322 protein-coding genes, 2 tRNA genes, 1 other RNA gene, 3 pseudogenes and 1 riboswitch are annotated in these 363,160 nt (G+C 61.4%); of the genes and pseudogenes, 156 read left to right on the forward strand and 172 right to left on the reverse strand.

The window, feature by feature from the left end; translation table 11 throughout:
• Nucleotides 1–537 (forward strand): TOBE domain-containing protein (locus tag CO660_RS01945; RefSeq protein ID WP_141504775.1); only part of this gene is annotated, 537 nt, incomplete at its 5' end.
• Nucleotides 538–602: 65 nt separating this feature from the next.
• Here the strand turns inward: CO660_RS01945 and CO660_RS01950 are convergent.
• The 3 genes from CO660_RS01950 to CO660_RS01960 form a co-directional block, all read right to left on the reverse strand.
• On the reverse strand, nt 603–2,849 hold the full coding sequence (locus CO660_RS01950; protein WP_097597141.1) for a glycoside hydrolase family 2 TIM barrel-domain containing protein: 2,247 nt from the start codon (nt 2,847–2,849) through the stop codon (nt 603–605).
• A 199-nt stretch (nt 2,850–3,048) separates the two neighbouring features.
• On the reverse strand, nt 3,049–4,047 hold the full coding sequence (locus CO660_RS01955; RefSeq protein ID WP_097597142.1) for a LacI family DNA-binding transcriptional regulator: 999 nt from the start codon (nt 4,045–4,047) through the stop codon (nt 3,049–3,051).
• Nucleotides 4,048–4,056: 9 nt separating this feature from the next.
• The gene (locus tag CO660_RS01960) at nt 4,057–5,064 is read right to left on the reverse strand and encodes a Gfo/Idh/MocA family oxidoreductase (RefSeq protein ID WP_097597143.1); all 1,008 of its coding nucleotides are present in this window, start codon (nt 5,062–5,064) and stop codon (nt 4,057–4,059) included.
• A gap of 202 nt (nt 5,065–5,266) precedes the next feature.
• Between CO660_RS01960 and CO660_RS01965 the strand changes: the two genes are divergently transcribed.
• From CO660_RS01965 to CO660_RS01985, 5 genes are all read left to right on the forward strand, one after another.
• A complete protein-coding gene (locus CO660_RS01965) occupies nt 5,267–6,559 on the forward strand; it encodes an extracellular solute-binding protein (protein ID WP_097597144.1) in 1,293 nt (430 codons plus the stop codon).
• An 80-nt stretch (nt 6,560–6,639) separates the two neighbouring features.
• Nucleotides 6,640–7,527 carry a sugar ABC transporter permease gene (locus CO660_RS01970; RefSeq protein WP_097597145.1) on the forward strand — a complete coding sequence of 296 codons (888 nt, stop codon included), beginning with the start codon at nt 6,640–6,642 and terminating at the stop codon, nt 7,525–7,527.
• 1 nt (nt 7,528) lies between these two features.
• A complete protein-coding gene (locus tag CO660_RS01975) occupies nt 7,529–8,440 on the forward strand; it encodes a carbohydrate ABC transporter permease (RefSeq protein WP_097597146.1) in 912 nt (303 codons plus the stop codon).
• 18 nt (nt 8,441–8,458) lie between these two features.
• Nucleotides 8,459–9,541, forward strand: a complete 1,083-nt coding sequence (ugpC, locus tag CO660_RS01980) for a sn-glycerol-3-phosphate ABC transporter ATP-binding protein UgpC (protein ID WP_097597147.1) — start codon at nt 8,459–8,461, stop codon at nt 9,539–9,541.
• A 16-nt stretch (nt 9,542–9,557) separates the two neighbouring features.
• Nucleotides 9,558–10,295, forward strand: coding sequence for a ThuA domain-containing protein (locus tag CO660_RS01985; protein ID WP_097597148.1), 738 nt, complete (start codon nt 9,558–9,560; stop codon nt 10,293–10,295).
• Nucleotides 10,296–10,335: 40 nt separating this feature from the next.
• On the opposite strand, the gene CO660_RS01990 is transcribed toward CO660_RS01985, so the two are convergent.
• The 3 genes from CO660_RS01990 to CO660_RS02000 form a co-directional block, all read right to left on the reverse strand.
• A complete protein-coding gene (locus tag CO660_RS01990) occupies nt 10,336–11,247 on the reverse strand; it encodes an SMP-30/gluconolactonase/LRE family protein (RefSeq protein ID WP_097597149.1) in 912 nt (303 codons plus the stop codon).
• A 96-nt stretch (nt 11,248–11,343) separates the two neighbouring features.
• Entirely contained in the window at nt 11,344–12,165 is an 822-nt protein-coding gene (locus CO660_RS01995; RefSeq protein ID WP_097597150.1) for an SDR family oxidoreductase, read from the reverse strand.
• A gap of 109 nt (nt 12,166–12,274) precedes the next feature.
• Nucleotides 12,275–13,459 (reverse strand): phytanoyl-CoA dioxygenase family protein, encoded by a 1,185-nt coding sequence (locus CO660_RS02000; protein ID WP_097597151.1) that lies wholly within the window; start codon nt 13,457–13,459, stop codon nt 12,275–12,277.
• Nucleotides 13,460–13,551: 92 nt separating this feature from the next.
• Between CO660_RS02000 and CO660_RS02005 the strand changes: the two genes are divergently transcribed.
• Both CO660_RS02005 and CO660_RS02010 read left to right on the forward strand, forming a co-directional pair.
• Nucleotides 13,552–14,577 carry a LacI family DNA-binding transcriptional regulator gene (locus CO660_RS02005; RefSeq protein ID WP_097597152.1) on the forward strand — a complete coding sequence of 342 codons (1,026 nt, stop codon included), beginning with the start codon at nt 13,552–13,554 and terminating at the stop codon, nt 14,575–14,577.
• Nucleotides 14,578–14,641: 64 nt separating this feature from the next.
• Nucleotides 14,642–15,859 (forward strand): adenylate/guanylate cyclase domain-containing protein, encoded by a 1,218-nt coding sequence (locus tag CO660_RS02010; RefSeq protein WP_097597153.1) that lies wholly within the window; start codon nt 14,642–14,644, stop codon nt 15,857–15,859.
• 20 nt (nt 15,860–15,879) lie between these two features.
• On the opposite strand, the gene CO660_RS02015 is transcribed toward CO660_RS02010, so the two are convergent.
• The 4 genes from CO660_RS02015 to CO660_RS02030 all read right to left on the reverse strand — a co-directional run bounded on the left by CO660_RS02015 (nt 15,880) and on the right by CO660_RS02030 (nt 19,203).
• The gene (locus CO660_RS02015) at nt 15,880–16,659 is read right to left on the reverse strand and encodes an SDR family NAD(P)-dependent oxidoreductase (RefSeq protein WP_097597154.1); all 780 of its coding nucleotides are present in this window, start codon (nt 16,657–16,659) and stop codon (nt 15,880–15,882) included.
• Between the two features lie 76 nt (nt 16,660–16,735).
• Nucleotides 16,736–17,131, reverse strand: coding sequence for a DoxX family protein (locus CO660_RS02020; protein WP_097597155.1), 396 nt, complete (start codon nt 17,129–17,131; stop codon nt 16,736–16,738).
• 97 nt (nt 17,132–17,228) lie between these two features.
• Nucleotides 17,229–18,377: a galactonate dehydratase gene (gene dgoD, locus CO660_RS02025; RefSeq protein WP_085779567.1), complete on the reverse strand. Its 1,149-nt coding sequence runs from the start codon at nt 18,375–18,377 to the stop codon at nt 17,229–17,231.
• A 64-nt stretch (nt 18,378–18,441) separates the two neighbouring features.
• Nucleotides 18,442–19,203 carry a FadR/GntR family transcriptional regulator gene (locus CO660_RS02030; RefSeq protein WP_176536212.1) on the reverse strand — a complete coding sequence of 254 codons (762 nt, stop codon included), beginning with the start codon at nt 19,201–19,203 and terminating at the stop codon, nt 18,442–18,444.
• A gap of 202 nt (nt 19,204–19,405) precedes the next feature.
• Here CO660_RS02030 and CO660_RS02035 point away from each other — a divergent pair, with 202 nt between their 5' ends.
• The 10 genes and pseudogenes from CO660_RS02035 (at nt 19,406) to CO660_RS02080 (ending at nt 32,435) form a co-directional block, all read left to right on the forward strand.
• Entirely contained in the window at nt 19,406–20,389 is a 984-nt protein-coding gene (locus tag CO660_RS02035) for an arabinose ABC transporter substrate-binding protein (protein ID WP_097597157.1), read from the forward strand.
• A gap of 69 nt (nt 20,390–20,458) precedes the next feature.
• Nucleotides 20,459–21,964, forward strand: a complete 1,506-nt coding sequence (araG, locus tag CO660_RS02040) for an L-arabinose ABC transporter ATP-binding protein AraG (RefSeq protein ID WP_097597428.1) — start codon at nt 20,459–20,461, stop codon at nt 21,962–21,964.
• Between the two features lie 17 nt (nt 21,965–21,981).
• Entirely contained in the window at nt 21,982–22,932 is a 951-nt protein-coding gene (gene araH / locus CO660_RS02045; RefSeq protein ID WP_097597158.1) for an L-arabinose ABC transporter permease AraH, read from the forward strand.
• Complete coding sequence (locus tag CO660_RS02050) at nt 22,929–23,819, forward strand: aldose 1-epimerase (RefSeq protein WP_097597159.1); 891 nt, start codon at nt 22,929–22,931, stop codon at nt 23,817–23,819. Before araH ends, CO660_RS02050 begins: the two co-directional genes overlap by 4 nt.
• Nucleotides 23,820–24,599 (forward strand): SDR family oxidoreductase, encoded by a 780-nt coding sequence (locus CO660_RS02055; protein WP_097597160.1) that lies wholly within the window; start codon nt 23,820–23,822, stop codon nt 24,597–24,599.
• A 147-nt stretch (nt 24,600–24,746) separates the two neighbouring features.
• Nucleotides 24,747–25,178: an OsmC family protein gene (locus tag CO660_RS02060; RefSeq protein WP_085779561.1), complete on the forward strand. Its 432-nt coding sequence runs from the start codon at nt 24,747–24,749 to the stop codon at nt 25,176–25,178.
• A gap of 199 nt (nt 25,179–25,377) precedes the next feature.
• Nucleotides 25,378–25,986, forward strand: coding sequence for a TetR family transcriptional regulator (locus CO660_RS02065; RefSeq protein WP_097597161.1), 609 nt, complete (start codon nt 25,378–25,380; stop codon nt 25,984–25,986).
• Nucleotides 25,987–26,035: 49 nt separating this feature from the next.
• The gene (locus CO660_RS02070; RefSeq protein WP_097597162.1) at nt 26,036–27,175 is read left to right on the forward strand and encodes an efflux RND transporter periplasmic adaptor subunit; all 1,140 of its coding nucleotides are present in this window, start codon (nt 26,036–26,038) and stop codon (nt 27,173–27,175) included.
• Between the two features lie 26 nt (nt 27,176–27,201).
• Nucleotides 27,202–30,345, forward strand: a complete 3,144-nt coding sequence (locus tag CO660_RS02075) for an efflux RND transporter permease subunit (protein ID WP_097597163.1) — start codon at nt 27,202–27,204, stop codon at nt 30,343–30,345.
• A 180-nt stretch (nt 30,346–30,525) separates the two neighbouring features.
• Nucleotides 30,526–32,435 (forward strand): annotated as a pseudogene (locus CO660_RS02080) (family 20 glycosylhydrolase).
• Here the strand turns inward: CO660_RS02080 and CO660_RS02085 are convergent.
• Complete coding sequence (locus tag CO660_RS02085; protein ID WP_097597164.1) at nt 32,432–33,349, reverse strand: ROK family protein; 918 nt, start codon at nt 33,347–33,349, stop codon at nt 32,432–32,434. The pseudogene CO660_RS02080 and the gene CO660_RS02085 sit on opposite strands and share 4 nt — an antisense overlap.
• A gap of 307 nt (nt 33,350–33,656) precedes the next feature.
• Here CO660_RS02085 and CO660_RS02090 point away from each other — a divergent pair, with 307 nt between their 5' ends.
• From CO660_RS02090 to CO660_RS02130, 9 genes are all read left to right on the forward strand, one after another.
• Nucleotides 33,657–34,235, forward strand: a complete 579-nt coding sequence (locus CO660_RS02090) for an exopolysaccharide biosynthesis protein (protein ID WP_176536217.1) — start codon at nt 33,657–33,659, stop codon at nt 34,233–34,235.
• A 115-nt stretch (nt 34,236–34,350) separates the two neighbouring features.
• Nucleotides 34,351–35,304: a sugar-binding transcriptional regulator gene (locus CO660_RS02095; protein ID WP_085779554.1), complete on the forward strand. Its 954-nt coding sequence runs from the start codon at nt 34,351–34,353 to the stop codon at nt 35,302–35,304.
• Nucleotides 35,305–35,449: 145 nt separating this feature from the next.
• Entirely contained in the window at nt 35,450–36,760 is a 1,311-nt protein-coding gene (locus CO660_RS02100; RefSeq protein ID WP_097597166.1) for a sugar ABC transporter substrate-binding protein, read from the forward strand.
• Between the two features lie 134 nt (nt 36,761–36,894).
• Nucleotides 36,895–37,767 carry a sugar ABC transporter permease gene (locus CO660_RS02105; RefSeq protein ID WP_097597430.1) on the forward strand — a complete coding sequence of 291 codons (873 nt, stop codon included), beginning with the start codon at nt 36,895–36,897 and terminating at the stop codon, nt 37,765–37,767.
• Between the two features lies 1 nt (nt 37,768).
• Nucleotides 37,769–38,599, forward strand: a complete 831-nt coding sequence (locus CO660_RS02110; protein WP_097597167.1) for a carbohydrate ABC transporter permease — start codon at nt 37,769–37,771, stop codon at nt 38,597–38,599.
• A 16-nt stretch (nt 38,600–38,615) separates the two neighbouring features.
• Nucleotides 38,616–39,614 (forward strand): ABC transporter ATP-binding protein, encoded by a 999-nt coding sequence (locus tag CO660_RS02115; protein ID WP_097597168.1) that lies wholly within the window; start codon nt 38,616–38,618, stop codon nt 39,612–39,614.
• 81 nt (nt 39,615–39,695) lie between these two features.
• The gene (locus tag CO660_RS02120) at nt 39,696–41,177 is read left to right on the forward strand and encodes a mannitol dehydrogenase family protein (protein ID WP_097597169.1); all 1,482 of its coding nucleotides are present in this window, start codon (nt 39,696–39,698) and stop codon (nt 41,175–41,177) included.
• Between the two features lie 100 nt (nt 41,178–41,277).
• The gene (locus CO660_RS02125) at nt 41,278–41,967 is read left to right on the forward strand and encodes an HAD family hydrolase (protein ID WP_097597432.1); all 690 of its coding nucleotides are present in this window, start codon (nt 41,278–41,280) and stop codon (nt 41,965–41,967) included.
• The gene (locus CO660_RS02130; protein ID WP_097597170.1) at nt 41,967–43,550 is read left to right on the forward strand and encodes an FGGY-family carbohydrate kinase; all 1,584 of its coding nucleotides are present in this window, start codon (nt 41,967–41,969) and stop codon (nt 43,548–43,550) included. Before CO660_RS02125 ends, CO660_RS02130 begins: the two co-directional genes overlap by 1 nt.
• Before the next feature lie 10 nt (nt 43,551–43,560).
• Here CO660_RS02130 and CO660_RS02135 read toward each other — a convergent pair whose 3' ends face one another.
• On the reverse strand, nt 43,561–44,415 hold the full coding sequence (locus CO660_RS02135) for a MurR/RpiR family transcriptional regulator (protein WP_085779547.1): 855 nt from the start codon (nt 44,413–44,415) through the stop codon (nt 43,561–43,563).
• A 234-nt stretch (nt 44,416–44,649) separates the two neighbouring features.
• Between CO660_RS02135 and CO660_RS02140 the strand changes: the two genes are divergently transcribed.
• Nucleotides 44,650–45,363 (forward strand): sulfate transporter family protein, encoded by a 714-nt coding sequence (locus CO660_RS02140; protein ID WP_097597171.1) that lies wholly within the window; start codon nt 44,650–44,652, stop codon nt 45,361–45,363.
• A gap of 3 nt (nt 45,364–45,366) precedes the next feature.
• Here CO660_RS02140 and CO660_RS02145 read toward each other — a convergent pair whose 3' ends face one another.
• Complete coding sequence (locus CO660_RS02145) at nt 45,367–45,792, reverse strand: VOC family protein (protein WP_097597172.1); 426 nt, start codon at nt 45,790–45,792, stop codon at nt 45,367–45,369.
• A 76-nt stretch (nt 45,793–45,868) separates the two neighbouring features.
• Between CO660_RS02145 and CO660_RS02150 the strand changes: the two genes are divergently transcribed.
• Nucleotides 45,869–46,447, forward strand: coding sequence for a TetR/AcrR family transcriptional regulator (locus tag CO660_RS02150; protein ID WP_097597173.1), 579 nt, complete (start codon nt 45,869–45,871; stop codon nt 46,445–46,447).
• On the opposite strand, the gene nth is transcribed toward CO660_RS02150, so the two are convergent.
• Complete coding sequence (nth, locus tag CO660_RS02155; RefSeq protein ID WP_176536213.1) at nt 46,412–47,209, reverse strand: endonuclease III; 798 nt, start codon at nt 47,207–47,209, stop codon at nt 46,412–46,414. The genes CO660_RS02150 and nth overlap by 36 nt on opposite strands.
• Between nth and CO660_RS02160 the strand changes: the two genes are divergently transcribed.
• Both CO660_RS02160 and CO660_RS02165 read left to right on the forward strand, forming a co-directional pair.
• Nucleotides 47,208–47,705: a DUF2244 domain-containing protein gene (locus CO660_RS02160; protein ID WP_097597175.1), complete on the forward strand. Its 498-nt coding sequence runs from the start codon at nt 47,208–47,210 to the stop codon at nt 47,703–47,705. The two genes, nth and CO660_RS02160, sit on opposite strands and share 2 nt — an antisense overlap.
• A gap of 79 nt (nt 47,706–47,784) precedes the next feature.
• On the forward strand, nt 47,785–48,657 hold the full coding sequence (locus CO660_RS02165; RefSeq protein ID WP_097597176.1) for a bifunctional helix-turn-helix domain-containing protein/methylated-DNA--[protein]-cysteine S-methyltransferase: 873 nt from the start codon (nt 47,785–47,787) through the stop codon (nt 48,655–48,657).
• 52 nt (nt 48,658–48,709) lie between these two features.
• Here the strand turns inward: CO660_RS02165 and CO660_RS02170 are convergent, their stop codons facing one another.
• Nucleotides 48,710–49,693 carry a sugar-binding transcriptional regulator gene (locus CO660_RS02170; RefSeq protein ID WP_097597177.1) on the reverse strand — a complete coding sequence of 328 codons (984 nt, stop codon included), beginning with the start codon at nt 49,691–49,693 and terminating at the stop codon, nt 48,710–48,712.
• 426 nt (nt 49,694–50,119) lie between these two features.
• Between CO660_RS02170 and tal the strand changes: the two genes are divergently transcribed.
• The 3 genes from tal (at nt 50,120) to CO660_RS02185 (ending at nt 52,402) form a co-directional block, all read left to right on the forward strand.
• Entirely contained in the window at nt 50,120–51,085 is a 966-nt protein-coding gene (gene tal, locus CO660_RS02175) for a transaldolase (RefSeq protein WP_097597178.1), read from the forward strand.
• 92 nt (nt 51,086–51,177) lie between these two features.
• Nucleotides 51,178–51,846: a DUF1345 domain-containing protein gene (locus CO660_RS02180; protein WP_097597179.1), complete on the forward strand. Its 669-nt coding sequence runs from the start codon at nt 51,178–51,180 to the stop codon at nt 51,844–51,846.
• A gap of 109 nt (nt 51,847–51,955) precedes the next feature.
• Nucleotides 51,956–52,402, forward strand: a complete 447-nt coding sequence (locus CO660_RS02185; RefSeq protein ID WP_176536214.1) for a DoxX family protein — start codon at nt 51,956–51,958, stop codon at nt 52,400–52,402.
• Nucleotides 52,403–52,486: 84 nt separating this feature from the next.
• Here CO660_RS02185 and CO660_RS02190 read toward each other — a convergent pair whose 3' ends face one another.
• The 7 genes from CO660_RS02190 to CO660_RS02220 form a co-directional block, all read right to left on the reverse strand.
• Nucleotides 52,487–52,660: a DUF1328 domain-containing protein gene (locus tag CO660_RS02190; RefSeq protein ID WP_004678026.1), complete on the reverse strand. Its 174-nt coding sequence runs from the start codon at nt 52,658–52,660 to the stop codon at nt 52,487–52,489.
• Between the two features lie 121 nt (nt 52,661–52,781).
• On the reverse strand, nt 52,782–54,209 hold the full coding sequence (locus CO660_RS02195; protein WP_097597181.1) for a gamma-aminobutyraldehyde dehydrogenase: 1,428 nt from the start codon (nt 54,207–54,209) through the stop codon (nt 52,782–52,784).
• A gap of 13 nt (nt 54,210–54,222) precedes the next feature.
• Nucleotides 54,223–55,035, reverse strand: a complete 813-nt coding sequence (locus CO660_RS02200) for an ABC transporter permease (protein WP_097597182.1) — start codon at nt 55,033–55,035, stop codon at nt 54,223–54,225.
• Nucleotides 55,025–55,987, reverse strand: coding sequence for an ABC transporter permease (locus tag CO660_RS02205; RefSeq protein WP_097597183.1), 963 nt, complete (start codon nt 55,985–55,987; stop codon nt 55,025–55,027). Before CO660_RS02205 ends, CO660_RS02200 begins: the two co-directional genes overlap by 11 nt.
• A complete protein-coding gene (locus CO660_RS02210) occupies nt 55,984–56,970 on the reverse strand; it encodes an ABC transporter ATP-binding protein (protein ID WP_097597184.1) in 987 nt (328 codons plus the stop codon). Before CO660_RS02210 ends, CO660_RS02205 begins: the two co-directional genes overlap by 4 nt.
• 208 nt (nt 56,971–57,178) lie before the next feature.
• Entirely contained in the window at nt 57,179–58,339 is a 1,161-nt protein-coding gene (locus CO660_RS02215) for an ABC transporter substrate-binding protein (protein ID WP_097597434.1), read from the reverse strand.
• 118 nt (nt 58,340–58,457) lie between these two features.
• Nucleotides 58,458–59,366 carry a LysR family transcriptional regulator gene (locus CO660_RS02220; RefSeq protein ID WP_097597185.1) on the reverse strand — a complete coding sequence of 303 codons (909 nt, stop codon included), beginning with the start codon at nt 59,364–59,366 and terminating at the stop codon, nt 58,458–58,460.
• 179 nt (nt 59,367–59,545) lie between these two features.
• Here CO660_RS02220 and CO660_RS02225 point away from each other — a divergent pair, with 179 nt between their 5' ends.
• Nucleotides 59,546–60,304 carry a hypothetical protein gene (locus tag CO660_RS02225; RefSeq protein ID WP_097597186.1) on the forward strand — a complete coding sequence of 253 codons (759 nt, stop codon included), beginning with the start codon at nt 59,546–59,548 and terminating at the stop codon, nt 60,302–60,304.
• 64 nt (nt 60,305–60,368) lie between these two features.
• On the opposite strand, the gene lysS is transcribed toward CO660_RS02225, so the two are convergent.
• From lysS to CO660_RS02250, 5 genes are all read right to left on the reverse strand, one after another.
• Nucleotides 60,369–61,865 (reverse strand): lysine--tRNA ligase, encoded by a 1,497-nt coding sequence (gene lysS, locus CO660_RS02230; RefSeq protein WP_097597187.1) that lies wholly within the window; start codon nt 61,863–61,865, stop codon nt 60,369–60,371.
• A gap of 22 nt (nt 61,866–61,887) precedes the next feature.
• The gene (gene gltX, locus CO660_RS02235) at nt 61,888–63,354 is read right to left on the reverse strand and encodes a glutamate--tRNA ligase (RefSeq protein ID WP_097597188.1); all 1,467 of its coding nucleotides are present in this window, start codon (nt 63,352–63,354) and stop codon (nt 61,888–61,890) included.
• 242 nt (nt 63,355–63,596) lie between these two features.
• Nucleotides 63,597–64,346, reverse strand: a complete 750-nt coding sequence (locus CO660_RS02240; RefSeq protein WP_097597189.1) for a TerC family protein — start codon at nt 64,344–64,346, stop codon at nt 63,597–63,599.
• Nucleotides 64,347–64,452: 106 nt separating this feature from the next.
• Complete coding sequence (locus CO660_RS02245) at nt 64,453–65,289, reverse strand: AraC family transcriptional regulator (RefSeq protein ID WP_097597437.1); 837 nt, start codon at nt 65,287–65,289, stop codon at nt 64,453–64,455.
• A 107-nt stretch (nt 65,290–65,396) separates the two neighbouring features.
• Nucleotides 65,397–66,077, reverse strand: coding sequence for a TetR/AcrR family transcriptional regulator (locus CO660_RS02250; protein WP_097597190.1), 681 nt, complete (start codon nt 66,075–66,077; stop codon nt 65,397–65,399).
• A 151-nt stretch (nt 66,078–66,228) separates the two neighbouring features.
• Between CO660_RS02250 and CO660_RS02255 the strand changes: the two genes are divergently transcribed.
• From CO660_RS02255 to xylA, 5 genes are all read left to right on the forward strand, one after another.
• Complete coding sequence (locus tag CO660_RS02255; protein ID WP_097597191.1) at nt 66,229–67,449, forward strand: HlyD family secretion protein; 1,221 nt, start codon at nt 66,229–66,231, stop codon at nt 67,447–67,449.
• A gap of 39 nt (nt 67,450–67,488) precedes the next feature.
• Nucleotides 67,489–69,090 carry a DHA2 family efflux MFS transporter permease subunit gene (locus CO660_RS02260; protein WP_097597192.1) on the forward strand — a complete coding sequence of 534 codons (1,602 nt, stop codon included), beginning with the start codon at nt 67,489–67,491 and terminating at the stop codon, nt 69,088–69,090.
• A gap of 203 nt (nt 69,091–69,293) precedes the next feature.
• Complete coding sequence (locus tag CO660_RS02265) at nt 69,294–70,316, forward strand: LacI family DNA-binding transcriptional regulator (protein WP_097597193.1); 1,023 nt, start codon at nt 69,294–69,296, stop codon at nt 70,314–70,316.
• A gap of 20 nt (nt 70,317–70,336) precedes the next feature.
• Nucleotides 70,337–71,791 carry a xylulokinase gene (gene xylB / locus CO660_RS02270; RefSeq protein WP_097597194.1) on the forward strand — a complete coding sequence of 485 codons (1,455 nt, stop codon included), beginning with the start codon at nt 70,337–70,339 and terminating at the stop codon, nt 71,789–71,791.
• 198 nt (nt 71,792–71,989) lie between these two features.
• Complete coding sequence (gene xylA, locus CO660_RS02275) at nt 71,990–73,300, forward strand: xylose isomerase (protein ID WP_085779520.1); 1,311 nt, start codon at nt 71,990–71,992, stop codon at nt 73,298–73,300.
• A 61-nt stretch (nt 73,301–73,361) separates the two neighbouring features.
• Here the strand turns inward: xylA and CO660_RS02280 are convergent, their stop codons facing one another.
• Nucleotides 73,362–74,393 carry a LacI family DNA-binding transcriptional regulator gene (locus CO660_RS02280; protein ID WP_097597195.1) on the reverse strand — a complete coding sequence of 344 codons (1,032 nt, stop codon included), beginning with the start codon at nt 74,391–74,393 and terminating at the stop codon, nt 73,362–73,364.
• Nucleotides 74,394–74,649: 256 nt separating this feature from the next.
• Here CO660_RS02280 and CO660_RS02285 point away from each other — a divergent pair, with 256 nt between their 5' ends.
• The 5 genes from CO660_RS02285 (at nt 74,650) to CO660_RS02305 (ending at nt 80,976) form a co-directional block, all read left to right on the forward strand.
• Nucleotides 74,650–76,176: a sugar ABC transporter ATP-binding protein gene (locus CO660_RS02285; RefSeq protein WP_097597196.1), complete on the forward strand. Its 1,527-nt coding sequence runs from the start codon at nt 74,650–74,652 to the stop codon at nt 76,174–76,176.
• A gap of 77 nt (nt 76,177–76,253) precedes the next feature.
• Complete coding sequence (locus CO660_RS02290) at nt 76,254–77,258, forward strand: ABC transporter permease (protein ID WP_085860497.1); 1,005 nt, start codon at nt 76,254–76,256, stop codon at nt 77,256–77,258.
• A gap of 86 nt (nt 77,259–77,344) precedes the next feature.
• Nucleotides 77,345–78,292 (forward strand): substrate-binding domain-containing protein, encoded by a 948-nt coding sequence (locus CO660_RS02295; RefSeq protein WP_011426857.1) that lies wholly within the window; start codon nt 77,345–77,347, stop codon nt 78,290–78,292.
• 248 nt (nt 78,293–78,540) lie between these two features.
• Nucleotides 78,541–79,593, forward strand: coding sequence for a sugar phosphate isomerase/epimerase (locus CO660_RS02300; protein ID WP_097597197.1), 1,053 nt, complete (start codon nt 78,541–78,543; stop codon nt 79,591–79,593).
• A gap of 195 nt (nt 79,594–79,788) precedes the next feature.
• Nucleotides 79,789–80,976 carry a Gfo/Idh/MocA family oxidoreductase gene (locus tag CO660_RS02305; protein WP_097597198.1) on the forward strand — a complete coding sequence of 396 codons (1,188 nt, stop codon included), beginning with the start codon at nt 79,789–79,791 and terminating at the stop codon, nt 80,974–80,976.
• Nucleotides 80,977–81,049: 73 nt separating this feature from the next.
• On the opposite strand, the gene CO660_RS02310 is transcribed toward CO660_RS02305, so the two are convergent.
• Complete coding sequence (locus CO660_RS02310) at nt 81,050–81,451, reverse strand: DoxX family protein (RefSeq protein WP_097597199.1); 402 nt, start codon at nt 81,449–81,451, stop codon at nt 81,050–81,052.
• Nucleotides 81,452–81,718: 267 nt separating this feature from the next.
• Here CO660_RS02310 and CO660_RS02315 point away from each other — a divergent pair, with 267 nt between their 5' ends.
• Both CO660_RS02315 and CO660_RS02320 read left to right on the forward strand, forming a co-directional pair.
• The gene (locus tag CO660_RS02315; RefSeq protein ID WP_097597200.1) at nt 81,719–83,113 is read left to right on the forward strand and encodes a GH1 family beta-glucosidase; all 1,395 of its coding nucleotides are present in this window, start codon (nt 81,719–81,721) and stop codon (nt 83,111–83,113) included.
• 81 nt (nt 83,114–83,194) lie between these two features.
• Nucleotides 83,195–85,408, forward strand: coding sequence for an EAL domain-containing protein (locus CO660_RS02320; protein WP_097597201.1), 2,214 nt, complete (start codon nt 83,195–83,197; stop codon nt 85,406–85,408).
• A 27-nt stretch (nt 85,409–85,435) separates the two neighbouring features.
• Here the strand turns inward: CO660_RS02320 and CO660_RS02325 are convergent, their stop codons facing one another.
• From CO660_RS02325 to CO660_RS02335, 3 genes are all read right to left on the reverse strand, one after another.
• On the reverse strand, nt 85,436–86,365 hold the full coding sequence (locus CO660_RS02325; RefSeq protein ID WP_097597440.1) for a rhodanese-related sulfurtransferase: 930 nt from the start codon (nt 86,363–86,365) through the stop codon (nt 85,436–85,438).
• 87 nt (nt 86,366–86,452) lie between these two features.
• Entirely contained in the window at nt 86,453–87,361 is a 909-nt protein-coding gene (locus CO660_RS02330) for a CHAD domain-containing protein (RefSeq protein ID WP_097597202.1), read from the reverse strand.
• Complete coding sequence (locus tag CO660_RS02335; protein ID WP_097597443.1) at nt 87,339–87,827, reverse strand: CYTH domain-containing protein; 489 nt, start codon at nt 87,825–87,827, stop codon at nt 87,339–87,341. The genes CO660_RS02330 and CO660_RS02335 overlap by 23 nt, the downstream gene beginning before the upstream one ends.
• Before the next feature lie 155 nt (nt 87,828–87,982).
• On the opposite strand from CO660_RS02335, the gene CO660_RS02340 reads away from it, so the two are divergent.
• The 4 genes from CO660_RS02340 (at nt 87,983) to CO660_RS02355 (ending at nt 90,467) form a co-directional block, all read left to right on the forward strand.
• A complete protein-coding gene (locus CO660_RS02340; RefSeq protein WP_097597203.1) occupies nt 87,983–88,621 on the forward strand; it encodes a 2-dehydro-3-deoxy-phosphogluconate aldolase in 639 nt (212 codons plus the stop codon).
• A 110-nt stretch (nt 88,622–88,731) separates the two neighbouring features.
• Nucleotides 88,732–89,451, forward strand: a complete 720-nt coding sequence (locus tag CO660_RS02345; RefSeq protein ID WP_097597204.1) for a tellurite resistance TerB family protein — start codon at nt 88,732–88,734, stop codon at nt 89,449–89,451.
• 117 nt (nt 89,452–89,568) lie between these two features.
• The gene (locus CO660_RS02350; RefSeq protein WP_097597205.1) at nt 89,569–90,264 is read left to right on the forward strand and encodes a GNAT family protein; all 696 of its coding nucleotides are present in this window, start codon (nt 89,569–89,571) and stop codon (nt 90,262–90,264) included.
• Nucleotides 90,261–90,467, forward strand: coding sequence for a hypothetical protein (locus tag CO660_RS02355; RefSeq protein ID WP_097597206.1), 207 nt, complete (start codon nt 90,261–90,263; stop codon nt 90,465–90,467). The genes CO660_RS02350 and CO660_RS02355 overlap by 4 nt, the downstream gene beginning before the upstream one ends.
• Before the next feature lies 1 nt (nt 90,468).
• Here the strand turns inward: CO660_RS02355 and CO660_RS02360 are convergent, their stop codons facing one another.
• The 3 genes from CO660_RS02360 to CO660_RS02370 all read right to left on the reverse strand — a co-directional run bounded on the left by CO660_RS02360 (nt 90,469) and on the right by CO660_RS02370 (nt 93,204).
• Nucleotides 90,469–91,545: a nickel/cobalt transporter gene (locus tag CO660_RS02360; protein WP_097597207.1), complete on the reverse strand. Its 1,077-nt coding sequence runs from the start codon at nt 91,543–91,545 to the stop codon at nt 90,469–90,471.
• Nucleotides 91,539–92,180: a DUF1007 family protein gene (locus tag CO660_RS02365; RefSeq protein WP_097597208.1), complete on the reverse strand. Its 642-nt coding sequence runs from the start codon at nt 92,178–92,180 to the stop codon at nt 91,539–91,541. The genes CO660_RS02360 and CO660_RS02365 overlap by 7 nt, the downstream gene beginning before the upstream one ends.
• 130 nt (nt 92,181–92,310) lie before the next feature.
• A complete protein-coding gene (locus CO660_RS02370; protein WP_064805022.1) occupies nt 92,311–93,204 on the reverse strand; it encodes a LysR family transcriptional regulator in 894 nt (297 codons plus the stop codon).
• Nucleotides 93,205–93,735: 531 nt separating this feature from the next.
• Here CO660_RS02370 and odc2 point away from each other — a divergent pair.
• From odc2 to CO660_RS02385, 3 genes are all read left to right on the forward strand, one after another.
• On the forward strand, nt 93,736–94,869 hold the full coding sequence (gene odc2, locus CO660_RS02375) for an ornithine/lysine decarboxylase (protein WP_085779503.1): 1,134 nt from the start codon (nt 93,736–93,738) through the stop codon (nt 94,867–94,869).
• A gap of 96 nt (nt 94,870–94,965) precedes the next feature.
• Nucleotides 94,966–95,556 carry an N-acetyltransferase gene (locus tag CO660_RS02380; RefSeq protein WP_097597209.1) on the forward strand — a complete coding sequence of 197 codons (591 nt, stop codon included), beginning with the start codon at nt 94,966–94,968 and terminating at the stop codon, nt 95,554–95,556.
• Between the two features lie 256 nt (nt 95,557–95,812).
• The gene (locus CO660_RS02385; protein WP_245421282.1) at nt 95,813–96,328 is read left to right on the forward strand and encodes a beta-lactamase family protein; all 516 of its coding nucleotides are present in this window, start codon (nt 95,813–95,815) and stop codon (nt 96,326–96,328) included.
• Here the strand turns inward: CO660_RS02385 and cysE are convergent.
• From cysE to CO660_RS02410, 5 genes are all read right to left on the reverse strand, one after another.
• On the reverse strand, nt 96,325–97,143 hold the full coding sequence (gene cysE / locus CO660_RS02390) for a serine O-acetyltransferase (protein WP_097597210.1): 819 nt from the start codon (nt 97,141–97,143) through the stop codon (nt 96,325–96,327). The genes CO660_RS02385 and cysE overlap by 4 nt on opposite strands.
• An 87-nt stretch (nt 97,144–97,230) precedes the next feature.
• Nucleotides 97,231–97,725 (reverse strand): GNAT family N-acetyltransferase, encoded by a 495-nt coding sequence (locus CO660_RS02395; RefSeq protein WP_097597211.1) that lies wholly within the window; start codon nt 97,723–97,725, stop codon nt 97,231–97,233.
• Between the two features lie 15 nt (nt 97,726–97,740).
• Nucleotides 97,741–98,730 (reverse strand): WD40 repeat domain-containing protein, encoded by a 990-nt coding sequence (locus CO660_RS02400; protein WP_097597212.1) that lies wholly within the window; start codon nt 98,728–98,730, stop codon nt 97,741–97,743.
• Nucleotides 98,730–99,824 carry a GTP-binding protein gene (locus CO660_RS02405; protein ID WP_097597213.1) on the reverse strand — a complete coding sequence of 365 codons (1,095 nt, stop codon included), beginning with the start codon at nt 99,822–99,824 and terminating at the stop codon, nt 98,730–98,732. The genes CO660_RS02400 and CO660_RS02405 overlap by 1 nt, the downstream gene beginning before the upstream one ends.
• A gap of 145 nt (nt 99,825–99,969) precedes the next feature.
• Entirely contained in the window at nt 99,970–100,758 is a 789-nt protein-coding gene (locus CO660_RS02410) for a creatininase family protein (RefSeq protein WP_097597214.1), read from the reverse strand.
• A gap of 85 nt (nt 100,759–100,843) precedes the next feature.
• Between CO660_RS02410 and CO660_RS02415 the strand changes: the two genes are divergently transcribed.
• The 3 genes from CO660_RS02415 (at nt 100,844) to CO660_RS02425 (ending at nt 103,490) form a co-directional block, all read left to right on the forward strand.
• Nucleotides 100,844–101,356: a MarR family winged helix-turn-helix transcriptional regulator gene (locus CO660_RS02415; protein WP_097597215.1), complete on the forward strand. Its 513-nt coding sequence runs from the start codon at nt 100,844–100,846 to the stop codon at nt 101,354–101,356.
• 119 nt (nt 101,357–101,475) lie between these two features.
• Nucleotides 101,476–102,498 carry a LacI family DNA-binding transcriptional regulator gene (locus CO660_RS02420; protein ID WP_020922290.1) on the forward strand — a complete coding sequence of 341 codons (1,023 nt, stop codon included), beginning with the start codon at nt 101,476–101,478 and terminating at the stop codon, nt 102,496–102,498.
• Between the two features lie 26 nt (nt 102,499–102,524).
• Nucleotides 102,525–103,490: a 2-hydroxyacid dehydrogenase gene (locus CO660_RS02425; RefSeq protein WP_097597216.1), complete on the forward strand. Its 966-nt coding sequence runs from the start codon at nt 102,525–102,527 to the stop codon at nt 103,488–103,490.
• Between the two features lie 13 nt (nt 103,491–103,503).
• On the opposite strand, the gene CO660_RS02430 is transcribed toward CO660_RS02425, so the two are convergent.
• Nucleotides 103,504–104,283 (reverse strand): gamma-glutamyl-gamma-aminobutyrate hydrolase family protein, encoded by a 780-nt coding sequence (locus CO660_RS02430; RefSeq protein ID WP_097597217.1) that lies wholly within the window; start codon nt 104,281–104,283, stop codon nt 103,504–103,506.
• Nucleotides 104,284–104,572: 289 nt separating this feature from the next.
• Here CO660_RS02430 and CO660_RS02435 point away from each other — a divergent pair, with 289 nt between their 5' ends.
• Nucleotides 104,573–105,679, forward strand: a complete 1,107-nt coding sequence (locus CO660_RS02435) for a TRAP transporter substrate-binding protein (RefSeq protein WP_064804998.1) — start codon at nt 104,573–104,575, stop codon at nt 105,677–105,679.
• Nucleotides 105,680–105,760: 81 nt separating this feature from the next.
• Here the strand turns inward: CO660_RS02435 and CO660_RS02440 are convergent, their stop codons facing one another.
• Both CO660_RS02440 and CO660_RS02445 read right to left on the reverse strand, forming a co-directional pair.
• Complete coding sequence (locus CO660_RS02440) at nt 105,761–107,254, reverse strand: TRAP transporter large permease subunit (RefSeq protein ID WP_097597218.1); 1,494 nt, start codon at nt 107,252–107,254, stop codon at nt 105,761–105,763.
• A gap of 20 nt (nt 107,255–107,274) precedes the next feature.
• Nucleotides 107,275–107,814, reverse strand: coding sequence for a TRAP transporter small permease subunit (locus CO660_RS02445; protein ID WP_085779491.1), 540 nt, complete (start codon nt 107,812–107,814; stop codon nt 107,275–107,277).
• Nucleotides 107,815–108,131: 317 nt separating this feature from the next.
• Here CO660_RS02445 and CO660_RS02450 point away from each other — a divergent pair, with 317 nt between their 5' ends.
• The 6 genes from CO660_RS02450 to CO660_RS02475 all read left to right on the forward strand — a co-directional run bounded on the left by CO660_RS02450 (nt 108,132) and on the right by CO660_RS02475 (nt 114,930).
• Nucleotides 108,132–110,435 (forward strand): EAL domain-containing protein, encoded by a 2,304-nt coding sequence (locus CO660_RS02450; RefSeq protein WP_097597219.1) that lies wholly within the window; start codon nt 108,132–108,134, stop codon nt 110,433–110,435.
• A 138-nt stretch (nt 110,436–110,573) separates the two neighbouring features.
• Nucleotides 110,574–111,326, forward strand: coding sequence for a hypothetical protein (locus tag CO660_RS02455; RefSeq protein WP_085779489.1), 753 nt, complete (start codon nt 110,574–110,576; stop codon nt 111,324–111,326).
• Nucleotides 111,327–111,550: 224 nt separating this feature from the next.
• The gene (locus tag CO660_RS02460) at nt 111,551–111,775 is read left to right on the forward strand and encodes an aa3-type cytochrome c oxidase subunit IV (protein ID WP_011426827.1); all 225 of its coding nucleotides are present in this window, start codon (nt 111,551–111,553) and stop codon (nt 111,773–111,775) included.
• A 206-nt stretch (nt 111,776–111,981) separates the two neighbouring features.
• Nucleotides 111,982–113,130, forward strand: coding sequence for a Re/Si-specific NAD(P)(+) transhydrogenase subunit alpha (locus CO660_RS02465; RefSeq protein ID WP_097597220.1), 1,149 nt, complete (start codon nt 111,982–111,984; stop codon nt 113,128–113,130).
• Nucleotides 113,130–113,528 (forward strand): proton-translocating transhydrogenase family protein, encoded by a 399-nt coding sequence (locus CO660_RS02470; protein ID WP_085779487.1) that lies wholly within the window; start codon nt 113,130–113,132, stop codon nt 113,526–113,528. Before CO660_RS02465 ends, CO660_RS02470 begins: the two co-directional genes overlap by 1 nt.
• 7 nt (nt 113,529–113,535) lie before the next feature.
• Nucleotides 113,536–114,930, forward strand: coding sequence for an NAD(P)(+) transhydrogenase (Re/Si-specific) subunit beta (locus tag CO660_RS02475; RefSeq protein ID WP_097597221.1), 1,395 nt, complete (start codon nt 113,536–113,538; stop codon nt 114,928–114,930).
• Nucleotides 114,931–114,960: 30 nt separating this feature from the next.
• On the opposite strand, the gene CO660_RS02480 is transcribed toward CO660_RS02475, so the two are convergent.
• The 5 genes from CO660_RS02480 to CO660_RS02500 all read right to left on the reverse strand — a co-directional run bounded on the left by CO660_RS02480 (nt 114,961) and on the right by CO660_RS02500 (nt 120,498).
• Nucleotides 114,961–115,443: a DUF992 domain-containing protein gene (locus CO660_RS02480; protein ID WP_097597222.1), complete on the reverse strand. Its 483-nt coding sequence runs from the start codon at nt 115,441–115,443 to the stop codon at nt 114,961–114,963.
• 59 nt (nt 115,444–115,502) lie between these two features.
• Nucleotides 115,503–117,155 (reverse strand): sensor histidine kinase, encoded by a 1,653-nt coding sequence (locus CO660_RS02485; RefSeq protein WP_097597223.1) that lies wholly within the window; start codon nt 117,153–117,155, stop codon nt 115,503–115,505.
• 422 nt (nt 117,156–117,577) lie between these two features.
• Nucleotides 117,578–118,444 carry a tetratricopeptide repeat protein gene (locus CO660_RS02490; protein WP_085779483.1) on the reverse strand — a complete coding sequence of 289 codons (867 nt, stop codon included), beginning with the start codon at nt 118,442–118,444 and terminating at the stop codon, nt 117,578–117,580.
• Nucleotides 118,445–118,578: 134 nt separating this feature from the next.
• Nucleotides 118,579–118,791, reverse strand: a complete 213-nt coding sequence (gene rpsU / locus CO660_RS02495) for a 30S ribosomal protein S21 (protein ID WP_003585885.1) — start codon at nt 118,789–118,791, stop codon at nt 118,579–118,581.
• Between the two features lie 156 nt (nt 118,792–118,947).
• Entirely contained in the window at nt 118,948–120,498 is a 1,551-nt protein-coding gene (locus CO660_RS02500) for an adenylate/guanylate cyclase domain-containing protein (protein ID WP_245421288.1), read from the reverse strand.
• A 330-nt stretch (nt 120,499–120,828) separates the two neighbouring features.
• Here CO660_RS02500 and CO660_RS02505 point away from each other — a divergent pair, with 330 nt between their 5' ends.
• Entirely contained in the window at nt 120,829–123,000 is a 2,172-nt protein-coding gene (locus tag CO660_RS02505; protein WP_097597445.1) for an adenylate/guanylate cyclase domain-containing protein, read from the forward strand.
• Nucleotides 123,001–123,006: 6 nt separating this feature from the next.
• Here the strand turns inward: CO660_RS02505 and CO660_RS02510 are convergent, their stop codons facing one another.
• Nucleotides 123,007–124,050, reverse strand: a complete 1,044-nt coding sequence (locus CO660_RS02510) for a FecR domain-containing protein (protein WP_097597225.1) — start codon at nt 124,048–124,050, stop codon at nt 123,007–123,009.
• Between the two features lie 307 nt (nt 124,051–124,357).
• On the opposite strand from CO660_RS02510, the gene CO660_RS02515 reads away from it, so the two are divergent.
• The 4 genes from CO660_RS02515 (at nt 124,358) to CO660_RS02530 (ending at nt 129,593) form a co-directional block, all read left to right on the forward strand.
• Nucleotides 124,358–125,611, forward strand: a complete 1,254-nt coding sequence (locus CO660_RS02515; RefSeq protein WP_097597226.1) for a sarcosine oxidase subunit beta family protein — start codon at nt 124,358–124,360, stop codon at nt 125,609–125,611.
• Nucleotides 125,612–125,720: 109 nt separating this feature from the next.
• On the forward strand, nt 125,721–126,062 hold the full coding sequence (locus CO660_RS02520) for a sarcosine oxidase subunit delta (RefSeq protein ID WP_097597227.1): 342 nt from the start codon (nt 125,721–125,723) through the stop codon (nt 126,060–126,062).
• Nucleotides 126,059–129,052, forward strand: coding sequence for a sarcosine oxidase subunit alpha (locus CO660_RS02525; protein ID WP_097597228.1), 2,994 nt, complete (start codon nt 126,059–126,061; stop codon nt 129,050–129,052). Before CO660_RS02520 ends, CO660_RS02525 begins: the two co-directional genes overlap by 4 nt.
• Entirely contained in the window at nt 129,045–129,593 is a 549-nt protein-coding gene (locus tag CO660_RS02530) for a sarcosine oxidase subunit gamma (protein WP_097597229.1), read from the forward strand. The genes CO660_RS02525 and CO660_RS02530 overlap by 8 nt, the downstream gene beginning before the upstream one ends.
• A gap of 144 nt (nt 129,594–129,737) precedes the next feature.
• Here the strand turns inward: CO660_RS02530 and CO660_RS02535 are convergent, their stop codons facing one another.
• From CO660_RS02535 to CO660_RS02600, 14 genes are all read right to left on the reverse strand, one after another.
• Complete coding sequence (locus tag CO660_RS02535) at nt 129,738–130,226, reverse strand: MaoC family dehydratase (RefSeq protein WP_097597230.1); 489 nt, start codon at nt 130,224–130,226, stop codon at nt 129,738–129,740.
• 89 nt (nt 130,227–130,315) lie between these two features.
• Nucleotides 130,316–132,292: a glycogen debranching protein GlgX gene (gene glgX / locus CO660_RS02540; protein ID WP_097597231.1), complete on the reverse strand. Its 1,977-nt coding sequence runs from the start codon at nt 132,290–132,292 to the stop codon at nt 130,316–130,318.
• 13 nt (nt 132,293–132,305) lie between these two features.
• The gene (locus tag CO660_RS02545) at nt 132,306–133,937 is read right to left on the reverse strand and encodes an alpha-D-glucose phosphate-specific phosphoglucomutase (protein WP_085779474.1); all 1,632 of its coding nucleotides are present in this window, start codon (nt 133,935–133,937) and stop codon (nt 132,306–132,308) included.
• A 6-nt stretch (nt 133,938–133,943) separates the two neighbouring features.
• Complete coding sequence (gene glgA / locus CO660_RS02550) at nt 133,944–135,386, reverse strand: glycogen synthase GlgA (protein WP_097597232.1); 1,443 nt, start codon at nt 135,384–135,386, stop codon at nt 133,944–133,946.
• Nucleotides 135,387–135,389: 3 nt separating this feature from the next.
• A complete protein-coding gene (gene glgC / locus CO660_RS02555) occupies nt 135,390–136,652 on the reverse strand; it encodes a glucose-1-phosphate adenylyltransferase (protein ID WP_085779472.1) in 1,263 nt (420 codons plus the stop codon).
• A gap of 18 nt (nt 136,653–136,670) precedes the next feature.
• Complete coding sequence (glgB, locus tag CO660_RS02560) at nt 136,671–138,878, reverse strand: 1,4-alpha-glucan branching protein GlgB (protein WP_097597233.1); 2,208 nt, start codon at nt 138,876–138,878, stop codon at nt 136,671–136,673.
• Nucleotides 138,875–141,337 carry a glycogen/starch/alpha-glucan phosphorylase gene (locus CO660_RS02565; protein ID WP_097597234.1) on the reverse strand — a complete coding sequence of 821 codons (2,463 nt, stop codon included), beginning with the start codon at nt 141,335–141,337 and terminating at the stop codon, nt 138,875–138,877. Before CO660_RS02565 ends, glgB begins: the two co-directional genes overlap by 4 nt.
• A 272-nt stretch (nt 141,338–141,609) precedes the next feature.
• Nucleotides 141,610–142,830 carry a TadE/TadG family type IV pilus assembly protein gene (locus CO660_RS02570; RefSeq protein WP_097597235.1) on the reverse strand — a complete coding sequence of 407 codons (1,221 nt, stop codon included), beginning with the start codon at nt 142,828–142,830 and terminating at the stop codon, nt 141,610–141,612.
• Nucleotides 142,831–142,944: 114 nt separating this feature from the next.
• Nucleotides 142,945–143,832 carry a transglutaminase family protein gene (locus CO660_RS02575; protein WP_097597236.1) on the reverse strand — a complete coding sequence of 296 codons (888 nt, stop codon included), beginning with the start codon at nt 143,830–143,832 and terminating at the stop codon, nt 142,945–142,947.
• Complete coding sequence (locus CO660_RS02580) at nt 143,829–146,246, reverse strand: circularly permuted type 2 ATP-grasp protein (RefSeq protein WP_097597237.1); 2,418 nt, start codon at nt 146,244–146,246, stop codon at nt 143,829–143,831. Before CO660_RS02580 ends, CO660_RS02575 begins: the two co-directional genes overlap by 4 nt.
• 37 nt (nt 146,247–146,283) lie before the next feature.
• Nucleotides 146,284–149,607 (reverse strand): transglutaminase family protein, encoded by a 3,324-nt coding sequence (locus tag CO660_RS02585; RefSeq protein ID WP_097597238.1) that lies wholly within the window; start codon nt 149,605–149,607, stop codon nt 146,284–146,286.
• Between the two features lie 110 nt (nt 149,608–149,717).
• Nucleotides 149,718–151,100, reverse strand: a complete 1,383-nt coding sequence (locus CO660_RS02590; RefSeq protein WP_097597239.1) for a sensor histidine kinase — start codon at nt 151,098–151,100, stop codon at nt 149,718–149,720.
• Nucleotides 151,097–151,774 (reverse strand): response regulator transcription factor, encoded by a 678-nt coding sequence (locus CO660_RS02595; RefSeq protein ID WP_085779464.1) that lies wholly within the window; start codon nt 151,772–151,774, stop codon nt 151,097–151,099. Before CO660_RS02595 ends, CO660_RS02590 begins: the two co-directional genes overlap by 4 nt.
• 93 nt (nt 151,775–151,867) lie before the next feature.
• A complete protein-coding gene (locus tag CO660_RS02600) occupies nt 151,868–153,736 on the reverse strand; it encodes a tetratricopeptide repeat protein (RefSeq protein WP_097597240.1) in 1,869 nt (622 codons plus the stop codon).
• A gap of 322 nt (nt 153,737–154,058) precedes the next feature.
• Between CO660_RS02600 and CO660_RS02605 the strand changes: the two genes are divergently transcribed.
• The 5 genes from CO660_RS02605 to CO660_RS33145 all read left to right on the forward strand — a co-directional run bounded on the left by CO660_RS02605 (nt 154,059) and on the right by CO660_RS33145 (nt 158,763).
• A complete protein-coding gene (locus tag CO660_RS02605; RefSeq protein ID WP_097597241.1) occupies nt 154,059–155,105 on the forward strand; it encodes an ABC transporter substrate-binding protein in 1,047 nt (348 codons plus the stop codon).
• 292 nt (nt 155,106–155,397) lie between these two features.
• Complete coding sequence (locus CO660_RS02610) at nt 155,398–156,342, forward strand: tripartite tricarboxylate transporter substrate binding protein (protein WP_020922265.1); 945 nt, start codon at nt 155,398–155,400, stop codon at nt 156,340–156,342.
• Complete coding sequence (locus tag CO660_RS02615; RefSeq protein ID WP_097597242.1) at nt 156,339–156,830, forward strand: tripartite tricarboxylate transporter TctB family protein; 492 nt, start codon at nt 156,339–156,341, stop codon at nt 156,828–156,830. The genes CO660_RS02610 and CO660_RS02615 overlap by 4 nt, the downstream gene beginning before the upstream one ends.
• A gap of 87 nt (nt 156,831–156,917) precedes the next feature.
• The gene (locus CO660_RS02620; RefSeq protein ID WP_097597243.1) at nt 156,918–158,435 is read left to right on the forward strand and encodes a tripartite tricarboxylate transporter permease; all 1,518 of its coding nucleotides are present in this window, start codon (nt 156,918–156,920) and stop codon (nt 158,433–158,435) included.
• A 157-nt stretch (nt 158,436–158,592) separates the two neighbouring features.
• Nucleotides 158,593–158,763 (forward strand): hypothetical protein, encoded by a 171-nt coding sequence (locus tag CO660_RS33145; protein ID WP_097597244.1) that lies wholly within the window; start codon nt 158,593–158,595, stop codon nt 158,761–158,763.
• Nucleotides 158,764–158,877: 114 nt separating this feature from the next.
• Here the strand turns inward: CO660_RS33145 and CO660_RS02630 are convergent, their stop codons facing one another.
• Nucleotides 158,878–159,969 (reverse strand): DUF475 domain-containing protein, encoded by a 1,092-nt coding sequence (locus CO660_RS02630; RefSeq protein WP_097597245.1) that lies wholly within the window; start codon nt 159,967–159,969, stop codon nt 158,878–158,880.
• Nucleotides 159,970–160,318: 349 nt separating this feature from the next.
• Here CO660_RS02630 and CO660_RS02635 point away from each other — a divergent pair, with 349 nt between their 5' ends.
• From CO660_RS02635 to CO660_RS02645, 3 genes are all read left to right on the forward strand, one after another.
• A complete protein-coding gene (locus CO660_RS02635; protein ID WP_176536215.1) occupies nt 160,319–160,549 on the forward strand; it encodes a hypothetical protein in 231 nt (76 codons plus the stop codon).
• Nucleotides 160,550–160,608: 59 nt separating this feature from the next.
• Nucleotides 160,609–160,788 carry a hypothetical protein gene (locus CO660_RS02640; protein WP_085779457.1) on the forward strand — a complete coding sequence of 60 codons (180 nt, stop codon included), beginning with the start codon at nt 160,609–160,611 and terminating at the stop codon, nt 160,786–160,788.
• Nucleotides 160,789–160,933: 145 nt separating this feature from the next.
• Nucleotides 160,934–161,659, forward strand: coding sequence for a hypothetical protein (locus CO660_RS02645; RefSeq protein WP_097597448.1), 726 nt, complete (start codon nt 160,934–160,936; stop codon nt 161,657–161,659).
• Between the two features lie 6 nt (nt 161,660–161,665).
• Here CO660_RS02645 and CO660_RS02650 read toward each other — a convergent pair whose 3' ends face one another.
• The 5 genes from CO660_RS02650 to cpdR1 all read right to left on the reverse strand — a co-directional run bounded on the left by CO660_RS02650 (nt 161,666) and on the right by cpdR1 (nt 165,266).
• On the reverse strand, nt 161,666–162,160 hold the full coding sequence (locus CO660_RS02650) for a hypothetical protein (RefSeq protein WP_097597450.1): 495 nt from the start codon (nt 162,158–162,160) through the stop codon (nt 161,666–161,668).
• A gap of 445 nt (nt 162,161–162,605) precedes the next feature.
• On the reverse strand, nt 162,606–163,649 hold the full coding sequence (locus tag CO660_RS02655; RefSeq protein ID WP_097597246.1) for a porin: 1,044 nt from the start codon (nt 163,647–163,649) through the stop codon (nt 162,606–162,608).
• Nucleotides 163,650–164,362: 713 nt separating this feature from the next.
• Nucleotides 164,363–164,644: a hypothetical protein gene (locus CO660_RS02660; RefSeq protein WP_097597247.1), complete on the reverse strand. Its 282-nt coding sequence runs from the start codon at nt 164,642–164,644 to the stop codon at nt 164,363–164,365.
• Between the two features lie 100 nt (nt 164,645–164,744).
• Nucleotides 164,745–164,819, reverse strand: a tRNA-Val gene (locus CO660_RS02665).
• Nucleotides 164,820–164,903: 84 nt separating this feature from the next.
• A complete protein-coding gene (cpdR1, locus tag CO660_RS02670; protein WP_003542883.1) occupies nt 164,904–165,266 on the reverse strand; it encodes a response regulator CpdR1 in 363 nt (120 codons plus the stop codon).
• A 188-nt stretch (nt 165,267–165,454) separates the two neighbouring features.
• Here cpdR1 and CO660_RS02675 point away from each other — a divergent pair, with 188 nt between their 5' ends.
• Nucleotides 165,455–166,336 (forward strand): N-formylglutamate amidohydrolase, encoded by an 882-nt coding sequence (locus CO660_RS02675; protein ID WP_085779417.1) that lies wholly within the window; start codon nt 165,455–165,457, stop codon nt 166,334–166,336.
• Nucleotides 166,337–166,603: 267 nt separating this feature from the next.
• Nucleotides 166,604–167,377 (forward strand): histidinol-phosphatase, encoded by a 774-nt coding sequence (gene hisN, locus CO660_RS02680; protein WP_085780191.1) that lies wholly within the window; start codon nt 166,604–166,606, stop codon nt 167,375–167,377.
• A gap of 68 nt (nt 167,378–167,445) precedes the next feature.
• Here the strand turns inward: hisN and CO660_RS02685 are convergent, their stop codons facing one another.
• Complete coding sequence (locus tag CO660_RS02685; protein ID WP_097597248.1) at nt 167,446–168,420, reverse strand: alpha/beta hydrolase; 975 nt, start codon at nt 168,418–168,420, stop codon at nt 167,446–167,448.
• 398 nt (nt 168,421–168,818) lie between these two features.
• On the opposite strand from CO660_RS02685, the gene CO660_RS02690 reads away from it, so the two are divergent.
• On the forward strand, nt 168,819–169,289 hold the full coding sequence (locus CO660_RS02690) for an Hsp20 family protein (RefSeq protein WP_097597249.1): 471 nt from the start codon (nt 168,819–168,821) through the stop codon (nt 169,287–169,289).
• Between the two features lie 73 nt (nt 169,290–169,362).
• Here the strand turns inward: CO660_RS02690 and CO660_RS02695 are convergent, their stop codons facing one another.
• Nucleotides 169,363–170,367: a bile acid:sodium symporter family protein gene (locus tag CO660_RS02695; RefSeq protein ID WP_097597250.1), complete on the reverse strand. Its 1,005-nt coding sequence runs from the start codon at nt 170,365–170,367 to the stop codon at nt 169,363–169,365.
• A gap of 92 nt (nt 170,368–170,459) precedes the next feature.
• Between CO660_RS02695 and CO660_RS02700 the strand changes: the two genes are divergently transcribed.
• Nucleotides 170,460–171,314, forward strand: coding sequence for a LysR substrate-binding domain-containing protein (locus tag CO660_RS02700; protein ID WP_097597251.1), 855 nt, complete (start codon nt 170,460–170,462; stop codon nt 171,312–171,314).
• Between the two features lie 41 nt (nt 171,315–171,355).
• Here CO660_RS02700 and CO660_RS02705 read toward each other — a convergent pair whose 3' ends face one another.
• The gene (locus CO660_RS02705; protein ID WP_097597252.1) at nt 171,356–172,408 is read right to left on the reverse strand and encodes a low specificity L-threonine aldolase; all 1,053 of its coding nucleotides are present in this window, start codon (nt 172,406–172,408) and stop codon (nt 171,356–171,358) included.
• Between the two features lie 540 nt (nt 172,409–172,948).
• On the opposite strand from CO660_RS02705, the gene gltB reads away from it, so the two are divergent.
• From gltB to CO660_RS02720, 3 genes are all read left to right on the forward strand, one after another.
• Nucleotides 172,949–177,670, forward strand: coding sequence for a glutamate synthase large subunit (gltB, locus tag CO660_RS02710; RefSeq protein ID WP_097597452.1), 4,722 nt, complete (start codon nt 172,949–172,951; stop codon nt 177,668–177,670).
• A 220-nt stretch (nt 177,671–177,890) separates the two neighbouring features.
• Entirely contained in the window at nt 177,891–179,345 is a 1,455-nt protein-coding gene (locus CO660_RS02715; RefSeq protein WP_085779410.1) for a glutamate synthase subunit beta, read from the forward strand.
• A 214-nt stretch (nt 179,346–179,559) separates the two neighbouring features.
• Complete coding sequence (locus CO660_RS02720) at nt 179,560–180,186, forward strand: hypothetical protein (protein WP_097597253.1); 627 nt, start codon at nt 179,560–179,562, stop codon at nt 180,184–180,186.
• A gap of 21 nt (nt 180,187–180,207) precedes the next feature.
• Here CO660_RS02720 and CO660_RS02725 read toward each other — a convergent pair whose 3' ends face one another.
• Together CO660_RS02725 and CO660_RS02730 are read right to left on the reverse strand one after the other, a co-directional pair.
• Complete coding sequence (locus CO660_RS02725) at nt 180,208–181,425, reverse strand: DUF459 domain-containing protein (protein WP_097597254.1); 1,218 nt, start codon at nt 181,423–181,425, stop codon at nt 180,208–180,210.
• Between the two features lie 64 nt (nt 181,426–181,489).
• Nucleotides 181,490–182,713 carry a lytic murein transglycosylase gene (locus CO660_RS02730; protein WP_097597255.1) on the reverse strand — a complete coding sequence of 408 codons (1,224 nt, stop codon included), beginning with the start codon at nt 182,711–182,713 and terminating at the stop codon, nt 181,490–181,492.
• Nucleotides 182,714–182,917: 204 nt separating this feature from the next.
• Here CO660_RS02730 and galU point away from each other — a divergent pair, with 204 nt between their 5' ends.
• Entirely contained in the window at nt 182,918–183,805 is an 888-nt protein-coding gene (gene galU, locus CO660_RS02735; protein ID WP_085779406.1) for a UTP--glucose-1-phosphate uridylyltransferase GalU, read from the forward strand.
• A gap of 56 nt (nt 183,806–183,861) precedes the next feature.
• Here the strand turns inward: galU and CO660_RS02740 are convergent, their stop codons facing one another.
• Nucleotides 183,862–185,394, reverse strand: a complete 1,533-nt coding sequence (locus tag CO660_RS02740; RefSeq protein WP_097597256.1) for an outer membrane beta-barrel protein — start codon at nt 185,392–185,394, stop codon at nt 183,862–183,864.
• Between the two features lie 140 nt (nt 185,395–185,534).
• On the opposite strand from CO660_RS02740, the gene CO660_RS02745 reads away from it, so the two are divergent.
• The gene (locus CO660_RS02745; RefSeq protein ID WP_097597257.1) at nt 185,535–186,530 is read left to right on the forward strand and encodes a KpsF/GutQ family sugar-phosphate isomerase; all 996 of its coding nucleotides are present in this window, start codon (nt 185,535–185,537) and stop codon (nt 186,528–186,530) included.
• On the opposite strand, the gene CO660_RS02750 is transcribed toward CO660_RS02745, so the two are convergent.
• From CO660_RS02750 to CO660_RS02795, 10 genes are all read right to left on the reverse strand, one after another.
• Nucleotides 186,531–186,986, reverse strand: coding sequence for an NfeD family protein (locus CO660_RS02750; RefSeq protein WP_097597258.1), 456 nt, complete (start codon nt 186,984–186,986; stop codon nt 186,531–186,533).
• A gap of 3 nt (nt 186,987–186,989) precedes the next feature.
• A complete protein-coding gene (locus tag CO660_RS02755) occupies nt 186,990–188,021 on the reverse strand; it encodes an SPFH domain-containing protein (RefSeq protein WP_085779402.1) in 1,032 nt (343 codons plus the stop codon).
• 185 nt (nt 188,022–188,206) lie between these two features.
• Nucleotides 188,207–189,241 (reverse strand): ferrochelatase, encoded by a 1,035-nt coding sequence (hemH, locus tag CO660_RS02760; protein WP_097597259.1) that lies wholly within the window; start codon nt 189,239–189,241, stop codon nt 188,207–188,209.
• 123 nt (nt 189,242–189,364) lie between these two features.
• On the reverse strand, nt 189,365–191,362 hold the full coding sequence (locus tag CO660_RS02765) for a 5'-nucleotidase C-terminal domain-containing protein (RefSeq protein WP_097597260.1): 1,998 nt from the start codon (nt 191,360–191,362) through the stop codon (nt 189,365–189,367).
• 281 nt (nt 191,363–191,643) lie between these two features.
• A complete protein-coding gene (omp10, locus tag CO660_RS02770) occupies nt 191,644–192,012 on the reverse strand; it encodes an outer membrane lipoprotein Omp10 (RefSeq protein ID WP_085779399.1) in 369 nt (122 codons plus the stop codon).
• 170 nt (nt 192,013–192,182) lie between these two features.
• A complete protein-coding gene (locus CO660_RS02775; RefSeq protein WP_097597261.1) occupies nt 192,183–193,634 on the reverse strand; it encodes a homospermidine synthase in 1,452 nt (483 codons plus the stop codon).
• A 166-nt stretch (nt 193,635–193,800) separates the two neighbouring features.
• Nucleotides 193,801–194,085 (reverse strand): YciI family protein, encoded by a 285-nt coding sequence (locus tag CO660_RS02780; protein ID WP_097597262.1) that lies wholly within the window; start codon nt 194,083–194,085, stop codon nt 193,801–193,803.
• Nucleotides 194,086–194,087: 2 nt separating this feature from the next.
• Entirely contained in the window at nt 194,088–194,717 is a 630-nt protein-coding gene (locus CO660_RS02785) for an aminotransferase class IV family protein (RefSeq protein ID WP_097597263.1), read from the reverse strand.
• Complete coding sequence (locus tag CO660_RS02790) at nt 194,714–195,820, reverse strand: aminodeoxychorismate synthase component I (protein WP_245421289.1); 1,107 nt, start codon at nt 195,818–195,820, stop codon at nt 194,714–194,716. Before CO660_RS02790 ends, CO660_RS02785 begins: the two co-directional genes overlap by 4 nt.
• A gap of 292 nt (nt 195,821–196,112) precedes the next feature.
• Entirely contained in the window at nt 196,113–197,969 is a 1,857-nt protein-coding gene (locus CO660_RS02795) for a M3 family oligoendopeptidase (protein ID WP_097597265.1), read from the reverse strand.
• A gap of 207 nt (nt 197,970–198,176) precedes the next feature.
• Here CO660_RS02795 and CO660_RS02800 point away from each other — a divergent pair, with 207 nt between their 5' ends.
• Nucleotides 198,177–199,721 (forward strand): sigma-54 dependent transcriptional regulator, encoded by a 1,545-nt coding sequence (locus tag CO660_RS02800; RefSeq protein WP_097597266.1) that lies wholly within the window; start codon nt 198,177–198,179, stop codon nt 199,719–199,721.
• Between the two features lie 178 nt (nt 199,722–199,899).
• Entirely contained in the window at nt 199,900–201,741 is a 1,842-nt protein-coding gene (locus tag CO660_RS02805; protein ID WP_097597267.1) for a DUF882 domain-containing protein, read from the forward strand.
• 159 nt (nt 201,742–201,900) lie between these two features.
• Here the strand turns inward: CO660_RS02805 and CO660_RS02810 are convergent, their stop codons facing one another.
• The 3 genes from CO660_RS02810 to CO660_RS02820 form a co-directional block, all read right to left on the reverse strand.
• Nucleotides 201,901–202,164, reverse strand: a complete 264-nt coding sequence (locus CO660_RS02810; protein WP_008533181.1) for a DUF2312 domain-containing protein — start codon at nt 202,162–202,164, stop codon at nt 201,901–201,903.
• A gap of 91 nt (nt 202,165–202,255) precedes the next feature.
• A complete protein-coding gene (locus tag CO660_RS02815) occupies nt 202,256–202,561 on the reverse strand; it encodes a DUF1244 domain-containing protein (protein ID WP_097597268.1) in 306 nt (101 codons plus the stop codon).
• Nucleotides 202,562–202,587: 26 nt separating this feature from the next.
• Nucleotides 202,588–203,376 carry an N-formylglutamate amidohydrolase gene (locus CO660_RS02820; RefSeq protein WP_097597454.1) on the reverse strand — a complete coding sequence of 263 codons (789 nt, stop codon included), beginning with the start codon at nt 203,374–203,376 and terminating at the stop codon, nt 202,588–202,590.
• Nucleotides 203,377–203,575: 199 nt separating this feature from the next.
• Here CO660_RS02820 and CO660_RS02825 point away from each other — a divergent pair, with 199 nt between their 5' ends.
• From CO660_RS02825 to CO660_RS02835, 3 genes are all read left to right on the forward strand, one after another.
• Nucleotides 203,576–204,061: a DUF1036 domain-containing protein gene (locus CO660_RS02825; protein ID WP_011426762.1), complete on the forward strand. Its 486-nt coding sequence runs from the start codon at nt 203,576–203,578 to the stop codon at nt 204,059–204,061.
• Nucleotides 204,061–205,500, forward strand: a complete 1,440-nt coding sequence (gene pyk / locus CO660_RS02830; RefSeq protein ID WP_097597269.1) for a pyruvate kinase — start codon at nt 204,061–204,063, stop codon at nt 205,498–205,500. The genes CO660_RS02825 and pyk overlap by 1 nt, the downstream gene beginning before the upstream one ends.
• Before the next feature lie 125 nt (nt 205,501–205,625).
• Nucleotides 205,626–206,258 carry a LysE family translocator gene (locus CO660_RS02835; RefSeq protein WP_097597270.1) on the forward strand — a complete coding sequence of 211 codons (633 nt, stop codon included), beginning with the start codon at nt 205,626–205,628 and terminating at the stop codon, nt 206,256–206,258.
• 2 nt (nt 206,259–206,260) lie between these two features.
• Here CO660_RS02835 and CO660_RS02840 read toward each other — a convergent pair whose 3' ends face one another.
• From CO660_RS02840 to CO660_RS02850, 3 genes are read right to left on the reverse strand one after another with little or no spacing between them, the layout of a single operon-like run.
• On the reverse strand, nt 206,261–206,812 hold the full coding sequence (locus tag CO660_RS02840) for a DUF4865 family protein (RefSeq protein WP_097597271.1): 552 nt from the start codon (nt 206,810–206,812) through the stop codon (nt 206,261–206,263).
• Nucleotides 206,809–207,210 carry a cupin domain-containing protein gene (locus CO660_RS02845; RefSeq protein WP_097597272.1) on the reverse strand — a complete coding sequence of 134 codons (402 nt, stop codon included), beginning with the start codon at nt 207,208–207,210 and terminating at the stop codon, nt 206,809–206,811. The genes CO660_RS02840 and CO660_RS02845 overlap by 4 nt, the downstream gene beginning before the upstream one ends.
• Nucleotides 207,207–207,626 carry a tautomerase family protein gene (locus CO660_RS02850; RefSeq protein ID WP_097597273.1) on the reverse strand — a complete coding sequence of 140 codons (420 nt, stop codon included), beginning with the start codon at nt 207,624–207,626 and terminating at the stop codon, nt 207,207–207,209. The genes CO660_RS02845 and CO660_RS02850 overlap by 4 nt, the downstream gene beginning before the upstream one ends.
• A 117-nt stretch (nt 207,627–207,743) precedes the next feature.
• On the opposite strand from CO660_RS02850, the gene CO660_RS02855 reads away from it, so the two are divergent.
• On the forward strand, nt 207,744–208,652 hold the full coding sequence (locus tag CO660_RS02855; protein ID WP_097597456.1) for a LysR substrate-binding domain-containing protein: 909 nt from the start codon (nt 207,744–207,746) through the stop codon (nt 208,650–208,652).
• An 8-nt stretch (nt 208,653–208,660) separates the two neighbouring features.
• A pseudogene (locus tag CO660_RS33695) lies at nt 208,661–208,780 on the forward strand (phytanoyl-CoA dioxygenase); the annotation flags it as partial.
• Nucleotides 208,781–208,814: 34 nt separating this feature from the next.
• Here the strand turns inward: CO660_RS33695 and CO660_RS02865 are convergent.
• Nucleotides 208,815–209,759 carry a GlxA family transcriptional regulator gene (locus tag CO660_RS02865; RefSeq protein ID WP_097597274.1) on the reverse strand — a complete coding sequence of 315 codons (945 nt, stop codon included), beginning with the start codon at nt 209,757–209,759 and terminating at the stop codon, nt 208,815–208,817.
• A gap of 116 nt (nt 209,760–209,875) precedes the next feature.
• On the opposite strand from CO660_RS02865, the gene CO660_RS02870 reads away from it, so the two are divergent.
• A complete protein-coding gene (locus CO660_RS02870; protein ID WP_097597275.1) occupies nt 209,876–210,673 on the forward strand; it encodes an SDR family oxidoreductase in 798 nt (265 codons plus the stop codon).
• A gap of 18 nt (nt 210,674–210,691) precedes the next feature.
• On the opposite strand, the gene CO660_RS02875 is transcribed toward CO660_RS02870, so the two are convergent.
• From CO660_RS02875 to CO660_RS02885, 3 genes are all read right to left on the reverse strand, one after another.
• On the reverse strand, nt 210,692–211,666 hold the full coding sequence (locus CO660_RS02875) for a threonine/serine dehydratase (protein ID WP_097597276.1): 975 nt from the start codon (nt 211,664–211,666) through the stop codon (nt 210,692–210,694).
• A gap of 120 nt (nt 211,667–211,786) precedes the next feature.
• Complete coding sequence (ggt, locus tag CO660_RS02880; protein WP_097597277.1) at nt 211,787–213,523, reverse strand: gamma-glutamyltransferase; 1,737 nt, start codon at nt 213,521–213,523, stop codon at nt 211,787–211,789.
• A 75-nt stretch (nt 213,524–213,598) separates the two neighbouring features.
• Nucleotides 213,599–214,465: a helix-turn-helix transcriptional regulator gene (locus CO660_RS02885; RefSeq protein WP_097597278.1), complete on the reverse strand. Its 867-nt coding sequence runs from the start codon at nt 214,463–214,465 to the stop codon at nt 213,599–213,601.
• Between the two features lie 114 nt (nt 214,466–214,579).
• On the opposite strand from CO660_RS02885, the gene CO660_RS02890 reads away from it, so the two are divergent.
• Nucleotides 214,580–215,296 (forward strand): SDR family oxidoreductase, encoded by a 717-nt coding sequence (locus tag CO660_RS02890; protein WP_097597279.1) that lies wholly within the window; start codon nt 214,580–214,582, stop codon nt 215,294–215,296.
• Nucleotides 215,297–215,386: 90 nt separating this feature from the next.
• On the opposite strand, the gene CO660_RS02895 is transcribed toward CO660_RS02890, so the two are convergent.
• The 6 genes from CO660_RS02895 to CO660_RS02920 form a co-directional block, all read right to left on the reverse strand.
• Nucleotides 215,387–216,409 carry an alpha/beta hydrolase gene (locus tag CO660_RS02895; protein ID WP_097597280.1) on the reverse strand — a complete coding sequence of 341 codons (1,023 nt, stop codon included), beginning with the start codon at nt 216,407–216,409 and terminating at the stop codon, nt 215,387–215,389.
• 113 nt (nt 216,410–216,522) lie between these two features.
• Entirely contained in the window at nt 216,523–217,137 is a 615-nt protein-coding gene (locus CO660_RS02900) for a hypothetical protein (RefSeq protein WP_097597281.1), read from the reverse strand.
• Nucleotides 217,138–217,244: 107 nt separating this feature from the next.
• Nucleotides 217,245–217,370: a type B 50S ribosomal protein L36 gene (gene ykgO, locus CO660_RS02905; RefSeq protein ID WP_003582204.1), complete on the reverse strand. Its 126-nt coding sequence runs from the start codon at nt 217,368–217,370 to the stop codon at nt 217,245–217,247.
• 165 nt (nt 217,371–217,535) lie between these two features.
• Nucleotides 217,536–218,612 carry a 5-(carboxyamino)imidazole ribonucleotide synthase gene (locus tag CO660_RS02910; protein WP_097597282.1) on the reverse strand — a complete coding sequence of 359 codons (1,077 nt, stop codon included), beginning with the start codon at nt 218,610–218,612 and terminating at the stop codon, nt 217,536–217,538.
• Entirely contained in the window at nt 218,609–219,103 is a 495-nt protein-coding gene (gene purE, locus CO660_RS02915; protein WP_064811306.1) for a 5-(carboxyamino)imidazole ribonucleotide mutase, read from the reverse strand. Before purE ends, CO660_RS02910 begins: the two co-directional genes overlap by 4 nt.
• A 16-nt stretch (nt 219,104–219,119) precedes the next feature.
• A complete protein-coding gene (locus CO660_RS02920; RefSeq protein ID WP_010028538.1) occupies nt 219,120–219,323 on the reverse strand; it encodes a DUF465 domain-containing protein in 204 nt (67 codons plus the stop codon).
• A gap of 228 nt (nt 219,324–219,551) precedes the next feature.
• Here CO660_RS02920 and CO660_RS02925 point away from each other — a divergent pair, with 228 nt between their 5' ends.
• Entirely contained in the window at nt 219,552–219,725 is a 174-nt protein-coding gene (locus CO660_RS02925; RefSeq protein WP_008533139.1) for a DUF465 domain-containing protein, read from the forward strand.
• Between the two features lie 199 nt (nt 219,726–219,924).
• Here the strand turns inward: CO660_RS02925 and CO660_RS02930 are convergent, their stop codons facing one another.
• Together CO660_RS02930 and CO660_RS02935 are read right to left on the reverse strand one after the other, a co-directional pair.
• Nucleotides 219,925–220,185 (reverse strand): metalloregulator ArsR/SmtB family transcription factor, encoded by a 261-nt coding sequence (locus tag CO660_RS02930; protein WP_003542830.1) that lies wholly within the window; start codon nt 220,183–220,185, stop codon nt 219,925–219,927.
• A 70-nt stretch (nt 220,186–220,255) separates the two neighbouring features.
• The gene (locus CO660_RS02935) at nt 220,256–221,020 is read right to left on the reverse strand and encodes a sulfite exporter TauE/SafE family protein (RefSeq protein ID WP_097597283.1); all 765 of its coding nucleotides are present in this window, start codon (nt 221,018–221,020) and stop codon (nt 220,256–220,258) included.
• 108 nt (nt 221,021–221,128) lie between these two features.
• Between CO660_RS02935 and CO660_RS02940 the strand changes: the two genes are divergently transcribed.
• Both CO660_RS02940 and CO660_RS02945 read left to right on the forward strand, forming a co-directional pair.
• The gene (locus CO660_RS02940; RefSeq protein ID WP_097597284.1) at nt 221,129–221,782 is read left to right on the forward strand and encodes a thiamine phosphate synthase; all 654 of its coding nucleotides are present in this window, start codon (nt 221,129–221,131) and stop codon (nt 221,780–221,782) included.
• A gap of 10 nt (nt 221,783–221,792) precedes the next feature.
• Complete coding sequence (locus CO660_RS02945) at nt 221,793–222,875, forward strand: tetratricopeptide repeat protein (protein WP_097597285.1); 1,083 nt, start codon at nt 221,793–221,795, stop codon at nt 222,873–222,875.
• 18 nt (nt 222,876–222,893) lie between these two features.
• Here CO660_RS02945 and CO660_RS02950 read toward each other — a convergent pair whose 3' ends face one another.
• A complete protein-coding gene (locus CO660_RS02950; protein WP_097597286.1) occupies nt 222,894–224,636 on the reverse strand; it encodes a chemotaxis protein in 1,743 nt (580 codons plus the stop codon).
• A gap of 339 nt (nt 224,637–224,975) precedes the next feature.
• Here CO660_RS02950 and CO660_RS02955 point away from each other — a divergent pair, with 339 nt between their 5' ends.
• The 13 genes from CO660_RS02955 to CO660_RS03015 all read left to right on the forward strand — a co-directional run bounded on the left by CO660_RS02955 (nt 224,976) and on the right by CO660_RS03015 (nt 239,857).
• A complete protein-coding gene (locus tag CO660_RS02955; protein ID WP_097597287.1) occupies nt 224,976–225,305 on the forward strand; it encodes an STAS domain-containing protein in 330 nt (109 codons plus the stop codon).
• Nucleotides 225,302–225,670: a response regulator gene (locus CO660_RS02960; protein ID WP_097597288.1), complete on the forward strand. Its 369-nt coding sequence runs from the start codon at nt 225,302–225,304 to the stop codon at nt 225,668–225,670. The genes CO660_RS02955 and CO660_RS02960 overlap by 4 nt, the downstream gene beginning before the upstream one ends.
• Complete coding sequence (locus tag CO660_RS02965) at nt 225,667–227,706, forward strand: chemotaxis protein CheA (protein WP_097597289.1); 2,040 nt, start codon at nt 225,667–225,669, stop codon at nt 227,704–227,706. The genes CO660_RS02960 and CO660_RS02965 overlap by 4 nt, the downstream gene beginning before the upstream one ends.
• Nucleotides 227,703–228,212: a chemotaxis protein CheW gene (locus CO660_RS02970; protein ID WP_097597290.1), complete on the forward strand. Its 510-nt coding sequence runs from the start codon at nt 227,703–227,705 to the stop codon at nt 228,210–228,212. Before CO660_RS02965 ends, CO660_RS02970 begins: the two co-directional genes overlap by 4 nt.
• A gap of 29 nt (nt 228,213–228,241) precedes the next feature.
• Nucleotides 228,242–229,945, forward strand: a complete 1,704-nt coding sequence (locus tag CO660_RS02975; RefSeq protein WP_097597291.1) for a methyl-accepting chemotaxis protein — start codon at nt 228,242–228,244, stop codon at nt 229,943–229,945.
• Nucleotides 229,946–230,209: 264 nt separating this feature from the next.
• Nucleotides 230,210–232,132: a methyl-accepting chemotaxis protein gene (locus CO660_RS02980; protein WP_097597458.1), complete on the forward strand. Its 1,923-nt coding sequence runs from the start codon at nt 230,210–230,212 to the stop codon at nt 232,130–232,132.
• A 199-nt stretch (nt 232,133–232,331) separates the two neighbouring features.
• Complete coding sequence (locus CO660_RS02985) at nt 232,332–234,137, forward strand: methyl-accepting chemotaxis protein (RefSeq protein ID WP_097597292.1); 1,806 nt, start codon at nt 232,332–232,334, stop codon at nt 234,135–234,137.
• Nucleotides 234,134–234,616 carry a chemotaxis protein CheW gene (locus CO660_RS02990; RefSeq protein WP_008533121.1) on the forward strand — a complete coding sequence of 161 codons (483 nt, stop codon included), beginning with the start codon at nt 234,134–234,136 and terminating at the stop codon, nt 234,614–234,616. Before CO660_RS02985 ends, CO660_RS02990 begins: the two co-directional genes overlap by 4 nt.
• Before the next feature lie 29 nt (nt 234,617–234,645).
• The gene (locus CO660_RS02995) at nt 234,646–235,500 is read left to right on the forward strand and encodes a CheR family methyltransferase (protein WP_097597293.1); all 855 of its coding nucleotides are present in this window, start codon (nt 234,646–234,648) and stop codon (nt 235,498–235,500) included.
• An 8-nt stretch (nt 235,501–235,508) separates the two neighbouring features.
• Nucleotides 235,509–236,606 (forward strand): chemotaxis response regulator protein-glutamate methylesterase, encoded by a 1,098-nt coding sequence (locus CO660_RS03000; RefSeq protein WP_097597294.1) that lies wholly within the window; start codon nt 235,509–235,511, stop codon nt 236,604–236,606.
• A gap of 199 nt (nt 236,607–236,805) precedes the next feature.
• The gene (locus tag CO660_RS03005; RefSeq protein WP_097597295.1) at nt 236,806–237,606 is read left to right on the forward strand and encodes an inositol monophosphatase family protein; all 801 of its coding nucleotides are present in this window, start codon (nt 236,806–236,808) and stop codon (nt 237,604–237,606) included.
• 112 nt (nt 237,607–237,718) lie between these two features.
• Nucleotides 237,719–238,822: a MotA/TolQ/ExbB proton channel family protein gene (locus CO660_RS03010; RefSeq protein ID WP_097597296.1), complete on the forward strand. Its 1,104-nt coding sequence runs from the start codon at nt 237,719–237,721 to the stop codon at nt 238,820–238,822.
• A gap of 3 nt (nt 238,823–238,825) precedes the next feature.
• The gene (locus CO660_RS03015; RefSeq protein WP_085779362.1) at nt 238,826–239,857 is read left to right on the forward strand and encodes a peptidoglycan -binding protein; all 1,032 of its coding nucleotides are present in this window, start codon (nt 238,826–238,828) and stop codon (nt 239,855–239,857) included.
• Here CO660_RS03015 and CO660_RS03020 read toward each other — a convergent pair whose 3' ends face one another.
• The 5 genes from CO660_RS03020 to CO660_RS03040 all read right to left on the reverse strand — a co-directional run bounded on the left by CO660_RS03020 (nt 239,858) and on the right by CO660_RS03040 (nt 244,973).
• Nucleotides 239,858–241,108 (reverse strand): DUF6596 domain-containing protein, encoded by a 1,251-nt coding sequence (locus tag CO660_RS03020; RefSeq protein ID WP_097597297.1) that lies wholly within the window; start codon nt 241,106–241,108, stop codon nt 239,858–239,860.
• Between the two features lie 6 nt (nt 241,109–241,114).
• Nucleotides 241,115–241,453, reverse strand: coding sequence for a YciI family protein (locus CO660_RS03025; RefSeq protein ID WP_085779360.1), 339 nt, complete (start codon nt 241,451–241,453; stop codon nt 241,115–241,117).
• 250 nt (nt 241,454–241,703) lie between these two features.
• Nucleotides 241,704–241,892 (reverse strand): YegP family protein, encoded by a 189-nt coding sequence (locus tag CO660_RS03030; RefSeq protein WP_097597298.1) that lies wholly within the window; start codon nt 241,890–241,892, stop codon nt 241,704–241,706.
• Nucleotides 241,893–242,037: 145 nt separating this feature from the next.
• Nucleotides 242,038–243,030, reverse strand: coding sequence for a tripartite tricarboxylate transporter substrate binding protein (locus tag CO660_RS03035; protein ID WP_097597299.1), 993 nt, complete (start codon nt 243,028–243,030; stop codon nt 242,038–242,040).
• A gap of 140 nt (nt 243,031–243,170) precedes the next feature.
• A complete protein-coding gene (locus tag CO660_RS03040; RefSeq protein WP_097597300.1) occupies nt 243,171–244,973 on the reverse strand; it encodes an ABC transporter transmembrane domain-containing protein in 1,803 nt (600 codons plus the stop codon).
• Between the two features lie 192 nt (nt 244,974–245,165).
• Here CO660_RS03040 and rpmE point away from each other — a divergent pair, with 192 nt between their 5' ends.
• Nucleotides 245,166–245,387, forward strand: coding sequence for a 50S ribosomal protein L31 (rpmE, locus tag CO660_RS03045; RefSeq protein ID WP_003566413.1), 222 nt, complete (start codon nt 245,166–245,168; stop codon nt 245,385–245,387).
• A gap of 133 nt (nt 245,388–245,520) precedes the next feature.
• Here rpmE and CO660_RS03050 read toward each other — a convergent pair whose 3' ends face one another.
• The 3 genes from CO660_RS03050 to CO660_RS03060 form a co-directional block, all read right to left on the reverse strand.
• A complete protein-coding gene (locus CO660_RS03050) occupies nt 245,521–246,036 on the reverse strand; it encodes a DUF1465 family protein (protein ID WP_085779357.1) in 516 nt (171 codons plus the stop codon).
• Between the two features lie 390 nt (nt 246,037–246,426).
• Nucleotides 246,427–246,618: a DUF1192 domain-containing protein gene (locus CO660_RS03055; protein WP_097597301.1), complete on the reverse strand. Its 192-nt coding sequence runs from the start codon at nt 246,616–246,618 to the stop codon at nt 246,427–246,429.
• 161 nt (nt 246,619–246,779) lie between these two features.
• Nucleotides 246,780–248,060, reverse strand: coding sequence for an MFS transporter (locus CO660_RS03060; RefSeq protein ID WP_097597302.1), 1,281 nt, complete (start codon nt 248,058–248,060; stop codon nt 246,780–246,782).
• Between the two features lie 173 nt (nt 248,061–248,233).
• Here CO660_RS03060 and CO660_RS33150 point away from each other — a divergent pair, with 173 nt between their 5' ends.
• The gene (locus CO660_RS33150) at nt 248,234–248,398 is read left to right on the forward strand and encodes a hypothetical protein (protein ID WP_097597303.1); all 165 of its coding nucleotides are present in this window, start codon (nt 248,234–248,236) and stop codon (nt 248,396–248,398) included.
• A gap of 28 nt (nt 248,399–248,426) precedes the next feature.
• Here CO660_RS33150 and CO660_RS03070 read toward each other — a convergent pair whose 3' ends face one another.
• The 8 genes from CO660_RS03070 to tkt all read right to left on the reverse strand — a co-directional run bounded on the left by CO660_RS03070 (nt 248,427) and on the right by tkt (nt 258,075).
• Nucleotides 248,427–249,350, reverse strand: coding sequence for a PhzF family phenazine biosynthesis protein (locus CO660_RS03070; protein ID WP_097597304.1), 924 nt, complete (start codon nt 249,348–249,350; stop codon nt 248,427–248,429).
• 142 nt (nt 249,351–249,492) lie between these two features.
• A complete protein-coding gene (locus CO660_RS03075; protein ID WP_085779354.1) occupies nt 249,493–250,518 on the reverse strand; it encodes a class I fructose-bisphosphate aldolase in 1,026 nt (341 codons plus the stop codon).
• Between the two features lie 222 nt (nt 250,519–250,740).
• A complete protein-coding gene (locus tag CO660_RS03080) occupies nt 250,741–251,943 on the reverse strand; it encodes a phosphoglycerate kinase (RefSeq protein WP_097597305.1) in 1,203 nt (400 codons plus the stop codon).
• Between the two features lie 68 nt (nt 251,944–252,011).
• Entirely contained in the window at nt 252,012–253,886 is a 1,875-nt protein-coding gene (locus CO660_RS03085; protein ID WP_097597306.1) for a potassium/proton antiporter, read from the reverse strand.
• A 327-nt stretch (nt 253,887–254,213) separates the two neighbouring features.
• Complete coding sequence (locus CO660_RS03090; RefSeq protein WP_097597307.1) at nt 254,214–254,393, reverse strand: hypothetical protein; 180 nt, start codon at nt 254,391–254,393, stop codon at nt 254,214–254,216.
• 166 nt (nt 254,394–254,559) lie between these two features.
• A complete protein-coding gene (locus CO660_RS03095) occupies nt 254,560–254,874 on the reverse strand; it encodes a hypothetical protein (protein ID WP_097597308.1) in 315 nt (104 codons plus the stop codon).
• Nucleotides 254,875–255,006: 132 nt separating this feature from the next.
• The gene (gap, locus tag CO660_RS03100) at nt 255,007–256,017 is read right to left on the reverse strand and encodes a type I glyceraldehyde-3-phosphate dehydrogenase (RefSeq protein ID WP_097597459.1); all 1,011 of its coding nucleotides are present in this window, start codon (nt 256,015–256,017) and stop codon (nt 255,007–255,009) included.
• Between the two features lie 84 nt (nt 256,018–256,101).
• Nucleotides 256,102–258,075, reverse strand: coding sequence for a transketolase (gene tkt, locus CO660_RS03105; protein WP_097597309.1), 1,974 nt, complete (start codon nt 258,073–258,075; stop codon nt 256,102–256,104).
• Nucleotides 258,076–258,407: 332 nt separating this feature from the next.
• Here tkt and CO660_RS03110 point away from each other — a divergent pair, with 332 nt between their 5' ends.
• From CO660_RS03110 to ssrS, 3 genes are all read left to right on the forward strand, one after another.
• Nucleotides 258,408–258,683 carry a DUF4164 domain-containing protein gene (locus CO660_RS03110; RefSeq protein WP_011426717.1) on the forward strand — a complete coding sequence of 92 codons (276 nt, stop codon included), beginning with the start codon at nt 258,408–258,410 and terminating at the stop codon, nt 258,681–258,683.
• A 16-nt stretch (nt 258,684–258,699) separates the two neighbouring features.
• Nucleotides 258,700–259,077, forward strand: a complete 378-nt coding sequence (locus CO660_RS03115) for a cell division protein ZapA (RefSeq protein WP_085779349.1) — start codon at nt 258,700–258,702, stop codon at nt 259,075–259,077.
• A gap of 69 nt (nt 259,078–259,146) precedes the next feature.
• A non-coding RNA gene (gene ssrS, locus CO660_RS03120) (6S RNA) lies at nt 259,147–259,305 on the forward strand.
• Between the two features lie 229 nt (nt 259,306–259,534).
• On the opposite strand, the gene CO660_RS03125 is transcribed toward ssrS, so the two are convergent.
• The 3 genes from CO660_RS03125 to CO660_RS03135 all read right to left on the reverse strand — a co-directional run bounded on the left by CO660_RS03125 (nt 259,535) and on the right by CO660_RS03135 (nt 261,565).
• The gene (locus tag CO660_RS03125; RefSeq protein ID WP_097597310.1) at nt 259,535–260,518 is read right to left on the reverse strand and encodes an NAD(P)-dependent oxidoreductase; all 984 of its coding nucleotides are present in this window, start codon (nt 260,516–260,518) and stop codon (nt 259,535–259,537) included.
• Nucleotides 260,519–260,616: 98 nt separating this feature from the next.
• Nucleotides 260,617–261,153 carry a helix-turn-helix transcriptional regulator gene (locus CO660_RS03130; protein ID WP_097597311.1) on the reverse strand — a complete coding sequence of 179 codons (537 nt, stop codon included), beginning with the start codon at nt 261,151–261,153 and terminating at the stop codon, nt 260,617–260,619.
• A gap of 76 nt (nt 261,154–261,229) precedes the next feature.
• Nucleotides 261,230–261,565 carry a helix-turn-helix domain-containing protein gene (locus CO660_RS03135; protein WP_097597312.1) on the reverse strand — a complete coding sequence of 112 codons (336 nt, stop codon included), beginning with the start codon at nt 261,563–261,565 and terminating at the stop codon, nt 261,230–261,232.
• 55 nt (nt 261,566–261,620) lie between these two features.
• On the opposite strand from CO660_RS03135, the gene CO660_RS03140 reads away from it, so the two are divergent.
• From CO660_RS03140 to CO660_RS03160, 5 genes are all read left to right on the forward strand, one after another.
• A complete protein-coding gene (locus CO660_RS03140) occupies nt 261,621–262,103 on the forward strand; it encodes an SRPBCC domain-containing protein (RefSeq protein ID WP_085779345.1) in 483 nt (160 codons plus the stop codon).
• Between the two features lie 113 nt (nt 262,104–262,216).
• Nucleotides 262,217–263,248: a phosphogluconate dehydrogenase (NAD(+)-dependent, decarboxylating) gene (gene gnd / locus CO660_RS03145; RefSeq protein ID WP_097597313.1), complete on the forward strand. Its 1,032-nt coding sequence runs from the start codon at nt 262,217–262,219 to the stop codon at nt 263,246–263,248.
• A gap of 201 nt (nt 263,249–263,449) precedes the next feature.
• Nucleotides 263,450–265,564 (forward strand): mechanosensitive ion channel family protein, encoded by a 2,115-nt coding sequence (locus CO660_RS03150; RefSeq protein ID WP_097597314.1) that lies wholly within the window; start codon nt 263,450–263,452, stop codon nt 265,562–265,564.
• A 221-nt stretch (nt 265,565–265,785) separates the two neighbouring features.
• Nucleotides 265,786–268,389, forward strand: a complete 2,604-nt coding sequence (gene mprF, locus CO660_RS03155) for a bifunctional lysylphosphatidylglycerol flippase/synthetase MprF (protein ID WP_097597315.1) — start codon at nt 265,786–265,788, stop codon at nt 268,387–268,389.
• Complete coding sequence (locus CO660_RS03160; RefSeq protein WP_097597316.1) at nt 268,386–269,768, forward strand: AcvB/VirJ family lysyl-phosphatidylglycerol hydrolase; 1,383 nt, start codon at nt 268,386–268,388, stop codon at nt 269,766–269,768. The genes mprF and CO660_RS03160 overlap by 4 nt, the downstream gene beginning before the upstream one ends.
• Here the strand turns inward: CO660_RS03160 and CO660_RS03165 are convergent.
• From CO660_RS03165 to ruvC, 8 genes and pseudogenes are all read right to left on the reverse strand, one after another.
• On the reverse strand, nt 269,765–270,328 hold the full coding sequence (locus CO660_RS03165) for a DinB family protein (protein ID WP_097597317.1): 564 nt from the start codon (nt 270,326–270,328) through the stop codon (nt 269,765–269,767). The two genes, CO660_RS03160 and CO660_RS03165, sit on opposite strands and share 4 nt — an antisense overlap.
• Before the next feature lie 38 nt (nt 270,329–270,366).
• Nucleotides 270,367–270,872, reverse strand: a pseudogene (locus tag CO660_RS03170) (NUDIX hydrolase).
• 7 nt (nt 270,873–270,879) lie between these two features.
• Nucleotides 270,880–271,782, reverse strand: coding sequence for a metallophosphoesterase (locus tag CO660_RS03175; RefSeq protein WP_097597318.1), 903 nt, complete (start codon nt 271,780–271,782; stop codon nt 270,880–270,882).
• A complete protein-coding gene (gene ruvB, locus CO660_RS03180; RefSeq protein ID WP_097597319.1) occupies nt 271,783–272,823 on the reverse strand; it encodes a Holliday junction branch migration DNA helicase RuvB in 1,041 nt (346 codons plus the stop codon).
• 83 nt (nt 272,824–272,906) lie between these two features.
• Nucleotides 272,907–273,521 (reverse strand): Holliday junction branch migration protein RuvA, encoded by a 615-nt coding sequence (gene ruvA, locus CO660_RS03185; RefSeq protein WP_097597320.1) that lies wholly within the window; start codon nt 273,519–273,521, stop codon nt 272,907–272,909.
• A 13-nt stretch (nt 273,522–273,534) separates the two neighbouring features.
• On the reverse strand, nt 273,535–273,951 hold the full coding sequence (locus CO660_RS03190; RefSeq protein WP_097597321.1) for a type II toxin-antitoxin system VapC family toxin: 417 nt from the start codon (nt 273,949–273,951) through the stop codon (nt 273,535–273,537).
• A complete protein-coding gene (locus CO660_RS03195) occupies nt 273,932–274,195 on the reverse strand; it encodes an AbrB/MazE/SpoVT family DNA-binding domain-containing protein (protein ID WP_097597322.1) in 264 nt (87 codons plus the stop codon). The genes CO660_RS03190 and CO660_RS03195 overlap by 20 nt, the downstream gene beginning before the upstream one ends.
• A 54-nt stretch (nt 274,196–274,249) precedes the next feature.
• Nucleotides 274,250–274,759: a crossover junction endodeoxyribonuclease RuvC gene (gene ruvC, locus CO660_RS03200; RefSeq protein ID WP_097597323.1), complete on the reverse strand. Its 510-nt coding sequence runs from the start codon at nt 274,757–274,759 to the stop codon at nt 274,250–274,252.
• Nucleotides 274,760–274,987: 228 nt separating this feature from the next.
• Between ruvC and CO660_RS03205 the strand changes: the two genes are divergently transcribed.
• Together CO660_RS03205 and CO660_RS03210 are read left to right on the forward strand one after the other, a co-directional pair.
• Entirely contained in the window at nt 274,988–277,303 is a 2,316-nt protein-coding gene (locus tag CO660_RS03205; RefSeq protein WP_097597324.1) for a methyl-accepting chemotaxis protein, read from the forward strand.
• Nucleotides 277,304–277,426: 123 nt separating this feature from the next.
• Nucleotides 277,427–278,428, forward strand: coding sequence for an LLM class flavin-dependent oxidoreductase (locus CO660_RS03210; RefSeq protein ID WP_097597325.1), 1,002 nt, complete (start codon nt 277,427–277,429; stop codon nt 278,426–278,428).
• A gap of 74 nt (nt 278,429–278,502) precedes the next feature.
• Here CO660_RS03210 and CO660_RS03215 read toward each other — a convergent pair whose 3' ends face one another.
• Nucleotides 278,503–279,249, reverse strand: a complete 747-nt coding sequence (locus CO660_RS03215) for a YebC/PmpR family DNA-binding transcriptional regulator (protein ID WP_085779331.1) — start codon at nt 279,247–279,249, stop codon at nt 278,503–278,505.
• A 116-nt stretch (nt 279,250–279,365) separates the two neighbouring features.
• The gene (locus tag CO660_RS03220) at nt 279,366–279,800 is read right to left on the reverse strand and encodes a DUF6636 domain-containing protein (RefSeq protein ID WP_097597326.1); all 435 of its coding nucleotides are present in this window, start codon (nt 279,798–279,800) and stop codon (nt 279,366–279,368) included.
• A gap of 138 nt (nt 279,801–279,938) precedes the next feature.
• Here CO660_RS03220 and CO660_RS03225 point away from each other — a divergent pair, with 138 nt between their 5' ends.
• Complete coding sequence (locus tag CO660_RS03225; protein WP_097597327.1) at nt 279,939–280,442, forward strand: pyridoxamine 5'-phosphate oxidase family protein; 504 nt, start codon at nt 279,939–279,941, stop codon at nt 280,440–280,442.
• A 31-nt stretch (nt 280,443–280,473) separates the two neighbouring features.
• Here CO660_RS03225 and CO660_RS03230 read toward each other — a convergent pair whose 3' ends face one another.
• From CO660_RS03230 to CO660_RS03255, 6 genes are all read right to left on the reverse strand, one after another.
• A complete protein-coding gene (locus tag CO660_RS03230) occupies nt 280,474–281,319 on the reverse strand; it encodes an MBL fold metallo-hydrolase (protein WP_097597328.1) in 846 nt (281 codons plus the stop codon).
• 101 nt (nt 281,320–281,420) lie between these two features.
• Nucleotides 281,421–282,245, reverse strand: coding sequence for a YmdB family metallophosphoesterase (locus CO660_RS03235; RefSeq protein WP_085779327.1), 825 nt, complete (start codon nt 282,243–282,245; stop codon nt 281,421–281,423).
• 3 nt (nt 282,246–282,248) lie between these two features.
• Nucleotides 282,249–282,836: a 5-formyltetrahydrofolate cyclo-ligase gene (locus CO660_RS03240; RefSeq protein WP_097597329.1), complete on the reverse strand. Its 588-nt coding sequence runs from the start codon at nt 282,834–282,836 to the stop codon at nt 282,249–282,251.
• A gap of 131 nt (nt 282,837–282,967) precedes the next feature.
• The gene (locus CO660_RS03245) at nt 282,968–283,888 is read right to left on the reverse strand and encodes an NAD(P)-dependent oxidoreductase (RefSeq protein WP_097597331.1); all 921 of its coding nucleotides are present in this window, start codon (nt 283,886–283,888) and stop codon (nt 282,968–282,970) included.
• Complete coding sequence (locus CO660_RS03250; protein WP_097597332.1) at nt 283,885–284,709, reverse strand: glycosyltransferase; 825 nt, start codon at nt 284,707–284,709, stop codon at nt 283,885–283,887. The genes CO660_RS03245 and CO660_RS03250 overlap by 4 nt, the downstream gene beginning before the upstream one ends.
• 385 nt (nt 284,710–285,094) lie before the next feature.
• Nucleotides 285,095–286,315: an NAD-dependent epimerase/dehydratase family protein gene (locus CO660_RS03255; protein WP_085779324.1), complete on the reverse strand. Its 1,221-nt coding sequence runs from the start codon at nt 286,313–286,315 to the stop codon at nt 285,095–285,097.
• A gap of 162 nt (nt 286,316–286,477) precedes the next feature.
• On the opposite strand from CO660_RS03255, the gene ybgC reads away from it, so the two are divergent.
• The 13 genes from ybgC (at nt 286,478) to serA (ending at nt 302,030) form a co-directional block, all read left to right on the forward strand.
• Nucleotides 286,478–286,933 carry a tol-pal system-associated acyl-CoA thioesterase gene (ybgC, locus tag CO660_RS03260; RefSeq protein ID WP_097597334.1) on the forward strand — a complete coding sequence of 152 codons (456 nt, stop codon included), beginning with the start codon at nt 286,478–286,480 and terminating at the stop codon, nt 286,931–286,933.
• 364 nt (nt 286,934–287,297) lie between these two features.
• On the forward strand, nt 287,298–288,017 hold the full coding sequence (tolQ, locus tag CO660_RS03265) for a protein TolQ (RefSeq protein ID WP_004671617.1): 720 nt from the start codon (nt 287,298–287,300) through the stop codon (nt 288,015–288,017).
• Nucleotides 288,018–288,035: 18 nt separating this feature from the next.
• Nucleotides 288,036–288,491 carry a protein TolR gene (gene tolR / locus CO660_RS03270; protein ID WP_008536277.1) on the forward strand — a complete coding sequence of 152 codons (456 nt, stop codon included), beginning with the start codon at nt 288,036–288,038 and terminating at the stop codon, nt 288,489–288,491.
• Nucleotides 288,492–288,499: 8 nt separating this feature from the next.
• Entirely contained in the window at nt 288,500–289,636 is a 1,137-nt protein-coding gene (locus CO660_RS03275) for a hypothetical protein (RefSeq protein WP_097597336.1), read from the forward strand.
• Nucleotides 289,637–289,657: 21 nt separating this feature from the next.
• Nucleotides 289,658–290,968, forward strand: coding sequence for a Tol-Pal system beta propeller repeat protein TolB (gene tolB, locus CO660_RS03280; RefSeq protein WP_097597461.1), 1,311 nt, complete (start codon nt 289,658–289,660; stop codon nt 290,966–290,968).
• 152 nt (nt 290,969–291,120) lie between these two features.
• Nucleotides 291,121–291,657, forward strand: a complete 537-nt coding sequence (gene pal / locus CO660_RS03285; protein ID WP_064804779.1) for a peptidoglycan-associated lipoprotein Pal — start codon at nt 291,121–291,123, stop codon at nt 291,655–291,657.
• 159 nt (nt 291,658–291,816) lie between these two features.
• Nucleotides 291,817–292,797 carry a tol-pal system protein YbgF gene (gene ybgF, locus CO660_RS03290; protein ID WP_097597463.1) on the forward strand — a complete coding sequence of 327 codons (981 nt, stop codon included), beginning with the start codon at nt 291,817–291,819 and terminating at the stop codon, nt 292,795–292,797.
• Nucleotides 292,798–292,807: 10 nt separating this feature from the next.
• Entirely contained in the window at nt 292,808–294,271 is a 1,464-nt protein-coding gene (tilS, locus tag CO660_RS03295; protein WP_097597338.1) for a tRNA lysidine(34) synthetase TilS, read from the forward strand.
• Nucleotides 294,272–294,368: 97 nt separating this feature from the next.
• A complete protein-coding gene (gene ftsH / locus CO660_RS03300) occupies nt 294,369–296,300 on the forward strand; it encodes an ATP-dependent zinc metalloprotease FtsH (RefSeq protein ID WP_085779317.1) in 1,932 nt (643 codons plus the stop codon).
• Between the two features lie 240 nt (nt 296,301–296,540).
• Complete coding sequence (glmM, locus tag CO660_RS03305) at nt 296,541–297,893, forward strand: phosphoglucosamine mutase (RefSeq protein WP_011426682.1); 1,353 nt, start codon at nt 296,541–296,543, stop codon at nt 297,891–297,893.
• 258 nt (nt 297,894–298,151) lie between these two features.
• Complete coding sequence (locus tag CO660_RS03310) at nt 298,152–298,988, forward strand: outer membrane protein (protein WP_085779315.1); 837 nt, start codon at nt 298,152–298,154, stop codon at nt 298,986–298,988.
• Nucleotides 298,989–299,178: 190 nt separating this feature from the next.
• A complete protein-coding gene (locus CO660_RS03315; RefSeq protein WP_097597341.1) occupies nt 299,179–300,357 on the forward strand; it encodes a phosphoserine transaminase in 1,179 nt (392 codons plus the stop codon).
• A gap of 77 nt (nt 300,358–300,434) precedes the next feature.
• Nucleotides 300,435–302,030 (forward strand): phosphoglycerate dehydrogenase, encoded by a 1,596-nt coding sequence (serA, locus tag CO660_RS03320; RefSeq protein WP_097597343.1) that lies wholly within the window; start codon nt 300,435–300,437, stop codon nt 302,028–302,030.
• 106 nt (nt 302,031–302,136) lie between these two features.
• On the opposite strand, the gene CO660_RS03325 is transcribed toward serA, so the two are convergent.
• Entirely contained in the window at nt 302,137–302,403 is a 267-nt protein-coding gene (locus CO660_RS03325) for a hypothetical protein (protein ID WP_097597345.1), read from the reverse strand.
• Nucleotides 302,404–302,878: 475 nt separating this feature from the next.
• Here CO660_RS03325 and mnmA point away from each other — a divergent pair, with 475 nt between their 5' ends.
• Together mnmA and CO660_RS03335 are read left to right on the forward strand one after the other, a co-directional pair.
• On the forward strand, nt 302,879–304,078 hold the full coding sequence (gene mnmA, locus CO660_RS03330) for a tRNA 2-thiouridine(34) synthase MnmA (protein ID WP_097597346.1): 1,200 nt from the start codon (nt 302,879–302,881) through the stop codon (nt 304,076–304,078).
• Nucleotides 304,079–304,214: 136 nt separating this feature from the next.
• A tRNA-Met gene (locus CO660_RS03335) sits at nt 304,215–304,291 on the forward strand.
• A gap of 417 nt (nt 304,292–304,708) precedes the next feature.
• Here CO660_RS03335 and CO660_RS03340 read toward each other — a convergent pair.
• From CO660_RS03340 to pobA, 7 genes are all read right to left on the reverse strand, one after another.
• A complete protein-coding gene (locus CO660_RS03340; protein ID WP_097597348.1) occupies nt 304,709–305,539 on the reverse strand; it encodes a VCBS domain-containing protein in 831 nt (276 codons plus the stop codon).
• 204 nt (nt 305,540–305,743) lie between these two features.
• On the reverse strand, nt 305,744–306,460 hold the full coding sequence (locus tag CO660_RS03345; protein WP_097597350.1) for an ABC transporter ATP-binding protein: 717 nt from the start codon (nt 306,458–306,460) through the stop codon (nt 305,744–305,746).
• Entirely contained in the window at nt 306,441–307,205 is a 765-nt protein-coding gene (locus tag CO660_RS03350) for an ABC transporter ATP-binding protein (protein WP_097597353.1), read from the reverse strand. Before CO660_RS03350 ends, CO660_RS03345 begins: the two co-directional genes overlap by 20 nt.
• Nucleotides 307,202–308,203, reverse strand: a complete 1,002-nt coding sequence (locus CO660_RS03355; RefSeq protein WP_097597355.1) for a branched-chain amino acid ABC transporter permease — start codon at nt 308,201–308,203, stop codon at nt 307,202–307,204. The genes CO660_RS03350 and CO660_RS03355 overlap by 4 nt, the downstream gene beginning before the upstream one ends.
• Before the next feature lies 1 nt (nt 308,204).
• Nucleotides 308,205–309,068, reverse strand: coding sequence for a branched-chain amino acid ABC transporter permease (locus CO660_RS03360; protein WP_097597358.1), 864 nt, complete (start codon nt 309,066–309,068; stop codon nt 308,205–308,207).
• A 67-nt stretch (nt 309,069–309,135) separates the two neighbouring features.
• Nucleotides 309,136–310,308 carry an ABC transporter substrate-binding protein gene (locus CO660_RS03365; RefSeq protein WP_097597359.1) on the reverse strand — a complete coding sequence of 391 codons (1,173 nt, stop codon included), beginning with the start codon at nt 310,306–310,308 and terminating at the stop codon, nt 309,136–309,138.
• A gap of 185 nt (nt 310,309–310,493) precedes the next feature.
• Nucleotides 310,494–311,666, reverse strand: a complete 1,173-nt coding sequence (pobA, locus tag CO660_RS03370) for a 4-hydroxybenzoate 3-monooxygenase (protein WP_097597361.1) — start codon at nt 311,664–311,666, stop codon at nt 310,494–310,496.
• A gap of 118 nt (nt 311,667–311,784) precedes the next feature.
• On the opposite strand from pobA, the gene CO660_RS03375 reads away from it, so the two are divergent.
• On the forward strand, nt 311,785–312,675 hold the full coding sequence (locus CO660_RS03375) for a helix-turn-helix domain-containing protein (RefSeq protein WP_097597363.1): 891 nt from the start codon (nt 311,785–311,787) through the stop codon (nt 312,673–312,675).
• Nucleotides 312,676–312,723: 48 nt separating this feature from the next.
• Here CO660_RS03375 and CO660_RS03380 read toward each other — a convergent pair whose 3' ends face one another.
• From CO660_RS03380 to CO660_RS03395, 4 genes are all read right to left on the reverse strand, one after another.
• Nucleotides 312,724–315,111: a phosphoketolase family protein gene (locus CO660_RS03380; protein WP_097597365.1), complete on the reverse strand. Its 2,388-nt coding sequence runs from the start codon at nt 315,109–315,111 to the stop codon at nt 312,724–312,726.
• Nucleotides 315,112–315,182: 71 nt separating this feature from the next.
• On the reverse strand, nt 315,183–316,361 hold the full coding sequence (locus CO660_RS03385) for an acetate/propionate family kinase (RefSeq protein WP_097597367.1): 1,179 nt from the start codon (nt 316,359–316,361) through the stop codon (nt 315,183–315,185).
• 138 nt (nt 316,362–316,499) lie between these two features.
• Nucleotides 316,500–318,071, reverse strand: coding sequence for a bifunctional diguanylate cyclase/phosphodiesterase (locus CO660_RS03390; RefSeq protein WP_097597369.1), 1,572 nt, complete (start codon nt 318,069–318,071; stop codon nt 316,500–316,502).
• A 474-nt stretch (nt 318,072–318,545) separates the two neighbouring features.
• Complete coding sequence (locus CO660_RS03395; RefSeq protein ID WP_097597371.1) at nt 318,546–319,094, reverse strand: histidine phosphatase family protein; 549 nt, start codon at nt 319,092–319,094, stop codon at nt 318,546–318,548.
• Nucleotides 319,095–319,150: 56 nt separating this feature from the next.
• Nucleotides 319,151–319,300, forward strand: a riboswitch (cobalamin riboswitch).
• A gap of 25 nt (nt 319,301–319,325) precedes the next feature.
• Here CO660_RS03395 and CO660_RS03400 point away from each other — a divergent pair.
• The 3 genes from CO660_RS03400 to CO660_RS03415 all read left to right on the forward strand — a co-directional run bounded on the left by CO660_RS03400 (nt 319,326) and on the right by CO660_RS03415 (nt 321,007).
• Nucleotides 319,326–319,535 (forward strand): CbtB domain-containing protein, encoded by a 210-nt coding sequence (locus CO660_RS03400; RefSeq protein WP_085779300.1) that lies wholly within the window; start codon nt 319,326–319,328, stop codon nt 319,533–319,535.
• Between the two features lie 114 nt (nt 319,536–319,649).
• The gene (locus CO660_RS03410; protein ID WP_097597373.1) at nt 319,650–320,384 is read left to right on the forward strand and encodes a CbtA family protein; all 735 of its coding nucleotides are present in this window, start codon (nt 319,650–319,652) and stop codon (nt 320,382–320,384) included.
• Nucleotides 320,385–320,437: 53 nt separating this feature from the next.
• Nucleotides 320,438–321,007, forward strand: coding sequence for a hypothetical protein (locus CO660_RS03415; protein ID WP_245421284.1), 570 nt, complete (start codon nt 320,438–320,440; stop codon nt 321,005–321,007).
• On the opposite strand, the gene CO660_RS03420 is transcribed toward CO660_RS03415, so the two are convergent.
• The gene (locus CO660_RS03420; RefSeq protein WP_097597378.1) at nt 320,992–321,654 is read right to left on the reverse strand and encodes a sulfite oxidase-like oxidoreductase; all 663 of its coding nucleotides are present in this window, start codon (nt 321,652–321,654) and stop codon (nt 320,992–320,994) included. The two genes, CO660_RS03415 and CO660_RS03420, sit on opposite strands and share 16 nt — an antisense overlap.
• A 109-nt stretch (nt 321,655–321,763) precedes the next feature.
• Here CO660_RS03420 and CO660_RS03425 point away from each other — a divergent pair, with 109 nt between their 5' ends.
• The 6 genes from CO660_RS03425 to CO660_RS03450 all read left to right on the forward strand — a co-directional run bounded on the left by CO660_RS03425 (nt 321,764) and on the right by CO660_RS03450 (nt 329,646).
• Nucleotides 321,764–323,638, forward strand: a complete 1,875-nt coding sequence (locus tag CO660_RS03425) for a sensor histidine kinase (RefSeq protein WP_259668404.1) — start codon at nt 321,764–321,766, stop codon at nt 323,636–323,638.
• The gene (locus CO660_RS03430; protein ID WP_097597379.1) at nt 323,635–324,969 is read left to right on the forward strand and encodes a sigma-54 dependent transcriptional regulator; all 1,335 of its coding nucleotides are present in this window, start codon (nt 323,635–323,637) and stop codon (nt 324,967–324,969) included. The genes CO660_RS03425 and CO660_RS03430 overlap by 4 nt, the downstream gene beginning before the upstream one ends.
• Before the next feature lie 247 nt (nt 324,970–325,216).
• Nucleotides 325,217–326,200 (forward strand): tripartite tricarboxylate transporter substrate-binding protein, encoded by a 984-nt coding sequence (locus CO660_RS03435; RefSeq protein ID WP_097597381.1) that lies wholly within the window; start codon nt 325,217–325,219, stop codon nt 326,198–326,200.
• 208 nt (nt 326,201–326,408) lie between these two features.
• The gene (locus CO660_RS03440) at nt 326,409–326,870 is read left to right on the forward strand and encodes a tripartite tricarboxylate transporter TctB family protein (protein ID WP_097597384.1); all 462 of its coding nucleotides are present in this window, start codon (nt 326,409–326,411) and stop codon (nt 326,868–326,870) included.
• A 9-nt stretch (nt 326,871–326,879) separates the two neighbouring features.
• A complete protein-coding gene (locus tag CO660_RS03445) occupies nt 326,880–328,385 on the forward strand; it encodes a tripartite tricarboxylate transporter permease (RefSeq protein ID WP_086083013.1) in 1,506 nt (501 codons plus the stop codon).
• Between the two features lie 91 nt (nt 328,386–328,476).
• On the forward strand, nt 328,477–329,646 hold the full coding sequence (locus CO660_RS03450) for a M20 aminoacylase family protein (RefSeq protein WP_097597386.1): 1,170 nt from the start codon (nt 328,477–328,479) through the stop codon (nt 329,644–329,646).
• 84 nt (nt 329,647–329,730) lie between these two features.
• On the opposite strand, the gene CO660_RS03455 is transcribed toward CO660_RS03450, so the two are convergent.
• Nucleotides 329,731–331,503 (reverse strand): SLC13 family permease, encoded by a 1,773-nt coding sequence (locus tag CO660_RS03455; RefSeq protein ID WP_097597388.1) that lies wholly within the window; start codon nt 331,501–331,503, stop codon nt 329,731–329,733.
• A gap of 264 nt (nt 331,504–331,767) precedes the next feature.
• On the opposite strand from CO660_RS03455, the gene CO660_RS03460 reads away from it, so the two are divergent.
• The 6 genes from CO660_RS03460 to CO660_RS03485 are packed head-to-tail and all read left to right on the forward strand — an operon-like array spanning nt 331,768 to nt 339,109.
• A complete protein-coding gene (locus CO660_RS03460; RefSeq protein WP_097597390.1) occupies nt 331,768–333,309 on the forward strand; it encodes a UbiA family prenyltransferase in 1,542 nt (513 codons plus the stop codon).
• A gap of 9 nt (nt 333,310–333,318) precedes the next feature.
• The gene (locus tag CO660_RS03465) at nt 333,319–333,750 is read left to right on the forward strand and encodes a GtrA family protein (RefSeq protein ID WP_097597391.1); all 432 of its coding nucleotides are present in this window, start codon (nt 333,319–333,321) and stop codon (nt 333,748–333,750) included.
• A 7-nt stretch (nt 333,751–333,757) separates the two neighbouring features.
• Entirely contained in the window at nt 333,758–335,080 is a 1,323-nt protein-coding gene (locus CO660_RS03470) for an FAD-binding oxidoreductase (RefSeq protein ID WP_097597393.1), read from the forward strand.
• The gene (locus tag CO660_RS03475) at nt 335,077–335,826 is read left to right on the forward strand and encodes an SDR family oxidoreductase (RefSeq protein ID WP_097597394.1); all 750 of its coding nucleotides are present in this window, start codon (nt 335,077–335,079) and stop codon (nt 335,824–335,826) included. The genes CO660_RS03470 and CO660_RS03475 overlap by 4 nt, the downstream gene beginning before the upstream one ends.
• Nucleotides 335,760–337,457 (forward strand): hypothetical protein, encoded by a 1,698-nt coding sequence (locus tag CO660_RS03480; RefSeq protein WP_245421286.1) that lies wholly within the window; start codon nt 335,760–335,762, stop codon nt 337,455–337,457. Before CO660_RS03475 ends, CO660_RS03480 begins: the two co-directional genes overlap by 67 nt.
• A gap of 17 nt (nt 337,458–337,474) precedes the next feature.
• Nucleotides 337,475–339,109 (forward strand): hypothetical protein, encoded by a 1,635-nt coding sequence (locus CO660_RS03485; RefSeq protein ID WP_245421287.1) that lies wholly within the window; start codon nt 337,475–337,477, stop codon nt 339,107–339,109.
• 423 nt (nt 339,110–339,532) lie between these two features.
• On the opposite strand, the gene CO660_RS03490 is transcribed toward CO660_RS03485, so the two are convergent.
• Nucleotides 339,533–340,576, reverse strand: a complete 1,044-nt coding sequence (locus CO660_RS03490) for a class I SAM-dependent methyltransferase (RefSeq protein ID WP_097597398.1) — start codon at nt 340,574–340,576, stop codon at nt 339,533–339,535.
• Between the two features lie 254 nt (nt 340,577–340,830).
• Between CO660_RS03490 and CO660_RS03495 the strand changes: the two genes are divergently transcribed.
• On the forward strand, nt 340,831–342,807 hold the full coding sequence (locus CO660_RS03495) for a GGDEF domain-containing phosphodiesterase (protein WP_176536216.1): 1,977 nt from the start codon (nt 340,831–340,833) through the stop codon (nt 342,805–342,807).
• A gap of 110 nt (nt 342,808–342,917) precedes the next feature.
• Here the strand turns inward: CO660_RS03495 and CO660_RS03500 are convergent, their stop codons facing one another.
• The 18 genes from CO660_RS03500 to CO660_RS33585 form a co-directional block, all read right to left on the reverse strand.
• Nucleotides 342,918–344,705, reverse strand: a complete 1,788-nt coding sequence (locus CO660_RS03500; RefSeq protein ID WP_097597400.1) for an adenine deaminase C-terminal domain-containing protein — start codon at nt 344,703–344,705, stop codon at nt 342,918–342,920.
• A complete protein-coding gene (locus tag CO660_RS03505; RefSeq protein ID WP_097597401.1) occupies nt 344,702–345,622 on the reverse strand; it encodes a nucleoside hydrolase in 921 nt (306 codons plus the stop codon). The genes CO660_RS03500 and CO660_RS03505 overlap by 4 nt, the downstream gene beginning before the upstream one ends.
• A gap of 4 nt (nt 345,623–345,626) precedes the next feature.
• On the reverse strand, nt 345,627–346,652 hold the full coding sequence (locus tag CO660_RS03510; RefSeq protein WP_097597403.1) for an ABC transporter ATP-binding protein: 1,026 nt from the start codon (nt 346,650–346,652) through the stop codon (nt 345,627–345,629).
• Nucleotides 346,645–347,424, reverse strand: a complete 780-nt coding sequence (locus CO660_RS03515; RefSeq protein WP_097597405.1) for an ABC transporter permease — start codon at nt 347,422–347,424, stop codon at nt 346,645–346,647. Before CO660_RS03515 ends, CO660_RS03510 begins: the two co-directional genes overlap by 8 nt.
• Nucleotides 347,421–348,248 (reverse strand): ABC transporter permease, encoded by an 828-nt coding sequence (locus tag CO660_RS03520; protein ID WP_097597408.1) that lies wholly within the window; start codon nt 348,246–348,248, stop codon nt 347,421–347,423. Before CO660_RS03520 ends, CO660_RS03515 begins: the two co-directional genes overlap by 4 nt.
• Before the next feature lie 61 nt (nt 348,249–348,309).
• A complete protein-coding gene (locus tag CO660_RS03525) occupies nt 348,310–349,332 on the reverse strand; it encodes an ABC transporter substrate-binding protein (RefSeq protein ID WP_097597411.1) in 1,023 nt (340 codons plus the stop codon).
• 1 nt (nt 349,333) lies between these two features.
• Nucleotides 349,334–350,377 carry a LacI family DNA-binding transcriptional regulator gene (locus tag CO660_RS03530; protein WP_097597468.1) on the reverse strand — a complete coding sequence of 348 codons (1,044 nt, stop codon included), beginning with the start codon at nt 350,375–350,377 and terminating at the stop codon, nt 349,334–349,336.
• Nucleotides 350,378–350,543: 166 nt separating this feature from the next.
• Entirely contained in the window at nt 350,544–351,980 is a 1,437-nt protein-coding gene (locus CO660_RS03535) for an efflux transporter outer membrane subunit (protein ID WP_085779280.1), read from the reverse strand.
• Between the two features lie 150 nt (nt 351,981–352,130).
• On the reverse strand, nt 352,131–355,241 hold the full coding sequence (locus tag CO660_RS03540) for an efflux RND transporter permease subunit (RefSeq protein WP_097597414.1): 3,111 nt from the start codon (nt 355,239–355,241) through the stop codon (nt 352,131–352,133).
• A 48-nt stretch (nt 355,242–355,289) separates the two neighbouring features.
• On the reverse strand, nt 355,290–356,498 hold the full coding sequence (locus tag CO660_RS03545) for an efflux RND transporter periplasmic adaptor subunit (RefSeq protein WP_097597417.1): 1,209 nt from the start codon (nt 356,496–356,498) through the stop codon (nt 355,290–355,292).
• Nucleotides 356,499–356,653: 155 nt separating this feature from the next.
• Nucleotides 356,654–357,256 carry a TetR family transcriptional regulator gene (locus CO660_RS03550; RefSeq protein WP_097597418.1) on the reverse strand — a complete coding sequence of 201 codons (603 nt, stop codon included), beginning with the start codon at nt 357,254–357,256 and terminating at the stop codon, nt 356,654–356,656.
• Nucleotides 357,257–357,365: 109 nt separating this feature from the next.
• Nucleotides 357,366–358,310 carry a phosphoribosylaminoimidazolesuccinocarboxamide synthase gene (locus CO660_RS03555; RefSeq protein WP_097597421.1) on the reverse strand — a complete coding sequence of 315 codons (945 nt, stop codon included), beginning with the start codon at nt 358,308–358,310 and terminating at the stop codon, nt 357,366–357,368.
• Between the two features lie 85 nt (nt 358,311–358,395).
• Complete coding sequence (locus CO660_RS03560; protein WP_097597423.1) at nt 358,396–360,138, reverse strand: SLC13 family permease; 1,743 nt, start codon at nt 360,136–360,138, stop codon at nt 358,396–358,398.
• Between the two features lie 139 nt (nt 360,139–360,277).
• Nucleotides 360,278–360,973, reverse strand: coding sequence for a phosphoribosyltransferase (locus tag CO660_RS03565; protein ID WP_097597470.1), 696 nt, complete (start codon nt 360,971–360,973; stop codon nt 360,278–360,280).
• Between the two features lie 14 nt (nt 360,974–360,987).
• Nucleotides 360,988–361,791, reverse strand: a complete 804-nt coding sequence (locus tag CO660_RS03570; protein ID WP_097597426.1) for a pseudouridine synthase — start codon at nt 361,789–361,791, stop codon at nt 360,988–360,990.
• A gap of 155 nt (nt 361,792–361,946) precedes the next feature.
• Complete coding sequence (locus CO660_RS03575; protein ID WP_085779273.1) at nt 361,947–362,153, reverse strand: hypothetical protein; 207 nt, start codon at nt 362,151–362,153, stop codon at nt 361,947–361,949.
• A 140-nt stretch (nt 362,154–362,293) separates the two neighbouring features.
• The gene (locus tag CO660_RS03580; RefSeq protein WP_085779272.1) at nt 362,294–362,632 is read right to left on the reverse strand and encodes a hypothetical protein; all 339 of its coding nucleotides are present in this window, start codon (nt 362,630–362,632) and stop codon (nt 362,294–362,296) included.
• Nucleotides 362,633–362,930: 298 nt separating this feature from the next.
• A partial coding sequence (locus CO660_RS33585; RefSeq protein ID WP_210421944.1) for a hypothetical protein occupies nt 362,931–363,160 on the reverse strand: 230 nt, incomplete at its 5' end.

Raw genomic sequence — 363,160 nt, forward strand, 5'->3', positions numbered from 1 at the left:
CAGATCGAGGCGATGACGCTCGCCACCCGCATCGCCGTGATGAAGGACGGCATCGTCCAGCAGTTCGGCACGCCGGCAGAGATCTACAACAATCCCGCCAACATGTTCGTCGCCGACTTCATGGGCTCACCGGCGATGAACCTGGTGAAGGCCTCGGTCGAGAACGGCGCCGGCGGCCTTGCGGTCTCGCTCGAGCGGCCGAACGCCGGCCCACTCAGACTTCCCGTCACGACAACCGCCAACGGCCTTTCCTCCTATGCCGGCCGGCAGGTGATCTTCGGCATCCGCCCCGAGGCGCTGACCGATCCCGATGGCGCCGACCGCAATGCCCGCTCGCTCACCGAAGGCGACTGCCTGATCGAGGTTGTCGAACCGGCCGGCTCCGACACCTTCGCCGTCACCAAGCTCGGCGGCAAGGAAGTCGTCGCGCGCCTGCGCGCCGATGCCGGCATCGCGCCCGGCCAGCACACACGCCTCGCCTTCAACCTCGACAAGGCTGTCTTCTTCGATCCGGAAACACAGGCGCGGATCGCATAAGGTGGAGCGCCGTGCGTCCGATAAGACGCGCCAAGGGCGCTCCATCTCGATTTTCGGGTTGTGCGTTAGGCGACGGCCGTTAGGTTGAGGGTCACCGGCGCGAAACGTGAGGAGACCGCTTCGACGGTGATTTCTCCCACCAGCCCCGTCGCCTCCAGCCAGAAGCCTGATGTGCCGCCCTGCAGCGGCACATTGGTTGGGCCGACGATCTTTGCGGGGCCATGCACCTTCAGCGAAATGCTGTCGTTCATGAACGGCAGGCGATTACCGCACTGATCGAGGGCACGGATGATGACACGCGTGCTGTCACGTTCGCGGGCTTTCAGCGTGCCGGCGTCGGCCACGATTTCCAGCGTCGTCGGCAAGGGATCGGCCGCCAGCCTCAGGCTGGCCACGGGCGTGCCGTTGATATAGCCGGTGAGGGTGCCGTCGATCCATTCGAGTCCCCAGGTGCCGAGCTCATCTGATGTGAAGTGCCGGTGGTCGAGCACAACAGGCGGATGCGGCAGGTGCGGGTAATTCTCCCGATCCGGACCGATACGTTTGCTGAGCCCGCCATATTGCAGTTCCACCTCGTCGCAATTGGTCAGGATGATCAGCGGCAGCACGCCGCCGATATTGCGCTCGCCGCGCGCCCAGAAGGTAACGGGCTTCATGACGATCTCTTCGGAAGGATCGCATTGGCTGATATAGGCATAGGCCGCGAATTTCGGTTCGCGGAACATGTCCATGACGCCGTGATAGCAAATGCGATCGCCGGAGCCGAAATCCTTGTGGGTATTGTAATCGAACATGCACCAGCCGATGGCGCCGGAAATATCCGGATCGCCGTAGGCGGCATTCAGCACTTCGAGGTGACGGCGCACATGCTCGGCCTGGCGCTGTTCCTGATCGTAGATCTTGGTTGGGTGCATATGGCCGTTGAACTCGGTGATGAGGTACGGCACCTTATGTGACAGCCCGGTATTTTCCTCCTGGGTGCGGAGCGCGGTGCGCGGGCGGTTGGAGCCCGGCAGTTCCTCGTTGCCGAGGATGAAGTCGTTCATCGTGTAGACGTCTTCGAGCAGCTCGCTTTCGGTGATGTAACGCACGCCGCCGGTCTGGCGGGTGCTGTCGAGCTCACGGGCCAAGCGGTTGGTCTCAACGTAGAAGTCGTGGCTATCCTGCGACTCGTTGATGCGCACGCCCCAGATGATGATCGAGGGATGGTTCCAGTCGCGCTCAATCATGCGGCGGACGTTCTCGATCGATTCCTTCTGCCAGTCGGCATCGCCGATATGCTGCCAGCCGGGGATTTCCTCGAAGACCAGGAGGCCAATTGTATCGCAACGGTCGAGGAACCATTTTGACTGCGGGTAATGCGAGGTGCGGACGATATTGCACTTCAGCACGCTCTTCATGATGTCGGCGTCGCGTTCCTGGGCGGAACGGCCGGCGGCGTAACCGACATAGGGGAATGCCTGATGGCGGTTGAGGCCGCGCAATTTCAGCGGCTTGCCATTGAGGCGGAAACCTTCGGGGGTGAATTCGGCGGTACGGAAGCCGAAACGGGTAGATAGACGGTCGGAGCCGTGCTCGGTCCTGATTTCGACGGAGATTTCGTAGAGCGCTGGATTGCCAATGTCCCAGAGCGCGATGCCGGTGAGGCCGCCGAAGGAAAGTCGGGTTTGCTCGCCGATCGTTTCGGTTGCGGCGGTGGCGATCACGGCGCCGTCGGCCTGCTTCAGCGTGGCGGTGACCGTTGCAGAGAAATTGCGGCCTTCGGGATTGGCAATATCGACGCGGACGGTCGCGGATTTCTCAGGGGCGAGAACGTCTGATGTTTCGATCTTGAGATTGCGGATCGAGACCGGGTCGGTGACCTTCAGCCAGACGTCGCGGTAGATGCCGGCATAGGTCAGGTAATCGATGCGGCCGCCGAAGGGTGGAATGGCAGGATTTTCGCTGCCGTCGATTTTCACGGTCACGAGGTTTTCGCCCTTGACCAGCCTGCCGGTAAGGCGGGCCTCGAAGGGAGTATAGCCGTCCTTGTGGGCGATGATCTCCTCGCCGTTCAGATAGACGACGCTATCCGCCATCGCGGCGTCGAAGATCAGCGAAACCTCGCGGCCCTCGAATTCCGGCAGCCAGCGCAGCACCTTCTGATAGGTGAAGGCGCGCTGATAGCTCTTTTCATCGAAATAGTTAAAGGGCAGTTCGACGGCGGTGTGGGGCAGGCTGACCGACTTGGCGGCATCGAAGTTTTCGAGCAGGCGCTGGCCGAAGCCCTCGTGGAAACTCCAGCCTTCATTGAAGGAAACGACGGAACGCATATCAGGCTCTCCCGGTCGTGGCATCAGGAGCCGTGCGGCGCCCTTCCGCGCGTGAGAATCGGGTCATCGGATATTCCTCCTTGATGCAATAAGGCGCAACGTTCAGGCGCTTCACGTCGAATCTATTCATGCGATGCGCTTTAGCTTTTTTCGGCGATGCCGTCATCCGGAACCGCCTCATCCGTCCCGATGGCGAGCATCAGGCAGTCGAGCCCCAGCGGGGGGTGCAGGTGAGCGTGATACTGTGCGGGCCTTCGATCCCGGCGTCGTGGCGTTCGATCAGTTCGACCACCGCATCGATGAAAGCGGTGTGGTCGAGGCTCAGCGTCGTGAGGTCGTTGCAATCCCACGCGGCCATGGCGATGCCATCCTGGCCAACGATGGCGATATCATCAGGCGTGATTTTGCCAAGCACGCGGCGCGCGGCATCGCGCGCGCCGATCGCCATGACGTCGTTGCCGCAGATGATGGCGCCGACCTTGTCTCGGTGCATCAGGAGCACGGCTTCCTTGAAGCCGGAATCATAGGAATAATCGCCGACGGCCTGCGCTTCGAAGGCAAGGCCGCGTTTGGCGAGCGCCTCGGCGAACCATCCGCGCCTCAGCTTGTCGATCCAGCTCGAATTGGTGCCGGAGAGATAGGCGAAGCGCTTCTTACCGTCCCGGACGATCTTGTCGATGATTTCGTCGGCGGCGTTGGAGCCGTCGATGCGGATGCTGGAGACGTTTTCGTTTTCGAGCGGCTCGAAGGAGACGATGATCGGTTTCGTCGTGTGGAAAATATCGACGGCATCCTGCATCGACACCATGTCGGAAAAGATGACGACGTGATCGACCTGATAGGTAGAGGCAAGCCGCATCAGCTGCAGCCGGTCGGAATGGTCGGCGCAGCAGAGGATGATCGGCAGCAACTGCCGCGCCTGCAGGCGGTGGACAAGAAGCTGCTGCTCCTCGGCCTCGCAGGGGTTGCCGATGGCGTTGACGACAAGGGCGACGAGACGCGATCGCTGATTGTTCAGCGAACGGGCGATGGCGTTGGGCTGATAGCCATATTCACGGGCGACGGCGAGAATGCGGTCGCGCGTCGCGCGACCGATGCGCGAATCCGGCGAGAAGGCACGGGAGATGGTGGCGGAGGAGACGCCGGCGAGTTTCGCCAGCTCTTTCGAGGTAATCCGCCGTTTGTTCGTTCCGCTCATCTTCGCCTGTCAGGCGGCGATCCTGACGGACGCGCCGCCGGCCGCTGCTGATTCCTTGATTGCATCCCACAGCCTAGCGAATCTAAGGCCCATTTCAACGGAGCCGGAGTTTTCCATTGTCCCCTCGCGAATGGCGAGGAAATTCTTCATGGGATTGCCGAGAATTTCGGCCTCCTCGCGCGGCTCGGCGGTGCGGCCGGCGCTGATCTCGCGCCAGCCGCCCCAGGCATCAATGCGCACGATCGCCTTCGAGTAAAAGAAGGTGATGTGGGAGGCGCAGTTGGGCGGGCCTTCGCCGGCGGCCGTCAGCGTCGCCAGCGCGCCGTTCTTCAACCGGGCGGAGACGGCGGTGGCGATGTCGACCTCTTTGCCGTGATTGTTCATGTAAGCCGAAACTCTGTCGAAGTCGGAATTGGCGAGCAGGCACACGGTGTTCATCATATGGGCGCCGGTGTCGAACATGAAGCCGCCGCCTGATATCTCCGGCTGTTGTTTCCAGTGGCCGGCGTAATTGGACGCCCAGCTTTCCCAGATCATGCCCGATATGGCGATCAACTCCCCGAATTCGCCGGCAAGCGCCCGCCGGCGCGTGTCGAGCACCAGCGGCGACAGCCCGCCCTGGAAGGCGGTGACGATGGTAACGCCGCTTTTTTTCTGCGCGGCGATCAGCCGCTCGGCCTCGGCGACGGTCGTCACCATCGGCTTCTCCAGGAAGAGGTCGAGGCCCGCCTCGGCGACGGCGGTCGCCTGTTCGGCATGGAAGGCGTGGGGGGTGGAGACATAGACAATGTCAAGTTCCTCTCTCATCTCGGTCAGCATCGTCCGGTAGTCCTGAAAGCTTCTCGGCTCGGGCGCGCCAGCCGCGAGACAGACATCGATCAGGCGCTGGCGCGACGTTGCCGTGGTGTCTGCCAGTGCTGCGAACTCGATCTCCGGCATCCGTGCCCAACTCGCGGCATATTCCGCCGCCTTCAACCCGGCGCCGATGACGCCGAGGCGCAATTTTTTCCCAGACATGAAAATTCCTCCCTGAAGTGTCGTGCACACGATTACACAAACTGATCGACAGAGGCAAGCCATGCATATCTGCGTTAAATCAATGGTTTAATGTTTCGATTCGAATCTTTTCAAAATCCACCTTGTCAGTGATTGGAATGCGTGTACATTTCGTGCGGCCGGTGCTGGAGGGCGCCGTGTGCCTAAAAAGGGAGGACTTCCGTTGAAGAAAAGGGTTCTTGGTGGCCTGTGCGCCATTCTGCTGAGCGCGGTTTCTACGCTGGCGCAGGCTGAAACAATCCGCATTGCAAATCATGGTCAGGCCGGCATCGACGCGATGAAGTCGACGGTCGAGCGGATCGAGAAGGAATATGGGGTCACCGTCGAGGTGGTCGAGTATCCGGCCCCCGACAAGGACTACCTGACCAAGCTGCTGACGGAGCTAGGGGCCGGCAATGCGCCCGACCTGTTCTCCATTCCGACGACGGCAGCCGTCGCCGACATGGTGGAGGCCGGCTATCTCGCGCCTGTTACCAAGGAGTTCAAGGCCTGGGAAGGCTACGCCGGCCTCTATGACGTCGCCAAGGCGCTTGCCGTCAGCCCGGATGGCGAAACCTATGTGATGCCTTTCATGCTCGGCATCCAGGAAATCTATTACCGCAAGGATGTTCTCGAGAAGGCCGGCATCTCCACCGAACAGCCGAAAACCTGGCGGGAGCTTCTCGACCGCGCCGCCGAAATCAAGCAGAAGACTGGCGCCTACGGCCTGCTCTTCCCGGCGGGCGTTTCCTGGGGAAGCGGCGCCTTCGACGAGGGCTTCCAGCACCTGCTGGTCGGCTCCAAGACACCGCAGCTTGCCGGTGCCGATGGCAAACTCGATCTCAATGGCGAGGGCATCAAGGATGTCTTCGGCGTCTACAAGGAACTGATCGACAAGGATCTGATGCCGACGCAGCCGCTGCTCGGACCCGAGCCCTGGGTCGTGCCGAAATACCAGATGTTCCCGGAAGGCAAGCTCGCCGCGACCACCTGCGGCTCCTGGTGCTACATTTTTGACTGGGGCCGTGAAAGCAAGAACCCGATCCCCGAGGTGACGAAGGTGGTCGGCACCTGGACGGTTCCCGGCCAGAGCAGCGGCCAGTACGTGCTCGCCAATCTCGCTGCGCCGTGGGCCGTGAATGCCAAATCGGCCAACACCGAGCTTGCGATCAAGGCGCTGACGGAGATCGGCTCCATCGAAACGCAGGTGTCCTATGCCGCCCGCATCGGCAACATTCCGGCTAGCAAGGACGCTGCGAAGAATGCTGACTTCCAGAAGCTGACGGAACTGGTTCCGATCCATGCGGCGGCCGAGAACGGCGTGTTCCTGAAGCAAGCGTCCGGATTCGGCACCGTGGCGGAAGGTGTCGCGCGCGCCACCGAAGCGCTGCTGCGCAAGGAAACCGACGCCGCCGGCGCCCAGAAGATCCTTGTCGACTACGTCAAGGAAACGCTCGGCGACGACATGGTCAAGTAAGGCTCGTCTCTCTGCCTTCTCCCGGGGCGCGGCGTCCATCGCCGCGTTTCGCGGTTCGTTCGATCAGTTTGTGAGCTTCTATGGCCCGAAACTCTCATGAAAATCGCGCCGAGCGGCAATGGCTGCTGATCCTGCTGCCTTCGCTCGTGCTGCTTCTGGCCTTCGTCATCTATCCGGCCATCTATTCCGTCTATCTGAGTTTCACCAACGAGGCGCTGACCGGCGCGGCGGCACTTCGGCCGCGTTTCGTCGGCTTCAGGAACTATGCCAGGCTTTTCAACGACGCGAAGTTCTGGAACGCGCTGTTCGTCACTTTCGTCTTCGTCATCGGGTCGGCCGTCATCGGGCAATTCGTGCTCGGCCTGATCGCGGCAATGGCGCTGCGCCGGCCGATCCGCTTCCGCAGGCTCTTCTCGTCGATCATCCTGCTGCCGAACGCAGCTCCTGAGGTTGTCGCCGGCTTCATGTGGATCTCGATGCTGGCGGGCGGCGACAACGCCACCCTCAGCCGGATCGTCAGCTTCTTCGGCGTCACTCCAGCCGACTGGCTGCAGGTCTTTCCGCTGTCGATGATCATCATCGTCAATACCTGGCGCGGCATCGCCACGGCGATGATCCTGCTGACGGCTGGCCTCAGCACCATTCCGGCCGAGATCTACGAGGCAGCGCGCATGGACGGGGCGACACCCTCGCAGATGTTCCGCCGCATCACGCTGCCGCTGATGATGCCGACGATCCTGCTTTACATGCTGATTTCGGCCGTTTCCACCATCGCCGTCTTCGGCCTCGTCTATGCGCTGACGCGCGGCGGGCCGGGCGGGGCGACCGAGGTCGTCAGCATCTATATCTACAACCAGTCCTTCACGGCGTTCCAGCTGGGATATGGCGCCGCGGTCGCCGTCGTCGCGCTGGTGATCTCGCTGATCCTCGGCATTGCCTATGTCCGGGCCATGAAGGTGGAGGTCTGACATGGCCGTCGTTTCCGCGAGCGAGAGCGCAAACAAGGTCCGTTCCGATCTCATTGCCTACGCGACCTTGTCGCTGATCTCGATCTTCTGCGCCGTGCCGTTCTTCTGGGTGCTGATTGCCTCGTTCGACGGCAATGCGCAGCTTTTTCTCCATTGGCCAGAGCAATGGACCTTCGCCAACTATGTCAGGGTCTTCACCAAGGAGGACGGAGCGAAGTGGTTGTTCAACTCGCTCTTCGTGGTCGGCAGCGCCACTTTGCTCGTCATGGTGCTTTCAGGGCTTGGCGGCTATGCGCTGTCGCGCACCAGGGCCTGGTGGAAGCTGCCTTTCCTCTACGCGATCCTGCTCATTCGGGTGTTGCCGCCGACGGCGCTCGTCGTGCCACTCTACAAGTTCCTGCTGACGCTGAACAATGCCGAGGCGGCGGTGCTACGGCCGATCTTCGGCAGCTATGCCCGCGACATCATGCGCTGGACCGGCTTCATCGACGGTTATCTCGGGCTGATCCTGGTGCTCGCGACGATGCAATTGCCGCTGGCGCTCTGGATCATGAAGACCTTCTTCGACGGGCTGCCCAGGGATTACGAAGAGGCGGCGCTGATGGACGGGGCGACGCTCATTCAGCGCATCCGCCGGGTGCTGATCCCGCTGGCGCTGCCGGGATTGGCGGCCGCAGGGCTCTTCGCCTTCATGTCGGCCTGGGGCGATTTCCTGCTACCGCTGATCTTCCTGTCGTCGCCGGAGCTGCAGACGCTGCCGCTCGGTCTCTTCCGCGCCTTCCTGCGCATCAATGAGATCGACTACGGCCTGCTGACGGCGCTCGGCTTCATCTACCTGCTGCCTGCCGTCGTCGCCTTCGGCTTTGCGCGGCGCTTCCTCGTCCAGACGTTCTCGGGCGGCGTGAAGGGCTGAGATCAGAAAGAGAAACCGATGATCAATCTCAGAAACATTCGCAAATCCTACGGCGCGCTCGAGGTCATTAAAGGCGTCGACATCACGGTGGAAGACGGGCAATTCGCCGTTTTCGTCGGTCCGTCCGGATGTGGCAAGTCGACGCTGCTGCGCGTGATCGCCGGCCTTGAAGGCATCGACGATGGCGACCTCGTCCTCAACGGCAAGCGCATCAACGACGTGCCGCCGGACAAGCGCGGGATCGCCATGGTATTCCAGTCCTATGCGCTCTATCCGCATATGAGCGTCGCCGAAAACATCGGTTTCTCGCTCAGCCTCAAAAAGGTGCCGGAGGCCGAGATACGCCGGCAGGTTGAGGGGGTGGCTGAGATCCTACAGCTCACCGACTATCTCGACCGCCGCCCGGCTGCCCTTTCCGGCGGCCAGCGCCAGCGCGTGGCGATCGGCCGGGCCATCATCAAGAAGCCGGCGCTGATCCTGTTCGACGAGCCGCTGTCGAACCTCGATTCCGCACTCAGGGTGCAGATGCGCGCCGAGCTGCAGCGCTTGCATCGCGAGCTGAAGGCGACCGTCGTCTACGTCACCCACGATCAGGTGGAGGCGATGACGATGGCCGACCGTATCGTGGTGCTGAACAAGGGTGTCGTCGCCCAGCAGGGCGCGCCGATGGCGCTCTATCATCAGCCGGATAACGAGTTCGTGGCGACCTTCATCGGTTCGCCGAAGATGAATGTGCTGCCGATGACGGCGACGCGCCGGGATGCCGGCAAGGTACATCTGGAAAGCCCGCTCGGCCTCGCGATCGATCTCTCGGATGCGAACGGTTCTGTGCCGCAGGGCGAAGCCAAGCTCGGCATCCGGCCCGAACACCTGAAACTCGCGTCAAATGGGCAGGGCGATTTCTCTGCCGAGGTCGTCATCGTCGAGCGGCTTGGTGTGGAAACCTATCTGACTGTTGGTTCGCAGCAGCAGCCGATCGTCGTGCGGGCCGAGGGCGACATGACGATCCGCCCCGGCGACCGTGTCTCGCTCACAGTCGAGCGCGCGGCCTGCCATCTGTTTGATTCCACCGGTCGGGTCGTCCGTCCGGCCATAGCCTGAAACATCGAGGAATGACATGACGATCAAGGTCACGATCTGGAACGAAGGACGCCACGAGCAGCTTCACAAGGAGGTCCAGGATATCTATCCGGATCGCATCGACGGCGCGATCGCCGCCGGCATCGCCCATCCGGACTTCGCAATCCGCCGCGGCACGCTCGATGATCCTGAAGAAGGACTGTCGGACTCGGTGCTCAACGATACCGACGTGCTGCTCTGGTGGGGGCATATGGCGCATGAGGAGGTCAGCGACGGGCTGATCGAGCGTGTGCAGCAGCGCGTGCTAAAGGGCATGGGCCTGCTGGTGCTGCATTCCGGCCACCATTCGAAGCTCTTCCGCCGGCTGATGGGCACCAATGCCAACCTTTCCTGGCGCGAGACGCCGGACGGCGATCTGGAACGCGTCTGGGTGGTCAATCCCTCGCATCCGATCGCCGAGGGCCTGCCGCCCTATTTCGAGGTCAATGCCTCGGAAATGTACGGCGAACCCTTCGACATCCCTCAGCCGGACGAGCTGGTGTTCGTATCCTGGTATTCGGGCGGCGAGGTGTTCCGCAGCGGCTGCACCTTCCAGCGCGGGCGGGGCCGAATCTTCTTCTTCAGCCCCGGCCACGAGACCTACCCGATCTATCACGACAAGACCGTTCACAAGGTGATCTCGAACGGCATTCGCTGGGCGCAGCAGAAACACACCGACGGCCGGATCCTGGAGAACTGGCACCGGGCCGAGCCGCTGCATGACCGGCCGCGGTGAAGGCCTAACGCCGCCCGACAGTTCGGCGGCGCGCCGATCCTTACGGATATTGTGCGCCGGTTGTCTTGGTATAGATCGAATAGACCGAGCGCGTCGCGGTGATGAAGAGACGGTTCTTCTTCGGACCGCCGAAGGTGAGATTGGACACCGTCTGCGGCACCAGGATCTTGCCGAGCAAGGTGCCGTCAGGCGAAAAGCAGTGGACGCCGTCGGACGCACTCGTCCACAGATTGCCGCCGACATCGAAGCGAAAGCCGTCGGGATTGCCGGCATCGAGGCTGCAGAAATAGCGGCTGTTTTCGAGCCTTCTGCCATCGATGACGTCGAAAACTCTTATGTGGCGCGGCACTTCCTGTTTGGCCGAGCCGGAATCGGCAATGTAGAGCTTCGTCTCGTCGGGCGAAAAGGCAAGGCCGTTCGGCTGGATGAAATCCTCCACGACCGCCTCTATCGCGCCGCTTGCCGGGTCGATGCGGTAGACGTTGCGGGTCGGCTGCTCAGGTTTGGCCTTGTGACCCTCGTAGTCCGAGAGAATGCCGTAGGTCGGGTCGGTGAACCAGATCCCGCCGTCTGAGTGGACGACTACGTCGTTCGGCGAGTTCAATCTCTTGCCCTTGTAGCTGTCGGCGAGAACGGTGATGCTGCCGTCCATTTCCGTGCGGGTGACCCGGCGGCCGCCATGTTCGCAGGAGATGAGCCGGCCCTGCCGGTCGCGGGTATTGCCGTTGACGTAATTGGAAGGCGAGCGGAAGACGGAGACCGTGCCATCCGGTGTCCAGCGCATCATGCGTTCGTTCGGGATATCGCTCCAGAGCAGGCAGTTCAGGTCGGAGAACCAGACCGGGCCCTCGGTCCAGCGGCAGCCGGAATAAAGCTCGTCGAGCGCGGCGCTGCCGATGACCATGGCAGCGAAACGCTCATCGCGAATGTCGTAAAGCGGATTGTCGGTCACGCCACTTCCTCCCTGAATGCGGTTGTCCTTCTCCTAGCGACAAATCCTGCCAGGTGCCAGAGCCCGGCGACGGGAATCCCGGGCTCTGGCTCTGTCTCAGAGGGTCGCGACCGGATGCGGCGAGCCGTCATAGGCGCCCCAGACCGACTGGTCGAAGCAGATGACCGAGCCGGTCATCAGGCCGGATTCCGATGATGACAGGTAGGCACAGGCGCGCGCCACCTCGTGCGGATCGACGAGACGGCCGAAGGGCTGGTTTGCGGCCGCCTTCTCCAGCCAGTCAGCAGGTGCATGGTGATACTCCCGTTGGATGCGGTCTTCGCCTTCGGATGCCATCCAGCCGATATTGAGGCCATTGACGCGGATGCGGTTGCGCAGCAGCGCATAGGCGGTGTTCTTCGTTAACGTTTCCAGTGCGCCCTTGGAAGCGCAATATGCGGCGATGAAAGGCTGGCCTGCTTTGGCCGACATCGAGCCGATATTGACGATCGTTCCCTCGGTGCTTTCGCGGCGCATGATCTTCACTGTTTCCTGCATCAGGAAGAATGGCGCGCGGACGTTGACGGCGAACATGGCGTCGAAGAGCTCGGGGCTGGTGTCGAGGATAGTGCCGCGATCGGTGATGGCGGCGGCATTGACCAAGGCGTCGACGCGGCCGAAGGTCTCGTCGCATGCCCGGACGACACTCCTCGCGTCCTCGACCTGACCGAGGTCGGCTTTGACATAGACGACCTTGGTGCGGGTGGCGGCCGAAATCTCCGCGGCCTTCGCCTTGCCCTTGGCCTCGTTGCGGCCGCAGATGACGATGCCTTCCGCGCCGCGTTCGGCGAAGAGACGGGCAATGGTGGCACCCAAACCTTGCGTACCGCCGGTGACGATGGCGATCTTGCCGTCGAGACGGCCATGATCTGTGCTCATGTGATTCCTCCTTAGTGGTAATGTGGAATGCCTCCCGCAGTTGCGGGAGGCATTTGGATCGGTGCCGCCTCATTCTCCCCCACCGGATGAGGGGGCTCCAGCCTTCGGGTCAGCTCAGTTTCTTCCGCGCCTGCTCGGCAAGTGCGGCCTTAAAGGCTTCGTCGCTCCAGCCCTCCCGCAATGCCTCATGCATCAGCTGCGCCTGCGTCTTCGGCGCCAGCCCGCCGAGCGGCGGGTCGCGGTCGAGATTGGTGGGGAAGGAATAGCCTTCGGCGCAGGCGGCGACGGCATTGGCGATTTCGTCGGACGAGAGCCGGTCTTGCAATGCCTTCAGGGCGGGGAAGAGCGTGGCGCTCATCCTCTCGCGATTGACGGTCTCCATGGCCCGTCCAAAGGCGGAGGAGACCTGCAGGAGGTTGGCGACACGCTTTATGTCGGCCGAACGGTTGGTGCCAGCGGCGTGAAAGAGGGCGGGATTGAAGAAGACGACGTCGCCTTTTTCGAGCGGCAGCTGGACGTGGTTGGCCTCGAAGTAATCCCGGAACTCCTGGCGCTTCAGCGCCAGATAACCCGGTACATAGGTCTGGCTGTGCGGCAGGAAGAGCGTCGGACCGCTTTCGAGCGGCATGTCGCAGTGCGCGACCGCGCCCTGCAGCGTCAGAACAGGCGAGAGCCGGTGAACATGCGCCGGAAACTGCTCGATAATCTTCGATGACTGGAAGCCGAGATGATAGTCGCGATGGGCCGACTGCGCCGCACCGCCCGGATTGACGCGGTTGACCTGCGCCGTCATCTGATAGCTCGGCCCGAGCCAGGCTTCGCTTGCGAGCGCGATAACGGCGTTGCCGTAATATTCGGCGAAATTTTCCGGATCGGCGAGGCAGTGTTTTTCCAGCGAATTCCAGATGCGATCGTTGGCGCCGGGCTTGGCGAAATGATCGCCGCCGCCCGTCGAGGTGCGGTGCTGTTCCTCGATGATGGCGTCGAAAATCGCGCTGGCGCGGTCGATGATGCCGGTGTCTTGATAAGCATGTTTGAAAACGACGACGCCTGGGCCTTCGCCGAAGGCTTCGCAGATTTCGGCCAGCACGAGGCGTTTGCCTTCGCCGGTTGCCGCCGCCGTTACCTTGCGGCTGTCATAGATCAGCACGTTCTTCTCGACGGCTGAAGCTGTGGGGTAATCGGCAAGCGCGGTAGTCTTTTCCGCAAGGCGGCGAAAATCGTCGAGATCGCAGGCATCTTCGCTGAGCCAGACTCGGTCGGCGCGCAGTTTCTGCTGATTGTCGGTCTTCATGATGGCTCCTCCTCTTTCGATGAAGGCACTATACGCTGCGATACCGGGTGATGTAGATCAGAAATCCATCAAAAAACCATCAAGCGGATTCTATGGCCCATCCCTTTCTCGTCAAGGACATCGCCTTCCAGGCGGGACTGAGCACCGCCACCGTCGACCGGGTGCTGAACGGCCGGCCGGGTGTGCGTCAGCAGACGGCAATGCGGGTGAGGGCGGCGATCGCCGAGCTGGAAAAACAGCAGGCCGGCGCGATGGGCAGTGGGCGAACGCTGGCGATCGATATCGTCATGGAGACGCCGCAGCGGTTCAGCGATGCAGTGCGCGCCGCTTTCGAGGCCGAGATGGCGGCCTTCCTGCCCGGCGTTTTCCGATGCCGTTTCCATTTTGCCGAGGTGGTGAAGCCGGCCGAACTGGTGCAGATTCTCGATCGTATCCGGCTGCGCGGCACGCATGGCATCGTACTCAAGGCGCCTGACGTTGCCGAGGTGGCCGCGGCCGTCGCGCGGGCGGATGCGGCCGGCATTCCGGTGGTGACGCTGGTGACCGATCTGCCGAATTCGTCCCGCATCGCTTACGCCGGCGCCGACAACCGGGCTGCGGGAGAGACCGCCGCCTATCTGATCGGCGAATTCCTCGGAACTGCCGGCGGCAAGGTGCTGGTGACGCTGTCGAGCGGGCGGTTCCGCGGCGAGGAGGAGCGCGAAATCGGCTTTCGCCGCGTCATCCGCGCCCATTATCCCGCAATCGGCATTGCCGAAATCAGCGAAGGGCACGGCACCGATACCGCCACGGGAACGCTTGCGGCGGCAGCACTTGCGGCTGATCCAGCCATCAATGCCGTCTATTCGATCGGCGGCGGCAATCGCGCGGTGCTGGCGGCCTTCGATGCGGCAAAGCGTCCCGTCCGCGTCTTCGTCGCCCACGATCTCGATGCCGATAACCGCGCCCTGCTTGCCGCAGGCCGTATCGGCTTCGTGCTGCATCACGATCTCAGAACCGATGCCCGCTCGGCCTTCAGGGCAATCATGAGGCGGGCACAAGCACCGGGGCGGGCCGTTCCAGCGTCACTTTCTTCCGTCGAAATCGTCACGCCCTATAATATGCCCACGCCCGGTTGAGCCAATTGACTTCCTTCCACGGTGAGTTCGGGCTACAGCTTCGGAACGGACAAAGGTGAGCGGCATGGATTACAGCGACGTCAGCACGATTGCGGCCTGGGTTACGGAGCAGGGACTGAAGGGCGCTTCGGAAGCGGAGCTCATGACCGGCTTCTGCGCGGCCTGCCGCGATGCCGGCCTGCCGCTCGACCGCGGCATGGCGCTAATGGACACGCTGCACCCCGTGCATGAGGGCAGGGCCTTCCGCTGGGACAGCGTGGAAGAGATCGAAACCGAATTCGAGTATGGCCCGACGGGCTCGGGCGAAGCGGCTGCGACCTGGCAGCGCTCGGCCTTCTATTATCTTTGGTCGGGCAACGAGCGGGAGGTCCGCCGACGCATCGGCTTCGGCGATCCGATCGATTTCACCATGCTCGACAAGATCGCCGAAGCGGGCAACACCGACTTCGTAGCAATGATGCATCGTTTCAGCGAAGCCGGCACGATCGGTGAGATGGATTGCTTCTTTTCGCATTTCGCAACCAAGCATCCCGAGGGCTTCTCGGAGCACGATCTCGCCATTCTGCGCAAGCTCGTGCCGGTCCTCGGACTGGCGATCAAGTGCATTGCGCTCGGGCGCATCGCCCGCACCATCGCGGAAGTCTATCTCGGTGAGGATGCGGCGCGCCAGGTGATGGAAGGCAAGATCAGCCGCGGTAAATCGGAGCGGATCTCGGCGGCGTTGTGGTTTTCCGATCTGTTGAACTACACCAAGATTTCCGATCGCGTGCCGCCGGAGGAAATCATTCCGCTGCTCAACGATTACAGCGAGATAGCCATCTCGGCGATCCATGAGGCGGGCGGCAATGTGCTGAAGCTGATCGGCGATGGTGTGCTCGCCATCTTCAAGGGCGAAGTGCCGGCCGAGACCTGCCGTGCGGCGCTGAGGGCGGAATCGCTGCTGCGGGAAAAGCTCGCCACGCTGAATGCGGCGCGCGCTACCGACGGCCGGGCGACAACCGACGTCTATATCGGTCTGCATATCGGCGATGTGTTCTACGGCAACATCGGCAGCCAGGACCGGCTGGACTTCACTGTCATCGGCCCTGCCGTCAACGAAGTCAGCCGGATCGCCTCCATGTGCCGTTCGGTCGACCTCAACCTGCTGATTTCCTCCGATTTCGCCGCGGCCATACCGGCGGAAGAGCGCGCCGCGCTGGCATGCGTCGGACGTTATGCGTTGCGCGGGGTGCAGCGTGCCCAAGAACTCTATACGCTTGACAGCGCCCGGCTGAACGCCTGACGTTCGCGACTGTTCAAGGATTACCGCAACAGGCCCTGGCCGCCGTCGATCCAGATCGGTGTGCCGGTGATGTGCCGGGCACGATCGGAGGCGAGGAAGAGTATGGTTTCGGCAACATCCTCGCTTTTGCCCGCCTTTCCGCCGGCAATCGGGATATCGCCTTCCGGCCAGATGACCGGTACCTCGGTCTCTTCGCGACGGCGACTGTCGGTATTGGCGCTGATGTTGGTTTCGATCTCGCCGGGGCAGACGGCATTGACGCGGATGCCGTGCCGGCCGAGTTCCAGGGCGAGTTGCTGCACCATGGCGACCTGGCCGGCTTTGGTTGTGGTGTAGGCGGTGGCGCCCGGCGTCGTGAATGTGCGGGTGCCATTGATCGAGGAGACGACGACGATCGAACCGCCGCGCTGCTTCAGATGCGGAACCGTCAGATGCAAGGTCAGATAGGTGCCGCGTAGATTGACGGCGATCGTCTTATCCCATTCTTCCGGCTTCAGATCGTCGATCGGAGCCCAAACGCCGTTGATCCCTGCATTGGCGATGACGATGTCGAGGCCGCCGAAGCTGTCCGTCAGCTTCTTCACAGCGGTCCGCATTTGAGCTTCGTCGCTGGTATCGGCCGTCAAGGCGATAGACTGACCGCCGGCGGCTTTGATCTCGGCGCAGGTTTTTTCGACTTCGTCGGCGGTGCGGCTCAGTGCTGCAATTCTTGCTCCCTCGGCAGCAAGCCTTAACGCAGCCGCTTTGCCGATACCGGATCCGGCACCCGTCACCAGTGCGATCTTTCCCTCAAGCTCCATGGTTGGCCTCCTTGACCTTCTGCCGATAGGCAATGTTCGACACGACCGTTGGTTCCCGGCAGCAGCGGACGCAGGGCTATCTCAGGAGCGCTTGCCGCAAGGCCCATTTTTCCGGCCCATGGACGGCGGCGAAGAGCAGGCCGGCGAGGAAGGTGAAGTGATCGACGAAGAAGCCGAATTCGGCCTGGTTCTGCTGCCAATGGGACGGTCCGTGGAAGGCGAAGGCAAGGAAGATCACGTAGATGCCTGCCAGCAGGCTCGCCTCGGTGAAAAAGGCACCTGATATGAAGGCAAGGGCCAAGGCGATCTCGAAGAAGGCTGCGACCCAGGTGAGGAAGGTCGCTATCGGAAAGCCGGCGGCAGCGATATAGCCCGCCGTGGCGCCGATATCAGCGAACTTGAAGCCTGCTGCCATGAAGAAAATGAAACTGAAGATGATGCGGGCGACGATGACTGCAATTGCTCTGGCCATTCCGAAATCTCCTCTTTGAGTTTCCATTATGACGGATGAGGCGCCCAATCTCCGACAGGGCGATTAAAAAAGGGCCGCTTGCGTGACCCTTCCACTCTCACCACTCGGCAAAGCTCCCGTCGGCGTGCCGCCAGATCGGGTTGCGCCAGCGATGGCCCTCCTTGGCGCGCTCGATGACATAGGCCTCGTCGACTTCGATGCCGAGGCCCGGCCCCTGCGGGATGGAAACGAACCCATCGGCATATTGGAACACCTCCTTGTTGGAGATGTAGTCGAGGATATCGTTGCCGGTATTGTAATGAATGCCGAGGCTCTGTTCCTGGATGAAGGCATTGTAGCTGACCGCATCGACTTGAAGACAGGCAGCGAGCGCGATCGGGCCAAGCGGGCAATGCGGCGCCAGCGCGACGTCATACGCTTCGGCCATCGCCGCGATCTTGCGGCATTCGGTGATGCCGCCGGCGTGGGAAAGATCCGGCTGGATAATGTCGACATAGCCGTCGGAAAGGACTTGCTTGAAATCCCAGCGCGAATAGAGCCGCTCACCAAGCGCGATCGGTGTCGAGGTATGATTGACGATATCGCGCAGCGCTTCCTTGTTTTCGGACAGCACCGGTTCCTCGATGAACATCAGCTTGTAGGGCTCGAGCTCCTTGGCGAGAATCTTTGCCATCGGTTTGTGGACGCGGCCGTGGAAATCGACGCCGATGCCGATATGCGGGCCGATCGCCTCGCGGATGGCGGCGATGGTCTCGACCGCCCTTTCCACTTTCTCGTTGGTATCGACGATCTGCATTTCCTCGCAGCCGTTGAGCTTGATCGCCTTGAAGCCCCTGGCGACCACGTCTTTGGCGTTGTTGGCAACGTCGGAAGGACGGTCGCCGCCGATCCAGGAGTAAACCTTGATGCGGTCGCGCAGCTGGCCGCCGAGCAGAGAATGGATCGGCTGGCCCAGCGCCTTGCCCTTGATGTCCCAGAGCGCCTGGTCGATGCCCGAGATCGCGCTCATATGGGCCGCGCCGCCGCGATAGAAGCCGCCGCGATACATCACCGTCCAGTGGTCCTCGATCAGGAAGGGATCCTTGCCGATCAGGTAATCTTCCAGCTCATGGACGGCGGCCTCGACGGTCAGCGCGCGGCCCTCGACGACCGGTTCGCCCCAGCCGACGATGCCCTCATCGGTCTCGATCTTCAGAAACAGCCACCGCGGCGGAACGATATAGGTGGTGAGTTTGGTGATCTTCATCTTAGGTCTCAATCTTTTCTCGGATTTGCGATGGGACAGCGTGTCCACGGCCCCTCGTGATCGATCATTTCGTCCTGCCGATCGCCTTCTCGGCGGCAGCAAGGTCGCGGACCGCAAGGTCGAGCATGCGATTTGCGCATTCCCTCGCGCCTGTTTTGTCGCGCATACGCAACGCCTCAACTAGCTCGCCGTGAACGAGCACCGCATCCTCGCGATTCTCGACGCCGATGTTGGAAGCGTGCAGCGCGTATTTCAGGGCGGCGTGGATGGCGCTCGACAGACGGCGGAACACCTGGTTGTGGCTGGCGGTGAGCAGCACCGTATGAAACATCACGTCGGCGTCGGTGAAGCTTTCCGGATCGCCTGCGCTGTCGCGCATCTGCCGCCAGGCCCTGTCGAGATCGGCGATCTCCTGGGCGCTGGCACGTTCGGCGGCATATTCGGCGGCGGCCGGTTCGATGGTGCGGCGCGCTTCGAGAATGCAGCCGAGCAGGTCGAAGTCCCTGATGTAAGGTCCCATCCAGTCGAGCACTTCGGCGTCCAGGATGTTCCATTCATCCCGGTCGCAAACGGTCGTCCCGACCCGCGGCTTGCCGCGGACGAGCCCCTTGGATTCAAGGACTTTCAACGATTCGCGGATCACGGTGCGGCTGACTCCGTAGAGTTCGCAGAGGTCGTTCTCGCGGGGCAACGGCGAGCCCGAGGGATAGCGATCCGCGCAGATGTCCTGAGCGATCGCCGCCGTGACGTTGCGGCGTACGCGGGGCCGGCGTTCGCTACCGGAGCTTTCCGTTCGGCCCTGTTCCTCGGTCGATTCCAACTTCACCTCTCCGCAATCTCTCCCAGGCAGCAACCGAACCTGATTATCCGAATTCGGTCCGCTTTGCGACGGGTCCATCGGGCTCCCATGAGTGCCCTATTATTCCAATCATCATACATTGGCAATTGACTGGTATGATGATTTAACATAATTCGGTGGATGCTGCCTGGGAGGCAGCTGCTCGATTTCAGAGTTTAGGGAGAGAGACATGCGCTTGTTCAAAGCAGCCATCCTGGCTGGCACTTTCGCCATTCTGGCGGCCGGCTCGGCATTTTCCGCAGACGTCAAGATCGGTTTCATCGTCAAGCAGCCAGAAGAGCCGTGGTTTCAGGACGAATGGAAATTCGCCGACCAGGCGGCCAAGGAAAAGGGCTTCACCGTCGTCAAGATCGGCGCCGAAGACGGCGAGAAGGTTCAATCGGCGATCGATAACCTCGGCGCGCAGGGCGCTCAGGGCTTCATCATCTGCACGCCTGACGTGAAACTCGGTCCCGGCATCGTCGCCAAGGCCGAAGCCAACCAGCTGAAACTGATGACGGTCGACGACCGTCTCGTCAGCGCCGACGGCAAGCCGCTGGAAGAGGTGCCGCATATGGGTATCTCGGCCACCAAGATCGGCGAAACCGTTGGCCAGGCGATCGTGGATGAAATCAAGAAGCGCGGCTGGGACATGAAGAATGTCGGCGCGATCCGGGTCTCCTACGATCAACTTCCGACCGCCGTCGACCGCGTCGAGGGTGCGATCTCGGTACTGAAATCCGCCGGTTTCCCGGCTGAGAACATCTATGATGCGCCGCAGGCGAAGACGGATACCGAGGCAGCGCTCAACGCCGCGACCACCGTTCTCAACAAGCATGCCGACGTCAAATATTGGGTCGCTTTCGGCCTCAACGACGAAGCCGTTCTCGGCGCCGTTCGCGCTTCGGAATCGGTTGGCATTCCGGCGACAAACGTTATTGGCGTCGGCATCGGCGGTGCAGAATCGGCGATCAACGAGTTCAAGAAGCCGGCAGCGACGGGCTTCTTCGGAACAGTCATCATCTCGCCGAAACGTCACGGCTATGAGACGGCGCTGAACATGTACGACTGGATCGCCAACGGTAAAGAGCCGGAAAAGCTGACGCTGACGTCAGGTTCGCTGGCGCTACGCGGCGATTACGAGAAGGTCCGCAAGGAACTCGGCATCGATTGATCATCGCTCAAGATGAGACGTCTCCGGCGGCGGCGTAAGCGTGCCGCCGGAACCTTCGGTGGGGTGATGATGGCTTTTCTCGAATTCAAACATATCTCCAAGGGCTATCCTGGCGTGCAGGCACTGTCGGACGTCTCGTTTGCCGTCGCGAAGGGCGCCGTCCACGGCCTGATGGGCGAGAACGGCGCGGGCAAATCGACGCTGATCCGCGTGCTGTCGGGCGATCAGGCCGCCGACACCGGCAATATTCTCATCGACGGCGAGGAACAGAAATATGCCTCGGTTCGCGACGCCTTCCACGCCGGCGTCATCGTCATCCATCAGGAACTGCAGCTCGTTCCGGAGCTGACGGTGGCTGAAAATCTCTGGCTCGGGCGTTTTCCTGCTAAGGGCGGGGTGATCCAGGCCAAAACCCTGATCGAGACGGTGCGGTCGAAGCTCGATGAAATCGACATCGATGTCGATCCGGCGGCCAAGGTCGCTTCACTTTCGATCGGCGCGCGGCAGATGGTCGAGATCGCAAAGGCCGTCATGCTCGAGGCGCGGGTGATCGCGCTCGATGAGCCGACCTCCTCGCTCTCCTCGCGCGAAAGCGAAATCCTGTTTTCACTGATCGAAAGATTGAAAGCGAAGGGAGCGGTCATCCTCTATGTTTCGCACCGTCTCGACGAAATCTTCCGGCTTTGCGACAGCCTGACGGTGCTGCGCGACGGCAAGCTTGCTGCCCATCATCCTGAGATCGCCGCCACGACACGTGAGCAGATCATCTCGGAGATGGTCGGCCGCGAGATCAGTGATATCTGGGGTTGGCGCGAGCGTCCGCTCGGCGACATCCGACTGGAGGTCACGGGCCTCTCGGGGGCCAAGCTTCGCCATCCCATCAGCTTTTCAGTTCGCCGAGGGGAGATCCTCGGCTTTTTCGGCCTGATCGGCGCCGGCCGCAGCGAGATGGCGCGGCTGCTCTACGGCGCCGATGCGAGGCATCAGGGCCAGGTGACGATCGATAGCGTCGCCGTTTCGCCGAACGATCCGAAAGCGGCGATCGACGCCGGCATGGTGCTTTGCCCGGAGGATCGTAAATCCGACGGCATCGTTCAGGGGCGGTCGATCGAGGAGAATATTGCGATCTCGTCGCGCCGGCATTTCTCTCCCTTCGGGGTTCTGAACCCGAAGAAGGAGGCGGCGCTGGCCGATCAGTTCATCGCCCGGCTGCGGGTGCGCACGCCATCGCGCAAGCAGGACATCATCAATCTTTCGGGCGGCAACCAGCAGAAGGTCATTCTGGGCAGGTGGCTTTCCGAACAGGGCATCAAGGTTCTGGTGATCGATGAGCCAACGCGCGGCATCGATGTCGGGGCGAAGTCGGAAATCTATGAAATCCTTTATGAGCTGGCGGCCGACGGCATGGCGATCGTGGTGATCTCAAGCGAGCTGCCCGAGGTCATGGGAATCTCCGATCGCATCATGGTGATGTGTCAGGGCAGGGTGGCGGCCAATGTCGCCCGCCCGGATTTCGACGAGCGCGGCATCCTGACGGCGGCACTCCCCGACAAGAATGCCGCAGGCATCATGTAAGACTGGGAACACGGACGATGACTTCGTTGAAAAAAATCCTTCTGGGGGAGCAGGGGCTGGTGGTGATTTTCGCCGCCGCCTTCGTGATCGTCTCGCTCTTCGTTCCGAACTTCCTGACCGAGCGAAACATGCTTGGGCTGCTGCAATCGGTCGTCACGATCGGCATCGTCGCATGCACGATGATGTTCTGCCTGGCTTCCCGGGACTTCGACCTTTCCGTCGGATCGATCGTCGCTTTCTCCGGCATGGCTGCGGTGATGGTCTCGAACGCGACAGGCTCCATTCCCGTCGGGTTGCTGGCAGCCCTGCTCTGCGGCGCCGTCGTTGGCCTGGTCAACGGTATCGTCATCGCCCGGTTCCGCATCAATGCGCTGATCACGACGCTTGCGACTATGCAGATCGTGCGCGGGCTGGCGCTGATCGCGTCGGATGGCCGCGCCGTCGGCATCAACGATCCCGCCTTCTATCAGCTTGCCCTGTCGCGTTTCCTCACCGTGCCGACTCCGATCTGGATCATGCTCATCCTTTTCTTCTTCTTCGGCTTCGTGCTCAACCGCACCGTTTTCGGTAAGAACACGCTGGCGATCGGCGGCAATCCCGAAGCTTCGCGGCTTGCCGGCGTCAACGTCGTCAATATGCGCATCTGGATCTTTGCGCTGCAGGGTCTTGTCTGCGGCATTGCTGGCATCCTGCTCGCCTCGCGCATCACTTCCGGCCAGCCGAATGCGGCGACGGGGCTCGAGCTCTCGGTGATCTCGGCCTGCGTCCTCGGCGGCGTTTCGCTTGCCGGCGGCCGGGCGGCAATGAGCGGCGTCATCGTCGGCGTGCTAATCATGGGCATTGCCGAAAACGTTATGAATCTGCTGAATATCCAGGCATTCTATCAGTATGTCGTGCGCGGGCTGATCCTGCTGATCGCAGTGCTGCTCGACAATTTGAGATCTTCGGCTGCGGGACGACGCGGATGAGCAAAGGGCATGTCGGGGACGACATCGATCTGGGCCGCGGTGATCTCTCCGTCAGGATCAGCCGTCGGGGCGCGGCCGTCACCGCCGCAACATTCCGGGGCAAGCCTTTCCTCGTTTCGACAGGTGGCCAGGATGGGACCTTCGGGAGTTTTCCCATGGTTCCGTTCGGCAACCGCGTGGAAGGCAATGCGATGACCTTTGGCGGACGCAACTATGCCTTCCAGCGAAATTGCCACGATCCGCTCTACCTGCATGGCGATGGCTGGATCAGCCTATGGGAGCTGGAAGAATCCAGTTCCGAGCACGCGCAGCTCCGCTTTTGGCGCGATGCCGACAGGATCTCGCCCTATGCCTATCTCACCCGGCAAGAGATCCGCCTCAGCGGCAATCGGCTAGCGCTGACGCTCTCGGTGGAGAACAGGGGAGAGGCGGTCCTGCCCTTCGGGCTGGGGCAGCATCCCTTCTTCACACGGACGCCGGAAACACGATTGACGATCGCAGCCGACCGCTTCTGGAGCGAACGGCCGGACCATCTCCCTGATGCACCTGGTCCGGTACCCGCTAAATTCGATTTCACTTCCGGTGCGCTGTTGCCGTGGCAGTGGATGAACAACGCCTTCGAAGGATGGAACGGACGGGCAGCCATCGCTTGGCCGGAACTTGGAATCCAGGCGACGCTGGAAGCCGATGATGCGCTCAATCGCTTCATGCTGTACATGCGGCTCGACCGGACAGATTTCTTCTGCCTGGAACCGATGAGCCACCTGCCGAATGGGCATCATCTGCCGGATTTCGGAGGGCTCAAACCTCTTGAGCCGGGCGAGGCTCTTTCAGGCAGGGTCACGATCGATCTGTCGGCGCTGCCGGTTCAGCCGGAGGGAAGATAGATGGGTGATCGCCTGCAGGGCAAAAATATTCTGATCACCGGCGCTGCGCAGGGTATCGGCCTTGCGATCGCCAAGGCTTTCATCAGGGAGAATGCCGCGGTCTATCTCGTCGATCGCGATGGAGCGCTGCTGGCGCATGCAGCGGGAGAACTCGCCAGCACGGGCGGCCGGGTTGGTTATCTGCCGGCCGACATTACCGATGCCGGAACAATCACCAAGGCGGTTGCTCAGGCAAATGACGAGATCGGGCCATTGAATGCGCTCGTCAACAATGCCGGGGTCAATGTCTTTGCCGAACCGCTCCACACGACCGACGAGGAGTGGAGCCGCTGCTTCGATATCAATCTCAAGGGAGCATGGAATTGCTGCAAGGCGGTGCTGCCCGGCTTCATCGAGCGCGGCGACGGCGTCATCCTCAACATCGCCTCCACGCACGCCTTCACGATCATTCCGCATACGTTTCCCTATCCGCTGGCAAAACATGCTCTGCTCGGCATGACGAAATCCCTCGCCCTGGAGTACGCGGCCCGCAATATCCGGGTGAACGCGCTGGCGCCGGGCTATGTCTCGACACAGAAAGTCATCGACTACTGGAACAGCTTCCCCGATCCGGAGGCAGCGAAAGCCGAGACGATGAAGCTCCACCCCGGCGGGCGCATCGCAACGCCTGAGGAGATCGCCACGGCGGCGGTGTTCATGATCTCCGACGAATGCCCGTTCATGAACGCCACCTGCCTGACGATCGACGGCGGTCTCAGCGTGCAGCAGCATCCCGCCTGAAAGGCTTTCTATTTCGTCGATTTTTACGAGCCTGTCGTCTTCTCAGGACAGAGCGTTATATTGTCCCACCGGGAGGCTATCCAATCTCCCTCAGGCATGGAGCGGCGCCCTGCCGCTTCCTCAAAACCATCGAAACAGGAGGACGGCATGCAGATCAATCGCACGGCTTCGGCTCATTGGAGCGGCGGCCTCAAGGACGGCAAGGGCTTGATCTCGACCCAGAGTGGCGCCCTGACAGACTATCCCTACGGCTTTGCCAGCCGCTTCGAAGGCATTCCCGGCACCAACCCGGAAGAGCTGATCGGCGCTGCCCATGCCGGCTGCTTCACCATGGCGCTGTCGCTCATCCTCGGCGAAGCCGGCTTCACCGCCGAGCATATGGAAACCTCGGCCAAGGTGACGCTCGAAAGCGTCGAGGGTGGCTTCGCCGTCACTGCCATCCATCTCTCACTTTCCGGCCGCGTCCCCGGTGCAGATGAGGCGACCTTCACCGAACTGGCCAACAAGGCGAAAGCCGGCTGCCCGATTTCCAAGGCGCTCGCCGCCGTTCCGATCACGCTCGACGTCAAGCTCGCCTGATTTTTTTCTGCTATTGCCGCGAAGTGCCGCGCGTCTGATGTCGCGGCACTTTTCAATCGTGGCTCGCGCTCATCATCACCTCGTTTCGAAATTTATCACACCGCTCGCGTTACGCAGGCGGGATTGACAAGTGACGTTTGATATTTTACGACTGGCGAAATTCGAAAATCGTCAGTCGTTACTTGAGGTCTCGAAGTTCATGAACGACATTGCGGAAAATACGCTCGACGTCACGCGGCAGGAGAATATCATGCGGATACTCGACGCGGCCGAGCGGCTGTTCCGTCACTACGGCTACAGTAAAACGACGGTGGCAGACATCGCCCGCGATCTCGGCATGTCGCCGGCCAATATTTATCGATTCTTCGCTTCGAAGGTGGAGATCCATCAGGCGCTCTGCGGACGCATGCTCGCCACTTGCTATCAGCTCGCTTACGACATCCGCCACCAGCCGCTCAGCGCCAGCGAACGGCTGCGCCTTTATGTCGAGACCCAGTATCAATGGACGATGGATACGATGCTCGACGAGATGAAGGTGCACGAGATGATCGTGGTCGCGATCGAGCGCGACTGGCATGTCATCGAGAAACATATCGATCGCGTCCATGATCTGATTGCTGAAATCATCGCCGAAGGCATCGCCTCCGGCGAGTTCGCCGAGCACGATCCGGTGGTCGCCTCGCGCTGCTTCGGCGCGGCGACGGTCAATCTCTGTCATCCCCAGATGGTGGCGCAATGTCTCGCGAAGACCAACCGCGCTGCCGTCGACGAACTGATCGATTACGCCATCAGGGCGCTCAAGAAATAATCGACGGCAGCCGTCGTCGGTCCCCCGAAACATTCCAGGAGTGCGGAAGATGTTTTCGCTCAACACCCTCAGCAACCGCATGCCGTCCGTCGCGAACCTCGCGCTCATCGGCGTCATCGGGATCGGCCTGTCCGCCTGCTCGGAAGAAAAAGCTGAGGTCAAGGAAGTTATTCGGCCGGTGAAGGTCGTGGAGATCGCCAAAGCCGACGATACCCGCAAGCTCGATTATTCGGGGTCGGTCAAGGCGCGCACGGAGATGAACCTCGGGTTTCGGGTGGCCGGCAAGATCACCGAGCGTCTCGTCGATATCGGCGACCGGGTGACGCCGGGCGACGTTCTCGCCCGCATCGATGCCACGGACTATCAGCTCGCGGTCAAGACGGCGGAGGCCAATCTCGCCGCGGCCGAAAGGGGCGTCGAAACCGCCGATCTCGCCAACAAGCGCGCCGAGCAGTTGTTCGACAAGAGCGTCGCCCCGAAGTCGCAGCTCGAACAGGCAGCACTCAGCCATGACCAGGCGATCTCGCAGCGCGACGCAGCGCTCTCGGCGCTGGATCAGGCGAAGAACCAGGTGAGCTATACCGAGCTCAAGGCCGGCCAGAATGGGATAGTGACATCGATCAATGCCGATATCGGCCAGGTCGTTGGCTCCGGCAGCCCCGTTTTGACCGTTGCCGTCGATGGTGAAAAGGAAGTGCAGATCGCGGTTCCGGAAAACGACATTGCCGAATTCAAGCCCGGCAAAACGGTCAAGGCCAGTTTCTGGGCTGATGCCAGGCTGGTGCTCGACGGCAAGGTGCGCGAGGTTTCCGGCAGCGCCGACCAGCAGTCGCGCACCTTTGCGGTTCGCGTGAGCCTGCCGAACGATCCGCGGGTGTTGCTAGGCATGACCGCGACCATCGAAGCCGATGTCAACAACGGCAACAGCTATGTCTCGATCCCTCTCACTGCGCTGGCCGAAAAGGACGGCCAGCAGATGGTCTGGACGGTCGACCGTGACACGGCGACGGTGCATGGCCGCATCATCGAGGTCGCCGATTTCACCGGCGACGGCGTGCATGTGACCCAAGGCCTCGATAGCGGCGATCTCGTCGTTGCCGCCGGCACCCAATTCATGAGCGAGAACCTGAAGGTGAAGGTGCCGAACCAGCAGTCGGCCCAGGCCGATACCGACCAGGCCGTTCGCTAATCGCGCTTCAAGAGGGAACCAGGACCATGGACGCCACCGCGGAAAAACGGCCCTTCAATCTGTCGCGCTGGGCGATCGGACATCCGAGCATCGCCCGCTTCCTCTTCGGCCTGATCATCATCACCGGCGTGCTCGGCCTGATGCGCATGGGCCAGCGCGAGGATCCCGAATTTACTTTCCGCGTCATGGTCGTCCAGGCGATCTGGCCAGGCGCTTCCATTCAGGAAATGGAAGATCAGGTCGTCAACAAGATCGAGCGCAAGCTGCAGGAAACCCCGCATCTCGACTGGGTCAAGTCCTATACGCGGGCGGGCAGCGCCATCATCACGCTTCAGGTCAAGGGTGATACGAATTCGAAGGACGTGGCCGATGCCTTCTACCAGGTGCGCAAGAAGGTCGGTGATATCTCCAGCGAGCTGCCGCAAGGTCTGCTCGGCCCCTATTTCAACGATGAGTTCGGCGATACCTTCATCACCCTGCATTCGATCAGCGGCGAGGGTTATACCTATCCGGAACTGAAGAAGTTCGCGATCCAGGCGCGCGACATGCTGCTGACGACACCGGGCGTCGAGAAGGCGGTCATCATCGGCGACCAGCCTGAGAAGATTTATATCGACGTCTCTTCCAAGGCGCTCGCCGAGCGCGGCCTGACGATCCTCGACCTGCAGAACGCCATCAAGGGTCAGAACAATGTCGATCCGGCGGGCTCGGTCGATACCGGCCTGCGTTCGGTACGCATCTCTGTCGAAGGCGACGTGAAGAAGGCGGCCGATATCCGTGAGCTCAGCCTTCGCGCAGGCGCCCAGGTGACACGCCTCGGCGATATCGCCACCGTCAGTTCCGGGCTCGAAGATCCCTACCAGCGCAAGTACCGGTTCAACGGCCATGACAGCGTCCAGGTCGGCGTCGTCATGGCCAAGGGCTTCAACGTCACCGATGTCGGCAAGGATGTGGAGGCGACCTATCAGCGCTTCGAGGAATCGCTGCCTTACGGCGTCGCCGTCGATCAGATCGCCAACCAGCCCGACGTGGTAACGGATGCGATCGGCGAATTCATGCATGCACTCGGCGAAGCCCTCATCATCGTGCTCGTCGTCTCGTTCCTGTCGATTGGCTGGCGCTCGGGCCTCGTCATCGCCATCGCCATTCCGCTGGTGCTCGCCGCCACTTTCGCGCTGATGTACGAACTCGGCATCGACCTGCAGCGCATCTCGCTCGGCGCCCTGATCATCGCGCTCGGCCTGCTGGTCGACGATGCGATGATCGTCGTCGAGATGATGGAGCGGAAGCTGGAGGAGGGACTGGTCAAGATCGAGGCGGCAAGCTTTGCCTATTCCTCAACCGCCTTCCCGATGCTGACGGGGACGCTGATCACCACGGCCGGCTTCATTCCCGTTGGTTTCGCCGCATCGACGGCCGGCGAATATGTCCGCTCGCTGTTCTACGTCGTCGGCATCGCGCTTGTTACCTCGTGGTTCGTCGCGGTCTATTTTACGCCGTGGCTCGGTTACATGATCCTCAAGCAGCGCCATCACGCCGGCGAGCATCATGATGCCTTCGACACCCCCTTTTATCGCCGGCTGCGCGGCACCGTCGGCTGGGCGGTTCGCCATCGGGTGATCGTGCTGCTGTTGACGCTCGGAACCTTCGTCACCAGCCTCTGGGCCTTCCAGTTCATTCCGCAGAATTTCTTCCCGCAATCCTCGCGGCCGGAAATCCTGGTCGATCTCTGGCTGCCCGAAGGCACCAGCATTCGGGAAGTCGAAGTGCAGGCGAAGGCGCTCGAAGCGAAGATGATGGATGATCCCGACAAGCGGTTCATCGCCACCTATATCGGCGAAGGCGCACCGCGTTTCTTCCTGCCGCTCGACCAGCAGCTGCGCAACCCGAACTTCGCCCAGCTGCTGGTTATGGCGAAGGACGAACCGGCGCGCGAACGGCTGATCGTCAAGCTGCGCACCATTCTTGCCGAAGACTTCCCATCGATCCGCGGCAAGGTCGACCGCCTCTTCCTCGGCCCGCCCACAGGCTGGCCGGTGCAGATGCGCATCATGGGGCCTGACCGTCAGGAGGTGCGAGCGATCGCCGATCAGGTGAAGGCGCGCTTTACGGCCAACCCGATGCTCGGCGCCATCCATGACGACTGGCTGGAGCCGGTGCCGGCGATGAAGCTGGTGATCGACCAGGACCGCGCCCGGGCGCTTGGCGTGACCTCGCAGCGCGTGCGCCAGATGCTGCAGACCGCCATGTCCGGGGCTCCGCTCGACGATTTCCGCGACGGCGAGGAGACGGTCTCGATCGTCGCCCGCGAGCCGGATGCCAGCCGCTCGCTGCTGTCGGCGGTCAATTCCGTCTACGTGCCAACGGATTTCGGCGACTTCGTTCCGGTCTCGCAGGTCGCCAAGGTCGTGCCCGTCATGGAGCAGGGCATCGAATGGCGGCGCGACCGGCTGCCGACGATCACGGTGCGCGCGACGCTGCCGGACGGCGTGCAGCCGAATGACGTGGTCATGAAGATGTATGCCGACATGAAGGACCTGCGCGACAGCCTGCCGGCCGGCTACAACGTCGAGATCCAGGGCGGTGCCGAGGATGCGGCGGAAAGCCAGATGTCGATTGCCGCCAAGGCGCCGATCATGCTCGCCGTCATCATCGTGCTGCTGATGGTGCAGCTGCAGCATTTCGGCAAGGCGATGCTGGTGCTTGCCACCGGCCCGCTCGGCATCATCGGGGCGGCCGCCGCCTTGCTGATCAGCGGCGCGCCCTTCGGCTTTGTGGCGATCCTCGGTGTCATCGCGCTGCTCGGCATTATCATGCGCAATTCGATCATTCTGGTCGATCAGATCGATCAGGACATCAAGGCTGGTATGCACCGGCAGGAGGCGATCGTCGGTGCGGCCGTGCGGCGTTTCCGGCCGATCATGCTGACGGCGCTGACCGCCGTGCTGGCGTTGATCCCGATCTCGCGCGGCGTCTTCTGGGGTCCGCTCGCCTTCGCCATGATGGGCGGCATCTTGGTTGCGACAGTGCTCACCATTCTGGTTCTGCCCGCCGGTTACGCCCTTTTCTTCGGCCGGGAGCCGAAGGCAAAGGACGAGCCAGGCCGGGATGCCGACGCCATCCAGGAAGAGGCGGATGACAGACATCCGCCGGCGTTGGCAGCCGAGTGAGGACGGCGCGGCGAAAGCCGCGCCGTTTTCCTTGCAGGCCGCAATCTCACGATTCGCATCACTGCCCGCTTCGTCTCGACTCGCGCCGATTCCATTGCCACCTCGAAAAAGCTAAGCTTTTGAAAGCTGCCGGGGCACAAGCCGTCATCCCGGCCGTCCATTGACAGGGGAAGCGCGACCATGGCCGATTATCGTCTGGAAACAAGCTGGCATCCGGTCGAAGGCAGTTTCGGGCGCTTGATCTTCACGCTCTTCAATCTTTCAGCCGAGCCGCTTTCCAGTTTCTCGCTCGCCTATACGTCGGAGACACGGGTTGCCGAAAAACACGTATGCGATGGCGGCAGCCTGAAGCGACAAGTCGCGCATCTCCATGAATTCCGGCCGCCCGACGGGCTGAGTGTGCCGCCGGGCGGCCACTGGCGGTTCACTGTCGAGGGACTGACCCGAGAGCCGAAACATGTGACATCGGGGGTCAAATCGGCCTATCTGACACTTGGCGACGGGCGCCACATTGCTGTCGCCTTCGGCGATCTGATTCTCGAAGACCGCGATGGCGGAATTGCGCCGCCGCTTCTGCCGCCGGGCCGGGTAGAGGAGCCTTATTCGCTGCTGCCCTGGCCGCTGGCGCTCGCGTTGAAGGCGGGAGAACTGCCGCTCGTCCTTTATCCGGCCGAGAGGACACGGCCCGAGGCGGTCAAGGCGTTGTCTCTGGTTCTTTCGCTTTACCAGCGGCTTTATCCGGCCGAAAATGTGCCGTTCTCGCTCTGCGCCGTAAAGGGCGGGCGGGCTATTCGTTTCGTTACCGAATCATCGATCGCTGCGTTCGCCTATGAAATACGATTTACCGCGCATGAGGTCGTGCTCTCCAGCGCGGATGCGGCGGGTCGGCACTATGGCCTGATCAGTCTGGCGCAAATCATGCACGGCGCGCGTGCCAATCGGGAGAGCTTCAGATTTCCGAATTTCGGCACGATCGCCGACCAGCCTCGTTATGACTGGCGCGGCTGCCATCTCGATGTGGCCAGACAGTTCTATCCGGTGGCTGACGTCATGCGGCTGATCGATATCCTCGCCTGGAACAAGCTCAACATCTTTCATTGGCACCTGACAGACGACGAAACCTGGCGGCTGGAGATCAAGGCCTATCCCCAGCTTACGGAGATCGGCGCGCTGCGCGGGCCGGACGAGGTGCTTGTGCCGCAGCTTGGTGACGGGGCGGAACCGCGCTCTGGCCATTACACGCAGGAGGATGTCAGGCGGATCGTCGCGCATGCTGCGTCGCTTCATATAGAAGTAGTGCCGGAAATCGATGTTCCCGGCCATAGCACCGCGACGCTGTTGCACTGCCCGAACTCGTCGACGGGCAGGAGGCGCCGGACAGCTATCGCGCCGTGCAGGGTTATCCCAATAATGCCCTCAACCCGGCGGTCGAATTCACCTATGAGTTTCTCGGGAAGGTGTTCGACGAGATGGTCACGCTGTTCCCCGGTGAATATATCCATATCGGCGGCGACGAGGTCGCAAGCGGCGCCTGGCTTTCCTCGCCGCTTTGCAAGGCGCTGATGGAACGGGAGAAAATTGCCGGCACAGCGGAGCTGCAATCCTATTTGCTGAAACGGATCAAGGCCATGTTGTCGGAGCGCGGCAGGAAGCTCGCCGGCTGGAACGAAGTCTCGCATGGCGGCGGCGTCGATCGCGACGGCACTTTGCTGATGGCCTGGGAAAAGCCCGCTGTCGGCATCGAGCTGGCGCAGCAAGGTTACCATTTGGTGATGACGCCGGGCCAAGCCTATTATCTCGACATGGCGCAAGCGGAAGCCTGGTCTGAGCCCGGCGCGAGCTGGGCTGGCCATGCGCCGCCGGAGCACACCTATGCTTACGAGGCCGAGGGCGAGTTGCCGGATGCGCTGCGGGAGAAGCTGCGCGGCGTCCAGGCTTGCATCTGGACTGAAAACTTCCTCTCTCGCGCCTATTTCAACCGGCTGGTCTTCCCGCGCCTTCCGGCCGTCGCCGAAGCCGGGTGGACGCCATTGGAACGCAAAGACTGGGACCGGTTCGCAGCGATCGTGCGGATGTGGCCGGTGCTTTAAGACGTGATTGCTTCCGCCTTGAGCCCCAACAGCGCTGCGCCGATCAGGCCGGGTTCGATGCGGCATTCACTCGGTACCACCAGCGGACGGTCGAATTTGCGCAGGATGCGGGTACGCACGGCCTTGTCTAGCTCGGCAAGCAAGGGCTCGACATTGGAAAGTCCGCCGCCGACCGGAACGATGGTGGCGCCGGTGATGTTGATCGTCAGGGCGAGCGGTGATGCAACCAGATCGACATAGACGTCGATGGTGCGTGTCGCCTTCTCCTCCCCCTGCCGCCACTGATCGATGATCTCTTCGCTTGAGAGTTTGAGATCATGCAGCGTCTTATGCAGGCGCTCCAGCCCGCGGGCGCCGCCGACAGTGTCGACACAGCCCTTCTGGCCGCAGCCACAGGAATAGGCGGGAATGGCGACGGGCGGATTGCCGGCCGCCGAGGCGATGATCGGCCCATGACCCCATTCGCCGGCAAAGCCTCCGGCCTCATTGACGAGGCGCCCGTCGGCGACCAGACCGCCGCCGACGCCGGTGCCGAGGATGGCACCGAAGACGATGCGGTGGCCGCGGCCGGCGCCGAGACCGGCTTCAGCCATGGCGAAACAGTCGGCGTCATTGGCGATCAGCACCGGCAAGCCGAGTTCGGCTTCGAGATCGGCCGCGAGCGTGCGGCCGTGGATGCAGGGAATGTTGGCGCAGGTCAGCCGCTGGGTATCGGGATCGACGACGCCAGCGATCGAGAGGGCAATACGGCTCGGGCGTTCGCCGGTTTCGGCGATGATATGGCACAGGGTCTCGACGAAAGCGCCAAAATCATCCTTCGGCGTCGGACGGCGGCCAAGGGGAACGATGTCTGTCTCGGAGCGGGCGATGCCGCCCTTGATGGCGGAACCGCCGATGTCGAATGAAATGATCATTGCCTGCCTGCCGTTTCTCTAGCCTTCAGCGTCTGCTCGCACTGTTGGCAGGGAATTACAAGCCTTGATGCATCTGCCTGCCACGCGCTTGCGGCGCAAGAAAAGCAGCGGTCGAATGTAAATGGCCGCCGACAGGTCTTCTCATTGATTTCCTGTCCCTTAAGTCATTCAATTGGCATATTGCGCGGCCAAGATCGGGCTTGGCATTCCATCATCTAACGGTATCATGACCTGCGAAAACGCCGATCCCCACAGACGCCGAAGACCACGTCCGCCCCGCCCAAAAGGCCGCCGCCTCTCAGCTGTCCTGCGGCAGCTGGCAGGCGATCAAAGCCGGGAGTGGATTTCCATCGGCGATCTGTTCGAGACGATGGGTGACAGGGCGATCAGTGCTCTGATGTTGATCTTCGCGCTGCCGAACGCTTTTCCCACCCCGCCCGGCACATCGGCCGTGCTTGGCGCGCCGCTGGTTTTTCTGGCGGCCCAATTGACCTTCGGGCTAAAACCCTGGCTGCCGAAGGCGATCGCAAACCGCTCGATGCGGCGGGAGGATTTTGAGACTATCGTCGGCCGCATCCATCGCTGGCTCGCCTGGGCGGAGCGCATGCTGAAGCCGCGACTTGCCATCTTCGCCGAACCGCCGGCGGAATATTTCGCCGGCCTCGCCTGTCTGCTGCTTTCGATCGTGCTGGTTCTGCCGGTGCCGCTCGGCAACATCCTGCCGGCAATCACCATTTCGGTGTTCGCGTTCGGCATTATGGGCCGTGACGGGCTTTTCGCGCTCATTGGCTTTATCATGACGACCGTGTCGCTCGTCATTGCCGGCAGCGTGATTTACGGTCTCGCGAAGGCGTCGATTTATTTCGTCATGCAATGGTTCGCCTGAGCGGTTGCGTCAACAGGCTCGACATTTTCGGGAATTTTGTTTTGAACTGGCGTGGATAGAGACTCACATCATGCCGGCGGCGGCAAGCCGGCTCATTTTGCGCGGTAGGCAGTAGATGGCAAAAAGATCCGAGACCCCTGCACGGCTCGACGATGCAGCCCGTGCCGGCTGGCTTTATTATGTCGCCGGACGCACGCAGGATGAAATCGCCGCCACGATGGGCATTTCACGGCAATCGGCGCAGCGGCTGGTGTCGCTTGCTGTCGCCGAGCGTCTGATCAAAGTGCGGCTCGACCATCCGATCGCCGCCTGCCTCGAGCTTGCCAACCAGCTGCGGCGAAAATTCGGGCTGAAACATGTGGAAGTGGTGCCGAGCGATGCGGGTTCCTCGTCGACCACCATCGGCATCGCCGAGGCGGGTGCGGCCGAGATCGAGCGCTGGCTGAAGCGGCCGGAACCGATCGTGCTGGCGGTTGGCACCGGCCGCACGCTGAAGGCGGCGGTCGACCAGCTTCCGGCGATCGAATGTCCCAATCACCGGATCGTCTCCCTGACCGGCAATATCGCGCCGGACGGTTCGGCCGCCTATTACAACGTCATCTTCAGCATGGCGGATGCGGTCAAGGCGCGGCACTATCCGATGCCGCTGCCGGTGCTCGTCACCTCGGCTGAAGAACGGGAGCTGCTGCATGGGCAACAACTGGTGCGCTCGACGCTCGACATGAGCGCGCAGGCAGACGTCACCTTCGTCGGCATCGGCGAGCTCGGCATCGACGGGCCGCTCTGCGTCGATGGCTTTCTTGAAAAGGACGAGATGATGGAACTGATGCGTGGAGGCGCCGTCGGTGAAATCTGCGGCTGGATCTTCGATGTCGACGGCAAACTGCTCGACAACCCGATCAACGAGCGTGTCGCCTCGGCGCCGATCCCGTCCCGCGAGGCTTCGATGGTTATCGGGCTCGCCAAAGGCAAGCGAAAATACAAGGCTATCAGAGCCGCCGTAGTCGGCCATCAAATCAATGCTCTGATCACTGACGAAGAGACCGCTGAGTTTTTGCTCAAAAGCTGAGCAAAAAATATAGCAATTAAATCAAGGACACGACCACTGCCTTCGGCATCGCAGCAACGATTGTCGATTGACTTTTTTCACGCAGTGATGAGTAATTGCTCATGAGCAAAGCGAATGCTCACATCTCGTCTTCTGGGAGGAAGATATGACATTGAGAACTTTCCTGCTGGGCGCCTGCTCAGCATTGGCGTTTGCCGGCATGGCTTCGGCCGAGACGCTGACAATTGCGACCGTCAACAACGGCGACATGATCCGGATGCAGAAGCTGACGGACGACTTCAAGGCAAAGAATCCCGGCATAGACCTTGAATGGGTCACCCTCGAAGAAAACGTGCTGCGCCAGAAGGTCACGACCGACATCGCGACCAAGGGCGGCCAGTACGACGTTCTGACGATCGGCACCTATGAAGTTCCGATCTGGGCGAAGCAGGGCTGGCTGCTGCCGCTCGACAATCTCGGCGACGCCTATGACGTCAACGACCTGCTGCCGGCCATCCGCAGCGGCATCAGCATGGACGGCAAACTCTATGCCGCGCCGTTCTATGGCGAAAGCTCCATGGTCATGTACCGCAAAGACCTTTTCGACGCCGCTGGCCTGAAGATGCCCGACGCGCCGACCTGGGACTTCATCGCGGACGCTGCGAAGAAGGTCACCAACAAGGACAAGGAAGTCTACGGCATCTGCCTGCGCGGCAAAGCTGGCTGGGGCGAAAACATGGCCTTCCTGACGGCTATGTCGAACTCCTTCGGTGCGCGCTGGTTCGATGAGAAGTGGAAGCCGCAGTTCGATCAGCCCGAGTGGAAGGACACGCTGACCTTCTACGTCAACCTGATGAAGGAAGCTGGCCCTCCGGGCGCCTCCTCCAACGGCTTCAATGAAAACCTGGCGCTCTTCCAGACCGGCAAGTGCGGCATGTGGATCGACGCGACGGTTGCCGCTTCCTTCGTCTCCGATCCGAAGCAGTCGCAGGTCGCCGACAAGGTCGGCTTCGCGCTCGCTCCGGACAAGGGCCTCGGCAAGCGCGGCAACTGGCTCTGGGCCTGGAACCTCGCCATTCCGGCAGGCTCGCAGAAGGTCGAGGCCGCCGAGAAGTTTGTCGCCTGGGCAACGAGCAAGGAGTACACCAACCTGGTTGCCGAGAAGGAAGGCTGGCTGAACGCACCTCCCGGCACCCGCACCTCGCTTTATGCGAATGCGGAGTATCAGAAGGCTGCTCCCTTCGCCAAGATGACCCTCGATTCGATCAACTCGGCCGACCCGACCAAGCCGACCGTCAAGCCGGTCCCTTATGTCGGCGTCCAGTTCGTGGCGATCCCGGAATTCCAGGGCATCGGCACGGCGGTGGGCCAGCAGTTCTCGGCAGCCCTTGCCGGCCAGATTTCGGTCGATCAGGCTTTGAAGAGCGCACAGCAGCTGGCGACCCGCGAAATGACCAAAGCCGGCTACATCAAATAACCTCCTGAGAAGAGGCGGATCCTTGACAGTCCGCCCCTCTGGGCCGCCGATTGCCCAAACCGCATCGGCGGCCTCTTTTCCAGATCAAACTGCATTGCGGCCGCTCCCCGCTTCACTTCAGATCGGTGATTGTCATGGCAACAACACATACTCGCTCCGCGGCGCGGCTGATGATTGCGCCCTCCGTGCTGCTTCTTTTTGCGTGGATGATCGTCCCGCTCGCGATGACCATCTATTTCTCGCTGCTGAACTACAATCTGCTCAGCCCCGGCATGGAGAGTTTCGTTGGTCTACTGAATTACGACTATTTCCTTTCCGATCCGGCCTTCATCGCCGCGCTGATGAATACGCTGCTGCTCGTCGCCGGCGTTCTTGTCATCACCGTCATCGGCGGCATTGCCTTTGCGCTGCTGCTCGACCAGCCGATGTACGGACAGGGCATCGTGCGCATACTCGTCATTGCACCGTTCTTCGTCATGCCGACGGTGGCAGCGCTCGTCTGGAAGAACATGTTCATGAACCCGGTCAACGGCCTCTTCGCGCATCTCGCCAAAGCGCTCGGCCTGCAGCCGATCGACTGGCTTGCCAATGCGCCGCTGCTCTCCGTCATTCTCATCGTCGCCTGGCAGTGGCTGCCCTTCGCCACCCTGATCATGTTGACCGCACTACAGTCGCTCGACGAGGAGCAGAAGGAGGCGGCCGAAATGGACGGCGCCGGGGCGATCTCGAAATTCATCTACATCATCCTGCCGCACATGGCGCGGGCCATCACCGTGGTGATCCTGATCCAGACGATCTTCCTGCTTTCGGTCTTCGCCGAAATCCTCGTCACCACCAATGGCGGGCCGGGCACGGATAGCACCAATCTCACCTATCTCGTCTATGCGCAGGCGCTTCTGCAGTTCGATATCGGCGGCGCTTCGGCGGGCGGCATCGTCGCGGTCGTGCTTGCCAATATCGTCGCGATCTTCCTCGTCCGCCTCGTCGGCAAGAATCTGGAGGCTTGAGATGGCCAGAAAAGTCACAACTCAGCGCAAGGTCATCATGACCGCGATCGCCTGGACGCTCGGCATCCTGATCTTCTTCCCGATTCTCTGGACGTTTCTGACCAGCTTCAAGTCGGAAGCCGACGCCATCGCCTCACCGCCGCAGTTCCTGTTCTTTCACTGGACGACCGAGAATTATGCGGAAGTGCAGAGCCGGTCGAACTATCTCAGCCACTTCATGAACTCGGTGGTCATTGCCTTCGGTTCGACGCTGATCGGCCTCATCATCGCCATTCCGGCCGCCTGGGCGATGGCGTTCGCGCCAACCAAGCGGACCAAGGATGTGCTGATGTGGATGCTCTCGACCAAGATGATGCCGCCCGTGGGCGCACTGATCCCGATCTATCTGATGTTCCGCAATTCAGGCCTGCTTGACACGCGCACCGGGCTGGTGATCGTGCTGACGCTGATCAACCTGCCGATCATCGTCTGGATGCTCTACACCTATTTCAAGGAAATACCCGGCGAGATCCTCGAAGCGGCGCGCATGGACGGCGCGTCGCTGATGAAGGAGATCGTCTACGTGCTGACTCCGATGGCGGTGCCCGGCATTGCCTCGACGCTGCTTCTCAACATCATCCTTGCCTGGAACGAGGCCTTCTGGACGCTCAACCTCACCGCCTCGAAGGCGGCACCGCTGACGGCCTTCATTGCCTCCTATTCCAGCCCCGAAGGCCTGTTCTACGCCAAGCTCTCGGCGGCCTCGACCATGGCGATCGCGCCGATCCTGATCCTCGGCTGGTTCAGCCAGAAACAACTCGTCCGCGGCCTGACCTTCGGCGCAGTGAAATAAGAAAAGGGAGACAAACATGGGCAGCATTACCCTTCAGAAGGTTTCCAAGGTCTTCGGCGAAGCCAAGGTCATCCCTTCGATCGATCTCGATATCAACGACGGCGAATTCGTCGTCTTCGTCGGCCCATCCGGCTGCGGCAAGTCCACGTTGCTCAGGCTGATCGCCGGCCTCGAGGACGCGTCGGGCGGCAAGATCGTCATCGACGGCAAGGACGCCACCGAGAAGGCGCCCTCCGAGCGCGGCCTTGCCATGGTGTTCCAATCCTACGCGCTCTATCCGCATATGAGTGTGCGCAACAACATCGCCTTCCCGCTGAAGATGGCGGGGGTCGACAAAGCGGAAATCGATCGCAAGGTCGCGGATGCCGCGCGGGTGCTCAATCTTACCGACTATCTCGAGCGCAAGCCGCGCCAGCTTTCCGGCGGCCAGCGCCAGCGTGTCGCGATCGGCCGCGCCATAGTGCGCCAGCCTTCCGCCTTCCTCTTCGATGAACCGCTGTCGAATCTCGACGCCGCTCTGCGCGTCAATATGCGCCTCGAAATCAGCGAGTTGCACCAGCAGCTGAAGACGACGATGATCTATGTCACCCATGACCAAGTCGAGGCCATGACCATGGCCGACAAGATCGTCGTGCTGAACAAGGGCAATATCGAGCAGGTCGGCTCGCCGCTCGAACTCTACAGCCGCCCGCGCAACCTTTTCGTCGCCGGTTTCATCGGCTCGCCGAAGATGAATTTCATCAAGGGCCAGAACGCGGCCGAGCTTGGCGCACATACGCTCGGCATCCGTCCCGAGCACATACTGCTGTCGATGGAGAGCGGCGATTGGAAGGGGAGGGTCGTCGTGGCCGAGCATCTCGGTTCCGACACTTTCCTGCATATCGATGTCGAGGGGATCGGCATGGTGACGGCGCGCGGCAGCGGTGATTTTCCAGCAAAGGCCGGCGATGCGGTCTATCTGACGCCGGATCGATCGCGCCTTCACAAATTCAACGAGGATGGCCTCGCCATTTGAGGCAGGCTGCGGGGGGGCAGGCATGCGAGCCGGGCGGTTGGCGCCCGGCCGTCTCGGCAAGACCTTCTAGAGGACTGAAACATGACGTGCAAACTATCGCTGGCAACGCTTTCGGATGCGGCGCGCACTGCCGCCATCCCTTCGTATGACAGGGCGTCGCTGAAAGCCGGCATCGTGCACTTCGGCGTCGGCAATTTCCACCGCGCGCATCAGGCGATCTATCTCGACGATCTCTTCAACCAGGGCGCCGATCACGACTGGGCAATTGTCGGTGCCGGCGTTCTGCCATCGGATGCCGCCATGCGCGAGAAGCTTGCGGCGCAGGATTTCTTGACGACGGTGGTGGAGCAGGACAACAACAAGACGGCGGCGCGTGTCACCGCCCCGATGATCGACATTCTGCCGGTCGGCGATCCTGCCGCCATCATCGCCAGGCTTGCCGATCCCGAGATACGCATCGTCTCGCTGACGATCACCGAGGGCGGTTATTTCATCGATGCTTCAGGCACGTTCAATCCGGCCCATCCTGCTATCGCCGCCGATGGACAAAATCCCGGTGCGCCGAAGACGGTTTTCGGTCTGATCGTCGCTGGCCTCAAGGCGCGCAAGGACAAGGGCATCGGACCTTTCACCGTGATGTCCTGCGACAACATTCCCCATAATGGCGTCGTCACCGCCAATGCCGTGATCGGCACTGCAGCACTTTCGGATGCCGCCCTTGCCGACTGGATCAGGGCTAATGTTGCCTTTCCAAACGCGATGGTCGACCGAATTACGCCGGCGACCGGCCAGCGGGAGATCGATTTCCTCAGGGACAATTTCGGCATTGAGGATAATTGGCCGGTTTATTGCGAAGAATTCAAGCAGTGGGTGCTCGAAGACAAGTTCACGGCCGGCCGCCCGGCCTTGGAAAAGGTCGGCGTCACCTTCGTTCCTGATGTTACGCCTTACGAGCATATGAAGATCCGTATCCTGAACGGCGGGCATGCCGCGATCGCCTATCCGGCGGCGCTGATGGACATTCATTTCGTGCATGATGCCATGGAAGATCCGCTGATCCGGGCGTTCCTGGCCAAGCTGGAGACAGACGAAATCATTCCGATCGTGCCGCCGGTGCCAAACACCTCGCTGACGGATTATTTCGCCCTCATCGAACATCGGCTTCTCAATCCGAAGATCGCCGATACCATCCCGCGTCTGGCGCAGGATGGCTCGAATCGCCAACCGAAATTCATCCTGCCGTCGACGCTCGACAATCTGCGCCAGGGCAGAGATGTCATCGGCCTGGCGCTGGTCTCGGCGCTTTGGTGCCGTTATTTCGCCGGCAAGACCGACAGCGGCAAGGATATCGTCTTCAACGACGCCAGCGCCGAGCGCCTGCACACAGCGGCGCTGAAGGCAAAGGCCGATCCGTCCGCCTTCCTCGGCTTCGATGATATTTTCGGCGAGGTGGCGAAATCGGATCTTTTCCGCAAACGTTTTGCTCATGCTCTTAAAACCTTGTGGGAAAAGGGCACGCGGGAAACGCTGCAGCTCTATCTCGACGGCAAGCTCGCAGTGTAAGGGGAATGCGGATGGCGGCATCGGCTGGCGCCATCCATCTCGCCTTGCAAGCGGCGCGGGACGATCATGCGTCCGAATTGAAGTCAGGTTGGGTTTTTTCATGGCTGATGCTGAACCACGGCTGGTCATTTTCGATTGCGACGGCGTGCTCGTCGACAGCGAGCCCATCTCGATCAGCGTGCTCGTCAGGGCGATGAGTGATCTCGGCGTTTCGATTACCGAAGACCAGGCCTATGAGCGCTTCCTCGGACGCAGCCTGGCAACCCTCATCGATACGCTGGAAACCGAGTTCAATATTCACGCCGGCGAAGAATTCCTGGAGCGCATTCGCACTGATCTCTACGCGCGGTTTCGCACGGAGCTGAAGCCGATAGACGGCATCGCGGCGACGATCGACGGACTTGGCATTCCCTGTTGTGTCGCTTCATCAAGCCAGATGGAGCGAATCCGGTTGTCGCTGTCCGTCACCGGACTTCTCGACAGGCTGCCCGACATCTTCAGCGCGACGATGGTCAAGCGCGGGAAACCGGCGCCCGATCTCTTCCTCCACGCGGCACGGCAAATGCATGTCGAGCCGGGATCCTGCCTCGTCATCGAGGACAGTCCGGCCGGCATTGCCGCCGCCAAGGCGGCGGGCATGACCGTCTTTGCCTTCACCGGCGGATCGCATGCGAATTTCGCCGGATACCGCGCCGAACTTGACCGGCTTTCGCCTGATGTCGTGTTTGACGCCATGCCGGAATTGATACACCTTGTCCGCAACCATAAGCTGGACGGGACTGCAATTTGATGCGTGATCATGTGGTTGCGGTGGATGTCGGCACCGGCAGCGCGCGCGCCGGCGTCTTCGATGCCGGCGGCCATCTGCTGGCCAAGGCTGAACATCCGATTGTCATGAACCGGCCGCGTGAAAACCACGCCGAGCACGATTCCGAAGACATCTGGTCGGCCGCCTGCACCGCGGTGCGCCGGGCGATGGAGCAATCCGGTATTGCCGCCGCCTCGGTCGGAGCAATCGGCTTCGACGCTACCTGTTCGCTCGTGGTCCGCGACGTCGAAGGCCGGCCGATCAGCGTGTCCACAACCGGCGAGCGGCGTTTCGACACCATCGTGTGGCTCGATCATCGCGCGCTGAAGGAAGCCGACTTCTGCACGGCGACGGAGCACAGTGTGCTTGAACATTCCGGCCACGTCATGTCGCCGGAAATGGAAATGCCGAAGCTGATGTGGCTGAAGAAGAAGCTGCCGGCGACGTGGGAAAGGGCGGGCTATTTCTTCGACCTTGCTGATTTCATGACCTGGAAATCAACTGGGTCGACCGCCCGTTCTCGTTGCACGCTGACGGCAAAATGGAATTATCTCGCCCATCTCGAAAAGGGATGGCAGCAGGATTTCCTGCAGCGGATCGGGCTCGATGATCTTCAGACTCGCGGCCGGCTGCCGGATGAGACTGTGCCGGTCGGCGGCAGTATAGGCCGGCTGACGGCTGATGCGGCCGAGGCGCTCGGGCTGACTACGGAGTGCCATGTCTCCGCGGGAATGATCGACGCTTATGCCGGCGCGCTTGGGGCGCTCGGCGGTTATGCCGCCGATCCCGTAACACGTGAGCGCCAGCTGGCACTGATCGCCGGCACGTCGAGCTGCGTCGTCGCCTTCTCGCGGGAGTGCAAGCCAAGCCACGGCATGTGGGGGCCTTATTATGAGGTTGTCTTCCCGCAGTCCTGGCTGGTGGAAGCGGGGCAATCGGCGACCGGTGCGCTGCTCGACCATATCGTGCGCATGCATGCGGCCGGCGGTGAGCCGACAGCGGCATTGCACCAGAAGATCGTCGCGCGCATCGCCGAATTGCGGGCAGAGGAGGGCGACGCTTTCGGCGAGCGTATTTTTGTGCTGCCGGACTTTCACGGCAATCGCTCGCCGCTTGCCGATCCGCATGCCGTCGGCGTGATCAGCGGGCTGACGCTCGACACTTCCTTCGACGGGCTTTGCGCGCTCTATTGGCGGTCTGCCGTCGCGATCGCTCTCGGCATCCGCCATATCCTGGAGACGATGAAGGACTACGGCTACGTGCCCGATACGCTGCATATCGCCGGCGGACACGTGAAGAACCCGGTGCTGATGGAACTCTATAGCGACGCCACCGGCTGCAAGGTCGTGGTGCCGAAGATGAACGAGGCGGTGCTGCTCGGTACGGCGATTGCGGCATCCGTCGCCTGCGGCCTGCACGAGGATTTGGCGGCAGCCGGCGAGGCGATGTATCGGGGCGGCGTCGAACGGCTTCCCGACAAAGCGAAACAGGCGCTTTACGACCGCGATTATCGCCGTCTTCTGGCCATGCATCGGCACCGTGCCGAGCTGGAAGCGATGTTCTGAAAGCTCACATCTAGTGGTTCGCGGTTTCACCGAGGACGGTCGCAAATTCCAGCATGCGGCGGCGACGCAGCGCTGCCTCCTCTCCGACTTCGAGAATGACGGATTCCGAAAGGCAATCGAGCAGCGCGATCAGCGGCGGAAGGTTGTCGAGATCGGGAGCGCGTGCCGGCGGCAAGGACAGCATGACGTTTGACTGATCTGCCATCCAGTCTGCTTGCTGAGGCGAAATCAGCACGACCTTGTAGCCGTAGCGGCGCGCGGTTCTGGCAAGCAGCCGTGCCTTGGCGAAACGGCGGCAGTCGATGATGACGAGCAAAGCGTCGTCGACGGCCTGCCGGGCGAAGAGTTCGGCAAAACGGTTGTCGGTGGCATCGAGCGTGCGGACGCCATCGCGGGCCTGCGTCAGCCGCTGGGAGAAATGATTGGCAAGGCTTGCGAGCCGCGCATGCGTGGCGATCGATACTTCGCGGGCCGTGCTGATCAGGCGGACGGCTTCGGCCCAAAGCGGCTGCGCCGTCAGATGATAGATGTGATGCAGGGCCTGGATCTGCTCGGCAACCAGCACGGCAAGCGGCTTGCCCTCCGCGGCGTCCGCATGCAGTTCGCTCATGGCGCTCTGCAACTGCGCCGGCGATGTCGTCACGGTCTCGCGAATTTCCACCTTGACGCTGTCCAAACCCTGATAGCCGAGCGCGCGCAGGAAGCGCCCGACGGTCATCGGCGAGAGGTCCAGCCTGTCGGCGACAGATGCTGCCGTCTCAAACGGCAGGTCGTTCAGGTGCTCGGAGAAATATTTCGCAATTCGACGCTCGGCCGGTGTGCCGCTTTTTACGTATTGCCTGAGTTTGTGTACAAAGTCTTCCACATCAGCCTCCCCGTATTTCCTCAGAGGCGTTCCGTGGATGCGCTATCGCAATCCCTTGTCTTGGCAACTATTGTCGGAAGCTGCTTCTCAGGCCCATGCGTATTTCTGCGTCTCATAATATTATATTCGTTCTAATATTGCGACAAGTTTCTATTAAAGCCTGCAATTTTATTCTCTCTTGCCGGTGGCATTCGCCTTTCCTACATCTTCTGCGCAACCGGAGACGCTGAAGAAATGATTCTTGATGCCGCACGCCTTTCGCTCGCCAATCTGTTCGCGCCGGAGACGCGCTTGGTCTTCTGGAAGGTGCTCGGCCTGACGCTTCTCGTGCTCGTCGGCCTCTGGTTCGCGCTACGCGGGGCCTTCATGGCCTTCCTCTTTCCCTGGCTCACCAGTTTCTTTCCCGATATGCCGGATTGGGCGGGATGGTTTGCTCTGATCGTCGCAATCCTTGCCGGGGTCGGCCTTGCGCTCGTGCTGGCGTTGCTGCTTTCGCCCGTCACGGCGCTGATTGCGGGCCTTTTCCTCGACGATGTCGCCGACGTTATCGAAAAACGTGACTATCCCGGCGACGCGCCGGGCGCCGCCATGCCGCTCGGCCCGGCGATGGCGAGCTCGATCAAATTCCTGGGGGTGGTGATCCTCGGCAATATCGTGGCGTTGTTGTTGCTGTTCATTCCCGGCGTCAATCTGGTCGCTTTCTTTCTGGTGAACGGCTATTTGCTCGGACGGGAATTCTTTGAATTCGCCGCCATGCGCTTCCGTTCGCCGCATGAAGCGCGGCTCTTCCGTGCCAAACATGCGCCGACGGTCTTTCTCGGCGGGCTGGTGATCGCGCTCTTTCTGGCGATCCCCGCGGTCAACCTGCTGACGCCTCTCTTTGCCGCGGGCATGATGGTGCATCTGCACAAGCTGATATCGGCAAAGGACGCCGGTTTTCGCGCCTGAGGATCAACCCGGTAAGGCTGATGTCTCGTACATTGGCGCAAATTCGGCGCTCGGCGGGATCGGCGTGATGATGTCGATCAGCACGCCGTTCGGATCGGCGGTGATGAAATGCCGCTGGCCGAAATCCTCGTCGCGGATCTCCTGCAGGATCGGAAGGTTTGCGCTGTTGCAGGCCGCGTAGACCGCATCGACATCGGCAACCTCGAAATTGAGGAGCAGTCCGGACACTTTGCCGCGAGCCGCAGCCGGGATGGTTTCGTGGCTGCCGTCGAGGATTGCGAGCGCGACATGCTCCGCCTCGGTCGATTGCAGATGAACGTACCACTCGCTCTCGAACAATGCCCCGAAGCCGAAATGCGCGCAATAGAAGCGGGCGGAACCGACGACGTCGTCGGTCATAATGACAGGATAATAGCTCGTCGATTTCATCCTTTTCCTCCAAGATACAGACAGACTGTATGTTTTTATTCTTAACATACAGTCTGTTTGTATGTAAATGGGGGAGATGAGCCGCAGCAATCGCGAAAGAACGGAACAGACAAGAGGGGCGCTGATCGATGCCGGACGACGCCTCTTCGTCGATAGAGGGTATGCCGAAACGGCGACGCCGGAGATCGCAGCGGCGGCGGGTGTGACACGCGGAGCGCTCTATCATCATTTCGAAGACAAGAAGGCGCTCTTTCGCGCGGTTGTCGAAGTCGAGGCGCGCACAATCGCCGAAGCAATCGCGGCATCTTCGGTGTCCGATGATACGCCGCGCGACGCGCTGATTGCCGGCGTTTCGGCCTATTTCGACGCAATGATGGCGGAGGGCCGCACGCGGCTGCTATTGATCGACGCTCCTGCCGTTCTCGGTCTGCCGGCGAGCCAGGCGATCGATGCCGACAACGCGGAAAGGACTTTGCGGACAGGACTTGCAGCCATGCTTCCGAGAGCTGGCGCTACGCTTGAGCCTCTGACATTGCTGCTATCGGCGGGCTTCGACCGCGCGGCAATTGCGATCGAGGCGGGCGCCGAACGGCGGAGTTACGAGCGGGCGATCACTGTTCTACTCGACAGCCTCGCCGATCACCTGCGGCGGTAGCTCGATCAGCGGGGCCGGCACATCCGAACTCTTCTCCGGCGATTTGCAAATATCGGCGATGACGCAGCGCTCGCATTCGGGGCGGCGTGCCTTGCAGGTGTAGCGCCCGTGCAGGATCAGCCAGTGATGGGCGTGATAGAGATAGTGTTTCGGCACCACTTTCATCAATCGTGCTTCGACTTCATCAGGCGTCTTGCCGGGAGCAAGCCTGATGCGATTGGCGATCCGGAAGATGTGCGTATCGACGGCCATGGTGGCCTGGCCAAAGGCCATCGACAGCACGACATTGGCAGTCTTGCGGCCGACACCCGGCAGGCGCACCAGTTCCTCGCGCGTTTCCGGCACCTTGCCGGCGAAGTCGTCGACCAGCATTTGCGAGAGCGCGATGACGTTTTTTGCCTTGTTGCGGTAAAGGCCGATTGTCTTGATGTAATCGCGAAGCTTGTCCTCGCCGAGATCGAGCATTTTCTGCGGCGTATCGGCCACCTTGAAAAGCGCTCGCGTCGCCTTGTTGACACCGGCATCGGTGGCCTGGGCGGAGAGAGCCACCGCCACGACGAGGGTGAACGGGTTGGTATGCTCCAGCTCGCCCCGCGGCTCGGGTCGCTGCACCGAAAAGCGACGGAAGATTTCCTCGCGCTCGGCCTGCGAATAGGCGGTTTTGACCGCCGCCACCGGTTTGCGGCGGGTGATCACATTCGTGCCTTGCGGCGGGGATTTGATTTTCGGATTCGCCATGGAAACTCTATACTCAGCGGCCATGATGGAAAGCAACGCCAACAGCTCTAGCGAGCAGCCTGTTTTCGCCGCCGAGCTCTTCCCACACCGGTCGCTCGGCCGCCGGGGCTTCAAGGTGCTGCTCATTCTGTCCGGCGCCGTCTGCTTCCTCTATGGGATGTTCTTCATCGCCACCGGCGCCTGGCCGATCGGCTTGTTCTTCGGCTTGGATTTCGCGCTTCTCTACGGCGCCTTCTGGCTGAATTACCGGTCCGGGCGGGTGCGCGAACAGGTCACCGTCTCGCGCACGGACGTATCGGTGCGCAAGTTTGCCCCATCGGGGCGGATGGTGGAGCATCATTTCAACCCGTTCTGGGCGCGGTTCCTCGTTCGCAGGCATCAGGAGATCGGCATCCTCTCGATGCATATTTTCGGCGAAGGCCGGCGCACCGATATCGGCTCCTTCCTCAATCCTGACGATCGTGAAAGCTTCGCCAAGGCCTTCAAGGGCGCGCTCGCCACAGTCAAACAGCGTATCTGAGCGTATCAGGCGAGCGCGCAAGAATCGGGTGGTTTAGCCCCGGCCTATTGATTATCTCCTTGTGACAAGGAGAAAGACCATGGATATGATCGCGAACCCGCAGACCGACATCACGCCTGACGGCCCTGATTACGATATCGTTCGTCGGGTCATCGAACTCATCACCGAGGATTACCGCGACCAGCCGTCACTGGAGGCGATCGCCGCTAGGCTCAACCAGTCGCCGACACAACTGCAGAAGACCTTCACCCGCTGGGCTGGCCTCTCGCCGAAAGGTTTCCTGCAGGCGGTGACGCTCGACCACGCCAAGCGGCTGCTGCGTAAGGAAGACATGCCGTTGCTCGAGACATCGATCGAAGTCGGCCTCTCCGGGCCGAGCCGTCTGCACGACCTGTTCGTGACCCATGAGGCGATGTCGCCGGGCGAATGGAAGGCAAAAGGGGGCGGCCTCGCCATCCGCTACGGCTTCCACATCTGCCCCTTCGGCGTGGCGTTGATCATGGTGACCGATCGCGGTCTTGCCGGCCTTGCCTTCAGCGATTCCGGCGGTGAAAGGGCTTGCCTCGAGGACATGACCTGCCGCTGGCCGAATGCCGAATACATCGAAGACCTGCAGGCGACGATGCCCTATGCCGCCCGCATCTTCCAACCCGGAAAGTGGTCTTCCGAGCAGCCGCTCCGTGTCGTGCTGATCGGCACGGATTTCCAGGTGCGTGTCTGGCAGAGCCTCATGAAGATACCGTTCGGCAAGGCGGTCACCTATTCCGACATCGCCAACGATATCGGCCGGCCGACGGCGCAGCGCGCTGTCGGCGCGGCGGTGGGGGCGAACCCGATCTCCTTCGTGGTGCCCTGCCACCGCGCGCTCGGCAAGAACGGTGCGCTGACGGGTTATCACTGGGGCCTCACCCGCAAACGCGCCATGCTCGGTTGGGAATCGGCGCATGCGTAAAGCATGACCAGCAAAAAGCACGGCATGCCAATCTCCAAGATCGCGGCGCCTTTTAGGCCTGTTCGGCAAGTTCCAGCAATGCTTGCGCCGCACCTTCATCGGTGATCAGCGTGTTGCAGCCGATGCGTTTGATCGTGGCGCGGATGGCGGTGGCCCGGTGGGCGCCGCCGGAGGAAAGCACGATGTGCTTGGCCTCTTTCAGCATGTCGAGATCGACGGACATCACCCGCTGGTTGATCGAGTGATCGACCGAATTTCCGTTCCTGTCGAGGAAGTTGAACATGGTGTCGCAGACGCAGCCGGCATTGATCAGTTCCTGCAACTCGGCCTTCGATATCCAGCCTTCCGATAGCGAGGTCGAGTGCGGCCCGATATCACCGCAGCTGACGATCGCGAGATCGAGGTTCTCGGCGAGGCGGTAGATCGTGTCCAATCCGCATTTGTCTATCAGATTGCGTTTGGTTTCGATGGAATCGACGAGAAGCGGCGCCAGGAACATGTAGCATTCGGCGCCGAGCTGATTGGCCAGCCGCCAGGTGTAATCGATCGGGTTCGTCTGGTGCACGGCAACGATGCCGCCGAGCAGCGAAACGACCTTGCAATTGGCGCGGCGTGGCGGCCGGAAGCTCGCCAGCGAGGCGGTCATGGTGCGGCCCCAGCCGACACCGATCGTGTAGTCGTCGGGAATGGCTTCGGAGAGGAACTGGCCAAGCGCCAAGCCGACGTTCTTTGCCAGTGAATCGACATCGCCATGAACCGGCGCAGGCACGACGATCGCTTCGTCGAGGCCATAGGCACGCTCCAGCTTGACCGAAAGCTCGACGCAATCGCCGATCGAATCGTTGATCCAGATCTGGACTTCGCTGCGTTTCATCGACTCGTCGAGCAGGCGGATCACCGTCGTTCGGCTGATGCCGAGCTGTTCGGCGACGTCTTTCTGGGTCAGGCCCTCATTGTAATAGAGCCATGCAGCCCTCAGCCGCAGCGAGGATGCCTCGGAATAGGCGGTATGGGTGCCGCGTTTGAGCTTGACCACGTCTCCTCCCGCAGGATTTTCGCCTAAATCCCTGATGGGACGAAAGGCTGCGCCTATGCGTTTGCTGCCGGGATAATGACGGGTGTGACACTTATGTCAATCAGAATGCACAAATGTCCTTGACTTTTCCTTGCGCGAACGGCGATAGTCCTCGCGACACAAAGTCGTCCCTGTCAGTCCGAGGAGGACATAGTGCGGGCATGCCGAAAGTCACGACCGGCCTTTGCGCCGCAGGCGGTATCGCCTGCGTTCGAGCAGCCGTTTGCATGCGGCCGGAACACGTCGACTGTCCCTCACGTTTATGAATCATCCGTGACGGAAGCGCGTATATTCACCCGCAGCATGCAAAACATCTGTCCCTAGATCATCTCTTTGCCGGGCGGAAGTCGCGCCGGTCCGCTTTGAATTCAATAAGGATCACCAACCATGACATCCAAGCTTGACCAACTCCGCGAGATTACCACCGTCGTCGCCGATACAGGCGATATTCAGGCAGTCGCCCGCCTGAAGCCGGTCGACTGCACGACCAATCCATCCATCGTCCTAAAGGCGCTCGGTACCGAAATGTTCGCAGACGACATGAAGGAAGCGATCGCCTGGGGCAAGAAGCTCGGCGGCGATGCAAATGTTGCCGCTGCAGCCGTTGCCGACCGCCTTGCCATCTCGGTCGGCGCCGCCCTGGTGAAGCTCGTTCCCGGCCGCGTTTCGACGGAAGTCGATGCCGACCTGTCCTTTGATACCGAAGCATCGCTGAACAAGGCACGCAGCATCATTGCCGCCTACAAGGAACGCGGCATCGAGAAAGACCGTATCCTCATCAAGCTCGCGTCTACCTGGGAAGGCATTCGCGCAGCGGAAATCCTGCAGAAGGAAGGCATAGACTGCAATCTGACGTTGCTCTTCTCCAAGGCGCAGGCGATCGCCTGCGCCGATGCCAAGGTTTTCCTGATTTCGCCCTTCGTCGGCCGTATCCTCGACTGGTACAAGAAGTCGACGGGCAAGGATTTCACTGCCGAGGAGGATCCGGGCGTCATCTCCGTCCGTGACATCTACAACTACTACAAGGCCAACGACATCAAGACGGTCGTCATGGGCGCGTCCTTCCGCAATACCGGCGAGATCGAAGCGCTGGCCGGTTGCGATCGCCTGACCATCGCTCCGAACCTGCTCGACGACCTTTCAAACGACCAGGGCAAGCTCGAGCGCAAGCTGTCGCCTGAAACGGTCAGGCCGGCTGCCAAAATCGCCGTCGACGAAAAGACCTTCCGCTGGATGATGAACGAAGACGCGATGGCGACGGAAAAGCTCGCGGAAGGCATCCGCGCCTTCGCCAAGGACCTGTCGACGCTGCGCACCATGGTGCAGAAGGAACTGCAGCTCGCTGCCGCCTGATAGAGCACGCTAACGATCGAAGGCGCGGATGCCGGCTGGCAACCGCGCCTTTTTCATGCTCTTATCAATGACATATGCTGTCGGAGACCGATATGGCGGACGAGGAAGCGGCAAGGTCGCCTTTGGCACTTGCCCGCAAGCACGCAAGCTTCATCATTGCCGCTGTTGCCGGACTTGTGGTCTTCTTGGCTCTGACCTCGCGAGAGGTCAGCGCCGGCAATATCTTGTTCGGCTGGAATATCAGCGCCATTGTTTTTGTCGCGCTCAGCTGGCGCAAGATGCTGCGGGCGACGGTCGAATCGATCCGGAAACGCGCCGCCGATCTCGATTTTTCGGATACCGTTTTGCTGGCCCTTTCGATCGGTGCTGCGCTTGCGAGCATCGTCGGCATCGGCACCGAGCTTCATTCGATCAAGGAGGCGCCACCTGACGTTGCGCTGACGCGAGCGGGTGCCGCGGTGCTGACGATTCTGATCTCGTGGATTTTTCTGCATACGCTTTTCACCATCCACTATGCCCATCATTTTTATGGCGGGGCGGACGAAGAGAGCGGCCTCAAATTCCCCGACGGCATCGAAGAGCCCGGCTATTGGGACTTCCTCTATTTCTCCTTCACCGTCGGCGTTGCCGCGCAGACCGCGGATGTCGCGGTCAGTTCGACCAGCATGCGCAAGCTAACACTGCTGCATGCCGTGCTGTCGTTCCTGTTCAACACGACGATCCTGGCGCTGGCGATCAATGTCGGTGCAAGCCTGTTATAATGCGCCGTAGCCGGCGACCGGGAGGATCCAGCCCATAACACCCGGGAGACGGGACGGAATTAACGCAGGGGCCACACGACCAGTCCACCTGCTCTGCAAAGCGGAGGGTATGATGAAGAGCATCGCAAGCCGGTTCCGATCAGCCGACCTCGTTCTGCTTCTGGGCAGGCTTCTGCTGGCGCTGATTTTTCTGCACGAAGGCTCGTCTCTTGCGGCAGATCTCGCGTCGACCATCGACACCTTCGCGAACTTAGGGATATCGGCGCCGGTAGCCTTGGCCACCATCGCTCTTCAAATCGGCGCCGGCATTTCCGTTGCGGCGGGTTTCCTCGGTCGGCTGGGTGCCACGGCGCTGGCGCTCTTCTGCCTGGCGACCGCCTTTCTCTTTCATACGAACTTTGCCAGCCAAAACGAATTCTTGCATTTCGAGAAGGACCTGGCGATTGCCGGCGGCATGTTCGTCCTCGCCGCTTCCGGAGCGGGTTCGATATCGGTCGACAATCTGCTGAAAAGGCGGGCTAACAGCCTGCATCCCTGGCTGAGGGCGATGCTGTAGCCAAATGCTGCCGGCTTTTGCGCGCCATGAACATGCCGCGGCTCTTCCGAGCCGCGGAATTGCTCCGGATTGGGCGGCGCCCGCTTACAAGACCGCCTGGCCGGCCATCAGCGCCAGAACCAGGAAGATCAGGAAGATCACCAGCGCAATACCGAAGAGCACGCGGGCGATGGTCGCGGTGGCGGCGGAGACGCCGGAGAAGCCAAAGAAGCCGGCGATGATCGAAATAACGAAGAATATCAGAGCCCATTTCAGCATGACATCATCCTTTGCGTTTGTCTGAAAAGACGCGGCAACCGGGAAATTGTTCCACGTCGCGCGAAATTGGACGATGTTCCTGCTGTCGGCGTGGCTTCCATATCCTTGACGTTTTCGCCGGTCAGCCGTGATTGATCATCACATGGCGAACGGCGGTATAATCCTCCAGCGCATAGACGGACATGTCCTTGCCGTAACCCGACTGCTTGAGGCCGCCATGCGGCATCTCGTTGACCAGCATGAAATGCGTGTTGATCCAGGTGCAGCCATATTGCAGGCGGCCGGCGGTCTTCATGCCGCGGCCGATATCCCTGGTCCAGACCGAGGAGGCGAGGCCGTAATCGCTGTCGTTCGCCCAAGCGATGGCATCGTCAGCGTCGGAGAAGCGGGTGACGGAGACGACCGGGCCGAAGACCTCGCGGCGGACGATCTCGTCGTCCTGCAAGGCGCCCGCAATGACGGTCGGCGTGAAGAAGAAGCCTTTGTCGCCGGAGACCTTGCCGCCGGTGGTGATTTCCATGTGCTTGTGCTCGGAAGCGCGGGCGACGAAACTTTCGACGCGGTCACGCTGGCGCCTGGAGATCAGCGGACCGATCTCGTTTTCGGTATCGTCGGCTTGGTTGAAGCGGATGCTTGAGACGGCCGAAGAGAGATCGGCAACGAAATTGTCGTAGACCTTGGCGTCGGCATAGATGCGGCAGGCCGCGGTGCAGTCCTGACCGGCATTGTAATAACCGAAGGTGCGGATGCCTGACACGACGGCATCGATATCGGCGTCGTCGAAGACGATGACCGGGGCCTTGCCGCCAAGTTCCAGATGAGTGCGCTTGACGGTCTTGGCGGCGGCCTGCAGCACCTTCTTGCCGGTGGCGACATCGCCCGTGATCGAGATCATGTTGACTTTGGCGTGGTTGATCAGCGCATTGCCGACGCTTTCGCCGCGGCCGAGGATGACGTTGACCACGCCTTCGGGAAGGATGTCGGAAAGCAGCTTCGCCATCTTCAGCGCTGTCAGCGGCGTCTGTTCCGAGGGTTTGAAGACGACGGTGTTGCCGCCCGCGATTGCCGGCGCCAGCTTCCAGGCCATCATCATCAACGGATAGTTCCACGGCGCGATCGAGCCGACGATGCCGATCGGATCACGGCGGATCATCGAGGTGTGGCCGGGCAAGTATTCGCCGGCGGCCGGTCCGTGCAGGTTGCGCACTGCCCCCGCGAAGAAGCGGTAACAATCGACGATTGCCGGGATTTCATCGTTCAGCACTGAATTGATCGGCTTGCCGCAGTTCAGCGCTTCCAGCGCGGCGAAACCGGCGGCGTCCTTCTCGATAGCGTCGGCGATCTTCAGCAGGTAACTCGAGCGTTCGGAAGGCGTCGTCTGCGACCACCTCTTGAAGGCTTGTTCGGCGGCATCGACGGCGGCATCGACCTGGGAAAGCGAGGCCTCGGGGAGGTCGATCACCGTCTCTCCGGTCCTCGGGTTCAGGATGTGCTCTTCTGTCTCCGTGCCTTTTTCGAAGCGGGAACCGATCAACATTTGCGTATCCATGATGTTCTCCCTGTTATTTGCCGGCACCGGCGATCTGCTCGCCGTCGCGGGTGAGGTAATAGGCTGCCAGGATCGGCAGGAAGGTGACGAGCACCACGACCATGGCGACCACATTGGTGACGGGGCGCTGGCGCGGGCGGATGAGTTCTTCGAGCATCCAGATCGGCAGCGTCGATTGCTGGCCGCCGGTGAAGGTGGTGACGATGACCTCATCGAAGGACAGGGCAAAAGCGAGCATGCCGCCGGCAAGCAGGGCAGTGCCGATATTCGGCAGGATGACATGGCGGAAGGTCTGGAAGCCGTCGGCGCCGAGATCCATCGAAGCTTCGATCAGCGAGCCGGAGGTGCGGCGGAAGCGGGCGACGGCGTTGTTGTAGACGACCACCACGCAGAAAGTGGCGTGGCCGAGCACGATGGTCCAGACCGAGAACGGGATGTCGAAGAGGCTGAAGGCGGAGCGCAGCGCAATGCCGGTGATGATGCCGGGAAGCGCGATCGGCAGGATGACCAGCAGCGAGATCGCCTCGCGGCCGAAGAACTTCGTTTGGCTGACGGCCGCGGCACAGAGCGTGCCGAGGATCAGCGCGATCGCGGTGGCGATGACGGCGACCTGCACGGAAAGGCCGAGCGCCGACCAGACGTCGGGCCGGTTCCAAGCAACGGCGAACCATTGCAGCGTCAGCCCGGGTGGCGGCCACTGATAGCTCTTCTCCTCCGTCGTGAAGGCATAGACGAAGATCAGCAGGATCGGCAGGTGCAGGAAAAGCAGCCCGCCGGCGGCGGCGATCTTCAAGGGCAGCGGCGATGTCTTGAGATCAGAGCGCATCGAAGGCCCCCAGTCTTTTGGCGAGCGACAGATAAAGCGCCATGATGACGATCGGCACGACCGAGAAGGCAGCCGCCAGCGGCACGTTGCCAGCCGTCCCCTGCTGCGCATAGACGGCTTGGCCGATGAACAGCCTGGAAGAGCCGATGATCTGCGGGATGATGTAATCGCCGAGGGTCAGCGAAAAGGTGAAAATCGAACCGGCGACGATGCCGGGGAGTGCCAGGGGCAGCAGCACGGTGCGGAATGTCTGGCGCGGGGTGGCGCCGAGATCCGCCGAGGCCTCGATCAGGTTGCCGGGCACACGCTCGAGGGCCGCCTGAGTCGGCAGGATCATGTAGGGCAGCCAGATATAGACGAAGACGATGAAGGTGCCGAGGTAGCTGACCGAAAGCGAATTGCCGCCGACGACGGGCAGGTTCAGGACGCCGTCGAGAAGCCAGGAGAGATGGAGCTGTTCGAAGATCCAGGTCAGGATGCCTTCTTTAGCGAGGATCAGCTTCCAGGCGTAGATCTTGACGAGATAACTCGACCAGAGCGGCAGCATGACGCCGAGATAAAACAGCACCTTCCATTTGCCCTGCGCATAACGGGCGGCGTAGTAGGCGATCGGGAAGGCGATGAGTGCGGAAGCGACGGTGACCAGCGCCGCCATCACGACGGTGCGGACAATGATGTCGAAATTCGTCGGGCTCAGAAGCTGGGCGTAGGTCGACAGCGTGAATTCGTAGTTCACCAGTCCGGAAAAATCGTCGATCGAGAAGAAACTCTGCAGAAGCAGGGCGATGAGCGAGCCGATATAGATGATGCCGAGCCAGAGCAGGGGCGGTGTCAGCATCAGGAACAGCAAAAGCTTCGGGTGCCGCCAGAAGGCATCCGACAGCCGGCCGAAGACGCCGCTGCGTCCCGGAAGGATCGATGTCTTGCCGTCGGAGATGATGAGTGCCGTCATGCCGCATCGTCCATGTAGTGGATATCGGCGGGCTGCCAGGCAAGCCGGATGCCGGCGCCGATATCCGGCACAGGCATGTCTGCCGGCAGCGTGACATGCAGCCGGCTGCCCTGCAGGTCGACGCTGAGACGGGTGGCGGCGCCGAGGAAGCTCGCATGCTCGACCTTCGCCTCGATGCCGTCGCTTGCCAGCCGGATCGCCTCGGGGCGCAGGCTCGCCCAGCGTTTCTCGCCGCCGATCGCTGCCATCAGATCAGGCGCGATTACATTAGACGAGCCGACGAAATCGGCGACGAAACGGGTCTTCGGGCAGCGATAGATATCCTGCGGCGTGCCGTGCTGGACGATATTGCCATTGTTGAAGACCGCGACGCGATCGGCCATAGACAGCGCCTCGCCCTGATCATGGGTGACGAAGACAAAGGTGATGCCGAGCGCGCGCTGCAGGCTCTTCAATTCCTCCTGCATCTGCTCCCGCAGCTTCAGGTCCAGCGCACCGAGCGGCTCATCGAGCAGCAGCACCTTCGGCTTGTTGACGAGGGCGCGGGCGAGCGCCACGCGCTGCCGCTGGCCGCCGGAGAGCTGGCCGGGGCGGCGGCCGCCATAACCCGGCAGTTTGACGAGCTCGAGGGCTTCTCCCGCCGCCTTCATCCGCTCCGCCTTGCCGACGCCCTTGACCATCAGCCCGTAGGCGACGTTGTCGAGGATGTTGAGATGCGGGAAGAGCGCGTAATCCTGGAATACGGTGTTGACGTTGCGCCGATAGGGCGGAACGCCGTCGGCCGTCTCGCCGAAGATCTGAATGTGGCCTGCTGTCGGCTGTTCGAAGCCGGCGATCAATCTGAGGCACGTCGTCTTGCCGGAGCCGGAGGGCCCGAGCATGGCAAAGAATTCGCCCGGCGCTATTTCGAGATCGACGCCGTCGACGGCGCGAACCTGGCCGAAATGGCGCGATACCTGTTGGAAGCGGACGGCTGACGTCATGGAAGGCTCCGGTCTTTCAATAGAGGGCGTCGGTCGCGGCTTAAAAGACCCCGCCCCAAACCCCTCCCCACAAGGGGAGGGCTTAATCTGCCGCACCCTCGCAACGAACTCGGTGTTCAAGAGGAGCGAGGCGGTGCCACTTGTAGCCCCTCCCCCTTGTGGGGAGGGGTTGGGAAGGGTTCTTCAACCATACAAGCCGACTTGGCTATTACCGCCCGCCAATCACGCCGATGTAATCCGACACCCAGCGGTGATAGGGCACGCATTCGCTCTGCGTTGCGCATTTGGCGACCGGTGTTTTCCAGAACTTGATCTTGTCGAAGTGATCGAAGCCGTTGGTGGCGCAGCCGGTTTCTCCCATCAGCTCGTTGCCCTTGCAGGCAGCGGGAACGGAGGGCACGGCGCCGAACCAGGCGGCGGCGTCGCCCTGGACCTTGGCCTGCAGCGAATGTTCCATCCACATATAGGCGCAGTTCGGATGTTCGCTGTCGGCGTGCAGCATGGTCGTGTCGGCCCAGCCGGTGACGCCTTCATCCGGAAAGGTGGAGGCGATCTTCTGCTTGTCGGCCTGGAGCAGGTTGACCTGGAAGGGCCAGGAGCCGGAGGCGACGACGCCTTCGTTCTTGAAGTCGTCGATCTGGATCATCGCGTCGTGCCAGTAGCGTGAGACGAGCTTGCGCTGGCCGCGCAACAGGTCGAGGGCGGCCTTGTACTGGTCCTCGGTCAGTTCGTACGGGTCCTTGATGCCGAGATCGGGCTTATGGGCCATCAGATACATGGCCGCATCGGCGATATAGATCGCGCCGTCATAGGCCTGGACGCGGCCCTTGTTTGACTTGCCGTCCGGCAGGGTCTGCTCCTCGAAGACGACACCCCAGCTGGTCGGCGCCTTGTCCTTGAAGGCGTCGGTATTGTACATCAGGACGTTCGGCCCCCAGAGATAGGGCACGCCGTAATGCACGCCGCCGACCGTGTACCATGGGCCGTCCTGCAGGCGCTTGTCGACATTCTTGAAGCTCGGGATCAGATCGGTATTGATCGGCTGGACACGCTTGCCGGCGATGAGGCGAAGCGACGCGTCGCCGGATGCGGTGACGAGATCGAAGCCACCTTCGTTCATCAGCGACACCATCTCATCGGATGTGGCGGCAGTCTTGACTGAGACCTTGCAGCCGGTTTCCTTTTCGAAGCCGGTGACCCAGTCGTAATTCTTGTCGGTTTCGCCGCGTTCGATGTAGCCGGCCCAGGCGACGATGCTGACCGCGCCTTCGCCCTTACCCAAGGCCTTCAGCGGTTCGACGGCGACCACCTGTGTCGCGAAGCTCAGGCAGGCGAGTGCTGCCGTGCAGGATTTCAAGAGATTCGTCATCTGCGTCTCCCGGTTTGGTGCCACTTCTGTGGCGATTTGTTCCCGGTTGAAAAGGTGACGCCAAAAGCCCGGTTTCGCAAATTCATTTATCAGAAAGGCGATATCGGAAATTCCGATATCAGCGAAGCCGGCCGGACCGCATGGTTTCGGCGATGCCGACGAAATCACGCGCCGCCTGCGGCAGGCTCGAGCCCTTGCGCCAGACCATGCCCACCTGGACGACCGGCAGCGAGCCGGAGACGTCGCGGCTCTCGATGCGGTCGCCTTCGAGCGACCAGGGTCGGTAGACAAGATCGGGCAGCAGCGCCACGCCGGCGCCTGTGGCGACCAGGCTGCGCACCGCTTCCACCGAGCGGGTGCGGAAGGCGACATGCGGGCGGGCGCCGAGTGCGGAGAGCAGTTTGCCGGTATTCTCCTCGATCTCGTCGACCGTCAGCATGATCAGCGGTTCGCGGGCGATATCGGCGACAGAGATGATATCGGCCGACACCAGCGGATGGCCCATCGGCAGCCAGAGGCGATAGGGCGAGGTTTCGAGGATTTCCGCCTGGAGCGCCATGCGGTCGCGCAGATTGGATATCACCATCACCGCCACGTCGAGTTCGCCGCCGACCAGCAGATGTTCGAGATAGCCGCCATTGTCCTCGATGGCGCTGACTTCGATGCCCGGGCAGGCGCGCCGGTATCGCGCCAGCAGATCGGAGAGAACGTAGCCGGCGACAAGCGAGGTGACGCCGATATTCAACGTGCCGGAGAGGGTACTCTGCTGGCCGGAGAAGCTGGTCCGCGCATCGGAGACGGAGGCGAGAATCTTGGTCGCGTGACGGAGGAACTGATGTCCGTTGTGGGTAATCGTCAGGCCGCGCGGATGGCGCTCGAAGAGTTCGACGCCGAGATCGGTTTCGAGCTCCTTCAGCGCTTCCGTCACCGAGGATTGCGAGATCGAAAGGTTCTGCGCGGCTCGTGTCACCGAACCCTGTTCGGCGACGGCCACGAAATATTGGATCTGGCGAAGCGTGAAGGCCATGGGTGTTTAGAGCATGGCGGAATGTGCCGTGGCAAGCAGCCGAAAAATTCGGACCTTTTTTGGGATTTTCCTGAAATGGAGCGAGCACGGGGCGCCCACTTAAACTTTCCGAAACGTCATTTCCCTAGCATTCTCAGCACCTGTCCTGCGTTGGAGTTTGAGATGGCGGAGCAGTTGGCGTGAAGGCCTTACTGCGCATATTCCGGCCTTCCCGGAAATTGGCAATCATCATCGGCGGAGTCGCGCTTCTGGCGGGCGTTTCCGGCGGCGCGGCGCTGTATGTCGGCAAGGACAGGCTGATCGGCGTCTCCGATGGCGGCGCGCTCGAATGCAGCGACGTCAACCTTGTGACGATCAGAAAGCAGGATCATGTCTGGGTGCGGAAATACATAAAGACCGAACCGACCGACGGGATGACGCGGGTCAGGACCGCGCTCCGTGTCGCCCAGGCCGTCTATGCCGCGCAGAAACCGGACCTGGTACAGGTGGTGGTGCTTGATGAGAACGGCCCAACGCTGCGCGCCGATATTCGCGGCCGGGCGATAGGCGCCGATGTCGTCTTCATCCCGCATCCCGACAAGAACGTTCCCGGCCTCGACGACAAGCGCTATACGGCGCGCTACTACGACGGCAAGGCCAGCGAAAACGGATTGTTCTTCGGCGAGCGTATCGAACTGCCGGCCGATGAGATCGCCATGATCAGCGCTGGCTTCAAGGATCCGGAGGATTGCGTCGATCCGGTCGCCGTCGCCTCGACCAAGGGCGAGGCGACGGGCAAGAAGATTGGGGAGAAGGACAAGAAGGCCGAGGGCGGGGGACATGGCGCGGCACCGGCTGCCGAAAGCGAACCGGCGCCAGCTGCCGAGGGCGACGGCGCCGATGTAGTGGCCGAGGCGCCGGCCGAAGAGCCGCCGGCGGAAGCCGCCAAGAGCCACTGAACAGGCATATGAAAAAGCGGAGCGCCGGCCGGCACTTCGCTTTGTTCAACCTGCATCTTTCCTGTCAGTCGGCCTTGCTGCGGCGGGCCGGGAAGAGGATGACGTCGCGGATCGACGGCGCGTTGGTCAGAAGCATGATCAGACGGTCGACGCCGATGCCGAGGCCACCAGCCGGCGGCATGCCCTGGTCGATCGCGTCCAGGAATTCGTCGTCCAGCTGCTTTTCCTTTTCGCCGCGGGCATGCGCCTGCTCGAGCTGCTCGACCATGCGGCGGCGCTGCTCCTCGGGATCATTGAGTTCCGAGAAGGCATTGCCGAGTTCCCAGGCGTTGCAATAGGTCTCGAAGCGTTCGACAAGCCGCGGCTCGCCCGGCACTTCCTTGGCGAAGGGCGAGATGTCCTTCGGGAAATGCGTGACGTGGGCCGGCTGGATCAGCGTCGCTTCCACCTTTTCCTCGAAGATGAAGGCGAGGCATTCGCCCCAGGTCCAGTCCTTCTCGACCGCAAAGCCGGCAGCCTTGGCGGCGGCGCGGGCTTCCTCGTCGGTCTTGATGGCGAGGAAATCGATGCCGGTCGCTTCCTTGACGGCATCCGGCATCGGCACACGCTTGAACGGCCCCTTGAAGGAGAGGCGCTTGTCGACGAAGTCGAATTCCGTCGTGCCATGAATGGAGAGCGCCAGGGTCTCGAACAGCCGCTCGACGAGGTCCATCATGTCGTCGTAATCGGCATAGGCCCAGTAGCACTCCATCATGGTGAATTCGGGATTGTGGCGGGTGGAGACGCCTTCGTTGCGGAAGTTCCGGTTGATCTCGAAGACCTTATCGGTGAGGCCAGAGACCAGCGTACGCTTCAGGAACAGTTCCGGCGCGATGCGCAGATACATGTCGAGCTTCAGCGTGTTGTGATGCGTCTTGAACGGCTCGGCGGTGGCGCCGCCATAGACGGAATGCAGCATCGGTGTCTCGACTTCCATGAAGCCGTCATTCTCCATGAAACGGCGGATTCCGGAGACGATCTTCGAGCGCTGCTGGAAGCGCAGCTTCGAATCCTCGTTGGTCATGATGTCGAGATGGCGCTTGCGATAACGCAGCTCGATATCGGAGAGACCGTGCCACTTCTCGGGCATCGGCAGCAGCGACTTCGTCAGCATTTCGATTTTCTGCGCGTTGATCGTCAGCTCGCCGCGCTTGGTGCGGCGCACGATGCCGGTGACACCGATGATGTCGCCGATATCGATCATCGGCAGCAGCGCGCGGGCCTCTTCCGGCGTCGTGTCCTTGTGGCTGAAGATCTGGATCTTGCCGGAGGCGTCATGGATATCCATGAACATGCCGGAATTGCGCGAGGAATAGACGCGGCCGGCGACGGTGACGACATCCTGCGTCTCGACGTCGGGTTCCAGAGATTCATACTTGGCGCCAAGCTCGGCATTGGTCAGCGTCCGGTGAAAATGCGCCGGATAGACATCGCCGATCTGCGCGCGCAGCAGCTTGAGCTTCTGGGCGCGCACCTCGGTCGCGTCGGAGGAAAGGGTGTTTTCGGTCTTGTTGTCAGCCACTGTCGAAATCCTCTGACTTTTCTTATTTCGAGCCGACGAGGGCGGCGACCGCCTGTGCTGCGAGCTTCAGGCGCTGGCGCACGACGGAGCGGCCGAGCAGCGCCATGGAATCGAAGAGCGGCAGCGAACGCGACGAGCCGGAGAGGGCGACGAAGAGCGGTGCCACCACGACCTTCAGCTTTTTGCCCATGCGGTCGGCGACGGCGCGCAGCTCCGCCTCGATCGTCTCGACATTCCATTCCAGGATCTTTTCGAGATCGGGCTGGACGGTGTTGAGGATCTCTAGGATCTCTTCCGGCGGCGATTTGATCTTGGCGAAATCGGACGGCTGCAGGCTAAGATCGGATTTCAGCAGGAAGCCTGCTAGATCGGGCAGTTCACCGAGCTTGGAAATGCGCGTCTGCGACAGGCGCAGGCCGGCCTTCAGGCGATCGTTCTCCATCGCCCAGGTCAGTACACGCGCCTGGAATTCCTCCTCGGAGAGCTTCTCGCGGATCCAGCGGCCGTTCAGCCAGTCGAGCTTCTGAATGTCGAAGATCGCGCCTGCTTTGGAGAGATTGTCCGGATCGAACTTTTCGGACAGTTCTTCCATCGTCAGAAGCTCTTCGCCTTCGGCGATCTGGATGAAGAACAAGCCGAGGAAGTTCATCAGCGCCTCGGGGATATAACCGAGCGCGGAATAATAGGAGATCGAGGTTGGGTTCTTGCGCTTCGACAGCTTCGACTTGTCGGCGTTGCGCATCAACGACAGATGCATGAAGACCGGCTGCTCCCAGCCGAAATAGCGATAGAGCAGGATGTGCTTCGGCACCGACGCCAGCCATTCCTCGCCGCGCGCCACATGGGTGATCTTCATCAGATGATCGTCGATAACATTGGCCATGTGATAGGTCGGCATGCCGTCGGCCTTGATGAGGACCTGCATGTCGACGGAATCCCACGGAATGGAGACGTCGCCGTAGACGCCGTCGGTAAAGTCGCACGAGCCTTCGGCCGGGATCTTCATGCGGATGACGGTGCTTTCGCCGGCCGCCATGCGCGAGGTGACTTCTTCGGCCGTGAGGTTCAGGCAGAGACCGTCGTATTTCGGCGGCTTGCCGTCGGCGCGCTGCGCCTCGCGCATCTGCTCCAGCCGCGCAGGCGTGCAGAAACAGCGGAAGGCATGGCCATTGTCCAGCAGCTCCTGTGCATAGGGCTGGTACATCGGCTTGCGGTCGGACTGGCGATAAGGGCCGTAGGGACCGCCGATATCGGGGCCTTCCTTCCATTCCAGCCCGCACCATTTCAGCGCGTCCAGCACCTTGGTCTCGAATTCCGGGGTCGAGCGCGTCGCATCGGTATCTTCGATGCGCAGGATGAACTCGCCACCGTGCTTCTTGGCAAAGAGGTAGTTGAAGAGAGCGATATAAGCGGTACCGACATGCGGCTCGCCGGTCGGCGAGGGAGCGATGCGGACGCGGACGCCGGAAGCTGTCCCGGAATTTGTCATTGTATGTGCCCGTCAATGAATGCCGGACTGCTTTCACGGGAAAGCGACGTTCGGCCGGAAGGATGCAGATATCTTCTCGGCAAACCGGCCGAAAAAGGGCATTCGCCCGCACCATTCGCCGATCGTCCGTTCGGCTGGCCTTAGGCCATATTCAACCGGGCGCGTCAAGAAAAACCGCGTCCGCAACGGCTTGCGGACGCTGAGAAGGTGCGCCGGTTGCGGCCCACGCTCCCGTATCTGCCTCAGTGCGCGCCTTCGCGTTTCCGCTTGCGGGCGTTGCGTGCGAACATGTTCAGCACCTCGACCAGCGCCGAGAAGGCCATGGCGGCGTAGACGTAGCCCTTCGGCACGTGGAAGCCCATGCCTTCGGCGATCAGCGTCGTGCCGATCATCAGCAAGAAGGCGAGCGCCAGCATGACGATCGTCGGATTTCTTTCGATGAAGTTGGCGAGCGGGGTCGCGGCAACCAGCATGACGGTCACAGCGGCGATGACGGCGATCACCATAATCGGCAGATGCGGCGTCATGCCGACGGCGGTGATGATGCTGTCGACGGAGAAGACCAGGTCGAGCAGCAGGATCTGACCGATCGCCGATGCAAAGCCTGTCGTTGCCGACGTGGCGATGAAATCTTCCTGATGGTCTACGGGGTCGACGCTGTGGTGAATTTCCTTGGTGGCTTTCCAGACGAGGAACAGGCCGCCGGCGATCAGGATCAGGTCCTTCCATGAGAAGCCGTGGCCGAAGGCTTCAAACAGCGGTTCGGTCAGTTGCACGATCCAGGCAACGGTGCCGAGCAACGCCAGACGCATGACGAGGGCAAGGCCGATGCCGATCCGGCGAGCTCTCTCGCGGTGCTCAGGAGGCAGTTTGTTGGTCAGAATGGAAATGAAGATCAGGTTGTCGATCCCGAGAACGACTTCCATCACCACCAGTGTGATGAGCGCCACCCAGGCGGCCGGGTCCTGAATGAGCGTCATGATATCCTGCATCAGCGTATATCCTCTTTGGCGTCACATGATGGAACGAGCGCGCAATGTAATGGCGCCTGCCGTCCGGACAAGCGCCACAAGCGGGTATACGAAACTGATATGATCTTTATTCCCTTACAGGCAGCCAGATTTCGGTGACGCCCATGCCGGTATAGGGATCGAAGCGCTCGTCGTAACGTTCGAACATGTCAGGTGTTTCGCCATGTTCCAGGCCTGAGCTTGGCCACCATGTGCCGAAAATCCGGTTCATGGTCAGGGAAATGCCGGAGACATGGCCGCGATGGGTGAAGACGGCGTAGCGCTGTCCCGGAAGCTTGAGCGTCGTAAACTCCGCGGGCAAGTCGCCGGCGTCGGAAATCTCGGCTGCGGCCATGTAGCGGAATTTCTCCTCCTCGCCGATATGTCTGCAGATGCCATAGGCGACATTGCCTTTCTGGCCTGGAATATGCCCGAAATGGGTATTGAACTTTTGCCAAAGCGACGGGATGGCGGCATTGTCGCCATAAGGGTAGGTCTCCTGCAGGCCGGCAAAGAGCATTGGTTGAAGAGTCTCGAAACGGGGTGGTTCGAGGTCGTTGAGGTGGTCGGTATCCATTCGGATCGGCTCCAATAAAACAAGGTTACGGGCGTGTCCCTGTCTGCGCACAGCATCCGGCGTCATGCCGAACTGCTCGCGGAAGGCACGGGTGAAAGCTTCGTGCGAGCCGTAGCCCGCGCAAAGCGCAACCTCGAGAATGGTGGATGAGCCGGTGACCAATGCGGGCACGGCGCGGCTGAGGCGCCGTCCTCTCATGTAGCTGCTGATCGAGTGGCCGGTGACGAGCCCGAAGACGCGCGACAGATGGTAGCGCGACAATCCGGCTGCGTCCGATATCTCTTCCAGCGATATATCGCTTTCGAAATGGCTCTCTATGAACCAGATCGCCCGTGCGATGGCATTCATCTTCATTCCCCTGGTTGCGGCTCCTTCATTAGAGAAAAGCCGGCAGCCGGGTTTGATCGTCCTTGCGGAGTTTTGGCCGAAGGGGAGCGGCAGTCAAGAATGCGGGATTAAGCAGTCTCGTGCCGGCGCGCGCCGTAGGCTGCCATGAAGACCTTGATCGCACCGCGGATGACGCGGTCGATTTCCTCACGAGTCGGCGGTTCTTCCATGCTGCCGAACAGGCGGAGCTTGAAGAAGCTGCCGCTGGCAAGATCGAGAAACTGGCCGGCGGCAAGATCGATATCGTCGATCTCGAGCTGGCCTTCGGCGACATGCTGTTCCAAAAAATCGCGCATGATCGTGCGCAGGTTTACCGGGCCCTTGAAAAAGCGTTGACAGAGCACCGGCATGCGGTCGCGAACGCCGAGAACGGTCCGCATCGCGCTGATGACCTTCTCATCGGTCATGTGGGTGACGAAGCTTATCCCGAATTCGTACAGGCCGGATTCGGGGTCATCATGCTCGGCAAGGGCTGTGCGCACGGCCGCCACGAAGGCGGCGCGCTCGGTCTCGATCATCGCCGAAAACAGCTCTTCCTTGTTGGTGAAATAGACGTAGAGCGTCCCCTTGGACACGCCAGCTTCGCGCGTTACGTCGTTCATGCTGGCGGCGTCGAAGCCCATTTTCATGAAGACTCGCTTGGCGCCGGCAAGAATTTGCTGGCGCTTGGTCGGGTCTTCGCCCGCGGCAAATCGGCCCCCGGCAGCGGGAGGACTGAATACGGCGGTGTCGTCGGGTTTAAGCGTCATATCTCCTTAACCGTGTTCACGGTTTCGCATTTTCCTTAAAGAAATCGAACCGATTGGTTCTATACATCTTGATATGACGATAAAACAGGTTTATGTCAACTGAACCGAACCGTTCAGTTCGATTATTCACTCCAAGATCGGTAAAGTGGCCATGTCGAGCAACCAGAAGAGCAACGTCGCGCGTATTGTCAGCGAAAACGCCGAGGCCGAAGAGGCAAAGGCCGATGTCGCGGTCGTCGCAGACGCTCCAAAGGCGGAAGCCCGCGATACGCCGCCAGCGCCAGCCCAGTCGGCGCCGGCCCAGGCTCCGGTTGCTCCTCCCGCTGCCGCGAAAAAGCGCCGTAGCCCGGTGCTTCCGATTGTCGTGCTCGCCCTTCTGGCAGGCGGCGGCTGGTATGGATACGAATGGTGGACGAACGGCCGGTTCATGGTGTCGACCGACGACGCCTATATCGAAGGTGATATCGCGACCATCTCGCCGAAGGTTACCGGCTATGTCGCGAAGGTGAATGTTGTTGCCAACCAGGAAGTCAAGGCAGGCGACGTTCTCGCCACCCTTGATAACGGCGACTACCAGAATGCCCTCGATCAGGCGAATGCCCAGATCGCAACCGAGCAGCTTTCGCTGAGCCGTATCGATGCGCAGATCGAAGGCGCCAAGGCGAGCCTCGTGCAGGCTCAGGCGCAGAAGACTGCCCTCGAAGCCACGGTTCGCGGCGCGGAAATCAAGCAGAAGCGCCAGAGCGACCTGCAGGCAAAGTCGGTCGGCACCACCGCAGATCTTGATGATGCCAATACCGCACTCGATCAGGCCAAGGCCAATCTCGCAGGTGGCGATGCCAATATCGTGGCTGCGCAGGCCAATATTGCCATCCTCGAAGCGCAGCGCAAGGAGGCCGAAGGTTCGGTCCGTTCGCTGGAAATCTCCCGAGACAAGGCCGCCCGCGATCTCTCCTTCACCGTGCTCAAGGCGCCTTATGACGGCATCGTCGGCAACCGCTCTGTCCAGGAAGGCGATCTCGTCTCGCCCGGCCAGCGCCTGATGGCGCTCGTTCCGGTGCGCCAGCTTTATATCGACGCCAATTTCAAGGAAACGCAGATCCAGCATCTCGTTCCGGGCTCGAAGGTCAAGGTCCATGTCGATGCCTATGACGATCATCCGATCGTCGGCACCGTCGAATCGATCTCGCCGGCCTCCGGTTCGGTCTTTTCGCTGCTGCCGCCGGAAAACGCCACCGGCAACTTCACCAAGGTGATCCAGCGCGTGCCGGTTCGCATTGCGCTGCCGCAAGATGCCCTCGACAGCGGGCGTCTGCGCGCGGGCCTCAGCGTCGTCGTAGACGTCGATACCCGCACGGCGCCGAACAAGTAGCTCTCAGAGCAATTCCAGAAAAAGGAAGGCGGAGGTCCGATGGCCGGGAGCGCGACAGCAACAGCGGGAACAATTCCGGCAGCGTCCGCCCACGCCGGAGATCGCATGGATCCGAGGAAACTCATCGCCTTTTTCGCGATGGTGCTCGGCATGTTCATGTCGATCCTCGACATCCAGATCGTCTCTGCGTCGCTCGCCGAAATTCAGGCCGGCCTGTCGGCCGGTTCCGACGAGATCGGCTGGGTGCAGACGGCCTATCTGATCGCGGAAGTTATCATGATCCCGCTGTCGGGCACGCTGGCGCGCATCATCTCGACGCGCTACCTCTTCGCCATCTCGGCCGCCGGCTTCACCATGGCGAGCGCGCTTGCCGCGACGGCGACGAATATCGACCAGATGATCGTCTACCGCGCCATCCAGGGCTTCATCGGCGGCGGCATGATCCCGTCGGTCTTCGCGGCCGCCTTCACCATCTTCCCGCCGTCGAAGCGCAGCATCGTCTCGCCGATCATCGGCCTGATCGCGACGCTGGCGCCGACCATCGGCCCGACCGTCGGCGGCTATCTCAGCCACGCCTTCTCCTGGCACTGGCTGTTCCTCGTCAATATCGTTCCGGGCATCATCGTCACGCTGGTTACCTGGAACTTCATCGACTTCGACAAGCCGGAACTGTCGCTCTTCAAGAAGTTCGACTGGTGGGGGCTGATCTCGATGGGCGTCTTCCTCGGCGCGCTGGAATATGTGCTCGAAGAGGGCAACTCGAACGATTGGTTCAACGACAATTCCATCGCGCTGGCTGCCGTCGCCTCCGGTGCCGCGGCCATTGTCTTCTTCTATCGCGCCTTCACGGTGGAGTTTCCCGTCGTCGACCTGAAGGCCTTTGCGAACCGGAATTTCTCCTTCGGCTCGGTGTTTTCCTTCGTCATGGGCATCGGCCTCTATGGCCTTACCTATATCTACCCCGTCTATCTCGGGCGTATCCGCGGCTATGACTCGCTGATGATCGGCGAGACGATGTTCGTCTCCGGGCTTGCGATGTTTTTCACGGCACCGATCGCCGGGCGGCTGTCGACCAAGATGGACCTGCGCCTGATGATGGTGATCGGTTTCATCAGCTTCGCCGCCGGCACATACATCATGATCCACCTGACGGCGGACTGGGATTTCTACGAGCTCTTCATCCCGCAGATCCTGCGCGGTTTCGGACTGATGATGTGCATGGTGCCGATCAACAACATCGCGCTCGGCACGATGCCGCCCTCGCGCATCCGCGGTGCGTCCGGCCTGTTCAACCTGACCAGAAATCTTGGCGGCGCCGTCGGCCTCGCTGTCATCAACACCGTGCTCACCAACCGGCAGGATGTGCACTACGAGCGATTGCGGGAGAATATGGACTGGGGCAATTCGGCGGCGATCGACCAGATGAACAACATGGCCGCCAATTTCACCAGTTACGGCATGGACGGCACTTCGGTCGCGATCAAGCAGATGGTTGGCCTCGCCACTAAGCAGGCGGTCATCCTTTCCTTCAGCGATGTGTTCCTGATCCTGACCGCGTTGTTCGTTGCGATGATCCTCGGTGTCGCCATGATCAAGAAACCCGCGCCGCAAGGCGGCGGAGGAGGTGGCGGCGGCCACTGACCTCCGGCCCCGTCCCTCGAAAAGGCCCTCTCCGGAGGGCCTTTTTGTTGCGGTTTTCCAGCCTCTGTGTCATCAGGTGGGCGATCGCTCATTGAATTGAAGCCAGGCCGGCAAGACCGGAAAAATGATGCGGAAATCGCCCTGCTGGTTTTTTTGATTTACGTACATCAAATTTGGCGCTAATGGTCTCGTCAGGAGGAACGATGAGGCCAACTGTTCACGATATTGCCGCTGCGGCGGGCGTCAGTCTCGCGACTGTCGACCGGGTCCTCAATCAGCGTCCTGGTGTGCGCCATGTCACGCGGGAGAAGGTCGAGACCGCAATCCGCGAACTCGGTTATATCAGGGACGTCGCCGCCGCCAATCTCGCCAAGGGTCGCACTTATCCGCTGGTCTTCATCCTGCCGGCCAGCGACAATTCCTTCATGCACGGGCTCAATGCCGAAATCCAGCAGGCGATCCTCCGCTCGCCTGCTGAACGCACCGATATTCGCACCATCGAGGTGCCTGCCTTCGATCCGGCCGCTCTTGTCGCCGTGCTCGAAGGGCTTTCCAGGGAAAAGCCTTGCGGTATCGCAATGGTTGCGACCGATGCGCCTGAAGTGCGTGCCGTCGTCGACAGGCTAGTGCATGCGGGCTTTCCCATCGTCACGCTGGTCTCCGATCTTACCGGATCGCTGCGCCATCACTACGCCGGCATTGACAATATCGCAGCGGGCCGCACGGCGGCCCGTCTGCTCGGCCGGTTCCTTGGGCCGCGAAAGGGCAAGATCGCCGTGCTCGCCGGCTCCATGCTGGTGCGCGACCATCGCGAGCGGCTGGAAGGGTTCACTTCGGTCATGGGAGAGGAGTTTCCCGATCTTGCGATCCTTCCGGTTCTGGAGGGCCGTGACGATCCGGAGATCGCCCATATGCTCGTCGCGGAGGCACTTGGGAATGCCGACATTATCGGCGTCTATAGCCTCGGCGCCGGCAATCGCGGCCTCATCCGGGCACTGAAGGAGAAGGCCGTCGACCGGACGCTGACGGTCATCGCCCACGAGTTGACCGCCCACACGCGGGCGGCGCTTATCGACAACACGATCGATGCAATCCTCAATCAGAATGCCGGTCACGAGGTGCGCAGCGCCATCCGGGTGTTGAAGGCCAAGGCGGACGGGCTCGCCGTCATCGAAGCGCAGGAGCGTATCCGGCTCGACATATTCCTGAAGGACAATCTGCCGTAACGGCAAAGGGAGAATGCCACATGTATCTCGGTCTCGATCTCGGAACCTCCGGCGTCAAGGCGATGCTGATTGACGGCGACCAGAAGATCGTCGGTTCGGCCAACGGCGCGCTCGACGTCTCGCGCCCGCATTCCGGCTGGTCGGAACAGGAACCGGCTCACTGGGTGCGCGCGACCGAGGAGGCCGTCGCCGGGCTCAAGGCGAAACATCCAAAGGAGTTTGCCGCAGTCAAGGGCATCGGTCTTTCCGGGCAGATGCACGGGGCGACCCTGCTCGATGCTTCCGACAAGGTGCTACGCCCCTGCATCCTCTGGAACGACACGCGCAGCCATGTCGAGGCGGCGGCACTCGATGCCGATCCGCGCTTCCGTGCGCTGACCGGCAACATCGTCTTCCCCGGCTTCACTGCGCCGAAACTCGCATGGGTTCAGAAGCATGAGTCCGAGGTCTTCACCAAGATTGCCAAGGTACTGCTGCCGAAGGATTATTTACGCCTTTGGCTGACCGGCGAATATATCTCCGAAATGTCGGATTCGGCGGGCACCTCCTGGCTCGATACAGGAAAGCGCGGCTGGTCGTCCGAACTGCTTGCTGCCACCAACCTTTCCAAGGAGCAGATGCCGGCGCTCGTCGAAGGCACCGATCAGGCCGGCAGACTACGGTCCGAACTCGCGGCGCAATGGGGCATATCGGGCACCGTCGTCGTCGCCGGCGGCGCAGGCGACAATGCGGCATCGGCCTGCGGCATGGGTACGGTCAGCGACGGCGCGGCCTTCGTCTCGCTCGGCACCTCGGGCGTGCTTTTTGCGGCCAACGGCTCCTATCTGCCGAAGCCGGAAAGCGCCGTGCATGCCTTCTGCCACGCGCTGCCCAACACCTGGCACCAGATGGGAGTCATCCTGTCGGCCACGGATGCCCTCAACTGGCACTCCGGTGTGACCGGCAAATCCGCTGCCGAACTCACAGGCGAACTTGGCGAGAGGGTGAAGGCGCCTTCCGGCGTCACCTTCCTACCCTATCTCTCCGGCGAGCGTACGCCGCACAATGACGCCGTGATCCGCGGCGCCTTCTTCGGGCTGGAGCATGAAAGCAGCCGCGTCGTGCTCACCCAGGCCGTGCTAGAAGGGGTGGCCTTCGCCATCCGCGACAATCTCGAAGCTTTGCGCTCTGCCGGCACCAACATTTCCCGCGTTACGGCAATCGGCGGCGGCTCGCGCTCCCGCTATTGGCTGGGTTCGATCGCCACTGCGCTCGGCGTTCCTGTCGACCTGCCGGCTGACGGCGATTTCGGCGCGGCCTTCGGCGCCGCTCGTCTCGGTCTGATCGCGGCGACGGGTGCGGATCCGATCGCCGTCTGCACGCCGCCAATGACGGCAGGCACGATTGAACCGGTCGCGGCGCTGAAGGGCGCTTTTGAGGATGCTTACAAGCGTTACCGGGCGCTCTATCCGGCGATCAAGTCGCTGGCGCATTGAGAGTTTGAGCCAGCGGCCCCCTGACCCTACCCTCTCCCCGAGGGGAGAGGGCGGCGCCCGCAGCGACGGCTTTGAAAGAGCTGCAACGTTGCGGCAAGTCTTCTCTTCTCCCCTTGGGGAGAAGGTGCAGGCAGGCGGATGAGGGGGCTGTATGGCATGAACGATAAGACTAAACGACGAACCCAAGGAGACCCCAACATGAGCACCGGATTTTTCGGCGATATCCAGAAGATCAGATATGAGGGCCCGGACAGCACCAATCCGCTGGCCTTCCGCTATTACCAGCCGGACGAGATCGTCCTCGGCAAGCGCATGGAAGACCATCTGCGTTTTGCGGTAGCTTACTGGCACACCTTCACCTGGCCGGGCGGCGACCCCTTCGGCGGCCAGACCTTCCTGCGCCCGTGGTTCGAAGACTCGATGAAGGCGGCCAAGCTGAAGGCCGACGTCGCTTTCGAATTCTTCTCGCTGCTCGGTGCGCCCTATTACTGCTTCCATGACGCTGACGTGCGCCCGGAAGGCAAGAATTTTGCCGAGAACACCAGGAACCTCAACGAGATCGTCGATTATTTCGCCGAGAAGCAGGCGGCCACCGGCACCAAGCTGCTCTGGGGCACGGCGAACCTGTTCTCCAACCGCCGCTATATGTCGGGTGCGGCGACCAATCCTGATCCCGATGTCTTCGCTTTCGCAGCCGCGACGGTCAAGACCTGCATCGACGCTACGCAGAAGCTCGGCGGCGAGAACTACGTGCTCTGGGGCGGCCGCGAAGGCTACGAGACGCTGCTCAACACCGACCTCAAGCGCGAGCTTGACCAGCTCGGCCGCTTCCTCAACCTCGTCGTCGAATATAAGCACAAGATCGGCTTCAAGGGCACGATCCTGATCGAGCCGAAGCCGCAGGAGCCTACCAAGCATCAGTATGATTACGACGTCGCGACCGTCTACGGCTTCCTCAAGAAGCACGGTCTCGAAAACGAGGTGAAGCTCAATATCGAGCAGGGCCATGCGATCCTCGCCGGCCACTCCTTTGAGCATGAGCTGGCGCTCGCCAATGCGCTCGGCATCTTTGGCTCGATCGACATGAACCGCAACGACTACCAGTCCGGCTGGGATACGGACCAGTTCCCGAACAATGTTCCGGAAATGGCGCTTGCCTATTACCACGTTCTGGCAGGCGGTGGCTTCAAAACCGGCGGCACCAACTTCGACGCGAAGCTGCGTCGCCAGTCGCTCGACCCGGCAGACCTCTTGATCGGCCATATCGGCGGCATGGATTGCTGCGCCCGTGGCCTGAAGGCGGCTGCCAAGATGATCGAGGACAAGGCTCTGTCGCAGCCGCTCGCCGATCGTTACGCCGGCTGGGAATCGGCCGAGGCGCAGAAGCTCTTCCGCGGCGAGTATTCGCTCGAGGAGATCACCAACTGGGTCGAGACCAAGGATGTCAATCCGCAACCGAGATCCGGCAAGCAGGAACTGCTCGAGAATATCGTCAACCGTTACGTTTGATGATGGACGCCGGCGACCATCGGTCGCCGGCGCTTTTTGTGGTCGGCTATTCTATCTCCGTTCAGCGCTTCAACCAGTTGCGTGAGGGCGCGGAGACGGAGTTTCTCACCACGAGATCCGGCCTCAGCAGGATTTCCGTCTCGGCCGGCTGGCCGTCGGACAGAAGTTCCAATAACAGCGCCATCGCCTGTTTGCCGATCGCCGTTCGCGGCTGGCGGATCGTCGTCAAAGACGGGGATATGAAGACGGCCTGGGGCACATCGTCGAAGCCGGTCACCGAGAAATCCCGCGGAATATCATAGCCGCGTGCGCCGAGCCCGATCATGACGCCGATCGCCGTCTGGTCGTTCACGCACATAAATGCTGTGGGAAGCGTGTCGCGCATGAAAAGCTGCTCGACGGCATGCCGTCCGCTTTCGATCGTGCCGTCGCCTTCGAGCACGATCCTCAAGTCGGGCGGGACGCCAGCAGCGTCGAGACCGGCATCATAACCCATGCGGCGCCTGGTATAGGCGAGCCGGGTGCGGGAATCGCCGATGAAGGCGATCTTGCGATGCCCTTCGGCCAGCAGCAGGTCGACAGCTTTCCGAGCGCCCTCGGTATCGTCAACGCCAACATAGGGAATGCCGCCGTTGAAGACCGGTTCGAAAACCCCGACGCTCGGCGGCAGCCGCGCCGTCATGGTCTGATGACCAAAGGGCAGGATGCCGGTGAAGAGGATGAGCCCGGCCGCCTGGTTCGAGTTGAAGAATTTCAGATATTCCAGGCCGCGCTGGGCATCGTTCTGGGTGTGGCCGATCAGGACGCCGTAGCCATGGGCCCGGGCCTCGTTCTCCAGTCCGACGAGAATATTTGAAAAATTGGGATCGCCGATATCGGGCGCCACCACGAGGATCATGTTGGAGCGGCCGAGTCTGAGGCTCCGGGCCATGGCATTGGTCGTATAACCGGTGATGGCGATCGCCTGATTGACCTTGAGCCGCGTCGAGTTGGCGACTTTTTCCGGCGTGTGGATCGCCCGCGAGACCGTCGCGATGGAGACCTCGGCGATCCGGGCGACATCTTCGATTGTTGCGGGCGTGGAATTCGACACTGGGCTCTGCCTTAAGGCTGTCTTCGCCGCGACACTACACAGACTTGTCGAGAGGTCAAAGGCAAGCGTCAACTGATCTGTGTTAATCCACGATGTAAACCTTTACATCGTCGATGTAAAGGTTTACATAAGGCTCGAAGCGGATGGGAGCCGCATGCGCGTGCCTGTTTGAGGCCTAAGGCGGTTTTCAGACGGAAAATGTGCGCTAGTTCAAAATGGAGCGTTGCCGGGGTGCCGCGCTCTAGGGGAGGGCATAATGACCGTGGAGATCGCCGACACCGCACCCGTGGTGCTGTCCGCCAGGCGCATATGCAAATCCTTCAGCGGCGTGCAGGTCCTCTTCAGCGTCAACTTCGATCTCCGCGCCGGTGAAATCCATGCGCTCATGGGCGAAAACGGCGCCGGCAAATCCACGCTTGTCAAGGTGCTGTCGGGTTTCGAGCAGCCGAGTTCGGGCGAGATCCTGCTCGACGGCAAGCCTGTGGTGCTGCCGCCCAATGGCGCTGCGGAAGCGCTCGGCATCGTCATCATTCACCAGGAATTCAACCTCGCCGACCATCTGACCGTGACGGAGAGCCTTTTCCTCGGTCGCGAAGTCACGCGTCTCGGAGTGCTCGACCGCAAATATATGCGCGCCGAGACGCGCAAGGTTCTCGACGTGCTCGGTTCGCATGTCGATGAGAATGCCTTGATCAGCACGCTTTCCATCGCCGACAAGCAAATGGTCGAGATCGCCAAGGCGATCAGCCGCGATGCGCGCGTCGTCTTCATGGACGAGCCGACCGCCGTGCTGTCGCGGGAAGAGACCAATATGCTTTTCAAGCAGGTCCGCAAGCTCCGCGACCAGGGTACGAGCTTCGTCTTCGTGTCCCACAAGCTCGACGAGGTAATGGAGCTGACCGATCGGGTGACGGTGCTGCGCGACGGCCAATGGATCAAGACGTCGCCGACATCAATCCTGGACGGGGAATCGATCGCGCAGCTGATGGTCGGCCGCGAACTTTCCAGCCTCTATCCGGCCAAGGTCGAGCCTGATGTCGACGAGGAGATCGTCCTCAGCGTCGCTTCGGTGTCGACCGGTTATGTCAGGGATGCGAGCTTCGAAGTGCGCAAGGGCGAGATCATCGGTTTTTCCGGCCTGATCGGCTCCGGCCGTACCGAACTGATGGAGGCGATTGCCGGACTGCGGCCCCGCCTCGAGGGCGAGGTGGTCATCAAGGGGCAAGCGGTCCCCTCCGGCGATGTGCACGCGGCTAATCGCTGCGGTCTTGCCTATATGACCAAGGACCGCAAGTCGAAGGGTCTGCTGTTGCGCTCCGGCATGGCGACCAATCTGACGCTGCAATCGCTCGGAAGACATTCGCGCCACGGCTATCTCAGTCCGAGCAGCGAGGCGGCCGCACTGGCAAAAGCCAAGCGCCGCTTCGACATCAGGGTTCGCGACACCAATATCGTCGCCGGCCGCATGTCGGGCGGAAACCAGCAGAAGCTGCTGCTCGCCAAGGTCATGGAGACCGATCCCGACATCATCATCATCGACGAGCCGACGCGCGGCATCGATGTCGGCACCAAGCAGCAGATCTATCATTTCATTTCGGCGCTCGCCCGCGACGGCCGATCAATCATCGTCGTTTCGTCGGAAATGCCCGAAGTCATCGGGCTCTGCACAAGAGTGGCCGTCATGCGCGAAGGACGGATTGTCGGCGTGCTCGAGGGCGACGAGATTTCCGAGCAGGAGATCATGCGTTACGCCGCCGGGCTCAAAAAGAAGGTGGCTGCGTGAGGCCGGAGCGAGACTTCGCCGACGCGGACAATAGATAGGATGCCCAGACGAACTGGGACGGGAGGTTGGTTTTGGACATGAGCATTAACGAGGAGACCAGGGCGATCCGGCGCAGGTCCTGGCGTGACGTTGATCTGCGCGCGGTTGCACCGTTTGCCGCCTTGGCCTTGCTCCTGATTGTCGGCGCACTGGTCAACCCGAATTTCATCGGCATCACCAATCTTGCCAACGTCGCGACACGCTGCGCTTTCATCGCCATCATCGCGGTCGGCGCCACCTTCGTGATCTCGGCCGGAGATCTCGACCTTTCCGTCGGCTCGATGGTCGCCTTCGTCGCCAGCCTGATGATCCTGCTGATCAATTCGGGCGTCATTGCCGATCCGGTGCTGATGCTGACGGCCGCGGTGGTCTTTACGGTGATTGCCGGGGCTCTTTGCGGCCTCGCAAACGGGCTCATCACCACCGTCGGCAAGATCGAGCCTTTCATCGCCACACTCGGCACAATGGGCATTTATCGCGGCTTGACCACCTGGCTGTCGCAGGGCGGCGCAATCACCTTGCGCTCGAGTGAAATCCAGACGCTCTACCGTCCGGCCTATTTCGGCAATATTCTCGGTATTCCCGTGCCGATCGTGGTGATCCTTGTCGTCACCGCGATTGCAGCCTTCATCCTCTATCGCACCCGTTACGGCCGCCATGTCGTGGCTGTCGGTTCGAACAGCGACGTCGCGCGCTATTCGGGCATAGCGGTCAACCGCGTGCGCACCATTGCCTTCGTCATCCAGGGCCTCTGTGTGGCGATTGCCGTGCTGCTCTATGTGCCGCGTCTCGGATCCACCTCGGCAACGACCGGCATCCTGTGGGAGTTGCAGGCCATCACCGCCGTCGTCGTCGGCGGCACGGCGCTCAAGGGCGGCGCCGGCCGGGTCTGGGGGACCATCTGCGGCGCCTTCATTCTCGAACTCGTCGGCAACATCATGCTGCTGTCGAACTTCATCAGCGAGTATCTCATCGGCGCGATCCAGGGTGCAATCATCATCATCGCCATGCTGGTGCAGCGGTCGCTGGTTCGCAAATCCTAAGACAAAGAACTTCTCGGATTGGCCGGGCTTGACAGGGCACCCGGCTCGGATTGGACAAGTCCCTGATATTTTTGGGAGGAAATAGCATGCGCAAGCTCATGTTGGGTCTGGCGGTTGCGGGGGTGGCTTTTGCCGGTGCAGCCTACGCCCAGGACAAGAACTACACGATCGGTGTGTCCATTCCGGCCGCCGATCACGGCTGGACCTCCGGCGTCGTGTTCCATGCCGAGCGTATTGCCAAGAAGCTGATGGCGGAACATCCGGGCCTGAACGTCATCGTCAAGACCTCGCCGGATGCCGCCACGCAGGCAAACGCCGTGCAGGACCTCGATACGCAAGGCATCGATGCGCTCGTCATCCTGCCGTCGGATCCGGATCCGCTCGTCAACGCCATCAAGGAGGTCAAGGACAAGGGCAAGTTCGTAGCACTTGTCGACCGCGCGCCGTCGAATAACGACAATTCCGTGCGTGATCTTTACGTCGCCGGCAACAACCCTGCCCTCGGTGAAGTCGCCGGCAAATATATTGCCGAAAAGACGCCGGAAGCCGAAGTCGTCGTTATCCGCGGTCTGCCGATCCCGATCGACCAGCAGCGCCAGGACGGCTTCGACAAGGGTATCGCCGGCTCCAAGGTCAAGGTTCTCGACCGCCAGTACGGCAACTGGAACCGCGACGACGCCTTCAAGGTGATGCAGGACTACCTGACGAAGTACCCGAAGATCGACGTCGTCTGGTGCCAGGACGACGATATGGCCGTTGGCGTTCTGCAGGCGATCGAGCAGGCCAAACGCACCGACATTCAATATGTCGTCGCCGGCGCCGGCTCCAAGGACATGGTCAAGAAGGTCATGGACGGCGACAAGCTGATCCCGGTCGACGTTCTCTATCCCCCGGCAATGGTCGGCACGGCAATGGAGTTGACGGCGGCGGCACTCTACGACCAGGTCCCGGTTCACGGCAACTACATCCTCGACGCGACGCTCGTCACCAAGGAGAATGCCAAGAACTTCTACTTCCCGGATTCTCCGTTCTGATCACTTGATCAGGCAGGTGCGCCCATTCGCAAGGATGGGCGCATTTTTATGCCCTCACCTGGCGGACGGCGAAAATGCTGCACGTACCTCTTGCCCGCCACAGCCCATCATGATTAGGTCGCAGCCATACCGCATCTGGCCTCGCGCCAATCCGGCGGCAAGTGCGAGGAGGCACCTTGCTCCCGCCGAAATGCGTGCTACAAGTTCTTCAGAAACGTTTACGGTCGATATTCAGGGAGGAATCTGACATGAAGACGATCAAGGGTCCCGGCCTTTTCCTTGGCCAGTTCGCGGGCGATACCGCGCCTTTCAATTCCTGGGACACGATCACCAAATGGGCGGCCGACATCGGTTACAAGGGCGTTCAGGTTCCGACCTGGGCGAGCCAGCTGATCGATCTGAAAAAGGCAGCAACCTCCAAGGATTATTGCGACGAGTTCGCCGGCAAGGCCCGCGAAAACGGCATAGAAATCACTGAGCTCTCGACCCATCTGCAAGGCCAGCTGGTTGCCGTTCATCCCGCTTATGATGAAGCATTCGACGGCTTTGCGGCCCCCGAGGTGCGCGGCAATCCGAAAGCCCGCCAGGAATGGGCGGTCGAGCAGGTCAAGATGGCGCTGACAGCATCGAAAAACCTCGGCCTCAAGGCGCATGCGACCTTCTCCGGCGCGCTCGCCTGGCCCTTCATCTATCCCTGGCCGCAGCGTCCCGCCGGTCTGGTGGAGACGGCCTTCGACGAGCTTGCCCGCCGCTGGACGCCGATCCTCAACCATGCCGATGAGAACGGCATCGACGTCTGCTACGAGATCCATCCGGGCGAGGACCTGCATGACGGCATCACCTTCGAGATGTTCCTGGAGCGGGTGAAGAACCATCCGCGCGCCAACATGCTCTACGATCCCTCGCACTACATCCTGCAATGCCTCGACTATCTCGAGAACATCGACATCTACAAGGACCGCATCAAGATGTTCCACGTCAAGGATGCGGAGTTCAATCCGACCGGGCGCCAGGGCGTCTATGGCGGTTACCAAGGCTGGGTGGAACGCGCCGGCCGCTTCCGCTCGCTCGGCGACGGTCAGGTCGATTTCGGTGCGGTATTCTCGAAGATGACGGCCAATAATTTCGACGGCTGGGCTGTGGTCGAATGGGAGTGTGCGCTGAAACATCCGGAGGACGGCGCCCGGGAGGGGGCCGAATTCGTGGCCGCACATATCATCCGCGTCACGGAAAAGGCCTTCGACGATTTCGCGGCCGGCGGCACGGACCAGGCCGCCAATCGGCGGATGCTCGGGCTTTAAAAAAGACGTGCCGTGAGGCTGCCCCTCACCCTAACCCTCTCCCGTTCTGACGGGGAGAGGGGACTTGCCGCACCGGCCGTCGAGGTGGGCGTAAACACCGCGGCATATCACCTTCTCCCCGCGAGCGCGGAGAAGGTGGCGGCAGCCGGATGAGGGGCGCGCATCCGCACCAGGTTAAATTTCAGGAGGACAAGAATGGCAATCGAAGCATCATCGGAACAGACACGCGAGCCGCGCATCCGGCTGGGGATGGTGGGCGGCGGCGCGGGCGCGTTCATCGGTGCGGTGCACCGCATCGCAGCCCGCATCGACGATCAGTACGATCTCATCGCCGGCGCATTGTCGTCGACGCCTGAGAAGGCGGTTCAGTCCGGCCGCGACCTTGGACTCGACCCGTCGCGGACCTATTCCAGCTACCGCGAAATGGCGATCCGCGAGGCGAAGCTGAAGAACGGCATCGAGGCGGTCGCGATCGTTACCCCGAACCATGTGCATTACGACGCGGCCAAGGAATTCCTGAAACGCGGCATCCATGTTATCTGCGACAAGCCGCTGACATCGAACCTTGCGGACGCGAAGAAGCTGAAGAAGGTGGCCGACGAGAGCGGCGCGCTCTTCGTGCTGACGCACAACTACACCGGGTATCCGATGGTCCGTCAGGCGCGCGAGATGGTCGCGAACGGTGAGCTCGGCGATATCAGAGTGGTCCAGGCCGAATATCCGCAGGACTGGCTGACGGAAGCGGTCGAACAGACCGGCCAAAAGCAGGCGGCTTGGCGCACCGATCCGGCCCAGTCCGGCGTCGGCGGGTCCACAGGCGATATCGGCACGCATGCCTATAATCTCGCTTCGTTCATAACTGGCCTGGAACTCGACAGCCTGGCTGCCGATCTCGACAGCTTTGTTCCCGGCCGCCGGCTTGATGACAATGCTCATGTCATGCTGCGTTTCAAGGCGAAGGGCGCGGAAAAGCCGGCCAAGGGCATGCTCTGGTGCAGCCAGGTGGCGCCCGGCCATGAAAACGGCCTGATGGTTCGCGTCTACGGAACCAAGGGCGGGCTGGAATGGACCCAGAAGGACCCGAACTATCTATGGTACACGCCGTTCGGCGAGCCGAAGCGGCTGATCACCCGCGGCGGCGCCGGCGCCGGAGCGGCGGCCGGTCGTGTCTCGCGGGTGCCGTCGGGGCATCCGGAAGGTTACCTTGAGGCATTCGCGACGATCTATACGGAAGCCGCACATGCGATCAACGCCCGCAAGAAGGGCAAGGCTGTCGACAAGGCTGTGGTCTACCCCACCGTCGATGACGGCGTGAAGGGCGTGGCCTTCGTCGAAGCCTGCGTTGCCTCTTCGAAGAAAAACGGCGCATGGGTCAAGGTCTGAGTTTACCGATCGGCGTGGCTCGAGGAAAATGCCGAGGTGGGCTCAGGTCGCCTCGGCGTTTTGCTTATGGTCATTAGGCAGCAGCGCGGCCACGCTTCAGCAGGTTATCGACGCTGAGCGGGCCGGCGCCTGCCGCCACCAGATAGAGAAACACGAAGCAGAACAGGATTGCAGCGACGCCGCCGTTCTGGGCGGGATAAAAGCTCTTGCCAGCATGGCCGATAAAATAGGCGAATGCCATCAGCCCCGAGAGCACGAAGGCTGCGATGCGGGTCTGGAATCCCACCAGGACGAGGAAGCCGAGGATGAGTTCGATCAGTCCGGCAATCCAGGAGAGCGAGCCCATCGGCGGCACGCTTGCCGCGGCCGGAAAATGCAGGATCTTCTGCGTTCCATAGCTGAAAAGCACAAGCGACGAGACGATGCGCAGCAGGCTCAGCAGATGCGGCTGCAGCAGATGGATTGAAGAGAGCATTGGGTTCCTTTCATGTTTGGCGATGCCTTCGCTGTGTAGTGATCATGGGCTCGGCAGCAAGTCACGACTGCTGACATTCGCGTTATGAGAGCAATCGGAGGCGAAAAACGCGGCAAGTCGAAGCGGCTGGCTTGCGCAGTCTCCGCCGCTCGGCGGCCTATACTGTAACGTTGCAGTTTTTCTGCTGCCGGGCCTGTACTTTGCTTGCCGGCTTGGCTAAATCCGAGCCCCACGGTCAATTCAGATGCTGAGAGACAGGATTTACAGATGATCGATGCGAAGACGCTTGCAAGCCGCTTTCCCGGTGATTTCACCTTCGGTGTTGCCACCGCCGCCTTCCAGATCGAGGGCGCCGGTAAGGCCGATGGCCGCAAGCCGTCCATCTGGGATGCTTTCTGCAACATGCCCGGCCGCGTCTACAATCGCGACAACGGCGACGTTGCCTGCGACCACTATAACCGCCTGGAGCAGGACCTCGATCTCATCAAGGAGATGGGTGTCGAAGCCTATCGCTTCTCCATTGCCTGGCCGCGTATCATCCCGGAGGGCACGGGTCCGGTGAACGAGGCGGGCCTCGACTTCTACGATCGGCTGGTCGACGGCTGCAAGGCGCGCGGGATCAAGACCTTCGCGACGCTCTACCATTGGGACCTGCCCCTGCTGCTCGCGGGCGATGGCGGTTGGACGGCGCGCTCGACTGCCTATGCCTTTCAGCGTTACGCCAAGACTGTCATGAGCCGCCTCGGCGACCGCCTCGATGCCGTCGCCACCTTCAACGAGCCCTGGTGCATCGTCTGGCTGAGCCACCTCTACGGTATCCATGCTCCGGGTGAGCGCAATATGCAGGCTGCCCTTCACGCCATGCATTACATGAATCTTGCCCACGGACTCGGCGTCGAGGCAATCCGTTCGGAAGCTCCCAATGTGCCGGTCGGGCTTGTGCTCAACGCCGCCTCGATCATCCCGGGCTCCGACAGCCCGGCCGATCTTGCCGCCGCCGAACGTGCGCATCAGTTCCACAACGGCGCCTTCTTCGATCCCGTCTTCAAAGGCGAATATCCGAAGGAATTCGTCGAGGCGCTCGGTGACCGCATGCCCGTCATCGAAGACGGCGATCTGAAGCTCATCAGCCAGAAGCTCGATTGGTGGGGTCTGAATTACTACACGCCCGAGCGCGTCGTCGACGATGCCGAACGAAAAGGCGATTTCCCCTGGACGGTGAAAGCGCCACCGAGAAGTGACATCAAGACCGATATCGGCTGGGAAATCTATGCGCCGGGGTTGAAGCTCCTGGTCGAGAACCTTTATCGCCGCTATGACCTGCCGGAATGCTACATCACCGAAAACGGTGCCTGCGACAATACTGGTGTTGTCGATGGCGAGGTCGACGATACGATGCGTCTCGATTATCTCGGCGATCATCTCGACGTCGTGGCCGACCTCATCAAGGACGGTTACCCCATGCGCGGCTATTTCGCCTGGAGCCTGATGGATAATTTCGAATGGGCCGAAGGCTACCGTATGCGCTTTGGCCTCGTCCATGTCGATTACCAAACGCAGGTCCGCACGGTGAAGAAGAGCGGCAAATGGTATAGCGCACTTGCGGCAGAATTTCCGAAAGGCAATCACATGCCGGCTCAGCAGAACAAACTGAAAAAATAGACCGGCGGAAAGCTGCAACAGGCAGTTGCTTAAACGTTTCTGAACCCTTGACTGGCAAACTCCCCTGGTCAGGGAGCCGGAATGCAAATACTCGCAAAATTGCAGGGCAGGGGATCGGCCATAGGCCGTCACATCACCGTCACGGGCGTGCTGTTCTCCTTTGCTGTCATCGTCGCGGTCGCCACCATCATGGTGTTGACGGCACTCGAACGCGTCGCTGAGAACGCCAATGTCCTTGACGACGAGCGCTCACGCGAAACGACGATCGGCGCGTTGAAGACCTTCGAGGATCAGCTCGGCGCGACGCTCGACGATTATGCCGCTTGGGATGATGCCGCTGCCAACGTCTATGCGTCCGATGGCATGGCGTGGACGGTCAGCAACTACGGCGAGATGTCGGTCAACAGCTCGCTTTTCGACATGGCGATCCTTGTCGATGATGCGAAGAGCTCGATCATGGCCTATCGCGATGGCAAGCCGATGGAGGAGCCGCCCGCGGATTTCTTCGCGCCCTCGCTGTGGAAACTGTTCGACGTGGTCAAGGCGGCCGGCACGGTCGAGACGCCCCAGGCGGTCGGTTTCATCACCAGCAAACGCGGCATTGCCGCTGTCGGCGTGGCATTGGTGCGGAAGAAATCCGGCGCGCTTGATGCGCCCGCCGGGCAGCACCGTTATCTTATTTTCGCCCGCCATCTCGATGACGACAGGGTGGCCGGGCTCGGGCAGACCTATGTGATCGCCGGACTGAGGCTGGCGCCGCCGAATTTCGCGGCCGAATATCTCGTACCTATCGCCGATCCGTCGGGGGCAACGATCGGCAAGCTCGTCTGGAATTCTCGCTCACCCGGCAATATCGCCTACGCGCAGGTGCGGCCGATGGTCATCCAGGCACTCGGTCTCGTTGGGCTCTTCTTCGTGGTGCTGCTGACCATCGGCTGGTTGGCCGGCCGACGCCTGAAGGCGGAGGAAAACAGCGCGCGCGAAGAGGCGCTGCGCGACAGGCTGAGCGGCCTTTCCAATCGCGACGGCCTCGGGCTCGCCGTCGATCGTTTTGTGCTCGAAGCGCGCCAGAGCAAACGCAATGTGCTGCTCCTCTATCTCGACCTCGACGGTTTCAAGGAAGTCAATGACAGCTATGGGCATGGCACCGGCGACCAGTTAATCCGCGCGGTCGCGGCCGGCCTTAAAGTATTGATCCCGCAAGGCGCAGTTCTCGCCCGCATCGGCGGAGATGAATTTGCGATCGCCTTTCTCTCCGATGCCGAGAACGCTGCCGCCCTCCAGCTTGCCGAGCAGATCCTTGATTTTCTCGTCGAGCCGCTGGAGATCGGTCGCCGTGTTGTCGTCGTTGGCGCCAGCATCGGCATCGCCATGTCGCCTGCCGGTGCAATCGATCGCGAGGAACTGGTGCGCCGTTCCGACCTTGCCATGTACAAGGCGAAGGAGGCGGGCCGTGCGCGCATGACGCTTTACGATCCGTCGATGGATGCAGACCGGCAGCAGCGCAATGCGCTGGAGCTCGATCTCAGAATCGCCATTGAAAGCGGTGACCTGACGCTTGCCTATCAGCCGCTGGTCGATGCGGGGACGCATGCGCTGACCGGCGTCGAGGCGCTGGTACGGTGGAACCGTCCGGGACACGGCCCGGTTTCGCCCGAGGTGTTCATTCCGATCGCCGAGACCAGCGGCCTCATTGAATCGCTCGGCCTGTTCGTGCTGCGCAAGGCCTGCGAAACGGCCAAGCAGTGGCCGGAACTGAACGTCTCGGTCAATGTCTCGCCCGGCCAGTTCCGCAATCCCGCCTTCACCGATTATGTGCGCTACGTGTTGAAGCAGACGGAGATCGAGGCCAGCCGCATCACGCTCGAGATCACCGAAGGTTATATGATCCAGAATCCGCAGCGCACTCGCCAGTCGATTGAACGGCTGAAGGGGCTGGGGGTTAAAGTGGCGCTCGATGACTTCGGTTCCGGCTTCTCTTCGATCGGCTATCTCAGACAGTTCGGCTTCGACCGCATCAAGATCGACCGCTCACTGGTCATGGGCGTGAACGAGGACAAGCGCCAGCGCGAAATGCTGCAGGCAACGGTGGCGCTCGCCCGCTCGCTCGATATCCCAGTGACGGCGGAAGGCATCGAGACCGAGGGACAGGCGGTCGCCATGCGCCTGTTCGGCTGCGACTGTCTGCAGGGCTATTTGTTCGGAAAGCCTCTGGCGGCCGAGCGAATTACCGAGATGCTGAACGAGCTTCGTACTGCGGAGCAATCAACCCGGCGCCGCCTCGGCGCGGCCTGACGGCGAAATTCCCGGGGCGCGAACTCATCAGCTGCCGATATGCCGTTGGCCGCGTTTTTTCGCCAGCGCGATCTGATGCTGCCGCTGACGGTAGCGCAGCCGGTCTTCCTCTGTCCTCGTGTGATAACAGTGGCTGCAGGAAACGCCTTCCTCATAAAGCGGCGAGGCAATTTCCTCTGACGTGATCGGGTTGCGGCAGGCGTGGCACAGCCGGTGCTCGCCTTCCTTCAAGCCGTGTTCGACGGATACACGCTCATCAAAGACGAAACAGGCGCCCTCCCAGAGGCTTTCTTCCTGCGGCACTTCCTCCAGATATTTCAGGATGCCGCCCTTTAGATGATAGACCTCATCGAAACCCTCGGCCTTCATGAAGGCGGTGGCCTTCTCGCAGCGTATGCCGCCGGTGCAATACATGGCGACTTTGGGCTTGTTGTGCAGCCCCGTATTCCGGCGCACCCAATCAGGAAATTCGCGGAATGTCTTGGTCTTGGGGTCGAGCGCGCCGCGAAAGGTACCGATTGCCGTCTCATAGTCGTTGCGGGTGTCGATGACGATCGTATCGGGATCGGAGATCAGCGCGTTCCAGTCCCGGGGCGCCACATAAGTACCGACAGTCTTATTGGGGTCGATGTTCTCGACGCCCATGGTGACGATTTCCTTCTTCAGCTTCACCTTCATGCGCAGGAAGGGCATTTTCGAGGCGCGGCTTTCCTTGTGCTCCAGGCTTGCAAATTCCGGCTGCGCACGCAGGAAGGCGAGCACGGCGTGAATGCCGGCATCCGGTCCCGCGATCGTACCGTTGATGCCCTCATGCGCCAGAAGCAGCGTTCCCTTGACGTCGTTTTCCTCGCACAGCGCCTGTAGCGGGGCCTGCAAGGTGGCAAAGCGCGGCACGGATACGAAATGGTAGAGCGCCGCTACGAGGAACGGGCCGGTGTGTGTCAGGCTGTCGGTCATGGGCGGGAAATACAGAAAATTGACCGTTCGCGCAATTGCCTTCCGCGCAGGCGACCGACCGTCTTCAGGATCGCGCCTGCCCATCGCTCAATTCGCAGCCGTCAGCCAGAGAAGCTCGATACGCTCCGATTCCTTATCGGGATCATCGGCGAAGACGGTTTCGGCTTTGAGGAGGGCGTGCCGCCGGTCTTCCTGCTGGCGGAAGATGATCGCGTCAAGAAGATGCGCCAGATCGTCGTTGCGGGTGAAGAGCTGCGGCTCGGCTTCGACCAGCTCACAGAGTACGGCAAGGTCATGGATGTGGCCGAGATCCTCAACCAGTTCCTTGGCCGCATCGCGCTTGGCCTTCATCGCGGTCGGCCAGATGTCGCGAAAAAGAGCATGGTAGAGCCGATAATCATAGGTGCGTTTGCGCAGATCATGGAAATCCCCGGCCGATGCATCGCCGTGACATCTGGCAAGTGCCGCCTTTGCCTTGCGAGCGGTGCGGCGCCAGCTCTTCGCCAGCATGCGTGCGTTCTTGCGGTGGCTGCCATCGAAGGAAATGCCATCCAAAGCCGCGATTGCCTCCTTCAGCACGCCTGGGGCTTCTATCAGCCGCCGTTGCAGGCCGCTCTCGGCCTCCGCCATCCAGTCGCGGCGCCCCTCGAGAATGGTGACGATCCGGCCGAGCGCCTCGCTTTCCTCTTGCCCGCGGGCTGAATGCTGCAAATATTGGGCGGTGCCGATGAGCGCGGCAGCGTCGCGGATTGCCGAAAGCGAGCGCGCGGCATCGCGCAGTCTTGCATTTTCCTGTTTCTGGAAATCCGGCACCTCGCGCGCGACGAGCCGGTAGAGCGAGCGCAATCGCTTCAGGTTTTTTCGGAAGGAATGGATCGCCTCGTGTGCACCGTCCGGCCGCTCTTCGAGAAAGGTAATGGCACCTTCCAGCTGCTCAGTCGCGACGCTCCTGAATGCCTCGGTGAAATCGTCGTCAGGCCGAATGCGATAGGCCATGCCTGTCGTGCCCGTATTCTGTGGCAAGGGCCTGGTTGGAGTAGCGGAAATCGCCGGTCACTTCGCGGCCAAGCCAGGCGGGCAGGACGGGGTTGTCAGTTTCCGCCGTCATCTCCACTTCGGCAATCACCAGTCCGCGATGCTCACCGGCAAAGACGTCGACTTCCCAGACGAAGCCTTGATGCGGCACGCGGTAGCGCGTCTTCTCGATGACGACGCCGATCGCGCTCTGCAACAGCTCCTCGGCATCGGCAATCGGGATGTCATATTCGAATTCGTCACGGGTGATGGCACTGCGGCCAATCTTGATCGTCAGCTTCGCTTTCCTGCCGTCGAGGGTGCGAACGCGAACGGAACGGTCGTCCATCGAGGCGATGTAACCCTGCCTCAGGACAGACTTGCTCTCGACGGCGGAACGCCATCCATCGCCGCGTACAAGAAACTTCCGCTCGATCTCTTTCGCCATGTCGGTGAACCTTTTGTGACGATCGCCGCACGGTAGACCAATTTCCAGGCATTTCATACCCTTCTTCTCACGCAGCCGGGTTTTATCTCGACAAGGTTCGGCGAGGGCGTTATTCGGAATGCAAATTTCAATCGTTTCAAGGAGGTCGTGCGACCATGGGCGAGAAAACAGAGAAGCTCCTTTCCATCCTGAAACTCCAGCCGGTCGTTCCGGTCCTGATCGTTGACGATGCCAGGTCGGCGGTGCCGCTGGCCCGCGCGCTCGTCGCAGGCGGCCTGAAAGCAATCGAGATCACCATGCGCACGCCGGCGGCACTTGAGGCCGTGCGCGCCGTCGCCGCCGAGGTCGAGGGCGCCGAAGTCGGCGCCGGCACCATCCTGAATGCCGCCCATTGGGAAGCGGCTGTCGAGGCCGGCTCGAAGTTCATCGTCAGCCCGGGCACGACGCAGGAGCTGATTGATGCCGCCGCCGATTCCGACGTGCCGCTGCTTCCGGGAGCTGCGACCGCCAGCGAAGTCATGGCGCTGCGTGAGGAAGGCTATCAGGTGCTGAAGTTCTTTCCGGCTGAGCAGGCCGGGGGCGCCGCTTATCTCAAGGCACTCTCTTCGCCGCTCGCCGGCACGCTGTTCTGCCCGACCGGCAGCATTTCGCTGAAGAATGCCAGGGATTATCTTTCGCTGCCGAACGTCGTCTGTGTCGGCGGTTCGTGGGTTGCGCCGAAGGAACTGGTCGCTGCCGGCGACTGGACCGGCATCACCAGGCTCGCGGCGGAGGCCGCCGCGCTGAAGGCCTGAGGTTGCATGGGCGGGGATGCGCGCAGGCACAGCCCCCACGCCCAATATTTGTATTTCAGCCGTCGCAAACCTATGTTCTCCTCCGGCCTCAAACAGGGAGACGACGAGGAATGTTCGACGCAAAAAAGCTTCTCGACCAATTCTTGGGTTCGCAGGTGCCGGGTCTCGGCGGTTCAGTCCGCGACAGGGCGGGCGAGGCCATGCAGACGGCAAAGAACAATCCGATGAAGACCGGCGCGATCGCAGCCGTGCTTCTTGGCACCAAGACCGGTCGCAGTATCGCCGGCAATGCGTTGGCGATCGGCGGTCTTGCCGCTATCGCCGGCCTTGGCTATCAGGCCTACAAGAACTATCAGTCGGGCCAAGCGCCCGCGGCCCCCTCGGATGCGCCGTCGGCAAACAATCCGGTGCTCCTGCCGCCGCCCGTCGAATCCGGTTTCGGACCGGCATCGCCTGCTGGCAGCAACGAATTCGTGCTGGTGCTGATCCGGGCGATGATCGCCGCAGCCAAGGCCGACGGCCATATCGACGACGCCGAACGCGCCCTGATCATGGACAAGATCAAGGCCGCTGACGTCAGCGGCGAGGCTGCCGCTTTTATCGAGGGCGAACTAGCGTCACCGACGGATATCGACGCGCTCGTGGCTGCGGCGGTCACGGAAGAACAGCGCGTCGAGCTCTACACCGCCTCGCGGCTGACCATCGATCCGGATTCGCGCGCCGAGCGCGGTTATCTCGATCTGCTCGCCGGCCGGCTCGGCCTCGCCGATCAACTGGTCGACCATATCGAGGCGACGGTGTCATCCGCCAAGACGACCTTGTCACAGTGACATCCAGGCCGGTTGCCTTTATCGGGCGACTGGCCTATCCACTCCCGGAGCCTTCCCCGGTTAAATTGACGCTTTCGTCAATTTAACCGGGGAAGGCTCTGGCATAGGGGAGTGAACATGCGCGATGTTGCAAATTTCAAGGGCTGCCCGGCGCCAAAGCCGGTTACGCTGAAAGGCCGTTTCGTCACGGTCGAGCCCTATCGTCGCGAAGAACATCTCGAGGCGCTGTGGGACGGGCTCGGCGGCATGGGCATCAACCGGCTGCTTCTTTATTTCGCGCAAGACGACTTCTCCGGTATCGAGGATTTCGCCAACTGGCTGGAAAGCGTCTACACCAAGTCCGGCTGGCTCACCCATATCTTCCGTGACAACGCCACAGGAAAGGTCGTCGGCATGGCGAACTACATGCGCGCCGACCCGGCAAACGGTGTCGTCGAAATCGGCGGCGTGGCTCATGGTCGCGAGATGAGCCGTTCGCCGCTGTCCACCGAAGCGCAGTACCTTATGGCCAAACATGTGTTCGAGGACCTCGGCTATCGCCGCTACGAATGGAAATGCGACAATAAGAATGAGGCGAGCAAGATAACGGCACTGCGCTACGGCTTCAGCTTTGAAGGGGTGTTCCGTCAGCACATGATCTCCAAGCATCGAAATCGCGATACTGCCTGGTTCTCGATGATCGACGCCGAATGGCCGCTGATCAACGATGCTTTCGAGGCCTGGCTTTCGCCCGAAAATTTTGACGCGGCCGGCAAACAGATCCGCCGCCTGCAGGATATTCGTGCGGATCTGGAAAAGGAAAGGCTCGCGTGAGCCCGGAAAGCCGCTCGCAGGCGGTCGCCGCCGCTGTCATCCTGCTCGGCGCGGGCATCGTCCTCTATTTTCTGCCGACCATCGTTCTATGGATCGGCAATTTCTCGCCGACGCTGGGGATTACAGTCGGCTTCTGCCTGATCATGGCGTTTTTTGCGGTCTTCTGGCTGCGGGCGCGCTATCAGCGCCACAGAGGAAAATAGTCTACGCTTGCAGGGAGGCCCCGAGCAGGACGGCGCCCATCAGGATGACAAGCAGGGCGCCGAGGATTTCAATGGCGTTGCCAACCCAGACGGAAGCCGTCGAGCCGCGTCCGGAGAGGCGGACGGCCGCACTCTTGGCGGTGACGGCAAGGGTCGCGAGCACGGAAACCGTGATCGCCGTGCCGAGCGACATGGCAGCGACCGAAAGCGCGCCGCCGAGATAGAGGCCGTTCAGCAGCGAGAACGTCATGACAAGCAAAGCCCCGGAGCAGGGTCGAAGGCCGACGGCTACGATCGCCGACCAGGCCTCGCGGACGCTGAACCTGTCGCCGGCGAGCAGGGCCGGATCGGGCACGTGCGTATTGCCGCAGGTCTCGCAGGCCATGCCGGGAACGAAGCTGTGGCCGGCGTTCACGGCCTGCGCCTTGCCGTTGAAGGCATAGGACTGGCGTTCGGCTGCGTTATCCTTCCATTCCAGCATCATGGACACCGGACCGGCCGACGTCGCCACCAGCCGGCGGCGCGGCAGATGGCTTGCCATCGAACGCAGTTTGCGGAACAGCAGCCAGCCACCGAAGAGGATGACCATGATGAAGCTCATGACTTCCATGGCATGAGTGGCTGTCGTCAGCGTAATCCCGGTGCCGCGCAGCACCAGCCAGGCGCCGCCGACCAGCGCCATGGCGACGACGCCCTGAATGAAAGCCGAAATGAAGGAAATAACCACGCCGCGCTTCAGCTCGACCTCGTTGGCGATCATGTAGGAGGAGATGACCGCCTTGCCGTGACCGGGGCCGGCGGCATGGAAGACGCCGTAGGCGAAGGAAAGGCCGATCAGCGATGTCAGCTGCCACGGATCTTCGCGCATGCCCTTCAGCGCACCGGTCAGCGCCCTGTAGAAGGCCTGCTGTTCATAGTTCACGTAGAGCAAAAGCGGCGCAAACGGTCCGCCTGTCGGTTGAAAACTCGGTTCGGCCGTGCCGATGCCGAGCGGCGATTGCGCGTGGGCGAGGCTTGCCGCCGTCAGGAGCGCGAGCAGTGCTGCGGAAAGGATGAGGGACGGGCGTTTGATCAGCATGTGAGCTCCAGCCGTGTGGCGAAGAGTTTGGACATGTTGGTGCCGGTGGGGTCGTTGAAGAAGGCGTCCGTCAGCGACTGCTTGTTTTGCGAGATCACCTCGTCGGCATCCGGCCTTACCACCTGGTGCTTGCAGGCCTTGAAGCCGTCGCCCACCGTTGCCAGCTCGTTATCTGTGGGAAAATCAATCGACGTATAGAGCGTCGGATCGTAGACGCCGAAGGTAAGCCTGCCCTTGAGCGGCATCTTCTCCGCCGGCTTGACCGCAAAGAACATCAGGAGCTGGCCGTTCTTATAGTCGACATGGATGATGTCCGGCTGCTGGACGGTGATGCTCTTCCCGTTGATCGTCAGGTTCATGTAATAATCGTAATCGGCAAGCGATTGCTTCACCGTTTTGCCGACCTGCGCGAGTTCGTTCGGCTCCAGCTTCAGATCGGTGTTCTTGTCGAAATCCATGACGACCGAAGAGGAAAAGACCTCGTCAAAGCGCCAGACATTACGCAGTTCCTCGACGCTGCCGTCAGCGCCGGCCACGACTTCGAGCCGCGCCTCCACAAAGATGTGCGGATGCGCAAAGGCGGCGGCCGGCGCCAGCGAAAGAAGCGCGGTGATCAATGGTATGGATTTGTTCATGCGTCCCGCTGCCTTATTCGCTCGACCCGAGTTCTTGCCAGAAATTGGGACGGAATTGGGACCGGTTTGTCGGTGAGTCCCCATCGGCACCGCTCCATCGTCCGACCGGACAGGTCCCGCCGTGCAGATCTCAAGGATGCTTCTTGAACCAATTGTGCAGGTAATCGACAAAGATCCTCACCTTGGCCGGCAGGTATCGACGGTGCGGATAGACGGCGTAGATGCCGCGGTCGGTCGGGATGTAATCGTTGAATAGCGTCACCAGCTCGCCACTTTCGATCGGCTTGCGGGCGATGAAATCGGGAATAAGGGCGATGCCGATCCCGGCGAGGGCAGCGCGCAGCGTCGCGTGCGGGCTGTTGACCTCGATCGGCCCGGAGACGGCGACGGCGAAGGTTGTGTTGTCAGGATTGTGGAAGCGGATGCTGCCCTGGGTGCGCGAATTGGTATCGACGATAAAGGGAAGATTGGAAATGTCGCTTGGATGCTCCAGATCGGGATGGCGCTCGAGAAAATCCGGCGTGGCGCAGAGGTGGACGCGGAAATCGGAGATCTTGCGGGCGATCATGCCGGAATCTTCGAGCTTGCTGATGCGGATCGCCACGTCAAACCCTTCCTCGATCAGGTCGACGAACCGGTCGTCGGCGGCAATCTCCAGCGAAAGGTCCGGGTTCTCGCCGGCGAAATCGATCAGCGACTGGCCCACGTCGGCGTCGACGAAGGTGCGGGGCACGGAGACGCGCAACCGTCCCTTCAGCTGTGCATTGTTTTCGCGCACGAGATCGGCAAGGTTGTCGATCTCCTTCAAAATATCGGAGGCGCTGCGATAATAGGTGTGGCCGGCCTCCGTCATGGAGAACTGCCGGGTGGTGCGGTTGAGCAGCAGTGCGCCGAGCTCGTCTTCCAATTCACGCACATATTTCGACAACAGCGCCTTTGAGCGGCCGGTGCGCCTGGCGGCGGCGGAAAAGCCCTCAGCCTCGACGACATCGATGAAGGCGCGTATGCGCGTCAAGGTATCCATGGTGCTTTCCTAGAACTGTTTCGGAACATTGAACAAATTGGCCCGTTCTGTTCAATTATTTTTTTGCCCACAGGATCAAAAAATCGCTTGATTATGAAGGCGAATATTCTTATCTCCCAGTCAGCCCAAAGTCGCACGTGCCCATGGGTGTCCGCCGAACCCTCGAATTGGTGAGGAAATCGGTAAGGTACCTGGAATTAACCCCTCCAGTCGCTATTCCGGCCAACCGGAAAATGCGAGGACGCCTGAAGCAACGACGGTGCGGGCCTTTTTGTTCTCTCCCTGCTTTCCATCAGTGGGGGTTACTGAAGAGGCACACCATCATTGCCGGAAGTGCGGTTGGGACTCTCCCTCCAATCCATGGCAGACAAAGCCGAACTTACACCGCGTCCGCGGCGTTGGTTCACTATCCGCGCATCGAGCGCTTGCTATGGTTCCGGGGTCTCCACCGGCTGGTTCCAATGCGAGTTCTCGTATGCCCTTTGTCCTCCGGTTCATGCCGGAGCTCTGGAATTGGAAGAGGGAACTGAAATGACCACCCAGCGCATCCGCGACTTTCTCGCAACCCGACGTCCCGACGGTCCCTGCCTCGTGGTTGACCTCGATGTTATCAGAGACAATTTCCACGCCTTCCGTCACGCCATGCCGGATAGCGCCATTTACTACGCCGTCAAGGCCAACCCGGCTCCGGAAGTGCTGAAGCTGCTCGCAGGCCTCGGCTCCAATTTCGATTGCGCATCCGTTGCCGAAATCGAAATGGCGCTCGAAGCCGGTGCGACTGCTGCCCGCATCTCCTATGGCAACACGATCAAGAAGGAGCGTGACGTTGCTCGCGCGCACGCGCTCGGCGTCAGCCTCTTTGCGGTCGACAGCCACGAGGAAGTCGAGAAGATCTCGCGCGCCGCTCCCGGCGCCCGTGTCTTCTGCCGCGTGCTCACCGATGGCGAAGGCGCCGAATGGCCGCTGTCGCGCAAGTTCGGCTGCGTTCCGCAGATGGCGGTCGACGTTCTCGTCTACGCCCATCAGCTCGGCCTGCAGTCCTACGGCGTCTCGTTCCATGTCGGCTCACAGATGACCAAGGTCGATGCCTGGGATTCGGCTCTGGCCGATGCCAAGCGTGTCTTCGTCCAGCTTGCCAAGCAGGGCATCCACCTGCAGATGGTCAACATGGGCGGCGGCTTTCCGACCAAGTATCTGCGCGACGTTCCGTCCGCGGAAGCTTACGGCAAGTCGATCTATCAGGCGCTGCGCACGCATTTCGGCAACCAGATCCCGCAGACGATCATCGAGCCGGGTCGCGGCATGGTCGGCAATGCCGGTGTCATCAAGGCGGAAGTCGTGCTGATCTCCAAGAAGTCGGACAATGACGACGCCCGCTGGGTCTTCCTCGACATCGGCAAGTTCGGCGGTCTCGCCGAAACCATGGACGAGGCCATCCGTTACCCGATCCGCACGGAGCGCGACGGCGACGAGATGGAGCCTTGCGTGATCGCCGGCCCGACCTGCGACTCGGCCGACGTGCTGTATGAAAAGAACCTCTATCCGCTGCCGCTGTCTCTGACGATCGGCGACGAGGTGCTGATCGAAGGCACCGGCGCTTATACGACGACCTACTCGGCAGTCGCTTTTAACGGCTTCGAGCCGCTGAAGGCCTACGTCATCTAAGGTCTTGTTTCTGCTAGTCCCGTAACCAGCCGGGGCGGCAAATCCACAATTCTCCGAAGTCACCGTCTGAAACGGTTTTGAGTGCGGGAGGCCACGATGGCCGCTGTTCTTGATTCTGTCCGCGCATTCTTTGCGCCCTCCATTTTCACCATCGACGCCGAAAATCCGTCGGATGTCGTCGCGCGTGAAAACCTGCTCGATCGCGTCATGGGCACCGACCGCCGCAAGAAATCGTCGGAGAAAATCCGTCGCAACCGCATTCCGGCCGAAGGACTTGCGCTGGTCGCGCGTGATCGCGACGGTCATCTGATCGGCACGGTACGGCTCTGGAACGTCGAGGCCGGCGTCAACGCCGAAGGCACGCCGATCAACGCGCTGCTGCTCGGCCCCCTGGCCGTCGATTGCCGTCACGGCGGCAAGGGCGTCGGCTCGGCCCTGATGCGCGCGGCAATTCTCGAGGCGAAGAACCGCGGGCATGGCGCCGTCCTGCTCGTCGGCGATGCCGCCTATTACGAGCGTTTCGGCTTCTTCGCCGAAAAGGCTCGCCATCTTGTCATGCCGGGTCCGTTCGAACGTTCGCGCTTTCTCGCGCTTGAGCTCACCGAAGGCTGGCTTGACGGCGCGGCCGGCATGATCGTTCCCTCGGGATGCATGCTGGCCAGCGCGCCGGTTCGCCGCGCAGCTTGAGCTAGGCGCCCGCCGGTGAAATAGGGAACTTTCCCTGCCGGTATTATCCGCGCCGCTGATCATGCGGGCAGGCGGGCCTGTCGTGGTTGCGGCGCGGATTGTCTTTCCAGCCGAGAGGATGAGGCGCAGGTAGCGGCTCACCAGCAGACACGATCGCGTGAAAAGTGCCATGGGCACGCGAAGATACTGCGGCGATATCCTATCTTCGGCCGCATGATCCGTATTTTTTCCCTTCTCCTTTTCTTCTGCCTCCCGTTTGGCGCAACAGGCCTGGCGTCCGCCCAGACCATGGCGTCCGCCGCCGGGCTTGGTCCGCGGCTCGACCAAGCGGCGAGCGATCCGGCAGAGCGCCCGGTCCCTGCTTGCCTTTGGCGAACTTTATCGCAATGGCGGGCGTACGACGCAGGGAGTGCAGGTGGTGCCTGCCGACTGGATCGCGCAATCCTGGCAGCACCGCACCAATTCGCGCTTCTCCGGCGACGAATATGGCTATGGCTGGTTCACGCGTGAGATCGGCGGCGAGCAGGTGCATTTCGCCTGGGGTTATGGCGGCCAGATGCTCTACATCGTGCCGGCGCTCAATCTGACCGTCGTCATGACGTCCGAAGAGAGCGGTCCCTCGGCCCGAAACGGCTACCGGGATCTGCTACATGGTTTGCTGGCCGACATCATCGGCATCGTGCGGGCGGCTTCACCGCAGCGGCGGGCCGAAATCGAAGGATTCTGGGAAACCAGGCCCCATGGCGAAACGCGGGTTCTCCCGAAAGCTTAGATATTCTGATCCATCATCTCTGCCGGGATCTCATCGCCGCGGTGGATACGAACGACAGTGGCAGGAACGCCGGCGACCGTGCAATGTTCGGGGACCGGCTTCAGCACGACGCTGCCGGCGGCGATCTTGCTGAAGGCACCGATTTCGATATTGCCGAGAATCTTGGCGCCTGCGCCGATCATAACGCCGTGGCGGATCTTCGGATGACGGTCGCCCGTCTCCTTGCCGGTGCCGCCGAGGGTGACGTTCTGCAGGATCGATACTTCGTCCTCGATCACAGCCGTTTCGCCGATCACGATGCCCGAGCCATGGTCTAGCATGATGGAAGCGCCGATCTGGGCCGCCGGATGGATATCCGGGCCGAAGACCAGCGAGGCGAGATTGGCGAGCCAGGTGGCGATCTCCCGGCGGCCGGCGCTCCACAGCGCATGGGCGACGCGATGCGTCTGCAGCGCATGGAAGCCCTTGAGGTTCAGAAGCGCATGCAGAAATGTGGTGCAGGCAGGGTCGCGCTCGCGCACGGCGGCGAGATCGGCCTCAACTTTCCGCATGATATCGTCATCGAGCGTGGAAAGGATGAGATCGAACAGATCGCCCGTTTCGACGTGGGCCACCGCGAGCCGCGCCGCCAGCACGCGGGCGAGGATCTCATGGCTGGCGGTCGTATCCGTCACCTGCTCCGCCAGCAGTCGCCGCAATATCGGCTCACGCCCCGCAAGCTTGCCCGCCTCAGCCCGGATCACCGTCCAGACGGATCCGCCATCCGAGGACTGCGGCTGTTGCACAGCCAAACCAGGGCCGGTCGATTTCGGCATTGACGTTTCCTCTGTCAAGTCACGGCCCGGCGGTCGTGGGTGGATTCCATGTTTTGCACAGCCAAGACGATTAGCAAGCGTGATCTTCTAACCGGACGGTTTCAGGCCCAGCGTCGGGTCCGGAAGACGGCGCCAATGATAGAGCACGTCAGGCTCTTTTTCCTCATTGTCTGCGCCGTCGGTCTCTTCGCCGGCGATGAAGCCATGTCGCTCATAGAACGCGCGTGCGCCCGTATTGCGCTGGAAAGTCCAAAGCCGGATATCCTCCATCTCCTGCTTGGCGCGGCCGAGGAGGAGGGAGCCGATGCCGACGCCCTGGAAATCGGGCAGAACATAGAGCTGCTCTATCCAGTCGTCGCCAAAGGCGATGACACCGATGAGCCTGTTTGCCGTGGCCGCGCCGAGAATCGTGCAGTCGCGCAGCAGATGCATGCGCCAATACTGCTCTTCTTCCTCAGGCGTGTGCAGGATGGGCAGCCAGGGCAGGCGCTGCCGGAGCGCCTCTCGCCTGATTTCTGCCGCCGCACGCATGTGCCCGGCGCCGAGTGTCACGAGTTCAGCTTCCTTCGAAGCGTCGTCCATTTCAGCAACGCGGCCTCAAGCCGAGATATCGATGACGCCGCAATCGCCGGCTTCCGAGGCGAAGGCGAGCAGCTTGCCGTTTGCGCTCCAGCTCATCGCCGTGATCGCGCCTTTGCCGGGGCGGCGCAGCAGCGCTTCCTTGTTGTCGGCAATGCGTACAGCGAGGATCATGCCGTCGACGAAGCCGATGGCGAGGATATCCTCCAGCGGATGGAACTTCACTGAGGTCGCCATGATATTGGCGCGGGTGCCGAGCTCCAGCGGTGCCTTGCCCATCGGCCCGTCCTTGCCTTGGAAAGGCCAGACGATGGCAGCCGGCGCCCCCGAGGAGGCGAGCCATTTGCCCTTGGCCGACCAGGAGAGGGATTTCACCTTGGCGGGATAGCCGGTCATGCGCATGTGCCGGGCCTCGGCGCCGGGCTTGCTGTCGAGCTTCCAGCCGTGCAGCGCGTTTTCCTGCATCGAGGTGACGAGAAAGTTGCCATCCGGCGAGAAGGTCACGCCGGTATGCGCGCCTTTCCATTCGAGATCGACCGGTTTGGCGCTCATGCCGACCCAGTGCAGCGACACGCCGTTGTAACGGGCGGCGGCGATGCGCAGACCCTTCGGCGCGAAGGCGATGCCTTCGACGGTGCGCTCCTCTGCGAATTCCTTAGTCGTGCCGTCGGCAAGGCGCACGAGCGAGCTCTTGCCGTAGGAATAGGCGATGGCGCCTTGGGGCCCGGCCGCGACTTGCGAAATCCATTTGCGCGGCGCGCTCGCGAGTTCGCAGACGCTGCCGTCGGCGGCGATGCGCAGGACCTTGCCGTCCTCGCCGCCCGAGATCAGGCTGTCACTATAGGGATCGCGGATTGCGGTGAGCATGCCCTGATGGGCTTCTGAAACCTTCTCGCCGCCGTCCAGCCGGTGAAACGTGCCGTTTGCGCTTGCGAAGAAGGGGACATCACCTAAAAATTCGACGGCCAGAACGTGGCCGTCGACATCAAGCGGCGCAACTGTCGGCATCAGGCGGCTGCCTCGCAGGCCTTGAACGAAGCCTCGAGTTTTTCGCGGTCGAGATCGCGGCCGATGAAAACGAGACGGCTTTCATGCTTCTCGCCATCCTTCCACGGACGCTGGTGATCACCCTCGATGATCATGTGCACGCCTTGGACGACGTAACGCTGGGGATCGTCCTTGAAGGCGATGATGCCCTTGAGGCGAAGAATGTTCGGGCCCTGCATCTGGGTGATCTTCTGGATCCAGGGGAAGAAGCGTTCGGGGTTCATCTGGCCGCCGCGCAGCGACACCGACTGCACCGTCACATCGTGGATCGCCGACATGGCGCCATGGTGATGATGCTCGTGCCCGTGGTGATCATGGTGATGGTCGTGTTCATGACCATGATGATGGTGGTCGTGATCGCAATCCGGGCCGCAGACGTGGTCGTCATGGCCGTGCTCCAGGAAATGCGGATCGTTTTCGAGTGCGCGTTCCAGGTTGAAGGCGCCCTGATCGAGCACGCGGGCGAGGTCGACGCCGGAGCGGCTGGTCTTGTAGACGCGGGCGGCCGGGTTGATGGCGCGGACGATGTCTTCGATCACATCAAGTTCTTCCGGGGTGACGAGGTCGCTCTTGTTGATGACGACGACGTCGGCGAAGGCGATCTGGTCCTCGGCCTCGCGGCTGTCCTTCAGGCGCAGCGGCAGGTGCTTGGCGTCGACAAGCGCGATGACGGCGTCGAGCTCGGTCTTGGCGCGCACGTCGTCGTCCATGAAGAAAGTCTGAGCGACGGGTACCGGATCGGCAAGGCCCGTCGTCTCGACGATGATGCCGTCGAAACGGCCGGGGCGGCGCATCAGGCCTTCGACGACGCGGATCAGGTCGCCGCGCACCGTGCAACAGACGCAGCCATTGTTCATCTCGTAGATTTCTTCATCCGATTCGACGATCAGGTCGTTATCGATGCCGATTTCGCCGAACTCGTTGACGATGACCGCATATTTCTTGCCGTGGTTTTCGGAGAGGATGCGGTTGAGCAAGGTCGTCTTGCCGGCACCGAGATAACCGGTGAGCACGGTGACGGGAATAGGCTTCTGGGTGGAGATCGCGTCGGTCATGAGAACCTCTAAATTAGGCGTACGGCCGAACGGCTAGGGATCGGCCTTTGAGCGGTTGGTCTCATATAATGGCATGGGCACCGCAGTTCAAAGGATTTTATATGTTATAAGATCACGTCGCCGCCCGATGCAGACGATCGCTTTTTCAACGGAGTTCGCCGACGTCGAATGCATCGACATCCTCCAAAAGTTCGACCAGCCCCTTCACCGCATGGGCAATCAAGGCCTCGCCCTTTTTGGCCGTCGCAGCCGCGGCATTGCCAGCCACGCCTTGTTCGTTAATGTCGGACATCTTCCAGCCGAAGGCATGCTGGCCGTAGGCGCGCAGGTGCTTGAAGCGGGTGGCGAATTCCGTCTGCCGCGAGGAAAAATCCTCAGCCTTTGCCATGTCTACCTTGTCGGGGTGAAGCGCCAGCATGACCGAGGTCTCGATATCGCCGCCATGGATGCCGATCGCCTTTTCCTCCGGCGCAATCACGCCATCCGGCAGGCCGAAGCGGGTCCAGCTCGTCGCCACCGCCAGCATGGCAAAGCGGACCCGCGCCTCGGTCGCGACGACCGATATCAGAGGCGAATTGCCGCCATGGGCGTTCAGCATCACGAATTTGCGAATGCCTCTCTTCGCCAGCCCTTCGGCAATGCCGAGCCAGCGGTTGACCGCTTCGTCGAAGGCGAGCGTCTTCGTTCCTTCAACATCCATATGTTCTACGGAATAGCCCACCGATTCGGTGGGCAGGAAGGTGACCGACAGTCCGGCGGGCAGGGCCTTCTTCAATCTTCCGGCGATGCCGTTGGCAATTAGCGTGTCGGTTTCGAAGGGCAGGTGAGGGCCATGCTGCTCATGGGCACCGAGCGGCAGCAGGGCGATCGGGCGGCCTGCGCCGGAGGCACGGACCGAGCCGCTGTCGTCGAAGCGGGGCGAAGGCGTCATCATCCGGTCGTTGCCTCTTGTTTATGACGAGATCATGGGCAATGTCATATCGCAGCGGCGTCGGGGCTTAAAGATCAAAGGGATGGCTATGGGAAAGAAGCATAAGGACGGCAAGAAGAGCAAGTCCAAGAAGAAGGACCAGACGGAGTACACGCTCGTCGATCTTTCTCCGGCGCTCACCCAGGCGGCCCGTTCCATGCGCACCGTGCTCTCGCGCAACCTGTTCGAAAGCGGTCTGTATGCCGGCCAGGACGGCGTCATTCTCTCGCTTGCCGAGAGCGACGGCATGACAGCGGGCGGCCTTGCGCAAAAGCTCGGGGTTAAGGCGCCGACGATGACGCGGACGATCGGCCGCATGGAGGCGCAGGGCTTTCTCGAGCGCAAGCCCGATGCCGAGGATGCGCGCCTCACCAAGGTCTATCTCACTGCGCTCGGCCGTGACAGCGTGCGGGCGATCGAAATGGCGGCCTCGGCCTGTGACAGACTGGCGACGCAGGAATTTTCAGACAAGGAAATCCGCAATCTGGTTCGCCTGCTGAAGGCGATCGACGCCAATCTGCAAGCCGAAACGCATGGTATCGAAGAACCGGACGAAGACTGAAATTTCTCCTGAAAGACGAATTGCCTCCGCCGGTTAAATCTTTTAATTAAACATTTTAAGGGGACCGCGCCGGTTGCCGTGCGGTCTTGCTGTCTTGCGTGCTGCCTGGAGGAGGACACGTGGTCCAGAAGATCAAGCTATCGACAATCGCCGAAACGCTCGGCATTTCAACAGCGACCGTATCGCTCGCCTTGCGCGACAGCCCGCTGGTGGCCGGCAATACGCGGGAGAAGATCAAGGAGCAGGCGCGCGCGCTTGGCTATATCTACAACCGGCGTGCCGCCAGCCTGCGCACCTCACGCTCGGGCATCATCGGTGTCGTCGTGCATGACATCATGAACCCCTTCTACGGCGAAATCCTGAAGGCGATCGAAAGCGAGCTCGACCGCAGCCGCCATACCTTCATTCTCTCCAATCATTATGACAATGTCGAAAAGCAGCGCACCTTCATCGAGACGCTTCTGCAGCTCGGCGGCGACGGCGTCATCATGTCGCCGGCGATCGGTACGCCGCCGGAAGATCTGCAGTTGGCGGAAGAGAACGGCATGCCGGCGATCCTCGTCGCCCGCTCGATGGACGGTCTGGAGCTGCCGACCTATCGCGGTGACGACAGCTATGGCATCTCGCTCGCCACCAATCACCTGATCGGTCTCGGTCACCGCTCGATCGCCATGATCGGCGGTACGGACCAGACATCCACCGGCCGCGACCGCTACCAGGGTTATGTCAACGCCCTGCGCAAGGCGGGCATCGAAGTCGATCCGAATCTGCGCATTCCCGGGCCCCGCTCGAAGCAGGGCGGTTTCGAGGCGGCGGTGCATTTCCTCTCGCTGCCGCAGAAGCCGACGGCGGCGGTCTGCTGGAACGATCTCGTCGCGATCGGCCTGATGAACGGCATTGCCCGCGCCGGTCTGGTGCCGGGCCGCGATATTTCCGTCACGGGTTATGACGATCTTGAGGAAGCCTCGATCGCCACCCCGGCGTTGACGACCGTCTGGAACGGCCAGACCGAAGTCGGCCGTCTGGCTGCGCGTGCACTTCTCGATCGTCTTGCCGGCAGCCACGAACCTGACGGCATGCATCTCATCAAGCCGGAAATGCGCATCCGCCAGTCGACCAGCCCCCATCGGCCCCGCGCCTGAACCAGCCCCGTCCAAGAGGAAAAGCCATGTCCCGCATCGCCATTCTCGTTCCTGGGAAGATACACGAGCGTGTTCTCGAAAGGCTGAAGGATCGTTTTGAGATCATTGCTGTCGCCCGCGAGGAAAAGCTGGCGCTCGACAGCGAGACCGCCGGCCGCATCCGCGGCGTTGCCGTCTCCGGCGCTTTTCCCGGCGCCTGGATGGACCAGTTGCCTGGTGTCGAAGTGATCGCCAGTTTCGGCGTCGGTTATGACGGCATGGATGTGAAGCGTGCAGTCGAAAAGGGCATCGTCGTCACCAATACGCCAGACGTTTTGAACGACGAGGTTGCCGATACGGCGATCGGCCTGCTCCTGAACACGATCCGCGAGTTGCCGCGGGCCGAGGCCTGGCTGCGTGCCGGCAATTGGAAGCCGGGCACGGCTTATCCGCTGTCACGCTTCTCGCTCAAGGGCCGCCATGTCGGGCTCTACGGACTAGGCCGCATCGGGCTTGAGATCGCCAAGCGGCTGGAACCGTTCAAGGTGAAGATCAGTTATCACACGCGTTCGCGCCATGCGGAGGCGCCCTACGATTATCACCCGACGTTGAAGGGATTGGCTGAGGCGGTGGACACGCTGATCGCCATCGTTCCGAAGACGCCGCAGACGCATAAGACGATCGACGCCGATGTCCTGGCCGCTCTCGGTCCGGATGGGGTTCTCGTCAATGTCGGCCGCGGCTGGACCGTCGACGAAGAGGCGCTGAGTGCCGCCCTCGCATCAGGCGCGCTCGGTGCGGCCGGCCTCGATGTCTTCTACGAAGAGCCGAGCGTGCCGTCCGGCCTGCTGGAACCGGCCAATGCGGTGCTGCTGCCGCACGTTGCCTCGGCCTCCGTGCCCACGCGCATGGCGATGGCCGATCTGGTTGCCGACAATCTCATCGCCTGGTTCGAGAAAGGGGCAGCGCTGACGCCGGTGCCGGAGACGCCGCAAAAAATTCAGCGCGGCTGAGCTTGACTGCCTCCTAGGCGGTCGCCGGTGCCGTGATAACCGGACGTTTGCCGCCGGCGTAGCTGCGGACGGCGTCGCCGAAGGCGGCAAACAGCTTGTTCGACGCCTTGTCGGTTTCGGCCCAATATTCCGGGTGCCATTGCACGCCGACGGCGAAGGCCTTGGCGTCGATGACGGAAACGGCTTCCACGGTGCCGTCTTCGGCGGTGGCTTCCACCTGCAGACGCGGTGCGGTTCTGGCGATCGCCTGGCGATGCAGCGAATTCACGCGGATATCGCCTGGACCGAGAATGCCTGCTATGCAGGAGCCTTCCTTGACATGGATGGTCTGGCGGATGGCATACATGCCGTCACGGTCGACACCTTCCGGCCGGCGATGATCCCAGATGCCGGGCTGCTCATGGATCTCGCTTGCCAGCGAGCCGCCGAGAGCGACATTCAGTTCCTGAATGCCGCGGCAGATGGCAAGCAGCGGGATGGCACGGTCGATGGCGCGGCGGATCAGCGGCAAACTGGTGGCGTCGCGGGCGGGGTCGAAGGGGCCGTCCCTGTCAGTCGCCTCGGCGCCATAGAGTGAGGGATGCACATTGCTGGCCGAGCCTGATACCAGCAGACCATCGACGCGGTCGAGCACCGCGTCGGGATCGTAGCCTGCCTCGAAGGCGGGGATCACGAAGGCCATGACACCGGCTGCATTCAATGCGGCACCGACATATTGATGCTGCACGGCATGCCAGGTCGCGCCGTCAAAGCTGCGGATATCGGCAGGAATGGCAACGATTGGTTTCGTCATATTTGCACCGGTAAAATCTTCTGCTCGTCGTTTTTGCCGCCAGAACGGCGGTGGAGTCAACGCATGGCTTTGTCCGACGACCAATTGCACCGCAAACGGCGCCGCGGCTCCGCGGCTCGCGCTAAGCTGCTGATTTTGATGGACGCCTCGCGCGCTCCCTATTGCTATCCTGATGCCAAAGGCTAATAGACTAAAGCTTGAATCGCGGCCCTCTCCATGCTTAGCTCTGCCCTCGCTGCGGGTAGGGATGGATTGGCCGCGCAGTGCCATCTGTACGGGAGGTTTTTTGATGGATCGTCGTTCGTTTTTCAAGAAGGCGGGAACCGCCAGTGCCGGCGCGGTTGCGGCAACGGCGCTGGCGGCGCCTGCGATCGCGCAAGAGAATCCGAAGATCGCTTGGCGCATGACGTCTTCGTTTCCGAAGAGCCTGGATACGATCTATGGCGGTGCCGAAGACATCGCCAAACATGTTGCCGCTGCGACCGACGGCAATTTCACCATCCAGCCTTTCGCGGCCGGTGAAGTCGTGCCGGGCCTGCAGGCTGTCGATGCGGTGGCCGCCGGTACGGTCGAGGCAGCCCACACCACCTCCTATTATTTCGTCGGCAAGGATCCGGCCTATGCCTTCGGAACAGCCATCCCGTTTGGATTGAACAGCCGCCTGACCAACGCCTGGTTCTACGAAGGCAATGGCAATACGCTGATGAACGAGTTCTACGCCACGCAGGGCATGTATGCCCTGCCGGCCGGCAATACCGGCGCACAGATGGGCGGCTGGTTCCGCAAGGAAATCAACACGCTTGACGATCTGAAGGGCGTGAAGATGCGCATTGCCGGCCTTGCCGGACGCATCATGGAGAAGGTCGGCGTCGTCCCACAGCAGATCGCCGGCGGCGACATCTACCCGGCGCTCGAAAAGGGCACGATCGATGCGGCGGAATTCGTCGGCCCCTATGACGACCTGAAGCTCGGCTTCCACAAGGTGGCGAAGTACTACTATTACCCGGGCTGGTGGGAAGGCGGCCCGACGGTGCACGCCTTCTTCAATCTGGATAAATGGAGCAACCTGCCGAAGCACTATCAGGCAGCGCTCACCGACGCCTGCGCCTTCGCCAACACCAACATGCTGGCGAAATACGACATGAAAAACCCGACGGCGCTGAAACAACTCGTTGCCGAGGGTGCGACGTTGCGCCCGTTCAGCCAGGAGATCATGGAAGCCTGCTTCCAGGCGGCAATGGGCATCTACGGCGAAATCTCGGCCAATAACCAGTATTTCAAGAAGATCTACGAGGATCAGACCGCCTTCAAGCGCGACGCCTATCTGTGGATGCAGCTTTCGGAATACACCTTCGATACGTTCATGATGATCCAGCAGCGGGCCGGGAAGCTTTAGGTTTTCCGCGACCGACATCGACGCTTTAGGCGAATGCAAGAAAAACCCCGGATCGTTGATCCGGGGTTTATTTTTGTTTGGCTATTTGGCAGGCGCGGGCGGGGCTCCCGGCAGGCCGTTCAGCGGCGGCAGGGTAAGGCCCGGTATCTGCGGCGAGCCGTTGCCGCCGCCGCCCACCGGCGGCAGGCCGAGCTGGCCGCTAAATCCCGGCACTTCGATCTTGATCGAATTCGGATCGACCTTGGGGCCATGGTCAAGCCAGTAGGTCACCGATTGCGGCCAGAAGATCACGATCGCAACCAGAATAATCTGCATGCCGACCCAGGGCAGGGCGCCCATGTAGATATCGGAGGTCTTGACATCCTTGCTGGCGATCGAGCGGAGGTAGAACAGCGCGAAGCCGAAAGGCGGATGCATGAAGCTGGTCTGCATGTTGACGCAGATCAGGACACCGAACCAGATCAGGTCGATCCCAAGGCTGGAGGCAACGGGCGCGAGCATTGGAATGACGATGAAAGCGATCTCGAAGAAATCGAGAAAGAAAGCCAGCACGAAGATGAAGATGTTGACGAAGATCAGGAAACCGACCGGCCCGCCGGGGATGCCCGACAGCATGTGCTCGATCCACCGCGAACCATCCATGCCCTGGAAGACCAGGCTGAAGCAGGTGGAGCCGACCAGGATCATCACCACCATTGATGTAATATGCGTGGTCGATGTCATTGCTTCGCGGATTAGCGGCCAGGTGAGACGGCGGTTCATGGCTGCCAGCGCCATGGCGCCGACGACGCCGAGCGCGCCGGCTTCCGTCGGTGTCGCAAGGCCCATAAAAATCGTACCGAGCACGAGGAAGATCAGCACGATTGAGGGCACCATGCCCATCAGCACTTTCGCCAAAAGCGTCCAGTTGAAGTCGCCGCGCACCTCTTTCGGCAGCGGCGGCATCGATTTCGGCTGGATGATCGACATCACCAGGATGAAGAGCACGAAAATCGTCACCTGCAGGATCGAGGGGCCGATGGCGCCGAGATACATGTCGCCGACCGATCTGCCAAGCTGGTCGGCGAGAACGACGAGCACGAGCGAGGGCGGGATCACCTGGGTGATGGTGCCAGAAGCGGCGATGACGCCGGTGGCAAGGCGCGGACTGTAGCCGTAGCGCAGCATGATCGGCAGCGAGATCACCCCCATGGTAATGACGGAGGCGGCTACCGTGCCGGTGATGGCGCCGAGCACGGCGCCGACGAGGATGACGGCATAGGCGAGTCCGCCGGGAACGCCGCCGAAGAGCTTGCCGGTGCCTTCGAGCAGATCCTCGGCAAGACCGCAGCGTTCCAATATCGCGCCCATGAAGGTGAAGAAGGGAATGGCGAGCAAGAGGTCGTTGGAGACGATGCCGAAAAAGCGCAGCGGCAGCGCTTGCAGAAAGGCTTCGCTGAAATGGCCGGTGACGATGCCGATGATGCCGAAGAACAGGCCGACGGCCGCGAGTGAAAAGGCGACCGGAAAGCCGTAGAGCATGAAGATGACCATGCCCAGGAACATGGCCGGCGGAATGATGCCGAAATCAAACAAATCCGTTCCTCCCGGGAGCGCTACTGCAGTGGCTTTTCGTATTTGGTGTCGATGCTGATTTGGCCGGTCAGCGCTGCGATCCGCTTGATCAACTCGGAAACGCCCTGGAGGGAAAGCAGCGCGAAGCCGGCGACGAGGATCAGCTTTACGGGCCAGCGGATCAGCCCGCCGGCATTGGCCGATATTTCCCCCTGCCGGTAGGAAAGCGCGAAGAAGGGCCAGCAGAGCCAGGTGAGGAAGACGCAGACGGGGATGAGGAACAGGATGAGGCCGACAATGTCGATCCAGATCTTCGCCTTGTCGGACACTGCGCCATAAATCAGATCGACACGAACGTGCTCATTGTTGCGCAGAGCATGCGAGGCGCCGAGCATGACGACGAAGGCAAAGAGGTACCACTGGATCTCAAGCCAGCCGTTCGAACTGTAGTTGAAGGTGTAGCGAACGATGGCATTACCGGCGCTGATGAGACAGCAGAACAGGACCATATATTCGGAAAGTTTGCCCATGATCCGACTGATCGAATCAATCAGCCGGCTTGCCGCCAAAAGTGTCGACATTCGTTTCCCTTGTTCTTGTCCTGCCATTTTTCGGCAGCTTTCCCTCTTTCGAATCGGTGTAGACCACGGCTTTTGAAATTGGAAGGATAAATGCCTTTGGTTAGAGCATAGTCTAAGTCGCAACAGGCGGCCGTCGATGTTTTAACAACCTAAGCGTGGATAAATTATTTCCTTATTCTCGCCAGGAGGATGCATGATCTCGCGTAGGCTGTGGCGTTCATCCGCTGGTTTTAGAAAATTTGACCAAATGTCTGATTCGATTGAAATCAATTTTTAAAGGGTTGGGCTTAGAATCCCCGCGCACAGGGAAAGTGTGGATGAAGCCAGATAACCCGAACAGGGTCCCTATTGATGTGTATTTGTCGTTTGTGAGCTCCCTTTCCGGGAACCGCATGACGCTTCTTGTCGGCGTGATCGTCCATGTCGCGACGTGCCTTGCTGTGGCTGCCAAGACGCAATACCCCATCTACATCCTGCTGTCGGTTGCCTTCCTTCTGGTCTTCAGCGCTCGCATGGCCATTTTCCGGCAGTTCGATCATGTCAACAAGCAGAGCCTGTCGCGCGCGGGAATCGAGCGTTGGGAGCGGATTCTTGTTGGCGCCGGATCCTGCACCACCGCACTCCTCGGCATCGCCAGCGGCTACGCTATCTTCGTCGTGCACGATTCCTTTGCGGAGCTTGCCTGCATTTCCGTCACCATGGCGACCATGGTTTCCGTTGTCGGGCGCAACTACGGCTCGCGCTTCGCAGTCGACCTCCAGACGGCCTTCTGCTGCCTGCCGATGATCGTCGGCAGCCTGCTGGCGCTCGACTTCTATCGCGGCGTGCTGTCGATCTTTCTCATCCCCTTCTGGCTGACGACGCGGGCGATGGCGAACGGCGTGCGCGAATTTCTGTACGAGAATGTCATCGCGCGCCGGGAAATCACCATCATCGCCGACCGTTTCGACACGGCGCTCAACAACATGCCGCATGGCCTCGTCATGGTCGATGACGAAAACCGCATCCAGGTCGTCAACCGCAAGGCCTGCGAACTGCTGAAAATCGGCGCGCCGGAGCGGCTGAAGGACCGCGATCTTGGCGCCGTGCTGCGCTATGGCGCACGCTATAGCTTCATGGACGCCTCACAGCCGGAGCTCATCCTGCGCCAGCTCACCCAGGTGGCCGAAGGCAACTTGTCGCGCACGCTCATTCACTTTCCCGAGGCCCTGTCGCTCGAATTCTCCGCCAGCCGCAGAGCTGACGGTGGCGCCGTGCTGATCTTCGAAGACGTATCCAGCCGTGTGAAGGCCGAGCAGAAGATCATGCACATGGTCCGCTTCGATGCGCTGACCGGCCTGCCCAACCGTGAATATTTCGGCCAGCTGGTGCAGGAGTATCTCGCCAAGAATCCGAGGAAATCGGGGCCGCTTGGCTTTATGGTGCTCGATATCGACGAGTTCAAACATGTCAACGACATGCGCGGTCACGTCACCGGCGACCATCTGCTTTGCGCCATCGCCGCCCGCATCAAACAGGTCTGTGGCAGCGCCATCCTCGGCCGGTTGATGGGCGACCAGTTCATCCTGTTCTTCCCGCATGCGAAGGAGCCGGCCTCACTCGATCTCGAGATCCGTCGCGTGCACGCTGGGATTCAGGGCCATTATGACGTCGACGAGCTGACCTTCCTCATTTCGCTTAGTGCCGGTTACGCCATTCTCGAAAGTTCCGCTTTTGCGATGGACGAATGGAGTGTCAAGGCGGATCTTGCGCTGTTCGAGAGCAAGTCTCGCTTCAAGGGCGGCATATCAGGCTTCGAGCGCGAGATGGACGGGCGCTATATCGAGCAGCAGAAGCTGAAAGCAGATCTTCGCGAGGCGGTCGCGGCGCAGGCGCTGCACCTCGTCTTTCAGCCGATGTTCCGGGCTGACGGTTCGCGCATCGAATGCGCCGAGGCGTTGGCGCGGTGGGTGCATCCGGAGAAGGGCTCGATCCCGCCCGACGTCTTCATTCGGCTCGCCGAGGATATGGGCATCATCTCCGACATCACCCGTTTCGTGCTGTCGCAGGCCTGCAGCGAATGCATGACCTGGCCGGAGCACATCGCCGTCTCGGTTAACCTCTCGGCACGGGATTTGCGCGATGCCGACATTTTGTCGGTGGTCGCCGACGCGCTTGCCCATTCCGGGCTCAACGCGGCGCGGCTGCATCTCGAAGTCACCGAAAGCTGCCTGATCGACGAGCCGCAGGCTGTGCGCGCGATCCTGGCGGAACTCAGAGCCCGCGGCATCACCATTGCGATCGACGATTTCGGCACCGGCTTCTCCAGCCTCAGTTATCTCGACACGCTGCCGCTCGATATCGTCAAAATCGACCGCTCCTTCGTGCGGAATATCGTCGAGGATACTCGCCGCCTCAAGCTGCTGCGAGGGACGGTCAATCTCGCCCGGGAACTCGGTCTGAAGATCGTCATCGAAGGTGTCGAGACTGACGAGCAGCTCGCTCTACTCAACAAACACCGCAGCACCGATCTGGTACAGGGCTATGTTTTCTCGCGGCCGGTGCCTTCCCAGAACATCCCACTCCTGCAGCAGGGTGTCGGCCGCCGCGCCGTCCAACGTCGCCGCAACAAGGTCGCCTGAGCCTTCGGTAGCCGCCGATGTTCCTTGTGATACCCCGCCGTTAACCTTAATACTTTATAAACGGCCCGAATTATCGGATTTTCTTGCCTAAACCTCACTGACGTATGATTAATGATCCGTTAACGAGTGGATCAAAATATGTCAGACACACTGTTCACGCGTAGTGATTTCAGTACGAAAATTTTGGAAATTCTGGATCATGTCGAATATCGCCGCGTCGAAAGCAGCGAAGACATGGAGGAGGTGGAGCGGCTGCGCTACAAAGCCTACAAGGCCCACGGCGCGCTGTCGCTTGCCCCGGAAGGCCTGTTGGACGATGTCGATTTCGACAGCCATGCCTATATCTTCGGTCTCTACTATTATGGCGAACTGGTCAGTACGATCCGAATTCATTATGTGACGCCGGAGCATCGTATCAGCCGGTCCGGAGAGGCCTTTCCCGAGGCGATGGATGAGCTTCTGGACGCCGGGCTAACCTTGATCGACCCGGCGCGTTTCGCGGCCGACCCGGAGCTCACCGCCAACATGCCATGGGTTCCCTACCTGACGCTGAGACCCGCCATCGTCGCGGCAGCGTATTTCCGGGCTGACCGCGTTATTCAGTCCGTTCGGCCCCCGCATGCCGCCTTCTACAAGCGGGTCTTCTATGCCGATACTATTGTGCCCGGCCGACTGGCGGAGAGTTACGGGGTTGATGTGACGCTGATGGCGACGAATGTGGTGGAGGTCGGGCGCAAGCTGTTGACGCGCTATCCCTTCTTCATCTCCAGCGCCAGCGAACAGCGCATGATGTTTTCGCGCAATCCCCACGATACGCTGCCGCCGCTTACCATCATCCCGACGGCGCGCTTCGTGCCGCAAGGTGAACTCGGCACCGACCTGCCGCTGTAATTTCTCCTGCTCTGCGAATGAGGAGAGGTTAAGCAGCAGTGAGGAGATCCGCAGCCGGCGCCCTCACGTTTTTCCTTGCGGAAGAAGGTGGCTTGGAACCCGCGGCTGCGGCATTCTCGTGCATTGCGCTTTCGCCTGTCATTGTGTAATTCGTGCAGGCAGGGACTTCCCTCGGCCTAAGAGGGAATCAGGCAGCGCAAAAGCATTTCAGGGAGACGATATTTATGGCCGAACATCATACCGGACCGGTCGAGACCGGCGCGCCGATGGATTACAAGGAACATGAGCAGACCTACAACATGTTCATTGCCGGCACGAAATACGGCACGATGCTTCTCGTCGTTCTCCTGCTCGCGATGACCGCCGGTTTCTTCGGCGGCGCCGGCCTTCTCGGCGGTCTCTTCGTCTTCATCGTTCTTCTCGCCGCCGGCATCTTCCTGTTCCGCTGATCGCGGCTGGCGCATCGGCCTGAAAATCGCAATCGATTTTCGGCAAACACGATGTGTCTATTCAAGGGAGTTGGAGCGTCTTTGTGCGTCCGGGGGGACGCAGGCGCTCTAAGGGGAGGGGAGGCTTCTCCGAAGCCTTGTGAACTAGGTGCTTGGCCTGCGCAGGCGAGCCTGCGGCGGTCTGGCTGACCCGGAGGAGGGGGCAGTTGGGCAATATTGTTTTCGTTGCAAGGGAAACCACGGAAGGGGAGACGCGTGTCGCGGCCTCCGCCGAGACCGTGAAGAAGATGAAGGGTTTCGGTTTCGACGTCGTCGTCGAGGCCGGCGCCGGTGCGGCTTCGCGCATTCCGGACGCCGAGTTCGAGGCCGTAGGCGCCAGGATCGGCAGTTTTGCCGATGCAGCCTCCGCCGACGTGGTGCTGAAGGTGCGCCGCCCGAGCCCATCGGAAATCGCGGGTTACAAGAGCGGCGCCGTTGTCATCGCGATCATGGACCCCTACGGCAATGACGAGGCGATTGCCGCACTGGCAAGCGCCGGGCTTTCGACCTTCGCCATGGAGCTGATGCCGCGCATCACCCGCGCGCAGTCCATGGACGTGCTCTCCTCTCAGGCCAATCTCGCCGGCTACCAGGCCGTCATCGAGGCCGCGGCGGTCTACGACCGCGCCATGCCGATGATGATGACGGCGGCAGGCACCGTGCCGGCGGCCAAGGTCTTCGTCATGGGCGCCGGCGTCGCCGGTCTTCAGGCGATCGCCACCGCGCGCCGCCTGGGTGCCGCAGTCTCGGCGACCGACGTGCGCCCGGCCGCCAAAGAGCAGGTCGCCTCACTCGGCGCCAAGTTCATCGCCGTCGAGGACGAGGAGTTCAAGGCGGCGGAAACGGCCGGCGGTTATGCCAAGGAAATGTCCGCAGACTATCAGGCGAAGCAGGCAGCCCTCGTCGCCGAACACATCGCCAAGCAGGATATCGTCATCACCACGGCTCTCATTCCCGGCCGGCCGGCGCCGCGGCTCGTTTCGCGCGCCATGCTTTCCTCGATGAAGCCGGGTGCGGTCGCCGTCGACCTCGCGGTCGAGCGCGGCGGCAATATCGAAGGGGTCGTTGCCGGCGAGGTCGCCGACGTCGACGGCGTCAGCGTGATCGGCTTTGCGAATATGCCGGGCCGGGTCGCGGCCAGCGCCTCGGCGCTTTACGCCAAGAACCTCGTCACCTTCCTCGAGACGATGGTCAACAAGGAAACGAAGGCGGTCGTCGTCAACCTCGACGACGAGCTCGTCAAGGCGACGATGCTGACCTATGCCGGCGACGTGGTTCATCCCGCCTTCGGCGGCGCGAAGAAGGGAGATATGTGATGGCCAGTGAAGCAATGGACAGAGCGCTGCAGCAGTTGAACGAAGCGGTGACGGCCGTTGCCACCGCAGCCGCGCAGGCTCCGGAAGCGGCTAGTGCGGCGACGGGCGGGGCGATCGATCCCTTCGTCTTCCAGCTGGCGATCTTCGTCTTGTCGATTTTCGTCGGCTATTACGTCGTCTGGTCGGTGACGCCGGCGCTGCATACGCCGCTGATGGCAGTGACCAACGCGATCTCGTCGGTCATCGTCGTCGGCGCGCTGCTGGCGGTCGGCATCTCCACAAGCGGTCTTGCGACCGGTTTCGGTTTCGTCGCCCTGGTGCTGGTTTCGGTCAACATCTTCGGCGGCTTCCTGGTCACGCAGCGCATGCTTTCGATGTACCGCAAGAAGGACAGGTGAGGGATCGATGACCAGTATCGCAGCTTTCCTCTACCTCGTTTCCGGCGTTCTCTTCATTCTGGCGCTGCGCGGCCTCTCCCATCCGGCCACCAGCCGCAAGGGCAATCTCTTCGGCATGATCGGCATGGGTATCGCCATCCTGACGACGCTGGTGCTGGCGACGCCCAACTTCGGCGGGTTCGTGCTGATCATCCTCGGCCTTGCCATCGGCGGCAGCGTCGGCGCCTATGTCGCCCGCACCATCGCCATGACCTCGATGCCGCAGCTCGTCGCCGGCTTCCACTCGCTGGTCGGGCTTGCCGCCGTGCTGGTGGCTGCCTCGGCGCTCTATACACCAGCTTCTTTCCGTATCGGCGAGATCGGCCATATCCACACCGAGGCCCGCATCGAAATGGCGCTCGGCGTGGCGATCGGGGCGCTGACCTTCACCGGCTCGATCATCGCCTTCCTGAAGCTTGACGGGCGCATGTCCGGCAAGCCGATCCTGCTGCCCTACCGGCACCTGATCAATGCAACCCTGCTGGCGCTGATCGTGCTCTTCATCATCGGCCTTGCCGCGACCGAAAGCCATTTCGACTTCTGGGCGGTCGTGGCACTGTCGCTGGCGCTCGGTGTTCTGCTGATCGTGCCGATCGGTGGCGCCGACATGCCCGTCGTCGTTTCGATGCTGAACTCCTATTCCGGATGGGCTGCGGCCGGCATCGGCTTCACGCTCGGCAATCTGGCGCTGATCATCACCGGCGCGCTCGTCGGCTCCTCCGGCGCCATCCTGTCGTATATCATGTGCAAGGGCATGAACCGCTCCTTCATCTCCGTCATTCTCGGCGGTTTCGGCGGCGAGACGGCGTCCGGCGGGAGCGATACGTCAGACAGGACGGTCAAGCTCGGCTCCGCCGAGGATGCGGCCTATCTGATGGCCAATGCCTCGAAGGTCATCATCGTGCCGGGATACGGCATGGCGGTCGCTCAGGCTCAGCATGCGCTGCGCGAATTGGCCGATAATCTCAAGAAGAACGGCGTCGAGGTGAAATATGCGATCCACCCGGTCGCAGGCCGCATGCCCGGCCATATGAACGTGCTGCTGGCCGAAGCCAATGTTCCCTATGACGAGGTCTTCGAACTCGAGGACATCAATTCGGAATTTGCCCAGGCCGATGTCGCCTATGTAATCGGCGCCAATGACGTCACCAATCCGGCTGCGCGCGACGACAAGACCTCGCCGATCTACGGCATGCCGATCCTCGACGTCGATCGGGCGAAGACCTGCCTTTTCGTCAAGCGCTCGCTTGGTTCGGGTTATGCCGGCATCGACAACACGCTGTTCTACAAGGACGGCACGATGATGCTGCTCGGCGACGCCAAGAAAATGACCGAGGATATCAACAAGGCGATCGCGCATTGAGCCGATGAGCCGCCCTTCGGGGCGGCTTTCTCATATCTCGCCCGGCACCAGCGTCATCTTCTCGACGCCGATCGCCAGGTTCAGCCCTTCCTGGGCCTGAACATTCAGCGGCTGCAGCATGAAAGCCTTATTGGTGCCGCCGGCGATCACTTTGGCGCCGGCGCCCGCACCGATGCTCGCATCAGCGCCGACTCCGTAATATTCGCCGGCAAGGGCGAATTGCGGCATATCGGTGCCGGTCTTTGCCAGGACCTGCCAGATCATCACGCTCTTGCCCGTCTGGCCGATGTCGAGGCCGAATTTTTCGATCTTGCCGGCATAGACCGCCTTGGCGCCGCCGGCTGCCGGTGTATAGGTGCAGATGAGGTTCTTCTGCGAGGTGACGATCAGACCCTGACCGCCATCCGATCCGCAGACCAGACGGCCAAGCGTCACATAATTTTCCGCGCTCGCCGGGCTAACCCAGGCAGCCGCGGTCAGAGCCGCGGTGGCGATCATCGTTTGCTTGAACATGGTCCTTCTCCTTGAAAACGACCTGTCCGAAACGGGTTGAGGTGGCGATTGTTCCTGGGTTATCCCCGCTCCAGCGTGGCGCGCTGGGCTATCAGTACCCATAACAGGCCTTCAGGCCGGAAATCGACCTGCACCGTGCCACGGAAGGCGGCAGCGGCATGCGCCTTGATGACGGTCGTGCCGAAGCCCGAGCGCGACGGCTCGGTGACCGCCGGGCCGCCGCGCTCCTCCCAGGTGAAGCGGAGCAGGGCATCCGGCTTGCTTTCGTCCCTAACATCGTGCCAGTCGAAGCGGACGCGCCCCTGCGGAACGGAGAGCGCACCATATTTCACTGAATTGGTGGCGAGCTCATGCAGGGTAAGGCCCAGGTTCTGCACCGCATCCGGCTTCAGGACGAAATCTTCGCCTGTGATTTCGATCTGGTCGCGCGATTGCGGGAAGGCCTGCAGATGGATATCAACGACCCGCCGGAGCGACACGCCTCCCCATTGCTCGCTCGTCAGGAGCTCTATTGAACGCGCCAGCCCCTCAAGGCGGTCGGCGACGGCAGCCTGAAAGGTTTCGACGCTGTCGGCCTGTTTGGCCAGCTGGCGCATCATGGCCTGAGCAAGCGTGAGAAGGTTCTTGGTACGATGGACGAGTTCATGCATGACGAACCGCAGCCGGTCCTCGGTCTGGCTGCGATCGAATGAGGCGTTCGAAAGAGCGATCGCCACCTGGTTCGCCTCGATGACGCTTGTTTCAACCGGTGAGACGATGTGGCCCTGACCCATGCGGTTCGCCATGTCGGCAATCTCGCGAATGGTGGTGCGGACCTGTCTCGCGACGGCATAGGCGGCCAGTACGGCAACGAGCACGAGGGCAACTCCTCCGATGATGAGGAAACGCCAGGTGCTGAGAATCGACGCCTGCGCCACCGGCCCCCAGATCACCGTCTTCCAGGACCAGCCGGGAATTTGTGCATAACCGAGGAGCATGTGCGGCAGGATCGTCTTGTCTTCGAATACGCCCCGGGAAAAACTGAGCGCCGGCAGGATGCGCGGATCGAAGGGCGTGCCGGGTTCGAGGGCAGTCGGGCCGGCGGCAACGACCACGTGACCACTTTGATCAAGCACAGCCGCCGACCATCCAGGGGCTAGACCCTGGGTCGTTACGAGCCGGCCGAGATCCTGGGCATCCTGTGTGATGATGAGGGCGGAAACGGGATCGTTCTTTCTCGGCAGGATGACATTGTAGACCCAGTCACCGCTGGTTCTGCCGCGGACCACATCCGACGCTTCGATGTGACCGGATTTCATTGCGGCATCGAGGGCGGCGATGTTTGTCGTCTTTCCGAGCTCCGCGCCGAAAGGTCGGCGTGTGTTCAGCAGTTGCTGGCCAGTTGCGTCGACAGCTTGGACGTAGAGCGCATTGTTCCGCAGAGCTGCTTCCGTGCGCTGGTGGAAGGAGGCGAGATCGCCGTTTTCGAGTTCCGGGGAGCTCGACAGCAGCCGCAACGTCGTCGCCATATCCTGAAGCTGGCGATCGATGATGCGCGACAGGGCAAGCGCGTCCTGCGCCGTCTCGCGCTTTAGCGTGGAGCGCTGGTTGTCCTCCAACTGCAGCAGAAGCAGCGTCACGAAGGCGAAGATCGGCAACGCGATCGCCACCGCCATGGCAACGAGATAGGTGCCGATCGAAGCTTTGGGAAAAAACAGCGCCACGATCTTCATTTATTGCGCGCCGCCGCCACAAGTCCCGATATTGCCGCGTCCTTTGTGCGTCTTGAAAGATGTGCGGCGCTGCTGTGCGCGCTGTCCGCAACAGTTTTCGTCTGCGGTCAGGAAAGCAAAGATCCGCATCTCTCGCAAACCGCCCTCAACATGTTTTCGCACACCCCGATAGCGGGCTATCGAAGCAGCCGCATGTTAGGGTGAGCAAAAGCAGGTTGCAACATCGTATAACATGCCACGGAAGACGGTGGCGGTCTTTCCGTCTCTCTTTTCAAAGCGATGCGGCGCCTTCATAACAACTTATTCCGCCACCCGTTGCTGCACGCGCACCGGGCCCGGTCATCGATAAAGATTCTGCCGGAGATTTTCTGCAACGCCAAGGTTCGGGGCATCCGATGGCCCGATCGCCCCAATTCACATTCTTAGCCGGCTGGAGCGCCCACTCGGGCGAGACCATCGCGGGCCGGCTGGTATTTCGGGTCAAGCCCGACCGCATGGCGATAGGAGCGGGCAGCCTTGGCCTTGTCGCCGCGACGTTCGTAGACAAGAGCCTGGTTGGCCCAGGATTCGGCGATATTGCCGTTGAGATCGATCGCGTGATTGAAATCGGCAAACGCGTTGTCGTCGTCATTCAGCGCGATGTAGGAGATGCCGCGGCCATTATAGGGCTCGGGCGAATTCGGGGCGAGCGAGATGGCTTTCGAGAAATCGTCGATTGCCTTATCCTGCTGGTTGCGCTTCTGATAGATCAGGCCACGATTGTGATAGGCGCGACCATCGGTCGTGCCGAGCTGGATCGCCTTGCTGAAATCGTTGAAAGCTGCATCGTCCTGTCCGGCCATGCGATAGACATTGCCGCGGCCGATATAGGCGACGTCGTAGCTCGGATTGATCTGCAGGGCGGCATTGTAGTCGGCAATCGCCTGCTGCTGCTGGCCCATGTTGCGATAGACGAGCGCGCGGTTGGCATAGGCCTGGAAGAAGCGCGGGTTGATCTGCAATGCTGTATTGAAATCGTTCAGCGCCTGGCGGAACTGGCCGCTGCGGCCATAGGCGGAACCGCGGACATTATACCCTTCGGGATCCCTCGGATTGGCGTTGATAACAGCCGTCAGCGACGCGATGTTCTCTTCCGAGCCCTGCGCCTTGTCGATGCGGATTACGGCATCCGTGGTGTTGGTCGTCTCGCAGCCGGCAAGGCCGACCATGGCCGCCAGCGTCAAAGCCGGCAGGAATGCGGATTTCTGAAAGCGCCAAGCGCGGGACGGATTGAAGGTGGTATCAGCCATTCGGGCTCGCTTTCCCCATGCGGCATATCCGATTTCTGGATATGCGATCTTCAGCGGCAAACTAAAAAGGCGGCGGCGAACCCATCGCCCCCGCCACAATACATCTGAAAACGTCGAAAAAACGACGGCAACGCTTAGCGTGCGACCAGGCCTTCGCGCTGGGCGCGCTTGCGGGCCAGCTTGCGAACACGGCGAACAGCTTCGGCCTTTTCGCGAGCGCGCTTCTGCGAAGGCTTCTCGTAGTAGTCGCGCATCTTCATTTCGCGGAAAATGCCTTCGCGCTGCATCTTCTTCTTGAGAGCGCGGAGAGCCTGATCGACATTGTTATCGCGGACAAGTACCTGCACGAGAATCACGTTCCTTTGGTTTGGTTGATGCCTGAGGCAGCGCAGCGCCAGGGGCAAAAATATAACGTTCGCGCGGCCGCAGCCTTGCGATTGGTGATGCGGGATAGCAGATCGAGTAGGGGAAGTCCAGATGGATATCGGCGGCAGTTGGAAAAATCATCCCTGCCCGGCATCCTGTCTTAAGCGAGCCGCTTCCGGCGGGGCCTCGTCCAGCGCGGCGATTGCCTCCTTGAGCGCCGTCCTGACCCGGAGTCGATCGGCAGGCTCCAGCCGGCTCATATCCAGATGCAGGTCGAGACCCGAGAGATGTTCGCTAAGGACGCGGCTTTTGTGGTCGGCGCCGAGCCTCAGCCCGTCGACGGCATAGGGCACGACCTCGCGCTGGATGCCCTTCATGGTGATCTGCGGCAAGGGATGGGCGTCGACGATCTCGTTCACCAGCGCATAGGTTTCGTAGCTGATGACGATTTCTCCGCCCTGGGCGATCGACTGCAGCCTGGCTGCGAGATTGGCCTCCGCGCCGATGATCGTATAGTCCATGCGATCGTTGCTGCCAAAATTGCCCACGTTGCAATAACCGCTGTTGATTCCCATGCGTACGACGAAAGGCTCCTCGGTGCCGTTTCTGCGCCATCTGTCCTTGAGTTCGCCGAGGCGACGCTGCATGTCGACGGCCATGCGCAGGCAGGCTTTCGCATCTTCCTCCGGACCCTTCGTTTCCGGGTCGCCGAAGAAGACCAGCATGGCGTCGCCGATGAACTTGTCCACCGTGCCGCCATGGGCGAGGGCAATGTTCGACATTTCGGTCAGATATTCGTTGAGCATATCCGTCAGCGCTTCCGGCTGCAGCCGCTCGGTGGTCGCGGTGAAATCCTTGATGTCGGAGAAGAAAATCGTCAGGCGCTTGCGCTCGGTATGGACGACGACGTCTTTCTGTCCGCTGAAGATGCTCTTGTAGATCTGCGGCGAGAGATAACGTGAAATCTTCAGGGAAACGCTCGCCAGAAATTCGTTCGCCGCTTCGAGATCCCGGTTGGCGCCATGGATGGCGCGGGCCTGCTGGCGCTGCAGCAGAATGAAGCTGAGGCCGATGATGGCGACAAAAAGGAAATAGCAGAGCAGATATTTGAAGGCGAAGACGTTGCTTGCATAGGGCTGCTTGATGACCACTTCCTGGATACCGCGCACATCGCCGACCTTCCAGTCGGTCTTCGGACTTTCCGGGTGGCTGTTGTGACAGGCAACGCAAGCCTGGCCCATGACGACCGGCGTGACGAAGCGCAAGGTATCGGTCAATCCGACGCGGGTGAGGTCGCTCAACGTCTGCTGTGGATTGGCGCGCAGTGCGACAAGCGCTCGTTTCTCGAAATCGTCGAGCTCGTGGGAAGCGCGACTTTTGAACGGCAGATCGGAGACGAAGCGGTATGTGATGTTGGCCTGCTGCTCTTTTATGACGTCGCCGAGTTCCAGCGAAAGTGTCGCCGGCAGCGGGATGGCGCCGGGGATATTGGCGTAGTTGTGGGAGACGACCGTGCCTGCGGTCGCGCCGCTGGCGTGCGCGGCCAGAACGCGTCCGACGACATTGGCGGAATAGTAGGAGCGGATGCTCGATATCAGCGAGCTCATATCGCGCGCCTGGCGTCTGAGGGTATTTCCTGAGAGGTCGCTGATGTCGAGCCAGACGGCCAGCGGCAGTCCTGCCAGCATCGCCAGCACGACGACGATCAGCCAATAGCCGGTGCGGCGCACGGCGGTTTCGGAAATCACGGGAGCCCCTCACTCTTCCATATAAAAGCATTCGCGCTTCGCGCCGTTACAAGAACATTTCACCGCGCGTCCCACAAGATCGAAGCCGTGTCGTCCAAGCAAAAGCGTGGTCGAAACGACGGCGTCGCCAAATTTGAAGATGCCGTTGCGCCGACCGGCCGGAAGCGGAAGGCTGGAAAGCGAAAAGAAGCGTCGGGGCGCATGAGTGAATGGCGTCCGGGCAGAAAGCGGCGTAGCCTGTCGTTTGGGAGAGGGACACCGGTTGAGATGATGACGCGCGTGCAGCAAATTGGTGTCGTTGTCGGACTGGTGATCGTGGCTGCGCTGACGATGCTGCGGGTAGACGATCCCGGGATCTTCAAGCTGATCCGTGGGGTGACCTTCGACGAGTACCAACGCCTGCTTCCGCGGACATTCGAGCCCATGCCGGTCCATGTGATCGATATTGATGAGGCGTCGCTGCGCGAGTTCGGCCAATGGCCGTGGCCACGAGACCGGTTGGCCCTGCTGGTGGACCGGCTTTCTGACATGGGCGCTGCGGCCATCGCCTTCGACGTTCTCTTTTCAGAGCCGGACCGGCTGTCGCCGCGCAACGTCGTGCGCGAGGTGGCGGGGGTTGATCCGTCCCTGGCAGAGAAGCTTCCCGACAATGACGAGATCTTTGCCCGCTCGATCTCCGGCAAACCCGTCGTGCTCGGTTTCGGCCTTTCAAACGAGGGCAGTTACCGGCCGCCTGTCAAGGCTGGTTTTGCTTTCACCGGGGAAAGCCCCGTCTCGGCTCCGCCCTATCTTGCGGCATCGACGCCGCTCAGGCCGCAATTGGAAGCCAATGCCGCAGGGCTCGGCCACATCAGCCTCAATCCCGGCAATCCTTCGCCGGTGGTGCGGGCGGTGCCGTTGTTCCTGACCGACGGCGTGCAGCTCTATCCCAATCTCGCGGTCGAGGCGCTGCGCGTCGCGCAAGGTGTATCGACGTATGTGTTGGCCGGCGCGCCCGATCGCGCCGGCGTGATGACATCGGCAAAGATCGGCGATTTCGTCGTGCCGCTGACGGCGGCGGGCGAATTTTGGCTCTATGTCAGCCCCGATCGAGCCGAGCGCTATATCTCCGCCCGCCAGGTGCTCGCCGCCGGAGGCGCCTCTCCCGAGATCTCCGCCGCCATTGACGGCAGCATCGTCTTCATCGGCACCTCGGCGGCAGGCCTGCAGGACATCCGCGTCACGGCGCTCGGCGAGAACGTTCCCGGCGTTTCGATGCATGCGCAGGTCGTCGAACAGATTCTCTCCGGCCGTTTCCTGTCGCGGCCCGACTGGGCGGACGGGCTGGAAATTCTCACGATCGCGGTGCTCGGATGCCTGCTCGTCGTGGTGACGACCTTCGTCAGTCCCGCCGTCGCACTGGTCTGCGGCCTGCTCATTACCGCAATGGCGCTCGTGGCCTCCTGGCTCTCCTTTCTTTATGCGGGGCTTCTTCTCGATCCATTGGCTCCGATCGTCAGCGGATCGGTTATCCATTTTGCCGCAACCTCGTTCCGCATTCTGGTGATCGACCGGGAAAGGCGCGAGGTGCGGCGCGCCTTCGGACATTATCTTTCTCCGTCTCTGCTGCATCGCATCGAGCATAACCGCGATGCCTTGCGCCTCGGTGGAGATGACCGGGAACTGACGGTAATGTTCGTCGACGTCAGGAACTTCACTGAAATCAGCGAACGGCTGGCGCCGACTGATGTCGTTGCCTTCCTGAATACATTGCTCGACGCGCTGAGCCGTCATGTCGTGGCTAACGAAGGTACTCTCGACAAGTTTATCGGCGATTCGATCATGGCATTCTGGAATGCGCCGGTTGATGTAGCGGATCACGAAATCAAGGCGGTTCGCACGGCGCTCGCCATGCGCGAGACACTCGCCGAACTGAACGCCGGCGACGCCTTCGGCTTCGGACCCGATCAGGAGGTCGGCATCGGCATCGGCATCCATACCGGAGTTGCCTGTGTCGGCAATATGGGCGCCAAAACCCGCTTCAACTATTCGGCTGTCGGAGATGCGGTCAACGTCGCGGCCCGCATCGAGTCGTCCTGCAAGGAGGTCGGCTTTGATATCCTCATCTCCGACAGCACGGCTCGCTCCGTGCAGGGGATGGCGGTGATCGAGGCCGGCGCCCTCTCGCTCAAAGGGAAGAGCAGCCGGACGCAGATCCTTGCGGTCGTCGGCGATGAACGCGTCGCAGCGTCCCAGGAATTCGCCGCGCTCGCGATCGTTCACAAGCAGCTGATGCAGGCCCTGCAATCGCATTCGCGGAACAGCCGCAAGCTTGTCGGCGCGTCAAAGCTCAGGGCTGCGCAAGTGCTCGGCGGTCTGGCGGAATTCTACCAGCGTATATCCGGCAGGGCCGATCATTTTCGCGAAGTGCCTGAGGCCGTCGAGAAAAGCGCCGCCGACTGACCGGCCTCAGCGAGCGCGATTGAAATCACGGCCCCTGTGGTGGTTCCGATCATTGTCACCATCACCATCACCAGCACCATCATGATCATGATGGTGATCGCGACCTCCATCATGCTGGCGGTCGTGCCCCCGATGATCCAGACCGTGATTTCCCGGCTTGCCGTCCTCGTCATGCCGGCCATGACCCTCATGCTTATCGGGCCTGTCCGGCTTATCGTGGTCGGGTCTATCATGATGGGGCTTGTCGTGGTGCGGCATTTCCGGCTTCTGCGGTCGCTCCTTTTGTGGCTCGGCCTCTCTCTGTGGCGGATCCTGTCTTTGCGGAGCGGGTGCAATTGCCGGCGGCGGCCGGTCTCGTTCGCTTCTTTCCCGCACCAGCGAAGCCATGTTGCATCCGCCGAGCAGGCCGAGGCCACCCGAAAGCCGCTGGTTGCCGGAGAGGAAGGGCAGAGCGCGCTCATTTCCAAGCTTCTGGAGGACGTTACGCTCCACTCGTCGGGCCGCCGTCATGTCGCCGTTCGGTTTGGCGATAACGCAGTCGCAGCGTTGCTGCAGCTGCCGGCAGCCGCCGGGGCCGCAGAAGCGGGCCGCGCCGTTCAACAGGACGACGGCGGTGGTGCCGTCAGGGCCGACATAAAAATCGAATGCGGTGCCGCGCACGCCGATCGTGCCTGCAGGCGTCAGAATTTGATAGGCCGAGGATTTCGAATTGCCACTTACCCAGCGGAAGGTCCCCTTGGCGGCCTTGATGGTGAGTTGCCTGACCGATTGGGTGTCGTCGAAAACATATCTGTCGATGACGACGGAGGACCCCCAGCCGACCGCAAGTTTGGTGCCGTCTCTAAATACAAACTGGCCCAGCCCAGACTGCGAAGTCTTGATGCGTTCGTCGCGGTGAACGCTTGTGTTAACTTCGATCGGGCCTGCTTGTCCAGTCACCTCGGTCTTGATGACCACAGCCTGGCCGACCGGCTCGGCGGCAGTTGCCAGCCGGAAGCCGCATAGCGCAATGAAAAGCGCCTGGAATAAAAGCCGCCCCCGTATGCACATGATACACCAATCCCGGCAACGGGGAAAAATTAACATCATACTAACTGCTTGTCTTTTCACCCTCTTGGGCTAGTCAGGTCTGCCGCAAAGGGGAAGGCCGGACCTTCGCAAGATCCTGCAGGATGATCTTCGTTTGGGTTTGGGAAGCGGCGCTTAACACTATCGCAAATTGCTCAGTTTTCGACACGATGTCGTTCAGTGTCAAAAGTGAAGCTCTCGCGCGTCGCAAAACAGCCGTTGTGCCGCATTTGGATTTGCGATTTGTATGGGCGCGAGTACAGCCCTTGCCCGAAGGAGAAGAAGGCGGATGCGGAAATATTCGGTTTTTGCCGTGGCGCGGGAGGCCCTTCGCGGCCACAGAGGTTGGGAGAAGCAGTGGACTTCGCCGGAGCCGCGCGCCGAATACGACGTCGTTATCATCGGCGCTGGCGGACATGGCCTGGGAGCCGCCTATTATCTTGCGAAGGAGCACGGCATCACCAATGTGGCGGTGCTCGAGAAGGGCTGGCTCGGCGGCGGCAATACCGGGCGCAATACCACCATCATCCGTTCGAACTATCTCTATGAAGAGAGCATGCACATTTACGAGCATTCGATGAAGCTCTGGGAAGGGCTTTCACAGGAGCTCAACTACAATGTGATGTATTCGCCGCGCGGCGTGATGATGCTCTCGCACAATATTCACGACCAGCAGTCGTTCAAGCGACACATCCACGCCAACCGGCTCTACGGCATCGATAACGAATGGCTGACGCCGGAGCAGGCCAAGGCCTATTGCCCGCCGCTCGACATCTCCGCCAGTGCGCGCTATCCGATCAATGGTGCAGCGCTGCAGCGCCGCGGCGGCACGGCGCGTCACGATGCGGTGGCCTGGGGATATGCGCGGGCAGCCTCCGATCGGGGTGTGCACATCATCCAGAACTGCGAAGTGACTGGCATCCGGCGCAGTCCGGACGGACGGGTGACCGGGGTCGAGACCTCGCGCGGCTTCATCGGCGCCAGAAAGGTCGGCGTATCAGCCGCGGGCCATACCTCGACAATCATGAAGATGGCAGATGTGCGCGTGCCGCTGCAGTCGAGCCCGCTGCAGGCGCTAGTCTCCGAGCCGCTGAAGCCGATCTTCCCCTGCGTCGTCATGTCGAACACGGTGCATGCCTACATCTCCCAGTCCGACAAGGGCGAGCTCGTCATCGGCGCCGGTACCGACCAGTATAATTCCTATTCCCAGACCGGCGGACTGCAGATCATCACGCATACGCTCGACGCCATCTGCGAACTCTTTCCGATGTTCCGGCGCGTGAAGATGATGCGGCAATGGGGCGGCATCGTCGACAATACGCCGGACCGTTCGGCGATCCAGTCAAAGACGCCGGTTCCCGGGCTTTACGTCAATTGCGGTTGGGGCACCGGCGGCTTCAAGGCAACGCCGGGCTCGGCCAATCTCTTTGCGCACCTCATCGCCCGCGATGAAGCGCACAAGTTCAATGCCGGCCTGACGCTGGAACGCTTCCGCAGCGGCCGGCTGATTGATGAAGCGGCGGCTGCGGCGGTGGCGCACTGATGATGAACGTGTTCGCTCGGTTGCCCGCTCCTTTCGTTGTTCGCCCCCTCATCCGCTTTGTAAGCACCTTCTCTCTAATGGGGAGAAGGGGAGGAGAAGGAAATCCCACATGCTGCTGATCCATTGCCCTTATTGTCAGGAAGAGCGTTCCGAGCTCGAATTCCGCGGCGCGGGTGACGCGCATATAGTGCGGCCGGCGGACATCGCCTCGATCTCGGACGAGGAATTCGAGGAATATTTCTTCCTGCGCGACAACCCGAAGGGGCTGATCTTCGAACGCTGGCGGCATATTCACGGCTGCGGCCGGTTCTTCAACGCGGCGCGCGATACGGTGAGCGACAAGTTCATCATGACCTACAAGGCGGGCGAGCCGAAGCCGCGGATCGGTGCCGAGGCCGAACAGCATAGCCCTGTCGAGACCTATGAAGCGGTGGAAGGAGAGGCCCAATGAGCGGTGCTAATCGTATCGCCGGGAAGGGGCGTCTGACGCCTGCAAAGACCGCGCGCTTCAGCTTCGACGGCAAGAGCTATACGGCGCTGGAAGGCGATACCGTCGCTTCGGCGCTGATCGCCAACGGCATTCATCTCGTCGGCCGTTCGTTCAAATATCATCGGGCTCGCGGCATCCTCTCGGCAGGCGCCGAAGAGCCGAACGCGCTGATCGATGTCGCGCGTGACAAGGCGCGCAAGCAGCCGAACGTCCGCGCTACGGTGCAGGAAATCTTCGACGGCATGATCGTCCAGTCGCAGAACCGCTGGCCTTCGCTTGCCTATGACGTCGGTGCGGTCAACAACCTGATGTCGCCGTTCTTCGCCGCCGGCTTCTACTACAAGACCTTCATGTGGCCGCGCTCCGCCTGGAAACATGTCTACGAACCGTTCATCCGCCGCGCTGCCGGTCTCGGCGTCGCGCCGACGGAAGAAGATCCGGACCATTATGCCAGCCGCTACGCCCATTGCGACGTGCTCGTGGTCGGTGCCGGGGTGGCCGGGCTTTCGGCAGCGCTGGCCGCGGCCGAGACCGGCGCGAAGGTGATCCTCTGCGACGAGCAGGCGGAAGCCGGCGGTGCGCTGCGCTACGATGCCGGCATCAGGATCGACGGACAGGATGGTTACGCCTGGGCGCAGAAGACCGTGGCGCGGCTGAAGGCGATGGACAATGTCGAAGTGCTCACCCGCACGACCGCCTTCGGCTACTACAACCATAATTTCGTCGGCCTTGCCGAGCGCGTCACCGATCACATGGCCAAGCCCTCCCGTGATCTGCCGCGCGAGCGGCTGTGGCAGGTCCGGGCCAAGCGGGTGATTCTCGCCACCGGCTCGATCGAGCGGCACATGGTATTTCCCAACAACGACCGGCCCGGCATCATGCTCGCCTCGGCGGGGCGGATGTACCTCAATCATTACGGTGTCGCCGTCGGAAACAATGTCGGCATCTACACGGCGCACGACTCTGCCTATGAGGCGGCTTTCGATCTCAAGCGGGCCGGTGTTTCGGTCGCCGCCATCGTCGATTGCAGGCAGGCGCCGGGTGCTGCAGTGCTGGCGGAGGCGCGTGCACTCGGCATAGATGTTCTTACCGGCCAGTCGGTCATCAATACGGCGGGGCGGCTGCGCATCTCATCGATGACAGTAGCGCGCAACGGCGGCGGTTCGCCGCGCAAGATCCCGGTCGATGCGCTTCTGGTTTCGGCCGGCTGGACGCCATCCGTGCATCTGTTCTCGCAGTCCCGCGGCAAGGTGGCCTTCGAAGCGGAAAGCCAGCGGTTCCTGCCCGGCACCTATGCGCAGGATTGCCTTTCGGTCGGCGCCTGTAACGGCACCGACGACCTGCAGCGAACGGTCGAGGAATCGCTTGCCGCAGGCGAACTGATGGCGCAGGCCGCGGGCAAGAGCGGCGGCGGGAAAATCACGATTTCGGCCGAGCAGCCCTATGACTGGACGGGCGGGATGATCGGCGCTGCCGAAGGCGCCGGACCGAAGACGAACGCCAAGGCCTTCATCGATTTCCAGCATGACGTCTGCGCCAAGGATATCCGCCTTGCCGTGCGCGAAGGCATGCATTCGATCGAGCATATCAAGCGGTTTACGACCAACGGCATGGCCTCGGATCAGGGCAAGCTTTCGAATATGCATGGCCTGGCGATTGCCGCCGAAATGCTCGGCAAGGAAATCCCGCGGGTCGGTCTCACGACTTTCCGCGCACCCTATACGCCGGTGACCTATGGTACGCTGATCGGCCATTCACGCGGAAAGCTGTTTGATCCGACGCGCAAGACGCCGCTGCACGACTGGGAAGAAGCGCATGGCGCCGTTTTCGAGGATGTCGGCAACTGGAAGCGCGCCTGGTTCTATCCGCGCTCGGGCGAGAACATGCACCAGGCGGTCGCGCGCGAGTGCCGGACGGCCCGCGAGTCGGCAGGCATCTTCGATGCCTCTACGCTCGGCAAGATCGAAGTGGTAGGCCCGGATGCGGCGAAATTCCTCAATCTGATCTACACCAATGCCTGGGATACACTGAAGCCCGGCAAGGCGCGCTACGGCATCATGACACGTGAGGACGGCTTCGTTTATGACGACGGCGTCGTCGGGCGTCTGGCAGAGGATCGTTTTCACGTGACGACGACGACAGGCGGAGCGCCGCGTGTTCTCCATCACATGGAAGATTACCTGCAGACGGAATTCCCCGATCTGAAGGTGTGGCTGACCTCGGTGACCGAACAATGGGCTGTCATCGCCGTCCAGGGACCGAAGGCGCGCGAGATCGTCGAGCCTCTCGTCGAAGGGGTCGATCTTTCCAACGAGGCCTTCCCGCATATGAGCGTTGCCGAGTGCACGGTCTGCGGCGTACCGGCGCGGCTCTTCCGCGTTTCCTTCACGGGAGAAATCGGTTTCGAAATCAACGTGCCGGCCGACTACGGCCAGTCGGTGCTCGAAGCGGTCTGGGCCAATGCCGAACCGCTCGGCGCCTGCGTCTACGGCACTGAGACCATGCACGTCCTCCGCGCCGAGAAGGGCTATATCATCGTCGGCCAGGATACGGACGGGACCGTAACCCCCGACGACGCGGGCGTCGCCTGGGCCGTTTCGAAGAAGAAGAAGGACTTCGTCGGCATTCGCGGGCTGCAGCGGCCGGACCTCGTCAAGGAGGGACGCAAGCAGCTCGTCGGCCTCGTTACCAAGGATCCGAAGTTGGTGCTCGAAGAAGGCGCGCAGGTCGTCGCTAGCCCGAACGAGCCGAAGCCGATGACGATGCTCGGCCATGTCACATCGGCCTATTGGTCGGAAAATTGCGGCAGGTCGATCGCCTTCGCTCTGGTCGCCGGCGGCCGGGCGCGGATGGGCGAGACGCTTTATGTGCCGATGCCGGATCGGACGATCGCCGTCGAAGTGACGGATCTGGTATTCTTTGACAAGGAAGGAGGCCGCATCCATGGCTGATGTTGCAATTCGCAAGCCGGCGCTGGCCGGCCGTCTCGGCGGCTCCGCCACTGTGCGTCTGGCCGTCGCACCGCCCGCAAGCCGCGTGGCGCTGCGCGCGCCGGGCGGGTCGCTCAAAGCACTTTCTTTGGCTCTCGGCCTCTCTGTGCCGACCACGCCGAAGACGTCCGGCCGCGCCGGTGCGCGCTCGGCGCTCTGGCTCGGGCCGGACGAGTGGCTGTTGATCGATCAGGCCGGTGGCGATCTGATGGCGGCATGTTCCAGCGCCGGCGCGCTGCATTCGGCGACCGACGTTTCCCACCGCAACGTGGCGGTCATCGTCTCCGGGCCGGGTGCGGAGGCGACGCTTGCGGCCGGCTGCCCGCAGGACCTGTCGCTGTCGTCCTTTCCAGTCGGCGCGGCCTCGCGCACGGTCTTCGGCAAGGCGGAGATCGTACTTTTCCGCACGGAAGAAGACACGTTTCGGGTGGAGTGCTGGCGGTCGTTTTCCGATTACGTCTTCGGGCTGCTGGCCGAGGCGGCGGAAGATGCCGGGCATTGAGGCTTTTGGGCCGGTGGCTTAAGAGCCAGATGAAATTTGCAGGGGCCGCAAATGACAGTTGCGGGCCCATTCGTGCCAATGCCTGGCATCTGTGATGGATACGGCGAAGCCATCAATCCGGGTGCGTAGGAAAGCGGCTCTTGCCTACGCGTCTTCCGGCCGGTCCTTCGGGTCGAACTGGATGATGGTGATCCATCTTGCCGTCAGGGCCGGCTTCTTCTCGTTTTCGATTTCGATCGTCACGTCGTAGGTGGTCATCAGCATGCCGCCGCCGCGGAAGCGGGCGTCGGAGAGCAGGAAGCGGCCGCGAACACGGGCGCCGCTCCTGACCGGGGTCATGAAGCGGACCCGGTCGAAGCCGTAGTTGATGCCCATGGTCTGCTCGCGCACCCTCGGCAGGCAGTTGTAGTTCATCGCCGACAGCAGGGACAGCGTCAGGAAACCATGGGCGATCGTGCCGCCGAAGGGGCTTTCAGCGGCGGCGCGCTCGGGATCGACATGAATGAATTGATGGTCGTCGGTCGCCCCCGCAAAGGCGTCGATCATTGTCTGATCGACGGTGATCCAATCCGAAAGACCCGTTTCCATGCCGATCAATCCCCGCACGTCGGAGAGTGAAATTTCCGTGACCATGAATTCCTCGTGAGAAAAGCCACCGGGCAAAGCCTTATCGTGCATTCATGACGATTGCGACAAGGATTTGAGTAAGTTGGGGGAGGCGGTCATTTTTCTACGAAAAAGGCGACGGAGCGTGGCTCGACGGTCACGCTGGCACCCGCCTTCTTCGCTCCCTCCTGCGTCAACTGGCGCCAGCCCGGCTCATTCTCTGACGGGAGCGTAAAGAGCTGGCGGCTCTCGGAACGATTGAAAAGCACGGCAAGCCGGGTCTGTTTGCCGCGCGAGGAGCGGTCGCCTGTGGTAAGCAGCATGCCGAGGGTCGAGAGCGACGGCGTCTCCCATTCCGCAACGGTCATCGGTTCGCCGGAGAGTGAGATCCATTCGACGTCGCCGTTGCCGGAAAGGAAGCCCGTTTCGGAAAAGACGGTAAAGCGCCGGCGCAGTCCTGCGACGAAAGCGGTATGGGCGACGAGATCCTCGTTCAGCGCCTTCCAGTCCAGCCAGGTGATCTCATTGTCCTGGCAATAGGCATTGTTGTTGCCGCGCTGGCTGCGGCCGCCCTCGTCGCCCGCCGTCAGCATGATGCTGCCGCGGGTGGCAAAGAGCGTTGAGATCAGCGCCATGACGTCGTTGATCCGCCGCTTGCGGATACTGGGATAGAGGGTCTCGCCTTCGACGCCGTTGTTCCAGGAATGGTTCTCGTTGTGACCGTCCCGATTGTGCTCGCCGTTGGCGTCATTGTGCTTGCCGGCATAGGAGACGAGGTCGATCAGTGTGAAGCCGTCATGGGCGGCGAGGAAATTGACGCTGCGCGTCGCTTTGCTGTCGTTGCGGGAGAAGATGTCGGAGGAACCGGCAAGCGCCGTTGCGAGCGAGCCGGTCTTCCATTGGTCGCCACGCCAGTAACAGCGCAGATCGTCGCGAACCCTGTCATTCCATTCGAGGAAGGACAGCGGGAAGTTGCCGAGCTGGTAACCGCCCGGACCGATATCCCAGGGTTCGGCGATCATGATGCGGTCGGCAAGCAGATCATCGGCAAGGATCGCAGCGAGCGTTCCGCCGTCGCGCTCGAAGCCGCTCGCGGTGCGGCCCAGCACCGGGGCGAGATCGAAACGGAAACCATCGACGCCGGCGTTGAGCACGAAATGCCGCAGGCTGTCGATGACGAGGCGCCTGACTTCGGGATGGTCGCAGGCGATCGTGTTCCCGGTACCGGTGTCGTTGATCAGTTCGCCGGGGCTGTTTCGGGCGTGGCGGTAATAATGCAGGTTGTCGAGGCCGCGCAGCGACAGCGTCGTGCCATAGCGATCGCTCTCGCCGGTATGGTTGAAGACTAGATCGAGGATGACGGCGATGCCTTCGGCATGGAGAGCGGCGACCGTCCTGCGCAGTTCCGCCATGCCGCGGGGGACAATCCGCGGATCGAGCGCCATCAGGCCGACGGGGTTGTAGCCCCAGCCGTTTGTGAGACCGAGCGGCGGCAGATGGCGCTCATCGATCCAGGCGGTAATCGGCATCAGTTCGATGGCATCGACCCCGATCCGCTTCAGATGCGCGATAACGGAGGGATGGGCAAGGGCTGCGACCGTGCCGCGTTCGGCTTCCGGCACATCGGGGTGAAGGATGGTGAAGGGCCGCACCGCCACTTCATAGATAAAACCGCCCGGTTTGAAGAGCGGCTTGTCGATTGCGGCCGGGGTGTCGGTGGTGACGATCGCCTTCGGCATCAGATCCTGGCTGTCCTCGCCGTAGAGCCCGAGGCGGGGATCGTAGCGGAACGGCCGGTCGATTTCCGTGGCGTAGGGATCGATCAGCAGTTTGGACGGGTCGAACCAGAGGCCGTTGTCGGGCGCATAGATGCCGTCGGCGCGATAGCCGTAGCGGGCGCCTTGACCGAGGCCGTCGACGAAGAGGCGATGGACGTGGTTGCCATCGCGGGCCATCGGTAGGCGCGCAAATTCCCTGTTGCCGTCACCGTCGAAGAGGCAGAGTTCGATCTGCGCGGCGTGATGCGACCACACGGAAAATTCGACGCCGGTCTCGAAGACGATCGCACCCCGCGCCGAATTGCTGTCCCGCATGTCCGTCCCCGGATCAGGTGATCACGGTTGGCTCATCGCGTCCCGTTCGCTCACGAATGCTGGCAATGCTTTCGGCGGCCGCAATCAGATCGGCGAGCGCTTCCTGCGTTTCGATGTTGTGACGAGTCGAATCCGGCTCGTAGCGCTCGATATAGACGCGCAAGGTTGCGCCAGACGTGCCGGTGCCGGAGAGACGGTAGACGACGCGGGAGCCGCCCTCGAAGAGCACACGGATGCCCTGATGCTCGCTCACCGACTTGTCGATCGGGTCGTGGTAGGCGAAGTCGTCGGCTTTCTCGACCTTCAGGCTGCCGATGTTCTTGCCGGCCAAGGTGGAAAGCTGGCTGCGGAGATTGTCCATCAGGCCATTCGCCGCGTCGGTGTCCAGGCCTTCATAATCGTGGCGCGAGTAATAGTTGCGACCGTAGGTCTGCCAGTGCTGGGTGACGATGTCGGCGACGCTCTCGCCGCGCACGGCAAGGATGTTTAGCCACAGCAGCACGGCCCAGAGGCCATCCTTCTCACGGACGTGATTGGAGCCCGTGCCCGAGCTTTCCTCCCCGCAGATCGTCGCCATGCCGGCGTCGAGCAGATTGCCGAAGAACTTCCAGCCGGTCGGCGTCTCATACATGCCGATGCCGCGTTTTTCGGCGACGCGGTCGGCCGCGCCCGATGTTGGCATCGACCGGGCGATGCCGGCGAGGCCGCCGGAATAGCCGGGGGCGAGATTGGCGTTGGCGGCAAGGATCGCCAGGCTGTCGGAAGGGGTGACGAAGATGCCGCGGCCGATAATGAGGTTGCGGTCGCCGTCGCCGTCGGACGCGGCGCCGAAATCGGGGGCGTCCTCGCCCATCATCTCATCGAAGAGTTCCTTGCAGTGAACGGGGTTCGGATCGGGGTGATGGCCGCCGAAATCCGGCAGCGGCATGAAATTGCGCACCGAACCGAGGGGAGCGCCAAGACGATTTTCGAAGATTTCCTTGGCGTAGGGTCCGGTGACGGCGCTCATGCCGTCGAAGGCGATGCGGAAACCGAGGCTGATCAGATTGCGGATGGCGCCGAAATCGAACAGTTCTTCCATCAGCGCGGCATAGTCCTCGACCGGGTCAATGACCGAGAGGATCATGCCGCCGGGAAGCTCGTCCTTGCCGATGCGGTCGAGATTGACGTCGGCGAAATCGGCGATCTTGTAGCTGTCGATTGTCTTGGAGCGCGCATAGATCGCGTCGGTGATCTTCTCCGGCGCCGGGCCGCCATTATTGATATTGTATTTGATGCCGAAGTCTTCGGTCGGGCCGCCGGGATTGTGGCTGGCGGAGAGGATGATGCCGCCGAAGGCCTTGTACTTGCGGATGATGTGGGAGGCGGCCGGCGTCGACAGAATGCCGCCCTTGCCGACCATGACCTTGCCGAAGCCGTTGGCAGCGGCCATCTTGATCGCCTTCTGGATGACTTCGCGATTGTAGTAACGTCCGTCGCCGCCGATGACGAGGCACTTGCCCTGATAGCCTTCCAGCGAATCGAAGATCGCCTGGATGAAATTCTCGGCATAATTCGGCTGCTGGAAGACCGGAACCTTCTTACGCAGACCCGACGTGCCGGGTTTCTGGTCCAGATAGGGCGTGGTGGGTACGGACTTGATCATTTTAGGTCACATGCCTTTCGAGACGAGGCTTGAATAGAGGGCAGCGTAGCGTTCGGCGCTCTTCTCCCAGGAGACATCCGATTTCATGCCTTGCTTTTGCAATTGGGTCCAGAGTTTTCGGTCCGCGTAAAAATGCATCGCACGGCGGATTGCCTGTAGCATGCCCGTTTCGGTCACGGGTGAGAATTGTATGCCGGTTGCCACTTTCGCCGCAAGTGCGGCGTGATTGGCGTCGATCACGGTGTCGTTCAATCCGCCGGTGCGGGCGACGATCGGCACGCAGCCATAACGCAGGCCGTAAAGCTGGGTGAGGCCGCAGGGTTCGAAGCGCGACGGAATGATGATGGCGTCGCAGCCCGCCTGCATCAGGTGCGACATCGGTTCGTTATAGCCGATCGACACGCCGATCCGGCCGGGATGGCGGCTGGCGGAGGCAAGCAGAGCGCCTTCGAGCGCTGCTTCGCCGGAGCCGAGCACGACGAGTTTGCCGCCCATGGCGACGATCTGGTCGGCGACGTTGGCGACGATATCCATGCCCTTCTGCCAGGTGAGGCGGCTGATGACGCAGAAGATCGGCGCATCGTCATTGTCGAGGTGGAAGAACTCGGCGATCGAGCGGCGGTTTTCCTCGCGGTTCTTCAGCGTCGTCGGGCCATAATGGGTGTGGACGACGGGATCGGTCGCCGGGTTCCAGACATCGGTGTCGATGCCGTTGACGATTCCATGCAAATCGTCGATGCGGGTGGCGATGACGCCTTCGAGCCCCATGCCGAATTCCGGCGTCAGGATTTCGTCGGCATAGGTGGGGCTGACTGTCGTGACCGCATGGGCAGTCTGCAGGCCGCCCTTAAGGAAGCCGACGGTGCCGTAATATTCGATGCCGTTCATGGCGAAGGCATGATCGGGCAGACGCAGACCGGCAAAAATCTCCGGGCCGAACTGGCCCTGGAAGGCGATATTGTGAATTGTCAGCACGCTCGGCAGTTCCGGGGTCGGATAATAGCGCATGTAGACCGAGGTCAGCGCCGCCTGCCAGTCGTGGGTGTGGACGAGATCCGGCCGCCAGCCGGGCAGCAGACCGGCTGCGATTTCGGAAGCAGCGAGCGACAGGGCGGCGAAACGGCGCCAATTGTCGGGATAATCCTTGCCAAGCGGATCAAGATAGGGACCGCCCGGCCGCTCGTAATAGGCGGGCGCGTCGAGGACGAGCAGATCGAGACCCTCATGTTCAACCTCGAGCACGGTCGCCCGCTCACCGAGCAGGTCCGGGAATTCGAGTCTGACGGCAGGGTCGCGAATGACCTTCATGACGGCGGGGTAGCCGGGCAGGAGGGTCTTGGTCTCGACCCCGAAGGCTTTCAGAGCAATTGGCAGGGCACCTGACACGTCGGCCAGACCCCCTGTCTTGATCAAGGGGAAGACTTCGGACGAAACCGAAAGAACTTTCATACGTCAGATATCCAGCTTGTCGATCATCGGTTGGGTGATCAGGCAGATGCCCCCTTCCGACCGCCGGAAGCGTTTGGCGTCGAGTTCGGGATCCTCGCCGACGACCAGCCCTTCCGGAATGACGACACCATGGTCGATCACGACGTTCTTGAGCTGCGCCCGCCGTCCGATCTTCACATTCGGCAGGATGACCGCCCCTTCCAGCTTGGAAAAGGAATTGGCCCTGACGCCGGTGAAGAGCAGGCTTTTGTTGAGGCTGGCGCCTGAGATGATGCAGTCGCCTGACACAACCGAGGAGGTGGCCGAACCGCGGCGGTCGTCGTCGTCATGGACGAACTTCGCCGGCGGGGTGATCTCGGCATAGGTCCAGATCGGCCAGGACTTGTCGTAGATATCGAGCTCCGGGACGATGGCCGTCAGATCGATATTGGCCTGCCAATAGGCGTCGATCGTGCCGACGTCGCGCCAGTAGGGCTCGTGCTCAAAATCGGAGCGGACACAGGATTTGGCGAAGCGGTGGGCGACGGCCTTCCCGTTTTTGACGATATAGGGGATGATATCCTTGCCGAAATCGCGGCTCGATGTCGGGTCGGCGGCGTCGCGGCGCAGCGCATCGAGCAGGAACTTGGTGTGGAAGACATAGATGCCCATCGAGGCGAGCGCGAAATCCGGCTTGTCGGGAATGCCGGGGGGATCCGCCGGCTTTTCGATGAAAGCGAAGATCTCATCCTTTTCGTTGACATGCATGACGCCGAAGCCGGTCGCTTCCATGCGCGGCACTTCCAGGCAGCCGATCGTCACGTCCGCGCCGGAATCGACATGCTGCTGGAGCATGTATTCATAGTCCATCTTGTAGACATGGTCGCCGGCGAGAATGACCATGTATTCGACGCCGTAATCCTCGATAATATCGATGTTCTGATAAACGGCGTCGGCGGTGCCTTCATACCATTGCGTTTCGGAAACGCGCTGCGAGGCAGGCAGGATGTCGAAGCTTTCGTTTCGCTCCGGGCGGAAGAAGTTCCAGCCGCGCTGCATGTGGCGGATCAGCGAATGCGCCTTGTATTGCGTCGCGACGCCGATGCGGCGAATGCCCGAATTCAGCGCGTTGGACAGCGCGAAATCGATGATGCGTGCCTTGCCGCCGAAATAGACGGCGGGCTTGGCACGCCGGTCGGTGAGTTCCTTGAGACGGCTCCCCCTGCCGCCCGCCAGAACGTAAGCCATTGCGTCGCGGGCAAGTGGCTGAATACGCTTCTCTACCATTTTCTCCTCCCACCAGTCTTAATTTTCAGGTTCAAGCATGATTGTCGCCAAGGGCGGCAGCGTGATCGAGCAGGTGATATTGCCGCCGGCATCGACGGCCTGCACGCGCCCGCCATTGCCCTTCCCGCTACCGCCATAGATGTCGGCATCGGTATTCAGAATCTCCCGCCAGCGGCCTGCGGAAGGCAGGCGTAACAAGTAGTTCTCGCGGTAGACGGGAGTAAAGTTGGTGATGACGACGATCGGCTTCTGGCCCGGCGCCTTTCGCTGCCAGGCGAAGACGGAATTCTCGCCGTCGTCGGCAATCAGCCATTCGAAGCCGTCGCCCTCGCAGTCACGCTCATGCAGGGCGGGCTTGCTGCGATAGGTGAAGTTGAGGTCGCGCACCAGGCGCCGCATGCCCTCGTGCATACGATATTGCAGCAGGTTCCAGTCGAGCGACCGATCCTCGCTCCATTCGCTCCACTGGGCGAATTCCTGGCCCATGAACAACAGCTTCTTGCCGGGATAGCCCCACATGTAAGCGTAGTAGGCGCGCAGATTAGCGAACTTCTGCCAGTCATCGCCCGGCATCTTGGCGATCAGCGAGCCCTTTCCGTGAACGACCTCGTCGTGCGACAGCGGCAGGACGAAATTTTCCGAATAGGCATAGAGGAGGCCGAAGGTGAGCTCGTTATGATGGTGTTTGCGGTGCACCGGGTCGCGCTTCATATAGCTCAGCGTGTCATGCATGAAGCCCATGTTCCATTTGAAACCGAAGCCGAGCCCGCCTTCATGCACGGGTTGCGAGACTTTCGGCCAGGAGGTCGATTCTTCGGCGATGGTCATGACGTTGGGGTGCTGGCCGTAGATGCGGATGTTGAGGTCCTGCAGGAAGCGGACGGCTTCGAGGTTCTCGTTGCCGCCATATTCATTCGGAATCCATTCGCCGTGCTTGCGGGAATAATCGAGGTAGAGCATCGAGGCGACGGCATCGACGCGCAGGCCGTCGAGATGGAATTTCTCGGCCCAGTAGAGAGCATTGTTGACCAGATAGGAAACCACTTCGGTGCGGCCGAAATTGTAGATCGCCGTGTTCCAGTCCGGATGGAAGCCCTTGCGCGGGTCTTCGTGCTCGTAGAGCGCCGTGCCGTCGAACCAGCCGAGGCCGTGTTCGTCGGTCGGGAAATGCGCCGGTACCCAGTCGAGGATGACACCGATGCCCACCTTGTGGCAGCCGTTGACGAAGCGGGCGAAGCCTTCCGGCTCGCCGAAGCGGGCGGTCGGCGCATAAAGGCCGGTCGTCTGGTAGCCCCAGGAGGGATCGTAGGGATGCTCGGTGATCGGCAGAAATTCGATATGGGTGAAACCCATGTCGACACAATAGGGGATGAGACTGGAGGCAAGTTCGTCCCAGGACAGCATGGTGCCGTCCTGCCGGCGCTGCCAGGAGCCGGCATGCACCTCATAGATCGAGATCGGCTGTCGGCGCTTGTCGGTTTCGCGCCAGTGCTTCAGATGGGCCTCATCCTCCCAGACCTGCTCCAGCTCGGCGGCGGCGATCGAGGCGGTCTTGGGTCTGAGCTCGCTGCGGCGGGCGAAGGGATCGGCCTTAAGCGGCAGCAACACGCCGTCGTGGCCGCGAATCTCGAACTTGTAGGCGACGCCGAGCGGCACATCGGGAGCGAAGATTTCCCAGATGCCGCTGTCGGCGCGAAAGCGCATGACATGGCGGCGGCCGTCCCAACCGTTGAAATCGCCAACCACGGAAACGCGCTGGGCGTTCGGCGCCCAGACCGCGAAGTGAATGCCCTGCGCGCCGTCATGCTTGATGAGATGCGCGCCCATCTTGTCGAACAGGCGCAGATGCGAACCTTCACGGGCGAAATAATCGTCCATCGGCCCAAGCACCGGCCCGAAGCTGTAGGGGTCGGTGACTGCCCATTCGGCGTCACCACGCCGGGCGCGGTAGCGCACCGGCTGCAGCTTCGCGAGCGAAACCGGCCCGGCGAAGAACCCATCGGCGTGGAGCTGATTCAATTCGCCGATGATGCCGCCATCGAGCGTCATGGCTGTCACTTCCTCGGCACCCGGGATGAAGCACCGGGCAACGAAAGCGTCGCCGGCTTGGTGCACACCTAGGATGGCAAAGGGATTGGAATGCGAGCCGGCAAGGATCGCCGTGATTTCATCTGCCGAAATTTCCCAGGAAAGCTTTACTTCAGGGAGGGTTTTCGGCGTTTTCATCCGGCTCTCCAGATTTCGTCTGCATATTGCCTGATCGTACGGTCGGAGGAGAACCAGCCCATCCGTGCGGTATTGTTGATCGTCTTCGTGTACCAGGCCGCCTGGTTGGTCCAGATCTGGTCGACGTCGCGCTGGGCCTGGGCATAAGCGTCGAAATCGGCGGCGACCATGAACCAGTCATGCGAATAGATGCCGTCGATCAGCGCCGTGTAGCGATTACGGTCATCGGGCGAGAAGACGCCGGAACCGATGGCTGAGAGCGCCTGGGAGAGTTCGCGGGAGCCTTCGATAATGGCGCGGGGATTGTGGCCATCACTGCGGACCTTGGCGACCTCGTCGGCCCTAAGGCCGAAGATGACGATGTTATCCTCGCCGACATTGTCACGCATCTCGACATTAGCGCCGTCGAGCGTGCCAATCGTCAGCGCGCCGTTGAGGCCGAACTTCATATTGCCGGTGCCGGAGGCTTCCATACCGGCGGTCGAAATCTGCTCGGAAAGGTCGGCGGCGGGAACCATGACCTCGGCGAGCGAGACATTGTAGTTGGGCACGAAGACGACCTTCAGCAGGCCGCGCACCGACGGGTCGTTGTTGATGGTGCGGGCGACGTCGTTGATCAGTTTGATGATGAGCTTGGCGTTGTAATAGCTCGGCGCCGCTTTGCCGGCGAAGAGTTTTACGCGCGGCACCCAGTCCAGTTCCGGATGCGAGCGGATCTGGTCGTAAAGCGCGACGGCTTCGATGATGTTCAGAAGCTGGCGTTTGTATTCATGGATGCGCTTGATCTGGATGTCGAACATCGCCGACGGATCGAGCTTCACGCCCATGCGGCTGGCGACGAGATTGGAAAGGGCCACCTTGTTGGCCCGCTTCACTGCGGCAAACTTCTGCTGGAAGCTCGGGTCGGAAGCATGCGCCTCGAGCGGGCGCAGCTTTTCGGCGTCATCGAGGAACTCATCGCCGATCGCCTCGCGGATCAGACCGGTGAGGCTGGGATTGCACTGCTGCAGCCAGCGACGCGGCGTTATACCGTTGGTCTTGTTGTTGATGCGCTGGGGGTAGAGCTTGTGCAGGTCGGCGAACACCGTGACCTTCATCAGGTCGGTGTGCAGGGCCGAGACGCCGTTGATCGAGTGCGAGCCGATGAAGGCGAGATTGCCCATGCGCACGCGGCGGTCGCCGCTTTCCTCGATCAGCGAAATCGAGCGGATTTCGCTGTCGGAGAAGTTCTTGCCCTTGCGGGCATCAAGCAGGATCTTGGCATTGATCGCGTAGACGATCTGCATGTGGCGCGGCAGCAGGCGCTCGAAGAGCGGAACGGGCCAGCTTTCCAAGGCTTCGGGCAGTAGCGTGTGGTTGGTGTAGGAAAAGGTGCGGTGGGTAATATCCCAAGCCTGGTCGAAATCCATACCGTGCACGTCGCAGAGCAGGCGCACCAGTTCGGCGACCGAGACGGCTGGATGGGTGTCGTTCAGCTGAATGGCCACCTTGTCAGGCAGCGAGGTGAAATCGTCATATTGCTGCAGGTGGCGGCGCAGAATGTCTTGCAGCGATGCAGACGAGAAGAAGAACTCCTGGCGCAGGCGCAGTTCCTGGCCGGCAGGGGTGGCGTCGGCGGGGTAGAGGACGCGGGTGAGGCTTTCGGCCTTGTTGCTTTCGCGCAGCGCGCCGATGTGGTCACCGGCGTTGAAGGCATCGAGCAGGATCGGATCGATCGGCTGCGCCGACCAGAGGCGTAGCGTGTTGACTCGTTTTCCCCGCCAGCCGACGACCGGAGTGTCGAAGGCGGCGGCGATGACGCGCTCGGCCGGCTTCCAGACGTAGCGCGGCTGGTCATCATGGGTGGTGATGAATTCGACAGAGCCCCCGAAACCGATTTCATAGGAGCTCTCGCGGCGCTCGAATTCCCAGGGATTGCCGTGGGCGAGCCAGTTCTCGGGCAGTTCCACCTGCCAGCCGTCGGCCATCTGCTGCCGGAATAGGCCGTGGACGTAACGAATGCCGTAGCCATAAGCCGGAACATTGACCGTCGCCATGCTCTCCATGAAACAGGCGGCGAGGCGGCCGAGGCCGCCATTGCCGAGCGCTGCATCCGGCTCCAGGCCGGCAATGACATTGACGTCGACGCCGAGCGAGGCCAGCGCATCGCGAACCTCTTCCATCAGGCCGAGATTGGACACGGCATCGCGCATCAGCCGGCCGATCAGGAATTCGAGCGAAAGATAATAGACGCGCTTGGCGCCGGTCGCATAGACCTCGCGTGTGGAGGCCATCCATTTGTCGATGATACGGTCGCGCACCACCAGGATCGTCGCCGTCAGCCAGTCATGCGGCTTTGCCACCTTGGCATCCTTGCCGATGCGATAGGTCAGACGTTCGATGATTTCCTCAGCGAGAATTTCCGGCCTTGAGCTGCGGGGAGCGGGAGAGGGGATAACCGGCTTGGAAACGGTATTCATGGTCAGATCTCGCCAATTTTAATTTGGTTTCAGGCGGTTATGCCTGATTTAATCGATTTGTCGCCTGCGCTTGCGACAGTTTATGCATCGTTAGGAAGCACTTGCAACAAAGGATTTGGACAAACGAAAAATTTGCGAAACCTTCATATTCACATTGCCGGGGAGGATTGATTTCAATCGTCTTTCCCGAGCTGATCGCGGTCAGCAACGGCGAAAAGCCGCGCTGGTTTGTTCCGGCGCGGCATTTCCTTGCCCTGTGTCGTGGCCGTAGCTCAGTTCGTCAGACGTGTCAGCTGAGCCGAGGCCTTCGCACCGATCGCCTGAAAGGCGGCAAGGAGGTCTTCCATTTTTTCAGCCTGGAAATAATGGGAGTCGTCGGAGGCGCAATAATGCAGCAGCGCCTGCCCGCCTGCGGGTGCCATAAAGGCAATCGTATAGATTTCAATGCCTTTCGATTTCGCGTCGTCGCATGTCTTCTTCGTCGCGGTATCGTAGGAACGGCCCCCGCTGCTGTCATTGTTGTTGTCGCCGTCCGTCATGAAGACGATGTACTTCTTGGGCACTTGCCCGGTTTTCTGCTGATGGGCGGCGTTTTCAACGTCATTCCCGGCAGCGTTCTTAGCTGTCAGAGACAAATAGGCCGTGTTCATTGCGCCGCTGGAGTTCGTGCCGCCTCCTGACTGAAGCGCGTTGACGTAGTTTGAGGCAGCGGCGGTCCCCCAGGCGAGACTGCTGGCGGGGTATTCAACGATATCGTACGATACCGCGCCTGTGCGTACATATTCGGCATTGGGATCCGCGCTATTAAGTTGACCGAAGAGATTGCCGGCGGCGAGCTTCAGCGCTTCTATCTTTGTGTAATAACGCGTACGCGTGCCGGTGCAGGTGTCGTAGACTGTCTTGCCGCCATTGTTCAGATGAGGATTGCACTTGTAGGTGAAGGATTCCGTCATCACCGTGGTGGTCGGATCTCCCATCGACCCCGATTTATCGAGCGCGAGGAACATGGAAATCGAGCCTTGGGTCTCTGAATGACCACCGACCGTCGTGCCGGTGGTGGAGAGATGCTGCGTGCTGAAGCCGACTGCCTGCATGAGCGGGTTGACCGTGAGGTCGTAACTCGGCGAAACGGTTACTTGGTAGGATGTCGATTTGCCCGATGTCGTTGTTTGGACATTGACGCTCGTCGTGCTCTTGATGTCGGTACCGCTCTGCAGATAATTCGCCATCTGCCCCGCGACGAAATTGCGGGCGAAGGCTTCGGCCTCAGAGGTCTGGATCGTGCCGTTCCCCAGGGCTGTCGCAGTTGCCAGCGCCGCCGAATCGGCTGCTTCCTGCAATTTCTGTTTCGAGAGCAGCATATCACCGACCTGGATCGCCATGCCGGCTGCGCCGAGAAGAACCGGCGCCAAGATCGCCGTCATGATACCGAAATTACCGCCTCGATCGCTGAACATGCGACGCAGGCAGGGATGCAAAATGGAGGTGCTCATCATGTTCACCCAACTGAAAACCCTGTGAGGTGATTTACGCACGCTGCTTCTTTACGCAGTCCTTACCGCGTCAATAGAATTTTAACGTATCGGCTAATTTTTCCAATTTTGGGATCATTTCAGCGGAATGACGTCGACCGCCTGAACGGAGCGTTGGCCGCCATAGCTTTTCAACACACCGATGACGGGGACGACGTCGGAATAGTCCCGGCCATAGGCGACGACAATATGGTCCATGCCGGCGGGGATGTTGTTGGTCGGGTCGAGTTCGATCCAGCCGATCGTCTCGCCGCACCAGACCCGCACCCAGGCATGCATCGCGTCCGCCCCTTCCAGCCTTTCCTTGCCGGGGGGCGGAATGGTGCGCAGGAAGCCGGAGACGTAGCCGGCCGGAATGCCGAGGCTTCTAAGCGCCAGGATCATGACATGGGTGAAATCCTGGCAGACGCCGCGCTTCAGCCTGAACGCTTCGAGGGGGGTCGTGTCCACCGCGGTTGCGTCGGAATCGTAGGTGAAATCCTTATTGATGCGGGCGCAGAGCGCATGGGCGATCTGCATGGCTGTCAGCTGGGGCGTGACGCAGCTTCGTGCGTAATCGCCAATCTCGCGCGTCTGCGTCAGGCGCGGGCTGTCGCCAAGAAAGTGATGCGGCGAATCCGGCGCAAGTGACCAGACGCCGGATATTTCCTCGGGCAAGTCGGCAAGCAGCGGCGAGAAATCGGCGGCGATCGGCTGGCTTTCGACCTGCACACGGGCCTGCATGCGAATGTCGAGCGTCTCATGCGGCGTCCGCAGCATGAAGGAGGTGGCGGGATGCTGAAAGAAATCGACGAAATGAGACTGCTCGTCCGGCGTCGGCGAGATGGTGATCGAGCCGGCGACCAGGCGTTGCCGGTTGTTCAGCGACAGCGGCATCAATCGCATGATATGGCGAGCGCCGGAGGCCGGCACGTCGTAGCTGTAACTCATGCGGAGCGAGAGATCGTAAAGCACTGCCATCACCCGAGATAGGTCTGGGCGAGCAGATCAGAAAGCTGCTCCAACTCGCGTTCGAGCCGCTGGTAGACCTCTATCCCCATGCCCTCCGGCGTCATTACCGCCAGACCGGAATGAAGCCGCATCGCCTCGCGGTAGAAGGGCGACATCTGCCCATTGATCAAGGCGTTCGGCAATTGCTCGACCTCATGATGGATTTCGTTCACCTGGAAGAGGACCGAGCGCGGATTGAGGGGGTCGAGCGCCAACAGGTCGGTGACGGTTAGCCTTGCTGTATTGACGTTGTAGCGGCGACGGTGAGTCATGACGCTGTCGCCGATCTCGAGCAGCATGTCGAGCGCGCCGTCGGGCGCTTCCGGGCCGGACATGTGGCCGAGCAGGCGCGTCATGTGCAGGCCGCGCTCGATATAGCGGCCGAGGGAGAGGAAACGCCAGCCCATGAAGCGGTACATGTTCTCGTGCACGAGGCCGGCAAAGCCCGCGAGCTTGCGCAGGAGGATCGTCATCGCATGGCTGGCGTCATCGCCGGCAGTGACGGTGGCGTGAAAGCGGCGGGCGGTTTTGGCGAGATCGTTGAGGGCGAGCCAACCATCGGGCGAGAAGCGGTCGCGGATGTTGCTGGCGGAATAGACGGCGCTGTCGATGTTGCGCAGGAGCCTCTCGGGCACGGGCTCGGCGGTATCGATATCGACGGCCGCGAGATAGGCGGAGACGTCGGCGAGCAGCGGCTGGCTCGGATCGGCGGCTTCGGCATAACGCGCATGCCAGGCGCGCAGGATCCGCAACGCCCCTTCGGCGCGTTCGATATATCGGCCGAGCCAGAACAGATTGTCGGCCGCCCGGCTCGGCAGGCTGCCAGGCATGTTGCGGGTGAAGCTGCCCTCGGCCGGCAGCAGGGTGTGGCGCTCGACCGGCTTGTCGCTGACGATCCAGACGTCGGCGGCTGCTCCGCCGGACTGCATGGCGATCGCCGAGACGTCGGCGCCGGAGCCGATGCGGGCAAAACCGCCGGGCATGATCTGCCAGCCGTTTGCCGTGCGGGCAGCGAAGACGCGCAGCGACATCGGCCGCGGCATGAGTTTGCCATTCACCCAGGCGGGCGTCGTCGACAACGTGACGACTTCCTGACCGACCAGTTTCTGACCGTCCGAATTCAGCCAGTTGGCGATGGAATCTTTGGCCGTTGCCCGCAGCGACGAGCCGAGCACGGATTCGCCGTTGTCGTCGAAGAAAGGCGCACGGGAATAGGCCGGGCCGATCACCATTTTCTCGATATTCTTGGCGACCTGCTCGCGCTCTTCCTTCTGGCCGCACCACCAGGTGGCAATCGACGGCAGTTTCAGATCCTGCCCCAGCAGATGCCGGCAGATGGTCGGCATGAAGGCGAGAAGCGCCCGGGTTTCGAGAATGCCGGTGCCGAGCGCGTTGACGATGGTGACGCTTTCGGCACGCAGCGCTTCCACGAGACCGGGCGTGCCGATATGCGAATTCTGGTTCAGCTCCAGCGGGTCGGCAAAGGCCGAATCGAGGCGGCGCCAGAGCACACCGATCGGCTTCAGGCCGGCGACGGTGCGGACCATGACGCGGCCCTTGACGACGGCGAGATCCTCGCCCTCGAGCAGCATGAAGCCGAGATAGCGGGCGATGTAGGCGTGTTCGTAATAGGTCTCGTTGGCAGGACCTGGCGTCAGGACGGCGATGCGGTCGTCGCCTGAATGTTTCATGTCCTGCAGCGCATCGCGGAAGGCGCCGAAGAACGAGGCGAGGCGGTGGACGGGCGTTTCGGCGTAGATGTCGGAGAAGGCGCGGGTCGTCGCGACGCGGTTTTCAAGCGCGAAGCCGGCGCCGGAGGGAGCCTGGGTGCGGTCTGCCAGCACCCACCAATTGCCGTCAGGCCCGCGGCCGATTTCGAAGGCGCAGAAGTGCAGATAGTGGCCGGATGCCGGCCGGATGCCGGCCAGCGGGCGCTGAAATTCGGGATTGGCGGCGATCAGCGCCGGCGGCAGGAATCCTTCCTCGACCAGCCGGTTCTCGCCGTAGATATCGGCAATGATCGCCTCCAGGAGGTCGGCGCGCTGGACGAGGCCTGCCGACAGCGCCTGCCATTCGCGCTCGTCGATCAGCACCGGGATATGCGAGATCGGCCAGGCGCGTTCGCCGGCTCCCTTGCTGCCATAGGCACGGTAGAAGACGCCGGCGTCTCTGAGGTAGCGGTCGGCGCGGGCGAAACGCTCCGCGAGATCCTTTTCCGGCATTGCGCCGAGATGCGAGAGGAAGCGCTGCCAGACGGGGCGGACCGCGCCTTTATTGTCGACCATCTCGTCGGCGGTACCGGGAAGCGGCGCATAGCCGAAGGCCGCATCCTTGCCGATGCTGCTCTCCGCCTCTTGCCTGCGCTCCACTGCCGGTCTCTTACCCATCAAACCCAACCTCACCCTCGGCCTCTGCCCCCGGGTCTCAAATGCCGGCAGGCCGCCTCAGATCCAGCGTCAGCGGGAATTCCGGCGAACCCGTCTCGGCGCGCGGGATGAAACCGCCCGCAGTATGCCCCCACGGCTCGAAGCGGGCCAGCCGCCTTGCTTCCGCCTCGTTGCCGTTGACCGGGAAGGTGTCATAGGTCCGGCCGCCCGGATGGGCAACATGATAGATGCAGCCGCCAATCGAACGCTTCGACCATGTATCATAAATGTCAAAAGTCAAAGGTGTGTTGATCGGCAGCACCGGATGCAAGCCCGAAGCCGGCTGCCATGCCTTGTAGCGGACGCCGGCGACCGATACGCCCGACGTGCCGGTCGGCGTCAGCGGCAGGATGCGGCCGTTGCAGGTGACGGTGTAGCGCGCGGTATTGCTGGTTTCCAAGCGTACCTGCAGGCGTTCGACGGACGAATCGACATAGCGAACCGTGCCGCCGATCGCGCCTTGCTCACCCATGACGTGCCAGGGTTCCAGCGCCTGACGCAGTTCCAGCTTCGATCCTTCATAGTCGACCTCGCCGCAGAAGGGGAAGCGGAATTCGAGTTGGGCCTTGAACCATTCAGGGCTGAGATCGAAGCCGTTTTGACGCAAGTCCGCCAGCACATCGAGGAAGTCGGCCCAGACATAATGCGGCAGCATGAAGCGGTCGTGCAGCGAGGTTCCCCAGCGCACGAACTTGCCGTCGGCCGGTTTCATCCAGAAGCGGGCGATCAGCGCACGCACCAGCAGCTGCTGGGCCAGCGACATGCGGGCATTCGGCGGCATTTCGAAACCGCGGAACTCCACCAGGCCGAGGCGGCCCGTCGGGCCATCGGGGGAGAAGAGCTTGTCGATGCAGATTTCGGCGCGATGGGTATTGCCGGTCACGTCGATCAAGAGGTTGCGGAACAGGCGGTCGACGAGCCAGGGCAATGGCTGCTGGCCGCGGCCGGGCGCCGGGATCTGCGCCAGTGCGATTTCCAGCTCGTAGAGGCTGTCGTGGCGGGCTTCATCGATGCGCGGCGCTTGGCTGGTCGGGCCGATGAACAGCCCGGAGAAGAGGTAGGAAAGCGAGGGATGGCGTTGCCAGTGCAGCACGAGGCTCTTCAGCAAATCCGGGCGGCGCAGAAAGGGGCTGTTGTTCGGATTGCTTCCGCCGACGACGACATGGTTGCCGCCGCCGGTGCCGGTATGGCGGCCGTCGATCATGAACTTGTCGGCGCCGAGACGGCTCTGGCGGGCCTCCTCGTAGATGGCAGTGGTGATGTCGACCGTCTCTTTCCATGTCGAGGACGGATGAATGTTGACCTCGATGACGCCGGGATCCGGGGCGACGCGGATGACGTTGATGCGCTCGTCTTGCGGCGGCGGATAGCCTTCGATGTGAACGGCGAGACCGAGAGTGGCGGCCGCTCTTTCGGTCGAGGCGATGAGATCGAGATAATCTTCGAGCGTTTCTGTGGGCGGCATGAAGACGCAGAGGCGGCCGTCGCGCGGCTCGACGGAAATCGCGGTGCGGACGTGGCCGCCGATCTCGTTCAACGATTGAGGTGCCGCCGGTTGCTGGCCGGTGAAGGGCTGGAAGTGCGCGGCCTGTAGCGGACGCCCGCTATCCTCGGCGAAATCCGGCAGTTCCGGGCGCTGCACAAACGGATCGAGCGGGTTGATATAGGGATATTGCGAGGGCGGGATATAGGTGAGCGAATTGAGCGGCAGACGATAGCCGACCGGGCTGTCGCCCGGCACGAGGAAGATGCGGCCGCGCCGCGTCGACCATTTCTCGCTCGTCCAGGTGCGGCCGCTGGCGCGCGCGTTCCAGGCCTGAACAGGCAGGACATAACCGGTCGGGCGGGTCAGTCCGCGATCGAAGACACGGGCGATACGGCTGCGCTCCTCGGCGTCCTTGAGCTTGGAATTCGCCGGATCGACATTCTCCGGCAGGTTCGCTTCCTTGGTGAGCCATTCGGCGGGATCCTCGAAGGCCGGCGCGACATATTCCGGGGACACATCCAGCTCGCCGGCAATCGCCGTGAGCAGCCGGCCGGCATCATCCTCCGTGACCTCATAATTGCGGCCCTCGCTGGCGACGAGATTGTCATCGGACCAGATCGGCAAGCCATCTTTGCGCCAGTAGAGCGAGAAGGTCCAGCGCGGCAGGCTTTCGCCCGGATACCATTTGCCCTGGCCGTAATGCAGAAAGCCGTTCGGGGCGAAGCGGGTGCGAAGCCGGCGGATGAGCGCGTCCGCCTTTTCGCGCTTGGTCGGGCCGACGGCCTCGGTGTTCCATTCGGCGGATTGAAAATCGTCGATCGAAACGAAGGTCGGCTCGCCGCCCATGGTGAGGCGCACATCCTCGGTTTCGAGGATACGATCAACTTTCTCGCCGAGTTCGTTGAGTTCGTTCCAGCTGTCATCGGAGAAGGGCTTGGTGATGCGCGGATGCTCGGCAACGCGCGAGACCTTCATATCGAAGGCGAATTCGGTTTCGGCCTCGCCGAAATAACCGCCCGAGATCGGCGCGGCGTTGCGGTAATGCGGCGTTGCTGCAAGCGGGATATGGCTTTCGCCGGTCAGGAGGCCGGAGGTCGGATCGAGGCCGACCCAGCCGGCACCCGGCAGATAGACCTCGGCCCAGGCATGCAGGTCGGTAAAATCGACTTCGGTGCCGGAGGGGCCGTCGAGCGCCTTCAGGTCAGGCGTCAGCTGAATGAGGTAGCCGGAGACGAAGCGCGCGGCAAGGCCGAGATGGCGCAGGATCTGGACGAGCAGCCAGCTGGTGTCGCGGCAGGAGCCTTTGGCGTTTTCCAGCGTCTCTTCCGGCGTCTGCACACCGGCTTCCATGCGGATGACATAGCCGATCTGCCGCTGCAGGCGGGCGTTCAAACCGACGACCATATCGATCGTCGGCTGGCCCGGCGACCAATCGAGCGTCGGCAGCAGCGCCTTGAGACGCGGGCCGGCCGGCTCCGGCGTCATGTAGATCGACAGATCCTCACGGATGGTTTCAGGATAGTCGAACGGCCACTTGGTCGCCTCCTCCTCTACGAAGAAATCGAAGGGATTGTAGACCGTCATGTCGGCGACCAGGTCGACCTCGATCTTGAACTCGGTCACGGGATCGGGGAAGACGTAGCGGGCGAGGTAATTGCCGTAGGGGTCCTGCTGGAGGTTGACGAAGTGGTTGGAGGGCGTGACCTTCAACGAGTGGCTGAGCACCCGCGTCTTCGAATGCGAGGCCGGTTTCAATCGGATGATCTGTGGGCCGAGGCGGACCGGTTTGTCGTAGGTATAATGCGTCAGATGATAGATGCTGGCTTTGATCGACATATTTCTCTTTTTATCCGGCGCGCATCATTGTGCGGCTTGCTGTTCCCGAAGTCAGTGTGTGCAATGCAGCGAAAGAAAGCAAGGGCCGAACGTCGAGGACCCGGCGGCTTTTACGCCGCTTTGGCGAAGGTGACCGCCACCTTCAGACCCTTGCCGCCCGCGCCCGGTTCCAGCGTCAGGGCGGCGTTGAAAAGATTGGCGATTTCTTCGACGATCGGCAGGCCGAGGCCGGCGCCGGGCGCGCCGGAATCATTGCCGCGCGAAAAGCGCCTGCGAACCGCCTCCAGCTTCTCGCTGGGAATACCGGGACCATTGTCCTCGACTTCGAGGCGAACCGTGTCGGCGGCTGCGATGATGCGGACGGTGACCTCAGCCCCCTTGCCGGCATAGGCGATGGCGTTGCCGGCGAGATTGCGCAGCATCTCGCCGATCAGCAGCGGCTCGGCGCGGATCATGGCCGGGCTTTCGCCCTCGAAGCCGAGATCGATACCGGCGACGGCGGCCGCCGGGATCTGCTCGCCGGTGATTTCCTGAGCGATTGCCGCAAGGTCGATGGCGGAGGCGGTCAGCGCCTCCTTGGCCGTGGCGGCATCGATCTTCGCCATCAGGAGAAGCTGAGCAAGGATGCGCTCGGCATGCGCCACGGCCTGGTCTCCCTTCAGCGCCGCCGCCTGGGCTTCATCAAGCGTGCCGGCGCGGGCGGAAAGGGCGAGCTGGGTGCGGATGATCGCTAAGGGCGTGCGCAACTGATGGCTGGCGTTGCCGGTGAAATTGCGCAGCGCATCGAGGGCCGACTGCAGGCGGACCATGAAAGAGTTCACCGTATCGACCAGCGGCTCGACCTCGCTCGGCACGGTTTGTTCGATCGGATGCAGATCGTCAGGGCTGCGTTCGCCGATAGCGTCGCCGAGCTTGTAGAGCGGGCGGAGCGCCACCGTGACCGATATCCAGACGATCACCGCCGCGCCCAGGATCATGAAGGCGAGACGCAGCGCTGAACGTACGAGAATCGCCTGCGTCAATTGCCGACGGGCGATGGTGGTTTCGGCGACCGTCACGACGAAGGGCACGGAGCGGATGCCCGTCGAGGCCGAGCGCTCGAGAGTGGCGATGCGGATCGGTTCGCCGCGGAAGCTGTCGTCGGCAAAGGCCGCTGCATTGCCGGGCGTTTTCTTCAGGACCGGCAGGGATTGATAGCCGGTGATGAATTGACCCGGAGGGCCGTCAACACGGTAGAAGACCCGGTCCTGCGCCGCCGAGGTCAGCATTTCAAGAGCGACATAGGGAATGTCGACCTGCAATGTCCCGTCTTCGGCGACGACGACGCGTTCGGCAATTGCCAGAGCAGAGCCGGCGAGCACGCGGTCCGAGACGATATTCGACGTCTGGACCGCTTCGCGATAGGTATCGGCGAGCGCCAGCGTGCCGATGACGGCGGTCGAGATCAGCAGCCAGAATAGCAGCCGGCGCCTGAGGGAGTAGGCGGCTTTCATGAGGCCCCGGGCAGCTTGTCGAGATAGTATCCGATGCCGCGGGCGGTCTTGACCGTAAGGCCGTGCGGCGAGAGGCGTTTTCTCAGCCGGCTGACATATTGCTCGATCGCGTTTGCGGAAATATCGTCGTCGAAGGCCGTCAGCGACTGGATGATCGCCTCCTTGGCCACGACCTTGCCGGCCCGCATGAAGAGGATTTCGAGCAAGCCGAGTTCGCGGGCGGGAATATCAAGCGGGGTATCGCCTGATGAAAAGGTGCGGGAATTGAGGTCGAAGGAAATGCCGCCGAAACCGACGGTCGCCGAACGCAGCCCGGCTTGGCGGCGCAGCAGCACGCGTACGCGGGCCTCGAATTCGGTAATATCGAACGGTTTGATCAGATAATCGTCGGCGCCGAGATCGAGACCCTTCACCCGTTCTTCCGGCGTGCCCCGCGCCGTCAGGATCAGGACGGCTGCCTGGTTCTGCCGGGCGCGCATGGCGCGCAGCACGTCGAGCCCGTCCATCTCGGGCAGGTTGAGGTCGAGAATGACAAGATCGAAATTTTCCGCGGCGATAACCGCATTTGCCGATGCGCCGTCATGGACGACGTCGACGGCATGGCCCGTGCCGCGCAAAATCGCCGACAGGCCGTCGGCCAACGCGATATTATCTTCTGTGAGCAGGATGCGCACGGATGTTCCCTCTGTTTTCAAAGGAGATTACAGAGGTGGCCGAGCGATGTCATAGCGATTTTCAAAATTCGGTGAATGGCCGGGGACGAGATTTCAGCTCCCGGTCCTCTCGACCCGCTCACGTTCCGTCATTGCGATCGCCAACAATTTCCGGAAGCGGGGATCCTCGCGGATGTTGTCGAGGTCGGAATCATTGTCGAACCATTTGATATGATAGACGGAGCTGTGCGGCAGCAGCTTCTCGAGCAGGTCGATTGCTCGGTCGGTATCGCCGAGGACGGAATAGACGCAGGCAAGATTGTACTGGGCGACAATGTCGTCGGGATCGATGGCGATTGCGCGGGCGGCCCAGTCGCGCGCCCGCTTCGCATCGCCGAGATGGGCAAGCGCCAGCGCGCCGCGATGGGCCGGGCCTGAGTTTTCGGGATTGAGATTCAGCGCACGTTCGGCGCGCAGCAGGCCGAGTCGTGCCCAGTTTTCCGTATCCACCGGACGGCCGAGGGAGCGGTACGCCGACATCAGATGGATCGGCGAGACGTAGTCGTCAGGGCGGATTTCGGCGGCGCGGGTGAAATATTGAACGGATTTGGCAAAGTTGCCGCGCATGAAGAAGAACCGGGCGTAATGAAAATTCGCCTCGAAAAGGTTCGGGTCGAGCGTGAGGGCACGTTCGAAGGCAGCCGCCGCACGATCATCGAGGCCGCTCTGATGCAGGGCCAAGCCATGCGAGGCGTGGGCCTCGGGAAGATCGGGGTCGAGCTGAAGGGCCCGTGCGCTCATATCGAGAATGCGCCTCAGCGGCACATCGTCGGGCGCCCAGTCGCGGATCGCAGCGTCGCAATCGGCGATGCCGGCATAGGCCCGGGCATAATCAGGGTCAAGTTCTACCGCCTTGCAGAACATGCGCCTTGCGAGCTCGAGGTAGGATTTTGTCCAGGTGTGGGAGAGCTGGCGACCCCTGAGATAATAGGTATAAGCCTCGACATTGGCCGTCGGTTCGTTGGCGATTGCCTTCTTCTCCTCCGGCAGCAGGCGCACCTTCAGCTGACTGACGATCGCCTGTGTGATCTCGTCCTGGATGGCAAAGATATCGGTAAGGTCGCGGTCGTAACGTTCGGCCCAGAGATGGTCGCCATTCGCAGTGTCGATCAGCTGGCCGGAGATGCGTACGCGCTTGTCGAAGATGCGTACGCTTCCTTCGAGCACATAGCGCACACCGAGTTCCTGGGCGAGGCGCTTCAACTTCACCGATATGCCCTTGTAGGTAAAGATGGTGTTGCGCGGCACGACGTGCAGGCTCGAGATCTTGGAAAGATCGGTGATTATGTCTTCGGTGATGCCATCGGAAAAATAATCCTGATCGGCGTCACCGCTCATATTTGTGAAGGGCAGCACGGCAATGAAGCAGGTATTGCGGTTCTCAGCCACCAGCCTGGTGGAGGAGGGTGGCGCCAAGGTGACGGTGTAGACCTGAACGGGCTGCCTGATATTCTTCAGCATGTGCTCGCCGATGAACTCGAAGCCGAGATTGAGGCGCGAGCCGACCTGGTCGCGCACTGAGGCCGACACGGCGATGCCGCCCGGTGCCGCGATACGCTCAAGCCTTGCGGCAAGATTGACGCCGTCGCCGAATATGTCGCCGTTCTCGACCACGACATCGCCGAGATTGATGCCGATGCGGAATTCAACGCGCTCGTCCTTCGGCACGTTCTCGTTGCGGGCCGACATGCTGCGCTGTATTTCGGCAGCGCAGGCGACGGCATTCACCACGCTCTGGAATTCGGCAAGGATGCCATCGCCGGTGAGTTTGACGATCCGGCCCTTGTAGTCGGAAATCCGAACGTCAATCAGCTCGCAGCGATGGCGGTTCAGCGCCTGCAAGGTGCCTGACTCATCCATGCCCATCAGTCGGCTGTAGCCGACGACATCCGCTGCGAGAATAGCGCTCAGTCGTCGTTCCATGACCCCTCCCATGGATCTTCCCAGGATAGTCTAGCTTTTTCTAGAGTTTTTGTCGCGTAGAGTCGTCCCCGAAAACAAGTTCGGGCGGCTTCGACGTTTTGACGCGGCAGCGCGACCATATATCGTCGCGGTTCTTCATCAATACTCTAAAGGGGTGAAGCATGGAACTGATCGCTAATCCTTTGTGGTGAAGAGGCCGTTCCCATTGAGGAAAGCGACATTATTGTCCGGATTGATGTTTCCCGGTCGACAGCTTCGATCCAGCGCCCTTGCTCCTCTCTGTGCGCTCAGGCATTGTTGCTGCATGAGGAGAATTTGCATTTTGTTGCTGGCGTTCTGGCCGGGTTGCGTCCTGGCGGACCAAGCCTTCTTTCCGGCGAAGTCGGGCGATGCCGCCGCACCGGTGCTGACGGTCTATTCTTCGCTTGACGAGCCCTTGGCACAGCCGATGATCCGCGGTTTCCAGGAGGCCAATCCCGATGTCGCGGTCAGATATGAAGACATGCTGACCGGTGAAATCTACGACCGGATCGTCAGAGAAACCGATGCGGGCGGCAAAACGGCGGATTTTGCCTTTTCCTCGGCGATGGACCTGCAGGTGAAGCTTTCCAACGACGGCTATGCGCAGGTCAGCAATCTGCCGATGAGTGCTGCCTGGCCGAAATGGGCGAACTGGCGCAATACCGCCTATGCGCTGACCTTCGAGCCGGCGGTCTTTGTCTATCACAAGCCGAGCTTTGCGCACGAGCCGGTGCCGAGCTCGCGGGCGGAATTCGTGGACTATCTGAAGCGCAAGGGCAATGCGGTCTATGGCCGGATCAGCACCTACGATATCGAGCGATCGGGCGTCGGCTTTCTTTTCATGGCGCGCGACCAGGAGCAATTCGGCGACATCTGGTCGGTGATCGGCGCGATGGGCGCGGCCGGCGTCAAGCTCTACTCGACGAGCTCGGCGATCCTCGAACGCGTCGCCGACGGGCGCTTCGTGCTCGGCTATAATATTCTCGGTTCCTACGCCGCCGACTGGGCTTCGCGGCACCCCGATGTCGGCATCGTGCTGCCGAAGGACTATACGGTGGTGATGTCGCGCATCGGGCTGGTGCCGCAGGCTGCAGCCGAGCCGGAGCTCGGCCGCCGCTACCTTGCCTTTTTCATGTCGAAGGAGGGCCAGACGATCATGGCGCGCGAGCTGCAGATCCCGGCCGTCAGCCCGGAGGTGGCGGGGGAGAACACTGCCAATACGCTGCAGGAACTGCTCGGCGCCCAACTTCGGCCGGTGCCGGTCAGTCCCGGGCTGATGGTCTATCTCGACCAGGTAAAGCGTGCGCGGCTGATCGCGCACTGGAACGAGGTTCTGCGGGCACAGTGAAGAAGGCCAGCTTTCGGCCGGTTCATGACCTCAATATCTGTTACACCTCGGCGGGCTGCTGGCCCAATTACGGCAAAAAAGCGGCTTCTCCTTCTGGATATCTGGCCGATGTCAGCTAGATGACAGGTTGTTGTGGTGGCTTTGGCTACTTCTTCTCCGTGGAGGCGGAGAATTGAAGTTTGGGAGGCATTCCGCTCGTCAGTCAGGACAACTGCGTCCGCTGGCCGGCCACCCCTTCCGATTCACTCGAGAATAACAGGCGGTTCGCTCAACCGCCCACGGAGGACACATCGTGAAGCATACGTTCATCGCAACCATTCTTGCAGCCGCCATCGCGCTGCCGGCCTATGCTGCCGACTACACCATCATCGCGCCGGCCGCTCCCGGCGGCGGCTGGGACCAGACGGCCCGTTCCCTGCAGGCTGCGCTGCAGCAGGAGAAGATCGCCGGCAACGTACAGGTCCAGAACGTCCCCGGCGCTGGCGGCACCATCGGCCTTGCGCAGTTTGCCAGCCAGGCTGCCGGCAATCCGAATTCGCTGATCGTCGGCGGCTATGTCATGGTCGGCGCCATCCTCACCAACAAGTCGCCGGTGACACTTAAGGACGTGACGCCGATCGCCCGTCTGACCGGCGAATATGAAGCCATCGTCGTTCCTGCCTCGTCCGATATCAAGACGATGGCCGATCTGGTCGCGGCGCTGAAGAAGGATCCGGGTTCGGTTTCCTGGGGCGGCGGCTCGGCCGGCGGCACCGACCACATCACCGCTGGCCTGATCGCCAAGGCTTCCGGCGTCGACCCGACGAAGATCAACTATGTCGCCTTCTCCGGCGGCGGTGAAGCGCTCGCAGCCATTCTCGGCAACCAGGTCACAGCAGGCGTTTCGAGCTACAGCGAGTTCGAATCGCAGGTGAAGGCAGGCATGCTGCGTCTCCTCGCCGTCTCCAGCGACAAGCGTATCGACGGCGTCGACGCCCCGACGCTGAAGGAGGCCGGCACCGACGTCAGCATCCAGAACTGGCGCATGGTCGCCGCAGCCCCTGGCCTGTCGGACGACGAAGTTGCCAAGATCACCGCCGATTTCGAGAAGCTGCACAGCTCTGCCACCTGGCAGGAAACGCTGAAGACCAAGGGCTGGGCCGACACCTATCTGTCCGGCGACGCCTTCAAGGCGCAGCTCGAAAAGGACGTCTCCGCCACAGAGGGCATTCTTAAAGAGATCGGACTCGTTCAATGAGCGAGGATAAGACCTCCTCGGCAACCGAGCGCCGCCCTGATCGGGCGGCGTTCATCATTGCCGTTTTTCTCTTCGCCATCGCCGGTGTGATGGCCTGGGATGCAACCCATCTGAAAACGATCGCACAGTACGCCCGCATCGGTCCGGCGACGGTGCCTGAGGTTGTGGCGTTCGGGCTCTTCTGTCTTGGCGTCTGGACTGCCGCCGAAGCTTGGCGCGGCGAGTTTCCGGAACGAGAAAAGCAAGAAGTGGCGCCCGTCATCTGGATCGTCGCGGGTCTTGCCTGCCAGATGCTGCTTCTGCGCGTTGCCGGGTTCTCGATTGCGACCGGTATTCTGTTTGCACTGACCGCACGCGGCTTCGGCAAACGCAAGCTCTGGATCTCGCTGCCGATCGGCATCGTTTTCAGCTTCGTCGTCTGGGCGATCTTCTCGCAGCTCCTGCAGCTGACGCTGCCGGCCGGCCCGCTCGAACATCTGTTCTTCTGACAGCGCGGGACGCGCTGTCAGCTCTTTTGATTTTTCGCGGCGACCGATTGCGAAGGCACGGACGGGAACGCCGCCTGGGACACCAAGATGAGCACATTCGAATTTCTATGGCAGGGTATCCTGGTTGCGATGCAGCCGATGAACCTGGTTTATGCGCTGGTCGGCGTGACGCTCGGCACGGCCGTCGGCGTGTTGCCCGGCATTGGCCCGGCGCTCACTGTGGCGCTGCTGCTGCCGGCCACCTACAAGCTCGATCCGGGCGGCTCGCTGATCATGTTCGCCGGCATCTATTACGGCGGCATGTATGGCGGTTCGACGACGTCGATCCTGCTCAACACGCCGGGTGAAAGCGCATCGATCGTCACCGCGCTCGAAGGCAACAAGATGGCGCGGGCCGGGCGCGGCGGACCCGCATTGGCGACGGCAGCGATCGGCTCCTTCGTCGCCGGCCTCATCGCCACGCTCGGGCTCGCCTTCATCGCGCCCTACATCGTCAAGCTGGCGCTGGTCTTTGGGCCGCGCGAATATTTCGCGCTGATGGTGCTCGCCTTCGTCACCGTCTCCTCGGCCTTCGGAGATTCGGCGCTTCGAGGCCTGACCGCGCTGTTCATCGGTTTCGCGCTCGCCATGGTCGGCATCGACCAGCAGACGGGGCAGGCCAGGCTTTCCTTCGGCATCCCCGACCTGCTCGACGGCGTCGAAGTGACGACGCTGGCGGTGGCGATGTTCGCGATCGGCGAGACGCTCTATATAGCAGCGCAGGGCAACCGGGTCGCGGAGCAGGTGGAGGCGGTCAAGGGTTCGCTCTGGATGAATGCACAGGACTGGTCGCGCTCCTGGAAGCCCTGGCTTCGCGGCACGCTGATCGGTTTCCCGATCGGCGCGATGCCGGCGGGCGGCGCTGAAATCGGTACGTTCCTGTCCTACTCGACCGAAAAGCGGCTGGCGAAGAACCCGGAAGAATTCGGCCATGGCGCGATCGAAGGCGTGGCCGGACCGGAGGCGGCGAATAATGCGTCAGCCGCCGGCACGCTGGTGCCGCTCCTGACCCTCGGCCTGCCGACGACGGCGACGGCGGCGATCATGCTCGCCGGCTTCCAGCAATACGGGCTGCAGCCGGGGCCGCTCCTGTTTGCCACCAATCCGCAGCTCGTCTGGGGACTGATCGCCAGCCTGCTCATCGCCAATGCAATGCTGCTCGTCCTCAACCTGCCGATGATCGGGCTCTGGGTGCGGCTGCTGACCATTCCGAAGCCATGGCTCTATGCCGGCATCCTGCTGTTTGCGACGCTCGGAACCATCGGCGCCAACCCTTCCGTGTTCGAGCTCGGCATGCTGCTCGCCTTCGGCCTGCTCGGTTATGTGATGCGGCTCTTCGGCTATCCGATCGCGCCTGCCGTCGTCGGCCTCATCCTCGGGCCGCTGGCCGAGCAGCAACTGCGCCGCGCGCTGGCGATCAGCCAGGGCGACGTGACGACGCTGGTGATGTCACCGATCGCGGCAGGCCTTCTCATCGTTGCGGCGGCTGCCTTCCTGATCCCGCTGATCCTGCGCATCCGCGGTCGGGGCCAGGTGCTGTCGCAGCTGGCGGCAAGCGAAGACTAGAAGAAAAAGACAACCTTACCCCTGCCTGGAGGCCGGCCATGGAACCATGCGCCGGCCTCTTCTTTTTGCATGGCTGCGGTGATTTTCCGTGCATTGTAGATGTGACAGCGCACTGCCATCTATGAGTGGTCAATCATAAAGCAAGAGGAACAGGACAATGTCCGCCATCCGCAATTCAGTCCACGCCGGCTTCCTGGGCCGTGCATTTGCTGCGCTGAGCGCCGCCAACGCCGTCAGCGCCGCTGTCGAAGCCGGCCGTCGTCCGCGCGCCCGCGACCTCAAGGAGCTTGGCATTGATCCGGCTTCGTTCGCTCAGGTCATCCGCTAAGCCGCTCAAGGCATGCAGGAATGAAACAGCCCGCAACCGGATGGTCGCGGGCTTTATTTATGTCGGCATAGCCGCAACGCTGAGGCGCGTTGCGTTCCGTAATTGTCTGCCACGTCAGACGTGCAGTTCCTCCCGCCGGCCGGCGCGATCTTCTGGCCGCTCGCGCCTGTTGTGGCGAATGGACGACCAGAGCGACAGGCCGATCAGTGCCGCGCCGCCGAGACCGGTGATCACTTCGGGAATATGCACCAGGGTTTGCGCATACATGATCACTGCGAGGATCAGGATGGCGTAGAAGGCGCCATGTTCGAGGTAGCGGTATTCGGCAAGCGTACCCTTCTCCACCAGCATGATGGTCATCGAGCGCACATACATGGCGCCGATGCCGAGGCCGATTGCGATGACGAAGAGGTTCTGCGTCAAGGCGAAGGCGCCGATGACGCCGTCAAAGGAGAAGCTGGCATCCAGCACCTCCAGATAGATGAACGCGCCGAGGCCGCCCTTGGCGGCAGCGCTCATCGTCTGCTGCGACGCGTCGAGCAACTCGCCGACGACCTCGACCGCGAGGAAGGTGAGCAGGCCGTAGATGGCGCAATGGACGAAGACGCTGGCTTCCTCGCCGCCGATCAGCCAGGAGAATACAAGCATCAGCGCCAGCACGAAGGCGATCTCGATGCCCCTGATGGTAGCCGAGCGCGCCATCACCTTCTCCAAGCCGCGAAGCCAATGGATCGTCTTTTCATGGTCGAAGAAATAGCTCAGGCCGACCATCATCAGGAAGGTGCCGCCGAAGGCTGCGATCGGCAGATGCGCATCGTTCATGATGCGGGCATATTCCTCGGGTTCGCGGGCAGCCAGCACCAGAGCGTCCCAGGGGCCGATCCGTGCCGCGATCGCGACGATTGCTAGTGGAAAGACAATGCGCATGCCGAAGACGGCAATGATGATGCCCCAGGTGAGGAATCGTTTCTGCCAGACCGGCGTCATCTCCTTCAGCTTGTTGGCATTGACGATGGCATTGTCGAAGGAGAGCGAGATCTCCAGCACCGCAAGCACGGTGCAGATGAAGAAGACGGTCGCCATGCCGCCGGTCGTGCCGGTCGTCTGCCAACCAAGCACGGCGCCGAGAACAAGGCCGAGAGCGGTGACGATGAACGCCCAGCGGAAATAGCCGAGCGAGGATTTAGTGGTCTGGGGCTGGTTCATGGCCGCACCTCGGGGCCGCACAGCTTGTTGGAGAGGGTGGAGATTTTGTCAAAACGCCGCATGCCACAACGGGCATGCTGACGAGGCATGGTGAGCTTTTTCATCGATGAAAAATCCGCCGGCTGAGTTGCAGGCGGTACCGACATCACGAGAGCGCCGTAAAAACTCTCGCCAGAGGGGCCCGGCACCAATGTTTCCCGCAGCCGATGTCTGGAAGGCTGCGGGATGGGCCTTAGGTAATCTACTTCCCAAACTAGTCAAGGCCAAACGCCCCACGGAAAACCGCATAATTTCCGGAACCATCCGCGCCTCCGCTCGTTAAACCCTGGTTGAGCTGAAAAGGACGCCGATGATGCACACTTCGACCCATATTCCCGACAAACGCACAGAGGCATCCGACCGCATGAAGCGGGCAAAGCCGAACCGCATGCAGAAGGCACAGGTGCTGCCGCCGCATCACGTCGATCTGACGCTGACGCCCGGCGTCTATCACGACATTCACGTGCCGGCACATGTGAGCGGTGCGGACCTCTCCAAAGGAGGCCCCGACATCAAAGCTCATACGAAAACGAAGAAATAGCGGCTCCGAGGGCTTTTCGGCGCACTGACAGTTGATTTGAAACACAGGGTGAGAAGCACATGACAATGAACTTTGTGCCCCGGGATATTGTTATCCGGCACGAAAATGAATGGCAGGCCATCCGCGAGGGGGCGGACAACCGCATCGAGATCGGTAAACGCAAACAGCCGATCGGTTCCCCCATCAGCGGCGCCGCATCGGCCGGAAAAAACGAGTCTTCAGCTCAACGTCCGGACTAGGCGAAAGACAAACCTCTGGAGATAGGCGCCCGGCGCCGGGCGTTTTGTCGTCTAGCGCATCGGCCCGCGTCAAAGATAACGGCCCTCGCCAACCTTTCGGAAAGGATTGGGCAGCGATAATCCCGGCCTCACGGGATTCGGAAAGATGGCCAAGACAGCGACACGCGGCCGCCGCAAGGCGCCGGCGAGAGGAAAGAGCAGAGCACGCAGCAGTGGCGGATTGCTGCCCTGGGCGGTGATCGGCATTGCCGCGGTCGGCGGCATTGTGGCTCACGACAATTGGAAGAGCCTTCAGCCGCTGCTTGAACGGCAGTCGACGCCGATCGCACGCGAAATGGCGGAGCCGAGACCTGTCGCCAGGAAGGATGTGCCGCCGAAGCAGGTGGCGCTTGCTGCACCGACGCCGAGAGCCGCGCCGACGGCGCTACAGGCGCCGCCGCTGCCGCCGGCCGCAATCCCGACGCCGGCCATCCAACCGATCAAGGCGATGCCGGCCCCGGCCTCTCCCGGAGCCCAGCAGACGGCGACGGGCGCCTTCGGCTATTGCGGGCAGGGCGCGCACATCAATTGCGTCGGCGACGGCGGCGTTTTCTGGTACAAGGGCGAAAAGATCGTCATTGCCGATATGGCAAGCCCGGTGGCCGACCAGGCGCGCTGCGATGACGAACGCAGGGTGGCCTTTGCCGCGAAGCTGCGCCTGCTGGCGCTTCTGAACGCCGGCCCGTTCACCATCGATGCCGCCGGAAAGACGGAGTCCCCAGGCGCGCCGCGGATCGTCTCGCGCGACGGACGCTCTTTTGGCGCACAGCTGATCAAGGAAGGGCTGGCGCGCAAGCCGGGGGCTGCCGGCGGCGCGTGGTGTGCCGCCTGATGGCAGCTATTTTTCCTTTTTCACCAGCTTGCCGCCGGTGTGGAAGCTGCCGGTGAAGGAGGAGTCCTTGCTTTCGGCAGTGCATTCGATTGCGATCGGCTTGCCGGCGTAGGGATTGCCGAAGGTGCAGAAACCGGCGACCTTGACCTGGCCGGTCATCTTGTTGCCGACGCCCGTCGTAACGAGGCTCAACGGCAGGCGAGCATTGCCGTTGGAGGCTGGCTTGATGCCGCTGCCATCGCCCTGGAAGCCGAGCGCTTTTCCGTCCGAAGTGAAGATGAAGGTCACCGAACCGTTGGCCAGCGTGACGCTGGCAAGCTCGTTTTTGCAGCCCTTGGTTGCGTCGAACTTGGCGACGACCAGTCTGGCGCATTTGCCGGAAAGCGTAATGACGCCGGGAGCGCCGGGAAATGTGTCGGGCGGGGAGGCCGGCGCCGCGGACGCGGGCAAGGCGAGGACGGATGCAACAAGGCCGGCGGCAACAAGCGCGGATAACTTCATTTCGATCTCAAATCCCATGTCCTGGCGATGCGAATCACCGCTTCACCTTTGATTCGCCATGGCATGGCTCTGTGTCCGAAATTTGGTTCCGTGCAGCATAGAGATTCCGCCGGCCGCCGGGCGGCCCGCCGAGTGGGCGGAACGTCGGTTGGGCTTGCTGGCAAAAAGGTCTCCGGCAACGGCTTAATCTGCCGGACATCGGCAAGGTAGCGATGTGATGTGCCAGCACGATACGGGATTCATAATGTTTAGAGCGCGTCCGCTGGCGTTCAAATATCGCACGCACGGCGCTCCCAATGGCGGACGCTCGTCGAGCGCCCGCCGTCTTGAACGCATGTCTCGTCAAGGGAATGTGCCCAGGCAGGGAAGTCCAGGCCCATTCTTTCCCGATCGGAGGTCAGTCAGATCAGGAATTGATAGCTGCCGGTCTAGCCGGCAGCCTTGATTAGAACGCGCGCTGTAGGCGGAAGTAGCCCGAGGTTACCTCGTCAGCATTGTCCGGATCGAGGTACTGAACCGAAACCTTTGCCGAGAAGTTGTCGACGATCTGGTAGTCGATCGTTACGCCGGCCTTCCAGGCGTTGACGTCATCGTTGAACTCGCCGGCGGTGACGCCGTAGTTGTCGTAGTACTGAACAGCCGGGGTGATCTTCAGCTTGTCAGTCGCCTTAATGGCGTATTCGGCAGCGATCGCCCATTCAGCCTTGTTGTAGTAGGCGTTCGGGTTGGATGCGTAGACAACGGCGAGGCCGAGCGTGCCCGGACCGACAGCAACTGTACCCATGGCGCGGACGGCGCCTTCTTCGTTGTCGGTGTCGTAACCGGCAGTGATCTGATAGCTGAAGATACCGGCCTTGCCGCCGAGACCGACGGCAACGCCGACGTTGTTCGGGGTTTCGCCGTTGTAGAACGGTCCGTCTTCCAGCTCGTCGACGCTGATGCCAGCGTAGAAGGCTTCGGTTTCGTACTGGTAACGGATGGAGTTATGCAGCGTTACCGGAGAACCGATATCGTCCGTTTCGCCGGAAAGGCCATCGTCCCACCAGCTGTAGAACAGACCGGCGCGGAAGCCTGCGATGTCGATGTAAGCAGAGTCGAGCTGGGCCTTCTGGGCCGAAGCGTTGTCAGCATTGAACTGCATGACGATGACGCCGGTCAGCGGACCGTACTCGGTGTCGCTCTTGGCGGTGAACTGAACCTGGCCGCGGGTACGGGCGTCCCAATCCGAGTCGTTGGCGACGGAACCGCCGCCGCCGGCGCCGATCGAGCTGGCGTTCGGAGCAACGTCAACCTGGAAACGGATGTAGCCGTTGATCTTGAGGCAGGTTTCGGTGCCGGGGATGTAGAAGTAGCCGGTGCCGTAAGCGTCGCAGACGCGAACATATTCAACTGGTTCCGGCTCGGCAGCAACGATAGCGTCAGCGGCCTGAGCGCCGGATACTGCTGCGAGAGCAGCAGCGGAGCCGAGAAGAAGGCTCTTGATGTTCATGGAATAACCTCCAGTTCAGATGCGAGAGGATGAAGACCGTTGCCATCGGCAGTCCCTACGTGTCTTCACCCCGTGTGATCGAAGCGGCACCTTTTTGGCTCGGTGTCTGCCTCGCCGCGGAAATTACATAAGGGATGTTGCACCGCAACGTCATTGTCGATCTTGACAACACACTGCACCGCTATGTTGCTGAAATCACACGCGTTTTGTCACAAACTCGTCATCTGTTTGTCACAAAAATCATACTTTTGGATTCCGGGCAACGAGGGGCTGAGCAGCCAGCAATGGTATGCAATTGATGCTGGCGTGAGCACATCCGAATATACGGGCACGCTGCAGCCGCCATCTGCATGACTTGGGTAAAACCGGACAGCCAAAGTGAATCAGGACATGTTGCTTGCCTTTTTCACCGGTCGCTATCGGTGAAGATGGAAGTCAGGCCGCAGTGGGGGTGACGGCTTACAAGTTCTCTCGTGCAGCACTTCGTGGGCGCAGGTGCCGTGGAAGCCGGCGAGGCGAGGGGCGGAAAAACTGCGGCGCTGCCGGTCGAGAATTAATCCCTGCCTTTGATCCCACCCGTTTGCGAGAGGCGGATACCTGTACGCCGGATCGGCAAAATTCACATGGTTTCGTGACCGAATTTGGTTTGGCCACTCTCAGGAGGTGCATCCCTGTGGGGCAAAGACAGTGGTCAATCATCCATGCCCTGCAAATCACTCCAGAATGGCTTCCTTGCGCGCCACATTGCCGCTCACATCGATGTCGCTGCCCAGCATCGCGCTGCCGGTCAGATCAACGCCGTAGTCAAGGAGGTTCTGCCGCGTCAGATGGAGTATTACCCGGCCAGCCTCCTCGACCGGCCTGCCTCGCAGGTGAGATACGACATATTCGGCAGTGACGGGATAGCGTCCCTGGGGAAGGCTGACACCTTTTGCCAGCGAAATCTTGTCGTTGGACACGACGAGAGTTTTGCGTCGTTTAATCACCTGCGCCACGCTGAGAACTCCTATTGGCAGGTTTATCAAACCTGCGGACCACTATGCAAAAAAGGCCTCTCGATTTCTCGAAAGGCCTTTGCTTTTCAGCGAATTAGGATGGTGGGCGTGACAGGGATTGAACCTGTGACCCCTACGATGTCAACGTAGTGCTCTCCCGCTGAGCTACACGCCCATCCGATGGCGGCGCATAGATCACAAAACCTCCGGAGCCGTCAATAGGCTTTTTTCGGTTTTGTGACGCGCCGCCCGACAAGCCCTATGCGGCAAGCATTTTGTTGACCTCATCGACGAGGTCGCGCAGGTGGAAAGGCTTGGAAAGGACCTTGGCATCCTTCGGCGCCTTCGAATCGGGGTTCAGCGCGACGGCGGCAAAACCGGTGATGAACATCACCTTCAGATCGGGGTCGAGTTCGGTGGCGCGGCGAGCCAGCTCGATGCCATCCATTTCGGGCATGACGATATCGGTCAGGAGCAGAGAGAACGGCTCCTCGCGCAGGCGGTCATAGGCGCTGGCGCCGTTGTCGTAAGAAAGGACCTTGTAGCCGGCCTTTTCGAGGGCTTTCACCAGGAAACGGCGCATGTCATTGTCGTCTTCGGCGAGAAGTATCTTCTGAGTCATCAATCCAGACCGCTAATCAATAGGTTTTGGGTGGGCTGCCAGCCGTTTACACTAGTCTTTGTCCGGTAAACAACCGGTGAATTGCCTATGCGCGACCGCCATCCCTCCTACATAGTATGGACTTGCGGCCGGGCAACTGGCAACATGGGCGAAGCAGTCAGTTCATGACATGGTAAAGAGGGCCAGAAGTGCCGGAAATCCGCGAATACGAGCTTTTTGAGGTTCATGAGCCCGTGTCGCAGACCATTCCTTTCGTCTACAACTCCCCCCATAGCGGCCGCGTTTATCCACCGGAATTCATCGCGCAGTCGAGGCTGGAAGGCATAGCGATCCGCCGTTCCGAGGACCATTACGTCGACGAGCTGTTCGGCTCGGCCGTCGAACTCGGCGCGCCACTGCTCGCCGCCAATTTTCCGCGGGCCTATCTCGACGTCAATCGTGAGCCCTACGAGCTTGATCCAAGGATGTTCGACGGGCTGCTGCCGCCCTATGCCAATGTCAATTCGCTGAGGGTCGCCGGCGGGCTTGGAACCATTCCGCGCATCGTTGCCGAGAACATGGAGATCTATGCACGGCGGCTGCCGGTGCAGGAGGGGCTCGATCGGGTCGAGGCAGTCTACAAGCCTTACCACGCGGCGCTGCGACGGCTGATCGCCCGCACCCATGTGCAGTTCGGCTTCGGCGTTTTGATCGACTGCCACTCGATGCCCGGCAATGTTCGGGTCGCGGGCTGCACCGGGCGGCCCGATTTCATCATCGGCGATCGCTACGGCACCAGCGCTTCGGCCGAACTTTCGCGCGCCGCCATCGCCATCCTCGAGGAAATGGGCTTTGCTGCGATCCGTAACAAGCCTTACGCCGGCGGCTTCATCACCGAACATTACGGCCGTCCCTCGCGCGGTCTGCACGCGCTGCAGATCGAAGTGAACCGGGCGATCTATGTCGACGAGGTGACGCTGGAGAAGCGTGAGGATTTCGCCGCGGTGGCCGACGCCGTCGCGGCCTTCATGCGGCAGATGGCGGATCATGTCGAAAAATTCGCCGGCGATCGGGCGCTGGCCGCCGAGTAAACCTGCGATTTCCTGATCTCGGCTTGCCTCCCCAGGCCAAAAAAAACCGCGCTTGTCAGCGCGGCTAAGTCTAGGGAGGAAACACCCAAGGAGGGTATTTACAGTCAGAAGACTGTAATGACGACGCTACTATTGCGTTGCACAAATGTCAAGCAATATATTGCGCTGCGATATCTTTGGGCAATTCGCCCGAAGTCGCCCTCGTCGTTTGCATTCCCGCTCGTTTTCGCTATGAAAGCGCATTCCCGCCAGCCAAACGGTGTCACCATGCTTCCTGACCGTTCATTCTTCAATCGTCTGGCGGAGGTCGCCCGCGCCGAGACGCTGCCGCGCTTCCGCTCCGGCCTCGATGTCACGAACAAGCTTTCTTCCGGCTTCGATCCGGTGACGGAAGGCGATCGGGCGGCCGAGCTCGCCATCCGGGCGCTGATCGAGGAGAATTTCCCCGACCACGGCATTCTCGGCGAGGAGCATGGCGATGTCGGGCTCGACCGGGACTATGTCTGGGTGATCGATCCGATCGACGGCACGCGCGCCTTCATATCGGGCGTGCCGGTCTGGGGAACGCTGATCGGTCTGCAGAGGCAAGGCCGGGCGATCATGGGCATGATCGAGCAGCCCTTTACCGGCGAACGTTATTTTGCCGACGAGAACGGCTCGATCTATATCGGGCCGGAGGGTGAGCGACGGCTGGTGACCCGCCAGTGCGAGGCACTTTCGAGCGCCATCCTGTTCACGACCTCGCCACATCTCTTCACCGGCGGCGAGATGGAGAAATACCGAGAGATCGAGGCGCAGGTGCGGCTCTTCCGCTATGGATGCGACTGTTATGCCTATGCGCTGCTTGCCGCCGGTCATATCGATCTCGTCATCGAAAACGGCCTGAAGCCCTATGACGTCGGCGGCATTATTCCGGTCATCGAGGGGGCGGGCGGCATCATCACCACCTGGGACGGCGGAAGGCCGGAAAATGGCGGCTCGATCATCGCCGCGGGCAGCCGCGCGGTCTATGAGCAGGCAATCGCCATCCTGCAGCGCTGAAGCCGGGCTCGGCAAAGCCGATGCCCCGGGTCGGAAAGGCCGATGCCAGTCAGCTCGTTTGCTCCGGCTTATGTGCCGAGGGCGGCGACATCATGGTTTTCCTCAGCATCGCTGCCTGGGATGAAGGCGTGGAAGGCCGCCAGCGCCGCGGCGCGATAGATATCCCGTTCCTGGAAGATCTCATGGCGGGCGCCGTTGATCGGCACCAGCTGGCCGGCGCGGAAATAACGCGAGAGCCGCTCCTGCGCCGTGTAGGGCACGACGCCGTCTCGTGTCGGGGCGATGACGATGGTCGGGATGGTGATCGAGAAGAGATGGTTGGGCGAGGTGACCCGGTCCATGGTCCGGAAGGCTTCGGTCAGCCAGCGGGCCGTCGGCGGCCCGAGCGTCAGTTCCGGATGAGCCTTCATCATCGCAACATTGCGCTCGAAGCGCGCTTCGTCCGAGGTCAGCGGATTGTCGCGGAAATCCGGATCCTTCAGCCTCGAAGTCAGCGGCATGAAGCCAAGGCCGGCGGTCGTAAGCGCGCCGGCGAGGGTGCGGATGACGCGAGGCGAGGCCGACTGACCGGTCAGGCCGATGAAGGGAGCCGATAGCACCATGCGATCAATGCGGGTAGTGAGATAGGGAGCGGCCGACAGCGCGATCAGCCCGCCGGTGGAATGGCCGAGCAGGTAGAAGGGCAGGCGGGTATCCGGCAGCACTATCTTTTCGAGGAAGGTGTCGAGGTCGCGCTCGTAATCGGAAAAGCGGCGGATATGGCCGTGATTGCGGCGCTTCAGGAGCCGCGACGAACCGCCTTGGCCACGCAGGTCGAAGGTCGCGACCCAGAGGCCCTTGCCCGTCAAGTCACGGATCGTCTCGAAATATTTTTCGATATATTCGTTGCGGCCATGGATGATGACGACCGTGCCCTTGGCGACTTGGCCACCGGAGCGGAAAACGGCGTAACGCAGCCGGTGGCCGTCATGGGTTTCAAAGAACCCTTCGGTGCGGTTTTCCGGGGCGGGATTATCGGGCGTCGAATAGAGAACCTGATCCATGACTTACCAATGCGCCGCTGCTGAATGCTTCCCTCAGGGATAGCGCATGGCGACCAGCTTGGAAAGTCGGGGAAAAAGGGCCGGCGGGAGCGTGAGGGCGCTCGCGGCCGGCCCAAGTTTAGACTGAAGAAGAAGGGACGATGCACTTCAGCCATCGGGGCCAGTGTCACCCGACATCGTCATTTCTAGACAGGCATGTCTGAACGCGTTCCGAACCGGCCGTTCACGCGGGGTTCACGGCCGGTCGAGGTGATTTCGAAAAGGTCTTGAACTCCTCGAATCGCATCACCATCTCCATTCTGCGGGTGCCAAAAGGGCCCGCGCAACCGTCCCGAGACTGCCAAGATGGGGTTTCAGGGGCATTTTACCGCAACACGTCGCTTCCCTAGGAGGACATCATGCGTCACGTAGACTTCTCTCCCCTCTATCGTTCGACAGTCGGTTTCGACCGGCTCTTCACCATGCTCGACAGCCTTGCTCAGCCGGAGCAGGCGCAGACCTATCCGCCCTATAATATCGAGCGCACCGGTGAAAACACCTATCGCATCACCATGGCGGTCGCCGGTTTCGACGAGACCGAGCTTTCGATCGAAGCTCATGCCCATGTGCTGTCCGTGAAGGGTGAAAAGAACGAGGAAACCGCCGAAGGCGGCGAATTCCTCTATCGCGGCATTGCCAAGCGCGCCTTCGAGCGCCGCTTCCAGCTCGCCGATCATGTCGAGGTGTCAGCCGCTTCGCTGAAGAACGGCCTGCTTCACATCGATCTTCTGCGCAACATTCCCGAGGCCATGAAGCCCCGCAAGATCGCGATTGCCGCCGAGCCGGTCGAGGCTCCGAAGGCGATCGAGGCGCAGGTCATTAACGGTTAACAGCTGTCCCTCTGGGACACCGGACGGCGCCCCGATCGGGGCGCCGTTTTTTTGTTGCCGTTCATCTTATTGTTCAAGCCGGGCTTGCGGCATCCTTCATCTGCTGTTCCGTTACGCGCCGGGCTGCTGCTGCGGCATATTTCTGGGCGATGACGGCGCAGACCATCAGCTGGATCTGGTGGAAGAGCATCAGGGGAAGCACGATCGCGCCAATCGACTGGCCGGCGAAGATGACGTTTGCCATCGGCACGCCGCTTGCCAGGCTCTTCTTCGAGCCGCAGAAGGTGATGGTGATCTCGTCGGCCTTGTCGAAGCCCAGCCAGCGGCTACCGAACATCGTCAAAACAAGGACAAAGGCCAGAAGCACGACGTCGGCGACGACGAGGACGGCGATGTCGGCAATCGAGAAAGTGTTCCACAGTCCTTCGACGACCGCCGTCGAGAAGGCAAGATAGACCACCATCAGGATCGAGCCGCGGTCGACCGGCATCAGGATCTTCTTCTTGGCGCGAATCCAATCGCCGATCCAGGGCTGCAGGATCTGGCCAACGATAAAGGGGGCAAGCAGCTGCAGCAGGATCTGCTGAAGCGCGTCGAAGGAGAAGCCGCCATGGCCGCCGACGGAAAAGAGCAGGCCGACCAGCAGTGGCGTCAGGAACATGCCAAAAATGTTCGAGGCCGAGGCCGAGCAGATCGCGGCGGGCACGTTGCCGCCCGCCATCGAGGTGAAGGCGATCGACGACTGCACCGTCGACGGCAGCACGCAGAGGAAGAGAATGCCGAGATAAAGCGGCCGTGGCAGGATCGTGTCGGGGATGAAGCCGAGCCCAAGCCCGAGCAGTGGGAAGATGCCGAAGGTCGTCAGCAGGATGATCAGATGCAGCCGCCAGTGCAGCAGACCAGCGATGACGACGTCACGGGAAAGGCGCGCGCCGTGCAGGAAAAACAGCGCCGCGATGGCAAGATCGGTGGCGATGCCGAAATAATCCGCAAAACTGCCGCTCGCCGGAAAAAGGGAGGCGAGGATGACGGCGCAGACGAGCAGGATCGTGAATGTATCGGGCAGAAAGCGGCGCATCGCGGTCTCGCAGCAATAAAGTAACCATTGTTCTGTCCTCCATTATGATCCAGGATGCAAGAAATAACAGTTATTGAGAATCTGGATTTCCTATGCTCGACCTCTCGCAGTTGCGCAGTTTCGTCGCCGTCGAACAGATGGGCAGCTTCACCCTTGCCGCGGAAAGGCTGGGCCTCGGGCAATCGACGGTCAGCCAGCATATCCAGCGGCTGGAGGCGGCACTCGGACGCAAGCTGCTCGCGCGCGACACGCACAAGGTGATGCTCACCGGTGATGGCGAGGCGCTGCTTTCGCGTGCGCGCGCCATGCTTTCGATCGAGGGGCAAGTGCAGGCGCTGTTCAAGAGCACCAGCCTGCGCGGCAGCCTCCGGCTCGGCGTGTCGGAGGATTTCGTCACCAGCCAGCTACCGGCGGTGCTGGAGGATTTCGTTCGGTTGCATCCGTCTGTGGACCTGGAGCTGACCGTGGCGCTCTCCGGCGTTCTTTACGAAATGCAGGACAATGGCGAAATCGATCTGGTGCTTGCCAAGCGCCGACTTGGCGATGGGCGCGGAAAGCTGGTCTATCGCGAGCCGCTCGTCTGGCTGGCGCGCGATCCTGAACGAGTACTCGCCTCCGGCCCGCTGCCGCTGATCGCATTTCCGCCACCGAGCGTCACGCGGGCGATCGCCCTGGAAGCGCTCGGGCGCAATGGCGTGCCGTGGCGAATCGTCTGCACTTGCGGCAGCCTGAGCGGGCTGACGGCAGCAGCGCGGGCGGGAATGGGTGTGCTGGTGCAGCCGCGCAGTATGGCTCCCGCCGGACTGAAAGAGATCGCCGCGGGGAAACTGCCGGTGCTCGAGGACGTGGAATTCGTCTTGGTGCCGCGCAAGGGCGCGGATCAGGTGCTGGTCGCGGCGCTGTCCGACGATATTCTGCAAAAAGTAAGGGGGCTGAGGTCCGCATGACCCGTCGCCGTCACCGGTCGGCAAGCCCTACCGATCGGCGCTCAGGCAGCCAGACACCTCAGGAAACCATCCACGTCGGCTTCTGTGGTTGCGAAGCTGGTGACAAGGCGGATTAGGGTTTCGCTTTCGGAAACGAGTTCCGAGGTTGCCGCAGGCACAGGCCATTCGTAGAATTTCGCGCCTTTTTCCTCTGCGGTTCTTGCAGCACTCTTGCTGATGACGGCAAAGACCTCGTTGGAAGCGGTCGGCCAGGCGAGGCGCCCGGCGCTGCTGGCGGCAATTCCGGCGCGCAACCGGTCGGCCGTGGCGTTCGAATGGCGGGCGAGATCGAGCCAGAGACCGTTTTCGAAATAGGCATCGAACTGGGCAGCGATGAAACGCGACTTGGAGAAAAGCTGGGCGGCGCGCTTGCGAATGAAGGGCATTTCCTTTGCCTGATCCGGATTGAAGAAGATGATCGCTTCGGCGCACCAGCAGCCGTTCTTGGTACCGCCGAAGGACAGCATGTCGACGCCGCGTTTCCAGGTCATCTCCGCCGGCGTGGCGCCGAGCGCGATCAGCGCATTGGCGAAGCGGGCGCCATCCATGTGGAGCGGCAGGTTGCGCTTCCTGGATATTGCGGCAATCTCGCCGATCTCCGGCAGGGAATAGACGGTGCCGATCTCGGTCGCCTGGGTAATGGTCACAGCACTGGCCCGGCCCTGACGGAGGGCGTCCTCGGGGAAGTGGGCGATCTTTGCCGAAAGCTTCGCCGGATCGATCTTGCCGGCTTCACCGTCGACGGCCACGAGGCGGGCGGAGCCGGAGAAGAATTCCGGCGCGCCGCATTCATCCTCGATCACGTGCGCTTCCGAATGGCAGAAGGTAATCCCGCCGGGACGCTGAACGCTCGCCAGCGCCAGGGAGTTGGCGGCCGTGCCGGTGGCGACGAAGAAAACGGAAACCTCACGTTCGAAGATCTCGGAGAAACGAGCCTCGACCTTTTTGTCGAGGTCGCCGGCGCCATAGGCCGGAGCAAATCCGGCCGATTCCCTCAGCAGGCGTTCGGCAATGGATCGGTGGGCGCCGGCCCAATTATCGGAAGCAAAGAACATGGTGGAGACCTGGGGAGTGGAAGGAGCTGGGAGGTTCGCAGCGGACCTTACGCCAAAGCTTCACGGGATCAAGGTTGCCGGCACTAACACATCACGAAAATTGAGGGACGCAATTAATAAAAATAATGAGGCTACATGGCGTAATTTTATTTCGCAACTGGGGTTTTTCTGGCAATCTTCCGTCGCAAAATCACGATTTTTGGCGTGACGCTCTTGCGGACGGAGAAGGTTTCTGGCATAGAGCTGATGAATTAGGACAGTGTTGCTGTCCTATTATGGCCTTAGTGGCCGAAGAGGCGCCGAAAACCCTGGCAGCGACGGGCTTTCACGCTATAGTTCTTCCGAGCGTCAGCCCTCCGGCTGGCGCACGGGGGCGAATGGCAGGCGCGGAACGCGACGGTTTGCTTTCCTCAAGAAGCAGATGTCTGCGGCCGATCTTCACCATGCAACAGCGCTGTCATGCGACGGACCTATTTTCAGGTTGCGACGCAAGACGAAAAGCCGCCCGCGGCCCCGCGGGCTTCGACAGGAGGAAAGACGATGACGAAGACGCCATCCATGGAATTTGACCGGTTTGCCGCTGCAGAGGCGCGCGCGACGGCCAATACGTCCAAATCCGCTTCCGGCCTGCCGAAGAAGCAGGGGCTTTACGATCCTGCCAACGAGCATGACGCTTGCGGCGTTGGCTTTGTCGCGCATCTGAAGGGCGAGAAGTCGCACCAGATCGTCAAGGACGGCCTCTTCATCCTCGAGAACCTGACGCATCGCGGCGCCGTCGGCGCCGACCCGCTGATGGGCGACGGCGCCGGCATCCTGGTGCAGATTCCCGATCGCTTCTTCCGCGAGGAAATGGCGGCGCAGGGCATCACCCTGCCGCCGGTTGGCGAATATGGCGTCGGCCATATCTTCATGCCGCGCGACGAAAAGCAGATCGAGCACTTCAAGAAGGTAATCAGGGACGTCATCGTCGAGGAAGGCCAGGTCTTCATCGGCTTCCGCGACGTGCCGGTCGACAATTCCTCGCTTTCCAAGGCGCCTGATATTGCCGCGACCGAGCCGCATCACGTGCAGGTCTTCATCGGCGCCGGTGAAGACGCCGAAAACAACGACGAGTTCGAGCGTCGGCTGTTCACGTTGCGCAAGGTGATCTCCAACCGTATCTACGACGAGTTCGATGGCGAGGAGAGCAACTTCTATCCAGTGTCGCTGTCATCGGCGACAGTGGTCTACAAGGGCATGTTCCTGGCCTATCAGGTCGGCGCCTATTATAAGGACTTGGCCGACCCGCGTTTCGAAAGCGCGGTCGCCCTCGTGCATCAGCGCTTTTCGACCAACACCTTCCCGTCGTGGAAGCTCGCGCACCCCTATCGCATGGTCGCCCATAACGGCGAGATCAACACGCTGCGTGGCAACGTCAACTGGATGGCGGCGCGCCAGGCGTCGGTCTCCTCACCGCTGTTCGGCGAGGACATCTCCAAGCTGTGGCCGATTTCCTACGAGGGGCAGTCGGACACGGCCTGTTTCGACAATGCACTGGAATTCCTGGTCCGCGGCGGTTACTCGCTGGCACATGCGGTGATGATGCTGATCCCGGAAGCCTGGGCCGGCAACCAGTCGATGGCGGCCGAACGCAAGGCCTTCTACGAATATCACGCCGCGTTGATGGAGCCGTGGGACGGACCGGCTGCCGTCGCCTTCACCGACGGCAAGCAGATCGGCGCTACGCTCGACCGCAACGGCCTCAGGCCGGCGCGTTATCTCGTGACCGATGACGACCGCGTCATCATGGCATCCGAGGCCGGCGTTCTGCCGGTTCCTGAGGAGAAGATCATCCAGAAGTGGCGCCTGCAGCCGGGCAAGATGCTGCTGATCGACATGGAAGAAGGCCGCATCATCTCGGACGACGAGGTGAAGTCGAAGCTTGCAACGGCGCATCCCTATCGCAACTGGCTCGACCGCACCCAGCTCATCCTCGAAGACCTGAAGCCGGTGGAGCCGAGGGCGCTGCGGCGCGACGTGTCGCTGCTCGACCGCCAGCAGGCCTTCGGCTACACGACCGAGGATACCAGGATCCTGATGTCGCCGATGGCGACGACGGGTCAGGAAGCGATCGGCTCGATGGGCACGGACACGCCGATCTCGGCAATGTCGGAAAAGCCGAAGCTGCTTTATACCTATTTCAAGCAGAACTTCGCGCAGGTGACGAACCCGCCGATCGATCCGATCCGGGAGGAGCTCGTCATGAGCCTCGTCTCCTTCATCGGCCCGCGCCCCAACATTCTCGACCACGAGGGCATGGCGAACGCCAAGCGCCTCGAAGTGCGCCAGCCGATCCTGACCAATGGCGATCTCGAAAAGATCCGCTCGATCGGCCATACGGAAGACCGCTTCGACACCAAGACGCTCGATTTCACCTATGATATCGAGCGCGGCGCGGCTGGCATGCCTGAAATGCTCGACCGGCTCTGCGAGCGCGCGGAGGCGGCCGTCAAGGGCGGCTACAACATCATCGTGCTCTCCGACCGCCAGATCGGTCCCGACAGAATCGCCATTCCGGCGCTGCTGGCGACGGCTGCCGTGCACCATCACCTGATCCGCAAAGGGCTTCGCACCTCGGTCGGTCTCGTCGTCGAGACGGGGGAGCCGCGCGAAGTGCATCACTTCTGCCTGCTCGCCGGCTACGGCGCCGAGGCGATCAACCCTTATCTCGCCTTCGACACGCTGCTCGATATGCATGCCAAGGGCGAGTTTCCGAAGGAAGTCGATGCCTCCGAAATCGTCTACCGCTACATAAAGGCGGTCGGCAAAGGCATCCTCAAGGTGATGTCGAAGATGGGCATCTCGACCTACCAGTCCTATTGCGGCGCGCAGATCTTCGATGCGATCGGCCTGTCGTCGGAACTGGTCGATAAGTATTTCTTCGGAACCGCGACGATGATCGAAGGCATCGGCCTCGAAGCGATCGCTGAAGAGACCGTTGCCCGCCACACCGCAGCCTTCGGCAAGGATCCGCTGCTGGCGACAACGCTCGATATTGGCGGCGAATATGCCTACCGCATGCGCGGCGAAAGCCATGCCTGGACCCCGGACGCGGTTGCAGCCCTTCAGCATGCCGTGCGTGGCAATGCCGAGGATCGTTACCGCGAATTCTCCGAAATGGTGAACAACTCGGCGCTGCGGATGAACACGATCCGCGGGCTCTTCAACATCAAGAGCGCCGAGGCGCTCGGACGTAAGCCGGTATCGATCGACGAGGTTGAGCCGGCCGCCGATATCGTCAAACGTTTCTCGACCGGGGCGATGTCCTTCGGCTCGATCTCCAGAGAGGCGCATACGACGCTGGCGATCGCCATGAACCGGATCGGCGGGAAGTCGAACACCGGCGAAGGCGGCGAGGAATCCGACCGCTACATGCCGCTCTCCGATGGTTCGATGAACCCGGAACGCTCGGCGATCAAGCAGATCGCATCGGGCCGCTTCGGCGTCACCACCGAATATCTGGTCAATGCCGACGTGCTGCAGATCAAGGTGGCGCAGGGCGCCAAGCCCGGCGAAGGCGGCCAGCTTCCGGGTCATAAAGTCGACGCGACCGTTGCCAAGACCCGCCACTCGACGCCGGGTGTCGGCCTGATCTCGCCGCCGCCGCACCACGACATCTATTCGATCGAGGATCTGGCACAGCTGATCTACGATCTGAAGAACGTCAACCCGACCTCCGACGTCTCTGTCAAACTCGTCTCCGAAGTCGGTGTCGGCACCGTCGCCGCGGGTGTCGCCAAGGCGCGGGCCGACCATATTACGGTCGCCGGCTTCGACGGCGGCACGGGTGCCTCGCCGCTGACCTCGCTCAAGCATGCCGGTAGCCCCTGGGAGATCGGCCTTGCCGAAACCCAGCAGACGCTGGTGCTGAACGGCCTGCGTTCGCGAGTCGCGCTGCAGGTGGACGGCGGCCTCAAGACTGGCCGCGATGTCATCATCGGGGCGCTGCTGGGCGCCGACGAGTTTGGCTTTGCCACCGCGCCGCTGATCGCGGCCGGCTGCATCATGATGCGAAAGTGCCATCTCAACACCTGTCCGGTGGGAGTGGCGACGCAGGACCCGGTGCTGCGCAAGCGCTTCAAGGGCACGCCGGAGCACGTCATCAACTACTTCTTCTTCGTCGCCAACGAAGTGCGCGAGATCCTCGCCTCGCTCGGGTTCACCCGGCTCGACGACATTATCGGCGCTTCGGAGCTCCTGGAGAAGGACGAGATGCTGGCGCACTGGAAGGCGAAAGGCCTCGATTTCAGCCGCATCTTCCACAAGGTCGAGGCTGCCAAGGAGGAGACTTTCTGGACGAGCCGGCAGCAGCACCCAATCAATGATATTCTCGATCGCAAGCTGATCGAGCTCGCGCAGCCGGCGCTGACCGACAAGACGCCCGTCGCCTTCGAGGTCGGCATCAAGAACGTCGATCGTTCGGCGGGCGCAATGCTTTCCGGCGAAGTCGCCAAGCGCTTCCGCCATCGTGGGCTGAAGGAAGACACGATCAATGTGACGCTTCGCGGCACGGCGGGGCAGAGCTTCGGCGCCTTCCTGGCGCGCGGCGTCACCTTCAACCTGATTGGTGACGGCAACGACTATGTCGGCAAGGGGCTTTCGGGCGGCAAGATCATCATCCGGCCGCCGGAGGATTCGCGGATTGTCGCCGAAAACTCGATCATCGTCGGCAACACCGTGCTTTACGGTGCGACCGAGGGCGAATGCTACTTCCGCGGGGTGGCGGGTGAACGGTTCGCCGTGCGCAATTCGGGTGCGATCGCCATCGTCGAAGGTGTCGGCGATCATGGCTGCGAATACATGACCGGCGGCGTCGTCGTCGTGCTCGGCGCCACGGGCCGCAACTTCGCGGCCGGCATGTCCGGCGGCGTCGCTTACGTGCTCGATGAAACAGGCGATTTCGCCAGCCGCTGCAACATGGCGATGGTCGAACTCGAGCCGGTGCCGGAGGAGGACGACATGCTGGAGAAGCTGCATCATCACGGCGGCGATCTCATGCACAAGGGACGTGTCGACGTCTCGGGAGACATGACGCGTCATGACGAGGAGCGTCTCTACCAGCTGATCTCCAACCATCTGCACTATACGGGCTCCGCCCGCGCCAAGCAGATCCTCGACCATTGGGCCGACTACCGTCCGAAGTTCCGCAAGGTCATGCCTGTGGAATACCGCCGTGCGCTCGAGGAAATGGAGCGTAGCCGGATGGGTATCGCCGCGGAGTGATTTGCGCCGGATATCGGCCGCCTGCCGAGCGCAGATGGCCGATGTCGGAAACGTCTCGATGACCCGTGACGATCATGCCGGTGAAGGCCGCCTGGATCGCGCGGATGTTTCAGGGGATATGTTCCAATGACGGTCAAGAGAAGCAACCCGCCCGGGATACCGGGACTGACGACAGAAACTGGCCGCGGGTGAGGCGGTCATGAGGGTAAGGGACGAAGAAATGGGTAAGGTAACAGGATTTCTGGAAATCGACCGGCAGGTGGCGAAGTACCAGCCGGCGTCGGATCGCATCCGTCATTTCCGCGAGTTCACGATCCCGATGTCGGACCCGGAAGTGCAGAAACAGGCGGCGCGCTGCATGGACTGTGGCATCCCCTATTGCCACGGCCCCACAGGCTGCCCGGTTCACAACCAGATTCCCGACTGGAACGACCTCGTTTACAACAACAACTGGGAAGCGGCGATCCAGAACCTGCATTCCACCAACAACTTCCCGGAGTTCACCGGCCGCGTTTGCCCCGCCCCCTGCGAGGAAGCCTGCACTTTGAATCTCGAGGATGCGCCGGTCGCCATCAAGACAGTCGAGCAGGCGATTGCCGACAAGGCTTATGAACTCGGTTTCATCCGGCCGCAGCCGGCGACGGTCCATACCGGCAAGAAGGTCGCCGTCATCGGTTCCGGCCCCGCCGGTATGGCTGCCGCCCAGCAGCTCGGTCGCGCCGGCCACGACGTGCATGTCTATGAGCGTGAGACCAAGCCGGGCGGTTTGCTGCGCTACGGCATTCCCGACTTCAAGATGGAGAAGAACTTCATCGACCGTCGCGTCGAGCAGATGAAGGGCGAGGGCGTGACCTTCCATTGCGGCGTCAATGTCGGCGTCGACGTCAAGGTCGAACAATTGCTGGCCGAACACGACGCCGTCCTTTACTGCGGCGGCTCCGAGACGCCGCGCGAGGCGGGCATTCCGGGCACCGACCTTGCCGGGGTGCATGATGCGATGCCCTATCTGGTGCAGCAAAACCGCCGCGTCGGGCGCGAGAACATCGACAGTGTCGGCTGGCCGTCGGATCCGATTCTTGCCGGCGCCAAACATGTCGTCGTCGTCGGCGGCGGCGATACGGCTTCGGACTGCGTCGGCACGGCCTTCCGCCAAGGCGCCGTCAAGGTCACCCAGCTCGACATCCGGCCGCAGCCGCCTGAGAAGGAAGACAAGCTTGCTGTCTGGCCCTTCTGGGCGACGAAGATGCGCACGTCCTCCTCGCAGGCTGAGGGCGCAGTGCGCGAATTCCAGGTTGCGACGCTCGAATTCATCGGCGAGGACGGCGTGCTGACCGGCGTCAAGTGCTGCGAGGTCGACGAGCGCCGGCGGCCGGTCGCCGGTACGGAATTCGTCATTCGCGCCGATCTCGCCTTCATCGCTATCGGTTTCCGCGGCCCGTTCACGACAAGCGTGCTGAAGGAGCTCGAAGGCAAGCTGACGCTCAACACCGACAAGCGCGGCTCGACCAACGTCGTCGCAAACGACCGCGACTACAAGACTTCGGTCGACAAGTTTTGGACGGCGGGCGATGTGCGCCGCGGCCAGTCGCTGGTGGTCTGGGCGATCCGCGAAGGCCGCCAAGCAGCGCGCGCCATCGACGAGGCGTTGATGGGCTCGACCGTCCTGCCGAACTGATCGCACCTCATATAGGCTGACGAAGACACGAACTCCGCCTTTCCGGCGGAGTTTTTTATTGTGCGCGGCGCATCCGGCGGGACCTCTTTTCGCCGGTGCGACCGCTTGACGCGCCAGGCTGGGGCGCAAGCTTGAAGCAATGCCGGAGGGTGAGGCTTATGCCTGACGCGGGCTCAGGAGGAGCCGCCGCGAATGATCGACAAGGATTATTCAAATGGTTTCTGCACTCGATAATACCAGGATGGTTTCGGCCCAATACGCATTGAAGAATCTTCGTAGCTCCGATGAAAGCTCAGAGGATACGCAGAGTTCGTCGGCGGCGAGCATTCTGAGCAGCTATGGACTCGATTCGAGTTCGGCGTCGCTTCTTTCCAATCAGGCGCTGTCGGGGCTGCTCGGCGCGCTTTCGTCCAAGGACGACACCTCAGATGAGACTGACACGACTGGCGACAGCGCCGATGTGACCCGCGCCTCCTTCATGTCGATGCTGAAGCAGCAGCTGCAGGAAGCAGCCGCGGCCGAAGGCGAAAGCGGCAAGGCTCACGATATGCTGGCTGCGCTCGAAGCAGGCACGCTCACCATCTCCGATCCGACGCAGGGCGTGTCGGTCCCTGCCTGGGACATCGATGATCCGGACGAGGCCGACACCGAAAGCAAGCCCGGCGAGGCGATCGATGTCAGCGGTTGGAGCGACTTCCTCGATGCGCATCTGGAGCGCGGCAGCGATGGGGCCTTCGTCAAGGAGAACGGCAGCTATGTCGACCAGACGAATGCCAGCCATGCCTTCTTCGGGCTGATCGGCTCGAATTACTATTATCTGAGCTGGCCGCAGGCAGCATAAGAAGGCCGCCTCGCCTAGTTTCTATTTCACCGAGACTTCGGCCGGCGTCTTGGCCGCCGGCATGCGATAGTCGTCGACGCGACCGACAGGTGCCGGCGTCATCTCGCCCTGCTCGACCAGGAGATCGCGCGGCGATTTCGTCAGCGTCACCGGTGGCGGCCTTGCTCCCAGGAGCTCGGCGCCGCCATCAAGATTGGGATCGGAGAGGCTGATCGGCACGGTATGCTCGACCGGATTGGTGGGAAGGCCGAGGCCCGGCAGGTTGCTTTCATCGAGGCGCACCAGATCGGGGCTTGCCTGGGTTCCGAGAATTCGGCGGGCGGGCTTTTCCACATAGAAGGCAAGCTTACGCCGGCCGGCCTGCGTAAGGTTGATGCCGTCGGAGGTGCGCAGGCGCACCTGCTGGCCGTTCACGTCGGAACCGGTGACGATGAAGGTGCCGTTTTCGTCGACGAAGCCATCCCAGATGTCGACGAATTCGCCGCCGATGCTCTCGACCTGGTTACGATAGAGCTGGTTCATCTGGACAGCATCGGCCGTCATCTGATCGGATTCGAAGGCAGGAAGACCGACCCAGAGCAGCGGTATCTTGCGGCTGGTGACTTCCTTTCCGAAAGAAAGGACACGACGGCGATATTCGGCAAACCAGCCGTCGGTGCGGAACTTCTCCTTCGCGCTGTCGGTCACCATCTGCTGGCGGTCATTGGCGCCGATCATGACGACGACCATTGCCGGCTTCAGCTCGTCGATCATCTTCGGTAACTGTTCCGGCCAGTCGTAATAGTCGTCGCGGACAAGGCCCGAGGAAATGTTGCCGCGGGCTTCGACGACGACGCCCGGTGAAGTCTCGAAGGCGGCGGTGAGCCCGTCGCCGAGGCCGCTGGCAAGGAAATCGCCGACGATCAGGATTTTCCGGGCGTCGCCAAGCTTCTGCACGACCGGCTCTTCCTGCACCGGCGGGCGCACAGGCGATGCGGTGCGGGTATTGATCACGGCTTTCTGGGCTGGCGGCGGGCGCTTGCGCTGCTGGCGTCTCGGCTGCGGCACATCAGGAGCCTGCGGGCTGTCGTCGAGATAGCGCCTGCCGAGGAAGAAATCCAAGATCGACCGGCGCTGATAGCGCTGCTCTTGGGCTTGCGCGACAGTCACCGGCGCAACAGCGCCGAGACAAAGCGAAGCCGCCATCAATGCGAGCATGAGCCAGCGGATTTTAGGGGTCCGGTCAGTTTTCTTCATCATGGGCAGTTCCGCAGAGGGCAAGCCAGCTTCTACCCCCGCTATGTAGGTCACGGTTGGGCCGCTTCTAGCGGCGAAGCGCGTTCAGAAGCGGCAACGAGGGCTCGCCGTCCGGCTGCATGCCAATTCGCTCCTGCACGGCCGATATCGCCGCTTTCGAACCTGAGCCGAAATTGCCGTCGACCTCGCCATTGTAATATCCGAGCGTCTTGAGACGAGTCTGCAGCTCGAATTTCTCGGTGATGTCGAGCGCGCCGTCGGGACGCGGCCAGCGCTGCTGCATGCCGCCATAGCCGGAGATTTGGTCGGCCAGCAGGCCGACGGCAAGCGCATAGCTGTCCGACGCATTATAGTTCTTGATGGTGAAGAAGTTTGCCGTCATCAGAAAGCCGGGGCCGCCGGCTCCGGCCGGCATTTTCAATACGGCTTTGGTGCCGCCGTCGCGGAAGGCCTTGCCATTCGGCCGTTTCAGGCCGAGCTCCGCCCATTGGGCGAGCGTATGGGTCTTGCCGATCTGCTTGGCGGCTGCCGCGGGGACGACGACCTCGTAGCCCCAGGTCTTGCCAGTATCCCAGCCGTTCTTCATCAGGAGATTGGCCGAGGTCGCCAGCGCGTCCGGCACCGAATTCCAGATATCGCGATGGCCGTTGCCGTCGGCATCGACAGCGTAGAGCAGATAGCTTGTCGGGATGAACTGAGTGTGGCCCATGGCGCCGGCCCAGGAGCCGGTCATCTGACGTGCCGGCACATCGCCGTTCTGGAGGATCTTCAGCGCGGCAACCAGCTGCTTCTTGGCGAATTTGGCGCGGCTCGGATCGGCATAGGCAAGGGTTGCCAGTGCGCGCGGCACATAGTGCAGCCGGTCGTCCTTGTCGAGAATCGCGCCGTAATTCGATTCCATCGACCAGATCGCGAGCAGAATGGTCTTGTCGACGCCGAAGCGCTGCTCGATCGCATTGAGCGTCCGCGCATGCTTGACGGCCATCTCGCGGCCGATCCTGACGGTGTAGGGGTTAACGCGGGAATCAATGTAATCCCAGATCTTCGAGGTGAATTCCGGTTGATAGGCCGCCTTTTCGAGCACGGTCGGGTCGGGTTCGCTCACCCCGGAAAAGGCCTTTTGATAAGTTGCCTTACTGATGCCACTCTCAGCGGCTGTTTGGTAAAAGTCCGCGATCCATTTCTGGAACCGGGAATCGGCTTTCGCGTTGTCGGGGGCCAGCCCCACCTGGGCGGCGACAACGAGGGCGAGAGCAAGGCCACGAAGGGAGTTTTTGTGATTCTGGATCATCGACAGTCGTATCCGTCATCTTCAGTTTTCGGTGCAGCAGGGGGCATCATGTCCGCCCAGACCCGAGACTACAGGAACGGAGTCAACAAATTCTTTACCATGGCGGCCCGCGGCGGTCACCATTGCAAAACAGTAGCAATTCTATACTAGTCAGACATGAACGGCTTTATTTAAAAGGCGATTTAGTCAAAGCAGGAGGCCTGTGTGGCGCATCACAATAAAGTTCGTAAGGCAGTTTTTCCGGTGGCAGGGTTGGGAACGCGGTTCCTGCCGGCAACGAAGGCTGTTCCGAAGGAAATGTTGACCGTTGTCGACAAGCCTATCATTCAATATGTCGTCGATGAGGCGCTCGAAGCCGGAATCGAGCATCTGGTCTTCGTTACCGGACGCAACAAGCACATTATCGAAGACTACTTCGACATCCATTTCGAGCTGGAACAGACGCTGCGCGAGCGCGCCAAGGAAGCGGAAATTACCCTTCTTGCCGAGCAACTGCCGAAGGCAGGAACGGTAAGCTTCACCCGTCAGCAGGAACCGCTCGGCCTCGGTCACGCCGTCTGGTGCGCCCGCGAAATCGTCGGCGACGAACCTTTTGCGCTGCTGCTGCCGGATATGATCATGAAGGGCGACAAGGGCTGCATGAAGGGGATGATCGATCTCTACAGCCAGAGCGGCGGCAATATCATCGCCGTCGAGGAATGTGCGCCCGATCAGGCTCATAAATACGGCATCGTCGGCGTCGGCGAAGCGATCGGCGAAGGCTTCCGCATCACCGGCATGGTGGAAAAGCCTGCCAAGGGAACGGCGCCGTCCAACTTCTTCATTAACGGCCGCTACATCCTGCAACCGGAGATCTTTAAGATCCTCGAAACTCAGGAACGTGGCGCCGGCAACGAGATCCAGCTCACCGACGGCATGCTGAAGCTACTGAAGGAACAGGATTTCGCCGGCTACCATTTCCGCGGCACGACCTACGACTGCGGCGCCAAGGACGGCTTCATCCTGGCAAACGTCGCCTACGCCCTCGAACGTGCTGATATCCGTCCGTCTGTCGAAGGCGGCTTCAAGGAACTGCTCGCAGGGCTGAAGTAAGGCTTCACTCAGACTTGTCATTGATAAACGCCGCGCCTTCCATCGAAGCGCGGCGTTTATCTTTTCAGCTTGAGGCCGACCCCCGCGCGCCATTGCCGCGAGTCGTCGCCGTCCTTGCGCGTCGTCAGTTCGTAGCCAAGCGTGCTGGTGAGATCGAGATAGCGGTTGATGTTCCAGGTCAGGCCGGTCGCCGCAGTATACACGAGCTCGTCGCTAATTGTGCTGTCGGTGGGATAGTCGCGCCATATGACGCCGCCGATCATGGTTCCGACCAGATTGTCGCGCAGCTGGTGGGTGACGGTCGTCGTCAGCGCATGCGAGACGTAGCCGCTCTCGCCAGCGGTGGTCGAGGGCTGGATGCTCGTCTGCAGGTCGAGATTGACGTCGGTGCCGCGGATCGGTGACCAGAGCAGGCTCGCATCGAGCGTGGCCGTATCGATCGAGGCCAGCCGGCTGTCTTCGAAATCCGCCCTTTCGTAGCCCACGCCGACTTCACCCTTCAGCTTTTCGCCGAGGTCGACCTCGACGCCGGCTTTGGCGCCATAACTATGGCTTGATCGCTCGTAACCGGCGGAATCGCGCGTCTCGTCGTAGATCGTGCGGCCGATCGTGGCCTCGATGAATGGGATGAGCGCCGGCGACAGCTCGTAGCCGACGCGACCGCGCAGCGTACCGGTCGTCTGATTGCGATCGCTCAACGCCACAGTCGTGCCGTTCGCAAGCGTGGCGTCGGAATAGATCGAACGGTTCAGGGCGAGCGCCGTCGTGCCGCGCAGGATGCCGAAATCGCGCTGGACGGAGGCGCCGGCGGTGAACTCCTGCACGTCGGACTGCTGTGTGGCATCGGCGATGGCATCGGGATCGTCCGTATCCTCGCGGTAGAAATTATAGCCGGCCGTGAGATGCGCGACCGTGTCGTCGGGAAGGTCCAGCCGGAGATCGCCGTTGACCTTGAAGGACGGCTGCTCCTCGCCTTCACCGCTGATATTCCTCTGCCAGGCGCCTTCCGAGGTCACGGTCAGCTGGTGCCGTCCCCAGTCGGAGGTGAGCGTCGCGGCTGCGTCCGTTTCGAGGAAAGCGCGCCGCTGCCTGGTATTGCCGTCCTTGGTGGTCTCGGTGTTGATGCTTTGGGTCACGCTCGGGCGGAGCACGAAAGTGCCGATCGGAATACCGGGTGTTTCTGCCGTCGAGGCATTTTCGCCAGCCCTGCGGATCGGCGGCGTCTCGTCGATCCGCGCTTCACGGGTGTTCAGTCGGCGCATGTCCTCATCGAGGATGGAGCCGGTAATGTCGTCACCGGCTTGCGCGTCCGGTATGGCGGGCCTCTGCCGGGTATCGTCCGGATCTCCCGCCGCACCCGTTGGCACAGGAGTGGTAGAAACGCTGATTTCGTCATCGAAACCGGCTGCGGCATTGTTCGTAGTGCGATTGTCCGGGCTGGCGGAGCGGCTAGCGACAGGCTGCTGTGAGGCGGACTGTGCGAGTGCTGCAGTCTGGCCGAACAGCAGTGTGCCGAACGCAGTAAAGCAGACGACACGCCTCATCGCGCGGAGCGGCGTCACACTGCTCGTCTGTTTTGGTTGGCCCATTCACTCGCCTGACATGCTTTCGGTTCTTACTCAAAGGTAAAGCCTTGTGGTTAATCATTCGTTGTCGCCGGCGGGCGCTGTTCACAATTCGGAAATGGTGCGGGGTGGACTTGGAAAGTGAAAAGGTCTAACGCATCTCCATGAACAGAAGAGCGATCAAACTCGTTGAAAACAGCGTGCTCGAATCGGCAAAACGCACGATAGAGACCGAGAAACGCGGTCTTGAAGCGCTCGAACGGGCCTTTGACAACGGACTGGCCGGCCCTTTCGCCCGCGCCGTCGAAATCATCGGCGACATCTCCGGCCGGGTTATCGTTACCGGCGTCGGCAAGAGCGGCCATATCGGTACCAAGCTCGCGGCGACATTCGCCTCGACCGGCACCCCCGCCTTTTTCGTGCATGCGGCCGAAGCCAATCATGGCGATCTCGGCATGATAGCGCGCGATGACGTCGTCTTGGCGATTTCCAAAGGCGGCGAGAGCGCCGAGCTCAAGAGTATCATTTCCTTCACGCGGCGCTTCTCGATCCCCTTGATCGCGATCACCTGCAGCGAAGCTTCCTCGCTTGCGACGGCCGCCGATATCGTGCTTCTGGTCCCGAATGAACAGGAAGCCTGCCCCAACGGGCTGGCGCCGACGACCTCGACGCTGATGCAGCTTGCACTCGGCGACGCCTTGGCGGTCGCACTCCTGGAGGCGCGGGGCTTTTCCGCCACCGATTTCCACGTTTTTCATCCCGGCGGCAAGCTGGGTGCGAGCCTGATGCATGTCGCCGATATCATGCATACCGGCGAGAAGGTGCCGCTCGTTGCCAAAGGCACGCCGATGCCGCAGGCGATCACGGTGCTGTCGCGCAAGCATTTCGGCTGCGTCGGCGTGCTCGACGAGGATGGGCGGCTCTGCGGCATCGTCACCGAAGGCGACATGGCTCGGAACCTGAGCCGCAATCTTGCTGAGCTTGCCGTCGACGACATCATGACGACGACACCGAAGACGGTGAAACCGACGGTGCTGGCGACGGCGGCTCTGGCGCTGCTCAACCAGCACCACATCGGTGCCCTGATCGTTATCGACGAGGATATCAGGCCGATCGGGCTGGTGCACTTCCACGACCTGCTGCGGATCGGCGTCGCCTGATCAGACCGGTTCGACCCGCAGGTCGCGGCCATGACACGAGATGACCTTCACCTGTGTTCCTACGGGCAAATCGGGCCCCATTACCTGCCATAGCGTATCGTCGAGGCGGATGCGGCCGCGGCCCTCGCGGATCGGCTCCTGCAGCGTGGCGGTGCGTCCGACAAGACTTGCGCCGCGCTGATTGAGGAAGGGCTCGTCGGTCTCGGCGCTGCGCAGCGTCAGCCGGCGGCCGGCAAAGGTCGTGGCGACGGCCAGAATCGCAAAAAGGATCGCTTGCAGTTCCCAGACCCAGAAGGCGCTGTCCCAGAAGAGCAGCGACAGTGCGCCGACGATCAAGGCCGCGAGGCCGATCCAGACGAGGAAGAAACCGGGCACGATCATTTCGGCGGCGAGCAGCACGAGGCCCGCAACCCACCAGTTCCATGGACCGAGTTCGGCGATGATCTTCGCCAGCATGGCTTATCGCTCCTGATCCGGATTGAAGGGATTGGGGGCAGGCGGATTGATCGGCGGCGTAGAGCGGATCGGCGCGGGACGCGGACGCGGCGGGGAAGGCGGCGGCGGATTGCCGGCGTCCCCGAAGACTTCGCGGGCGATGGCGCCGATGCCGCCGAGCGAGCTCAGGATGGAAGAGGCTTCCATCGGCATCAGCACGATCTTGGAATTGGGCGCCGAGCCGACCGAGGCGAGCGCTTCGGTGTATTTCTGGGCGACGAAATAGTTGATCGCCTGAACATCACCGGCGGCAATCGCTTCGGAGACCATCTTCGTCGCCTTGGCTTCGGCCTCGGCCAGTCGCTCGCGGGCTTCGGCGTTGCGGAAGGCGGCTTCGCGCTGGCCTTCTGCCTGCAAAATGGCGGATTGCTTGGCGCCCTCGGCCCTGAGGATCTGCGCGTTGCGCGCTCCTTCGGCTTCCAGTACCTGGGCGCGCTTCTCGCGCTCGGCCTTCATCTGGCGAGCCATCGCATCGACGAGGTCGCGCGGCGGCTGGATGTCCTTGATTTCGACGCGGGTGACCTTAATGCCCCAGGGCTGCACCGCCTCATCGACGACGCGCAGCAGCCGGTCATTGATCGCGTCGCGGTTGGAAAGCAGTTCGTCGAGATCCATGGAGCCCATGACCGAGCGGATGTTGGTCATGGTGAGATTGAGGATGGCATTTTCGAGGTGGGAAACCTGGTAGGCGGCCTGGGCAGCATTCAGAACCTGAAAGAAGGCGACGGCATCGGCTGAAACCGAGGCATTGTCTTTGGTAATCACTTCCTGGGTCGGCACATTCAGTACCTGCTCCATCACGTTCATTCGCGCTCCGACGCGCTCGATGAAGGGAGTGATGAGGTTGAGGCCCGGCTCCAGCGTGCGGGTATAACGGCCGAAGCGCTCGATGGTGTAGCGATAGCCCTGCGGTACGGTCTTGATCCCGGCAAAGAGCACCAAAATGACGAAGATGACCAGCACGATCACGACGATGTCGAAGCCGCCGAACAGCATGAAAAATTCCTCCCATCGGCGCATGCGCGCCTGCCCAACTGATGTGGTGAGTTAGCACGTTATTTGCGAGGAAGAAATGAGGGCGCAACCGCCCCGACTCCAACTGAGAAGGAGGTTCCGCCTCGGCTACGTCACCCGACTGTTACCGGCGACTTGTCCGGCCCCAGCTTTCTGTCGAGAGTCTCTCAGACCCAGCCCTGCAGCTCGCGGCGAACGACCTTTTCCAGCACCGTCATGCCGTCCTCGCTGTCGTTGAGGCAGGGGATATGCGCGAACTTCTCGCCACCATTCTCATGGAATGAGTGGGCGGCCTGTTCGGCGATCTCCTCGAGCGTTTCCAGACAGTCGGAGACGAAGCCGGGATTGATGACGGCGATGCGCTTGACGCCGTCCTGAGCGAGTTTCTCCACGGTCTTGTCGGTATAGGGCTGCAACCATTCCTCCGGCCCGAAGCGGGACTGGAAGGTGACCATGAAGTTTTCCTTGGTCAGCCCGAGGCGCTCGCGCAGCAGCCGGCCGGTCTTCTGGCATTGGCAGTAATAGGGATCGCCCTGTTTGAAATAGGACATCGGAATGCCGTGGAAGGAGGCGAGCAGCATTTCCGGCTTCCAGTCGAGCGTCGAAAGGTGCTTTTCGACGGATTGGGCGAGCGCCTCGATATAGGTCTCGTCGTCATGATAGTCGGGCACGGTGCGCAGCGCCGGCTGCCAGCGCATGGTGAGCAGCTTCTGGAAAGCCTTGTCGTTGACCGTCGCGGTCGTCGCCGCCGCATATTGCGGATAAAGCGGGAAAAGCACGATACGGTCGCAGCCTTCTTGCTTCAGCGCGTCGATGCGCGAAGCGATCGACGGCGTGCCGTAGCGCATCGCCCAGTCGACCTTGACATTTTCGAGATCGCGCAGGCGCTCGGTCATCAGTTCCGACTGGTTGCGCGTGTAGGTGCGGAGATAACTTTCGTTTTTCTCCTTGTTCCAGATCAACTGATAGGCCTTGCCGACTTTCTGTGGACGGGTGTTGAGCACGATGCCAAAGAGGATCGGATACCACTTCCAGCGAGACCATTCGATGACGCGGCGATCGGTCAGGAACTCCTTGAGATAGCGGCGCATTGAGGTGTAGTCGGTGCCGTCGGGCGTGCCGAGATTGACCAGCAGGACGCCGATCTTGCCTGATTTGATGGCTGGATGATCTGCCGGACGGAGTGAAATATCTGCTGTCATTCTGGCCCCAACGGTCGTTGTCTCGTCGGCTGATACGCAGCCTCGAGAACATGGTTCACCCTATAGAAAGAAAAGCCGACCCGGGAAACCCCGGGCCGGCCGATGGTGTCGAGACAAATCGTCTTACTTTGCGGGAACCTGGATCTCCTTGCCGACCGTCAGATGACGTGGGTTGGGCTTGCCATTGGCATCCGAAAGCTTCCGCCACAGCGTACCATCGCCATAGAAGGTCTCGGCGAGATCCCAGAATGTGTCGCCCTCGGCGATGACGTGGGTGGACGGCGTGGCGGATGCGGGAGCGGCGGTCGGGGCAGGCTCCGTGGCTGGAGCAGCGGCGCTCGGGGCCGGTGCGGGCTCTGCAGCGGGAGCCTGTGCAGAAGGTGCTGGCGCCGGTTCTGCGGGAGCGGGCGTTGCCGGAGCCGGGCTCGGTTCGGTTGATGGAGCGGGAGCTGCAGGCGCAGGGGCCGCGGGTGCCGGAGCGGCGGGCGCCGGTTCCGCGGAGGGTGCGGGCGCGGCCTGCGCCACCTCGTTGATACGGCCATCGGTATAGGGCTTATAGGGCGAATGCGCGGCCACGTAGTCGGCAGTCACGTCGGCGAGATCTGGACCGTAATCGTAAGCGTTCTTGCCTTCCTTGAAGATCGAATAGCCATCGCCGCCTGATCGCATGAAGTTGTTGGTGGCGATCTTGTAGGTCTTGGCCGGATCGATTGGCGCGAAATTGTCGCCCTCCTTCACCTGAACATCGCTGACGCGGCTGCCGACAGGCTTCGATTGGTCGAACGAGAACTTCAGGCCGGCGACCTGCGGGAAGCGGCCGGCGCCCTGATCGATTTGGCTGACGCCGTTCTCAAGCGCCTTGACGACTTCCGCGCCAGTGGCTTCAAAAGTGGCGAGGGTGTTCTGGAAAGGCAGGACGGTGATGACTTCGCCCTGCGTGACATCGCCGCCGTCGATAGACGCACGCAGGCCGCCGCCATTCTGAACGGCGATGGTGACGCCCTGGCTCCTCGTACGGTCAAGCATGGCGTCGGCCACCAGATTGCCCATCGAGCATTCCTTGACGCGGCAGACCTTGCGATCGCCCTCGATAGGACCTTCGGAGGAGCCGATCACCTTTTTGCGCAGTTCTTCGATCGGTTTTGCCAGTTCGGCGACGCGGGTGACGACGGCCGGATCGGGTGTAAAGGACGAGTCGATCAGGATTGGATCGCCCTTGGCATCCTTGACGACGCCATTGTCGTCGAAGTTGACGACGATGTCGCCGAGATACTTGCTGTAAGAGGCGGCCTGGACGACCGGCACCTTATAGCCACCGGGGTTGTCGACCATCGTCGGATACGGGCCTTCGGCCTTCGGATCGGTATTGGAAAGCAGGCTGTGGGAGTGGCCGCCGACCACGACATCAACGTCCGGGATCTTGGCGATGAACGCTAGGTCGCGGGGATAGCCGACATGGGTCAGCGCGATGATCTTGTTGACCCCCTGGCTTTTCAGGTCCTGCACGGCTGATGTGATCGTCTGAACGTCATCTTCGATCGTGACATTCGGGCCGGGCGAGGAGAGCTCCGGCGTATCATTGGTGACGGCGCCGACGATGCCGATCTTCTGGCCGCCGACATCGAGCACCAGCGAGGGCTTGATGCGATCGCCGAGCTTTGAGACGGCACTCGCCTTGACGTTCGCGGTCACGACGGGAAATTGCACCTTGTCGAGGAAGGCCGCAAGTCCATCCTCGCTGTCGTCGAATTCATGATTGCCGACGGTCATGGCGTCGAACTTCATCAGATTCAAAAATTCGGCTTCGGCCGCGCCCTTGTAGGTGGTGTAAAAGAGCGAGCCCTGGAAATTGTCGCCGGCATTCAGGAGAAGGACATTCTTGCCCGACAGCGCCTGGCGGCGCTGGTCGATCGCAGTCTTCAGGCGGGCGGCGCCGCCGAAGCATTCCTTCTTGCCTTCCTCCTCGGCCGAGCAGGTGGAATCGAATTTGTTGATCGACTCGATGCGTGAATGGAAATCGTTGATGTGAAGAATATTGAGTTCGTAATCGGCAAAGGCGGCGCCCGCGCTCAGCGCCAGCATGGACGCGGTCAAAAGACCGAAGCTGAAAGACTTCGTCATCCCTGTTCTCCTGATTGAGGCGAAAGATCCCCCTGATCCCCGCCAATCCCTTCCAAGTCCGCCGGGTCGGTTTCCCGGCGAGCAGATGTTCCATCAGACGATTCACAACCGCAAGGGAAAGCTGGATCAGAAGGGATTCTTTCCAAGAGGACCGGCACAAAAAAGCGGCCTCTTAAGCGGCCGTCATCGCCTTCGAGGTGAGACCAGCATCAGCAGGACAAGGTGACCAGAAAAAGATTCGCACGGCAACCAGCACAAGACCGTCAGCGCATCCGCTCTTTTCAGCCGCGGCGGGAAAGTGTGAATTGTGCACCGGAATCCGAAGTGCAGTTGAGCTGGGTAGGATTGACGAGGGCGCAATTAACCTTGGACTGTGTCTTGCGCACCAGCGAGGTCATGTTGATCTCGACCAGTGTCGGCGAGGTATTGATATAGGTGCCGGAAGCAAGAAGCTGGTTGCTATCGGTCGTGCGGGTGGTGAAGGTACCGCCCTGGAACGTGGAGACGATGCCGTTCGGATCGCTCCAGCTGCCTTCAACGCCGTTGGCGGCGGGCGTGGCTGCAACCGGCAATGGCCGTGGCTCCGGCGAAACGCAGGAGGCAAGAGCGGCCGCTGCACCGACAAGAACGAGACCAGTTCTGATTTTCATAAGGCTTCTCCCGGCGAATCGGCGTGGCGGTCACCCGCCAAGTTCGGGCAAAACATGGCGTGCGTCTGCCATGATGGCAAGGCTTGGAGCAGTGGGGACGGCATTTATACAGCCAGCGTTACAAAAATGCCCGCCTCGCGGCGGGCATCTTCAAAGTTGCACTGACAATGTCAGCGAACGAGGATGTTCCTGAACTGCCAGGGATCCTTGGTGTCGATATCCTCAGGAAACAGGCCGGGACGGCCGTCTAGTGGCGTCCAGTCGGTATAGTGGCCTTCGACCGGGCCGAGATAGGGCATCTGCACGTCGAGGCAGCGCTTGTAATCGATCTCGTCGGCTTCGACGATGCCGGCCTTGGGGTTTTCCAGCGCCCAGACCATGCCAGCGAGAACGGCGGAGGTCACCTGCAGGCCGGTGGCGTTCTGGTAAGGCGCGATGCGGCGGGTTTCTTCCAGCGACAGGCGCGAACCATACCAGTAGGCATTCTTCTCATGACCGTAGAGGAGGACGCCGAGTTCGTCGATGCCGTCCTCGAGCTCGTCCTCGTCGAGAACGTGGTGGACCGGCTGCGGGGTGCCGCCGTTGCCGAACATCTCATGCAGCGAGAGCACGGCGTCGTTGGCCGGATGGTAGGCATAATGGCAGGTCGGACGGAAGGTGACTTCGCCGTCTTTGTCGCGGACCGTGAAGTAATCGGCGATCGAGATCGATTCGTTGTGGGTGACGAGGAAGCCGTATTGCGGGCCGGGGGTCGGGCACCAGGTGCGCACGCGGGTGTTGGCGCCCGGCTGCTCCAGGTAGATCGCCGCTTTGTTGCCCTTCTTGTGCTTCCTGGCGTTCTTCGGCATCCACTGCTCGTGCGTGCCCCAGCCGAGTTCGGCCGGCTGCATACCTTCGGAGATGAAGCCTTCGACGGACCAGGTGTTCCAGAAGACGTTGAGCGGCTTCGGATGTTTTGTGCGCTGGGTGTCGCGCTCGGCGATGTGGACGCCCTTGACGCCGACTTTCTTCATCAGTTTGGCCCAGCCTTCGCGATCGTGCTGGTCCGGTTCCTCGAATTTAACACCGGTATCATTGGCGAGGTTGACGAGCGCCTGCTTGACGAACCAGGAGACCATGCCCGGATTGGCGCCGCAGGTGGAGACGGCGGTGGCGCCGCCGGGGTTTTTCGCCTTTTCCTTGCGCACCGTCTCGCGCAGCGCATAGTTGGTGCGGTCGGCATTGCTCATGCCCTTGTCGAAATAGAAGCCAAGCCAGGGCTCGACGACCGTATCGATATAAAGAACATCGAGCTTGCGGCAGAGCTTGATGATGTCGAGCGAGGAGGTGTCGACCGAGAGGTTGACGCAGAAGCCCTGGCCTTCGCCTTTCGTCAGCAGGGGCTTCAGCAGCTCCTTGTAATTGTCCTTGGTAACATATTCCTTGATGTGGCGAACGCCATGTTTCTTCAGGATCTCCATGTCGGAGGGTTCTTCACGCGGGTCGATGACGACCATCCGGCTCTTGTCGAATTTGAAGTGGCGCTCGATCAGGGGCAGGGTGCCGCGGCCGATGGAGCCAAAGCCGATCATCACGATCGGACCGGTAATTTCGGCATATACCGGATAGTTCTGTTCCGTCATTCTTTTCTCCTGTGGAAGGGGACGAAGGCGCTCAGCCTGAAGAATTCTTGTGAGATTGCCGCAGAAATTGCGAAGTGACCGGCTCTAACCACAAAACGCCGTCACAATAAAGAGCGTTGACGGGGAAAGGCCAAATATCGGCGCGACAAGATGCCCTGACCGAAAATCACCGCTTCAGGATTTCCAATCCTTCGACCGTCGTCGTTATCGCAAGTTCGGTGATTTCGTATTCGGCGACGCCGTGGACGGTGAAGGGGTCGGCGGCGACATAGGCTTCGATTGCGGCACGGTCGCCAATGGCGAGGATCGCGCCGCCGGTGCGCGGCACCTTGCGGCCGGAGGCGAGGAACCAGCCTTTAGCGTAACCCTCCTTCACCCAGGCCATGTGCGGCTCCATGTGAATGTCGGCATCGTCCTTGGATTTGCGATAGGTGAGGGAGAGGATGAACATGCTCAATTCCTGAGGAGGTTTGCGCGGATCAGTCCACGCAGCGAGTTGCCGACATAAAGCGTGCCGGCATCGAAATCGGCAAGGGTCAGATGGCCGACGCGGGCCTTGCGCCCGCAGATGAGTTCGGTGCGCAGCACTCCGGCGAGCAGGCCGCAGGAGATCGGCGGAGTGCGTAAAATACCGCTTCCGTCGTCGAGAAAGATGGAGGTGATGGTTCCCTCGCAGACCTCGTCGCGTTCGTTCAACAGGATGACTTCGTCGGCTTCCGCCTGAGCATATTCGGCGCGCGCGGCTTCGTAGACGGCGCGTCGCGTGGTTTTGACCCGCAGCAGCCGGTCGGCGGATTCGAGGCGCGTTGCGGCGAGGCGGGCGGTCCAGACTGTATCAGGCGCCAACGGGACGAAGGGCGCGCTCGTCACCTCGATGCGGCCTTGTGCGTCGAAGGTCATGCGGATGCGCAGCGGGCCCTTTGCCTCACTGACGGCTTTATCGAGCTTCGCCGCCGCGCCGAGCGGCTGCGGAAAGCCGAGGCGGCGGGCGGAGCGGGAAAGCCGGGCGAGATGCAGGCGCAGGCGGATGAAGCCGTCGCCGGGCTGCCAGCGCAGTGTCTCGATCAGCGAGAAATCGGTCATCGCGCGATCCACTGGTCGCCAACGGCGAAGCGGGCCTTGAGCAGGCATTCCTCATATTCCGCCTCGGCGGTGGAATCGAAGACGATGCCGCCGCCGACATTGAAGACCGCCCTGCCGCCGCCAAAAAGCGTGACGGTGCGGATGGCGACGGAAAAACGCATGGCGCCGGTCGGCGAGATCATGCCGATCGCACCGCAATAGGCGTCGCGGGGGTCATCCTCGAGTGCGTGCAGGATCTCCATCGCCCGTATCTTCGGCGCGCCGGTGATCGAGCCGCAGGGGAAGAGGGCGGCAAAAATATCGCGGATCGAAAGGCCGGGGCGAAGTCTTGCCTGCACATGGCTGACCATCTGGTGGACGGTCGGATAGGTCTCCACGTCGAAGAGCTTCGGTACATCGAGCGTGCCGACCTCGGTGATGCGGGAGATGTCGTTGCGCAGGAGATCGACGATCATGCGGTTTTCGGCCTGCGTCTTGATATCTGCCCGCATGGCCGCGATGATTTCGGCATCTTCGGCGGCGGTAGCGCCGCGTTTTGCCGTGCCTTTCATCGGATGGGTTTCGATCCAACCTTGCTCATCGGTGCGGAAGAAGAGTTCGGGTGAACGCGACAGGATGATCGGGCCGCCGAGATCGATCAGTGCACCGTATTTCACAGGCTGGCGCTCGATCAGCGACCAGAAGGCGGCGCGGGGATTGCCGCTCCAGCGGGCTTCGACCGGCATGGTGAGGTTTGCCTGATAGGCGTCGCCGAGCCGCAGGTGGTCGTGAAGACGGTTGAAACGCTCTTTATATATAGGGAAATCCCAGCCGGCCTTCGGGGCGGTGAGGAATTCCTCGTTTTCGAGGCGCTGTTTCGGCTGGGCGAGCGGGTGTGTGTCCGGCTGCGGAGCATCGAAGACGCCGAAACAGAGGAGCGGCGTTTCGCGACCTTCTCCGGCGAAGGCAGCGAGTTTTTCTTCGAAGAGATATCCGGCCTCGTAGGCCATGTAGCCCGCAAGCCATTTGCCCTCGGCCTTAGCCTCTTCCATGCGGACAAGGCCGGCGAAGAATTCGCTGCGCGTCCGAGCGACGATGATCTCAGCCGGCTTGGCGAAAAGCATCACCTCGTCGGTCGTGTCGTCGCGAAAAAGGATATAGGGTTGGTCGGCCACGCGACACTTTCAATTTGTTCTGCTCTCCATTGCTCGAGGTGAGATGGGGAGGGTGAGATACTTCCCTCTTCTCCCCATGGGGGAGAAGATACCCGAAGGGCAGATGAGGGGGCGGAGCGACGTCCTGAGCAGATGCGAAGGACAGCTTCTGCTATGTCGCCCCCTCATCCGCCTGCCGGCACCTTCTCCCCCGAGGGGAGAAGAGACTCATTGCTGCCTCTCCGCTCCTGGCGACGAGAATTCACCCCTTATCTAATGCTTCCAACTCATCAATCAGCCCTTCGATCATCGACAGGCCCTGGCTCCAGAACGACGGATCGGTGGCGTCGAGGCCGAAAGGCTTCAAGAGTTCAGAATGATGCTTGGTGCCGCCGGCCTTCAGCAGTTCGAAATACTTTTCCTGGAAGCCCTTCTCGGCCTTCTGGTAAACGGCGTAGAGCGAATTGACCAGGCAATCGCCGAAAGCATAGGCGTAGACATAGAAGGGCGAATGGATGAAGTGGGGGATATAGGCCCAATAGGTCTCGTAGCCCTCTGAAATATTGATCGCCGGCCCGAGGCTTTCCGACTGGACGGAGAGCCAGAGTTCGCCGATGTCGTCGGCGGTGAGTTCGCCTGCCTTGCGGGCGGTGTGCAGCTTGCGCTCGAATTCGTAGAAGGCGATCTGGCGCACGACCGTGTTGATCATGTCCTCGACCTTCTGGGCAAGCATCGCCTTGCGCTCGCGCCTGTCGGTCGTCTTTTCCAGGAGCGCGCGGAAGGTCAGCATCTCGCCGAAGACCGACGCGGTTTCGGCCAGCGTCAGCGGCGTCTGGCACATCAACGCGCCTTGCGCGCCGGCGAGAACCTGATGGACACCGTGGCCGAGTTCATGGGCAAGCGTCATGACGTCGCGTGGCTTGCCCATATAATTGACGAGCACGTAAGGGTGTGCCGAGGGAACCGTCGGATGAGCGAAGGCGCCAGGCGCCTTGCCGGGGCGAACCGGGGCATCGATCCATTGCTCGTCGAAGAAGCGCCTGGCGATATCGGCCATCTCGGGGGCGAAATTGCCGTAAGCCGATAGCACCGTGTCCTTCGCGTCGGACCAGGAGATCACGGCGCTCGACGTTTCCGGAAGGGGCGCGTTGCGGTCCCAGAAATTCATCTGCTCCATGCCGAGCCATTTCGCCTTCATTCTATAATAGCGGTGCGAAAGGCGGGGATAGGCTTCGCGGACGGCTGCGGCCAAGGCGTCGACAACCTCTCGCTCGACGCGGTTTGCCAAATGCCTGGAGTCGGCGATATCCTCGAAGCCGCGCCAGCGGTCGGAGATATCCTTGTCCTTGGCAAGCGTATTGGTGATCAGCGTGAAGATGCGGATATTCGCCTTGAAGGTTTCGGCGAGCGCCATGGCCGCCTTGCGGCGCACTTCCGGATCCTTCTCCTGCAGCATGTTCAGCGCCACCTCGAGCGGCACTTTCTCGCCATCGATCTCATAGCGAAGCTCCGCCATGGTTTCATCGAAGAGGCGATTGAAGGCGGAGGCCGATGTCATCGACTTCTCGAGGAAGAGCTGCTCCAGCCTGTCATCGAGCTGATAGGGCTTATCTTTGCGCAGGTCGATCAGCCAGGGGCGATAATGGCCGGCATCGGGGTCATTGGCCATGCAGGCGTCGATCACGGCGTCGTCGATCCGGTTCAGCTCGAGCGCGAAGAACAGGAGATGGCCCGAGAATTCGGTGATTTTGGCCTGGACGTCGCCGTAGAGCTTGCCGTTTGCCGGATTGGTGGTGTCGGAAAAATAAGTGAGGCCGGCAAAGGAGCCGAGGCGGCCCATGATGTCGTCAAGCGCCTCATATTCCTTCAGCGCCGCGCCGATGCCTTCGGTGCCGGTCTTCGCCGCTGCTTCGGCGAGTTTGCCCTTCCACTTTTCTTCGAAAGCGACCGCGGCCTTGCCGGCCTTTTCCATGTCGGCGACGAAGGCGGTGGACGTGGCGGAGGGATAAAGATCCTGCAGCTTCCAAACCGGCAGGTCGCCGAGCGCCGGATCGGCCGCTGCCCCGGCTGGCGTTGCTGGCGAGAAAGAAAACCCGGCGTGCAGGGGCTCGATTTTCATGGGCGCAATTCCTCTCCACTTTATGACAGGTCTGCTTGAATAAGCGCGAGAAGGCCCCGCATCAAGGGCCTTTCGGCGCATAAAAGGCCTCGCTTCGGCACGAAATCGGGCCTTCGCAATCGTTAAAATGCAATTATTTCTCAAAACTGGATGTTCAAGCCTTTCTGCCAGAGTGCGCTTCATGGTTTCGCATGAAGTGGAGCGACAATGACCGGTTACAATGAGCTCAAGGGAGCAGGGCAAATCCTCGTGGTCGAGGACGACCCGGTGCAACGCCGTCTGCTCAAGAACGCAATCGAGCGTCACGGCCATGTCGTGCACCAGGCTGAAAACGGCCGCATCGGCCTGGAAATGGTCAAACGCGACAGCGGCCTTTTCAATGTCATCGTGCTCGATCTGATGATGCCCGAGATGACCGGCCTCGAGTTTCTCGATGCGCTTCACGAATTCGGCACGCAGATCCCGGTCATCGTCCAGACGGGCCAGGGCGGCATCGAGACCGTGGTGCAGGCGATGCGTGCCGGCGCCTTCGATTTCGTCGTCAAGCCGGTGTCGCCCGAACGCATCGCCACCTCGATCTCCAACGCGATGAAGCTAGACCAGCGCGAGGTGAAGGCGCGGGCCGGACGCCGGTCGCGCTCGGGCTCCGTCGGCTTCGACGACATTGTTTCGGCCAGCCCGGCGATGATCCGCGTCATCGATCTGGCCCAGCGGGCGGCCCAGTCCAACATTCCCGTCGTGCTCGAAGGCGAATCCGGCGTCGGCAAGGAGTTGGTGGCCCGCGCTATCCAGTCCGGCGGCGACCGCTCGAACAAGCCTTTCGTCACCGTCAATTGCGGGGCGATCCCGCACAACCTCGTCGAAAGCATCCTCTTCGGCCACGAGAAGGGCGCGTTTACCGGCGCGACCGAACGTCACATCGGCAAATTCATGGAAGCCGATGGCGGCACCATCTTTCTCGACGAGATCGGCGACCTGCCGCTCGAGGTGCAGGTGAAACTCCTGCGGGCCGTGCAGCAGGGCGAGATCGAGACGGTCGGCGCGCGCACCGCGCACAAGGTCAATGTCCGGCTGATCTCCGCGACCAACAAGGATCTGATCGAAGAGGTCAAGAGCGGGCATTTCCGCGAGGACCTCTATTATCGCCTCAACGTCTTCCCGATTACCATTCCGGCGCTGCGCAAGCGCAAGGAAGACATCCCGCATCTGGTGCGCGTCTTTACCGACCGCTTCTCCAGCGAGCAGAAGAGCGGCCGCCGCATGACCGTGAATTCAGGCGCGTTGGCACTGCTGACCGCCTATGATTGGCCGGGCAACATCCGCCAGCTCGAAAATGCGATCTTCCGTGCGGTCGTTCTCGCCGAAGGGCCGGAGCTGACGGAGGCGGATTTCCCGCAAATCGCCGCCCAGCTTCCGGAATATGAAGTGGTGGACCACCTGGCGCTCGTTGCCGACAATGCCGGCCTCGACCCGGATGAAGCCTATGGCGAGGAATACCAGGCGCGGATGCCAAGTGAGGTGCATCACCGCCTGTCGGAGACTTCCGAAAACGCCATTGCCAGTGTCAATCCCTCCGGAGATGTGCGCAAACTTGCCGACGTTGAGGAGGAGCTCATCCGATTCGCGCTCAAATTCTATCGTGGGCAGATGAGTCAAGTGGCGCGCAAACTTGGCATCGGTCGGTCCACACTTTATCGCAAGCTCAAAGATTACGGCATAGATCCCGATAATCCCCAGAAAGATGCGGCTTAGGCCCTATTTATTAAGACTCGGGCAACCACGATTTGTTACTGATCATAAACCACTTGTTAGTGGCTCGTTCACTATGTAAAGAAAAGGTTGATCATGTGTGGCATTTTTGCCATCGTGTGACCGCATTTGACAGTCATCTGGGACAGTACGGGACATTGTCTGTCTGACGGGGATCGAGTTGCCGAATCTGAATGGGAATTCCAAGCCTTCGCGCTTGAGCTGGCGTTCTTTGTGCGCCGACATTTGCGGAAAGGCAGTGAGGACGGCGGCGGCCGCCCTTCTTGCGCTTGCGGTTTCCTCGCCGGTATTCGTCGGTACGCCTTCTCAAGCAGCGGGCGAAACCCGCAGCCTCAAGCTCTATTTCATCCATACCGGCGAAAAGGCCGTCATCACCTACAAGCGCAACGGCAAGTTCGACCCGAAGGGTCTGGAGCAACTGAACCGGTTCCTGCGCGACTGGCGCAAGAACCAGCCGACCAAGATGGATCCGCGCCTGTTCGACCTGATCTGGGAAGTCTACCGCCAGAGCGGTTCGCGAGACTACATCAACGTCGTCTGCGGTTTCCGTTCGCCGGCAACCAACGAGATGCTGCGCGGCCGCTCGCGCAATTCCGGCGTCGCCGAAAAAAGCCAGCACATGCTCGGCAAGGCGATGGACTTCTTCATTCCCGACGTCAAGCTTGCGACGCTCAGGGCCATCGGCATGAAGATGCAGATCGGCGGCGTCGGCTTTTATCCGAAATCCGGTTCGCCCTTCGTGCACATGGATGTCGGCGGCGTTCGCGCCTGGCCGCGTATGAGCCGTGACGAGCTTGTCCGGCTTTTCCCGAACGGCAACACCATTCACATCCCGGCCGACGGCAAGCCGCTGCCCGGTTATCAGCAAGCGATGGCCGACTACAAGCGCCGCGTCAGCGGCACGCAGATCGAGATCGCCAGTGCTTCCGAATCGGCGCCGAAGCATAAGACGCTGTTTGAGGCGCTGTTTGGCGGCGGGGCTGACGAACAGGAAGATGATTCCGACGATTCGGCTCCCGTTGCTGTCGCCAAGGCGACGCCGCCGAAGGCGGAGCCTGCTCCTGCCGAGCCGCCGCAGACCGAAGTCGCAGCCCTGAACGCGCCGGTGCCGCAGGTTCGCCCGGCTTTCAGCAACCAGCCGGCCGGCAGTGAAATGGCCAACGCACTGGTGGCGCCCTCTTCGGGTAACGCCGCGCAGCAGGCCCTCGTCGCGGCGCTTCCGGCTGATCAGGCCCAGCCACAGCAATTCGCCGATCTCAGCGCCTACAGCATTCCCGTTCCCTCGCTTCTCGGTCAGCGCCGCGCGCCGGGTGACGCCGAGGTCGCGTCGATCGATCCGAACATGCAGAACGGAATGCCAGTTCCCACTCCGGTCGAGCGCCCTGCCGTTGCTGAAAATCTGCTTGCTGCGGCGGATGCCGATCCCGAAGCGGAGGCAGACGAGGCCGATCAGGATGGCGGCCTGTCTCCTGCCATCGCCGCCGCGCTCGAGCAGCAGAACAAGGATACGCAAAGCCAGGTCGCCTCGCATGAGCCTCAAATGAGCGTGGAGCAGGCAATCGCCGCCGCGATGCCGCAAAAGGCGCCCGCCGAAAAGCCGTCATTGCAGCTCGCTGCCTTGGCGCCGGCGACGAAGTCGGCAAGCTTCGGCGATGCTTTCGACGCCCCGGCTGCCGAGAGCCCCGCGCCGCAGCCCCTCCCGGTCAAGGGCGGGCGTCCGACGCAGAAGGAAGCCGCCGCAGCCGATGCCAGCCGCGCGACGGTGCGGACCGAGCCGAAGCTGACGCAGAAGATGATCTCGCAGTGGGCGCTGACCAATGCCCGTCTCGAAATGGCCTCCAAACAGGTCAAGGCGCCGCGCTTCGTCAGCCAGACGATGCGCGCCCAACCGACCGCTGTCTATGCCGAGGGCTTCATCGTCAAGACCGCCTCAGTCGACCCGGCCCGTTTCAGCGGCAACGCCGTCAACTTCATGGAAGTGCGTAAGTTCAATACGAACTGAGCTTGCCGATCGCGTCAGACCGAAAACCGCCGGAGCGATCCGGCGGTTTTCTTCTGACTATTCGATCGGCTGGACAGTTGGAGTGCCAGCAAGATACGGCGCAAAAGAAAAGCCGCCGGAAGGTCCGACGGCTTTTATCAAAACAGCGACGTCGGCGAATCAGCCTTCCGGCGGCGCTTCGATCATGCCGAGCGCGTGCAGATAGGTGTCGAGGATGGCTTCCTCCTCCATGCGCTCCTGCTCGTCCTTCTTGCGCAGCGCCACGACCTTCTTCAGGATCTTGGTATCGAAGCCCATTCCCTTGGCTTCGCCATAGACGTCCTTGATGTCGTCGGCGATGGTCTTCTTTTCTTCTTCCAGCCGTTCAATGCGCTCGATGAAAGCGCGAAGCTGATCGCGGGCGACGCCATGAGCATCAGACATCGTGTTCTCCTGATTTTTCGGTGATCAATTCGGGATGCACGTGACTGCCGCGAAGCGGCGTCACGGTCAAGCCTGTTAAAGGCCAAGCGGACTATTTGTGTGGCTTGTTCAGCTCAAATGCCGCCTTTTGCACAGGCGAGGCCTCCTTCTGGTGGAGGTTCTTCCAGTCCTCGTAGGGCATGCCGTAGATCATCTCACGCGATTCGTCCCGGCTGACCGGAACACCTTCGGCCTCGGCGGCCTCGCGATACCAGTTCGACAGGCAGTTGCGGCAGAAGCCGGCCAGGTTCATCAGATCGATGTTCTGGACGTCGCTGCGGTCACGAAGATGCGCGATCAGACGACGGAAGGCGGCGGCTTCGAATTCGGTCTGTTGTTCCTTGCTGAGCGCAGTCATCTCGCTCTCCTTTCATTCCGTGGGCCTCAATAGGGGCCGGTGCGCGACGGATGGACGTCGTATTCGTGTAGGGCCGGATCCGCATTCATCGCTGCAAAAATCGGCGCTAGGCGCTCGGCCCATGCCGATATGCCGGCTTCATCCGCGATCAAATCCTGACGCACCTCGAGCAGGGCATGTGGGATTCCTGTCACCATACAATGGCGGTACATGGTATCGCCCTTCAAAGCGCCGTCATAGGGTTCGTTGTCGCCAACGACGAGATCGGGATCGGCGCGCAGCATGTCGAGCAGCGGGCCGACGGCGCGCCGGTCGCTGTCCCAAAGAACGGCGGCGTGCCAGGGTCGGGGAATGCTCTTCCACGCCGGCGTGAAAGAATGCAGCGATAGCACCAGCGGTGCCTTGCCGGTGCTATTCGCCACCGCGTCGATCGTGCCTGCCACGGCCTCGTGGTAGGGGCGATGAAAGGCTTCGATCCGGTAAATCCACTCCTGCGGCGTGATCGGGTGATTGCCTGGTATGACGGCGCCGTCCGAGATCTTCATGATCAGGGTCGGGTCGTCCTCCCCTCTGTTCGGGTCGATCAGCAGCCGCGAGAAACCGCCGAGCACTGCCGGTATGCCGAGCCTCGCTGAAAGCTGGCGCGCCAGGCGCTCGATGCCGATGTCATAGGCGATGTGGCGGGCGAAGGCAGACTCCGGCAGGCCGAGCCTTTCATACCGGGCGGGAAGGCGGTTCATTGCGTGATCGGCGAGGATCACCATGCCTTTGTCATGTTTTCCGGGTAGAATTTCGAAGGATTGGAAGTCGTCCATGAAGGAATTGCCGTTGCTCATTGCCCAGTCGCGCCCAGTGATTGCATGAGCCCGCGACCGGTTCAAGCGCGACGGGCGGCGACAGCGGATATGAACCTTTGCGGACCGTTATGAAAGGGAATATAATCGATTAGCATTGCGTTGACTTTCGGATGGCGGCGGCGCAAGAAGGCACGGATATGAATAACCGTGGAGCTATTTGGGAGCCGTGTTGATTCAAGCCGCGCCAAGTTTCCTCACGCGGTCCGGACCGCTGGTCCGACTCGCCCTGTTTGCTCTTGCAGCCGCCATGCCCTTCTTCATCGCAGATGCCGCACGCGCCGATTTTCGCGTGTGCAACGGAACGCAAAATCTGGTTGGGGTAGCGATCGGATACAGAGCCAAAGACGGCTGGATCACGGAGGGCTGGTGGCAGGTGCCGGCAACGACTTGCGCCACGCTGATCGAGGGAGAATTGCAGTCGCGTTATTATTACCTCTACGCAGAGGACGCCGCCCGGGGAGGACGGTGGACGGGGGACGTGCAGATGTGCGTGGCGGAAAACGAATTCAAGATCTCGGGCGTGCAGGATTGTTATGCTCGGGGCTACCAGAAGATGGGATTCAAGGAATATGACACGGGCCGCCAGGGCAGCTGGATGGTTCAACTCTCCGACACCCCAGGGACGCAAGAAAGTCAGAATTGATGAAGCGTAATCGCAAAGTTAAAATCCTCGCCACCCTCGGGCCCGCCTCCGCCGAGGAATCGATGATCGAGAAGCTGCACCAGGCCGGTGCCGATGTCTTCCGCATCAATATGAGCCATGCGAGCCACGACCTCATGCGAACGCTCATCCAGCGCATCCGCTCGGTCGAAGCGCGTTCAGGCCGGCCGATCGGCATTCTCGCCGACCTGCAGGGACCGAAGCTGCGCGTCGGCAAGTTTGTCGACAGCAAGGTCGATCTGAAACCCGGCCAGACCTTCACGCTCGACAACAATGAAGCGCTCGGCGATGCCACACGCGTTTACCTGCCGCATCCCGAGATCCTGGAATCGGTGCAGCCTGGCCACCGTCTGCTGATCGATGACGGCAAGCTCTGCCTGCGCGCCGACAAGTGCGACGGGAAGAGCATCGTCACGACGGTGATCTCCGGCACGCGCATTTCCGACCGCAAGGGTGTCAGCCTTCCCGACACATTGCTCGGCGTCGGTGCGCTGACAGACAAGGACCGGTCCGATCTCGACGCCGTGCTCGCCACCGACGATGTCGACTGGGTGGCGCTTTCCTTCGTCCAGCGTCCAGACGACCTAGCCGAAGTGCGCAAGATCGCCCGCGGCCGCGTCGGCCTGATGTCGAAGATCGAAAAACCGCAGGCTCTCGAGCGCATCGAGGAGATCATCGAGCTTTCCGACGCTCTGATGGTCGCCCGCGGCGATCTCGGCGTCGAAATGCCGCTCGAATCGGTTCCAGGCATTCAGAAGCAGCTGATCCGTGCCTGCCGCCGTTCGGGCAAGCCGGTTGTCGTCGCCACGCAGATGCTGGAATCGATGATTTCAGCGCCGGTGCCGACACGCGCCGAAGTATCAGACGTCGCGACCGCCGTCTTCGAAGGCGCCGATGCCGTCATGCTCTCGGCCGAATCGGCCTCGGGCGACTATCCGGTCGAAGCCGTTTCGACCATGGCCTCGATTGCCACGGCCATCGAGCGCGAGCCGCATTATCCCGGCATCATCTATGCTCAGCGCGCCCAGCCGGAAGCAACCGGCGCCGATGCGATCTCGCTTGCCGCCCGTCAAATCGCCGAAACGCTGAAGCTGTCGGCGATCGTCTGCTACACCTCGTCGGGCACGACGGGTCTCCGCGCCTCGCGCGAGCGCCCGCAGGTGCCGATCCTGGCATTGTCGCCGATCATCAAGACTGCGCGCCGGCTTGCCATCGTCTGGGGCCTGCATTGCGTCGTCACCCATGACGCGACCGATCTCGACGACATGGTCAACCGCGCCTGCCGCATCGTCGCCGACGAAGGTTTCGGCAAGCCGGGCGATCGCATCATCATCTCGGCCGGCGTGCCGCTCGGCACGCCGGGCGCCACCAACATGCTGCGCATCGCCTATATCGGTTCGGACGGCCAGAGCGGCGTCTGATCCGATCGCATCTGTGATGAGCCTGCTGCCTAAAAGGGCGGCAGGCTTTTTTCGTTCATGTGACCAGGCATTGCCAAGGGATGCGGCGCATGCAAGTCTCGATCCTCGGGTTTGGAGGGATCATCATGGATATCGTCACTCTTTTGGCTTTCGCGGCCGTTTCCTTCGTCGGTATCGCCACACCAGGACCGACAGTGCTGCTGGCGTTGACAAATGGTTCTCGGCATGGGCTGCGCCGCGCGGTCGCCGGCATGGTCGGCGCGGTTCTTTCGGATTTCGTCCTGATCGGCGCTGTGGCTGTCGGACTCGGCGCGCTGCTTGCGGCATCGGAATTCTGGTTCTCGATGCTGAAATGGGCGGGTGCCGCCTATCTCACCTTTCTCGGCATCATGCTCTTGCGCTCGAAGGGCACGATCGACGCGGCGCTGAAGTCCGATGAGGCGGCCGCCAGATCGACCTTTTCGATCGGGCTGAAGAGTTTCATGGTCGCGGCGACCAACCCGAAGGGATATCTCTTCTTCTCCGCCTTTCTGCCACAGTTCATCGAGCCCACTCAGCCGCAGACGGCGCAGTATTTGCTGCTCGCCCTTGTCTTCGCTGTGCTCGATTTCATCATCATGTTCGGTTACGCTTTCTTCGGCTCGCAGGCGGTCCGTTTCCTGAAAACGTCAGGCGCCTTATGGCTGGAACGCGCATGCGGTGGCGCGCTGCTCGCCCTTGCGGGGTCGCTTGCCTTTTATCGTCGGGCCACCGCCTAAACTCATCGGGCCAAAGACATATGGCCAACGCGGTAGGTCTGCGCGTCATCGCCGATCTCGGGAGGCTCCCGCCACAAGCTGAAGCGTATGCGGGTCCATGTCGTCGGTTCGAAGCCGGAGACGGAGGCGAGTGCGCCTGCCGCCAGATCGGCTTCGGCCTCTGCGACTTCGGCCCGCCGGAGATCGGCAAGCGGTGCATGGGCTTCAGTCTGCAGAATATTGCGGGTTGCGAACGCGGCCGCGGCGATATCGGGCGAGACTTGCGCCTTCCATACGATCCAGGTCTTCACCTGCGGCCAGCCGAAGGCACTGGTGAGCGCCTGGAAACCCGTGCCGCAGAGGAAGTCGCCTGCCCGTTCCGGCCTCCGCCAGAGGTAGAAGGGCGCATACAGGTTGTCGCGGCTGCCGAATTCGCTGATGCGGGCGCTGAGATAGGCTTTGAAGCCGAGATTGGGGAAGCCGTCGAGCAACGGCCCCTTGTCGCGGATGCGGCGGTCGATGATCGACATGTCGTAATCGGCCGGCAGGGTAAAGCTGTATTGCATAGCGATCATGGCCGTGCCTCCACTGGATCCAGCCATTCGACAAAGCTGCCATTTTCCGCCGGCTGGATGCTGATATAGGTGAACGGGCTGTCAGCGGCGGCGCCATGCCAGTGGCGTTCGCCGGGCGCAAACCAGACCGCATCGCCGGCACGCAATTCCTCAACCGAGCCGCCCTCGTTCTGTGCCAGGCCCTGTCCCGCAAGGACATAGAGCAACTGCCCCTTGGGATGGGTGTGCCAGCGGGTGATGGTGCCCGGATCGAGCGTGGCACGCATCGCGGTATTTTCGCCGTCGGTGCCTTCGAGCAGCATCTCAACCCAGAAGGGCGCGGTTGCCACGCCTTCGGGCGAGCGGGTCACCTTACCAGGTTGCCTGACGGTCATCGATTTCGGGTTCGAAGCGCTCATTGCCGGCCTCCGGCTATCTGCAGCCGCCAGTCTGGATCGGTCATTTGGGCGATTCCGTTGCCGAAGGACCAGTCCTCAGGCGCGCTGGTGCTGACGACGATCATCAGGTCTTCCGGCCGAAGGCCCGGCGATTGGGTCAGCAGCTCGGCGAGCCGCCGATACAGCGCTGCTTTCATCCCCCCCGTTCGCGGCCGGCCGATCGTGACTGAGATATAGACGAAATCGTCCGAGCGAGGGCCGGCAAGATAGCTGCGGTCGAAGATCAGTTCATTCTCATCATGCTGATGGATGGCCTGGAAGCGGTCGTTTTCGGGCACGTCGAAGGTCTCGACCAGTGCGCGCTGGACGTTGTCGGCAAGCGCTGCGAGATATTCCTGTGACTTGCCTTTGCGAAGAGAAATGCGAACGAAGGGCATTGGGATCTCCATGGTTCGGGCCGTCCGGCGGCCTTGACAACAGCATCATCGCAGCACAGGATGATGCTGAAAATCAGAATTTTATGGATCAAATATCCCAAAATTTGGAACAATACGATGCGGCGAACGATCTTCGATCTCGATGTGCTGCGGACCTTTTCGACCGGCATGGAGCTCGGCAATTTCGCCAAGGCGGCGGAAAAGCTTGGGCGTTCGACGTCAGCGGTCAGCGCGCAGCTGAAGAAGCTGGAGGAACAGGCGGGCACCCCAATCTTCCGCAAGGCGGGTCGCGGGCTGGCGCTGACCGATGCCGGCGAAACGATGCTCGGTTATGCCAGACGGTTGCTGGAGCTCAATGACGAGGCGGCGGCGGCCGTGCACAGCATCGAGCTGGAAGGCTGGGTGCGGCTCGGCCTGCAAGAGGATTTCGGCGAGACCCTGTTGCCCGAGGTGCTCGGCCGTTTCGCTCGCGCCCATCCAAAGGTACGCATCGAGGCTCGAGTGGTGCGCAATGCCGAACTGCTCGATCGGGTCACCTCAGGCAAGCTCGACCTGGCGTTGGCCTGGAGCGATGGGACGTTGACGGCACATTGTGAGGCGATCGGCGAGGTGCCGATGTGTTGGATCGGGCCTGCAGAAGGGCAGCCCGTCTGGCATGCTGCGAGTGGCGAGCCAATGCCGCTTGCCTCGCTGGAGGCGCCGTGCCTGTTGCGCAATGCGGCGACCCGGGCGCTTGACGAGGCTGGCATTTCCTGGCGGCTCGCCTTTGTCAGCCCCAGTCTCGGCGGCCTCTGGGCCGCGACGGCGGCGGGCCTCGGTTTTACCATCCGTACCCCGGTCGGCTTACCGGCAAAGGTCCGGACGCTTCAGCAGGAGGCCGTCGGCCTGCCTGGTTTGCCGAAGCTCGGGCTGGTCCTGCATCGGGCCGAGGCCGAACTGCAACCGGCCGCGGCCCGGCTTGCCGAGCTCGTGCAACAGTCGGTGCGGGGCGCCCTGCCAGCGAGTGATGGCCTGATATCTCATTGACCCCGTGGGAAAGGCGCTTCATGGCGCAGCCCGGCCTTGCACGTTCTGAGCCTCTTCGGCTCGAACAGCAGGACGGCGTCTATTCGCCGGTCGATCCCCCGATCCGCCGGGCGCTTCACCTGTCGTAGCGAGAAGGGGCACCGGTGGTCGCCGGCTGGGTACTCACATCTGCCGTTCCAACTGGGCGTTGCGACGGATCGCCTGCGGCGGCTGACCGAAGGCGCGCAAAAAGGCGCGGCGCATGCGTTCGCGATCGGCAAAGCCAGTTTCGTCGGCAACCACGTCGATCGGATGGCGGCTTTGCTCCATCATCAGCCTGGCGGCTTCGAGCCTCAAGTTCTCGACGGCCTTGGCCGGCGATTGGCCCGTTTCCGCGCGGAAGGCGCGGCTGAACTGGCGGGGGCTGAGATGAGCGGCTTCCGCCAGTTCTTCCACCGAAAGCTGAGATTTCAGATTGCTGCGTGCAAAGTCTAGCGCCTTCTGAATGCGGTCCGATTTCGGTTCCAGCTCCAGTAGCGCGGAAAATTGCGACTGATCGCCGGCGCGGCGGTGATAGACGACGAGCATCCGCGCAATGGCGCGGGCGACTTCGATGCCGTGGTCCTTCTCAACCATCGCCAGCGCAAGGTCGATCCCGGCGGTCATGCCGGCGGATGTCCAGACCGAACCGTCGATGATGAAGATGCGATCCTCTTCCACCCTGATCTTCGGATAACGCGCCTTCATCTCGCGGGCGAGGCACCAATGCGTCGTCGCGCGGCGACCGTCGAGAATACCGGCTTCGGCGAGGAAGAAGGCGCCGGTGCAGATCGAAGCGACGCGGCGGGAGGCACCTAGTGCGGCGCGAATGAAGGCGCTTTCGCCAGGCTTCGGCAAGATGAGGTCAGGTGCGCCGACGACGACCAGCGTGTCGAAGACCGGATCGCCGAAAGGCTCGGTCTCGACCGACATGCCGAGCGAGGTGCGCAATGTTCCGCCCGCTTCGGAGATGTAGGTGATGTCATAAGCCTTCCGGCCGAGTTCGAGATTGGTGAACTCGAAGACCGAGACAGCGGCCAGGCTCATGATCTGAAAGCCGGGATAGAGCAGGAAAGCGACGTGCTGCATGGCTGAACCTCCTGTGTCCTAAAAGGTGGTGTATATGACATTCAGGACTTTGGCAATTCGACGTATCGTTCTCTTCAAGCGCGGGGCAAGGGCCAGTGCAACAAAGGAGACGGAGCATGTCACAGGAACATAAGGGTACGGCGCTCGTTACCGGCGCATCCTCGGGCATCGGCGCGATTTATGCGCATCGGCTGGCGCAGCAGGGTTACGATCTGATCATCGTCGCCCGCAATGGGGAGCGGCTGAAGGCGCTGGCAAGCCGCCTAACGACGGAGACCGGCAGGACTGTGGAGACCCTCGTTGCCGATCTGGGCAGCAAGGTGGACTTAGCGCGCGTCGAGGGCGTGCTGAAGCAGGACCGGAGCATCACCCTTCTCGTCAACAACGCCGGCTTTGGGGGAACGGCGCCGCTGCTTTCTGCCGATGTAGACAAAATGCAGGAAATGATCGAACTCAATGTGACAGCGCTGATGCGGCTAACGTATGCCGCCGTTCCCGGTTTCGTCTCGCGCGGCGGCGGCACGATCATTAACATCGCTTCGATCGTCGCAATCGCGCCGGAACTGCTGAACGGCGTCTATGGCGGCACGAAAGCCTTCGTGCTTGCCTTCAGCCAATCGCTGAAACATGAGCTGGCGGAGAAGAACATCCGTATCCAGGCCGTGCTGCCCGGCGCCACCGCGACCGAATTCTGGGGCATCGCCGGCACGCCCGTCGAGCACCTGCCCAATGAGATCGTGATGTCGGCGGAAGATATGGTCGATGCCTCGCTCGCGGGCCTCAAGCAAGGGGAATTCGCAACCATTCCCGCGCTTGAGGACGCCGGCCTGCTGGCCGCCTACGAACAGGCGCGCCAGGCATTGATGCCGAACCTTTCGCGTACGGCGCCCGCCCAACGTTACAGGGCGGCTTGATCAAGCCGCCGGTCTGTCTCAGCCGAAGCGTTCCAACGCCATAGCGAAGATGTCGGTATCGACATTGCCGCCGGAGGTGACGGCGACGACTGTATCGCTTTCCAGCGCCTCACCATGGAAAAGAGCGGCAGCCAGCGCCACGGCGCCGCCCGGCTCGACGACGATCTTCAATCTGACGAAGGCGAGCGCCATGGCGCGCAGCGCCTCCTCGTCGGTGACGACGATGCCGGCGCCGGCGAGGCGCTTCAAGATCGGAAAGGTGATCCTGCCAGGCTCCGGCGTGATGATCGCATCGCAGATCGAACCCGCCATGGAGGCATTGCGCTCGATCCTGCCGGAGGCAAGCGATCGCGTGGTGTCGTCGAAGTTCTCCGGCTCGCAGGGACGGACGCGAAAGCCGGGGGCGCTGGCCTCGAGGGCGAGCGCGATGCCGGACGTCAGTCCGCCGCCACCGCAGGGAACGAGCACCTCGGCTTCCGTTACACCTTCTTCTTCCGCCTGTTCGGAGATTTCGAGACCAGTCGTGCCCTGGCCGGCGATGACAAGCGGTTCGTCGAAAGGCTTGATCAGCGTCAGGCCGTGCTCGGCGGAGAGCCGGGCGCCGATCTCGTCGCGATCCTCGTTGGCGCGGTCGTAGAGTACGACCTCGGCGCCGAAGGCGCGGGTGTTGGCGATCTTCAGCTTCGGCGCATCGCTCGGCATGATGATGACGGCGGGCACCCCGTGCAGCTTGGCGGCAAGGGCGACGCCCTGCGCATGATTACCCGAGGAGAAGGCGATGACGCCGCGCGCGCGTACCGCCGGGTCGAGGCCGGAGACGGCAGACCAGCCGCCGCGAAACTTGAAGGAACCCGAATGCTGCAGACATTCCGCCTTCACGAACAGGCGCCGGCCGGCGATCTCGTTCAGGAAGGGGGAGGAAAGAAGCGGCGTGCGGCGCGCACGACCGCGCAGTCGAGCGCGGGCGGCAACAATCATTTCAATGCTGACCATTCGGGAATCGTCCTGCTTGCGGGATCGCTCATGCATAGGACGGGGCAAACGGTTTGTGAACGGTGACTTTGTCACCGTGACATGAATGACCATGCGCAATGCCCGGCGGCTCGCCGACCGTCAATAGCCGCCCGCCGAGCCTTCTGTCGCGCGGGCGTCCATGGCGCCGTTGTAACGAGCGCCTCCGCCCTTTTCGATGGCGGCAAGGCTTTTGCCGCCGACGAGGATGCCAGCGGCCTGGCCCCAGAGCGGTGCGTCGTTGCCGCCGTCGAAGCTATAGCCCATTGCCGCAAGCATCTTTTCCGTATCCGGCGAGAGCGCATAGGGCTCGAGATAGACCTTGTCGGGCTGCCATTGGTGATGAAACCGCGGTGCGTTGACCGCCTGGCTGATATCCATGCCAAAATCGACGACATTCAAAATCGCCTCCAGCGTGATGGTTATGATGCGCGAACCGCCGGGGCTGCCGATCACCATGAATGGCTTGCCGTCGCGGGTGACGATCGTCGGGCTCATCGAGGAGAGCGGCGTCTTCTTCGGAGCGATGGCGTTGGCTTCGCCCTGAACGAGGCCATAAAGGTTCGGCACACCCGGCTTGGAGGTGAAATCGTCCATCTCGTTGTTGAGCAGAATGCCGGTGCCGGGTGCCACGACCGCTGCGCCGAAGGAGCCGTTCAGTGTATAGGTGACGGCAACCGCATTGCCCTCGTCGTCAATGATCGAATAGTGGGTCGTCTCGTTGCTTTCCTTGCCGCCGAGCGGTTCCAGGTTGGCCGAAGTCCCGGCCTTGTAGGGATCGATCTTTGCTGCGATCTCCTTGGCGTAGCTCTTGTCGAGCAGTTTTTCGACCGGATTGTCGACGAAATCGGGATCGCCGAGGGCCGCGTTGCGGTCGACATAGGCGTAGCGCATCGCCTCGACCATCACATGCACGGTTTCAGCCGAGGCGTAGCCGAGATAGGAGAGCGGATAACCTTCGAGGATGTTGAGGATCTCGCATATGATCACGCCGCCGGAAGAGGGTGGCGGCGAGGAGATGATGTCGTAGCCGCGGTAATTGCACTCGATCGGCTTCAGCTCGCGCACGGCATATTGCTCGAAGTCCTCCTTGGCGAGGATGCCGCCCTTGGCCTGGCTCGCTTTGACGATCGCCTCGGCGGGGGCAGCCTTATAGAAGGCGTCCGGTCCTTTTTCCGAAATGGCCGCCAGGACTGCAGCGAGATCCGGCTGCGCAAGCTTTTCGCCGGAGCCATAGGGCTTGCCGTCCGGTTTCAGGAAAATCTTCGCCGCCGTCTCGTCCTTGGCAAGGCGCTTTGCGCTGCCGGCAAGGATCGCCGCGTCACCCTGTTCCAGCGTGTAGCCCTCCTTGGCGAAGCGGAGCGCCGGCCCGATCAGATCCTGGCGTGAGCGGGTGCCGTATTTGTCGCGAGCCGTCTCGAAACCCATGACGGAGCCTGGAACGCCGACGGCGAGATAGCCATCAAGGCTGGCCCGCGGCACGATATCGCCCTTAGCATCGAGATACATGGTCTTTGTCGCGGCGAGCGGCGCGCGCTCGCGGAAATCGAGGAAAGCCTTGGTGCCGTCTTTCAGGCGGATGGTCATGAAGCCGCCGCCGCCGAGATTGCCGGCCGAGGGATAGACGACCGCCAGTGCATAACCCACGGCGACCGCTGCATCGACGGCGTTGCCGCCGCTCTTCAGCACCTCGACGCCGACATCGGTCGCCAGATGCTGGGCGGTGACGACCATCCCGTGTTCGGCCTCGACTGGTGCGGGCGAGGCCGCGAAGGCCGTCGTCAGAGTTAGCGACAATGCCGATATGACGGAGATCGTCCCGATATGCAGGCGGCCCATGATTTCCCCTCCTATGGACAACAACGGAAAGACATATGGGGCTGCTGCGGCCAGCGGCAATGCGAGGGGTAGGCTTTATGCCGGATCCAGATCCAGCAGTTTGGCGAGTTTGCTGTTGGTATCGTCGTCATCGAGCGGCGTGTAGACGATGAGCTTCATCTCGGGCCGGTTCGTCAGCGCCAGGCCGGTGTGTTCGAAGGACATGCGGCCCATGACCGGATGATCGATGCGCTTGATGCCGGATAGCGGGCTGATCACCTCGTGGCGCTGCCACCAACTGCGGAACTCGTCACTTGCCTGCATGAGCAGTGCAATCAGCCGCTCGAAATCCGGATCGCCGGCATAACGAGCGCTGTCTGCCCGGAACATCGCGAGGGAGACGCGGGCAACCGATTCCCAATCAACGAGCAGCCGGCGATGTGCAGGGTCGACGAAGAGACGATGCATGATGTTGCGCTCGTCGCGCTCAAGCGTGTCATAGCCACCGAAGAGCACATCGGTGGCGCGGTTCCAGGCGAGCACATCCCATCGGCGGCCGAGCACATAGGCCGGTTGATGGGTCAGATTGGCGAGCACGCGCTGCAGCGGCTCGTCGACGTGTTCGGGTGTTGTCGACATCGCCTGTACCGCCTGGCGATTATTGAGGGTGAAGAGGTGCCGGCGCTCGGCGTCATCGAGGCGGAGAGCATCGGCAAGGGCGTTTAGCACCTGTGGGGAGGGGCGGATGTTGCGGGCCTGCTCCAGCCATGTGTACCAGGTGGTGCCGACGCCTGCGAGCATGGCGAGTTCCTCGCGCCTCAGGCCTGGAGTGCGTCGGCGGATGCCTTCCGGTAAGCCGACGTCAGATGGCGCTAGCCGCTCGCGGCGTGAACGCAGGAAGGCCGCGAATTCGCGGCGGCGGGCTTCGAAGACGTCGGTTTTCTGATCCATGGGTCCGATCATATCAGTATCGATACCAGGATAAAATTGGAACTGTTTGCCGTTTTCATTGGGCGCATGGTGCCAAAGTCGCAGGTGATCCCCGCCTGCGGATCAATGAGTTCAAGGAGCAGCATCATGACTTTGCAGCATGTGGTCATCATCGGCGGTTCATCCGGCATCGGCCTTGCCACAGCAAACTTACTTTTGAAACAGGGATACGCGGTCACCATCGCAGGCCGCGACGGCGAAAGACTCGCGGCCGCACAAGCTTCGCTAGTCGGCGATCTGCGCATCGTCGTGCTCGATGCGACGGAGTTTTCAAGCCTAGCAAGAATTTTTGCCGGCATTGGCACCTTCGGCCATCTCGTGCTCGCGATGGGCAGCGGCCATGGCGCAGGTCCCTTCGCAACGCTCGATATGGCGGATCTGCTCGCCGGATTTCAGACCAAACTCATTCCGCATGCGGCTGCGGCACAGGCGGCACTACCCTTCCTTCAACCGGGCGGCAGCATCACCTTCGTCTCTGCGGTCAGCGCCCAAGCGGCGATGCCCGGCACGGCGGGGCTTGCCGCCGTCAATGCCGGAATTGAGGCGATGGTACCGGTACTAGCCGTCGAGTTGAAGCCGCTGCGCGTCAACGGAGTCTCACCCGGGGTCGTCGATACGCCCTGGTGGCATTTCCTGCCATTCGAGCAGCGCAGCAGCGTCTTCGCGGATTTCGCCGGCCGCACGCCGGTCGGCCGTGTCGGCAGGCCGGAGGATATCGCGCAGGCGATCGCATTCCTGATCGAAAGCGGCTTCATGAGCGGTCATGTCGTCACCTGCGACGGCGGTGTGCGGCTCGGCGCCTGAGGGAGGTTGCGAGCGCTCCGCCGAACATCTTGCCAGCGGGACGTTCGAGTCCCGAGATGTCGCGCACCATACCGGGCGCCTGATCAGAGATCACGGAGTTTCGGCCGCTCGGTCGCGTAATGGGGCGGCGAGCCTCTCTTCGGCTCTGCGGGCGGCCGACTGGAGGTCGCGCGGCTCGCCGGCGATCTTTTCCATGGCGGCGATAGCCACGTCGGTGGCGAGATAATCCGGCTTATGGCCGACGCCGCGGACCGTAACGAGTTCGGAGCCTGCTATATCGCGGGCAAGGCCACGCGAATGCAGGTGTTCCCAGACGATCTCGTCGCGGTCGCCTGTGATTATGACGGTCGGCGCGGTGATCTGCGAGTAGAGCGGCGATTGCTCCTTCACATAGACGAGCAGTCTTTTGAAATCGGCTGCATTGTTGTGGAAGGTGCGCGGCCGCAGCACCAGCGACGGGCCGGTTTTTTCGATGTAGTCGGCAGGGCGTGGATTGGGACGGAAGACATTCAGCGTGCCGCGCTCCAGCCGCCTCAGTCCAAGCGGAACGACGACGGCGTGGTTGAAGAACCAACCGATGACCGGGACGGTCGCCACATGATAATACCAGTCGATGCCGCCGGGCCACGGATGGGTAGCCGGCGCGAGGAAGAGCAGGCCGGCGGTCTTATCCGGGTGGCGCAGTCCGAAGGCGGCGGTGATCGCGCCGCCGAAGGAATGGCCGACGATGATCGCCTTCTCGATGCCGCGCTTTTCCATCAGTCGGGCGATTGCATCGGCCTGGCCCGAGGGTAGGGCGTTCTCAGGGCCGCCGCGTTCCGAATAACCGTGACCGGGACGATCGACGAACAGCATTTCCGCTCGGCCTTCGAGCGGTGCGCGAAAAGCGACGATCTGATCGAGCAGATTGCCGCTGGCGCCGTGAATGAAGACGAGCGCCGGCAGGTCCGCATTTTCGGGACGCTCGACATGGACGGCGTTCATGCGGTAGCCGCCGACATCCGTTAACTCGCCGATATTCGGATAGGTCTGTTCGAATTGCCGTGCCTTGTAAGAGGAGTAGCCGATGACGGCGGCGAGCGGGGCGAGAAGAGCGGAAACTTCGGCAAGCATGATCTTAACGGCGACGATCGAGGGATTTTGCGGCGGACGATCGTGTCAAATTCCCTCAACAGTTCTAAAATTGCGCGCTGTGGGCGCAGGTCAAGCTCGGCGAGCCTGCTTCTTCAGGTTCGATTGCCGGCCAGTTTTTCCGCAAGCATGTTGACCTGCTCCTGCGCGGTGCGATCGGCGGGATAGATATCGAGGAACCGTTCCCAGGCCTTCAGGGTCAATTGATCATTGCCGGAATTGTTGAGGATCGCGGCCATGCCGGAGAGCGCGCCGAAATGGCGTGGCTCGATATCCAGCACATGCTCGATGTCGGACATCGACTTGCGGTAATTGCCCATGATGAAATTCAGCGTGGCGCGGCGATTCCAGCTCTCGGCGTAATCGGGCTTGAGGGCAATCGCCTCGTCGAGGAAATCGAGGGCGGCGGGATTGCGTTTTTCCTCGATCGCCTTGTCGGCCCATTGCATCAGCAGGTTCACGGTCGCACTGCCGGAATCATTCCACTCCAGGCGAATTTCATTGGCGATGCTGCTGGCCTTATCAGGATCACGCTCGCGCTTCAGCTGGCTGAAGAGCTGATCGAGACGCTGCTTCGGCGAACTAGTGGCATCCCTCCGCTCGACAATGACGTTCTTTTCCGCCGCGGCGACCGGAAACGGGGAGGTGGAGAGGATGAAGGCGAGCGGCAGCACCGCTGACGTCAAAGCAAAAAAGCGCATGGCGGACATATTAGTCCGCCAGCGCCGAAGATCAAACAAATTAGCCGTGATCACCGCAGCGACCCCCGGATGTCCGTTGCCGCACTCTGAGCGGCGCACGATCCGGATTCGCGCAATCAGCCCTGACGAGCCTTGTAGCGCGGGTTCAGCTTGTTGATGATGTAAATGCGGCCCTTGCGACGAACCAGACGGTTGTCACGGTGACGTGCCTTGAGCGACTTGAGCGAATTCTTGATCTTCATTTTTCTGATCCGCGATCTCTATGGGGGAATTCACATTCGCCCGTAACTTTAACAATCAAAAGCGCGCCGTCGGGGCGCGCTCTTTAGGTGGGGGTGCAGATACCTCGTCACCTCCAGCGTGTCAACCACGTGACGGTGTTTTTCCCAAGCCGCACGGCCGTTTTCTCATCCCGAAACCGGCAATTTCGGCGCCAATGTCGTGACATGACCCATCTTGCGGCCGGGGCGCCACTCGCTCTTGCCATAGAGGTGAACCAGCGTGTCGGGACGCTGCAGCCAGTCGCGGACGGCAAGGATATCGTCACCGACCAAATTCTGCATGACGCAGTCGGAGTGCCGCTCGCCATTGCCGAGCGGCAGGCCGGCGACAGCGCGGATATGCTGCTCGAACTGGCTGACGACGCAGGCGGCTTCCGTCCAATGACCGGAATTGTGGACGCGCGGCGCCATCTCGTTGGCGACCAAGCCGCCATCGGCGAGCACGAAGAATTCGATGCCGATCACGCCGACATAGTTCAACGCGGCGAGAATCTTTTCCGCCGATTGACGAGCGGCCCCCGCAGTCGTCGCCGAGATTGCGGCCGGAACGGTCGAGGTGTGGAGGATGCCGTTGTGGTGGACATTCTCGGCGGGATCGAAGCAGACGACCGTCCCATCCGCGGCACGCGCGGCGATGATCGAGACCTCTCGCTCGAAGGCGACGAAGCTTTCGAGGATGAGCGGCACGGCCCCGAGCGCGGCATAGGCGCCGTCAGGATTGTCGGCGGGCGAGCGGAAAACCTTCTGCCCCTTGCCGTCATAACCGAGACGGCGGGTCTTCAGCACGCCCTGGCCGCCGAAATCTTTCAGTGCGGTTTCGAGATCGGCCTGGCTGTCAACCGCATGAAAGCGAGCGGTTGATATGCCGCAGCCATTGAGGAAGCGTTTTTCGAGGAGCCGATCCTGGGCGGCCTCGAGCGCCTTGGCAGGCGGATAGACGGCGATGCTTGCCGAGAGCGCTTCGGCGGCTGCGACGGGCACATTCTCGAATTCGTAGGTGACGACGTCGCAGGCGTCTGCCAGTTCGGCCAGCGCCGCCGGATCGTCATAGGCGGCGACGATCTGCCGGTTCGCCAGTTGGGCGGCCGGGCAGTCGAGCTGCGGCTCGAGGATGACAGTGCGGAAATTCAATCTGGCGGCGGCGATGGCCAGCATGCGGCCGAGCTGGCCGCCGCCGACAATGCCGATCGTTCCTATGGTCATTGGTCGTCCATTGGATATTCGGCGACGGCAGCACTCTGGCGCTCGCGCCATTCGTCGAGCCTGTCGGCAATCTCTTCGTCGGAAAGGGCCAGCACGGCGGCGGCGAGAAGAGCGGCGTTGACCGCACCCGCCTTGCCGATGGCTAGGGTCCCAACCGGAATGCCGGCCGGCATCTGCACGATGGAAAGAAGGCTGTCCTGGCCGGACATGGTCTTCGACTGAACCGGGACGCCGAAGACCGGCAGCGGCGTCATCGATGCGGTCATGCCCGGCAGATGCGCCGCACCGCCGGCGCCGGCGATGATGACCTTGAAACCTTCCGCACGTGCGCCCTTGGCGAAATTCATCATTCGCTCGGGCGTACGGTGCGCTGAGATGATGCGCGCATCATAAGCGATTTCCAGCGCTTCCAGCGTGTCGGCCGCGTTCTTCATGGTCTCCCAATCGGACTGGCTGCCCATGATGATGGCGACGAGTGGTCTATCTGTCATCCTGCGACCGTTCCTTTCAGGCAATGATATCGGGAACGATCTGGTCTTCCAGCTTGGAGAGCTTGTCCTTGATGACGAGCTTCTTCTTCTTCATGCGCTGGATTCGCAGAGCGTCGCATCCGGTCTCGATCATGGCGTTGATCGCAGCGTCGAAATCCTCGTGCTCCTGGCGCAGACGCGCCACCATGAGCCTGATTTCCGCCTGTTCCTGATCGGCCATATGCATTCCCCGTTATCGTCCTCGGACCTTGTCCGATCTGCCGATGATTTCCGCAAGCTCCTATCACCAAATACGGGTAACGGCTAGTTAGTCTTGATCATGAATTTGCCATCTCTTCTTCATCTTTTGGCCTTCGACAAGCCGTCAAAAATATGTCACAGTCCGCCCCGTTGACACCTTGATCCCCGACGATGATGGTCGGGGAGGGTAAGAGGAAGGAAGGGTCAAATGACAGTTGAAGCTCATCTTGAATCACTCCAGAAAAAGCACGTAGCACTCGAGGAGGAGTTGCACGCGCTCAGAACAGCTCCCTCTATCTCCGATACCGAAATTGCCGAATGCAAGCGCCGCAAGCTGCGCATCAAGGACGAGATTCAGCGTCTCAAGTCATCCGTCCATTAATCCTCCCAGGAGATCGCCGGTCGATCATCTTGCGTTAGAAGAGGTAAATCCATCCATTCCGCCTAAAATCAGCAAGATCCGGTGATCTCATACCAGATTTGCGCCAGTCCGATGCTCGAGGCATTGCGGCTGGCGCTTTCACGAGGGCATATTCGAGTAGTTTCATGTGATCGCAGCGTGTCCACGGCGGTAACGCGCATCAGGCCCAGAACTGATCCAGCCATAAATTGAGCTTGTCGAAGCCTCGGTTGTTGACCGTGTAAATGCGCTTCGTGCCTTCCGAGGTCACCGAGACCAGATTGCTGTCGAGCAGCGCCTTCAGGTGTTGCGAGACCGCCGGGCGGCTGATCGGCAGCCCTTCGGCGAGCTCGTTGACCGTCCTTGGAGCGCGACGCAATTCCTCCAGCAGAAACCGCCGGTTCGGATCAGCAATCGCAGAGAAAGGGTCCGTGTTCGACATGCTGGAAAAGCTACGTCAAACCGGCCCTTCCGGCAAGGAAATTGTGCATTGCAGCGTAGCGTGGCCTTTGTCAGCCGCTAAGGCCCTCGCGCGCGATCAGAAAGGCGGCGATCAGGGCCATGGCATACATGAAAGGATAGAAGATCTCCGGCTTCATGCGCCGCACGCACCAGGCGCCGGCAAGGGTAGCGAGTGGCGCGAAAGGCAGCAGCGTCGCCGAAGTCGCAAGATTCTGCGTGTCGAGCTGGCCGAGCGCGAAATAGGGGACCAGCTTGATGGCGTTGAGGATCGCGAAGAAACGCACGCTGGTGCCGGTATATTCGCGTGGCTGAAGTTTGAGCGGCAAAGCATAGATCTGGAAGGGGGCGCCGCCTGCATGGGCGACGAAGCTGCCGTAGCCGGAGAAGGTGCCCCAGAGGCCGGCGGCCACCGGCCGCTGGCCGCGCGGCGGAACCACCTTGCCGGCACCCGGGCCGAAATTGTTCCAGAAATAGCGGAGGCAGAAGAGGATCGTCACCGCGCCGATGACGACGCGAAGGACGTTGCCGGGAACGAGCGCCGAGGTCGCCCAGCCGAGGGCAATGCCGAAAATTGCGCCCGGCAGCATGATCCTCAGCGTCGCCCAATCGCCATGCCTGCGCCAGATGACGAGCGAGATCATGTCCATGAAGACCAGGATCGGCAGCAGGATCGCCGCGGCTTCGAGCGGCGAGACGACCAGGGCGAGAAATGGCAGGCCGATCAGCGACAAAGCGTCGCCCATGCCGCCTTTTGCTAGGCCCACAAGCAGAACCGCGGGCACGGCGGCGTAGTAGAATGACAAGTCCTGCGGCATGCTTTCGACGTCCTCCTCTTGCAAGCCTCCTCTAACGGAACTACTCACACAAAACGAGTGCGGATCCGTCATTTCGAGAAGGGAATTCGCAGGAAACGGAAAGACCTCATGACCGAAGCCGAAAACCGCTGCCGCCTAGTGCTCATCGTCCCCGATATCGCCGACGCTGATGAACAGGCAAGGATCGTCGCCGATGCGCTGAAGGGCGGCGATGTAGCCTCCGTCATCGTGCCGCAATACGGGCTCGACGACGGCGCCTTCCAGAAACATGCCGAAAAGCTGGTGCCGGTGATCCAGGATGCGGGGGCCGCCGCGCTGATTGCAGGCGACAGCCGCGTGGCGGGACGGGCGAAGGCGGATGGCCTGCACATTACCGGCAACGCCCAGGCACTGTCGGAGGCGATCGACAAACACGCTCCGAAGCTCATCGTCGGCGGCGGCAATGCCAGCGACCGGCACAATGCGCTGGAGATTGGCGAAGTCAGGCCGGATTATATCTTCTTCGGCAAGCTCGATGGGGATATCAAGCCGGAGGCGCATCCCAAGAACCTTGCGCTCGGCGAATGGTGGGCCTCAATGATCGAAATCCCCTGCATCGTCATGGGCGGCACCGATCCGGCGTCGGCTCTTGCCGTCGCTGAGACCAGAGCAGAGTTCGTGGCGCTGCGGCTGGCCGTGTTCGGGGAGCCCGGCCGAGCGCCGTCCATCGTTGCCGAGATCAATGCTCTGCTTGACGAAAAAGCGCCACGGTTTGAGGATTGAAATCCCGCTCATGCCGATCCTGCCCGCCCCCCCTTTGAAATATCTGCTTGCCAGCATGGTCGCCCTCACTGCGGGCGGGTCTGATATCGCCGTGGCGCAGGCACCGGACAGCGTCATCAGCCAGCCAGGCACCGCGCCGGCGTCAAGCTTTCGCACCGACCGGCTCCCCAACGGGGATGTGAAGCCCTCGGATGGCGTCGGCGTTTTCGACCGCATGGGCGCGAAGCTGCCCGACCTTCCGCCGGAGAAGGACTACAAAGGGCCGATTGACGAGGCGTACGGCGCCTTTCAGCGCGGTTACTATCTGACCGCGATGGACAAGGCGCTGCCGCGCGCCCAACTGGGCGATCCGGCGGCGCAGACGCTGATTGGCGAAATCCTCTCGCAGGGTCTCGGCGTCAAGAAGGACGTGAAGAACGCCGCCTTCTGGTATGGCAAGGCGGCCGAAGGCGGCGATCCTGCGGCGATGTTCAAATATGCCCTGATGCTGATGGAAGGCCAGGGTGTGCCGCGCGACAAGGCCAAAGCCGACAACTATATGCGCAAGGCCGCCGAAGCCGGCAATCCTTCAGCCGAATTCAACTGGGCGCAGATCCTCGTCGCCGACAATCCCGGCGAAAGGGGGCTGAAGCTCGCGCTGCCGTTCTACGAGAAATCAGCCGAGCAGGGCATTGCCGATTCGCAATATGCCGTGGCGCAGATCTATGGAACGCTGAAGGACCTGCCGCAGGAAAAGAAGCAGCTCGCCCGCGAGTGGATGGCGCGAGCAGCGCGTGCCGGCTTCGACACGGCCCAGCTCGATCTCGGCATCTGGCTCGTCAACGGCGTTGGTGGCCCGAAGGATTACGTCAAGGGTTTCGAATGGCTGAAACTTGCCGCCAATGGCGGCAATGTCGTTGCGCAGAACAAGCTCGCCCATCTCTACATCAACGCCATCGGCACGCCGCCGAACCCGATCGAGGCGGCGAAATGGTATGTGCTGTCGCGCCGTGCGGGGCTTGCCGATCCGGCGCTGGAGGATTTTTATCTCGGCATCGAAGACGATCAGCAGAAGGCGGCTATAGATGCCGCCAACAAATTCCGGCGGCGATAGCCGCCGCGGTTTTATGCTCTAGAAAAGCGCGTCGGCGAAAAGATTCTCGTCGTTTTCGGCTTTAGCGGTCTCGGCAAGCGCTGAAATACTCTCCTCGCTTGCCGGGATGATGTCGCGATGAATGTTGCGCTCCTGGACCATCGTATAGAGCTTGAAAATCTTGCGGTCGAGCGGTGCGATGACCTCCGCGAGATCGGAGATATCGGCGACATCGGTGCCGGCGACGCCTTCGAGCGCATCGGCGCAGCGGGCAAGGACATCGCCGAGTTCGTGCTGGAAGTCGAGCTTGCCGATCAGCAGGCCGATCTTGGCGGCGACCTCGCGGCCGTTCTCGGCGAGCACCTTCAGCTCGTTTTCCATGACATTGGCCGCGGAACGGATGTTGCCGACGGCCGAGGTCAGGCTCTCGCCCAGTCCGCCGGCGGTGGTGTCCGTGGTGGGAGCCACGCGCCCGGCGGCGGCTTCGAGCGCCGGCAGGCCGTTGACGATGGCGTCGGCGGATTCATCGAGTTTGCCGGCGAAGATGCGCAGCTCGGCGGTGACGACGTTGATCGATTTGCCTTCCTCGCCAAGCCGGCTGCAGCGCAGATTGGTGTTCAAGGCCATGTAATGGATGTCGGTCCTGACGACGCGAATGTTGACGATGGCTTCGGAAAGCTTGGCGGCCGTGCCGATTGTCGTATGGCTTACCTGGTCAGCCTGCCGGCTTGCCGTGTCGACCTGCTTGACGATCTCGTGGGCGGCAGAAACGCTGGATTCCAGTGCGCGCATGAAATTGCCGCCGGCTTCGCCGCTTTCGGTGCCCATTTGATCGCGCAGCTTTAGGATTTCCCGCATGTCGTGGTCGAAACTCGCAATCGTCTTGACGACGTTCTCCGAATCCCGCTGGAAATTGACGCACATGTCGCTCATCTGCGCCGCTGTCAGATGGTGAACGACATTCTGGAGACGCTGGCGCGCACCGGCGTCGAGCCCGGCGCCTTCTTCGCCGGCGAGGAAATCTTCAAGCAGCGAAAAGGTTGCCTGTACATGTTCGATACGCTGACGGGTGATATCGCCGATTTGCAGGGCTGATAGAGTCGAGCTGACCTTGCTCTGGACGCCGCGTGCGATCGCGCCGACCTCGCGGGCGAGGATGCCGAGATTTTTGCGGTGTTCGGCGATCTTGGCGGCATCGTCGCGCAGGGCTCCGGCGACGGCCGGAACGGTATCGGCGTAACCCCTGGAGACGTTAGCCCCGAAGGAGGCGGCGAGTTTGACCTCTTTCTCGAGGCTGTCGAGATGGGCGGCGAAGCGATTCACCTCATCGGTGCCCGAATAGATACGTTCCAAAATCTCCTGCGCAAAGCCGGCGAATTCGGCAAGGCCGGCGCCGGTGATCTTTACAGTCACGGCAAAGGTTCTGAGATAACGCATCGTCTCCTGCATATCGGCGACGTGCTTGCGCAGTTCCCTGCCGGTTTGCGCCAGCGAGATGAGCGCCTGCTGGCGATTTTCTTCGGTGACCGGCAATGCAGTCAGGCTTTCCACCGTGGCGCGGAGATCGGCGCTGGTATCGCTCGCCTCCTTGTCATCGAGTGCCTTGGCGACACTTTCGAGCGAATTCAGCAGGCGGTTGAGGACATCCATCACCGACAGCAGCACCGACCCGCCCTCGAGAAAACGCTCCTCGACTTGGCTGCGGGCGGATTCCAGGATCTGACTGATCTCCCGCCCCGATGTGTAGGCTGCAGCGTTGGATGTTACCAGAGCGTGTGCCACATTTATACCTTTTCTTAAAACGCAGGCCATTTTGACTCTATTTCTACGGGCAGGATGGAAATGTCCGGTAAACGCGCCAGACTCGCCTGCGTTGTGATTAATGAAAGGTGTGAGACAAGGCTTTCGGTGCGGCGCATGCCAAGTGAGATCATTTAAGATTTTGTTCTCATTCTATTATTTCCGAGCTTAGAGAGAAGGATACAACTTATTCTCGATAAGAATTAGGAGTCGCGGAATGCGCTTCACGTCGGTTTTCTACAACCTCTGTTTACGCTGCATTAACGCTGTCGTGAGAGTCCTCTTAGGGTCGAAAGTATTTCTCGGGCCCAGGAGGCTGCATTGGATACTCAGAGTCAATATTGTGAATCTATAACTTTGCCAGACGTGCTAAACATTCGGCACGCGGCTGAATTACACACCAAGATCAATGGCGCATTTCGTAGTAAAGATACCATCCTCTTTAGAATTCCTGCTGATGCTGAAGCTGATTTGAGTTTCATCCAACTTATGGAAGCGGCCCGCCGTCAAGCAAAAGCCGCCGGAAAGACGGTCAACCTTTCTTCTCCCGCCAGCGGCTCCGTGTTGAACGTACTTGAGCGTTCCGGTTTCATCGAATCCTTCGATCATGAAGACTTAAAGTTTTGGTTGCATAAAGAGGTGACATTATGAGTGCCAACATCCTGACGGTAGACGATTCCGCCAGCATCCGCCTGACCACAAAGGTCACGCTGACCAATGCCGGCTACAGCGTCACCGAAGCGGTCAACGGGGCGGAAGGCCTCATTGAGGCCAAGGGCAGCAGCTTCGATCTGATCGTGACGGATCTCAACATGCCTGTCATGGACGGGCTGACGATGATCGAGGAACTGCGCAAGCTGCCGGCGCAGGCCGGTGTTCCGATTATCTTTCTAACGACGGAATCTGACGCCGACCTCAAGGCACGTGCCAAGGCTGCCGGCGCGACCGGCTGGCTGACCAAGCCGTTCGATCCGGAAAATCTCGTTAAGATCGTGAAGAAGGTTCTCGGAAGATGAGTACGCTCGACCCCGTCGCCGTATTCCGCACGGAGGCTGCCGAATGCCTCGAAGCGATCGAGACCGGCCTTCTCGACCTCACGCACCAACTCGACAATAGGGATCTCGTCGACGCGGTATTCCGCGGCCTTCATACGCTCAAGGGATCGGGCGCGATGTTCGGTTTCGAGGCGCTGGCCGCCTTCACCCATCATTGCGAAACGGCCTTCGACCGCGTTCGAAAGGGCGAGGTCGCGGCCACCAGCGAACTCGTCGCCGCCGTTCTCGCCGCCCAGGACCATATGCGTGCCCTCGTCGATCAGCCCGACGCCGATCACGGCGACACCGGGCACAAGCTTCTGGCACAGCTGCAGGCCGCCGTCGGTGCAAAGGCTGCGGCGCCAGCCACCGTCGCAGCGCCCGTGCAGGAGGCGTCGGCGAAAAAGACGAGGAACAGCTGGCGCATCCGCTTCAGCCTGCCGGCCAATTCGATGGCCAACGGCACCAATCCGCTCGGCCTGCTGGACGAACTGCGCGATCTCGGCGAATGCACCGTGCGCGCCGACACTTCGGCCATTCCGCCCCTCGATGAGCTCACGCCGACGGAACTCTATATTTCCTGGGATGTGACGCTGATTAGCGAGCAGGACCGTTCAGCGATCGACGACGTCTTCATCTTCGTGCTCGACGACATGGAACTCAGCGTCGAGGAGATCGACGGCACGGTAGCGGCAACGGCCGCTCCGGCTGAAACAACGCCGGTGCCTGCCGCTGCCGCCTCAGCACCACCACCGCCTGTCCCGGCGGCCGCCGTGCCGGAATTTCGTCCCGTCGAAGCGCTTCCCGTCAAGCGTGAGGCACCCGCCGCTAGCCAGGCGAAGGCTGCCGAGAACGTGCGCGTTCCGGCAGAGCGCCTGGACGAACTGATGGACCGCGTCGGTGAGCTCGTGATCGCGCAATCGCGCCTCAGCCAGCTCGCGAGCGCCAGCACCGATATCGCACTGCGCTCCGTCTCGGAAGAAATCGAACGTCTGTCCGGCGAATTGCGCGACACGATGATGGTGCTGCGCATGGTGCCGGTTGCGACCCTCTTTTCCCGTTTCCGCCGCCTCGTCCACGATCTTGCCCGCGAGACCGGCAAGGTGATCGAGTTGGTGACGGAAGGCGAGAGCACCGAGGTCGATAAAACGGTGATCGAACGGCTGGCCGATCCGCTGGTGCACCTGGTGCGCAACTCGATCGATCACGGCCTCGAAGTGCCCGCCGACCGCCTTGCCGCCGGCAAGGCCAAGGCCGGCACGGTAACGCTTTCGGCCCGTCAGGCCGGTGGCGAGGTGATTATCTCGATCAAGGACGACGGCCGCGGCATCAACCGTGAACGGGTCCGCGCCAAGGCGGAATCCTCCGGCCTCGTCCATCCGGGCCAGCCGCTTTCTGACCCCGAGCTCTTGCAACTGATCTTTGCTCCCGGGTTTTCGACGGCTGCGGCGATCACCAATCTGTCCGGCCGCGGCGTCGGCATGGACGTGGTCAAGAAGACGGTCGAAGAGCTTCGCGGCGCGATCGATATCGTCAGTGTGCCCGGACAGGGTTCGGAAGTGTCACTGCGCATTCCGCTGACGCTTGCCATTATCGACGGTCTGTTGGTGCGTGTCGGTACCGGCCGTTACGTCATCCCGCTTTCGGCCGTCGAGGAATGCCTCGAACTGTCGCTCGAGGAGGATCTGCGCTCGCGCGGCCGCAGCTTCATCTCGCTACGCGACAGCCTGGTGCCGTTCCTGCGCCTGCGGGATCTTTTCCGCACCGGCACGAAGCCCGACGTGCACCAGAAGGTCGTCGTCATCTCGACCGGCACTGAGCGCGTGGGCCTCGTCGTCGACCAGATCATCGGCGACCATCAGACTGTCATCAAGTCGATGTCGAAACTGCACAACGACGTGGCGACCTTTTCCGGCGCCACCATTCTAGGCGACGGCAGCGTCGCCCTCATTCTCGACGTCGGGCACCTGGTTGCCGCAGGTCAGCAACAGGAGGCGCAATTGCGGGTGGCAGGATGAGTGCAGCAGCAACAGCCGAACGTTTCGACAATCATTGGAGCTATGCCGAGGAAGTCGAGGTCCTGACCTTCGATCTCAACGGCGAGACTTTTGCGCTGGAGGCGGTCATCGTCCAGGAAATCCTGGATCTGCTTCCGGAGACGGCGGTGCCGGGCAGCCAGCCCTTCGTCGCCAGCGTCATCAACTTCCGCGGCAAGGTCATTCCGCTCGCCGACCTGCGTCTCGCTTTCGGGATGGAGGCGACGGAGGCGACGATCGACAGCCGCTTCATCGTCATCGAGATCGATCTGCAGGGCGAGCCGACGCTCGTCGGCCTCAGAACCGATAAGGTGAACGAGGTGACGACGCTCGCAAAGACCGCGAGCGAGGCGCCACCGAGCGTCGGCATGCGCTGGCGGGCCGACTACATCAACTGCCTGGTGAAGAGGGGTGGAGAGTTCATCATTCTCCCGAATCTGCAGGCGATTTTTTCATCGCGACATGACGCAGTTGGGGCCGTCAGTTGACGGCACTTAATCCAAGAGGGGTTGGGACGATGAGACTGACAATCAAGACGAAACTGGTGACGGCGTTCACCTTTATCATTCTTATGTTATTGGGCACTGCCGCTTATGGCATTTTCAGCCTTGGGTCACTGAACGATACCATCGGCAATCTTCTTGCCGGCCCGGCAGCCCGCCTCGACCTTGCGCAGCAGATCAACATCGCGCAGCTCGAAGCTATCCGCCAACAGAAGAACCTGCTCACCGCCCGTACTTCCGAAGAAAGTGCCCGTGCGACCGACAAGGGCAACGCGGCTCGCAAGGATTTCAGTGATGCCTTCAACCAGGTTCTGGCGCTTGCCACGGAAGAAGGCAAGGCGCGTTGGGCGCGTATTGCCGAGCTTTCCAAGGCCTTCAACGCAGCCGACGACCAGATCCGAGACTATCTGAAGGCCGGCAATGCGGACGGTGCCAACACTATCTCCATCACGACGGCGCGTGCCGCCGCCAACGATATTGACTCGACACTCGCCGAAATTCTTGCGCTTGAGAAGCAGCGCATGAAGACCGCCGACGCCGATGCCGACGCGCAGTATGCGACCACACGCATGACGATGATTGCCGTCGCTGCCGTTGCACTGCTGATTGCCGCGATCACGGCCTTCTGGATCGCCAGGACGATCAGCAAAGGCCTCGGCCGCGCCAACACCGTGGTTCGCGAAGTGTCCGAAGGCGACCTGACGAAAATGGCCGATATCACCAGCCATGACGAAATCGGCGAGCTTCTGGGCAATGTCAACATCATGATCGAACGCCTGCGGGGCGTCGTCGCCGATGCGCTGTCGGCCGCCGAGAACGTCTCGTCCGGCAGCCAGCAGCTTTCGGCGAGCTCCGAACAGGTGTCGCAGGGCGCCACGGAGCAGGCCGCGTCCGCCGAGGAGGCCTCCGCTTCGATGGAGCAGATGGCCGCCAACATCAAGCAGAATGCGGACAACGCCGCCCAGACCGAAAAGATCGCCCGCCAGTCGGCCAGGGACGCCGAAGCCAGCGGCGAAGCGGTAACGCGCGCTGTCGACGCCATGCGCACGATCGCCCAGAAGATCGGCATCGTGCAGGAGATCGCCCGTCAGACCGATCTGCTGGCGCTCAATGCCGCAGTCGAAGCCGCACGCGCCGGCGAACACGGTAAAGGTTTTGCCGTGGTCGCCTCGGAAGTGCGCAAGCTTGCCGAACGCAGCCAGTCGGCGGCGGCCGAAATCAGCTCGATGTCCGGCGATACCGTCAAGGCCGCCGCTGATGCCGGTGAGATGCTCGGCCGCCTGGTGCCCGACATCCGCAAGACGGCGGAATTGGTTTCAGAGATCAGCGCCGCCTGCCGTGAGCAGGATATCGGTGCCTCGCAGATCAACGAAGCGATCCAGCAGCTCGACAAGGTGACGCAGCAGAATGCCGGCGCCTCAGAGCAGATGTCGGCAACTTCCGAGGAGCTCGCCTCCCAGGCGGAAGAACTGCAGACGTCGATCGCCTTCTTCAAGGTCGATACGACCGGCAGCACGCGGCCCGGCGCCCAGAAGACGCCGGCGAACGGCTCGGTCAAGGTGATCAAGGCCCCGGCCCGCAAGCCTGCGTCGCAGGCCCAAAGCCAGCGCCGCGGTCAGACGGTTTCGGCTCAGCAGCAGCGTCTCAAGGGATTTGCTCTCGATATGTCGATGGGCGGTCCGGACGCCAGTGACGACGATTTTCGGGAAAGCGCGTAGGCGCTTCCCGGGGCGCGCATAGCGTTCCGCCGGCGAGGCAGCTGAGCGCCTCCGCCCTCATCGGATATCTCGGGCCGCTCCGGTGGCCCGAGGCGGAATATCCCCAACGCGTGTAGGCGTTGGCGCTGCGACGATAGATGTCCGGCTGCCGGGAAGTGAATGCAGTCGCTTTCCCTCTTTCAGACACGTCATTCTGAAGTTCGGCGTTCCCGGATGGGAACGTCTCTCTATTCAATCGTTTTGGCGCATAAAATGGGGTATGACATGCGTTTCACTATCAAACTGAAATTAGGTCTCGCTTTCGGGATCATGACGCTGCTGCTGATCGGCATTGCGGTTTATGGAAGCTTCAGCCTCGGCACATTGAACGAGGCGAGCAGCAACATGATCAACGGCCCGATGCGCCGGCTGGAACTGGCGCTGAACGCCAACATCGCCGAAGTTAACGCCATTCGGGCTCAGAAGAACGCGCTGCTTTCCACCGATCCGGACGCGGCCGCCGGTTTCTACAAAGAGGCCGATCAGAATCTGCAGGCCATGTTCGACGCTGTCGACGCCGGCTTGGCCATCGCCTCTCCGGAAGGGAAGCCGCATTGGGAGAAGCTGCGGAGCGTTGGCGGGAAATTCCGCGAGAAGTCCGCCGAGCTGCAGCAACTCGATGTCAGGGGTGACAAGGCAGGCGCCCTGGCGCTTTCACTTGGCGATCTCCGGGCGATGACCGGCGACATGGGCGATGCGATCGCAGCCCTCACCGAGATCCAGCGTAAAGGCATGCAAGCGACCGATCAGTCGAACGGCGATCTTTACAATTCCACCAAGCTCATCCTCACCACAGCATCCGGGCTCGCCGTGCTTGTGGCGCTCGGCGCCGCATTGTGGATCACGCTCGGCATCAACAATGGTCTGAGAAAGATCACGAGCGTCGCAAACGCCGTGGCAATCGGCGATCTCAATCAGAAAGTCGACGTCAGGACCAATGACGAGATCAAGGACCTCATCGAGACGGTCAACACCATGACCGCCAATCTGCGCGCGACCGCCGCCCTTGCCGACCAGATCGCCACGGGCGATCTGACCACCGATGCCAAGCCTCTCTCGGACAAGGACTCGCTCGGGATTGCGATGCAGAGCATGATCGCCAATCTGAGGACCACGGCGGGGATTGCCAACCAGATCGCCAATGGCGATCTCACCGTGTCTCCGAAGCCGCTTTCCGACAAGGATGCGCTGGGCCTTGCGCTGGAGCAGATGGTCGAGCGGTTGCGCGGTGTGGTCGCGGACGCGATTTCGGCCGCCGAGAACGTCTCCTCTGGCAGCCAGCAGCTCTCATCGAGTTCCGAGCAGGTGTCGCAGGGCGCTACCGAGCAGGCGGCTTCGGCCGAAGAAGCTTCCGCCTCGATGGAGGAGATGGCCTCCAACATCAAGCAGAATGCCGACAATGCCGCCCAGACCGAGAAAATCGCCCGGCAGTCGGCCAAGGACGCGGAAGCCAGCGGCGAAGCCGTCGCCCGAGCGGTTGATGCCATGCGCACGATCGCCCAGAAGATCGGCATCGTGCAGGAGATCGCCCGTCAGACCGACCTCTTGGCTCTCAACGCTGCCGTCGAAGCCGCACGCGCCGGGGAGCATGGTAAAGGTTTTGCCGTAGTGGCCTCGGAAGTGCGCAAGCTTGCCGAACGCAGCCAGTCGGCCGCTGCCGAAATCAGCGCCATGTCAGGCGACACAGTGACAGCCGCCCAGGAAGCCGGCGAAATGCTGGGGCGCCTGGTGCCTGATATCCGCAAGACGGCGGAACTCGTTTCCGAGATCAGTGCCGCCTGCCGTGAGCAGGATATCGGTGCAGCCCAGATCAATGAGGCGATCCAGCAGCTCGACAAGGTGACGCAGCAGAACGCCGGCGCCTCCGAACAGATGTCGGCAACGTCCGAAGAGCTCGCTTCGCAGGCGGAAGAACTGCAGACCTCGATCGCCTTCTTCAAGGTCGATATAGCGGGTGGGCGCCGCGATCGCACACAGGGCGCCAAGATGACGGTTCGTAGCCCGGCGCCTGCCGCCCGCAGGCCGGCGGCCAAGAAGCCGGCCGCCGACAGCGTTGCAGGCCAGCAGGCCCGCGTGAAGGGCTTTGCCCTCGACCTGTCGATGGGCGGCCCTGACGCCGGCGACGACGATTTCAGGGAGAGCGCATGACGCTTCCCAGAGAATAGGCGGCTTTCCCTTGCAACTGTCGTGGGCCAGCCAGCACGGCCCGCGACGCAATTCCGGCGCCCCGTCGCCACGGAAGTCCGCCAGTTCTTCTTACCTGTCTTCGCCTGCCGGACTTTCTTTGCTGCATGACGCCGCGCGCCCGGTCCACATTATTGCTTCGCTCTCAGAGAGGAATATTGAGATGCGTATTACGATCAAACTCAAACTCGCAGCCGCATTTGGTGTCGTCATACTATTGCTGGTGGGTAGCGCGATTTATGGCATCATCAGTCTCAGTTCGCTGAACGACGCTGTCGGCAGCCTTATCTCCGGTCCTGCAAAAAGCCTCGAACTGGCTCTGGAGGCCAAGACGGCCGAGCTCAATGCGGTTCGCTGGCAGAAGAATGCCCTTCTGGAAATGAATCCCGAAACAGCGGTCAAGAACTATCAGAACTCGGCAAAGAGCGCGGATGATATGCTCGCCTTCGCTACCAGCGGTGAACAGCTCGCAACCACCGAGGGCAAACCCAACTGGGATAGGCTGATCGAGCTGGCCAAGCGCTTCAGCGAAGGTTCCGCCAGAGTTGCCGCCATCCAAGAAAGCGGTGACAGGGCAGGGGCCGCAGCGCTTTCGTCAGGAGAGGTTCGCGCTGTCGTCGTGGAACTGGAAGAGGTGTTCGAGGCGCTTGTATCGCTGCAGCAAAAGGCCATGATACAGGCTGATAACGACACTGAAGTCCTCTATGGCTCTACCAAGAACATGCTGATCGTCATTGCGGTTGGTGCGTCAGTTATCGCTTTCGCGGCTGCATTGTGGATAGCCCTCGGCGTCAACAGCGGCCTGCGCAAGATCATGGACGTTGCCAATGCCGTCGCCATCGGCGACCTGAATCAGAAGGTGGAGATCAAGAGTAATGACGAGATCAGGGATCTCGTGAATACAATCAATGTCATGACCGACAATCTTCGAGCCACCGCCGACATCGCTACGCAAATCGCCGGCGGCGACCTGAGGGTCTCGCCGAAGCCGCTGTCGGAGAAGGATACACTGGGCATCGCGCTGGAACAGATGGTCGAACGGCTGCGCGGCGTCGTCGCCGATGCGATCTCGGCCGCCGAGAACGTCTCGGCCGGCAGCCAGGAGCTTTCGGCAAGCTCCGAACAGGTGTCACAGGGTGCCAGCGAACAGGCAGCCTCCGCCGAAGAGGCTTCCGCCTCAATGGAGGAGATGGCCGCCAATATCAAGCAGAATGCCGACAATGCCGCCCAGACAGAGAAGATCGCTCGCCAGTCGGCCAAGGATGCGGAAATGAGCGGCGAAGCCGTTTCGCGCGCGGTGCAGGCGATGCGGACCATCGCCGACAAGATCAGCATCGTCCAGGAAATCGCCCGCCAGACCGACCTGCTGGCGCTGAACGCCGCCGTCGAAGCGGCGCGCGCCGGCGAACATGGCAAGGGCTTTGCGGTCGTCGCCTCCGAGGTGCGCAAGCTTGCTGAGCGCAGCCAGTCGGCGGCGGCCGAAATCAGCTCTATGTCGGGCGATACCGTTAAGGCTGCCCAGGAAGCCGGCGACATGCTCGGCCGCCTGGTGCCCGACATTCGTAAGACGGCCGAACTCGTGGCCGAGATCAGCGCCGCCTGCCGCGAGCAGGACGTCGGTGCGGCCCAGATCAATGAAGCGATCCAGCAGCTCGACAAGGTGACGCAGCAGAATGCCGGTGCCTCCGAGCAGATGTCTGCGACCTCAGAGGAACTTGCCTCCCAGGCCGAGGAACTGCAGGCCTCGATCGCCTTCTTCAACGTCGATGCGGCCGGCAACCGCCAGTCCCGCACGCCGGCCGCCAGAATGACGGTCCGCAGTCCGGCTCAGGGCTCCGCCCGCAAGCCTGCCGCCAAGAAACCGGCTAACAGCGTTGCCGGTCAACAGGCGCGGGTGAAAGGTTTCGCTCTCGATCTCTCCATGGGCGGCCCCGATGATGGGGACGCTGAATTCAAGGAAAGCGCATGATCATGGCTACCACATCTCTGGAAGCGCAATTCGTGACCTTCAGCCTCGGCGACGAGATTTTCGCCGTGCCGGTTGAGGTCGTACGGGAAATCCTCGACTATGCGGAAGCCTTCAAGATTCCGAACGGTCCCGACTATCTGCTCGGCCTGCGCGACGTGCGCGGGCAAGGCGTGCCGACCATCGATCTTCGCTTGAAGCTTGGCATGACCAAGACCGTGCCGACGCCGCACACGCGGGTGCTGGTGCTCGACGTGCCGATGGAAAGCCGGCTCCTGACTCTGGGCCTCGTCGCCGACCGCGTCTTCGAGGTCACTCCGTTCCGGCGCGACCAGATCGAGGCGGCGCCCGACATCGGCGTGCGCTGGCGTTCGGATTATATCGCCGGCGTCGTTCGCCGTGAAAACGGCTTCGTTGTCATCATCGATCTTGCACGACTCCTGTCGCGCGAGGACGCCTCGGCACTGCAATCGGCAGCCTGACGCCGCATCAAATCGGAGTTCTGCGTTCTATGAGTATGGCAGCTGTGGAAACCCAATTGCCGGGCGACCGGATCAGCAAGCGCAATTTCGACAAACTTGCCCAATTCATCTACGACTATAGCGGCATCAAGATGCCGCCGACCAAGCTGACGATGCTCGAGGGGCGGCTGAGGCGCCGCCTTCGCGCGACCAACCATTCGACCTTCGACGATTATTGCGATTTTCTGTTCAATCACGATGGGCTTGCCCAGGAAACCGTCTACCTCATCGACGTGGTGACGACCAACAAGACCGACTTCTTCCGGGAAGCCAAGCATTTTGGATATATGCAGACCGTGGCGCTGCCGGCGATCGCCAATAGCGGTGTGCGCACCATCCGCACCTGGAGCTCGGCCTGCTCGACGGGAGCCGAACCTTATACGATGGCAATGGTGCTGGCGGAATTCGCGGAAGGCCGCAGGGATGTTTCCTATAGCGTGCTTGCCACCGATCTTTCCACCGACGTGCTGCAGACGGCGCGTCAGGGCATCTATCCGGAAGACCTGATTGCGCCCGTGCCGCGCGACCTGCAGCGCAAATATGTGCTGGTCGCCAAGCAGTCTGGCCGCAAGGAGGTGCGCATAAGCCCGAAGCTGCGCAGCAGAGTGGGGTTTGCACGGATGAACCTGATGGACGACAAATATCCGGTTGGCGACTTGATGAACGTCATCTTCTGCCGCAACGTGCTGATCTACTTCGACAAGCAGACCCAGGCGGGCGTGCTCAGCCGCCTCTGCGATTGCCTGGCGAAGGGCGGCTATCTGTTCATCGGTCATTCCGAATCGATCACCGGCTTCGACCTGCCGCTGAAGCAGGTCTCGAATACGGTGTTTCAGCGTGTCTAAAGGCATTCATGCGCAAGAAAATCCGGGTTCTCATCATCGACGATTCCGCCAGCGTCCGGCAGACGCTGGCTCATGTGCTGGAGCAGGATCCTGATATCGAGATCATGGCAGTGGCGTCCGATCCTTTCGTGGCGGCGCGGAGGCTGCAGGAGGAGATTCCCGACGTCATCACGCTCGACGTGGAGATGCCGCGCATGGACGGCATCACCTTCCTGCGCAAACTGATGTCGCAGCGGCCGATCCCGGTCGTGATGTGTTCGTCGCTGACGGAAGCGGGCTCGGAAACGCTGATCCAGGCGCTGGAGGCGGGCGCCGTCGACGTCATTCTGAAATCGAAGATCGGCGCCGCCGACGGTCTTGCCGATGATGCGATGCGCATTCGCGAAGTCGTCAAGAGCGCCTCGCACGCGCGACTTTCCATCGCGCACCGTGCCGCCGGAACCATTCGTTCCGCTTCCGCCGAGGGACCGGCCAAGAAGCTGACGGCCGATGCCATGCTGCCGCCGCCAACGGGCCGCGCCATGGCGAAGACGACGGAGATGGTCGTCTGCGTCGGCGCCTCCACCGGCGGAACCGAAGCGTTGCGCGAATTCCTGGAGGAGCTGCCGGCCAATGCGCCCGGCATGGTGATCGTCCAGCATATGCCGGAGAAATTCACAGCCGCCTTCGCCAAGCGCCTGAACGGGCTCTGCGAGGTCGAGGTCAAGGAGGCCGCCGACGGCGATCCGGTGCTGCGCGGACATGTGCTGATCGCGCCCGGTGACAAGCACACGCTGCTCGAACGCCAGGGTGCGCGCTATTATGTGAGCGTGAAGACCGGGCCGCTGGTCTCCCGCCACCGGCCTTCCGTCGACGTGCTCTTCCGTTCGGCGGCGCGCTCGGCCGGCTCGAACGCCATGGGGATCATCATGACGGGTATGGGCGACGACGGTGCGCGCGGCATGCTGGAGATGCATGAAGCCGGCGCCTATACGGTGGCCCAGGACGAGGCGAGTTCGGTTGTCTTCGGCATGCCGAAGGAGGCGATTGCAAAAGGCGGCGTCGACCGCATTCTGCCGCTCGATCAGATCGCCCGCGAAGTCCTGATAACGCAGCAGAAGTTCTGAGGCCGGTCCAGTTCCAATGGCAAATAAGGCCGACGCTTTTCAGGCCTGTGAGCAGCCCTCCGTGCCTCCCCTTGAAATTTCCGCGATTTTGTGGTCTTGAGGCCGCCAATCTTTGCTAGCGCTGCCTGTCATGCATGTTCAGGGACATTTCCCGCCCCTGGCAGCGCGCGTCCCGTATCAGTCCCAAGGAAATGCGCCGATGGCCCGTTCAGCTCTTCTCAATGTCATGGTTCAGGCTGCTCTCAAGGCAGGAAAATCGCTGGGGCGTGATTTCGGCGAAGTGCAGAACCTGCAGGTTTCGGTGAAGGGACCGGGCGATTTCGTTTCCGCCGCCGACCGCAAGGCCGAGAAGATCGTCAGGGAAGAGCTGATGAAGGCGCGTCCGACCTATGGCTTCCTCGGCGAGGAAAGCGAAGAGATCAAGGGCACCGATGGCGCGCATCGCTGGATCGTCGACCCGCTCGACGGCACGACGAACTTCCTGCATGGCATCCCGGCCTTCGCTGTCTCGATTGCGCTCGAGCGCAATGGCGAGATCGTTGCCGCCGTCGTCTTCAATCCGGCGACCGACGAACTTTATACTGCCGAGCGCGGCGGCGGCGCTTTCCTCAACGACCGGCGCCTGCGTGTCGCTGCGCGCCGCGTGCTGTCGGATTGCGTCATCGGTTGCGGTGTGCCCGCGCTCGGCAAGCGCAATCACGGCAAGTTCCTGGTCGAGCTGCGCCACGTGATGGGCGAAGTGGCCGGCATCCGCCGCCTGGGCGCACCGACCCTCGATCTCGCCCATGTCGCCGCCGGACGTTTCGACGGCTTCTGGGAGGCGGAGCTTGCGCCCTGGGACATGGCAGCCGGTATCCTGCTCATCCGCGAAGCCGGCGGCTTCGCCACCGACTGGGATGGCGGAACGGCCATTCTGGAGGGCGGCGCGATCGTCGCGGGCAACGAACATGTCCATAAGGCGCTGATCGAGGTTATCAAGCGGGCGATTCCCGCCAAGTGAGCGCATAAAAATCCGGCTGTTGTAAAGTCACGGTTTTCGCCACGGCATACTTCAATTCGGCACAATGTTGCTCTAGTCTCCGCCAGCAATGAGTTCGGAGGCTGCTGGACCTATGGAAAATGTGAATGTGGCGGAGATCGGCTCCACCGAAAAGACGGCCGGCGGTTATACCTACAGGCTCTCGAGCCCCATGCCCTTCCTTTGGACGATGCTGCTTTTCCTCGTCATTGTCGGGTTCATTGCCGCGATCCTCTTTCGGCAGACGCAGACCGCCTTCATGCACAATCCGGGCCTCAACGGCCTGATCCTCGGCGTTCTCGCAGTCGGAATCGTCCTTGTTTTCAATCACGTGCTGGCGCTTCGCCCCGAAGTGCGCTGGTTCAACTCCTTCCGCGCTGCCGGCAGCGCGGATAAAGTCAACCGTAACCCGCGGCTGCTTGCGCCGATGCGCGCGCTGATCGGCAGCCGCAAGAGCTCGGTGGCGCTGTCGACGACGGCGCTGCGTTCGATTCTCGATTCGATCGCCACCCGCCTCGACGAATCGCGTGACGTTTCGCGCTACCTGATCGGTCTCTTGGTCTTCCTCGGCCTGCTCGGCACGTTCTGGGGTCTCATCGGCACGATCGGCTCGATCAGCGCCGTCATCCAGTCGCTCGATCCCGGCTCGAACGGCACGGGAGACGTGCTCTCGGCGCTGAAGGAGGGACTTTCCATGCCGCTTTCCGGCATGGGGCAGGCCTTCTCGTCGTCGCTGCTCGGCCTCTCCGGTTCGCTCATTCTCGGCTTCCTCGACCTGCAGGCCGGCCGCGCGCAGAATCGCTTCTATACGGAGCTGGAAAACTGGCTCTCCTCGGTCACCGATGTCGGCTCCGATCTTGCGCCGGCGCTCGACGCCGTTGCCGGGTCTTCCTCGGACGACATGCGCGCACTTTCCGAGTATCTGCGCAAGGTCTCCGAAGAAGGCGGTGTCGGCAACCAGCGCTCTGTCGCTGCCATGGCAAGCCTTGCCGAAGGCATTCAGGGTCTGGTCAAGAATATGCGCAACGAGCAGCAGATGCTGCGTGACTGGATCGAGGCGCAGCAGGACGAGGCAAAAGCCATGCGCCGGACGCTCGACCGGCTGGCCGAGCGCATCGGCCTGCAGGAGCGGGGCGGCGAGCGGTCCGAGCGCCTGCGCGAGCGCACGAGCCATGCAGAAAAGAGCGAGGGCAAGTAAGCCATGGCACTTGCCCGCAACCGCCGCCGCGAACGCACGGTGGATTACTGGCCGGGCTTCGTCGATGCGTTGTCGACGCTGCTCATTTCGATCATGTTCCTGCTGACCGTCTTCGTCGTCGGGCAGTTCATCCTAAGCCGCGAAATCACCGGGCGCGACGAGGTGCTCAATCGCCTCAATAGCCAAATCAACGAGCTGACGCAGCTTCTGGCACTCGAAAAGGGTAGCAATCAGGATCTCCAGGATTCGGTCGCCAACCTGCAGGCTTCGCTCGCGACTGCTGAAGGGGAACGCTCACGGCTTCAGGCGCTGCTGAACGCCGGCTCGGGCGGCCAGGATGCGGCTCAGAAGCGGATCGGCGCCATGACGCAGGAGCTCGACGAGCAGAAGCAGGTGAGCGAACGGGCGCTGAGCCAGGTCGAACTCTTGAACCAGCAGATCGCCGCACTCCGCAGCCAGATCGCCGCGGTCGAAGCGGCGCTGCAGGCATCCGAGGAGAAGGACCGGGTCTCGCAGACCAAGATCGCCGATCTCGGCAGTCGCCTCAACGTGGCGCTGGCGGCGCGCGTGCAGGAACTGAATCGCTACCGCTCCGACTTCTTCGGTCGCCTGCGTGAAATCCTTTCGGATCGCGAGAACATTCGTATCGTCGGCGATCGGTTTGTCTTCCAGTCCGAAGTGCTGTTTCCCTCGGGCAGCGCCGATCTCAACCCGGAAGGGCAGGGGGAGATGGCGAAGCTTGCCGCGGCGTTGCTCGACCTCGCCAAAGAAATTCCGCCGGAGATCAACTGGGTTTTGCGCGTTGACGGCCATACCGACAATGTGCCGCTTGCGGGAACGGGCCGCTATCGCGACAATTGGGAGCTTTCCTCGGCACGCGCGATTTCGGTCGTCAAATTCCTGATCGGCCAGGGTGTGCCGGCGGACCGGCTCGTTGCCGCAGGCTTCGGCGAATTTCAGCCGATCGCACCCGGCGATGCCCCGGACGCCCGTTCCACGAACCGCCGCATCGAGCTGAAGCTCACCGAGAAATGATCAGCCTGATGTCGTCCGCTGCGCTTCGGCGAGCCGATCGACGAGAAAGGTTCGGACAGAGGGGCTGTCGCTGAGGCCGATCGCCGTCATGTAGGCATCGGCCGCGGCCGCATCGTCGCCCGCTCGTGCCAAAAGAAAGGCACGTACGGCCCAGTAGGGCTGATAGGCAGCGATCGCGCGCGGATCGATCCTGTCGAGCAGGGTCAGGCCTTCGGCGGGGCTTAAAGCCCGGCCGACCACCGCTGCTTGGGCGACGCGCGCACCGAGCGTCGGCTTCATCGTCAGCAACGCGGCATAGAGCGTCGTGAGCGCCTGCCAGTCGGTCACTCCCGAAAGGCGGCGCGCCGCATGCACCGATTGAATCGCCGCCTGGCACTGATAGGGGCCGAAACGGTTGAAGCTTCCGGCCTTGCGCAGCAGCGCATCCGCCTCCGCGATCATGGTGGCGTCCCAGCCAGCCGGATCCTGCTCGTCCAGCGGCACATAACGCCCGTTGCCGTCGCGCCGGGCGCTACGGCGGGCTTCGCAGTGAAGCATCAGCGAGAGAAGGCCGATCGCTTCCGGCTCATCCGGAAGTACCGTCAGAAGCGCCCGGCCGAGCCAGATCGCTTCGCCGGCAAGCGAATGGTGCGCTTCCTCGCCATCGAGACCATCCCATCCGAGGGCGTAGGCGGCGTAGACCGCCGAAAGCACGGCGGCAAGCCGCCCTGGCAGCGCGGGCCGAGGTGGTATGGTGAAGGGAATGCCGGCATCACGGATCTTCACCTTGGCCCGCACCAGCCGCTGGCTCATCGCTTCCGCTGAAACGACGAAGGCCCGGGCGATGGTTCTGGCTTCGATGCCGAGAATCGCTTGCAGCATCAGCGCCGTATGTACGGAGCTGTCGATGGCAGGATGGGTGCAGGCGAAGAGTAGCTTCAGCCGTTCATCGGGAAAGATGGAATTGCCGGCCTCGTTCATTCGTGCCTCCGCTTCCTCGAGGGCGAGTGATATCGTCGTTTGTGCGTTGGCCTCGACAGTGCGGTGCCGGGCCGCCTGCATCAGATTGCGGCGGGCGGCCACCATCAGCCAAGCTTCCGGATTGGCGGGAATGCCGCGCTCCGCCCAGACGCGCAGGGCCGAAGCCAGCGCGTCCGACAATGCGTCTTCTGCCGCCGGCACGTCGCGCGAGCGGGCGGCGAGAAAGGCGATCAGCCTGCCATAGGACTGTCGCGCCACTTGTTCGGCGGCGCGTCCGGCATTGGGCGGCATTGCGCCTCACATCTGCAGGCGCGGGCGCACCTCGACCGAACCCTTGTCGGAGATTGGAATACGGGTAGCCCATTCGAGCGCGGTGTCGATGTCCGGGACCTCGATCAGGTAGAAGCCGCCGAGCTGCTCCTTGCCTTCCGGATAGGGACCGTCCTGGACATCGTGATCCTCGCCCTTGCGACGTATGACCGTGCCGGTCTCGGGGGCTGTCAGCCCCGCGCCGCCGGTCATGATCCCGGCCTGGACAAGCGCCTGGGTGTAAGCAACCCAGCCGTCGCGATAGGCCGGATCGCTACGGCGGGCGAAATCCTCCGGCGCTTCGCGAATGATGAGGGCATATTGCATGGAAAACTCCTGATATCGTTGTTGGCGTTGATCCAGGCCACCGGCGAAAGCCGTTTAGCCTGGTGGAGCGGCTAGCCGTTCCGAGACAATGAGGCGCGATCGCCGGTCGTTTCGACATGGCTTTGAAAAATATTTGAAAAAGAAAAATCGCGCCGGAAATCACAAACAGGCGAGCCGGTCTCTAAGACACCAGCGCCGCTCGAGGGCGCAAAAAAGCAGGGCGGCATTGATGCCGCCCGTGCCATGCCGTTCAGGCTTCGGCCTTCGTCTGGTCGACGATCTCGGCGCCGGAGGTATTCTTCTTGATGGACTCGATGGCACTCAGGGCGGACGCCTTCGCCTTGTAACCCTCGGAGCTGAACATGGTTTCCCCGTTCGATGCCTTGAAGCGGAAACGGAATTCGCCTGATTTATCCTTGTAGACTTCGAATTTATACATGGATGTCTCCCGAAACGCTGAATTGCACCATCAGCGTCGAGGAGGCTAGATCAAAATGCCGAGCTTTTCCACTGCCTTAATGAGGATTGAGTTCAACTGGTGCTAATCAGCGCTACGCGGAAGATACCGGGCAAATGTCCTCGCATCATTCCATCTGGATGTTTGCGCCCTTGACGACCGGCGCCCATTTGGCGAGCTCAGCCTTCACGTGGGCGGCAAGTTCCTCGGGCGTCGAGCCGACGATGGTGGCGCTGAATTCCTGCATGCGTTCGGCAACGGCCGGGTCTTTGAGCGCCTTGTTCGCCGAGGCGTTGAGGCGCGTCACCACCTCGCCCGGCGTGTTGGCTGGGGCAAAAAGCGCGTTCCAGGTATAGGTCTCATAGCCCGGTATGCCCGACTCGGCGATCGTGGGCACATCGGGGAAGGAGGGCGCGCGCTCGGCGGTCGTCACCGCCAGCGCCCGCAGCGTGCCCGCCTTGATGTGGCTGGAGGAGGAGGGCAGGTTATCGAACATGATCGGTACCTGGTTGCCGATGACATCGTTCAATGCCGGACCGGCGCCCTTATAGGGGATATGCTGCATGCTGACGCCGGCCATGGACTTGAAGAGCTCGCCGGAGAGATGCAGCGGCGTGCCGTTGCCCGACGAGGCGTAACTGTATTTGTCGGGCTCGGCTTTCAGCAGCGCGACCAGTTCCTGCACCGTTTTTGCCGGCAATTCCGGATTGACGACCAGCACGTTCGGCACGACGACGAGCAGGGAGACCGGCGCGAAATCCTTCTCCGGGTCGTAGGGCGTCGATTTGAGGATCAGCGGATTGAGGGCGTGGGTCGCAACAGTGCCCATCAAAATGGTGTAGCCGTCAGGCTCGGCTCGGGCGACGTTGCCGGCCCCGAGATTGCCGCCGGCACCGGCGACATTCTGGACGATCACCTGCTGGCCGAGATCCTCCGACATCTTCTGCGCGACGATACGGGCGACGACATCGGTCGAGCCGCCGGCCGCAAAGGGCACGACCATGGTGATCGGACGATCGGGAAAATCTGCAGCAACAGCAGAGCTGCTGAACCCCAGCATTGCAGTCAGGCCAAGAACGAGCGCGAGCCCCGTGCGTCGCGTCATGTCGGAAAGCGCCATTCCTATCTCCTCCCACGATTTCAACAGCAATCCCCACCCAGGGGCATGAAGAGGGTAGGGCAGGAGGCGGGAAAGACAACCGCAGGGAGGTGTGGTCGGCGTGAGACTTTAGTCGCTATCGGTGGAGAAGCGCGTACCGGTTATTTGGCAGGAGCGAGCACATCCTCATTGGCGGCGTCGAATTGCAGGCGCGCCAGCCGGGCATAGATGCCGCCCTGGCGGATCAGGCTCTGATGCGTGCCTTCCTCGACGACGCGGCCCTTGTCCATGACGAGGATTCGGTCGGCCTTCAGCACCGTCGCCAGGCGATGGGCGATGACCAGTGTTGTGCGACCGTCAACCAGGCCGTCGAGCGCCTTCTGCACCAGCGTCTCGCTTTCGGCGTCAAGCGCTGAGGTCGCCTCGTCGAGCAGCAGCACGGGCGCGTTCTTCAGGATGGCGCGGGCAATGGCGATGCGCTGTCGCTGGCCGCCGGAGAGGGTGACGCCTCGTTCGCCGACCTCGGTCTCATAGCCGTTATCCAGCCGGGCGATGAATTCGTCGGCCTGGGCGGCAAGCGCTGCGGCGCGGACTTCCTCACGCGATGCACCAGGGCGGCCGAAAGCGATGTTATCATGGATCGATGCGGCGAAAATGGTGACGTCCTGCGGCACGATGGCGATGCGCTGGCGCAACTCGTCAGGTGTCGCCAGCCGCGCATCGACACCATCAATCGCCACGCTGCCCTGCTGCGGATCGTAGAAGCGTAAGAGCAGCGAAAAGACTGTGGTCTTGCCGGCGCCGGAGGGGCCGACAATCGCGACGGTTTCGCCCGGCGAGACAGCGAAGTCCAAGCCATGCAGGGCCGCTTTGCCGGGGCGCGAGGGATAGGCGAAATGCACGTCGGAAAACTCGACGCGGCCGCGGCTGGGCGAAGGAAGAGCCTCGGGGTTGGCGGGGGCTGATATCGGCGACACCTCGTCGAGGAGTTCGGTCAGCCGGTCGGCGGCGCCGGCCGCCTGCGAGAGTTCGCCCCAGACCTCCGACAGCGCGCCGAGCGATCCCGCGGAGATGACGGCATAAAGCAGGAACTGGCCGAGCGTGCCGGCAGACAGCGTGCCGGCCAGCACGCTGTGGGCGCCGACCCAAAGCACGGCGACGACGCTGCCGAAGATCAGCGTGATGGCGATGCCGGTCAAGAGTGCGCGCGAGCGGATGGCGGCGCGGGCGGCCTCGTAGGCGGATTCGACGGCGCCGGCGTAACGTCTCGCTGCGGCGTCCTCGCCGTTGAAGGCCTGCACCGTACGGGTCGCGGCGATCGTCTCGTTGGCGAAGGCGGACGCTTCGGCAAGCGTGTCCTGAGCGGCGCGGGAACGCCTGCGCACCGAGCGGCCGAAGGCGACGAGCGGGAAGACGATCAGCGGGATCGCTCCGATGACGAGGCTCGACAGTTTCGGCGAAGTGACGACCATCATGCCCAAGGCGCCGAGACAGAGAATGAGATTCCTAAGCGCCACCGAGGCGGTGGCGCCGACGGCGGACTTGATCTGCGTTGTATCGGCGGTCAGCCGCGAGACGATCTCTCCGGACTGGTTGACGTCGAAGAAGGAGGGCGACAGCCGCGTCACATGGTTAAAGACGTCGCGGCGAAGATCGGCGACGATGCGTTCGCCGATGGTGATGACGAAATAATAACGCAACGCGCTCGCGATCGCGAGCACGACGGCCATGACCATCAGCATAGCGAAGTAGCTGTTGATGAAGCTGCCGTCGGATTGGGTGAAGCCGTGGTCGATCATGCGGCGCACGGCGAGCGGCAGCGCCAGCGAGGTCATGGCGGCGAGCGCCAGTGAAATCAGCGCGCCGGCCACCAGCCCGCGATAACGCATGACATAAGGCATCAGCCTGCCGAGTGGCCGCAGCGACCGCCTTCTGTTTTCCTCAGCCCGTGCCTGTTCTGCCAAATCGTCTCCGATCGCCTGCAGGACCCGCTAATGCGGCCTGTTGGCTCTTGTTATCCCGGCGTCCTTCATGTATAGGCACCGCATCCTAATGGGAAGCCGTAGCCATCACGACTGCGGCTTCATTTATTCAATCGGTTCGGTGGCCGCAACTGCATGCGGCAAATTGAACTCCGGTATCGCAGGAAGATTGTTATGAAGGCAGGCATCCATCCCGACTATCACATGATCAAGGTAGTCATGACCGATGGCACCGAATACGAAACCCGCTCGACCTGGGGTTCGGAAGGCGCTGTCATGAACCTCGAAATCGATTCCAAGTCGCATCCGGCCTGGACGGGCGGCAACCAGCAGCTCATGGACCGCGGTGGCCGCGTTTCCAAGTTCAACAAGCGTTTCGGCGGCCTCGGTCTCTAATCGCTTTTGCTCGACGAAATTTCGCAAGGAGCCCGGTTCTGCCGGGCTTTTTGCGTTGGCAGAACATGCGCAGCGGCAACAAAAAACCGGCCGCGCACTGCGCAGCCGGCCCAAATGGATTTAGCAGCTCTGGTCAGTTGTTGCCGAAGGCCGTCTGCAGCAGCGAAAGCTGTGCCTGGACGCTGTTCTGATTGTCATGAACGATCACGGCTTCGGCCGGACGATAGATTTCGCGATCCAGCAGCGCGATGCGGTTCTGCAGGCGCAGGGAGCGCTCGACGAGGTCTCGGAACGATTCCGGCAGATCGCCCCAGCCGGGTGCTGCGCGGTCGACGTTGAAACCGTCGAGGCGGACCTTGTTCTTCTCGGCCAGCACCTGGTCACGCGACATCTCGCCATTGTTGACGGCGCGCTGCAGCAGCAGCCACGAGGCCATCTGCATCAGGCGGGTGGTCAGCCGCATCGATTCCGCGGCATAGAGGACGGATGCCATGCGCGGCAGAACCTTGGAGGCTGCGCGGCCTTGGCCGTCAAGATAGGCGGCGGTCTCTTCGACCAGCGACATGCCTTCGCCATAGAGTGCCTTGAACTGAGAGGATGCAGCCGCGCGGCCCGCAAAACTGATCGTGTTCAATCCAACTTCCGACATCGCAATAGTCCCTGTTGCACGCAGCTACTTATGGTCAGGTAACGCCGGGGTTGACGGAAAAGTTTCCGCGTCCGGTCTTTATGACTTTAAGATGGTATCATTAGCGCAAATGCGCAAGCCGTTTCTTAAGAAAGGGTTAATCTCCACAGTTTCATGGAAATGCGCCGGCCGCAGCAAAAAGAAGAGCCGCAAAAGCGGCTCTCAAGGTAAAACAGGGAGAAAAATCAGACCAATTCACCGCTTGGAAAACTGTCTGAGATCCAGAGAAAGTCTGGATGAGTACAGTAATACCTCATAAAGCTTAATATTTTATTAACATTGTGCCGAATGAAGACTTGAGGCTGGCTCATTTTCCTGCCCATGCTCTTGTTTTCGGAGGCTTTTAGCGGATCACGAGCGGAAGAAGCTTTCAGCGGCCTGCCGCCCGGATGCCTTGCGGCTAGCTTCGGCTTCGAGCCGGGCGATCTCGGTTTTCAGCAATTCCACTCGCGCCTTCAACTCATCCACTGAAAGCATGGAGAGATCGGCGCCGATCTCGTGGGCGGTTTTCTTCTGCGGTCGGTCGTCATCGATAAAGCTCATCGGTTCTCCTCCTTTTGCTGCCGGCAGCATAATGCCGAAAAAATGCGGCCGACACGGAATCGGAATTTAGGTCGATCCGGCCCAAATCCAGCCTCGCCCTCCCCATTTTTATTTTTCCCGAGCCAGGGCGAAAACCGCAGTGCGGCTTTTGTAGAGAGGGCCTAACCGAACTTTACAGCAGGATCGCTGCTTTCGGGAGATTTGCCTGTGCCGCGATCGGCCAGCGACATGCTCTGCGGCGTCAGCATCGGCGAAGTGCCGGTCGGGATCGTCGTATAGGCGTCGCGGTCGCTGACTGGGACGGCCGCGCGGATGCGGCTTCTGATGATGGCGTAAACGGTGATCAGCACATGAGCGACGGCGGTGACCAGGAAAAGAGCATGCGGGGTGATTGCCGACATGACCGGGCCGCCGAGCGTCGGGCCGATGACTGTGCCGATGCCGTAGAGCAGCAGCAGGCCGCCGGAGACCTTGACGAAATCCTCCGACGCCGCGAAGTCGTTCGCGTGAGCCACAGCGATCGGATAGAGCGTGTTGGCCACCGCGCCGTAGAGGACAACGAGCCCGATCAGCAAGGCAGGGGATGTCGGGTGAAGCAGAAAGATCAGCAAGCCGGCGATGGCGGCAATCGCCGACAGGGCGGCGAGCACGTAGCGCCGGTCGATGCGATCAGAAAGTCGGCCGGCCGGCAGCTGCATCATGGCGCCGGCGAAGATGGTGGAGCTCATCATGACGGCGATGCTGGTGTCGGAAAGGCCGGCGCCGGCGCCGAAGACAGCCCCGAGCGTGCCGTAAGCGCCGTTGGCAATGCCGACGAGCAGGATGCCGAGGCAGGACACGGGCGAATTGCGGTAGAGCGCCGGCAGGTCGAGGCGCACAGCTTTCAGCGGCTGTGGTGAGGCCGCGGTCGAAAGCGTCGTCGGCAGCATGGCGATGCAATAGAAGATGCCGCAGATCATGAACAGCACCGGCGTGCGCACATCTTCGAGCGGGATCATCATCTGGCCGCCGACGACGCCGAGCAGGGTGATGCCGATATAGAGCGAGAAAATCGCGCCACGGCTCTCGTTGCTGGCGCGCTCGTTCAGCCAGCTTTCGATGATCATCGACGTGCCGGCGGTGGAGAAGCCGGTCACCGCGCGCAAGATCACCCACCAGAATGGATCGATGATGATGCCGCTGACCAGTGCGATGATGGCGATGATCGAGATGAAGCCGGAGAAGGCTCTGACATGGCCGACGCGGCGCACCAGTTTCGGCGCCACCAGGCAGCCGATGACGAAGCCGCCTGCCCATGAGGTGCCGAGCAGGCCGAGCGTCGTCGTGGCATAGCCTTCGAGATTGCCGCGCACGGGAAGCAGGATGCCCTGCAGACCATTGCCCATGAAAAGGAAGAGCGTGCCAAACAGCAGCGCAGCGACAGACAGCAGATTTCTCTTCATTTCCCCAGACTCGGTCTTAACGATTTACGATGGACATAAGGCACGACCTCAGTCAGCCCAGTCTCAAGATGATTGATTGTGCCCCGGAATGTCTTTACGGCGTGTCGAGATCCTCTTGTTCGCGCGGAAAAATGTCCGTCCTGTGACATTCCGAAAAACGGAAAAAATAAAGCATGACAAAGCTGATAGCCTTGCTGCTCATCCTTGCCATGGCGATACAGGTGATCAAGCCGCTCGGGCTTCCCGGCCTCCGGCGGCGGATGGATTTCTGGAAGATCGCGCTGATCGCCTTCGGCATATGGGCGATGGCGCTACTGTCGCGCGATTTCCTGATGTAAGCCTCGGATTCGAGCTTCGATGCGGGCGTTAGTCCCGCAGGATGATTTCGCCGCGCATCACGGCAACGCAGCTTCCCGAGATGACGACGTCAGTGACGGTGCCATCGCACTTCGTGACATCAAGGGCGATGATGCTGCGGCGGCCCATTTCCACGCCCTGTTCGATGGTGATGCGGACATTCATGTCGGCCTCCGCCGTCAGTGTGACGAGATAGGCACCGAGGGCTGCGGAAGCGCTGCCGGTCGCGGGATCCTCGGGCACGTTATCGAGCGGCGCGAACATGCGAGCGCGTATATTCCACGGATCTTCGGATGTCCTGACATAGACGAAGAGCGAGAAGTCATGGCCGCTCGTCGTCTGGTGGCCGGCAGCCGCCTGGAATCCGGCAAGGTCCGGTCGGGCGGCGGAGAGCGCTTCAAGCCCGCTCAACTCGGCAATGGCGAAGTTCAGACCGACCGAGGCAAAGACCGGGGCGTGGTTGGTCTTGACGATTGCGCCGGGTTCGAGCCCGATGCAGCGGGAGATAGTTTCCTCGGCAATGACATCGCCGATTGTCAGCGGCTGCGGCGCGCGGATGGCGGCGGCCGCGACCTTTCCGCCGCTGCGTTTGAGGGCGACTTCGACGATGCCAGCCTGTTCCTCGAAACGCAGCTTCTCGCCAACGGGCTTGCCGAAGATCTCCGCCTGCTGGCCGAGGACACAGGCGGTGCCGACGTTCGGATGACCGGCGAAGGGTATTTCCATCGTCGGAGTGAAGATGCGGACACGGGCCGAATTGCGAGGATCCTCCGGCGGCAGGACGAAGGTCACTTCGGAATAGTTAAATTCGGTGGCGATCATTTGCATCGCTGCATCGCTGAGCCCGCGCGCATCGGAAATGACGGCAAGCGGATTGCCCTCGAAACGCGTGGAGGTGAAGACATCGACGGTGATGTAGGGGATGGTATCCATAGCGGCTCCTGTTTCGGCGGGCCTTTATGAATAATCACGATTTTTCGTCAGGCGAAGCGGTATCTTGTCGCCGAGACAATGAGGAAGGGCGGCAACATAGCGTTGCCGCCCCTTCCTGCAGGCGATTAAAGGCTCATTGTAATCAGGCTGCCTTTTCCAGATCCTTCTGCCAACTGCCCTTGGCGGCAAGGCTGTTCATTTCGGCGCGGTGCGTGAATTCGCGCTGGCCGGCGGCGACGTTTTCCGGTTTGCCGTTCCAGGCCTTGAGCGCACTGTCCTGAAGGGCGCGGCCGTAGGAGAAGGTGACGAACCAGGGCAGGTCGGCCGTGGCATTGATGGCGGAAAGATGTGCGGTTGCCTCTTCGGTCGACTGGCCGCCGGAGAGGAAGGCGATGCCTGGAACCGCTGATGGGACCGTGCGCTTCAGCACCTGCACGGTGCGCTCCGCGACCTCGGCGACAGAGGCCTTGCGGGCATTCTTGCCGTCGATGACCATATTCGGCTTCAGGATCATGCCTTCGAGGCTGACTCGGGCTTCGGCCAGTTCCTCAAAAACGATGCGCAGCGTGGACTCGGTGACTTCGGCGCAGCGGTCGATATTGTGGTCGCCCGGCTTGCCGTCCATCAGGCATTCCGGCTCGACGATCGGAACGATCTTGGCTTCCTGGCAGAGGGCCGCGTACCGGGCAAGCGCCTGAGCGTTGGCGCGAACCGAGCCGCGGGTCGGCAGCGTCGAGGAGATGGCGATGACGCCGCGCCACTTGGCGAAACGGGCGCCGGCCTCATAATAGCGAGCAAGGCGCTCGCCGAGGCCGTCGAGGCCTTCGGTGATGGTTTCGCCCGGGAATTTGGCCATCGGCTTGGCGCCGGTATCGACCTTGATGCCGGGAATGGAACCAGCAGCGCGAATGATGTCGACGAAAGGCGTGCCGTCTGCGGCCTTCTGGAAGAGCGTCTCTTCGAAGAGGATGACGCCGGAAATATATTTCTTCATCGCCTCGTCGGAGCGGAAGAGCATCTCGCGGTAATCGCGACGGCTCGTTTCGGTCGATTCGAGATTGATCGTGTCGAAACGCTTCTTGATGGTGGAGGTCGATTCATCAGCCGCAAGCAGTCCCCGGCCGCCTGCAACCATCTGCACTGCAATGTCTTCAAGTCGTTCGCTCATTCGTTCTCTCCACAGCATGAAACATCGGCGGTTTAAGAATATAGGACGGCGATAACAGAAGTTTATAGGGAGGAAAATGGAAGGCTAAGTCATTGAAACGATTGAAATCGTTTCAATCGTTTGAAAGACTGGGAATTTTTCCGGCGCTTGAGCAAAAGACCGCGGAAGGCTTCTCGCCGCCGCGGTCTATCCACATGTAAAATCTGCCAAATCCGCTTAGCGTCATTTACCGGCGTTGAGAACGGCGACGCCGGGTAACTCCTTGCCTTCCATCCATTCGAGGAAAGCGCCGCCTGCGGTGGAGACATAGGTGAAGTCGTCGGCAACGCCGGCATGGTTCAGAGCTGAGACGGTATCGCCGCCGCCGGCTACGGAGGTCAGCTTGCCGGCCGCCGTGCGCTCAGCGGCGTATTTTGCTGCAGCAACCGTTGCGGCATCGAAGGGCTCGATCTCGAAGGCGCCGAGCGGACCGTTCCAGACGAGCGTCGAGGCGCGCTCGATCCAGGCATTGATGGCCTGAACGGATTTCGGCCCGACGTCGAGCACCATGGCATCGGCGGGAATGGCGTTGATATCGACCGTCTCATTGGCGGCACCCGCCTTGAACTCGCGGGCGACGACGCCGTCTTCCGGCAGGATGATGGCGCAGCCCGATGTCGCGGCCTCGATCATGATCTGCTTGGCGGTTTCAGCGAGATCATGCTCGCAGAGTGACTTGCCGACATTGGTGCCACGCGCGGCGACGAAGGTATTGGCCATGCCGCCGCCGATGACGAGTGCATCGACCTTCTTCACGAGATTCATCAAAAGATCGATCTTGGTTGAAACCTTGGCGCCGCCGACGATTGCGACGACGGGACGGGTGGGATTGCCGAGGCCTTTTTCCAGCGCTTCCAGCTCGGCCTGCATGGTGCGGCCGGCATAGGCCGGCAGGTGGTGGGCAAGGCCTTCGGTGGAAGCATGGGCGCGGTGGGCGGCGGAGAAGGCGTCGTTGACATAGATATCACCATGGGCGGCAAGCGCCTTGGTGAAGTCGGGGTCGTTCTTTTCCTCACCCTTGTGAAAGCGGGTGTTTTCCAGCAGCAGAATATCGCCATTCTTCATTGCGGCAACGGCGGAGGCGGCGGCCTCGCCGATGCAGTCGGAGGCCGTCAGCACGGCATGATCGAGCACTTCCTCGACGGAAGGGGCGATTAGCGACAGCGACAGATCCGGCGACGGGCCGTCCTTTGGCCGGCCGAAATGAGCAAGCAGGATCACCTTGGCGCCCTTGCCCGATAGTTCGAGGATCGTCGGCGCCACCCGCTCGATGCGCGTCGTATCGGTAACCTTGCCGTCCTTGACCGGGACGTTGAGGTCGACGCGGATGAGTACGCGCTTGCCGCTGATGTCGGAGAGATCGTCGAGGGTCTTGAAAGAAGGCATGGGGAATCCAGTCTTGGTTGGCGGAAGTCGCGCCGACCATAGCAAGGATCATTCGAGACGCAAGGCGTTCAACGGCCGTTTTCGCGTCGGGCTTCGTCGCCTTCGGCCGATGCTTTCGGCATGGTTTCGGAGGCCGCCGCTTCGCGGTTGCGGCGTCCGTTCAACCTATCGCGGATGCGCTGAATAATGTCCTTGAGGTTGATGAAGATCGGCAGGGTGGTGGCGGGTTCGACCGCTTCGAGAGACATGCCGACGGAGGTGATATGGTCGTGCTCGTCGAGATCGCGGACGATGAGGATGATCGAGCCGAGACGGACGCGATCGGCATAATCGGCCTTGCCGCCGAGGCGCTGCCGCATCAGTTCCGCGATCGTCAGGCCTTTCTCGGATTCGTTTAGCAGGCCCGGCCCGTAGGCGGCATCGAGATCGGCGGCGGGACGGGCAGGCGAGAGCGCGAAGGCGCCGAAGAATTCGGCGTCATCCTCGTCCACCGGCGCCCGGCTGGCGAAGAGCCGGTCGAGCAGCCGGGAATAGCTCGGCACGATGAAGAGATAGACCAGATCGTTTTCGCGCAGCCGCCCGGCATACTGATAACGCATCGACTTGCCGTCGCGGATGACAAGCGAAGGGGTGGCCCAGCGCGGAATGCGCTCACCGCGCAAAACCGGACTATCCTTGATGACTCGGTAAGAAAGGAGTTCGTGGTTGGCAGCGCCCGGAAGGTCGACCTCGACCTTGTCGACGGCGCCGATGCGCGGCGGGATGATCAGGCCGAGCTTCTTGGCGATCGGCTTGATCGTCCAGCCCTGGACGAGCAGGGAGACCAACACGATGATGAAGGCGGTATTGAAAAAGAGCTGACCGTTTTCCAGGCCGCCGAGGATGGGCATGATAGCAAGCAAGATGGAGACGGCGCCCCGCAGCCCGACCCAGGCGACGAAACCGATCTCCTGCTGCGTATAATCGAATGGAAGCAGCGACAGCCAGATTGCCAGCGGCCGGGCAATGAAGATCAGGAAGAGGGCAAGCAGGATCGCCGGCACGACGATCGCGGGAAATTGCGACGGTGTGGCGAGCAGGCCGAGCACCAGAAACATGATGATCTGCGCCAGCCAGGTCATGCCGTCCTGGAAGCGTTTGATGGTGCCGAGCGCCTGCATTCTCCGGTTTCCGGCGTAGATGCCGGCGACATAGACGGCGAGGAAGCCGCTGCCGCCGACTGCGCCGGCGAAGGAGAAGACGAGAAGGGCAAGCGCCAGCACGAAGATCGGCGTGAGGCCACGATCTGTATCGAGCTTGCTGACGATCAACACGATCATCATGCCGCCGAGCAGTCCGAGGATGACGCCGAGCCCCATCTGTTGGATGAACATGGCGAGCATACCGATGTTGATGCCGGCGTAGCGCTCGCCGCTCGCGAGGACCTCGACAAGGGCGATGGTAAGGAAGATCGCCATCGGATCGTTGGTGCCGGATTCGACTTCCAGCGTCGAGCGCACCTTATCGCGGATGTTGATGCCGCCGATGCGCAGCAGGAAGAAGACGGCGGCGGCATCCGTCGATGCGACGATCGAACCGAGCAGCAGGCCTTCGAGCCAGGTGAAGTTCAACAGCCACATGGCAGCGACGGCAAAGAGCGACGCGGTGATCAGAACGCCGACCGAGGCGAGCGTCAGAGAAGGCACGGCCGCGAGCCGAAAAGCCTGTATCGGCGTGCCAAAGCCGGAATCGAACAGGATGACGGCGAGCGCAATAGAGCCGAGAATATAGGCGAGGTAGTTGTTGCTGAATTCGATGCCGAGGCCGTCGACGCCGGCGGCAAGGCCGATCATCAGGAAGAGAAGAAGCAGCGGAGCGCCGAAGCGGAAGGCGAGCAGGCTCGAAAAAGCGGCAAGAAGCACGAGCGCCGTCGCGACCAGCACCACGATATAGAACGCTTCCATGCCCACCCCTTCCATCGACTGTCTGGCCGAAACGGCCCCCGGCGCTCCGCCCTGTTTCATTCCCCCGCCGCTTCCGGCGATCCGCCAACAAAGGGCAAAATCGCGGAGAAGGTTAGGCCCTGCGGCTTAACCTCGATTCAATGCCATATCATACTGCTGAGCGGCTCGCCGGACGACCGACGCGGAATGCTACGGGAGAAGTTCTCTATAAAGAATGTATAGGAAAATCAGGCGAGAGCAGGGCAAAAAACACAGGCACGGATTTTTCCTGTTCGATAGCGGATCGTAATGCCGGGCCGCTCGTAGAAGCGGCCGCGCATTGGTTGGCTACCACAACACTGCCTGAACTGTGACGATCACCAGAAACGCAAGACCGATGAACGCTGCCACCCGGACGACCAGACGATTAGCCTTTGCCAACACGGCAGGTTTGACGTCCCGTTTGGGGTGAAACCGCTGCCGCCGCTTGAGGGTGGTTTGGGACAAGCGTTTTTGCGCCTCTGCCATTTATCGCCTCCACTTAGATCACTTCAGCCATTGTGCAGCTTTATACATTTCCTCAGTTTATCACGCTTGGCCAGCGGATTGCCAACCGTGATTCCGTTCTTCGGCCGCAGCGAACCTGTCGCTTCGAGATGGTTTTTCAGGCTGGAAGACCGATACATATCGACCGTCAGTCTTCGGCGTCCTCGCCCTCGTCGGTCAGATCTTCGACCGGGACCAGGAAAACCACGAACTCGTCGTCGATGGTCCTTTCCGGATCGTCGTCGAATTCATAAGCGTGCTCGACTTCGCTTGCTTCTTCAGCAGTCGCCTTGCGCAGGCTGAGCGTCGCCTTGCGGTCCCACAGGGGCTTGCCCTCGGACTCAAGGATGGTCAGGTCGTCGCGAAAATCTTCTGCCTCGAAGAAATGCGTCGCTTCCTCATGATTCTTCGAGCGAAAGCTGGCAATGGCGCGACCGGCGATTTCAACGGTAAAATAATCCATCCATCCCTCTTATCTCCCCGGGTGGTGCGACTGCGGCTCCGGGGTTATCAACAATGCCATCACCGGCTTCGGACGCCTATAACAAAACGGCCCGGTTTCCCGGGCCGTCTGCGATTTTCGATAGTCGGGCGCTCAGATGAGCTTGGCGAAGGCCACGGCCGTGTCCGACATGCGGCTGGAGAAGCCCCACTCGTTGTCGTACCAGGACAGGACGCGCACGAAATTGCCTTCCATGACCTTGGTCTGATCGGTTGCGAAGATCGAGGAGTGGCTGTCGTGGTTGAAGTCGCGGGAGACGAGCGGCTCGTCGGTGTAGCCGAGGATGCCCTTCAGCTTGCCGTCGGAGGCAGCCTTGATGGCTTCGTTGATTTCGCCGACCGTCGTAGCCTTCTTGGAGACGAACTTGAAATCGACGACCGAGACGTTCGGGGTGGGAACGCGGATCGAGGTGCCGTCGAGCTTGCCCTTGAGGTGCGGCAGCACGAGGCCGACGGCCTTGGCGGCGCCCGTCGAGGTCGGGATCATGGAGAGGGCGGCAGCGCGGGCGCGATACAGGTCCTTGTGCATCGTGTCGAGCGTCGGCTGGTCGCCGGTGTAGGAGTGGATCGTCGTCATGAAACCGTGGTCGATGCCGACGGCGTCGTCGAGAACCTTCACGACCGGCACCAGGCAGTTGGTGGTGCAGGAGGCGTTGGAGATTACCATGTGCTCCTTGGTGAGCTGGTCATGGTTGACGCCGAAAACGACCGTCAGGTCAGCGCCGTCGGCAGGAGCCGAGACGATAACGCGCTTGGCGCCGGCCGTCAGGTGGGCGGCAGCCTTGTCGCGGGCGGTGAAGATGCCGGTGCATTCCATGGCGATATCGACGCCGAGCTCGCGGTGCGGCAGCGTTGCCGGATCCTTGATCGCGGTGACCTTGATCGGCTTGCCGCCGCCGACGATGATCGTATCGCCTTCGACCTTCACCTCGGCCGGGAACTTGCCGTGGATCGAGTCGTAACGCAGCAGATGGGCATTGGTCTCGACCGGACCGAGGTCGTTGATGGCGACGACTTCAATGTCGGCACGGCCGGATTCGACGATAGCGCGGAGGACGTTACGGCCGATGCGGCCGAAACCATTGATGGCAACCTTGACTGTCATGTTCATTCACTCCCGATAGAATAGGGCCCGATAGGCCGGGCGGCCTGGAATTGAGGAGATAGAGAGCGCCTCAAGGCGCTTTCATTAAAGCTTTGCTTCGGCGGCCGCAACGACAGCGTCGGCGGTGATGCCGAAATGCTTGTAAACGTCCTTGACCGGACCGGACGCGCCAAAGCCCTTCATGCCGATGAAGCTGCCTTCCGGTCCGATGAAGGCGTCCCAGCCTTCGCGGACGGCGGCTTCGACGGCGATCTTGACCGGGGAGTTGCCGAGCACGTCCTTGCGGTAAGCGTCCGGCTGCTCGAAGAACAGTTCGGTGCAGGGCACCGAGACGACACGCACCGAAACGCCCCTGGCTTCCAGAGTTGCGCGGGCAGCAACGGCGATTTCGACCTCGGAGCCCGAAGCGAAGATCGTCACCTTGGCATCGGCATTGCCGGCAAGGGTGTAGGCGCCGAGTTCGCAGAGGTTCTTCGCATTATACTCTGTGCGGACGGTCGTCAGGTTCTGGCGGGTGAGAGCCAGAGCGGACGGGCGGTTCTTGCTCTTCATGGCGATCTGCCAGCATTCCGCCGTCTCGACGGCGTCGGCCGGACGGAAGACCTGCAGGTTCGGAACGGCGCGCAGCCCGGCGATCTGCTCGACCGGCTGGTGAGTCGGGCCATCTTCGCCAACGCCGATTGAGTCATGGGTCAGGACGTGGACGACGCGAATGCCCATCAGAGCCGAGAGGCGGATCGGCGGGCGGCAATAATCCGAGAAGATCATGAAGCCGCCGCCATAAGGGATGAGACCGCCGTGCAGCGAAATGCCATTCATGGCAGATGCCATGCCATGTTCGCGGATGCCCCAGTGCATATAACGACCGGCGAAATCCGTCGGCGTGATCGAGTGCATCTGGCTGGTTTTGGTGTTGTTCGACGGCGTCAGGTCGGCGGAACCGCCGAGCGTTTCCGGCACGAAACCGTTGATGATTTCAAGCGCGTCTTCCGATGCCTTGCGGGTCGCAACCGTCGGCTTGGTTTCCGCGAGCTTCTTCTTGTAATCGTCGATCGCCTTGTCGAAACCTTCGGGCAGATCGCCGGCAAAACGGCGGGTGAACTCGGCCTTGGCAGGCGACTTGGCAAGCGTTTCTTCCCATGCCTTGACGATGTTGTCGGAGCGGGTGCCGGCCGCGCGCCATTCATCGAGAAGATCGGAGGGGATGACGAAGGGCTCGTACTCCCAATTCAGCGCCTTGCGGGTGGCTGCGATCTCATCGGCACCGAGCGGGCTGCCGTGAACCTTGTGGCTGCCGGCCTTGTTCGGGGCGCCGAAGCCGATCACCGTCTTGCAGGCGATGAAGGTCGGACGATCGGACTTGTGAGCGGCTTCGATCGCATCGGCGATGGAGGCCTGATCGTGGCCGTCGATCTCGATCGTGTTCCAGTGAACGGCTTTGAAGCGGGCGATCTGATCGGTCGAGTCCGACAGCGAGACGGCGCCGTCAATGGTGATCGAGTTGTTGTCCCAGAAGAGGATCAGCTTGTTGAGCTTCAGGTGGCCGGCAAGGGCGATGGCTTCATGGCTGATGCCCTCCATCAGGCAGCCGTCGCCATTGATCACGTAGGTGTAGTGGTCCTGGAGGTCCGCACCGAATTCCTCACGCAGCTTGCGTTCGGCGATCGCCATGCCGACTGCATTGGCGATGCCCTGGCCGAGCGGCCCGGTGGTGGTCTCGATGCCGGTTGCGTGGCCGTATTCAGGGTGGCCGGCGGTCTTGGAGCCGACCTGACGGAACTGCTTCAGGTCCTCGATCGTCATGTCGGGATAACCGGTCAGATACAGCAGCGAATAGAGCAGCATCGAGCCATGGCCGGCCGACAGCACGAAGCGGTCGCGGTTTGGCCAATGCGGCTTCTTGGGGTCGAAGCGCAGATATTTGGTGAACAGGACCGTCGCCACATCAGCCATGCCCATCGGCATACCAGGGTGGCCGGAATTCGCCTTTTCCACGGCGTCCATGGCGAGGAAACGGATCGCGTTCGCCATCCGGTCGTTTTGTTGGAGAGAGGTCATGGCTTTTCTGCAAGCTCCGGGTGTCGGGGGATGGCCTCGAGCCTCCAAGACCATCGAGTGAAAGCGGCTGACACATAGCAGTTGGGGCTGGCGAGTCAATCAATGGCGGGGCAAAACCCAGCGGCCTGCGGCAATTTTTTGACATTTGCTCGCGCAACTTTACAAAAGACCAAAGCGGCACGGCGGGCCTGCCCAAACGTTCATCCACAGATAGGCAGGCCGCCGGGTGACGGGATTTATTGACGGGCCGTTGGCGAGCTGCATATCCTCTTGAAATCAAAAGATCGGCAGATGTGGCCGATTCGCAGGTCCTGCACGGGAATCGGAAAGGCATGATGCCCACAGGCAAAACCATGGAAGCAGCGCTCGACGAATTGAGACAGGCGATTTCGAGCCTCGAGAACGCCGTCGACATGCGCATTGAGCGGCAGCGAGAGCAGGGTGAGATCGAGGGCGAGGTGCGACGTGTGCATGCCGACCGCTCCCGTCTAGCCCAGGAGCTCGATCAGGCCGAGTTTCGCGCCAACCGGCTGGAAGAGGTCAATCGTGAGGTATCGCGGCGGCTGGTGACGGCCATGGAGACGATCCGCGCGGTTCTGGACCGCTGATGAGAGAGAATTTGATATGGCGCAGGTGACGGTAACGATCGACGGCAAGGCCTATCGGATGGCCTGCGAGGAAGGGCAGGAGGATCATCTGACCGACCTCGCCACCCGTTTTGACAGCTATGTCGGCCATCTCAAGGGCCAGTTCGGTGAGATCGGCGATCTCCGGATCACCGTCATGGCCGGTATTATGATCATGGATGAGATTGCCGAGCTGACACGTCGCATCGCGGAGCTGGAAACCGAGCTCGAGTCGCTGCGCGGCAACCGCGACACCGTGCTGGCCGCGACTGCCCGCACCGAGGAAAGCCTCGCGGCGGCGCTCGGCGAGGTGTCGAGCCGCATTCGCGGCATCACCGACAAGCTGAATGGCCGGGCCGCCCCCGAACTCAATTGATGTCAATTAAATAGAGTCGGGCTGCGGTCGCCACTGGCGCGCCGATGCAAACGACCTTATATATCGCGATGCGGTCTGCGCCTCTCGACAGGAACCACAATCCCTGGGGCCATACTCGATCCAAAGGGAGCTGTCCCTGTCCGGGCTCGTGGGCCTGGACACACGGTGCCCACCTACGTTTGTAGGCGCCCAGGATCGTAAACATCCATCGGTCGTCGTGGATCGCACTTTCTCTTTATCGTTGGCAGGGCGCCGGATGCAGGAGCGAACGTGAGTTGCACGTCCCCCCTTTCAAGATGTCCTTACTTCTTCAGGGAAGGGTGACCTGGAAGACCTGGAACATCGTGTCGACGTCGGCGCCGCGTCCGCCTTGTAGGCTGCGCCCACCTGGAACCCATCCTTTGTAAGGCCCTTGGCTTGGATGACGCTTTGCGACCCCGGCATTCAGCGTCTTATCTCAGGCGACCGGATAGGGTCCTTCAGCGAAGACTTCGTCATGATAGCCTTTGGAGCCGACGTCGAGCGCCAGCGGGCTTCGCCATTCGCGGTTGTCGCGCAGGCAATCCAGCACGAAGCGGAAATCATAGTGCGGATGCCAGCCAAGTTCGCGCGTTGCGCGTTCGTTGACGTAGACGCGATCGAGCGTCGGGAACATTTTCCAGCCGCGTTCGACGTAAAGGGCGTTCGCACCGGGAAACAGCCGCTCGACGACGGCAGGCGCGTCTCGCCTGAGCTCGGCAAGATCGCCCAACGAAAAGGGCGTCGTGGCCGAGACGATGTAGCGGCCGAAACCGATTGCCGGCGCCCTATCCAGAGCCAGCAGATGGGCGCCGACTACATCGCTGATGTCGACGCGGCGGTGAAGCAACTCGTTAGCCTGGGCATTTGCCGCTGAATATCTGTTGCGGATGTCGGGATCGTCATCGCTTTCGGGAAAAAAACGCGATGTCCTGAGGATCATGACCGGCAGGCGGAATTTGCGGGCGAAGAGTTCGCAGACGCCTTCGGCGGCGAGCTTCGTCACGCCGTAGATATTCTTCGCTATAGGAGGCACGTCCTCGGTGACCCACGCGGCGGGTTCGCCGGCGGCCGGCGTCAATGCCGCGCCGAAAGCACTGGTGGTGCTGGTGAAGACGAAGCTTGCAACGCCCGCGGCGGTCGCCTCTTCGAGCAGGTTCAGCGTGCCGCCGACATTTGTGTCGAGGAAATCGCAATTGCCGTGAGTTGCCACATGCGGCTTGTGCAGCGTTGCGGCATGGATGACTTGGCTAACTCCCGACATGGCCTGCCGGACGAAGTCGCGATCGCAGATCGATCCGACCGTGTCGGTGAAAGCCGAACGCTTAATGTCGATGCCGCGCGCCCACCAGCTCTGAGCTCTCAAGCTGCGCATCAGCGCCTCGCCGAGATGGCCGGCGCTTCCCGTCACCAATATCGTCATCGCATCCTCTCCTGACCGTGTCGACGGCGGACGCTATAAAGACCGGTTTCGTGGGACAACGCATAAATTATGCATGGGCGTGCAGGAAAGCTGCAGGCTCAGCGGATTGTGGTGACGAGTCGGCCAGCGCTGCCGTCGGAAAGCCTGATCCGCTCCCAGGTGACGCGGCCGGGGGCAATCGGCAGGCGTGCATTGCCGTTGGCGCCGGTATCGAAGGTCAACGACAGCAGCCCGCCCTCGTGCCAGCCAATCACCTCCAGAGACTGTTCGGCGGCGGCGATCTCGGTGGAAGCGTAGGAGAAAAGAGAGCGGCCGAGAAAAGTGCTGAGCGGGGCGCGCCATTCCGCCTGCCGCGAGCGAGAGGCAGACAGCAGCCGATGGGTGCTATCGCAGATCAGATGCACAGGCCGGACGGAATCCTCGACCAGGCGCCTTAAAGCCGCGTCGGCCGCAGCATGTTGCGCCGAGGCGAAGATCCGCTCCAGCATGACGGCCTGTTCGGGCGAGGGACCAAGCTGGCCGCGCTCCCAGCGCGAGACGGTCGCCTGGTTGACGCCGAGGAGTTCCGCAAGGTGCTGCTGCTTCATGCTGCGCAGCAACCGCATGCGGCGTATGCCGGCTCCTGATATCGTCATTTGTCGTGAGCTCCCATGCATCTCTGCCAGGATAGGAGTTCGGCGGGCCGGAAGGCAAGCCGATCCTCACGCCGGATCATTGTTCCGGCTGGTCTTCGAGATCGCTTCTTAGCTGATCGAGGATCGACAGGGCATGACCTGCATAGGCGCTGATCCAGCGGTCGTAGATATGCTTGATCGGCAGGCTGTTCAGGTGGTTCCAGCGTTCGCGGCCCTCCTTTCTGGCGATGATCAGATCCGCTTCCTCAAGCACCTTCAGATGCTGCATCACCGTGCAGCGGTCCATTTTCGGAAACATTTCGCAAAGCGTTCCGGTGGTGCGGGGCGCGTCCTTGAGCAGGTCGAGAATCTCGCGGCGGCGATGATGCGCTAGCGCCTTGAAGACAGAGTTGTCGGTTGATTCGCTTGACATGTTATATTTTTATAACATAATGGCGTCAGGCACAATGGAGAACAGGAGAAGTGCCATGTCTCTCGGAATCCGCGTATCCGGCCGGATCGGCCGTCCCGTTGCCGAAGTGTTCGATGCCGTCGTCAACCCCAAGAAGCTCAGCAGCTATTTCACCACGATCGGCGGGGCGAGCGCCCCGCTCGTTCAAGGCACGACAGTAACCTGGTGGAAGGATGCGCCGGTCGAGGTTGTTGAGCTTGTGCCGGAAAGCCGCATCGTGCTTCGCTGGGACGGCGGCACTGCTGAGGACAAGACAAGGTATAAGACGCTGGTGGAAATGAATTTCAAACCGCTGGAGGATGGCGGCACGCTGGTGACGATTGCCGAGAACGGCTGGCGCGAGGACGAGGCCGGCCGGCGCGGCACCTATCTCAACTGCGAAGGCTGGACGCAGATGCTTTGCAGTATGAAGGCCTTCGTCGAATACGGCATCAATTTGCGCGACGGCATGTATCTCAGCGAGATGAAGGGCGAGCCGGCCAGCGCCCCGGATGTCTGACGAGGCTGTCTCGAAGGAGATCGGCGGCCCATCGCCAGACTTTGCTTGCCTGTCACACTGCGGGTGCTAGTTTCCGGAGTCGATACTTCATCTCGGTTTCCAGGAGATTCATTATGCAGCTTGGTATGGTCGGTTTGGGCCGCATGGGCAATTATATGGTCCAGCGCCTGATGCGGGGCGGTCACGAATGCGTCGTCTACGACACCAGGCCCGAAAGCGTTGCCGATTTGGTAGGACTCGGCGCGACCGGCAGCGCTTCGCTGGAGGAATTCGTCTCGAAGCTCACGCATCCGCGTGCGATCTGGCTGATGCTGCCGGCGGCGATCGTCGACAAGGTGCTGGCGAGCCTGGTGCCGCTGCTGCAGAACGGCGATATCGTCATTGATGGCGGCAATTCCTACTATCATGACGACATCCGCCGCGGCGCTGAGCTGATCACCAAGGGCATTCATTATGTCGACGTCGGTACCAGCGGCGGCGTCTTCGGCCTGGAGCGTGGCTATTGCCTGATGATCGGCGGCGAAAAGGGCATCGTCCAGCACCTTTCGCCGATTTTCGCAACGCTGGCGCCCGGCGCCGGTACGACGGAAGCCTCGCCGAACCGCAGCGCCGAAGCGGCTGCAGCGAGCACCGCGGAACAGGGCTACCTGCATTGCGGCCCGCATGGCGCAGGCCATTTCGTCAAGATGGTGCATAACGGCATCGAGTACGGTTTGATGGCCGCCTATGCCGAGGGCCTCAACATTCTGAAACATGCCAATATCGGCGCCGCTTCGCATGATGCCGATGCGGAAACTGCGCCGCTCGCACATCCCGAACATTTCCAATACGACTTCAATCTGCAGGATGTCGCGGAAGTCTGGCGCCGCGGCAGCGTCATCACCTCCTGGCTGCTTGATCTCACCGCCGATGCACTGCATGCCGACCCCGCACTTTCGAAATTTGCCGGCCGGGTCTCGGACAGCGGCGAGGGCCGCTGGACGATCATGGCGGCAATCGATGAAAGCGTGCCGACGCCGGTGCTGAGTGCGGCGCTCTACGGCCGCTTCTCCTCGCGCGACAATGACGAGTTTGCCAATAAGGTGCTGTCGGCAATGCGGGCGGGTTTCGGAGGCCACGTGGAAAAGCCGGCTTCGAAATCCTGAGGCTCCCTTCACTGAGTCCAAGGCGACCGTCGCCCCGTAAATGGCGGATTGAAGGCGTGGCTCGGGCAGGCGACAGCCCCGGCTGTTCCTAGCCATCGGCATGGTTTTTCTACCGCTTGCTGGCGGCAGCAGTCGCGAGTATCCATTGCAAGATGTCGGCCTCGTTTCGTGCAAGCGCCGACACTTCGTTGGAGGGCGGTCGTGAAGCGTGACAGGGCAGGCGGCTTGACGGCCGCCATATCGGGCATATTGGCATTCATTGCGCTTTTCTCCGTGGCTTCAACCAGCTTTGCCCAGGCCCAGCCGGCGCAAGCGCCAGCCGCGGCCAACCCGCCGGCCCAGGTGCGTGAGATGATGCAGCTCATGCAGACGCCCGAGGTTAAGCAATGGATGTCGACCCAGATGGCGGCGACGCCTGCGGGCGGTACAGCGGCGGAAAACCAGATGTCTGTCCTGTCGGGTCTGCTGCAGCATGCCCGTCGTCATGTCTCGATGATTTCCGATGCCGCGATGACGCTGCCCTTGCAGATTAGCAATGCATCCTCGCTGCTTTTCGTCGAAATCGCCGCCACTGGCCGGGTTCGCATGATGGCCCAGTTCCTGGCGATTTTTCTGCTGGGCGCGATCATTGAAAGCATTGCCCGCTATGCCTTCCGCCGCCGCCGTCGCCGTCTGGCTCAGATGGCAGGCATGCATCTGGCGCCACGCGTCATCCCGGCACTTATCTTCGCGGCGGCGACCGTGTTGACGCTGCTCAGCCTCTACTGGCCGCCGCTCAGCCAGAGCATTGCCATTGTCTGCGTCGTAGCGCTGATCGTCCAGCGTTTCACGATCTGTCTCGGCGGCGTGCTGGTCGATCTCATCGGACTGGCGCGAGCCGAGGAAGAACGGCAGGGCGTCCCCGCGCCGGCCATGCCGGGACGTGCCGTCGCACTCTTCTGGTATCGCCGCTCTGCAACCTTCGTCATCTATTTTATCTTTGGCTGGGCGGCCATTCAGTCGATGGAGCCGCTCGGCTTTTCCCCGAGCGCCCGGCTGTTTGTGGGATACATTCTCGGCATTGGACTGCTGCTGATCGCCATCGAGGCAGTCTGGTCACGGCCTTATAAGGACGAGAAGCGCGGTCACGAGATTTCCTGGACGCTCACCGTTTATTTCCTGCTGCTCTGGGGCCTCTGGGTCACCGGCTTCAACTGGCTGCTCTGGCTCGGCATCTATGTGCTGATGCTGCCGCGGGTGCTCGCTGTCGCGACGATCGCGGTCAAATCGCTGCGGCAGACCGAGGCGAGTTTCCTTGCCACGCGCCGCATCGCCACCGTGTTGCTTGATCGCGGCGTGCGTGCGCTGATCATCGCAATCGCGGCAATCTGGCTCGGTCGATTGCTTGGTGTCGGCGCTGACACGATGGCTGCCGGCGACAAGATGGTCGACAAGATCGCTCGCGGCGTCATCGGTGGCATTGTCATCCTGCTTGCGGCTGATCTGCTCTGGCACGTCGTCAAAGCCTATATTGACGGCAGGCTGCTCGATTCACCCCTGGATGGTACCGCGACGGACGAGGAAAAGGCGAAACACGCGCGGATCCAGACGCTACTGCCGATCTTCCGCAATATCCTTGCCGTAGTTATCGCCGTCATCGCGGTTCTGATGGTGCTCTCCGGCCTCGGCATCGAGATCGGGCCGCTGATTGCCGGAGCCGGGGTCGTCGGCGTTGCCGTCGGTTTCGGCGCCCAGACGATCGTCAAAGACGTCATCAGCGGCATGTTCTATCTCTGGGACGATGCTTTCCGCGTCGGCGAATATATCGAAAGCGGCAGCCACAAGGGCGTCGTCGAAGCCTTCAGCCTGCGATCGGTGAAGCTCAGACATCATCGCGGGCCGCTGACAACAGTGCCGTTCGGCGAACTCGGCGCGGTGAAGAACTTGAATCGCGACTGGACGATCGACAAGATCAGCCTAAACGTCAAATACGACACCGATCTCGTTAAGGCGAAGAAGGTGATCAAGCAGATCGGCCAGACACTGCTCGAAAACCCGGAATTCGGCCCGCACATCATTGAGACACTGAAGATGAAGGGCGTCGAGCAATTCGGAGAATTCGCGATCGAGATCCGCCTGTCGATGATGACGAAGCCCGGCGAGCAATTCGTCATCCGACGCAACGCACTGGCGATGATCCGCAACGCCTTCAAGGAAAATGGCATCGAGTTCGCCGTGCCGACGGTGCAGGTGGCCGGCGATCGCGAGGCCGATTTGGAGGCTGCCGTCGCGCGTTACGCTTCTCATATGCGAGCCAACGGCGAATCGGCTGCATGAATGCCGCCACCTGAACCTCATTACCGCCGCAAGGCATTCAAGCTTACGAAAATGCAATGTGCCATCAGGTATTCCTGCGCAAATTCGCCCCAATTGAAGATGATTGAGGCGCAGGCGGCGGGGTTGGGTAGCGTCGGCATGGCTTCATAGAGCTTCTATGCCCGTCATGTTACGTCTTCGAAAAATGATTCCCGCCGAATTGGAAACTGCGCAGGTAAGAGATGTCGGGTCACGGCAATTTGGAAGAGATCGAGGCGACGGACGCTTTTTATTTTCGCACGCTTTTCAGACGTTACAGGACGCCGCTCACTGCGGCCGCGACGCTTATCGTCTTCTGTCTCGTCGGTTACGCGATCATGCAGCTCACCAACGAGGTGCGCTATGACGATGTCGTCGCAGCGCTGGTTGCGACGAGGCCGAGCGCGATCCTGCTTGCTCTGTTCTTCACGGCGCTGAGTTTCCTTTCGCTGGTCTTCTATGATCTCAATGCGATCGAATATATCGGCAAGAAGCTGCCCTTTCCGCATGTGGCGCTGACGGCATTCAGCGCCTATGCGGTCGGCAACACCGCCGGCTTCGGCGCACTGTCTGGCGGGGCGATCCGCTATCGCGCCTATACGCGCCTCGGGCTCTCGCCGGAAGATATCGGCCGCATCATCGCCTTCGTCACGCTCTCCTTCGGCCTCGGGCTGGCGGCTGTCGCGTCAATCGCCCTCATCATCATCGCAAGCGAGATCGGCCCGCTGGTCGGTGTCAGTCCATTTCTTCTGCGGCTGATTGCCGGCTCGATCATCGCCATTCTCGGGGCTGTGATGATCATTGGTCGCGAAGGCCGCGTGCTCGATTTCGGCGCCGTGGCAATCCGCCTGCCGGACTCGCGCACCTGGTCGCGCCAATTTCTGGTCACCGCCTTCGATATTGCCGCCTCCGCGTCGGTGCTCTACGTGCTCTTGCCGCAGACGGCGATTGGATGGCCGGTCTTCCTCGCCGTCTATGCGATCGCCGTCGGTCTCGGCGTGCTCAGCCACGTTCCGGCCGGGCTCGGCGTGTTCGAGACCGTGATCATCGCTTCGCTCGGCAGCGCGGTGAATATCGACGCGGTGCTGGGATCGCTGGTGCTCTACCGGCTGATCTACCATGTCTTGCCGCTGTTGATCGCCGTGCTCGCGGTCTCGGCGGCGGAGTTGCGCCGTTTCGTCGACCACCCCGCCGCCTCCAGCGTCCGCCGTATCGGCGGACGGCTGATGCCGCAGCTGTTGTCGACCTTGGCGCTGCTGCTCGGCGTCATGCTGGTGTTTTCGAGCGTCACGCCGACGCCGGACCAGAACCTGGAATTCCTCTCCAACTATCTGCCGCTGCCGATGGTCGAAGGGGCGCACTTCCTCTCCAGCCTGCTCGGGCTCGCGCTGGTGGTCGCGGCGCGCGGCCTCGGTCAGAGGCTCGACGGCGCATGGTGGGTGGCCGTGTTTTCGGCCGTTGCCGCATTGACCTTGTCGCTTCTGAAGGCGATTGCCCTCGTCGAAGCAGCCTTTCTCGCCTTTCTCATCTTCGGGCTCTTCGTTAGCCGGCGGCTCTTCACCCGGCATGCATCGCTGCTCAACCAGGCGATGACGGCATCCTGGCTGATGGCGATCGCCGTGATCGTCGTTGGCGCCGTCGTCATCCTGCTCTTCGTCTATCGCGATGTCGAATACAGCAACGAACTCTGGTGGCAGTTCGAATTCACCGCCGAGGCGCCGCGGGGGCTGCGCGCCTTGCTCGGCATCACCATCATCTCCTCGGCGATCGCCATTTTCAGCCTGCTCCGACCGGCTGCTTTCCGGCCCGAGCCGGCGACAGAGGAGGCGCTGACGCGTGCCGTCGACATTGTCAGGAAGCAGGGCAATGCCGATGCCAATCTGGTGCGCATGGGCGACAAGAGCATCATGTTTTCGGAAAAGGGCGACGCTTTCATCATGTACGGCCGGCAGGGCCGCTCATGGATCGCACTGTTCGACCCGATTGGCGATCATCGCGCCGTGCAGGAACTTGTCTGGCGGTTCGTCGAAGCGGCGCGCGCTGCCGGCTGCCGCGCCGTCTTCTACCAGATTTCGCCGGCGCTGCTTTCCCATTGCGCCGATGCCGGCCTCCGCGCCTTCAAGCTCGGCGAACTGGCGGTGGTTGACCTCCGGACCTTCGAAATGAAGGGCGGCAAATGGGCGAACCTTCGCCAGACGGCGAGCCGAGCCCAGCGCGACGGGCTGGAATTCGCGGTGGTAGAGCCCGAGGACGTGCCTGATATCATCGATGATCTCGCCGCCGTTTCCACGGCCTGGCTCGAACATCACAATGCCAAGGAAAAAGGCTTCTCGCTCGGTTCCTTCGATCCCGATTACGTTTCCTCGCAACCAGTCGGCATCCTGAAGAAGGACGGCAAGATCGCCGCCTTCGCCAATATCCTCGTCACCGAATCACGCGAGGAGAGCACGATCGATCTCATGCGCTTCTCGCCGGACGCGCCGAAGGGCTCAATGGACTTTCTCTTCGTGCAGATCATGGAATATCTGCGTAACCAGGGTTTCACCCACTTCAATCTCGGCATGGCGCCTCTCTCCGGCATGTCGAAACGCGAAGCAGCGCCCGTCTGGGACCGTATCGGTAGCACCATCTTCGAGCACGGCGAGCGCTTCTATAACTTCAAAGGCCTTCGGGCATTCAAATCCAAGTTTCATCCGCACTGGCAACCGCGCTATCTTGCGGTTTCCGGAGGAGGCAATCCGATGATCGCGTTGATGGACGCGACATTTCTGATCGGGGGCGGATTGAAAGGGGTAGTGAGAAAATGATCAGGACAATCCTTCTTGCCACGGCATGCGTCTGCATGCTCGCGGCCGCGCCGGCTGATGCCGCCGAGGAAACCACGCAGAGCTTCGAAAGTGGGCTCATCCCATCGCCGCACATCTTCCTGCCGGAAGGGGAGGTGAAGGGCACCGTGATGCTGATCTCGGATGCCGCCGGCTGGGGCGATTATGAGAAGGCCGAGGCCGACAGGCTGGTCGCCGAAGGCGCTGTCGTCATCGGCGTCGACTTTCCCTCTTATATGCAGGCGCTCAGCCGCTACGACGTCAGCCTCAACGACGGCTGCATCTACATGGTCTCGGATATCGAATCGCTGAGCCAGCAGGTTCAGCGCGCGACCGGCAACAATAGCTATCACCTCCCGATCGTCGCCGGCATCGGCGAGGGCGGCGCCTTGGCCTTGGCGATCGCGGCTCAGACGCCGGATGCGACGATCGGTCAGACGCTTGCGGTCGATCCGCTGGCCGGCATTCCGCTAACCAAGGAGCTTTGCACGCCGGCTTCCAAGAAGGTGATCGGCCAACGCACGGTCTATGGCCTCAGCGACGGCGCCCTGCCGGATCCGATCATATCAGTTTTCACGCCTAAAGCTGACAAGGACGGCCGGGCGCATGCCGAGGCGCTACAGAAAGCCCATTCCGAGATCGAGATCCGCGATTCCACAGACGATGCACAGACGGTATTCGGCGACACGCTCGATGACCTCGTCACTGCCTCCGGCGCCTTCGGCAATCCGCTCGGCCTGCCGCTGGCGGTGCTGGAAGCAAGGCCTGCCTTTGATACGATGGCCGTGATCTATTCCGGCGACGGCGGTTGGCGCGACATCGACAAGGAGGTCGGCGGCACGCTGCAAAAAGAAGGCATTCCCGTCGTCGGCGTTGATTCACTTCATTATTTCTGGTCGGAGCGCAAGCCCGAGGAGACAGCCAACGATCTTTCGAAGATCATCGATTTCTATCGTAAGCAGTGGAAGGTGAAGCATGTTCTGCTCGTCGGCTACTCTTTCGGCGCCGATGTCGTGCCCGCTACCTATCAGCTGCTCAAACCGGCCGAGAAGTCCTCCGTGGTGCAGTTGTCGCTGCTGTCGCTCTCGCACCAAGTTGATTACGTCATCTCCGTTCTCGGCTGGCTCGGCCAGAAGACCGAAGGGGCAGGGGGAGATCCGGTCAGCGACCTGAAGAACGTCGATCCGAAGTTGGTGCAGTGCATCTACGGCAAGGAAGATGACGATGATGTCGCTTGTCCGGCACTCAAAAATAGCGGCGCCGAAGTGGTCGAACTGCCCGGCGACCATCATTTTGATGAGAACTACGATCTTCTCACCAAGTCAATCATCGATGGGCTGAAGAGACGGCTGCAGGATTAACGCATCAGCCGTTCTTCACTCCAGCCGAGTTCGGCGAGTTCCCTGCCGCGAAACCGCGCATCATCGGCGACGATGAATTCGTCGAGCTGCGGCGGGGCAACGCTGGTGCCGGCAAGCATTGCATGGACCTGGCCGCGATGATGGGTCTGATGCTGAAAAAGGTGGGCAAGCACGTCGTCCATCCGCTCCTGCTGAATACGATCGCCGCGATGGAGACTGACGATCGAGATCAGCCTTTCCGGCGTCAGGACTTCGCAAAGGTCGATCAGGCGCTGATCGACCTTTGCCTGCGCTTGGGTCAGTGACTCGACATCGTCGAAGGGTTCGTCCACCTCGAAAGCCTGGAAGCCGAGCGTGCCACCTTCCATGCCGTCGACATAGAACCAGTCGACGGTGATGATATGATTCAGGGTCTCCTTGATCGACGGAAAGAAGCTCGTGCGCGGCGCTTCGAATTCGCCCGCCTTCAACGCCGCGCAGGCGTGAAGCAGCCGGTGGTTGGCAAGGGCGTTGTTATAGGCAAGCTTACGAAACGCCCTGGCGGGATCGAAGGTCGACATCGGCGGCTTTCCTCTTTCAGCACTCCGGAATGTTTGTGTCAGTCATCGAGATTGCCGTCGCGCCAGACGAGATGACGTGGTGCCCCGGGCAGGTTCTCGATTTCATCAGCGATGAAATAGGGCGGGATGTCGAGCGCGGTCAGGGCCGCGCGCGTTGCCGGCACCCATTTGAATTCGAGATGGTTGTCGCCATCTTCGACGCGATGAATGATCTCATGCGGCTGAAAGGGAAATTCCGCCGGGATTTCCATCAGATAATAGAAGCCGAGTTCATGCCAGTCGCGTTGTTCGTAGTGGAAAAAGTTCTCGACGATCCAGAGCAGGCGCAAGACGGGGACCGTGAGGCCAAGCTCCTCCATCATCTCGCGTTTCAGCGTTTCCTCCGACGTCTCGCCGATTTCGCCCGACCGCCCGGAAAGGTCCAGAAGGGCTCGTGCACGGCGCGATGAACAAGCACGTGCCCATCGCGAAAGCCGAGGCCGGCAATGCGGTAGTTGAAACGCGCAGCACCCTGAGTCAGGCGGATGGGAGTGCGCTTGCTCATGTCGTTCTTATCCGAGATCGATTACGACGATTTCCGGTGGTACGCCGAAGCGGACAGGAGCAATGGAGCAGCCGAGCCCACCGGAAACGATGATATTACGCCCCTCCTCGACGATATGGCCATAGGCGTAGCGATCGCCGTAGCGCGACGGGACAATCGGTGAACGACCGAAGAAGCGGATCTGTCCGCCATGGGTGTGACCCGAGAGCGTCACCGAGACGCGCTCGGGCACGCGGGGAAATATATCGGGCTCATGGGCAAGTAGGATGACGGGCGCGTCATCAGTGACCTGAGCCATCGTTCCATCGAGATCGTCGAGGCCGGTCATGCGCGTGCGACCCCATTTCCTGCCCGGGAGCAGCGCCAGCTGATCTTCGAGCCCTGCGAGCCAGAAGCCGCGGCCATCCTTTTCGAGCCGGACGGCGCGGTTGCTGTAGACAGGGATGCCGACATCGGCAAGAGCCCGGTGCCCGAAGGTTTCCATCCCGCCGTTCTTCTGGGCGGTCCTGTCTTCCCACCAGTCGTGATTGCCCATGATTGCGTGGACGCCGAGTGGTGCCTGGAGTGCGGCCAGCGCCTTGGACCATTGGCTCGAATGCACGTACTGCGTCACCATGTTCATGCCCGATGCATAATCGCCGAGCAGGACGGTCACGTCGCCTTCGAGTTCGTTGGCCCGGTGGCAGATCGAGGTAATGCGGTTTGCCGACATCCAGGGTTCGCAGGCATGGATATCGGCGAGTGCCACAACGCGAAGCTTCAGCCCCGATGTCCATCCCGGCGGCGTCAGTCGGTAGCGGGCGATGCCGAGCCGCGCCAGCGGTTCATAGGCGAAGGCATAACCGCCGAGGGCCATGACCCCTGCGACACCCCCACCAAGAACCTTGAAAAATCCGCGGCGGGTGATCACTCAGTCGTCCTCCTGGAACAGCCGGAACTGGGCAGCCTCCATCTCCTTGGGCGGTTGCATTCCCAGATGTTTCCACGCGATTGCGGTCAGAACGCGGCCGCGCGGCGTACGCTGAATGAAACCCTGCTGGATCATGTAGGGCTCGATAATGTCCTCGATCGCGTCGCGCGGTTCCGAAAGGCCGGCGGCGATGGTTTCGATGCCGACCGGGCCGCCGCCGAAATTGACGGCGATCATGTTGAGGTAACGTTTGTCGAGCTGATCGAAACCGACATTGTCGACCAGCAGGCGGGTCAGCGCTTCGTCGGCGATCTCGCGGGTGACGGCCTCGGCCCTTGCCACTTCGGCGAAATCACGCACGCGCCGCAGCAGCCGGCCGGCAATGCGCGGCGTACCGCGGGCGCGCCTGGCGATCTCGCGGGCGCCTTCTTCGGTCATCGGCAGGTTCATCAGCCGCGCGCCGCGGCGCACGATCAGCTCCAGTTCCTCGAAGGTATAGAAGCTGAGCCGCACCGGGATGCCGAAACGATCGCGCAGCGGTGTCGTCAGCAGGCCGAGGCGGGTAGTGGCGGCGACAAGCGTGAATTTCGAGAGGTCGATCTTCACCGAGCGCGCGGCAGGGCCTTCCCCGATAATGAGGTCGAGCTGGTAATCCTCCATCGCGGGATAGAGGATTTCCTCGACGGCGGGATTGAGGCGGTGGATCTCGTCGATGAAGAGCACGTCACGCTCCTCGAGATTGGTGAGCAGGGCGGCGAGGTCGCCGGCCTTGGCAATGACGGGACCGGATGTCGATCGGAAGTTGACACCGAGCTCCTTGGCCATAATCTGCGCCAGCGTCGTCTTGCCGAGGCCCGGCGGGCCGACGAACAGCACATGGTCCAGCGCCTCGCCGCGGTTTTTCGCCGCCTCGATGAAGATCTTGAGATTGGCGCGCGCCTCAGCCTGGCCGGTGAACTCGTCCAGCGATTGCGGGCGTAGGGTGACATCAAGGTCTTCACCCCGCTTTTCCGGCGATATCAGGCGGGCGGGTTCGCTCATGCTCTCATTCCGTTTTGAAACCTGTTACAGCAATACACCAAAAGTCAGCTGCCTCGACATCCATTCCTAGGTTTTTCCGATCTTCACCGTGCCAGTTCTTTCAATCCGAGCCTGATCAGCTTGGCGCTGTCTGCGCCTTCGCCGGCCGTTTTCAATGCCGAGGCGACGGCATTCGCAGCCTGATCTCTGCTGTAGCCGAGATTGGTCAGCGCGGACACTGCATCGGCAATCGGTGCGGCGGCGACACCTTCGCCGAGTTCCTGCTTGAGGGCGATATTGATCGCTTCCCCGGCATAGGCGGGCGCGCGATTCTTCAGTTCGGTGACGAGGCGCATTGCCACTTTCGGACCGACACCCGGTGCGCGCGACACTGCGGCGCGGTCCTGCAGGGCGATCGCATTGGCAAGTTCGCTCGGCGTCAGCGTCGAGAGCACGGCGAGCGCCACCTTGGCGCCGACGCCCTGGACGCTCTGCAGCAGGTTGAACCATTCCCGCTCCAGTGCGGTCATGAAGCCGAAGAGCTTCAGCTGATCCTCGCGAACATAAGTCTCTATGAACAGTACGCAGGCCTCGCCGGCCGAGCCGAGCTTCGACAGCGTTCGGGCCGAGCAATAGGCGACGTAGCAGACGCCGTGCACATCGACGAGCACGTAGTCTTCGCCGATCTCGTCTATAGTGCCTTTCAGCTTGCCGATCATGGGTCGCGGTCTCTCAAGGGTGCGTTTGGGGAGAAATGATGTCCAATTCTGGGAAATAGGAGCGGTAGCGCGCGCCATCGCGTGTCAGAAGACGATGCGATCGAACGACGGCGTGCGCACCGATGAAAAAATCCGGCAGGGTGCGCTCGCGCAGGCCGCCGCTCCTCCGGTACTGTGCGTGCGCCATGCCGGCCCGATAAGCGGCGGAAAACGGCAGGGCCTCGCGGATCAGGTTTAACCGTGACAGCAGAAACGCAAGCGTTTCCTCGCGCGAGGTCATGCTTGCCAGCTCCGCCCAGACGACGGGTGTCATGATGAATTGTGAATCCGGGCGCAATGCGCTCAAGGCACGTGCGGACCATTGACTGAAAGGATTGTCCGGGCCGAAGATATCGATGAAGATGTTCGTATCAACCAGGACTGAGATCATCGCGTGGTCCCCTCAGCCATTCCATGAACTCATCGGTCGTCATGCCGTTGGTGTCGAAAGTGCCGCTCATGCTGCCGAGCCAGGATTCAAAATCGTCCTGCGATGATTCCGTGCGGCTGGACAGAACGACTAGGCGGGCGCCCTTTTCATCAGCAATGAAATCAACCTCGGATCCCGGGCCGATCTTCAAGCGATCCCTGATGTCCTTGGGAATGGTCACCTGGCCTTTTTCGGTCACGCGCATGGTAATACCTCCGCGGTATTACTTATCATGGGAAAAGAACAGGTCAAGAACGAATTAACCGGCCAGCGCTTGACGCATCCGGTGGCCGCCGCGATTGTGAGCATGACAAATTGCGATCGCCAAGGCGTCGGCGGCGTCATTACCTTTGAATTCGACCTTCGGCATCAGGATCTTCAACATCATGTGAATCTGCTGCTTTTCGCCGTGACCGACACCGATGACCGCCTTCTTCACCGCGTTCGGGGCATATTCGGAAACCGGCAATCCAGCGCGCGCCGGCACTAGCATGGCGATGCCGCGGGCCTGGCCGAGCTTCAGGGTCGCCACCGCGTCCTTGTTGACGAAGGTTTGTTCGACGGCGGCTTCATCTGGCTGGTAGCTATGGACGATGTCGGCCAACCCATCATGCAACTGGCAGAGGCGGGAGGCGAGATCCATCTCGCCATCTGAGGTCACCGTCCCTGAGGCCACGAATTTCAGGGAATTGCCTAATGTGTCGATGATTCCCCAGCCAGTGCGGCGAAGACCGGGATCGATACCGATGATGCGAATCGTATTTTGCATGGTTCAACTTATAGCGATTGCAAAATAAGTGCCATCGATATGTGAACAAAACAAAAACATCGTTGTTTTCGGATGCGCCATTTACCGCGAATTAAAAGAGATGCCTGAATTCTTGTTCGTCGAATGTGCGTGGGGCTTCGTTCCGCAAGAATAAGCCCCCGATATTCTGTTGAGGTCAGCCGGCCGCGCGCCCAGGCTGGCAGGCGCCGTTCAGAGGGTTCGTCGTATATGGCTCAGAGATTTCAATCCCTGTCCTTCAAGGTCATTGCCACATTCATCCTGATGACCGTGCTGTCGATCGCGGTCATCGATGTGCTCGCCTATTTCGCCAGCAGCCGCATCTCCGACGAGCAGGCGCTGAAGGCCAAGGAGAGCGTGCTGATCTTCCGTGGCGACATGCTGCAGGACCAACTGGTGCAGCTCGAGAACCAAGCCAATTCCATCGCGCGCATCGAGGCGCTGCAGATGTCGATCACCAGCTTGAAGAGCGGCTGGAAGACAATCCAGAAGACTTCGGGGGATGCCCGCGCCGAGCTGAAGAAGGTTTTTATCACGGGCAATCCCAACCCGGCAGACCAGCGCGAGAAGCTGATGAAGCCGGAAGGGCCGAGCGGGTTCTATTATTCAAACCATGAGCAGACGCAGGGCGAAGTTGCCCGTGACCTCGAAAACACCGCTTTCAGCGATCTGCTGATCGCCGATCTCGACGGTAGCGTACTCTATTCCTACAAGAAGGACGACGACTTCGCGGAGAATCTGAAGTCGGACGCCTGGAAGACAACCGGCGCCGGCGTCGCTTTCGCCAAGGCGATCGAGAATGCCGCCAAGGCGACGGATGACGCCGCACCGACGGGCTTCTCCGGCCTCCGTGTCGATGCGGCAAGCGGCAAGCCCGCGATCTTCTATGCCGTGCCGATCGTCAAGCTCGGAGCGGCCAAGGGCATTATCCTGTTCAAAGTGCGCGACGACATCATCTCGAGCATCCTTGCCAAGGGCATCGTCCAGGGCAGCACCGCGCGGGCTGCGATCGTCGCCAGCGATGGCTCCGCTATCGCCCTCGAAGCCGGCGGCAAGCTTGCGACGCTCGATGCCACCCCCTTCACCTTCATCAAGGACGCGCTTGCCAGCTCCGCGATGACCGTGGCCGATTTCGACAGGGCGGATGGCGCGGCCCGTGCCTATGTCCGCGGCATCGACTATCGTGGCGACCGCTTTCTCGTGGTCGAGAGCGTGCTGCTCAGCGAGCTCAATGCCGGCTCGATCGAAATCGCCACTTTGCTGACGATGATTGGCTTGGGTGTGCTCGTCGTCATGGCGGTCGCAACCGGACTCGTCACGAATTTCCTGTTTTCGCCGCTGGCGCGGCTCGCCGGTGTGACTCGCGACGTCGCCGACGGCAAGCTCGACAGCGAGATCGGCAGCCTGAACCGCAAGGACGAGATCGGCACGATGGCGAAAGCGCTTGCCCGCTTCCGGCAGTCGCTGATCGAAGGCCGCGAACTCGAAGCGGCGAGCGAAGAGACACGCCTGCAGGCCGAACAGGAGCGCCAGCAGAATCTCGCAGAACGGGAGGCCGAGGCGAAGTCGCTGCAGCAGGTGGTGGAAGCGCTCGATGAGGGTCTGCATCATCTGGCAAGCGGCGATCTCGCCTACCAGATCGACACCCGCTTCCCGAACGAGCTCGAAAGCCTGCGCGTCAATTTCAACGACGCGCTTGCAACGCTCAGCGAAACTATGACGGCGATCGGCGGCAACTCGATGGCGGTGCGTGCCGGCTCCGAGGAGATGCGCACCGGCGCCGACGAGCTTGCCGGGCGCACCGAACGTCAGGCCGGGTCGATCACCGAGACGGCGAATGCGATCAGCGCCATTACCCAGTCCGTTCGCCGTCAGATCGAGCGGGCAGAACAGGCTGAGCGTATCGCCCGAGACGCCAAGACGGAGACGACCGGCTCCGGCCAGATCATGCGTGAGACGATTGCGGCGATGGAGGCCATCCAGACTTCATCGCGCCAGATCAACACCATCATATCGGTTATCGACGACATCGCCTTCCAGACCAATCTTCTGGCGCTGAACGCTGGCGTTGAGGCGGCCCGCGCGGGGGAATCGGGCAAGGGCTTTGCCGTCGTCGCCATGGAAGTCCGGGAGCTCGCCCAGCGCTCATCGAGTGCGGCAAAGGAGATCTCCAGCCTGCTGCAGAAGTCCACGCATGAGGTCGAAAGCGGTGTCGCGCTGGTCGAGAAGGCCGGCGTTGCCCTTACCGGCATCGGCGCCCACGTAGAGGCGATCAACGGCCAGATCAACGAGATCATGGAATCGACCCGCGACGAAGCCAATACGCTGCGCGAGATCAACAATGCAGTGGCCGAACTCGACGCGATGACGCAGCAGAACGCCTCAATGGTCGAGGAGACAACGGCGGCGATCCACCGCCTGGCGACGGAAGCTCTGGAAATGGACCGCCAACTCGGCAATTTCACGCTGCCGCAGGGGCACCACAGACCGAGCGCCGAGGTGCATGTGTTGCGCCGTCACCGGTGAGGCATCGCTTGCAATATTCGACCAGAGCCGCCTTCGCGCGGCCCTTTGTTTGCGTGCATGGTTTGGAATGGGGCGGGCGCCAACCTACATAGACGGGATCCTTCAACTGCCCGGCAGGTTTCCATGGTTCCCTTCTCCATACTCGACCTTTCTCCCATTGCCGAAGGCAGCACCGTGCGCCAGTCGCTCGAAAGCTCTGCGCGGATGGCTCAGAAGGCTGAAGAGTTCGGTTACAAGCGCTTCTGGCTAGCCGAGCATCATGGCATGCCGGGCATCGCCAGTGCTGCGACCGCCGTTGTCATCGGCCATGTCGGGGCTGCGACAAAACGCATCCGCATCGGCTCCGGCGGCATCATGCTGCCCAATCATTCGCCGCTCGTCATCGCCGAGCAGTTCGGCACGCTGGAGGCGCTCTTTCCCGGCCGCATCGATCTCGGCCTGGGACGGGCGCCGGGAACGGACATGCGCACGGCACAGGCGTTGCGGCGCAACCTCGAGGCCGGCGCGAACAGCTTCCCGAATGACGTGGTGGAATTGCAGCAGCTGCTGGGCACGCCGGTCGAGAACCAGGCGATCCTCGCGGTCCCAGGCAATGGTTCGCATATCCCGATCTGGCTGCTCGGCTCCAGCCTCTACAGCGCCCAGCTTGCCGCCATGCTGGGACTTCCCTATGCCTTTGCTTCGCATTTCGCTCCCGACATGCTGCTCGACGCCATCGCGATCTATCGCGACCGCTTCCAGGCCTCGGCGGCGCTCGACAAGCCCTATGTAATGGTCGGCGTCATGGGCGCTATGGCGGCGACGGACGAGGAGGCGCGCTACCATTTCACTTCCGCCCAGCAGCAGTTCGTCAACCTACGCCGCAATGTCCGCGGCCCGTTTCCGCGCCCTGCCACTGATATGGAAGGCTTCTGGTCGCCGATGGAAAAGATGAACGTCGAACACACGCTGCGTTATGCCGTGGTGGGCTCGCCGGCGACGGCGGAGGCGAAGCTGACGGAGTTCCTCCGGGAGACTCAGGCTGACGAGGTGATCATCTCGATGCCGATCCATGACATCGAGGCGCGGCTGAGGTCGGTGGAACTGTTTGCCAGTCTGGGAAACTTCATGCGGACCGCCGCGTAGCATCACGGTAGCATCCCGAAAAAGCAGAAAACCCGGCGCAGAGGCCGGGTTTCTATTGATGATCGTGCGGAAACTCAGGCGGAGAGCTTGGCCAGAACCTCTTCCGAGACTTCGAAGTTGGAATAGACATTCTGCACGTCGTCGTCGTCTTCGAGCGAGTCGATGAGCTTCATTAGCGACTGTGCTTTTTCCTCGTCCACCGGCACGTTGTTCTGGGCGCGCCAGACAGCCTTGACGGTTTCGGCTTCGCCGAGGCTTGCCTCCAGGGCTTTCGACACTTCGCCAAGGGCTTCGAAAGCGCAGGTGATGTAATGGCCCTCTTCGTCGGTCTCGACGTCATCAGCGCCGGCTTCGATCGCGGCTTCCATTACCTTGTCGGCGTCGCCTGCGGAAAGTTTGTAGGTGATTTCGCCGACATGATCGAAGGAGAAGGAAACGGAACCGGTTTCTCCGAGGGCGCCGCCTGCCTTCGTGAAGATCGAGCGGACGTTGGAGGCGGTGCGGTTGCGGTTGTCGGTCAGGGCTTCGACGATGATCGCCGTGCCGCCCGGACCATAACCCTCGTAGCGGACTTCATCATAGTTTTCGCTGTCGGCGCCAGCTGCCTTCTTGATGGCGCGGTCGATGTTGTCCTTCGGCATGGACTGGGCCTTGGCGTTCTGGATTGCCAGGCGAAGACGGGCGTTCATCGTCGGGTCGGGCAGGCCGGCCTTGGCGGCAACGGTGATTTCGCGCGCAAGCTTGGAGAACATTTTCGACCGCACGGCATCCTGACGGCCTTTGCGGTGCATGATGTTTTTAAACTGTGAATGGCCAGCCATGGCACCCCTGTTCACGTCTCATTGTTCGGAATGGGCCGCCTTATAAGAGCGAAACGGCACCCATTCAAGGAAAAAGCAGTGGATTTGTCGCATGATGCACGGGGTTGCTGCCGTTCTCAGTCAACTTTCAGCCGCTTGCGGCTAGCGAAGAAACCATGCCCGTCCTGCCGTCGGCAGCGCACCTCTTCGGTGCCGGAGGTGCAGGAATAAGGCCCGCCCTTCCAGCTATCTCCATAGTCGAGCACATGCTCGTCGCTGCAGCAGGCGGCGTCTCCGACCATCTTGAAGGTATAGGCCTTGCCGCTCGCACCGAGGATGAGGCGGACGTAGAGCGGCTCAATGCGATCGCAAGCAAGTTCCGGCCCGCCGTCTTCTGGCACATACATTTCGACGCCGCCCTTTGGTGTATAGACACAGCCGATATTTCTTGTGGGCGTGACGAAGACGATCTGACCGTTCTGGTCGGGTTTGAACGTCTTTTCCGCTGCAAGGCAGGCAGGTGCATAGGCTGCGCAGAAGATCAAAGTCAGAATCGAATGTCCTGCTCGCATTGCTGATCCTCCGCCGGTCAGGTGCACTATCGCATATTTCCCTGCGCTGAAAAGACGGCGCCGCCCGCTGCTGGCGGACGGAACAAAGGCAGGAGGATGACGTTTCAACCGAACTCCACCCAACGGAAAGGAACGGTCATGGCAAGTCTCAGCGAGGCGCGGGAGCAACCAGCACGTCAGCTTTGGGATCAGGTCAACGGTGTTCATGCCGGCATGCTCGGAATTTCCGGGCTTGATATGCACATGCAGCCGATGGCGCCGCATGCCGATCCCACCACCAACACGATCTGGTTCTACACAAAAACCGACGCCGACATCGTGCGCGCCATCAAACCCGGTAGCCGCGCGCATTTCTGCGTCATCGGCAAGGATCACGATTATCACGCCTGCCTTTCCGGCGTCATCGAGGTACGCCCCGACCCGTCCAAGATCGAGGAATATTGGAGTTCGATGGTGGCGGCCTGGTATGACGGCGGCAAGAAAGACCCGAAACTCACCATGCTTTCCCTGCATGTCGATGATGCCGAGATCTGGGTTTCGACAGGCAGCACGCTAAAATTCGGTTGGGAGATCGCCAAGGCCAATCTGGACGACGACAAGATGCCCGAGGTCGGCGTCAAACGCCACCTACAATTTGCTTGATCAGCAAGGTTTGGAGGGGCCCCGCCGGCTTTTACTGCACCCCCTTCATCACATAGATCAGCGGCTTCCTGGGAAGCGTGCGCATGGAAACGGTGAGGCTGTCATCAGGCGCATAAGTGATATCGAAGTCCTTTCCGAACATGGAGACGAAGGCATTGACCGGCGGGCCACGGCGGTGCATCGGCAGGATCAGCGACGAGCGTAGCCGCTTGATGACGCGGCTCATGCTGTCGGCACCCATGGTCAGGCCGCCGTCGACGGGCACCATGACGACGTCAAGGCGGCCGATTTCGGTATAATGGCTATCAGTCAGCTCGTAGTGCAGATGGCCGAGATGGCCGATGCAGAGACCGGCAATCTCGAAGATGAAAATCGAGTTTCCATCCTCCTGCGACCCGCCGATGCCGTAGTTGAAGCGGATATCGGTCGTGACGTTGCGGATATAGGCATCGCCGACGACGAGATTGATGCTGGCCTTCTCGCCCGGCACGTCGCTCCAGCCGTGGAGCACATGCTTGATGTCGGGCTCAGGCGTCAGGGTGAAGTGGGTCGTATGAGCCTTGTTCATCGTGACGACATCGGGGGTCGTCGCCGGCTTGTACCAGCCATTATAATCCGTCGCGATAATGATGCCGCCGGGGGTCTCGATTTCGAAGGTGGAATGGCCGAGATAGGTAAATCTAACATTCTCGCCTTCGGATACAGCCGGCATCGGCGCCGGGGCGACGGAGAAACTGGCGAAGGTCGCCCTGGGCATATTCTCGGCGATCACGTGGCATTGGCTGGCTCGCCGGCGCTGCTCCTGTGCCTCGGCGGGATCTGATGCGGCGAAGGCCGTCAAGCATGTGATAGCGAGGATGAGATAATGCGGCTTCATGCCACTTCCTCCGGCGCTTTCATTGAGCGGCGGAGGATGCGTCATGAGGTCGCAGCGGTCCAGAGCCGCGATGCTCACAATTGCGTGTTGGAGCGGCTGGATTATCGCCAGAACTCCGGCACCGTCTCGGCCAAACGCGGCCCGAGCCGAAGCGGCGCGATTTTTTCGGCCAGTCCGGTGGCATCGGAAATCTCCACGCCGACGCCGCAGATCGTCGCCGGGCCGCTTGCCGCCTCCATGCGGCCCTTCGGCATCTTGGAGATGAAGCGGTTGAGCGGCTCCTCCTTGTCCATGCCGAGGGAGGAGTCGTAGTCGCCGCACATGCCGGCATCCGACATATAGGCGGTGCCGCCGTTCAGGATCTGCGCATCGGCGGTCGGCACATGGGTGTGGGTGCCGACGACGAAACTGGCGCGGCCGTCGACGAAATGGCCGAAGCATTGCTTCTCGCTGGTCGCTTCTGCATGAAAATCGAAGACGATTGCATCGGCCTGCTCTTTCAGCGGGCAGGCATCGAGGATCGCTTCCGCCGATTTGAAGGGGTCGTCGAGTTCCGGATGCATGAAGACGCGGCCCATGACATTGGCAACGAGCACCCGCGCACCGTTCCTGGCATAGAAAAGGCCGGAGCCGCGCCCGGGCGTGCCTTGCGGATAATTGGCCGGCCGCAGGAACTGATCGTGCCGCCCGGCAAAGGCGACGGCTTCCTTCTGGTCCCAGACGTGATTGCCGGTCGTCACCACATCGGCGCCGGCATTGATCGTTTCGAGAAAGATGTCCTCGGTGATGCCGAAACCGCCGGCGGCATTCTCGCCGTTGACGACGACAAAGTCGAGCCTGAGGTCGGAGATCAGGCCGGGGAGGCGGTCCCAGACCGCCGTGCGTCCCGTCTTGCCGACCATGTCACCCAAAAAAAGCAGCCGCATTCCCTATCCAATCCAAGAGGCAAAAAAGCGAAGGCCGCTTTCTGTCAGGATGGCATCCAGGCTTATGTCATGCGGCTCGTCGGGCACATGTGCCACTTCCTGGCAGTCGAATGCAATGCCGATCAGCTTGGGGTGCAGGCCTTTCTCTCTGAGCCGGCTGATGGCGCGGTCGTAGTGGCCGGCGCCGTAGCCGATGCGGTGGCCTCTGACATCGAAAGCCGAAAGCGGCACCAGCATGATCTCGGGATCGAGGACGGCGGCATGCTCGGTTGGGCCGACCGTGCCGAAACCGGTAGCGACAAGCGGTGCGCCTTCCGCCAATTCGCGAAAGACGATGGTCTGCTTGTCGAGGATCGCCGGCACGCAGAGCCGCGCGCCGCGTGCTGCAAAGCGCGACATCAGCGGCCTGAGATCGGCCTCCGACCGGATCGGCAGGAAGCCGGAGATGATCGTGCACGGCTCGAAGGCGACCGCCTCGCCGGCGTGATCGGCCATTGCAAGGCTTTTGGAGATGCGCTCTTCAGGAGCGATGGCGTCGCGGGCGGCCAGCCGTTCGTTGCGCAGCTGCGCTTTCAGTTCTTTTGCGGTCATTCGATCTGCCGGATTGAGAGGTCTAACCGAGCATAGCCGGCTGGAGACCCGATGCAAATGCCGGCTGCGACAGGGCTGCACCCGTTTCACGTCGTATCACCGTGCGTTTACCGATCGTCAGACGAGGATGCCTATCGATACTGCGCAGATTCGTGCCGCGGCGACACCGGCAAGGCGGCCGCCAGCAACCGCATCGTTTCCTCGAACAGAGGAGTTCCACCTGGCAGCCAGCCGAGCGCACGGATTTTCGCCGTGTTCATCGGATTGAGGGCAGCCTTGTCGGCGGGGGGCGGCAAAACGTGGGGACAGCTCGTTTCACGGCGGATAGCCGCGAGAATGTCGCGCGTGTCGACTGTTATGTCCGATATGTTGAAGACTTCGCCCGAGATGCGGGTGCTTTCCGTCTCCAGCATCAGCCGCACCGCGCGGCCGAGGTCGCGACCATGAACCTCCGTCCCGGCGCGAGCAGCGACCGGCCGGCCGGCGAGATAATCGGCGACGAGGCCATCCCATTTGTTCGGTGGGAGATCGCCATAGACACCAGTTGCCCTCAGGCTTACACCGGCAAAACCCGGCGTCGAGAGATGGCTGAGCGCGCCTTCGGCGTCGAGTTTCACCTGGCCGTAGAGCGTCTCCGGTTTTGGAAGCATCGTTTCGACAAGCTCGGTTCCCGGCGGTTGGTCGCCATAGGCAGCGCGGCTGGACAGGAAGACGCAACGGCGCGTGCCGGCGCGTTTGGCCGCTTCGAAGAGCCGGACGGTGCCGTCGAGGTTCAATCTGTGGAAGCTCTCGGGATCCTCGCCCTCGCCGCCGCGATATTTGCCGGGAACATGGCTGAAGGCGGCGTGCACGAAGAAGTAAGCGTCGTCGAAGACGTCGATCTGATCCTTGTCGGGATCGAGGGAGAGTGCTGCGAACTCGACCGGGCGAGAGAAGAAACGCGGCAGCGGCGCCCGGCGTCCGCCGACAATCACCTGATAGCCGGCGGCCAACAGCTCCTCGACGACGTACCGGCCGACGAGACCCGTTCCGCCGGATACCAATACTTTCATGCCGTCCCTTCCGGATTTCCCAGCGCCGTGATCTGAGGCAAGTCGCCATTATCGTGTATATTGTGCCACAGGTCGATCAATGGTTGTAGTTGTTTTGCCTTTGGATGATCCTTTTCCCACGGTTTTTCATACTGATAGTGCACGATCGAAATGCTCTTCCAGTCCCAAAGCTCCGGCATGGTGAACCATACATATTGCAGCATGTTGAAATAGACCGGTAGGCCGTGCCATTCCGGGAAGAACGTCTGCAGAAAGGTCTGGTCGGTGCGTCGCCAGAAAGCCTCGGACCTGTCGAGCCTTTCGAGCATTTTCCCGAATGTGTCATGCGACGGCGTGGCGACGAAGACGCCGGAATTCAAGCGGCGAAAGTCGGCGAGACTTTCATAGACGTTGGGAGCGGCAGAAAATTCCGGATAGAGGAAGAGCCTGTCGACGTTCTTCAGCACCAGGGCGTCGGCATCGATGAAGACGCAGCGCTCATACTTCACCAGCTGCCAGAGCCTGAGCTTGCAGAAATTGTCGAGCGGCGAATGGAACTCCGGCTTGCGGCCTTTAGTGAAGGGGGCTGCAGAATGGAGATGGCCGCGGGCGTGGCGCTCGTTGAAGGCATCGGAAAGCGGCAAGTGCTCGACCTCAACGAGTTGGCAACCGAGCGCGTTCAGAGGAGCGAGGGCGGCCACATCGACGCCGCCGGTGTGCAGGACGACGATATCGGCATTGGTACCGGTTCGGCGAAGCGACCTCACCAGTGCGGTGGCGCCCATAGCGTAGTCAGCATTGGTGACGAGGGTGACGTAGGCGAAGACGGGCGAGCGGTTCATCGGATTTGACTGCCCCGATAAATCTCGCTTCGGCGAAAGAGAGACGGCAAGGCGTTGCTACGCGTCTCTTCTCCCCAGCGGGGAGAAGGTGCCGGCAGGCGGTTGAGGGGGTGAGCGACGACAGGAGCGAATGCTCTGAGCACGAGCAAAAGGCAATGTATGGCGTGCCGTGTGGCCCCCTCATCCGACCCTGCGGGCCACCGCCCGGGGCCGAGCCGCGGGTCTCGACCCGTCCTTTGGACCCCCGCTCGGGAGAAGAGGGAGCAAGCCGCGACCTTTCCTCTTTGGCGAGTCCAAATGAGATGCCGGCCCTTGGTTGAACCGACGTGATGTGGGGAAGTTTTCGGGTCGGCCGATAACCCTCTGGCGTTCGTCATCTCAGCGCTCACGACACAGACTTCAGCCGCTTGCCTTCCGGATCGTGATTGAGCGTCGCGGCAATGTCTTTAGTCCAGGCGGAGACGGCCGGCACGCGAGAGCGGTCGACGCGATAGGCGAATTTCTTCGCCACGTCGACGATTTCGCCCAGCAGCCCGGCTTCCAGCGTGGTCGGTTCAAGGCCAAGGTCGAGGAACTTTTCGTTCCGGACGATCAGCTCGTTTTCGGCAGCCTCCTTGCGCGGGTTGGGCAGCCAAGCGATCTTGGCGCCGCTCATCCTGGCGATCATCTCGGCGAGGTCTCGCACCCGGTGGGTTTCCGTCATTTGATTGAAGATCTCGACGCGGGCGCCGCGGACGGGCGGGTTCTTCAGCGCCAGCTCGATGCAGCGCACCGAATCCTGGATGTGGATGAAGGCGCGGGTCTGGCCGCCGGTGCCGTGCACCGTCAGCGGATAACCGATCGCTGCCTGAATGAGGAAACGGTTCAGCACCGTGCCGTAATCGCCGTCGTAATCGAAACGGTTGATCAGCTGCGCGTGGCGGCGCGTCTGCTCGGTATGCGTGCCCCAGACGATGCCTTGGTGCAGGTCGGTGATTCGCAAGCCGTCGTTCTTGGCGTAGAATTGGAAGAGAAGCTGATCCAGGCACTTGGTCATGTGGTAGATCGAGCCCGGATTGGAGGGGTAGAGAATCTCCTGGCTGACCGTTTCGCCGTCCACGGTTTCAACGCCGACCGGCAGATAGCCTTCGGGGATGGCTGCACCGACCGTCGAATAGCCATAGACGCCCATGGTGCCGAGATGGATGAGGTGGGCGTCGAGATTGAGATCGGTCAGCGCGTTCAGGAGGTTGTGCGTGGCACTGACATTGTTGTTGACCGTGTAGTTCTTGTGGCGGTCGCTCTTCATCGAATAGGGCGCGGCCCGCTGTTCGGCAAAATGGATGATCGCGTCCGGCCGGTGTTCCGAAAGCCATTTCTTCAGAAGTTCGTAATCCCTAGCGAGATCGATCAGATTGAAGTGGATACGGCGCCCGGTTTCTGCGTGCCAGATGCGCGTGCGCTCCTGGATCGAATCCATCGGGGTGAGCGACTGCACGCCGAGTTCGGTGTCTATCCAGCGGCGCGAGAGATTGTCGAGGATATGGATGTCATGACCGGCATCGGAAAGGTGGAGCGAGGTGGGCCAACCAATGAAACCGTCTCCGCCCATAACCGCAATCTTCATCGCATCGTCTCCTGATCGGTCGCTATTATCGGGAATAGTTAGGAATTATGACAATCATTCAATGCCTGCCGGCGGCGCATTCCATGCCGGACGGCCCGGCATTCAATGCTTGCCTGCCGCCAAGCGTTGCGCCAAAGAGGGCACCTCACTTTGGAGAAAATTATGACCGAACGCCCTTTTTCCATCTCGGGAGAGCTGACGGAGGCCGGACATCGCCTCGTTCAGCGGGTCTATTATGAAGATACGGATTTCTCCGGCCTCGTCTATCACGCCCGCTACCTGCATTTCCTCGAGCGCGGCCGCACCGATTATCTGCGCTGCCTCGGCGTCGAGCAGCGCGAGCTCGTCAGCGCCGATGAAGAAGGCCTCGTCTTCGTCGTCCACCGCATGGAGATCGACTTCAAGAGCCCCGCGCGCATGGATGACGTGCTGACGATCCTGACGCATACTGAAAAGGCCGGAGGCGCCAAGATGGTGCTCAACCAGCAGATCCGGTCAGGCGAAACTCTGCTGATTGCAGCCAAGGTGATCATCGCCGTCATCAACGCCAAGGGGCGGCCGCGGCGGCTGCCGGAAACGCTGGCGGCAAGGTTCCTGGAAGGCAGCCGGCCGCTGTAGTTCCGAATCGGCCTTGTCAAAACTTGAACTTTATGTGAAGGAATTCCCGCGCCGCAGGATGAGCGCTCTTTCGGCAGCCGGACCATGCTCCGGGCAAGTAATCCATGGAACAAAACCTTCCGAACACAGGCTTGCTGTCATAGTCCGGCACTAACGATCTATTAACCATAATAGTGTCTTACTGGGAAAGTCGGAGTTTGTGCGGTGCACGCCTTCCTTTGACCAAATTTGACGGCAAGAAGGCGGAAGAAGAGCTTGGAAGCTTGACCAGGGCTTTGGGCGGCGGTCGCCGGACACTTCTTGCGAGATCATTTTGTGCCGCCCGGTCCAGCGCCGGGCGTTTGGATTCGGGGATTTTGGATCAATGGAACAAGTAGGATTGGCAGCAGCCACGACGGACGTCAGCCTCTGGTCGCTTTTCATGCAGGCCGGCATCGTCGTCAAGCTCGTCATGCTCGGGCTCATCGCGGCCTCGGTCTGGACGTGGGCGATCGTCATCGACAAGTATCTGGCCTATGGCCGCGCAAGGCGCCAGTTCGACAAGTTCGAGCAGGTTTTCTGGTCGGGCCAGTCGCTGGAAGAACTCTATCGTTCGCTGTCCGAACGCAACAACACCGGCCTGGCGTCGATCTTCGTCGCAGCCATGCGCGAATGGAAGAAATCCTTCGAACGCGGCGCCCGCTCGCCGATCGGCCTGCAGATGCGTATCGACCGCGCCATGGACGTGACGCTCGCCCGTGAAACCGAATATCTCGGCGCCCGTTTGGGATCACTCGCCACCATCGGTTCAGCCGGCCCGTTCATCGGCCTCTTCGGCACGGTCGTCGGCATCATGACCTCGTTCCAGGCGATCGCCGGCTCGAAATCGACGAACCTCGCGGTGGTCGCACCCGGTATCGCTGAAGCATTGCTCGCCACCGCGATCGGCCTCGTCGCCGCTATTCCGGCCGTCATCGCCTACAACAAGTTCTCTGCCGATGCCGGGAAGCTCTCGGCGCGCATGGAGGGTTTCGCGGACGAATTCTCCGCCATCCTTTCGCGCCAGATCGACGAGAAGCTGCAGCCGCGCGCTGCCGCTCAGTAACCAACGGAGTATTCTCACATGGGTATGGCTGTTGGAGGCAATGGCGGCGGAGGCGGCGGACGCCGCCGTCGCGGCGGTCGGAACAAGGCCGTGATCTCCGAAATCAACGTGACGCCGCTCGTCGACGTCATGCTCGTGCTTTTGATCATCTTCATGGTCGCGGCGCCGATGATGACCGTCGGCGTGCCGATCGACCTGCCGGAAACGCAGGCTAAGGCGTTGAATTCCGAGACGCAGCCGATCACGATCTCGGTCAAGAACTCCGGCGAAGTCTACCTGCAGGAAACTCCCATCCCGGCCGCCGAGATCGCCGCCAAGCTCGAGGCGATCGCTACCACCGGCTACAATGAACGCATCTTCGTGCGCGGCGACGCGACGGCGCCTTATGGTGTCATCGCCGACGTGATGGCTCGCATCCAGGGGGCCGGTTTCAAGAATATCGGCCTCGTGACGCAGCAGAAGAAGGACCAATAGCGTTCAAGATGAAGACTAGCGTCGTCACATCTGCTGTTCTGCATTGCCTGGTGCTCACCTGGGCGATGGTGTCGCTGAGTGCGCCAGAATCCTTCAAGGTCGAGGATTTCGAGGCGATGCCGGTCGATCTCGTGCCGGTGGAATCCATCACCCAGATGCAGCAGGGCGACAAGAAGGCTCCGAAGAAGGAGACGTCCGCCCCGGTACCGACGACACGGCCGCCGATCGCGCAGCCTGCGGAAAATGCCGGCGACAACAATGCGGATCTGAAGACGCCGCCGGTCCCGAACGCCAAGCCCAGCAACAGCGAAGCTGCGGCGGCGAATTCGAGCGAGAAGCCACTGCCGACAATCGATCCCAAGCCGAACGACGTCAAGGAAGTCAACAAGGAAGAGACCGAGGTCGAGCAGCCGAAGGAAGTCGCTTCCATTCCGACGCCGAAACCGGTCGAGGTAACGCCGCCGAAGCCGGAGGAGAAGCCGCCGGAAGAGCAGGCCAAGCCGGAAGAGCCGCCGAAGCCGGATGCCGAGGCGCTGCCTGATAATGTGCCTACCCCTGTCGCGAAACCTCAGGTGAAGCCACCGGAACCGCAAAAGCCCGCCGAAAAGCCGCCGGAAAAGGCGCAGGATCAGCCGAAGACCGCTGACAAGCCGACCGAGAAGAAGAAGGCGGACCAGAAGCAGGAAACGGCGAAATCGGCTTCGTCGATGAAAAGCGATTTCAATGCGGATGAGATTTCCGCCTTGCTGAACAAAACCGACCCTTCCGCCGGCGGCGCCAAGCGCTCGACGCAGGAGGCATCGCTGGGAGCCAAGAAGAGCAATGGCGGTTCCAAGCTGTCCATGAGCGAGATGGACGCCCTGAAGAGCGCCATCGCCGGCAACTGGACTGTCATTCCCGGCATGGAAGGCATGAGCGACGTTCGCATCAAGGTCCACATGAACCTTGACCAGGATGGCAATATTGTCGGCGAGCCGGAGGTCGAGGCAGTCGGTGGTGATAACGAGTCGACGCGCCGGGCGCTCGCCGGCGGCGCCTATCGCGCCATCATGAAATCGGCACCTTTCTCCTCCCTTCCAAAAGACAAATACGATGCCTGGAGCGAAGTCGTCGTTAACTTCGACCCGAGTGATCTGGGAATTTAAATGCTGAAAGGCTTTTACTCCATGAACAAATGTTCTTTCTTCCGGGCGATCGCCGTCGCTGCCGGTCTCATGACCATTGCTGTGTTCGCGACACCGGCGAATGCGCTGGTCGAGATTAACATCAACAAGGGCAACGTCCAGCCATTGCCGATTGCTGTGACCGATTTCCTGCAGGGCGATATGGGCGCACAGGTCTCCCAAGTTATCGCTGCGGACCTTCAGCGTTCCGGCCTTTTCGCGCCGATCAACAAGAGCGCCTTTATTGAGAAGATTTCCAACCCGGACGCGGCGCCGCGGTTCGAAGATTGGAAGGTCATCAACGCGCAGGCATTGGTGACCGGCCGCGTTACTCAGGAAGCCGACGGCCGCCTTCGCGCCGAATTCCGTCTCTGGGATACGTTCGCCGGCCAGCAGATGACCGGTCAGCAGTTCTACACCCAGCCGGAGAACTGGCGCCGTGTCGCCCATATCATCGCCGACGCGATCTATAAGCAGATCACCGGCGAAGAGGGTTATTTTGACACCCGCGTCGTCTTCGTCTCCGAATCCGGCACCAAGCAGCAGCGCAAGCGCCAGCTGGCGATCATGGACCAGGACGGTTTCAACGTGCGGACGCTGACCGACGGCAGCGATCTCGTGTTGACGCCGCGCTTCTCGCCGAGCCGGCAGGAAGTCACCTACATGTCCTTCGCCAACCAGCAGCCGCGCGTCTACCTGCTGCAGCTCGAAACCGGGCAGCGTGAAATCGTTGGCAACTTTCCCGGCATGACCTTCTCGCCGCGTTTTTCGCCTGATGGCCAGAAGGTGATCATGAGCCTCCAGCAGGAAGGCAATTCCAACATCTATACGATGGACCTGCGCTCGCGCACGACGACGCGGCTGACCTCGACGGCGGCGATCGACACCTCGCCCTCCTATTCGCCTGACGGTGCCCGCATCAGCTTCGAAAGCGACCGAGGTGGCAAGCCGCAGATCTACGTGATGAACGCCGATGGCTCGGGCCAGACCCGCATTTCCTTCGGTGATGGCTCCTATTCGACGCCGGTCTGGTCGCCGCGCGGCGATCTCATCGCCTTCACCAAACAGTCCGGCGGCAAGTTCTCCATCGGCGTGATGAAGCCAGATGGCTCGGGCGAGCGCATCCTGACGTCCGGCTTCCACAATGAAGGCCCGACCTGGGCGCCGAACGGCCGGGTGCTGATGTTCTTCCGCCAAGCGGCAGGCGCGGGTGGCCCGCAACTCTATTCGATTGATCTGACCGGTTACAACGAGCAGCTGGTCAAGACGCCGAGCTATGCTTCCGACCCGGCCTGGTCGCCGCTGCTGGAGTAGCGAGTGCATCACTGCCTTTATGTCGCCTCAAAGTCGTGGAAACCGGGCGACACGGGACAAATCAGTAAACTGTTAACCATAATCTTTGAGGGGCGGTTAACCGAGTGCGGTTACTGTCCGGAAACCCTGATGAACTCGCAAGGAGACCGGCCATGAGCCGAATTCATACCCCGGCACTGAGCCGCATGCAGAATTTCGCCCGCAACCCCGTCATGATCGCGCTCGTCGCCGGTCTCGCGCTTGCGGGTTGCGCCAACAAAAAGAACGGCGGCATGCCGAACAGCGCCGGCGACATGGGTCTCGGCGCAGGCGCCGCGACGCCGGGCTCGACCCAGGACTTCACGGTCAATGTCGGCGACCGCATCTTCTTCGATACCGACTCCACGTCGATCCGCGCCGATGCCGCTCAGACGCTCGACCGTCAGGCACAGTGGCTCGGTCGTTACCCGAACTACCAGATCACCGTTGAAGGCCATGCCGACGAACGCGGCACCCGCGAATACAACCTCGCACTCGGCGCCCGTCGCGCTGCTGCCACCAAGGACTACCTCGCTTCGCGCGGCGTTCCGGCACAGCGCATGAAGACGATCTCCTACGGCAAGGAACGTCCGGTCGCCGTCTGCGACGATATTTCCTGCTGGTCGCAGAACCGCCGCGCGGTCACCGTGCTCGGCGGCGCCGGCATGTAATCTTCGGATATCATTCGTTTCCGCAGAGGCGGTCCCGCAGCGGGCCGCCTTTCTTTTTGACCACACTTTGGCCAGACTCCGTTGCTTTTTGACAGCAATTGGAAAAATCTCCTGTTCGTGCCTCATGGCGCGAAGAATCACTGGGACAGGACGATACATATGAAGAAACTTGTCGTGGCAGGCATGCTGTGCCTGGCGGCTATCACCGGGAGCGAACGGACGGCTTATTCGGCCTCGTTCTTCGGGCTGCATCTCGGCGGCCGATCCGCGGAACAGCAGCCGCCCGTCGTCAAGGTGCAGAGCGGAGACGCGGAAATCCGCGTGCAGCAGCTCGAAGAGCAGATGCGGCAGCTGAATGGCCGAATCGAGGAGATGAGCTTTCAGCTTCTGCAGATGCAGGAGACGATCCGCAAGCAGCAGGAAGACAATGAATTCCGCTTCCAGCAGCTCGAAAAAACCGGTAGCGGTGGCGGCGCCAAGGCTCCGGTCAAAAAGAGCGAGACCGATGCCGCTCCGGCAGCGTCCGGCAGCGACGACGTCGCCAGAGTGATTCAAGCACCGCAGGGGGCCGAAACGGCTCCCTCCACCGATGTGCCTGCCAATACCGGCCTCGGCCAGCCGCCGAAGCAGCTCGGCTCGATCGAGTTCGACCAGAACGGCAATGCGATCGGCGGAAGCGTCGATGAAAAAGCCACCATCGGTTCCGGCCCGGTTCCCACTGCCAACAGCGGCACGCCGCAGCAGACGGCCTCGCTCGGCGGCGAGGCGGATCAGTATAAGTCAGCATACGGCCACGTGCTCTCGGGCGATTACGGCACGGCCGAGCAGGAATTCAATCAGTACATCGCCCGTTACCCGAGCAGCGCACGCGCGGCGGACGCCAATTTCTGGCTCGGCGAAGCGCTCTATTCGCAGGGCAAATATAACGAGGCGGCCAAGACTTTCCTCAACGCACATCAGAAATACGGCAGCTCGGAAAAGGCGCCGGAAATGCTGTTGAAGCTTGGCATGTCGCTTGCTGCCCTTGACAACAAGGAAACCGCCTGCGCGACCCTGCGCGAAGTCTCGAAGCGTTATCCGAAGGCGTCACGCGCCGTCATAAGCAAGGTTGCGAGCGAACAGAAACGCCTCGCCTGCTGAGGTCTCCGGAATGTCTCCGGACGCCGCATCGCCTCGACAGGCGATCCGCCAGTTTCTCGCATCGCTTCGAAGTCCTGCGCGCATTCTCGTCGCGATCTCTGGCGGCAGCGATTCCACCGGCCTGCTTCTCCTCCTCGATGAAGTCGTAAAGGCCGCGCCCCATCTTGAAATTTCCCTTTGTGCCGCGACCGTCGACCACGCGCTGCGTGCCGGTTCCGCAGACGAGGCGCGAGAGGTCGCAGCCCTCTGTGCAGCCCTCGGCATTCCCCATATGAGCGCCACATGGCAGGGCGAAAAACCGAAAACCGGCATCATGGCCGCGGCACGCGAGGCCCGTTACAGCCTTCTAGCCGAGGCAGCCGAAGCGCTCGGCGCCAACCTCATCGTCACCGGCCATACGTTGGACGACCAGCGCGAAACGCTTGCCATGCGTGGCATGCGAACGGAGCAGGTTTCGACCGGTATTGCCGATGCCGTGCTTTTCGACCGGCGATTCTGGATTTTGCGTCCGCTTCTATTTTCCACTCGGATGGATATCCGCTTTTTCCTGCGGGCGCGGGGCGTGCGGTGGATCGACGATCCGAGCAATGAGGATACGAATTACGAGCGTGTGCGGATGCGCCGGCAACTTTCGGCTCATACATCTGTGGAGAAGGATATACGCGCCGCCTGGGCGGAGCGGCTCACTCTCTCGTCTAGAGCCGCCGAATGGCTGGATCGCCATTTCCAGCTTCACGGCGGCGTGCTTGGGCAGGTGATGCCTGGCGGGTTGCGGCAGGACCGTGCGGTCCTCGACTATACGCTCGGCCGCCTGACGGCGGTATTCGGCGGGCAGCCATTCGCGCCGGGCAGGGTGAAGATGGAACGTATTCTCGCATTCGCCGCCGGCAGCAGCGCGCCGGGACGGATGACCGCCGGTAGAGTGGTGTTCGATCTGAGGCGCGACGGGCTTTATCTGGCGCGCGAGTACCGAGGGATGGTGCCGCTGATATTGCAGTCGGGGGAGACGGGGGTTTGGGATGGCAGGTTCCGTGTTGAAAACCGGTTAGGAACGACAATGAGGGTGGAAGCTCAGGCCGCGCGCTCCTCCCTCCTTCCTGTGCCCGTCACAGGAATCCAGCCACCGCGCGTCGGCGAGGTGAATGACTCACCGATGCGTAACGAGTCTTCTGCGTCCAAGGGCTTGGGCGCGCTGGATCCCTGTGACGAGCACAGGAATGAGGGAGGGCGCGGCAGGGAGCTTCCCACATCCGCATGGAAACGCGCAATCGCGTCGGCGCCTGCCTTATCCTCAGATGGAGCCTATTTATCTCCAGAATCCGCGTCAATGGTTGAACTGACGCCTTATTTCGCCCCCTTCGACCGCTTTTTGACACGATTTGATTTCATCTTTGCCGACAGGCTTTCGGCGGTTTTCGCGATGGCGCCCTATGCGGGGCTGCCTTTAAGAAGTATTGACGGAAAAACCATCTGACTTGGGGGATTGCCTTGGCAATAGCGCGGGGCAACCCTATGTTAGAACCTAATAAGACGGTCGCCATGAGGCGGCTGTTGCAGTGCTGGGGAGTTCAATGAACCCTAACTTACGTAATTTCGCATTGTGGGCGATCATCGCGCTTTTGCTGATCGCCCTTTTCAGCATGTTTCAGACGGCGCCGGCGCAGACGGGCTCCCGCGATATCCCTTATTCGCAGTTTCTGCGTGAGGTTGATGCGGGCCGTGTGAAGGAAGTCGTGGTCACGGGCAACCGTGTCTCCGGAAGCTATGTTGAAAATGGCTCCACCTTCCAGACCTATTCGCCTGTCATCGACGACAGCCTGCTCGATCGCCTGCAGCAGAAGAATGTGCTGGTGTCCGCCCGTCCCGAAACGGATGGTTCTTCGGGTTTTTTGAGCTATCTCGGCACGTTGTTGCCGATGCTTCTCATTCTCGGCGTCTGGCTGTTTTTCATGCGGCAGATGCAGGGCGGCTCGCGCGGCGCGATGGGTTTCGGCAAATCCAAGGCCAAGCTCCTGACGGAAGCACATGGCCGCGTTACCTTTGAAGACGTCGCCGGCGTCGACGAGGCCAAGCAGGATCTCGAGGAAATCGTCGAATTCCTGCGTGATCCGCAGAAGTTCCAGCGTCTCGGCGGCAAGATCCCGCGCGGTGTGCTGCTGGTCGGCCCTCCTGGCACCGGTAAGACGCTGCTCGCCCGCTCGGTCGCCGGCGAAGCCAACGTGCCCTTCTTCACCATTTCCGGTTCCGACTTCGTCGAGATGTTCGTCGGCGTCGGTGCAAGCCGTGTGCGCGACATGTTCGAGCAGGCGAAGAAGAATGCGCCCTGCATCATCTTCATCGATGAAATCGATGCCGTCGGCCGCCATCGCGGCGCCGGTCTCGGCGGCGGCAATGATGAACGCGAGCAGACGCTGAATCAGTTGCTTGTCGAAATGGACGGCTTCGAGGCGAATGAAGGCGTGATCCTGATCGCTGCCACCAACCGCCCTGACGTTCTCGATCCCGCGCTGCTGCGCCCCGGCCGTTTCGACCGCCAGGTCGTGGTACCGAACCCCGATATCGTCGGCCGTGAGCGCATTCTCAAAGTGCATGCCCGCAACGTTCCGCTGGCGCCGAATGTCGATCTAAAGGTTCTCGCCCGCGGCACGCCCGGTTTCTCCGGCGCCGATCTGATGAACCTCGTCAACGAAGCCGCCCTGATGGCTGCCCGTCGCAACAAGCGCGTCGTCACCATGCAGGAGTTCGAGGACGCCAAGGACAAGATCATGATGGGCGCCGAGCGCCGTTCCTCGGCAATGACTGAAGCGGAAAAGAAGCTCACCGCCTATCACGAGGCCGGACACGCCATCACCGCGCTGAACGTCGCCGTTGCCGACCCGCTGCACAAGGCGACGATCATTCCGCGCGGCCGTGCGCTCGGCATGGTCATGCAGCTTCCCGAGGGCGATCGCTACTCGATGAGCTACAAATGGATGGTCTCGCGCCTCTGCATCATGATGGGCGGGCGCGTCGCCGAGGAGCTCACCTTCGGCAAGGAGAACATCACATCGGGCGCCTCCTCCGACATCGAGCAGGCGACCAAGCTTGCCCGCGCCATGGTCACGCAGTGGGGCTTCTCCGACCAGCTCGGGCAGGTCGCCTATGGCGAGAACCAGCAGGAAGTCTTCCTCGGTCACTCGGTTTCGCAGTCGAAGAATGTTTCGGAAGCGACCGCGCAGAAGATCGACAATGAAGTGCGCCGCCTGATCGACGAAGCCTACGATCAGGCCCGCACGATCCTAACGGAAAAGCACGATGAGTTCGTCGCGCTTGCTGAAGGCCTGCTTGAGTACGAGACGCTGACCGGCGATGAGATCAAGGCGCTGATCCGGGGCGAGAAGCCCTCCCGCGACCTCGGCGACGATTCGCCGCCGAGCCGCGGATCGGCCGTTCCGAAGGCTGGGGTGCGGCCAGCCACCAAGGGCGATGAGCCCGAAGGCGGCCTTGAACCGCAGCCGCATTGAGCTGCGACACGATCTCGAAAAAGGCCGGATTTCCGCGATGGGAGATCCGGCCTTTTTCATTGGTAACGGGATATAATCATTTTTCTCGCTAATTTACGTGCCGATTGCCACAATTTGTGGCATTCCGCTGAAGAGAAGCAAGCATGAATCACGCTCCTGGACTGACGACAATCCATTGAAGCCGGATTTGCTTGGAACGATGCGCTGCCTTGAATGGCGCGCCAAAGCGCAGGAGTGCAGATGAAAAGACGCTATTTCGGTACGGACGGTATTCGCGGTCAATCCAACGTCTTCCCGATGACGCCGGATCTTGCCATGCGGGTCGGCATCGCCGCCGGCACGATCTTCCGCCGGGGCAACCACCGTCATCGCGTCGTCATCGGTAAGGATACGCGCCTTTCCGGCTATATGCTTGAGAATGCGATGGTGGCAGGCTTTACGGCTGCGGGCCTCGACGCCTTCATTCTCGGCCCGATCCCGACGCCTGCCGTCGCCATGCTGACGCGTTCGCTGCGCTGCGATATCGGCGTAATGATCTCTGCTTCGCACAATCCTTATGAAGATAACGGCATCAAGCTGTTTGGTCCCGACGGTTACAAGCTGTCGGACGACATCGAGGCCGAGATCGAGGACCTGCTCGAAAAGGACCTGAACGCGCAGCTTGCCAAATCCGACGATATCGGCCGGGCCAAGCGCGTCGACGGCGTGCATGACCGTTATATCGAACATGCTAAGCGCACGCTGCCGCGCGACGTGACGCTGCAGGGACTGAGGGTGGCGATCGATTGCGCCAATGGTGCTGCCTACAAGGTGGCGCCCGCCGTGCTCTGGGAACTCGGCGCCGATGTCGTCACCATCGGCAACGAACCGAACGGCACCAATATCAATCTCAATTGCGGTTCCACCAGCCCCGTCGCATTGCAGAAGAAGGTCGACGAGGTTCGCGCCGATATCGGCATCGCGCTCGACGGCGACGCGGACCGCGTCATCATTATCGATGAGAACGGTTCGATCGTCGACGGCGACCAGCTGATGGCCGTCATCGCCGAGAGCTGGGCCGAGAGCCAGCAACTGCGCGGTAACGGCATCGTCGCCACCGTCATGTCCAATCTCGGCCTCGAGCGTTTCCTCGACGAACGCGGCATGGCGCTTGCCCGCACGAAGGTCGGCGATCGCTACGTTGTCGAGCATATGCGCCAGCACAATTACAATGTCGGCGGCGAGCAATCGGGCCATATCGTGCTTTCGGATTACGGGACGACGGGGGACGGTCTGGTCGCGGCGCTGCAGATCCTTGCCGCGGTCAAGCGCACCGGCCGCACTGTCAGTGAGGTCTGCCGCCGCTTCGAGCCGGTGCCGCAGCTCCTGCGCAATGTCCGCATCAGCGGTGGCAAGCCGCTGGAGGATATTCAGGTGCAGAAGGCGATCGCCGATGCCGAAGCCGAGCTCGCCAGAAACGGCCGCCTCGTCATCCGGCCTTCCGGCACCGAGCCGCTGATCCGCGTCATGGCCGAGGGCGACGACCGCGCCCAGATCGAGCGTATCGTCAACGAGCTGATCGGCACGATCTCCAATGTCCGGACCGCTGCCTGACCCTGCAAGAACAGACAATCAAAAAGCCGGTGCGCGAGCGCCGGCTTTTTTTGTTGCGTACGCGGGTGGCATGTATCTCTGCGCAAATCATTTCACGACGCGGTCGATCTTCTGTTTCATGCGGCCGAGATGCTTGAAATCAAAGTAAACAAGCGTGGTTAAGCAGCTTTTAACGTTTCCCATTCATTATCCATGCAAAGCGTATCAGATTGGCAGCGACGGAGCTTGCCGACGCAACGGGATTTTGGAGTGAAATCCATGAAAAGAAGCTTATCCGGCATCTTCGCCGCATTCTTGATAGCGACAAATGCCTATTCTGCGGATCTCGCCCCTGCCGAGCCCATTCCGGAGCAGCCGCCGGAGGTGACCGTCAGCGAAGCGACCGGCTGGTATCTGCGCGGCGATGTCGGTTACGCCTTCACAGATCTCCGCGGCGCGCGCTATTTCCAAGGCAGCAACGCCACGGAGGTCGATTTCGACGACGCCGATCTCGATGACGCATGGACGGTTGGTGGCGGTGTCGGTTACCAGATCAACAGCTATCTGCGCACCGATCTGACTTTCGACTATCTCACCCAGGCGGATTTCAAGGGCTCGACATCCGGGCAGTGCGGCTTCCCGCTGGTGGATTGCACCTCGAGCGACCGCTCTTCGCTGACCGCCTATACGCTACTGGCCAACGCCTATGTTGATCTCGGCACCTACGGCTATGTGACGCCCTATGTCGGCGCCGGTATCGGCGGTTCTTACGTCAAGTGGAAAAACCTGCGCAACGTCGCCTGCGCCGACGACGGTAGCTTCTGCGACGATGAGGTGACCCATGGCGGCAAGGGCAACTGGCGCTTCACCTACGCGCTTATGGCCGGCGCCTCGATCGACGTGACCTGCAACATCAAGGCCGACGTCGGTTACCGCTATCTGCATATCGACGGCGGCAATATGTTCGGCTACGCCGATAATGGCGGCCCGGGCCGCGACAGGGGCCTCAACGCCCATGAAGCCCGCGTGGGCGCCCGCTACCTCTTCGGTGGCTGCGCTCAGCCGGTCGCCTACGAGCCGCCGGCAATCCCGCTGCAGCAGCCGGTCTACAAGTAGGCCGATCAACCATCGCATCAGAAAGCCGCCCTCGCGCCGGGCGGCTTTTTCATTTTTTCGCCACCCTGCCTGCGTCAAAATATCTACAGCTTGCGACACTTCGATCTTGACTATGACGCTTCCGATCCATACACACGGCGGCGGGACACCCTTCCCCAACGAAGGGCTTTCTATCTGAGAGGATAGCATCATGGCGAAGACCGCAAAGCCGGACATCCGTCCGCACAATACCCATTTTTCTTCTGGCCCCTGCTCGAAGCGCCCCGGTTGGTCGCTCGAAGCCCTTTCCGACGCGGCCCTCGGCCGTTCGCACCGCGCGAAGGTCGGCAAGGCCAAGCTCAAGCAGGCCATCGACCTTACCCGTGAAATTCTCGAAGTGCCTGCGGATTACCGCATCGGCATCGTGCCGGCTTCCGACACCGGCGCCGTCGAAATGGCGCTCTGGTCGCTGCTCGGCGAACGCGGCGTCGACATGCTCGCCTGGGAAAGCTTCGGCGCCGGCTGGGTCACCGATGTGGTCAAACAGCTGAAGCTCAAGGATGTGCGCAAGCTCGAAGCGGGCTACGGCGAGCTTCCCGATCTATCCGCCGTCGATTTCGACCGCGACGTCGTCTTCACCTGGAACGGCACGACCTCGGGCGTGCGCGTGCCGAATGCCGATTTCATTCCTGCCGACCGCAAGGGTCTGACGATCTGCGACGCCACCTCGGCCGCTTTTGCCCAGGAGCTTGATTTCGCCAAGCTCGATGTCGTCACCTTCTCCTGGCAGAAGGTGCTGGGCGGTGAGGGCGCCCATGGCGTCATCATTCTCTCGCCGCGGGCCGTCGAGCGTCTCATCACCTACACGCCGGCCTGGCCGCTGCCGAAGATTTTCCGCATGACCTCGGGCGGCAAGCTGACGGAAGGCATCTTCCAGGGCGAGACGATCAACACGCCGTCGATGCTCTGCGTCGAGGACTATATCGATGCGCTGCTCTGGGCCAAGGAGGTCGGCGGTCTCCAGACGCTGATTGCTCGTGCCGATGCCAATGCCAAGGTCATTCACGATTTCGTCGCGGCGAACGACTGGATCGCCAATCTCGCCGTCAAGGCGGAAACGGCCTCCAACACCTCCGTCTGCCTGAAGATCGTCGACAAGGACATCACCGCGCTCGACGACGACGGCCAGGCGAATTTCGCCAAGGGCCTCGTCGGCCTCCTGGAAAAAGAAGGTGTCGCTTATGACATCGGCCATTACCGCGACGCGCCATCCGGCCTGCGCATCTGGGCCGGCGCCACGATCGAAGCATCCGACATGCAGAAGCTGATGCCTTGGCTTTCCTGGGCTTTCGAAACGCAGAAGGCGCAGCTCGCTCAGGCCGCTGCCTGACGTGATCGCATCCGGCTCCGCCACTGGGCGGAGCCCCTGATTTCAATCATCGCTGAACACTTTTGAAGGAGGCCACAATGGCACCTCGCGTTCTCGTATCCGACGAATTGTCGGAAACCGCTGTCCAGATCTTCCGCGACCGTGGCGTCGAAGTCGATTTCGAGCCGCAGCTCGGTAAAGACAAAGATCGTCTGCTCGAAGTCATCGGCAAATATGACGGCCTTGCCATCCGCTCCGCCACCAAAGTGACGGAAAAGATCATCGCAGGGGCGACGAATCTCAAGGTCGTCGGCCGCGCCGGCATCGGCGTCGACAATGTCGATATCCCGGCCGCCTCGCGCCGCGGCATCATCGTCATGAACACGCCCTTCGGCAATTCCATCACCACGGCCGAACACGCAATCGCGCTGATGTTCGCCGTCGCCCGCCAGCTGCCTGCGGCCGATACCTCGACGCAGGCCGGCAAGTGGGAAAAGTCGAAATTCATGGGCGTCGAAATCACCGGCAAGACGCTCGGCGTCATCGGCGCCGGCAATATCGGCTCGATCGTCTGCTCCCGCGCCATCGGCTTGAAGATGCATGTCGTCGCCTACGACCCGTTCCTTTCCAAGGAGCGCGCCGAGGAGATGGGCGTCACCAAGGTCGAGCTGGACGAGCTTTTCGCCCGCGCCGATTTCATCACGCTGCATGTGCCGATGACCGACAAGACACGCGGCATCCTCAACAAGGAAGCGCTGGCCAAGACCAAGCCCGGCGTGCGCATCATCAACTGCGCCCGCGGCGGCCTGGTCGATGAGGCAGCCCTTGCCGAAGCCATCAAATCAGGCCACGTCGCCGGCGCTGCCTTCGACGTCTTCGAGGTCGAGCCCGCCAAGGAAAGCCCGCTCTTCGGCCTGCCGAACGTCGTCTGCACGCCGCATCTCGGCGCTTCGACGACCGAAGCGCAGGAAAACGTCGCCCTGCAGGTCGCCGAACAGATGTCGGATTACCTCGTCAACGGTGCCGTCTCCAATGCCATCAACATGCCGTCGATTACCGCGGAAGAGGCGCCGATCCTGAAGCCCTTCATCCGTCTCGCCGATGTTCTCGGCGCCTTCGTCGGCCAGGTCACCGAAGAGCCGATCAAGGAAATCGAAATCCTCTATGACGGCGTCACCGCCAACATGAACACGCGGGCGCTGACGAGCGCGGTGCTTGCCGGCCTCATCCGCCCGCAGGTCGCCGACGTCAACATGGTTTCGGCGCCGATCATGATCAAGGAAAAGGGCATCGTGCTTTCCGAGGTCAAGCGCGACAAGACGGGCGTCTTCGACGGTTACATCAAGCTGACGGTGACCACCGAAAGCATGACCCGTTCGGTCGCCGGCACGGTGTTTTCGGATGGCAAGCCGCGCTTCATCCAGATCAAGGGCATCAATCTCGATGCCGATGTCGGCTCGCATATGATCTACATCACCAATACCGACGTCCCCGGCATGATCGGCTTCATCGGTACGACGCTCGGCACTGCCGGCGTCAACATCGCCAACTTCCAGCTCGGCCGCGACAAGCAGGGTGGCGACGCCATTGCGCTGCTCTATGTCGACGGCGAGGTGGATGATGGCGTGCTCGCACAGCTGACGGCCCACCAGGCGATCCGCCAGGCGAAGCTGCTGACCTTCAACATCGACTAAAGCGCGTCGCGGCGCGACCTGCTCTGGTTTCCTCCTCCCAAGGAAAACATGGAAAACCCGGTGCCGGAAACGGCGCCGGGTTTTCTACGTTGGGGAATGATGATTTTCAGTGGTGCCGGCGTTTGCGGCGGACCATCTTGCCGAAGCGGGCTCTGTCGTCCTCGGCCTTCGTGCGGTGAAGGAAGGCGAGTCTGCTTCCGTCAAAACCCTGGAAGAACTCGTCCCAGGAGATCTCCTCCTGTGAGTCCGTCGAGAAATCGACGCGAACAGTTTCGCTATCCCTCGCATCCTTGATCCGGGCGGGATGACCGCCGCGCGCCTCGATCCAATCTCTGATCCTGCTGTAATCTGTCGTCGTGCCGAACCTGGCCATCAAACCCTCCGTAGCATTCGATTGCAACATTGATTACTTGCAACGCGTGATCGACGGAATAGTTCCATAGGGTGATAATTAATTGTCCGGCGATCTCGACTTGAGCTAGTTGATGCTCAAGCATTCGTTATTTTGAGTTAATTCATATGGGCTGAAATGGAGGATGATGTGAAACGCTATTCATTCTCGATAATCGGACTGGCGATCGTGTCTGTTGTCATCGCCAATCCAGGCATCGCATTCGCCTGCAACAAGCTGATCGGCACCTGAGCCGCCCCCCGCTTCAAGGCGTGACTTCGGCCGCGCCTTCCTTTGTGACGCGATTGCGAAACGATCGGCTCCCCTTGCGTCCTGCTGCAATCCTTTCTATATCGGTCGCTTACCCAGAAAGGCGGCCGATCCCGCCTGAGATCAGCAATCCGCCGCAATTGCAGCGCAAGGGCGGGTTATGAGCGCGCAGAATTTGGCACCACCGTTGAACACACTGGATTTTGATAAGAAGCCGGAAGAGACCCGCGTTGTCGTCGCCATGTCGGGCGGCGTCGATTCCTCCGTCGTGGCCGGCCTTCTCAAACAGCAGGGTTACGATGTGCTTGGCATCACGCTGCAGCTCTACGATCACGGCGCCGCTGTTCACCGTGCCGGCTCCTGCTGCGCCGGCCAGGATATCGACGACGCCCGCCGTGTCTGCGAAACGCTCGGCATTCCGCATTATGTGCTGGATTACGAGAAGCGCTTTCGCGAGACGGTGATCAACCCTTTCGCCGAAAGCTACGTGGCGGGCGAAACACCGATCCCTTGTGTTTCCTGCAACCAGACCGTCAAGTTTGCCGACCTTCTGGCAACGGCGAAGGAGCTCGGCGCCGACGCGCTGGCGACCGGTCACTATATCCGTTCGCGACCAAACCCCTCGTCTGAACATCCCGGCCGTCGCGCGCTATTCCGTCCGGCCGATGCCGACCGCGACCAGAGCTATTTCCTCTTCGCCACGACGCAGGAGCAGATCGACTATCTCCGCTTTCCCTTAGGCGGCCTGCCGAAGGCCGAGACCCGCCGGCTTGCCGAAGAAATGGGCCTCGCCGTTGCCAAAAAGGCCGACAGCCAGGACATCTGCTTCGTGCCGCAGGGCAAATATTCCGACATCATCACCAAACTGAAGCCGAATGCGGCGCTCGCCGGCGAAATCGTCCATCTCGACGGCCGCGTGCTCGGAACCCATGAAGGCATCCTGCATTTCACCATCGGCCAGCGCCGCGGCATCGGCATCGCCACCGGCGAGCCGCTCTACGTCGTCTATCTCGACGCCCGTTCGCGCCGCGTCATCGTCGGGCCGAAGGAGGCGCTGGAGACGCACCGCGTCTATTTGCGCGACGTCAACTGGCTGGGCGACGAGACGCTCGCGCAGGCTGCTTCCGGTGATGGCTTTGCCTGCTACGCCAAGGTCCGCTCGACGCGGGCACCGGCGCCTGCCATACTGCATGTCGATGCGACAGGCACCTATGTCGACCTGACCGTCGGCGAGGCGGGCATCGCGCCGGGGCAAGCCTGCGCGCTTTATTCGGCGCCCGGTGACGACGCCCGCGTCTTCGGTGGCGGTTTTATCGAACGCTCCGAACGCGAACCTTCGGCCGAAGCCTCGCTGAAGGCTCTGCTGGCCGGCCCCGTCGCCGCCTGAAACCCATCGGAAACGACGGGCGGCAAAGCTCAGCGTTTTTCTCCATCCTGCGCTTGACACAGAGCCGAAGCGCACCTTATAAGCCGCTCATCCCACGAGCCCGCAGCGCTTCGCGAGCAGGTATCGTTTGACCAGTGGCGGAGTAGCTCAGTAGGTCAGAGCAGAGGAATCATAATCCTTGTGTCGGGGGTTCAAATCCCTCCTCCGCTACCATCTCTTTGTCAAAGAATTTGTGATCCTTGCGGCTCGATATTGAGCGGCATTCACGCGGGCGCGGTAGCACATTTCCAGCTCCAAACGCTGCGGCAAGCGGACAAAACAGTTCAGCCTCAGGATTACGCTACGCCGAGAACAGTTATCTGTAGAGCGCTAACTGCAATAGCGGCATTTTCATCGCGTAGAGATGGGATGCGGCAGCGATAATAGCAGCCCATACGGCCAGTGAGAACATCACCGCCGCTAACTTAACCCCGACTGACTGCATCATTTCCTCCATCCGAGTATGATCGTGCTCCTCCGCACGATCGAAGGCTAGCAGGGTGGAGGTCGATCAGCTATCGCAAGAAATCGCTACCAGAAAAGCCGCTCGCTAAGCTGGGAAAGCCTTCGGGCACGACGCCTCCCCCATTCTCAAACGACAAAGTAAAAATTGTCGTATTGCGCGCCATAATAATCAGGCCCGCTCGTTTCGGTGATGACGGGTTCGGTGTCGAGTATGAGATAGTCGATCAGCCCATAGGCGCTGAGATCAATCACTTGCGGGTCATGAATGCTGTCGGCGGTCACGTTGACCGTGACCAAGAACACGGTATCGCCGTTCAGCCTGCCTTCGATCGTCAGAACGTTGTCATAGTCTGATGTACCGTTTGCTACGCTGAATTGCTCGATCTGAAAGGTGCCGCCATCTGCGGCCTGGATGGGCGTCCAGAATACGCCGCCCGAGAGATAGTGATTGCCATCAGCTTCCTTTTGTATCGTTGCATCATCGCCATCGTGCCAGGCGCCCCAATCGAAGCCCTTGTAGCCTGTGGGGAAATCGTGTTTGCCGACATCCTCGAAATTGACGAAGATGTCGCCGCGCTCCGGCAGGTCGACAGCGATATTGAGCAAGCCGAAGTCGGTAGCGCCTCTACCGTCCGAAATCTTGAAACTGAACTGGTCGAGGAGTTGATCTCCCGGGCCGAGCGCTGATACCACCGCATTGGAGGGATCGAGTTCATAGGTGTAATAGCCGTTGGAATAGACGGTCAGCGTGCCGTACTTTCCCTCGATCGTCGTCGTGGCCGGTCCATCCGGATTGGGCGGTTGCGGAATTCGCTGCCCGTTCACGAAGTTGAGACGCACAAGATCTCCGTCGGCATCCATGTAACTGGTGCTGTCCAGAATGTTGCCGTCAATCGGCTTGTCGACATCGAAAATAGGCTGGTATACGTCACCTGCGATCGGCTTGTGGTTTGCCATTTCCACCTCCCGTCTGAAGTATTGTTTGAATATGCAACCGTATCGGGTGCTTGGCAACGAAATTGACGGAGCGTCAGATCAATTCAGCTGTCAAATCCAACAGGCGCAATTTTTCTGCAGCTCAAATATCCAAGTAGAGGCGTCGGCTTCGACGTCTGCGAGCCGATGATGACGTGATCCCGACGATATACTGCATTGATTGCTTCAATGCAGGCCGCCCACTCCGAGCAAGCTTTCTACTGCTTCGTGATCCTTCGACAAGTCCGACGGCGTACCGGTCCAGGCCACCCTCCCGCGTTCGAGAATGATGACCCGATCGGCGAAATCGAGCGCGCTCTGAATGCGTTGTTCGACCAGAAGGATCGTCATGTCGCCTGATTTGGCGAGTTCTGTGAAGGCCGCCATCAGTTCCTCGCAGATCACGGGGGCCAAGCCCTCCAACGGTTCGTCGACCAACAGCACGGACGGGCGTCCGAGAATGCTGCGGGCTGTTGAAAGCATCTGCTGCTCGCCGCCGGAGAGCTGGTTGCCGAGGTTTCGGCGGCGCTCCTTCAGGCGCGGGAACATGGCATAGGCTTCCTCCAGCGCCGTCTTCGGCCGCGCCTTCAGACCGACGAAAAGGTTCTCTTCGACCGTCAGCGTCGGAAAGACGCAGCGCGTCTGAGGCACATAGCCGAGGCCCCTATGGGCGCGCATTGCGCTCGGTGCTGCGGTGACATCCGAACCACCGAGGTGGATCCGGCCTCGATACCGCCTGGTCTGGCCGGCAAGCGTTGCCAGCAGCGTGGTCTTACCCATACCGTTACGGCCGAGCACGGCAAGACGGGCGCCCGCCGGCACGGTGAAGGAGATGCCTTCGAGCACCCGCGTCGGCCCGTATCCGGCCGACAGGTTTTCAACCTCAAGCGACAGGGCTGGCATTGGCATAGCTCCCGAGATAGGCCTCGCGCACGCGGGCATCCTTGGTGACATCGGCCGGCAGGCCGTCGAAGATGATCGCGCCGGCCGCCAGCACGATGACGCGCTTGGCAAAACGGAAGACGAGGTCCATGTCGTGTTCGATCATCAGGACGGCGAGATCGGCGGGAAGGTCGGCCAGCGCCTGTTCGATGCGGCCGGTATCGCTTTGCGGCACGCCGGCCGCAGGCTCGTCGAGCAGCAGCACCTTCGGCCTCAGCGCCAGCGCCACGGCGATTTCGAGGAGCCGCTGCTGGCCATAGGCGATCTCGCTGACTCTGCGATGCATCAGCGAGGCCAGCCCGAGTTTACCCAGGAGATCGTCGACCTCCCCCATGACGTCGGGCATGGCGAGGAAATTCCCGAACATCTTGCGGGTCTTTCCGTCACGCTGAAGGACGGCGAGCCCCACATGTTCGGCGGGCGTCATATCCTGAAAAAGCCGCGTCACCTGAAAGGATCGGACGAGGCCGCGTTTGACCCTGCCGATCGCATCCACCTTCGTCACCGCCTCGCCGCCGAGGCGAACCTCGCCGGAATCGGGGGAGAGATTGCCGGTGACGAGGTTGACGAATGTGGTCTTGCCGGCGCCGTTCGGGCCGATCAGCGCGATGCGGTCGCCGGGCGCCATTGCCAGCGAGACATCATTGGTGACGGCAAGGCCGCCGAAGGCTTTCCTGAGATTGGTTACTTCGAAGACCGGGCTCATGCGCGCGTCTCCTTCCGGCGGCCGATGAAGGCGGCGGCCGTTCCGTAGAGGCCTTTCGGCGCAAACAGCACGACGGCGATCAGCAGGGCGCCGACCATGGTCAGCCAGTGAAAGGGATTGGCCGCCGAGACATAATCTTCGAAGAGCATGAAGATGACGGTGCCGGAGAGCGCGCCGAAGAGGGAGCCGGTGCCGCCGAGCACGAGCATGACAAGCGCTTCGGCCGATTGCGTGAACGACAGGCTGTCGAGCCCGACGACCTGGGTCGAGATCGCATTCACCGCGCCGCCGACGCCGGCAACGGCGCCTGAGATCACGTACATCTTGATGAGAGCGGCCTTCGGCGAGCCGCCCATGGCGCGGATGCGCAGCGGGTCTTGCCGGATACCGCGGCAGAGCATGCCGAAGGGTGAGCGAACCAGCAATCGCAGCAGCACGAAGACGATGACGAGCAGCGTCATTCCGAAGAAGAAGGCGGTGTGGCCGTAGAGATCGAATTCGAAAATGCCGAATATCGGATCCGGCGCGATGCCGGAAAGCCCGTCGCTGCCTCCCGTCCAGGCGGAGGCCTTGTTGGCAAATTCATGGAAGAGGTGGACGAGCGCAATCGACAGCACGAGCTGCGGCAGCCCATGCGCGCGCAGGATGATCGCGCCGCAGAGCAGCCCGGCAACCGCGCCCCCTGTTATGCCGGCAAGTATCATCAGCAGCGGATCGTTAATGCCGTAATGCGCCGACAGGATCCCGGCGGCATAGGCGCCGGAGCCGAACAGCGCGGCATGGCCGAGCGTTGCGACGCCGCAATAACCGGTCACGAGATCGAGCGACAGGACGAGCAGGGCGATCGTGATCATCCGCGTCAGAAGCGCCAGATTGTCGGGAAAGGCGAAATAGCCGATCGCGGCGATGGCTGTGATCACCGCTATTCCGAGAAGATCGGCATTCACTGCGCGCCGATGCCGGAGGCGTTCGGTTTCGTTGTTCATGACGAGCGTCATCCTATTTCATCCTTCCGGCAAGGCCGCGCGGGAAGACGCAGATGATGGCGATCACGGCGAGATAGAAGAAGAATTCCCCGAATTCCGGCATCAGATAGCGTCCCGTCGTATCGATGGCGCCAAGCAGCAGGCAGGCAATCAGCGCGCCCGGAATGGAGCCGGCGCCGCCGACGGAGACGACGACGAGGAAGGTCACCATATAGCGCAGCGCGTAGTAAGGTTCGACCGGCAGGAGTTCGGCGCCGACCACGCCGCCGAAGGCGGCAAGCCCGACGGCAACGGCAAAGCTCACCGCATAGATGATCTCGGTGCGCACGCCGAGTGCGGCAGCCATCGCCGCATCGTCGACGGAGGCGCGCAGCTTGACCCCGAAGCTCGTTCGCTCGATCGCGAACCACAGGGCGAGCGCAACGGCGAGACCGCAGAAGATGACGAAAAGCCGGTGCACGGGAATGGTGCGGAATCCGAGATCGGCCGATCCCTGCAAGGCGCCGGCAAGCGGTATCGTCTTCAGCGTCGGTCCCATCACGTAGTTCGCGATGCCGATGACGCAGAAAGTGATGCCGATTGTCATCAGCACCTGGGTCAGTTCAGGGGCGCCATAGATCCGGCGGTAGAGAAAACGCTCGAGCGGAATTGCGATGATGATCGTGACGACGACGGCCGCGACGACTGCGACAGCATAACTAAGACCGAGGTCACGGGCGGCATAGGAGGCGATGTAGCCTCCGATCATGGCGAAGGCGCCATGCGCCAGGTTGACGACACGCATCAGCCCCATGGTCACGGAAAGGCCGATCGAGATCACGAAGAGCGCCATGCCATAGGCAAAGGCGTCGACGGCGATGCTGAAGACTGTCTGCATGAAAATACCTTACTTCGATGCGGCGGGCGCGATGCGCGAGCCCGCCGCCGGTCCGGATGCCGCAATCTTACTTGGCCGCCGCGAGGCCCGGATCGCCCTGCTTCTCGAACGTCTGGATCTCCTTGTTGATGTAGGTCCCATCATCGGCCTTGACGACTTCGCGCAGATAGATGTTCTGGGTGATGTGCCGGCTTTCCGGATCGATCGAGACCGGGCCGCGCGGGCTCACCCAGGCAAGGCCCTTGACCGCGTCGACGGCCTTCTCTGCATCCTGCTTGCCACCCGTCGCCTCGATCATCTTGTAGATGACATACATGCCGTCATAGGCGCTGACGGCCGGGAAGGAGAGTTCAGCCTTGTTGCCGATCGCCTTGGCGGCAGCCTCGACAAAAGCCTTGTTCTCTGGCGAGTCGTGCGACACGGCATAGTGGAAGGTCGTCTGGATGCCGAGTGCGGCGTCGCCGAGCGCCGGCAGATCGGATTCCTGCGTCAGATCCCCCGGCGCGAAGAACTTGATTCCGGCGGCCTTCAAGCCATTCTCGTTATAGGCCTTGACGAAGCCGAGCGTCGTCGGGCCCGACGGCAAGAAGGCGAAGACGCCCTCGGCGCCGGAATCCTTGATGCGCTGCATGATCGGGCTGAAATCGTTGGTGGCAAGCGGCATGCGGATGGCCTCGACCACTTGGCCGCCGGCCTTTTCGAAGCCGGCCTTGAAGGCATTCTCGGCGTCGATGCCGGGGCCGTAATCGCTGACGACCGAGATCACCTTCTTGACGCCTGCGTCGAAAGCGACCTTGGCAATCGGCGTCGAGGTTTGCCACGTCGTAAAGGAGGTGCGCACCACGAGCGGGCTCTTGGTCACGATCGCCGAAGTGGCGGCGTTCATGATAATCATCGGCACGTTGCCCTGCTTCAGAATTGGCGTCACTGCCATGGCGTCGGGGGTGAAATAGAAGCCGGCGAGATACTGGACCTTTTCCTTGACGATCAGTTCCTGCGCCAGCGCCTTGGATTGGGCCGGGTCGGCCTGCGGCACGTCGCGGTAGACGATCTCGACCGCGTCGCTGCCGACCTTGTTGCCGTTGACAGCCATATAGGCTTCGATGCCGGCCTTGAAGTTCTTGCCCTGGAGCGCGAAGGGACCGGAGAACGGCCCGATGACGCCGACCTTGATCGTGTCGGCATAGGCGCTGGTGCCCATAACAATTGCCGCAGCGGCGGCCAGAAACAGCTTCCTCATTTTTCTCTCTCCCTTTTCGGCGTACTCCAGCGCCGTATTGAATTTCTGGTTAGCTTGTCATGCGAAATGGTGATGTAAAATGAAATAAATCCCCAAACACATGATTTGCCGGTTATGGTTCTGCGTGGTCATGACCACTCGTTGTTCGCTGCGTCTATGCGCGACTTTCATGCTCGATCTTCGTGTCAGAACGGCAATCCCACGTAGTTTTCCGCGAGCACCGTCGAGGCCGCACGGGAATGTGTGAGATAGTCGAGTTCGGCTTCCTGGATCTTCTGATCGAAATCGCCGGTATCGGGAAATCGGTGCATTATGGTCGTCATCCACCAGGAAAACCGCACGGCTTTCCATACGCGGGCGAGCGCCGTCTGCGAATAGGCGTCGATGCCGCTGTCGGAGCCTTCGCGGTAATGCTCGAGCAGCCCGCAGAACAGGTAATGGACATCGCTAGCTGCAAGGTTCAGCCCCTTGGCGCCGGTTGGCGGCACGATATGGGCGGCGTCGCCGACGAGAAAGAGCCGTCCGAAACGCATGGGCTCGGCGACGAAGGAGCGCAACGGAGCGATCGATTTTTCGAAGGATGGGGCGGTCGTCAATGCTTCGGCGTGATGGGCCGGCAGGCGCCGTCTCAACTCGTCCCAGAAGCGCTCGTCGCTCCAGTCTTCGATCTTCGCGTCAAGCGGGCACTGGATATAGTAGCGGCTGCGCGTGGCCGAGCGCATCGAACAGAGCGCGAAGCCCCTCGGGTGGTTGGCGTAGATCAGTTCATGGCTGACCGGCGCCACGTCGGCGAGTAGGCCGAACCAGCCGAAGGGATAGACCTTCTCGAAACTTCGGATCGCCCGTTCGGGAACGGCTCTGCGGCTTATTCCATGAAAGCCGTCGCAGCCGGCGATGAAATCGCAATCGATGCGGTGGCCGATACCATCCTTCGCATAGGTAACGAAGGGCGAGCCACGGTCGATATCATGCGGAGCCACATCGGCGGCATCATAGATCGAAAGGGCGCCACAAGCTTCCCGCCGCTCCATGAGATCGCGCGTCACCTCGGTTTGTCCGTAAACGGTCACGCGCCTGCCGCCGGTCAATTCGTGAAGATCGATGCGATGGTCGCGGCCGTCGAAGGCTAGCGAGAAGCCGTCATGCGGCAAGCCCTCGGCATGCAATCTTCTTCCAGCTTTGGCCTCGTCCAACAGCCCGACAGTGCCTTCCTCCAGCACGCCGGCGCGGACGCGGCCGAGGATATAGTTCTTGCTCACGCGGTCGAGGATGACGTTGTCAATTCCAGCTTCGGTCAGAAGCTGACCGAGCAGAAGGCCGGATGGCCCCGAACCGATGATGGCGACCTTAGTTCGCAAATGCTTCCTCCCTCGCATTTTTGCGTTTTGTCAGATTCTGCCGTGCCGCCATTGCCGCAACAATGGACATTCCGACCGAAAAATTGCACTTATCGAACATTGGCACAGGAGAGAGCCGATGAGCAGGCATATACCGACCTACGAGCTCTATGGCGAAAATACCGGGCGATCTCCGGAATTCTGGTTGCATTGCGAAACAATTCGCTCCCGCAGCAGCCTGCATCAATGGGAAATTCGGCTTCACCGCCACGAGAGCTTCTTTCAGATATTGTACATCGAAGCCGGTTCGGGCGATGCGATCTTCGGCAACAGGAACCACGCCATCTGCCCGCCTGCGATCATCACGGTTCCCCCTGGGCTCAATCACGGCTTTCGCTTCTCACGTGATATCGACGGCCTGGTGATCACTATATTGAGGTCCCATCTTAGCCACCCGCCAGGCGAGCGAAGCCAGCTGGGCGAGTGGCTGGCGATGCCGCTTCTGACGCCGCTCGCTCCCGATAACGCCGAGGCTGCCTATGTCATGCAGACGCTGAGGCGGCTCGGCGACGAATTCGAAAACCGCCGCGGTGGCCGCAACGAGGTGTTGGCTGCCTATGTCGGGCTGGCGTTGCGGCTGACGGCGCGGATTTCGCATGAAGGACATGCACAGGAGCTTCCGTCAAACGAGAACGAGCGGCGAATGGAGATGCTGGACGAACTGATCCAGCAGCATTTTCGATCGCACAGGCCGGCGTCCTTCTACGCCAGGGAACTCGGCATTTCGTCGACGCATCTCACCCGTATCGTTCGCTCCATGACGGGAAGCACCCCGCATGAGCTGATCGCCGGGAAATTGATCGAAGAGGCGAAGCGCCAGCTCGTCTTTACCATCGGCAGCGTTCAGGAGATCGGATTTCGCCTCGGCTTTGCTGATCCCGCCTATTTCTCGCGCTTCTTCCTGAAATATACGGGCGAAACGCCGCGGGTCTGGCGGATGAACGAAAAAGCTCGGCTTGAACGGGCATAGGGTCCGGCATTCGGTCATCCGACATCGCGTGCGTCAGTCGCAGATGTCTCACGCGGCCGGCCACATCCAGTTCCGCACCTCCGGCATGTCCTCGCCATGTTCCCTGACGTAATCATGATGTTCCGCGAGCTTGCCGCGGAAGGCGGCCAGCGCGTCCTTCGCCTTCTCCTTCAGGCCCGGCACGCGCTCGATGGCTTCGATGGCGAGATGGTAGCGGTCGAGTTCGTTAAGGACGGTCATGTCGAAAGGCGTGGTCGTCGTTCCCTCCTCGACGAAGCCGCGGACGTGGATGTTTTCGTGGTTGGCGCGCTTATAAGTCAGGCGGTGAATGAGATAGGGATAGCCGTGATAGGCGAAAATGACCGGCTTATCGGCGGTGAAGATCGCGTCGAAGGCCTCGTCGGCAAGGCCGTGCGGATGCTGGTCTCTGGATTGCAGCGCCAGGAGGTCGACGACATTGACGGTGCGGATCTTCAGCTCGGGAATGGCCTTGCGCAGAAGATCGACGGCGGCGAGCGTTTCCATCGTCGGGACATCGCCGGCGCAGGCCATGACGAGATCAGGCGAGATCGTGTCCTCCTCGTTGCTTGCCCAGTGCCAGATGCCGATGCCGGCCTCGCAATGTTTCACCGCCTCGTCCATCGACAGCCATTGCGGCTCCGGCTGCTTGCCAGCGACGATGACGTTGACGCGGTTATAGGTGCGCAGGCAATGATCGCCGACCCAGAGCAGGCTGTTGGCGTCCGGCGGCAGGTAGATGCGGACGATATCGGCCTTCTTGTTGGCGACGAGATCGACGAAACCAGGATCCTGATGGCTGAATCCGTTATGGTCCTGTCGCCAGACATGCGAGGTCAGCAGGTAGTTCAGCGATGATATCGGCTTTCGCCATTCGAGCTCGCGCGTCACCTTCAGCCATTTGGCGTGCTGGTTGAACATGGAATCGATGATGTGGATGAAGGCCTCGTAACAGGAAAAGAGGCCGTGCCGGCCAGTCAGGAGATAACCTTCCAGCCAACCCTGGCAGAGATGTTCGGAGAGCACCTCCATGACACGCCCATCGCGGGAGAGGTGGACATCATAGGGTTGGATGTCCTCCATCCAGACACGGTCGGTGACGTCGAAGACGCTGCCGAGGCGGTTCGATTCCGTCTCGTCGGGGCCGAAGATGCGGAAGTTTGCCGCCTTGGCGTTGAGCTTCATCGTGTCACGCAGGTAATGGCCAAGGATCTCCGTCGATTGGGCGACAACGCTGCCGCGCCTGCCGATGTCGACTGCATAATCCCGAATATCGGGCACGGCCAATTCCTTGCGCAGCAAGCCGCCATTGGCATGCGGATTGGCGCCCATGCGGCGTTTGCCAGCGGGGGCAAGGGCGCGCAGTTCCGGTTTCAGCCGGCCGTCGGCGCCGAACAGGTCTTCGGGATCATAGCCGCGCATCCAGTCCTCGAGAATCTTGCGGTGGTCGTCATTCCCGCGGCAGTTGGAGACCGGCACCTGGTGGGCTCGCCAGAAATCTTCCACCTTCTTGCCGTCGACCTCCTTTGGGCCTGTCCAACCCTTGGGGCTGCGCAGCACAATCATTGGCCAGCGCGGGCAGCCGGCTGTGCTCTTGCCGCTGCGGGCTTGCTCCTGGATCTCGCGGATGCGCTCGAAGACCCGGTCCAGCGTCGCAGCCATTTGTTGGTGCATGTCGCGCGGCTCATGGCCGGTGACGAAAAGCGGCTCGTAGCCGTAGCCTTCGAAGAGACGTCGGAGGTCGTCGTCACCCGCCCGGCCTAAAATGGTCGGATTGGCGATCTTATAGCCGTTCAGATGCAGGATCGGCAGAACGGCGCCGTCGCGGGCGGGATTGAGGAACTTGTTGGAATGCCAGCTGGCGGCGAGCGGCCCGGTTTCGGCCTCACCGTCGCCGACGATGCAGGCGACGGTGAGGTCGGGATTGTCGAAGGCGGCGCCATAGGCATGGACGAGGGCGTAGCCGAGTTCGCCGCCCTCATGGATCGACCCCGGTGTTTCCGGCGCCGCATGGCTCGGAATGCCGCCGGGAAAGGAAAATTGGCGGAAGAGTTTGCGCATCCCCTCGGCGTCTTCGGAAATATCGGGATAGATTTCGCTGTAGGTGCCTTCGAGATAGGTGTTGGCGACGATGCCCGGCCCGCCGTGACCGGGGCCGCATATGTAGATGATGTCGAGATCGCGGGCTCGGATGAGGCGGTTCAGATGCGCATAGATGAAGTTGAGGCCGGGCGTCGTGCCCCAGTGGCCGAGCAGACGGGGCTTGATGTGCTCTGACTTCAGCGGCTCGCGCAGCAGCGGATTGGCAAGCAGGTAGATCTGGCCGACCGAGAGATAGTTGGCGGCCCGCCAGTAGCGGTCGATCAGGGTGAGTTCAGCATCGGTCAGGGCGGCGGCGGTCGAGACATGCTTTTCCATTGGCTTCTCCCGTTCGAAAACACGTTCAACGTCAGTTCTAGCCGTTAGCGCCGGCGCGCCATTGATCTGGATCAGCGGGCGCGAAGAACGGACAGCGCTTCATCGGCGATCACCTGTTCTTCGTCCGTGGCAATGACATAGGCGACCATGCGGCTTTCCCTGGTGCTGATCGTTAAACCATTAGCTGCATTGGCCTTCTCGTCGATCGAAAGGCCAAGCCAGGACAGGTGTTTCGCCACGCCGGCGCGGATTTCCGGCTGATGCTCGCCTATCCCGGCGGTGAAGACGACGGCATCGAGGCCGCGGAGGGTTACCGCCATGCGGCCGATCTCGCCGGCAATGCGCAGTGTGAAAAGGTCGATCGCCTGGCGCGCTTCCGGCCGGCCGTCCTTCAACAGATCGCGCGTGTCGGCGCTGATGCCGGAGACGCCGAGCAGGCCTGAGCGGTGATAGAGCAAATCCTCGATCTCACCCAGGGACCGTTTTCTCTCTCCTGCCAAGTGCAGGATCACGCCGGGATCGAGGCAGCCCGGGCGTGTCGCCATCGGGATGCCGCCGAGGGTCGAAAAGCCCATGCTGCAATCGCGGCTGATGCCGTCTTCCATCGCACAGAGGCTGGCGCCGCTGCCGAGATGGGCGACCACAGCCCTTGCCGTATGCGGCGCCTTGCGAGCGAGTTCACTGGCGATGAACTTATAAGAAAGCCCGTGGAAGCCGTAACGCTTGATGCCCTCCTCATGCAAGGAACGGGGTATGGCGAGGCGGCGCACGAGATCGTCCTGCGTGGCATGGAAGGCCGTGTCGAAGGAGGCTGTCTGGACAAGATGCGGCTTCAGATGGCGGAGCGCGCGGATGAAGCGCAGCGCTTGCGGCTGGTGCAGGGGCGCGAGCGGGATCAGCGCTTCGATCCCATCGGTGGCGGCGTCATCAAGCGCGACGGCGCTCGTGAAGCGCTCGCCGCCATGGACGACGCGGTGGCCGGCTACGGCCGCCGCTGCCATATCGAAGTGATCGGCGAGACGCGTGAAGGTCTCGTCGATGACCCGGTGCAGATCGTCCGTCACCTCCGCCTTCAGCGGCATATCGAATGTCTGCGATCCCTTGGTCAGGACAAGCGAAAGCGGCTCGGCGCGGAGATCGATGACGCCCTTTCCTAGGTGTCGTGCATCGGCACCATCAATCGAGAAGACGCCGACCTTCACCGTCGATGAGCCGGCGTTGAATGTCAGGAGGAGGTCGGTGGATGACATGTCTTCAGAGACTCCGCACAGTCGTCACGATGACCGAACTTAGCGCCGAAACTCCCGCCGGAAAGGCATGGCCGCCCGAGCGCCACATGCTGACGGTGCGTGGCAGCCTTGGGGCAGTTTTGTCGAATTACGCGAGGGTCAGGCGGTTGACGCCAGATTGGCGTTGCGATCGCGGATGAAGATGCTCGCCTCGGCGGCGGGCATCGCCTTACCGAAAAGATAGCCCTGGCCGATGTCGCAGCCGAGCTGCAGCAGGAAGGCAAGCTGGCCATGCTCCTCGACACCTTCCGCAGTCGTCTTGATGTTGAGGCTTCTGCTGAGGCCAAGCATGGCGCGGACGATTTTTTCCTGCCGTTCGTCATCGCGATAGGTGGCGATGAAGCTCTTGTCGATCTTGATCTTGTCGAAGCGGTAGCGGGCGAGCTGGGCAAGGCTCGAATAGCCCGTGCCGAAATCGTCGAGAGCGATCTGGATGCCGGCCGCATGCAGCTCTTCGAGAATGATGGCGGCGATAGCGGGATCCTGGATCAGCGCGTTTTCGGTGATCTCAATCTCCAGGCGTTGCGGCGGCAGCCGGCTTGCTGAAAGGACCTTGAGGATGCGGGAGGCCAGCAGCCTGTCTTCCATCTGCACCGGCGACACGTTGAAGGACAAAGTGACATGAGCTGGCCAAGTGAGCGCATCGCCGCAGGCCTGCGCAAGGAGATCCTCGAACAGGGCGGTGATCATCCCGGTCTCCTCGGCAATGTCGATGAAAACAGGCGGCGAAATATTGATACCATCCTCGCCGACCCAGCGCGCGAGGGCTTCGAAACCGCAAAGCTGGCCAGTTTTCAAATCAATCAAAGGTTGATAGAAAGGCATGATCGCCTTGTCGGCGATTGCCGCGCGCAGCCTGCTTTCCAGAGAGGCGCGTTCCGTTACCTTGTCCTGCATCGAAGCTTCGAAGACGAGATAATTGTTAGGGCCGCGTGATTTGGCCTCATACATGGCCAGATCCGCACGGTGGGCGGCGTCTTCCAGCGGCTCGCTGCCCTCAAGCCAGCGATCGTAGCCGACGCTGGCGCCGACTTCGACGGCAAAGCCATCGATATGGATCGGCCGGGTGACGGCCTGGATCAGCAACTTGGCGAAACGCTCCTCGCGCTCTGCCGTCAGGGAAAAGGCGACGATGATGAATTCGTCACCGCCGAAGCGGTAAACGCAATCCGCGTTGCCAAGCGCGCAGATGCGTCTGGCAACTTCGACCAGCAACACGTCGCCGCCCTTGTGGCCGACGAGATCGTTGACTTTTTTGAAGCCGTCGAGGTCGACGGAGAAGATCGTGACGTTGTCGTCCCATTCCTCGATCTCGGCCTCGCCGCTTCTGACCGGCCGTGAGAGGATTTTGCGCTCGAAGGCGTAGCGGTTCGGCAGCTTGGTCAGATGGTCGTGGGTTGCCGTCCAATCGGCCTTAGCCTGTTCGGTGGCGCGCAGCTCCATTTCCTTGCGCAGGTCGGCGATGCGCAGCACCGAATAGATGAAGCTCATCGCGCCAGCGATGCCGAGAGCCAGAACGAGCTTATCCGCCCCGTACTCGCCGAAACTGGTCATGAAGGAGACGAGGCGGTCGTCGAAGTGCAGCACCGTGCCGAGGATCCAGAGGGTTACTCCGAAAACCACAACCGACACGCATTGCCTTCCGGCCCTGCTTCGAAAAAACGCAGGCATTATCGCATTCTCCATCTCCACCCTCTGCCGGACTATCACGAAAATCTGAAATGTTCGTTGAAACCATAAGGCGAATTGTTGGAGGTGGCAGCCCGTCCGTTGCGGTGCTGTCCGGACCTCGGCTGCGCTACGGCGTTTCGCTGGTGCTGCTTGGAAGATTAGAGGATGTCCGGATTCAAGACGAGGGGAGCCCCACGAAAGAACGAGGGCGAGCGTGCTGTCGCATCGCTCGCCCTGTCTCGCTCTTCAGGCGGTGACGATCAGCAGCGGAACGCTGACGACCAGACCGACCATAACTAAGGTGAGCGTCACGACCCTCATCAAGCGCAGGCGCCGCGTACGCTCCCCACTCCAATCATATGCCATAGCTTCCGTCTCCTTGGGACAAGGAAGTAGTCCCGGTCAGACCCGGTTCAATAGAGATGACGCGATTTGCTTGCGTAAGGCTGGATAGTATGAGGGATGTCTAATTCTCTAGAGGCGCAGCGACCAGCGCTGTCCATTGCTGGTCATCCGAACGACCACCAGCGGCTCGACATCGACGAGCCAGAACGAGGGGAGGGGAGCCTGAAGCACATGCGCAATCGCTGTTCTTATAATCGATGCGTGGGTGACGGCTATCACATGACCGCCGAGCGTGGATTGTTCATCCATCCAGCCGGCGACGCGCGTCCGCAGACCGAGAAAACTGTCGCCGCCATGTGGGGCGGCTTCCGGATCGCTCATCCAAGCCATGAGGTTCTCCGGCTCTTCGGTGCCGATTGCCGCAATCGGCCTGCCGGCCCAGCGGCCATTGTCGCAGTCGGCAAGCCGCTGTTCTATTTGAGCGTCGAGACCGAGGGCTGTAGCGGTCTGGCGGGCACGCAAAGCCGGGCTCGTGACGATCCGGTCGGCGCGAGGCAGGGCGGTCATCCGGCCGGCTTCTTCAGCGGCCTTGTCTTCCAGCGGCTCATCCAGCGGGAACAGGGCCTTGCGGCTCGCCGCCGTGGCGCCGTGACAGATCCAGGTGAGGCGGGTATTCACGGTTGTTCCGATCTTCGCAATATGGTGGGGACGACCCTTCGCCGGCGTCTCGAAGTTTCGTTGACAGTCTCTTCGGCGTCCAGATATAACCGTGCTGTTGCGGGTTTGGAAGCCGGTGGAAATCCGGCGCGGTCGCGCCACTGTGACCAGCGTTTCGAAGTTCTTTACGCTGGAAGTCAGACCCTGCCGCACAACACTCTTTCGACTGAACGCGTCATTCCGGAGGGATACATGTCTGACACCACTTTCGCGCCCGTTGCGGCACCGGCGCCAATCCCTGTAGGGGAAATCCTGCCCTGGGCGGTTTTCGGCGGCCTGCTGATGCTCATCGTTCTTTATTTCGTCGGCACCGAGGAAGGCGCGATGGCGCTGTTCAACGGCATGTATGTGCACGAATTCGTGCATGACGGCCGCCATCTGCTCGGCTTTCCCTGCCACTAAAGCGCATCGCGATCTTTCAGATTCGCTTTTCGCGCTTTAGGTCTTTGTTTACGCATGTCGTTATCGCAAAACCGCTGCACACTTTTGCGCGACATGCTTAGGGGGAATATTGACATGGTTGGAAAGCTTCTGCTTCGCGGCATGCTCGCGGGCCTGATTGCTGGTATCCTCGTTTTCGCTTTCGCCCATATCTTCGGCGAGCCGCTGGTCGATGCGGCAATCGCCTTCGAGGAGGCGAGCGCCCAGGCGGCGGGCGAAGCTGCCGAACCTGAAATCGTCAGCCGGGCCACGCAGGCTGGTCTCGGCCTTTTCACCGGCGTCATGGCCTACAGTATCGCCGTCGGCGGGCTCTTTTCGCTCGCCTTCGCCTTCGTACATGGCCGCTTCAGCAGCCTCTCGGCGCGCGGCACCTCGGCCGTTATCGCCATTGCCGCCTTCGTGGCAGTGGTGTTTGTTCCCGGAATCAAATATCCGGCCAACCCCCCGGCGGTCGGCAATCCCGAAACGATCGGCGTCAGGACCGAGCTGTTCTTCCTGATGATTGTCGTTTCGCTCGCCTCGCTGGTTGCCGCGGTCGCGCTGTCGCGCCGCCTTGGCGAGCGCTTCGGTCTCTGGAACGGCGCGATCATCGCCGGCATCGCCTATCTCGTCTTCATCGGCTTCGTGCTTTATCTGTTGCCGCCGATCAACGAGGTGCCCGAGAATTTCTCGGCGATGGTACTCTGGCGGTTCCGCACCACCTCGCTCGGCATGCATGCGATCCTTTGGGCAACGCTCGGTCTGGTTTTCGGAGCGCTGGCAGAAAGGGGTCTTGCCGCCAAGAGTGGACTGCGGCCGGCGTTCCGGTGATGCAGCATATTGGCAGGTTTGCTTTTCTCGGTCTCATCGCGAGCCTGTTGCCAATGTTTATCGGAAATGCTTTCGGCCATGGGAGCAGCTCTGGCGGCTCCGATACCGGGCTCGATATTCCGGCAATTTCCCACGGCGAGATGGCGATCATTTCGGAGTATCGCAGCAGCATCAGCATGCTGGCGTCACGGGCGGCCGATACGAACGAATCGTTCCGGCGTGTCCTGAACTACGCCGAAATCCAGTATTCCTATTGCCTCTGGGGTCGGATGCCCGGCAGCGTGACGGACGAGGAGAGCCCGTTCAACCAATGCGCCCATGCCTATCTCGCGGCGACGAAAGCCGTGCTGCTGGCGATGCGTGAGATGCCGCGGGAGGCAACCGCGGCGGGCGAAATCATATCGGCCATCGACGCCGAGATGGCGGGTCGCGGGCTTGCCTTCATTACCTGCCAGTTCAGCGGCGAGGCATTCAATACCGCCAATATCATCAAGCCGAGTTGGAGCAAGGTGCCGCTTCATCCTGCCAGCATGGCGTCCCTGACGGGGTTGGCCGCCATGTTGGGGCTTGCCATCCTGACGCTTCGCCGCTTCCTGCGGCCGAAGGCTCAGTCGTCGGAATAGCGCTGCTCGCGCCACGGATCGCCATACATATGGTAGCCGTTCTTTTCCCAGAAGCCTGCCTCGTCGGCGGCGAGCAACTCGATGCGGCGCAGCCATTTGGCGCTTTTCCAGAAATAAAGATGCGGCGCGACGAGGCGCATTGGGCCGCCGTGCTCCGGTGTCAGCGGCAGGCCGTCCCAGGAGGTCGCCAGGATCGCATCCTCGGCGGCGAAATCGGCGAGCGGCAGATTGGTGGTGTAGCCGTCATAGCTCGTCAGCATCACGTAGGCTGCTTCCGGTTTCGGCATGGCGCGATCGAGCAGATCCCGCGTCGAAACGCCTTTCCAGTTGTTGTCATAACGCGACCAAGTGGTGACGCAGTGAATGTCGCTCACCCCAGTGCTCTGCTCCATCGCCTGGAAATCGGCCCAGGTGAGGGTGAGAGGCGTTTCGACCAAACCACGCACTTCAAGCCGCCAGCTCTCGGTTGAAATGACCGGCTGCTGGCCGAGATCGAGCACCGGCCAATTCTTGACGAGGTGCTGGCCGGGCGGCAGGCGCTCGGTCTCGGGCCTGCTGATGCGCCCGGTCAGGAACTTGCCCTCTGACGCCCAGCGGCGCTTGGAGTTGGTGAGTTTGCTGTCGGCGGGCGTCTGGTCGTCGCTCATGAATGGGTTTCCTTGCGGTGCAGCAATAGGACATCCGTCCCTGCCGAGTGTCAAGTTCCGGTGAGCCCTTGGAAATCCTCGCTTGCCTCATTAAACTGAGCCGTCGGGCATGCCTTGCTGGGGAGTGAAGGCAGAAAGGGAGGAGCCGGATCTGTCTTCGAAATATCGTGCCATCGCGGCGCTGCTGCTGGTGCCGCTCGTCATCTTCGCCTTCTTCACCTATGGAAGCGCGATTGCGACGCGCGCCTATATGCAGGAGGCTTCCGCTCAGGCGGGAACGGCGCTGCGCCTCGCCGTCTCGGCGCTCAGCGGCCACCTCAACCGCTACGAGGCGCTGCCGGCGCTGATCGCCGATCACGACGATATCAAGGAACTGGTGAGCGCGCCCAACGATATGGCGCTGCGTGATGCGGCCAATCTCTATCTCAAGGAGATCAACGGGCTTTTAAAATCCTCCGACATCTATGTGGTGAAGCCGGACGGGGAGACGATCGCGGCGAGCAATTACGATGGACCGGGGAGCTTCGTCGGCCAGAATTTCAATTACCGGCCCTATTTCCAGGAGGCGATCGAAGGCCGGCAGGCGCGGTTTTACGCACTTGGCACCACATCGCTAAAGCGAGGATATTATTTTTCGGCTCCGATCAGGGTCGGTGCGGACATTCGCGGCGTCATCGTCTTCAAGGTCGATATCGACATGATCGAATCCTCCTGGAGCGGTGGCGAATACAAGATCTTCGTCTCCGATCCCGAGGGCATCATCTTCATGTCCGGCAGCCCGGAATGGCTCTATGGCGCGATCCTGCCGCTGACCGCCGATCGTATTGCCCGGACCGAGGCGTCGCGGCGATACGCCAATGCGAAGCTGACGGCGCTGCCGGTGACGCGCCATCGCTTCGAGCCGCATGATCTGATGACGCTTGCGAGTGATCGGGGCGCAAGCGAGTATCTGGTGCTGTCGCATTACATGCCGGCCGAGGACTGGACGGTGAATGTGCTGATGGAGACAAGCTCCATCCGCGCTCAGGCGCGCACCGCGCTTGTCGCCGTCTTTCTCATCCTTTGCATCGCCGGCCTTGCTGTCGCGGTCATTCGCCAGCGGCGGGCGCGACTTGCCGAGCGCATGCAGATGCAGGCCGAAGCGCGGGGTGAGCTCGAGCGGCGGGTGGAGGAGCGCACGGCAGATCTTGCCCGCGTCAACAGCCGCATCGAGGAGGAGATCGCCGAGCGGCGGTTGACCGAGCAGCAGCTTCGCCAGACCCAGGCCGATCTCATCCAGGCGGGCAAACTCGCTGGGCTCGGGCAGATGTCGGCTGCCCTTTCGCATGAATTCAATCAGCCGCTCGCCGCCGCCAAGACCTATACGGACAGTGCCTCGGTGCTGATCGATCGAGGCCGGACGGAGGAGGCGCGCGACAATATAAGGCGGATCGGCGGGTTGATCGACCGCATGGCCGCAATCAGCCGGCACCTGCGCAATTTTGCCCGCAAGCCCAACGAGAAGCTCGGGCCCGTTTCACTCGACGAGGCGATGCGCGATACACTCGAGATCATCGCCTGGCGGCTGAAGGCGGCGGACGCCGAGCTTCGGCTTGATCTCGGCACGCAGCCGCCGGTGGTGCGCGCCGGCTCGGTGCGGCTGCAGCAGGTGCTGGTGAATGTGATCTCCAACGCGGCCGATGCGGTGGAGGGGTTGGATGACAGGCGCATTGAGGTTTCGGCCTTCGAGGAGGCCGGCAAGGTGGTGCTGACGGTGCGCGATCACGGACCCGGCGTGTCGGCGGCGATCGCCGAGCGCATCTTCGATCCCTTCTTCACGACCAAGGGTGTCGGCAAGGGGCTCGGCTTGGGGCTTTCGATCTCCTACAACATCGTCAAGGATTTCGGTGGCAGCCTGACGGCTGCCAATCATTCCGAAGGGGGCGCGGTGTTCCGCATCGAGCTGCAATCGGCGGCAGGGCTGATTCCGGAGGCGGCTGAATGAATGATGCGAAGATCCTGCTCGTCGACGACGAGGAAGAATTGCGCCGCTCGACGGCGCAGGCGCTGGAACTCTCCGGCTTCAGCGTCGAGACCTTTTCGAGCGGCGAACATGTGCTGGAGCTGATTGGCTACAGTTTTCCCGGCGTCGTCGTCAGCGATATCCGAATGCCCGGCATTGATGGCATGACTTTGATGCAGAAGATCCGTGAGATCGATCAGGAGGTGCCCGTGATCCTCGTCACCGGCCACGGCGATGTACAGCTCGCGGTCAAGGCGATGCGCGAAGGCGCCTATGATTTCATCGAGAAGCCGTTCACGCCTGAAATGCTCGCCGGCGTCATTCGCCGAGCGATGGAGCGGCGCGGGCTGGTGCTCGAAAACCGACTGCTGAAGGCGGTTGCCGGCAAACGCGACGACATCGAGGCGCGGCTGCCGGGGCGCACGCAGGTGATGGTGGATCTGCGCTATCGCATCCGCGCGATCGGCGCCAGCGATGCCGATACGCTGATCGTCGGCGATACCGGGGCGGGCAAGGAGGTCGTGGCCCGCGCACTTCACGATATCAGTGCCCGGGCGAGCCGGCCGTTCATTGCGATCAATTGCGCCGCGCTGCCGGCGAACCTCATCGAAAGCGAGCTCTTCGGCCATGAGGCCGGCGCCTTTCCCGGCGCCGTCAGGCCGCGTTACGGCAAGTTCGAACATGGCCGCGGCGGCACCATCCTGCTCGACGAGATCGGCTCTATGCCCTTCGACCTGCAGGCGAAGTTCCTGCGGGTGCTGCAGGAGCGGGTGATCTCCAGGCTCGGATCGAACGAGGTCGTGCCGCTCGACGTGCGCTTCATCGCGACGAGCAAAGTAGACCTAGAGGCGGAGGTAGCCGCTGGCCGCTTTCGCGCCGATCTGTTTTACCGACTGAACGTCGCGACGCTGCATGTGCCGTCGCTGTCGCAGCGGCGGGCGGACATTCCGCTGCTTTTTCTGCAGTTGGTGCGGGAAGCGGCCGCCCGCTACGGCCGCGACGAGGTGGCCGTGCCGCCGGAGGTGATCTCCGACATCGCCCAGCGCGACTGGCCCGGCAATGTGCGTGAGTTGAGGAATGCCGCCGACCGTCTGGTCCTGGGTCTCGACAATGGCGGACGGCATACCGAGGAGGCAATCGGACTTGCAGAGCGGGTCGCCGAATTCGAGCGAGGGATTATCGCCAGCGCGCTCGTGGCGCATGGCGGCAGCCTCAGGCCTGTTTATGAATCCCTCGGCATCTCCCGCAAGACCCTTTACGAAAAGATGCAGAAATACGGCCTCGACAAGCGGATGCTGACTACCGAAAGCTGATCCTCGTTTGCGTCGTGCATTCTCCGGGACAATGGTGCTCCAGCCCCGGAACGTTGCGCGTTGGGTGGAAATCCACCCATCGCCTATGCCGTTTGTTTCCAAATCGACCCATGCTGCATTGCACCGCCGCAGAATCATCTTGCGGAAGCGACGGTAACGATTGCGGCGCGATTTCTCTCGGCGGCAAATAGGTCATCCCCGGCGGAGGATGTGTCGGCGGGGCGGCTGTTTCATCAGGGAGGAAACGATGAAAATCCTGAAGGCCGTGCTCGGCCTGACCGCGGCTGCCGCGGTCTCTCTTCTCGCCGGCGTCGCTTCGGCGCAGACCTACCCCGAACGCACCATCACCATGGTCGTCCCCTTTGCGGCGGGCGGCCCCACCGACACCGTTGCGCGCCTTGTGGCGGAATCCATGTCGAAGGATCTCGGCCAGCAGATCGTCGTTGAAAATGTCGGCGGCGCCGGCGGCACGCTCGGCGCCGGCCGGGTGGCGAGCGCCGATCCCGATGGTTACACCATCCTGCTGCACCATATCGGCATGGCGACCAGCGCCACGCTCTATCGCAAGCTCGCCTACGACACGCTCGGCGCCTTCGAATATGTCGGACTCGTCACCGAGGTGCCGATGACGATCGTCGCACGCAAGGATTTCGAGCCGAGCGATCTCAAGGGACTGATCGACTACGTCAAGGCCAACAAGGACAAGGTGACGGTCGCCAATGCCGGCATCGGTGCGGCTTCGCATCTCTGCGGCATGATGTTCATGAGCGCCATCCAGACGCCACTCACGACCGTACCCTATAAAGGAACCGGCCCTGCGATGACGGATCTGCTCGGCGGCCAGGTCGATATCATGTGCGACCAGACCACCAACACGACGAAACAGATTAAGGGCGGCACGATCAAGGCCTATGCGGTGACCTCGCCGAAGCGTCTCGAGGTGTTGAAGGATGTACCGACGGCTGTCGAAGCCGGCCTGCCGGGCTTCGAAGTGGGCATATGGCACGGCATCTACACACCGAAGGGTACGCCAGCCGCGATCAACGAGCGCCTGTCCAAGTCGCTGCAGCTGGCGCTGAAGGATCCGAATGTCAGCGCCCGCTTCGCCGAACTCGGCACGGCGCCGTCTTCCGATGCAGATGCAACGCCTGCTGCGTTGAAAGCCAAGCTCGAAAGCGAGATAGCCCGCTGGAAGCCGGTGATCGAGGCTGCCGGGGAATATGCGGACTAGTGAGGGATGTGCCAGGAATAGCCCCTCATCCTAACCCTCTCCCCTAAACGGGGAGAGGGGACGTGCCATGCGAGACGTGGCGGGGGACGGAGAGGCTGCGGCATGTTCCCTTCTCCCCGCGAGCGGGGAGAAGGTGCCCGCAGACGGATGAGGGGCCATTGCGGCAGTGACGGCATCACGAGAACCATCTCCAACTTCAGGAGACACCATGAAATCTATCAGTCTCGATAGCACCAATGCGATCTGCGGTGCACTTTTCGTCGCGATCGGCGCTTTCTTTGCCTATCAGTCGGTCGGGCTCGACCTCGGCACGGCATTGCGCATGGGCCCCGGCTATTTTCCGTTTATCCTTGCCTGCGCGCTGATACTTCTCGGCGCGATCATCTTCATTCAGGCGCTGCGTGTGGAGGGGGAGCCGGTCGATCCCTTCGCCTGGCGCGGTATGCTCTTCATTCTGCCGGCTCCCGTCTTCTTCGGATTGACGGTGCGCGGGCTCGGATTTGCGCCGGCGCTGTTCTTCACCGCCTTTATCGCCTGCTTTGCGTCGCGCAAGATGAATCTGGTGTTCGCGGTCATCCTGTCGCTGCTGCTGACGGTCTTTTCGGTCGCCGTCTTCAGCTATGGGCTCGGACTGCCGTTCGAGCGTTTCGGCCCCTGGGTCCGGTTCTAGGAGGCGGCGATGGATCTTTTCAGCAATCTCGCGCTCGGCTTTGCCACGGCGGCAACCCTCGATAATCTCCTCTTCTGCCTGATTGGCGTGCTGCTCGGCACGCTGATCGGCGTACTGCCCGGTATCGGCGCCACGGCGACGATCGCCATGCTTTTGCCGATCACCTTCCAGCTCGAGCCGGTCTCCTCACTCATCATGCTCGCCGGCATCTACTACGGCGCGCAATATGGCGGCTCGACAACGGCGATCCTCATCAACATGCCGGGCGAATCCTCCTCGGCCGTCACCGCGATCGACGGCTATCAGATGGCGCGCAAGGGCAGGGCGGGGGCGGCGCTGGCGATTGCCGCGCTCGGCTCGTTCTTCGCCGGTACGGTCTCGACCTTCCTCGTTGCGGTCTTCGCGCCGCCGCTGACCGACATCGCGCTGCAATTCGGATCGGCTGAATATTTCTCGCTGATGATCGTCGGCCTCGTTTCCTCGATCGCGCTGGCGCATGGCTCGGTCGTCAAGGCGCTGGCGATGGTGGCGCTCGGGCTGCTGCTCGGCCTCGTCGGCACCGATATCTATACCGGCACGCCGCGTTTTACGCTCGGCATCCGTGAATATGCGGACGGGCTGAATTTCGTCGCGCTCGCCGTCGGCGTCTTCGGCGTCGCTGAAATCCTGCGTAATCTCGAGGGAGAGTCGACAAGAACGGTGCTGATGGCCAAGGTATCGGGCCTCTTGCCTTCGCGCCAGGAATTCAAGGAGATGATCGCGCCCATCATTCGCGGCACCGCCATCGGCTCGGCACTCGGCATCCTGCCGGGTGGCGGGGCGATCCTCGCTTCCTTCGCCTCTTATACGGTGGAAAAGCGCTTGTCGAAGACGCCGAAGGAATTTGGCCAGGGCGCGGTTGCCGGCGTCGCAGGGCCGGAATCGGCCAATAATGCCGGAGCGCAGACCTCATTCATTCCGTTGCTGACGCTTGGCATTCCGGCCAATCCGGTGATGGCGCTGATGATCGGCGCCATGATCATCCAGGGCATCGTGCCAGGCCCGAACGTCGCCACCGAGCAGCCGGCGCTGTTCTGGGGCATCATCGCCTCGATGTGGATCGGCAATCTGATGCTCGTCATCCTCAACCTGCCGCTGATCGGGCTTTGGGTGAAGCTGTTGACGGTGCCTTATTACGTACTCTTCCCCATCATCATGGCCTTCTGCTCGATCGGGGTCTACAGCGTCAATTCCAACGTTTACGACCTCTATGCCGTCGCCTTCTTCGGCCTCATCGGCTATGTGCTGGCCAAGCTGCGCTGCGAACCGGCGCCGCTGCTGCTCGGCTTCGTGCTCGGCCCGCTGCTGGAGGAGAATCTCAGGCGCGCCATGATCCTGTCGCGCGGCGACCCCAGTACCTTCATCACTCGGCCGATCAGCGCCACGCTTCTGGCAATCGCGGTCGCCGTGCTCATCGTCGTCTTCCTGCCGAGCGTCAGGAAGAAGCGCGAGGAGGTATTCGTCGAAGAAGCTTGAGGGTTGAACTCGCCAGCTGTTTGATGAAAAACGAATGATCTGACGCGGGCGCCGTTCGGGCGCCCGTTTCACATGAAGGGATATCCAGCCCATGAGTATTCCTGCCCGGATCAACGACGATCTGCCGTTCCTCACCGCCTTGCGCCGCGATCTGCACGCCCATCCGGAACTCGGTTTCGAGGAAGAGCGCACCGCCGGTATCGCCGCGAAGCTTCTCGAGGAGGCCGGCATCGCCGTGCATCGCGGGCTCGCCGGCACCGGCATCGTCGGCACGCTGCAGGTCGGCAATGGCACGCGCAGGATCGGGCTGAGAGCCGATATGGATGCGCTCGCCATGCCTGAAATGGCGGAGCGGCCCTATAGATCGACAGTGCCCGGAAAGATGCATGCCTGCGGCCATGACGGCCATACGGCAATGCTGCTCGGCGCCGCGCGGTATCTGGCGGCGACGCGGAATTTTTCCGGTACCGTGCATTTTCTCTTCCAGCCGGCCGAAGAAGGCCGCGGCGGGGCGAAGCGTATGGTCGAGGAGGGGCTCTTCCGGCTTTTTCCCTGCGATGCCGTCTATGGCCTGCACAATATGCCGGGGCTTGCGGTCGACGAGATCGCCGTGGTCGAGGGACCGCAGCTCGCCTCCTCCGACAGCTGGCGCATCACCTTTCGCGGCGTCGGCACGCACGGCGCCAAGCCGCATCTCGGCCGTGATCCGATCACGGCAGCCGGTACTTTCCTATCATCGCTGCAGACGATCGTCGGCCGCGTGGTCGACCCGCTGCAGCCCGCGGTCGTCAGCGCCTGCTTTCTGCAGGCCGGCGATGCCAAGGCGTTGAACGTCATTCCCGATATTGTGGAGATCGGCGGAACGGCACGGGCCTATTCGCCTGAGGTGCGCGACCAGCTGGAGACCGAGATCGCCCGGTTGGCGAGTGGGACGGCTGCGATGTACGGCGTATCGGCCGACTATCGTTTTGAGCGGCGGATACCGCCTGTCGTCAATGATGCGGATGCGACATCACGGGCGCTTGCCGCCGCCGGCATCGTCTTTGGTGAAAAAGTGCGGAGGAGTTTTCCGCCATCGACGGCCGGAGATGACTTTGCCTTCTTCGCGCAGAACGCGCCGGGCTGTTATGTCTGGCTGGGCAATGGACCGGCGGTTGACGGTGCGCTGCACCACAACACGGCTTATGATTTCAACGATGAGGCGCTTGGATACGGGGCGGCTTACTGGGTGGCGCTGGTGGAGGGGGAGTTGAAGGTTTAAGCGATGTCCATTGCTCCGTTTTCGCTGTCTTGCGGCGCTGCGGCAGTCACGCACGACTTTTTGGAAGTGAGGCGTCGTTCCACACTAGTTGACGGGCCAGACAAATAGCAGCGCCGGCACGCTGACGAGAATAATCAACGCCGACAGCGGCAAGCCGAGCCGCGGATAATCGGAAAACTTGTAACCGCCAGGACCGAAGACGAGCGTGTTGCACTGATGGCCGACAGGCGTGAGGAAGTCGCAACCCGCGCCAATGGCCACCGCCATCAGGAAGGCTTCCGGTTTGAAGCCTAGACCCGTTGCGAAGCCTGCGGCGATCGGTGCCATGACAAGGACCGTTGCAGCGTTGTTGAGGAAGGGAGTAACGGCCATGGCGGTCACCAAGATCAGGCCGAGCGCACCCCATGCCGGCAGATTCATCGCCGCCCCACTCAGCCAGCCGGCAATCAGATCGCTGCCGCCGGAGGTGCGCAACGAATCCGAGACGGGAATAAGGGCTGCGAGCATTACGAGGATCGGACCATCAACCGATCTATAGACATCCGCGAGTGGAACAGCTCGGAAAACGACCATGCCCAGGGCGGCTGCGAAGAAGGCCACCGGAACCGGCGCGAGGCCGGCCGCGGTCGTTGCCATCGCGAGCGCCAGGATAAGAAGCGGAATGAAGGCACGGCGGCGGGTGCCAAGCAGCACCTCGCGCTGTGCGAGTGGCAGCAGGCCGAAATCCTGCAGAAGGGCAGTCAGGCTTTTCCGGTTGCCTTGCAGAAGGAGCACATCACCGGTGCTGATGGTCAAGTTTCCAAGACGTTCCTTGAGGCGTTCATTGCGCCGGCTAATCGCCAAAAGGTTGACGCCGCGCGTGTAGGAAAGCGCCAATTCTTTGGCCGAAAGGCCAGCGAGGGATGATTCCTGACTAACGATTGCCTCAAGCGAAATGATGTCTGCTTCCGGATGGCCGCCTTCCGCCAGAGGCTTGCCGGAAAGCTTCAATTTCCCCTGGGATACAATGCGGTCCATCGCTGCCGATGGACCTTCCAGCATGATAATATCCTCAGTGCGAAGCGTGAGATCAGGGAATGCAGCCATTCGGGTACCACCCCGTAGCACAGCCGTGGCTATGACCTCACCATCACCGAGCTTCAGGAGATCGCTCAGCGCCTGCTCAACCAGAGTTGACTGGTCTGTGATCGCGACTTCGCTGGTGTAATTCTTGATTTCGATTGCATCTTCAATCGAGCTGTTCTGCTTGGTGCGGCTTGGCACCAGCCAGTGGAAGAACAAGAGGAAGGTGATGCCAACAATCGTGAGAACACCACCTGTCGGCGTGAAGTCAAACATGGTGAAGGAGGTCCCCGTCATCTCCTCCCGCAATCGTGAAACGACGATGTTGGGCGAGGTGCCAATCTGCGTCATCAATCCGCCAAGTAAAGCGGCAAACGACATCGGCATCAGGTATTTTGAAGGAGAGGCGCCGGATTTTTTCGCGAACTTGAAGGCGACCGGCATCATGATCGCAAGCGCGCCGATATTTTTAATGAAAGCAGAAAGCATCGCCACGGCAATCATCAATAGCGCAAGCTGCGTGTAGAACGTATCCAGGTTCGGGAAAAATCTCTTGATTGCCGAATCCACAATGCCTGACCGCGCTACGCCTGCGCTGACGACCAGTGCGCTGCCAACGATAATGACGATGTCATCCGAAAATCCGGAAAACGCTTTTTCCGGCGGCACAATGCCGGTCGCGACTGCCAATACAAGCGCACAACACGCGACAACATCATAGCGGAAGCGATCCCATATAAAGACCGCCATCATGAGCCCGATGACAGAAAAGGCGATTATCTGTTGTGTTGTCATGCGGCCCTGGGAAGAGGCTGGGATGTTGCGAACAGCCGAGCTGAAAATGATATTCAGAAACGCTGTAACGTCTGTGCAAGTTCCTCGGAACCAACTCCGGGGCCTGAACCTCTGGATCTGCGGAGATACTCTCGGTTTTACGAGAAAAACTCAACCTCCGATAAGGTTCTCCCCGGCGGCACCTCACCCATTTTGGTGATGGAACTAAACTGCTTAGCCGTGGTTCGGCGAGCTTTCACGGTTTCGAAGCATAAGGGAAATCCTTTGAACGAGCTGCATCACGAATTCCAGCTACGAAGAGATTTTCTGCCGAGAGCCGAGGAGGACCAGTGGCCTCAACCTGAGCCTGCGGCATTGTCGGTGCACAGTCCACCGGACCTGCAAAGATCGCTGTCGCCCCGCCCATTAGTGGTTGATCTTGACGGCACCCTGGTCCGATCCGACTTGCTAATTGAGGCGGCCTTCTCGGAGCTTAGCCGTCGGCCCCATTCGATCGTCGATTTCATCAGGTCGCTTTCCGCCGGAAAGGCCTGTCTGAAGCACCGCCTGTCTCAGCCGGCGGATTTCGATCCATCCATCCTTCCCTATGACGCGGAAGTGCTGAAGGTCATCAAGACCGCACGGGAGGAGGGGCGTTCGGTTTATCTCGCTTCTGCAACCCACGAGCGCCTGGTTTGCGCGGTTGCAGACCACCTCGGCCTCTTCACCGGCTGGTTTGCAACAAGCGAGACGATGAATTGTGTCGCCGAGCTAAAGGCGGCAAAACTCGTCGCCGCCTTCGGAGAGGGTGGCTTCGACTATATCGGCAACGACTCGGCCGACTTGGCAGTCTGGCGCCACGCCGCAAAGTCTTATGCCATAAGGACATCGGCGGCAGTTGCGCGAGCGCTTTCGTACCAATGCGAGAACGTCGAGCATCTGAGCCACGACAAACCGACATGGCGGACTTGGGCGCGTTCGTTGCGAGTGCATCAATACGTCAAGAACGCGTTGGTATTTGTCCCGCTGCTGACAAATCAACTCTTTGAGCTCCATAGCCTTGCGAATGCCTGCTTGGCTTTGGTGGCTTTTTCGCTCTGTGCCTCGGGCGTTTATCTCCTGAACGACTTGGTCGATCTGCAGGACGACCGCCGCCATAAAACCAAATGCCGCAGACCCCTTGCCTGTGGCGAGATACCGCTGTCGCGCGCCGTTCTGGCAATCCCGATCCTGCTTTTGCTGGCGCTAACGGTCGCCGCCATGGTTTCATCGGTCTTTGTGCTCGTGCTGGCGGGATATTTCGCCTTGACCACCGCCTATTCTTTCTTCCTCAAGCGGAAGATGATCCTGGACGTGGTGGCTCTCGCCTCCCTTTACACCACACGGGTGATCGGCGGCGCTGCCGCCGTCTCGGTGTGGCCATCTCCCTGGCTGCTTGCCTTCATGATGAGCTGGTTTCTCTCGCTCGCTTTGGTGAAGCGATACACCGAGCTCATTTCGCGACGCGCCGCGCACCTACCGGACTCCAGAAACCGCGATTACAGGAAGGCGGATATCGGTATGGTGGGTGCCCTGGCAGCTGGAGCAGGAATGAACGCGCTGACGTTATTTGCCCTCTATGCCGCAAGCGACAGTGCCCAAGACATCTACACTAGGCCAGCTATGCTGTGGTTGGCCGGGCCGATCCTTGCCTGCTGGATTGCCCGCATCCTCATGCTCGCCCATCGGGGGCAGATGCATGACGATCCAGTCGTCTTCGCGATGAAGGACAAGGTCAGCCTTGCCACGCTCGGCGTTGCCGGCGCACTTGTCATCGCCGCGATGTGAGGTGGTCGCATGGGTCGTCAGTGTTCAGAGCGAAGCACTTCTGCCAGCCTCGCAACCCGCTACCTCGCCTTTGCCATGCTCTCCACGGCCGCCAATTTCGCGGTCCAGGCTAGTGTCATGCAGCTGGCCCCGTCGCCGAGCCTCATGCCATCTATGCTCGCAGGGACTGCTGCCGGCTTCGGCTTGAAATACGTCCTCGACAAAAGATGGATCTTCTTCGACGGCTACACGTCATACGGCGACGAGATGCTCAAGGTGGCGCTTTACGGCCTGTTCAGTGTTCTGACGACGCTCATATTCTGGGGGTTTGAAATTGCTTTTTGGACGGTCTGGAAGACGGACCTCGCAAAATACACCGGCGGAGCGCTCGGCTTGGCGATCGGCTACATCTCCAAATACGCATTGGACCGGAAATTCGTCTTCAAACCAGAGGAGGCGTGACAAACTCATGGAGGGCTGGGGACGCTATCCGCACCATGAGAGCGAGACGATCGACTGCCGGCTGCCGGAAGCGCTTGCAGGCACCGTGGCGGCTCGCGTGGGACTGATCGGGCGCGGAAATGGGCGCTCGTATGGTGACGCGGCGATCGGCGAACACTCCACCTTAATGTGCCGTGGGCTGAGCCGGATTCGGAGCTTCGATCCCACCAATGCGACGCTGACCGTGGAAGGGGGCGTAATGCTCTCGGACATTCTGCGCTCGTTTGTCCCGAGAGGCTATTTTCCGCCTGTGGTACCGGGCACCAAATTTGTCACAGTCGGCGGGATGATCGCCTCTGACGTGCACGGCAAGAACCATCATCGCGACGGCGGGTTCGGTGACCATGTCAGCGAGCTCAAGCTGGTGGTCGCCGGCGGAGAGATCCTCACCTGTAGCCGCACGCGCAACCCTGAGCTTTTCTTCGCGACGGTCGGTGGCATGGGCATGACCGGGATTATCGCGGAAGCGACCTTCCGCTTGAGACCGATCGAATCCGGCTGGATCGCGCAAAAGACGATCGTCACGAAAAACCTTGGCGAGGCGTTGAAGGCGCTGCAGCAGACCGAGGATGCCACTTATTCGGTTGCCTGGATCGATTGCCTTTTGCAAGGCGCTTCCCTTGGACGCTCGCTGATTTTCGCCGGCGAACACGCGTCGCTGGACGAGGTCGGCGGCATGCCGAAGGCCGATCGTTTTGCAGCGGAAAACGCGGGGAGGTTTTCACTGCCATTCGATCTGCCGCAATGGGTGCTCAACAAAACAAGCGTAGCAGCCTTCAACGAGCTTTATTTCAGGGCGGGAGCGCGAAAGGCGGCCAAGACGTCGCTGGTTCACTGGGATAAATACTTCTTTCCATTGGACGGTATCCTTGAATGGAACCGGCTTTATGGCAGGAGGGGCTTTCTGCAGCATCAGTGCGTGATTCCTGCCGAGGATGCGCTGGCAGTCCTGAGTGGCATTCTCGAGCGCTTTGCGCGCTCGGGAAAAGGCTCCTTTCTTGCCGTTCTGAAGAAGCTGGGGCGCGGGAGCGGGCTGCTGTCCTTTCCTGCCCCGGGCTACACGCTCGCACTCGACCTTCCCGTCACGCAGGAAGTGTTCCGGCTGCTCGACGAAATCGACGAGCTGGTTGTCAAGGCAGGGGGGCGGCTCTATCTCGCCAAGGATGCACGACAGTCACGTCACACATTCGAGGCCGGTTACCCTCGGCTGGCTGCGTTCAAAGAGCTACGCAAAATAACGGGCGCCGATCGTCACTTTAATTCCCGCTTGGCAAAGAGGCTCGGCATATGACGGGGATCTGCAAGACATTGCTCCTGATAGGCGGGACGTCGGATATCGGTCGCGCGACGGCGCTGATCTATGCGGAGGCCGGATGGAATGTGCTTCTCACCGGACGAAAGCTCTCCGCCGTACAGCGCGAGGCCGACGACATCAGCGCGCGGACCGGCGCTAATGTCCTGGTTCACGAACTCGATATCCTCGCCACGAGCCAGTTCGAAGATTTTGTGGGCGTCGTTTCGCCTCTGCCCGACACGGTGGTCTGCGTTGTCGGCGAACTGGGCGAGCAGTCTCGCGCAGAACGGCAGCTCGAGCACGCCGCCATGATCATGCGGACGAACTTCGAAGGACCAGCTTTGCTTCTTGGCCTTCTGGCAGAACGTTTTGCGGCAAGGGGATCAGGTACCATCGTCGGCATAAGCTCCGTCGCCGGAGATCGCGGACGCGCGTCCAACTATGTCTATGGCGCCGCAAAAGCCGGGTTGACCGCCTACTTGTCTGGCCTGAGAAGCCGGCTGTCCGGGTCCGGCGTGCGCGTGCTCACCGTGAAGCCGGGTTTCGTTCGGACACGCATGACGCATGGCATGAAGCTGCCGCCGCTTCTCACAGCCGAACCTCGGGAGGTCGCGCAGAAGATCTTTACTGTCGCGGAGGGAGGCAGAGGCGGGGACGTCGTCTATGTCAGACGCATATGGCGGCCGCTCATGACGGCGATCCGGTTAATCCCGGAACCGATCTTCAAGAGGTTGCGGCTGTGACGGAACCGGGCAATCACGCCGCTTACGCGGCCATCGGAACGAGCGCAGGTGCCAGCAAGCGACCGGCGGCGAGGATACGGCGGTTGCCGTCGGCCGAAGGCGCAATCATTCTAACAGCATTGGCCTGCGCAGCCATGCTTGCCTTGCCCGGGAGGACCATCAACGCCGCCTTTATCAATGACGTGCTGGTCTTTATCGACGGTGCGCACCGCATCACGTTCGGTCAGGTGCCGAATCGCGATTTCCACACCGCGCTCGGGCCACTCGTCTTTTATCTTCCGGCGGCTGGATATCAACTGACCGGGAATTTCGGCGCTGCCATACCCGTCGGAATGGCTATTGTTGTCGTCGCCTTCATCCCGGCGATGATCCGCATTCTCGTGTCCCGCCTCAGCCCGTCATTGGCGGCCGCGCTCGGCATATTCCTCATTCTCATCCTCGCGGCGCCGATCAATCTCGGCAGTTCCATCTGGTATCCATCCTTCGCGATGTTTTACAACCGCATCGGTTGGGTCGCGCTTGGCCTGCTGCTGGTGATGTATCTGACGCCGCAGCCCGCGCGCGGGCGAAGCGATGCCGCCGATACTCTTGCCGCCGTCTTTCTTCTGCTCGTCTCATTCTACACCAAGGCGACCTACGGGCTTGCTGGAACCGCCTTTCTCGTGATCATCCTATTGGATCGGCAGCAGCGCCGCTGGGTCGTGACCGCCCTGCTGCTGACGGGGCTGGCCATGATCGCCATCGAGTTCTTCTGGGGCGCAACCGCTCAGCACATTGAGGATCTGCGGGCGGCGGCGCGTGTCAGCGGCGGCCATGACCTCGGCAGCATCCTGAAGAACCTACGTGAGAACCTTTCCGACCTCGTCGTATTTACGACCTTCGCTTTGATCGCCATCTGGCAAACCCGCAGCTTCCGAGATTTTCTCTTCTCCGGGTTCTGCGTAGGCGCCGGCTTGGCGATCATCAACCAGAACGCCCACAGCTGGGGCATCATCACGCTCTACTGCGGTGCAGTCGTTCTGGCGCAGAAAACCGCGTGGCTTCAGCAAGGCGATGAAGGGAGAAGGGCGGGAGGTTTGGCTCTTGCTGCCACGGCTCTGCCGCTGCTTGCGACCTTATTCCTGTTGCCGCCGATCGTACACCACGCCGCAGCTCTCATTCTGCATACATCGCTTGCGGCTGAGAAAGCTGGGCAATCTCTCGGGCTGCCGCGCTTCGACGATGTTCGGGAGATCGATCCGCCCGGCGGCGAGCCTGACTTCATAAGGCGTTATCTCGACGACATCATCACCGGGGGAAGTCTGCTGCAGGCATTGCCGGTACCGCCGGAGCGCGTTTTCGTGCTTGATTTCGCCAATCCTTTTTCAGCGGGGCTCGGCATTCGTCCGCCTACCGGTGACTCCGCATGGTTTCACTGGAACCGCAATATCAACGAGAAAGCCTACATCCCACCGGAAGTGCTCTTTGCGGATGTAAAGTTCGTCATGGTGCCAAAAACAGGAATCAACAGCCTGCCGCTGCAGGCGCTGTACGGCCCGTTTCTTTCGGCTCGGTTCGAGGTCGTCCAGAAGACATCCGAGTGGACGATCTATCAGTGGCGCCAGGCGAAGACGCAAAGTGAGGTGCAGTGACTGAGACGGAAAGGTCGGTGGAAACGGCAGACGCCGCATCGCCCCTGGCGTCACGGTTGAGCCGGTCGTGGGTTGTCATCGTCGGCATGGGTTTCGTTCTCGCCGCCCTTCTCGCTTTGCCTGGCCGAACGGCGACGACCAAGTACGTCAACGATCTCTTCGTTTTCCTGGATGGTGCTCATCGCATCGTGCGTGGCCAGGTGCCGAATGTGGATTTCCATTCATCGCTCGGGCCGCTGACATTTTATATTCCCGCTGCCGGCTATGGCTTGTCGGACAATCTGGGCGGCGCGATGCCGTCTGGAATGGCGATAGTGGTCCTCCTGCTTACAGCCATTGCCGCGGAAATCGTGAGCGGCCGGATGCATAAGGCGTTCGGACTCCCGCTTGCGCTCTTCCTGCTCCTGATAGTTGCGGCTCCCGCGAATCCGGGCGAGCGGATAGGGGAGCTAACTTTTGCCATGTTCTACAACCGGATTGGATGGGCGTCGCTCGGCTTTTTGTTGGTGATGTATCTGCCTCGATTGCCGGCCGCCGGGAGTCGCAAAGCAGTCGATGCGGCATGCGCCAGTTTCCTTGTGTTGCTGATGCTCTACACCAAAATGACCTATGGGGTCGTAGGGCTTGGCTTCCTATTGTTCATGCTTTTCGATCGTCGCCAGATCGGTTGGGTGAGGTTGGCGCTGGGGATGATCGCCTTCAGCGTCATCGCGATTGAAATCGTCTGGCGCGGCGGGTTCAACTACCTTGCTGACCTTGGCCTTTCAGCAAAGAACAGCGGCGGCGTTCTGACGTTGACCGCACTCGGTCATTTGGTACGGAACAATCTCGCCGACCTTCTTGTCTATCTGACAGTCGTGCTCATCGTTCTCAACCTGACGGCGAGCTATCGGCATCTGCTCTTCGTTGCCTTCTGCGGCACGACCGGAATCCTCTTGATTGGGCAGAATTTCCAGACCGTCGGTATTCTGACTCTGGGTGCAAGCGCCGCCATCATCACGGAAAGCCTCTTTCGCGCCAAGCCGCTCTCCCGATTCAGGAAAGCGCGGTTCGCGCTGCCGCTACTCGTGGGGTTCCTGCTATTGCCCGCCACCGTCGGCAACGCTGCATCATTCGCAATTCACGCCTATTACGCTGCCGGCGCCCGAGGCAAAGCGATCCCGCTGCCGGCGTTTTCCGAGATCAGGCTCGTTGAGATGTGGAGCGCCGGCCAATACGAATATTTTGAGGAATACAACAGGACACTGGTGGACGCTTCGACCATCCTGTCGCAACTCATGTCTGGTGACGAGCGCGTCGCGGTTCTCGATTTCGTCAATCCCTTCTCCGCCGGCCTGGGGCTGACGCCGCCCGCGGGCGACAGCGTCTGGTATCATTGGGGGCGAACTCTTGGGCCGTATGATCATCTGGCCGCGGAAGAGATGTTCGCCGACGTCGATCTTATCCTCGATCCGAAATGGCCGATCGAGATCTGGACGGGCAACGGGCTGCGCGATCTTTATGCCCACTATATCGCCCGCCACTATGCGCTGGTGCGGGAGACGGCCGATTGGCGCATTTACCGCAGAAAGGCTTCCAGAGCCGGCGCAGCCTGTTTTTTCACCTCCGCGGCGATCAGGCCGATGAGCATCAGCACGAGCGCCCAGGCGTAACGGATCCTGCCGGCAGCTGGTTCAAACGGAAAGCCCCGAAGTAACCGAGTATGACGGGGACCGGGATCACCAGCGCTGCTGCCGCCAGCCATGCCCACGAGCGCTGCCAATGGTGAAACAGCACGGGTCGGAGGAAGAGCGTGTAGTGGATCCGTCCGAGCGGCGAAGCCAGCGAGATGCCAACAGCACGAAGCCACTCACTGCGACGCCCGCCAGGAACAGGAATGCCGAAATTAGTGGATTTTGGCGCCAAATGCTCCAGTTCTTTGCGCTCGCCGCGGCCTCGTCATCAGCATGTCGCGGAGTGGCCCTGCTGCGTCCTCGCGATCCGATTGCTCCGTCTGTCTTTGACGCTTGCTAACTCTCCCTTGATGCGGATGTCCCGGCCGGTCTGCAGCAGCGAGGCCGGGCGGCCATCCCGACTTACGACAGCTTCCTGATGGTGCTGTAAATGATGTTACGGTTGGCACCGAACCAGACTGTCTTCTCAACGGTGTTTTCCGCCGCACTACTATTGGCAATACGCCACATGTCGGCCTCGGAACGCTGGAGGAGCTCCCAGTTCATGTAGGATTCCATGTATCCGTCATCCGCCATCTCATCGGAGAAGTTGGCAAATAGAAAGACGCCGCCCGGTTTCAGCATTTCCATGCAAATCTGAGTGAGCCGAATTGCTACTTTATCGGCGAGGTAATCGTACAGCCCTGCTGCGTAGATCAGATCGAAGGTGCCAAGCTGATGTTTGCGCGCGAGCAAACCGCGCACCGATCCATCGATAGGCTCGACAGAAGTCCCATGGAATTGGCTCGCGATCGAACCAATGCTTTGCGGATCCTGATCAAGAGCAACCCAGCGCTTAAGGCGGCCTTCTGCAAGCGCCTTTGATGCCTCCGCTTCGCGAAGGTGACCCGCGGCGATGGCCAGAACTTCGGCGTCCGACCCCCTTCGCGCGGCGGTGTCATCAACGTAGCGGGTCAGAATGTCGCGACGTTCCCTGACCGCTACCGGGCCGGGCGCATTGATCGTGTATTCAAAGATATCCAGGCCGAGAAGCGTGGATCTGGCAACTTCTTCGGCGACCGCCGGATGCCCATAAATAAAGTCTATAAGACTGGCGTCACCGGAATAGCCGCGAGGTTTTTCAAAGGACCAACGAGTGAACGGGCACTGCTGCAGAATCTTTGCCGAGGGATGGGCCTGAATGAATGGGATGAGCTTTTGCCATACAGCAGCACCGAATTTTTGGCGGACGTCATGAAGCTGACCGATCAACCACCTGACTGCACCAGGCAGGTCTTTCCCGGCGCTGAACCGCTGCATTGCAATGTTGATGAGAATCGCAAACTCGGCCTCTGCCGTCCGCAGGAGGTCCGTTTCATTATGGTGGTGAGGTGAGGGGAACTTATTGCTGACTGACTGCGGTGTAATCAAGCTTTGGCCATCAAGAGAAAAGAGGGGCTGAGCCACGGAAACCTCATTGGGGATAATGATTTAAACATTGAGTAAAATCTTCATCATACTCATGAAGGTCAAGCGTCAAGGTTGGAGCGCAGTCGAAATGCACGTTTTAATTTTAGAAAATATTAGTGAACCCGACAGATACTCTGCCCGCCGGAAGCTCGGTGCAGCGTTATCGGTTGATGTGGAGTCTGCGGGGGGCTATCCAGCGTTAGCTAGCAGTCTGCGTAGGGCAATGCTGCATTATTTTGGGTGGCAGGGGCATGATGCACGTGTTAGCCGAGACCGCAGTCGCCACCATAGGGCCGACGCTATCGTCAGAACAGTTGCGTCGCCTTTACAAGAAGAAGAGCGAGAGCGGCCGAAAGACCGCTACGCGCAACGGCCTCTGGATAGCGGTGGCTGCTTACCTTGCATACTCTTTCACTGACTACCTTTTTATTGGCGATGTCGTCCGGTACACGATCGCCGGCCGATTGGCGGTTGGCGTCGGTGCGATATGCATGCTGGAGTTCTTGCTCTACCGCAAAGCAAAGGCCGATACGGTCGATATGGCGGCGGCGACGTCCGTGCTAGCGGCTTATTTAGTCTGGCTTCTGACGGCACAGATGACCACGGTCAGAGACGCCTTCTCATATTATATGGTTTTTGGCTCGATCTTCATGATGAGCGTCAACTTGTTCTTCAGTTTCCGGTTTCCACTAGCTCTTGCGGCCTCCGTAACGAACATGCTCATCTTCATCGGCGCGCTCTATCTATTCGCGCCTATGTTGCTTCTTTACAAGCTGATCCTCGGTGCGTTCTGCATTTCCTGCTTTGTTTTTACGTCTTACGTAAACCTTCAACTCAACAGAGAACGCTATAAAGTTTTCCTGAATGCTCTTGAAGCGAGTTTGCAGCAAGCCGCCGCCGAGGAAAGGGGCAAGGCGCTTTTGCATCTCTCAAACACCGACTCGCTGACCGGCCTGGAAAATCGCCGGGCGATCGACCAACGGCTGCGTGATTATTGGCAACGCTGGCAGGACCAGAGGGCGCCCTTTGCCGTGCTGCTCATCGATGTCGATTATTTCAAACATTACAACGACTGCTATGGCCATCAAGACGGCGACCGGTGCCTTGTCGCTGTCTCGCAGCTTCTCCAAAGTGTGGCCTCGTCCTGGGACTCGATCATCGGACGATACGGGGGTGAGGAATTCATCCTCATCACACCAATGCTGAATTCGGAAAGAGCGACCGAACTCGCAGAAGCGATTTGTGCTGCCGTTCGAGAACTGGCTTGGCCACACGAGCACAGGCGAGACGGGACCACCGTCATCACTGTGAGTGTCGGCGTGTCCTATACCAGGGGTGAAACCAAGCAGGTCGACAAGGTCATTCATGAAGCTGATCGCGCGCTTTATGCCGCCAAGGCATCGGGTCGCAACACCCTCGTGGTTTTCGATCCCGAAGACCCGCAGAGGAGCGATGACAGCGAGGATATAGCCGCGACCTTGAAAATCGCGATTGAACACGGCCTTGTCTCCCTCGTCTATCAGCCAATTCGCAACATTCAGACAGGCAAGACGGACGGCGTTGAAGCTTTGATGCGTTTGAGGATGTTGGACGGGACGCAGGTGTCACCTGCTATGTTTATTCCTGTTGCGGAAAGGACAGGTTCGATCGTTGAACTCGGCCGGTGGGCAATTCGCACCGTTTGCCGAGACCTGTTGGCGACCGGCTTGGTGCAAGTTGCCAGCGTCAACGTTTCGCCGATTGAGCTCAAGATGCCGGGTTTCGCCAGCTATGTCGCCGCGACGCTGGCAGAATTCGGCGTGACGGGGGCTCGGCTTGCTTTCGAAATTACCGAAGGCGTTGAGCTGGAAATCGACCAGACCGTGGTTCGTTGCATCAGCGACCTGAGGAGGTTGGGCGCTCAAGTCTGGCTGGACGACTTCGGCACAGGCTTCGCCGGGCTCTCGTGGCTTCGCCTGATCGAATTCGACACCGTCAAGATCGATCGATCCTTCCTCCATGATTGCCATACGGAAAAAGGCAAGAGGATGTTGCTTGACATCATCAGCCTGCTGCGCAATCGCGGCGTGAGGATACTCATTGAAGGCGTTGAGACCATTGAACATCAGCGGCTGATGCAGCAGTACGGAATCAACCAGATCCAGGGATATTACATCGGACGGCCCGCGCCGGCAGCCCAGCTTGAATCTGATAACGTGCTGCCTTTCGGCCTGGTCAGGACTCATTGATTCCAAACGTCCATTTCGGAATGGGCAATGAGTTTTGTTGGTCACGGCGGCAGGCGCCCGTAGGCGGATTGCACGGCACTCCCGCTCGCTTTTGATCCGTGCGTCCCTGCCTAGAAAATTTCCAGCACCGGATCTTCCAGCACCTTCCCCGTCACCACATCCGCAATCCCCCGGTCCGTCTGATGCGGGCCGGCATTGCAGGCGAGTGTCGCGCCGAAGCAGGCCTTGAAGACGCGGTAAGGTGGCTTCCAATCGACGATCTTGCCCATGGCCTTACGGATGTCTGCAAAGGCTGAGGCGGTGTCCTTCAGTGAGGCGTCGGTGACGAGGCCGGAGAGCGGCAGCGGCAGGATCGCTTCGATTTGGCCGTCCTTGGCGACCGCCATGCCGCCGCCGGCTGTTATGACAGCGTTTGCGGCGAGCGCCATGTCGGCTGCATTGCCGCCGAAGACGGTGAGGTTGTGGCTATCATGCGAGACGGTGGTGCAGAAGGCGCCGCGCCATTCGCCCCAGCCGCTGAGGAAACCGTTGCGCGGGTTGCCACCGGCCTTTCCGTGGCGATGGGCGACGGCGATCATGGCGCCGCCGACAGGCGGCACGACGAAGCCGTCCCGGATATCCGTTTCCGCCTCTCCCCATTGAGTGAAGCGTGGGCGGTCGATGGTGGCGACGCGGGCGCGCTTGCCTTTCGCGGGGATGCGGAAATCGTCGTCGGTCAGCAGCGGCAGCTTCACGGACTTGATCAGCGGCGCCGTATCGAGCGGCTGAACGGTCGCCTCCATGCTGCCGTTGCGGGCGACGACGCGGCCATCTGATATGACGAGGCGTGCTCGGAATTCCGTGAGATCCTCGAAGAGAACGAGGTCGGCGCGGCGGCCGGAGGCGACAAGGCCGAGATCGGAACGCTTCAGCCGCTCAGCGGCGTTGAAGGTCGCGGCGCGCAGTGCCCATTCCGGTTTCATGCCATAGCGCACCAGGCGGCGGGCGACATCATCGAGGCCGCCGCTTTGGTAGAGTTCATCGGGAAAGACGTCGTCGGTGCAGAGCGTAATGGTTGGCGGCAGATGGCCGAGGCCGTTCAGCACCTCGACGAATTCCTGCAAGAGATGGTCGTGAGAGCCACGCAGTTCGATCGTCAGACCGGCGGAAAGTTTGGCGCTAAGATCGGCGCCGGAGGTGAGTTCGTGGTCCGACGTGACGCCCGCTGCCATGAAGGCGTTGAGGTCCGCGCCGGTGAGGCCGCGGGCATGGCCACAGACGAGCTTGCCGGAGGCAAGGCCTGAGTTGACGATGGCGCTCATGCGCGGATCGCCGTCGATGACGCCGCGCATGTTCATGACTTCGGCAACGCCGCCGACAGCAGGAGAACGCAGCATCTCGGCGACGACGGCGGCATCGAAATCGGCGCCGGCGAGTTCCAGGCCCGGCGCAGACGGCACGCAGGAGGGGGCGAGCAGGATCATGCGCAGCGGCAGAGCACGTGCCGCCTCGATTGCCCAGCGCACGCCGTCGAGGCCGTGGACGTTGCCGAATTCATGCGGATCCCACACGACCGTGGTGACACCGCGCGGCAGCACGGCGCTTGCATATTCGGCGGGTGTTACCATCGAGCTTTCGACGTGCATGTGCGTATCGATCAGGCCCGGCGTCAGGATGCCGCCAGTCGCATCGATGATTTCGACCGCGTCCATGCGGCTCGCCGGGGCATGGACGCTGGCGATGAGCGCGCCGACGAGGCCGATATCAGCCTCGCGGATCAGGCCCGTCACCGTATCGAGCAGGCGACCGCCGGTGATCAGCATATCGAACGGGGCGTCGCCGCGGGCGGCGGCAACGGCGCGGGCGCGCAAGGCTGGATCGTTGAGATCGAAAGGTTCCTGACGAGCAATGACGTTCATCTGCGGGCCTCATTGATCAGGGCGGCGAGAATGATGGTACGCGCCTTCTCAACGTCGATATCGGCGGCGAATTGGGCGTTGAAGGTCGCATGCGTGGCGCGGGTCTCGACGACGGTGCGGCCACGGGTGAGGGCGCCCTGCAGTTCGACGTCGATGCGCGCGGGGCGGAAGCTGACGATATCGGGGGCGACGAAGGCCACGGCGGCGGAGGGATCGTAAATTGCCATGCCGGGACGGCCGCGACTGGTGCCGATGCTTATATAGCCGGCGAACATGTCGCCGATCAGTTCGGCATTTGCGCCACCGGCACTGAGTACCGGCTCGACATCCTCGGGCCTTGCCAGCACTTTGCGGCAGAGGTCGAGATCGATCATGCGCAGCGGCAGGCCATGGGCGATAACGATCGCCAGCGCCTCGGGATCGGCGAGCGCGTTGAACTCGGCGGAGGCCGTATGGTTGCCCGATGTGACGCCGCCGCCCATCCAGACGAGTTCGGTGATACATGCGGCAAGATCGGGGCGTGCGAGCGCCACGGCGGCGATATTGGTCAGGGGGCCGAGAGCCAGGATGCGGTGTGGTCCGTTGCCCTCGAGCCAGCGGCAGAGCGCGGAGAAGGCGTCGCTCTCGGCAAGGGCGGCGGCTTTCGGTAGGCTCTTGCCGGATGTCGGAATGCCGGTTTCGCCGAGGATCGCCTGGGCGGTTTCGAGTTTGCCGAGAACGGGTGCAGCACGCCCGGTATGGACGGGGAACGTCCAGTCGAAGGCGCCGGCGGCGCCGGCTGCATTCATCCTCACCTGCGGCAGCGGCGTGTTGCCGAAGACCAGCGAGACGCCGTCGATCTGATATTTCGACTGCGCCACAACCAGAATGGCGGCGATGTCGTCGAAGCCCATGTCGGTATCGATCCACACACCCATGATGTCACCCGAAGCGCTTGAGGTTGGCCGCGCCGGCGACCGGCAGATCGAAGGCGAGCGCACTGCCGATCTCGTGCGGCGGCAGGCTCGCGTCGATTTCAGCCTTGATAGGCCCAAGCGGCGTATGAAGGAGGTATTCGCGTGTGTTGCCGGCGAAAGACGTGCCGTGCACTTTGCCCTGGAACGGACCGGAGCCGAGGGTCACCGTACGCGGGCGCCAAGCCAGGCCGGCCGCAGCTTGGGGCGGCGGATCGGAGAGTGCTGCGGGGCCGTGCGGCGTCACAAGCTTTCCGTCTTTCAGAGCGAAGACATTTTCGAAGCCGACGAAATCGGCGACGAAGGCGGAGGCGGGATTGTTATAGATCTCCTCCGGCGTGCCGATCTGTTCGATGCTGCCGTTCAGCATGACGACGATGCGGTCGGCGAGCGCCAAGGCCTCGACCTGGTCGTGAGTGACGAAGATCATGGTGACGCCGGTCTCCTTCTGCACGCGCTGCAATTCAGCGCGCATTTCGAGGCGAAGCCGGGCGTCGAGATTGGAGAGCGGTTCGTCAAGCAGCAGGACCTTCGGCTCCATCACCATGGATCGCGCCAGTGCGACACGCTGCTGCTGGCCGCCGGAGAGTTCGGCGGGCTTGCGGCCGGCGAAAGTGGTGAGGCCGACGGATTTCAGGCCGGCGCCGACGCGGGCATCGAGATCCGCGCCCGAAACGCCTTTGAGGCGCAGGCCGAAGGCGACGTTCTCGTAGACCGTCAGATGCGGGAACAGCGCGTATGACTGGAAGACGAGGCCGACGGCGCGCTTGTTGGCGGAGACGCCGGTTATATCGGCGCCGTCGAGGCCGATGCGACCGGATGCGGGCTTCAGCAGGCCGGCAATGGCGCGCATCGCTGTCGTCTTGCCACAGCCGGAGGGGCCGAGAAGGGCGACGAGCTCGCCCTTGGCGATCGCAAGGTCGAGATCTCTCACGGCGACCGTGTCACCATAGCGAAGCGTCAGCTTGTCGAGTTGGAGATAGGCATCAAACATAACGCGAGAATCCCAGGAAGCGTTCGGCGAGGAAGACGATGCCGATCGAGAGGAAAGCGAGAAGGGCGGAGAGCGCCGCGATGGAAGGATCGTAGGTGGTTTCCATATAGCCCAGCATATCGATCGGCAGGGTTCGGACACCCGGGCCGGAAAGGAAGAGCGAGACCGGCACCTGATTGAAACTGGTGACGAAGCCGAGGATGAAGGCGGCCAGGATGCCGCCGCGGATATTCGGCATGACCACGCGGAAAAAGGCACCGAGCCTGGAGGAGCCGAGCAGGACGGCTGCCTCCTCGATATCCGAGCGCAGATTATCGAGGCTCGCCGACACGACGCGCACGGCATAGGGCAGTACGAGGGCCGCATGGGCAAAGAAGAGCGCAAGCGTGATGTTGAAGCCGAAGGGCACGACGAGATAACGCAGCAATGCCAGGCCGACGATAATGCCGGGGACGATGATCGGCAGCGAGACGATGGTGCGGACGGTCTCTGCTGCGGGCAGCGGGTAACGCGACAGGGCATAGGCGGCGGGGATGCCGAGGATGAGGGCTGCCAGTGTTCCGAAAACGGCAAGGAACATCGACATGGCGAAGCTGTCGCGAAAGCTTTCAATAGTGAAGACCTTCATCACCCAGCGTAGCGAGAGGCCCTGCGGCGGGAAAGCCAGCGTGTCACCAGCCGAGAGCGAGGCGGCGATGATGATCAGAAACGGGCCGATCAGGAAAACAAGCAGCAGGAAGAGGACGACAGGCGATAGGAGACGGATGCTCATCTGCGTCTCCTCGCCGTCGCAAGGCGTTTCAGCAGGATGTTGGCGGCAAAGCTCATGACGATCAGAATGAAGGCGATGACGCTTGCCGAGACGAAATCGTTTGCGACGGACACCTGCTGATACATCAAAGTTTCGAGCATCAGCACCTTGGAACCGCCGAGGATGGCGGGGGTGATGTAGGCGGTGAGCGAGCCGGTGAAGACGAGCGTGCCGCCGATGACGAGGCCCTCGCACGTGAGCGGCAGGACGACCTTCCAAAAGACCTGGAACCAGTTGGCGCCGAGCACGCGGGCGGCCGGGATCGCATCCCTCGGCATGTTTTCCAGCGCACTGATCAACGACAGGATCATCAGCGGCAGGAAGAGCTGCAGGAGGCCGATGAAGACGGCGGTTTCGGTGAAGAGCAGGCGCAGCGGGTCGTCGCTGAAACCGAGGCCCGTGATCGCCTTGTTGACGATGCCAGTGCGGCCGAGAATGACGATCCAGGCATAGGTGCGCGCCACCGGCGAGATCATCAGCGGCAGGGTGACCAAGCCGATCATGCGGCCTTTGCCGTTCGCCGGCAGGTTGACGATCGCAAAGGCCGCGGCGTAGCCGATGACGGCCGAGACGGCGGTGACCTCGAGGGCGAGCCGGAAGGAGCGCAGGAAAACGGTGCGGTTCAGCGTCTCGGAAAAGAAGACGGTATAGGCCGACAGCGTCCAGGCACCATCGGCGCGAAACCCCTCCGACAGCAGGATTGCGACGGGCAGCAGAAAGACCACCGTTGCAAAAACTGCTGCCGGCAAGGCAAGCGCCAGGGCTTCCGCGCGGTTCTGGAACATGAGACGCCTTTCCAGGAGAGGAGATGGCCCGGCGAGCGGCCGGGGCGGATTCATGCGGGCTCTACTGGCCGACCTTCTCGTTCCAGGTCTTCAGCCAACCGGCGCGGTTGTCGAGGGCGATGGCGGAAGGGATCAGCTTGAGGCCCTTGGCCGTCTCCTCGCCATAGGTGAGGTTGCCGGCGGCAGCGTCCGAAAGCTTGACCTCGCTATTCGCTGGGCTGTCGATCAGCTTTTCGGCGAGCTTGGTTTGGGTCTCGGTCGAGAGCCAGAAATCCATGAACTGCATGGCGAGATCCTGGTTTTTCGAACCTTTGGTCAGCACGAGAACGTTCATGCCGCCGGTCTGTCCCTCTTTCGGTGTTGCCCAGGCAATGGGGAGGTCGAGCTTGGTGAAGCCGGCCCAGGAGAAACGGCCGATGGGGGCTGCCCAGATTTCCTCCTGCTGCATCAGTTGCACGAGCTGCGAGGATTTTTCGTAGAAGGTGACGATGTCGTCCTTCTTGTCGCCCAGCGCTGCGATCGGGCCTTGCAGATCGGGCGTATCCTTGCCGAGCGCCAGGCCCAGCATGTAGAGCGCCGGCGGGCCCTGATTGGTGGTGACGTTCGGGAAGGCGACATGGCCAACATATTCCGGCTTCAGGAGATCGGCCCAGGACTCGATCTTCATCTTGTCGGAACGATAAGCGATCGACGTGGCATAGAAAGTGTAGCCAACGCTCATGCCGTCGCCGTTCGGGTCCTTGGCGACGTCGTAGAGCTTGGCGAAATTGGCAAGCTTCGCGGTATCGATCTTGTCGGTCAGGCTGGCGCGCGACGCGGCAAGCGCGTCCGCCATCGAAACGGCGGCGAGATCGACCACGGGGTTGGCCTTGTTCGCCTCCATTTTTGCCAGCCGCTCGACGCTGTTGCCGGTCTCGACCACCAGCTTGCAGCCGCATTGGGCTTCGAACGGTTCATAGACCAGCGTCTTGAAGTCGTCCTGCGCGAAGGCATAGACGGAAATGGTCAGCGTCCGTTCAGCTGCGGAGGCGGCAAACGGCCAAAGTGCGGCGAGTGCCGCGGACGCCATGAGAGCTTTTTTCATCTTACATGTTCTCCATCTCTGAGGTTCTTGGTGCCGGGCTCGCAGGCCCGGATGATTGACGGACAATCAGCTGCATTGCGACGCGTTCGATTTCCGCGATCACGAGAACGCCTTCCCGGGTGCGGCTTTTTCTGATGGTGTCGGCCAGCGCCGACACGGCAATCCCCGCAATTCTATCCATGTCCATTCTGACCGTCGTCAGCGACGGTGTGACAACAGGCGACCAGATGAGGTCGTCGAAGCCGGTGACGCTGACATCGCCGGGAACGCTGATGCCGGCTTGCTGCAGCTCGGTCAGCGCGCGTAATGCCTGCAGATCGGAGAGAGCCGCGAAAGCGGTAAAACCCTCCCGCACCTTTTCGGCAAGGCCGAGCGGACAGCCGCTGCCGCCATCCTGCTCTACCTTCCCGATCCATAGCGTTTCGGCATGCATGCCCGCGTGCATTCCGGTGCGAATTCCATCGGCGCGATCGTTCTGAACGCTGGACTCCTGATTGTTGCCGATGATGAGGATGCGTTGGTGGCCGAGGGCCGCGAGATGGAGAGCGATTTCGCGGCCGCCCTGCCAATGGTCGGCGGAAACGGTGTTGCCTGGCGTCGAGGGGGTATCGATGAGAGCGACTGGGCAGGCGGCGGACAAAATGCGGGTGGCGCGGCGGGGAATAATGACCATGCCGTCGACGCCGCGTTCGACGAGACGATTGATCGCCTCGGTCTGAGTGGCAGCATCGCCGCGGGAGTCGGCGATTAGAACACCGTAACCAGCGGTGGAGGCGGCAAATTCGATCGCCTGTGCGATCTTCGGGAACAGAGGATTGGCGATGTCCGGCAACACCAGGCCGAGAACGCCGCTGCGGCCGGTTCTGAGCGCGCGGCCGGCCTGGCTTGGGACATAACCCAGTTCGGCGGCATGTTCGCGGATCCGTTCGACCAGTTGGCCGGAGACCCGGCCTTTGCCGGAAAGCGCATTGGAGACCGTGGCAATAGAGACGCCGAGCGAGGTCGCTATCCTGCTGAGGTTCGGTCCGGAGCGCGATGCAGCCATGATCTGATGCATTCTGATTAATCGTTTAATCACTGCTACAGCAGCCGTCTCCGCTTGTCCAATCCAAATTCGTCTGGTGCCCGATTATTCCGGGATATTGTCGGGCATGAAAAAACCCCGCGAGGTGATCGCGGGGTTTCGCATTTCCAGAAAGGCGAAATGCCGATCAGCTCTTGGCCTTTGCCGGCACCGGCGTCACCGCTGCTGTGGTCTTGCCGCCGGGCGCGTAGCCGCCGCCGACCGCAATGTTCAGCGAGACGTAGTCCTTGGCCATCTGCTGGACGGCCTGGGCAAGGCTTGCCTGGGCAAGCGAGACCTGGCGCTGTGCATCGAGAACGTCGAGCAGCGAGGAGGCGCCGTCCTTGTAGGACGCGGTCGAGAGTTCGAGCGTTTCCTGCGTGGTCTTGACCTGAGCCTGTAGGGCTGCGACCGTGCGGGCGTCACGGCGGACAGCGGCGAGTGCGTTCTCGACCTGTTCGACCGCGGTCAGCACCGTCGACTTCCAGTTGAGGTAGGCGGTCGCGGCAGTGGACTGCGCCGACTTGACGTTGGCGCGCAGACGGCCACCATCGAAGATCGGCAGGTTGAGGGTCGGGCCGAAGGACCAGGGGGTCAGGTCGCCATGGATGCCGCGCTGGTTGATGTAGGACGGCGAGATCGAGCCGCTGAGCGAAATGCTCGGATAGAGCTGCGCCTCGGCAACACCGATATTGGCCGTTGCGGCGGCGAGATCACGCTCGGCGACGCGAATGTCGGGACGGTTGCGGATCAGGTCCGCCGGGATGCCCGAATTGATGCCGCCACGGAAGACCGGCTGACCGCGACCCTTCAGCAGCTCGTCGACGAGGGCCGAGGCCGGCAGGCCAAGCAGCGTGGCGATGTGATGGGCGGATATACGGATGTTGGTTTCGAGGCCGGGAATTTCGGCGAGCGTCGACTGTACGAGGCCTTCGGCCTGAACGACGTCGAGACGCGAGGCGGCGCCGGCTTCAAGCTGGAACTTGGTCAGCTCGTAGGTTTCCTGACGGGACTTCAGGTTGGCCCTCGAAAGCGCCAGGCGTTGCTGATAGTAGCGAACATCGATGTAGCTGGAGACAAGATCCTGCACGAGAGTCAGCTTGGCGACGTCGGCGGATGCGTATGCCGAATCGAGCGAAGCGAGCGCACTTTCGGTGCTGCGCTTGTAGAGGCCGAAGAGATCGAGCAGCCAGGTCAGCTGGACTTCGCCGGCACTGGTGTTGCGTGTGTCGAACTGCGAGCGCAGCTCGCCCTTCTGACCGCTGACCGTGTGCGAAGCGCCGACATTCAGGTTCGGCAGGGCGCCTGCGCCGGCGGTGGTGACGTTTGCAGAGGCCGCATTAATGCGTTCGATTGCCTGCTGGACCGTTAGATTCTGCTCGAGCCCGGCCTGGACATAACCATTCAATTTGGGATCGTTGAAGGCCGTCCACCAGGCTGCGGTAGCAACGTCACCGACACTTTTCGTGCCGCCTTCTCCGAATTTGGCGGGCAGCGGCATTTCAGGAGGAGCATGATCCGGGCCAACAACGCAGCCCGACAGTAATAACAATAATGCCGGTGTGGCAAAACGAAGAGATACCATTCATTTCATCCTGTACTCGAGCAAGTCAATTCTTGTCCGAAGCTTCATGCTTCACTATCGCAGCCGCGCCTCGTCCTACCACAAACACACACACCGAAGCAGTCGGGCGCAATGTAGCAATCGGAACAGCATTATCACAGTGCATTTATATCACACTCCTGCCGCATTTTTGTTGCGTGTGGCAAAGATGCGTCGAATGACGATGTAGAAGGACGGCACGAAGAAAATTCCGAGCATCGTTGCCGACAGCATGCCGCCGAGAACGCCGAGGCCGATAGCGTTCTGGGCCGCAGAGCCCGCGCCCGTAGCGATCGCCAGAGGCACAACGCCGAGGATAAAGGCAAGCGATGTCATAATGATCGGCCGCAGGCGCAGCCGCGCCGCCTCCAGTGTCGCCTCGAAAAGGCCCATGCCGCTTTCCATGCGATCCTTGGCGAATTCGACGATCAGGATCGCGTTCTTAGCCGCCAGGCCGATCGTGGTGAGCAATCCGACCTTGAAATAGACATCGTTGGCTTGGCCGAAGAGTGTTGCCGCCGCCAGGGCGCCGAGAACGCCGACCGGCACTGCCATGATCACCGAGAAAGGGATTGACCAGCTTTCGTAAAGTGCTGCCAAGCAGAGGAAGACGACGAGTACCGAGATCGCATAGAGCATCGGCGCCTGTGAGCCGGAAAGGCGCTCCTGATAGGAAATGCCCTGCCAGGCCACCGTGTAACCGCCGCCGAGTTGCTCGGTCAGCTCTTCCATTTCGTTCATGGCATCGCCGGAGGACACGCCGGGCGCGGCGGCACCGTCGAGCGGAATCGCGCTGACGGCGTTGAAGCGGGCAAGCGAAGGTGCGCCCTTCACCCATTCGGTTTTGGTAAAGGCGGAGAAGGGCACCATCTCGCCGGCCGTGTTGCGGGCATACCAGTGATTAAGATCGTCCGGCTGCATGCGGAACGGCGCGTCGCCCTGGACATAGACCGGCTTGATCTCGCCGTTCAGCGTGAAGTCGTTGACATCGCGGCCGGTGAAGATGATCGACAGCATCGAATTGACCGAGGCGATGTCGACGCCCATGGCGCCGATCTTTTCCTGATCGAGCACGATGCGCATTTGCGGCTCGACTTCCTTGTTGCTGCTGCGCAGCGCCACGATCCTACCCGAGCTGTTGCCCATCTGGATCAGCCGCTTGGAAGCAGCCGTCAGGGCGTCGTTGCCGTGGCCGCCGGTATCGACAAGATACATGGAAAAGCCGCTCGACACGCCGAGGCCCTGAATCGCCGGCGGCAGGAGCGCGAAGACCTGTGCCTCGCGCATCGCAAAGAAGCTGCGCAGCGCCCGGTTGACAACCGACTGGGCGCTCAGAATTGGATCAGTGCGCAGCGAAAAATCCTTGAGCTTGGTGAAAACGATGGCGCTGTTTTGACCGGAGCCGTTGAAGCCAAAGCCGAGTGCGCCGAAGACGGATTCGACGGCATCCTTCTCATTCTCGCGATAATAGTTTTCCACCTTCTCGACGACGGCCTGAGTCTGCTGCGTCGTCGATCCCGGCGGCGTGGTGACGATAGTCAGCAGCACGCCCTGATCTTCCTGCGGCAGGAAAGAACTCGGCAGCCGGGTGAAGAGGTAGGCGCAGCCGGCGCCGACGAGAAGGAAGACCAGCATGACGCGGATCGGGCGCTTCAAGAGATAGCCGATAGCCCTGACATAGCCGTTGGTCGAGCGCGTGAAGTTGCGGTTGAACCAATCGCCGACGCGGTGTTTCCGGTGTTCGCTGACCGGCTTCAGCATCGTGGCGCAGAGCGCCGGTGTCAGCACGATGGCGACGAGCGCCGACAGCAGCATGGCCGAGACGATGGTGATGGAAAACTGGCGATAGATGATGCCGGTCGAGCCGCCGAAGAAGGCCATCGGAATGAAGACGGCAGTTAGCACGAGCGCAATGCCGACGATGGCGCCGGTGATCTCGCCCATCGATTTCTCCGTCGCTTCGAGCGGCGAAAGCTTCTCTTCGGACATGATGCGTTCGACGTTTTCGACCACGACGATCGCATCGTCGACCAAAAGACCGATGGCCAAAACCATGGCGAACATCGTCAAAGTATTGATCGAATAGCCGGTGGCCGCCAGCACCCCGAAGGTGCCCAGCAATACCACGGGAACGGCGATAGTCGGGATCAGCGTTGCCCGAAGATTCTGCAGGAAGACGAGCAGCACCACGAAGACGAGCACGATTGCCTCGATCAGCGTATGCACGACCTTCTCGATCGACAGTTCCACGAAGGGCGTCGTGTCGTAGGGATAGGTAATCTTCACGCCTTCCGGCAGAGTGCGGCCGATGACATCGAGTGCGGATCGAACGCGTGCGGCCGTATCGATGGCGTTGGCGCCGATCGCGAGGTTGACGGCAAAACCGCTCGAAGGCAGGCCGTTGTAACGCGAACTGCCGCCGTAGCTCTCCTGACCGATCTCGATGCGCGAGACATCGCTCAGGCGCACGGTCGCGCCGTCCTTTTCGACCTTCAGGATGATGTGCTCGAAGTCGGCGACGGTGGTGAGCTGGCTTTGCGCAGTGATGGTGACGTTGAGCTGCTGACCTGACATCGCCGGCTGGGCGCCGAGCGAACCGACGGAAACCTGAGTGTTCTGCGCCTGGATCGCCGCCGTGACGTCGCTCGGCGTCAGCTGATATTTCACTAGCTTGAAGGGATCGAGCCAGATGCGCATGGCGTATCCGGAACCGAAGACGTTGATGCTGCCGACGCCTTCCAGGCGCTGGATCTGATCCTCGATGGAGGTCGACATGATGTTGCCGAGATCGACCGAATTGCGCTTGCCGTCAGTTGAGACGAGCGAGCCGACGAGGAGGATGCTCGAGGTCGAGCGCGTCACGCTGATGCCGGCATCGATAACATCGCCCGGAAGCTGCGACTGAACCAGCTGCAGCTTGTTCTGCACCTGCACTTGGGCGATGTCGGGATCGATGCTGGTTCCGAAAGTGAGCTGGATGCTGGCCGATCCGGTCGACGAAGTCGAAGTCATATAGGTGAGGTCGTCGAGGCCGGTCATGCCGTCTTCGATGATCGTCGTTACCGATTTTTCAACGGTCTCGGCGCTGGCGCCGCGATAGGTGGCGTTGATGCGGACCGTCGTCGGGGCGATGTCGGGATATTGCGAAATCGACAGGGTGAAGATCGCCAGAAGGCCGGCGAGCATGATGGTGATCGCAATGACCCAGGCGAAAATCGGACGTCGGATGAAAAACTTGGCCATCGATTGTTCCTGTGCGGCTGAGACGGTGACGATGCGGGCTCGGAGCGATTACTTCGCTGCGGGCTTCTCAGCGTCACCGGCCGCGGGCTGCTCGGCAGCCACGACCACGCCATTGTCGTTGATCTTCATCGGAACCGGCTTCACCGGCATGCCTGCCGTGACCGACTGGAGGCCGGTGACGATCAGCTGATCGCCGTCTTTGATGCCTTCGGTCACCAGCCAGGAATTGTTGGAGGGCGAGCTGTTCTCAAAGGCGCGGGTTTCGACCTTGCCGTCGGCGGAAACGAATTGCGCCGTCAGCCGGCCGTTGGCGTCGCGGCTCGTTGCCAGCTGCGGCAGCGCATAACCGGTTTCGGCGCCGAGCTCGACCGTGGCGCGGACATACATGCCGGGCAGCACGATACGATCGGGATTGGGGAAAAGCACACGAATGATGAAGGTGCCTGTGGTCTCGCTGACCACCTGCTTCGACATGTCGAGCTTGCCCTGCTGATTATATTCCTTGCCGTCTTCGAGAATCAGGTGGAAGGCGACATTCTCCGCGCCCTTGATATCGCCGGCGGCCATCGCATCGCGCAGCCTCAGCAGATTGGTGCTCGACTCGGTGAGCGAGATGTAGATCGGATCGAGCTGCCGGATCGTCGTCAGCGCCGTCGTCTGGTTGGCCGAGACGACATTGCCGATATTGTAGGCGGTCTGGTCGATGACGCCGTCGAAGGGTGCGACGATCTTCGTATGGTCGAGGTCGATCTGTGCCGCGGAAAGGGCAGCCTTTGCCGACTCGACCTCCGCCTTCGCCTGGAGAAGCGTCGTTCTGGCCGTTTCATATTCGATCTGGGTGGCGCCGCTGCCGACGAGGCGCTGGTAGCGTTCGAGATTGCTTTCAGCGCTCGGCACGCTCGCCTCGGCTTTGGAGATGGCCGCCTTGGCCTGCTCGACGGCGGCGATATAGGGCGCATCTTCGATCTGATAAAGAAGGTCGCCCTTCTTGATCTCTCCGCCTTCCTTAAAGGCGATTTCGCGGATAATGCCGCTCACCTGCGGCCGGATATCGGCCGTCTGGAAGGCTTCGGCGCGGCCAGGAAGAATTGTCGTGATTGGGAAACTCGCCTTCGCCAGGGCGATCACCCCGACGGGGGTTGCCTGCTGCGCGGCCGCGCCGGCATCGCCCGCGGGCTTGCCGGCGTTGTCGCTGCAGGCGCCAAGCAATGCGCCGGCCATCAGGGCCGAGGAGATGAGAACGGCACGCCGAATCATTCTAATTCCTTCATGCGGTGGCAATCGCCGTCGATCCACGGGCTCGGCCGGGCCGAGGCAGGCTTATTTAAGCGTCAGGATGAACTTGGCCTCTAATGCCATAGTCCCGGGTCTAGCAAAATCTTTACGAAGTGACGTAATTCAGCAACCGTCACTTAGCAAGCGCTATTTTGCAGTGCGGCATCGACAAAGCCGACGATTTCCTCGGCACGACGCACCAGTGTCTCAGTGTCGTCGCGAACGATGAGGACAGGGTGCAACACGCAGGCCAGCACATCGGCGACGGTCTGTGCGGCACGCTGAGGGTCGCGGCAGTGATAACGTCCTTCCACCATGCCTTTGCGGATGATCTCGCCGAGTTTCTCCTCGATACGGGCGCGATAGCGATTGCCGGCTTCGAGTTTGGCTTCGATGGTCGAGAGCACCATTTCGAAGATGTAAGGGTTCTTCTGGATATCCTGCAGATGACCCTCCAGCAGGCGCAGGACGAAGCGGAGCAGTTGCTCTTTCGCGGGCATGTTCTGGTCGAGGGGGACAAAACGCTCGGCGGCATTGTCGAGATGGCGCCCGGCGATGGCATCGACCAGCGCCACCTTGGAACGGAAATGCTTGAAGACATTGGCGGGCGACATGCGCAGCGCAGCTGATATATCGGCGATCGACACTGCGGCGAAGCCACGTTCGCGAAACAGCATCTCCGCCATCGAGAGGATGTCCTGTCGCGTTTCCTCGGCCTTGCGCCTCGGCCTTCTTGCCATCCGTCCCCCGCCGGGCCGCGCCCGGTACTCCTTTTTTGCCGATGCTAGCGCTATTCAGCGAAAACTGCCAAGCCGATGCAAGGCCCGGCGGCTTTCGTACGTCGCCTTTTCAGGGGAAATAGGGGGCGAGGTTGCTGCGGACACGGGCAAGCGGCGTCTCGCCGCTATTGTCAGGAACAAAGCGCTCGCCGGTTATCGCCTCGTAGGCTCTGATATAGACGGCCGAGGTCTGCTCGATCAGTCCGGTGGGGATTTCTGGAATCTCGTCCTTATAAGGGTCGCAGCGCTCCGCCACCCACGCACGGACGAAATCCTTGTCGAAACTATCCGGGCGCTTGCCAGCGGCAAAACTTGCCGGATAGGTTTCGGCAAGCCAGTAGCGGCTGCTGTCCGGCGTGTGGATCTCGTCGGCGAGGATAATATTGCCGTCGCCATCGGTGCCAAATTCATATTTGGTATCGACGAGGATCAGGCCTTGCTTCGCGGCCATTTCCTGGCCGCGGGCAAAGAGCGCGAGTGCATATTTCGACAAGGTTTCCCACTGCTGGCTGGTCAGAAGGCCTCGCGTGACGATTTCCGCAGGCGTCAGCGGCTCGTCATGGCCTCCGTCGAATTCCTTGCTCGTCGGCGTGATGACGGGTTCCGGCAGGATCTGATTGTCGCGCATGCCGTCCGGCAGACGCATGCCGTACATTTCCCGCTCACCCTTCTTATAGAGGGTCAGGATCGAGGTGCCGGTGGTGCCGGCGAGATAACCGCGCACGACGATTTCAACCGGCAGGATGTCGAGCCGCCTGCCGATGACCACATTCGGATCGGGATAGTCGAGCACGTGGTTCAGGCAAATGTCCCTCGTCGCCTCGAACCAGTAACGCGCCGTCTGCGTCAGCACCTGACCCTTATACGGAATACAGGTGAGAATGCGGTCGAAAGCGCTCAGCCGATCTGTGCTGATGATGATGCGGCGTCCGTCGGGAAGGTCGTAATTCTCGCGCACCTTGCCGCGATAGTAGTTCGGCAGTTCCGGGAAATGGGCTTCGGAGAGGATTCGCACGGCGCTCGACTGTCCTTGTATTTGGCTGATGGCTTCCTGCTCTAGTTTCATTACCGGCGAAGTCAAGCCGAGCGGAAGTATCGCATCACAGCCAGAACAGAGCCAGAAGAAACAGAGCGAGGCCGTAAGTTGCGACGGCAAGCGGCCAGCCGGCCCGCAGGAAGTCGATGAAGCGGTAACCGCCGATGCCCATCGCCAGCGTATTGTTGTGATGGCCGAAGGGCGTCAGAAAATCGAGCGAGGCCCCGAGGGCGACCGCGATCAGATAGGCGTCGGGTGGGTGCCGCCCGATCCTCGCAAATTCGAGTGCGATCGGGGCGAGCACGATTGCGACCGTCGCGTTGTTGACGAAGGGCGTCAGCGCCATTGCGAGGAAGAGGATGAGGGCGATGCCCGAAAGCGCATGGTTAACCGGCACGATGAGGCTCAGCCAGCCGGCAATCGCTTCGGCCGCTCCGGTGCTGGCCACTGCCTGGCCGATCGGAATCATCGCCGCGAGCATGATGATGATCGGCCAGTTGAGGTCGGCCATCGCCTGGCGGATATTGAGATGATTGAGCAAAGCGAGGACGAGGACGACACCCGCAAAAGCGACCTCGGGATGCAGGCCCGCCGCCGACGCGGCGACGCCGCAGGCAAACAATGCGAAAGGCCGCCAGGAGAGGAGGGCCGGTTCAGCTGAACCTGTCGGAGCAAGCGGCAGGCACTCGCTTTCCTCCAGCGCTTCGGCGATTGCCGTACGTGGCCCTTCCAGTGTCAATATATCGCCGATCGACAGTTGCAGATCGAGAAAGCGGCCTTCGATGCGCGGTGTGCGCATGGAAAGAGCAGTGACTGCGATGCCCCTATGGTGAAAGACTTCGAGTGAACTGACGCGCGAACCCACCAGCGTGCTTTCGGGCATGACGACGGTTTCGACCCGGGTGAAATTTGGCGGCCGAATATTCAGATGGGCATCTGCCACCAGGGCCTGTGTGGCGGCAAGGCCGGCAAAGATGTCATCGGCGCCTTCGGCAAGCAGCACGTCGCCCGCCCTGATCATCGACTGGTCGAGCGGGCCAAACACGAAATTGCCGTCACGGATCAGCGCGTGCGGTTTGATGCCGAAGCGGGTCGGACACTCCGAAAGCCGCGTGCCGATCAGCGGCGAAGCATCGGGAATGCGACGTTCGACGACGACGCGCCGCGAGCCCTGGGCGAGCGTTGCCGGCACTGTATCGGGTTCCGGGAACAAGTATCGGATCCGAACGGCGATGAGCAGGATGCCGACGATCGCGACTGGCAGCCCGACATAGCTGAAATCGAAGAAATGAAAACCCGCACCGGACGTCTTGGCAAGCGCATCGCTGACGAGCAGGTTGGCCGGCGTGCCGATCAGCGAGACGAGGCCGCCGAGCAGGGCTGCAAACGAGATGGGCATGACGAGCTGACGGCGGGGGATTGAGAGCGCCACGCCGAGCCGCAGCGCCACCGGCAGGGTGATCGCAAAGGCGCCGATATTGTTCATGAAGATGGAAAGAAAGCCTGCAAGCGAGGAAGCGCCTGATATGACCTTGAAGTTCGACGGTCTTGCGGTTGCGACACGCGCAGCGAGGTTGTCGAAGAGCTTGGCGCGTGCGAGCACCTGGACGATCAGCAGGATTTCGACGACGGTGATAACGACGGGGCTGGCGAAGCCCGCGAAGATCTGATCGACTGGATAAAGTCCGAGCGCATAGCCGGCGAGCAGGCCGGCAATCGCAGTCACCTCGATGCGTATGCGTTCGAGCGAGAAGAGAACGAGCATCACCAGCAGAAGGATCAGCAGGGATGCTTGCTCAAACGACATGGGCGGATCCGGTGTTCCATCGATGGAGGCATGTCGCTGTACCGCAACCGCTGCAGATTTCCGGGTGACAGGCCTTGGGCGGACTGTAGTCGTTCCTCATCTGCTGTACAGAGGCGTCAGCCGGCAAAATTGAACGATGTCACGTCTTCGGTCGGGCCGAAACCTGCCAGCGGCCCTCGGCATTCCGCTCCAGCACGGGCGTTGCGAAGACACCGCGGACGCGCGCGACCCACTGCGGCCCGGCGGTTGCGAGGCCGTCGCGCCAGCGCTCCGATTGCAGCATGGCCGCGCCTATGACGACGGGTTCGATGCCGCAGGCCGTCAGCAGATCAAGGCCCGAGACGATCGATGCGCCGCTGGAAATGACGTCATCGATCAGGGCGACGCGCCGCCCGGTCAGCAGCGGCAACATGCGCGGATCGATATAGAGGCGCTTGTCCTGTGTCGGCGTCGTGATCGATGACAGAGGAACGGAGAGCTCGTCGCGGTACCAGAACTTGCGCGAGGTGCCGAGCGGGACATAGCGGCCGTGACCGAGCTTCTGCGCAACGGCGGCTGCAAGCGTCAAGCCGAGCGTCGGCAGGCCGGCGACGACGTCGACGCCCATAGGTCCGATCTTTTCGGCGAGACCGTCGGCCAGCGCGTCGAGGACGGCGAAGCTCGCCTGGTTGACAATCAGCGAAGCGAGGGCGTGATCGCCATCTGCCAACACGCGTATCGGCAGGCGAAGCTGGCGGCCGTCGTCCAGCGTGGCGACATAGAAAGTCGTGAACTCCCGATCGTGGGGAAAGGTGCCGGGCGGGTGAATCTCCTGCCAAAAGTCATGCGGCGCCATCTCCGACAGATCGGTCAACGTCTCGCCCTTTCCATGCCGGCTCTTCGGCGCAACCCCTGCAATTCTCCTTCGGTCAGCGCACGCACGGCGCCTTTTGGGAGTTCGCCGAGTTCGAGCCCGCCGATTGCGACCCGCACAAGGCGCAAACATTCGGCCCCGAGCGCCTCCAGCATACGACGGATCTGACGATTGCGGCCTTCATCGAGCTCGACCTCGATCCATGAGTTTCTGTCGCCCTGGCGCAGGCGTCGTGTGGCGGTGGCCGTCAGCAATTCGCCGTCATGACGGATGCCGGATGTCATAGCGGCAATCTCCTCGTCGTCCATGAGGCGGTCGATCTGGACATGATAGGTTTTGGTCACATGGGTGAGCGGATCGAGCAAGGTCTGGGAGAACTCGGTGTCGTTGGTGAAAAGCAGCAGGCCTTCGCTCGCCTTGTCGAGCCGACCTACAGGAGAGAGGTGCGGGATGTCGAAATTCTTGAGGCAATCATAGACGGTCGGCCTGCCCTCGGGATCATGGCGGGTCGTGACGAGCCCGCGTGGCTTGTTGAGCATCAAATAGATTTTCGCCTCGGCGGCAATGACAAGTCCATCGACACTGATCCTCGCCGTCGACAGATCGACCCATGCAGAGGCATCGCTGACGGTACGGCCGTCGACGGCGACGCGGCTTTCGGCAATCAGCCGTTCGGCCTGCGTACGGGAGCAATAGCCGAGTTTGGAAAGGGCGCGCGGAAGGGTGACCCGCTTGCCTGCAGTGTCGGCGGCAGGCTTCAGCCGCTCGCGTGTCTTATGCGATGGGCGCCGGTCCCTCATCTGCCATCCCTGTCCAGCCTCGATGCCGCTTCTTGGCACGAACGGCCCAACGATGCCAGCGTGACAACGAAAACTAAGGAATGATAGGGTTGCAAAAGGACGTCAGCGCTTCGGATAAAGCGCCGTCTGGGCGAAAACCGGTTGGTCGCGCCGCCTCAGCGGCAGGCCATGAAGCCTGCCAGTTCCTTGCGGCTGACGACGATGCCGGCAGCGGCCTTCGCTGGGTCGGGATGGGTATATGACAGGCTTGGCATTTCCGGCAGCTCGAGCGCCTGACGCATATTCATGATGCCGACCGCGTAACGGCCGTTAACGCCGTCGGCGCTGACTTCAATGATGCAATTGGCCCTCTTATTGTCCATTGGTTGTCCTCCCGTTCGTTTTTTATGTTGCCATCCCTTGCATTAAAAATTGGTTTTTCTGAGACATAAGCGTTTACGCACGCCGCCGAAAATGGGTCGGCGGGTGCGTAAAAGAGCCGGCTTCGAGGCGGATCGAGCGCTCAGTGCCACCAATGGCGAGGCTGCGGCTGTGAATTGCCGGATAGCAGGTAGCCAAAGAGGAAACCGACCGCCCCGGCAAGCACCAATGCGGTGGTCGTTGCGGCCGCATGCTCGCGGGCGGCGCCGGCGGCGGCTGCCCCTTCGGCCCGGATTTGGGCGACGGCGTTTTTTGCGCGGGGCAGGGCTTCATCGTAGGCCTTGCCGGCGCGACCGCGCACTTCGTAATAGGCCTCGGCGCCCTGGGCGGAAATCATCTTCTGCAGACGAGAGACTTCCTGCTGGAGCGCAGCGATGTCCTTGCTGACAGATGCTCTGATGTCATCGGTGTTGGCAGCCATGTCGGTCTCCTTCCTTCAATGGGAAAGAAAACACCTCAAACGGTGATAGGTTCCGAAATTGCAGCTGCTGATTTATGACGGAAATTTAAGCTCGCCTTCCAGCCTCGATTTAATCCTCGATTAATCATAAATTGGCTCAAAGCGCTGTTTTCACGCGATTTTTCGCCGGTTGCGGGCGGCAATTCGGGGATTTTTTGACCAGCTGATAAAGAAATCTTCGGAAATTTGTCGCGAACACGCCGCCTGTGGATAAAGAACGCAAAGAAAATAGCTGCAAAATCAGCCTGTTACAAAAATGTCAAAAAACTTTTGGAATGGCTGTTGACTTAGAAAAGGGGGTGGGATTATAAGCCCACTCACTGACGAGGGCGGCGGCGCTGCTGGCGACGAAGTCTCTCGTTCTTAAGAAACTCAAGCGGATTGGCGGATTGCTGGTTTGTTGCTTCGGGCCTAGGTTTGGAGCGGGTTTTGGTGACGGCTTTTGGTCGTCGGTTATTTGACAATTGAAGATTGGAAGAAAGAGAAACG

Origin of the sequence: Rhizobium sp. L9 (assembly GCF_002531885.1) — a bacterium.
Classification (GTDB): Bacteria; Pseudomonadota; Alphaproteobacteria; order Rhizobiales; family Rhizobiaceae; genus Rhizobium.

Bases quoted from the DNA above. Each gene is read 5' to 3' on its own strand.
- CO660_RS02185 (WP_176536214.1), top strand. From the start codon at position 51,956: ATGATGAAGAGCATCGCAAGCCGGTTCCGATCAGCCGACCTCGTTCTG.
- CO660_RS03135 (WP_097597312.1), bottom strand. From the start codon at position 261,565: ATGTCAAGCGAATCAACCGACAACTCTGTCTTCAAGGCGCTAGCGCAT.
- CO660_RS02130 (WP_097597170.1), top strand. From the start codon at position 41,967: ATGCGTGATCATGTGGTTGCGGTGGATGTCGGCACCGGCAGCGCGCGC.
- CO660_RS02305 (WP_097597198.1), top strand. From the start codon at position 79,789: ATGGCAATCGAAGCATCATCGGAACAGACACGCGAGCCGCGCATCCGG.
- CO660_RS03140 (WP_085779345.1), top strand. From the start codon at position 261,621: ATGTCTCTCGGAATCCGCGTATCCGGCCGGATCGGCCGTCCCGTTGCC.
- CO660_RS02245 (WP_097597437.1), bottom strand. From the start codon at position 65,289: ATGAATGCCATCGCACGGGCGATCTGGTTCATAGAGAGCCATTTCGAA.
- CO660_RS02510 (WP_097597225.1), bottom strand. From the start codon at position 124,050: ATGTGCATACGGGGGCGGCTTTTATTCCAGGCGCTTTTCATTGCGCTA.
- CO660_RS02315 (WP_097597200.1), top strand. From the start codon at position 81,719: ATGATCGATGCGAAGACGCTTGCAAGCCGCTTTCCCGGTGATTTCACC.
- CO660_RS03125 (WP_097597310.1), bottom strand. From the start codon at position 260,518: ATGACGATATTGGTGACGGGAAGCGCCGGCCATCTCGGCGAGGCGCTG.
- CO660_RS03210 (WP_097597325.1), top strand. From the start codon at position 277,427: ATGGTTCCCTTCTCCATACTCGACCTTTCTCCCATTGCCGAAGGCAGC.
- CO660_RS02810 (WP_008533181.1), bottom strand. From the start codon at position 202,164: ATGTCTGATGCTCATGGCGTCGCCCGCGATCAGCTTCGCGCTTTCATC.
- CO660_RS02340 (WP_097597203.1), top strand. From the start codon at position 87,983: ATGGGCGAGAAAACAGAGAAGCTCCTTTCCATCCTGAAACTCCAGCCG.
- CO660_RS03435 (WP_097597381.1), top strand. From the start codon at position 325,217: ATGAAAATCCTGAAGGCCGTGCTCGGCCTGACCGCGGCTGCCGCGGTC.
- CO660_RS03255 (WP_085779324.1), bottom strand. From the start codon at position 286,315: ATGAAGATTGCGGTTATGGGCGGAGACGGTTTCATTGGTTGGCCCACC.
- CO660_RS02485 (WP_097597223.1), bottom strand. From the start codon at position 117,155: ATGAAGATCGTGGCGCTGTTTTTTCCCAAAGCTTCGATCGGCACCTAT.
- CO660_RS02055 (WP_097597160.1), top strand. From the start codon at position 23,820: ATGGGTGATCGCCTGCAGGGCAAAAATATTCTGATCACCGGCGCTGCG.
- CO660_RS02255 (WP_097597191.1), top strand. From the start codon at position 66,229: ATGTCGAGCAACCAGAAGAGCAACGTCGCGCGTATTGTCAGCGAAAAC.
- dgoD (WP_085779567.1), bottom strand. From the start codon at position 18,377: ATGAAGATCACCAAACTCACCACCTATATCGTTCCGCCGCGGTGGCTG.
- CO660_RS02815 (WP_097597268.1), bottom strand. From the start codon at position 202,561: ATGACTGCGCTCAGCAAGGAACAACAGACCGAATTCGAAGCCGCCGCC.
- CO660_RS03205 (WP_097597324.1), top strand. From the start codon at position 274,988: ATGGCTCAGAGATTTCAATCCCTGTCCTTCAAGGTCATTGCCACATTC.
- CO660_RS02740 (WP_097597256.1), bottom strand. From the start codon at position 185,394: ATGGGCCAACCAAAACAGACGAGCAGTGTGACGCCGCTCCGCGCGATG.
- CO660_RS02995 (WP_097597293.1), top strand. From the start codon at position 234,646: ATGAGTATGGCAGCTGTGGAAACCCAATTGCCGGGCGACCGGATCAGC.
- tkt (WP_097597309.1), bottom strand. From the start codon at position 258,075: ATGACCTCTCTCCAACAAAACGACCGGATGGCGAACGCGATCCGTTTC.
- CO660_RS02720 (WP_097597253.1), top strand. From the start codon at position 179,560: ATGGTTTCTGCACTCGATAATACCAGGATGGTTTCGGCCCAATACGCA.
- CO660_RS03550 (WP_097597418.1), bottom strand. From the start codon at position 357,256: ATGGCAAGAAGGCCGAGGCGCAAGGCCGAGGAAACGCGACAGGACATC.
- CO660_RS02565 (WP_097597234.1), bottom strand. From the start codon at position 141,337: ATGAATACCGTTTCCAAGCCGGTTATCCCCTCTCCCGCTCCCCGCAGC.
- CO660_RS02515 (WP_097597226.1), top strand. From the start codon at position 124,358: ATGCGGAAATATTCGGTTTTTGCCGTGGCGCGGGAGGCCCTTCGCGGC.
- xylB (WP_097597194.1), top strand. From the start codon at position 70,337: ATGTATCTCGGTCTCGATCTCGGAACCTCCGGCGTCAAGGCGATGCTG.
- CO660_RS02725 (WP_097597254.1), bottom strand. From the start codon at position 181,425: ATGATGAAGAAAACTGACCGGACCCCTAAAATCCGCTGGCTCATGCTC.
- CO660_RS02140 (WP_097597171.1), top strand. From the start codon at position 44,650: ATGATTCTTGATGCCGCACGCCTTTCGCTCGCCAATCTGTTCGCGCCG.
- CO660_RS02890 (WP_097597279.1), top strand. From the start codon at position 214,580: ATGACTTTGCAGCATGTGGTCATCATCGGCGGTTCATCCGGCATCGGC.
- CO660_RS02615 (WP_097597242.1), top strand. From the start codon at position 156,339: ATGAGCGAGGATAAGACCTCCTCGGCAACCGAGCGCCGCCCTGATCGG.
- CO660_RS03070 (WP_097597304.1), bottom strand. From the start codon at position 249,350: ATGGATACCATCCCCTACATCACCGTCGATGTCTTCACCTCCACGCGT.
- CO660_RS03540 (WP_097597414.1), bottom strand. From the start codon at position 355,241: ATGGCCAAGTTTTTCATCCGACGTCCGATTTTCGCCTGGGTCATTGCG.
- CO660_RS03455 (WP_097597388.1), bottom strand. From the start codon at position 331,503: ATGACAACACAACAGATAATCGCCTTTTCTGTCATCGGGCTCATGATG.
- CO660_RS02095 (WP_085779554.1), top strand. From the start codon at position 34,351: ATGGCAAAAAGATCCGAGACCCCTGCACGGCTCGACGATGCAGCCCGT.
- CO660_RS02285 (WP_097597196.1), top strand. From the start codon at position 74,650: ATGACCGTGGAGATCGCCGACACCGCACCCGTGGTGCTGTCCGCCAGG.
- CO660_RS03010 (WP_097597296.1), top strand. From the start codon at position 237,719: ATGGAAAATGTGAATGTGGCGGAGATCGGCTCCACCGAAAAGACGGCC.
- CO660_RS02965 (WP_097597289.1), top strand. From the start codon at position 225,667: ATGAGTACGCTCGACCCCGTCGCCGTATTCCGCACGGAGGCTGCCGAA.
- CO660_RS02415 (WP_097597215.1), top strand. From the start codon at position 100,844: ATGGGAAAGAAGCATAAGGACGGCAAGAAGAGCAAGTCCAAGAAGAAG.
- serA (WP_097597343.1), top strand. From the start codon at position 300,435: ATGGCACCTCGCGTTCTCGTATCCGACGAATTGTCGGAAACCGCTGTC.
- CO660_RS02990 (WP_008533121.1), top strand. From the start codon at position 234,134: ATGATCATGGCTACCACATCTCTGGAAGCGCAATTCGTGACCTTCAGC.
- CO660_RS03400 (WP_085779300.1), top strand. From the start codon at position 319,326: ATGTCTGACACCACTTTCGCGCCCGTTGCGGCACCGGCGCCAATCCCT.
- CO660_RS03220 (WP_097597326.1), bottom strand. From the start codon at position 279,800: ATGCGAGCAGGACATTCGATTCTGACTTTGATCTTCTGCGCAGCCTAT.
- araH (WP_097597158.1), top strand. From the start codon at position 21,982: ATGACTTCGTTGAAAAAAATCCTTCTGGGGGAGCAGGGGCTGGTGGTG.
- CO660_RS03275 (WP_097597336.1), top strand. From the start codon at position 288,500: ATGAAGACTAGCGTCGTCACATCTGCTGTTCTGCATTGCCTGGTGCTC.
- CO660_RS02320 (WP_097597201.1), top strand. From the start codon at position 83,195: ATGCAAATACTCGCAAAATTGCAGGGCAGGGGATCGGCCATAGGCCGT.
- CO660_RS02330 (WP_097597202.1), bottom strand. From the start codon at position 87,361: ATGGCCTATCGCATTCGGCCTGACGACGATTTCACCGAGGCATTCAGG.
- ybgF (WP_097597463.1), top strand. From the start codon at position 291,817: ATGAAGAAACTTGTCGTGGCAGGCATGCTGTGCCTGGCGGCTATCACC.
- CO660_RS02295 (WP_011426857.1), top strand. From the start codon at position 77,345: ATGCGCAAGCTCATGTTGGGTCTGGCGGTTGCGGGGGTGGCTTTTGCC.
- CO660_RS03115 (WP_085779349.1), top strand. From the start codon at position 258,700: ATGGCGCAGGTGACGGTAACGATCGACGGCAAGGCCTATCGGATGGCC.
- CO660_RS02850 (WP_097597273.1), bottom strand. From the start codon at position 207,626: ATGCCCTTCGTTCGCATTTCTCTTCGCAAAGGCAAGTCACAGGAATAT.
- CO660_RS03575 (WP_085779273.1), bottom strand. From the start codon at position 362,153: ATGGACAATAAGAGGGCCAATTGCATCATTGAAGTCAGCGCCGACGGC.
- CO660_RS02775 (WP_097597261.1), bottom strand. From the start codon at position 193,634: ATGACGGAACAGAACTATCCGGTATATGCCGAAATTACCGGTCCGATC.
- ykgO (WP_003582204.1), bottom strand. From the start codon at position 217,370: ATGAAGATCAAGAATTCGCTCAAGTCGCTCAAGGCACGTCACCGTGAC.
- CO660_RS03480 (WP_245421286.1), top strand. From the start codon at position 335,760: ATGGCGGCCGCTCATGACGGCGATCCGGTTAATCCCGGAACCGATCTT.
- CO660_RS02690 (WP_097597249.1), top strand. From the start codon at position 168,819: ATGCGTCACGTAGACTTCTCTCCCCTCTATCGTTCGACAGTCGGTTTC.
- CO660_RS02425 (WP_097597216.1), top strand. From the start codon at position 102,525: ATGTCCCGCATCGCCATTCTCGTTCCTGGGAAGATACACGAGCGTGTT.
- CO660_RS02480 (WP_097597222.1), bottom strand. From the start codon at position 115,443: ATGTTCAAGCAAACGATGATCGCCACCGCGGCTCTGACCGCGGCTGCC.
- CO660_RS03520 (WP_097597408.1), bottom strand. From the start codon at position 348,248: ATGTTCCAGAACCGCGCGGAAGCCCTGGCGCTTGCCTTGCCGGCAGCA.
- CO660_RS02085 (WP_097597164.1), bottom strand. From the start codon at position 33,349: ATGATCATTTCATTCGACATCGGCGGTTCCGCCATCAAGGGCGGCATC.
- CO660_RS02535 (WP_097597230.1), bottom strand. From the start codon at position 130,226: ATGGTCACGGAAATTTCACTCTCCGACGTGCGGGGATTGATCGGCATG.
- glgB (WP_097597233.1), bottom strand. From the start codon at position 138,878: ATGAAAACGCCGAAAACCCTCCCTGAAGTAAAGCTTTCCTGGGAAATT.
- CO660_RS03580 (WP_085779272.1), bottom strand. From the start codon at position 362,632: ATGGCTGCCAACACCGATGACATCAGAGCATCTGTCAGCAAGGACATC.
- ruvA (WP_097597320.1), bottom strand. From the start codon at position 273,521: ATGATCGGCAAGCTGAAAGGCACTATAGACGAGATCGGCGAAGACTAC.
- CO660_RS02500 (WP_245421288.1), bottom strand. From the start codon at position 120,498: ATGCTGGCAGGACTGCCGCTGGCCGTCTGGCTCGACATCAGCGACCTC.
- CO660_RS02365 (WP_097597208.1), bottom strand. From the start codon at position 92,180: ATGAACAAATCCATACCATTGATCACCGCGCTTCTTTCGCTGGCGCCG.
- CO660_RS02430 (WP_097597217.1), bottom strand. From the start codon at position 104,283: ATGACGAAACCAATCGTTGCCATTCCTGCCGATATCCGCAGCTTTGAC.
- CO660_RS03515 (WP_097597405.1), bottom strand. From the start codon at position 347,424: ATGAGCATCCGTCTCCTATCGCCTGTCGTCCTCTTCCTGCTGCTTGTT.
- CO660_RS02910 (WP_097597282.1), bottom strand. From the start codon at position 218,612: ATGACCATAGGAACGATCGGCATTGTCGGCGGCGGCCAGCTCGGCCGC.
- CO660_RS02455 (WP_085779489.1), top strand. From the start codon at position 110,574: ATGTCAGACACACTGTTCACGCGTAGTGATTTCAGTACGAAAATTTTG.
- CO660_RS03090 (WP_097597307.1), bottom strand. From the start codon at position 254,393: ATGGCAGAGGCGCAAAAACGCTTGTCCCAAACCACCCTCAAGCGGCGG.
- CO660_RS02630 (WP_097597245.1), bottom strand. From the start codon at position 159,969: ATGAACCAGCCCCAGACCACTAAATCCTCGCTCGGCTATTTCCGCTGG.
- pyk (WP_097597269.1), top strand. From the start codon at position 204,061: ATGAAGCGTAATCGCAAAGTTAAAATCCTCGCCACCCTCGGGCCCGCC.
- CO660_RS03560 (WP_097597423.1), bottom strand. From the start codon at position 360,138: ATGTCGTTTGAGCAAGCATCCCTGCTGATCCTTCTGCTGGTGATGCTC.
- CO660_RS02300 (WP_097597197.1), top strand. From the start codon at position 78,541: ATGAAGACGATCAAGGGTCCCGGCCTTTTCCTTGGCCAGTTCGCGGGC.
- CO660_RS01985 (WP_097597148.1), top strand. From the start codon at position 9,558: ATGACGATCAAGGTCACGATCTGGAACGAAGGACGCCACGAGCAGCTT.
- CO660_RS02015 (WP_097597154.1), bottom strand. From the start codon at position 16,659: ATGGAGCTTGAGGGAAAGATCGCACTGGTGACGGGTGCCGGATCCGGT.
- CO660_RS33145 (WP_097597244.1), top strand. From the start codon at position 158,593: ATGTCCGCCATCCGCAATTCAGTCCACGCCGGCTTCCTGGGCCGTGCA.
- omp10 (WP_085779399.1), bottom strand. From the start codon at position 192,012: ATGAAAATCAGAACTGGTCTCGTTCTTGTCGGTGCAGCGGCCGCTCTT.
- CO660_RS03075 (WP_085779354.1), bottom strand. From the start codon at position 250,518: ATGAGCGAACGACTTGAAGACATTGCAGTGCAGATGGTTGCAGGCGGC.
- CO660_RS03465 (WP_097597391.1), top strand. From the start codon at position 333,319: ATGGGTCGTCAGTGTTCAGAGCGAAGCACTTCTGCCAGCCTCGCAACC.
- ftsH (WP_085779317.1), top strand. From the start codon at position 294,369: ATGAACCCTAACTTACGTAATTTCGCATTGTGGGCGATCATCGCGCTT.
- CO660_RS02290 (WP_085860497.1), top strand. From the start codon at position 76,254: ATGAGCATTAACGAGGAGACCAGGGCGATCCGGCGCAGGTCCTGGCGT.
- araG (WP_097597428.1), top strand. From the start codon at position 20,459: ATGGCTTTTCTCGAATTCAAACATATCTCCAAGGGCTATCCTGGCGTG.
- xylA (WP_085779520.1), top strand. From the start codon at position 71,990: ATGAGCACCGGATTTTTCGGCGATATCCAGAAGATCAGATATGAGGGC.
- CO660_RS03345 (WP_097597350.1), bottom strand. From the start codon at position 306,460: ATGCCAGCCCTGTCGCTTGAGGTTGAAAACCTGTCGGCCGGATACGGG.
- CO660_RS03190 (WP_097597321.1), bottom strand. From the start codon at position 273,951: ATGATCTCAGTCCTGGTTGATACGAACATCTTCATCGATATCTTCGGC.
- CO660_RS02925 (WP_008533139.1), top strand. From the start codon at position 219,552: ATGACAGTTGAAGCTCATCTTGAATCACTCCAGAAAAAGCACGTAGCA.
- glmM (WP_011426682.1), top strand. From the start codon at position 296,541: ATGAAAAGACGCTATTTCGGTACGGACGGTATTCGCGGTCAATCCAAC.
- CO660_RS03250 (WP_097597332.1), bottom strand. From the start codon at position 284,709: ATGAACCGCTCGCCCGTCTTCGCCTACGTCACCCTCGTCACCAATGCT.
- CO660_RS02035 (WP_097597157.1), top strand. From the start codon at position 19,406: ATGCGCTTGTTCAAAGCAGCCATCCTGGCTGGCACTTTCGCCATTCTG.
- CO660_RS03535 (WP_085779280.1), bottom strand. From the start codon at position 351,980: ATGGTATCTCTTCGTTTTGCCACACCGGCATTATTGTTATTACTGTCG.
- CO660_RS03235 (WP_085779327.1), bottom strand. From the start codon at position 282,245: ATGCGGCTGCTTTTTTTGGGTGACATGGTCGGCAAGACGGGACGCACG.
- CO660_RS02000 (WP_097597151.1), bottom strand. From the start codon at position 13,459: ATGAAGACCGACAATCAGCAGAAACTGCGCGCCGACCGAGTCTGGCTC.
- CO660_RS03475 (WP_097597394.1), top strand. From the start codon at position 335,077: ATGACGGGGATCTGCAAGACATTGCTCCTGATAGGCGGGACGTCGGAT.
- CO660_RS03385 (WP_097597367.1), bottom strand. From the start codon at position 316,361: ATGTCATCCACCGACCTCCTCCTGACATTCAACGCCGGCTCATCGACG.
- gap (WP_097597459.1), bottom strand. From the start codon at position 256,017: ATGACAGTCAAGGTTGCCATCAATGGTTTCGGCCGCATCGGCCGTAAC.
- CO660_RS02200 (WP_097597182.1), bottom strand. From the start codon at position 55,035: ATGCGCTCTGATCTCAAGACATCGCCGCTGCCCTTGAAGATCGCCGCC.
- CO660_RS03365 (WP_097597359.1), bottom strand. From the start codon at position 310,308: ATGAGGAAGCTGTTTCTGGCCGCCGCTGCGGCAATTGTTATGGGCACC.
- gnd (WP_097597313.1), top strand. From the start codon at position 262,217: ATGCAGCTTGGTATGGTCGGTTTGGGCCGCATGGGCAATTATATGGTC.
- nth (WP_176536213.1), bottom strand. From the start codon at position 47,209: ATGGCCGCTGAGTATAGAGTTTCCATGGCGAATCCGAAAATCAAATCC.
- CO660_RS02980 (WP_097597458.1), top strand. From the start codon at position 230,210: ATGCGTTTCACTATCAAACTGAAATTAGGTCTCGCTTTCGGGATCATG.
- tolR (WP_008536277.1), top strand. From the start codon at position 288,036: ATGGGTATGGCTGTTGGAGGCAATGGCGGCGGAGGCGGCGGACGCCGC.
- CO660_RS02895 (WP_097597280.1), bottom strand. From the start codon at position 216,409: ATGCTTGCCGAAGTTTCCGCTCTTCTCGCCCCGCTCGCCGCCGTCATC.
- CO660_RS02655 (WP_097597246.1), bottom strand. From the start codon at position 163,649: ATGAACATCAAGAGCCTTCTTCTCGGCTCCGCTGCTGCTCTCGCAGCA.
- CO660_RS03470 (WP_097597393.1), top strand. From the start codon at position 333,758: ATGGAGGGCTGGGGACGCTATCCGCACCATGAGAGCGAGACGATCGAC.
- CO660_RS02260 (WP_097597192.1), top strand. From the start codon at position 67,489: ATGGCCGGGAGCGCGACAGCAACAGCGGGAACAATTCCGGCAGCGTCC.
- CO660_RS02215 (WP_097597434.1), bottom strand. From the start codon at position 58,339: ATGACGAATCTCTTGAAATCCTGCACGGCAGCACTCGCCTGCCTGAGC.
- CO660_RS02685 (WP_097597248.1), bottom strand. From the start codon at position 168,420: ATGGATCAGGTTCTCTATTCGACGCCCGATAATCCCGCCCCGGAAAAC.
- CO660_RS03415 (WP_245421284.1), top strand. From the start codon at position 320,438: ATGTTTATCGGAAATGCTTTCGGCCATGGGAGCAGCTCTGGCGGCTCC.
- CO660_RS03085 (WP_097597306.1), bottom strand. From the start codon at position 253,886: ATGGAAGCGTTCTATATCGTGGTGCTGGTCGCGACGGCGCTCGTGCTT.
- CO660_RS03380 (WP_097597365.1), bottom strand. From the start codon at position 315,111: ATGGAAAAGCATGTCTCGACCGCCGCCGCCCTGACCGATGCTGAACTC.
- CO660_RS02445 (WP_085779491.1), bottom strand. From the start codon at position 107,814: ATGTCGACACTTTTGGCGGCAAGCCGGCTGATTGATTCGATCAGTCGG.
- CO660_RS01950 (WP_097597141.1), bottom strand. From the start codon at position 2,849: ATGCGTTCCGTCGTTTCCTTCAATGAAGGCTGGAGTTTCCACGAGGGC.
- CO660_RS03355 (WP_097597355.1), bottom strand. From the start codon at position 308,203: ATGACGCTCGTCATGAACAACGAAACCGAACGCCTCCGGCATCGGCGC.
- CO660_RS03495 (WP_176536216.1), top strand. From the start codon at position 340,831: ATGATGCACGTGTTAGCCGAGACCGCAGTCGCCACCATAGGGCCGACG.
- CO660_RS02475 (WP_097597221.1), top strand. From the start codon at position 113,536: ATGACCAGTATCGCAGCTTTCCTCTACCTCGTTTCCGGCGTTCTCTTC.
- CO660_RS03240 (WP_097597329.1), bottom strand. From the start codon at position 282,836: ATGACCGCAAAAGAACTGAAAGCGCAGCTGCGCAACGAACGGCTGGCC.
- CO660_RS02195 (WP_097597181.1), bottom strand. From the start codon at position 54,209: ATGGATACGCAAATGTTGATCGGTTCCCGCTTCGAAAAAGGCACGGAG.
- CO660_RS02120 (WP_097597169.1), top strand. From the start codon at position 39,696: ATGACGTGCAAACTATCGCTGGCAACGCTTTCGGATGCGGCGCGCACT.
- CO660_RS03080 (WP_097597305.1), bottom strand. From the start codon at position 251,943: ATGCCTTCTTTCAAGACCCTCGACGATCTCTCCGACATCAGCGGCAAG.
- CO660_RS02100 (WP_097597166.1), top strand. From the start codon at position 35,450: ATGACATTGAGAACTTTCCTGCTGGGCGCCTGCTCAGCATTGGCGTTT.
- CO660_RS02450 (WP_097597219.1), top strand. From the start codon at position 108,132: ATGAAGCCAGATAACCCGAACAGGGTCCCTATTGATGTGTATTTGTCG.
- CO660_RS01960 (WP_097597143.1), bottom strand. From the start codon at position 5,064: ATGTCTGGGAAAAAATTGCGCCTCGGCGTCATCGGCGCCGGGTTGAAG.
- CO660_RS02865 (WP_097597274.1), bottom strand. From the start codon at position 209,759: ATGCAGCACGTCGCTTTCCTGCTCTATCCCGGCTTTCAGATCATGAGC.
- CO660_RS02380 (WP_097597209.1), top strand. From the start codon at position 94,966: ATGGCCGCTGTTCTTGATTCTGTCCGCGCATTCTTTGCGCCCTCCATT.
- tolQ (WP_004671617.1), top strand. From the start codon at position 287,298: ATGGAACAAGTAGGATTGGCAGCAGCCACGACGGACGTCAGCCTCTGG.
- CO660_RS03050 (WP_085779357.1), bottom strand. From the start codon at position 246,036: ATGTCGGAAGTTGGATTGAACACGATCAGTTTTGCGGGCCGCGCGGCT.
- CO660_RS03005 (WP_097597295.1), top strand. From the start codon at position 236,806: ATGGCCCGTTCAGCTCTTCTCAATGTCATGGTTCAGGCTGCTCTCAAG.
- CO660_RS33150 (WP_097597303.1), top strand. From the start codon at position 248,234: ATGACAAAGCTGATAGCCTTGCTGCTCATCCTTGCCATGGCGATACAG.
- glgC (WP_085779472.1), bottom strand. From the start codon at position 136,652: ATGGTAGAGAAGCGTATTCAGCCACTTGCCCGCGACGCAATGGCTTAC.
- CO660_RS03035 (WP_097597299.1), bottom strand. From the start codon at position 243,030: ATGGCGCTTTCCGACATGACGCGACGCACGGGGCTCGCGCTCGTTCTT.
- tolB (WP_097597461.1), top strand. From the start codon at position 289,658: ATGAACAAATGTTCTTTCTTCCGGGCGATCGCCGTCGCTGCCGGTCTC.
- CO660_RS02370 (WP_064805022.1), bottom strand. From the start codon at position 93,204: ATGGATACCTTGACGCGCATACGCGCCTTCATCGATGTCGTCGAGGCT.
- CO660_RS02945 (WP_097597285.1), top strand. From the start codon at position 221,793: ATGCCGATCCTGCCCGCCCCCCCTTTGAAATATCTGCTTGCCAGCATG.
- CO660_RS02790 (WP_245421289.1), bottom strand. From the start codon at position 195,820: ATGCTTTTCGCCAAGCCGGCTGAGATCATCGTCGCTCGGACGCGCAGC.
- CO660_RS02855 (WP_097597456.1), top strand. From the start codon at position 207,744: ATGCGGCGAACGATCTTCGATCTCGATGTGCTGCGGACCTTTTCGACC.
- CO660_RS03500 (WP_097597400.1), bottom strand. From the start codon at position 344,705: ATGAACGTCATTGCTCGTCAGGAACCTTTCGATCTCAACGATCCAGCC.
- CO660_RS02845 (WP_097597272.1), bottom strand. From the start codon at position 207,210: ATGAGCGCTTCGAACCCGAAATCGATGACCGTCAGGCAACCTGGTAAG.
- CO660_RS02780 (WP_097597262.1), bottom strand. From the start codon at position 194,085: ATGTTCATCCTCTCCCTCACCTATCGCAAATCCAAGGACGATGCCGAC.
- CO660_RS03160 (WP_097597316.1), top strand. From the start codon at position 268,386: ATGATCAGGACAATCCTTCTTGCCACGGCATGCGTCTGCATGCTCGCG.
- CO660_RS03450 (WP_097597386.1), top strand. From the start codon at position 328,477: ATGAGTATTCCTGCCCGGATCAACGACGATCTGCCGTTCCTCACCGCC.
- CO660_RS03325 (WP_097597345.1), bottom strand. From the start codon at position 302,403: ATGGCCAGGTTCGGCACGACGACAGATTACAGCAGGATCAGAGATTGG.
- odc2 (WP_085779503.1), top strand. From the start codon at position 93,736: ATGACCACCCAGCGCATCCGCGACTTTCTCGCAACCCGACGTCCCGAC.
- CO660_RS03440 (WP_097597384.1), top strand. From the start codon at position 326,409: ATGAAATCTATCAGTCTCGATAGCACCAATGCGATCTGCGGTGCACTT.
- CO660_RS01970 (WP_097597145.1), top strand. From the start codon at position 6,640: ATGGCCCGAAACTCTCATGAAAATCGCGCCGAGCGGCAATGGCTGCTG.
- CO660_RS02785 (WP_097597263.1), bottom strand. From the start codon at position 194,717: ATGACCGATTTCTCGCTGATCGAGACACTGCGCTGGCAGCCCGGCGAC.
- CO660_RS02360 (WP_097597207.1), bottom strand. From the start codon at position 91,545: ATGCTGATCAAACGCCCGTCCCTCATCCTTTCCGCAGCACTGCTCGCG.
- CO660_RS03545 (WP_097597417.1), bottom strand. From the start codon at position 356,498: ATGATTCGGCGTGCCGTTCTCATCTCCTCGGCCCTGATGGCCGGCGCA.
- gltB (WP_097597452.1), top strand. From the start codon at position 172,949: ATGACGAAGACGCCATCCATGGAATTTGACCGGTTTGCCGCTGCAGAG.
- CO660_RS02150 (WP_097597173.1), top strand. From the start codon at position 45,869: ATGAGCCGCAGCAATCGCGAAAGAACGGAACAGACAAGAGGGGCGCTG.
- CO660_RS03215 (WP_085779331.1), bottom strand. From the start codon at position 279,249: ATGGCTGGCCATTCACAGTTTAAAAACATCATGCACCGCAAAGGCCGT.
- CO660_RS02570 (WP_097597235.1), bottom strand. From the start codon at position 142,830: ATGAGCACCTCCATTTTGCATCCCTGCCTGCGTCGCATGTTCAGCGAT.
- CO660_RS03095 (WP_097597308.1), bottom strand. From the start codon at position 254,874: ATGGATTATTTTACCGTTGAAATCGCCGGTCGCGCCATTGCCAGCTTT.
- CO660_RS03020 (WP_097597297.1), bottom strand. From the start codon at position 241,108: ATGCCGCCCAATGCCGGACGCGCCGCCGAACAAGTGGCGCGACAGTCC.
- CO660_RS03015 (WP_085779362.1), top strand. From the start codon at position 238,826: ATGGCACTTGCCCGCAACCGCCGCCGCGAACGCACGGTGGATTACTGG.
- purE (WP_064811306.1), bottom strand. From the start codon at position 219,103: ATGACAGATAGACCACTCGTCGCCATCATCATGGGCAGCCAGTCCGAT.
- CO660_RS03060 (WP_097597302.1), bottom strand. From the start codon at position 248,060: ATGAAGAGAAATCTGCTGTCTGTCGCTGCGCTGCTGTTTGGCACGCTC.
- CO660_RS02795 (WP_097597265.1), bottom strand. From the start codon at position 197,969: ATGAAAATCGAGCCCCTGCACGCCGGGTTTTCTTTCTCGCCAGCAACG.
- CO660_RS03130 (WP_097597311.1), bottom strand. From the start codon at position 261,153: ATGACGATATCAGGAGCCGGCATACGCCGCATGCGGTTGCTGCGCAGC.
- CO660_RS02250 (WP_097597190.1), bottom strand. From the start codon at position 66,077: ATGACGCTTAAACCCGACGACACCGCCGTATTCAGTCCTCCCGCTGCC.
- ruvB (WP_097597319.1), bottom strand. From the start codon at position 272,823: ATGAGCGAACCCGCCCGCCTGATATCGCCGGAAAAGCGGGGTGAAGAC.
- hisN (WP_085780191.1), top strand. From the start codon at position 166,604: ATGCTTCCTGACCGTTCATTCTTCAATCGTCTGGCGGAGGTCGCCCGC.
- CO660_RS02115 (WP_097597168.1), top strand. From the start codon at position 38,616: ATGGGCAGCATTACCCTTCAGAAGGTTTCCAAGGTCTTCGGCGAAGCC.
- CO660_RS02580 (WP_097597237.1), bottom strand. From the start codon at position 146,246: ATGGGTAAGAGACCGGCAGTGGAGCGCAGGCAAGAGGCGGAGAGCAGC.
- CO660_RS02525 (WP_097597228.1), top strand. From the start codon at position 126,059: ATGAGCGGTGCTAATCGTATCGCCGGGAAGGGGCGTCTGACGCCTGCA.
- CO660_RS02820 (WP_097597454.1), bottom strand. From the start codon at position 203,376: ATGGACGACTTCCAATCCTTCGAAATTCTACCCGGAAAACATGACAAA.
- CO660_RS02745 (WP_097597257.1), top strand. From the start codon at position 185,535: ATGAACAGAAGAGCGATCAAACTCGTTGAAAACAGCGTGCTCGAATCG.
- CO660_RS03245 (WP_097597331.1), bottom strand. From the start codon at position 283,888: ATGAAAGTATTGGTATCCGGCGGAACGGGTCTCGTCGGCCGGTACGTC.
- CO660_RS03375 (WP_097597363.1), top strand. From the start codon at position 311,785: ATGAGCAGGCATATACCGACCTACGAGCTCTATGGCGAAAATACCGGG.
- CO660_RS02620 (WP_097597243.1), top strand. From the start codon at position 156,918: ATGAGCACATTCGAATTTCTATGGCAGGGTATCCTGGTTGCGATGCAG.
- gltX (WP_097597188.1), bottom strand. From the start codon at position 63,354: ATGACAAATTCCGGGACAGCTTCCGGCGTCCGCGTCCGCATCGCTCCC.
- CO660_RS02940 (WP_097597284.1), top strand. From the start codon at position 221,129: ATGACCGAAGCCGAAAACCGCTGCCGCCTAGTGCTCATCGTCCCCGAT.
- CO660_RS02970 (WP_097597290.1), top strand. From the start codon at position 227,703: ATGAGTGCAGCAGCAACAGCCGAACGTTTCGACAATCATTGGAGCTAT.
- CO660_RS02900 (WP_097597281.1), bottom strand. From the start codon at position 217,137: ATGTCCGCCATGCGCTTTTTTGCTTTGACGTCAGCGGTGCTGCCGCTC.
- CO660_RS02920 (WP_010028538.1), bottom strand. From the start codon at position 219,323: ATGGCCGATCAGGAACAGGCGGAAATCAGGCTCATGGTGGCGCGTCTG.
- CO660_RS02075 (WP_097597163.1), top strand. From the start codon at position 27,202: ATGGACGCCACCGCGGAAAAACGGCCCTTCAATCTGTCGCGCTGGGCG.
- CO660_RS02070 (WP_097597162.1), top strand. From the start codon at position 26,036: ATGTTTTCGCTCAACACCCTCAGCAACCGCATGCCGTCCGTCGCGAAC.
- CO660_RS02585 (WP_097597238.1), bottom strand. From the start codon at position 149,607: ATGTCGATCAAAGCCAGCATCTATCATCTGACGCATTATACCTACGAC.
- CO660_RS02835 (WP_097597270.1), top strand. From the start codon at position 205,626: ATGGATATCGTCACTCTTTTGGCTTTCGCGGCCGTTTCCTTCGTCGGT.
- CO660_RS03340 (WP_097597348.1), bottom strand. From the start codon at position 305,539: ATGGCAAACCACAAGCCGATCGCAGGTGACGTATACCAGCCTATTTTC.
- CO660_RS02885 (WP_097597278.1), bottom strand. From the start codon at position 214,465: ATGATCGGACCCATGGATCAGAAAACCGACGTCTTCGAAGCCCGCCGC.
- CO660_RS02645 (WP_097597448.1), top strand. From the start codon at position 160,934: ATGGCCAAGACAGCGACACGCGGCCGCCGCAAGGCGCCGGCGAGAGGA.
- CO660_RS02800 (WP_097597266.1), top strand. From the start codon at position 198,177: ATGACCGGTTACAATGAGCTCAAGGGAGCAGGGCAAATCCTCGTGGTC.
- CO660_RS02265 (WP_097597193.1), top strand. From the start codon at position 69,294: ATGAGGCCAACTGTTCACGATATTGCCGCTGCGGCGGGCGTCAGTCTC.
- CO660_RS02840 (WP_097597271.1), bottom strand. From the start codon at position 206,812: ATGATCGCTATGCAATACAGCTTTACCCTGCCGGCCGATTACGACATG.
- CO660_RS03390 (WP_097597369.1), bottom strand. From the start codon at position 318,071: ATGCCTGCGTTTTTTCGAAGCAGGGCCGGAAGGCAATGCGTGTCGGTT.
- CO660_RS03000 (WP_097597294.1), top strand. From the start codon at position 235,509: ATGCGCAAGAAAATCCGGGTTCTCATCATCGACGATTCCGCCAGCGTC.
- CO660_RS03505 (WP_097597401.1), bottom strand. From the start codon at position 345,622: ATGGGTGTGTGGATCGATACCGACATGGGCTTCGACGACATCGCCGCC.
- CO660_RS02010 (WP_097597153.1), top strand. From the start codon at position 14,642: ATGGATTACAGCGACGTCAGCACGATTGCGGCCTGGGTTACGGAGCAG.
- tal (WP_097597178.1), top strand. From the start codon at position 50,120: ATGACATCCAAGCTTGACCAACTCCGCGAGATTACCACCGTCGTCGCC.
- CO660_RS02755 (WP_085779402.1), bottom strand. From the start codon at position 188,021: ATGCTGTTCGGCGGCTTCGACATCGTCGTGATCGTGCTGGTCATCTTC.
- CO660_RS02975 (WP_097597291.1), top strand. From the start codon at position 228,242: ATGAGACTGACAATCAAGACGAAACTGGTGACGGCGTTCACCTTTATC.
- CO660_RS02460 (WP_011426827.1), top strand. From the start codon at position 111,551: ATGGCCGAACATCATACCGGACCGGTCGAGACCGGCGCGCCGATGGAT.
- ybgC (WP_097597334.1), top strand. From the start codon at position 286,478: ATGACCGAACGCCCTTTTTCCATCTCGGGAGAGCTGACGGAGGCCGGA.
- CO660_RS02395 (WP_097597211.1), bottom strand. From the start codon at position 97,725: ATGGACGACGCTTCGAAGGAAGCTGAACTCGTGACACTCGGCGCCGGG.
- CO660_RS02870 (WP_097597275.1), top strand. From the start codon at position 209,876: ATGTCACAGGAACATAAGGGTACGGCGCTCGTTACCGGCGCATCCTCG.
- CO660_RS02110 (WP_097597167.1), top strand. From the start codon at position 37,769: ATGGCCAGAAAAGTCACAACTCAGCGCAAGGTCATCATGACCGCGATC.
- CO660_RS02530 (WP_097597229.1), top strand. From the start codon at position 129,045: ATGGCTGATGTTGCAATTCGCAAGCCGGCGCTGGCCGGCCGTCTCGGC.
- CO660_RS02310 (WP_097597199.1), bottom strand. From the start codon at position 81,451: ATGCTCTCTTCAATCCATCTGCTGCAGCCGCATCTGCTGAGCCTGCTG.
- CO660_RS02700 (WP_097597251.1), top strand. From the start codon at position 170,460: ATGCTCGACCTCTCGCAGTTGCGCAGTTTCGTCGCCGTCGAACAGATG.
- CO660_RS02640 (WP_085779457.1), top strand. From the start codon at position 160,609: ATGACAATGAACTTTGTGCCCCGGGATATTGTTATCCGGCACGAAAAT.
- CO660_RS03420 (WP_097597378.1), bottom strand. From the start codon at position 321,654: ATGAGCGACGACCAGACGCCCGCCGACAGCAAACTCACCAACTCCAAG.
- CO660_RS02050 (WP_097597159.1), top strand. From the start codon at position 22,929: ATGAGCAAAGGGCATGTCGGGGACGACATCGATCTGGGCCGCGGTGAT.
- CO660_RS02930 (WP_003542830.1), bottom strand. From the start codon at position 220,185: ATGTCGAACACGGACCCTTTCTCTGCGATTGCTGATCCGAACCGGCGG.
- CO660_RS03530 (WP_097597468.1), bottom strand. From the start codon at position 350,377: ATGGCTGCATCGCGCTCCGGACCGAACCTCAGCAGGATAGCGACCTCG.
- CO660_RS02020 (WP_097597155.1), bottom strand. From the start codon at position 17,131: ATGGCCAGAGCAATTGCAGTCATCGTCGCCCGCATCATCTTCAGTTTC.
- CO660_RS02960 (WP_097597288.1), top strand. From the start codon at position 225,302: ATGAGTGCCAACATCCTGACGGTAGACGATTCCGCCAGCATCCGCCTG.
- CO660_RS03030 (WP_097597298.1), bottom strand. From the start codon at position 241,892: ATGTATAAATTCGAAGTCTACAAGGATAAATCAGGCGAATTCCGTTTC.
- CO660_RS02410 (WP_097597214.1), bottom strand. From the start codon at position 100,758: ATGATGACGCCTTCGCCCCGCTTCGACGACAGCGGCTCGGTCCGTGCC.
- CO660_RS01995 (WP_097597150.1), bottom strand. From the start codon at position 12,165: ATGAGCACAGATCATGGCCGTCTCGACGGCAAGATCGCCATCGTCACC.
- CO660_RS02505 (WP_097597445.1), top strand. From the start codon at position 120,829: ATGACGCGCGTGCAGCAAATTGGTGTCGTTGTCGGACTGGTGATCGTG.
- cysE (WP_097597210.1), bottom strand. From the start codon at position 97,143: ATGCCGAAATCGACCGGCCCTGGTTTGGCTGTGCAACAGCCGCAGTCC.
- mprF (WP_097597315.1), top strand. From the start codon at position 265,786: ATGTCGGGTCACGGCAATTTGGAAGAGATCGAGGCGACGGACGCTTTT.
- CO660_RS02160 (WP_097597175.1), top strand. From the start codon at position 47,208: ATGATGGAAAGCAACGCCAACAGCTCTAGCGAGCAGCCTGTTTTCGCC.
- glgA (WP_097597232.1), bottom strand. From the start codon at position 135,386: ATGAAAGTTCTTTCGGTTTCGTCCGAAGTCTTCCCCTTGATCAAGACA.
- CO660_RS01975 (WP_097597146.1), top strand. From the start codon at position 7,529: ATGGCCGTCGTTTCCGCGAGCGAGAGCGCAAACAAGGTCCGTTCCGAT.
- CO660_RS03565 (WP_097597470.1), bottom strand. From the start codon at position 360,973: ATGGCGCCGCATGACTTTTGGCAGGAGATTCACCCGCCCGGCACCTTT.
- tilS (WP_097597338.1), top strand. From the start codon at position 292,808: ATGTCTCCGGACGCCGCATCGCCTCGACAGGCGATCCGCCAGTTTCTC.
- cpdR1 (WP_003542883.1), bottom strand. From the start codon at position 165,266: ATGACTCAGAAGATACTTCTCGCCGAAGACGACAATGACATGCGCCGT.
- CO660_RS02060 (WP_085779561.1), top strand. From the start codon at position 24,747: ATGCAGATCAATCGCACGGCTTCGGCTCATTGGAGCGGCGGCCTCAAG.
- CO660_RS02005 (WP_097597152.1), top strand. From the start codon at position 13,552: ATGGCCCATCCCTTTCTCGTCAAGGACATCGCCTTCCAGGCGGGACTG.
- CO660_RS02205 (WP_097597183.1), bottom strand. From the start codon at position 55,987: ATGACGGCACTCATCATCTCCGACGGCAAGACATCGATCCTTCCGGGA.
- CO660_RS03110 (WP_011426717.1), top strand. From the start codon at position 258,408: ATGATGCCCACAGGCAAAACCATGGAAGCAGCGCTCGACGAATTGAGA.
- CO660_RS03025 (WP_085779360.1), bottom strand. From the start codon at position 241,453: ATGCAATATGCCCTCATCATTCGCGAAGCGCCGGAGGATTTCGCCCGC.
- CO660_RS03230 (WP_097597328.1), bottom strand. From the start codon at position 281,319: ATGAAGCCGCATTATCTCATCCTCGCTATCACATGCTTGACGGCCTTC.
- CO660_RS02435 (WP_064804998.1), top strand. From the start codon at position 104,573: ATGGATCGTCGTTCGTTTTTCAAGAAGGCGGGAACCGCCAGTGCCGGC.
- CO660_RS02490 (WP_085779483.1), bottom strand. From the start codon at position 118,444: ATGGCTGATACCACCTTCAATCCGTCCCGCGCTTGGCGCTTTCAGAAA.
- ggt (WP_097597277.1), bottom strand. From the start codon at position 213,523: ATGGGCCGCCTGCATATCGGGACGATCTCCGTCATATCGGCATTGTCG.
- CO660_RS03410 (WP_097597373.1), top strand. From the start codon at position 319,650: ATGGTTGGAAAGCTTCTGCTTCGCGGCATGCTCGCGGGCCTGATTGCT.
- CO660_RS02325 (WP_097597440.1), bottom strand. From the start codon at position 86,365: ATGACCGACAGCCTGACACACACCGGCCCGTTCCTCGTAGCGGCGCTC.
- CO660_RS02350 (WP_097597205.1), top strand. From the start codon at position 89,569: ATGCGCGATGTTGCAAATTTCAAGGGCTGCCCGGCGCCAAAGCCGGTT.
- CO660_RS03430 (WP_097597379.1), top strand. From the start codon at position 323,635: ATGAATGATGCGAAGATCCTGCTCGTCGACGACGAGGAAGAATTGCGC.
- CO660_RS02520 (WP_097597227.1), top strand. From the start codon at position 125,721: ATGCTGCTGATCCATTGCCCTTATTGTCAGGAAGAGCGTTCCGAGCTC.
- CO660_RS02590 (WP_097597239.1), bottom strand. From the start codon at position 151,100: ATGAAAGCCGCCTACTCCCTCAGGCGCCGGCTGCTATTCTGGCTGCTG.
- CO660_RS02335 (WP_097597443.1), bottom strand. From the start codon at position 87,827: ATGGCGAAAGAGATCGAGCGGAAGTTTCTTGTACGCGGCGATGGATGG.
- CO660_RS02635 (WP_176536215.1), top strand. From the start codon at position 160,319: ATGATGCACACTTCGACCCATATTCCCGACAAACGCACAGAGGCATCC.
- CO660_RS02545 (WP_085779474.1), bottom strand. From the start codon at position 133,937: ATGATCAAGTCCGTACCCACCACGCCCTATCTGGACCAGAAACCCGGC.
- CO660_RS03570 (WP_097597426.1), bottom strand. From the start codon at position 361,791: ATGAGGGACCGGCGCCCATCGCATAAGACACGCGAGCGGCTGAAGCCT.
- CO660_RS02750 (WP_097597258.1), bottom strand. From the start codon at position 186,986: ATGCTGGCGAAGATCATCGCCGAACTCGGTCCATGGAACTGGTGGGTT.
- CO660_RS03310 (WP_085779315.1), top strand. From the start codon at position 298,152: ATGAAAAGAAGCTTATCCGGCATCTTCGCCGCATTCTTGATAGCGACA.
- CO660_RS03315 (WP_097597341.1), top strand. From the start codon at position 299,179: ATGGCGAAGACCGCAAAGCCGGACATCCGTCCGCACAATACCCATTTT.
- CO660_RS02695 (WP_097597250.1), bottom strand. From the start codon at position 170,367: ATGCGCCGCTTTCTGCCCGATACATTCACGATCCTGCTCGTCTGCGCC.
- CO660_RS02470 (WP_085779487.1), top strand. From the start codon at position 113,130: ATGGCCAGTGAAGCAATGGACAGAGCGCTGCAGCAGTTGAACGAAGCG.
- CO660_RS02765 (WP_097597260.1), bottom strand. From the start codon at position 191,362: ATGACGAAGTCTTTCAGCTTCGGTCTTTTGACCGCGTCCATGCTGGCG.
- CO660_RS03195 (WP_097597322.1), bottom strand. From the start codon at position 274,195: ATGCGCGTGACCGAAAAAGGCCAGGTGACCATTCCCAAGGACATCAGG.
- CO660_RS02730 (WP_097597255.1), bottom strand. From the start codon at position 182,713: ATGATCCAGAATCACAAAAACTCCCTTCGTGGCCTTGCTCTCGCCCTC.
- CO660_RS03360 (WP_097597358.1), bottom strand. From the start codon at position 309,068: ATGCAGACAGTCTTCAGCATCGCCGTCGACGCCTTTGCCTATGGCATG.
- CO660_RS02345 (WP_097597204.1), top strand. From the start codon at position 88,732: ATGTTCGACGCAAAAAAGCTTCTCGACCAATTCTTGGGTTCGCAGGTG.
- CO660_RS02705 (WP_097597252.1), bottom strand. From the start codon at position 172,408: ATGTTCTTTGCTTCCGATAATTGGGCCGGCGCCCACCGATCCATTGCC.
- CO660_RS03510 (WP_097597403.1), bottom strand. From the start codon at position 346,652: ATGTTTGATGCCTATCTCCAACTCGACAAGCTGACGCTTCGCTATGGT.
- CO660_RS02650 (WP_097597450.1), bottom strand. From the start codon at position 162,160: ATGAAGTTATCCGCGCTTGTTGCCGCCGGCCTTGTTGCATCCGTCCTC.
- CO660_RS02065 (WP_097597161.1), top strand. From the start codon at position 25,378: ATGAACGACATTGCGGAAAATACGCTCGACGTCACGCGGCAGGAGAAT.
- CO660_RS03445 (WP_086083013.1), top strand. From the start codon at position 326,880: ATGGATCTTTTCAGCAATCTCGCGCTCGGCTTTGCCACGGCGGCAACC.
- glgX (WP_097597231.1), bottom strand. From the start codon at position 132,292: ATGCGGGACAGCAATTCGGCGCGGGGTGCGATCGTCTTCGAGACCGGC.
- CO660_RS02405 (WP_097597213.1), bottom strand. From the start codon at position 99,824: ATGACCGACGCGATCTCCACCCAGAAGCCTATTCCCGTCACCGTGCTC.
- CO660_RS03165 (WP_097597317.1), bottom strand. From the start codon at position 270,328: ATGTCGACCTTCGATCCCGCCAGGGCGTTTCGTAAGCTTGCCTATAAC.
- CO660_RS02180 (WP_097597179.1), top strand. From the start codon at position 51,178: ATGGCGGACGAGGAAGCGGCAAGGTCGCCTTTGGCACTTGCCCGCAAG.
- CO660_RS02935 (WP_097597283.1), bottom strand. From the start codon at position 221,020: ATGCCGCAGGACTTGTCATTCTACTACGCCGCCGTGCCCGCGGTTCTG.
- CO660_RS02715 (WP_085779410.1), top strand. From the start codon at position 177,891: ATGGGTAAGGTAACAGGATTTCTGGAAATCGACCGGCAGGTGGCGAAG.
- CO660_RS02240 (WP_097597189.1), bottom strand. From the start codon at position 64,346: ATGCAGGATATCATGACGCTCATTCAGGACCCGGCCGCCTGGGTGGCG.
- CO660_RS02210 (WP_097597184.1), bottom strand. From the start codon at position 56,970: ATGACGTCAGCCGTCCGCTTCCAACAGGTATCGCGCCATTTCGGCCAG.
- CO660_RS02125 (WP_097597432.1), top strand. From the start codon at position 41,278: ATGGCTGATGCTGAACCACGGCTGGTCATTTTCGATTGCGACGGCGTG.
- CO660_RS03425 (WP_259668404.1), top strand. From the start codon at position 321,764: ATGCCTTGCTGGGGAGTGAAGGCAGAAAGGGAGGAGCCGGATCTGTCT.
- CO660_RS03055 (WP_097597301.1), bottom strand. From the start codon at position 246,618: ATGAGCTTTATCGATGACGACCGACCGCAGAAGAAAACCGCCCACGAG.
- ruvC (WP_097597323.1), bottom strand. From the start codon at position 274,759: ATGCAAAATACGATTCGCATCATCGGTATCGATCCCGGTCTTCGCCGC.
- CO660_RS03525 (WP_097597411.1), bottom strand. From the start codon at position 349,332: ATGAAAAAAGCTCTCATGGCGTCCGCGGCACTCGCCGCACTTTGGCCG.
- CO660_RS03225 (WP_097597327.1), top strand. From the start codon at position 279,939: ATGGCAAGTCTCAGCGAGGCGCGGGAGCAACCAGCACGTCAGCTTTGG.
- CO660_RS02220 (WP_097597185.1), bottom strand. From the start codon at position 59,366: ATGGCCTTCACGCTTCGCCAGATCCAATATTTCGTGGCCGTCGCCGAA.
- pal (WP_064804779.1), top strand. From the start codon at position 291,121: ATGAGCCGAATTCATACCCCGGCACTGAGCCGCATGCAGAATTTCGCC.
- CO660_RS02985 (WP_097597292.1), top strand. From the start codon at position 232,332: ATGCGTATTACGATCAAACTCAAACTCGCAGCCGCATTTGGTGTCGTC.
- CO660_RS03350 (WP_097597353.1), bottom strand. From the start codon at position 307,205: ATGAGCCCGGTCTTCGAAGTAACCAATCTCAGGAAAGCCTTCGGCGGC.
- CO660_RS02105 (WP_097597430.1), top strand. From the start codon at position 36,895: ATGGCAACAACACATACTCGCTCCGCGGCGCGGCTGATGATTGCGCCC.
- CO660_RS02875 (WP_097597276.1), bottom strand. From the start codon at position 211,666: ATGGTCAGCATTGAAATGATTGTTGCCGCCCGCGCTCGACTGCGCGGT.
- CO660_RS02190 (WP_004678026.1), bottom strand. From the start codon at position 52,660: ATGCTGAAATGGGCTCTGATATTCTTCGTTATTTCGATCATCGCCGGC.
- rpmE (WP_003566413.1), top strand. From the start codon at position 245,166: ATGAAGGCAGGCATCCATCCCGACTATCACATGATCAAGGTAGTCATG.
- CO660_RS01955 (WP_097597142.1), bottom strand. From the start codon at position 4,047: ATGAGCGGAACGAACAAACGGCGGATTACCTCGAAAGAGCTGGCGAAA.
- ugpC (WP_097597147.1), top strand. From the start codon at position 8,459: ATGATCAATCTCAGAAACATTCGCAAATCCTACGGCGCGCTCGAGGTC.
- CO660_RS02600 (WP_097597240.1), bottom strand. From the start codon at position 153,736: ATGGAACGACGACTGAGCGCTATTCTCGCAGCGGATGTCGTCGGCTAC.
- CO660_RS02165 (WP_097597176.1), top strand. From the start codon at position 47,785: ATGGATATGATCGCGAACCCGCAGACCGACATCACGCCTGACGGCCCT.
- CO660_RS02145 (WP_097597172.1), bottom strand. From the start codon at position 45,792: ATGAAATCGACGAGCTATTATCCTGTCATTATGACCGACGACGTCGTC.
- hemH (WP_097597259.1), bottom strand. From the start codon at position 189,241: ATGACAGCAGATATTTCACTCCGTCCGGCAGATCATCCAGCCATCAAA.
- CO660_RS02400 (WP_097597212.1), bottom strand. From the start codon at position 98,730: ATGCCGACAGTTGCGCCGCTTGATGTCGACGGCCACGTTCTGGCCGTC.